Genomic DNA, 453,985 nt, shown 5'->3' with positions numbered 1-453,985 from the left:
TTGGCCGGGGTCAGGCGGCTCCTTCGATGGGGTCGAAGCGGATGGTGAATCCCAGGGCGTTGGCTTGGCGGGTGAGCCGGCGCATCGCGGCTTGGGGGTCGCGTTTGGTGAAGTAGTCACCGCCGAGGTCGTGGTAGTCGACGTCGTTGGTGAGCATGTGCCAGACCGCGGTGAGGATCGAGTGTTCCAGGGCGACGAGGGCTTTCTTCTTCCCGAGCCGGGGGGCTAGTCGGTGGTAGCGGGCGCCGAGGTAGGTGTTTTCCTTGGTGCGGGATGCGGCCATGGCCGCGGTGCCCAGGGCACCGCCGAGCCATCGGTTGCCGTGGCGGGTCTTGCCGGATTTGTGTTTGCCGGCGGATTCGTAGTGCCCGGGGCAAACCCCGGCCCACGAGGCCAGGTGCCCGGCGGTACGGAACCTGCTCATGTCGGCGCCAGTCTCGGCGATGATCACCTCAGCGGTGCTCTGCCCGACCCCAGGGATCGTTGCCAACCGTTCAAGCTGACGGGCAAAAGGGCGCATCTCTTCCTCGATCCGCGTCGACAGCTCCAGGATCACGGCCGAGAGCTGGTCGATGCGTTCCAGGTGCAGCCGGCACAAAAAGGCGTGATGCTCCCCGAAGTTCCCGGTCAGCGCCTGCACCAGCTGCGGAATCTTCGGGCGCATCCGGGCCTTGGCCATCTCTGCCAGTACGCGCACATCGCGCTCCCCGTCGATGAGCGCCGCGAGCATCGCCCGCCCGGAAACACCGAGGATGTCGGTGGCCACACTGGACAGTTTGATGCCAGCGTCTTCGAGTTCCTTCTCCAACCGTGAGGCCTCGCGGGAACGTTCAGCCGCCAATGTCGTCCGGTAGCGGGTCAGATCCCGCAGGTGCCGGATCGGCTCCGGGGGCACGAACGAGGCCTTGAGTAGCCCGCACTCACCCATCTGACACAACCATGCCGCGTCGGACACGTCGGTCTTGCGCCCGGGCAGTCCTTTGGCGTGCGCGGCGTTGACCAGGATCACGTTCAGGCAGTCCTCCAGCAGATAGAACGCACCCCGCCAGTAATCCCCGGTGGCCTCCATCACCACAAGGGTGACCTTCTCGGCCACCAGCCAGTCCCGCAGTTCCAGCAGGGCGTTGGTGGTCGTGGCGAAGGTGCGGATCTCCTGGCGGCGTGAGCGCCCGCGCCCCGGCTTCGCGGTGCGCACACACGCTTTTAGGTCCTTCTTGCCGATGTCCAACGCGGCGCACCGCTCGTGCAACAGTTCCACGACACCCTCCCGAGACGACTGGCCGGCCTGGCACGCCCGTCCGGAGGAACCACAGGGCTAAAGAGTCTGACCCACGTGCTCGAAGCAACAATCGACAGTTCCTGTCGGTGGTCCCCAACACCATCCTGATCCACGAGCTCAAGGCATCACAGTACGATCGGCGTCCCGGACGAACGCGCCCCCATTTTCCCGCCTCCACGGCGGCCCAGCGCAGCGGCCCAGGTTCCTGATCCGAAAATACCCCCAGCTCAGGGTGGGGCCGGGCATGGCTGGGTCCCCGACTGCGATGCGTAGCGAGCCGTCGGGGTGGTCCGGGTGTGGGGGTTAGGCGGCTTGGACGGGGTCGAAGCGGACGGTGTAGCCGAGGGCATTGGCTTGGGCGACGATGCGGCGCATGGCGCGTTCGGGATCGAGGCGGGCGAAGTAGTCTGCGCCGAGGTCGCGATAGTCGAGGTCTTCGGTGAGCATGTGCCAGGTCGAGACGAGAATCTTGTGTTTGAGCGCGACCAGCGCTTTCTGTTTGCCTATTCGTGGTGCCAGACGCCGGTATCGGCCGGCGAGGTAGGTGTCCTTGGTGCGGGCCGCGGCCAGAGCGGCGGTGCCCAGAGCGGCATTGAGCCATCTGTTGCCGTGGCGGGTCTTGCCGGATTTGCGTTTGCCGGCCGATTCGTGGTGCCCGGGGCAGTCCCCGGCCCAGGACACCAGGTTCGCCGCGGCAGGGAACCGGGACATGTCCCCGCCGGTCTCGGCGATGATGACCTCCGCGACGCGGCGCCCGACACCGGGGATGGTCTTGAGCCGGTCAAGGCTGCCGGAGAAAGGGCGCATCTTCTCCTCGACTCGTGCCGAGAGCTCCTCGATCGCCGCCGAGAGCTGGTCAATGCGTTCGAGGTGCAGTCGGCACAGGAACGCGTGGTGCTCGCCGAAGTTCCCGGTCAACGCCTCCACCAGCGCCGGGATCTTCGACCGCATGCGGCCCTTGGCCATCTCCGCCAGGGCGGCCGCGTCGTCCTCGCCGTCGATCAGCGCCTTGAGCATCGCGCGCCCGGACACCCCGAGGATGTCGGTGGCCACCGACGACAGCTTGATCCCGGCGTCCTCGAGTTCCTTCTCGAGCCGCTGTGCTTCGCGGGTGCGCTCGGCGACCAGGGTGGCGCGGTAGCGGGTCAAATCCCGCAACTGGCGGATCGGCTCCGGCGGCACGAACGAGGCCCGCAGCAGCCCGCACTCGCCCAACTGGCACAGCCACGCCGCGTCGGAGACGTCGGTCTTGCGGCCGGGCAGCCCCTTGGCATGCGCGGCGTTGACCAGCATCACGTTCAGCTCGTCCTCCAACAGGTAGAACGCCCCACGCCAATAGTCGCCGGTGGCCTCCATCACCACCAGCGTCACCCGCTCGGCGATCAACCAATCCCGCAGCTCCAAAAGCGCGTTCGTGGTCGTGGCGAACGTGCGGACCCGCTGATCGCGGGATCGTTTCCGGTTGCTCGCGCTCGGCGTGCGCACACACGCCTTCAGGTCTTTCTTACCGATGTCCAACGCGGCGCACCGCTCGTGCAACAGCTCCACACCCATCCTCCGGGTCGACCGACAACAGGCGCGCCCGCCCGGAGGGGCCACAGGATCTGAAGAGTCTGATCCTCGTGCTCACGGCAACAATCGACACACCTGTCGGTGGCCCCCACCCGCCAAACTGACCGACGAACTTCTATAGCATCAAGGAAATCTCGGCGTCCCGGGCGAGCGCGCCCCCATTTTCCCGCATCGACGGACACCAGCGAAGCGGCGACGGCAACTGACCGGAAAATAACCAAGGTGACCGGGCACGCGACAGCACCCGGCGGAGCCGGGTTGTCTTGTGGCGGTGGGCGTTAGGCGGCGGGTTCGAGGGTGACGTGGTAGCCCATGGCGGTGAGTTGGGCGATGTGGTTACGGATCCTGCGTTCGGTGTTGACACGGGTGGCGTGGTAGTCGGCACCGAGATCGCGGAACCGGGCGGTCGGGTTGCTAAGCAGGTTCCAGATGATGACCAGAATCGAGCGGGCAACGGCCACGAGGGCTTTGAGTTTCCCACGGCGTTTGATGATGCGCCGGTAGCGTTCGCCGAGGAACGTGCTGGTCTTGGCGGCGGCCGCGGCGGCCTCGCCGAGAGCACCCTTGAGATAGGGGTTGCCCTTGCCGGTCTTGCCCGCGCGTTGCACGGGTCCGGATTGGATGGTGCGCGGGCACAGTTTCGCCCACGACACCAGGTGTGCGGCGGTCGGGAACCGGCTCATGTCGAGCCCGATCTCTGCGAGGATGATCTGGGCGGCCCCCGGGCCGATACCGGGAATCTCATCGAGCCGCTCGATCACGGTCAACTCGGCGGCGTCGTCCCCGCTCGGGCTCGCGCCGCCGGGACTGTCGCCACCACCGCCCGCTACGGGCGCCACCGCGGCCAGCAACTCGTCGATGCGGGTAGTGAGTGCGGCGATCTGGGTGCTCAACGCGTCGATCTGGTCGAGCAGCATCCGGGTCAGCTCCGCGTGGTGGTCATCGAACCTGCCGGTCAACGCCTCGACCAACGCGGCCCGTTTGGTTTTCATCCGGCCACGGGCCAGATTGGCGAGCCGGCGTGGGTCGCGCTCGCCCGCGATCAACGCTTCGAGCATGTCGCGCACCGACAGTGTGTCCATCGTGGATGCCACCGACGACACCTTGATCAGCGCGTCCTCGAGCAGTTTCTCCAGCCGCTGCCAGTAGCGGGCGCGTTCCCTGGTCAGGTCGATACGCAGCCGGGTGTAGTCACGCAACTGCCGGATCGGGGCCGGCGGCACGAAACTGGGTCGCAGCATGCCTTTCTCGGTGAGCTTGGCCAGCCACACCGCGTCCAGCTTGTCGGTCTTCGCCCGGCCCGGCACGTTCTTCACATCGCGGGCGTTGACCAGCTGCACCCGCAGCCCGGCCGCTTCCAGCAGATAGAAGTCGGGTAGGTCCGCCGCATTGCGGCGGCGGACCCCCCTCAGTCAACCTGGCCCCAGGGGACGCCGCGAGGCGTGAAAATGGGTGCGGTCGCCTGTCGACGCCGATTGGTTCTTGGGCTTGGAGCCCGTCCCTCAGTCTGGTGTCGGGGCCCGACCTGCAAGGGTCACGCACTGTTGCTTCGAGCACGCCGGTCAGACTTCGGTTTCCCTGACCGTGGCCCCCGGGCGACCTCTTGCGTGGTGCCGGCCTGATGGAGGTAGTGAGGGTGAGGAAGAAACCGGTGATGTCAAAACCGGAGGTGATCCCCGACGACGAGCACGAGTTGATCCTGCTGCGGGTGTGCGGGATCGATGTGGCCAAGGCGTCAGGGTCGGTGTGCGTGCGGGTTCCACCGGCCACTGGCACACGCCGGGCGAGCCAGGTGCGGGAGGTGCCGGCCACGATGAAAGCCATCCTGGAGCTGGCCGCGGAGTTGACGGCGAAGGGGATCGAGAAGGTCACTGTCGAGTCGACCGGCGACTATTGGCGGATTTGGGTGCGACGTGAAGTTGCACTGGTTGAGTGAGATAGCCGAATGGAGGGTCGAATGCACGACGGTTAGCTTCGGGCGAGTGCTCAGTGCCTGTCTCCGCTCCTGGCATGCGTCGCTGGTAACGGCGGGGTGTGAAGCCCAGGAGGAAGCCCAAGGGCTGGTGTTCCATCCACCGGTTACAGGCAAGGAGAAGTCCGGAAGGGTGAATATGGTGAACCTCTGTAAGCCTCGTTAGCCAGAGCTGCGGATGATGGGAAGTCCTACCGCAGAGCAGGACCCGTCGCTGTGAGGCGGCAGTGGTGATCGGAGTTCAGATGCCGGTCATGTGAGCACCACGGTCCCGGGGTAAAGGGGGCACCCGACACCGGACGCATCTCACCAGTGTGGAACACGGGAACCCCGTCACGGTCCGGCGGCTGATCAAGTCGTCGGTAGGCCGACCGCGAGGGAGGCGGATAGCCGTGGCGGGAACAGGACGGCCCGAGAAGCCAACGGCGGCTGCCGAAAGGCGACAGGAAATCGACGGCGCGACACCGGCTCCTCCAGCCGGTCGCCGCCGTATAACTGGCCGTATACCAGGCTTAGTGCCTGGCCCCGAAGGGGGTGCTGACGCGGGCCGGGTGGCTCTTTGACGATACGAAACCGAGGACGCGGGAACCGATGGACAAGTTAGGCACCACGACGCGGGAAGCGACGGCCGTGATGGTCGACATCGCGGCGCTCGATGCGCACGGCGACGCGGTGAACGGACCTGAGGATCTGCTCGACTGGGATGGGATCCGATGGTTTCCGCTGGTGGAGCGGGTACGGCGTCTGCGGCAGCGGATCTTCAAGGCGGAGCAGGCCGGCGACCGGAAACAGGTTCGCAATCTGCAGAAACTGATGTTGCGCAGCCGAGCCAACACGCTGGTCAGCGTGCGGCAGGTGACCGAACGTAACACCGGCCGCCTCACTGCGGGTGTGGACGGGCAGGTCGTCTCGACCGGTCCGCAACGGGCAGAACTGGCGATGCTGTTGCACCGTCGGGGTGGGCCCGCGCACGCTCTGCCGGTGCGGCGGGTGTACATACCGAAGAAAGGTGGGAAACGCCCGCTCGGGATCCCTGCCATCGCCGACCGCGCCCAGCAACAGCGGGTGCGCAACGCGTTGGAGCCCGAGTGGGAGGCGCGGCTGGATCCCAAGCAGTACGGGTTCCGACCGGGACGCGGCTGCCACGACGCGATTGTGATGATCCACCGAGCGTTGGCGGTGAAAAACGCCAAGCGGGAGTGGATACTCGACGCCGACTTGAAATCCGCGTTCGATAAAATCGACCACAATTTTCTGCTGGAACGGATCGGGACGTTCCCCGCCAGGGAGCAGATCCGGGGATGGCTGAAAGCCGGTGTGGTCGACAAGGGCCGGTACGCTCCGACCGATGAGGGGACCCCTCAGGGCGGAGTGATTTCACCGTTGTTACTGAACATCGCGCTGCAAGGCATGGAAGAAGCCGCCGGAACTCGATACGACACACGAGGTTTCGTCGAACGCGGGTGCCCGACCACCATAACCTACGCTGACGATTTCGTCGTGCTGTGTCACAGTCGTGAACAGGCGCAGGAGGTTCGGGGGCGGATCGGTGCCTGGTTGGAGCCGCGAGGTTTGGCCATCAACGAGGATAAGACGCGAATCCGCTGTCTTCTCTGAACTAAATTTGTGACCGGTTGTTACCGGGTGCCCGAAGTGGCGCGGCCAGCGACCTCGGAGAAGGTGGGGATGCCGAGTTCGACATTGGTCGCTTTGTGTTCGGAGGAGGTGTCGAGTTGCGCCAGTTTGTTTTTGGCGCCGGTGAGGCTGACTTGCAGTCCTTCGATCTCGCCGAGCCATCCCTCGCGTTTGGCTTCGATAATGCGGGCTTCGAGGTTGTCTCGGATCTCTTCGATGCGTGATCGCTGGGCCGGATCCGGCCTGAGCATGGGACATTTGACGCAGGCGTGCTCATGGATGCACGGAGTATTGAATGCGCGTGCGCAGGTGCCGACAGACAGTTTGCGGCGCTCGAAATGCGCAAGGAATGCGTCCCATTCGGCGTCGGTCGGTGTTCGGTATTCTTCGCCGGGGCGGGTCGCTCGGCGACGGGCGATGAACGACCGGTGTGCTTCGAGCGCTTCGGTCGGGTAGATGGCCTTGTAGCCCATGGTTGTTGTTATCGAGGCGTGTCCGGCGATAATCTGGGCGATGTGTGGTGGTAGGCCGTTCATAATGGCGTCGGTGATAAAGATTCTTCGGAAATCGTGGGGTCGGAAATGAAGTGGATTTCCGTCGGTGTCGGTGATCCCGCTGACGGCCAGGATGCGGGCGAACATCTGGTAGATCGCTCTGGGGTTGAAGGCGTGTTTTTCTCCACCGACTGTGCGCTGGAACAGCAGGCCCATCGGTGGCATCCAGGTCTTCTCGGAGTAGTCGTAGGCGGGGACGAGGGGGACGGCGCCACTGGGTATGCGGATGCGGCAGATGATCGCCGACAAGACGTCGGCAAGCTCCGGGTCGACCAGCAGTAGCCGCTCGGCGTCGGTTTTGGAGGGAGCGATCTGCAGCAGCGGCACCAGTTCGCCGGTGGAGGGCAGCCGGTAGGAGGTGATGGCCTGGTGGGTCAACTCCAGCATTTCCTCGATCCGGCAGCCGGTCCGGGACAGCACTTCGAACGCGGCCCAAGCCCAGAACGCGTCGCTTTCCTCCATCGTCAGGTCCCGGCGAACACCCGTGACCGCCTCCTCGGCCCAGACCTTGGCGTTGACCGGTCGGAACATGACCGGGATGCGCAGCATCTGTCCGCCGATGGTGATCGTGTCGCCCGGGGTGGCTTGCCGGGCGGCGGTGAGCCGCTCTGCGGCGGCGTTGCGGAGTTCGTTCGCGATGCGCAGCAGGCTCGGCAGGATCGGCAGGCGTTCGCGGGTGCGTTGGTCCATGCGGGCTTTGACCGCCTGCTTCTCCTTTTTGATGCTCAACTCGGTGGATTTGATCGGACACGGAGCCGCCCACGGACCCCATCGGGTGGGTTCCTCCAGCGCCCATTGGGCGATATCGAGATAGAACGCACGAACTGTCGACAACACCCCCGCGGCCGAGTCCCGCGGTGTGCTGACCGTGCGTGTGATACCGGTGCCCGGGTCGGTGACGGTCCGGGTCTTGGTCTTCAGCCGTTGTTTCCACCCGGTGGCGAACTCCGGTGGCAGGCGCAGGGAGGCGATGCCGGGGTGGTGGTGTTCCAGGTCTGCCCAGAACAGCCCGGCCAGCTCGAGGGCCAGGCGGTTGAGGGTGCTGTAGTCGAGGCTGGGCCGGCGTTCGGTGAGGTAATCGATGATCAGGTTCCGGATCGGTCCGGGCCGCAGCTGGTAGCGATCGACGAGTTCAGTGGCTGACAGCTGTCCTCGCGCGTGTCCGCGCAGCGTTCGCAGGGTCGCGGGAGCGTCCGTCCCGAACACTCCCGAGCGGTGCAGCAGCACGTAGAACAGCGTTTTGCCCGGCGCGCCCCGCGGTCGGACACGGGTGTGCGCGTCGTAGAACTGGACGCAATCGCCGACGGCGATGTCGGCGATGCGGCCACCTTTGCTGGCCAGGATGACCGCGATACGCGCCTTCGCCGGTTGAGCGTTTGCGGTGATGATCGCCGGGTCGGAATTTGTCAAGCCGAATGAGACCGCTGGGTGTGTTATGCGGCTGCGGTATCGGTCTCCTGGGTGTTGTCGTCGGCGGGTCGGTTGATCCAGACGGTGTGGGGCAGGTCGAGGATCTTCGGCGGTGTTGTGGTGGCGAAGCGGTGCGGGTGTCGGGCGCGGGCCACGTCGAGCACCCCGCGCCGGTCGGCTGCTTTGCCGGTGGCCAGCCCGTAGTGGACATCGGCGGGTGTGTGTAAGCCGATGCCGGTGTGGCGGTGTTCGTGGTTGTACCACTGGGCGAATGAATCCATGAATTGTCTTGCCTCGGTGAGTGTTCCGAAGCGTTCAGGGAATTCCGGCCCGTATTTCAAGGTTTTGAACAGCGCCTCGGAAAAGGGGTTGTCGTTGGACACCCGCGGCCGGGAATGCGACCGGGTGACCTCGAGGTCTGCGAGCAGCGCTGCGACGGTCTTGGATGTCATCGAGGTGCCGCGGTCGGCGTGCACGACCTGCGGGACGGGCGTGGACACCGAAGATCTCCTTCATCAATTCCGTTGCCAGAACACCGGATTCGTGAGTATGGACATGGACACCGACGATGTAGCGGGAGTAGATGTCGATCATCACGTAGGCATCGAAATATTGGCCTTTGATCGGGCCGGCGAGCTTGGTGATGTCCCACGAATACACCTGCCTGGACGCGGTCGCACCAGCTCCGGACACACCTTCGCCGGGTGTCGCGCCAGTCGTCGGCGTTCGCCGACTTGCCGGTTTTCCCGCAGCACCCGATACATCGTGGACACCGAACACAGGTAGACACCCTCATCGAGCAGCTGGGCGTAAATCTGCAGCGGCGCCAGGTCGACGAACCGGTCGCTGGTGAGCACCGCCAGAATGCCCGCTCGTTCCAGGACGGTCAGCTTGTTGACCGGGTCCGGAGGCGGTGTCGTGGACACCACCACAGTGAGCGCGGCGGCGGCCTTGCCCCGGCGGATCGCGGTCGAACGCACCAGCCCGGTCAACGACGCCGCTTGCCGGGTGGGCACCCCCACGGCGGTCAACGCCGTATACGCGGCGGTCAACGCTTCTTGCGCTGCTCGTCGGAATCCGCTCTCTCGGAAAGGTTTTCCAAGAGAGCGTGCGCTTTTCCCATAATATCCAGGGCGGCCTCGGTGGTCGACAGGCGCTTGTTCAGCCGGGCGTTCTCCCGCGTCAACCGGGCGATCTCGGATTGCTCGGCGGTCAGCTTGCCGATCTTGTCGCTGGGCTTGCGGCCCGCGAGCACCCCGGCGTCACGCTGCTTGCGCCACTCGCTGATCAACGACGAGTACAGGCCCTCACGCCGCAGATACCCACCGCCGTCGCCGTGCTCGACAGCGGCCTCGTAGGCCTGAAGATGAGCGAGCTTCTCGGCCGCGCTGAACGCGCGGCGCCGCTTGGGCTCGTCGGCTCGTGGCCCCGGTGAATCCATCCGTCCATTGTGGCCCCCGATCGTTGAGGTCCTCGTGCTGGTGGTCATGAAGAAGTTGATCCGTATCTCGCCCTGCGTCAGGCCGATTTGCTGTGAACCAGTGGACTCAACTCAGCCTGACACGCAGGGGGTCGGCGGCGATCTCGCGATCCAGGGCGGCGAAGCCGCCGGCATCGCGGTATTGGCTCATACCGGTGGTCAGCGTGCACGAGCCCCGGCCGATCAACCAGGCCATGCTGGGGCGGATTACGTCTGCGCAGATCAGGATCATCAGCCCGGAGCCCAGGATGCCCCTGTTGGCCGATTCGCCCCGGACGGTCAGCCACTCGGTCGGCTCTCGCGCCCAGTCCGAACCCGAGCACTGTTGCTGACCGCTGGCCAGCCACCGCTGCTGCCACGTGTCGCCCGGGAACGTGGCCAGCCAGTCCAGGAACTTCCCGGCGCCGCGCAAACGTGGCAAGTGCGTCTTGCGCAGCTGCGCGCGGAACGGGGCAACATCCAACCGGCGCATCACTTCCAGCTGGGACTGGCGGGTGTGTGGCCACGACGTCTGCGGGGAGCGTGCCGGGAACCGACGTATCGCCGGATCTCCGATCCAATCCTGCTCTGCGGCAATGTCTTCGGTGAACAGCCGGTCACCGTCGCGGTGCCGAACCACATCCATCGCGGTCGTCTCGGCCCGGTCCTCGCCCGAGGTCGCAGTCACTACTGGCCACCCGGCCGTCCCCACAAGATCGCCAGCGACTGCGGGTCGTAGGCAGGACCAGTCGGCGGCGATGGTGGTTTCTCCCGGTTCTCGGCCCGTCGGGCATGGTGCGCGAGGACATGCTCGATCACCTCGTCACGGCCGGGGATCAGATACCGCTGTGTCGTGGTCAGCGCGGCATGCCCCATCACGGCCTGCACGTGCGTGAGCGGCAACTCCGGATCGCCAGCCATTCTGCGGGCCGCGCAGTGGCGTAGGTCGTGCAACGTCCAGTCCGCTCCGAGCGAGGCATTGACCCGCTCGAACATGCGATGCGCAGCGTGATAAGTCAACGTCCGAAACGGCCGCCGCAACGTCCACCACAATGGCTGCGTGCGCCCGGTCGGCACCAGGCCCCGCATCGACTGCTGATAGATGCGCAAGTGCACGAACGCATCCGGTGATGCCGGGACCTGCTGCACTGCCCGAGTTCCCTTGCGCACCACCGTGATCACCTGCTGGCCAGGATCGACGTCGGCGACTCGCATCCCCAGCAACTCTGACGCGCGGACACCGGCCGACACCCAGAATGCGACCAACGCTCGGTCCCGATCCGAGCGCAGACCCGCGAAGACCTCATCGAACTTCTCATCCGGAATCCCCCGCGGAATACGCTGCGGAACCCGCGGCCGGTAACGACCGACCCGGTCTCGACGGAACTCGTTCATCGGGTTGTGATGAGCATTGGCCCTGCTCGAACGCCGCGACCGGTCCAGCGGGAACGGGTTGATGATCGGGCCGGCGCCGGCCTCGAGATGGAAGTCATAGAACCCTCGTAGCACCGTTTCGGAGTGAGCGACGGTCGCCACCGCATACCGCGAATCACGCGAGGGCTTCCCGGTGATCGGGTTCACCGCACCAGCGGTCTTCCCATTTGCCGCCGAGACAGTCTGGAAGCGGCGAGGTTTCGCGGTCGACTGAATCCAGCAACTGAAATCCCGTGCCTCGACCCGGCTCGCTCGATCCCACGCCACATCAACCGCGGCAAGGAATCGCCACCAGCGCAACAAATCCATCCCATAAGACCGAACCGTCGCCACCGAGCATCCCGACGCCAGCAACTCGCGAAAGAACACACCGACCGGCTCAACCACCACCCCGGCCGCATCCACCAAGCGATAACGTTCACTCGCCGCGGTCGTTTCGATCAACCTGCCGATCCTCGGCACGACCAGACCCGAAAGATCCCGCCCAGCACCCTCATCCATGATCACGCGAGCAAGCTAGCGGGCCTCCACCGCGCACCATCCGCCACCTGCCCGAACCGCCCAGTTAGTTCAGTCAACAGGGCTATATGCGTGATTCGCGTCTTATCCTCGTTGATGGCCAAACCTCGCGGCTCCAACCAGGCACCGATCCGCCCCCGAACCTCCTGCGCCTGTTCACGACTGTGACACAGCACGACGAAATCGTCAGCGTAGGTTATGGTGGTCGGGCACCCGCGTTCGACGAAACCTCGTGTGTCGTATCGAGTTCCGGCGGCTTCTTCCATGCCTTGCAGCGCGATGTTCAGTAACAACGGTGAAATCACTCCGCCCTGAGGGGTCCCCTCATCGGTCGGAGCGTACCGGCCCTTGTCGACCACACCGGCTTTCAGCCATCCCCGGATCTGCTCCCTGGCGGGGAACGTCCCGATCCGTTCCAGCAGAAAATTGTGGTCGATTTTATCGAACGCGGATTTCAAGTCGGCGTCGAGTATCCACTCCCGCTTGGCGTTTTTCACCGCCAACGCTCGGTGGATCATCACAATCGCGTCGTGGCAGCCGCGTCCCGGTCGGAACCCGTACTGCTTGGGATCCAGCCGCGCCTCCCACTCGGGCTCCAACGCGTTGCGCACCCGCTGTTGCTGGGCGCGGTCGGCGATGGCAGGGATCCCGAGCGGGCGTTTCCCACCTTTCTTCGGTATGTACACCCGCCGCACCGGCAGAGCGTGCGCGGGCCCACCCCGACGGTGCAACAGCATCGCCAGTTCTGCCCGTTGCGGACCGGTCGAGACGACCTGCCCGTCCACACCCGCAGTGAGGCGGCCGGTGTTACGTTCGGTCACCTGCCGCACGCTGACCAGCGTGTTGGCTCGGCTGCGCAACATCAGTTTCTGCAGATTGCGAACCTGTTTCCGGTCGCCGGCCTGCTCCGCCTTGAAGATCCGCTGCCGCAGACGCCGTACCCGCTCCACCAGCGGAAACCATCGGATCCCATCCCAGTCGAGCAGATCCTCAGGTCCGTTCACCGCGTCGCCGTGCGCATCGAGCGCCGCGATGTCGACCATCACGGCCGTCGCTTCCCGCGTCGTGGTGCCTAACTTGTCCATCGGTTCCCGCGTCCTCGGTTTCGTATCGTCAAAGAGCCACCCGGCCCGCGTCAGCACCCCCTTCGGGGCCAGGCACTAAGCCTGGTATACGGCCAGTTATACGGCGGCGACCGGCTGGAGGAGCCGGTGTCGCGCCGTCGATTTCCTGTCGCCTTTCGGCAGCCGCCGTTGGCTTCTCGGGCCGTCCTGTTCCCGCCACGGCTATCCGCCTCCCTCGCGGTCGGCCTACCGACGACTTGATCAGCCGCCGGACCGTGACGGGGTTCCCGTGTTCCACACTGGTGAGATGCGTCCGGTGTCGGGTGCCCCCTTTACCCCGGGACCGTGGTGCTCACATGACCGGCATCTGAACTCCGATCACCACTGCCGCCTCACAGCGACGGGTCCTGCTCTGCGGTAGGACTTCCCATCATCCGCAGCTCTGGCTAACGAGGCTTACAGAGGTTCACCATATTCACCCTTCCGGACTTCTCCTTGCCTGTAACCGGTGGATGGAACACCAGCCCTTGGGCTTCCTCCTGGGCTTCACACCCCGCCGTTACCAGCGACGCATGCCAGGAGCGGAGACAGGCACTGAGCACTCGCCCGAAGCTAACCGTCGTGCATTCGACCCTCCATTCGGCTATCTCACTCAACCAGTGCAACTTCACGTCGCACCCAGATCCGCCAATAGTCCGAGGTCGACTCCACGGTGACCTTCTCGACCCCCTCGTCCATCAGCTGATCGGCCAACTCGCTGATCGCGTTGGTCGTGGCCGCCACATCCCACACCCGAGAGCCGCGGTGTCCCGGCCGCCCTTCTCGTGGCGCCCGGACACATACCTTGCCCGACGCTTTGGCCACGTCGATCGCGCACACCCGCTCGATGACCAGTTCGTGGTCGTCGTCGGGAATCTCCTCCGGACCAGTCCTCAACTCGCTTGTCTCCCATCGACATCCGCGTTGTCCATAAGGCGGGTTGCCCGGGGGCCTCGGTACAGGGAACCGAAATTCTGACCGGCGTGCTCGAAGCAACAATGCGTGACCCTTCCAGGTCGAAGCCCCGCCACCAGGCTAATCCACAGGCTCACGCACCCAAGGAAACGTCGGCGTCGGCAGGCAACCCGGCCCTATTTTCACGCCTGCGAGGCGTCACCCGAAGGGAAACAGGGGGCTAATACTTTGTCGTCCACACCGATGACCGCGTTGGTGGCCAGGGTCACCATGCCTGCTCGGTCTGGGTTCAGGTGTCTCCCGCACCGCGCCTTCGTGGGCGTAGAGCAGGTGGCGTTTGAGGGCGTGGATGGATTCGCTCTTGTTGAGCTGGCGGGTGATCTTGCGCCGGTAGTAATCCGGGTCGAACAGATACCGGTCGGATACGTAGATCGTGCGGCGCAACGCCCCGTACTCTTTGAGCGATCGACGCATCGACCCCCAGCCACCGGCAGCGGCTGCCTTCAACCTGTCAATCAGGCTGCTGCCCGTGTATTGATCCGGCGCGGCGTGAAGACTCATCGGTCCGGCCGAGGCTGATGCTGGCTTCATGAGCTGGTCAACATCGTTGATCTCGCAGGCGAGCTGCTAGTGGCATGCCGCTGAGCCTCTGACCGTACCTACGGCGGGAGTCGGCCGTCCCTCGCGCACGCACAAGGTGGAGCCTGGGTGAACACCGCCGACTGGCCGCGGCGGCGACCCTGATCCTCCGCATCCGCCAACACTCGCCACGATCACAGCGTTGACCGATGAGTTTCGGCCGCTTACCGGATCTATATGACTAGGCGGTGTGCGAGACGGCGCCCACGCCTCGTGGGAGAGCGACCGCCAAGTAGGAGGACCCAATGAGCAGGACGGTTGTCGTGCGTTATGAGACGCGCGCGGACGCCGCTGAGGACAACCAGCGGCTGGTGGAGGAGGTGTTCGCCGGGCTGAACCGAGACGATCCGGGTGGCCTGCGCTACATGACTTTGCGGCTGGCCGACGGTGTGAGCTTCGTCCACGTCGCGGTCATCGAAGGTGAGAACGACCCGCTCTCGGAGTCGCCCGCTTTCGCCGAGTTCCAGAAAGGGATCCGTGACCGCGTGGTAGGGCCACCGCAGCCGGCGAGCGCCACCTTGATCGGGTCCTACCGCTTCCTGGCGGGGTAAAGCCTGGGCGGTGCTCCAGCGTGCCCGTCGAAATCCAAACAATAAGGAATGAAAAATGAATCTCCCGAAAGTCGTATCACCAGACGAATGGCTGACGGCCCGCAAGGAGCTCTTGAAGTACGAGAAGGAGCTCACTCTCCGGCAGGACGCCCTCAGTGAACGACGCCGTGAACTGCCCATGGTGAAGCTGGACAAGGGCTACGTCTTCGAAGGTCCCAACGGGAAGACACCCATGCTCGACATCTTCGAGGGCCGCCGGCAGCTCATCATCTACCACTTCATGTTTGCACCCGAGGACACCCACGGGCATAACAGTTGCTCGCTGCTGGTGGACAACATCAGCCATGAGGAGCACCTGCACGCCCTCGACACCACGATCGCACTCATCTCCCGCGCACCGTTGAGCACGCTCACGCCGTTCAAGGACCGCATGGGATGGACTATTCCGTGGTACTCCTCGTTCGGCAGCGACTTCAACTACGACTTCCACGTCACCAACGACGAGTCGGTCGCTCCGGTGGAATACAACTACAAGGACAAGGCCACTCTCATCGAGAAGGGCACGCCCTGGTACATCAGCGGAGAATGGCAGGGCCTGAGCGTCTTCCTGCGCGACGGCGACGACGTCTACCACACCTACTCCGCATACGAACGCGGCATCGATGGACTGGTCAACACCTACAGCTACCTCGACCTGACCCCCCTCGGCAGGCAGGCCCACGTCACTGAGTTCAGCCTCCACGACGCCTACACGTCATAACAACAGCACAGTGGGGAGCGTCGGCCGATGGCGGCGCTCCCCATACCGCGTTGGCGGTCGACCGGAATTGATCACCGTTTGATGCCGCCGACAGTCGGCTACACGAACGATAAAAGGAGCGACGTGTCACCGGTACAGAAGCAACAGGCCATAGATGTGTTCCCGGCCAGCGAGGATTTCGCTCGTCTCACCGATCCGTTCCGGCGCCAGTTGCTGGCTCTTTGCTATCGGATGCTCGGCTCGGTCGATGAAGCCGAAGACGCGGTCCAAGAGACCTATCTGCGCGCATGGCTCTCCTATGACAAGTTCGAGGGCCGATCATCGTTGCGGACCTGGATGTACCGGATCGCGACGCGGGTTTGCCTGAAGGCGCTGGAACGCGGGGTGCGCCGACCGCTACCTTCGGGCCTGGGCGGTCCCAGCAATGCTCCGAATGGACCAGTGGACGCCGAACTTCCACATGCGGCGTGGCTGCAGCCCATTCCCGACGCGTTGTTCGGTACCGATCCAGCCCGAATCGTCGAATCTCGGCAGAGCATAAGACTGGCCTTCATCGCCGCGCTGCAGCATCTGCCTCCCCGGCAACGCGCCGTACTGATCTTCCGTGACGTACTTGCCTGGCAGGCGAACGAGATCGCCGAACTACTCGAGACGACAACCGCTGCGGTCAACAGCGCGCTGCAACGGGCTCGAGCGCAGATCGCCCAGATCGCACCCGCAGAAGACCGTCTCACCGAACCCGCCGACCCAAGACGGCGCGCATTGCTCGATGGGTACGCGGCCGCGTTCGAGAACGCCGACATCACCGCTCTCACGAAACTGCTCAGGGACGATGCCGTTTGGGAGATGCCGCCGTTCCCGACCTGGTTCCGCGGCCGTGAGACCGTCGGCCGTTTTCTGGCCACCCGCCTCCAGATCGCCAGCGACAACCGGCTGATAGCCACCGCGGCAAACGGGCAACCCGCGTTCGGGGTGTACACCCGCGGCCACGATGGCGCATATCACCCGCATGCCGTGCAGGTACTCACGGTCACCGCCTCAGGCATCGCCAACATCGTCGCGTTTCAGGACCCGCGGCTTTTCCCAAAATTCGGACTGCCACCGGCCCCACCCAACTCGGCCCCCACCGTCTCCACCTTCGTAATCCCCGCCGGTGAAGACGGTCGGGTCGCCAGTTCCAGCTGTACGCGGTGAGGTGACATGATTGCCCTTCCGGCCGTGTCTGACGACCACCTGACGTACATCCGAGCCGAGTTCGCGACAGTGTTTGCCCGACATCGGGAGCCGCGCGACTACCGATGTCCAGCCCATACCTATCGGGTCAACCTCATGTCTACGCACCTCGTTGTATCAGCGGTGTGCTCAAGCCGACCGGCAGGAAGGTGAGATGGTATGAGGCTTCGGCTGGCGACAGCTTCGGTGCCGGGACCGATCAGTGTGGCTGATATCGCGTCCCAAGCAGGAGGAACTCATGCACTACACAAGCGTATTCGCGAATTGCGTGCTATGGGGATGGATTTCGCCGCCAACGCTATCGAGAGGGAGATGACGGAACTGGATCTATCGTGACCTTAATCGTGCCGGACAACTCGAAAAGCGTTGGGTGTGGCTCCGTTTGAGTGACGTTGCGGGAGTGTCGGTTTGGTGTGGCAAGGGCTCCTTCTCGTAGGTTGCTGATTGCTGAAGTCAGACCTGATGAGAGAAGGAGCCCGATGTCAGGGTACAGGGCCGGGGGCGCGTTCGCCGCGTCGGAGGCGGTGTTCGCGGGGTTGGTTGCGGAGTTGGGTGGGGTGGATGCATGTGGAGACTGACCCACAAATGGGCCACGTTTTTTCCTTCGCCAGGAGCTCGTCCCGGGCCGCGTGCCACTCCTTGGGTGAAACCACGGCGGGAAGAGCCGGCGGGGGGTTGGTCTGAGCGTTCATTGGTTCACCATCGCTTTCCAGTGTCTCGGTTCTGCTACCGGTCGGCGCCGAACGCGGGCAGGACGGGTTCGGGTGTAAGTCCCGGGAACCGCTCTTGGAAATCGAGGACTCCGACCCAGGTCGGGTGCAGGCCGATCCGGACCATCCGCAGGCCGGGCTTGTCGATCGCCTTGAGGTAGGCGTTGCCCGCCTCGTCGCCCATCACCTGGCGCTGCATGGTCGCGTATTCCGGGAGTACGCCCTGGGCCTCGCTGTGGGGGGCTGTCGGTGGTGTCGATGCAGATCGCGACGTCGGGACGGGTCCGCAGGTCCCGGACCTTGTAGGTGCCGGCGAAGGCGCCGATGACCAGTTCGTCACCGGTCCAAAGGAAGTTGACCGGGATCACGCGGGGTGTCCGGTCGTTGCCGTTGTAGGCTGGGCACTAGAACCGTGGAATCGCCTTTGACGGGGTCAACTTGACATTGCCTGTCCAGTATTCGGAATGCGCCATTGTCTGCAATATTTCCGAAGCTTTGCGGAGGTCGCCGTCTTCGGCGGCCTCCAGGTATTTCTGGCTGAGATGGGGCATGATGAACCTGTTCATCAGCAGGCCGCGTTCCTGAGTCCAGCCCTCGAACTCGAGCGGCAGTGGGTAATTGTTGTTCGACTGTATAACAGCCCCAGTGGCGGGATCTCGAGTAATCTGGCTGCCACTTGCGAGGGCCTCGATGCCTCTGATCTTGTCCCTTGTGGGAGTTTCGAAGTAGTCCTTGAGGTAGTCCTGTTCGGCCTGAGTGAGGTCGGACCACGGCACACGGTCGATATAGCGCCGGTTCGCCATCCGGTGCGCGGTGTGCTGGAAGAGAGCCATGTTCGCCGGTGATTGGCCCAATTTGAGGATCGACATCGAGGCTGCGGCCTCGCCGATGTACGGGTCGCCGTCCCACACGCTCGGACCGAACGTCTCCCGGTAGTTGTAGGCCCTCACGGCATCGACCATCATCTCTTTGTCCGTGAAGCCGGCGTCCATCATGGAGGTGGCGACGTCGCCCAGCATTCCGCCGCGATTGATTATGCGGTCCACAGCGGCGGCGGCGCTGCGATGGGTGTAGCCGCCGTGTTCCTCGGCGGCTGATCTGGCTGCGTCTATATACCCCTGCCGGGTCCGCGCGGCGTTGACCGACCAGCCTTTCCGATATATCTCTTCATTTGCTGTGAAATTTGCCCGTTCGTAGCGATTCCTCAGTTTCGCGTTGGGTTCCCACGGGAGCCGCCTGCCGAAGAGCAGCGCGGTGATCGGGTTGGTGGCGACGGTGTTGATGCCGGCGAGTCCGGCGATGAGCGCGGCCCCCGGCAGGGTGTGGCCGGTCCCCATGTTGCCCATTCCCAGAGCGGTGGCACCGCTGCCCCCACCAGAGCGGCCCGCGCCCTGTATCGCGAGGGCGAATCGGTTGGCGATCCAGTTGTTGCCACGGCTGAGGCCCGCGCTGAGGCGCTTCAGTTGGAGGATGGCGACAATCTCCACTATCGCGCCGAGGACGAGCACCACCGCGACCTCGCCTCCGGCCTGTCGGAACAGGTTGCCCAGGAACAATACGTAGACACCGACGAAGACGGTGTAAGCCGTCATCCTTCCCGCCGCGACGAAGGCATCGACGATGTTGCGGACGAGGAATACTTGTGTCGGCCCGTAGACGAAACCGCCTGCCGCGAAACCGAAGATGGCCATGAACGCGTGGTAGATCGAGCAGATGATCTTGATTCCGAGATAGACCCCGAACACCAGCAGGATCGTCCCACAGATCAACAGCACCAGGCCGGAGCCGATCTGCCCCAAACTCGGATTGGTGGCCATTCCATACGCCGCCGAGTCGCCACAGGCCCGCATGCCGTTCACGATCTGGGAATCGTCACCCGATTGGACGCCCGCCGACCAAGCGCCAGCGCAACGCGGCGACTGGTCGACGACGTGACCGAAGTTCCACACCTGCACCGGGCGGCGTGCGAAGTTGTCGGCTAGATCGCCCTGCATGGTGGAGACCAGTTGGCTCGGATTCGGGCTGGCGTTGCCGTTGAGCCCTGCCGCCACCGAGATGCCCAGGTTGCGCCCTTGCGCGAGCAGGCCTTGTGAGGACAGGACGTCGGCCAGTGGCGCAGCCAGGACGATCGGGCCGAGCACGGCTACCCCCAGCATCGTCACAACCTGCATCGTGGCTTTGGCGAAAAGTCCGCGCACCACGAACCAGGCGACGAAGAACGCGCCGATCGCCGCGGCGACGAACAGCACGCTGGGTGTGGCGATCTGGCCGGTCAGGTTGTCGGCGACCCCGGTCAACGCTCGACCGAACGGATCCAGCCACCGGAAGCTGATCGCGAAACCGATCAACCAGATCGCGGCGGTCACGATGACCATGTAGCCGACGAACTCCAGGCCCAGCACCATCGAAACTATCGTCTCCCACGGCCTGAACAGGCTGCCGTGGCTGGTCGCGAACGTGTAGTCGGTCAACCGGACACCGGACGAGTCCCGGACATCCATCCACTGGAGCATGCCGATGCTGGACCGACCCGCCGCCGTACCGCTCTGTGTCTGCGCCACAGCCACCGCGCCGACAACCCCCGGGAAGACGACCAGCACAAGAGTGACCGCCAGCAACCACACTATTCTGCGCCGCCGGCGAGTGGCGTCGACCCAGCACCGAAACCGCTGCGCCAATACCCGCGGTTGCCATCGTGCCGGGTCCCAGAACTCGAATTCCCGCGCCTGCCAGCACCGCCGACCCTCTCGAGGTCGCACTTCCCCCATAACATCGGCACTCATCTATCACTGCCCTTCGAGGATCATGGTCGTTCATCAACCACGGCGGTAGGCATGCTGGAGGTCCATCGGATATAGGCCGATTCTTTTCGGGGGCAACGGATTTAACCGCGATTTAACCTATTGCTGTGAGCATTCGCGAAACACCGCCCGGCCACACGGTGCGATCAGCGGGCTATCTTGAAGTTGGAGACCGGGGTGCCCAGGACGCTCATCAAGCGAAGCCGGACCTGCACCAGCATCTCCGTCGCGCGTGCACTGCTTAGTTCGCCGAGATCGATGATGTCGGTCCAACCGAAGGAGGTCAGCAGATCGGTGACGACCTGCTTGGCGTCCGCGTCGTCGCCGGAGACGAACGCGGTGTGGTCGCCGCCGGCGACGATCTTCGGGTTGACGAACAGGTCGCCGATCATGGTGTTGAGTGCCTTGACTACTTTGGTGTCGGGAAATTCGCGCTGGATCTGCTCGGCTAGGGAGTCGGTGTCCTTTACGAACAAGGCGGGCGGGAAACCGTTGGCGAAATCGAGCGGGTTGGCGACATCCCACAGAACCTTGCCGGCTAGGTTGGCTGCGCCGACCCGGGTCAGCGCGGCGATCGATCCGTGGCCAGCAGTGGCGTTGACGACGAGTTCGGCTCCGACCGCTGCTTCGTCGAAGGTGGTAAGACGCACCGTCGGCTGTCCCAGGGCCCATGGGGCGAACCCGATGTTGCCCATTCGGTCCGATTCGGTGCGAGCCGACGTCTCGGCGACATCACGGGTGCCCATGACGACCTCGTGGTCCAGTTCGGCCAGTCCTGCCGCGAGGGTCCGTCCGGCGAAGCCGGTACCGATGATGGCGATTTTCATTGTGGAGTTCCTTTGCTTCTGTGTCACCGGATGAATTCGCTCGCGAATTGGCGAATAGTGGGAGCTGTCACGCGCGACAGCTCCCACATAAATAGACTCGGGGAAGCCGACAAAGGAATCGGGTATGCGGAAACTTCGTCCGGGAGTTGCCGGTTGCGGACGTCGGCCAGCGACTTGCGGGCCTGCTCCGGTGGTGTGGTGGCGAACCACGGTAGAGTCAAATGGCCCGGATGGTCCGGGCGTCGTAGATGACCACAGCGGAATCGTCAGCGCCGATGGATCGGTCTGACGGTGTTCGGACAGCGCGTCGTAGACGATGAGTTCGCTGCTGGGCTCGAGTGCCGGGGAGACGGCGGCGCTCACCGGTCCCGAGACGCAGTCGAGTGCCTTCGGCACGCCAGTCTCGCCGGTGATCTCGGTGACGCGCCGACCAGGTCCTCGTCCTCGGTGCAGATGACTTCGTCGCCGCCGAGCGCGTGGATCTCATCGACAGCGGCGCGATGGGGTACGACGGTGGTGTTCGGAAGCCGAACTGCTTGGCGAGCTGGATGAGGAGCTTGCCGACGGTCGAGCCGGCCACGGTCTGAAGCAGCCATTCGCCGGGCCGTACGTCGAGTTCGCGGGTGACCATTAGCAGTGCGCTCAGCGGGTTCGCAATGAGCTGGCAGGCGCTGGAAGTCGCTGAGGTGATCGAGTGCGGGCAGCAGCCCGGTTGACGTCCACGACGGCACCACACGTCCGACAGATTCCAGACCCGAGACGGTGGGAAACTCCGGCGCGAAGCCGTAGCGTCCGCGCAGAATTTGCAGGTCGCTGGCCCGGATTGGCGTTGCGTGGACATGGATCAGTGCCCGACTTTCGCCGGGCCTGGGGACGGGTTTGGACTCCGGAGGCAGGACGTCGACCGGTTCGTCGACACCGTGGGGCCACGAGAGCCCTCATGATAGATACGGCTGCGGTGACATCGCCCGAGGGAACTCGGGGCGCCGTCACGAAAATTAGGTGACCACGGCCGGTGACCGGGCTGTGTGGCGAGTTATGCGGTGCGGGTGAGTGGTTCGAGGGTGACCCGGTAGCCGAGTGATTCGAGCTGGTTGAGGGCCCGGGCTTTGGTCTTGGCGGGGACATGCCGAGTGAAGTAGTCGGGTCCGGGGTCGCGGTAGAACGCGCCGGTGGTGAGCATGGTCCATGCGGCTACGAGGATCGAGTGCTCGACGGCGACAAGGGCTTTCATCGGTCCGCGGCGGGCGGCGATGCGTCGATACTTGGCCGAGAGATAGGTTTGTTTGGACCGGGTCGCCGCGAGCGCCGCCGTCCCGAGGGCGCCCTTCAGATACCGGTTCCCGTGGCGGGTCTTGGTCGACTTCACCCGGCCGGCGGATTCGTTGCATCCGGGTGCGGTCCCCGCCCACGAGGCGAGATGACCAGCGGTGGGGAACACGCTCATGTCGCCGCCGGTCTCGGCGAGGAACACCTCAGCCACGATCCGGGAAAAGCCCGGGATGCTCTCCAGTAGCTCCCGGGCCGACCGAAAAGGTTCCATCGCCTCGCCGATCCGGTCGTCGAGATCGGCCAGTGTCTGCCCGTACTGGTCGATCAGGTTCAGATGCATTCCGACCATGTAGGCGTGATGGGCCGTGAATCGACCGGTCAGAGCCTCGGTCAACGCCGGGATCTTCGACCGCAGCCGCCGTTTGGCCAGGTCGGCGATCGCGGCGGGATCGTCACAGCCGGCGATGAGCGCCTCGAGCATCGCCCGTCCCGAGACACCGATGATGTCGGTGGCCACGCTGGACAGTTTGATGCCAGCGTCCTCGAGGATCTTCTCGATCCGCTGCACCTGCCGTGCGCGGTCACGGGTCAGCGCGGTGCGGGCGCGAGTGAGATCACGCAGTTCCCGGATCGGCGGCGGTGGGACCAGGGATCCGCGCAGCAGCCCGTGCGCGACGAGGTCGGCCAGCCAGGCGGCGTCGGACACATCGGTCTTGCGGCCCGGCATGTTGCGGGCGTCGTGGGCGTTGACCAGCATCACCTCCAGTACGTCTTCGAGGAGATAGAAATACGGTTTCCAATAGTCGCCAGTCGCTTCCATCACTACACAGGTGACCTTCTGATTTTGTCGATTCCTTTTCCGTGTGGGCGTGGTCTCAACACCAGACACCCCTGCACACCCTCGGGCTGCTATGCGGTACGTCGCGCGTGCCCACCACTGGAAAGGACCGACCTCCTCGTGAAACTCAGCTTGTACATCCCGACGGGCACCACCCAGGAGTTCTACGGCTACACCGACCCGGTCGCAGCGTTCGAGAGGATCCGTGAACTCGCGGTCGTCGCCGACGAATCCGGCTTCGACACGATTTGGGCGCCGGACCACTTCATGCCCTTCGGTCCGCCCGGCGCCTACGTCTTCGAAGTGTGGACCACTCTGGCGGCATTGGCCCGCGAAACCGAAACGATCAAGCTCGGGCAGCTGGTGACCGGTAACGGCTACCGCAACCCGACCCTGCTGGCGAAGATGGCCTCGACCCTCGACGTCATCTCCGATGGGCGACTGAAGTTCGGTATCGGGGCGGGCTGGTATGAAGACGAATACCGCGCCTTCGGCTACGACTACCCGTCCGCAGCCGAGCGGCTGCGCCGGCTCGAAGAGGCGCTGCAGATCATCACCTCGATGTGGACCGAGACCTCGACCACCTTCGACGGCACCTATTTCACGGCGACACAGGTGGTCAACCAGCCATCCGGCGTGCAGAAGCCGCGCATTCCGGTGATGGTCGCCGGTGGCGGTGAGAAAGTCACACTCAAACTCGTCGCCAAGTACGCCGACCTGTGCAACGTCCAAGAACCGCCGGACGAAGTCGCCCGCAAGTACGCCATCCTCGCCAAACACTGCACAGACGTCGGACGCGACTACTCCACGATCACCAAGACCTCCACGTCGTACTGCATCATCGGCGATAGCGATGAACAAGCACGAGCAGCTGTACCGGAGTGGGCGCCGTTGGTCTTTCCCGGCAACCTCGCGGACTACGGGCTCATCGGCACCCTCGACACCATCGGCAAACGACTCGACACCTACGAAGAAGCAGGAGTCGACGAGCTGATCGTGGGATTCGCCGACGCCCTCAACCCCGAAACACTCCGCACCTTTGCCGCAGCATTCATCCAAAAATAGTCACACCCCGCTCAGCCCGGTCTCCTCGAGGTATCCAACCAACACCCCGACAAACCAGACAACACCAACCTGAGCTTGAAGGGCCTGCGACCGGCAAGAGAAACGCTCATCGATCCGGTTCTCGCCTGACCGGAACGCCACGATGGCGTGCATGACCATTTTCGAATTGGGACGCCACCGCTCACTTCGAATCTGCCTCGGCCCGTCCGTCGTAGTCCCAGCTTGGACCGATCAACCGGAATTTATTCCACCGGTCGGTCTGGCGTGAAAAGTCCACTAGACGTGAAGGAGAAAATAATGGGTCTGCACTATTCCGATGGAATTGCGGGCGCGCGGACCATGATCGCGCTGAAGGCCGATGCCACCGCCATCCAGGAGCGGCTCCCCGACGGCTGGAGGCTGGAACCTTACTGCGGCGACGACCTCCGAGGGAACTCGCTGCGAGGAGCCAACGTCGTGGTCCCGTTCCATCAGGTGTACGCCACTGACGGTCAGCCCGACGGCATGCGGCAGGTGAGCTACGTCGCGTTCGTCTCACAAGCTCGAAACCAGTCCACGAACGAACTCGCGCATATCCACTGGTTCGCCTATACCGAAGACCCTGCCGGGGTGCCAGGCAAATACGGCGACGCGAAGCTCGCCGACATCAGGCGATTCCAGACATCCACCCAGACGCAGCGCGGCCAAACCGACGTCTACGAGCTCTTCATCGCCGCCGCGGACGACGGCATCGTGCACCTATCGCTCAGCTACCAGCAAGGCGACGCCACCATGTGGGTGAGCGCCGATAAGCCGAACCTCCCACTCGTCGCCGCGAACAACCCACAACTGGTCCGCTGGTATCAGGAAGACCAAGTACTCGACGTAGTGCGAAGTGACCCGCTCGGCATCAACATGGCCTCCGAAGTGAACCTCATCGTCCAGGGTGAACTCACGGACGTGTTCACGCCGGAATCACGCGTGATCGCCGTAGTGATTCAGAAACCCTACCTGCGTCGGGTCTGGGAACCGAGAGATGTCGATAGACAACGGATATTAAATTGATTTGGTCGTCGAAAGGCGGCGTGCCATCCAAGCGATCTATCGCCAGCATGAAACCACCCGTCCTCGGAACCGTCGCCACTCCGCTTGGCGGGCGCAATATACAACGTCCTACCGCGGCCTTGGCCCAGATGGGGTCGATGACAAACGCGACGGAGTGCTGAGAGGGCATGCAGGCGAAGAAGTTGAGGCGTTTGTAATCGAAGAAGTGAACGTATAGAAAGGTCTCGCCGAGTTGAGTAATAAGATCACTGAGACTTTTCCGAACATGTCGCAAAGTATCAGCGACACATTCGGCGCTGGAGTCCATTCTGCCTCTCTCCATTATCGGTCGACAGCGAGTCCAGAACTTGCATATGCGTAAAACATCCGAAGCATTCGACGCGGCCAAGAACCGGATCGCCGATGCCTTCGGCGGCCTTGCGGGGCGGCTTAACCGGGAGTGCCGACGCAGTGTGGACCACGTGGGCGATGCGGTGCGAAATCTCTCTCGGAAGGACCGGGACCTGCGGAGGGGGTTGACCTTCTCGGATGACCTCCACGGCCCGGTCACCTCCAACGCCTCAACTCGTGTACCGCGGGCAGGCGCGAACGGGCCCACCATGCTCCGCGGTAGACAAGCACTGGATGACCTCGTCGATCTATACGGCGACAGGATGGTATTCCATGGCGCAGCCGATCCTATTCGCAAACGTGAGCCGCGTCAGATGAGTTGGGCCGACGCCACCGGGCGACGATACCTCGACGGCGACCCCGCCATCTGCGCCGATACTCGCGCCGACCTCCCCATATTCGGGCGCTGTTCAGGGGAGGAACCCTACGGGTACGTCGCCACTGAGGACGGCGTTATCTATCGAGCGAAGGCGCTGCTACCCAGGACATGAGCGACTACACCGGGCACGTTCACGTCATGGACAGACAGCACTTCCAAAAATCTGCCCAGAAGTGCCTGACGGATGGCTGTTTCCTCGATCCGGAATTGAGATCGACCATCGAAGTCGAGCCATTCGCCATAGTTAAAGTGACGATGTCCGACTTCCCCATCCGATCAACGACTACGACACCTGACCCTCCATTACCGGCTTGGGTTGTCCAAATTCCGGGCTCTGCTACGTCGTAGTTGTGACGATCACATATTGCGGATGTACATAAGGAGTAGTGATGGCGGAGTACATGTTGTTGCTGTACACCCCTGAGGTCGATGGTGACGAGCAGCAAGTGGATAGATGGGCGGACATGCCGCTGTGGCGGGAGCTAACCGACAATCTGCGGAAGGCGGGGTTACTCGTTGCGAACGGTCCGCTGCATCCTGTGGACATCGCGACGACCGTGCGTGTGCGCGGGGGCGAGATCGAGTTGACCGACGGGCCTTTCGCGATGACCAAGGAGGTCCTTGCCGGCTACTACGTGCTGAACTGCGCCGATTTGGACGAAGCGCTGCACTGGGCGGCGCGGATGCCGATAGCGCACCGTGGCTCGGTCGAGGTGCGACCGATCGTCGGCGTCACGGAAATCCCTGTTCCGGGCCAGGCGTCCTCGCCGCAATGAGTGGTCGCGAGCCCGCGGTGGATGAGCCGGCAACCGCAGCGGCCGTACGGGTGTTTCGCGACGAACGTGCGACCGTGCTCGCGACTTTGATCAGGCACGTCGGCGATTTTCAGGTAGCCGAGGATGCTTTGCAAGACGCGTTCGAGGCCGCGGTCGCGACGTGGCGGCGTGACGGGGTGCCGAGAAATCCGGCAGCGTGGATCACCGTCGCGGCGCGGCGGCGGGCTATCGATCGTCTTCGGCGTGACCAGTCGGTCTCTGATCGCGGCGAGCGCCTGGCCGCGTTGCTGCGCCTTGACCCTAAGGAGCATCCGTCGGTGGGAGAAGAGGGCGTGATCGGTGATGACCGGTTGCGTCTGATCTTCACCTGCTGCCACCCTGCGCTCGATATGTCGGCGCGAGTCGCGTTGACCCTGCGCGTTGTCGGTGGTTTGACAACCGGCGAGATCGCGCGCGGGTTCTTGGTCGCCGAACCCACGATGGGCAAGCGAATTGTGCGCGCCAAACGCAAGATCGCTGACGCGCACATCCCGTACCGGGTACCCGGCGACGACGAGCTTGCGGGTCGAGTCCGCGGCGTTCTCAGCGTGGTGTATTTGATCTTCAATGAAGGCTATTCCGCCAGCGAAGGCACTCGTTTGGTGCGCGGCGAACTGTGCGACGAGGCGATCCGCCTGGGCCGCCTGCTGGGCGAGTTGATGCCCGATGACGCTGAGGTGTGGGGTCTGCTGAGCCTGATGCTGCTGCACGACGCGCGCCACGGCGCCCGTGTCGATGGGCACGGCAACTATGTATCGATACCCGAACAGGACACGTCCCTGTGGAATCGTGACCGGATCCGCGAAGGGCTCGGTACTCTTCAACGCGCGGTACGGCTCGACTGTCCTGGCCAATATCAGCTCCAGGCAGCGATCACCGTGCTGCATATCCAAGCCTCCGACGGTGACGCGACGGACTGGGCGCAGATCGCGGAACTGTATGGCGCGCTCGGCAAGCTGAATCCCTCGCCGGTGGTCGAACTCAATCATGCGGCCGCAGCCGGGTTCGCCTACGGCGCCCGAACCGGTTTGGAGTTGCTCGAGCCGCTGCTCGGCGATCCCGCACTCGAGCGCTACCAGCCGCTGTACGCCGCACACGCTGAACTGCTCAAGCGTGCGGGTGATCTGACCGGCGCGAAGCGCGCCTATGCACAGGCGATCGCGCTGTCGACGAATGCCGTGGAGCGTGCCGAACTCGAGCGACGACTCCAGAGCCTGACGGGCTGACCGAACTCCCGCCGGCGCGCTGTGGACTTTTCGTGGAGCTGTCCAAATCGGTACCCGAGGTGCGTCGGTTTATTGGGGCCGTCGGATTGCGGCGGCTCGGAAGCCTTTGGAAGGTAGGGATGGCATGACATGACATGACATGAGTTCGAATCTTTACCGGCAGGTGGTCACTGTCATTAGTGGTAGCGCCTCAAAAATTCAGCTTGAGGAACCTTCCGTTCGCGGGTGTCTAGGCAACATCTACCGCCGTGCCGAGCGCGATGTGAACGTATTCGTCAGCTGGTACTGCGATGCGACGGTGATTCTGCCTGGTTCCACTGGTATGGCCATGAAGGCATCCCAGCATCGGCATAGGCGATGCACGCGCCGGACTTGAAGTGCCCGAGTCGCATCTGACGCAAACAAACGGACCTTGAATTAGAAAGTGAACTACATCATGGCAAGCGAGCAATCAGAAGCCGTAAGGAACTACTGGCGCAGCATGACGGCTGCAGCCCAAGCAAATCCGAATCAGACGTGGGCGGAGAGCCGCGAAAGAGTGGAAAAAACCTGGGGTGGTTTGACGTCTGAGCCGGGCGGCGTCGACTACCTCGAAGTCGAGGTGGGCGGACGGCCGGCACTGTGGGTCGTCCCGAAGGGAAGTGCCCAGAACCGAGTCATCTTTAGCGTGCACGGCGGTGGAGGTGTGAGCGGCTCTATCTACACACACCGCAAGATGTATGGCCACCTCGCCAAAGCGGTGGGCGCCCGGGCGCTGCTGATTGAGTACAGTGAAGCTGAGTATCCGAAGCCACTCGACGATGCCGTTGCTGCCTATCAGTGGCTGCTTCACGGTGTCAATGCAAACCACATTGCGCTTGTTGGCGATTCGTTCGGTGGCAATCTGTCTATCGCGACCATGCTGCGCGCCCGTGAGCTCGGATTGCCGACCGCGGCTGGGTTGATGCTGATATCGCCGTGGGTAGACCTGACAGTGGGCAATGAGACCTTCGAGACGAGACAGGAGACCGAAGCTTTCTTCTACAAGGGAGTCGTGGCAGCATTGGCCTCCTTCGTGTTGGGGGATGCCGATCCGAAAGATCCGCTGGCCAGCCCCCTCTATGCGGACCTGAGCGGGCTGCCTCCTACGTACATCCAGGTGGGTGGCGACGAGACACTGCTCGGTGAGAGCCTTCAACTCGACGAGAATCTCCGCAAAGCCGGGGTGGACGCCCAGATCGAAGTCTTCCCCGAGCAGTTGCACATCTTTCAGATGGCTGCTGGATATTCGCCCGAGTCCGACGATGCAATCCAAAAGCTGGCTGCCTGGGTTCGACCTAAACTCGGTCTCGCATAGCGCTCACCCGACAGTGTCGCCGTGATGGGCTATCGGGCGGTTGTTGTTGCTGTTCCCGAGGCGGTTTCGTCGTTACTCGGTGCCGCACCAAATGGCGCTGGTTTCATCCGAAGCTGATTCGGGAGCGGTGACGCATCGGACCAGTTGAGGCCACTCGGATCACCAAGGGTGTCCTGTGGATTAGATGCTCCCGCTGGCCACAACACACGATACGAAGTGTGGTGACAGGGGTTCGGTTGGTTCACGATCCAGGGGTTGCAGGTTCCAATCCTGTCCCGTTGATAGAAAACGGCCCGGAGTTCGTGGTTTCCGGGCCGTTTTCGAAACCTTTCGAAGCATGGTTAACGATTCCTCTCTCATCGCTAAATACGTTAGTCTTACTCTCAGGTCCGGACTTCCGCATCCGAGTGGCCAGATCTGCGATCTTGCACTGGTAGCGGTTGTGCACCGCGGACGAGTGACACCCCGTGGCCGGTCGGGCAGTAGTGATCCGGCTGATGGTGCGCCGGTTCAGGTGCCCGGATTCCCGATGCCAGCGGAGTATCTTCTCCGCGCACCGCGTGCAGTCGGCCGAGGAACTACAGGTCGACGCGTCGAACTGGATCGGACTGTTGTGACCAGGTTACCGAGCTGGTCGAGCGATACCAGCGCCACAGCCCAACCCGGACAGAATGTGCCTAGCCTGCGCCATTCACGGTAATTGAGTCGTTGATCCCCGGATGTGCGAAAAGGTGTTCCGACCTGCGATAATTCGGCTTGCCTAGAGTCGAATGAGCAGATGAGGGAAGCACCTTTTCGGTGAGTGAGTTTACGTGGTACCCGCGGCTGGCCGCGGACGGGGATGGGTCGGGTTTGGTGTCGCAGGCGGGCACGCTGCTGCTGGTGCGCACCGCGGAGAAGATCGGCCTGGTCAAAGGCTTGTCGGAAGCGTTGACGCCGTGGCGGAAACCCCTCGCGACACACGATCCGGGCAAGATCGTGCTGGATTTGGCGATCGCGGTCGCCGCCGGGGCCGACTGTGCTGCGGATGTGTCGGTGCTGCGCACCCAGCCGGGAATGTTTGGGCCTGTTGCTTGGGATCCGACGGTGTCGCGGCTGGTGTCCACCCTGGCCGCGGATGCACCGAAAGCGTTGTCGGCCATAGCGAAAGCCCGCGCTACCGCGCGGGCCGCGGCGTGGAAACGCGCTGGCGAGCACGCCCCCGACCACGGGATCGACGCCGAGAATCCGCTGATCGTCGATCTCGACGCCACACTGCTCGATGCCCACTCCGAGAAACAGAACGCCGCCCCGACCTACAAAAAAGGGTTCGGGTTCCACCCGTTGTGCGCGTTCATCGACCACGGCCCCGACGGCACCGGCGAACCCGCCGCGATCCTGCTTCGCGCCGGCAACTCCGGCGCCAACACCGCCGCCGACCACAAAAAGGTCCTCGCCGAGGCACTCGAACAGCTGCCGCGGCGGCCCTCGTGGCGGATCGGCCGAAAGATGTTGGTACGCGCCGACGCCGGTGGCGGCACGCATGAGTTCGTGAAGTACTGCCACAAACGGCGGGTGCAGTACTCGCTCGGGTTCACCCTCACCGATGCTCTGGTCGAGGCAGTGAACCTGGTCCCGGAAAAGGTGTGGACCCCGGCCTACGACGCCGACGGCCAGGTGCGCAAGGGCGCGTGGGTCGCCGAAATCACCGGCATGGTCGAGGTGTCGGGCTGGCCGGCCGGGATGCGGCTTATCGTGCGCAAAGAACGCCCCCACCCCGGCGCACAGCTGCGGTTCACCGACGTCGACGGGCTGCGGTTGACCGCGTTCGTCACCAATACCGGCCGCGGGCAACTGCCCGATCTCGAGCTACGGCACCGCCGCAGGGCTCGATGCGAGGATCGCATCAAAGCCGGCAAGGACACCGGGATGCGTAACCTGCCCTTCAAATCCTTTGCAGCGAACCAGATTTGGCTGGGTCTGGTCGCGCTCGCGCTCGACCTCACCGCGTGGATGCAAATGCTGGCACTGACCGGCCACGACGCTCGCCGCTGGGAACCGAAAACGCTACGGCTGCACCTGTTCTCACTACCGGGCCGCATCGCCCGCCACGCCCGAAGAACCCGGCTGCACCTCCCCCGCAACGCGCCAACCACCGGACTGGCCCTCGGCGCCCTAGCTCGCCTCGAAGCCACCTGACCAGCACAAATCGTCTCTACAACCCCGAAAGGACCACCACCGGGCCCGTGGAACCCGGCAGCCACCCCGATGACACGGGACGGTCCGCGGCACCCACCAACCCGGCTACCATCGAAAAACGCAATCCGAACCCGATCAGGCCAGCACATCAGCCACGAGAAAGATCGAGGCTAGACGCCATCGAGGCGACTTCCCGCCGGACGCGGAAACAGTAGGCTCACAAGGGTTCTCGCGACATCATGCAACACCACGAGCTGCGTCTATATGCGATTGCCTTGCAGCCCAGCGTGATCGACACGCACCGATCATCAAATTTGTGCCTGAGCCAATATCACTTGTCCGCTAGCAACTGGGCAAGACTGATCTATGGCAATCGGGCCAGTGCGCGCAGGGGCTTCTGGCGCGGGTCTTTCTGGCGAACGATTTGCTTTGGACAGAACGAGCGGGTTGCGCGACAAACGTCTCGGGATTGCTGCCAAAGGCTGACCGTACCGCTCGCGGCCGACCGGCTGCGCGGCCAGGCAAGCGTGACCTTACGACGCTGCTGCTTTGCGCATACGGGCGGGGACGCGGGCTTGCAGACGCCTGGGTTGCGGCTTCTGCACCCTACTTGTCCGGCGGGGCCGGTCCTGCGTAGGCGGCTCCGGGGTTACCTGCGGGATCGTGTAGAGCTCGATGGTGAGGTCGACTTGTTCGCGGGTAAAGCGCAGGCGTCGGCCGATCCGGGTGTGCGGGATTCGTTTCTGCCGCGCCGCTTCTTCGAGCCAGTTGGCCGATGATAGGCCAAAAGCCTGCGCAACGGCGTCGGGGGAATACAGAACCGGCAGGCCGGTGACAGTTTCGGGGTCGGCTTCTCCGTTCGTGATATCTGGTCTCGCGGTCGTCATCCGATTGTCCAATCGCGTAGGTGGGCGAGGATATCCGCGGGCGTGACGGTGATCGGGCGACGGCGCCGGCCCAGGCGATCGGTCAGGACGACCCTGATCGTGCCGTCGTCGGCGATCTTCGGATTCCCTTGTAACCGGCGTGTTATCGCGCCCTGTTTCGCCAGGTCTGCGCGAATCATCAGCGCGGCCATGGCGAGGGCATCGCGGAGGCTGCGGTGCATGGGTGCCACGCTGACGCGAGTCAGATGCGGGGTAAAGGTCAGCCTGGTGTAGCCGCACTGCAATTCGAATCTGATGTCGGTTGGTACGGCGGCGTGTTTGGAGTCAGCGATCGGACGTGGCTGGCTGGTTTCGTCCGTCTGGTTGCTCACGGTACCTCCCCTTGCGCCCTTGTGAGCCGCTGGCATCGTCGTCGGCGGCGCCGAACGGCGTATAGGCAACCCCAAGAGTGTGTCAATGGCGTGCGTCAGTGGATCGTAACTGGGCATTTAGAGTCTGTCTATGACTCAAAGTGTTCAATTAAATGAACACAACTCGGCCTTGCGCCGATCATGACCAAAGGCTGGTCCGCCCGGCCCGCAGAATGGGTAGCGCGCGCATACCTTCGGCGGCGCATCACCGACCGCGCGCTGCGAGCCCAGCTGACGCCGAACTACCGCCTCAGCGAAAAGCCATTCTCGTCGACTCCGGCTTCTGCGCCGCCTCGACCCGCACCACCGTCGAACTCGTCACCGAGGGCATCGACCACGTCACCCCGGCCAGCGATGGGCAGCTGGCGCCGAGGCGTACCTCGGCTTGGCCGTCCCTGGCTTCCCGGCCTGTACATGGTGCATGGACCCGGCACATTCCTGTCGTCGGGGTCCAACGTTCGCATGAAGCAAGCCTCGGCCCCGCTACATCGCCGCCGGCGCGAGCGGCGGGGCATATCAATCGACGTCCGCCCCGAGGCGATGGCCTGCTACCTGCACTGGCGGCAACAGGCCATCGCCCGCACCGTCGGCCCAACGGCACGGCACCGACCTGGTACAAGGACTCAGCCGGGCGGTCTGTCACGCTCTGGCCCCGCCTCCGCGCGCCTGTACGAGCGACTGACCGGCCGAGACCCCGCCGATGCCTTCCTTCCCGTCACCGTCACACCGCCCCTGGGCGCTGCGTCTGGTACCAAACGTCCGCGGTGCCAGCACGACTGCGCCCGGACTACGTCGCCACCAAAGGTGTGAATTGACGAGACGACGTCACGCCGTGCAGGCGTGGATCAGGTGTGGTCCTGAACCGGTTGGGCGAGCAATTGTCCGAACACCATAGGTAGCCAACAGCTCTGACGCGGAACGGTCGTCGACTTGGTGGTAGCCGAAGGACAGCAGGAGGGTGCGAATTTCGTCGGCGGTGAAGAAGGTGTGCCATGGTTCACCTGCTGCGGCAACTAGTTCAGCGCGATTTTGTAGTTGTGTGCCCGTGGGATCGCCTGGTGCTGAGGCGATTGGGTAGAAGTAGTCGAATACCAGTTCCGAGGGGCCGCTGGCGATGTAGGGTCGGCCACCTGGTGGTAGGCCCTCGCGTGCGCTACGAACATCGCGGTTCTACTCGGTTGCCCGGTATGCATAGCCGTCACCCCTCTCGTCGGTTGATAACCTCGCGGCTCAGTTCGCTGTGACACGCCTGATCGGTTTGGCGCCGGGGAACAGGACCGGTAGCGCCGTGAGCGCCCGGTGAAACGGGCCTGGCCGCCACGTCAACCGGTCGGCGGGCACGGCCAGTCTGATGTCTGGGACCAGGTCGAGCAGGTAATCGATCGCGTCCACCGCGACCTGGTACGCCATCCGTCGGGCAGGGCAAGCGTGCGGGCCGGTGCTGAACGCGAGATGTGACCGGTTGCCGGTGCGGTCGCCATCGGTGACCGGATCGTTGTTGCAGGCAGCGATGCTGATGACGACCGGCTGGTGCGCGGGCAGCCAGGTGTTGTCGATCAGGATCGGCTGCCTCGGGTAGGTGGTGCAGAAGTTGGCCATTGGCGGGTTGTCGAACAGCACCTCGTCGAGGGCGTCGCGAGTGGACAGGCTTCCGCCGAGCAGGCCGCCGCCGAATCGGTCGTCGGTGAGCATCAGGAGCAGGGTGTTCAGGATCAGGTTGCGCTGCGGCTCGATGCCGGCCCCGTAGAAGCTCATCAGCTGGGCGACAATTTCGTCGTCGTCGAGGTTGCTCGGATGGTCGATCACCCGCGTGGTCACGTCGCCGCCGGGCTGGGCGCGCTTGAGCTGAACCAACTCGGTCAACGCTTCGGTGAGCATGTCCATGCCCTGCTCCGATGAAGCGGTGCTGTCGAAGCGCGCGGCCATTCCGGCGGCGACCCGTTGCCCGATTTCCGCCGGGCAGCCGATTGCCTGGTTGAGCACGGCGAACACGAGCGGGAACGCATACTGGCTCGCCAGGTCGGCTCTACCTGCCGCGATCCAGCTCTCGACCAGTGGAGTGGCGAGGTTTTCGACGGTGGCATGCATCGCGTGCAGGTCGACTTCGTCGATGGCGGCGGCGGACGCCTGCCGGTATCGAGCGTGCTCGGGCCCATCGGTGTACCGCGCGGCGGGATACCACTCCATCATGGGCCGCAGAGGACAGTCATCGGGGACTGTCCGCTGCCACGGGCGCGGATCGACCGGAAAGTGCTCCGGGTCGTGGAGGATCCGCACAGCGGTGCCGTAGCCGAGCACGAGGGTGCCCGGCACGCCCGGCGCCAACTCGACCGGTGCCAGCGTCCCGTACCGCCGCCGCATCTCCTGAAACGCCGCACGCGGATCGCGGGTGAACTTCTCGCCGTAGATCGGAACGCGGTCGTCGTCCGTGTCGACAGGAGACCCATGGACAGGACAACTCAACATAACTCCCCTTTAGACAGCGCCCTAAGTGTGTACGGGCCTGGTATTAGTCTCGTTGCCTGCGCGAAATCAAATGCAATTGTTTCGGCAGCCGAACAGCACTGTGCCACACCCATCGGCACTGCCGAAATGGGTGACTACCCAAAACGCACCCACCCACGACAATTCGTTTCCGAATCGATTCACGGCAGCCGTCGACAGCAGCTCACCAGGGAAGAGGCACGTCTCAATCGGCAACGAGAAAGTCCAGAGTGCCGCGCTTTTCGGGCCGTTCGTCCATCGCCGGGACGAAAGCGAATGAATCGTTTCGGACGTCGGCCGGGGAGTGTGTATACCCATAAGGCGCCCTGGAAATGGGTAACTACCCATAGACACTCATGCGCTACCCATGAACTACCCACTCACGGCGCGGGCGGTCCGATGGGAATTGTTTGAATAGCGCCCGACCTCTTTCGCGTTATAGTCACAGTGTGAGGGCGGGGAGCGCAGTGCAGGCGCAGTGTGAGAGCAGCTTTGTCGGCCGTGAAGAGGACTTGAAGCTCATCAGTAGTCTGCTGAGGGCAGGGTCGGATCGGATGATCACCCTGGTAGGGCCGGGGGGCATCGGGAAGACCCGTCTGGCGGCTGAGGCCGTCCGCGAAGCCAGGGCCCGCGGTGTCCAGGTGTATCGGGTGTGGCTGGCGCGACTGCCCGTGGATGCGGACTACGCGGCGGTGGAGCGGGAAACCGCGTCCGCTGTGATCGAGGCCGACTACTCGCATAGAAATACGTGGGACGCGCTGGTCGACACCCTCGACCAAACAGACGAGTCGGGCCGCAGCCGGCGTGTTGTCCTGGTGTTGGACAACTGTGAACACGTGCTCAGCGGTCTGGGGCTTTTGATCCCCGCCCTCCTCGACGCCGTCCCGGGGCTGATCATCCTGGCTACCAGCCGCAGCCCGACCGCATGGATCGACGAACGCCTGATCCCTGTGAAGCAGCTGCCGGAAGCGGACGCGCTGACCCTGTTTCTGCAGCGTGCCGAACTCACCGGCTGTGACCCGATTGCTCCGAGCCAAGAAGCCATCGCCGTCGAGATCTGCGCCCATGTAGGCTGCGCGCCCCTCTACATCCGGCTGGCGGCGGCGAGGTTGCGGTACACGTCGCTGAAGGGTCTCCGTGCTGAGCTCACCGGGCGGGCAGACGACAGGCGGATGCGATGGACGTCCGGGCCGCGCTCGGGAGCCGACGAGCGGCATCTCGGGGTTACCAATGTCATCGCCTGGTCGTATGACCTGTGCAGCGACAAGGAAAGGCTCCTGTTCGAACGGTTGTCGGTGTTCGCTGCGGGGGGCGACACCGAGGGCGACACCGGCAGTACCGCGGGCGTGGGTGCGGACATCGAGGCCATCGAAGCCGTCTGCGGTGACGAGACCGGTGACGACGGGCAGGTGACGCTGTCGAGCCACGAGATCGAAGGGCTCCTGGAACGACTCGTCGACCAGTCCCTTGTCACGATCCACATCTCCGGCAGCGCCGTGCGGTATTCGTTGTTGGAGAGTCTGCGGCTGTTCGCGGGGGACCGGCTCAGAGAACGCGGTCCTGACGAACGGGCGTGCCTGGCCCGCCGGCACCTGTACTACTACCGGGACAGGGTTGTCGACGCCTCGTACCGTTGGTTCGGCCCGGCCGAGCGGGAGTTGCTGGACTGGGCCCGGGCGGCGTGGGGCAACGTCGTCACCGCGATCGAGACCAGCATCACCACACCCGGCGAGGCCCGCGCGGGTTTGGAGATCAGTGTGGGCCTGATTCAGCTCCGGCTCCCCTTCCTGCGGGGTTCGGTCCGCGAGTTCAGGCGTTGGACCGAGCGGTGTCTGGAAGCGAGTGAGATGCTGACGCCGCAGCCCGCCGACTTGCAGATCGCGGCGAGGTCGGCGGTCGCGTGGATGCTCGTACGGCAGGGCCAATCCGACGACGCCACACGCCTGCTCGAGGAGTGCATCGCCGCCTGCCTGCCGGATGGCACGGACTGGCAGGACAACCCCGCAGCCGTCGAGGGACTGCCCGCCATCCTCGACTTGGCGTTGGGGACACAGATGTTCATGTCCGCCCAAATGTCTGCCCAAAATCCCGGGGCTGTCGACGTGCTGGAACGGGCACGTCGAAAATTCCACGACAGTAACGACCACGGCGCCGCCGTCTTCGCCGGTATGTTCGCCGGTTTGGCTGCCGCGTTGCTCGACACGACCGCGGACCGCGCCAGCGAGATCTCCGGTGACATGGTGAAGCGCGCCCGCGAGTCGGGAGCGTCGTGGGCGACATCCTGGGCCTTGCTGGCCTTGGCCGTTACTCTGACCAAACATGGCGATCCTGCCGAGGCGCTGGAGGTCCTACGCGGCACGCTCACCGACCAACTGGACGTCGGCGACCAGTGGGGCGCGGCGTGGTCGATCGAACTGCGGTGCTGGGCACTGGCAGAGATCATCAAAGCCGGCACCGCCGATCCCGTGCGAGTCGCGACTGAAATCGCCCACCTCGCTGGCGGCGTCAAAACCCTCCGATCCAGCCTGGGCGTCGACATCGGCGCTATGGGTACTTTCGCGGTCGCATGCCACGAGGCGATCAAGACCGCCCGTGGAGTACTCGGCGACGTCGTCTTCATCGGCCAGATGAACCGTGGTGCCCAACAACTGCGCCCCTACACCTCCGATGTGCATCGGCTTGCACTGGGCGAACTGACCCTCGACCCCGCACCCGCACCCTCTGAGGTCGCCACCGATCCGGCAGCGGGGCCCTGGGACAGTTTGAGCCAGGCGGAGAGGGATGTCGCACTTCTGGTCGCGGCGGGTCGAACCAATCCCGAAATTGCCCGCCGCCGTGGCACATCCTCGAAGACCGTCGACAAACAGGTTGCGGCGATACTCACCAAAATGGGCATTGCCTCGCGGGGGCACGTCCACCACTACATTCCCGAAAACCACAAGCCCCGTCCGGCGCCAGCACCGGTTCGCTCGCCGCACCCGGTCGGGCGCCACAGTGCCCGGCGTCGTGGATAGCGGCACGGCGCTCGCCGTCGGATCGGCTCATCCCGGCAGCCCGACCGGGGGACACGGTGCCCACTTAGTACCAAGGCCGCGCAGTTTAGGTTTCTGCTCGGTTGTCAACCGGGCAGGATATGGACGCTGATCTGGGTTTTGTAGATGTTGCGGTCGATGTCGCCCTTGGCGCGGTGTTTGGAGATGGCGCGTTTGACGATGCGGGGGCTGGAGCGTTGACGGCGCAGCGGCAGCGGGTTGGACAGGACCGCGCGGCCGATGGTGCCGATCAGGTTGATCGTGGTGGTGGCGAGGATTCCGGCGGCCTGGATGAGCTGGTCGCGGGCGGTGTGCACGGCGATGGTGAAACTGCCGCGGTCGGGGCTGAAACCCGGTGTGGCCAGCGCGGTATCGGCGATGGCGGTGCGCAGCGCCTGGTAGGTGATCAACAAGGCGTAGACCTCCTGCGCGACCCCGGCCGGGGTGCGGGCGCGTAGCACCCGCCCACCGAGGATGGTCGATTTCAGTTCGAAATAGCTGGTTTCGATCTCCCACCGCTGATGGTAGAGATCCACCAATTCCTTTGCCGGGTAACGCTTGTCGTCGGTCAGGGTGGTGATCAGCCGGTACCGCTCGACCCGGCGTGGCCCGCCGGCGCAGCTGACGGCGATCTCGGCGTCGATCACGCGCACGGTGACCGTGCCGGTGCGCGTCAGCCACGATCCGTCACCCAACCGCGCGATCGCGGGGACGCGCCGGTTGAGTTTGGCGCGGATCAGCAGATCTGCTCCAGTGTCGGTGATCTGCTCGATCAACGCCGTGACCGCGAAGTTCCGGTCGGCCAGCAACAACATGCCCGGGCGCAGGCATCCCAAAAGTTTTGGCGCATAGGCTGTTTCCGCGATCCGCAACGGGCCGAACACGACATCGACGACAGTGCGGGTGCCACACGCCACCACCGCCAGCAACCGCAGCATCGGATACCCGGCCTGGGCGTGACCGCCGCCATGACGCCCGAACTCGCCCACGTTGCCTGGGCTGTCGGGCACGAACACGCTGGTGCCGTCGATCGCGCACACCAGCAGTCCCCGCCACCGCACCGCTCCGGCCGCGGGACCGGCGACCAGGTCGAACAACGCGGCCAACGGTTTGACCCCGACGCGGCGTAACGCCTGTGACAATGCCGAGGAACCCGGGCACACGAACGAGCCACCGGGCAGCCCGGCACACAACCGCGCCCATACCTGCCGATACCCGATATCGGAGAACAACGCTCCGGCCAGCAGCAGATACACCACCACCCGCGACGGCAACAGCCGCACCCGCGACCGCACGGCACCGGCCGTCTCCAGCGCCGCGTCGACCAGGTCGAACGACACGATCCGGGTCAGTTCCCCGAGATGCCCCGGCGCGAACACACCCTCCGCGACCGGCGAAGAACGATCAATGACACACTGAACCGACAGCGGAACTCCTCGGGCGAGCGGATTGTCTTGGAGGACAACACCTCTCTACCAGCAGTTCCGCTGTCCTCGTTCACCACCCCACCCCGCTTGACACACCAGCTCACGCGTTAACTGCGCGGCCTTGCCCCTAATACTCCAGCCGGACTTCGTGACCTGTGGTGATGGTGGCCGCCCTGCTGACAGTAGGGCGGCCATCGCGTGATCAAGTCGTATTTGTGCGTGACACAACTGAATTGGCGGTGGCCGCGCCTGACATCGTGGACCCCGATCGTTGCGCGACGAGTTCGAGGACCTGACCGGTCGTGTCGGTGCACGGTTCACCCGGGTCGAAACGCGCCACACGGCAGCGAAGATGCTGGCAGAGATGATCTCGGAGCTGCCGAACAAGAACTGCTGGAGCTTGGCCGAACATGCCGGGGACCGCTCTCCGGACGCGATGCAGCACCTGCCGTCGGCTGCGATCGTCGACGACACCGGACTGCGAGATGACTTGCGCGACTGTGTCATTGAGCATCTCGCCGACTGCGAGGCGACCTTGGTGGTTGACGAACAGGAGATCTGAAGAAGGGCACCAAGACCGTCGGAACGCAGCGTCAGTACTCCGGAACGGCGGGCCGTATCGAAAATTGCCAGGTCGCGGTATGCCGGTCAAGTCAACGGCGTCACCCCCTTGCCGGTCAGCGCCTCGGCCAGCCGGTGGGAATCGCCCTTGGTGAGTACCAGGTGCGCGTGATGCGGCGGGTTATCCACAGTCGCCAAGGTCTTGGGCATGATGGTGTCGAAACCGGACGGATGAACAACCTCACCAGCGACCAGCCAGCTCACGGACTACGTTGTGTCACATGCCATCTGAAATCACAACTGGCCTGTTCACCATCGCGGGAACACTGATCGGCAGCACCGGTGTGTTCGCCGCCAACTGGCTCAACACCCGGAGCCAGCGGCTCCAAACACAGGCAACGCGCCGACACGGCATCCTCGATCGGCAGTACACAGAGCACAAGGAATACCTGACGAAGGTAGATCGGCTCATCAACACCTGCGCCGCGCTGCAGGAGGCAGTCGCGGAAGGTGCGGAGAGCGACCGGCTCGACCAGCGTCACGCCGAGTACGTGGAGGCGTGGACGACTTTCGGCGATGGACGCGGTGGGCCCGAACTCGCAGGACCGACCCAGTTGCTCGCACCGCTAGGAGAGCTGCGAGCCGCCGTGATCGACTACGCGATAGCGATTGACAAATGGTGGTCCGCCGGTCCTCGCGTCCGAAACAGGGACGAGCTGGTCAACGAGCTAGTGCAGGCACAGAACGACATGCTGGAGAAGCGAAAGGCGTACCGGCTCCTAGCCGTCGAACTGCTCAGCCCGACAACGTGATACAAGAACGGAACCGACCGTAGGGGTTAGCGAGCCCCTAATACTCCAGCCGGACTTCGTGATCATACCGCTGGTAGTGGCTGGTTCGGGCCTGGCGTTAGTGGCGTCGGCGGGTCATCTTGCGTCGGGCTTGTATCGTCCGCGGTCAGGATGGGTCGTTGCTGCGGGTCGATCTCGACAGGCGGAATGAACAGCGGTGTTTCATTGCCGCCCATGACAATCCGCCACCGTATGCGGTGGATCAGCCGGTGGTGGCGGCAACTACTGGACTCAGTAGCATCACAGGAACCAGGATCTACTTGGGAAAATAGCGTCCGACGCTCCAGGCGGGGCATGTCATCGTGGGGTGCACTCGGAAGAATTGTGACGTCGTAGCCAATAGCGATCGCCGGCAAATCTCCGAGTCTGCGCACGCTCCGACGTGCCACAAGTCAACGCCATTGCTCCTCCTTTTCACTTCACCGCACGGCAGTGTCAACGCGGTCACCCACATCTCCAGCTACACGCCTGCCCGCCCAGCCGCGCTGGCCAGCTCGCTATCGCGCATGTCCGCGAAGCACTGGCCGCCGACCTGGGCTCTGCTCGGGTACAGCCGCTGGCGCTTGACACAGGAAGGTTTGCACGCTCAGGGTTGTTGCGGTTGTTCGAGCAGGTCAGTTGCCGAGCGGTGGATCTTATCGAGCGCCGTGAGTAGACATCGACGTTCAGCCTCGGTGAGATCAGCAGTGACGAGGCTCTCCAGCGAAGTTCGGTTGGCCTCGATCGAGTCCCGTAGGTCCCACCCTTTGTCGGTGAGCCATAGTCGTACGAGCCGGTTGTCGTTCGTGTCACGGCGTCGCGTCAGCAGGCCTGTCGCTGTCATGCGATTGGCCATCTTGACGATCGTCGGAGTTGTGACATGGAGCATGGCGGCGACTTCACCCGGCGTCCGGCCGTCGTGGTCCCACAACACGGCAAGCACCAGGTCCTGACCCGGATACAGCCCGTATCGGCGCACACTCCGCTCGACGAGCGCCCGCAAGAGCTTCGAGGTCCGGCTGTGCAGATCGAGGAACTCGGGCATCAAACCTCCTGAACTGCGGCGAAACCGTCGCGAGAAGTACCGCTTGCAGACTGATCGTTAGCCGTCTATCGTTCAAAACAGTAGACGGCTAACGATTGGAGTGATGATGATACTTGTTACCGGACCGACCGGAAACATCGGTCGCGAACTGGTACGCGAACTCGCCGCCAAGGATGTCGAGTTCCGCATTTTCGTCCGCGATCCACGACGCGCCGCCGGCCTGCCGGAGCAAGCCCACCGAGCGGTCGGCGACTTCGATGACGCGAGCACGTACGCACCCACGCTCGACGGTGTCGACCGACTGTTCCTGCTCGTCCCGGGAATCGGCATCGACCACACCCGCGACATGGTCGCGGCGGGGCGAGCGGCCGGGGTCGGCCGGATCGTGCTGCTGTCGTCGTACAACGTCATGGGCGATCCGATACCCGCAATGGGTTACTGGCACCACGAACGCGAGACGATCGTCCGAGACTCGGGCATCCCGTACACGATTCTGCGACCCGGTGGCTTGATGACCAACGCTCTGGAATGGGCCCCGGTCATCCGCGCCGGCGATGTCGTCGATGACCCCACCGGCCCCGGCCGCTACGCACCGGTCGATCCGGCGGACATCGCCGCGGTCGCCGCCGTCGTTCTCACCGAAGACGGCCATGAGGGCAAGGAGTACTACCTCACCGGGGATGAGATGTTCACGATCGCCGAACAGATTGCGGTGATCGAGGCTGCGATCGGCCGTGACATCGAGGTCCGCGAAGCCGCGACACCCGAGCAAGCTGTCGCATCCCGTTATCCGAACGGCGCTCCCCCCGCTCTGGCTGACGCAATCCTCGAAGGATTCACGCTGATGCGCCAAGACACGACCGGATTCCGCACCGACACCGTGGAACACATTCTCCGACGCCGCCCCCACACCTTCGAGGACTGGTGCACACGCAACATCGACGCGTTCCGGCCCGACCACGCCGTCCGGAACAATTGATATCCAACCCTACGTGAACTTTCGGCGATCTCCGATTGGTGACCGGATGGCTCCCGGCCAGTGTCAGTGGTGCTGCGGCACTGCCGACAACGGCCGCGGAGGAAGCCCCCTTGCCCCGAAGCCATGGTCTACATCGCCATGATCGCCGTCATGTCACGCCGCCAAGCCGGACTTCGTAATGTTCGGTGGAACCACGGTGCGGGTGCGGTAGTTGGCTCGGCGTGTCGTGGCATGGGTGCGGCCACCCCGTGACTTTGCTGAATGTGTGTGCAATACAACTGAATTCGGAGTGGCCGCAGCTGTCAGCATAGCCCGGCAGGGGTGGGATGCGGAGTTGGATGAGGTGTTCGGGCGGATCGGGGGCGGGTTCGCGCGCGTGGAAACACGGCGTACCGCGGTGCGGATGGTGACCGGACTGGTGTCGCAGCTGCCGAGGAAGAACTGCTGGTCACTGGCCGAATACGCTGGTGACCGGTCACCGGATTCGATGCAGCACCTGTTGGCGCGGGCGTGCTGGGATCACGACGGCGCGCTGATCGGGGTGCGCGATTATGCGGTCGAGCGGCTCGGTGACAGTGACGCGATCGGGGTCCTGGACGAGACCGGTGACCTCAAAAAGGGCACCCACACCGTGGGGGTGCAGCGCCAGTACACCGGCACCGCCGGGCGGATCGAGAACTCGCAGGTCGCGGTGTTCCTGTCCTACGGCAGCGCCCGTGGCCACACCCTGATCGACACCGAGTTGTATCTGCCGAAGTCGTGGACCGAGGATCCGGATCGGTGCGCGGCGGCCGGAGTGCCCGCCGATGTCGGGTTCGCCACCAAACCTGCCCTGGCCACGCGGATGATCACTCGTGCGCTGGACGCGGGACTGCGGTTGCCGTGGGTGGCCGGTGACGAGGTGTACGGCGCCGACCCGGGACTGCGTAGGGAACTCGAGTCCCGTGGCATCGGCTACGTGCTCGCCATCGCCTGCAACCGGTCGGTCACCACCACCGGGCTGCGCCGCGCCCGCGTCGATGAGCTGATCGCGGGACTATCCGGCCGGGCCTGGCGGACGCTGTCGGCCGGCGACGGGGCCAAAGGCCGCCGCTACTACGACTGGGCTCGCATCCCGATCACCACCGACACCAGCGATGTCCCGGCCGCCCCCGGCTTCAGGTGGCTGCTCGCCCGCCGCAACCGCCGTACCGGGGAACTGGCCTACTACCTATGCTTTTCGACGAAATCCGTGCCATGGACAACCCTGGTGGGCATCGCGGGCCGCCGTTGGTCGATCGAGGAGAACTTCCAGGCCGCCAAAACCCTGGTCGGGCTCGACCAGCACCAGGTCCGCACACGGACATCCTGGCGACGGTGGACAATCCTGTGCCTGCTCGCACTGGCCCTGCTCACCGCCCTGGCCGTCGCCGACGCCCACCCCGACCACGCCATCGACGGACTGATCACCCTGACCCGCAACGAGATACGCCGACTACGCCCCATCACGCCAGTGCGCGGCACCACCCACCGCACCCACTGGTCACAGTGGCGACGACGCCATCAACACCGCTCCCGAACCAGCCACTACCAGCACCAAACCAACCAACAAGCGGCATGATCACGAAGTCCGGCTGGAGTACTAAGTGCAAGGCCGCGCAGTTTAGGTTTCTGCTCGGTTGTCAACCGGGCAGGATATGGACGCTGATCTGGGTTTTGTAGATGTTGCGGTCGATGTCGCCCTTGGCGCGGTGTTTGGAGATGGCGCGTTTGACGATGCGGGGGCTGGAGCGTTGACGGCGCAGCGGCAGCGGGTTGGACAGGACCGCGCGGCCGATGGTGCCGATCAGGTTGATCGTGGTGGTGGCGAGGATTCCGGCGGCCTGGATGAGCTGGTCGCGGGCGGTGTGCACGGCGATGGTGAAACTGCCGCGGTCGGGGCTGAAACCCGGTGTGGCCAGCGCGGTATCGGCGATGGCGGTGCGCAGCGCCTGGTAGGTGATCAACAAGGCGTAGACCTCCTGCGCGACCCCGGCCGGGGTGCGGGCGCGTAGCACCCGCCCACCGAGGATGGTCGATTTCAGTTCGAAATAGCTGGTTTCGATCTCCCACCGCTGATGGTAGAGATCCACCAATTCCTTTGCCGGGTAACGCTTGTCGTCGGTCAGGGTGGTGATCAGCCGGTACCGCTCGACCCGGCGTGGCCCGCCGGCGCAGCTGACGGCGATCTCGGCGTCGATCACGCGCACGGTGACCGTGCCGGTGCGCGTCAGCCACGATCCGTCACCCAACCGCGCGATCGCGGGGACGCGCCGGTTGAGTTTGGCGCGGATCAGCAGATCTGCTCCAGTGTCGGTGATCTGCTCGATCAACGCCGTGACCGCGAAGTTCCGGTCGGCCAGCAACAACATGCCCGGGCGCAGGCATCCCAAAAGTTTTGGCGCATAGGCTGTTTCCGCGATCCGCAACGGGCCGAACACGACATCGACGACAGTGCGGGTGCCACACGCCACCACCGCCAGCAACCGCAGCATCGGATACCCGGCCTGGGCGTGACCGCCGCCATGACGCCCGAACTCGCCCACGTTGCCTGGGCTGTCGGGCACGAACACGCTGGTGCCGTCGATCGCGCACACCAGCAGTCCCCGCCACCGCACCGCTCCGGCCGCGGGACCGGCGACCAGGTCGAACAACGCGGCCAACGGTTTGACCCCGACGCGGCGTAACGCCTGTGACAATGCCGAGGAACCCGGGCACACGAACGAGCCACCGGGCAGCCCGGCACACAACCGCGCCCATACCTGCCGATACCCGATATCGGAGAACAACGCTCCGGCCAGCAGCAGATACACCACCACCCGCGACGGCAACAGCCGCACCCGCGACCGCACGGCACCGGCCGTCTCCAGCGCCGCGTCGACCAGGTCGAACGACACGATCCGGGTCAGTTCCCCGAGATGCCCCGGCGCGAACACACCCTCCGCGACCGGCGAAGAACGATCAATGACACACTGAACCGACAGCGGAACTCCTCGGGCGAGCGGATTGTCTTGGAGGACAACACCTCTCTACCAGCAGTTCCGCTGTCCTCGTTCACCACCCCACCCCGCTTGACACACCAGCTCACGCGTTAACTGCGCGGCCTTGGTATTAGGGGGATCGGGGGCAGCGCTATTGGGGCGAGAGACTCTTAAGCGCGAGTCTTGTGATCGGCAGGGTGGACATCCTGTAGCGCATGCGAGCGCGTGATGTCGCGGTCGGCAGAACCTACGTGGTTCCAGCTCTGCGTGCCCTGCGCGTAATCACGTTGCATCGCACGGCAATTCGGGCAGCGGCATCCCCTGTCGAGGTAGCAGGTGCGGGTACCATGCTGCGCGCCGGGAGTCACCACGAACTCGCCGACCTGCACGCGGTCGGCCATGTGCGCTGCCCGTTTCAGGGTCTCGTGCGGGCGGCCCGGTTGGTGGCGGCCATCCCCGCCTTTCATCACTATACAACGGACACCACAGGCAGCGCCGGAATTCGCCCACCGGTCCTCAATTCTCACTACCCACTCCCACCCATGTCCGCCCGCATGCACTGGCAGCGACCAGCCGCCTGGATCCACTAATTTCCGGCGCATTCGCCGAACCGATAGCGGAATAAACCGCCAGGTACTGGGCAGAATTCACGGCTGACGGGTGGGTAATGGGTAGGTGGTTTTCTGGGTGGTGCGTGGGTATTCGCCCATTCCAAATGAATCGCGAGTATGTGACAGTCGTGTCGTCAAGACAAGGCCGCCTCTACCAGGAGAAACGCGCGAGCATCGACGTACTACTGACGTTCAGGTTCGACGACCAGACGACGTCTGAACCCGGTTTGCTCACTATATGTTCCTGGGGAGTCCGGCATGGCACGAAGGAATTCCCATGTCTCAATCCGTCATTTCGTGTGATCCGATTCTCATCGCGGGCGCTGGCCCCACCGGATTGACCCTCGCCATCGAATTACTGTCTCGCGGGGTGGAGTCGTGCCGTGTCATCGACATGAGGCCTGGCCCCGCCTTTACCTCCCGCTCTTTCACGATCCAGCCCCGAACGGCGGAGGGCTTCGCGCGCGGAGGGTACGTCGATTCTTTCCTCGCGATCGGCAAGCAGCACAACGGCCTGGCGTTCCACTTCCGCGGCGTGGACACCGTCGAGTACCTGGACTTCACCGTGTTGAAGGAGACCCAGGAGACCCCGTTCGGTCACATCCTCATCGTCGAGCAGAACGACACCGAGGCTGCGCTGCGGGAGCAGTTCGAATCGCTCGGCGGCACGATCGAGTGGAATACCGAGCTGAAGTCCATCACGACCGACGGCGACGGCCGGATCACTGCCGTCCTGCACCACACGAACAGCACAGGTAGCGGCCGGGAGGAGCTTGCCCCCAACTGGCTGGTGGGATGCGACGGACTGAACAGCACCGTCCGCAACCACATCGGGTTCGAATTCGAGGGCACCGACTACACCGGGATGCGGATGCGGATGATGGACGTCGAGGTGGAGGATCCCTACCCCGGCAGCGAAGATTGGATCGACTACTGGGTCGACCCCACCCACATGCTGCTCACGACGGCGCTGCCATCCGCCTACCGCGTACTGATCAGCGACATGCGCGACGCCCCCCGAGCCCAAGCCAAACCCGATCCCGTCGCCGCGCGTAAGGCGTTCCAGACCGTCGTCAAATCCTGGCTGCCCGGTACGGTCCTCGGCGTTCCCAAGTGGACCACCGAGTTCGACATCTGGCGGCGGAATGCCAGCGGTTACCGCTGCGGACGGATCTTCCTCGCCGGCGATGCCGCGCACATCCATTCACCGGCCGCCGGGATGGGAATGAATGCCTCCATTCAAGACGCACTCAACTTGGGCCCCAAGCTGGCCGCGGTCGCTACCGGCCGCGCCCCCGAATCGGTGCTCGACACCTACGAGGCCGAAAGGAGGCCGATCGCCCGCCAGGTGATCGAGGCCAGCCATATGCTCCACCAGATCATGATGGCGCACGGTGACTCCATCGAGGCCCGTCTCGAGATCATCCGGCAGCCTGGATTCCATCGCCGGGCCGCCGAACTGATTGCAGGCTTGACGTACCACTACCACGACGTCATCGCCCAGCCGCCGGGCCTGACACCCCTCGGCGGTCTCACCGCCGGGGACCGCGCGCCCGGCACGCCCATCAGCTCGGCGATGAGCGTGCACAACCTGCTGTCCCACCCCGACCACACCCTACTGGTGCTCCAGCGACGCCCGCACTCCACAGTGGCCGCCGAAATCGCCGAGGCCACCGCGCCCTACCGCGATCTGCTGCGCACGACTGTGATCACCTCGCCCGATATCCGGGCCACAGCTCCGGCCGGTGCTCTCATCGCCCACGACAACTACGTCCACGACCGCTACGGCCAGCCCGACGACGACACGTTGTGTCTGATACGGCCCGATGGACATGTCGTTCTACGGTGCCGAGCAACCGACCGGGACGCGCTCGCCCCCACGCTCAAGGCGGCGATGCTGACATGATGTCCGATACCCGCCGTCATGCGTCTTCCTCCGGCTCACTACTGGTCGCCGGCAGGGCCGGCGGAGGTCGTATGCCCGTCGAGGGCGGTCCCCGTGACGCGCAGGTGGTCGAGCCGATCGGGTCCGCGTGTGCGGCACGGGGACCGTTGCCGTTGGGTGCGTTGATGACGCAACGGGTGCACCCGGTCGTCATCGGCCTGCTACGCACGGACCTGCGCGTTTCCTGGAATCGTGAGCTTGCGCGCGCAGTCGCCGAGGCGGAGGAGAAGGCGATGCGGGCGTTGGCCGACCGGCATCAGTGGCGGATGGTCACAATGCTGCGCCTACAGCCGGGGACCGGCGAGATCACCGATCCGATCAAGCATCTTCTGGCGCAGGTGCGCAACCGGCGCGCCGACGCGGTGGTAGTGCCCGACCGCCTGTACCTGACCGACCTGCGGGGGCGTGACTGCCTGGAGGTGGTGTGCCGGGAGTGTTTCGTCGCCACGACCTCGCCAGAGCAACTGTGGCCCCACACCACAGCAGCCACCCCATTCACACAGCTCGAGGCAGTGCTGACATGAGCTCAAGAACTAGCCATTCGAAGTACTGGTCGGGCTGCGGTCGACACGGGGCCTCGAAATTCAGCTCAAGTCTGTTCGACCCGTGATCTGCTCGGCCTGGTGCGCGCGGTGAGCTGTGCAGGCCACTGCGTCATCCTCGGACCAGGTGTCCGCAATCGAATCAGTTATATCCACTCTGTGGTGCTCGGGGGAAAGTAATCATTTGCTTAGCATTGGACGAGGACAGGGACCGTACGTCACCGACGTCGCCGTCGGTGAGCAGGAAAATAAGTGTCCGGAATACTGTCGTTGGGTGGGGGCCCGGCGAAACCGCCCAACAGATTCGGAGCGCAAACTCAAGGCCGAAGACGGCCTTTCGACGCCCAGACGAGCCCATGACGCGGCAGTGGAACCTGAGTGCGCCGGGCACGCGCGCCGGCCCCCTGAGCGCCCGCGAGAAGTCTTGTCACACAGTATTTCTGGCCGTGGCCTGGTAACGTCGGTTGGCAACGCTCGCCGACCAGGCAATCTGCCGCATCCGACGGTGACGCTGCCGGGATCGGGGCTGTGGAAACTCGACGAAATCTGCGATTGGTTCGGCCAGCAGACCCGCTTGCAGATAGACGTCGCTGCATGGCGAACGACGATGGCTTCGCCACCCAAAAGCGCAGCATTGCTCGTACTCGAGGATCGCCTGGTGGTCCGATACGACGGGCGGCGGTCGCCCCGGCATCAGATACAGCAGGCGATGCACGAATTCGGTCATGTTCTCTGCGATCACTTGGGAGGCAGGAAGTTCCGGATCAGCCCGGGCTTGTTTGCGACGAGTCTGGATGCGGCAGCGCTCGCTGCTGCGATGCAGCGAGAATCCCTCGACTCTGAGTCCGAGATTCAGGCCGAGACGATCGGCACCCAGCTTGCGCTCATGACCCGCGAGGTCGCGCAGTCGTCGCCAGGAGGTTCGGGCGGTGCTGAGAGACGTGCGCGAATCCTAGAACCGCTGTGGACGGCACTGACGGCGGTCGTGCCGGAGGTTCGGCTGGGTAACCTGGGGCACCTACCATCGCCGATCGTTGCAGAACACAGGATGCGTGTCGAAATCGAGGACGCGATCGTGGCGCTGGCACCGATCCTCGACTTACCCTGTCATGCCAACGACGATGCATGGGCCCGCGCAGTTGCAGAGGCGGTTGATCACAGAGAATCCGGGGCCGCGGCAGATTCTGTCAATCCAGTATGGCCGACAGATGAGCGCGCTGTGCTCGCCGTCGCGAAGGCCTGGACACGCCTGCATACGGGCAGTTCTCGCTAACACCTTCAAAATCAGTCGGTGTGCTTCGGTGGGCTACGCCGGGTAACGCACCGAAGCCGTTTCCTCGGAAGTGGGTTCCTTGAGCAACTCGAGGATCTGTTCGAGGGTGTCCAGGTCAAATGGGCTGAATCCCCTGCCTGCGAAATGCAGCCCACGATCACGCAGCAAAATGAATATTTGGATGAAGAGGTCGATCTGCTTGACCTCGGGACCTTCATCGTTTGTCAGATAGATGGGGTCGACGCCGAACTCAGCACAGAGTCCCTCGGCGATCTCGACCGGCAAGTTCGTGAGCTGCCCACAGCGAGCCTCGCTGAGCATCGCACCCCGGACGGCCCTGCCGACACGCCGAGACACCGCCCGGGCGACGTCATCGGTGGTGCGTTCGGGTTGGCCGTAGTCGTGCCTGAGCTGGAACAGCCGGTTCAGCCTGATCTCTAGTGTCAGCATCATCTTCCCTGCGTGCGGTTTGCGAATTGCTCGGCGTACCGTGCCTGATCTTGGGTTCGTATGTCCTCGGACTGTCCGAGAAGCCATCGGAGATAGGCCAATTCATCGCGGTCTTGTTCGTCGTCGGCGATCGGCGGCCGTGCTTGTACGGCCAGGAGGGTCGCGATGAATCCGCCGTCATCGTGACCGGCTGCGCGACGGCCTTCGACCTGCGAGACGATGAACGCTCGCAGCAGGCGATCGGTACTACGACCGATCGCCTGCCGAATCTCCCTCAACTCACGGTCGTTACTGGATTGCGCCTTCTTCTCGAGCCGCTGGTCGGCCTGTACCAGCTCGATGAGGGCATTGAGGGGGAGCGCAGCGGGAAAATCGGTCGTAGGCACGCGCGGCGGCGCTGCGGGGACCGGGTCATCGGCGTTAACCGGCAGCTGTCCGAAGCTGTAGAGGTTGAAAACCGAGCCCGGCAGATAACGGTAGACGCGGTCGAGCCTGCCATAGGTGTCTCCGCGCCCGGGTGCCTTCTTCCCGGACTCGATGTCGGACAACGTAGTGCGTGACATTTTTCCGAGTTCGGCAGCTTTCACCAGTGAGAGGCCTAGCTGTTTTCGTCGCCGCGTCAGGATCCGACCGTATTCCCGGAGCTCTTCGTGCGACTGCGACACCTCACGCGAAGCATCCGCGCCAACCAGCGGTGAGACAGCTTCCGGTGCCTCCTCGGCCGCGTTCATGTCCCCACGCGTATCCATTTGTCCACATTAGCACCCATATCGAATCGCGATGGCGATCATAACCTGTCCCGTTCAAGCCACTAACTGACTTAAACTGTCCAGTAAGACTTGCGTTTGAGTTCGGTGCCGCGTAGCGTCCTTCGTGTCAACCACAGACTGAGGGACCCCGGAAGGGAGGGGAAGTGGACATCTTGAATGGTCTGAGCGCGGGATCCAGCATGCTGGCGAGCGGCGCCTATGTGCTCAACACGCTGGCGAATCTGGCCGGATTCGTCCTGTCGCTGATCCCGTAGCTTCGCGCACGGATGGCGACAGGCCTGTGACCGGCCCTTGCGGCGTCGCGCTACCCCCACGCACAGGCGTCGCAAGGGCCGTGTCCGGCCTGCGCGGGTGCTTACGCTCCGCGCAAGGCTTCCGCCGCAGCCGTATTCGGCCCGACCCTCGCGGTGTCATCCCACGCACCGACATTGCGAGGGTCGTGTCCCACCTGTACGGCAACCACGCGCCACGCACGAATCGTCGGCCTCGGCCATCAGGCGGCCGGCCGTCGATTGCCACGACGCTGCAGCTCGAATCTTCGTCGCCATGTCTGGCGCGACGTCTCGCTACTTTCCGCGGGTCGGTAGCTCAGAAGCCCCCATCAAAAACTTTAGTGTCCAACAGGTTTCGCTCAGGCGGTCGATGCCGTCGCTGGCCGCAACTGATGCGGCAGCAACAGTCCGCAGCCGCCGTTGCACTTGCCCACCCAGTGAGGACCACCATTGCTCCGCTTCACCGATACACCAGAACCTGCCCGGTGCCCAGGCGGAGCTGCCGCCATGCGCAGGACAGTCGTCCAATTGATCCCATCATCGCGCGTAGGTGCCCGCCATGACTACGACCGCGAAAGACCCAGCGCGGCAAAAGCTTCCGACGGATGCGAGGCGCATCGAGACGCTGACCACCCAGTCCTGGCGCGAATCGAACTGGGCACCTCCACATTCGAGGGATCGGTCGCATGAGCCGATATCGCAGACGCTGCACCCGGGTGGGCGCGGGGCAGCCATCGACCGCCAGAATCCGACGCGGAAGAGCCGCGGTCACTGTCTTGACGCTGACCGCGGCGGCGACCTTGTCCACGACCGCCGCTACCGGCAGCGCCCAGGCGGTGCCGATCGCGGGCTGCCCGGCCCTGTATGTCATTGGCATTCAGGGCACAGGGCAATCCTCACCGACCGCGGATCCGCTGGCCGACACCGGCGTGCTCGGCACATTGCTGGCCCCGGTCCTGGCCGCCGCGCCGGGACTGGTGCAGCGGTCCTACGTCAGTTACGGAGCGGGGTTTGGCGGGATCGTGCCCGGCGGCGGACCAGATCCTTATGCGGGCTCGGTGCGCGACGCACGTAACCAACTCGATGCCGCGGCCACGCAGGTGGTCGCGGAATGCCCGGGCAGTTTGATCGCTGGAGTTGCCTATTCCCAAGGCGCACAGGCGATGGCGTCGTTCGCCCAGGACGCCGGTGCCGGAATCGGGCCGGTGCCGGCGGAGAAGATCGCCGCGATCGCGTTGTATTCCAACCCCGATCGTGTCGCCGACGCCCCGACCTTTCCTGGTCGGCCGGGGCAGATCGTGCCTGATGCGGCGCCGGGGACGAGCGGCGCGGCGGTGTCGGGTGTGCAGATCATCACCGGTCCGGTGGGTGGTAGCGGAATCGCCAGCACCGGCGTCGGTTACGGCGCTCTCGAGGGGCGTGTCGCCGATATCTGCGTTGACGGAGATCTGGCGTGTTCCGCGCCGGATCAGGCGATGCTGCTGCGGATCGGCGCGGAAATCGCTGCCCAAGCTAACTTCAACGATCCGATCGGTGCGGTCGCCTCGATCAGCGCGCTGTTGTCTGCCGCTCTCGGTGACGCCTGGACCACCATCATCAACAATGACGTCCAGGTGGGCGGCGGCAACGTCGATTACGCGCCACAACAACCTCTTTCGGCTCGTTTGATCGACGCGGCCGACCCACGTACTCCGGCCCCGACACCGCAAGACGTCGGTGCCGCGGCGGCCCGGTGGAACGAGATCGCGGCCACCGTTGCGGGCAACCCATTGGTACTGCTGCCCAAACTTGTCGGCCAGCTCGGGGCCGCGTGGTCGCAGCTGCTGGCTGACAACGCAGCCTTGTCGAACCCATGGGTGTGGTTTCGCTACGGCGACACCGTCGCCCGCCACAACGGCTACGCCGCCACCGGCCAGCTGACCTCCGGCATCGCGTGGCTGACCGCTGTCGCCTACGACCTCGGGAGCCGATCGTGACCGTGGTGGTGCTGATCGAGGTTTACGCCGCGGTGAGCGGCGATCTGAATTCCGTTTCAACGCCGTCTGGGCCCGGAGTCTAGGGCGCCGAAATGAGCAAGGACAGCGAGGACCACGTAGTCATCACCGCTCTGACCGAGGCGCGGAAGATTTACTCCGACACCGGCCCCGGTGTCGTGATCGTGGGATTTCGCGACGACGGAGCGGTTGCCGACACGATGCATCGCCTCATCAGTCAGCTGGACGCCACTGCCTGTCTCCCGGCATCGGTTGCCGCCAAGACGGCGGTCGTGATCGTCGTCGGGACGATCACCGATCTGGCGAAGGCCAGCACCGCTGTCGACTTGCTGGCGAAACAGAATGCGGCGGTAGGGATCTCGGTCGTCGCCGTCATCTACACGCGGAACCTGTCCCACGGGAGGTGGATCGATCTGTCTCCGACTCACCCCCGCGATGGGATCGTCCCCACCTCGAACCGCCGACAGCAACGACACCGGCGCTGGATCCCTCGACTCGCTGCCTCGGTCAGCTCACGCACACGAGCGTTCCGCCATCTGGATGGAAGGTGACCCGGCCCGTGCACGAAGACACGCTCGCAGACAGCCCACCCCCAGACCAGTTCGACAACGGTGGCTCCGCATCCACATTGATCGGACTCGTCGCGAGCCTGGCGGCGCTGCTGCTGGTGGGCACGCTGGCCTGGGCGGCGCTCCAGCCGCCATCCGCACCAGATCCGCAGCCATGCCGCATTCACACGGTGCCCGTGCTGTCTGCGGCCGAATCCGATGCCCGGCACCGGTATGCGGCACCGAGATCTGTTGGGCATGGCTGCTCGCGCAATCGGGTTCCCGAACGACGGCCGCGGAAAGGCGATGAGATGGTTGCCGAATTCATGATCAGGGCCGCTCTCCCGTTCGAAGCAGACCGGTGCGCGCGCTCTTCATGCCTCTATCCAGCTGCGGCTGATTCGACGTGCCGCGTGCTCTCGTCGGCATCGAGGCGCGTGGCATGAGCGCGGATTCGATCGTATTCACTTATGTCACAGCAGTTTCCGTGCTGACTATCCTGGCCAATGTCGCCCTGGTGGTCTGGGGTCATCAGCCGCGGCGGCCGGGCTCAACGTCTCGCCCGAAACGACAATCGCGGGTACGTCTCGCGCTTGGTTTCGCGAAAGGCGGGAGCGGCGAAACGCGCCGTAACCATCCGGGCAGCGAGGTCAGCCGATGAACACCTCGGATGTTGCCCGCCCGCCCGCCGATGCCGCCGCAGCCTCCGGTCGGCACGATCGCCGTGACCGTGAGGATGGCCGAGGAACAGCGAGTCCCTGGGTTCTGGTCGCGACGTTGGTCGACGCGAAGTCGTGGTGGGTGGTCGCCGAGGGGCCACAGCCCCGGCGATGGACCCGGTTGAGTCGCACACGGGTCGCGGGCAGCAGCACCGTGAATCACCACCTTCCCGCGACGATCGGCGAGACCATCGGCAGCCGGCAACCGCAGGTGCGGTCTTTGTACCTGCCGTCAGGTGTTCGGATGCAAATCACTACGGTCCCCGTCCTAGGACCGGCAGACGAGGTGTTCGCGGTCCACGTGTGGGCCGGACCTCGACACCAACCTCCGCCGCCGCGACCCGCCATCGGGACGCTGGCCTGGGCGAATGCCCGCACCGGGGTCGCATCTACCGATCCGACACTCGAGCGATTCCTTGATAGCGCCGTCGAGGGCCCCACCGTCCGGTCGTTGCCGGATTGGATGCGCCACATCGAGCAGATCGACGACAGAACCGGTCTGTTGAGGCTCTTCGACGAGACCTCCGCACCGACAGAACTATGGTGCGGCACCGCGGTAACCGCGGGGATCACCTCCGGCGCGCGCAGAAACCTGTTCATCGCCGCCGCGAGCGTCCGCGGCGATCACGGCCGCACAATCCGTGCTCTCGTTCACGACATCAGCGCTGTCCAGACGGCGCCGTCGCCAACACTGCTCACGCAGTTGATACGGACAATTCCCACCCCGCCTCATCACGCGGTCGGCGTCACCGATCTCCGCACCGGTCTAGTCCATCTGTGGGTCGAAACAGGACCCGCTCCACTGGACCGGTGGATGTATGAGATCCCAGAAACACATCCGGATGACATTGCCGTAGTAGCCGAGATCCGCTCCCGTCTACTCGCGGGCGCAGACCAAGCGCACGGGACATGGCGTCTGCGGTTCGACAAAACGCCGTGGGTAACCGTGCACGCACGGCTGACGGTCCTTACCCGCGACCGACCTCAAGCGATGCTCGACATGCGCATGGAAACCGAGCACGGACTCGGTGCTGCGTCGCTGGGACTTTCGGATCCACCGGATCCGGTAATCACTACTGCACCAGGAATTGATGACTTATGACCAATCAATCTGGGCTACAGCGCATTTCGGAGATTCCTTATTCCAGCTGCGATCGGCATCTGCAATGCGTAGCGAATGCAGCAGACGCCATAACCATCCATCTCGACGTTGCGATCGTCGGCGCAGGTTTCGCCGGTATTGGTATGGGGGTCGGCCTGAAAAGAGCTGGCATCGACAACTTCAGGAGCCTCAGCCGCCCAGATGGTCCCCGAGCTGGCTCGCACCGCGGCGTCGGTGACTGTGTATCAGCGCACCCCAGCTTGGGTCCTGCTCAAACCCGCCGAACGGTTCGGTCCCCTCACCCGGTGGGCGCTCGAGCATGTCGGGTTGGAACCCCGAACGCTCCGCCCCCTTCTAGCGCGCGGTGCACATGAAGACAGGCGACCCCCGACACCCGTCGTGAAATCCCTATCCCCACTACCGATTAGGAACTATCGAATGTCTATCTCTCGCAAGACCGCTGTGGGACTGCTGTCCTCTGCCGTGGCCGCAATCGCGATCGCTGCCCCGGGCACCGCCTACGCCGAGAACACCATCTACGGGTCCGTGATGATCGAACGCCTCTCCTCCGGCTTCGGCGCGAATTTTTATGCGTCATGGTCGTCGGCCAGCCAAGAGCAGGCCGACGATATGGCCGCACAGCAGTGCGGCTCCAAGCCCGGAGGCGGGCCGGTCTGTGATCGGTTTGTGCAATGGGCCAACGCGTGTGCGGCCGTCGCTACCCGTGGCGGCGACTACTACTCAGCGGTGGCCCCGAGTCGTGGCGAGGCGAAGCAGGCGGCACTAGCCGCCGCCAACGCGGGTGCGGGCCCGGCATCTGGTAGCACAATCCCGCTGCCCGCCGGACTGGTGGCTGAACCGTTCTGCACTCCGAACGCCGGGTAGGTGAGTCGTGGCACCTCTGAACGGGGTCTGGTCGCCGACTTCGCGGCGCGATGTGGAACAGGTTGAGTCTGTCGGTCGGACGCGGCGCGACGCGCCGTTGGGGGGCGCCACCGAGAACTCGGGACGGGGAACAGCAGTGGTGATCGGTGGCGGTCTGGCTGGCACGCTGGCCGCCCGGGCACTGTGCGGATTCTGCCGGGTGGTGATCATCGAACCCGATCGCTACCCCGAGCAGCCGCTCCCCCGACCGGGCCAACCACAGGCAAGTCATGCGCATCTGCTGCTCGAGGCGGGGCACCGAAGCCTTGAGCAACTTCTGCCCGGGATCAGGGCTCAGCTGCGAGCCGCAGGCGCGGTCAGCGTCGTGATGGGCGAGGACCTGCGTTGGCTCACATCGGCTGGGCAGATGGCGCCTCACGACAGCCCGATTTCCTTCCTCTCGGTTACCCGGGCGCTGCTCGACCATACGGTGCGCGGCCGCGTGTTCAGTGAGCCATCGGTGGAGGTGATTGAGGGTGCCAAGGTCGTCGGGCTGCTCGGCAGTGCCCGCGCCGTGACCGGCGTGCGGATCCGCGAGCGCGGCCAGACCAGCGAGGTCGAGATACACGCCGAGCTGGTAGTGGATGCGTCGGGCCGACACTCCCAACTGACGAAATGGCTCACGGCGTGGGGATGCCAAGTTCGTGAAGAAAAGGTGGACGCCGGTTGCGTTTACAGCAGCAGGCTGGTCCACCACCCAGCCGGTCTGGATGATCTGGGGTACACCGCGCTGTATGTGCAGACCCGGCGAGACCAGCCGCTGACTGGATCACTCCTGCCAGTCGAAGGTGACCGCTGGATCGTGAGCCTGGGAGGAATGCACGAGTATCAGCCGGACCCCGGGGAAGCGGGTTTTTACGCGCTGCTGGCGCAGTTGCGGGATCCGATTCTGCGTGAGGTCGTGCGCGAAGCCGAACCGGCCAGTGAGGTCACATGGTTCCCGGCCGGGCCCTCCTACCGGCGGCATCTCGAGCGGAACGGGCCAGATGGCCTGGTCTGGCTCGGTGACTGCGCGATCCTGCCCAATCCGTCCTACGGACAGGGCATGAGCCTATTGATCCAAGGTGCCCAGGCACTCGGCGCGGCCGTCGCACGCCACGGCGGCATCGGCCACCCGGCGGCGCGAGCGGCAAATAGGGGCATCATGGCGGTGTCCCGGGTTCCCTGGCTGTTGTCCACTGCCGAAGATGCTCGATTCCCAGCGACAAAGGGTGCGCCGACCGGGCTGGTGGTCCGCGCCCAGCATTGGTCCGTCGATCGGGTCCTGAAGCGAGGCACCCAGGATCCTCGGGTCGCTGCGGCTTTCACCTCGGTGATGAGCATGGTCGACTCACCGATCCCGGCGTTCGGCCGCCCGGATGTCCTCGGTTCCGTGCTGCTCGGGATCGGCTGAGGGGAGATGGCAATGGCACGAGCAGAGCGATCCCCCGATTCACTACCGACCGCGTTCCCGTACACGCTCATCCCGCGAACTGCGCGAACTGCCTGCGTCATCACAGGTGAGCAGCGCGCCGCATACGCGCAGCACTTTCCGCGGCGGGGAGATCCGGCCGCCGATGCTGTGGTCGCGATGTTCAAGCAGACAGGTGGTGAGGGACGCCGGATGTTCGATCTGGCGCTGGAGCGGGGTATCGACGCCGTTAGTGACCCTCCCGTCGAGTTGACGGCCTTTTTTTCGGCGGTTGATGCTGTGCCGTTTTGGGTGGACCACGATCAGCTCGACCTGGCGGCGCGGGTGATCGGACGTACCGGCGCGGTCGGTCTCGCGGCCCTGTCCGCAGGGGCGTTGATGGGCGGATATCTCGCGTCCAGAGTCATTAAGCCGTTGGTCAGGACGGGTGATCTGGATCGGATGGTCGATCGGCGGATCGCGGAGACGACTCACTGGTTCGTGGAGGTGGCCGCGACGGGAGGATTGGACCGGTTCGCGCCGGGGTTTCAAGCCACATTGCGGGTGCGGCTGATGCATGCCCTGGTGCGCGCGGGTATGGCCCGCCGACCGGACTGGGACTGGGACGCATGGGATCTCCCCATCAACCAGAGCCAGAAACAGGCGGAATTGCATCCAATACAACAATTCGTCACCGGCTAGAACGGTATAGTACCTGGTCAGGAAGATATAGGCTGAGTATGCCGCGAATGTCTGGACGCTCCCAACTGCACCTTGACACGCGGCACATCAATGTTGCGTTGGTTACAACGTCAATGTGACCCTGCAACCGCCTGGTTCGGCGCATCTGGTTCTGGCCGACAACGTCGTCCACATGGACCCCGCGCCTGCTGTTCTTGCCGCGATGCTCGAAGGGTGGCGGCGGCAGCAGTCCGCACGGTTTCTCCGGGAGAAAACGGTGGGGCCGCGACTGCGGTTGATCCAACGGCTCGTGGATTTCACGGGGTTGTTTCCGTGGCAATGGACCCCGGCGGAGGGGGAAGCCTTCATCGATCATCTGCGTGGTGGCGGCCGGCCGTGCGCCTTGTCCACCGCCCGGGGTTACGAGGTCACGATCTCGCTGTTTCTGGAATTTCTCCTCGATCCGCGCTACAGCTGGTTGCGGGTGTGCGAGGAACGATTCGGCGAAGTGCCGCAACAGATCTTCCACGAAGGCAACTCGATCCTGCACAAGACGGACTACGAGGGAGACCCTCGGCGCCGGCCGTTGACCTACGATGAGATCCAGGCACTGTTCGCGGCCGCTGAAGCGCGGCCGGGCAAGATTACAGAAAGAGGCGTCAAGGGGGCCTTGGGTGCAGCCCGCGACGCCGCGGTGGTGAAAACGATCTACGCTTATGCGTTACGCCGTACTGAGACCTCGAAATTGGACCTGGTCGACTTGCGTCGGAATTCGAAGATGCCACAGTTCGGTAGATTCGGAAGCGTTATGGTGCGCTTCGGCAAGGCATCGAAGGGGTCGGCACCGAAACGGCGATCGGTCCTGCTCGTTCCAGAAATGGACTGGGCTGCGGATGTTTTGGATGAGTGGGTGACGGAGTTGCGGCCACGGTTCTCGCCGGGGAAGCATCCGGAGCTGTGGGTGACCGAGCGGGTGGGCAGGTTGTCCCCTCGGTCGATCAATGAGGCGTTCGTGGCAATCCGGCGTGATGCGGACCTCGATGAGAATCTGGATGTCCATTGTTTACGGCACAGTGCGCTCACTCACTGGACCGAATTCGGTTATTGTGCCAGATTTTCCCAGGAGCAGGCTGGCCATTCCCATGCGGCGACGACGGCGATTTACACCAGCGTCTCCAACGAGTTCCGTAACCAGCTGTTGGTGGCTTCATTGAAGGGCCGCCTCGGCGGCGATTGGGGTGTGACCGCATGAACAAGAAGATGGGCTACCGCTGGCGTCTGCGGGATCTGATGGCCGATCAGCAGATGTTCCAGACCTCGAATCTGGTGCCGCTGTTGGCAGAACGTGGCATCAGCTTGTCCCGGGAGCAGGTCTATCGACTGGTGACCCAGCCGCCACAGCGCATGAGCATGGACGTCCTCGTCGCGCTCTGCGACATCCTGGGCTGCACCCCGAACGACCTGATCGAACCGCAGGTCGTGAACGAGCAGCTTCGCAAGACCGCCGACGGGCAGTCCGGCGGGGAAGCAATTTCTCTGCGCCGCACCATGATTCGTCGACCGGGGCAGCAGTGAGTAGCCCGCGGAAGAGGAACTGGTATCGAAAAGGTGAACTGGAGGCCGCTCAACAGCGTCTGATCGCCCTCGTTCACAATGCGGTCGGGCCCGCGATCACCACCGAGACTGCGCGAGAACTTCTCCAGAAGGCCAAGGTATGGCACGCGGGGAACACCCATCAGCTCGATAAATATCTCATCGAGCACCCGGATGCCTTTCTTGCGCCCCCGCCGCAGAGTCCGCAGTGTTTGATACGCCTGCTGCAACTGCTCGACGACGCTGGGTTCGGTGAGGCCGTGGTCCTGCTCGGCTGCGCCCGCTGCGGACGCTCCGATCGGCCGCTGCGACGGCTGACACCCGAGGGCCGCTGCTGCGGATGGTGCGTCACAAAGACCGAGTTGCGGCGCTGCGCTCGCTGCCGAACCGAGGGCCATATCGTCACCCACCGTGCGGAAGGCCCGATCTGCCGACGCTGTTACCGCTTCGATGCCGAAGTCCTCGCCGAATGCGCCAAATGCGGCCGAATGCGGCAACCGAAACGGCGGCTCGCTGACGGCACTGCATTCTGCGGCCCTTGCGCACCCAAGCCCGAACGCCACTGCGCGCACTGCGGCCGGCTCGCTGCCGTTATAGCCACCACAGCCAAGGGACCGGTCTGCGGCCGATGCTACAAAGCCACTCACACGCGACTGTGCGGAATCTGCGGAAAAGTTGGGCAGATCGAAGTTCGCGCTGACGCTGACGGCAACCCGGATACCTGCCGCAGCTGCTACCGCAACATCGGAGACTGCGTCGTGTGCGGTCGCCGCCGCCACGGCAGCAGAGTCCGCGGGATCGAGTTCCATTGCTCCAACTGCCGCCCCCACCCTTCCAGAGAATGCGCTCTCTGCGGCGGGCTTCAACCGGTGGTCACGACGTGGCCGTGCGGGCCGGTCTGTCGAACCTGCTACGACCACCAGCGCCTGCACCCCGCCCCCTGCACCGATTGCGGCACCGTGCGAGTGCTTGTCGGGAAAGGCCCCACCGGGAACACTTGCGCTCTCTGCGCAGGCTCCGATCTCGACTTCACGTGCCGAAGCTGCGGCCAGGACGGCAAACAATATATCGACGGTGAATGCCTCCGATGCGTCGCAACCCACAAGCTCAACAACTTACTTAGCGGCGCCGACGGTGTCATCGCACCGCACCTGAATCCCCTTGCCGCCGTCTTCACATCCGTGCACCCGGCCACGATTCTCAAATGGCTCGATATCGATCCTCTCCACTCCCTCCTCGGAGAACTCGCGACACGCTCGAGCGAGATCACCCACGCAGATCTGGACCGGTTACCCCAGAGCATCAGCATTCACTACCTCCGTGAACTCCTCGTCGGAGCCGGAATACTCCTGCGCCGCAACGAGAATCTGGCACAGCTCGAAATCTGGGCGGACGGCACCGTTTCGGCCCTGCCATCGCATCAACAGCAACTCCTGCGCCCTTACCTCGAATGGCACATCCTTCGACGCATCCGTCGTCGCGCAACCCACCGCTCCTACACAAGAGGCGCAGCGAATAACGACCGGAATCGAACCACCGTCACCATCGACTTTCTCACCTGGCTCGACACCATCGAGGTGCGGGCTTCCGATCTCACTCAAGCTCACCTCGACACTTGGTTCGACAGCAATCCTTCGAAGCGAGCACCCCTCGTCGGATTCCTGGTCTGGCTCAAGCAACGCAAACTCGTCTGCGACATCGCGATCCCGCGGAATAAAACCGGTCTCCCGCAACAGTTTCAGGATGCCGACGACCACGAGCAACAGCTCCGCCGTTGCCTCACCGATGACACCTTGCCGCTCGATATCCGCATAGTCGGAGCACTCGTGAGGCTCTACGCCCTACCTCTGGTTCGCATCGTCGAACTGACCATCGACCGACTCCGTCGCGAGGACACCGGCACCTACCTCGTCGTCGACCGCCACCCCGTCATCCTGCCGCCGTCCCTGGCCAACCTCATCGAACATTGGATCAGCCAAACATATTCAGGCGCAACCGTTTCAGACGGCGGCACGCATCCCTCGTTTCTCCTGCCCGGACGTCCACCCAGCCGCCCACGGCACACCCGTCCCTTGTCCGTTTCGCTCGCCGAACACGGACTACCGACCATCGCGGCACGAAACACCGCCATGATCGCCAACGTCGCAGACCTCCATCCAGCCGTCGTCAGCGAACTGTTCGGGATCCACCCCCGAACAGCACACAAATGGTCCCAATACGCCCAGACCGGCTGGGCCGACTACCTGGCAGCCCGAGAGAAGGGGTCGCCGACCTGATCGGCGTGCTGGAGGTTGGGTTCGCGGCGACGCAGGTGCTCGCGGGCGAGGAGCTGGAGCCTCTGCGGGGGTTGCCGGCGATCAGCCGCCAGGCCGCTGGAGTTCGGGCACGCCACCGCCTCGCTGCCGGTCGGCAAGCTGTCCGAGTCTGGGTGGAGAATATACCCCGGCCACTGCGCTCAAGGGGTCCGGGGCCCTGCGCCGCACTGTCTACGTGCTGCTACCTGCGGTCGCGGACATTGCAGCGGGAGATCAATGAAGGATTGAACGTCGTCGAGTCCTGGAACCGCGCCAACTCGGTCATCTTCTACGGTAAGAGCGGCGAGCTGGCGACCAACCGCCGCGACGAGCATGAGACGTCGGTGTTGTGTCTTCGGATACTCCAGGCGGCGATGGTCTACATGTCAACACGCTGATGCTGCAAGACGTACTGGCCGACCCGGAATGAGAGGACGGGCTCACGCCCGAGGGTCGGCGCTGTCTGACGCCGCTGTTCTGGTCGCCTGTCCTGCCCTGCGGCGAGGTGGAACTGAACATGACCAGCCGCCTCACCCCGGATGGCCCATAAGGCCCAAACGATAGTATCGCTGTATGGCGATGATAGTTGCTAGTGGCGAAATCGGGCGGGTGGAGCTTGCCCCGGCGGCGGCGTTGTTCCGGTCGCTGGGAGATCCGGCCCGGTTGGCGATCCTGCGACGGCTCGCCGGTGGCCCGGCTCGGGTGGTCGATTTCGTCGACGAGTTGGGATTGGCACAGTCCACAGTGTCCAAACATCTGCTGTGCCTGCGTGGTTGCGGACTCGTCGAGTCTGAACCGGTGGGGCGGGCCTCGATGTTCCGGCTGGTTCAGCCCAGCCTGATCGCCGTGCTCGAGGCGGCGGAGACGGTGTTGGCGGCTACCGGCAACGCGGTGGCGTTGTGCCCGAATTACGGCACCGACTCTTGCGGGAACAGGTCGTGAGCACCGACCCGATCGCCTTCGGGATCGAACTGACGCCGGCGACTCCGGATGACGGCTGTGGTGACGATTGCTGCGTCGCTCGGCCCGATCCCGCCGAGCGCGACCCCCTGTGGCTTCACGCGGCGCGGCAGGCTCGGCTGCTGTCGTGGCTGTCGTTGGTCTACATGAGCGCCGAAGGTGCCCTCGCGCTCACCGCGGCGATCCTCGCGGGTTCGGTGGCCCTGCTCGGATTCGGGCTGGACTCGGTCATCGAGGGCCTGGCCAGCGTCATCGTCGTGTGGCGGTTCACCGGCGACCGCACCCTGTCGCAGACCGCCGAAGCCCGCGCTCACAAGGCCGTCGCGGTCACGTTCTTCCTGTTGGCCCCCTACATCGCCTACGACGCGATCACCACCCTCCTCGCCACGGACCACGCCCGGACCAGCTGGCTGGGCATCGGACTGTCGATCGCCCTCGCATCGTGAGCGGGCGGCTTCCCGCCACGACGTGGTCGTGCGGTGTGTGAGACTAGCCGGGTGACCGCGCTGGATGACACTGCTCGCCGGGTGCTGTTGCGCCGCGGGTTCACCTTGGAGTACCTCACGTTGGCGTGGAATGTGATCGGCATCATGGTGCTGGCGATCACCGCGATCAGTGCCCGGTCGGTGGCATTGGCCGGGTTCGGGCTGGACTCGCTGATCGAGATCGGTGCCTCCACGGTAGTGATCTGGGAGCTGTCCGGGACCGGCCCCGCACGACAGCGGCACGCGCTGCGACTGATCGGTGTCGGATTCGCGGCGTTGGCCGTGTACCTGCTGGCGCAGTCGACGACCGTGCTGATCACCGGGTTTCGTCCCGAGCATTCCCCGCTGGGGATCGCCTGGACCGCCGTCACCGCGATCGCGATGTTCGCGCTGGCCGCCGGAAAGGCCCGCACCGGGGCCGCACTGGACAACCCGGTCCTGAGTACCGAGGGACGCGTCACCTCGATCGACGGGGCTACTGGCAGCGGCGGTGCTGGCCGGGTTGCTGCTCAACAGCCTCGCGGGCTGGTGGTGGGCCGACCCGGTCGCCGGATATGTCCTGGTGTTCTACGCGCTGCGCGAGGCCAAAGAGATCTTCTCCGGCGAGACGTGACTCGGGGCGGGCCGCCGAGCCCACGATTGCGACCACTGCGCGCTCGGCGGGATCGGTGATCAATCGTTGGTGGGACCGGGTGCGGGCCAGTTGTCGGGGGATTGGCCGGTGGCCATGAAGATGGTGCGTCGCCCGACCTGTACTGCGTGGTCGGCGAATCGTTCGTAGTAGCGGCCGAGCAGGGTGAGGTCGACCGCGGCGGTGGTGCCGTGGGCCCAGTCCTCGGCGAGGACCGCGGTCAGAAGGTCGTGGTGTAGGTGGTCCATGATGTCGTCTTGGCCGTCGAGCTGGGCCGCATCGTCGGGGTCGCCGGATTCCAGGACCGCGGCGGCGCTGGTGGCCATCGCGATCGCCGCCGCGCCCATGCGGGCCACGATCGGCTCCACCGATTCCGGGACCGCGTGGCGGGGGTGGCGGCGCCGTGCGATGCCCGCGATGTGCTCGGCCAGTGCGCCCATTCTGGTCAGGTCGCCGACGAGTTGGATGGCGGTGACCACCTTACGCAGTTCGCCCGCGACGGGTGCCTGCAAGGCCAGCAGCGTGAGCGCCGCGTGCTCGCGTTCCTCGCGCATGGTGTCGATATCGTGGCAGATGTCGATGGCTTGTTCTGCCAGGTCCAGATCAGCACGTAGCAGGGCGTTGGTGGCGGTGGCGATGGCGGTGCGATCACGCTGGCACATCGCCCGCAGCTCGCTGGCGAGCTGTTCGAGATTCTCGTGGTAACGAGTCCGCATGATTCATCTAACCCCGACCGGGCCACTTCGGTGCGCTGGAACTGCCGCATGCGGTGCTCGACTCTGGAGTGTTGCGGTCACGACAGCGTCGGCAGGTGTGGTCACGGTGTGCTCCGAACTGGCTGGTCACCGGTGGTGAGCTCGACACGCAGGGCGTCGACGCGTGTAGCGAGGTCGTCGCGGATCAAGCGCATGCGCTCGATGCCTTCGATGCCGCGTTCGGAGGGTTCGTCGGTGTCCCACACCAGCATTCGTGGCCCGGGTGGCGGGTCGAGGCGGGCTTGGCGGCCGATGACCACGATCACGTCCACCGTGGCGGCGAGGGCGGGGTCGATGGGTTTGGGGTGCTCGTCACCGACCTCGATCCCGGCCTCGGTCAAGGTCTGCACCGACAAGGTATTGAGGGCCTGGCCGGGATGGGTGCCGGCCGAATACACCTGTACCTCCTCTCCGGCGTGGTGGCGCATGAGTGCGGCGGCCATCTGGGATTTGCCGCTGTTTTTCACGCACACGAACATCACCGATGGCGTCGCGGTCACCGAGCCACCCCCGCCGGGGCGTCGATGGCGGTGTGGGGGAAGCGTGTGCGCAGGGCGAGGGAGACATAGACCAGCCCGACGAGCACGGGGACTTCGATGAGCGGGCCGACGACTCCGGCGAGTGCTTGGCCGGAGGTGGCGCTGTAGGTGGCGATCGCGACGGCGATGGCGAGTTCGAAGTTGTTGCCCGCGGCGGTGAACGCCAGGGTGGTGGTGCGTTCGTAGCCGAGGCCGACCAGGCGGCCGTAGAGGTAGCCGCCGCCCCACATGAGCGCGAAATAGGCGAGCAGCGGCACCGCGATCCGCACGACATCCCATGGCCGGGAGGTGATTTGGTGGCCTTGCAGGGCGAACAGGATCACGATCGTGAACAGCAGCCCGTACAGTGCCCACGGCCCGATCCGCGGAATCAGCGTCGATTCGTACCAGTCCCGGCCGCGGGCGCGCTCACCGAGGCGGCGGGTGAGGAATCCGGCGACCAGGGGGATGCCGAGGAAAATCAGTACCGATTTCGCGATCTGCCACGGTGAGGTGTCGATGGTGGTTTGTTGCAGGCCGAGCCAGCCGGGCAGGACCGAGAGATAGAACCAGCCGAGCACGGCGAACATCACGACCTGGAAGATCGAGTTCAACGCCACCAGCACCGCGGCGGCTTCGCGGTCACCGCACGCGAGGTCGTTCCAGATGATCACCATCGCAATACATCTGGCCAATCCGACGATGATCAGCCCGGTCCGGTACTCGGGCAGATCCGACAGCAGCAGCCAGGCCAGGGCGAACATCAGGGCGGGCCCGAGCAGCCAGTTCATGACGAGGGAGCCGATCAGCAGGCGGCGATCGCCGGTGACCGAGTCGAGACGGTCGTAGCGGACTTTGGCCAGCACCGGATACATCATGACCAGCAGACCGATCGCGATCGGCAGCGAGATCCCGTCCACTTCCACCGCGGACAGCCCGTCCTCGAGGCCGGGGATCAGGCGGCCCAGCAGCAGGCCCGCGGCCATGGCGACACCGATCCAGACCGGCAGGAACCGGTCCAGCCTCGAGAGCTTCCCGGCCACCGCGGGGTGATCGGCATGGTGGGTGGTGCTCACGCGAACATCTCCGCTCCGGCCTGGCGGCCCAGCACCAGCGACAACCGTTGCAGGGCCTGCGGGACGACGCGGTAGTACACCCAGGACGCGCGGCGTTCGCTGGTGACCAGCCCGGCCTCGCGCAGCACCTTCAAATGGTGCGAGATCGTCGGCTGGGTGACATCCAGCCCGTCGGACACATCGCACACGCACGCTTCCCCGCCGACACGGGCGGCGATGGCCGACAGCACCCGCAACCGCACCGGGTCGGCGAGGGCTTTGAACATCACCGCCAACTCGGCGGCCTCCGCGCCGGTCAGCGCACGCTCCACGATACGGGTGGGCTCGCATCCGACTGGCGCGGCCGGCGACACCGGCACCTCTGATTTAGACATACATCGATATTGACTAATATCGATGCCGGTAGGCAAGCAAACATCCGGTGAACACGCTCACCTCCCGATGGTGGTCAGTTGCAGCAGGTGGCACCGGAAGCGAGCGCCTTCTCCTTGGCCTCGCTGGTGCAGCAGGCGGCCGGCTCCCCGGCGGCGGCTTCGGTGGCCGCAGCGGCCCCGGTGCCGCAGCAGGCTTGCACGGCTTCGGCGTCGCCGGTGGCGAATTCCGGTGTGGTGCCGAAGTTCTCGGTGTCGGCGAGTACGGTGTAGACCTCCCAGCGCTCCCCGTGCGGGCCGGTGACCCACACCTTGTCCTGGGTGGCGAAACAGCACGTGGTCGCGATCTGCTCCTCGGTGAACAGCCCCGCCTGCGACAGGCGCGCGATCTCGCCGTGGACCTGCTCGGAGGACTCCACCTCCACCCCGAGGTGGTTGATCGTGCCGCCGGAGCCGGTGTTCTCGAGCAGGACCAGCTTCAACGGCGGCTCGGCGATGGCGAAGTTGGCGTAGCCGGGCTTGCGCTTGGCCGGTTCGGTGTTGAACAGCGTCGAGTAGAAGGTGATCGCCTGCTCGAGGTCGTCGACGTTGAGGGCGAGCTGCACGCGGGACATGAGAACCTCCGGTTGTGTGACATATATCGAAGAGGTGGACGGTTCCGAGTCTGCCACCTTTTCGACGTATGTCAATATCGCGGGTAGGGTGGGGGCATGCCCAAGGCTTTGCCCGTGATCGACATGTCCGCGCCCGTGTGCTGCGCGCCGGTAGCCGCGGGCCCGGTCGACGACGCCGCCGCCCTCGAGGTCGCGCTGCGGCTCAAGGCTCTCGCGGATCCGGTGCGGGTGAAGCTGATGTCGCTGCTGCTGACCAGCCCGGCCGCGCAGGAGAACGGCGGCGACCTGGCCGCAGCGGTCGGACTGTCGGAATCCACGGTCAGCCACCATCTTTCGCAGCTGCGCAAGGCCGGTTTGGTCGCCTCGGAGCGGAACGGCATGAATGTCGTCCACCGCGCCCGCCGCGACGCCCTGACCGCGCTGTGCCTGGTGCTCGATCCCAACTGCTGCACCTGACCCGGATCCCCGCCTGCTACCGGCCGGTTGTCCTGCGCCGCTACGTCACACCCACGCCCGCTGCAATGCGCGGCGTCACCGGCCCGCTCGGGCCCGACCAGATGCGACGGTAGTGGCTTCGACCGAAACAATGGAGCCGTTGTTCCCGCCGGCTCCGCGCCCCTCTACTTCTTGACCATGGGTTTCCCGCAGCGGCACGTCGGAGCGTCGTGCGGACCAGTACAACTGGGCGGGGCCGCGTTGGTCACGGTCACCTCGCATTCACAGTCGGCCTCCGGGCAGCGGAAACCTCACCCTCACGGAACGGCATGACATTCACCTCGATCGTCTCGCCTGATTCCTGACATCCGCGACAGTAGAACCCGGCCCACCCCTGAATCGCTTAGGACTGCATGTATTTGGGCATCGCCGCGGTTCGCCTCCCGTCGGATATAGACCCTACAGCGTGTAGGATATGGTGCGGGTTCCGCTCATCCCGGGTGGTGCGGGCGAGCGTTAAGGTGTGGTGCACACACCGTTTTGTCGAGGAGGCCGGGCTTATGGAACGCGAGCGTGCACCGCGCCGGCCGGGTGCGCGCCGCCGGGCAGCGGGACAGTTGGAGAGCGAGATTCTGGCGGTGCTGTGGGCCGCGGAGGCGCCGTTGACCCCGCAGCAGGTGCAGTCGGCGTTGGCCGATGAACTGGCCTACAACACCGTGCATACGATCTTGACCCGGATGTTCGACAAGGGTGTGGTGGCGCGGGGCGTCGGTGAGCTGGCGGGCACGTATCGGCCGGTGGTCAACGCCGACGAGCTGGCCGGGGATCGGATGCAAGCACTGCTGGAGGGCGGGCGAGACCGCCGCGCGGTGCTGCAACGCTTCGTGACCCGCCTGAACCCCGACGACGAGCAGGCGCTGCGGCAGTTCCTCGACGGCCACCGCTGACCGGGCACACTCAGCGGCCCCGGGCCCCGCAGACCGCGATCATGATGCGGGACACGGACTCGATGATGGGCGGGTAGATCCCCCCACATGCGGATTTCCCGGGCCCGCACACATCGTCGGTCGTAGGCGCCGTGGCGTCTGATCGGCGTACCGGACACCACGTGGATGCATCTGTTCCCGGTTGCGGCCGTAGCACATTCCGGAATAGTATCGCTGTATGACGATGAAAGCGTCGTATATCGAAGTGGAGCGGGTGGAGCTGTCGCCGGCCGCGGCATTGTTTCGTTCACTGGGTGATCCCGCACGGTTGGCGATCGTGCGCCGATTGGCCGCGGGTCCGGCCCGGGTGACGGATCTGGTCGAGGCACTGGGGCTGGCGCAGTCGACGGTATCCAAACATCTTGCCTGCCTGCGTGATTGCGGCCTGGTGGATTCCGAGCCGATCGGGCGGGCCTCGCTGTTCCGGCTGACGCGGCCGGAGCTGGTGGACATGCTCACCGCGGCGGAGACGGTATTGCGGGCAACCGGCAACGCCGTGGTGCTCTGTCCGTCATCCGGTGCGGATTGCTGTGCGCCGCAGGTCGCGTCGTGACCGGCGCCGATTCCGCCAGCCGCCCGAATCTGCTCGCGCCGTCCTCCGCCCTGCTCGCGGGGGGCGACTGCTGCGCTGCTGAGACATGTTGCAGCACAGCAGTATCCGAGCCATTGGTGCGCGACGCTGCCTGGTATCGCGCGGCACGGTGGGCGCGCTGGCTGGCGTGGTTCAGCCTGGCGTGGATGGTGACCGAGGGGGCGGTCGGGTTGTGGCAGGGGTATGCCTGCGGCTCCATCGCGCTGATCGGGTGGGCACTGGGCAGCGCGGTGGAGGGTCTGGCCAGTGTGATCGTGGTGTGGCGGTTCACCGGCTCGCGCACCCTGTCGCAGAGCTCCGAACGCACCGCCCAGCGTGCGGTGGCGCTGTCGTTCTGGCTGCTGGCGCCGTATGTGGCCGCGGAATCGGTGCGGGAGCTGCTCGGCGAGCACCGGGTGGACACGACGGCGATCGGGATGGTGCTGACCGGGGTCGCGCTGCTGGAGATGCCGCTGCTGGGCCGGGCCAAGCACAAGCTCGCCGCGCGGCTGGGGTCGGCCGCCACTGCCGGTGAGGGCACCCAGAACTATCTGTGCGCGGTCCAGGCCGCGGCGGTGCTGGTCGGCCTGGCGGTCACCAGCACCTGGTCCGGCGGCTGGTGGCTGGACCCGGTGATCGGCCTGGCCGTTGCCGTGGTCGCGGTGTGGCAGGGCCGGCGGTCCTGGCAAGGTGAGGACTGCTGCTGAGGACGTGGAGTCGGTTGCCGCGCTTCATCATCCACATCAGGTGGGGGCAGGGGCGGTGAGGCGACGGCCGGTGGCGGCGAAGGCGGCGGCCAGGATCAGGCCGGTGACACCGGAGATGAGCAGGGGCAGGTGCCCGTCGGTGTGCCAGGCCAGTCCGGCCCACAGCCCGGCGGCGAGGATCGCGGCACCGGACAAACCTTGGTAGATGCCTTGGGCGGAGGATTGCCGCTCGGGTGGGGCGAGGTCGGCGATCCAGGCTTTGCCGACCCCGTCGGTGGCGGCGGCGAATCCGCCGTAGATCGGCAGCAGCACGAACACCCATCCGGGACTGTGCACCAGGCCCAAACCGAGGTAGCCGATGCCGAAGCAGCCGAGCCCGGCGGCGAATACCAACTGCCGCGGGATCGTGTCCGACAGTGCCCCGGCGGGGTAGGCCAGCGCGGCGTAGGCGAGGTTGTAGACGATGTAGGCGCCGATCACCCCGGCGGTCGACAGGCCCAGGTCGTGGGCGCGCAGTAGTAGTAGCGTGTCGGGGAAGTTGACCAGCCCGAACACCGTCAGGACCGCGATCAGCGTGCGCAGCCGCGGCGGCAACGACGACTGTGATATCTGCTCGGCCGCTGGCGGGTTTTGTCGCGCGGATGTGGTTGCGGGGGTGTGGTTTTCGCGCAGTGCCGCGACGAGGAGAACCGAGAGCACGGCGGGGATGACCGCGATCCACAGCAGGGGCCGGATGGCGTGGTGCAGCAGTTCGAACAGCCCCAGCCCCAAGGCGGGGCCCGCGACGGCACCGGCGGTGTCCATGGCGCGGTGCACCCCGAAGATCCGGCCGCGGGCGGCGGGGTCGGCACCGACCATCAGCAGCGCGTCCCGCGGCGCGCTGCGGACCCCTTTGCCGAGCCGGTCCACCGCGCGGGCGATCAGCACGACCGGCCAGGCCCCAGCGGCGGCGAGGATCACCTTCCCGACCGCCGCGAGCCCGTACCCGGCCCCGACGAGGCGGCGGCGCGGGTAGCGGTCGCCGAGCCGCCCGCCGAGAATCTTGGTCACCGCGGCGGCGGCCTCGGCGACGCCTTCGGTCACCCCGACCACCGCGGCGGGGGCGCCGAGGGTGACGGTCAGGAAGATCGGCAGGATCGGATACAGCAGCTCGCTGGCCGTGTCCTGCAGGAAACTGACCCCGCACAACACCCGCAGGTTCGGCGTCAACCATGCAGGCCACGACCACCGCCCGCCCGGGGCGTCGTCCTGGTCGGTCATGCCGGTTGGGCTACAGGTTCGCGCAGGCTGACATCCTGGCCGATCAACGGCAGATAGTCCGGGATCCGCTGGCAGGCGTTCACCGCGACCACACCCATCAACCGCGCCACCCCGGGGTCCGCGGCGGGGCGGGTGTAGGCGGCGACGAAACCGCCCCGCCCGGGGCGGCCCTCGATGATCCGGACATGCTCGCCGAGACCGGGCATACCCGCAGACTGGATCTTGGTCCCGTGCTGTTCGGACCAGAACCGCGGGACCGGCGTGAACGCGGTCGCGGCGGCCGGGCCGGTGAGCAGGTTGTCGGCGGCGGCGCGGCCCATCTCGATGGCGTTGATCCAGTGCTCCACCCGGCGCGGCACCGCGTCGAAGCGGTGGTTGGGCCAGCGCGCCACATCCCCGGCCACCACCACGTCGGCTAGGACGCCGCCGTCGGCGCGCACGGCGTGGCAGGTGGCGGTGGCTGCGACGCCTTCAGTGATGTCGAGGCCGGAGCCGGTCAGCCACCCGGTAGCGGGGGTGGTGCCGATGCCGACGACGACGGTGTCGGAGTCGGCGATCTCGCCGTCGTCGAGGAACAACCGCACCCCGCGGTCGTGGGGTTCCCACCGGGTGATCGCCGACCCCAGATGCAACCGGACACCGTGGTCGCGGTGCACGTCGGCCATGACCGCGCCCACGGTGGTGCCGACCGCGCGGTGCAGCAGGGTCGCCGAGACGTCGATGATGGTGGCCGCCAGCCCGCGGGCGCGGGCGGCCGAGGCCAGCTCACAGCCGATGAACCCGCCCCCGACCACGATCACCCCGTCACGGGCGTGCCCGAACGCCCGATCGATCCCGTGCGCGTCCTCCAGGGTCCGCAGCGTATGGATGCGCTCGGGGTGTTCCGGGACGCCCGGGAGCTGGCGCGGGGTGACGCCGGTGGCGATGACCAGGCCGTCGTAGCCGATGCGGCGGCCGTCGGCCAGCACCACGGCACGCGCGTGGGTGTCCAGCGCGGCGGCGGGGGTGCCCAGCAGCCACGTGCAGTCCAGGTCGGTCCAGGCCGGCAACGCCAGGTCACGCACCGTGGCGCTGCCGGTGAGCCACTGCTTGGACAGCGGGGTCCGGTTGTAGGGGTGATGCGGCTCGTCGCCGATGACGGTGATCGCCCCGCGGAACCCGTTCTCCCGCAACCGTTCACACGCGGCGTGCGCGGCCAGCCCGGCCCCGACGACCACGATGTCGCGGTAGGTGTGCCGGGTCATTTCTGCTGCTCCACGGTGATCGCCTGCATCGGGCACACCCGCGCGGCCGACCGTACCTGCTCGGCCAGGGCCGGATCCGGTGTCGCGTCGTAGGTCAGGCGGTGCTCGCCGCGCAGCGCGAACACTCCCGGGGCCTCCTGCACGCAGAGGCCGTAGTGGTGGCAGTGCCCGTTGTGCACCGCCACCCGCACCTTCCGCACCGGCTGAGCGTCGGCGGTACCAGCAGCGGTGGCGGTGTCGCTGGGGGTGCCGGTGTCGATGTGAGCGGTCATCGCGGGCTCACCACCTCGAGCGCGACACGGGAACGGTCCGCGCGCGAGGCGGGCAGCACCCGCAGGACCGTGAAGATCACGCACACCGCCAGGATCGCGGCGATCGTGACTCCGAGCATGCTGAACGTTTTCGCTTCGGCGCTGGTGGCCAGCACATGCGCCCACGACAACCCGAACCCGGCATACACCCCGACGATGTGCACGATCCGGAACCGCCGGTAATTCAACCGCCGCGTCCAGATCACAGCCAGCGAGGCAGCGATCGCCAACTCCAGCCCGACGATCCCGAGCGCGACCTCCGGCTCCCCACCTTGGGCGAGGGGGATCAGCATCATCTCGACGGTGAAATGCTCCTGGGTTTGCAACAGATACGCCGCCGCATGCGCCACCCCGAAGGTCAGCGCGGACACCGCCAGCACCATGTGCCCGGAATACACCGCCGGGCGGCGCACCCACTTACGCGCCCACCCGGTGGCCAGGAACAACCCCCACACCACCGTCGCGGCCATCAACCCGTAGCAGATATAGCCGGCCAGGGTCGCCTCCTGCCGCAACTCCACATCCGGGCCGGGCCCGGTACCGTCCTGCGCATTGGCCAGCGCCGGGGACACCAGCAGCATCCCCGCCGACACCGCCCCGACGATCGCTATCGGTCGCGCCGCGGCAGCGGCCCGCGATAGCAAAGATCCTGGTCCTGCCATACCTGCATCACTCCTGGGCGCCTTGGGCGGGACCGGCCCGCACACAACCCCAACAACCCTACATGCTGTAGGGTGCGGTGTCCCGGCGGGCGCTGCCGAGGTTCGCTCGAGGGTAGCGGAGAGTAGAAGGCGTCCGAGAACCTGAATGTCCTGCTGCCGCAGGCGAATCGCGTAAGTCATCCACAAGCCACACTACATGCTGTAGGGTGCTGGGCCGGGGTCGCCGGGACCGGGCTGCGCCGCGATCGGATCCGGCAGCCCCGGCCGCCGGGGACCATCACCGACGCGACGGGCGCACCGAGTATCGGGGGCCATCCCCTCATCTGCCCCCGATATTCCCGCGAGCACGGGTGCCCGAGTCACGCGACTCGCAGCGCAGCGTTCCGGTCACGGGTGAGATGTCGAGGCTGCCCAAGGTGTGGTGCAGTGGCTGTCACAGGCCGAGCTGGCCGGTGACGAAGCGGAAGAAAGCGCCGGTGGCGTCGGCGGCGGCGAGCACGGCGATCACCCCCACCAGCGACACCCCCACCAGCAGGGACCAGCGGGTCGGCAGCGCGGCGGCATCCAGGGCCCGCACCCGCCGCAGCACGGCGTGGTCACCGAAACCCAGCCCGGCGGCCGGGCGTGCACCGGCCAGGGCAGCCTTGGCCAGCGACCGGGCTGCAAGCGGTCTGCTGTCCACTGCGTGGGCGGCGTGTTCGTCGGCCCAGCGCTCGACCAGGAACGCGACGGCATCCCGCGCCGGGCACAGCAGCGGGTTCAGCGCCGCGGCGGCATCGGCGAGGGCACACAGGATGTCGTGGCGGTGGGCCAGGTGCGCGCGTTCGTGGGCCAGCAGCACCCGCCGCTCGTCCCGATCCAGGGCTGTGAGCATGCCGACGGAGACCAGGATCCGGCCCACACGGCCCGGAACCGCGACCGCGTGCGGATCGGCACCGGGCACCACCACCAGCTCCCCGGTACGCGCGCCCGCGCACAGGGCCCGCAACCGGCGCCGGGTGCGGCGATGATCCGCCAGCGTCCGCGCCAGCCGCGCACCGGCCACCAGCAGCGCGAGCCCGGCCGCGGCGGCGATCAGGCCGGGCACCGGTTCGGGGATCGGGAATCCGGTCAGCCGAGCGCGTTCGGTCACCGGCGGGGCCTGCCGGATCAGAGTGCCCGCCAGCAGAACCAGCCCCCACGTGGACGCGAGCGCCGAGGCCACCGCCACCACGGTCAGCGTGCGGGCCGCCGCGGCCGGAGCCAGCCGACCGGCCAGCGGCGCACTGCCGACCGCCAGCACCACCGACATCACCAGCGGCAGATACACGCTGATCACCACCGCTCGTGACCTCCCACGCCGATACCGCCCGTCGCCCACACTCTAACGCCGCACCAAGGAACAGGGACCGCTCGCCCGAACCCCGACCGGCCCGCCCGAGGCCGCGCCAGCACGAACCCCGACAGCACATCGGTTTCGTACGCGGCAACCCCGAGAATTCCGCAGGCTCCGAATAGCTACTCTCCACCGGTTCTCGCAGGGACGGCCCTGCTGTTCGCGACCGCAATTCTGTCGGGCTCAGAGGCCTTGGGCGTGCGTTTCACCCGCCGGGAGAAACGCGCAGTCTTTCATCTGTTTCGCTATGTCGGCTGGCTGATGGGCGTGGATGTTGCCATTTTGCCGACTGACGAGAGCGCCAGTTGGAGGCTGCTCGTTCTCCAGGGTAGCTACGAGTTCGGGCACCCGGATGCGGACAGCCGCCAGCTGTCGCGGGCGTTGGTGCGGGCGATCGGGCCGATGACCGTCGGCGCGGGCAATGACCTCGGCCGCCGTGCCGCACGAGTCGCGGCCACTGGTGTCCTGTGTGCCTACGCTCGCCGGATCCTTGGCACGGAGGACGCCGACTTCCTCGGTCTGCCAGACCGCCGAGTGCTCCAGCACGCCGTGGGTGGCGCGGCGACGGCGATCAGCTGCCTGGAAATGCTGCGGCGGGTGTTGCCGGGCGCGACGCGTCTCGCTGAGAGCTGTGGGCGACGTCGCTGGGTCAGCTCCGCGCAGCGGATGATGACCGAGCACCACGGCGATACCCGATACGGCCGCCACGATCTCCTCGCCACCACAACGTCCCCGCCCCATCCACACGTGGACTGGCAAACCCGGCATGACAGGAATTTCTCTGCCATGCAACCACTTTCGCCATCTGCCACGAGGGACATCTCATGACCACCACCGAAAACCGGCGCCACGCCACACCAACAGCCCAGCCACGCGGCACGACCGGACAGGACCCCGCGCAAGTGGCCGGAGATCCGAAGGCCCGCACGGCGAATGCGGTTGCGCCGTCCGCAGCGCGCAGGGAATCGGAGGTCGACGACCTCCTGTGCCGGACACGGGCGGTAGTCACGCCCGAGTTGCGCGCAGCCGTCGACGCACTGCCGCCTGGCATCGGGCGGGTCGTGAAGTATCACTTCGGGTGGATGGATCTAGACGGCCAGCCCCTCGACGGAGACGGTTCGTGGGGCAAGGGGCTGCGCCCGGCACTGGCGCTGGCCTGCGCTGAAGCGGTCGGCGGCCACGCGTCGGCGGCGCTGCCCGCGGCGGTCGCGGTCCAGGAGATGCACGAGGCATCACTACTCCACGACGACTTCTTCGACGCCGATCCCATGCGACGGCACCGGGAAACAGTCTGGGCGGCCTACTCCACTCCTACCGCGGTCCTCGCGGGTAACGCACTGTTCTTCGCGTCCTTCCAGGCGCTACTGCGCGGGTCGCCGCAGCACACTGTGGACGCGATAGCCGCGCTGACCGCGGCCGGTCATCGCCTGATCGAGGGCGAGCGGGCCGACATTTCGTTCGAGACGCGTCAGGACGTGTCTGTGAAGGAATGTCTGGACATGATGGCGGGCAAAACCGCCGCCCTGATCGAATGCGCTTGTGCATTGGGCGCCCGCTACGGCTCGGCGACCCCTGAGCGCATCGCCGCGCTCCGACGCTACGGCCACCACCTCGGCATGGGGTTCCAAGCGATGGACGACGACCTCGGCGTCTTTGGCGATCCGAAAGCCACAGGCAAGCCCGTCGGCGAAGATTTGCGCCGTCGCAAACGCACCTTGCTGGTGGTGTGGGCGCTACACACCCACACTCCAGCGGCCGCCGCGCTGGCCGCTATCTATGACGGCGAGGGACCGCTCACCGACACCGAGGTCGGCCAGGCTACCGAATTGATCGAGGCGACAGGTGCCCGGCAGTGGGTGCGCGACTACGCCCGCCAGCAGATCGACGCTGCGCTCGAGCAGCTGGCCCGAGCCCACCCCACCACGCACGGGGCCGAGCTGCTCACCGCGCTGGCCGCCCTCGTTGTCGACCGCAACAGCTGACACCACCCAGTCGCCCTGGAGGAACCCCATGACCACAGCACATCTCGCTGGGGTGGATCCGGCTGAGGCCGTGCTCCCGCCGATACCGGCCGAGATCTCGGTGTATTGCCCGTTCCCGTTGCCTGCGCATGCGTGTGATGTAGCGGCCATCGACAAGGAGGCGGTCAGGTGGTGTGAAGAAAAGGGTCTGTGCGAGCCGGACAGTACCGCGACGAGGATGGGCTGTGCCGCAGCGATCGCGTCGGCGCTGCCGCATGCCCCCGACTCCACGATCCTGGCAGCGACGCGATGGTTCTATCTGGGGTCGTTGCTGGACGACCATTGGGACACCTATCCCGACCTGCGGATGGTCGCTCACGCCGGGGCGTTGAACCATGTCATGTACGCCGCAGCTGACGCGCCTCTACCGCCGGGAGATCGGTGGACGACCAGCCTGCGGGAGCTACGCGCCCAGATCGAGACCACGATGTGCGACGACGAGATCTCGGTCTTCCGGTACGAGACCGCGGTCTGGTTGAACGGCCAGTCGTGGTACACCGCGCTGCAAGGACAGCCGACGCCACCGGATCCCGGGACATACCTGCGGATGCGGCGAGCGAAAACCGGTGTCGGCACACTGATTCCGTTCACCGCTGCGACGATGGGCCACCCGCTGGCGCCCCACGTGCTCGACGACCCGCCGGTAAGGGCGTTCGTCGAGGCGGTGATGATGGCGTGCGTGGTGTTGAACGACGTGTTCAGCGCCGCCAAAGAGCGGAGCAGCGGAACAGCCAAGCTGAATCTGCTCTCCGTCTTGGCCCACGCACACGGCCTCGACACTGCGGCCGCTGTGCTCGAGGCGTGGCAACTCTATGAACGGATCGTTGCTCTGGCGTGGCGGCTGCACCAGCAGTTGCGCACCGATTCCCGCCCCAGCGTCGCGCGGCTCGCTGTCGACCTGCCCGGTTGGATATCCGCAGGCGTCCACTGGGCGGCCACCACAGCCCGCTATCTGGAGCACGGCGCCGACCCCGCAACATCACGTGTGGCCCCGAAGCTGGTGATCTCCCCGACCCCGATCGTGTGGGATGCCACCGACGAATCCCCACCGCCACAGCCCGATATCGCCTGGCTGTGGCGGCGGCACTGCGAAGGGGGTTGAACCGTTGCAGGATTCGGACATAACCGTTGCGGCCGAGGCTCTACTGCTGGCGCGGATCGGGGACCCTGGTGACCTGAAGGGACTGCACCGCGCTCAGCTCGAAGCACTGGCCAGCCAGCTCCGCGAGTTCCTGGTGCGGAAGGTGGCGGTCAACGGTGGGCACCTCGGACCGAATCTCGGTGTCGTCGAGCTGACCATCGCACTGCACCGGATCTTCGACTCGCCGGCCGATCCGTTGATCTTCGACACCGGGCACCAGGCCTACGTGCACAAGATCCTGACCGGCCGGAGCGAGCTTTTCGACCGGTTGCGCACCCGCGGTGGTCTGTCCGGCTACCCCTGCCGAAGCGAGAGCATCCACGACTGGACCGAGTCCTCACACGCCTCGGCGGCTCTGTCCTATGCCGATGGTCTGGCCAAGGCGTTCGCGCTGACCGGGCAGTCGCAGCGGTGCGTGGTCGCTGTGGTCGGAGACGGCGCTCTGACCGGGGGAATGTGCTGGGAGGCACTGAACAACATCGCCGCCACCAGGGACCGCTCCATGGTGGTGGTCGTGAACGACAACGGTCGCTCGTATGCACCGACCGTCGGCGGACTGGCTGACCGGTTGACGAGATTGCGTGTCCAGCCCGCCTACCAGCGATTCGCCGACGCGGTAAAGCAGATCGAGCAAATCCCCGCCGTCGGCGGACCGGCCTATTCGCTGTTGCACGCCATCAAAACCGGTGTCCGCGATGCAGTGAACCCACAGATCCTGTTCAGCGACCTCGGCATCGAATACCTGGGCCCGATCGACGGTCACGATATTGGGGCGCTCGAATCAGCATTCCGGCGCGCCAAGCAATTCGGCGGGCCGGTGATCGTCCACACCGTCACCAGCAAAGGCAGGGGATATGCCCCCGCCGAGAACCACGCCGATGATCTGATGCACGCCCCGGCACCGTTCGATCCCCTGACCGGTCAAGCGGTGGTCTCGCCATCGTCTGGGCAGACCTGGACATCCTTGTTCGCCGCCGAGATGGTCCGCCATGGTGAGCAACGCGAGGACATCGTCGCCATCACCGCCGCGATGCCGGGCCCGACCGGTCTGGCCGCATTCGGGCAACGCTTCCCGGACCGGATGTTCGATGTCGGCATCGCCGAGCAACATGCCGTCACCTCGGCCGCCGGATTGGCGCTGGGCAGCGTGCACCCGGTGGTCGCGATCTACGCCACATTTCTGAATCGAGCCTTCGATCAGGTGCTGATGGATGTGGCCCTGTTGCGCCTGCCCGTCACCCTGATACTCGACCGCGCCGGGGTGACCGGCCCCGACGGTCCGAGTCATCACGGCGTGTGGGACCTGGCCCTGCTCGCGATAGTGCCCGGCATACGAGTGGCCGCGCCCCGCGACGCCGCATCACTGCGCGAACAACTCGCCGAAGCGCTGGCCACCAACGACGGACCGACCGCGCTGCGCTTCCCGAAGGGCCCAGCCGTCGCCGAGCTACCGGCGGTCGATCGGTTCGACGGAGTTGATGTGCTGTTCGTTCCCGACTCCGGTTGCGCCGCTGAGGTTCTCGTCGTTGCGGTGGGAGCCCTCGCGGCCGCCGCCGTCGAGGCTGCCGCGATCCTGGCGCGCCAAGGCATCGCTGTCATTGTGGTCGATCCGCGATGGGTACTGCCGGTCCCTGACGCCCTGATCAAGCTCGCCGGTGAGAGCCGAATGGTGGTCGTCGTCGAGGATGGCATCGAAAACGGCGGCATCGGCGCGTCCGTTGCTCGCCGCGTCGCCGAGGCGAATGTCGGCGTCACGGTGCACGGAATCGGCGTGCCGATGCGGTTCCTGGAGCACGGATCTCGCGAAGAGCTGCTTCACGACCTGGGTTTGGACCCCACCGGCATCGCACAGCGCATCGGTCACTGGTCGACCGGGTCGGATGGTCGCGGAGTCGACACCGTAGAAGCGGAAGGAAAAGCCATCGTGACACATCCGTCGAGCAGCGTGCAGCCGCAGGCCCAGGACAGTGCACCCGAGGGCAAGCGGGTGTTGCTCGCCGACCCACGCGGATACTGTGCAGGCGTCGATCGGGCCGTGGAAACGGTGGAACGGGCACTGGCCCAAAATGGCGCGCCCGTGTACGTCCGCAGGGAGATCGTCCACAACCGCCACGTCGTGGAGACGCTGCGCGAGCGCGGTGTGATCTTCGTCGACGACACCGACGCTGTGCCCGAGGGTGGGCTCGTCGTGTTCTCCGCGCACGGCGTTTCACCGGCAGTGCGTGCGGCCGCCGGCGAGCGAGGGCTGCGATCAATCGACGCGACGTGCCCGTTGGTCACCAAAGTGCACCGGGAGGTGCGGCGCTTCGCCGCGGACGATTACGACATTCTGCTGATCGGCCACGCCGGCCACGAAGAGGTCGAAGGAACCGCAGGTGAGGCACCGGATCGGGTGCAGCTCGTGGACGGCCCCGACGCGGTCGACGCGATCAGGGTGCGCGACGAGTCGAAGGTCGTGTGGTTGTCGCAGACGACGCTGAGCGTCGACGAGACCATGCAGACGGTGCAGCGGCTGCGTCAGCGGTTCCCGGCGCTGCAGGATCCGCCGAGTGACGACATTTGTTATGCGACTCAGAACCGGCAGCAAGCGGTCAAGGCCATGGCAGCCGGATGTGATCTCGTGATCGTCGTCGGTTCCCGGAACTCGTCGAACTCGGTGCGCCTGGTCGAGGTCGCTCTGGACGCCGGAGCCCCAACCGCCCACCTCGTCGATTACGCGCGGGAAGTGGATCCAGGATGGTTGGACAATGTTCAGACCGTCGGGGTGACCTCCGGCGCGTCCGTGCCCGAGATACTGGTTCGCGGTGTGCTGGAGCTGTTGGCGCAACACGGTTTCCATGATGTGCAGACAGTGACCACCACCTCCGAAACCGTCGTATTCTCTCTTCCGCGAGGTGTGCGGGCAGGCCGCCGATCAGGCCCGGCCGTCTCTGAAAGTACCGGCGGCCGCCATGAATGAGAGCACCCTGCTCGGTATCCCGACGATCGGGGACAGGTCCGCGCCGGCCGCCGTTCTGGCCCCCCGCCGCAAGACCCGCCAGCTGATGATCGGCGATGTCGGCGTCGGCAGCGACCACCCGATCGCGGTTCAGTCGATGACCACAACCAAGACCCGCGACGTCAACGCCACTCTGCAGCAGATCGCCGAGCTGACGGCGTCGGGCTGCGATATCGTGCGCGTCGCCTGCCCGCGCCAGGAGGACGCCGACGCACTGGCGAGCATCGCGCGCAAGAGCCAGATCCCGGTTATCGCGGATATCCATTTTCAGCCGCGCTATATCTTCGCCGCCATCGACGCGGGCTGCGCCGCGGTGCGCGTGAACCCCGGCAATATCAAGGAATTCGACGGCCGGGTCGCCGAAGTCGCCAAGGCCGCTGGCGCGGCTGGCATCCCGATTCGCATCGGCGTGAACGCCGGTTCGCTGGATAAGCGGATGTTGGAGAAGTACGGCAAGGCGACCCCGGAGGCGCTGGTCGAGTCGGCGCTGTGGGAGGCGAGCCTGTTCGAGGAGCACGGCTTCGGCGATATCAAGATCTCGGTCAAGCACAACGACCCGGTGGTCATGGTCGAGGCATACCGGCAGCTGGCGGGCCAGTCCGACTACCCGCTGCACCTCGGGGTGACCGAGGCCGGTCCGGCGTTCCAGGGCACGATCAAATCCGCCGTCGCGTTCGGTGCGCTGCTGTCCGAGGGTATCGGCGACACGATCCGGGTGTCGCTGTCCGCGCCGCCCGCCGAGGAGGTCAAGGTCGGCGGGCAGATCCTGCAGTCGCTGAACCTGCGGCCGCGCAAGCTCGAGATCGTTTCCTGTCCGTCCTGCGGCCGCGCCCAGGTCGATGTGTACACCCTGGCCAACGAGGTGTCCGCGGGGCTGGAGGGCATGGAGATCCCGCTGCGGGTGGCCGTGATGGGCTGCGTGGTGAACGGGCCGGGCGAGGCGCGGGAGGCGGACCTCGGCGTCGCATCGGGCAATGGCAAGGGCCAGATCTTCGTCAAGGGTCAGGTCATCAAGACCGTGCCGGAGGCGCAGATCGTGGAGACGCTGATCGAAGAGGCGATGCGCATCGCCGAGGAGATAGGCGAAGCCGGCGAGGGCGAGCCGGTCGTCGTCGTTGGCTGAGAGGGTGTCGACTCCGCCTACCACTGTATCTCTGCGAGTGGGAGGAGATCTCGCGGCGGCGGGAACACACGCCCGCCGCCGGACTGGGGGTTCCGTTAAGGATCGTGTCACCAGGTACATGAAGGTCGTTTTGGCCTCTCACCAGCGGCAAACGAGCGCTCCTGATCTGGGCGGATTGACGGTGACGGATCTTCAGTCCTGCTGAACCCACCGGGGTGTGGCATTAGCCGGTAAGAAACGTGTCACCAGCGGCAAACGGTCAGGGCAAACCCGAGCTTCGCCGCACCACGTTTCGTGGCGACAAGCCCCGATTCCTCACCGACCAGCGTCCACCGGTCGATCAACTCATCCTGGTCGAGCTCCCTCATCACGCACGAGAGCTACACCGCGCCAACGTCTGGCAACTACTTTTTCGGAACCTTCATGTACCTGGTGACACGATCCTTAACGGCACCCCCAATCCGTGGAGTCGGGCTGTGCACACCAGTGTGATGGGCCGTTCGGCAGAGCCTCGGACGGATCGAGGTCCCAACCTGCGTGCGGGGCGAGATCGGTAACCAGAGGACGGTGCGGCAGTCGGTTGCCGCCGTGTGTGACCGGATGCTGGTGTCGACGCAACGCGAGCCCGGCCGAGATGGCCGGGCTCGCGGAGGAAGAGTGACGTGAGTTTTTCGAAAGTCGACGTGACGACGCAGTCGCAAGCACCGACCCGAGAGGCCGTGTGCTGTGTAACCAAGCGCGCCTGGTTACTGGGTCAGTGCCGATGCCCGTCAGCCGGGACGATATTCACTGTCGCGATAGCATCACCTACCTGTTCGTGTGCTCGTTCGTGTCAGGCGTTGATGACCTGGCGTCGGTTGCTACGTTCGATGTCGATCTTGCGAGGCTTGGCCTTCTCGGCGATTGGGATACGCAGTCGCAGCACACCATCGGTGTAGTCGGCGCTGATGGCCTCGGTGTCGAGGGACTCGCCGAGGAACAACTGCCGACTGAACACACCCCGTGCTCGTTCCGCGGCGATCATTTCCCGGCCCGAGTCCAACTCCGGACGCTGTGCCCGCACGGTGAGTACGTTGCGTTCGACATCCAGATCCAGCGAATCAGGGTCGACACCGGGTAGATCCAGCTCGACCACGAATTCCTCGCCCTCGCCCTCGCGCCACGCGTCCATCGGCATCGCCGCCGGACGTGCCGCTGTGCCGAACACCTGCTGTGTGAACCGGTCCAGATCCCGGAACGGATCGGCACGCATCAACATGGTCGCCACCTCCAACTGTCCTTTCATCTCGAATCAAATGGCCAGATAACCTGTGCCAGCGGGTACATATTTCTTATATCACTGGTGTGTGGCGGCGGGCAAGCAGGGGCGTCAACAGGGCTCAGTCCAGGCGTAGACCTTCTCTTGCGATGGCGCGAGCCGCACCGGGTTCACGCGCCACATCGGCCAACGGAATCGAGCCTGGCGCCGACTCTTCCGAGTAGTCGGACCGTTGCTGGGATGCCGGTAGGCGTGATCTCAAGTCGTGTTGGTTGGCGCTTGTGGCAGCCGAGCGTTGTGGTCGTGCTCGGCGGAGTGAACAATGGATCTGGAGCTAAAAAATCTGTAGTCGAGGATGTAGACAACCGATGCGGACTGTTGTACGGTCGCTCTTGTTCAGAGAGCAAGAAGTCCGGTGGCCGTGGCAGAGATGAACTGCCCGGAAGATGTTAGGTTCGGCCGTCCCCCTCCGGCGGGGGTTGAAGTGAAGTAGTTGATGTTTGGTTGTACCGCCGGAGGGGACGAAGAACACCGCAAGAAAGCGCCGGAGGCGTCACGACGAGCTTCCGAGCGGGACCGCGTCGCTAGTTGGCGCGGGGTGCGCATCCTACGAACCGGGAGGTGGTCCACGAGCAAACACATACGCACTACGCGTCCCTGTGAATACCAACGGACGCGGTGTGCGACACCGGCCTTACCGGCCGACAGTCGGAATTGAAACAACTCATTTGAAACGACCCCAGGCCCCGGCGCTACACGCGCCGGGGCCTGCAGGCATGAAATCCTCGAGAGGTGTAGTGGAAGATCCGCACGCGAACCCCGCCGACAGCTCCCCCGCCGATCGGCTCGATGACGATGACTACCCCGCCTACAGCATGGGCCGGGCAGCGGAAATCGTTGGAGTCACTCAAGCTTTCTTGCGCGGTCTCGACGCCGCGGAACTGCTGACCCCGCAACGCTCCGAGGGTGGGCATCGCCGCTATTCCCGCTATCAGCTGCGTATCGCCGCGCGGGTCCGGCAACTTGTCGACGAAGGCAACCAACTAGAAGCCGCGTGCCGCATCGTCATCCTCGAAGACCAACTCGCCGAGGCTCAGCGCATCAACAGCGAGCTACAGCAAACCCTCCGAGAGGCTCAGAGCGACTAGGGCGTGTCTCCCGATTATTCGGGTCTTGACCGGCGAAGATTGGCCGGTGACGCGGTTGGGTTTGATTTCTGATGAGTTCTGGGCGGCGGTCGAACCGGTGATGCCGTCGGATAAGGGCAAGCGGGGCAACAGGTTCGGTGATCACCGGTTGATGCTGGAGGGGATCGCGTGGAGGTTCCGCACGGGTACTCCGTGGCGGGACCTGCCTGCTGTCTTCGGGCCGTGGCAGACGGTGTGGAAGCGGCATCACCGGTGGTCTTTGGATGGCACCTACGACGAGATGTTCGCCCGGGTAGCGGTCGTGTTCGGGTTCGACGCGGAGATGGCCGGTGACGTCGAGAAACTGCTGTCGGTGGACTCGACGAGCGCGCGGGCGCATCAGCATGCCGCGGGTGCGCGGTCGGACACGCTCGCCACAGGGGGCTCTATCGAATTACAAGAAAGCCGCCGATGAGCCCGCGAACCATGCGCTGGGCCGCTCGCGTGGCGGGTTGACCACGAAGATCCATGCTCTGGCCGATCAGCGTCAGGCCCCGGTCGCTGTCCGGTTGACCGCGGGCCAAGCCGGTGACAATCCGCAGTTGGTGCCGTTGCTCGACGACTACGCGCAGACCCGTCGCGGGGCGGGCGAGCCCGGCCGCGACTTCCGGCTGCTCGGCGACAAGGCGTACTCGCATCCCAGCACACGAACCGAATTACGTTCCAGGAGAATCAAACACACCATCCCCGAGCGTAAAGACCAGATCGCCCGGCGCAAAGCGAAAGGGTCAGCAGGAGGTCGGCCACCTGCGTTCGACGCCGAGCTCTACGGTCTGCGCAATACCGTGGAACGGGGCTTCAACCGGCTCAAGCAGTGGCGAGGCATCGCGACCCGCTACGACAAGTACGCGCTGACCTACCTCGGTGGCTCCTGCTGGCCTGCGCCGTCATCCACGCCCGCGTCGGGACCAGCAAATTGGGAGACACACCCTAGCCGGAAGTTGATCTCGGGTGAGGTTGCTCACGGTCTTCCGGTCGGGTTGATCTTGCCGGTGTTTTCCGGCATCAGCGGTTGAGAGGAACTGGCTGACGATGACCACCGGCCCGAGCGGGCTCGGTGTTCGTGCAATGCCGGAAACGAACAAAGCCGCAGGCCCCGACCTGCGGCTTTGTCATCGGCCCACCACGTTTCGTGGGCGGGGGTGAATTTCCCGGCCGCGCGGGCCTGCCCGAACGCGCGCCCGGCAGAGCACCAGGCTTGCGGAGCAGTCGTTGCAGATAATGATCGAGGTCGAGTCGCGATTGCGCCTCGCCGAACAGCCGCTCGTGTCGCGCGACCTCGGTGCGGCCGTCGAAAACACCGAATGGTCGGCGTGCGACAGAACCCACACTTGCCGCCCGATCAGCTGGCGCGCCCGCGTCCCGCCGCCGCGTCACCGGGATCGGGGCGAGTATTCGATTCGGCGGTAGTAATAGCGCAAATCGCTTCGATCGCTCGGTTCGGGGCTCCGGTCGGTGTGTGCTGCGGTTCACTTCGCTGCGTGAGTTCGATGACCGACAGCGTCCGTGCAGGTACCTATATCGACGGGGTGTGGCGGCACCGCCGAAGAGACGACACCTTCACCGTCGAGGATCCGGCGACTACCGCCACACTCGCGGTGATCGAGCAATCGGGGCTCGGCGAGGCCGATGCCGCCCTCGCCGCCGCCGACTCCGCCTCGGGCGCTTGGGCCTCCGCGCCACCGCGAGTCCGATCCGATGTCCTGCGGCGTTGCTACGAACTCGTGTCTGAGGCCACAGACGAGTTGGCCGCGCTGATCGTCGCCGAAGCCGGTAAGCGGATGTCGGACGCCCGCGCCGAAGTCACCTATGCGGCGGAATTCTTGCGGTGGTATTCCGAGGAGGCAGTCCGGGTGCCGGGACGATTCGGGTCGTTGCCCGAGGGTGGGGGCACGATGTATGTCAGCCGTCGACCGGTCGGCCCGTGCCTGCTGCTCACACCGTGGAACTTTCCGCTGGCCATGGTGACCCGCAAGGTGGCCCCCGCCGTGGCGGCCGGGTGCACCGCCGTGCTGAAACCGTCCGAACTCACGCCGCTGACCTGCTATCGGTTCGTCGATCTGCTCGAGGCAGCGGGTCTGCCTGCCGGTGTGGTGAATGTCGTGACGACCACGAATCCCGGCCCCCTCGTCGAACGACTGTTGTCCGACCCGCGCCTGCGCAAGGTGAGTTTCACCGGATCCACTCCGGTGGGACGCACACTGATGCGGCAGGCCGCCGAGCGCATGCTGCGCACGTCGATGGAACTCGGCGGAGACGCGCCGCTGCTGGTTCTCGCCGACGCGGACCCGGCCGCAGCGGTGGCGGGCACGCTGGTCGCCAAGTTCCGGGGCAGCGGCCAGGCATGTACCGCGGCGAACAGAATCCTGGTGCACTCCTCGGTGGCCGGGGAATACCTCGGCCGTCTGGCCGAACGTGTCACCGCGATGCGAGCCGGCACCGGGACCGACCCATCGTCCGGCATAGGTCCGCTGATCAATGCCGCGGCGGTGGCCCGCACGCGTCGCAGGGTCGAGGAGGTACTGGCGGACGGAGCCGAACTCCTGGCTCAGGGACCGACGGCCACGGGCCCCGGATGTTTCTTCTCGGCCACGTTGATCGGCGGAGTACGACCCGACTCGGTCGTCGCGGGGGTGGAGTGGTTCGCGCCGGTCGCGGCGGTGAGCGTATTCGACGACGAGGAAGAATTGGTTGCGGCCGCGGCATCCTCGGATTCGGGACTGGCGTCCTACATCTTCACCAGCGATATCGCGAAGGGTCGGCGTATCGCATCTCGGTTGGAAGTCGGCATGACAGCGCTCAACACCGGACTGCTGTCCAATGCTGCGGCGCCGTTCGGGGGAGTGAAGTTGTCCGGGCACGGTCGCGAGGGCGGCTCGGAAGGGTTGGACGAATACCTGGAAACCCATTACCGGCTGGAGTACAACTGATCCAGGCGACGGAAGGAGTTCGCAGTGGCCGTCGTGGACATGATCGAACATCGGATGAGTTCGGGTGATCTCATCTCCGCGCTGGCGGCGCGGGCCCCGGAACTCGGCGGCAACGTCGGTATCTGGCCGGGGTTGACGATCTACCGTTTCACCGAGCCGATGGCGCCGACCTGGGAGGAGATTCAGTCGCTGTCCCTGGGCATCGTCGCGCAGGGTTCGAAGGCGGTGATCGTGGACGGCAAGCGGTATGTCTACGATCCGTTCCACTATCTGGTGCTCGGCAGCAATCTCCAATTCCAGGCCGAAATCCTCACGGCCAGTTTGCGTATGCCGTTTTTGTCCTTCGTCTTGCAGATCGACCCGGCGCTGGTGAAACGGGTGTCGACGGATATGATCGAGCGCCGGGTGACGTCGTTCCGGACGGCGGACGGCGACGAGACGCCCGAACCGGCCGTGGTATCCGCCCTCGACGGTGAGATGATGGGCGCGGTGTTGCGGTTCCTCCGTGCGCTGGACAACGGTGCCGACCGGCGGGTTCTCGCACCGATGTGCATTCAGGAGATCGTATATCGGGTGTTACAGCGGGAACAATATTCGCGGCTGCTGAAGATCGCCGGGAAACAGAGTGCTATGAACCCTATTTCCGCGGCACTGATCTTCGCGCGTGATCATTTCGCCGAGCCGCTCACGGTCAACGACCTCGCGGAGCAGGTGGCGTTGAGCCCGTCTGCCTTCTCCACTCTGTTCCGCGAGGTCACTGGACGGTCACCGTATCAATTCCTGAAAGAGCTGCGGCTGGACCGCGCCCGTGCGCTGCTGATCGACGGCCATACCACCGTCGCCGAGGTGTCCCGGCGGGTCGGATATACGAGCGTCTCACATTTCATCAAGGAATTCCGCAATCGGTTCGGCGCGACACCGAGGACATACGCCGACGCCCATGCCCTCGATGCCGGATTGCGTCGGCTTCGTTAATCGCCCGACAGCGCCGCGACCAATTGCGTGGCGAGCGGCCCCGAAGAAGCGGGGTTCTGACCGGTGTACAGGGTGCCGTCCACGACCACGCGTGAGGTCCACGGCTCGCCACTCTGCTCGAATTTGCCACCGGCCGCCGCGAGGCGGTCCTCGAGCAACCAGGCGGCCTTGTCCGCGAAGCCGACCTGAGTTTCTTCGACATTCGTGAATCCGGTGATCCGGCGGCCGGCAAATACCCATTGGCCGTCGGTGTCGGTCGCGGGCAGGAGTGCGGCGGGTCCGTGGCATACGGCCGCGACCGTCTTGCCCGCCGAGTCGAACGCGGTGACGAGCCGGCCGAAAACCTGTGAGGTCGCCAGATCTTCCATCGGGCCGTGTCCGCCCGGGATGAAGATCAGGTCGTAGTCGTCGACGTCGGCGGTGTCCAGATCGACGGGTGCGTCCAGTTCCTGGTCGATGGCGGCCAGATACGTCCGGAAGCGCTCTCCGGGTTCGGCGCTGCCGCCGTTCATCTCCGGCGTGAAACCCGCCTCGTCGGGCACCGGGCGGACCCCGCCCGGAGTTGCGATGGCGACGTCGAAACCCGCCGCACGGAAGATCTGATGCGGGATCGCGAGTTCCTCGGGCCAGAATCCACAACGGTGGCGGGTCCCGTCCGCCAGCGTCCAGTGGTCCGAGCCCGAGACGGCCATGAGTACGCGTGTCATGTTTTCTCCTTGGTCGTGCGTGAGTGTCGCCGGTGATTGTCCCCGAACGCTAGGCCCAGCTCGCGCCGATCTCCCAGGTCTGTGGACGAATCCGACACATTCGAGCCGGTCTGCGACACCGGCCGGTCGCCGCGTCGACGCGGCGCCGGAATGGGCACTGATCGGATCGGAACGCAGTACCACTCGGTGGGTGTCGTCGGCTTTAGTGGAACCCGTGATGCCTGTCACAAACGAAGGTGAGTGTGGCGGGCCCGACAAGTTCGACATGAGCAAGTTCGAGACGAGGAGGCATCCGTTGTCGGAAAACAGGCGGATCGCATACGTGGTCACCAGCGCCACTACTATGACGCTGGCCGATGGGTCACCACATCCGACCGGCTATTTCGTCGAAGAGGTCGTCAAGCCCTATCGGGCATTCGTCGCCGCCGGATTCGACGTCGATGTCATCACCCCCGACGGCAACCCCCCCTCGGCGGACCCGTACGGGCTGAGCTGGTTCTTCCACTACCCCGACGAGGACAAGGATTACCTCGACTCGGTCGTGCGGACCTTCCACCACGACGTCGATGACATCCGGTTCACCCTCCATCAGAGCAGCGAACTCGGTCTCGCCGCCGCGCGGCGCGTCGCGGAGCTGCTGCGGATGGCGGGACTCTCGGAACGCGCGGCCCATGCGGCCGTGTCGGCGGCGGCGAAGACCGCGTGGCGCCAGGATCGCCAGTTCATCGATGTTCTGGCCGCGGGCGAGCTGCCGACGGGCGTGACTCGGGCGGACCTCGAGCGGGCCGCCGATGCGCAGCGGCAGGCCAGCGCCGACCTGTCGGCCGCGCGCAAAGCGGAGGTCGATGCGAACCCGAGCTTCCGGGAACCGGTGAAACTCGGCGATCTCACCGACGAGGAACTGGCCGGCTACGACGCGGTGTTCGTCCCCGGCGGCCACGGACCCATGGTCGACATGCACGACAACCCGGACATCGGCCGGATGTTGTCGGTGCTGCAGGCCCGGCGGGCGGCGATCGCGTCCCTGTGCCACGGTCCGGCGATGCTGCTGTCGGCGCCCGAACGGCACGACGGCCAGTGGCTCTTCGACGGTTACCGCATGACCTGCTTCACCGATGAGGAGGAGGACCAGACCGAGGCCGGACGACTCGGCATGGAGTGGTACTGCGACACCGCACTCAAGAACGCGGGTGCGGTCTTCGACGATGGTCCGAGCGCTTGGACCAGTCACGTCGTCGTCGACCGCAACCTCATCACCGGTCAGAACCCCGCCTCGTCGGGGGCGATCGCCGACGCGGTCATCAAGTACCTGAGCGTCGCGAACGCGGAGGTCGCCGCATGAGCGCGCGCGATGCCGTCACCGGACTGCTCGCCGCCGTGGATGCCCACGACCTGGATGCCGTCGTCTCCCGGTTCGCCGAGCAGGTCGTTGTGCGCATACCGGCAATCGGTGTGTACGAGGGCGTTCGGGCCGACCTCGAGGGGTTCTTCGCTGACCTGCTGCGCGCCTTCCCGGATCTGCGGGTGAGCGTAAAGCGCGTCGTCGTCACCGGCGACGCGGTCACGGCGGAGGTAAAGGTCGAAGGCACCCAGGACGATGCGTACCTGGGAGCGATCAACCAGGAGAAGCATCTGGACGTCGACGAGGCGTGGCGTTTCGAGATCACCGACGGACTGGTGTCCGGATTCGAGGGCTACTGGTGTCAGCAGGCGCTCTACCGCCGACTCGGAGTGAAACGGCTCGACCGGATCGCACTGGTCTGAGAAGAAAGCGAACGATTTATGACCGCAATTCGAGAACATATCCGCGCCGAGCAGGCCGCCGCCGTGGCCGCCGATTTCTTCGATCGTTATCGCGCCCACGATGTGGACGGCATGACCGAACTCTGCACGGTGAACGCCGAATTCTCCTATCCCGCGTTCGAAGTGTGGGGCAAACAGCGCGTGCTGCGCGGCGAGGGGAAGGTCGCGACGGTCGGAAAGCCGATCTGGCGCGGCCTGATCACCGCGTTCCCCAATCTGACCAACACCGTGCGGCGCATCGAGTCCAACGACGACGGTGATGTGGTGGTCGAGGTCGACATCAGTGGCACACAACAGGCGGCGTGGGGATTCATCCAGCCCAGTGGCGCGACATACACCGAGCCGCATCTGTTCATCCTGCACGTCGACGAGGACGGGCTGATCGACTCGATTTCCGGATATTTCGACAACGCGGGAATCTGCCGGCAGCTCGGTCACATCGAGATCGACTGACGCCCGGAACGAACCGTCTCGAAGGAGAGATGACAATCATGACCCTGCTCAAGCGCGAAGAATGGCAACAGTTCGTCCGGGATGTGGACTGGGCGCCGTCCTATGTCGACGAGGAAGCGATCTACCCCGAATGGCACTGCGGCACCGGGAAAGTCCCCCGGGAGGCGTGGTCGAAATGGGAGGAGTCCTACAAGGTCACCTACCCGGAATACGTTGTCGGACAACGAGAGAAGGAAGCCTCGGCATATGCGGTGAAAGCCGCGTTGCAGCGCTCGGACAATTTCGATAACCTCGACGAGGGGTGGAAGTCGGCCACCAAGATGCATTTCGGCGGCGTGGCGCTCGTCGAATCCGCCGCGATCCTCGGTGAGTTGAAGATGGCCCGCTTCGGACTCAACGGCGCCTGGCGCAACATGGCCACCTTCGGTGCTCTCGACGAATTGCGGCATTCTCAGGTCACCACCTTCTTCGGTCACGAATTCATCGCCAAGGATCCGCAGTACGACTGGACCCAGAAGACCTTTCACACCAACAACTGGGTTCCGATCGCCGCGCGGATGCTGTTCGATTCGATAATGATCAGCCCGAACGTGGTCGATATGGCCATCGAGCTGCCTTTCACGTTCGAAACCGGGTTCACCAACCTGCAATTCATCGCGCTGTCGGCCGACGCGCTGGAATCTGGCGATGTCAACTTCGCCAATATGATCTCCTCGATCCAGACCGACGAGGCGCGGCACAGTCAGCAGGGCGGCCCCACATTGGAGATCCTCGTCGAGCACGATCCGGTGCGCGCCCAATGGGTGATCGACAAGAGTTTCTGGGGCTCGGCCCGGCTGTTCTCCGCGCTCACGGGTCCGGCGATGGACTACTACACGCCGCTCGAGCACCGACGCCAGTCCTACCGGGAATTCATGGAGGAGTGGATCGTAGATCAGTTCATCCGGACCATCGAGGATTACGGGCTCAAGAAGCCGTGGTACTGGGATGAATTCATGAATGGTCTCGACACCTGGCACCACGGCCTGCATATGGGACTGTGGTATTGGCGGCCCACCCTGTGGTGGCGGCCGAAGGCCGGGGTGAGCAAGGATGAGCGCGCGTGGCTGACCGAGAAATACCCGACGTGGGAAAAACTCTACGGCGACAAATGGGACGTCATGATCGACAACGTCAATGCCGACAATGTCGAGGCCACGCTCCCCGAGACGCTGCCGTGGTTGTGCAGCAACTGCAACCTGCCGTGCAGCAGCGTCACCCAGTCCCGCTCCGGTATCTGGCGAGCCCGTGACTGGGAACTCGACTACGACGGTCGCAAATACCATTTCTGCACTAACGCCTGCCGCCAGATCTTCTGGAAGGACCGCGACACGGTCAACCACGAGACGCTGATCGATCGGTTCCTCGCCGGCCAGATCCAGCCGATGGACGTCGCCGGAATCCTCGGCTACATGGGATTGACCCCCGAGGTGATGGGCGACGATCCGGATTACGAGGCATGGACCCGCGACTACGTCGGCCGCCCGGCCAGCGGACTGGTCACCCCCACGGGGGTGACGGCCCGATGACCACCAGCACCGGAACCGAACTTCCCGCCGCGGACCGCGCGCCCGAACTCGTACCCCTGCACGCCATCTTCGCCACCGACTTCTGCCCGATCCTCGTCGCGGTCACCACCGCGCACACGATCGCGGAAGTCGCCGCCGAGGTGGCCCGGCACGTCGAGGGCCATCGCGTCCGGGCGCTGCCCTATCCCAAGCTCGTCATCCACGACGGCCGCACGCTCCCCGACGACATGACGGTCGCCGAGGCGGGTATCGGGCCACTCGACCACATCGCCGTCGAATACGACATCCCCGACGCCGATACACAGCAAGGAGTCCAGTCGTGAACGATCCTGTCGGCCCGGTTCTGCGGATGGGCGGTGAGATCGACGATGTCGTGGCGGCGATCCACGACGACAACCCTGACCGGGAGATCGAGACGATCGATCGCGGCTCCTACATCCGGGTGCAGACCTCGACCAGAATGCGGCTGAGCCTCGAGACACTCCGCGTCTATCTCGGGCCCTCCTACGAATTGGCGCTGTTCAGTTCGATGATGCCGTCCTTCGCCGGACGCATGGTCACCAGCAGTGACGAACTGATCTGGGAGTCCATCAAGACACCGAGGACCGACACGGCACGGGCCGAGGAGAAGAACGAAGAGGAACTGGTATGAGCGAGAACGCAACGGGCAGGTCGCGCCGCCGCCGCACCTTCAGCGCCTTCGGCGACGTGCGGAGAATGCCCACCGAATACGAAATCGTCACCCACGGCCAGAACTGGACGGTGCGCAGTGCGCGCAATGCCGCGTTCGAACAGAACCCGTCCTCGGCGCCCAACCTGTGGTTCGACACCTACCGTGACAATTCCGCCTTCCGGGCGAGGGACTGGGACGCCTTCCGGGCTCCGGACAAATTCACCTATCGCATGTACGTCAATGCCCAAGCCGAATCCGAGCACAAGGTACAGGGCGTACTCGAGCAATTCGGTGATATCGACGCCGATGCGCGCCTCGCACCGGGGTGGGTGAGGACTCTCGCTGGGCTGTACACGCCGTCGCGATATCCGACCCACGGATTCCAGCAGGTCGAAGCCTATATCGGGTATATGGCACCCACCTCGTATGTCAACAATGCCGCGGCTCTGGCCACCGCCGATCTGCTGCGCCGGGTGACCACACTCGCCTATCGGACCCGGCAGCTGCAGATCGCCCACCCCGATTCGGGAATCGGCACCGCCGCGGACGGTGAGCTGTGGCGGACTCACGAATTCTGGCAGCCGCTGCGCAGAACTCTGGAAACGGCGCTGGCGACATACGACTGGGGTGAGGCCTTCGTCGCGCACAACCTCGTTCTGCTGCCGACGATTCAGGATGTGTTGTGCCGCCAATTCGGCGAGATCGCCCGAGTCAATGGCGACGACCAGACCTGGCTCATCGAAGGTCTGCTCGCCGCCGACCGGCAACGTCGCGACACCTGGAGTCTCGCCCTGCTCGACATGGTTCTCACCCAGCAACCCGGCACAGGCGCGGTCGTCGACAAATGGGTGGCCAAGTGGGCGCCCCGAGCCGACGACGCGGCCGCGGCGATCGCCGGATTCCTCGCCGCAGCGCCCGAGCAACCCCGGACAGTCGAGGAGATCGGCGCCGAGGCCCGCGCCGCACGTGAGCACTTGCTGAACGGACTGCTGGGCCGAGCGTCGGACGCTCCCGGCGCGGATGCCGGAATCGAGGTGACGACGTGACGATAGGGGACATCGATCGAAGATCCGAATCCGTGCCGCACATCGACGACCTGTGGGAGGGCGATCTCATGGGCGTGATCGTCGACGGCAAACCCGTCGTGCTGGTCAATATCGACGGGACCGTCTACGCCTACGCCAACCGCTGCCCGCACCAGGAATTTGAGCTGTCCGACGGTGACCTCGAGGAGACCACGTTGACCTGCAGCCGACACCTGTGGGAGTTCGACGTCACCACCGGCTGCGGGGTCAACCCGGCGGACGCGCGTCTGGCGCCGTACCCCTGTCACGTCCACGCCGACGGCACTATCGTCGTCGACGTCACCGGCGGGTCGAAACCCACCCCGGGCGCCGCATCGTGAAGAGGTTCGTCCTGGTCGGCGGCGGACCGGCCGCCGTTGCCGCCGCCGGAACCCTCCGGGAGGAGGGGTTCGACGGCGAGATCGCTCTGCTGACCGCCGACCAGGAACTGCCGTATGAGCGCCCGCCCCTGTCCAAGGCGTTCCTCGACGACCCGCGACATTCCGACGGTCTGTCGGCGCTGTATCTGCGATCGCCGCAGTGGTACGCCGAGCACGGGGTCACGGTGCGGACCGGCACCGCCGTGACCCGGCTCGACCCGGCCGCACGACGACTCGCGCTCGCGGACGGGGCGTCGCTCGCCTACGACGCCGTGCTGCTCGCGACCGGGGTCCGTGCCAAGCTCGGCGTTCGCCTGATCGACGACAAGGTGATACGACTGCGTTCCGCCCACGACGCGACGCGATTACGCGATCGGCTCGCGACCGCTACCCGGGTCGTCGTTCTGGGCGGCGGCTTCATCGGCTGTGAGGTCGCGGCGACCGCCAGCCGTATGGGCAAGACGGTCGTGCTCGTCGAACGGGCCTCCGCATTGCTCGAGCGCGCACTCGGCGCCGATCTGGGCAGGGTCCTGACCGATGTCCATCGCAGCGAAGGGGTTCAGCTCAAACTCGGTGCCATCGTCCTGGACTGTGTTTCGGGTGCGGCCGGAATTACCGTCCGCACCGACAGGGGGGATGTCGAAGGCGATCTCGTCGTCGTCGGCGCCGGGTGCGAGCCCGAGGACCGACTGGCCGACACCGCCGGAATCACGACCGGCAATGGCATCGTCACCGATGAGCTGTGCCGCACCAGCGCCGAGGCCGTGTATGCGGCCGGGGACGTCGCCAATTCCTACCATCCCTTCTATCGCAAGCACATCCGCGTCGAACACCATGACTCCGCTCACCGTCAAGGTGCGGCGGCCGCGCGGGCCATGCTAGGCGGAGCCGAACCCTACATTGAGCCGCACTGGTTCTGGTCGGATCAGTACGAACACACCATTCAGCAGGTCGGCCGCTCCGAGCCCACCGATCGACTCGTCATCCGCGGCTCACTGGACGATCTGTCCTTTTCCGCGGTGTGGCTGCGGGAGGATCGCATTACCCGCATCGCGGCCCTCAACCGGCCCAGAGACGTCATGGCCGTACGCAAGATCCTGTTCACCAATCATTCCGTGCGCGCCGAGGACGTTGCCGACATCGGCAACGACCTGCGTCGACTGACGCGCCCGGCCAGCATCATTTAGTGGAAGGAGCCCCGATGACACTCACCGCACATCGGGTCCGAGGCGAAAGCCTGCGCGTGCCACCCGACCGAGCTCGCCGAGCGCTTCAACCCATTCTCGGGCGCCCGGTAACCGCCGCCGTCGCGCGTCTGAGGCACGGCCCCAACGCGTGCGAGCCGCTGGCACGACTCATCGATGGCGCACACTCCCCGGATGACGGCGACGTCGTGATCGCCGCGGCTTCCGTCGGAGCCGGGATCGATGTCGTGCGCGTTCGACGCAAAGCGCACGGCAAGGCCGACTGGATCAGCTCGCCGACCAGCGACGTCGTCATCGTCCTAGGACCGTCGCTGGTGGAACCGGAGATCTCCGAACTTCCCGTCCGGGCACCCGAAGCCCCGGTCACCGGAATCTGGGAACGTGAGCTTCCCGCGCCGGAGGCCGCGGTCCTGGCGCGTCTCTACGACGTCCTCGATCCGGATCTGGGCATCAATATCGTCGATTTCGGCTTCGTCCGCGACATCGCGGTATCCGACGACCACGTCGCCGCCATCACCATGACACTGACATCACCCACCTGTCCCGTGACAGGCGTGATGACCGATCAGATCCGTGCCGCGCTACTGGGTGAGGACCCGATCGTGTCGGACTTCCGTATCGAGTGGAGTTGGACGCCGGCGTGGCGGCCGCATGACCTCAGTAGTGACGGTGTCGAACAGTTGCGTGCGGTCGGCTTCAATCCGGTGGAGGCGCGGTGAGTTACGTCGTCATCGCGACATGGGTCGCGAAGCCCGGTGAGGAGGAGTATGTCGCCGCCGCACTCGCGGAACTCACTCCTGGAAATCGCGCCGAGCCTAAAATGCTTTCCTTTCAAGCACATCGGGCGCTCGACGCCCCGGCTCGGTTCGTCCTCGTCGAAACCTATACCGACGCCCAGGGTTACGAGGAACACCGCGCCACCCCGGCCTTCCGGAGCCGTGTCGTCGGCGACATCATTCCGCGGCTGGCCGACCGAGATGTCCACGCGTACAACGTCATCGAGACCTGACCCGATTCGCTCCATTACCACACCGCGCCTCGCAACGAAATGGCGAACGCGACGGCGACCAGCAAGGAGAGCAGCCACCACCCGTTGAAGCCGAGATAGAATCGACATGGCGGTGGTGATCAGTCTGGTCACCACCCCGGCAGCGGCGACCCGAGCGTGAGACACGCACGAAGACCCGACCGGCGCAAACTGATGGACGCGCATCTGACCGGTGCGTTCCTCATCGATTTCGGCGCGTCCGCCGCGCGGTGGCTCGTCGGTGGGGTCTCGAACGGCCGATAGACTTTGCTGCCGACCGCATTCCGGCGCAGGTCAGCGATTTCGATTCGTTCGTCCTGCAACAAGAACCGGGCGTTGATCTCACGCACTCCCAACCAGTCCAAGGCGGGCACGGACCCGGTAACCGTTCCGTTGCGGTAGGTCTTGTAGCCGCGTGACCAGTTGCTGCCTGCGGTTCGCGACGCTCCGGCCTTCCTGGCTGTGCGCGCATAATGTTCCAGCCGCGGGCCCGCAGCTCCATGAACCGTTGGCGTTTGGCCGACTGCGGACGTCGCTCCGGCCCCTTCTGCACACGACGAGTCCAAGACAACAGAACCTAACGGATCTGCCGGTATTGCGAGCGCCGATGTCCGCCGCCCATGCGCAGTGGCAGTGTCCGCAGCGATAGCTGCCCGACGGCCTCGAGTGGACGTTGTACATCGACACCTACGGGAACCACGAGGCATTCGAGACCAAGGACATCGACAAGACTGGCGTCCTTGCCCGCGAACACAATCTGGGCTCGGAGGGCGAGGAGCTCCGGATGTGCGGCCCGCTGATCAACGCGATCAGGGCCCTCCCGCCGCTGCCCATCGGCAGCCTGGTCGGCAGCGCAAGCGGATAGGAACCGCTCCGGCGGAGATTCGCACCGCGGCCGTTTGCGCGCTGCGCGGGCTGGGTATCTCTGAGCGCGACGACGTTGTCGCTGGTCAGAGCGCTGACGCGCCCCGGCAGGGCACTGTGAACATGGGAACGGGTCTGAACTGCGGTTTTCTTTGGGCAGTTGTGATTGAAGCCGATTACCAGCTTTGATCGGTCGTACCCCAGTTGGTCTGCTGCACTGATTTGTCGCGATCTCGGACGCCTATGTGGCGGTTGAGCGCTTGGTTGGGGTCAAAGGTGCCGGTGGGGTCTCGTTGGTTGCCGCCCTTGACACGTTCGGGAACGGCGGCTTTCCGAACGTCGTGTGCCGCTCGTTGTGTCGGTTATGCCAGGTAGGTGCCTATATTCGTAGTCAGGTGCAAGTTGCGCTGCAACGGTTCGACCTGACCGGTAGCTTGGCTCGGATTGGCCTCCGGGCGGGACAGTGGAGGCATGACGATACCGATCAACACTGCTACCCGGTGGGGCGGGCTCGCGGTTCGTGCCGTTCGTCGTGATCGCCCCGATGCCGGCAAGATCGCGGAGGTGCTCGTCGAGCTGGCGCGAGAACAGATGGCCGGCAAGCGAAGTCGTGACGACCGTGCCGCGATCGGCGGCGAGGGTTCACCGGTGTCTCCGCGGCGGTCCACGCCGAGGCGGGCACGACAACTTGATCAGGACCAGATTCGGATGCTGATACGCGACTATGTGGCCGACGCTACGACCTCCGAGCTGGGTAACCGATTCGGTGTCGATCGCCGCACCGTCAGTGCCATCCTGCATCGGCATGACGTGCCGATGCGTCGCCGTGGCCTGTCAGCCGATCAGACCGACTAGGGTGTGTCTCCCAATTTGCTGGTCCCGACGCGGGCGTGGATGACGGCGCAGGCCAGCAGGAGCCACCGAGGTAGGTCAGCGCGTACTTGTCGTAGCGGGTCGCGATGCCTCGCCACTGCTTGAGCCGGTTGAAGCCCCGTTCCACGGTATTGCGCAGACCGTAGAGCTCGGCGTCGAACGCAGGTGGCCGACCTCCTGCTGACCCTTTCGCTTTGCGCCGGGCGATCTGGTCTTTACGCTCGGGGATGGTGTGTTTGATTCTCCTGGAACGTAATTCGGTTCGTGTGCTGGGATGCGAGTACGCCTTGTCGCCGAGCAGCCGGAAGTCGCGGCCGGGCTCGCCCGCCCCGCGACGGGTCTGCGCGTAGTCGTCGAGCAACGGCACCAACTGCGGATTGTCACCGGCTTGGCCCGCGGTCAACCGGACAGCGACCGGGGCCTGACGCTGATCGGCCAGAGCATGGATCTTCGTGGTCAACCCGCCACGCGAGCGGCCCAGCGCATGGTTCGCGGGCTCATCGGCGGCTTTCTTGTAATTCGATAGAGCCCCCTGTGGCGAGCGTGTCCGACCGCGCACCCGCGGCATGCTGATGCGCCCGCGCGCTCGTCGAGTCCACCGACAGCAGTTTCTCGACGTCACCGGCCATCTCCGCGTCGAACCCGAACACGACCGCTACCCGGGCGAACATCTCGTCGTAGGTGCCATCCAAAGACCACCGGTGATGCCGCTTCCACACCGTCTGCCACGGCCCGAAGACAGCAGGCAGGTCCCGCCACGGAGTACCCGTGCGGAACCTCCACGCGATCCCCTCCAGCATCAACCGGTGATCACCGAACCTGTTGCCCCGCTTGCCCTTATCCGACGGCATCACCGGTTCGACCGCCGCCCAGAACTCATCAGAAATCAAACCCAACCGCGTCACCGGCCAATCTTCGCCGGTCAAGACCCGAATAATCGGGAGACACGCCCTAGCTAGTAGCTGCCTGGCCCAGGTCTGTCACCGCAGGTGAAGTCAGGCTGACACCGATCTAAGTGGTCGGCGCTGGAAGTGTCTCGAGGGTTGATACAAACGCGGGTTTTGTGTTGGGTGCCGGTCAGAGGTCTGTGGTGGTGAGGTAGAGCTCGCAGGCGCAGTCGAGGGCGTTTTCGGGGCTGCCGGCGAAGGTGCCGGTGTGCAGGATCGAGTCCTGGTAGCTGTCGGTGCTGGCGAGGTAGAGCGCGAAACCCCACATCGAGGCGGATCCGCCGTAGCGCAGGCGCATCAGGCGCATGATCTCGCCGTCGGGGAGTTCGCCGTCGATGTAGGCGAACGCGCCGCGGTGGCGGATGTGCAGGTCGGTGAGCTGGGGCCAGCGGGAGCGGGCGTGGATGGTCAGCCTTTGGGCGAGGGAATCCTTGGTCGACTGCGGCGGTGAGGCCATTGGAGGTGTTCTCCACTCGGGGCGATGTCAGGGGTGTCGGCGTGTCGGGCCATGATACGGGCAGGCTGCACGGAAAGGTATTCGCCTGTCCTGCATGATGTCTCGTAGATCGGTCGTCCCTGCCCGTGTTCGTCGCCACCGCCGTGCCTGTTGCCCCGACCGCGTCCGAGCGTCGCCGGTTGAAGAAGATGGCCTACGGCCACAAGACGCCCTATCAGGCCAGGCAGCGGGCGACGATCGTGCTGCTGGCGTCGCGGGGTTGCTCCAACGCCGCGATAGCCGCCCGAACACAGCTGCACGTGGACACGGTGCGGACCTGGCGGGGCCGGTTCGCCGTCGGCGGGTTGCCCGCACTGGCCGACCGGAAACGGTCGGGGCGTCCGCCGGTGTTCACGCCGCTGCAGGTCGCCGAGGCCAAGGCGCTGGCCTGCCAGTTGCCCGCCGAGACCGGGACCCCACTGTCACGCTGGTCATGCCCGGAACTGGCCGCCGAACTGACCGCGCGCGGGATCACCGACGCCGTCTCCGAGTCCACGGTGCGCCGCTGGCTCAAGGCCGACGCGATCAAGCCGTGGCAGTACCGGTCCCCGATATTCATCCGCGACCCCGACTTCCGCGTCAAGGCCCAACGGGTCCTCGATCTCTACGCCCGCACCTTCGACGGGCAACCGTTGGGCTCCGACGAGTACGTCATCTCCAGCGACGAAAAGACCTCCATCCAGGCGCGCTGCCGCTGTCACCCGACCCTGGCACCGGGCCAGGCGCGGGCGATGCGCGTCAACCACGAATACGGACGCGGCGGCGCGCTCGCCTACCTGGCCGCCTACGACGTCCACCAAGCGAAGGTCTTCGGCCGCTGCGAGCCGAAAACCGGTATCGAGCCGTTCATGAACCTGGTTACCGAGGTCATGACCACCGAACCCTATGCCAGCGCGAAACGCGTCTACTGGGTCGTGGACAACGGCTCGTCGCACCGCGGCCGGACAGCCATCGACCGTCTGACCAAGGCGTTCCCGAACGCCGTCATGGTCCACACCCCGGTCCACGCGTCCTGGACCAACCAGATCGAAATCTTCTTCTCGATCGTCCAACGAAAAGTCGTCTCGCCCAACGACTTCACAGACCTGACCCAAGTCAGGGACCGGCTCCGAGCATTCGAAGACCGCTACAACGCCACGGCACAGCCATTCCAGTGGAAGTTCACCACCTCCGACCTGGACGATCTACTGGCCAGACTCGACCGGCACACCATCGACCGGCACCAACAATCCTGCGTCACCCCGGCAGCGTGAACAACCCCCGAAGGACTTCCAGCGCCGACCACTAAGCGACATCATGGCGATGGTCATCGGCATGTCCCGGGGACTGTTCGAGAACGAGGCGCAGCATCGACGGGTGCTGGCGATGGCCCTGGACGCCATCCGGTGTTCGTGAGGCCGTTGTTACCGACACCCCCGGGTACAAGGAATCTGCCATCGCTAGTCCCACAGATCGCCGCACGGCAGCAACGGCAGATCCGGACTCACGTCGTCATCGACGGTGACCACCAACCCCAGCTCCGAAAAGCCGCCGATCACCACGCGTTCAGCAACGAAAGTGCAACAGTTAGACCTGATCGGCCGCCAGCGCTCAGGGGCGCGTGAGAATAGAGGGCTGTCGGTGCGACGCGATCGGGCCGGCAGCTTTGCCGGTGGTGGACGACTGCCCTGCTCCGCCACCCGCCGGTCGGCGGCGCCGAAACCCTCGCTCGCGTCGCCGGCCTCACCAGGTGTGCAGATCATCGGTCGCCGGCCTCGATTCGGTGGCGTCGGCGAAGTACCGCACGCACCCCGTCGTCAACCACGGCCAGGCTGGCCGGGCTTCCGGTGCGGCGGGCACCGACTCTTACCACGAACGTTGGTTTCGACACGCGGAAGTGTTCGAGAACCGATCATTATCTTTAGCTGTCCGGGGGTAATAGTCCGCTGACCTGGGTTTGTTCGTCGGCGACAACGTCGCCGACGAACAAACGACTGCGTTGCCATCGCTGGTCAGCACGGTCCGATCGTTACGGACCCGCGACGCCTCTGGAGGCTGGCAGGCTCAATTTCGAGCGCCGGGCGAATGCCGGCGTGCCGGAGATGGCCGAGTGCTTCTGCAAGCTGCCGTCGCAGCCGCCGGTTTTCGTCGGACAGCTCCCGGTTTCGGGCGTTCGCGAGTTCGAGTCGCCGCACCAGCGACGTGTCGCTGGTGCGGTGGCGTGCAGGTAGTGGCGTGTCTGGTGCGCGCCGGTTGAGGTCACGTAGCCGTTGGACCTCAGCTCGGATGTCAGCCTGAGAATAGAGCCAGGATCGCGAAACCCCTGCGGCGGCAGCGACAGTCTGGAACGTCACGGGCGCTCCAGCGGCGTCGAGTTCGCGGATGGCTTGGATGGCCTTGCTGCGGGTCAGTTCGTGCCGGTGACGTGCCGCCGCGACGAGGTGCATGCTGTTGTCAGCTCGCATCCGATGTTCCCTGGTCGGCAGCGTCGGGCCCGGTTTCGAGCGCTGTGATGATGTTGTTCAGGTTGCCGAGCACCTGTTGGTTCATCTCCACCAGGCGTCGCTGGCCGCGGGCCTCTGCGGCAGAGATCAGTTCGATGACCTGCTGGCGATGCTGCTGGTGCTGCGGGAGGAACTCGGCGGTGGTCACGAACATCGGGCATGACAAGCACGCGTTCGCATGCGGGCAGGTTCGCACCATCGGCAGTCCACAGTATCCGTTGGGTAGTGCCTGGGTCGCGCGGCTGACGCGTTGCTTCGCCCAGGAGGCTTCGGCGAGTGGGCCATCCGGATCGAGTACGACGGTTTCGCCGGTGACTCCGACTTTGCGGGCGGCTTCCCAATGGCGGCGGATTGTCGTGTCGGACAGCCGGGCATATCGGGCGGTCATGAGGTGCGAGTCGTGATCGAGAATCCGGCGGACCACTTCTTGCGGAACGTCACGGTTGATCAGCCGGGTTCCGAGAATGTGGCGCCACTGGTGGGGTGTCACGCGGACTCGGCGGCCGTTCTCGTCCCGGATATCGCATCGCGCCAACCACCTGCGCAGAGCGCGGCGGTAGGTGTCGCCCCAGATCGGCCGATGACCGTCGGGGTTTCTCCGCTCTTGCGGGAACAGTCGTGGAATCCCTTGCGGCCATTGCTCTTCCAGATCGCGCAGGTGCTGCTTGATGGATTGTTCCAGCTCGTCGTCGATGGGCACCAACGCTTCACGTCGCATCTTGTGGTTGAAGTACCGCAGGTAGGGTGCTCCTTCGCCGTCGCGAACGACGCAATCGACGCCGAGACCGAGCCCATCGGTGAGGCGCAGCCCGGATCGCATGAGGATGAGCGTCACCAGCCGATAGGCAGGGTTGCCCCACCGGTCGAGGTTCTGGGGGCTCTCCAGCTGCGTCATGACGTGGTCGCTGAGCGCGCGTGGCAGCCACTCGCCTTCCTTGGGAATGTCCTCTGGGAAGAACATGGCGTTGACCGGCAGCGAGGTGTCCCAGCCGTGCTGGCGGATCGCGATCAGAAATTGATTGAGCTGTCCGATCATGTGCCGGTGCACCACCCGCCCGCCGCATTCGGCATGCAAGTGAGCCAGATATCGCTCGAGCAGCGGCCGGTCGACCTCACCAAGGCTGCTCACCGGAATCCGCTGTGCAGCAAGGAACTCGGCGAACCGGGTGACCGCGCGGACACCCAGACCGGCGGTCTCGGCGGTTTTTCCCGTTGCGATTCGCCACCGCGACCACCGTTTGGCCAGCTCCTTCAGCCAGGGCTGGGGTATGTCCCCGAAACGCAGGTAGGCCAGGTTCCCCCGTTCGCGGTGTGCGCCGACACGACGCAGATCCCAGGTATCACGACCATATTCCTCGGCCCAGGGGTCGTCGTCGCGGCCCGAACGGCCGTCGATCCGAGGCCTGTTTCCAGTGGCCTGGCTGATGTCGGTGATCGAGGCGATGGAGTTCACAGCGCCACCTCACTCCCGCTGAACCAACCGGCCTTCTCGAGAATCTTCCTAGCGTCTTCGACCGTGAGGTGCCCGTAGACGGTTGACGTGACGGTCAGGCTGGCATGGCCGAGCAACTTCGATACGACCTCGATCGGCACCCCGTCCCGCAGCATTCGGGTGGCCGCGGTGTGCCGGCACCAGTGCGGATCGAAGTCGATCCCGGTCCGCTGGCGCAGGCGGCAGACCAGGTCGTAGACCGCCGGATACGACCAGGGACGTCCATACCGACCGGCCCAAAGATTGACGAAGACATAGTCCGAATCTAGGTCTCCGTACTCGGCATGCAGATAGTCGGCGTAGAGGCGAATCAGATCAGCGCTGACCGGAATCGACCGCGGCCGTTGGGATTTCGTGCGAGCACCGTTGTCGTTGTCACGAGGCACGATGCTGACCTCACGTTCGGCGGCCGCGATGTCCGCATGCCGCAGTCCCAGCGCCTCGCCAACCCTCATGCCCTCTCCGGGGTTTCCTGACCTGTTGCACGACGTTGCTCAACCCGGGTGGCCGGGCCGGTGCTTCGGCGGTTCTCCGTGGGTGTGGTGCTCGTGGCTGGTAGTCGTATCGGGTTGTCGACCAGAAAGCGAGCATGTATGCGGGCGTTTCCGGTGAGTTTGCCGTCCGGGCAGCGGTATTGGACCGTTCTGGATGAGGAGTTGCGGATCGTCGGCGTCGCCGACGAGTTTCTGCGGCATCTGCGGTTCGGCCGTGACGCGGCTGAGTCCACGACGAAGGCGTATGCGCATTCGATCGTGTTGTTCCTGCGTTGGTGTGCCCGGTCGGGCCGGTCCTGGCAGGCCGGGGTCGAGCAGTTCGCCCTGTTCATGACGTGGCTGGCTCACGCCCGTCCCTCCGCTGACGGTGTCGCGTCCGTGGTGGTCGCGGGTCCTGGTGCGGCGGCAGCGCGGTGTCCGTCGCGGATCAATGGTGTGCTGACCGCGGTGCGGGGCATGGTGGTGCATGCGGTGGCGACCGGTCACGGTGAGCCGGGTCTGGTGGCGTTGCTGTATGAGGTCGCCGACGATCGGGATCTGCCGGTCGAGGCCCGCGGTGAGGACGGTCGGATGGCGTGGCGGCTGCGGGCCCGGCATCGGCTGCGGGAGCCGGAGACGATGGTTGAACGGGCCAGCGACGCCCAGATCGTCGCGCTGCTGCGCGTGTGCCGGTCCGCGAGGGATCGGCTGATCGTTTTGCTGCTGGCCCGTGCCGGGCTGCGGCGCGGGGAATTGTGCGGGTTGCCCCGCAGCGATGTCCACTTGCTGGTGGATTCGCGGCGCCTGGGCTGCGAGGTCGAGCGCGCGCACCTGCATGTGGTGCGCCGCGAGGACAACCCGAACGGCGCGTGGGCCAAGCTCCTTCCGGGCGAGGAACACGAACCAGTCCTTCAGATCATGGGCATACGCCTTGATCGTGTTCGGCGACCGCTCGATGTCGGTCAGATACGCCAGATACCGCTCCACCGGCGCCACCGGCCCGTCGTCGCCGAGAACCGTCCACGACTCACGCCGCGAGATCGGGGACAAAACCCGCACCACATGCATCGCTCCTCCAGACAATCCGCGAAATGGACGGGCTGAAGGTAACCACGTCCAGCACGCCGATCCGGAGAGCCGGAACCCTGGTGCTCGACGTCGAAGACACCACTTCACCGGCTAGAGATAACCGATCGTTCACGAGACACATTGAGCCGCTGACGATTACCGCAGGTCGGATGCCGCCGAATCTGTAACGGTTGCCGTGTACGCACCAATGTCACCCTGTCGGGGGTTCGCAATACACTCCGCGGCATGCGAATCGGCTACCCGTAACGAGCGCCGTACAGGCGCCGATTCGCAACACAGATCTAACGCCTACCAAGGGGGAGCAGTGACTTACCCGCCGCAACCGCCAAACCAGCCGGCCGGACCACAACAGCCGAACTACGGGCCTCCCCCCGGATACAGGCCTTCCCCCGGATACAGGCCTCCCCCCGGATACGCCGCAGAGATCTCGGGCCGCCGCCCGTCACGAATACTGATGGCGGGTAGCTGGATCGCGGTATTCGTACCACTGTTCAGCTTGGGCCTACTGACCGCCGTATTGTTCGCTTTCGCAGCCGCCGGGGCACGGTCACGGTCGCTGGCGTTGAGCGCGGTCGGATACGCGGTAGCAACCGCGATCGCGTTCGCGGCACTGAATCACAGCGACCCAATCTTCGCGACAGCCATAGTGATTCTGATGCTCGGAGGCACAGGGCAGGCTGTATGGGTCCGCAATCGCGCTATCGGGGCGATAACCCAGATAACGTCACACCGACAGCAGGGTGCCGCGCCCGAGCGACCAGCGCTGGAGACGGCGATAGCGACCGATCCCGCAGTACAGGCGGCACTGCAGCGTCGTGCCCGGCGTGAACAGGCTCGCCAACTGCTATCCACCGACCCGAATCTGGCGACCGAGCTGGCGATCGGACGCCCAGATCTGCAACAGGAGTTCGACGACGGCGGGCTCGTCGATGTCAACAACGTTCCCGAATCCATACTTGCCCAATTGCCGGGTGTCACACCCGAACTGGCCACCCAGATTGCCGCGGCAGCGAGAGTTCACCAGCTTACCAGCGTCGAGGACCTGATCGTTTTCGGCGACCTCCCCTACGGTCTCGCCGAAAACCTGCGTGAGCATTTGATCTTCCGCGAACGTTGCTGACGCAAGCGTCACGCCGGCTGCGAGTCTATGCGCGGTACCGGCCACGTCGAGGGCCTTCGGACGGCGGAACGCCCCAGTTCGGATCGCCGCACTCGCTCCAGTGCAGGTGAGTTGCCGCGTGAAAGCACCGTTCTGCTGCGGCTCACCCTCTACCGGGCCCCCAGGTGGTACCGACTCGCGAAACTATCGGCGGTGGCGTCTTACCGCCAGATCCGGCGGACTTGGACCTCACGGGGCCGGGATCCGAAAAAGACAGAGGCGCACGCACTCCACCGCCCGTTGCTGCTCAACGCGTTGGCGGCACCGGTGGCCGCCCGCGTGGCGGCCGCCGATCGAACACGAGCGGCGCCCAGATTCGCACCGTCACCATCGCGAGCAGACCGAGGATCCAGATGGCCTCAAAGAACCAACCGACGACGCTGCGCAGTGTCGACGGATCATGCGCGCCCAAGTACTCGACCGCCAGATACGTGCCGAGCAGGTACGGCCAGAAGATGACCAGCAGAATCGCGGCCAGACCGAGCAGCAACCCGACAAGGCCGCCGCTGCCCGACGAACGCCGCCAAGACGTTCCGGCCGACAGCGGGCCGATGCCACCACCGATACCACGGTTAGAAATGCCGGCTCTGACGCCAAATGCGCCCCCGCCGAACCCAATTCGCATCGCTCGATCGTATGCGCACCATGCAGGGCAGGTAGCAGGATCGACGGTTTGACCATCGAAAAGCTCATCGACCCGATGTTCCCGGAACCCCGACCCCGGCGGAACATCGGCACCGAGCCCCTCCGCTGCTGGTCACGGGTGTTGGGTAATCAACAGTCGACGAGTTCCTGAGCCTTCCAGCCGTCCCCGACTTCCCTGAATCCTGCCTGGACCGGGTGATCCAGGCGCGTCCCCGCACCGAATACCGGTATTGAGACGACATCACCGGTGCTGACTGTATTGCGGCGCGGCTGATGTGGCTTCAGCCGGGATGAAGACGAGGAGGCGTGGGTTGGCTCTGGCGGCGGTGCGTGACCTTCGGGAGCTTCGGGCTCCAGCGACCGAGGACGAGATCGCTGCGTTCGAGACCGACGTGTTGTCGGGGTTCGTGCTGGCGCGGGCCTCGGCGGGCTTGGTGGATTCCACGATCCGCAACGACGTGAATCACCTGGAGCTGATCCGAGATTGGTTCGGGCGGCCACTGTGGGAGATGCAGCCTGCCGACGCGGACACCTACTTCGGCAAGGTGCTGCGTGAGGCGAAGCCGTCGACGCGGATCGGTCGCGCGGCAGCGCTGACGGTGTATTTCCACTTCCTGGAGTTACGGCACAAGGTCGAGTTGCACAACCTCATCGGTCGCGTCGTGGAGTGCCCGCTGGATGAGATCAACCGGCCGAAGGCGTCGGTGGATCCGCGGCTGCGGATCCCGCCGACCGCTGAGGAGGTCGAGCAGTTGTTCGCTGGGTGGCGGGCGGAGCTGGCGGCCTGCCGGAAGTTCGCCCCGATCGCCCGCAACTACGCCGTGGCTCGCTTGGTCGCCGACGTCGGCCTGCGGATCAACGAGGCCCGCATGCTCGACCTGGACGATGTGCGCTGGGAGCTGGGAGCTGGGCCGGTTCGGGAAGCTGAATGTCCGCCACGGCAAGGGATCTCGTCGCAAGGGCCCGAAACCGCGGCTGGTGCCGTTGATCAACGGCGCCGACCGCAGCGTGCGCTGGTTCGTCGAGGACGTGCTCGGCCAGTTCGATATCGACCCAGCGGGTCACGGTGTCCCGCTGTTTCCGTCCGAGCGCAAGAACATCGACGGGACCGGCCGGTGAGCGACCGCGGACGTGTTCCGCCGGGCCTTGGCCGAGGCCGTCGACCAGCACCTGCCGACCTGGTCGGGCAAGCTGACACCCCATGTTCTTCGGCATTTTTGCGCCAGCCAGCTCTATCTAGGCGGGATGAATCTGTTCGCCATTCAGGAGCTTTGTGGTCACGCCTGGACTGCCACCACTGCCCGGTATATCCACGTCCACGCCACTCATGTCGAAGACGCCTGGGTGAGCGGGCAGCGCCGGGTCGCCGATCGATGGAAAGGACTCGCCCAGTGAAGTGGAATCTGCGCCTGGCCGCGGCCAATCGCGGTATCTGGAAGGCCAGCGAGTTGCACCACAAGCTCGCCGATCGCGGCATGGTCATCAGCACCGGCAAGATGTCCGGGCTGTGGTCGGGCACCCCGAACGCGGTCAAGCTCGAAGAGCTCGACGTCATCTGCGCGGTCCTCGGCTGCGGTATCGAGGAACTGCTGATCCCCGAGCCCGACACCGTTGCAGCGCCCGCGCAGGCCGGTGAGGACGCTCCCGCCGTGGTCGGTGGTGAGGCCCGGCCGGTCCTGCCACGCACCCGCGACGGCCGATCCGTGCCGCCCAGATGAACTGCCAGCGGTGCGGCAAGGCATTGCCGGACAAGCGGCGGCGAAACCAAATCTATTGCAGCAAAGGATGTTCGGCTCTCGCGTCCTACTGGCGGCGCAAGAGGGGCGAACCGATCCCGCCGCGCTGGCAACACCCAGCACTGACCGCTGCCGACCCTGTGCTGCGGGCCGCCGCGCAGCACGCCCACCAGCTCGGCCAGGCCCGGGGCTGGAGCCCGTCCACGACGCTGCCTGCTCGACGGCCTGGTCACAGTCCTGGGCGGGCGGCCCGCAGGGCAGCGGGTGCCGCTCACCGAGGTCCGCTCCCGCCCGCACCGCTGGGTGTCACGCCCCCGCCTCGTCGAAGTCCTCACTGATCTCGAGCTTCTGGACGACGACTCGACAGCCACGATCCGATCCTGGATCGACTGCGTGACAACCGATCTCGCGTCTGGCTTTGCCGAGCCAGCCCGGCACTGGCTGACGGTTCTGCTGGACGGGACGCTCGTGCCCGGCCGCGCTCGACCTCCACCCTCTACGTCTATTTCGGTTGCGCCCGGCCGTTTCTCGATCAATGGGCCACCCGCTACGACCACCTGCGGGAAGTCACCCGCGCCGACATCACCGCCGCGCTGGCGCCGTTGACCGGCTCGCAACGCTCCAACGCCATCGCATCTCTGCGATCACTGTTCCGGTTCGCCAAGAAACGGGGCCTGATCTTCGCCAACCCGACCACCGGGCTCAAGGCCCGCCGCGCCGACTTCCCCCTGTTGCCGATGACCGACGAAGAGATCCACGCCGTCGAGCAACTGGCCACCGACCCCGCCTGGCGGGTCATCGTCGCCCTGGCCGCGGAAAACGCTGCCCGCACCGGCGCTATCCGGCGCCTGAAACTCACCGACGTCGATCTGGCCAACCGGCGCATCACCCTCGCCGGACGCCGTCAGCGCCTCGGCGACCTCGGTCACCGCGCCATCCGCCGCTGGCTCGATCACCGCCGCACGATCTGGCCGACCACCGTGAACCCGCACGTGCTGGTCAGCCCGAAGACCGTGCATGACACCGCGCCGATCAGCCAGATATTCGTCAACCTCCGCATACAGGCCACCGGTTGCACCGTCGACCAGATCCGCCGCGATCGCATCCTCCACGAGGCCTTCACCGCCGGCCCCGACCCGCTGCACCTGACGCTGGTCTTCGGCATCTCCCACAACACCGCCGCCGCGACCGTCGCCGAGCACCTGCTCAGCGACGAACTCGAACATCCGCCAGCCGACTGAGTGTCGCCTGCCAGCCTGGCAGCCGACAACTGAGCCGAGTCGGCAACCGCTAGACTTCCCCGAAACTCGCCGCGAATCTCGATGTCACACACGAAAATCCCGTGAGTTCCCGCTGAAAGTCCTTCAGTCCGCGTGAACCCACGGGAGACATGCCGTTAACGATCGTGTCACCCGGTACATGAAGCCCGGTTTGGCCAGGTCGCTGCCGGGGTCACTCCTGTTCGGGCGTCGGTGTGAGGTAGCGGTGCAGTGATGTCTTCGGGATGCCGGTCTTGCTCGTGATCTCGCCGAGGCTGTTTCCCTGCTTGCGGAGCAGTCGGGCGTAGTCGATCTTGTCGTCGGGCCAGGCGGCGGGTCGGCCGATGTGGCGGCCTTTGGATTCGGCGACGGCGCGGGCGTGGGCGGCGCGTTCGGCGGTGAAGCCGCGGGCCGCCAGATCGGCCGACCGGTAGCCCACCCCGCCGACAGCATCGACTACGCGCGACTGCTGCGAGCTCAGGGCGCCACCCTCGGCCAAATCGCCGACAAGACGAAGATCCCCAAGACATCGCTGCACCGCTACCTCAGCCCAGCACCAGCCGCCCACACCACACCACCGCCGGACAAGGCCGAACCGGACGGCGAGATCACTCCCGCCGTATCCGACTCAGGACCGACCCCGGAACCTGTGCCTGTGCCTGTGCCTGTGACCCCGGCGACGGTCGATCCGGCGACCGTGACCACCGAACGCGACCGCTCCACCGGCGCCTACCGGATCTTCGCCGCAGGTATACAGATCGGGCGAATCGCCCGCGAGAACCGCATCCGCGCGGCGAAGTGGCAGGCCTACGACGAGACGAACCACCCCATCCCACGCGGGCCGTGGAACACCGTGCGTGAGGCGGTGGTCGGGTATCTCGCCTCCGAGAAGAACGAACAAACCTCCCAGGGTCCCAGTAGTTTTCGCGCAGAATCCAACGAAGCTCGCAGTATTACCTGGTCAGGGCGTCCGATTGAAGCCTAGGAACCCAACAGGCACACGTCAGGAAACCCTCTACGGGACTCCAATCTGACGCAGCTTCCCACTGCGGAGCACGTGGCGTGTAGGTGTACCCCAACCGGACGGCATTGGCTGGGTCGCCCGACGCCGAACCCAAACGCGATGGTGCTGTCGGCCGTGATCGCGGTCGTTGCCGCGCGGCTGAGGCCGCTGCGCACCACCCGGGCTCCGGTCGCCCGGCCAGGGGCGTTTGAAGCTGGCGGGTACGCCGCGCGGGGGGTTCGGAAGCGTAGATGCGTGTCAGCGGTGATGACATTGGGTGGACGGTGGTCGATTGTGGAGATCAATACTATTGCCCTGTCGTTGTATTCACGCGGCATGACGACTCGTGATATCGAGGCGCATTTCGAGGAGGTGTATGGGGCGCAGGTGTCGCGGGAGCTGATCAGCAATATCACCGAGGTCGTTGTCGACGAGATCAAGATGTGGCAGTCGCGGTCGCTCCACGAGATGTATCCGATCCTGTATATCGACGGTTTACGGCTGCGTGTCAAGGACAACGGGATCGTGACCACCAAGGTGGCCTATCTGGCGATAGGCGTCGATCTCGACGGCCGTAAACACGCCCTGGACTGCTGGATCCAGGACACCGAGGGCGCGAAGTTCCCGCGCCTGCTCGGTGACATAGACCTCCCACCTTTGCGCCGCAAGGTGCTGTCGGTCGTGATCGCGGCTGTCGCCGCGCCGCTGACGCCGCTGCGCACCGCGGGTCCGGTCGCCCGGCAGAGGCGTTGCAGCCAGCGGGTACGCGTGGGGTGGGGCTGACCGGAAGCACAGATGGGTGTCAGCCGTGACGACATGGGTGGCCGTGGGCCCGATTCTGGAATTGTTCAAGAAAGCAATTGCAGGAGGGTGGACATGATCGAATCGCCAGAAGTCACCGAAGTGGTCACCGGTGAAGACGTTACCGAGGGGTTCACCGCCGTGCGGCCGGCCGAGTAGGAAGTACGGCTGATGGGGGGCCACAAGCCCATTGCAGGAGGCGGGACCGGATCAAATCCCCGTATGTCACCGATGACCAGGACATACCTGCCGGCCGAGACTTGCACAGGAAATGGTGGCGGGAACAACTCGCCGACCGGGCGGCGCGATATGCCATCGACGAAGGGGAAGGTGCGCTGATGGGGTTGTGGTCGGCGACGGACACCGATATCGGCTTCGCTGCGCGCCGCCTTGGAATTGCTGATGTCGTCCGCGAGTACGGCGAGGACGCAGTCCGCGCACGGATCACCGAGTTGCGGGAGGCCGGGCTACATTTCGCTGCTACCACCATCGAGGCCGAGCTGAACCGCTGTTGACCAGGACCCGACGCCAGGAGGTGCCCGACGATCACCACCCCGACCACCATGCAGGCGTGGGAGCAGCGCCTGCACGTGGATTTCGCCCGCGTCCAGCAGATCGCCACCCAGCTCGCCGCAGCCGCCTCCGAGCACGACCTCACCCCCGGTGAACTGCACGCGACGCTGGATCGCAGCGACACCATCCGCGCCGAGTGGGAACACGCCCCCGCCGCCGCACGGCAGGCGTGGGCGCGACTGGAGACACCACCGGCCGCAGGAGATGCGCGATGAACCTCGCCATCAACACCAGCCGCGAACCCCGCGGTGAGCAGCTGCAGCACTGGGGTGATCCTCGACGAGCTCCTTCATCCCAGCGACGCCTACGACCAGCCGGCGCCCGACGTCGGAGCGACCCGGCGAATCCCAGCGGGGGCTGGGGGCTGTGATTCCGCGATGGCACCTGTCCACCCGCCGAAGCGCATCCTGCATGTGCATATCGAGTCCGGCGCGTTGAAGCTGGATTACCAGGCATCCGCCGAACAAGCCCACAACGTGGCCGACGAGTTGGCAAGCGGCCTTTCGGAGCTGGGGTTGGTGGTCACCGTCGACGACGACGTGAGTCCGGATCTGCCGTTGCTGCCGTGCGGCGATCTGTGGGACTAGCGATAGCAGATTCCTTGTACCCCAACCGGACGCGATTCCGATTCCAACGAGGGCAGTGGCTCACTCACAGACGCTGCGGGATCGGCTCACGCCGCGATGTGGCGCGTGACGAGAAAAGTCACGCTTAGCAACCGTTTCGACGGACCGATCGTTTTGTTCTGTTGATTCGGTGGAATGCCGAGCACCGTTGCGCCGCTGGTGGTTTCATGTGCGGCTGTGCGTGGTGAGGGCGCTGTCGAGTACGGCCGGTTCCCGGCGTTGTCGAGGGTGAGCCGGAGAGGTTCTTCCACCTGGACGACGAGGACCGCAAGCCGATCGCCGACCGGCGTCGCGATCGGGCTTGTCGTTGTCGTCGGGTTCGGCGTTGCTGTCCTCATGCAGGGCCGTTCTTGCCTTTGCCCTTCCCGCCGCCCTTCTTGCCGTCCCACTTCTTCTTGCCGTTGCCGCCCTTCTCGCCCTTGCCGCCCTTCCCGCCGTCCGTGCTGGCGCCGTCCTTCTCGTCCTGGACCAGCACTATGCCGCCGCCCGGAACGTGGCTGGCCCCTGGTGGTGTCGCCGCGGCGACACCGGCAGCGGTGCCGAGCGCGGCAAGGGTGAACAGTCCGGCCAGCGCAGCGGCCGCGGTTCGGTGAATCATGGGTACCCCTTCTCGAGTGGAATGTGGCGTGTACTGATCAACAGAGAAACCCTATGCGAAGAAGGCACCCTGACCAGGGACGTTGCTGACACATGTTCCTCGCGCCCCGTGGTCGCCGCCGCCCGTCAGTGGCCCAACCGTGGAAGACACCACCACCGCCGCAAACCCGAGAATCTGCGCCGCTACTTCAAACCGTCACCGGCGGCCATGCGCGGCATCACCAGCCTCCTCGGGCCGGAAGCCGACCGCCACTGACACGGCGCGGTCGTTCATGTACCTGGTGACACGATCCTCAACGGGGCGTCTGACCTGGGCGATCAGCTTCGTTTGCCGCTCCTGACACGATCCTTAACGGCCCGACACCGCCGACCTGACACTGGCCGACGTCATGTTCGACCACCTGACCCAGGGCGGGAACGTCGACGAGGTCACCGCCACGATCGCCGAACGGACGGTGGGCGATCTGGCCGTCGGGTCCGACAGCCACCCACCTCACCGGCCCCGATGCCCTACCGGTTTAGCCCTCTACCGCAGATAAATCGCGGAGTCGGCACCGCCCGGACGAGGCATCTGCCCAGGTCAACCCGGACAAAACAGAGATCTGGCGGCCCGCTTGCCGTATTCTTCACGCTCCGTGAGCGCATGTACGCGCTCGTAGACGTACCTGCTCAGGATGGTCTGCGCGTGATTGCCGTAGCTGTCATTCCACGCCCCCCGTCGCGAAGCGCTCGACGAGTTCGGCGTCCCGGAGCAGTTGGGTCCGGGTATCTCGCCGGTCTTTGAAGTACGCGAGCGTGCCGACGATCAGAGTTGCGACAGCTCCCACTACGCCGACGACGAGGGTGACAAGTTCCGCGGGCACAGACGACAGTTTTACGCCGACGTGTCCATGGGAGGTGTTCGCCCCCCGCTCGGTCAGGCGGCCATGCCCGCAACGTCGAACAGCGTCAGCTCCCGCGCGGCCTGGGCGCGCAGCTCGGCGCGCTCGCGGGCCTCGCAGGTCGGGCCGATGCGGCGCGCGACCGAGTCCGGCGACACGAGCCAGCCGTGGCAGCGGCGTTCCCTGTCAAGTCTGGGCGTGTTGCAAGACCGGGGGTGACGAGAGATCACCATCGGCCGCTCAGCTGCTAGATAGTCCGTCTTTTCTGTCGGTGCCGGATCGTATGTTGGTCGCGTGACCGATATTGCTCCGCTTGCTGCTTCGACTCGGGCAGTGTTCGGTGCCCCGGGTGTGCATGCCGTGGTGCGGGCCGGGCGGACGGTGCATGCGGTCAGCCTCGGGCAATGGGTCGAGGACGAGGAAGTGCCCGAGCTTCTTTGTCACACGGGTGTCGCGGGGTGGTCGCCGACGGCCCTGGCGCCGACGCGAGCGGAAATCACCTGCGCTCGATGCCTGCGCCGGATCGGCGCGGGCACCACTGCGCTGCGGCAACTGCTGTTGTTCGGCGATGACGAGGTTCAGGCCGCCGGATAGCGCAGACATCAATTCATCTCAGGGTTGATCGGGATGACGGTCCGGCTGCCGATGCGGCCGGATTTCTGTGTGAGGCGGTCGTTTTCGACGGTGAGGACGTTGACGATCCGTGCGAACGCTTCGACGGATTGTTCGAGCTCGTGGATCTTCTTGCGGGCTTCGGTGAGTTTGCGCTGGGTGGATTCCAGCTCGTCGCGCAGCTGCTGTTCGCTGGCGGGGGTGTGTCCTTGCGCGCGGACGCGGGCGTAGAACTCGTCCTTGAGGTCGGTGTGACGGTGGGTGAGGACGTGCCGTTTGACGTCGGCCTCGGCGGCGAGGGACACGACGGTCAGAGCGCCGTCGGATCGTAGCGGGGTGCCGGCCAGCAGCCGGTCGATCGCGGCGCGGATCTGGCCGCGTTGGTCGGTGGTCATCGTGGCTCCGGATCGGTGGTTGTGATGCGGGTGCGGTCGTGGGTGTCGGCAAGCTCGATCAGTGAGGCGGCGCGGTGTTTCAGCCGCTCGGCGACGGGCTGCGGAACGAGCGGCGAATCAGCCTGGGCGCGGATCTGGTCTGCCGCTGTGCGCAGTTGTCGGGCGTGGGTGTCGGTGCGGGCGATGTTCGAGCAGTTGGTGTGGCAGCGGTCCAGGCTCGGTGTTGGGGTGGGCCCGCTGGCGTTGGCGGGGTTGCAGAGGGCCTTGCCGGGGTCGTAGTTGCAGGCGAGGTAGGCGTCGGCGTTGTCGAACACGGTCAGCGCCGGATCCGACAGCAGGGCTTTGGCCTGCCGGGGTGTGGTGACCAGACCGTCGAAGCGGTCGTGCTGCTCGTGCGCGGCGCGGATCAGCCGCCGGGCGGCGGGCCCGGAGACGCCCTCTCCGTGGTCGAGGGCGTCGTGGACCTCGCTGAGTTGTTCGGCGACCGCGCGAGCGGTTTCCAGGTCCAGCAGTTCGTGGATGCCGTCGCGTTGGCGGGTGGCGTAGCCCTCGCTGATCACCGTGCGCATGTGTCCGTATTGGACCGCGAGGGCGACCAGGCCGCCGGGTCGGCGAGCGATGTGCCAGGCCAGGCTCCGCCGGAACCGAGCGGTGCCGATGTTGCCGTGTGGGTCGGCGGGGATAGCGACCCCGCGGCCGGGCCTGGTGGTGTGGTCGTTGACCCAAACGACGAATCCCTCGACCCACTGGACGACGGTGCCGCGAACCAGCGACCGGCCCTGCCTTTCACCGCGCTGGGTGGGAAACAGTAGTCCGGCAGGGCCGTTGAGGCGTTCCAGGACCCTGATGGCGGTGACCACGGGTGGAACTGCAACCCAGGGGACTTCGCGCAGCTCACCAGCGGAGCGATGATTGCCGTCGGCGTCGCGGGCGGTCTTGAAATGCCGTGCATGGATGAGATGACGACGGCCGCCGGAGCTGTCGTCGCGGCCTGGCCGGGGTTCGGGGCAGCAGCCGACTTCGAGGGCGAGTACTACTGGTGGAGGGGTGTTATTCCGGCCGTGCGCTATTCCCCGCATTGGCGGCCTCCTCGTCCTGTTCCACAGCGCGGGCGGCAAGGTAGTCGGCCCAGTCTCGTCCGGCAGTTGGACGCCGAGCAAGGCGGCATTGCGGCCTGGCGCCGGTGCCGAGAAAGGCATGCCCTCTCGGGCCACTCGGTCACCTGGATGTTTGGTTTGCGGCGGGGGTGGGTTTGCTGCGGCGCGACGACATTGCGGTCAGCCCGCCTATGACGCGGGCTGCGGCATTGCGGGTGGCGATTCCGGTTCGGCTGGCAGGCAGCAACATCGCGGCCCCGAGGCGATATCCGTTGAGCTTCGGTGCGACCACGGCGCGGTGGGTGGCCTCGTACCGGTTCAGGGCTGCGTATGGACTCCGGTCGCTTCCGGTGGTCCATGTGGCGAGTTCGGAGGCCAGGGTGTAGGCGCCCGCCATGGCCAGGGTGGAACCGTCGCCGAACAGCGACAGGCAGGATGCGGCGTCGCCGACCAGCGCGACACGTTTGTTGGACCAGCGGGGCAACCTTACCTGGCTGACTGAGTCGAAGTAGAGGTCGTCTGTGCTGCGCACGCGCTCGAGTAGTTCGGGCACTCGCCAACCCGCGTCGGCGAACGTGCCGGCGACCAGGTGTTTGTGCTGGTCGATATCGCGGAAGCGGAGATCGGCGATCGCCGTATGCCGGAACATGAATGCGGTGACGGCGTGACCTCGCGTCGGGTGTACCGCGACCGCTAGACCGGGTGTGTTGTAGATGAGCACCTCATTGTCGGCACCGAACGGCTCGTCGATCTTCAGGGTTGCGACATACATGCCCATGTGCCGAATGAACTCCACGTCCGCGCCGAACATCAGACGCCGTACGACCGAATGCAACCCGTCCGCACCGATGACCAGGTCGAACGGGCGTGGCGGTGCCTGCTCGAAGGTGACGTCTACGCCGTCGTCGTCCTGTTCGAGTGTGGTGATGGTGTCACCCCAAAGGAATTCGACGCCGTCGTGTCCGGCGTCGAGCAGGATGGATGCCAGTTCGGCGCGCGGCACCTCGACCTCGCGCTCGCCTGCCCCACCTGAGAACGCCTTCAAGCCTATTCGCGCGACCCGGCGACCGGAGGCATCGACGAAACTCATCTGCGCCACGTCGGAGGCGACCGCTCGCAAACGCGGCATGATCCCCATCTTCTCGGCGACCGCCACGGCGGGTCCCTTGACGTCCACCGGGTTCCCGCTGGAGCGCTGGCCGGCGGTTCGTTCCACCACGGTCACCTCGACGCCTTGTTGCCCAAGCCAGTACGCCACCGTCGCTCCGGCGACGCCCGCCCCGCAGATCAGAACTGTCCTACCCATGAGAACCTCCTCGGTAATCGGACGATTTTCGTCCACTTGTCGTAGAGTACGCTAAGCGGAAGAAATTCGTCCAATTGTGGTAGGGAGGTTGCAGTGACGCCCGACATGTTGCGGTCCGATGCCCGAAACAACCGCGAGCAGATCGTGGCAGCGGCTCTGAACCTGTTTCGGGGGCAAGGAATCGACGTGCCGATGAAGGACATCGCCGATCGGGCCGGGGTGGGTATCGGCACCCTCTATCGGCGGTTTCCGGATCGAGACACGCTGATCACAGCCGTGGCACACGCGCATTTGACCGGGCTGGCCCGGTCCGTCGAGGCTGCCGAGTTCGAGGAGGGCGCGGCGTGGCCCGCCCTGTGTCGCTTCGTCAGGGAATGTCTCGGCAACAGGCTCGGTGCCCTGGCCGCAGCCCTGGAACCAAGCCTGCATGCACGTGTCCAGGCCGACCCGGCCTTGCTTGAAGCGCGCGAGGCGGTCGGCGAGGCGATCACCCGGTTGACTCGCCAGGCACAATCGGACGGGCACCTTCGCGGCGACATCGACCCCCGGGACGTGGCGTTGATGGTGACTGTGCAGATCTACACCCGCCCGGAGGAATCGCACGCCGACGCTGTCGCCAGGATCGCGACGATCATGCTCGACGGCCTCCGCCCCGGGTAGCACTCCGGAGACGGCAAATCGGGGTCGACTCAACCGCACCCAGCAAATCCGCTGTGCAAGTACACGAAGGGTAACCAGCGGAGGGGGCCGAGGGACGCGCGGTGGCGATTGATCGGCTCAGGCCAATGCGTGCCCATGCCGCATGGTGCGCGCCCCACTACCGCCTCGGCCGATATTCTGACACCGGTGCGCCGCATCATGGGTCCACCACAGCGGCGGGTTCACTGGGGCCGCCGTCTAAGTGCCTGCCGCGCAACAGGATAAGCTTCGTGGTTCGATCATGTTCGATGCAGCCACGATCGAGGTTCAGCGTGACTTCTTGTCCTGTTCGGCCCCTCGGGCGGCGAGGTAGTCGGCCCAATCACGTCCGGCGTATCTGACCCATCGGATTGCGGTGTTGATGTGCATGCCCAGTAGGTCGGCGATGATCGCTGCGGGGAGATCGCCCGCGAGGGCCATGAGGGCGCCGTTGCGGGCGGGGCGCGCGCTGATGCCGTGCCGGTTGAGGCGATTGGTCAGGCTGTGGTTGTCGATGGGCTGGCCGGGAACTCGGCCGGGGAACAACCACCATGGAGCGTCTGGCCCGTGGTGGATCATGAGCCGCATGGATGGTCGATCGGCCAGTTCTTCCATGATCGCGCCGAGGCGGGGCGGCAGCAGGATCGGATGGTTCCCGGTCGTCAGATAGGTGTTGCCATCCTGTGCCACAACATGTTCCGCGCAGAGGTGGCGGATCCGCTGAGCCTGGAGCCCGAACAGGAGAATGAGCGCGCCTGCCGCGCGGACGTCGATGGGCATGGCCCCGTTGTTGAGGCAGCGTTGCAGTAGTTGCCAGCGTTCGTCGTCGCCGAGCAGATCCGCTGGTTGCTGTCGCGGGATCGCGGCGACAGCAAGGCTTCGGGTGAGGCCACGATCGGCAGTCCATTTCAGGAAGTAGCGGATTCGGTTGCGGCGCTGCGTTGTCTCCTCGTCCAGCCAGCGATCGAGGTCGTCTTGGCACAGTTGTTCGAGCGTCACTCCCTGCCCGTCGATCCAGGCGAGCAGCTCAAGGGCGACAAGGACCCGGCGGCGCAGGTCACGCCCCGCAGATGTCGGGTGACGGCGCGCGGCTGCGCGGTTGCGTGCCCGCCGCAGCAGAAACCAATGCAGGAATGGACGGACCAGGTTCGCGTGCTCGGGCGGTTTGTCAGCGAGGTGGTGATCGAGCCATGCCGGAACACGTTCGAGGTCCTCGTTACGGCGCGCCAGTACGCCAGTCTCCACCATGACTTGCCGGATGTAGTGGGCACCGGCAGTGGGCGGCAGTTCATCGAGTAGGCCGTGACTCAGCGGCCGACCGTCGGCGACGATCTGCGCCAACAATTTCGCGTTCGGGCTTGCGTGGACCCATCGGATTGCTGTGAACGGCAGGCGGACTCGAGCGAATGCCTCGACGAGTGGCCGCAGCTGCGCGGAGACGACGCCGTCCGGGCCGGCCAGTAGCTTGTTGACGCGATCAGCGAGCACGCAGTAGGCGCATCGCCCGTTGCCGTAGGGGTTTCCCCCGCGTCCGCACTGGTGGCAGGTGTAGTCGACATCAATACCGGCGCAGGACCCGCAGACACCCACGCCGTCGTCGTCGCGGGCGATCAATGGCTGAGACGTTCGGCAGCGGGAGCATTCCGCCGGGGAACGCACGATTGCCGTGTAGCAGCTCTGACAGACCGGTCCGATCGGCCAATGCGCCATGACCGGGAGATCGCGCTCGCATCGGCAGCAGGTGACGCGGGGCCGTTCCTCGCGAGCGTAACAGGTGTGGCATATGGGTGCCCCGCTGCCGACCCGCTGGCAGGGGCGTGTGCGGCCGCAACGCGAGCAGATTGCGTCTGGTCCTCGATAGCAGCTGTCGCAGAGGTCGGGTTGGTCACCGGTTGCGTTGCAGGCGATCCGCGCCAGTCGGCCGCAACGTCCGCAGAGTCGGCGTGGCCGCCGATGCCGGTTGTAACAGAGATGACAGAAGGCGCCGTTCTCGTCGACGAGGGCGGCGGGCTTCACCTCGCCGCACGAAACACATTGACGGACGGGAGGTGTGCGACAGCCGATGCATAGTGCGCCGCCGTCCGAGAGCCGAACCACGGGGTTGCGCATGCGCCCGCATTGCGTGCATTCCTCGACGACTTGCGGGTCGACGCGGTAGCAGGGGTGGCAGATTCCGCCTTCGGAGCGGCGAGCCGCGATGCGGGTGTCGGTGCGTCCGCAACGCGCGCAGGTTGACCGGCGTGACTTCGCGTCGCAGGTGCCGCAGATCCTGCCCTCGGACCGAAGTTGCCGAAGGGTGGTGACTATCTTGCCGCAGTGTGCGCAGCCGGGACGGACCACTAGGTGTCCGGCGTCGTGCAGGACGTGGGTCAGCCGCAGCAAGACCGGCGGGCAGCGGGAATCACCGGAAGTGAGCGCATCCGGGTGGGCGTCGATGTGCCCGGTCAACTCCTCGAGGAACCGCGCCGCGCCACGCACCAGGATCGGCACCGCCGCCTCGAGGGCCGCCTTCGCGGTGTCGGCGTCAAGAGTTGGGACAGCGGCGGTCAAGTGCGTGACCGCCGAACTCATCGCGGCGTCCATCCGCGCGGCCTGTTGAGCCAGCCGGGCCGCTGTCGAGGGAGGTGTCACAGCCCCTGCGGCTTGCGGATCGACGTGCGCCGCACCGCAGGGCCTGGTCCGCGGCCCTCGCCCGCGGTCTTGCGGACCTCGGCGTTGACGGTCTCGATCTCGATCAAGTCGTTGGGCGTGCAGTCCAGGATGTCGCACAACGCGGCCAGGGTGTCCATCGACAGTCGCTGGGGTGGTTGGGTGACCAGCCGGAACACCTGCTCCCGCGACAGCGTGATGCCCCGTTCGGCCAACAGCGGCCCGAGGTCGGAGGTTTGGAACATGTCCTTGGCGGCCATGAGTCGGCGTAGGTTCCAGCGGTAGCCCATTTTCTTGATCACGGCTGGTCGTCCTCCCATAGGCTGTTGTGACGTTCGGTAAGCTTGCGTCGCAGCAGCTGGTTGCGATACTCATCGGAGACGCCGGTGTAAATCGCGGTCGAGCTGGCCGTGGCATGCCCGGCCTGGTCTTGTACGAATCTCTCGGGGTAGTCAAACTCCACGAGATGGGTAATCATGCTGTGCCGCAATGAATGTAGGTCCAACTCGACCGGCAGATCGGCAGCGTTTCGTGCGGCCTCGAAGGCCTCGTTCACGCCGCGCTTCGATAACCGGCCGCACCGTTCGGTCACCCATAACGCCGGATGCCCGCCGACCTCGAACCGGGGCCGGACCTCGGTGAGGTAGTGGTCGAAGACACCGACGATCCAGTCCATCTCCGGGACTGTGAACACGGTGCGCCGCTTGGGTGGACTGCCGTTGGACGATTTGCCGAAGCGAACGAACAACGCCCCGTAACGGCCGTAGTCCGGTGCCTTCGGGTTGCGTCGGAAGTCGGCCAAGTCGAGCCCCGCCGCCTCCTGGCGACGAAGACCGAAGGCGTACACCGTTTTTAGAAGCGCCGAGTCCCGCATCGCGGTCAGTGCGCCCTTGCGCCGCCGCTTTCGGATCTCGTCGACCCTGCCGTCGGCCGCATCGAACAGTGCCTGCACCTCCTCGTAGGTCAACGGGCGTCGCCCCGGACCGCCCTCGAACTCGGTGACGTGGGTGATGCTGTTGTGCTCGTGCAGAATCTGCCTCGGCGCCTGCCCGAACCGGTCCTGGCAGATCGCGAGCCATCCGTAGCGGCCGTCGCAGATAAAGTCGCAGAACATCCGCAGCGAGTTCTGATACTGACGAGCGGTCGAAACGGTAAAGTTCGGGTTGTTCGCCCGCACATGATCGAAAAATGCCTCCACCTCCGCCGACTGCCACTCCCACGGGTACTGATTGGAGAAGTCGGCCAGACGGCGCACCAGCGACAGCCGGGGTTTGATCGTGGAGTCCCACTTCAGGAAACGGGTGCGCTGCTGGCGCGCCCAGCCCTCCAACATCGCCTCGAACACCGCCGACTCCGGGTCCAAATGCACGACACCCTCAGCCAACACCAAGTGCGCTGCACCCGGTAGATCCGCCGCTCGAGCCACTCCAACCTCCGTTACATCAGATGCAACATTGTTGAACTCAAACCGCTCGAACGCAAGCCCCCCAGGTGGATTCACATATCAAGCCTTACGTCATGCGAGAGACCGCGCTCCGACCTGCGCTTTCAGCTTATAGTCCCGGTCGCCGAATGTTGCATCAAACGCAATTCCGCCCGTTTTTCACCGGGTCGCATGCCGGACAGGAAGCAGATGACGGTGAACGCGGCAACGTGGAGCATCCGTAGCAGCGGAGTCAGCTCGTGGCGGGTGAGCGGCTCGGGTCGCCATGGGCGGCCGTCGAGGTGGCCGGTGATGGCGCCGAAGTAGGTGCGCGGGGTGACCGGCAGTCCGGCATGGTCAAGCTTGCGGCGTTGGCTGGAACCCATTCCCGCTCGCAGGTTTTCGGGAATTCCGACCATGCGGATGACGGCACCGTAATTGATGGTGACGCGGCCCGTGGCGTCGGTGTGGCCGGGCAGAGCACCGCCCGCTCCGCGAGTGCGTTCGATCAGGACCGGCAGGCGTGCGCCCAGAGTGCCCGAGTAGCCGTGCTGGGAGGGGTGGACGCCGGCATCGATCTGCCGGTATTCGATCCAGGCATTCACGATGTCGGGCCCGAAGTCCTCGACGACACGCAGCGACCAAGCCAGCAGCGCGGTCATGGTGTCGTGGTCGATGCGTGGGGTCTTGTTGTCGATGCTCTTGCCGGGCAGGCCGACCACGAGCCGGTTGACCATCCCCTTCCAGGGATAGTCGAGGTGAAGGCGGGCGTGTTCGGGCAGGTGACGGCGATAGAGCCAGAGGGTCCGGATGACCGCGAGCATGTCGGATTTGCGGCCTGCGGGGCGATCCAGCGCGAGCACGTGGGTTCGATAGAGATCCAGATCGTGGTCGGTGACATCGCTGAGTTGCGTTGTCCCGCGCTCGATGAGCCAGTGAGCGAACACGCGCAGGTCGGCGAACCAGTAGTTGAAGGTGCCGACGCTGGTGCGTTCACCCGGGCGTGGGCCGTCGGGGGTTCCGGGGTTCGGGTGATCGAGGACTGCGAGGAAGAACACCTTGAACGTGGCGCGCAGCTGGGCGGGATAGTGGTTCCAGCGCAACGAGCAGATGTTGATGTGGGCATCGGGATGCGCAGGTTTGACGTGCCAGATGTCGTCACCGAACCGCGACAGCGTCGTGAGGTCCGTGCCGGGACGCAGTGGGCGCGACCGCAGCACGATCGTGTCGTTCTCGGGCCAGCCGCCGCCATCGGTGAGATCGGTCAATGCCCGAGTCATCGCAGGTCCAGCCTTCCTGTAAGCAGATCGTCGACCAACTGCCGTTGCGCCTGACTGAGGTCAGTGCGAGCAGCGGCGGTTTGCGCGGTTGAGTAGTGGCTCACGATGTCGTCGAGCCGGTCCATTGGTTGCTGGTAGCGCGCCGCCCAGATCGTCGGGTCGAGGTTGGGTCGAAGAGCTGCGATCCGGTCGCGAACGGCGACCTGGACCGGCAGGTGATGAGGCAGGGCCCGAGCGTTGGCGCATTCGAGGCAGGTCAAAAACGATGCGGTGCAAGGGATCCCGGGTTCGGTATGCGGACCGGTCAAGTGGTCGACGCATCCTGCCATCACGGTGTCGTGACGGCCATCGAGCAGTTCGGTCAGCACGTCGGCGCGCAACCCCGCCTGCGTCGCCGCGGCAGCAAGGTCCGCGCGTGCTCCCTCGATGAAATCGACGGTGAACACAGGGATGTGCTGATGGGTGCGAGCCTTCTCGACTTGATCACGCAGGGCGGCCCCGACCACGATGCGGCTCTCGGTCATCACCGTGGCACTTCCGTGCAGGTAGATGTCGTTCATGGTGTGTCGGGTGTGCGCGATCGGTCGTCGCCGTCGCTCGATCACGGTCTGGCGGATCCGGACGACGTTGATCGCCGGTTTGCCGGTCGGGTCCGACTGAGTCCTGGTGGGAAATCCGTGGGTTTGGGCCCACCACTTGACGTGACGCGATGCGACACCTGCTGCCCAGCGTCGCCCGCCCTGACCCGACGAGCGGTGATAGCAGGTGAAAGCACTCGCGTGACCGCCGAGACGGCGCGTCATCTCGGTGAGGTCCAGCAGCAGCAGATAGACCCGCAGCGGTGAGCGAAACAGACGCCGGTCGGCGTCGGCATCGCCGAGAACATCAGCCAGCCCCGGCGGCAGATCCTCGAGGGCAGTGATCATGTGTTCGCGATCGGGACCGCGGCGAGGTTTGCTCGCCTCGAGCAACCCTATGGCCACCCCGCCCTCAGCTCCGTCGGGCCGGTGATGCGCCGCCGGCCATGCCGCGATCGTTCCGAAGTTCTCACCGGTCATGCCCGCCAGTAACAGGCAGAATGCGGTCAGCTCCTGCTGGCGCAGGCTCAACGCCTCGATCAGCTGTGTGGTTCCTCCCACCGAGTAGATGCGCTTGACGTAGCGGCCACTGGGTTCGCAGGGCAGCTCTCCCGTGCGATCGAGCTGGTCCAACAGCTGACCGATCCGAGCTGCGCCCCCGATTTCCGTGCCCGCCCGATAGGCGGCCAACATCTGACGGCCGCGATGAATCCTGGTGCGGGCCAAACGGATATCACGACGAGCCGCGGTCATGATCATGTGCCATTCCGCATCGGAATAGGCGAGCAGCTGGCTGTGTCGGCGGGTGCCGCAGCGGAAGTCCAGTAGCGCGGTGCGGGCCAGCTCGGGCAGTTCCGGATCGTCGACCAGCAGCGCCTTCAGATACTTGAGGTGATCGTGTTGCGCTGTGCTGCCATCGAATTGGTCCAAGTATTGCCGCAGGTGGCCTGCGGCGAGCTCCGCTGGTGATATCGGCGCTGGGTGTGCCTGGCCGAGGCTGACAGCGAACGCCCTGGCGTAGGAATGGACAGCCGCAGCCGATTGGGTCCTCTTCACCGCCGAGCGCGCCCCGAACCGCCGCAGCAATGCTCGGCCGAGCCATTCCCGGATGCCCGCAGTGACCGGCCAACTCGACAGGTCGAATGTCGTTGTGCGGCCCGATATTTCCTCGACGAAGCGCAGCCGAGTGCCGTCGACATCGGCGGCGAGACGCTGCGGAGGCCGCCAGGCGGTGTCCGGTTGTGATGCTCGTCGTCCCATCGCTATCGCACCCGCAAATCCGGTGCGGTCGCGACACCACGCAGGACCAGACCGCCCTCGGTGCCCATGGCTCGCAATGTCGAACCGATCGCGGCGTGCTCGTCCTCGTCCAGCAGCGCCATCAGATAGTCCAGCTGCAACCCGGTGAACGGTTCGAGGTAGTAGTCGCGGGTCGTGGACGGGTCCGCGTGCCCGAGCAAGATCGACAATCGATACCAGATGTCGCCGATCTGATCGCGCAGGTCCTTCAACTCCTCGGTGGTGAACCCGTCGAGTTGCTGTTCCCAGACCGCCGACAGGATCGAAAACCATTTCAGCGCAAAGGAATGCCGCAACATGTGCGGACGAGCCCATAACGGGCAGCCGGCCCCGCTTGCCTGGCGGGAGCCCGTGATGTCCGTGGCCGCTGTCCGTGCCCACGCGGCGGCGATTCGCGCGTTGGCGTCGCCGAAGGTGTCTTCCCAGCCTGCCGGCTTCTTCGGCAGCCCGTTCACTCCGAGCCAGACCGCCAACGGTTCCAACCCGTTCGGTGTCCGCCGAAACAGGTGCCGTCGCTCGTCGGGACCGCAGACGTCCAGCGTCAGCGGCACTGCCCCGGACGGTCCCTCGAGCAGCAGTATCCGACTGCGAGCGTTGTAGCCGGTGACGATCCGTGCGTGCGGTAACCGCTCGTAGCGGCCCGCACGTTGTGCTCGGCGCACGACTTCGGCGCGCGACCCCTCGACCGGATCCAGGTATCCCGTCACCTCCGCCAACGCCCGTCGCGGAATGCGGTAGTCGCGGCCCCGGCCGCCCTTGCCGCACGCGGCAGCCAGCCGAGCTCGCGGATAGCGGCCCGGATCATTCACGGGCAGTTCGACATCCACCACGCTCGCCCATTCGCGCAGCCGCAACCCGGTGCCGTAGAGGCCATTGACGAAGGCCACGTCGCGGTCCTCGTTGAAGCCCCGCCAGCCCGCCACCCGCTCACCGTCGAAGCCGTAGCCGCGCAAGCCGACATCACGCCACTGCTCGAACGCCGACCGCAACAGCCACTTCACCTGCCGACGATTCGATCCCGCCGGACGCAGCGGATTACGACCCACCCGCGCGGACCCCGCACCCGCAGCGATCGCCGCGTGCGAGCGGCGTCGCGAGCCCGCCATACTCACCGTCGGCACCGGATTCACCACGGCGTAGCGCAGCGACGCCCACCGATAGAAGGTATTGAGCGCCACCAGATCCCGGTCCAAACTCGTCGGCGCTACTCGGCCGTCGTTACGGACATCGGTCAGGCGCCAATCCTTGAACGCCTCCACATCCGCGACCGTCGCCGAGTCCCAGCATCGGCCGAAAACGCCCAGGAACCCGAACCACACCGCCAGCGAGTAGGCATAGCGGCGCATCGTCGACGTCGAGGCTGCCGCCATGGATCCGGTACGGAAGAACAAGTTGACCCGCGCGTCCGCCTGGCCGTCCGGCGGGAGCAACACCGGTGTGCCGTGGCGGGCCCCGTTCCTCGCCGCGCGCTCCCGGAGGTCACCGAACCACTCCACCCCTTCCTGGACCGAAGACTCCTTGAAGAAGTCATAGAAATCCACCGACCACCTACCGGAGTCGTGCACCATATCTCCCTGTACCCCAAGTCATTCCCGACAGATCTAGGGAGCCTAGAGAACTGGCGGGCATGTCGATGATCAGGAATCGCCGCGCGTCGCGGTGTTGCGCGAGGCCGCCGAAGAACTGGGGATCGAGCCGGTGTTTCATTCCTGGTTCGGCGATGGTGATCCGTTCTTCCTCACCATCACCCAGACCCGTGGCGCGCACTCCCACACCGATGTGACGTTCTGGTTCGTACTGGCGGGTCAGGAGTCGATGGCGCTGGTGCGGGATCCCGCCGAAGCGCACGAGTTGCGCTGGTTCGCTATCGACGATCCTGCCGAATGGGCCGATCCGGACCGTTTCGATCCGGGGATGCTGCGGTTCTTGGGTAAGCTCGCCACTCACCTCGAGGCTCCCGCCCCGGTCGCGTGACTGTTCACCGGTAGCGGGTCGGTGACCGCGATTTTGATGGTGGTCAGCATGGCGGCGTGATCGCTGCTGCCGGTCTCGCGGGTGCTGTGGTCATAGATGCACGAGACAATCTCACCGGTGTCTGTGCCTGTGGTCCAGGCGCTGGTTGTCGAAACGGCAACTGAGAGCGGCCGATATCTGCGGCCCGGTGCGCGCTGCCGTGGTAGCAGCTGATGCGGACGACCCGGATCGGCCGATGTCGGCACCGCGGCGGCCCCACCTCGATGTTGTTCGTAAGACGTCTGCTCCCGATGAGCTGCACTCCCACCTACATAGCGAAAACCCGTTATCCGCTGCCGATATCGACACGCTCACGGTGGCAGCCCGCCATCAGGTCACTTGCCTTCATCCACCAACAGCTGGCCGTCCCGGAGGAGACGAAGGAGCGCCTTAACGCACGATCCGGCGTCGGGACTGATGCGCGGTGGGCGCGGCCGTCGAGGTCAGCCGGCTGGACGGTTGCTCATGCCGGACGGGTTGTGCGTTCGTGCAAGAGCAGCAGCGTGTAGGCGGCGATGCTGTCGGCGTCGGAGATCTCACCGGCGATGATCATCGACTCCACGGTCGCGCGGGGCAGCCACGCCGACCGCATATCCTGCTCCGACTGCTCCCGCCGTGGAGGACCCGGGGTGAGGTCGGTGGCCAGATACACGTGCCCGCGTTGCGCGGTCATGCCCGGCGCCGAATCGAGTGCACCGAGGTAGGTCATGCTGCCCGCGCTCAGGCCGGTCTCCTCCCGCAGCTCGTTGTGGGCAAGGGCGATCGGGTCAGCGTGGGTGCCTGGAGACGGTGTGCCTGCCGGGAATTCCCAGCAGCGCCGCCCGAGGGGGTGCCGGAACTGTTCGACCAGATGCAGGCGATCACCCTCGATCGGGATGATCAACGCGAAATCGGCTCGCTCGACCACACCGTAGATCCCGACCGAGCCGTCGGGGTGGCGCACCGTATCCTCACGCACCCGTATCCACGGATTGGTGTAGATGGTGCGAGTGCCGATCGCTTCCATGTCGGTCGATCATGCCGCATGGACTTTGCGCCGACTCGGGAAACACCGTGCTGTCTGCGGGCAAGCGAGGCTCGCGCGACGCCACAGACACTCAGGCCGCGGCCGATCAGTTGGCGATGTAGCGCTGGGCTCGAGTGCGGCTGGTGAGGGTGATCAGCCGCGCGCATGCACCGTGCTCGGCGATCAGCGCACGTACTCGCGGCCGCGTCGTGCGGCGGTAGCGGCAGACGTAGCCGATGAACTTCCAGGTGATGGGGTCGTAGACGCCGTCGCGGTGCTGGCCGCCGCGGTAGCGCCAGCGGCGTTGCAGGATCCCGAGCAGGCAGGTGATCGCGGGCAGGTCCAGGAAGATGACGGTGTCGGCGCGAGCCATCCGGATGTGCAGGCTGTTGACGTAGTTGCCTTCGATCAGCCACCGCTCGCCGGCGACCAGACGCCGCTGCGCCGCTTCGAATTCCGTGGTCGGCCGAGGATTCCAGTCGGCGTCGTAGAAGACCGCGTCCAGATGCGTCGGCGGCAGCTCGTAGCGGGCGGCCAGCTGATTCGCGAGGTACGTTTTCCCGGATCCGCCGCACCCAACGATCACCACGCGATTCACGTCCCGGGAGGCTACAGGGTTCAGCCGGCGACCCCGGTCATATCGGCTCATGCCCTCCACCCGCCGCATCCCGAACAAGGGGAGAATACGCGCTAATTCGATAGGGGCTCAAGTGTTCTCGCCCGATTCGCACCAGTAGCCCGGGTCGCGCCCGTAGTTCGGTGTGGTGTACGCGCGATCCCATGGTGCGTCCTCGGCGATCAGCTCCCGCCAGGGCGCGACCTCGATGTAGAGGACGTTCCGTCGGGGTAGCAGGCGTGTAGCGGACAGTCGCGTAGCGACCGACCAGCTGCTGTGTACAACACGATCTTTCGGGGTGTCAGTCACAGTTGCTTCCTGTTCGCTGGCGTACCGTGTCCGCCGATGCGGACCTTCAGGTCGTTCCCGATCAAGCTGCCGTCGGGTGAGCGGTATTGGACCGTCGTCGACAGCGCCTATCACCCGGTGCCGACCGCCGACGACTGGCTGCTGCACCTGCGCTGGGCCTTCCCGCCCAGCTCGACCTGACCGGTACCCACCCGGTGCTGCGCTACCTCGAGAACCTGGTGATCAAGATCCACAGCATGCAGTCGCAGACCGACCGCGACGAGCAAACCGGATTCGCGAACATCATCAAGGGCGTGTCCGGCGATCCGCGATCAGATCAAGGCCAAGGTCGAAGCGCTGATCGCCGAACTGCTGCCCGCTCACGCCTGACCTGCCGCGAGAGTGGCCGGATACTGACATCGTCCGCGGGCGAGCCGAGGCGGTACATCGGATCGGCGGTTTGCAGGCAACTCGACCACGTATCCGGGCTGGCGAACAGCGGCCACAGGCCCGTTTGGTCATACCGGTCTCGAAACGCCTCCCACCGCCGGACAGTCGGGTAACCCGGCTCGACGACCGGGACCCACAACGAGGTGCCATCCAGTTCAGACTCAGGAACCGGAACGAACTCCAGCCCTGTACCTTCCGCGCCTTTCAGCAGTTCAGCAGGGTCTGAACCGCGCCACAGCCGAGCCAGCGGCACGGAACATCGAATCCAATGCCATGTCATGTCCTTGGGGTGATGTACTCGGCGCGCACCACAAGCGCGGATCATGGTGCGCGGAATCGGCTTTCGTCGCACCAGCAAGGCCAGGTGACAAGACCCAACCCATGATCCAAGGGATGCTGGCGCAGCAGCCCGCCACGGTGCACCCAGTTTCGGCCGCACCGTGGCCGACCCGCTACTTCGGCAGCAGGTCGAGTTGGCGCTGGATTCGCTCGGCGTCGTGTTGAGCTTTCCGCATGCGAGCGCGAATGCCATCGACAATGTCGGAAGGTGCTTTCGCCAAGAAGCTTTCGTTGCCCAGCTTCTTTGTGGTGCCGTCGAGTTCCTTCTGTGCGGTGACGAGGTCTTTGGTCAGTCGACGGCGTTCGGCATCGACGTCGATCGCTTGGGACAGGTCGAGGCTGATTCGCGCCTGACCAATTGGCAACGTCGCTGTCGGGTTGAATCCATCGGTGATCGGCTCCAGCCGCAGCAACTGCCGGATCCCTGCCTCGTGCGATTGCAGCGCTGTTGTTAGTTCGAGGTCGGCGGGTACGGGTTGGCTGGTGCGCACGCCTTGCTCTGAGCGGAAGCGACGGACTTCGGTGACGAAGTGCTGGAGTTCGGTGATCTCGGTTTCGGCGGCGGTGTCGCGGTAGCCGGTATCGGTGGGCCAGGACGCGATGACGACGGATTCCTCACCGGTGAGTGTGGTCCACAGCTTCTCGGTGACGAACGGCACGATCGGGTGCAGCAGCCGCAGCAGGGTGTCCAGAACGTGCCCGAGCACGCGGCGGGCGGCATCCGCTGGGTCGCCGCCTGCGGCGTAGGTTGCCTTGGACAGTTCGAGGTACCAGTCGAAGACTTCGTCCCACGCGAAGTGATACAGAAGGTCGGTCAGCTTGGCGAACTGGAAGTCCTCGAACAGGGTATCTGCCTCAGCGACAACGGTATTGAGTCGCGACAGAACCCACCGGTCGACCGCCGTAAACGTCTCTGCCGCCGGTAGCGGGCCGGTGGTGGTGGCGCCGTTGATGAGGGCGAAGCGGGTGGCGTTCCAAATTTTGGTGGTGAAGTTGCGGCTGCCTTCGACGGATTCTTCGCTGACCGGGGCGTCGGTGCCCGGGTTCGCGGCGCGGGCGAGGGCGAAGCGCAGCGCGTCGGTGCCGTATGCGTCCATCCAGGTGATCGGGTCGACCACGTTGCCGAACGATTTGCTCATCTTCTTGCCGTGCTTGTCGCGGACCATGCCATGCAAGGCGATCACCGCGAAGGGTGGTTGGCCGGTGGCGTAGAGCCCGAACATCATCATCCGGGCGATCCAGAAGAACAACAGGTCATAGCCGGTGAACAGCACGCTGTTGGGGTAGAACTTGGCGAGGCTGTCGGTCTGCTCGGGCCAGCCCATCGTGGAGAACGGCCACAGCGCCGAGGAGAACCAGGTATCGAGCACGTCGGGGTCTTGGGTCCACCCTTCGGGTGCGGTCGCGTCGGGGCCGACGCACATCACTTCGCCCGCGGGTCCGTACCAGATCGGGATGCGATGTCCCCACCACAGCTGCCGGGAGATGTTCCAGTCGCGCAGGTTGTCGACCCAGTCGAAGTAGCGGCTGGCCAGCTCCGGTGGATGGATACCGACACGGCCGTCACGGACCGCGTCACCGGCGGCCTTCGCCAAGGGCGCGACTTTGACCCACCACTGCATCGACAGGCGCGGCTCGATGACGGTTCCGCATCGTGAGCAGTGCCCCACCGCGTGCTCGTAGGGGCGTTTCTCGGCGACGATGCGGCCCTCGGCGCGCAGCGCGGCGACGACGGCGGAGCGTGCTTCGAGTCGATCCAATCCTTGGAATGGGCCGTGCGCGGTGATGATTGCGCGTTCGTCCATCACCGTGAGCGCGGGCAGGTTGTGGCGTTGCCCGATTTCGAAGTCGTTCGGGTCGTGGGCAGGAGTGACTTTCACTGCGCCGGTACCGAACTCGGGGTCGACGTGGTCGTCGGCGACGACCGGGATCCGCCGGCCGGTCAATGGGAGTTCGATCTCGCGCCCGACCAGATGCTGGTAGCGGTCGTCGTCGGGATGGACCGCGACGGCGGTGTCGCCGAGCATGGTTTCCGCGCGGGTGGTCGCGACGACGATAGAGTCCTCGCCGGCGCCGTAGCGGATCGACACCAGCTCGCCGTCGAGCTCTTTGTGGTCGACTTCGATATCGGAGATCGCGGTCGCGCAGCGGGGGCACCAGTTGATGATGCGTTCGGCCCGGTAGATCAGGTCGTCGTTGTAGAGGCGTTGAAAGATCGTCTGGACCGCACGCGAGAGGCCCTCGTCCATGGTGAAGCGTTCGCGGTCCCAGTCGACGCCATCGCCGAGGCGGCGCATCTGATCAGAGATCGCACCACCGGATTCGGCCTTCCACTGCCACACACGCTGCTCGAACGCTTCGCGCCCGAGGTCGTGGCGTGAGAGGCCCTGCTTGGCGAGTTCGCGTTCGACGACGTTCTGGGTGGCGATTCCGGCGTGGTCCATGCCCGGCTGCCACAGCGTCTCGAAGCCTTGCATGCGTTTGCGGCGGGTGATGGCGTCGATCTGGGTGTGCTCGTAGGCGTGGCCCATGTGCAGGCGGCCGGTGACGTTCGGGGGCGGGATGACGACGGTGTAGGCGGGCTTGTCGCTGGTCTCGTCCGCTTTGAAGTAACCCCTGTCTACCCACCGTACGTACAGCTCACCCTCGAGTTCTGCCGGTACGAAAGTCGTCGGCAGGCTGGTGGGTTCGATGCTGTTTCGGGGGTGGGTTTCGGTCACAGTCGCCCAGCATATTGCCTGCGCATCGCGGGTCCGACCGGTACCGGAAGATGGCCGCGATCGGGCCGGGCCGGTCACGGGATGCCCAGCGAACCAGCCGGGCTGACCAGGGCGGCACGGCGTTGGTGTGCCACCGCCAGGGCCTGGTCGAGGTCGACGGCGGCCATATGGAGGAGGTCGACCAACCGGCCGGGTTTGCTCGCGCACACGACGGCCGCGAGTTCGGCCGCGAACCGGTCCTCGCCGAGGAGCGCCCGGAAGTAGTCGAGGTTCTTGTTCACCACGATTCGGGTCATCTCCAGCTCGCTGACCTCGGCAGTGGACAGACGAGCGAACCGCGAATGGATGCGGTACTCGTGGAACGGGCCCGGCACACATCGGATCTCATTGGCGGCGCCGCGCCGGTGGCGTGCCGCGAGGAGGTCGATCGCGAAGGCCCAGTCCTGCCATTTCCGGATACGGCGGTCATAGCCACCCGCAGCCAGGCCGTCGGCACGCCGGTAGACGATCGACATCGGTGCGTGATGCTTACGGACCAGCAGCTGCTCCAGGCAGGGGTAGGCCGAGATCGTCAGACCGTCGAAGTCTCCGAACATCCGCGAGAACGTGTGCACGAACGCAACTTCCGGCGCCGAGGCCAGAATCCGCACCGCCTGCTCGGGGTAGCTGCCGTCCGCGAGTAGTACCGGATCGATCGCGAGCTGGTCATCGGAATCCAACGGCAGGACATAGTCGTAGCGGGCTGCGTCCAGTCCGGCATTGCGGGCGGCTTGGGCGCCGCGGTTGTCCGGCAGCCGCACAATCCGCACACCCGAGAAATCGCGGCAGGCATCAATTGCGGCCACGGTGGCAGGGCCATCGCTGCCGTCGTCGACCACGATGATCTCCCAGGGAATCGACATCGGTTGGGAAGCAACGGATTCGACAGCCTCTGTGATGAAGTCGCCGCTGTTGCGACAAGGCAGGATGACACTGATCCCGGCCGCTGGGTCCTCGTTCATTGGTGTCCTTCATTGTGGGCTCTGCGGTGGGCGTGGACGGTGATCCTGTTGGCCTCGAAGTAGTTGTGTGGTGAGTCGGTGTTGCGCTCGGCGTGCTGGGTCAGGGTCATGTGGATGCTCCATCCGGCGTAGAGGCGTTCGATGGTGGTGCGGAGCGTGTCGGCGGTGTAGGCGGCTTCGTCCTGGATCAACACGCGGCGGCCTCGTCGGTCGGTGCGAATGATGTCGGTGAACACCTCGAGGAAATGCCCGGCACCAGCCGGGGCGCGTTGGATACAGCGGGTCAGGACATCGCGGACTTGGTCTTGGCGCAGGTAGTGCAGAACGTCTTTGGCGACAACCACCGAATTGCCTTGCTACGGCGAAGTCCTCGATCCGCTGCTCGACCACCTCGATTCGACTCGACCAGTCCGGGCAGCCCGTCAAGCGTGTACGCAGGATCTGTGTCGGGATCTGGTCGACGGCAACGACATCGAAGCCGGTCCGGGCCAAGGTCACTGTGTAGGTGCCCATCCGGTAGCCGAGGTCCAGCGCGGTCCGCGGGGCGCGATCATCCAAGGAGTTCAGGAATCCGGCGAACCTGTCGGAAACGGGTGCCGACAGCCGCTCCGCTGTCGACACACCGTCTCCCAGTGCTTCGAGATAGAACGCGCTGACCTCCTTCTGGGAGCGCACTATGCACATGGATTGACTCCTAGAATCCGTCGACTTCCACGGTTTGGCCGGGGATGCGCAAGGACAGCGCGAGTGCTTCGGTGACACGCATCGGCAGGTAGTGCTCCTGCAGTCGGCTGCGGGTCTCGGTGCCGCGCAACCAGTTCTGCATGAGGGATGTTGGAGAACGACCAGCGGGACGTGAAGCCGGAGCACATCGTCGCCTACTCGCGGGCGCTGAACATCCCGGTGTCAGCGTTGATGGCTCCCCCGGACGACCCGATCCGGCTGGCTCACGAATGGCTGGTGTCCGACTCCGCGCCAGTCACTCACTCCTCCGCAGGCCGGCGGGTGGGGCACTCGCTCGCCGCGGAGGTTGAACAGCGCGTCATCGAGCTACGTCACCTCGACGACACGGTCGGCGGCAAGGACTTGTTTCCCCTCGTCTCGAAGGAACTCGACGACCTGCGGACGGTCATCAACGAATGCAGCTACACCGAGGACATCGGCCGCCGACTCCTCACCGCGGCCGGAGAGATGTCGCAGCTCGTCGGATGGGTCGCCAGCGACGCCGGGCAGTACGGGCACGCCCAGTACGCCTACCTCGATGGCGCGAAGGCGACCTGTCAGGCCGGGGATCGGGTACTCACCGGGCAACTGCTGTCGAGCTTGAGCTACCAGATTGCGAACGTCGGCAAGCCGGATGACGCGGTCCTTCTCGCCCGGACGGCCGCAAAGGGTGCGCAGGGGGCGACGCCGGTGGTCGCGGCGCTGCTGACCGAGCGTGTGGCGTGGGCGGCGGCCCGCGCCCGCGATCGTGATGGAGCGATGCGAGCCCTCGACACTGTGGACAACACCTACGAGCGCCGTTCGACGGGGATCGAAGAACCCGAATGGGTGTACTGGGTCGACCGGTCCGAGATCAACGTGATGGCGGGACGCTGCTTTGTTGAACTCAGCGATCCATCACGGGCGCGACCACTGCTCCAACAGGCAATCGACAGCTATCCCAAGGATCGAGCACGGGAAGTGGCGCTGTATCAAACGTGGTTGGCGGAATCGTATGCGCGGAACCGTGATTTCGATGCGGCTCAGGAGACGATCCGGGCGGCGAGGAAGGCTGCGGACAGCGTTCATTCGGCGCGACTCGAGCGACGCGTTGTCGAGATTGAGCTGATGCTCAGCGGACGCGGCGGGTGGTAGCGGGGCCACGGTCGAGCGTGCAGCGACGACCGGCGGCGGTGTTCCGTCATGGAGGAGCCGTCGCTCGGCGGTGGCGCGTAGGGTGCCGGGAGCGAGGACCAGACCGGCGTCCTCACCGACAGTGCGGACGATGTCGTCGACGGTGCGCACCGCCCGACGCCGGTGCGGGCACGTATGGTGACGAACAAGGCCCGCACCACGGTGCTGCCACGGGGGAGTTGACGGCGGTGGGCAAGCCACGCGACCAGCGCGGCCGGCGGTGAAGCCTGGTGCCTCGGCTCGCTGAGGATCTCGGCCGACTTGCCGACCCCGTCGGGTTCGACAAGTTTTCGTTCCAGCCGTCGTCCATGTACCTGCGCGGATACGGTGATTGATGCGCTCTGGCAGGCCTTCAACGCTGTCCTTCGTCATCAGAGCGAGGCCGCCGAGGTGCTGACAGTCATCGGAGCTGATCACCGAGACACCCGATGCGTCGTGACTGGAGTGCGTAAGGGACCCGCTGGAACGGATCCCCTTATGTGAACTCTCGTCCGGTCCAGGGTGACCGCGCCGTGGCCGGGTTTCCAAAGACGATCGGCTAGCCCGGCAGGGTGATCTCGGCGAGTTCCTTGTCGCTGCGCAGGCCCCGCCAGCTCGGGTGTCGCAGCCCTTCGCCGGTGTATTCGCGGTATTCGATGCCGCCGATGAGCTCCGGCCGTACCCAGTGCACCGCTGCGGGGCGGGCGCGTCCGCCGAGAGGCGTGTCGAACGGACTTTCCGATGTGGCGAGTTCGTCGAGTCGTGCCCTCAGGCTGCGGCGGGCCGCCATCGTGAACCCGGTTCCGACGTTGCCGATGTAGACGAGGCGACCGTCGGAGTCGTAGGCGCCCAACGCCAGCGATCCGAAGGTGCGCGACATCATCCCGGTGCCGGGTGTCCACCCGGTCACGATCGCCTCGGTGGTCTCGCGGATCGGGGTCTTGATCCACACCGGTGACCGGCGACCCGGGTGGTAGGCCGATTCGATCTCCTTGGACACGATGCCCTCGAGGTGGTGCTCGCGGGCCACTTCGAGCATCCGATCGGCGTCGACCTCCAACCAGTGCGGCGGGACGCTCACCAACGGTGCCGACAGCTCGAGGCCGGCCAGGCGGGCGCGCCGAGTCAGATAGGGGAGCCCCGTGACATCCTCGCCGTCCGCGGTCAATACGTCGAACGCATACAGTTGCACCGGCACCGACCTGATCAGCTGCTGGGTGGGCCGCGCGACGTGCATGCGACGTTGCAGCAAACCGAACGATGGTGTGCCAGACGGCTTCTGCGCGATCACTTCGCCGTCGAGAATCAACTCCCGACCCCGCGCGGATTCCGCGATCGCTGCGGCGAGTTCCGGATAGGAACTGGTGACGTCTCGACGGTTTCTGCTGTACAGGCGGCAGCTGTCGCTGTCGCTGACGATCATTGCGCGCACGCCGTCCCACTTCATTTCGATCGCCCAGGCAGCAGTATCCGGCGGCCGCCCTGCGACGGCCAGCATCGGTTCTGGCACTGCAACCACACCATAAGCGTACTTTCAGCTATCGATCCTGATTCATTATCGACGCAGCACTACCAGGCGTGTCATTATACGAACATATGTTCGACAGAAACGGCCTTCAGGGAGATGGCGAGCGACCCGACAGGCCACTGGCCGGGCTGCCGCGCGCCGCACAACTGGACGCCCTGCGCGCCCAAATGGCGGCGATCCCAGGCGAAGTCGACGCCGTAACCACCCCACCAGCGCCCGCGGCGGATGTCCTCGAGATCCCAGGAGGACTCGGCGAGGCGCTACCCGATGGCGGACTGCCGCGCGGCAGTGTCCTCGGCTGCACCGGCGGCGGCTCGGTGCTGCTCGGATTACTGGCCGCCGCCACCGCCGCTGGCGAAACGGCAGCGGTCCTGGGCAACCCGCGAATCGGCCTACTCGCATTCCACGAAATGGGCGGCAACCTCGCACGACTCGCACACGTGCCGACCCAGGAGACGACCCGATGTCGATCGCCGCGGCCCTGCTCGAAGGCGTCCCCGTCGTGGTGCTCGATGTCGTCGGATCCGCACCGCCGTCACCGTCCCGCGCGGTCGTCGCGCGAGCACGCAGCCACGGCACCGTACTCATCGTCACCACCCGCGGATGGGCACGGCCGGATCTGCAACTGGAGTCCCGCCCCGCCGCCTACACCGGCCTCGGCCAAGGCCGCGGTCGCCTGCAAGAAATACATCTCGATGTCCGCGTATCCGGGCGTGGCACTCGCCCGAGCATCTCGCGACTGACCCTCGCCGGAGCCGGGCCGGGCCGTACATGCTGGACCCGGCAGACAGCGGTCGCGGCGATCGCCAGCCCGCTCACGCAAACCGGATGAGCGCCACCATGGACGGCGACAGGTACGCGGCGTTGCGCCGACTTCAACCGCCTCGCCCCGTTCTGGTGAATCCACGCAAGGTGTGGATGCTCCCCGACCGAACGCCGAAGCGCGACGGACCCGCAGCCCTCGGTGTCGCCGCCTTCAGCCTCGACCCGCAGATCACCGACGACTGGATACCCGCCGTGCAGTTCTCTTGGGCGAGAATGCGTTTCGGCACCATGATCATCTGGTTCGGCGAGTGCGCCATCGACATCCGCACCCAACAACGGGCAGATCGGCGTCACGCTGCGGCAATGGGTGCCGCAAGACGGAATCCGGCCTGCCACGAAATAGCCTCGACGATGTCTCCGAGGATGCCTCGGTCAGCGTGTGCTGCAACGATTTCGGCTATGTCTGCGGCTGATGGAGGCGAGGTCAGCGGCACCGATGCACCCCGCCGCGGTCGAGGCCGCCTTCCTGGCCGGGGATCTGCCCTATCGGATCGGCGATCCCTGCCCCACCCAGGTCGGCGGCGCGTACCGGCCCGAACGATTTTGATTTGAATGGAAATGCATTGTCCGACAACAATTCCTACGGTCAGCTCGCGCGGTGGCGGGTCTGGCATCTGTGCCCGGCCTGCAACGAGCACGTTGATCTGGCGCCGGGGTGGCTGGCGGGTCACAGGACAAGCTGTGGCGGCCGAACCTGTTGCCGCTGACCGAGATCGCCGACATCCGAATCGTCCACTGCATCGTACCGACCGCGATTGTGCGCGACGTCCAGGTGCACGATGCCGTCGCAGACGAACTCGATCGGCGGTTTCGGTTGCGGGCCGGGCAGCAGCTCACGGAACTGCTCGGCGGCGTCCGGACGCGCTTTGAGCGCTTCGTTAATCAGCCATACCGCAGCCTTGCGGACCGGTTTCCCGTCATCGAGAAGCAAACCGGTCAGGCCCGGCACCTCCGCTGGTGCGAGACCCAACTTGATCGGCCGGATCAGCGACACGACATACAGGCGCCGTTGCCACTGCGACGGCGACACCGCGAGCCCGCGAAGCTGCCCCAGCAATGCCGGGTCGGCCACCAGCGACAGTCCCACGACCCCGCCCAGTTCGTCGACCGACAGCCAGTTGTCCAGCAAGACCGCCCACCGCTCGATCATCACAGCGGGCATCGTCAACTCCGTCAGGCGCAGCATCATCGCCGCCGCCAACTCCTCCTCATGGTCGCTGCCATGCCACAGCACCTCCACTGCCCCGAACACCACCGCCGAACACGAGCTGGACTTCAACGCCGACTTCACCGCACCGCGCAGCAACGGAATCCGCACCCCCAGAACGGGTTTGCCCGGTCGACGGGCCGTGACCGTGCCGGCCACATAGTCGGGGTCAGAGTGTTCACACAGCCCACGCCGGACATCGGCCACCAGCGACGAGATCCGGTCCGCGCTCACAGTGTCCACCCGATCCAGCCTACGACCAACCACCGACACCACCCGGCAGGAGACACCCCATGGCAGCCACCTCACACGATATGACCGCACCGCGTCCCCACGGCGGGAGTCCGGTCTATGCGTCTACGGCGAACCCGACCCCGCCGCCCTCACCCTGAGTGCTCTACGCGAAGCGGGAACCATTCTCACGCAGGTTCCCCTGGACATATTGGTCGCCCTCGAAACCGGCAAACCCGCATTGCGCGATGAAGCACTCACACGATTGGCTCGCCACGACGGCCGCGATCTCGTCGGCGCCGTCGGGTTCGATGACTGGTGGACCACAGCTCTGAGCGCACTGAATCCGGAATGGCCGCTGGCCGATGCCAGAACCCTGGTCACCGACAAAGCGCGCCTCTACACCGCACTGCGCCACCACAACGTGGCCACGTCGGACTTTCACCTCGGCACGCTGTCGAGGAGTTTCCTTCTCGACGCGGTGACCGCGATGGGGCCGCGTCCCGTGCTCAAACCTACGACCGGCGCGGGCTCGCGCGGCGTCTACCGATACCGCGACAATCTCACCGTCGACGACAATCTCAGGCTCTACCAACAACTTCTACGCCTGGGCCACATCGACACACAAACCCCGATCATCGCCGCCCAATACCTCGGAGAAGACGACGCCGCGCTCGAAATCAGCGTGGACGCCCTCGTCTGCGATGGGCAGATCTCCCACGTCACCGTCCACGAAAAACTCACCGCCACCGCGGTCCACCCGTTCGTCGACAACGTCATGATCTCGCCACCGACCAATCAGCTCATCATCAACGAGCTGCCACAACTACCCGACACCCTGGCCGCCGTCGTCACCACCGTGAACCTCACCGACGCAGCACTGCACATCGAGCTCCGCCTCCACAAACGGCACTGGCACGTTCTCGACGTCGGCGTCCGGCCCGGTGCAGGACTCGTCGCGCACGCCGCCTGGGCACGCACCGGCGTGGACCCACGCCTGGCACACCTCGCCGCCAGCCTCAACCGTCCCCTCAGTGCTGGCATTGTCGCGAGCGCAACAGGCCGGTACCCCGCGACCTGCATCGCGTGCTGCTACGTTGCGCCACAACATCGGCCCGGCATCCGCATGCAACGACACAGCGGACTCGCCGACACCCTCCGAACGACCACCGACGTGATCGGATGGCATCTCAACGTCGCCGAAGTCGACGACGAGGTCTACCAACCCGACGCCGGACTCTCGATCGGCATCGGCGCGCCCGACAACCCCACCGCGCTCCAACGACTACGGTCGCTCGTTGAGCCCTACGCCTACACCACCGCCTCCACGACACCCGAACCTGTTGCCGCCCAATGAAAAGGAACAAACCCGTGCCGACCCTGCACCACCTCGCCGTCACCACCGCCGACCAAGCCAAGACCGCCCCGTTCTACGACGCGGTCTTCGGCGCCCTGGGCTACACACGCGGATACACCTCCGAACAGCTCTGCACCTGGGTCGGCCCCACCCCGGAGATCCTGCTCTACAACATGGAAGGCGACGACGACAGCCAGCACACCCATGGCCGGCCCGGCTGGCACCACGCGGCCATCGAAGTAGACGACCGCGACACCGTCGAGGCCGTGCACCGCGCCGTCAACGACGGCGGCTGGACCGTTGTCCACCCGCCACGCGAATACGACTACAGCGACGGCTACTTCGCCGTCTTCGTGAACGACCCCGACGGCGTCCGCTGGGAATTCGCACACATCCCAGTGCCAACCCACTGAGCTCGCAGACCTCGTCGGCACAGACGGCTACCCGGTCGATGAGCCGTGTTGCGACCGTGAACGAGTCAAAGTCCTCCCCAGCGGCGCCGCGACAGGCGCGCCGCGCCAGGCGGCGGGCCGCTGACGGACATCGAACCGGCTGGCAGTGTGCGGCGGCTCTACTTCGGGTGAGGCTGGAGTGTCTGTCTATTCTGTTGCGGCAGAATGTGTTTCGGTGATTGAAAGGCGCAGTTCACGGTGGTGAGTGCAGGCCGAGGCAGCCCGATGTGGACGCTGAGGCGGGCACATCCTGGTGATGGGCCGCGGTTGCGTGCGCTGCGGATCCAGGCTCTGCGCACCGACGGGTCGGCGTTCCTCGAAACACTGTGCGATGCAGCGGCATTGGACCCTGCTGCCTGGGAAACCCGCATAGCCCGCTACAGCCGTCGCGGGCACCAGGTCCTGGTGGTCGCGGAGGACCCAGGCAACTCTTCGTGGGTGGGAATGGCGGGCGCTTTCCTGGATTCCGAGCGCGACAGCGATGAGTTCGATCTCCCGAATCCGCCTGTGAGTGCTGGTGATCGGTGGGCGATGGTGTGGGGGACCTACGTTGATCCGACCCGCCGCAGCCAGGGCGTGGCTGACGCCCTGTGCGCCGAGCTGTACAAGTGGGCCGCTAAGGAAGCCGGTGTCCACTGGCTCGGTTTGCATGTCCGCGACTCCAACGTCCAAGCGATCAAGCTGTACCGGCGTCAGGGGTTCCGTGTCGTTGCGCGCAGCCGTCATCCAGAGCTGGGAGTGACATCGCTGGTCATGGTCCGGCCGATCATCTAGGTCCGGCACTGAACCACGAGCACGACTGTCCCGAAAATTTTTGTGAAAACAATCGATCCGCTGCAAATGGGCGAGCGGCTTCGAGAGGCAGCCGCTCTCGTCACCGACAGCCGCCACGCTCGATGCCACGGAGCACCGTGGTCAGGTCCTCAGGCCGAGTGCTGCCGGACAACGTCTGGTTGCGTGGCCGCCGTGCCGAAACCGAAGCGCTCGAAGTCATCCTCGGGCGTCACGGCCGCAGACTGGGCCGATGCCGGTGAGCACGCTTGGCCTCGATGAGGCCGCCGGCCGATCCGAGTAGGGTGCCATCGGCCTCGGCGACGAACAGCACCTGCCGGTCCATCCAGCTCCGCCATTGCCCCTCGTCCCACGAGGAGGCGACCTCGAAGGCGGAACCGAATACACCACAACGCGATTCGGCCAACGCATCCAAGCGCACCGCTCGCGCGAGCTGCCATTCGTCCACACCCACCCTGCGTACGGTCATCCGCCGATCCTGCGCAGGCCAGACGATCGCCGCAACGCAATATCGCGGCGATGCACCGGGCCAGAGTCGGCCATCTCCGGAGCAGCTCCCGGTCGGGTAGATGCTACGGAAATTCGGTGGTGGTGTAGGTGAGAAGTCCGCAGGATGTGCGGATGGTCGATTACGACAACACCGCGACTCGGATCGAATGGCATCAGGTGCCCGCACCGGTTCGGGCGATGATCGAGAACCGGCTGGGAGCCGGGGTTGTCGCGGCGGTCACCCAGTCGAGCGGTTTCAGTCACGGCCTGGCGGCCCGGATGGTGTTGAGTGACGGGCGGTCCGCGTTCGTGAAAGCTATTCCGGCTGATGATGTTTTGGCGCCGGCGTATCGGGCGGAGGCGGCGTGTTCGGCGCTGCTTCCGCCGTCGGTGCCGGCGCCGCGACTGTGGTTCGAGGTCGAGGATTGTGGCTGGTTCGCTGTGGGGTTCGATGATGTCGAGGGAGTTGTGCCGCGGTTCGACAACCCGGGCGACATGGCCGATGTGCTGACAATGATCGAGCAGCTGCCGGGTTTGCTGACCCCCAGTCCGATGCCATCGGCGCCGACATTCGCCGAGTTGTACGGCCCGATGATGCATTGCTGGCACGGTTTCGCCGAATCCGGTCCGCCACCCGATCTCGATGAGTGGTCGCGCCGCAACCTGGATCGACTCGCGACGCTCGAAGAGGGTTGGCATCAAGCAACAGTGGGAGAGACGTTGCTGCACAGCGATATTCGTCCGGATAATCTGATCCTGCGTCCGGAAAGAACCGTGGTCGTCGTCGATTGGGCGTGGCCGTGCCGCGGTGCGGCGTGGGTTGATCTTGTCGCCATGGCGCCGTCGATAGCCGCTGCCGGAGTCGATCCCGACAAGATTCTCGCCACCCATCCGGTCACCGAGGCTGTCGACCCCGCAGCGATCGATGCCTTTCTCTGTGCGCTGGTGGGCTACTGGGAGACCCATTCCCGACGACCACGGCTGGAGCGGTCCCCTCGGCTCCGTGAGCACCAGGCCAGATCGGCGGCATCGACGCGGGCCTGGCTGCGTCGCCGCCTGCCGTGGGGCTGACAACCGTGTGTCATGGTAACTCCATGTACTCACGTCGAGTTAGCTTGCGATTGGTGTCGTTGTCAAGAACTAGCGATGTCGAGTGTCGTTGGTTCCGTTGAGTCTCTGAGCTGGGTATACGTTGAAATCCCGCCTGATTCGACATGTGATGTCGAACACTAGCGTTGGCGTCCGTGAGCGTCGTTGGCTGACGTCAGTCATTAAATGGCGGGATTGATGACAACCAGCGACGGTCAGCCAGCAACCGCAGGGACATGAGTAACCGGATCGGACGGGGGCCCGCTGCGACAAGGGTAGGATCTCGGGCCCGCCGGATCCTGGTGGTGTCGCTGCCGTTCGAGTACTCTCCGCTTGAACGCAGTCGGCCGGGGACTCCTCCGATCATGCCAGACTGTCCCATGCCCACGGAGTTGCTGAGGTCCCGTCTGGTTCTGGCCCGAAGCGGAAGCGTTCCCACCGCCGTCGCCGTGCTCGACAGCGGCCTCGTAGGCCCGAAGATGAGCCAGGCGCACCGAGAGCAGCCCGCCGCCCAGCATGGTCGGAGAGACCGCGGTCGTCAGGACCATGGCGATGGTGCCCGAAGGGGGCGCGACCAGTCTGCCGCCTGCAAGACTTGCGCCCCACCGAATACGGAACAGTCACGCCCCACGCCGCCCGAGCCGGTTGAGTTCCAGCCCACGAACTGGGCCCAGGAACTTCGAAAGCTATAGCAAGCCGCAGGATCTCGCGCCTATCCTTGAACAGCCTTCTGATAATCAAATACACGATAGACACAGAAGCCCGACAGGGACGCCGTCGAGCTCGCCGAAATGTAGCACCTGCTACACGACTGTCTCGCCTCCGACCAGACCGCCCGCGCCGGTCTGGACCGATTCCTCGGCCACCTCGGCTACACCAACCAATACCTGCGCGCCGACCTGCTGCGCTTCACACTGCTGCTCAGCGGATTCCAGCACGACCGTCCCACAACGACGAACCCTGACCACGCGGGAATTCACGCCGAAAACAACACCGACCCAGCCTCAACCGCGTGGACATTCACGCCTGAAGCCGCGCCCCACCCTCAACGCCGCAGTTCAGCTGCATCCTTCGGGAGCCGGACGTAGCGCCCGAACTCGACCATCCTCCGCATGTCGGCGAAGGCTTGTCGGTCCGTGATGAGGCCGTCGACGACGGCCGCGTTCATCAGGTGGATCGTCTCGCGGCTGGTGATTCCCTGCAACTTCGCGTACCGCACGGCTTCCCGGTCGTCGGAGATCCACCATGCGCCGTCAAAGCGGCCGGATTCGGCGATGAGAAAGCAGGTTTGCGACTCTCCAAGGTGCTGCAGTGGCTTGTCCTCGAGACCACCGAAAACGACCCGCCGAATCTGCTCGACCCTCCGTGTCTCGGCGTCGTCGTCGATCTCGATCGGTTCGCCCAACCAGCCGTCTTCCAGCACAGCCGCCAGCTTGGGCAAGTACTGGGCCGATCGGCTCGCCTCGTAGGCGACTGCTTCGGCCCATCGGCCGTCGCCGCTGAGCACAGCCGACAGCAGGCTCACCCGATCGACGGCAGCGAAGTTGCACAACACGGTGTTGTCTGGAAAAACGTACTCACTCACCAGGTTTGGCAACTCCCCCCATCGGGCTCCAACGACAGCCGCAGCTCGTCGACATCGATCTCCAGGAGATTAGCGTATGGCCGCAGGGTCGACTTGCCGCTTTGGTAAGCCGCAAAGGCGTCACGGACCAGCAGCCCCGGTGGCCTCGTCCGGGCTGCGGCAGCAACCCGACGGGCGAAGTCGTCGCCACGACCGGCGAGAGCGGCGGCGTTGGCCGCAGTGATCGATTTCCAGGGTTCAGCGACGCCAGCGTCGATGAACCGCAACGACTGCAAGCGCAGCGCCAACGCCGACGGCGTCACCATCAGTTCACAGGCCAACGCAGTGAAGGACTCTGTCGTGAGTCCGCCATCGATGCGTGCCCGCAACAGGCCCTCAGGCATCAGGAATTCAGCAGCGAAGGCGTTGGCACACTGCTCACTGGGTTCCTTGCGTTGGGTTTTGTCGAATACGTTGTTGTCCAAGTGCAGACCTTGGTCGTCGCCCGCCAGCAGGTGACAGAGTTCGTGCGCGAGGGTGAACCGCTGCCGGGCCGGAACGTGGGCGGTTGCCAGCAAGACGAGCCGAACCTCTGTCGAGGCCACGGCCAATCCGTCGAAGCCGGAGCCCAACGCCACGACAGCGACATCCACACCGAACATGTCCTCGATCAACGCGGGCAAGTCCGGCTCGGCCACGGACCTGGAACATTCGGCGACCCGCGCGAGAGCCGCAACCGCGAGCCGCTTGCCCTGGTCCAGATACCCGCTGGACTCGGAGATCTCCACCGGCCGCCACGGCTGCAAATACCCGAGTGCGGCGAGGTCGCCGCGCAACCGGCTGTACCGCTTGGCAATGCGCACCGCCTCCCCGGCGCTGCCGCCGGTGGTGCGGGCCGCCACCGCCAGGGCCGGGTCTACACCGGTCACCAGCCAGTCCACCGTCACTCCACAGGCGTCGGCGATGCGCGCAAGGTCCAGCGAGGAGAAGCGGCGCGCCCCGCTGAGCGACTTGGACAACTTGGAGTCGTCCAAACCTATCCGCCCAGCAAAATCACGCTGATATAGGCCGGACGTGCGAATAAGCTCACGCACACGCTCGGGAATCTCAGGCACAACACAAAACCTAACATTAATTGCGAAAATCGCAAACCCTCGCTACGGTAAACCGATCTGCTGGAACGAAGGGTGTGGGAAACAATGCCGAAGGTGCCTGAGCCGGGCCAAGTCGTCACCGTGCGTGGCTCGACGTGGGCTGTCACCGAGGTCCGGCCGCAAGGCCTGCCCCGCAGCCCGGCCGACGAAGGCGCAGCCCAGCTGACGCACGTCGTGGAGATGCAGTCGCTCGAGGAGGACCGCCTCGGCGAGGAACTCGCAGTGGTGTGGGAGCTCGAGGTTGGCCACTCGGTGGCACCGCCGCAGAACCTGCCCGAGACGATCACCCCGGCCGGGTTCGACGACCCGAACACCCTCGCTGCCTTCGTCGACGCGGTGCGCTGGGGCGCGGTGACCTCCGCCGACGCGAACTCCTACCAGGCCCCGTTCCGCAGCGGCGCGAATATCGAGGCCTACCAGCTGGAGCCGTTGAGCCGCGCATTGCAATCGTCACGGACGAACCTGCTGTTGGCCGACGACGTCGGCCTGGGTAAGACCATCGAGGCGGGCCTGGTGATCCAGGAGTTGCTGCTGCGCCACCGCGCCCGGTCGGTGATGGTGGTCTGCCCACCGAGCCTGTCGGTGAAGTGGCGCGACGAGATGCGCGACAAGTTCGGCTTGGACTTCGTCATCGTCAACAGCGAGCTGATCGCGGACGTGCGCCGCAGCCACGGCCTCAACGCAAACCCGTTCCGACTGTTCCCCCGCGTTATCGTCAGCATGGCATGGCTGCCGTCGCTGCGCGCCCAACGGCTGCTGCGCGAACTCTACGCCGACGTGCGCGATTCCGGCACCGCCCGCCGTTACGCCTTCGACGCCCTTGTCGTCGACGAAGCGCACCACGTCGCCCCGGCGAGCCCGACCCCCGTCGGCGGACGGCGCGGCTACGCGATCGACAGCAAACGCACCCTCGCGACCCGCGCGTTGGCGCAGCGCTGCGAGCATCGCCTATTCCTGTCCGCGACCCCACACAACGGCTACTCCGAATCGTTCACCGCGCTCCTGGAGATGATCGACGGCCGCCGGTTCACCCGCGGCGCCACCCTCGACGAACGGGCCTTGCGCGACATCATCGTGCGCCGGCTCAAGACCGACATCACCAGCCTCGACTTTAAAACCCGGGTGCTCAAGACCATCCCGTTCACCCCGAGCGACCCCGAACAGGAAAAGTTCGGTCTACTGGAACGCATCCTGAAAGACAGTGCCCGCAAGAACGGCCGCGAGGGCCAGTCCGGCGACATTGTCGCGATGCTATTGAAGAAGCGGTTCCTTTCCAGCCCATGGTCGTTCGCCAAGACCTTGGAGCTCTACGACAAGTCTGCGGCCACCGGCCGGTTGCCGGAGATCCCCGAGGACGACGACGAGTACTTCCAGGAAGTCATGTCCTTCGGCCAGTCCGACGAAGAGGAAGGCGAGCAGGACCAACCGGAGTTCGTCACCCTGCGCAAGAGCAAAGGCTCCGACCCGCTCATCGCGGCCCCCCCGGCCGAGATCGCTGGCCTGGTCGGGTGGGGCAGCGGCTACGAACACCGCCCCGACTCGAAGCTGACCGCGCTGATCACTTTCCTCGACGCCGTGTGCCGCCCCGATGGCAAGACCTGGACCAACGAGCGCGTCGTCGTGTTCACCGAATACGCCGCGACGCTCGGCTGGATCGCGGGGGTGCTGGACCAGAAGGGTTATCGCGGCCGGGTCGCGGTCATCCAGGGTTCGACACCCACCGAAGACCGCGAGACCGTGCGGCAACAGTTCACCGACGAGCCGAACAAATTTCCGGTGCGGGTGTTGCTGGCCACCGACTCCGCCGGCGAAGGCATCGACCTGCAAGACCACTGCCACCGCCTGGTGAACTACGACGTCCCGTTCAACCCGTCCCGCCTCGAACAGCGCATCGGCCGGATCGACCGGTATGGCCAGCACGAACAACCCGAGATCTTCCATTTCGCTCCGGACGCCGCGTCGGCCACCTACGCCGCCGACCTCGACTTCATGCGCCGGATCGCCGAGAAGGTCGGCAACGCACGCAAAGACCTAGGGAAGATGAACCAGGTGATGGCCGCGGAGGTGCAGGACCGGTTCAGTCCCAGCGTGAAACGCCGCGCCAAAACCGCACCGGACAGCGGCGAGGAAGCCATCTCCCGCGCCCTTGCCGGGGAACGTCGTCTGGGGGCCCGGCTCACAGAACTGGCGCAGCGGTACCCGGAGATCAAAGCCAAGATGCACCTCACCCCGGCCACCGCGCGGCGGGTGGTGGACGCCGCGCTCGACCACACCAAACAGCCGTTGCTGATCGAGGTCGGCGACGACCGCACCGACGCACCCGTCTTCGCCGTCCCGGCGTTGGGTGCCGCCTGGCAACCCGCGTTGCGCGGGCTGACCACCACTCTCGAACCGGACCACATCCGACCGATCACCTTCGACGACGAAGCCGCCAAGGATCGCAAAGACCTCGTGCACATTCATCTGGGGCACGCAGTCCTGCAACGGTCGGCGCGAATTCTGCGTGGCGCGCTGTTCGGTGTCGACTCACCGGTCAACCGGGTCACCGCCGTCGTCATCGACGACCTGCCGCAGTCCTGCGTCGCGGCGGTGTCGCGCCTGGTCCTGGTAGGCCGAGGCGGATTGCGGCTGCACGAAGAGGTATTCCTCACCGGCGTCCGACTGCGCGGCCGCGCCATGGCCGAAACAAAGGTCGAGGACGTACTCGACGAGGCACTCGATGCCGAAAACCTCACTTTGGCAAGCGAAGATGTACGGACCACGCTGGCCGAACTGTGGAACACCGAGGGGTCACGGATGCGCGGACAACTCTTGGAAGCGATAAGCACCCGTGCCCAAGCCCGACAGAAACGGGTCGACGAGGCACTGCGCACCCGCGAGGACGACGACGTCACCCGAGCCCGCCAGATTTTCGCGAACTTCCGCACCACATTGACCGAGTCCGTAGACCGGCTGACTGGCGAAATCCAAGCCGAGGAAGCCTTGATGACCCTCGACATGCCCGAGATCGCCCGCGACCAGCAACGGCAACGCCGCCAAGACCTCCGCAGCATGGAGGATCGCCGCGCCAGCCTCGCCGACGAGGAACGCCGCGAAGTCGAGGCGATCCGAGACCGCTACCGCGACATCGAGCCACACGTGTCGGCCGCGGCCGTCGTGTTCGCCCTCACCCCCGCCGACGCCCAGCCGGGAGCCCTACGATGAGCACCAAACCGAAGCGGAAGCCCCCAACCGTCGCGGAACTCCACCGCGCCTGGCTCGAACTCGTCGATACCGAAGGCCCCTTTCTGTCCGTGCCTGCCGTCAAACGGGTGTGGCCGCAAGGCATGCCCCCATTGACCGCCGACCGCAAAGCCGTTCTCGCCGAAGCCAAGCCCGCCTTTGAAAAGGCCTGGGAAAACTGGGACACCCACCGCGACGACGAGCCCGCCCTCGACCTCTATCGCAGCGAACGCGATATCTGGGTCGACACCGTGTTGCGCGAGGTCGTCGGCTGGGTCGGCAGCTACACCGCCGAACACACCGAGACCGTTCGCTCCCCCGATCACAAAGTCATGGTCACCACCGCCGGGGCGCTCACCCACGGCGGGCTGGTCGGCGCGCTGGTACTCGTCGTCGACCCGGTCGATTCGCTGCGCGACCCCGGCCTCGACGGCTGGTCCGACAGTGCGATCGATCGGATGACGCAACTACTGCGCGAGGCCGAGGTTTCGATCGGCGTGGTCACCGACGGCCGCTGGTGGGGCGTCGTCTGCGCCCGCCCGCAGGCATCGGTCGCCTCCGGGATCGTCGACGCGCACACCTGGATCGAGGAACCACAGACCCGCAACGCGTTCTTCGCCATTCTCGCCCGTCGGCAACTCGTCGCCGGGGTTCCCGAGGACCGGTTGCCGAACCTGTTCGCGGAGTCGGTGAAGTCGGCCGAGGAGATCACCGAGGCCCTCGGCACCCAGGTCCGCCAAGCCGTCGAGTTGCTCGTCCAGGCCCTGTCCGAGTCCGCGCTGTCCGTCGTCGAGCGCGGCGAGCCCGACCCGCTGCCCGCCGACCGTGGGGCGGTGTACGAAGCCGCCGTCACGATGATGATGCGGGTGGTCTTCCTGTTGTTCGCCGAGCAGCGGCAGCTGTTGCCGGAGAGCGAGTTGTTCACCCGCGGTTACGGTCTCAGCGACGAGCTGGACCTGCTCGACGCCCGGGCCCGCGACGAAGGCACCGAAGCGCTCGACGCCACCCACATGACGTGGCATCGGCTGCTCGCGACGTCGCGGGCGCTGTATCAGGGGGCCAGCTTCGAGGACATGCGGATCCCGTCTTACGGCGGTTCACTGTTCGACCCGGAGCGGTTCGGATTCCTCACTGACAGGGACGACCGGGGCTTGCTCATCGCGGTGAGCGACCGGGTCATGCTTGCCGTGTTGGCCTCCGTCCAGGTCGCCGTCGTCAAAGGCGTCGCGAGCCGAATCTCGTTCCGCGACATCGATGTCGAACAGATCGGGTACATCTACGAAGGCTTGCTCGGCTATTCATGCGCCGATGTCGACGAGGTGACAGTCGGTCTGATCGGCAAGGCGGGGTTGGAGCCGGAGATCCCGCTGCACATCCTCGAGTCCCTCGCTGCCGCCAACCCGGACCCAGCGAAGCTTGCCGCCGCCCTGATCTCCTGGGCCAAAGCTGACCAGCCTGCCGCCACCAGTCCCACGGCGTCTGCGTTCACCAACGCGATCAAAGCTGCCGACACCGTCGAGGACACCGACCGCGCATTGCGGGCCGTCACCACCGACGCCGAGCTGCGGGATCGGTTACGCCCCTTCATCGGCGTCATCCGCCGCGACTTGCGTGACCGTCCTTTCGTCGTCCACCCCGGCGGGGTTCTCGTCGTCGAAACCGCCTCCCGTGCCTCGGCCGGAGCCCACTACACCCCGAAAGACCTCGCCGAAGAGGTGGTGCGGTACGCCCTCGAACCCCTGGTCTACTCCCCGGGCCCACATCAGACCGCGGACCAGCAACAGTGGCGGCCACTGTCGTCGGACCAGATCCTCCGATTGAAGGTCGCCGACATCGCCTGCGGCTCCGGCGCATTCCTCGTCGCCGCCGCGCGCTACCTCGCCGACCGTCTGCTCGAGGCCTGGGAACGCGAAGGCACCGCAACCGGACCCGACCTTCGGACGAAGGCTATCCGCCATGTGGTGGCCTCGTGCCTGTATGGCGCGGACATCAACACCATGGCGGTGGAGATGTGCAAGCTGTCGCTGTGGCTGGTGTCGCTGGACCCGAAACTGCCGTTCTCATTCGTGGACGACAAGATCTTCCACGGGAACACGCTGCTGGGGTTGACCAGTGTCGAGCAGCTGAAGCACCAGCACATCTATCCCGATGCCACGCAGTTGATGTTCTCCGATATCGATGTGGACGGCCGGCTCAGGGAGGTTGCCGAAGTCCGACGGGAACTTGCGCATGAGGTGAGCGTCACGGACCCACAACGGTCCGCGACGGCGAAACGTCGTCAACTCCTGCGGACGCAGGAGTTGACGAGGGAGCTTGCGTATATCGCCGATGGGGTGGTGGCTGCGGGACTGCGATTCGGAGGGAAGCCGGGGAAGGTGTTAACGGAGGCGTACGAGCGCCTTCGGCTGGCGATTGGGCAGGCATACCCGGCCGACGGGAGCGACGCGAACCGGACTGCACTAGATGAAATTCAGGCTGCCGGGCTGACACCGACCGTGGCGACGGACTATGCGCGGTGGAAGCCGTTGCACTGGATTCTGGCCGTGCCGGACGTCTTCGACCATGGCGGGTTTGATGCGATCGTGGGGAACCCGCCGTTCTTGGGTGGGACAGACCTCACCGGCGCGATGGGTACCGATATGCGGGACTGGTTCGTCAACGTTCTGGCCGGGGGGCAACGCGGCCGGGCCGACCTCGTCGCCTACTTCCTGCTGCGCGCCGCGCCGCTGCTCACTCCACGCGGCAACCTCGGCCTAATCGCGACCAACACCGTCGCCCAGGGCGACACCCGCGAAGTCGGTCTCGACGCCCTCGTCGCCGATGGTTTCACCCTCACCCGCGCCATCCAAAGCCGCTCATGGCCCTCAGCCAGCGCGAGCCTTGAGTTCGCCGCCGTGTGGGGCACCCGGGAAACCATCGGTGACGAAATTCCCCGGATCGCCGACGGCATCGCCGTCCGGCGGATCTCGACCCTATTGGAACCCGCCGGTCGGTTCGACGGAAATCCGGTGCGCCTGGCCGAGAACAACGGAATGGCCTTCAACGGCTGCAAAGTACTCGGCATGGGTTTCGTGCTGGAATCCGACGAGGCGGCGGACTGGCTCGCCGCAGACCCGGCGAACAGCCACGTCCTGTTTCCCTTTCTCAACGGCGCAGACCTCAACTCGCGGCCAGACGCATCGGCATCGCGATGGGTGATCGACTTCAACACGCGGCCCGAGGCCGAAGCGGCAAGATTCACCCTGCCGTACACGCGGGTGGTCGAACGAGTGAAACCTGAGCGGCTGGGCAAATCGAAGGCCGTCCGCGACGCGCCCTGGTGGCTGTTCCTCCGCTCGCGCCCAGCCATGCGAAAAGCCATCGCCGGGTTGGACGAGATGCTCGTTATCGCAAATACCAGCAAGACCCTGATGCCATACCGGATAGCTACCGGTCAGATCGCCAGCCACAGTGTGATCATCTTTGCAACAGACTCATACGCTCAGCAAGCTCAATTGTCGTCGAGCCTGCACCAAATATGGGCAATTACATATGGCTCCACCATGCGCACCGATATTCGCTACATGCCCTCCGATGTCTTCGACACCTTCCCCCGCCCCGCCCCCACCGATCTCCTCCACACCGTCGGCCGCACCCTCGACGCTGAGCGCCGTGAGATGATGCTCCGCCGCGACCTCGGTCTCACCAAGCTCTACAACCTCGCCAACGACCCCGACGTCACCACTGACCCCGACATCACCCGACTCCGTGAGATCCACGTCGAGCTGGACAACGCGATGCTGGCCGCCTACGGCTGGGGCGATGTCCCCCTCGACCACGGTTTCCACATCTACCGGAACATGCTGCGCTGGACGGTCTCCCCGGCGGCGCGGGTCGAGATCCTGGACCGCCTCCTGGAGGAAAACCACCGCCGCGCCGCCGCCCAAGGTGACGCCCCCGCCTCTGACGAGAAGGACGACGAATGACCGCCCCCTACCGTCTCGCCGAAGAGCCCGACGGCCGCTCGGTCACGGCTCGGGAGAATCTCGCCGACATCCTCGAACGCGAACTCCTCGGCCCCGCAGGCGGCCAGAACGAGATCCTCGCCGGCCCGCCCGACTCCGCGTACCTGATCGGCCGGATCGCCCCGGTCCGCCTGACGGACAAGGACTGGGACGAGGACCCCGCCACTGACGTGGGTGACGAGCTGGACGCGCTCGAAAGCCGCGGCGTGCCGGTTACCGCAGTGGACGACGCCGCAACGACCGCCGACGAGGACACGGCCGAGGACGGCCCGCAACGCCGTGGCCTGATAATCCCCGCATCGATGGGGTTGCGCTTGCAGATCCCGACGGACCTCACGTCGTTCACCGTGACGGCGACGTGGGGCACCTACGAGCCGCTGCCGACGGAGGTCGACGACGACGGAAACCGATCAGGTCCCCGATTCCAGCGGACCCCGATCTCCATCGACACCGTTATCAGCGTCAAGGATCTAGTCCCGAAGGAGACGACGGCATACCACCTGCGGGACACCGTGGTCCTGCGTGTCGACCGGTACGACGACGAGGCGCGCGGACGCCGGTTGATCGAGATCGCCTTATGCAACGACGCGGAGACGCCGGCGAAGATCCCCACCAACGCGTGGCTGTTTCAGACGAAGCTAGAGGTGAACGCCGACGGCGCTGAGGTGTTCCTTCCGGTCCGCGACCTGCAGCTCGACGACGACGACGAGTTCGATGACGAGCTGCGGTTGCTGAACCTGCAATACCGGGATCGGCTGGAGTTCGCGGTGGGCCGGACCTGTTCGGTGGATTGGGATGTCGCCGAGAAGAAGGAGGGGGATGTCGTCCGCAAGGCCCGGCGCGCCCGATCCGTATGGACGACGTGGCTGCCGACCTGCCAAACCCCGCAGACCAAGGCCGAGGAGATCAAGGCCGCCCTGCTGGACATGGAGCTACTGGCAACCGTCGGGGTCGAGGAGTTGCGGGCCGGGTTGGAGCCGATCGTCACCGGCTACGCGACGTGGTTGGACGGCGAGCAGGCGACGGGCGAACAGATGCCGGCGCACCTTCGGACAGACGCGCTCGAAGCGGTCGCCGAGGCCCGGAATGTGCACGGCCAGTTGAAAACCGGCCTCCAGCACCTCATAGATGACCCGGAGGTGCTGCGGTGCTTCCGCTTCATGAACACGGTGATGGCCGAGCAGCGCATCCAATCCCAGGTGGCCGAACGCCGCACTCAGCACCCGGACGAGTCCATCGCCGAGGCCCGTACGACCGTGAAAGCCAAAGGTCTGCTGGCACATTCGTGGCGCACGTTCCAGTTGGCGTTCATCCTGATGCAGTTGCCGATGTTGACCGACCCGGCCGCCGACGGCCGCTCCGGCGAGTTGGCGAAGGCGCAGCTGCTGTTCTTCCCGACCGGTGGCGGTAAGACCGAGGCCTATCTCGGGTTGGCGGCGTACACGTTCGCGATGCGCCGCCGCCAAGGGGTGCTCGACACACCTGACGGCCCGCTCGACGGCGGCGGCGGCGGGGTGGCGGTCTTGATGCGCTACACGCTGCGGCTGCTCACCGCGCAACAGTTCCAGCGAGCCACGGCCCTGGTGTGCGCGGCGGAGGTGACGCGCCGCGCCGATGTCGAGACGTGGGGTCCGGAGCCGTTCCGGATCGGACTGTGGGTGGGTACCGACGTCAGCCCGAAACGGTTCGACGAGGCTGCCGAACAGTTGAAGAAGGTCAACGAGGGGCGCGGTCACCGGTTGACGGTGCTGCAGATCCAGCGCTGCCCGTGGTGTGGCGACAAGATCACCGCCCGCGACGTCGACCCCGACCCGAAGCTGCGGCGGGTGTTCGTCTACTGCGGCGACGAGCTGAGCGATTGTCCGTTCTCGAAAGGTGGTGCCGCCGAACACGGGCTGCCGGTGTTGACGGTGGACGAGGAGATCTACCGACTCGCCCCGTCGTTCGTGATCGCGACGGTCGACAAGTTCGCCCGCCTGGCCCGCGAAGGTGAGGCGGCATCGCTGTTCGGGTATGTCGCGCAGCGCTGCGACCTGCACGGCTATGTGCACAAAGACTATGCGGGCTGCGTTATCAAGGACGGTAGCAAGCATCCAGGCACCGGCGCGGCGGTCCGGCCGACGATCCGGTTGCGTCCCCCGGACCTGATCATCCAAGACGAGTTGCACTTGATCACCGGCGCGCTGGGCACCACCGTCGGGTTGTTCGAGGCCGCGATCGACGTCGTCTCGTCGTGGCGCACTGCGGACGGCCAACCGGTGCAGCCCTTGGTGGTGGCGTCCACCGCGACCGCCCGCAACGCCGCCGACCAGGTCAAGGCGCTCTACGGCCGCGACGTGACGATCTTCCCGCCGCAGGTGCTCGACGCGGGCCGGACGTTCTTCTCCAAGGAGGTACCGGTCGACGACGAGAACCCCGGCCGCCGCTATGTGGGCATCTCCACCACGGGTGTCCGGCTGACGACCGCCGAGATCCGGGTCGCGGAGATCCTGATGTCGGCGGGGCAGTTGCTGCTCGACCGGTCCGGAGTTGCCGCCGACCCGTACATGACCCTGGTCGGCTATTTCAGCGCCACCCGCGAATTGGCTGGCATGAAGCGCTATCTCGACGACGACGTGCAGGACTTGCTGGCCAAGGGCCGACCGTGGTCACGCGGCCTGCCCAAGCGATACGGGACCATCGGCCAACTCAACATCACCGAGCTCACCGCCCGCGTCGCAGGCGCGGACATCACCAAAACCCTGGACGAGATGGGCATCCCGTTCGATCCGGAGATCGACGCCTCCGGGGTGTCGCACACCAAGAAGCGGCCCCGGCAACCGTTCGACGCAGTGTTGGCCACGTCGATGCTGCAAGTCGGTGTCGACGTGACTCGGCTCGGGTTGATGATGGTTATCGGCCAACCGAAGAACACCGCGGAGTACATCCAGGCGTCCTCCCGCGTCGGACGTGACGACGAGCGACCGGGTTTGGTCGTGACACTCGGCAATTGGGCCAGGCCGCGGGATCTCGCGCATTTCGAGCAGTTCCGGCACTACCACGAAACCTTCTACGCGAAGGTCGAGGCGCTGTCGGTGACGCCCTATTCGACGACCTCGATCCTTCGTGGCATGGACGGTGTCCTGGTCAGCGCCGCCCGCGTCCTTCAAGCGGCGAAGACGGGCGGCCTGTCTGAGGAGACCGGTGCCAGCCGCATCGAGGCGGAGCAGAAGTTCGTCGACGACCTGATCGAGGCCCTGGTGGCACGGATGAGCCGGGCCGCCCGCAGCGAGGACGCCACCCAAGCCGCCCACCAACGCCTCACCATGCGCCGCGACCTGTGGCTCAAGCGTCGCACGCAAGTGATGAACCAAATGCAGACGTTGGTCTACGAACGAGTCGGGAAATCCACGTCGGCCCCGCTGATAATCAGCCCGGAACACGGCAAGGCACTGGCCGACAACCGGGACGTGCCGCCCTTCGTGATCGCGAACTCGATGCGCGAGGTACAGCCGGAGATCAACCTGCTCGTCAGCCCGATCGAAGAGAACCTGTACTACCAAGCGCCGCTGTCCGCGCCGAAGTGGGTAATGCCCGAGGCAAACGCGAAGGACGCCAAGTGACAGCCGAACCCGAGTACCTCTACGACCCGAGTCAGGCGGTCGCGCCGCTGGACGACGCGGACAAGCTGAAGGAGAAGGGCACCAAGCACAATCGTGCCAAGGTCGGTTCGGCACGGCCGTCGTCGCTGCTTTACACCTACGGTCCCGGCGCGGTGATGGACCTGCCGAACTTCACCATCATGCCGACGGGCCTCGATGACTGGGACAAGATCTACGACCGCCGCGACGGCATCCGGACCATCCACGCGCCTCGGCTGCGCGAGGCCGTGGCCAAGTTGATGAAGTCCCGTGACGTCGCGCTGCGACCACACCCCTGGCAGGCGCAAAAGCTAGCCCTGTCCACCGAAGGCAACGACCTCGGTGTGCCCGCCCGGGTGTTCCCGCAGTGGCTGCGGTGCACCGGCTGCGGCATGCTCGGCCCGCTGACCTTGTTCAAGTACCACAACACCCACCCATACCGGTCCGACCAGGCCGCGTTCGAACACACCGGCTGCACCGGCCGCAAGGGAACCCGCAAGGCGAGAGGCCGCGACGCCGTCGCGGCCCGCTACCTGCTGGCCTGCGAAAATGGCCACCTCGACGAGTTCCCCTACAACGAATGGGTGCATCGAGGAAGGCCGTGCACCGCCGCCGAAGCCCCGCGGCTGAAAATGACCACCCGCACCGCAGGCAAGGGTGCGGCGGCCAGCATCGACTGCACCGCGTGCGGACAGACCCGAGCCATGAACGAAGCTCAAGGTGCGGCAGGTCGGGAGAAACTGCCGAAGTGTCGGGGCCGGCACCCGCATTTGGACGCGTTTGAACAATGCGGCGCGGACACCAGACTGATGCTGATCGGCGCATCCAATCTGTGGTTCCCGGTGACTCAGTCCGTCGTCGTGATGCCGGTGACCACGCCGGAGGAACATCATCGCGATCTCGCCACACTTGTTCGCATCGCGTTGGGGTCAAACTTGGCCAAGTTCCATGGCAACTTCGATGTGCTGAAAGCACTGGTCGAACAGTCGGTGCCTGCCGCGTTCGCGTTGCCCGACAACGAATTCGCTGCCGTCATCGAACTGGCCGAAAAAACATCGGACGACGCGGAAGATGAGAAGCGCGAATGGGATCCGATCGAACTGCTGGTCCCGGAATGGAAGTATCTGCTGCACGATGCCGTCGCCAACGGCCAACGTGACGAGGTCAGCGGCCTCACCCTGGCCCGGCGCGAGCTCGGCCCGGCGCTGCCGCCGCAGATCACCCGGGTGTTGGCCGTCGAGTCGCTGCGCAAAGTCAACGCCCTGATCGGATTCACTCGCATCGATGAAATGGACCGGGTCGACGACATCGACAAGCGGTTCGTGCCGTTGGCCCGCGCGGCGAAGCCGAAGTGGACTGTTGCTACCGAGGATCTCGGCGAGGGCATCTTCCTGCAACTCGACGAGGACAAGGTCAAAGACTGGGAACGCCGGACATACACCAGCAAAGTCTGGAAATCCCACGTCGCCGCCCACAAACTCAACTTCGAACGCCGCCACTCCGAGACGGCCGCCGACGTCGACCACGAGACCCGGCTCAAGCCGCCCCGTTACTGGCTCGTCCACGGTCTGGCCCACATATTGATCCGCGAGTTGGCGATGACCTGCGGCTACAACGCCGCCAGCCTCAGCGAACGCCTCTACGCCTGGCATGCCAGCGCCGACCGGCCCGCCGCGGCCGGGCTCCTGATCTGCACCACCGCCTCCGACAGCGACGGCACCCTCGGCGGCCTCGTAGAGCAGAGTCGGCCGGCCTTGCTCGACCGGGTCGTCACCAACGCGTTGCGCCGTGCGACACGATGCCCGTCGGACCCGATCTGCTCCATGCGGACTCCGCGTGCCCCGGAGGACTTCCTGCACGGCGCCGCCTGCCATTGCTGTGTGATGGCGTCGGAGACGTCCTGCGAACGCGCCAACCGGTTCCTCGACCGCCGGTTCCTCATCGATCTGCCGGGGAGCAGCCTTGGATTCTTCCAACTCCACCGGTGAGACGGCCCGTCTGCTTGGTCGGTATCTGACCGGCACCGAGGCCAAAGACATCGCCGACCGTCTCGCCGCCGGCGCGACGATCCGGGCGGCGCTCACGGCGCTGTCGATTGACCGTCGCCCGGAAGCCACGGCACTGCTGCGGCAATTGGACCCGTCGGTATTCGTCGCGGTGCTGCGCGGCATCCAAGGCGCGCGGTCGACCGTGACGAAGCTCGGTCAGCTGTGGACCCTACCCGGGCCCTTGGCCGACGCCGGGCGGCTCACTCCGTCGATCGTCGAGCATGTCGACGGCGCACGCAGTTCGGTGATCTGCTCGACGTTCAACTTCCAACGGTCCTCGGGACTATGGGACGCGTTGCGCCGGGCCGCCGGTCGCCCGTCGATGCACGTGAAGGTGTACATGGATGCCCGAGCCGCCGACGCCGGGGCAAAGTCCCGGTCGCCGACCAGCAACGATGTCGCAAGACACCTCGCTCCAGGAATAGTGTTCCGCACCAAGGAATACGACGGGAAGTACGTGACCAACCACGCCAAGTTCGTCGCCGTCGACCATCGGTTCCTACTGGTCACTAGCGCCAACTTTTCGCACAGCGCCGAACACCACAACATCGAGTTCGGGTTGATTGTCGACAACCCCTCTCTGACCGAAGCCGTCGAGCAGCAACTGCGAGCATCCGAGACGACGGTGTACGAGCGCGTATTACAACACTGATGGATGAAAGCGGATGTGTGATCCAAGTTGGCCGCAGCAGAAGATGGTTGTCATCGCCATGCCGAGCGCTTAAGAAATGCCGACGAGCTCGGAACGGTCCAACTCGTGGGCCAGCGTCGATCGCACCAACGGCCCATAGGGCGTTCGGCGGATGTAGGCCGGAATCAGCGAGCTTCGATGGGGTAGCTCTTTCGCAGGGAGTACGTGAGCTGCGCTGATTCGGGTTGGGGGGTGTTGGTGTGGTCGCGGGGCTCCTATTGTCGTGGTGGGGGGTTTGGTGGGCGGAGGCGGCGCGATGGGCTCGTGGAGGAACTCGAGCGACGTGAGGCGGCGGCCCGCGCGCGAGCGCAGGAGTTGACCGTACCCCGACCTCCCCAAACACAACCTCGACCAGCTCACACGCCACCTGACTATTCCCACCCCACCCGACCGCCACCGCGCCCTCGCCGATGTCCGGCTCACCGCCGCGGTCTTCGCGCGGATGGTCACCGACTCCACCACCTGGATAAACCTGGACCACCTGCGCGCGGTCGCGGGCTACACCCCACAGGCGCCGCCGGTCGAACAGATCACGCTGTTCGGCTGACCCCCTGTCCCGCGCCCGCAGAATCGAGGAATCATGCCTGCCGCACTCGCTACCACCGAAATCGGGTCGAGGAACAAGTCGTAAGCCTGTTCGGATAGGGCGCTGTTGGTGGCGAGGGCGGTTCGCAGGGCGCGGATGCTGCTGCGGCGGGGGAGATCGAGTTGGCGTTTGGCGTCGCCGATGATTTCGTTGAAGGTGTGCTGGGCGGTGTCGGGGTCGTGGCGGACGAGCCAGTCGAGCATTTTCCCAGTTGCCAGTTCATGGCGACAATGGGCCGCTATGGGCGTTGGCCGCCGTTGAGCTCGGTTTCGCGTTGTAAGTCGGCGGCGAAGTCAGAGAGCACTGCGATGCGCAGTGTGGTGGCCAGTGGCTGGATCGGGAATCAGGTACGGCCGCCCGATCGGCACCCGATGCCGCTCGTCGACCACGATCATATCGACCGGGGTGCGGTCGATATGCACCTGCCCCAGCAGCTGGGCCCGGTGAACTTCCATCTGAAACGTCTCCGCGACACAACTATTTGTGCCGCCAGGAGTTGTCGGCCCCAACATCTATGATTCTCTAGTGCGGCAGCGAATGTGGGTCGCACATCGGAATAAAACGCCGAGGCCCAGCCGGAGCGTGTACTCCAGGGCATGAGCCTCGGGTTTGTCTGTGATGGGACACCCCGATGCTACGACACCCGGTACGGCGCGTCGCGCCGAACCGGGTTTTTGGTGATGCCTTGCGGTCCACGTTCCGGCAACCGGGACGGCGGTCGCCCGCCAGGGGCGGGCCGCCGGGCGTGGAGCACAAGGGAACCGAATTGAACAACAACGACGCCTGGGAGCGGATGGCCAGCGGACTCGACGCGCTCGCCGACATGTTCACCGTCAGCGAGCTGGGCTTGAAGAAGCCGTACAAGCCCACCAGCCTGGCCCGCAAGGACGACCACGCCCAGCACCACTACGTCGGAGCCTGGAGCCAGCAGCCGGTCGACACCCTGCAGATGCACGCCCAAGGCTTCATGGAACGCGCGACTGACCACCTCCGCACCCTTGCGCTGGCCGTCCCCGCGCCCGGCATCCTCTACAGCATGTTCAGCCTGGTGCGGATCACGCTGGCGGCGAGCAGCCACACCTACTACCTGCTCGGTCCCGACGTCGACACCCGGGAGCGGATCTGCCGGGTGATGAACGTCGTGCTGGCCTCCCACAACTCGCAGCTTCGACTGATCCAGGCCCCCAGCGTCATCCCGAACGCGGCGGAGATCGCCAAGGTGCGGACCTGGATCCAGGACTTGCACACCACCGCGCAGAGCCTGGTCTTCTCAATCACCATGCAAGACAAGGGCAGATCCCATCTGCCGCACCACTTCGGCACCGCGATCCCGAGCGAGACCGACCTCGTCAACACTCTCCTCGGCGGCAGCAACAACTCCGACTACGGCATTTTCGCCTACCGGCTGTGCTCGGCCGCGGTCCACAATCAGCCGCATATCGAGTCGATCCTGCCCCTGCATACCAACGGCCCCAGCCGCGAAGGCATGACCGACGCGCGCCGCAGCATCACGATGCCGACCCTGGCCGCCATCGTCTCCGCAGCCGCCTCCGGCTACGTCGAATCCAACAACCGAGCAATGACCTACTTCGGCGTGAACGGTCGCGAGGAGAAGATGGCCAAGGCCATGACCATCCTGAACGACCTCGCCGGGCCCGCACTGCAGGCCAGCGCGTGACATAACGTAGCGGGCCGGGTCGACCACGTCCCGGCCCGCTACGTCGTCCGGATGCGCAACAACTTCGACTCTGGCCCCAGCTGGGCCACAAACGACAGCGCTGTCGACAACTCGACCAGATCCCATTGCATCACCGCCGGTCAGTGACCACCCATACACAAGCCATGGTCAGATGTGCCGACACCGGGTCTCCGAACACGGTTTCGCGGACCTTGACCGGCATGATCGTGGAATCCAGCACCACCACCTGCCCAGGCCGATGGATGACCACGTGCTGCCCGGAGGTCGGTTTCGCCGCCGACCGAACATAGCGCTGACGGCCGCCACCGGGCCCGAACCAGTCCCGCCAAACCACCCGCAGTGTCTCGTAGCTGGGGATCGCCGCGATCGCGTCCAGGCTGAAACGTTCACGAACGTATTGGTGGATCATCCCTTCCCGGGTGCGCATGCTGACCCGGGAACGGTGCAGGCATTCGTCGTGGACGGCGTGGACACATCCCCCAACGGAGGGTTCCGGCGACTGCACGACCGTCTCGTCGAGTTCGACCAGGTCAATCACGAGGTGGGCGAACTCCTTCTGGCGGCAAAGTATGTCGGCAACGAGGGAACCCATCCCGCTGGCCTCGAGACCAACGATCTCCTTGACGTAGCAGAGATTGTCGAGCTCGCTCTGACCATGCTCTACCAAAGGGGGACACGACCGCGCTGCGACAGCGCGCCCAACGAATAGTCGCGGCAAAGGGGCTGGTTCCGTGATTGGTCTTATCTCGGCGGCCACCCCGCCGACCTCCCGCCACACTGGCCCGACCGGACGAAGGCATCTGATCACGTACCAGCCAGGACAGCGGAATTTTCCGAGGACCTGCGCTGCCAACATCGAAGTCGGAACCACCGAAAGACGTCACACCTCAGCGGAACTTCCGATCCGTGAGGGACCATTGACTTCATCGGGACATAGGCAAAAGCCTCCGCGGTCCTATGTGTTCCTCACGGTGGCACGGTGCGCTCTCGATGCCCATGATCACAACTGCCAGGAGCCCTGATGCCAGATTTAACAGACGCTGTCGTCGACTCAGCTCGGTTTACCCACACCGAGCAGCCAGTCCTCAATATCGATGAACGGCTAACCCTCAGGCCGTGGACCAGCGACGATGCGAGCACCGTTTTTGAGGCTTACCAGGATCCAGATATTCAACGTTGGCATGTTCGCAGCGCGGCTTCCCTTACCGAGGCCAAGCGATGGATAGATGAATGGAACAGCGCGTGGCGCAACGCAATCCGTGCGCATTGGGCTGTCGTTGACACTACCGCAGGGCGCATCGTGGGTAGAGCTTCGCTGAAGAATCTGGACCTGCCCGCCGGACAAGCCGAGGTCGGCTACTGGACGATGCCAGCAGCGCGCGGGAATGCCGTCGTGCCCCGCGCGGTCCAAACCCTCACCGCGTGGGCATTTGACGACCTCGGAATCCATCGCCTGGAACTGACCCATTCGGTACATAACGCGGCTTCCTGCCGCGACGCGCAAAAGACCGGCTTCCTTTGGGAGGGAACAAAGCTCAGCTCGGACTGCATTCGGACGGGTGGCATGACATGCACCTGCACGCCCGCACTCAGTAGTCGAGCTGGAGCGTGCAGGTGCTGACACCCGGATAGCGCCGCCGTGACGTTGCGGGCGAGTTCGGGATCCCCGCGGATTTATCTCGGCTAGGGATTCAGCTAGTCCATTCGACCTAACTCATCCTGAGCCGCGCGATCCAGCGTGGGCTACGGCCGTGATGAATAGTTGGGGGCATCGGCGGTGATGGAGACATCGTGCGGGTGACTTTCGCGCATGCCCGCGGTAGTGATTCGCATGAGCTGGGCCTGCTGCAGTTCCGGGATCGTGCGTGTGCCGGCGAATCCCATTCCGGCGCGCAGGCCGCCGACAAGCTGGTGCAAAACATTCGGCAGGGGCCCGCGGAATGGTGTGCGTCCCTCGATGCCCTGGGGGACGAGTCGTTCCTCGGCGAGTACGTCGTCCTGGAAGTAGCGGTCCTTCGAGTAGGACTTGCCGCCCTCGCCACGTCCCTTCATCGCCGCCAGCGAGCCCATTCCGCGATAGACCTTGTACTGCTTGCTGCCGACCAGTTCTATGTCGCCGGTCGATTCGGCCGTGCCCGCGAGCAGGCTTCCCAGCATGACCGTACTTGCCCCTGCGGCAATCGCTTTCGCGATGTCGCCGGAGTATTGGATGCCGCCGTCGGCGATGACGGGGACTCCTGCTGGGCCGCATGCGGCGTATGCCTCGGCGATGGCAGTGATCTGTGGAACTCCGACACCGGCCACCACGCGTGTGGTGCAGATCGAGCCGGGACCGACGCCGACTTTGACGCCGTCGGCGCCCGCGTCGACCAGTGCTTGGGCTCCCGCGCGTGTGGCGACGTTGCCGCCGACGACGTCAACCTTGTCGCCGAATTCTTTTTTGAGCCGGGTGACCATATCGAGGACGTCGCGGTGATGCCCGTGTGCAGTGTCGACCATGATTACGTCGATGGCAGCGTCTGCCAATGCCATGGCCCGGTTGTAGCCATCCTCGCCCACACCGATCGCGGCACCGACCAGCAGACGGCCCTGGTCATCACGCACCGCGAGCGGGTAGTTATCACTTTTCACGAAGTCCTTGACCGTGCGCAGCCCGGCCAGCTTTCCCGCTTCGTCGACGATCGGCAGTTTCTCGACCTTGTTGGCGCGCATCATGGCCAACGCGTCGTCCGGAGTTACTCCAACGGGAGCGGTGATCAGGGGCGTCTTGGTCATAACTTCAGCGACGGGCCTGGACATGTCGCGTTCGAACCGCATATCGCGGTTGGTGATGATTCCGACGAGGAGTCCGGTCGCATCGACCACAGGCACACCGGAAATCCGAAACTTCGCGCACAAATCATCGACATGTTGCAGAGTCGCATCCGGCGCGCACGTGACAGGGTCGATGACCATTCCCGCCTCAGAGCGTTTCACGATCTCGACCTGTCCGGCCTGCTCCTCGACGGGCAGGTTGCGGTGCAGGACCCCGAGACCCCCGTGGCGGGCCATGGCGATAGCCATGCGGGCTTCGGTGACGGTGTCCATCGCCGCGGACACGATCGGCACACTCAGCACCACATTGCGCGAAACGCGCGTCGAGGTGTTGACCCCACTCGGAATGACATCTGAATCGGCGGGCACGAGCAGCACATCATCGAATGTCAGGCCGATCGGCAGATCGGACAGTGCTACCTCGACGCGGGTATTCATGCGGGTGACCAGCTCCTCAGCACGGAATTAGGGCGGAACGGTGGTGGGAGTCTAACAACGGCCCCTGACGTAGCTGGCCGAGGGTGATTCCGAAAGTCGCTGGAGCGGAGGGAAATAACTGCTCGCCAGTGAAAACTCACGACTGGTTCAGCGGTCATGCCGACCGGACCTGTCGATAGGCCGGGAAATTGAGTCGCTCATTCCATCGCCACATCGCCAAGACGAGCCACAGCAAATCCACCGGCCACGCCGCTAGATCGTCCGACGGCATGGTGAAGAGGGCATCGACAAGCGGGTCGGCACGAAGAGATTGCTCGTGCCGCCGAGCCAACGTGACCAGACTGCGGTGCAACGCGCCGAGCGCCGGGTAAGGGAAGACGGCTTTCGGCCGCGAGAGCACGGTGTCAGGAACAATCCCGTTCATGCTCGCGCGCAGGAGCATCTTGCCTTGCCGGGACCGGGGATGGACGTGGCGCTCGAATGCTGCGGCGAAGCACCATTCGACGACCGAGTGATCCAGGAACGGGAACCTCGCCTCGACGGTCATGCGCATGGCCAGGAAGTCCTCGAACTGGACAATCCTGGCCACTTGGGTTCCCACCAGGAAGCGGTGCGCGCGCTCGAGGGCTGTTCCCGGCTGGTTGTGCAAGACCTCCAGCACCGCGGCATCGGCGGTGCTGCGGTGGCGCAGTACGTCGCTGGACAGGCCGGGGGCTTGGCGGGAGGCGGGTAGTCGGCGGATCGGGGACTTGTCGGGGGATCTGACGTCGAGGATGTTGGCGATGAAGTTCGCCCGGCCGACATATCCGGCCATGGTCTCGTCCGCACCCTGACCATTGAGCACGACGCGCAGCCCCAGGTCGCGCACGGTGCGGTAGTTCGCCAGGATACTGACGTGGCGGACATCGTCATTGACGGCCGCGAGGTCACAGACGGTATCGATGTCGTCGAGGATGATCGTGTTCGGCCGCACGTGGATCCGGTGGTCGATATCAGCGTTGAGGTGCTCGATCAGGGTCCTGCTGTATCGCGCGTCCTCGTTCACTGTCGACGGCAGACCGGAGGCCGGATCTTGGTCGGCGTAGGCGATGGTCACCGCTGTGAGGGGGCCGTGGCGGGCGGCGAGCGCGGTGATCGCCGAGGAATCCAAGCCGCCGCTGAGGAAGGTAGCGACAGGCACGTCGGCAGCGAGCATTGCCTGCACGCTGTCTGCCAGCAGCTCCGATAGTTCCGCGGCGGATCCCTGCGCCTGCGGGTTCGTCTCGGGCAGCGACCAGTACGTGGTGGTGCTGGTCTTTCCGTCGGCGGTGACGGTTAGGTATGTCGCCGGCGGGACCGAGCGCACTCCGTCGAGTGCGGTGCGCCAGGGATCGACCTCGAGCGTTGATGAGCACAGCAGCCGATGGCGGATGGTGTCGAGGTCGGGCCGCCGGGGAACGCCCGCACAGTGCAGCAGCGCCTCGGCCTCAGAGGCGAACACGAACCAGGAGGGGCCGTGGTGGAAGTACAGCGGTTTGATGCCGAGCCGGTCACGCACGAGCGTCAGGCAGCGAGCCCGCTGGTCCCAGATGGCGAACGCGAACATGCCACGGAATCGCTGTAGTGCTGCGGGCCCCCACTTCTGCCAGGCGCGTACCACCACCTCGGTGTCGGTTTCGGACTCGAACACAAACTCCGCGCCCAGCTCACGGCGCAGGGCCCGGAAGTTGTACAGCTCGCCGTTGTAGGTGATGGTCAGGTGCGCTCGGGTCATCGGCTGGGTGCCGGCGTCGCCGAGTCCCACGATGCTGAGCCGCCGGTGCCCGAACATGACCGCATCGTCACACCAGAAGCCACCGGCGTCGGGGCCGCGGTGCGCCAACGCAGCGGTCATCCTCTCCACATCGGCCCGACCCGGGACCGGTCCGGCCGCGACGGTGTGGACGAGGGTTCCCGCGATGCCGCATCCGCTGTACATCCTCACTCGCTCCGTCCGTCGAGGAGATCGCTCAGTGCGTCGAGGCCGTCACCGGACATCATCGAGAAGTGGTCGCCGGGAACGACTTCCAGACGCACCTGGGTGCGGGTGTGCTCTCGCCACAACCCGACATCGACCAACCCTGCCGCGTCCGTGTCCTGGGACACGACCACGGTCACTGCCTCGACCTGGCCGACTGGGCGCCAGGTGGCCAGTGCCCTGTGGTTGGCCAGCAGAACACCGATCTGCCGTTCGAGCAGCGACCGATCCTCGATACCGAGGTCGGTTCCCGCAAGCCGCTGCACCAGTGCGGAAACCCGTTCGGGCTCAGCCAGTTCCGCCGTGCCCGCGACAGCGGACGCCACTTCGGTCGAGGTGATCCAGGGCATCAACCGGTCGAGCTGACCGGTGAGCGAGGCCGCATCGTCGGCCCGGTCCTGGGTGCTCGGAGGGTCGATCAGTGCCAGCGTGACCCGGTCGCCGCTGTCCTCGAACTGCCGGACCATGTCGAATGCCACGGCGGCGCCGAAGGACCATCCGGTGATCGTGTAGGGCCCGTAGGGTTGGATGCGGCGGATCCGCGCGCGGTACTCCTCGGCGAGTTCGGCCACGGTTGTGTTCGGGCGTGGTTCGGATTGGGGAAGCCCGATCCACCGCCACGGTGTGCCCGGCCGGGATGCCAACGGGTGCGCCCAACTGAGGGTGCCGTCTACCGGGTGCACGAGGAAATGGTTCGGCCGATCCGCACTGCCGCCGAGAGGCAAGGTCGCCGCGGTCTGCTCGATCGCATCGACCATCACATCCAGCACGGCCTCGGCGAACGGAGCCTCGACCCGAGCCGAGTCGAAAGCACATCGCACCACCATCGTCTGACCGGTGTCGACCACAGTGATATCCAACGGCGTCGGCAGCACGTTCGCCGACCCGATCCCGAACCCGGTCTCCACATCCACCGGCGTGAGAACGTCGGTGGGCAACGACGATGAGCGCTGACCGAGGTAGTTGAAGGTGATCGCGGGCTCGGCGATCCCACCCACCAGTCTGCCGAGCGCCGAGGCCGGCTCGAGGTAGCGGGCGACGCCATAGTGGGCGCCGTGGGCAGGAACATCGGCCAGGTGGCGCTCGACGTCGCGGGCTTCGTCGAGGAGTCCGCCGTGCTCGGCGACCGGCAGGAACACCGGATACAGCGCGGTCAGCCAGCCGACGATCTCCTCGGCACCGGGCAGATGGTCGCGGCCGTGCCCTTCCAGCAGCACATAGAGCGATTCCCCGGACGTGCGCTTCAGTCCGCGGGCCAGCGCGGCCAGCAGCACTGCTCGCGCGCCGGGCCCGCGCATCAGCGGCAGCTCACGCACCATCAACCGCCGAGCCAACGGGGACAACGTGCGCTCGGTGCGGCGCAGAGCGCCGAACGGAGACCGAGCGGCACTGTCGGCAGCGATGATCGGCGCAGACCTGTTCGCCAGCTCCTTCCAATAGGCGAGTTCGGTATCACTGGGCCGCAACGCGATTCGCTCCGGCACACCAGCGGCGACCGCGAGGAGGTCTGCGACCGCGGCACCGCCGCGGCGGCGGTGGTGGCTGGATTCGATATCGCGGACCAGGACGTCCCAGGAGACTGCGTCGACGATGAGATGGTGCAGCATCAGACACAGCCACCGTCGGCCCGACCACGCCTCGTTGCACAGCGCGATCCGCCACAGTCGGCCACCACGGATCGACACCTGTGCGCTCATCGAAGCCACATGAGCCCGCACCGATACCTCCACGCCACCGAAGTCGGAAAGGGCCACGAACTCAACGGCAGGCGCGGGCGCGACGTCGAGCAGCTCGGCCCGCCACTGATCACCGATCTCGGTGAACACCATGCGGAACGCGTCGTGGCGGGCAACGGTCGACTCGATCGCCGCCACCAGGTCGAGGTCACTGGTGCCGGGGTCGATCTCGAACAGCCGAACCTGCTGGAACTGGTCCGGATCGGCGAAGGCCTGGGCGAAGAACCAGCCTTGGATCCCCGACAGCGCCAGCGCGGTGCCACCGGATCGTCGCGGTCGGTCCGTCGCGGTCGGCTCGAACACAAGGTTCTCGCTGATAGCACGTATGGTGCGCGCGCGGACGACGGTTGGGACCGACAAGTTCAGTCCGTGCGAGCGGGCCATCGTTACGGCTCGGATCGCCAGCAGCGAGTCACCTCCGATGGCGAAGAAGTCGTCGTCGATGGTGATGTCCCGGCGTCCCAGCAGGGTCCGCCACAGGTCGAGCAATAAATCCTGTGTCGGGGCGCTGCTCTCGGCGTCCTCGGCCGCAGAGAGTGGTCCGGTCGGGATCGGCATGCGATTGCGATCGATCTTGCCGACACGGGTGCGGGGCAGCTCGTCGACGACCGCGTACACCGAGGGCACCATGTAGGCGGGCAGCCGGTCGCTCAGCCACCTCTGCAGTGCGGTGACAAGAGCGTGGTCGTGGCCTGGGGCGGCCACGAACGCCGCCAATTGCGCGGTTCCTGCCACTTCTTCGAGTGCGACGAACGCGGAGGTGACCGCGGGATGCTGGGTCAGGCAGCGGGTTACCTCGCCGGTCTCTATCCGGAAGCCGCGGACTTTGACCTGGTCGTCGAGGCGGCCGAGGATCTCGAATTCTCCGTCGGGGCGCACGCGGGCGGCGTCACCGGTCCGGTAGGCCCGCCCGCCAGCCATCGGCCCGATCGCGATCGGCGCGAATCGTTGGCAGGTCAGCTCCGGATGGCCGAAATAGCCGGCTGAGACTCCGGCGCCGCCGATGATCAACTCGCCGCGCGCGCCGATCGGTGCCAGCTGTCCGCGCGGATCCAGGACGAGCATCGAACTGTTCGCGACAGGACGGCCGATCGAGATCCGGTGTGCTCCGCTCGCCCGCTCAGCCGGATGCACTCGCGAAACCGAGGTCCAGACAGTTGCTTCGGTGGGCCCGTACTCGTTGTACAGGCCCACCTCGCCCAGGAGTTGCGCGTGGCGGGCCACCAGCTCGCTGGTGCATGGCTCACCGCCGACCGCGACGACTCTCAATGAAGTCGCCCAAGGGTTTTCGAAGCTGTCGAGGAACGCTGAGTAGAAGGAGGCGACGAAGTTCAGGTGCGTGACCCCATGGGTGTCGATCAGCGCTCGCAGCGCATCGGGATCCTGGTCGTCGGTGTCGTCATCGGGCAGGATGACCGTGCCGCCGAGCCACAACGTCCACAGCACCATCGAGGCCGCGACGTCGAAGATCGGCGGCAGCGTGACCAACGTCCGCGGTGGTGTCCAACCGAATTCGACGGTGCGCGCGTGGATGGCAGCGACCGCGTTGGCGTGCGTGGCCACCACCGCTTTCGGTGTCCCGGTCGACCCCGAGGTGAAGGTCAAATATGCGGGAGCGTTGGGTTGAATCGCCGGAAGCGCTGGCGCGATGGATGAGGCGGCGGCCCGGTCCGGGCAGATGACCGGCACACCGCAGCCCCGCAACGTCGCGACTGTCCCGGATGCGCACAGCACGGCGGCGGCCGCGCTGTTGTGCACCAGGGTCAACAGTCGCATCCGCGGTTGAGTGGGATCGACGGTGACATACGCCGTGCCGCGGCGAAGGACCGCGAGCCACGCGGCGACCAGTTCTACCGACTTGCCGTAGGCGACTGCGATGGTCGCGTCCGTGCCGAGCCCGAGCTGCGCGAGGACGGTTTCGAACCGGGCGACTCGTTCGTCGAGCTCTCGGTAAGTGATCTGCTGCGTTCCCTGGATCAGTGCGATCGCGTCCGGGGCGCGGGTTATGGCGTGGTCGACCCCGTCGGTGATCGAGGCGAATGCCGGTGTCGAATCCGGTCCGGACCCGGCGGTCAGAAGGCGGCGGGTCATCACCGGCCCGAGCAGATCGAGGGTATTGATCGGGGTATCCCAATGGTCGGTGATCGAGGCGACGATATGGGCGAACTGGCCAGCGTGCTCCTGGGCTGTCGCGGGGTCGAACAGGGCGCTGTTGTACTCCCACAGGATGTCGATCCCGACGCGCTGCGCCCCGTCCGGGCAGGAGACCAGCTCCGGTACGCATACGACGTTGACATCGTTTTTCGCCGAGCCGTTGTGGTCGATACGCAGCTCACCGCGCAGGTCATCGAGTTCGAAGCGCGGACGTGGGCTGTCGTGGAAGGCGAACATCAACCCGAACAACGCATTACGCGCGGGATCACGGACCAGATCCAGTGCCTCGACCAGGTCGACCAGCGGGAACTCCTGATTGTCCTGCGCACCGAGCAGCACCTGCATGACGCCGTGCACCACCGTGCCCACCGTGGCGGACTCCTCGACCCGCAACCGCAGCGGCAGCGCGTTGACGAACATACCGAGCATGCTCGCGGTCTCCACCTGCCGGCGGTTGGACAATGCCGAGCCGATCACCATGTCCGATTCGTTCGTGTGCCGCCACACCAGCAGCGCGAACGCGGACAAAAAGACCGCGAACCGCGTCATGCCGTGGCGCGCGCACGCCGCATCGATCGCCGACACCACGTCGTGGGTGAGGCCCACCCGGACACAACCTCCTTCGAAGGTCTGCACCGGCGGGCGAGGCCGGTCGGGTTCGAAGCTGACACCGACCGGCGGACACCCCTCGAGTGCGCTCACCCAGTACTGCTGCTGGCGGCGATAGTGATCGCTCTCGCGCCACCGGCCATACCAATGCGCGTAATCGCGGTACTGCACCAGCAACCCCGGCCGAGGGTTGGGCCGGGCGTGCTGTTCGACGTCGTAAGCGTCGCGGATCTCCGCGAGAAGCAACGTCGCCGACCAACCGTCGTGAACGAAGTGGTGCTCGACCTGGAACAACTGCCACCGCGTCCGCGACAGCCGGTACAGAGACCACCGCACCAGCGGCAGGGCCGCGATATCGAATCCGCTGCCCATCGCAACTTGCTTGTGCTCGGCCAGGGCGGAGCGCTGCGCCTGCTGCCCCATTGCGGAGAGGTCCACCTGCTCGATCCGGACCCGCCACGGGGCACGGACGCGTTGCACCGGTCCCTGTGGGCCGTCATGGAAGGTGCTGCGCAGGATCTCGTGGCGCTCAACGACGTCGGTCAGGGCCTGTTCGAGCAACTCGACGTCCAATACGCCGGTCAACTCCAGAGTGCACTGGGTAGTGTAGGCCAGCGCCGACGGCGCCAGGTGATGCAAGATCCAGATCTGGCGCTGCTGAGCACTGAGCGGGGCGGTGTCGCTATCACGGTCGGTCACCACCAGCGGCGGCCTGCCGATCGGTGCCGCGGAGCGCACATGGGTCGCGATCTCGCGCACGTCGGACGCGGCGAACAGCGCGCTCATCGGGATCTCGATATCGAAGCGGGCGCTGATCGCCGCCGAGAGCCGCACATGCGACAACGAGGTGAGACCGAACCCGCGCAGATCCGCATCGACAGGGATCACCTCAGCGCCAGCGACATCGGCCACCATCTCGACCAGGATCCGCTCGATCTCGTCGACGGGGGCCGCGGCCGCCCGAACAACCGGAGCGGTGGGCCGGGGAAGAATGGATTCGTCGATCTTGCCGTTCGCGGTGCGAGGCAGTGACGCCACGATCATCCACGCGGTGGGAATCATATAGTGCGGCAGCCGAGTCGCCAGGTGAGCCTGTGCGTGCTCTGCGGTCATGCCGCTGTCGCCGGCCGGGACCAGGTATCCCACCAGTGTCGCTTCGGCGCCCAGGTCGGCGCGCACGCTCACGTGTGCCTGTTCCACGCCGGGGTGGTTCATCAGCGCGGTCTCGATGTGGCCGGGCTCGACCCGGTTGCCGTGAATCTTGATCTGGCGATCGCCACGCCCGAGGAACATGAATTGGCCGTCGGCGGTGATCTCGACCAGATCACCGGTGCGGAAGGCCGATGTGCCGTCGGGCAGGACGATGAATCGTTCGGCGGTGAGCTCTGGTCGAGCCAGATAGCCGATCGCGACGTTCGAGCCGGTGATGGCCAGCTCGCCGGTAGCCCCCGACACGTTTGCGATTGCGGCGCCGGTGTCATCGAGCAGGGTGTAGCCGGTGTTGATCAGCGGTGTGCCGATGGTCAGCGCGAACCGCTGCCTGGATGTACCGGAATACACCAGTGCGTAGCTGGAGAACACGCACGCCTCGGTCGGCCCGTACTCGTTATAGAGCGAGGCATCCGGTAACAGCTGGGCGTGCCGGTCGATCAGCACCTCGCTCCAGCGTTCGCTGCCGATCATCACCGCCGTCAAAGCCGTCGGCGGATCAGCTGAAATCCGGTCCAGGAAAACCGGATACAGCGACGCCGCGTACACCAGATGGGTGATCCGCTCGCGGCGCACCAGCTCCACGGTGCTCGCGACATCGCTCAACGGCCTCGGGTTGACGATCAGGGTGCCGCCGCCGAGCAGCGCGTAGAACACGACTCCGGAAGCCACGTCGAAGGCGGTCGAGTGCAGCAGCGGAATCCGCTCGGGCCTGCCGTAGGCGAGCACGCGCGCCTGGGTGGAATTGAGCATCGACCGATGTGCGACGACGACGCCTTTCGGTGTCCCGGTCGATCCGGAGGTGAAGATGACGTAGACCGGGTCCTCGGAGTCCGGCTCGACCGGTGCCGGTGCCGGTGCCGGTGCCGGTGCCGGTGCCGCGTCGCCTGCTGCGGTGAGCTGGGCAACGGTCACCCAACGCGGCGACCCCGCATTGTCCTGGCCGATTCGATCAGCGCCGGATACGACCACCACCGGGCGTAGTTGATCAAGCAGTTCCTCGACATACTCATCCGGTGATGCCGGATCGATCGGCACATAGGTCATGCCCGCCGCGACCGCGCCGATCAACGTCGCAACGAACTCGGCCGACCGATCCAACAGCACCGCAACGACTCCCGAGTCCTGATCAGGCGCGGCAAGCACGGTCAAGCCACGCGCCACCGCGCCGGTCAGCTCGGCGAGCTCGCGGTAGGTCAGCGCGTCTTGGCCGCACTGGACCGCGATCCGGTCGCTGTTGCGCACCGCCGAAGTAGCGAAGGCAGTCCCCAGGTTCGAAGCGTGTTCAATCCCTGTCTCGTTCATGTCATCGCCTCATCGCTGTGAGGGTCTGCTGGACACGACCGACGAGACCTGCGGGGGCGTGTGCGCCGACGTGCTCGTGGTAGTAGCCGAGCAGCTCCTCGCGGTGCTCGCCGGGCTGGTCGAGGAACAGGATGTCGTGTGTCGTCAGCGCGCGGACCGCGAACATCGGCGCCGGGCATTGCATCACCGGAAACGATGGATTACGCACGCTGCCAACTGAACTGGCCTTGTGGAACTCACCCAGCATCAACCCGCGCCGCACGAAATCGGCTCGCACTCGCGCGTGGCCGGCGTCGATGAACTCCGCCGCAGCACCTGGGTCGATATCCGGGAAAACCGCCAGCAGCGCACCGCGCCTGAACGCGCCGGGCTCATCGAACAGTTCGCAGTACGCATCAGCCAGCTGCGGGACGGTCTCGACCGCCTCCTTCAGCGTCGCCCCGGCCGTCCGGACAGCGACCAGCCGAACCGAATTCTGGTCGATCGCCGGCGCCAGCCGCGGGCACACGGCCCCGGCGCGATGCAGCCGCGGATCCGGCTGGAGCACGAACTCACCAATCCAGCCGAGCACGGCCTGGTACTGCGGGAATTGCTCGAAAAGCGTGTACGCGTTCGCGATGTCAGTGAGCGAACCTTGTGCGAACGGGTCGTAGTCGAGGATGCTCACCGGTCCACGCTCCCGAACGGCCGACCGGTCACCGCGTAGGAGGAAACCCCATCGGGCCCGATAGGTATGTCGCCGACGATGGTGACGCGATGCAGGATCCGTGATCCGTCGGCGGCGTCCACATCGGCTGCGGCGATATGCGCGGTCGAACGGTTGTCCCAGAACGCGACAGTGCCTGGCGCCCACCGCAATCGGACGGTGTACTCGGGGCGGGTGATCTGCTCGTACAGGAGATCGAGCAACCGTCGGCTCTCGACGCGGCTCATACCGAGGATGTGGCTGGTCCGTGACGGCGACACGAACAGCACCTTTTCGTCGGTCTCGGGGTGCACGCGAACAACTGGGTGAACCGAAACCATCGCCTTCGCGTTCACCATCTCCACGATCGAGTGGTCCACCTGGTCGTGTTCCGACATCTGATAGCCCGCCCAGAAGGTGTGCTCGGCGCGCAGGTCATCGACTAGTCGCCGCATCGGCACCGACAACCCCTCATACGCGGCGGCCAGGTTCGTCCACTGGGTGTCACCACCGAAGTCGGGCGCGGTCTCCGCGCGCAGGATGGAGGCCATCGGAGGGTTGATCGCATGGGTCATATCGGTGTGCCACCCACCGAGCGCCGAGACCCACCGGCTGCGGTAGTGCGCCTCGATATCGCGCCCATACCGTTCGATATCGATCGTCGGAGAAATCGTGCAGATCTCCGGGAACTCGTCCAGGTCCCCGCCGCTCTGCGGTCGCGGACGAGATGTCAACTCCCCGAAGTGCTTCCCGAAGGCCACATGCTCGGCGTGGCCGATCTTCTGGTCGTGGAAGAACACCACCTTGTGTGCCAGTAGCGCATCACGTATCTCGGCGACCGTTTCAGCATCAAGGGGCGCCGACAGGTCGACACCGTTGATGTCGGCACCGATGTGACCGGCCACCCGGGCCACGCTGATGCGCTGATAGGCCTTCTGATTCATGGGGACACCCTCCGTGTTCGATCGACACGACCCGCGCCGCGATATGACCAGCACGTCGAAAGACCACGAAGCGCTCCGGCGCTGGTGCTGTTCATGCCGACATGTCCGGCGATGCGAGGAACAGCGTTGCGCGCGTAGATGTTTCGACTCAGGGGTGTGCCCTCGGGTGCTCGGTCGACGCACGACCGCGCCGCGAATATGATGTTTGACGGCGCAGCGAAACCCTATGGGCCCCAAGCGCCTTCAGCTGAATAGAACTGCCACCTTTGAGTGAACCCGCCAGCAGTAGGGAACCGGAACCGGCTGTACGCATGAACGTCGTGAAGGTTGACGACAACCCGTGAAGTTCGTGAACTTGCTGTCGAACCGGGCTTCGCCAGGCCGCGCGGCGATACTGTCAACGCGTGGACGAATCTCGATCGGCCTCACAGGCGATGGCGATGCGCGCTGCCCTCGATCAAGCAGGTTGGGGTCCACGTGACCTGACGCGGGCGGTCAATGCCTGGCTCGGAGAACGCGGGCGCGGGAATGAACGCATCGACGTGACCAGTGCCTACCCCTGGGTCAAATCCAATTACTGCCCGACCAACGGCATTCCCGAGGTCGTGGCCACCGTGCTGACCGAGCGGCTTGGTCGCTATGTCTCCGCTGCTGAACTGTGGCCAGGCCACGCCCGCGCCACACGGGTCGCCACGCGCGAGCGATTGTCCACTGATGGAAGCATCGACGATGCGCTTCGTTCGCTCGATCAACTTGCCGCAGGCTATCGCCCTGCGCCGATCAGCAGCACAGAACTCGCGACGGCCGTGATTTCAGGGCTGCATGGGCCGGTCGAACCGTACGTGGTCGCCCGCAGCCGCGATCGCGTGCAGCAATCGCAGGCGACACTTATCGCTCATCACGTCACCGCCCTGCGCCAGCTCGACGACTGCCAAGGCGGTGGCGCCGTCAGCCTGCGTTATGTTTCGCGGGAACTCGCAACCGTCCTCGACCTTGCCCGTTGCGGCAGCTTCGACCCCGATGTCGGGGATATCTTGCTGACCTCCATCGCCGATCTCGCACAGCTGCTGGGGTGGATGCAGTTCGATGGCGGGGACATCGAGATCGCACAGCGATACCTGGAAATAGGTATCCGGATCGCCAGAGCAGCGCACGACGACGGCCGCGCCGCCAACAACGCCGGAATGCTCGCCTACATCGCCGCGGAGGCCGGTGCCGCGCCGGCAGCACTGGCCATCGCCGAGGCCGCATCCAGCATGTCGATGACGAGCCTTTTACTCAAAGCCCGCCTCATCGGCCGACAAGCCACCGCACATGCCGCAGTCGGCGACATCTTTGCGTTCCAGACAGCAACCGACCGTGCCCAAGGTCTGCTGGAGTCGGCCCGGCGCGACCATACCGAGCCATACCTGTACTACCTCACCCAGGACCAACTCGCTGCCGAGGCCGGGTACAGCTTGGTCAATCTGGCACAGCACACCGAGATCCACCGCCGCAAGCTCCTGAATCGAGCAGCACAATTGCTTACACCCCGCGCGGTTCTGGATCACGATCCCGGCTATCAGCGTTCCGCCGTCCTGCACGGTTGCCAGCTCGCGCAGGTTCATCTGATGCTGGGTGACCTCGACGGCGTCGTCGCCGCGGCCCGGCGCGCAGCACTGCTGCTGCCGGAGGTCCAGTCAGGTCGATGCGTCGCAAAACTCCGCAGACTGGAAAAAGCGCTCACGCGCCGCCGCCGTGCGACGGTTGTCGCCGACTTCCTTCCCGAGCTCGAACACGCACTCACCGGATGCGCCTAGAGTTACTGAATCGGATAATCGTGGAATGGGTCGCATGTCGCACGGCGCAGGGCTTCGCAGCACGACCGACATCACGCTCGCCGCGCGTGGTTTCGACGAACCGGACTCCGCGCGCCTTCTACACGCGTACGCGCGCGAGCGCCGCACGGTTGTCGGCTTCGATGACCCACCAGGCCTGGACAAGGCATCGGAGTATCGCCCACCCCACGGACTATTCGTCGTCGCCTACACACCTGCAGGAGTTGCCGTCGCATGCGGCGGGATACGAACCTACCTCCAGCGGGACCACGTGATGGAAATCCGCAAGATGTACGTCGAACCGGAATACCGCGCGCTTGGTCTCGGCCGCCGTGTCCTGGCCGAGCTTGAGCAGTACGCTGCCTCCCGAGGCGCATGCGAGGTCATCCTCGAAACCGGCTCATACAATCAGGCCGCTACCCACTTGTACCCAGCGGCCGGCTACGAACTGATCCCCGCCTATGTTCCAGGCCGGCCGGACTTCAACCGCGCATTCGCGAAGACACTCAAAGCCTAATGCTCAGCCGATCAACCGCGAAACTAGCTGCACCGCAACCGATCCCAATCGCGCAGCAAAGACGATTCACGATCGGCGGCGATGCCGTGTTCGGTGATTCGCTCGTGCACGACTGGTCGGCTACCCGACTGCATCCACGCCCAGGTGTCGGCGACGGTGTCGGACAAAGGACGACACGCCAGCCCTACCCCTTCTGCGCGGTCGGTGGCCATCGACCATGCGGTGGGCAGAGCACGCCACAGAGGCAATTCCGTCCACTGTGTAACCCCCTGTGCCACCAGCCAATCTTCGTCGACCCACACCGGTACCGCATCCGAGCCAGTCGCTGACCGGCACGCGTCGAAAAACCCGCCGAACGTCTCGCGACCTGGTGGCGCCGCGATGTTGAACACTCCGCGGCGGAATGTCTCCGCACGATCCACCACGAACACAGCAACATCGCGCACATCGATCGGCTGAATGCTGCGTTCAGGTGCCGGGACGAGCACCCGGCCACCGCGAGCGATACGCGATAGCCACCAAGGCAAGCGCCCCACATACTCGCCGGGACCAAGGATCACGTGTGGCCGCACGGTCGAGACGCGATCCGTGCCGAACTGCTCCTGCACCGCAGCCTCGCAACCCACCTTGAGAGGACCGTACGCATCGGGATCCCACACGCGAGTCCCAGGATCATAAGCAGGATTGGGACCATCCCACAGCGGCGACTCCTCGGCCACTGGCGCGTACGGCCAATCTCGATACACCGAAATAGTCGACACAAAAAGATACCGACTCACGAGCGGTGCAAGCACTTTCGCGCAATGTCGCACCAACCGCGGAATCGCACCAGCGACATCAATCGCAACATCCCACGGGCCAGCCCCGACAAGCCTGTCAATATCGGACCCGCGCTCCCAATCACCGCGGATATGCGTGACCGCATTGGGCGAAGGGCATGACACACCTCTGTTGAACACACTCACATCGTGGCCTCGGCCCACGGCCTCCGCGACTACCGCACTACCGACGAACCACGACCCGCCGAGAACGAGCATTCGCACGCGAACACCCGCCTCTCACCTAACACATGCCGCTCCCGAATCCGGCCGCAGCCCAACAAGATCGTAACGGCTTGCGCGGACGGTCGACTACTGACTGCGGCAGTGGGTTCGACTGCAACGAGTCCAAATAGACTCGCCGCCAGCGCGGACGCGCAGGCATCCTCGGGCGGACACTTCCAGCCCACAAGACGGCGAAGCAGAAGATATTCGTCGACGGTAGGACGCCGTTCTACGAGAATCGCCGGGCCAGTCACGTGCGCCCCGACATGGTCGCGGCTGGTGTGCTGTACGTCTGGCTGTGCGCCCACCGGCGCATCCGCGCATCGATCTCGTCGAGTGGACCTCGACCGGGGAATGCGTGCTGTTCGGCCGCGACGGCCGCACCGACCTGCAACACACCTACGACCTGATGGGCGGGATGGCCCTGCTTCATGCCCAAGCCGGTGCCGACATCGTCGGGCCCGCCGCGTTGCTCGACGGATCCGTGCACGAGCTGCGCCTGCAGCTCGACGACGCCGGATACCCCGATGTCGGCCTCACTCCGAGCGTAATTTTCGATTCTGCCCTTTTCAGCCCCTACAAGGATTTGATGAACACCGACCCAGGGCGCGGCAACCGGCGAGGCTTTCAGATCGATGCATGCCACCCCCGCCAAGCGATGATGCAGGCCGCGAAGTGGCTCAGCGAGGGTGCGGATGCGTTGCTGGTACAGCCTGCGTTGTTCTCGGTCGATGTCCTCACCAGACTGCGGGCCACCACCGATGTCCCGCTGACCGCGTTTTCTGTATCCGGTGAGCATGTCATGTTCTCCGGCGCGCCGAACGCCGTCATCCTCGAGTACGCCCGATCCTTGCGACGAGCAGGTGCCGACCTGATCATGAGCTACGACGCGCTGCGGATTGCCCGTGCTCTGGCCGAGGAGCCGCAGCGATGATCGACGAACCAGGTGCTGTTCCGGAGATGGTCGCGCAGGCGCACATTGCCGCCTCATTCGCGCAGTTCAACATGTCGTGCACTCCCCGCACCGGGGCGGTGCTGCGGGCCCTGGCCGCCAGCAAACCTGGCGGGTTCATCCTCGAGCTCGGCACCGGAACCGGTGTCGGCTCGGCATGGCTGCTGTCGGGCATGAACCCCGATGCCCGCCTGGACACCGTGGAATCGGATCCGAAAACATCTGCGATCGCCCATGGTGTGCTGATGCATGATCGGCGCGCCAGCCTGCACTGCACCGATGCCCAGGACTTTCTCGACTCCTACGAGGGGGCGCCGTTCGACATGGTGTTCGTGGACTGCCGACCAGGGAGGTTCCTCAATCGCAAGGTTCTGCTCGAACACCTCGCGCCGGGCGGTCTCTATGTGGTCGATGATCTACTGCCGCAGGTGACATGGCCCGACGGCCATCAGTCGCGCGTGGACGACCTCCTCGGCACCATCGAAGCTGAACCGGAGCTGGTCGTGTCCCGACTGCACTGGGATAGCGGCCTGGTGATCGCGGCGAAGGTTGCGGAGTAAAGTGCCCGCCATGCCGCCGGGCTCGCGCATCATCCGCATCGCCACCCGGTCCAGCCCGATGGCGCTGCACCAAGCCGAACAGGTCGCCGACGCCCTCGAAAACCTCGATGCCACCACGGAATTGGTCAAGGTCACCACCGCCGGAGACCGGTGGATGGGTGACCTGTCGAAGCTCGGCGGAAAGGGCGCGTTCGTCAAGGAAATCGACCGCGCCCTCCTCGACGACAGCGCTGATCTGGCGGTGCACTGCCTCAAGGACATCCCCGGCGACATCCCCGTGCCCGAGGGCTTGGTGTTCGCCGGATACCTGCCGCGCGAGGACGTCCATGACGCGGTGATCACCCGCACCGGCGCACCGTTGGCCGATCTCCCTGCGGGCACGGTGGTCGGGACCAGCTCCGTTCGCCGCACCGCGCAGCTACGCCTGCACTACCCGCACCTGGCAGTGACACCGTTGCGCGGCAACGTGAACACGCGGTTGGCCCGCCTCGAGGAAGGGCACATCGACGTGCTGATCGCGGCTGTGTCCGGCCTGCATCGGGTCGGCCAAGCCCACCGGATCACCGAGACATTGGATCTGCAGACCATGTGTCCACCCATTGGTGCGGGCATCATCGCGTTGCAGTGCCGCGCCGCCGACACCGAGCTGCTCAAGCTGTCCGCACAGCTCGACCACCCCAGCACCCGGCGTGTGGCCGACGCGGAGCGCGCGATGCTGCACGCACTCCAGGGGCACTGCAACTCACCCATCGCCGGATATGCCACCACCGATCCGACAGGGCGATTGGTGTTGCACGGCAAGGTATTCAGCCTTGATGGCTCCCAGTGGCTGGACTCCCAGCAGTGGGGCGTACCCGAAGACCCGCAGGCTCTCGGCTTCTTCGTCGGCGCCGACCTGCTGCGCCAGGGTGCCCGCGCCATCATCGACGCTATCGCGCACTGACCCCCGCGACATCCTGTCGGCCCGGCGCGCCGACAAAACACCCTCGTCTACACCGAGGGATCCCGATACGGTGCTGTGGTGATCGTGACACCGCTGCGGCAAGACCTCATTACCGAGGTGATCGACCTGATGCGCCTCGGCGGCCCCTTCATCACCCCAATACCTACTCCGACTACTGGCTGTACGCGACCCTGTTCTCCACCACCTGCCCAGTCGCTCTCATCGACGACGCTGTGGCCGGTGCGGTGATCGCCTTCCGCAGCCAAGACAATCCTGCCGACCTCTACATCCAAGACGTCATCACCCACCCCAACCACCGCCGCCAAGGCGTCACGCGAGCGCTGCTGGACGCGCTTCGCCAACGAGCCGATCAGTTGGGTTGCCGACGGATGTATCTGACCTGCGAACCCAACAACAGCACCGCCCACACGACGTGGGGCGCACTCGGATTCAGCAACATCGGTGGCGACCGGGTCATCAACGGGGTCCCCGTCGTCACCGACTTCAAAGGCCCCGGAAAAACCCGCGCGGTCTACGAAATGCGGATATAGCTGTTAAACCTGAAAACCTAAGAAAGGGAGGGGATTTCAATGATCACACTGCTGTCGGTCAACGCCTGGGAACTGTACGCGAGCAGCGTAGAGGACAAGGAAAGACGGTACCGCGGCCTCGAAACACTCATTCGTGATCGCAATCCAGACATCGTTGCGGTGCAGGAAATCATCGCCGACGGAACCGACCGTGCCTCGAAAGCACCTGTTGCCGTCAAAGGACTGCGTCGGCTGGCCGACGCCACCGGGCTGAAGTGCGAAATCGACGGCGAACCATTGCTGGCCGTGGGCGGAATCGTCCACTTCCCTAGTCAAGTCTTCGTGTTCAAGTGCGCTCCTATGTCCCGCTGAGGTGGCCAGTGTCGTTGTGTTGCAGCAAGGTCCATCGGTGGCCGGCGTCAGGCCGGGTCCAAGCCAGCGGTTGTTTCTCCCAGATCGTGATGCCGCCGTTGTGGGCGGCGAACGCCGTTGTTGCGCGGGTCTCGGTGGGCAGGTTGAGGAACAGATACGCCGCGGCAGTGATTGTTTCGCCGTGGGCTATCACCAGGACGGTGCCGTCGGGATGCCGCTTGAGGAGCGCGGCGAGAGTATTGCGGGCACGGTGCAGGAAATCTGCCCAGGTTTCCGCGCCGGGCGCGATCGGATGGTGTGGCCGCAGCGCGGGAATATCGCCGAAGTCCGTGACGACGCTGGTCCAGGGTCTCCCGTCGGCCTGCGCGTAGTCGGGCTCTCGCAGGTCGGCTTCGACGCCGATCGGCAACCCGAGCCGCTCGGCGATGATGTCGGCGGTTTCTTGGGTTCTGGGCAGTGGACTGGTGTAGGCGGCGGTAATCGCCTCGGTGTGCAGCCTTGCGGCGAGCTGGGCGGCTTGGTCGCGTCCGAGGTCGGTGAGACCGGTGCAGCCGCGTGGGCCACCGACGATGGCCGCGACGTTGCAGTGTGCTTGACCGTGGCGGACTAGGATCAGTCGGGCGGGACTCATGAGGGCCTGCGCATTCCGAGGTCGATGATCTGCTCGTAGAGCCGAGCACAGCGTGTGGCGTGCGCGGCGGCGGTGAACAGGTGCGCTCGTCGGCGGGCCTGTTCGGCGAATTCCGCGGCGGCCGATCCCCCCGCGACGATCATATCGAGCGCGGCGGCGAGCGCGGCCGGGTCGTTAGCGGGAACGACATGGCCAGCGTCACCGATGAGTTCGGCCATGTTGGCGACGTCGGTGGCGATGGCGGGCACGTTGTGTGCGAGATAGTCGGCGATGGCTCCGCTGCCTTGGAAGCTCGGGTGGTCCCGGTAGGGGAACACTCCGGCGGCACTGGCACGGATGAGGGCGGCGCGACCGGCGGCGTCGACATACTCGGCGACGACGATGAACTCCGTGACGCCGATTCGCACGGGCTTGCCAGGTGAACGCGCGGGGGCGGCTGCGGTGAGGTCATCCCAGAATTGGCCCGCCAGAACGACTCTGGCGGGTTTGCGCATCAACTGTAGAGCTGCTGTGAGCAGCCCGGCGTCCTTCCAAGGTGCCGCGAACCCGTAGAGGCTGATGACGGGCAGGCCTTGCGGCACGTGCAAGGCGGCGGCGAGGGCTGGAGATGGGCGCGGCGTTGTGCCGTCGGGGATCGTGGTGGGCAGCCAGGCGACTTGTCCCATGGACAGGGTGGGACTGGCGTCGGCCAGTCGGGCCTTGCCGTGACGGCCGAAGTAGACGTACCCGTTCGCGTCCTCGATCTGTTCTCGCACAACGCCGTTCCACCGCGCGTGGGGCACATGGTCGCGAAACAGTGTTGGGTCGAGGGTGTGGACGTGGTAGGCCATCGGGGGCCGTGATCGTCGGGGCCAGAAGGCGGCGACGAGATGGTCGATTTCGAGGTTGCCCGCGTGCAGGGCGACGACGTCGTAGGCTTCGGGGTCGATCTGGTCGGCCAATGCGCGTGCCGACGCCACGATGCGGTCGATCGGCCAGAATCGTTGGTTGTCCTGGTCGTAGGGGATGGCGGTTGATCCGTGTCGGTCGGCGAGCACGCCGATGTCGCGCAGGCCGGTGGTGAGGGCGTCGAGGTAGGGCGGCAGGCTGCCGCCTGAATGGTTCGGGCCGAGAATCAGGACTCGCATTGGTCATGCTTTCGATGGCTGTGCTCGGCGTGAGTGCAGGTCCTGGTAGATCGCGAGTGTTTGCGTTGCGGCCCTGCCCCATTCGAGTGTGGCCGGTAGTACGCCGGTGGGCTGTGCGGGCTGGTTGAGGAGGGCGCGGATGTCGTGGTCGGTGTGGTAGGTGTATCCGCCGCCGGCGGCGAGGAGTTCCGGGGCGGTGCCCAGGTCGGCGGGCAGCAGGACGGGTGTGCCGCAGGCCAGTGCCTCGGCGATGGCCAGGCCGAAGCCTTCCCATCTCGAGGTCGACAGCAGGTAGTCCGCGGCCAGGTAGAAGCTGGGGAGGTCGGTGTCGGACAGATCGCGCAGGATCGTCACGTTGGTTTCGGTGCCTGTCAGGGTGATCGGCGTCAGCGCCGGGGCGTGGCCGAGCAGGACTGTGATGTGGGCGCAGTCCGCGAGGTCGTGGGCGAGTCGTTCGAGGTGGTCCCAGCCTTTCATCGGCGTGGTCTTGCCGACCCACACCAATCGGTGTCGCCGATCTGAGGGATCGGTCCAGGGCGGCGGTGCGGTGGTGTCCTCGGTCAGCCGACGACTGGTGCTGGCGTGACCCTCGGGCGCCAGAGTGATCCGCTGTCCGCTGGTAGGCGGGCGGATCGGTCCGGGGACGAACCGTTGCCGGTCGACGCCGTTGGCGATCACGTGAGGCCGGGCGATGCTGTAGGCGGCGGCGAGGTCTGCGGCGGCGAATTCGCTGACCGCCACCACGGTGTCGGCGAGGCGCAGCAGTTCGTGCTCGGCGGTGATCAGGTGCGGCCAGGCGCCCATCGTGGCGGCCGACAGGTCGCCCCGGATCAGGACCGGTGCACGGTCGTCGGCGCGGCGCAGGTATTCGAGGGTTTCGGCTTCCCAGGACGAGGACTCCACCACATCCGGTCGCAGTGCCGCCAATGCCTCCGACACCGCTCTACGATGGGTGGTCAGGTCCTCGGTGCGCGGCAGTGTCAGAACTCGAATACTGGGCTCGGACAATGGGTGTGGCGTGTGTTGGGTGATGAAGGTGAGCTCGTGGCCGGCGTCGCGTAGGAGCGGCGCCAGGGCGCGGTAGAGGGTGCAGATGCCGCCGCGCCCGATCGAGTGCAGGTCGCGGTGGACGATCGCGATGTGCATGTCGCTCTACCGCCGATCGTGCAGGCGGGATCGGAAGGTGTCCCATTGCGGTTCGATCAGCGCCAGTCTGGTGGTGCGGAACTCGCTGTCGTCGAGTTCGGTGTGCAGGCGTAGTTCGCGCGAGAGCACCATGGCCTGGTTCAGCAGGAACGGCGTCTCGATGCCGATCTCGGCGTGGATCGCCTCGATGCTCGACTGCGCGCCCGGTGTGTCTGCCAGCAAGGTGTGCAGCATCGCGAGGTCGAACCCTGCTGCGAAGAGCCCGGTGAACTCGAAATCGACCGGGACACAGTCGCCGTCGTCGGAGATCAGCAGGTTCGACGGTAGCGGGTCGCCGTGGGAGACTGCGTCGATGGGGCCGACGGCAGCGATGAGTCGGTGTAGTGCCGTGCGGTCGTCGTCGTCAAAGACCCCGATGCGGTGGTAGCGCTCCACCCGGTCCGGGTAGTCGAACACCGGCGACAGCGCTCCCGGCGGCGGGTTCCATGCGCCGAACCCGAGCAGGGTATTCAGGACGGCGTCGAGCACTGCTGGGGTGATGGGGCCGGTCGGGTAGCGCTCGGTGTCCACGACGCGGCCGGGGATGTGTTCGATGACGATGACCCGGCCGTTCGCGGAATGGATCAGTTCGGGCACCCGCACCGGGGGCGGACAGGCCGCGAATGTGCGATAGATGCCGATCTCGTGTTCGAATTTGTTGTGCCAGAACGTCTCGTCGGTCAGGCACGCCTTGATCACGGCCGCTCGGCCCTGGTAGTCGCCGACAACCAGCAGAGACTTGTCGGTAGCGCGCAGGACGCGCTCGACCGTGACCGCCGCGCCGAGTTCGGCGGCGAGTTTCGCGGTGGCGGTATCGAGGTCAGGCGGTGCGCCGCTCATCGGCATTCTCCCCGGTTGCTGTAATGATGTCGGTCAATCGCTCGATCAGGTCGGTCTCGGCGGCAGGTTCGCGCCAGGCATGGGCGAGCGCGTGGATCGACTGCTGGTAGTAGTGCGGGTTCGCCAGCCCTCCGGCCGTGAGCTGGCCGAGCACCTGCCAGTACATGATGGAGGTGTAGAGCCGGAATCGGTGAGATCTGTCCGTACTGGCCGGCCATCGAGCCCAGATCCGGCGGACCAGCGCGCCGAAGCGCGCCATCGCCACAGCGTTGTCGGCCACCGCGCCGATCATGCTGCCCGTCGCAGGGAGACGGTGGTAGACCACCGTCGGCACGGTGCGGCGCGCGATGCGGTAGCGGTGCTCGCGAGTCAACCGCAACCAGAAGTCCCAGTCTTCGATCGCGGGCAGCCCGGGATCGAAGCGGGCTGTCCCGGCGCGGGGTGACCGCAGGACCGCGGCGTGGACGGGGAACAGGTTGCACGCCTCCAACAGCACCGGGTCGAACGCGACGTCCCAGGGGGTCGTGTCCGCGAGGATGGAGCCGATCGTGGTGCTCGGGTCGATTCGACGTTCGGCGATCAGGCACGTAGTGGCGACCGCGTCGGTCCCCGATTCCAGGGCGTCCAGGGCGGTGGCGAGGTGGTCGGGCAGGAAGATGTCGTCGTCGTCGAGAAACGCGATATAGCTGCCGTGCGCGTGCTCGATACCGGTGTTGCGGGCGCACGGCAGGCCACGTCGGTGCGGATGGTTGATCAACTGGATCGCCAATCCCCGTTCGCGGGCGTCCTGCACCACGTTCTCGACCGCAGAGCCGCCGTCGTTGACCACGACAACCTCGATCTCGCGCAGGTCGACACCGCGTTGGCCGACGATGCTTGCCAAAGCCTGACCCGCCTCGGCGGGCCGGTCGAGCGTCGGCACTATCACGCTCACGATCACGTTCATGCCGTCTCGCCCCAGTCGGAGTCGGAGTCGAGCCAGTCCAACAGCGGGCTCAGCTCGCCGCGATGGCGCCACTCGACGATCCGCGAGCAGGCGGCGAGATCGGTCAACAGGCCACGGGAGTCGTGGGTGTAGCCGTCGCGGTCACGTTCACGGCGAGGTAGATAGCGGGTGTTGAGATCCCGATCGGAAACCCAGTCGAACCGGACGTGCGGCCACAGCGCCACCGCCGGATTTCCCACGGGCACTGGAACACTGACGTCGCCGTCGGACGCATAACCGGCGAGCACAACGGTAACCTCGCGTTGGGCCAACAGCATGTGCAGCAGGTTGGGCTGCCCGAGGCGCGCGAAGGTGAACAGCAGCCTGCGGTCATGCCCGTAACGCGCGAGTCGGGGCATCTGGCGGAAAGCGTCGATGTCGACGTCTTCGTTCTCCCAGGGTTCACCGAGCCGATCCTCGTAGTCGAGATAGGTGCCGATTTTGATCGGGATCGGTGTGGGCAGCGACGTGACGACAAGTCCGCGGCCGCTGCGGTAGAGGATCAGATGATCGTTGGACAGATACTGGTAACCCCGCGTCAGCGCGGCGTTGAGCGCCAGGGTAGTTTTGCCGCTTCCCTTGTCGCCGACCACGAGGATCACCCGCTGATCGTTGGCGACCGCCGAAGCGTGCAGCATCGTGTATCGGTGGGTCTCGCAATAGTCGAGCAGCACTTCCCGGATTGCCTTACGGGTCGTGATCGCCAGGTCGGGTTCGTTTGTTGAGCGGATCGTCAACACCCGGCTCGCCGGGTCGGCCCGGTAGCCGACCTTCCACGGTGTCAATGCCATGTCCGGCTCCGGTCCCCCTGCCTCGGCGCGAACCGTCCAGGCCGCCGGATGCTCGGCTTGGTCACAGTCGGCGACCTGATAGAACTCGCGCAAATATCGGACCAAGTCGGCGTGGTCGGTCTCGAGGGCGACCGTGACCGGTCCCAGGTCGATCACGAACCCGCCCCGGGTGCTGCTGCTCATGCGTCTGCTCCTATTGCTGATCGGGCCACCCCCGCGATGCCCTCGGCCAAGCCAATCCGAGGTGTCCAGCCCAATGCTGTTGCGGCCTTGTCGATTCGCAGGCACATCCGCTCGATGCCGCCTGGAACCGAGGCCACCGGATAGGGGGCCGTGTTGTGTTCGGTGACGTCGCGGATCATCGAGTGAATTTCGGTCACGCTGGTCTCGACGCCGCTGCCGATGTTCACCCGGCCCGCCGGGGCCGACACGCAGGCGTGGACGACCGCCGCGGCGACATCCTGCACGTGAACGTAATCTCTGGTCGGGAACCCGTTGCCGTGCAACACAGATACCTGACCGGCGGCGGTGTCGGTGAGGAAGCGGCTTATTACTCCGGCGCGGTCTGGGGCCTGGCCGGGCCCGTAGACGTTGCCCAGGATCAGCGACGTCGCTGGCAATCGGCCCTGGTCGGCGAACCATTCGACGTAGCCGAGCGCGGCAGCCTTGCTCATGCCGTACGGATTGGTCGGCATCGGTCGGTGTTCCTCGGAGACCGGAAGATCGGTTGTCACACCGTAGATCGCCGACGATCCCGCGAAAACCAGCAGCTCGACACCGGCGTCTGCCGCTGCCTCGGCGACAGCGATCGTGCCGCACACGTTGACTTCGGCGTCGCGCCCTGGATGTCGCATGGCTGTCGAGACGAGCACCTGGGCTGCGAGATGAATAACGATGTGCGGCGCGAAATCGCCGACCAGATCAACGAATCGGTCTGTACGGATGTCGCACAACTCGGCGCGTGACGGCAACGGACCGCCACGTGACGGCCCCACCAGATCGACCGACATCACCTCCGCACCAGTCTCGCTTAGCCGGTCGACCACAACTGAGCCGATGAAGCCGGACCCGCCGGTCACCAACACGCGGCGGTCGAGGGTCAACGTCTGACCAGCACCCCTCGGCCCGTTTTCGGCTTCCTCTGCCGTGAATCTCAACATCACGCCTCCCCTTCTTTTTCAGCCAGCCTGACCCAAGCGGTCGGTGCCGCGGCGGCGTCTGCGATGGGCAGCGCCCATGCCCACGCGCCGATCGCGTTCAGGCGAGCCAGCAACGTGTGGCGGGGCACCGGCAGGCCGCAGAGGTGTTCCATCGACGGGACCAGGACGTGCCGAGCCTCCGAGCGCACGAGTTCGCAGTGCAGTTCCTCGAACGCGCCGCCGTCACCGCGCTCGTGGAACACTGAGGCCAGCTCGAATCCCTCGGTACGCGCGTACTCCGACAGCCGCTGTTCGCATCGCTCGAGCCCGTCGGCGATCATCGCGGTGCGCACGAGCGCGTACATCAGCGGGGCGAGATCTCCGTCCATGACGGCTCCTCTCCGTCCAACCGTCGAAGCGCGATCTCGCTTGTGTTGTTGCGCGGCACCAGTTCTCGCGTCACGTCCCACCTGCGGTTGTCGGGATGTCTCCCGCTCGGCATCGCGATCCCTGCGCGTGCAGTGCAACCGGACAGGTCACGTGCCCACGAGCAGATCGGGTCCGGATCATCGTTGCCGCGGCACAGCGCGATCAGCAGGCGGTCCCGGGTGGGCAAGCGGCAGCGGCGTTCCTGCGTGATCGGCGGTGTGCGCATTCAGCTCTCCTCCCACCCTGCGATAGCCCGGGACAATCGCGCCGTGTGAAGCGCCCTACGCGTGCGAACGCGCATGTCATTGCCTCGATGTGTCCCGCTCGGAAGCGGTGCACGGGCCAACCTGGTTCTCACACGGTACCCATCCGGCTGGTGGTTGTCCACCAGGTGGATAGGTACTAGGTGGTGGGGGGCTTGCGGATATCCGCTAGCAATCCGGTAGCTTCATTGCTATGCCCAAACAGCCCGAATACCTCTCGATCGCAGATACGTTGCGAGCCGAAGTGCTCGCCGGGGATTACGACGCCGAGCCACTTCCCGGCAACGCCGCCCTCGCCGAACGCTTCGACGTCAACATGAAGACCGCTGGACGGGCTGTGCAACAACTGGTCGCCGAAGGGTTGGTGATCGCCCGGCCCGGGATGCGGGCGGTTCCCACGCCGCCCGAACTGCGCGGCACCCGGTGGCCGATGAACGGCCGCTACGCCCGTGCCCGCGCCGCACGGGGACTGGTCTTCGCAGGCGACGTTGGCGGCAACGTCCGCAAGGACACCGTCGGCCGTGAATGGGTCAGCGCCCCACTACCGATCGCCCATCTCCTCGGCGTCAAAGCAGAGGCGCGCGTATTCCGCCGCCGCAGTCGCACCTTCGTCGACAACGTCGCAACCGAGGACACGACGATGTTCTTCCCGGAAGGGATTATCCAAACCGCTCCCGAACTCGAAACCGCCGAACGCATCCAGGTCGTCGCCCTGATCGAAGACGCCGGACACACCGTGACGCGAACCGCCAACGAGATCCGAGCCCGACACGCCAACACCTCGGAGCAGGACCTGTTCGGAATCGACGCGAACAGCATCGTCATCGAACACATCCACGGAACCTACGGCGCCACAGGCGAACCGCTCGAGGCTGTCATCAACGTGCGACCTGCGCAAGGTGGCGCCGTCACCTTCGAAACCTACGAAGCACCGCTCGACAACGATTAGAAGGAGACCCCGATGTCCACCCCCACCCCGACCGTCAGAAACCGACTGGCTATCGCACTCGACACCAGCGACCTGGACACCGCGGTGTCCATCGCCAAGGCCGTGCAACCCGACATCGGCGTGGCCAAAGTCGGACTACAGCTGTTCAGCGCGGCCGGGCGTGATGCCGTGCGCGCCATCCAGGACATCGGCATGGACGTCTTCCTCGACGTCAAACTGCACGACATTCCCAACACCGTGTACGGAGCCAGCACCGTTCTCGGGGGCCTCGGCGTCCAATACCTGACCGTCCACGCCGCCGGCGGAACGGCCATGCTCGAAGCGGCAGTGAAGGGACTCAGCGAAGGCGCGAGCACCGCAGGTCTTGCGGCGCCTACTGTGCTCGCGGTCACCGTGTTGACCAGCGCACCTGACGCATCACCCGCACTGCTCAACGAGCGGTTGGCCGATGCTGTCGCCGCTGGTTGTGGTGGCGTCGTCTGCGCGGCCGGCGACCTGTCTGTCATCCGCACCGCTGCACCCTACATCTTGACTGTGGTTCCCGGCATCCGTCCGGCAGGTGGCGCGGTGCACGACCAACAGCGAGTCGCGACACCGGCCGAAGCCATTCGCAGCGGCGCAAGCATTCTCGTCCTCGGCCGGGCCATCACCGCCGCAGCAGACCCTGCCGAAGCCGCACAGGCCATCGCCGCAGAAGTCGCACGGGTCCTTTGATCGAAACCGGCCGATCGTTGAGCGCTGTCGACGATCGGCCGGTTTCGATAGCCTGCGAGTACGTTCAGTCTTGGGCGCCGACGATCGGAAGCCACGGGACGGCATTGGGGCGGAAACTCTGCCGCTCGGGCGTCAAACCGGAGTGATCATCGAGGCTCATCATGGTGACACCAACCAACTCCGCGTCACTGTCATCCTGGGCGGCGACAGAACTCCCGCAGATACCGCAGAGGCCACGCTGAGAATCAGGGAACGTGTTGTACCAGACCGGTTCACCGCCTGGTCCGGTCCACTCGAACCCGTCGCGAGGGAAGTCGACCCACGACATCACCGGGCTACCGGACAACCTCTGACAATGTCCACAACTGCAAAGTTTCCTGTCAAGTGCTTCTGTTCAGCGCCAGCGCACATACCCATCTCACTGTTCAGGCGTTGGTGACAGCACGATGTCGCCCGTCGCTAGCGGGTCTATGATCCCGTCCAGGACGAACCTCTCACATCGAAACATCCTCTCGCCCAGCTCAAGTGACCTCATGGGCGGTGACGAGTTCAGGACCCATTCGCTGACGTCGAGGCGACTTGTGATGGCGTCGGTGACTTCCAGGTGCTCTCGGACCTCCTGCGTGTCCCAACCTTGCGGGGCCTCGAACTTCAAGAGCGGCGTCGGCGCCGACTCGTCGATCCGAATTAGCTTGTGCGGCTCTGCCATGACATCGCCGACGGGCCGTAGCGACTCCATGAGACCGACCCGGACCTTCTCAATGTGGGGGGCGAGGGCGTGTCCCTGCCGGTGGCGATCGATCCGGGCGAGTTATTCGATCCACCACAGCATGTTCGACCGATCGTCTGGTTCAGCATTGAATGGTTGGACATGCCGAAGCAGGGCAAACGTCTCGTCGGACAGCGCTTTCAGCTTCCCTCTGTGGTTCAGATCGTCGTACTTTGCGGCGTCGACAAATACCGGAAAGTAGATGCTGCGTTCGGCGGGTGGGGGCTCTGGCCGCTGTCTCGCACTGCGAGGTAGTACACGATTCCGTCGAGCGCAGCACGCAGCTCATACAGCCACTCCCCGAACAGGACACTGAGTCGGACAGGCATGGGGATCACAGTCCTGACTACGAAGACCCAGGTGGTGCTCGTTTCTCCCCGGATGACGTCGATTTCGCGCGGTCGATCACCCATGTGTCGTATCCACTCGGCTCCGATCGCGGCCCTGATCTCCCCGGCTCGACGGACTCGTTCACGACAGATTTCTACAGGCCGCTCCCGCTCGTCAGTCGAAGACTCGTCCTGATCCCGCGGCCGAGCACTCATCGGGCGTTGGGTTTGCGGCCGAGGATGTAGTAGTGCGCGATCGACTCCTGTAGCTGTCCGGACGGCTCGCACTCGAGAAGCTGCGCTCGAAGATCCTTCTCGAATTCTTCAGCGAGAGCAGGATCCTGGCGAATCCGGGCCGTGTACGAGGTCGACCACAAGAATCCGAGGAACTCGTCCACCGTCCAAGCGTGTGGTGTCGGGAACCGGTATTCGGTGACCTCGAGGAACCCTGCCTCCCGCAGGATCTCTTCGTGGGTGCGCCGCGTAGGGGCGCCGCTGTCGGCCGTCGCTGGCGACGCAGTCGCGGGGCGCCCCGGTTCGCCGGACCATCGGGCCACGACATCGACGGCAATCGCCTGCCACGACTCGGTTCCACTCCACGGCGTACTGCTGCCCAAAATCGCCAGACAACAGCCCGGATCCAGCCACTGACCGGCGCGTTCGGCGATCATCCCTCGGTCGAGTCGATGGAAGGCATTGCCGATCGTGACCAACTGCGCCGGGGCGGTGACCACCAAATCCTCGGCTCTGCCGACGCTCCAGGCGATATTGTTCGCGCCGGATTCGACGGCTTTGCTGCGACCGACCTCGACCATCTGGGGTTCGAGGTCAACAGCCTGGACGTCGGCGAACCGGTCGTGCAGCGGAATCGCGATTTCGCCTGTGCCGCAGGCAAGGTCGATGAGAAGGCCGGCCTTGACCCGTCCGACGGAGTAGGTCCTCGAACAGGGGCTCAGGGTAAGTCGGTCGATACCGACTGTAGTGATCCGCCGTCCCGCGAGACAGATCCTCGCGGTAGTCGGGCTGCACAGGCCAGCTCGGCGGTGTCGACGCAGACGACGAGGTCTCGGTCATATCGTCATCATTCCTTTATTGGAGTTCCCTGGTGGTAGTACATCCTCCAGCTGGTGGCGGCAAAATCCTTGCGCCACAACGAAGATCGAAGTACTTGCCGCCCATCGCGGTTGGTCTGATAGGTCAGGTGCACCAGGCCTGGTGCCAGTAGTACTCCGCGAACGTCGGAGACCTCGATCCGCTGATTGCCCGCCGAACCCGACATCGTTGGTAACTCCGCGAGCATTTGGTGCCGATCCCATCGTCGACCAGATGCGCCAACCTCCACGAACTCTGGATCCAGCAGCGCTTCGGCAAGGTCGCGTGATCGTCGAACGGCCGGGTCAAGTAGTTGCATCTCGGCAGCGATAGCTTCCCGTAGAGAGTTCGTCACTTGGTCGGTTATGTGGTTCTGTCCAAGTCGACCGGGGTCTGGGTGTCGTGAGGGCTGTTCGTGATGAATCGCGCGATGGCGTCCCGGCCTGGTTGGTATCCGTTGGCGGTGTCGACGGTCATTTCCGCGACGTCCATCTTCACCGGCACGAAGGAGTCTGCAGTGCGGGTTCCGGCGGCGATCTCGGCGATGAGGTCGGCGTCGTTGTGCGCGCGCCGGTGAGGGTCGCGCTCGGCACGGTGGGTGATGCGGTCGTGGAGCACCTGTTGCGGCGCGATGCAGTGGATGATGCGGATTTCGGCGAACTCGCTCAGCTCGAGTAGGTTCGGGCGCCAGAGTTTGTCCTGGAACGCGGCTTCGGCGACCGCGCTGACACCGCTGCGGGCGAGCAGGGTCAGCACGTCGAAGAAGGTGTGCAGGACGGGGATGTTGAGGTCTTCGTACCCGGTGTTGCTGGTTGGTGCGGTGCCTGCGACCATGCCCTGCTTGATCTCGTCGCGAATGATCGCGGGGACGCCGATGTCGGTGGCAAGCGCGTGAGCCAGGGTCGACTTCCCTGAGCCTGGAGGGCCGGAAACGATGCCGATCACGGGACGCCGACGAGTGTTGACCATGTCGAATTCTGGCACGTCAGGCATCATCGTCGTTCGCGCTCGACGGCGGCCACCGCACTGGACCCCGACCCACAGGTCTACGGCGCGCAGTAGCGTTGAATCTGCGGCCGATGCGCGGTCGGCCCGAGATCAGGGCTGAGCCTGATCCACAGGGCCGTCATCGCCGCCGAAACCGCCGGATGGAACGCCACCTCGGCGGGGTCGCGGTAGGCGAGTTCGGTTGCCTTGTCAGGTTCTTGCAGCGCAGGCTGACCGGCGACGCACTGCGCCCGGTAGAAGTAACCGGTCCAGGAAACGCCGTCGAACTCGTATTCATCGTGATGGACTTCCTCGATCTCCACGATCGTCAGGCCCGTCTCCTCCCGTATCTCTCGGACAGCGGCTGCTGCGGGCATCTCACCTGGCTCGACTTTGCCGCCGGGTAGATTCCAGTTCCCGAAGTGGTCACGGACCAGCAAGACCTGACCCACGGGGTTCACGACAAATACTCGGGCGAACGCGATCTGATGCGCACTCACGGCAGAACTCCTTCGTTGATCAGTCGCACGCGCTGCGCGGGTTCAGACGCCGTGGCCAGGGCGGCGGCCAACAGGTCCAGTACTGGTTCAGGGTGGCTTTCACTCGGCGGTGATCCAGTGGACCTCATGGATTACGCCGTTCTCGATCAGGTAGCGGTCCATCTCGAGGTCGAAGATCGTCTGCGGATCGTTGCGATCTACTCGGTACTCGCGTGCCTGCACGCGCCCGTCCTCGAGGGTCCGCACGTTGGTGTAGCGGCGGATCCCCAGCGGTGTTTCGAACTCCTGGTACATCTTCCACCCGGCCTCGGCGGTTTCGCCTCGCATCTCGGCTGCTCCGAGCTCGAACAGACGCTGTTTCTCACCCGGCTCGAGGTCGTCGAACGGGTCTGTCTCGTCCATGGTCGGATCCCTTCGATCTAATTTCTACTCAGCAGTTCCGGGGGAGCGCTGGGACACTGGGGTGGTTTCGGGTTTCAGTGCGATCAGATGGGCGAAGCGGGCCGTTTCGAGGTAGGGGTGTCGGTCGGCGAGCAGGTTCTCCAACCGCAGCAGTTCGCCGAAAAACTGAGGGTCGTGTTTGGCCTCGTCGTCGCTGATCAGATCGCATACCGCGCGCACCCCGTAGCGGACCGGTCGGCCCAGGCCTGCGGTGATCATGTCGGCGGCCAGCTCGGTCGCGGTGATCGCGTCGACCTCGACGTTGTAGGTGAGTGCGGGCCGGGTTGGGGCGTCCAGCAGCCGTATCGCCTCGGCGAGCTCCCCGCGCCGCACGGCGGCGATCAACGGGTCGCTGGCGGGGTTGGGCACGAGCACCGACAGCAAGCCCCCGGGCGCCAGGACCGACACCGTCGCCGCGAGCACTTCGGCCCGGCCGGGCACGTATTGGAGCACGTTGTGGGCCAGGACCACATCGAACAATCCTTCTGCCGCGACGCCGGCCAGGGCTTCGATGTCGGCGAGGCGTGTCTCGAGCAGTTCCGTGCAACCGTTGCTTCCGGCCAGCGTTATGGCCTCGTCGAGCGATGCCTGGGAGGTGTCGACGATCGTGACGTGGTGGCCCAGGGCTGCCAGGTGCAGCGCGTCCAGGCCGTTGCCGCCGCCGACGTCGAGGACCCTCAGCGGCCGGTGCGGTAGGTGGCGAGCGAGGTTGGTCGCGACCTGCTCGTAGCGCAATCGGCCCCACGGGGTCTCCTGGTAGCGACGGAATGCATCCAAGTGCCGATCGAATTCCGAGACCATAAGGCCCTTTCTACGCGAAAGTCGCTGGTGGTGAACACGAATCGGCGGGCCCGTCAACGGAGATCGGCAGCGCCGAGCACATCGATCGTTTCCGACCAGGGCCGGGTGGGGGTGCGGGGATCGTCTCGGTGCAGGGTGGCGATCCAGCCTCGGAGAAGCCGCCGTCAGGGCGCAGGCATAGCCCGCGCACGCGGCCCTCGAATCGGAATCCGTTGCGCCACGCTGTTTTTGCCGAGGCCCAGTTGCCGACAGCGGCCTGCCAAGCCATCAGGTGCTGCCCGTCGTGCTCTAAGGCATGGTCGAGGACCAGGCCCAGCGCGATCGACATGAGGCCGGCACCGCGAAAGGCGGGGTGTAGCCCATATCCGACTTCGGCGGTGCCGTGGCCGGTGGGCCGGTAGTCGATTGTCCCGGCGAACGCGTACTCGCCTTCCTCGCAGCGGGTGGTGATCGCCCAGAATCGCGGCGAAACGGCGCAGGGCTGGGCCCAGCTGCTGCGGGCGAGGTCGAGTAGCTGATGGGCGTGCTCGAGGTTGTAGGGGCGGGGGATGCGGGTGTATTCGAGCATTGCCCGGTCGTGGCACTGCTCGACGATCGCCGGAATGTCCTCGGCTCGGTGACCGCGCAGCACGACCATGCGGTGTGCGTCGGTGAGGATCGGGGCCGCCGCGGGTGTGCTGGCAGTCCAGGATGCGAGCGCGTCGGCGAGTTGGCCGGCGGCCTGCGGTGCGCTGATCGAGGTGGTGTCGATCACGAGATCGGCTGCGGAGGCGAGCCATTCGCGGCGGGCGTCGGCGAAGGCGGGGATGTGCTGTCGACGCCACTCGGCCGCGGCGGGCAGGTCGCGGTCTGCGGTGATGCGCTCGTCCAACGCGTCGGGGTGGACGTCGAGCAGCACGTGGTGCAGCGAATACCCTTGTCCGCGAATGCTGTCGGCGATCTCGCGCCAGTACCGCTGGTTCAGTACGGTCTGGACGATCAGCAGAGGCTGGCCGGTCTCCTCGGCGAGCTCGTGGGCGACGATCGGCACAAGGAGCCGCCATGAGCGAAGATCCTGGAAGTCGGCGATCTCGCACTCGGGGAACTGCGGGGCGAGCATGAATCCGACGTACTCGGGATCGAAGATCCGCCATCGCTGATCTGCGGCGACCAGCGCTTTGGCCAGAGTCGACTTTCCGGAGCCGAAACTGCCGTTCAACCAGACAGCTACGCGCGAGCGTTCGGACAATGCGATACCCCAATGATGTTGGTGAACGGGAGAAACGGGTGTCTACGAGGCACCGTCAGGGCCGAAGGTTGAGGTAGAGACGGTGTCCGGTGGCGATCTGCTGCACGACCAGAGGCAGCAGCGTGTGCTCGGCGGCCAGCACCACGGGCAGCGAGTGTGTCGACGGTGTCGTCGGCGAGGACCAGGACCTCGAGTTGGGCGATGACCTCGCCGGTATCGTATTCGTCTTCGACCAGATGGACAGACGGGCCGCTGACCTTGGCCCCGGCATCGAGAACAGCCTGGTGAACGCAGGCGCCGAACATCTGAGTGCCGCCGAAAAGCGGTAAAAGTGCGGGGTGCACGTTGACGATTCGGGGTGCGAACTCCTTGAGGGTCCGCGGGCCGAGCTTCTTCATATAGCCGGCGCCGAACGGCCCAATGTTGTCGGTGCCAGCCGGAACAATGGATGGTCATGCACAGCTTCCCGCGTTTGACCGCCCTGTTCGGCGCGCCGGTCCATGCCCTGACCCAGGAGCACATCGCCGCCGCCGTCGACCGAAAGACGCCCGAGGCCGAGGACCTGGACTTCAAGGAGACCCTCTACGACAACAAAGACAAGGACAAAGCCAGCCTGGAGCTGGCAAAGGACGTCACGGCCCTGGCTAACGCCAACGGCGGGATCCTGATCCTCGGCGTCAAGGAACAGGATTCAGCGGCCCACACCCTCACGCCGATCCCACTCACTCCCGGGGAGATCGAGCGAATGCAGCAGATCTGCCACTACCGGGTCCGACCCTTCCTGCCCGGAGTTCGCATCAGGCAGATCCCCGACGCCACGGACCCGAGCGTCGGCTATTACGTGATCTCGGTGCCACGCAGCGCCGACGCCCCACATGCTGTCATCCAACGAAACGACGGCACTCTGCTCAGCTACGCCCTGCGAGACGGGCAGGTCACCCGCTATCTGGCCGAAGCGGAAATCGCACGCCGCTACCGGGATCGGTTCACCAGCCGCGCCGAACTCACCGAAGCTCTCAACCAGGTCCATGACGAAGGTGCTGGCCGAATCAACCCCGGAACCTTCCAGTCATGGCTGACCATGGCGGCCTATCCCAGCGCACCAGGGATCCAGCGGATCGGCGGATCAGCCACCGTCGAGCAGATCACCGAAGAAGTGCGAAACTGGGTCAGCGTCACCCCGCCGATGCCAGGCCAGATGCTCAGCAAGTACGTCGAGGGCTTTCCCGGGGTCCGCCGGACGCTCGTGACCCGATCGACGTCCTATGGCGGGACCTTGAGCGAGTCCTTCGCTGAATTGCATTTCAACGGAGCAGGATTCGTGACCTGCCTGACCCCACTGGTCGCCGGAAAGGACTGGCCGGAACAGATCGCGTTGGACGTCCTCGAACTCAATCTGCATTCGATGGTGTCGCTGTTGTCCGCCCATGCCGCCAGCTCCGGCGCCGGCGGGGACTGCGAGTTCCTCGCCCAGCTGCGTTTCCCACCTCACCTGGCTGGGACCGGAACCGGCTCGGTCCGCACCTTCAAGCCCATGGAAATCCATGCCCCCACGCGAGGATTTGTCGGCGGTCCGATCGACGAATATGAATGCGTTCCGCGATCGATCTCCGTCAGCACCGCGTTTGCCCATACTCGAACCACCTCAAGCCTGGACGAACTCACGGACAGCTGGCAAGCCCAGGTTCGGACCGCACACGCTCTAGCTGTCGACATCCTGGGCCAGTTCGCCGTTGCCGACGCTGTCGTCCTGAACCCCGACGGCACCCTCAACTCCGCGACCGTCGACGCACAGCGCGCCAACGCGATCAATGCCTGGACCCAAGCTGCCAAGCCCTGACGGCGCGCCGATTTGCATAGTGCAGAGAAATTTCGACAAAGCAAGGTCGAGCTCGGCGGTTGCGCTCGCCCATACGGCACTGGATGCCAGCACGCCTGCATCCGCTGTCCCATGCTCAACATCAACCCGAAGATGCTCTCGCGACTGACCGAGATCGAAGACGACCTGGTCGCCCGACGCGAACGAGCCGAGCGAGAGGCGTGGCTCGGCGAGATCGAGGGAATCGACCTCACGCTGTCCTTTCTGCGTCAAAAGCGTTCGGAGACGGAGCGATTGGCACGGCTGGCTCCCGCCGGACCCACGATGATCGTCTTGGCGCCACCACCGCCCACGGGGAGCTGAGCGGCAGCGCTGCTCGAGACAGTGCGGTTGATGACCTGTCCCGAGCGGCGCACCGTTCGGCATTTCCGCGGATTAGCTCAGCGGAGCCAGCCACGAAACCGCGTTGTCCTTGAAGCTCTGCCGCTCGGGTATGAGGCCGCTATGGTCATCGAGCGACATCATGGTCACGCCCATCATCGTTCCGCCATCGTCGATCGCAGCGACCGTTGCGCCGCACTCACCGCAGAACCCGCGCTTGGTCGTCGGGAATGTATGGAACCACTTGGGTTCTCCGCCCGGCCCGGTCCATTCGAATCCCTCGACGGGGAAGTCCACCCACGCCATCACCGGGCAACCACCCAGCCGCTGGCAATGAGGGCACGAACACAGGTGCGGGAACGAGAGTTCGCCGGACGCCTGATACCTGATATTGCCGCAGAGGCAGCCGCCAGAGCGCATCGGTGCACATGTCCTTTCACGCGATCATCGCTGGAAGAGAAGATCATCTGTGCGCGACACCCATCACCGCGACAACGTCCCGCTGTCGGCCCCTGAGCTCGTCGCCTCAGACCTTTGCCGATCCTAGATGTTGCGGCCCGGCATCGGAGGAGAAGCCATCGACGACGTCAGGGCTTACCGAGGGCGAGCGTCTGATGCCACGATCAGGTCCCACGCGGGCCGAGGACCGGTGGAAGGCCGCAGCGGCAGCACCGTGGCGGGTTTCTGCCCGCTTGGGCCGTCGCTGTTCTGTAGCAGCAGGACTGCGGTGGCGAGCACGACCTGCTCGGCGCGGCGCCGGGATTCTCCTTCGGCTTTCCGTGCTTGTCGGAGGGCGTTTTTCAGCTGCTTGACTTCACCGCGCAGACGTTTCTCGGTCTCAGGGGTCTGGTGGGTTTCGGCTCGGACACGTGCATAGAATCCTCCTTCAGGTCGGCGTGGCGTCTCTGCAGAGCCATGCGGTGGACCCCGGCCTCGATCGCCAGGGAGACCACGGTGAGGGTGCCGTCGGAGCGTTCGGGAGTGCCGGTCAGGAGCCGATCGATGGCTGCGCGGATCCGGGTTCGCTCGTCGGGGTTCTGCTGATTCATGCGACGGACTCTTGGCTGGTCAGTGCATCGGCGTCATGGGTGGGGCCAGTCAGCCTCCGCGTCGGCCCGGAAGCGAATCGTCCCACAGACAACCACCCTCATACATCAGACTGTCCCCTTTCACTCAAATGCCTTTGACACCATAGAAATTCAACGTTTGTGTAGCGAGGCGCGACCTGGCCGTTCAGTCACGCTACATCCCGCAGTCGTTCAACAGGATCGAGCATGGGACCGACAACTTTGGCGGATCGGTGAGCGTCGCAACGTTTCTGACGTCCAAATTTCCGATTCGGCAGGACGGCGACAGGGCTGACGCTGCTGGAAAGCGGTGACTTCGCTGCTGGGACAGCCGGGCAGCTCCGCGAGGAACACCTGATAGCGCTGGACTGCCCCAGCAGCCAGCTCCCGTCCAGGCTTCTACAACAGCCGACTCATGATGATCGCGTCCCAGAGTTCACCGTTGCGCCGCCTGTAATGGGCGCGCAACGTGCCTTCGGTCTCGAAACCGGCGCTGTGGTAGAGCCTGATCGCGGGTAGGTTGTGCGGCCAGACCTTCAGGGTCGCTTTGTGGGCGTGATGGTGCTTGCACCAGTCGAGGAGATGGTCGAGCAAGGTGCTGCCGACGCCCACGCCTCGGTGGTCGGCCGCGATCATCATGGTGATCTCGGCGACGCCTGGTGTCGCGAAGTCGGCCGTTGCGATCGCTATGACACCGGCGGTGAGGTGGTCGCCGACGATGACGCCGGAGGTGTCCGCGGCGATATGCTCGGACAGTCGGGCGGCGGCCTTGTCTTCGTCTATTGGAGGTTCCGCGCCGATCCACTTCTGTTCGGCCGCCACTGCGACGCGCATCCGGACCAATGACGGCACGTCCTCGACGCGGGCGGGCCGGATCAACACCTCCGCACTGGCTTTGTTGGCCTTCGTGCGCGTCGGCAACAGGCCGGTGATGACGTTCTTCCCGATGAGGGTGGCTTCGAGACTGCGCAGGATCAGTTCATCGCCGATGTCGGAGAGATGGATTCCGTCCGCAAGCCACGGGCTGAGGTCACCGTCGCGCTCGCGCAGTAGCGCGGCGGTAGTAACGAACGCGCCCCAGTAGTCCACGAACATCGCGCCGCTGTCGCGGGCCGCTTTCTGTGCGGCAAGGTTGTAGGCGAACAGGTCCTCGTTGATCGACACCGCGTCCAGGCCGAATTCAACGCTGACTGGAGGTGCGGCAAGGCAGATCACCCGCCGTGCCCGTGCCTGCAGGTGCTCGAGGATCGCTCGATAGTTCTGCGTGAACTCCTCGATATCGACAGCTTCATGATCGCGGCCTTGCGCGCGGCGGAGCACGTCGTTGGTTCCGCACTCGAGCAGGGCCAAGTCCTGGTCGATGTCTACCCCGACGACCTCGGCCAGCAGGTCCCGGCTGGTGGCACCGCCGCGCCCGTGATTGTGGATCGTGAACGCCACGTCGGGAAGCTTCATTGCCAGGACGGTTTCGAGGCGATGCACGAATCCGGCGTTGTATCGACCATCGACGGTCACCGTGGCGCCGGTTTCCGGCAGATCTGCGAGGTCGGTCAACCGGGACGAGGTCGCGACCAGGTGCTCGGTATGGCTTGTGCCCCAGCAGCGGAGCACCACAGGTTGGCCCGGTGGTGCGGCCTGTGGTGGCCGCCGGTCGGCGTCGGAATCGAAGGCCGTTGCGATCGGTTGTGAGCTGTTCGCCACGGTCTGGTGTGGGGAGTCCGGGGTGATGTCGGCGTAGATCGTGTCGACGATGTCTTCGAGACGGTGGGCCGCGTCGATGCGTACCTCGTCCACGAACCCGAGGGGGTCCCACCCGTTGTACCAATTGCGCATATCGTCGCGGTCGAACTCGGCCGTCTTGGCGCGGCGCCCGGAGTGACGCTGCACGGTGTCGGCGAAGGTGAGGTCGAAGGCGTAGAAGCATGCCCGCTCCGCCACAGTGGCGAGCTGTGCCAGCATGGTGCCGTAGCGGCGTGCGGTGAGGATGCCCTCCACGACGACGGTGAGTCCGTGTTCGAGGCCGAGTGCGGCGATGTCGCGGAGGAGGTCGATGTTATAGCCGCCGGTGACATCGGATTCGCGGAGGAACTCGCGTCGCACGACATCTTGAGGGATTACCAGGCACCGCCCGCGGTCGAACCGGCTCTGCAACTGGCGGGCCACGGTTGTCTTTCCGGAGCCGGAGTTCCCGCGAATGACCACGAGGCGGCCGCTTTTCGTGGAATTGCACTTGATGCACGACTGCGATGGGGTGCCCGCTGAACCGGCTGGCGTCTGCACCGCGAGGGCGGTCCGGATACTTTTGGCCAGTGCTGCGAGCTCCGGTGGTGAGTACGCCAGAATGCCGTTCTCTGCCGTCACAGCGTGGAACTGCTGTTCACGGTACGGCACGCCGGGCGGTAACGGCGCGATGTGCCAGTGAATGTGCGCGTTGCCGTCAGTCGACCCCATCGAGAACAGGTACAGGCGTTCAGGATTCATCGCTTCGGCGACACCCGTGGCCACTGTGTGGACTGCTGATTGCAGTCGAAGATATTCCTGCGGCGTCAGATCGGCGACGACGTCCTCGACGTGTCGGCGGGGCACCACCAACACATAGCCGGGCAGCGTCGGGTACTTGTTCAGGAAACCCACGTGTTCGCCGTCGTCATAGACGGTCTCATGCTCGAAACCAGTTGTCCCGGCCAGGAACTCGCAGATGAAGCACGCTCCGGTGCGCACCCGTGTCTCGTAGTCCGCGATGTCCATCGGGACGCGTCGCCGCCGCATTTGGGCGGCGGTGTCTGTTGACGCCTCGGGTTTGGTGGCGATCAGTTGGAAGAACCGGGCGCAGTCCAGGTACGGGCGGCGGTCGGCCATAGTGTTCTCCAACCGCAGCAGCTTGTCGAAGAACGCGGGGTCGTGCTTGGCTTCGTCGTCGGCGATCAGGTCGCACACGGCACGGACCCCGTAACGCACCGGCGGGTTCATCCCCGCGCCAAGGACGTATCCGACGACTTCATCTGCTGTGTAGGAAGCGTATTCCAGACCGTAGGTGGCCGACTCGCGCTGGGTGGTATTCAACAGGCGCAGCGCCCCGTCGAGATCGCTTCGGCGCACAGCGGCGGCCAGTGGGTCGCATGAGGGATTCGGCGCCAGAATCGATATCAGCCCACCGGTACTGAGCAGTCCCACCAGCTCCTCGATCACCAACGCGGGTTGGGCAAGATACTGAAGCACGTTGTGCAGCAGGATGATGTCGTACAGCCGGTCGCGCAGATCTGCCGCCGCCTGGCGTATGTCAGCGGCATGGCATTCGATTCGGTCTTCGACACCGGCTTCCACTGCGCGGCCGCGCGTGGCCTGCAACGACCGGCTCGAGCTGTCCAGGACCGTGACGTGGTGGCCCGCTCGCGCCAGCCGCACCGCGTCGATGCCGTTGCCGCCGCCGGCGTCCAGCACTCGCGCCCGACGATCCGGCAAGTGCCGGGCCAGGTTAGCGAACACCTGCTCATACCGCAGTCGACCCCACGGCGTCTCCTGATATGACGTGAAGTCGTCCAAGTGACGGTCGAACTCCGACAATGCCCCTGCCTCCCACCTATCAGTTGTTGCCCGTGGAAGTGCCCCAACCTGACACATCCCTGCATCGACTCCCTATTGCCCCGAATCAGATCCAGTAGCGTCGGATCAGCGTCCCGTCACTCCACGACTCAACCGATTCCAGTGCGCCGCCGCAGGATTCGATGATCCGGCGGCTTCCTTCGTTGCCGTCGTCGCACGTGATGAACACCCGCTCGATGCCCATCCGGTGTGCGAGGTCGAGACTCTGCCGCAGGATAGCGCGGCCGTGGCCTTGGCATCGGTGTTCGGCGAGGACGGCATAACCGATGTGTCCGCCTTTGCGAGCCAGGTAGTCGTTGAGCGTGTGCCGGATGTCGGCGCGGCCGACGATTTCGTCGTTCACGGTGGCGATCAGAAAGGTTGCGGGAACGATGCCGTACGGCAAGTTTCGGCCCCGACGGTAGTCCTCGAGCATGTCGAGGTACTGCTTCCAGTCCATCGCCGGTTCCAGACCGAGAGCGAAGTCGAAGCCGTCCTCGGCAGCCATCACCTGGTGGGCTGCGCGTACGACCTGCTCGTCGCCCATGCGAGGGGAGCGCAGAATCACGTTACCGATGCTGAGACCGTTGACGGACATGGCAGAACGGTAAGTCCACGCGATGGCGGAGTCGATCGCTTTTCCCTCCGACACATCGAGGTTCACTCCCAAGGCGGGCGGCCGGTCCGCGACGCCCACGCGGCGAGCCCCGCGCCGTCCACGGGACCGATGTTCTACCCAACCCCCGCAGAGGCCGCGAGAACACTTGAAAGAATTGACCGGACAGCTACTTCAGTTCGACGAACTCGCCGAAGCCGTGGAATACCACCAAAGCATCACCGTTGCCCGAAACGCGAGCTCTACGTAAACGGGCTGCCCAATCCCTAGAACCCGGCCCGGGCGGCTGCGGAAGGGGTTGGCGGGGTTGGGAATTCTGGGTTGGATGCGGTCGACGACGTTGAACATGTTTCCAGCGGTTCGCATTTCACACTTCCGGCGATACTCGAGCGGGGCTTTCCGAGGGTTCGCCCTCCGGGGCGAATGCATGGCCGCGCACCTCATCCTGGGGCCAGGAATTCCGAAACTCGACTATCTGGAACCATGTGACCAGGCGGGCATGATCTGCGGCCAACCGCTGCACCGGCCTATTCCTCCTCCTCCTCCTCCTCCTCGTCGACGTGGTTGGGAACGTTTTCCTTGGAGGCGTTCTGGTCGGTGATCGTCGGTATGCTGCGAGGACTGACCTGGTGGGTGGCCGATGGATCGCGAACGGGGGTTGTTGAACGATGTCCGACATCGAGGGTAGTGACGCGTTGCGGTCGGAGATCGCGGCGTTCTATGCGGGTTTCGGGCAGCCCGAGGTGCTGCAAGAGGCGTTTGGGCAGGCGCTGCTGGTGGTGCCGTTGATCGATGAGGACCGGGTGTATACCTCCCGGGTCGGGGGTGTGGATTGGATTTGTACGTTCACCAGCATCGAGGAGTACGCCCGCTACATGAGTGCCCGCGGTGTCGAACCAGACCAGCAGTACCGCTATCACACACTGCTCGGCGGCCACCTCGCCGAGTATGCGGCGAGCCGGGCCGAGCCGACCGGAGTTGCTGTCGATATGGCGGGCACAGCGCCAATGGCGTTCCCGCCGGAGGTTTCCGAGACATCCACGGCTGGTGATGGGAACCGCTGATGGGTGAGCAGCTGAATGTCGATCCGGCGGTGTTGCAGCAGGCCGCGGATGGGATCACCGGCGTCATCGGTGAGTTGTCGGACCTGGGTGTGGGCGAGACGGGGGCGATGGGGCGAGGGTTTTCGCTGCTGACTTTGTCGCCAATGGAGGCGGGAAAGCAGTCGGTGCAGAACGCATTCGAGACGTTCACCGAGCGGTGGTCGTGGGGTGTACGGGCGTTGGTGCAGGCGGGCAACGCGATCGCGAAAACGTTGGGGTTGGCGGCGGGCCGCTATCACATCATCGATGAGAAGTTCTCGAACACGTTCAAGGAGATCACCACCCATCTGATCGGCAACCCGCATCTGTCGAACGAAGAGATCGACAAAAGGTCCTGGGGAGAGACCCTGGCCGATAACCAGTACAACCAGATCCGCAACCACGACTACAGCGCCGAGTCGTTCCAGAACGCGTTCAACCAGATCGGCACCAACATCGAGGTCATCCAGGCGGTCGGCCCGGACGCGCTCGGTGGCGCGGTACCCGGGGTGCATTGGAATACCGGCGCAGCGGAGCGGGCCGCGGAGATCCGTGAAGAGCAAGGGGGACAGTAGAAGTGGGGATCGGGGATTTCGTCAACTCGGTCGGCAACGCCATCGAGCATGGCGTCGAATCGGTCACCCAGAAAGCGGGCGAGCTCGCCGACTCCGGGTTGGACGCCGCTGCCACGCTGGCCCGCAAGGTTGGCGCCGACGGGGTCGCCGAAGGGCTGGACGATCTCGGCGACAAGATCGCCGACCTGGCTGGCGGTGAAATCCACGAGCGTGAACTCGGACAAACCAAGGATCCCAAAGAACTGATCCGGGGTGAGCCCTCAGCGATCCACGATGCCGCCGAAGCGTTGCAGAAGATGGGTGATTCGATCGGCAAGACCGGCGACGCGCTGCGCACCGTGAACACCGCGGACTGGACCGGGACCGCGGCGGAGGAGTTCCACACCGAGTTCGCCGAACAGCCCAAGCTGTGGTGGGAAGGCTCGGACGCGATGCACAAGGCGTCGGGCGTGCTGGGCAGTTGGTATTACGAGGTCACCGCCGCCCAAACCAAAGCCGCAGACGCGATCGCACGATGGGATGCCGCCGAGGTCGAGGAAACCAGCAAGAAAACCCAGTGGAACGCGCTCTCCGATGAGCAGAAACGCAAAACCCCACTGGTCGACACGTGGACGTCGATACGCAACGAAGCCCGCGAGATCCTGCGCGGCGCCCGCGCCCAACGCGACAACGCCGCAGCCTCAGCCGCGGCAGCACTCGGGGCGGCAACCGAGTCCGCGCCGACCGAGCGGCCGTTCACCGAACGCTGGTCCGATAACGTCTCGGATCTATCGGGGGCGTTGGATCAGGCGAAACTGAACTTCACCTCCGGGTTTCTGACCAGTTTCTCCGGGATCGTGCAGTTCGTTCGCCAGGTCAGCCCGATGGACGCCTACAACCTCACCCACCCGGCCGAATACCTATCGGGCATGTCGGATCTGGGCACCGGGCTCGTGGTGGCCGCCGCCGATCCCGGGGCGACGACCTCGTCGATCCTGTCCGGTGCCCGCAAGAACCCCTCGGAATTCCTGGGCTCGCTCACCGGAGACCTGATCACCACCGTCGGCACCGGCGGTGCAGGCGCGGCCAAACCCGCACTGTCCGCGTTGGACAAGGTCGGCGACGTCTCCAAAGTCACCAAAGCCACCCACACCGTGGCCAGCGCCGCAGAACACGCCCCACACCCCACGCCCAGCACCCCACACACCCCCAGCACCACCCACACCCCAACCTCGACCCCGCACGAAACCGGGACACCCGCGAGCACGCACCCGACGACCGAGTCGCCATCGTCAGCCCCGACCGGGCACGAGCCAACAACGCCGACCGGAACCCAGCCGAGCGCGACGGAGCCCGGCGTGCACCCGAACGCGGCCACTGAGTCTGCACCACAACCGGGAACGACCACCTCCCCTGAAACCCCAACCCACACAAACGAACCCGCCGCTGCTCGACCGGATGACGCAACGCCGGGCCAAACACATCCGGACGCGCCTGGATCCACCCATCCCGAACAGCCTGGGTCGCAATCCCCTCCCACTGGCGAGCACCCCGGCGACGCGCCACAGGCACCCTCACAGCACAATCCCGAGAATCCGTCGGGGCGACCGGATTCGGGCACACCCGCCGCGCCACACACCAGCACCGAAACTCCTGGGCATTCGGGTCCCGAGGCGGGTCAGCCCACCCAGCACCCGGATACTCCAGACACCCCTACCGAGCATGGCGGCGAGAGCCCGCACCAAACGCACGATCCCGAATCTCCACATGCGGATGACGGCACGAACCCCGGCAGCCACGACGGTGCGGCCCCGGAACATCAGTCGCCGAACCACCAGGATCCAGCGGCCGAGCATCCCATGCTGCAGGAACGCGCCGACGCCGACCACGGTGCAGGCGATACCGCACGTGAGAACGGCGCGGACAACGACCGCACCCCCGGCGATAAAACCTGCTCCGAGGACCCGGTCGATATCGCGACCGGTGAATTCCTGCTCCCCGAAACCGATGTCGACCTGCCCGGCGTCCTCGCACTCGCATTGCGGCGCACGCATCGCTCGAACTACCGATACGGTCGCTGGTTCGGTCCCTCCTGGTCGGCAACACTGGACATGCGACTGGTCGTCGAACACGAAGGCGTCACCTTCCTCGGCGAGGACGGCATCATGCTGGCCTACCCACACGCCGAAGTCGGTATCGCCACCGAACCGGTAACCGGCGGACAGCAGTGGACACTGACCCGCACAGAGGTCGGCGGCTACCGGATCTGGGACCAACAACGGGAAATACTCTGGCATTTCGCGCCCGAACCGACCCTCGATGGCATCGAATCCCGCCTGGGCAACTACGCCATCTCCGCGATCACCGACCGCCACCGCAACCGGATCCGCTTCCACTACGACACCAACGGCGCACCGGTCGAGGTGTCACACTCCGGCGGATGCCGCGTCCGCATCGACACCGCCGCGGGACGCGTCACCGGCATATCGGTGCTCGGCACCAATCCCGGCGGTGCCGAAACCCGAACCCAACTAAGGGAATTCGGATACGACGCAGGGCAACTGGCCGCGGTCGTGAACGCTGTCGGCGCCACCACGACCTACACCTACGATGACGACCATCGGCTGACGTCCTGGACCGACTCCAACGGCAACCAGATGGTCAACACCTACGACGAATCCGGCCGTGTCATCTTCCAGCGCGGCACCGCCGGGATCCTGGACACCGACTTCGACTACCTCGAATTCCCTGACGGCACTGGCCGTCTCACCACGGTCACCGACTCTCTTGGCGCCATCACTTCTCACGGCTTCGATCGAGACTTCCGCCTCCGCGACCTCATCGACCCCGCGGGTGGCCGCACCCACACCGACTACAACGCCGACCGCAAACCACTGAAGGTCACGGCACCGGACGGGACGGTGACCCGATACCGCTACACCGGCGAGGGCGACATCGCCGAAATCATCCGCCCGGACGGCAGCACCGTCGAGATCGATTACCTGTGGCGCAACCGGCCAACCCGAGTGACCGACGCCGACGGCACTGTGCGACAACAGGAATGGGACAAGACCGGCAACCTCGCCGCCATTATCGACCCGGCCGGAGCCAGGACCGATTACTCCTACCACCCCAACGGCGCAATCGCAGAGATCACTGGAGCCAATCGGGCCCGCACCGTGGTCGATGTCAATCCGGCCGGACTGCCGATACAGATGACCGACTCTGCCGGTGCCGTGACGCGGATCGAACGCGACGCTGTTGGGCAACCTATCCGGATCGTCGATCCCCTCGGCGCGGCAACGCAATACGAATGGTCACCTGCAGGGAAACTGCTGCGGCGAACCGACCCCGACGGTCACACCGAATCATGGACCTACGACGGCGAAGGCAACATCCTCACCCACACCAACCGTGCAGGCGGCGTCACCCGATACACCTACGGTGCTTTCGACCTACCGGCATCGCGCACCGACCCCGACGGTTCGACCACGCACTTCATCTGGGACAGCGAGCGCCACCTGACGACGGTCATCAACCCGCTGAAACAGAAGTGGATCTACACCCGTGACCGATCGCACCGGGTGATCGCCGAGACCGACTACACCGGAGCGACGACCCACTACTCCCGCGACACCATTGGACGCGTCGTGACGGTCACCGCGGCAACCGGGACCATCCGCCATCACACCTACGACCTTCTCGGCCGACTCACCGAGGTCGCCAGCGACACCGGTGAATGGATCCGCTACACCCACGACAGCGCCGGTCGCGTCGTGTCCGCGGCCACCGGCACCGGCGAGACACTCACCCACACTCTGCAATTCACGTACGACGTCACCGGGCAGCTCGCCTCCGAGCAGCTCGACAGTCACCCGGCCATGCGCTACGAACATGACGCCCTTGGTCGCCGGATCCGCCGAACGACCCCCACCGGGGCAATCACCACCTGGCAGCACGACAGCCTCGGCAGAGTCCGCGCCCTGTCCGCCGACGATCACCTCATCACCTTCGACTATGACCGTAGCGGTCGCCCCACTGGCTGGCGTACTGCCGAAATCGCGGTCACCCGCAGCTTCACCAGCACCGGCAGCCTCACCCGACAACAGGTCACTGCCTATCCAGCGACATCGCTGACGATCGACTTCGAACACACCACCCGTCCGGCTTCGCGGTCGATTCGGGATGACGAATTCGTCTACCGCCCTGACGGATACCTCACCAGCCACACCATCACGCGACCCGAGACCGATGCTGTGCGCCGTGACTACCGCCTGGACTCGGTCGGGCGGGTCACGACCGTCGCCCGCAGCGCTGCGCTTGCCGAGCAGTACGCCTACGACCCGCTCGGCAACATCACCAGCACCCTGCCCACCGCGATATCCGCCTATTCCACCATCGAAACCGATGGCGCCCCAGCGGGCGAGGACGCCGCGTCACAAGCCGACAAGCATTCGGGCCAGCGGGAGTACCGCAATAGCCTGCTCACCCGCGACGGCCGCACCCGCTACCACTACGACGCATCCGGTCGCCTCATCCGCAAAACCACCACCCGGTTATCCCGCAAACCCGACATCTGGCACTACCGATACAACAGTTTCGACCAGCTCACCGACGTCTGGACTCCCGAGCATCAGTGGTGGCATTACACCTACGACGCTCTCGGACGCCGCACCACCAAACAACACCAGTCGACCGACGGCACGGTCCTCGAACGTATCGACTACACCTGGGACGGCACACACCTCGTCGAACAATCAACTGCTGCCACGGTCACCCGCTGGCACTACCAGCCAGATTCCTACACCCCGATCACTCAAACCACCGACCAGGACAAGATCGATCGCGAGTTCTTCGCCATCATCACCGATCTGGTCGGTGCGCCCGTGGAGATGATCGACCCCGACACCCCGCATACTGCCGCGACCGCCGCCACGGGTCTTTGGGGAACCACCACCTGGCACGGTGATACCAGCACGCCACTGCGCTTCCCTGGCCAAATCCACGACCCAGAGACAGGACTGCACTACAACCTGCACCGCACCTACGACCCTGCTGTCGGACGATTCCTCACTCCGGACCCACTGGGGCTCGCACCTGCCCCCAATCCCCACACCTACCCGCACAACCCGACCCGCTGGTCAGATCCCCTCGGGCTGATACCGGCCGAATGCGGCCCGCGCCAACAGGAAGGCGACCCAACCTCTCCTCATGCCAGCGCACCTCGCGAGACCCTGTTCCACTACACAGACGAGCCCGGTCAAAAAGGCATCCTCGACAGCGAACAGTTGCACCCATCCTTGAAAGCCAACAACCCCGCGGACGCACGCTATGGAGACGGCCAATACCTTTCCGACATCATCCCCGGCTCGCATTCCAACGCGCAACTCTCCCGCGCGTTTATCGGCCAACCTTTCCAAGGCACCCGCTTCAGCCATTACATTGAAATCGACGTTTCAGGACTCAACGTCGTCCCGGGCCGCAAGAACGTGTTCGTCATCCCGAACTCGGGACTCCTGGACCTAGCTGGACGGATTGTCGGATGGGGAGTGAACTAACCATGAAGTACCTGAAAGTCCTTTGGTCACACAACTTCCCGGACGAGCCGGTGAAGCTTTTCAGTGAGATAGACGACGACGGATGGGAAATCCGCAAAGTCGAAATCTTCAGCGACGGACACAGCGACTGGGCCGACACGACACAATCGAAAGGCACCAGCATGATCTCCGAGAAGCGGATGCCCAGCATCGCGGAGATCGCCGAACAGACCGAATTCTCCCCAGAGCAGATCACCGCAAGCGAGTTCGAAGAAATCTGGCAACAGTCGACCAAAGACGGTGCATGAACGACGTTGCGCTGCTGAGGAACCCGGTATGAGGTATGAGAAGGTCACCTGGCACCACGACTGTCCGATGTCAGCGAATCGTCCTCGAGGTGGCCGCGACCTGGGGTGAGGAATCTTGAGTGGCAAGACCAACTGCTGCTGGTCGGAGCAGAAAACTAGGCTGACCTGCATGGATAAGATTCATTGGCAATGGCCCAGTTTCGCTGGCACCGGACATCGGTGCCAACGCCTTGTTGAGAGTAGGACCGCTGTCCATGCGTCCGTTGCCAGTCGATCTGACGTAGGAGATGGGTCATGCGCTGCAGTGCGTCAGATAGGCGGCGGAAGGTGGTCCGTGGTTCTTGCCAGATTGTTCAAGCAACTTGGCGTGCGGCATCGACGGCACGCTGCTGCTCTGCGACGGCTGCGGAACCGACAGCTCCTAGCCGCCGGTGCGGGACCCACGGTCCCCGCCCCGCTACTACTATCCACGGGAATAGCGGTGCCCAGTGAAGAGCTTCACCAGAAGATGATAATGCACAGAGAATGAAGGTTGTCTGAACAGATACCTGAGAGACTTCCCGGGATCTCAGTCATCGGTTACGTCGGCCATGAAGACATGACCGATGAAGTAATCCAAGCGTTCCAGGATTTCACTCGCACCACCACCAAGCCGGACTACAGAATCCGCGACGACGTACCCCAGCCAGAACTTCACAATTGGTACGCGACCCTCCTTCGTCAGGCTCGGATCGGTGATCAATTCTACTGCCGAACAGGAATGGTGAACTTTCCATGGATCGACTGCCGTGCAGAGGGCGACGAATGGCTCGATCCAACGGCCAGTTCAGCGAGCCCATGTAACTCTTCTGAGTGGCGTGATGTCAGGTGGCACAGGGCATTTCAGCCTTGGGCCACCCAACGGTCTTTGTCGACTGGCAACCGTTGGGGCGCTGCTGGGGCGAGGCAGCCGAGGACACCTCCTGCGTGATGGGTGGCAGGCGTCCGGGGTTGCCGTATCGAAGGACTCTGCTCACTGCTGGTGGAATGTCCATTGCGGACCATCAGGGGTGTCGGTTACGTCGATGCTGGCAGCGGCCAGTCGATCGCGCACTCTATCGGCGGCGGGCCAGTCTTCGGATGCGCGTGCTGAGGCGCGTTGTTCGAGTTGTGCGGCCACCAGCACGTTGAGTGCATGATGGGCGGCTGGAGTGTTTGCGTGGTGGTCCCAGTGCGGGTTCAGTGGGTCCAGTCCGAGGATGTCGAGCATTCCACGCACCTGTCTAGCGATGTCGACGGCTGCGGCTGTGTCCTTTTCGGCGAGCGCCTTGTTGCCTTCGGTCACCAAGTTGTGGATCTCGGCGAGCGCTTTGGGCACGGCGAGATCGTTGTTCAACGCGGAGGCGAACACATCGGTCCACTTGCCCAGCGACACGGCGTCTGCGGCATCGTCGACCTTGCGGACGAAGGCTTCCAGCCGCCGGTAGGCGGCGGCGGCATCGTCGAGTGCCTGCTCGGAGTATTCCAGCATCGACCGATAATGTGCACTGCCCAGGTAGTAGCGAAGTTCCACGGCCCGAACTTGTTTGAGCACGTTCGGCACCGACAGCACGTTGCCCAGCGACTTGGACATCTTCTCCCCGCCCAGACTGACCCACCCGTTGTGCAACCAGTAGCGGGCGAAGCCATCACCGGCGGCGCGGAATTTGTCAAGCCGAATGAGACCGCTGGGTGTGTTATGCGGCTGCGGTATCGGTCTCCTGGGTGTTGTCGTCGGCGGGTCGGTTGATCCAGACGGTGTGGGGCAGGTCGAGGATCTTCGGCGGTGTTGTGGTGGCGAAGCGGTGCGGGTGTCGGGCGCGGGCCACGTCGAGCACCCCGCGCCGGTCGGCTGCTTTGCCGGTGGCCAGCCCGTAGTGGACATCGGCGGGTGTGTGTAAGCCGATGCCGGTGTGGCGGTGTTCGTGGTTGTACCACTGGGCGAATGAATCCATGAATTGTCTTGCCTCGGTGAGTGTTCCGAAGCGTTCAGGGAATTCCGGCCCGTATTTCAAGGTTTTGAACAGCGCCTCGGAAAAGGGGTTGTCGTTTGACACCCGCGGCCGGGAATGCGACCGGGTGACCTCGAGGTCTGCGAGCAGCGTTGCGACGGTCTTGCTGGTCATCGATGTGCCCCGATCGGCGTGCACGACCTGCGGGATGCCGTGGACACTGAAGATCTCCTTCATCAATTCCGTTGCCAGAACACCGGATTCGTGAGTATGGACATGGACACCGACGATGTAGCGGGAGTAGATGTCGATCATCACGTAGGCATCGAAATATTGGCCTTTGATCGGGCCTGCGAGCTTGGTGATGTCCCACGAATACACCTGCCGGGACGCGGTCGCGACTAGCTCCGGACACACCTTCGCCGGGTGTCGCGCCAGTCGTCGGCGTTCGCCGACTTGCCGGTTTTCCCGCAGCACCCGATACATCGTGGACACCGAACACAGGTAGACACCCTCATCGAGCAACTGGGCGTAAATCTGCAGCGGCGCCAGGTCGACGAACCGGTCGCTGGTGAGCACCGCCAGAATGCCCGCTCGTTCCAGGATGGTCAGCTTGTTGACCGGGTCCGGAGGCGGTGTCGTGGACACCACCACAGTGAGCGCGGCGGCGGCCTTGCCCCGGCGGATCGCGGTCGAACGCACCAGCCCGGTCAACGACGCCGCTTGCCGGGTGGGCACCCCCACGGCGGTCAACGCCGTATACGCGGCGGTCAACGCTTCTTGCGCTGCTCGTCGGAATCCGCTCTCTCGGAAAGGTTTTCCAAGAGAGCGTGCGCTTTTCCCATAATATCCAGGGCGGCCTCGGTGGTCGACAGGCGCTTGTTCAGCCGGGCGTTCTCCCGCGTCAACCGGGCGATCTCGGATTGCTCGGCGGTCAGCTTGCCGATCTTGTCGCTGGGCTTGCGGCCCGCGAGCACCCCGGCGTCACGCTGCTTGCGCCACTCGCTGATCAACGACGAGTACAGGCCCTCACGCCGCAGATACCCACCGCCGTCGCCGTGCTCGACAGCGGCCTCGTAGGCCTGAAGATGAGCGAGCTTCTCGGCCGCGCTGAACGCGCGGCGCCGCTTGGGCTCGTCGGCTCGTGGCCCCGGTGAATCCATCCGTCCATTGTGGCCCCCGATCGTTGAGGTCCTCGTGCTGGTGGTCATGAAGAAGTTGATCCGTATCTCGCCCTGCGTCAGGCCGATTTGCTGTGAACCAGTGGACTCAACTCAGCCTGACACGCAGGGGCGCGAGACTGAGCGACTTCGTTCTCGTGGTGCGGGAACAGCAGATCCATTCCGCCGCAGTGGATGTCGAACTCGGCACCGAGATAGCAGGTGGCCATCGCCGAGCATTCCACATGCCATCCGGGACGGCCGGGTCCCCACGGTGAGGGCCATGCGGGCTCGCCGGGCTTGTGCGCCTTCCAGAGGGTGAAATCCAGCGGGTCGTGTTTGCCTACGCCGAGGCTTTCGCCCTGCTGCAGGTCCTCGGGATTGTGGCGGGCCAGTGCGCCGTAGGTGGGGAAGCTGCGCACGCCGAAGTACACGTTGCCCTCGGCGGCATAGGCGTGGCCGGCATCGATGAGCCGCTGCATCAGCTGGATGATCTGGGTGATGTGCCCGGTCGCTCGGGGCTGCGCCGAGGGTGGTAATACGCCGAGGGTGTCGTAGGCCCGGTCGAAGGCGCGTTCATAGGTGGCTGCCCATTCCCACCAGGGCCGGCCGGCCTCGGCGGCCTTGTCCAGGATCTTGTCGTTGATGTCGGTGACGTTGCGTACGAAACTCACGTCGTGGTCGTTGGCCTGTAGCCAGCGTCGCAGCACGTCGAATGCGACGCCGCTGCGCACGTGTCCGATGTGCGGCTGTCCCTGCACGGTGGCGCCACACAGGTAGATCGTCGCCTGACCGGGGATCAGGGGAGTGAATTCCCGCAGGCTCCGCGTGGCGGTGTCGAAGAGGTGCAACGTCACGGGCGACGATGCTACCGGTCGCGGTCCCGGTTCGGGGCTTGCCATCCTGGGGTCCGACATCACGACGCGAGTTGTCGTCTCGGCGCGGCAGCCGGGCGGTCGTGATCGCGGCCGGCCCACCATTGTCGGCCCTCGGGCGGAAGGGTATGCATGGGGTCGTAGTAGGCGTACAACCGGCTCAAAGCCTCGGGGTCGGTGGCTTCGGACGCGGTGCGATAGTTCTTGGACCAGTACGATATTCCGCGTATCCGGTCGTAGTGGGCCGCTTGGTGTACCCAGCGTTTGCCGACCATGGGCACGTCGCCTGACTGGAGGTCTTCAAAGCCCAGTTCCTCGTCGCACGCGGCAAAGCAGCACTGCCGAGTACGCGGCCGCTCCCGCTGCCGTGCTGGCCATCGCGCCCGCGGCCATTCCGCTGGCCGACGCCGTCGCGGTCTCGGTCGCCGCGCTCACCGCCTATCAGGCGGTGCACGAGCACGCTCACCTCACCTCGGCCAGCGAGTCCTGATCAACGGCGCCGGCGGAGGCGTCGGCATGTTCGCCGTCCAACTTGCCAAGCGCACCGGGGCAACAGTGATCGCCACCGCGAGCGGGTGCAGCGCCGCGGCGGTCCGCGCTCACGGCGCCGACCAGATCATCGACTACACCGGCAGCCCCCTCGCCGACGCGCTCTGCGAAGAGAACCTGACCTTCTCCGGTCGTGCGGCGGATCGCTGCTAGCCCGTGTTTCAAAAGTGGTTTGGGTCTGAGGGTGTCGCTGTGTGTCGCCGTCAGCTGGTGATTCGGAAGATGTTGTCTGTGTTGGCGTGTCGGTGATCTGATGCAGACGAGGTCTCCGGTAGATGGTTCAGCGACGAAGAAGAACCAGCACTACCGGAGACCTCGTGACCAGCGTAACGGTGGCGAGGCGAGCGGATCTGACCGACGCCCAGTGGGCGCGGCTCGAGCCGCTGCTGCCTCGCGGTAAGAAGGCGGGCCGCCCGCCGATATGGACGAAACGGCAGCTCATCGATGGAATCCGATGGCGCACACGATGCGGGACACCGTGGAGGGACGTGCCCGAGCGCTACGGGCACTGGCAGACGGTGTACGGGCTGTTCCGCCGCTGGCAACGCGCGGGAGTGTGGATGCTGATCGTGAAAATACTGCAAGCGTTCGCCGATGCCGGCGGTCGGATCGGGTGGCAGGTGAGCGTGGACTCCACCATCGCCCGGGCGCACCGGCATGCCGCCGGTGCCCGCCACGGCGGCCACGCCCAGGTCGAGCCGCCCGGCGGGGTCGATACCGAGCCCGCCGATCATGCGCTCGGGCGTTCGCGTGGCGGCTGGACCACCAAGACGCACCTGGCCTGCGAGCAGGGCCGCAAGGTGCTGTCGTTCGTGCTCACCGCGGGTCAGCGCGGTGACAGTCCGCAGTTCACGACCGTGCTCGCCGGTATCGCGGTGTTCCGCCTCGGGAAGGGGCGCCCGCGGACCCGACCGGAGCGGGTACGCGCCGACAAGGCCTACAGCTCCCGCGCCAACCGCGCGCACCTGCGCAAACGCGGTATCAAGGCCACCATCCCGATCAAGCTCGACCAAGCCGCCCACCGCAAGAAGAAAGGCTCCGCAGGTGGACGGCCACCCGCCTTCGACGCCGAGGACTACAAGCAACGCCACGCCGTGGAGTGCGGTATCGGGCAGCTGAAGGAAAACCGAGCTGTGGCAACACGATTCGACAAACTCGCCGTCCGCTACCTGGCCACCGTCTGCATCGCAGCCATCAACCAATGGCTACGACACGGGTGAGAGCAGGCGCATTCCGCCCCACACACTTTTGAAACACGGGCTAGCACCGCGCCGGTGACCCGCCCCGAGAGCGCACCACCCCTACCCGCAGTAGGTGAGTCCGCCGTCGAGCCCGGCATGTCGCGCTCCTTGTGCCCCGGAAGCCTTACTCGCAGTTAGTTCTTCAGCCCGCTCCTGCTGCCTACCGTTGGAACCGGACGCCCCTCGTGGTGCTCGTCGGCATTACCGTCGGCTCGTCATAAGGCGTGAAATCGGCCGGGGTGCAACGCCAGTATTCGGGTACCGCCGGACGTACGGAGAACTGCCGCGCTGATTCATACGCTCGAAGTAGGGCGGCGGCCTGGATCCACATTAAAGGTTGGAGCCGCGAATGCTGTTGCTGGGGGCGATAGTTGACTAGTGTCCGGCGGATGACGTTGTGGGCGCATAGCGCCAGTGATGTGTCTGGGTTGCGACACAGCCTTCGAGTGCATTGCCGGTCTACGGGGGAGTGGGCGTGCCGGTTTGCGTCGGTGTTCGGTGCGGGTGATCTGGCGTGTGCGCTTGGCTTGTTTCACGATGCGGGTAAGGCGTCGTGTTCGTGGCAGAGCCGCCTACTGGAGGTGGAGGGTAGCGGTGCGCGGGTCGGTGTCCCGCACAAGGAGTTGGGTGCGCGGCTGTTGCATTCGGCGGTTGGTGTTGCGGCGATGGCGGTGTGGGGGCATCACGGGGGTTTGCTGAGCCGTCGGTCGTTCATGGACCTTCTCGATGTCGGTCTGTCGTCGGAGGACACCGATGCTGCGGCACGGTTTTTCGACGCTATCCCGGAGGCTCGGGCGGTGATCGATCGCCGCGAGTTGATTCCGTCGGGCTGGCTCGGGAAAGGCAACGAGTTGGTGATGGAGATGGGTCTGCGGATGGTGTTCTCGGCGTTGGTCGATGCCGACCATCTCGATACCGGAGCGCACCGTCGTGGATTGAAGGGGCCGCAGGTCGCGCAGGCGGCCGATATGGCCGTGTTGGTCGACCGGTTCGAACGCCGTCGGGCAGCAATGATCGGGGACAAGCCGAACACGACAGCCGAGATGGCAGCAACGGATCTGTTGCGTGCGGAGGTGTATGCGGCTGCGGTCGCTGCAGCGGAGTGGGAGCCGGGTGTGTTTCGGCTGGCCGCACCTACTGGTCTGGGAAAGACGTTCGCGCAGGGCGCATTCGGGCTGCATCACGCCCTAGCACGGCAAAAATCTCGAGTCATTGTGGCGGTTCCGTTCGTGACGATCACTGAACAGAACGCCGAGGTGTATCGGCGACTTCTCGACGACGTGTCCGAGCCGGTGGTGTTAGAGCATCACTCGAGTGTTCGTCTTGAGCCGGACGGCGATCCGACAAGTCCGGCGAGCGTGGCGCAGAGATGGGCGCGTCTGGCGGCGGAGAATTGGGATGCACCTTTCGTGGTGACGACGACGGTGCAGTTGTTCCAGTCGATGTTCGGGCGGAAGCCGTCTGAGGTCCGCAAGCTGCACCGGCTGGCTAATAGCGTGCTGATCCTCGACGAAGTGCAGGCGTTGCCGCCCAGGTTGTTGTTGCCGATTCTGAGTGGACTGCGCACTCTGACTGAGCATTTCGGGACGACTGTGTTGCTCACTTCGGCGACCCAGCCGCAGTTCCAGTCGCTGTCGGCGTGGCGAGCGTCCGCGGCGGGGGGTGACGAGATCAGGATTCATGAAGTCATTAGCGATCCACAGTCGTTGTTCGACCGAGCTCGTCGGGTGGGTTATGAGCGGCGGCTGGACTCGCGAATGACCTGGGACCAAGTCGCGAACGAGGTGGGTGCTCAACATCAGGCACTGGTGATCGTCAACTCGGTGCCCGACGCTCGCCAGCTCTATCGTCTGATGTCACAGCAACATCCGCATGTGTGGCATCTGTCGACCCGTATGTGCCCGGACCATCGACGCGCTGTCTTGCGTGTGGTCACTGAGCGCCTTGGGGATGGTTTGCCTGTGTTGCTGGTTTCCACGCAGTTGATCGAGGCTGGTGTGGATGTAAGCTTCCCGGTGGTGTGGCGTGCGCTGGCTCCGGCTGATTCGGTGCAGCAGGCTGGTGGCCGTGCGAACCGTAATGGCGAGTACCCGCAGGGTGGTTTGGTCGTGGTGTTCGATCCGGCCGAGGGCAAGCGTCCGCCCGAGTATGAGACCGGATGTTCCCTCACGACAACTCATTTCGGGTCAGCTCAGGCGGAGTTCGATGACCAGGATGTTCTCGCCCGCTACTACGAGGAGCTCTACGAGCAGTTGAGACTGGACTACCGGCCGATGAACCGATCGAAATGGAACGTCGGCCAAGTCGTTGAGGACAACCGTCGCAAGCTCGACTACATCGCGGTCACCGACGGTCCCGAGATCGATCTCGGCAACAGCGCGGCCAGGGACCCCAAGAAAGCATTCCGAATGATCGACCAGGATACGGTGCCGGTCGTCATCGACGACCACTATCGCCGTACCGTGATCGAAGCCACGGTAGCCGATCTCGCCGCAGGCGCAGTCGGGTCCTCAGCAGCGCTGCGGACGCTGCAGCCGTGGATAGTTCAGCTGCCCAGCCATCGTGCTCGACGTTCCGACACCGCCGCCTTGATCGACAACGTCGTGGGAGACCTCGGACGATGGAAGGGCACCTACGATTGGGACTCCACGACGTGCCGCGGAGTTGGCATCGACGAGGATGACATCCCCACGGTGTTCTGACCTGAGTGTGGCGTCCGTCTCGGATGGGTAGTCGCTTATGGCAGCGCCCAGTCCCGTTGGCTGGGCGAGGATCTCAACACGTAACCTGCGGCCTGCCAAGGTTATCTGCGAGGGGCTCCTGAGTGCGGCAGTCACCGTGCTTAGGGGTCTCGTTCAATCATGTGCTCGTCACCGGCTGACCTGACTGCGTGATTTTCAAAGCCCATCGAAGGCGTTTCTTGTCGGTGCCTTGGAGCAGGATGCTGCGCTATGCCCGTCATACCCCTGGCGCAACAAGTTTCGGAGAAATTCCGATACCCATGTGCCGTCCCCGCTGCTAGCCTTCCTTGTGCCGCTGGGGGATTCAGGCGGCAGGATACGTGAACTTCTACATATGGTGGTCTGGTGTGCCATCCCGTCGGGTCAGCGTTCTATTTCTTATGTCCAGTGCTGGAAAGGGTGCGGTTTCAGTGTCTTTGGTTGTGCAGGTTAGGGGTCCGGGTGCGTTGTTCACCCGACCGGAGTTGACCGTCGAGCGGGTGTCCTACCCGGTGATGACGCCGACCGCGGCTATCGGGGTGTTGGAGGCGATCTACTGGAAGCCGGAGTTCTCGTACCGGATCAAACGCATCGAGGTGCTCGAGCAGATTCGTCACTTCACGTTACGACGTAACGAGACAACGGATTTAGCGTCATTATCCGATGCGGCTTCGGGTCGACGACGGTTGGACACGGTCGCGAATCGGGTCCAGCGAAACGCGGTCTGTTTGAAGGACGTCGCGTACCGGATTCACGCCCAAGTGGACCTGCGTCCGCACGCGACCAAGCCGGAAGCCGCCTACCGAGACCAGTTCCGGCGGCGCGTAGCGCGCGGACAGTGCTTCTCCCAACCATATTTAGGCACACGGGAATTCGCCGCGAGCTTCGGTGAACCAGACGATCAGCCACCGATCGAGATGGACGCCGAGCTGGGGGTGATGCTGCACAGCATTCGCCACGAAGACCGGCGAAAGTCGTTCACCTGGTTCCATGCCACGTTGAAAAAGGGTGTGCTCGATATCCCGGTAGACGGTATTGCACAGCAAGATTCGGTGGAGTGCTGATGCTTCTGAATCGTCTGGCGGCCTACGGGCGGGACAACCGTGGCGACGGCCCGGCCTTCCATCGAGAATTCGAGTTTCGGTGGAAGCTCGACATCCGCACGAGGCGTGGCGAGATCGAGCGTGTTGAGTTGACGGGGTTGCGTGACCCCGAGGCGTCGAATCGGGGTGTGACATATACCGTCCCGACTTCCGATCGGACAGTGAACGTCTTGGCGCACCTGGCTGCTGATGACGTGCAGTACGTTCTGGGTTGGGGTGACGACTCGACCAAGGATGAGCGCGTTGCGAGATGCCACCAGGACTATATCGATCTGGTGCGCAGGTGGGCTGAGGCAGTCAAACCAGAGGTCGACCGAGTACCGCACCTTTTGCTGACGTTCCTCACCTCGGGCCGTCTGGCGCTCCTCGACCACCCTGAAGGTATTCGGGCCAAAGATCGCGTGATCACCGTGATCGACGGCGTTCCGGCCCACCGAAGCCCGACCGCAGCCAGGCAGTGGGCGGTAGAGGTTGCGGCAAATAAGTCGAGCGGTCGATTCCCTGCGTGTCAGGCTGAGTTGAGTCCACTGGTTCACAGCAAATCGGCCTGACGCAGGGCGAGATACGGATCAACTTCTTCATGACCACCAGCACGAGGACCTCAACGATCGGGGGCCACAATGGACGGATGGATTCACCGGGGCCACGAGCCGACGAGCCCAAGCGGCGCCGCGCGTTCAGCGCGGCCGAGAAGCTCGCTCATCTTCGGGCCTACGAGGCCGCTGTCGAGCACGGCGACGGCGGTGGGTATCTGCGGCGTGAGGGCCTGTACTCGTCGTTGATCAGCGAGTGGCGCAAGCAGCGTGACGCCGGGGTGCTCGCGGGCCGCAAGCCCAGCGACAAGATCGGCAAGCTGACCGCCGAGCAATCCGAGATCGCCCGGTTGACGCGGGAGAACGCCCGGCTGAACAAGCGCCTGTCGACCACCGAGGCCGCCCTGGATATTATGGGAAAAGCGCACGCTCTCTTGGAAAACCTTTCCGAGAGAGCGGATTCCGACGAGCAGCGCAAGAAGCGTTGACCGCCGCGTATACGGCGTTGACCGCCGCTGGGGTGCCCACCCGGCAAGCGGCGTCGTTGACCGGGCTGGTGCGTTCGACCGCGATCCGCCGGGGCAAGGCCGCCGCCGCGCTCACTGTGGTGGTGTCCACGACACCGCCTCCGGACCCGGTTAACAAGCTGACCGTCCTGGAACGAGCGGGCATTCTGGCGGTGCTCACCAGCGACCGGTTCGTCGACCTGGCGCCGCTGCAGATTTACGCCCAGTTGCTCGATGAGGGTGTCTACCTGTGTTCGGTGTCCACGATGTATCGGGTGCTGCGGGAAAACCGGCAAGTCGGCGAACGCCGACGACTGGCGCGACACCCGGCGAAGGTGTGTCCGGAGCTGGTCGCGACCGCGTCCCGGCAGGTGTATTCGTGGGACATCACCAAGCTCGCCGGCCCGATCAAAGGCCAATATTTCGATGCCTACGTGATGATCGACATCTACTCCCGCTACATCGTCGGTGTCCATGTCCATACTCACGAATCCGGTGTTCTGGCAACGGAATTGATGAAGGAGATCTTCGGTGTCCACGGCATCCCGCAGGTCGTGCACGCCGATCGGGGCACCTCGATGACATCCAAGACCGTCGCAGCGCTGCTCGCAGACCTCGAGGTCACCCGGTCGCATTCCCGGCCGCGGGTGTCCAACGACAACCCCTTTTCCGAGGCGCTGTTCAAAACCTTGAAATACGGGCCGGAATTCCCTGAACGCTTCGGAACACTCACCGAGGCAAGACAATTCATGGATTCATTCGCCCAGTGGTACAACCACGAACACCGCCACACCGGCATCGGCTTACACACACCCGCCGATGTCCACTACGGGCTGGCCACCGGCAAAGCAGCCGACCGGCGCACCGTGCTCGACGCGGCCCGCGCCCGACACCCGCACCGCTTCGCCACCACAACACCGCCGAAGATCCTCGACCTGCCCCACACCGTCTGGATCAACCGACCCGCCGACGACAACACCCAGGAGACCGATACCGCAGCCGCATAACACACCCAGCGGTCTCATTCGGCTTGACAAATTCCGATTCGACACATGCCTGGTCTGCGGGCTACAGCGTGACTTGCTGAAAAATATTCCGGTCAAGGTATCGGGGACTCTGGTTCCCGGCGCGAGCAACGACGCCACTCTGGTGAGCGTCAACGAGCCGGTATTCGGCTACGACCTGACCAACGATCAACTCGCCTACACGCCTATCTGTCTGACCTGTGGCGATGAGATGATGGTCGGCCTGACCGGAGTGTTGTCCTCCGAGCATGCAATAACCTATCCCGACCAGAACGCCCGGCTCGCGTGGTGGTGCAGCGATCCTGGCGAGGAGCTGTGGGTCGATCAGGTGATCGAACCGGATCCCGACCAGGTCATCGCACTGCTGCGGTCTGTGCATGCCGGGAAACCGACGACGGCTCGCAGGCAGGCGGCTCGCTTCTGTTGGCTTGCGGTGGGAGGGAACGTCTCTCGTGTGATGGTGCGCGACTGGATCGATCTACCGCTGGTCGATGCCGACAAGAACGCGCCGAGCTTGGACCGCAATATCGCGGCCTGGTTCGACGATCACGAGAACACGCCGCGGTGGCCGCACCCGAGGGCATTGCCGGACGGCGTCACGCTCGGACCGGGTCTGCGCTGGCATCCGATCAGAGAGATGGTGGAGTGCCTGGGACGCTGGGACAAGGGAACTGGGCGATACGCGCGCTTCGGCGCCAAAAATGCCGACCGCTTCGCGCAGGCTAACCACGACTTATTGCGGGCGGCATTTCTCGGCACGCCGGTGTCGATGTCGCTACGCAGCCACCTGATGCACCGCATCAGCAACGACCGACGCATCGACGACGCTCGCGTCGCCTTGATTCGCCTCGCCCTCAACCGCTGCCCCAACCGAAACGAGGACACGCCCATGCCGACAGGGCTCGACATCGACCGCCGCGACCCCGCCTACCTCGCTGGCCGCCTGTTCGCCTTGCTGGAGAACACTCAGCGCGCCGCACACCGCCGCAACGAAGAAGCAGCGAACGGTGGTCCGACTGCCAAGGGGAAATCGGACGCGGACAAGAAACCCGACGAGGTGAACAGTACTTTCGGCAACCGCTATTTCCGTAGCGCGGTAGCGACACCGAGAGTTGCACTCACTCAAGGACGGATCGAGGCCAATGCCTGGCTCAACAAGATCAGGCGCCGTCACTCACCGGCCTACGCTGCCTACTTCACGAACCAGCTGACTGAACTCTATGCACTTGTCGACGGCAACGGGTTGCCCGCGCGTTGCAGTCTGCGGCAGCAAGAACAGTTCGTCCTCGGCTACCACCACCAACTCGCCTTCCGCACCAATACAACCTCCGCCGACGCCTGACCTCCGCCCCTGAAGGGACACCACTCCTGATGACTGCCACACTCGCTGCTTCGCATCTGAATCCCGCTGTCCGCCACGATATGGTCCTGTTGTTCGACGTCACCGACGGCAACCCCAACGGCAACCCCGACGCGGGCAACCAACCTCGCGTCGATATCGAATCCGGCCACGGCCTGATCACCGACGTCTGCATCAAACGCAAAATCCGCGACACCCTGGCATTGGCCGCAGCGGACAACCCCCGCTACGGCATCTTCGTCGAAGCAGGCCACGCCCTCAACACCCGACTGGCTGAGTCATACACCGCGAATGGGCTGGACCTCGTCGCAAAGGGGAAAAAGAAGGCCACCCTGACCAAGGATGAAGCCGGCATCGCCAAAGCGTGGTTATGCAACCGGTACGCCGACATCCGTCTCTTCGGCGCTGTCCTGTCCACCGGCGACACCAACGCCCTCGGCCAAATCCGAGGCCCTCTGCAAGTCGGTATGGCCCGAAGCATCGACCCGGTCACCCCAACAGAGCATCCGATCACCCGTGTCACACAGACCCGCCAAACCGATATCGACAACGGCGAGTCTACCGAAATGGGTGGAAAATGGACCATCCCTTATGGCCTCTACAAAGCTGAAATCACTTACTCCGCAAGCCGCGGCGCCCAAACCGGTGTCGACGCAAAGGATTTCGAGCTGCTCTACCGTGTCCTGGAAATGATGTTCGACCATGACCGCTCGGCCACCCGCGGCAGCATGGCCACTCGCGGCCTATACGTTTTCAGCCACGACAACGCCTTCGGCAACGCTCCAGCCCACAAACTGCTCAATCGCGTGAGCATCGCACAGCGCAACAAGCACAGCGAGCACGGTCCACGCAGCTTCGCCGACTACGACGTGGCCGTCGACACCACCGACCTACCGACCGGCATCACCTTCACCCAAGCGATCAGCTAACCGAGCGATGCCCGAACCCTCGGTTAGTGGGCACAGCTGGGACGTACCGATCTCGGCGATCGAGCACCACGCCTACTGCCCGCGTCAAGCCATCCTGATCCGGCAGGAAGCGTATTTCGAGTCCAACGTTGACACTGTCCGAGGAGACATCGCACACGCGGCAGTCGACCGGGGCGGAACACTCACCGGACGGGCAGGGACCACCATTTGGCGGTCAACACCCGTCCACAACCGCGAACTCGGCATCCACGGAGTCTGCGACACCGTCCACTGGACAGCCACCGGCCCCGTCCCGGTGGAGCACAAATCAGGAACATACCGAGTCGGCGGACCAGCCGATCTCCAGGTCGCTGCGCAGGTGCTGTGTCTGCGTGAAATGTTCAGAGCAGACGTACCCTACGGCGAACTCTTCGCCGGTAAAACCCGCCGCCGCTACAGGATTGACGTCGACGCGCAATTGACTGCCACCGGGCGGTGCCGATGGGTGCAGCGAACATGCCCGGGCGCTGCGCCGGTCCGAACGGACCGGCGAGGATCTCAACATTCTGGTGGCGAGAATCGTCCACAGCGAACTATCGCTGCGCCGGTCCGAACGGACCGGCGAGGATCTCAACCTTGCCGCGGAAGGCTCAGTGGACGCGCGCAAGAACGCTGCGCCGGTCCGAACGGACCGGCGAGGATCTCAACGTCATCGAGTTCGGCGACGATGCCGTCACAGCGTGGCTGCGCCGGTCCGAACGGACCGGCGAGGATCTCAACCAGGCCGAGCAGTACGTAGGTGTCGCGTCTATGGTGCTGCGCCGGTCCGAACGGACCGGCGAGGATCTCAACAACGACACCTGCCCTGCGGTGATCACCACGAACGCTGCGCCGGTCCGAACGGACCGGCGAGGATCTCAACGTCGTATAGACGGTCATCCGGCTGTAGGGCATCAGGCTGCGCCGGTCCGAACGGACCGGCGAGGATCTCAACTCTTGTCGATCCTCATATTGGACCGGCCCGAGAAGGCTGCGCCGGTCCGAACGGACCGGCGAGGATCTCAACACCGATACCCGCGCCGGGGTGTCGGGTGTCAACATGCTGCGCCGGTCCGAACGGACCGGCGAGGATCTCAACCCGATCGGCACCGCAACCGCGCACGCAGGCAACTGGCTGCGCCGGTCCGAACGGACCGGCGAGGATCTCAACCGTGACTGAGCGCGTTCTGCTGCGCCACGTGCCCGGCGCTGCGCCGGTCCGAACGGACCGGCGAGGATCTCAACACCGTGCAGTCCTACGGCTACGGCGTCCGCTACTGGCTGCGCCGGTCCGAACGGACCGGCGAGGATCTCAACTTGAGCTGTGCGATTGGTACGGGCGCCTTGATGGGCTGCGCCGGTCCGAACGGACCGGCGAGGATCTCAACCTGCCAGACGATGTGGGCTTCGTCGGCGGCGTAGGGGCGCTGCGCCGGTCCGAACGGACCGGCGAGGATCTCAACGAGCAGGACACGAAAAAAGGACGGGCTGCGCAAAGCTGCGCCGGTCCGAACGGACCGGCGAGGATCTCAACGGTTGGCGGGAGACTTACTCCGACGCCGGGAAGACGCTGCGCCGGTCCGAACGGACCGGCGAGGATCTCAACTGTCGATTGGATTTCCGACCAGTGGGGCAAGGTCGAGCTGCGCCGGTCCGAACGGACCGGCGAAGATCTCAACATCGGCGTGCAAGGTACTGCCGGCGCATTGACCAGCTGCGCCGGTCCGAACCGGCGAGGATCTCAACAGATACTCCCGCTGGGCGTCATTCAGAAGGACGCTGCTGCGCCGGTCCGAACGGACCGGCGAGGATCTCAACCCGAAGGCACCGACCGGCTGGCGACACTCGACGAGCTGCGCCGGTCCGAACGGACCGGCGAGGATCTCAACTCCGAATGTCGAACGTGCTGCCTCTCCAGCAAGCTGGCTGCGCCGGTCCGAACGGACCGGCGAGGATCTCAACAGATCCGGAACGCCGAACACCAGGCCACCTGCCAGCTGCGGCGGTCCGAACGGACCGGCGAGGATCTCAACGGCACCAAGGTCCTGGACGCGAACCGCGCGGTCCGCGCTGCGCCGGTCCGAACGGACCGGCGAGGATCTCAACACGGTGGCGAGTCCACCATCACCGTTGGTGGCCGAGCTGCGCCGGTCCGAACGGACCGGCGAGGATCTCAACAATGCGGCTATGGCGGTGCTGACGGCACCGATAACGGCTGCGCCGGTCCGAACGGACCGGCGAGGATCTCAACGCAGCCGAGGCTGGAATCGTGCCTGGCGAAGTGGTGTGTGGGCCGCCGCACCGACAGGTTCGAGAAGCTCGGACCAACTAAGGAGCTGTGGTGTCTGCGGGGATGAGTTGATACGGATCAGACGACCGCCCAACTGTCGAACCCAATCGAGCGGCTCGTCACGTAGTTGTGATAAACGCGAATCATGACGGCAATGTAATCTGATTACATTTTCAATGTGGCTGAGGCGATCGAGGACACCGCGCCGGTACGTCGCACGACGCTCGGCCGGACCGGGGTCTGTCCTACCTGCAATGGGAGGGCGATTCGGTCCTTACGCCCAACAGAGGCGGTCCTGATCGAGGATAAAGGCCACTTGCCGATGCTCGAAGCGCCGGAATACACGGCGCGCCTGATTCAGGCCCTGCTGGCAGGCGTCGATGCCTGAGCACCGACTGAATCACCCGGTGCGGCCGTTACGTCCGTAACATCCGCCCAAGACGTAAACCGAATACATCCCTGGTGCCGGTTATTGCCGGCCCACTTCGAGACCGTAGATGGAGACACGCAGTGGGAACGAACGAGCGCGATAGGCAAGAGATTCTCAGCATCCATCGAAACTGGTGGGTGGCCAACTATCAGTGGGACATTCCCTTGATGCGCGAGTGCTTTCCGCCGGGGTACTCGTTCCTCAACTTCAATCTCAGTGGGGATCCGTACTTCGGCCGCGAGGAACTGACCGCGTTCTGGGAGTCCTTCAAGGATATTCCCCGCCCGAAGCCTGCTGTCATGCACATTTGGCGGCTGACGGTCAGCGGCGACATGGCGTGGCTGCTGTGCGAGGGAAACTTCGAGACCGTCGCCCTGCCAGATCAGTATCTGCGCAGCACCGAGATCTACCAACGTGACGACGGCGACGGCAATCCGGTCTGGAAGATGTGGCACTTCCACTGCTCGCAGATGGCCGCGCCCGACAAGGTTCGCGTGCCGTTCGGCGACACCTACGAATCCCGCGGCGTCGGCTACCTGCCGTACGGGCAGAGCTTTTCTGTCACGGACGACCAGTAGCACACGAACGGTAACAGCACTGAAATAAGCTGTCACCGGCGAGAAATGTAATCCAATTACACTGTTGTTGAAACAAGATTTATGAAGGATTCTCTTCGGGTCTTCTCGAGACGCAATGCGATTTTGTCTCGGCGCTTTGTTTGGCATGCCTAAATGCCGGTATTTCCAGCCAGAAAGGAATCTTCATGTCCACTCTCGAGAGTGATCGCAGCGCCATTCTCGCGCTGCACAAGGACTGGTGGGAAGCCAACTGCGGGCTCGACATCCCGCGGATGCAGACGGTCTTCCCGGCCGGCGACGCGTACCTGATGTTCAATCTCAACGGGCATCCGTACTTCGGGATCGCCGAGAAGACAACCCTCTGGGAGTACTACAGCACGCGCATCAACATCGGAATGTCCGAGGTGTACATCATGCGCCTCGACATCGGGGCGGACATGGCCTACCTGTGCGCGGAGGCGCTGTTCCCGCGGACGCGGAACACTGTGGCCGAGGACGGCACCCCACTGAGTATCGGGGCGACCGAGTCCGCCTACGGTCCGGTCACGCGGGTGCGCGCCACGGAGGTATACAAGCGCGACGACGGTGACGGCGAGCCGCAGTGGAAGCTGTGGCACTTCCACTGCTCCCCGCTCCCGCCGGGTGATGAGGTGCGCCCGAGCACGACGGACACCAGCGACCAGCGCGGCCTGGGTTTCGTGCCCGGGCACGAAACGATCAGCGTGGTCGGGAAATGAGCCGGCGGACGATCGATCGCGACGCAGGCCCGATTGCCGTCAGCTACCTCGGAGACCCAGCGTCCGAGAAGTTGCCCCTGCTGTTCATCCATCCGATAAACCTGCGCGGCGCGGCGTGGGACGCGGTCGTATCCGCCTTCGACGACCGGTTCCTGATCGTCCCCGACATGCGCGGGTTCGGTGACTCGCCACCTGTGGCCGAATACAGCGTTGACCTGTGGGCAAAAGACTGTATCGACGCGGTCGATGCAGCCGGCATCAAGCAGTTCCACGCTATCGGTGGATCGCTCGGTGGCCCGATAGCGACCTATATTGCCAGCGTCCTGCCCGACCGGGTCGTCTCGGTGATGGCAGTCGGCAGCCAGATGTTCTCCGTGAACCGTGACAACGCCTCGGTTCTGGCCACCCTCGAGAGCCACTCCGTTCCCGAGATGTTCTCGATCGTGATCCCGAAGTATTCCCTTGGCCCACACGCGTCCGCCGAGGTGGTCGCGAAGACGTTGGCGATCTGCAACCCCAACGGGCCCGATGACGTGCGCAAGGTGTGGCGCGCGGCAGGTGCGACCGACGTCCGCTCGAACGCCGCTACTGTCACCTGCCCGGCGACAGTCGTCACGGGCGAATTCGACCTGACCTGCTTGCCCGAGGCAGGGGCCGAGATGGCCAAGGCGCTCAACGCGCCGCACATCATCATGACGGGCATCGGCCACCTGCCGATGTTGGAGGAGCCCGAGGCGCTCATCCCGCTCATAGAGCAGCATCTCGCACGTGCAGAGACGCAGCGATGACCTTCTCGATCGTCGCGCGCGACCCGGAGACCGGTGAGCTGGGCGTAGCGAGCCAGTCGCACTACTTCGCACTCGGACGGGTGGTCACCTTCGCCCAGTCCGGTGTCGGGGTGGTGGCTACCCAGTCGTTCGTGGACCCGGCCTACGGCCCCGACGGACTCACCCTGATGGCCGCCGGCAGGACCGCAACCGAATCGCTACAGGAGCTTCTGGCAGCCGACGACGAACGCGAGCTGCGCCAAGTCGCGATGCTGGACGCCACCGGCGACGCGGCTTCCTACACGGGAGCTCGCTGCGTGCCCTCGAGAGGCGAGCTGCGCGGCAAGGACGTCGTCGTGCTAGGGAACATGCTGACCAATGGGGACGTCGTACCGGCGATGCTGACCGCGTACGAGTCGTCGGCCGGATCTCTGTCGAGCCGGATCCTGACGGCGATGGATGCGGCGGAGGCCGCCGGTGGCGACGCTCGTGGCCGGATGTCGGCGTCGATCGTGATCGTCAGTGGCGAGCGCGGGCCCCGGCCATGGAGTAATCGACTTCTCGACCTGCGGGTGGACGAGAGCGCCGACCCGCTGGTGGAGCTGCGCCGCCTCGTCGAGCTCAGCGAGGCGCACACGATCTTCGGTAACTCGGTCTTCACCCCTGGGTTGCTCTCCAGCACGTCGCCAACCTCCGGCGCGAAACTGAACGCAGCGCTCGAGGCGCTCGACGGCGCCCAGCGCGTCATCGGTGACGACCTGGAACCCCAGCTATGGAAGGGCGTGCTGCTCGTCCGCGCGGGTTCCGTCGAGCAGGGAGGGAAGCTCATCAGCCGGGTGGTCAGCGAGCGTGAGCAATACCGCGCGTTCGTCGAAGGGCTGCACGAAGTGGGCATCCTTCCGGTCGCAGCATCGGAGCTGGTCGGCGATGTCTGACCAGCTGGAGCTTCGGCGACGCCTGATCGACCTGGCCGCGACGCCGTCGGGCGAGGCGCTGACCGCCCTGGCGGCGCCGAGCGCACAGCTGTGCCTGGACATGCACCTGTCATCGCTCTCGGAAGGATCGGCTGCCCTGCTGTCGATCCTGGGATCACTGGACGCCGGGCAGCGCGCCGGGTTGACCGCCCTCGGGCACGCCGACCGGACAGTGCTGCTCGCACCGGCTCGCCCGGCGAACCCCGGTACCCGCGCGGTGTTCGTCTTCTCCCACCCGGGCGCGGGAAAGGTCACCGAGATCGTGTCCTACACCGACGGGACGGACCCTGACGATGCAACGACGGAAGCCGCGCCGGCTGGCGCGACCCGGCCCGTGGCGGCAGCGGGTCGCATCGAGCCCTGCACCGACCGGGTGCTCGTCACTGCGTCATCGGACACGCTCGGATTCGAGATCGCCCAGGCGTTCTTGCGGGCCGGTGCGTCGGTGGCCTTCCACGGCACCCGGTCAGAGCTCACCGTCCCGGCGCCCGCCGTGGGGAGCCGCGCAGCCTACCTGCCGGCGGACCTGGCCGACGCCGAGCAGAGCGAACAGCTCGTGCTCGACGCGGCCGTGGCGCTCGGTGGACCGATCACCATCCTGATCAACAACCTCGGGCCTTGGGACAGCACCCCGCTCTCGCAACTGTCAGGGCCGGCCTGGGACACCGGCTTGCAGGTGCACATGGGCGCAGCGTTGCGGCTGGCTCAGCTGGTTGCCCCGGGTATGCGTGAGGCGGGCAGGGGACGGATCGTCAATATCTCCGCGGGCTCGGCGTACGTCAGAGACCACGGCCTCTATGGGTTTGCCAAGGGAGCACTCGGCCTGATGACCGAGTCGCTGGCTTACGAACTCGCCCCCGAGGTGACCGTGAACGCGGTCGCGCCGGGACAGATCGAGGAGAGCGTCGAGGCCATGAATGCGATCGACCCCACAGCTGTCCCTGCCATGCTCCGCGGCACGCCGGCCGGCCGCTTCGTCACGCGTGCGGAGGTTGCGCGAGCCGTCGTAGCGCTGTGCGAGCCGGCTTTCGACATGGTGACTGGTGTTGTCCTTCCGCTCGACGGCGGCTACCGGATCGCCTCGACGACGAGGACCCGGTCATGAGCACGCGCGAGCTGTCGGCGCTGGCCCGAGGCATCGCGGGCGACGACGCGGTCGTCACCGCCGGCAATGCCGACGTGGTAGCCCGGCTGCCCCTTCCAGTCGGCGCGTTCTACGCGGCTTATCTCGGCGCTGACCTGGCGGGAATGCTGGCCCTGCTCCACCCAGCCGTCACGCTGCGGTTTCCCTCCTACCCGCCCCTCGTCGGCATCGACCGAGCACGGGAGTTCTTCGAGTTCCAGAGCACGCTGTTTCGTGAGATGGACTTCCAGCTCGTCGACGCGTTCTCGCAGGCACTGATGACCGTCGTGATCTGGCGTGAGAGCGGCACCACCGCCTCGGGCGCCGCCTGGCGCTGCCACGGCGTCGACACCTTGCTCGCCGATGCCAAGCAGATCCTGGCCATCCAGGTCGGTGGCTCGGGCTGGCCCCTGCGTGAGCTGCTACCCCGCTTCGCACCTGAGCGCACATATGCGACACCCGTTCGATCTGGAGGACACGAATGACCGCTATCGGCTACGTACTGGGCAGCACGCTGCCGCCGGTGCTGCTTCCGGAGGCGTCCCGGGCGATCGAGGCCGCCGGGTTCGACAGCGTCTGGATGAGCGAGGACTACTTCATGACCGGCGGAGTGGCCGGCGCCGGCGTCGTACTCGGTGCTACCGAGCATCTCACTGTCGGCATCGGCCTGCTGCCGATCTATGTCCGCCATCCGGCGCTCACGGCGATGGAAGCGGCCACACTCGCGGGAGCCTTTCCCGACCGCTTCCGGCTGGGACTCGGTACGGGTGTCGCGGCGTGGCTCGATCAGATGGGTGTGGCCCACGCGGCGCCGCTCACGTCGATGCGCGACACGGTCGACTCGGTGCGCTCGCTGCTCGCGGGCGAGTCGCTGTCTGTCACGAACCGCTTCACGTTCGAATCGGTCCGTCTGAGCTACCCGCCGGCGAAGGTCCCGCAGATCTACATCGGTGCGACCGGCCCAAAAATGACCAGCCTGGCGGGCGAGATCGCCGACGGGGTGCTGATGTCGGTGCTGTCCAGCCCGGCGTTCGTGCGCCGCGCGCGCGCAAGGATCGACGAAGCTGCCGGTGCCGGCACCCCACGACGGTCCATTTCGGCCTTCGCGATCTTCTCCTTGGCCGAGACGACCGAACAGGCGAGGCACGCTGCGCGCCCGGTCATCGCGGAGTATTTGTCGCACGGCAACAGTGGGCTGACCGATGCGGCCGGTATCACCGACGACGTCAAAGCGCTGCTCGCTGGCGGCGGCCGTGAGCGGCTCGAGCGTGAGATGCCCGACGATTGGATCGATCTCATCAGCATCAGCGGAGATGCCCCGACCTGCCTGCGCGCCCTCGCCGCACTCGAGGAAGCGGGCGCGGACGAGATCGCCTTGATGCCGGTGGACAGCACGAATCTCGTCGAGCAGATCAAGTCTGCCGGGGCAGCACTGGGGCTGTCCAAGTCCTGAGACCTGTCCCGCGCCGTCACTTGCCGTCGGGACCGTATGCGTTCCAACCCCTATAGGAGAAGAATACGATGGAATTCGAAGTCTTGAGGCGATCCGCCCTGGCGGTCGCCGGCGTGGGGTTGCTCCTTCTGGCCGGCTGTACGTCATCCAGCTCCGGTACGTCCACGAACGGCGCTGGCGGGTCCGACGTTGTCATCGGTTTCGGCGACGTGGACAACCTCGACCCCGTCCAGTTCAAGGCCGCCACCGGCTATACCGTGGTGGGCAACGTATACGGAACGCTGTTCACGGAGAACTACACCGACAAGGGCGGCACACTCGTCGGCAACAACACGTACTCGCTGTCGCTGGCGAAATCCGTGACGTACAACGCCGACGGAACATTGCTGACAATCGAGTTGAAGCCCGACCTGAAGTTCGAGGACGGTTCCCCGCTCACTGCGGACGACGTTGCGTACACCCTGCAGCGTGCTCTTTCCGATGCCGGCTACACACGCGTCTTCTCGACGTATCTCAACATCGCGGACCCGGCCAAGGACATCACGGTGGTGAACCCGACAACTGTCCAGATCGTCACCACGCAGAAGGCCGCCCTGATGGAGAAGTTCCTGTCGTTCCAGACCTTCGGGATCCTGGACAAGGCGGCGGCGATGAAGAGCAGCACACAGAAATGGGCGTCGGACTACTTCGCCAAGAATGTGGTCGCCTCGGGCCCCTACAAGATCTCGAAGTGGACTCCGGGTACCAGCATCGTGCTGACCAAGAACCCGAACTACACGGCGGCCGACATGAGCATGGCCCCGGCGACCGTCACCTTGCAGAACATACCCACCAGCGACCAGGCATACCTGGCCCTGCAGAACGGTTCCATCGACATCGCGATGGGCCTACCGCCGAAGCTGGCGAAGCAGGCGCAGGGCAACAATAAGGTCGCCGTCTATAGGACGCCTTCGTCGGACATCGTGTACATGGGCATGAACGTAAAGGATCCGGCGCTGTCGAACCCTCAGGTTCGTCAGGCGATCTCCTACTTGATCCCGTACGACACGCTGCGCAAGGAGGTGATGCAGGGTTTCGCGAACTCCGCATACGGACCGGCGCCCTATCCGATGGTGAGCGCACTCGACTCCACGGGCACCAAGGACGCCTACCCGACAGATCCGGCCAAGGCGGCAACGCTGCTGAAGGCTGCTGGAGTCAGCAACCTGTCGCTGACGCTCTCGGTCGACGCGGCGGACGCGAGCGCGGTGGAGTCGGCGACGTTCATCCAGAGCGCGCTCGCGGCCGGTGACATCAACGTCACCGTCAACCAGATGACTGCCGCCGATTACAACACCGCTCTCGGCGCTCGCAAGCTGCAGATGTTCCTGGGCGAGTGGTACTCGTGGGGCGAGGACCCGATCTACCAGATGAACTTCCTGTTGAAGTCGACCGCATTCACCGACTACTCGGGCTACTCCAACCCGCAGTTCGACGCGCTGGTGACGAATGGCATCAACGTGACCGACAGCGCCCAACGCGACACGCTGTCGCAGCAGGCGCAGCAGATGGCGATCGCGGACGCTCCTTGGGCATTCCTCTACACGCGGGACTCCATCATCGTCGGGAACTCGAACGTGGGCGGGGTCACCCGACCCGATGACCAGTACCTGCGGTTCCAGAACCTCACCCTCAAATAGCCCTCACCCGACATGCCCGGGGTGAGGCCGGCGTACCTGCCGGACCCTCACCCCGGCCCATCGCGCGGTCAGCCGCGCCAAGAACAGGAGAGTCGTCGTGGGCCGCTACATCCTGCACCGTGCGTTTCTGGCGGTGATCACCATCTTCGGAATCGCCCTCGTGATCTTCGTCGTCACCCAGTTACTACCCGGTGACGCCGCGCGAGCTCGAGCCGGCCAGTACGCCACCACGGAGCAGATCGCGGCGCTGCGAGTGAAGTTCGGTCTCGACAAGTCAATTCCGGTACAGCTCGGCGACTACATCCTCGGCCTGTTCCGCGGCGATCTGGGAACTTCCGCCCGGACGAGCCAACCGGTGCGCACGGAACTGCTGCAACGCCTGCCGGCCACTATCGAATTGAGCGTGGCTGCACTGCTCGTGGCGCTCGTGATCGGCGTCGTGGTCGGTACCGTATCGGCCCAGAAGCGAGGCACGGCATTCGACGGATTCCTTCGCGGGTTCACCGTCCTGACCTCCTCGACCGCGTCCTTCTGGATCGCCCTGCTCGCAATCGTCGCCCTCTGCAACAATCTCGGCTGGTTTCCGAGCCCGATCGGGCGGTTGCCGCGGGGATCCGGCACGCCGCCTGACATCACCGGCTCCTACGTACTGGACTCGCTGTTCAGCGGGAATATCTCGCTGGCACTGATCTCGCTGCGATCCCTCGCGTTGCCGGCATTGGTTCTCGGCCTCATCACGGCGCCGTCGATCATCAAGGTGGTTCGCGCGTCGACGATCCGGTCGCTGAACTCGGACTTCGCGCGGACCTCGCGGTCCTTCGGCTATTCCAGCACGTCCATCCTCTTCCGGGACGGTCTGCGCAACTCGCTGCTCCCGGTGCTCACCACGGTCGGCATCGTCGCCGGATACCTGCTCGGTGGCAACGTGATCATCGAGCAGTTGTTCTCATGGCCCGGCATCGGCCAGTACGCATACCAGGCACTGCAGCAACACGACCTGAATGCCCTGCGTGGATTCGCCTTGCTGGTCGGCGTGATCTACGTGCTGCTGAACACGGTGCTCGACATCCTCTACGCGCTCGCTGATCCGCGCGTACAACTCCAGGCGGCCTCATGACGATCCTCGGCCTCAGGGCCACTACAAGCCCGCGATCGGGACAGGTACGACGACTCTGGTCATTCAACGCCGGCAACGTCGGCTTCATCGTCGGCCTGGCGATCCTGCTGGCGATGTTCGTGCTCTCCCTAGTCGTGCCGATCACTCTCGGCTCGGGCACCGTGACCCATTCCGCCGACACCCTCCAGGCCCCGTCCGGTGCGCACGTCTTCGGCACCGACGAGTTCGGCCGGGACATCTTCGTCCGCTGCATGAACGCCGTGCGTATCGACCTGTCCCTCGCCCTCGTCGTCGCTCTGGTCGGGCTGGTGATCGGCAGCGTCGTCGGCTCGATCAGCGCGACCATCGGCGGCTGGTTCGACGTGGTGGTCATGCGACTGACCGACATGCTGATGGCGTTCCCGGCGTTCGTCCTCGCGCTCGTCATCACCGCATCGCTGGGCAACAGCGCACGGAACGCGGCGATCGGCGTCACCATCGCCTACATTCCCCAGTTCATCAGGCTGACCCGCGCGCAGGCCCTCGAGGTGCGCACCACGGACTTCGTCGCCGCGAGCCGGGTTAGTGGCACGAAGACCTTCCTCATCGCCGCCCAGCATGTGCTGCCCAACTCGTTCCGCGCGCCGATCGTCCAAGCTTCGCTGATCGCCGCATGGGCCGTTCTCGATATTGCCGGCCTGTCCTTCCTCGGAGTCGGGGTCCAACCACCCACTGCGGAGTGGGGCCAGATGATCGCCCTCGGCTCCGGCGATGTTCTGCTCGGTGCCTGGTGGACGGCGCTGTTCCCCGGCCTCATGATCGTCACGGCTGCGTCGGCATTCCAGCTGATCGGCGACCGATTCGAACGGATCATCCGATGACGGCGCTGGATCTATCCGGGCTGACCGTGCGGGGCCCGGCAGGCAACCTCATCCTCGACGACGTGGGCTTTCACGTCGCGCGCGGCGAGATCGTCGGTCTGGTCGGCGAATCAGGGTCAGGCAAGTCGATGACGTCGCTGTCACTGACCGGCCTACTGCCGCCCGCGATGACGCCGCTGGCGGGGCAGGCCAGCTTGAGCGGGACGAGTTTCATGGTCGGCGGCCGGGTGCCGCGGCGGCCCGAGATCTCGATTGTTTTCCAGAACGCCAAGGCCGCACTCAACCCGACGATGCGGATCGGCAAGCAGCTGGAACGCCTGCTCGAGTCGTTGGGGGCGCGGCGCGGTTCGGGCATGACTCCCGAGGTCGAGCGGTTGCTGCGCGAGGTCGGGATCAACGACGCCGAACGAGTGCGCAAGGCATATCCGCACCAGCTCTCCGGCGGCATGAACCAGCGCGTCATGATTGCGATGGCACTGGCCGCGAAACCCGCCGTGCTCATCGCCGACGAGCCGACAACCGGCCTCGACGTGACGGTTCAGGCGCAGATCCTGCAACTGCTCCGGACGACCACGGCCGATTCTGACCGTGGCGTACTGCTGATAACCCACGACCTCGGGGTCGTCGCGCAGATGTGCTCGCGCGTGATCGTCATGTACCAAGGCAGGATCGTCGAATCCGGGCTGGTGGACGACATCTTCCACAATGCGCGCGAGGCCTATACCCGCGAGCTCGTGGCGTCGGCAACGTCGGGCGCGGTTGCGCCGGTGCTATCGGAGGTGGAGGGATGAGGACACTCACCCTGACGGACGTGACGGTGACCTATTCAGGGCGGACCAAGGTCCATGCCGTGCGAGGCGTCTCCCTGTCGGTCAGTGAAGGCGAGACCGTGGCCATTGTCGGCGAGTCGGGGAGCGGCAAGTCGTCCACCGCCCGCGTCGTCGCCGGGCTGCAGCAGGTGACCAGCGGTTCGGTCGCGTGGAGCGGCAGCGCCGACACTGCCGCGCATCCGGTGGGGATCGCCCCGGCCGAACCCGGTGCGACCGTGCCGCGCGTGCAGATGGTCTTCCAGCATCCCGAGCAGTCGCTCGACCCTATGTGGAAGGTGAAGAAGTCCTTGGCAGAGCCGCTCGTCCGGCTCGGCGGACATTCCAGGAATGCCATACGCGAGCTCAGCGTCACGCTGCTCGAAAACGTTGGCCTATCGGCAGAGTTCCTCGAGCGGCATCCGCGTGATCTTTCCGGCGGCCAGGCACAGCGCGTCGCGATCGCGCGTGCGCTGATCGCGTCCCCGCACATCGTGGTGCTGGACGAGCCGACGGCGAGCCTCGACCAGACGGTGCGTTCGCGGCTGCTGGGCACGCTCGGTGAACTGCAGGCCGAGACCGGCGTCGGCTACCTGATGATCAGCCACGACATGTCGAGCGTCCGGCGACTTGCGTCGCGGGTGCTGGTTATGTACCGCGGCCGGGTCGTCGAGGAGGGCAGTACTGACGAGGTCATGTCGTCTCCGGTTCATCCCTATACCCAGGCGCTGATCGACGCGGTGCCACCGACCGACCCACGCGTGGCGTGGCATCCGAAGGCATGGAGCAATTCCTCTGGCGCGACCGAGCCGGCGGATCCTCCGTGTCCCGCGGGTTCCTCCTGCGATGAGCACAGGCCCGGTCTGAACGAGGTGTCGGCCGGTCATTGGGTCGCCTGCACTGCGCGCGGCGCGACATTGGAGGACGCATGACATCGACTCACGTGCCATCCGACATCGAAGCCCTCACCAGCGACCTACCGGCACTGCGCCGGCGACTGCATCAGGTGCCCGAAGTTGGGCTACACCTTCCACTGACCCAGCGGATAGTGCTCGATGAACTCGCCGGGCTGCCGGTCGAGATCGTCCTGGGCACATCGCTCACCTCGGTGGCAGTCGTGATCAGGGGAAGCAAGCCCGGGCCGACGGTGCTACTCAGGTCCGACATGGACGCGTTGCAGGTCGACGAGCGCTCGGAGGTGGACTTCTCCTCGACCAACGGGGCGATGCACGCGTGCGGGCACGACCTGCACATGGCGGCACTGGTGGGCGCCATCCGCCTGCTGTGCGCGCGCACCGACGAGTTCAGTGGGACGGTCCTCGCTGTATTCCAGCCCGGGGAGGAGGGGTACGGCGGCGCGGCGGCGATGATCGCCGAAGGCGTCCTCGACCTCACAGGTGAGCGGCCCGTCGCGTCCTACGGGATCCACGTCTTCTCGTACTTGCCATCAGGTGAGTTCGCCTGCCGGCCGGGCACCGTGATGGCAGCGACGATGAACTTCGATGTCGAGTTGATCGGCGTGGGCGGTCATGCTGCCAGGCCCCACGCCGCACGCAACCCGATCATCACGGGGGCACTGATCGTGCAGGCAATCCAGAGCTACGTCACGCAGGAGACCACGTCCGACGCGCCGATCGTGGCCACTGTCGGCGCATTCGAGGGCGGGACGGCAGCCAACGTCATCCCCGAGCGTGCGGTGCTTCGGATCAGCCTGCGCGCGCTCAGCGTCGCGGGCATCGAGCAGATCTACGCCGACCTGGTCGCGCTCATTCAGTCGATGGCCGGTGCGTACGGGCTCAGCACCTCATTCGAGCCGGGTCCGCTCATGATCCCCACGGTATCGAGAGCGGAGGACAACGAACTGGTGCGAGACGTCATCCACACACAGTTCGGATCGACGCGCTACCGGGAACTCGTGCTGCCCGAGATGGTCGCGGAGGACTTCTCGCACTTCCTTGAGGCGACCGGAGGCGCCTTCGCGTTCCTCGGCGCCGCGGCACCAGGAGCCGACGTCGCTGACATTGCGGGCAACCATTCGCCGCAGGCGCGGTTCGACGACGGGATCCTCTATGACGCGGCAGTGTTTCTCACTGAACTCGCCCTCCGGCGGTTACGGTACGAATCCGAGAGCCAGAGTCGCTGTCGTCCAATAACCGCCACATGCGTCGAGTGACGCACAGCTGAAAGGCAACTCACTGAACACGAATTCTCTCGAACCGGACTCGAAAGCGTCGGAGATGCTTCCAGCAATCGTGTCGATTCTGCGCGAGAGAGGGCCGGAGGGGTTCCTGCTCGGCACCATCGCAGAGCAGCTGGGCACATCCAGCAGAATGCTGATCTACCACTTCGGCAGCAGAGACGAGTTGCTCGGTCACGCAATGAAAGTCGTGCGCGAACAGACCATCGAGCACCTCGACAACCCCGCACCGACCACGCTGCTGCAGGCGGTGGACAAGTGGTGGGACTACTACATGATCAACCTGTCGGACATGCAGTTGTTCTTCCATCTGGCTTCCCGGCGGTTCGACGAGCCGAGCCGGTTCACCGAGTTCGCGAGCAGCGCAGTCAACAGCTGGGTCGACTATTTCGCGAAGAGCATCGAGACCGAAGGACACAGCCCGAAATTCGCGCGAGTCCTAGGCCGTCTCACCATCGCCGCCCTGCGAGGCCTAATCGTCGATCTCCTGATCACCGGCGACAGGGACCATGTCGAGTCGTCGCTCGAGGAATTCCGTTCGCTGCTCGTCACGGAGTTGCGGAACTGACGCAGTTTCGGGAGGTAGAAGGGGCAGCGGGCGCATGCCAGTCGGTGGGGGCATTTGGCGAAGAAGTCATAGGTGCAGTAGCCCTCGCCTAGGTACGTCCAGCAGATGCCTGCCCCGGTCGTCGCCGACGCCCTCGGCTATCACCACATCACGACCACCAAGCTCGCCACCGAAGCGACGGTCACCTGGGGCCGCTACGTCGCGGCACCCCGATTCCGCTCCCCCGCGTGACGACGCCGGGGAGGGCCTGCAGGACCGTGCTGGTCTGCTGGTGCTGGATGCTGGCGAGCAGGCGCCGCCGGTCGTGGTCGTTGTCGGCGGCACCGCAGCCGGTGACGAGGTCGATGGCCATCTGCGTGATATCGATGGCGTACTCCAGAATTCGAGGGCGTCACGCACGTCGTCCGGGGGCAGGTGCTGGCGGGGCTGATCTTGCTCCTGGTCGGCGTAATCCAGGCAGCGTTGCAGGAGGTCGGGTTTCGCGTCGACATTGACTCTGCTGCCTAATTTGCTGGTTAGCCCAGTACTGGCAGATTCCGTCGGCGCCGATCGCCCGGAGCCCGTAGTTGCCGAATACTTCGATGAGTTCACTGAATGTTCGGCGGTGGTGAAATCGTTGGTTGCCGTGCTGTCGTGTATCGGTAAGGTCTTCGGTGATCATCAGCCGCACGTGTGGAAGCAGGGTGCCGAGGGATTCTTCGATGTCGGTGATGTGGTCGATGGTGTCGATGATCTGTACCAGACCGGCTCGCCGCTGGCCCGGTCCACTCGAACCCGTCGCGAGGGAAGTCGACCCACGACATCACCGGGCTACCGGGCTTTATCCGGACTAGCTAACCCGGTACTGCGCCGCACCACCAGGAAGCCGAGACGCGCCCGTCAAGCGGAGCCTAGCCGAAGCTGTCGCTTGAGGACATCGGCTGTCTGGACCGACGAACCGACACTGGAATTCACCGCAACCAGTAGGGCTTCACCTCCGACGGATCGGCTAGGGGGCCTGCCGGAATACGCCAGAAACCGCCCTGCCAGGACCGGCCTGTCTGGGCGCACCAGCGCAGGAACAACGCGATCGAGTGCGCGTACGCCTTCGTCGTGGACTCCGCCCCGTCACGCCCGAACCGCTGGTGACGCAGATACCCATCGGCGACACCCACTACCTGCAGATCATCATCCAGCACCGTCCAATACCGTTGCCCGGAAGGCAAATTCACCGGAATGCTCGCATGGCCTCTCGCTTTCACCTCGACAGTCGGAAACGACTACCAGCCACGAGCACCACGCCCCCGGAGAAACACCGCACCACCCGAACGATCACCCGGATCGGGCGACATCATGTGACATGTCACTGACCCTCGGAGAAAGGCTGGGGCGCAACGAGGCTCGGAACCCGGCGAGAATCCGAGAACGGACGAAAACGGACCGGCACAAGGTAGCCCGGCAACCGGTCCAAGGGGGTTAATGGAAAGAGCGGGCCCGCAAAAGAATCCGGGTGATCACCCGGTTCCGCTTCGACAAGGAGGCAGCATCATGCCTATTTCTCCCAACCAGGGGTCGACCGGAGGCGGGACCACCGTCACGATCACCGGCACGAACCTCGGCGGCGCCACCGCGGTGCACTTCGGTTCCAAGTCGGCGACTATCACCGCTGATACGCCTACATCGGTCACGGCTGTCTCGCCGTCCGGGGCGGGTGCGGTCGCGGTGACCGTGACCACTGCGGGAGGGATCAGCAACCCGCTGTCGTTCTTCTATGTCGGGGCACCGTTCAAGGCCACCCTGTCCCCGGTGTCCGGTGTCACCGCGGGCGGTAGCACGGTCACCATCACCGGGACCGGACTGTCCACCGCCACGGCGGTGAACTTCGGTGCCGCGTCCGCGACCCCGACTGTGGTCAACGACAGCCAGTTGACCGTGGTCGTGCCGGCGGGTACGGCGGCCGGGTCGGTGGGTGTCAGTGTTACCACCGCGGGCGGCACCAACAACGGCCTGTCCTACACCTACGTCGATGCGCCGACCATCGCCACCCCGTCCCCGGCCGCCGGTCCGGCGTCCGGTGGCACTGCGGTGACCATCCCCGGCACCAGTCTGACGACTACCCAGTCGGTCACGTTCGGCGGTGTCGCGGCGCCGTTCTCGGTCCTCTCCGACACGTCGATCTCCGCGGTCACCCCGCCGGGAACCGCTGGCGCGGTCGACATCGTGGTCACCACCAGCGGGGGCAGCGTCACCGAGGCCGGCGCCTTCACCTATGTCGCTGGACCTGGTATCTGACCGGTCGTCGGGGCCGGCGACGCCGGCCACCAGATGACGCCCCACCCGGCCCCGGGCAGGCAAGCTCCTTGCTCCCCTGCCCGGGCCCGCATCCCCGTCAGCACCGCACTCTGCCCCTGCCAAACACCTTGCCCACGGTCGGACCGGGGCTGTGGCCCGCTCTCGAAGGAGCATGTTCGTGGCCCCTACCATCACTTCCCTGTCCCCGACCTCGGGGCCTGCTGCGGGGAACAACAATGTCACAGTCACCGGCACCGGGTTCACCAATGTGACCACCGTGCGGTTCGGCACGGTGGCAACAACTTTCACGGTCGACTCCACCACGCAGATCACGGCCATCGCCCCTCCCGGGGCCGGTACGGTGCAGGTCACCGTCATCACCGCGGCTGGTACGAGCAACGGGGTCTCCTACACCTATGCCGGGGTGCCTTCGGTGAGCGGTGTGAGTCCCAACCAAGGACCCACCTCGGGCGCGAACACCGTCACCCTCACCGGCGCCAACCTCACCGGCGCCACCGCGGTGACCTTCGGCGCCACCGCGGCGGCCTCGTTCACCGTGAACTCCAGCACGCAGATCACGGCCGTCGCCCCTGCCGGGGCCGGCACGGTGCAGGTCACCGCCACCACCCCGGGCGGGACCAGCAACGGCGTCTCCTACACCTACATCCCCGCCCCCGCCCTCACCTCGGTCGGCCCCAGTTCAGAACCGGCAGCCGGGGGCACCACGGTCACCCTCACCGGCACCAACCTCACCGGCGCAAACGCGGTCACCTTCGGTGCCAACGCCGCGACCTCGTTCACCGTCAACTCCAGCACGCAGGTCACGGCCGTCGCCTCTGCCGGGGCCGGCACGGTGCAGGTCACCGCCACCACCCCGGGCGGGACCAGCAACGGCGTCTCCTACACCTACGTCGCGGTCCCTGCCCTGACCTCGGTCAGTCCGAGCTCGGGTCCCGCGGCCGGGGGCACCACGGTCACCCTCACCGGTACGGGCCTGTCCACCGCTACCGCGGTCCGGTTCGGCACTACGGCCGTCTCGTTCACTGTCGTGTCGGCCACGCAGATCACCGCCACCGCCCCACCAGGGGCCGGTACGGTGCAGGTCACCGCCACCACCCCTGGCGGCACCAGCAACGGAGTCCCCTACACCTACGCCGCGGTGCCTTCGCTGAGCGGTGTGAGTCCCAACCAAGGACCCACCTCGGGCTCGAACACCGTCACCCTCACCGGCGCCAACCTCACCGGCGCCACCGCGGTCACCTTCGGCGCCACCGCAGCCACCTCATTCACCATCGTCTCGGCCACACAGATCACCGCCGTGGTCCCCCCGGGTATCGCCGGGGCTGTGAATGTCACCGTCGCCACCGCGGGCGGCACCAGCACCCTGGCCAGCTCCTACTTCTACCTCAGCGTTCCCGCCCTCACCGGCGTCGCCCCCGGCTCGGGTCCGCTCGCGGGCGGGAACACCGTCACCGTCACCGGCGCGCACCTGCTCGCGGCCACCACGGTACGGTTCGGTGCCACCGCCGCCGGCGTATTCACGGTGGTCTCCGACGCCCAGATCACCGTCACAGCCCCTCCAGGAGCCGCCGGGACGGTCGCTGTCACCGTCACCACCCCGGGCGGGACCAGCAACGGAGTCTCCTACACCTACCTGATGGCACCGACCATCACAGGTCTGAGCCCGAACCAGGGACCCTCCTCCGGTGGCAACACCGTCACCGTGACCGGCAACAACCTCGCCCAAACCTCCACCGTGCTGTTCGGCACCACGCCCGCAGCGTTCACCGTCGTCTCCGACAGCCAGATCGTCGCCGACACCCCTCCCGGAGCCGCCGGACCGACCAATGTCACCGTCGCCACCCCCGGTGGCACCAGCACAGCGGCGATCTACACCCGCGTCCCCCCACCCACCATCTGATCCGACCATGTGACCAGCCAACTTCTGCTGTCGATCTCGGAACTCGAATGAGGAGAGAGCGATATGGAGGCGGAGCCGAAGTCAGCACCCCGACGCCCCGCATCAGATGTCCCCTCGAATCGGCGCGTGCCGCCTTCACTATCGCCGATAAACTCAACGAGATCGCCTTGCCCTGGGCTACGCGGTCCTCACGACACGACACATCCACGGAACAACGCACTCCACGCTATACACGGTTCGCCAACTCGGCGGCAACAACGTCGACGTCACCAGTGATCCCGAGAACGTTCAGCAGTACTTGACCGGCGGATCTGTCGGTTGGTGTGCGGATGATTGCCGAGCATGGAGCGCTCATATCGACAGGGCGGGCTACTGATCCCCGCACCCAGTAACACTCGGCGACGACGTGAACGTCGAATGCGGCCATTCTCACGTGACCGGGGATGGCTCGGCTGTATCGGTGCCGTATGGGAATCACTCGTCGGATTTGCTCGGCTGTGCGCCGGGTCCCGGCTGGAGACCGGGCGGTTGTGTCGGAGATGTCGTCGGCGTCACCTGCGTAAGCCGGGTGATCGCGATCGCGGCATTGTGGATCGCGTCGATCACAGGTGCGGTATCGCGGGTCGCGGTAATTCCCTCGAGGAGCAGTTCGTCCCTCATGTGCCGGATGAGGGCGGTTTTGGCGATGCCGAGGACCGCGAGCAGGACCGACAGGCCGACAGCGACACCGTGGTACTGCGCGGGCGCGAGACTGATCAGCGCGATGATCGCGGTTGTGGTGGTGATCATTTCGCCTACCCCGGTGACGGCGGCCTTGTAGTAGGGGGTGATCCGGATCATTACGCACCCACTTTCGCGACGAGCCGGTTGACAAGGGTGATGAGGGTCGCGTTCTGGCTCTGCAGGGCGGATAAGGCTCCTTCGGCGCGGGCGACGCGGCCGTCCAGCCATGACAGCAGTTGCCATACCGGCATCGGCACGTTCGGGCCGTTGCTGCCGTCGGGCGCCACCAACTGGCCCTGGGCGTTGTATTGGGTTGGGACCGTGGCGTTGAGCCAGTCGGGCGGCAGCGTGTTGGGCATGGTGTCCTCTTTGGGTTCGGTCACCGACCATTGGCCGTAGTCGCTGACGGTGGCTTCGTTGATGTCGCATTGGACGCCGTCGACGGTTTCGTAGCCCAGGCTGTTGCGCTGGATGATCCGCGCTCGCGGGTCGAGGTTGCCGCCCGACCATGCCTCGGTCTGCCAGCCCCATTTCGCGACACCGGCATCGAGGGCGCGCGACAACGGCCAATAGCCTGCGTAGATGCCGGTGTGCGCGACGCCGATCACGGACCCGGCACCGGTGAGGTAGGCGTTGATGGTGTCCTGTTGTTCCGGGGTCGCGTCGAAATCGACCGAGAAGTAGATGGGTCGGCTCGGTGATCCGCCGCAGGCGATCACTCGAGCGAGGGCGGCTTCCGCGTCGGTGATGCCCCGGGGGTAGCCGCCGAGTGCGGCGTCGGCGGTGGTTTCCCAGTTGGAGACGATGTCGATGCCGTTGGCACGCAATGCGGCGGCCTCGGCGGGCAGCAGCAGCTTGCCTGGGAGATTCGGGCCCCCGTCGGTCAGATAGCGGCAGACAAAGCTGTATCCGGCCGCGGCGATGGCGGCGGGGTTGGGGCGGCCCCCCGCGTAATCAAGACCTCTGGGCATGAGCGTCCTCCAATGACGTCGGTGTAGCCGCCCGCCGGCAACAGCAGGCCCCCGTCGATGGGTTCCCACATTGGTGGGCCGTACGGCCTTGACTGTGGGATATCGTTCCTGTGCACTTTGGGGTGCCAACTCTTGTGGTGGGGGTGGCCCGGGCAGGGGAGCAAGGAGCTTGCCTGCCCGGGGCCGGGTGGGGCGTCATCTGGTGGCCGGCGTCGCCGGCCCCGACGACCGGTCAGATACCAGGTCCAGCGACATAGGTGAAGGCGCCGGCCTCGGTGACGCTGCCCCCGCTGGTGGTGACCACGATGTCGACCGCGCCAGCGGTTCCCGGCGGGGTGACCGCGGAGATCGACGTGTCGGAGAGGACCGAGAACGGCGCCGCGACACCGCCGAACGTGACCGACTGGGTAGTCGTCAGACTGGTGCCGGGGATGGTCACCGCAGTGCCACCGGACGCCGGACCGGCGGCCGGGGACGGGGTGGCGATGGTCGGCGCATCGACGTAGGTGTAGGACAGGCCGTTGTTGGTGCCGCCCGCGGTGGTAACACTGACACCCACCGACCCGGCCGCCGTACCCGCCGGCACGACCACGGTCAACTGGCTGTCGTTGACCACAGTCGGGGTCGCGGACGCGGCACCGAAGTTCACCGCCGTGGCGGTGGACAGTCCGGTCCCGGTGATGGTGACCGTGCTACCGCCCGCGGTGACACCGGACACCGGGGACAGGGTGGCCTTGAACGGTGCCCCGACATAGAAGAACGACAGCGGGTTGCTGATCCCTCCCGCAGTGGTCACGGTCACCGCGACCGCACCCGCCCCGGACGGCGAGACAGCCGTGACCGATGTAGGCGTATCAGCGGTGATAGTCGCCGACTTGGAACCGAAGTGCACCGCGGTGGCGCCGCCGAGGTTCGTGCCGGTGATCGTGACGGTGGTCCCGCCTCCGGTCGACCCCTGGTTGGGAGAAATAGGCATGATGCTGCCTCCTTGTCGAAGCGGAACCGGGTGATCACCCGGATTCTTTTGCGGGCCCGCTCTTTCCATTAACCCCCTTGGACCGGTTGCCGGGCTACCTTGTGCCGGTCCGTTTTCGTCCGTTCTCGGATTCTCGCCGGGTTCCGAGCCTCGTTGCGCCCCAGCCTTTCTCCGAGGGTCAGTGACATGTCACATGATGTCGCCCGGTCCGGGTGATCGTTCGGGTGGTGCGGTGTTTCTCCGGGGGCGTGGTGCTCGTGGCTGGTAGTCGTTTCCGACTGTCGAGGTGAAAGCGAGAGGCCATGCGAGCATTCCGGTGAATTTGCCTTCCGGGCAACGGTATTGGACGGTGCTGGATGATGATCTGCAGGTAGTGGGTGTCGCCGATGGGTATCTGCGTCACCAGCGGTTCGGGCGTGACGGGGCGGAGTCCACGACGAAGGCGTACGCGCACTCGATCGGGCGTTGTCAACTTGTTCGGGGTGTGGCGGGGTGGTGCAGTGTCAGGGAGTGGTGGTGCCGGGGTTGGTCGGTCAGGCCGCGGTGGGCAGGCCGGCGATCTCGTTCCAGGCGGTGAAACGGTTGGCCATCTCGGCTCGGTACTCGGCGGCGGGCATCAAGTGGCGTCGGGGTCGGAAGTGCGGGGAGATCACGCTGAAGTCGGCGAGGAATTGCTGCGCTGCGCCGGGTGAGCGGAAGCCCTTCATAGCGCGTTCGCGCTGGCGGGTCGGTTGATGGGAGTTCTCGGCCCGGTTGTTGAGGTACTTCGCGCTCCGGTGCTCGACCGAGGGCATCAGCTCACGGTGGGCGACGCCGTAGGAGCGGAGCTTGTCGGTGACCAGTACCCGCGGGGTGCGGCAGTGCTTCTTGATCAGCTTGGCCATGAACCGCTTGTCGGCCTTCGCATCACGCTGGGACTGCACCAAGATGTCCAGCACGTTCCCGTGCTGGTCGACCGCCCGCCACAGGTACTGCCACTCGCCGTTGATCTTGATGTAGATCTCGTCCAGGTGCCACTTGTCACCGGCCTGCGGCCGGCGGCGACGCAGGCCAGCCGCGTACTGGGGGCCGAACCTGGCGCACCACTGCCGGATGGTCTCGTGGGAGACGATCACACCGCGGGCCAGCACCAGCTCCTCGACCTCACGGAAGCTGAGCGGGAAGCGGTGGTACAGCCACACACAGTGCGCGATGATCTCCGCCGGGTACCGGAACCCTTTGTACGACAGCGACACCGCGTCCACGAACAGCCCTCTCCCACAACGACCCACAACCACCCCGACGATCATCTCACAGCGATCCATCAGCCAAGTTGACAGTGCCAGTGAGACAATAGGATTCGAGACCAACAAACGCGCTCTGGACGGGCGCCAACCTATGCCATCCTGTCCTAGCGCAAATTGACTGTCCGGCGGGCGGATTCAGGTCGAGGCATGGGGGCTCGGATCGATTGATGCGTCCCGATGGATGGGGAGCGTCTTGTGGTAGGCGTGGTTGCCGGGCTTGTCTTTGTAGATGCCGAATCCGGCGGTGCGTTGGTAGTGGCATGCCTCGTAGAGGGCGTGGGCGTCGGCTTGCTTGCTGCCGGTGTCGAGGATGACCGCGTGGTATCCGGCGGTCTGGGCGTCGGTTTCCAGTCGAGTGAGGACCTGGCGTGCGATCCCTCGGCGGCGTGCGTGGGGTTCGACGTACATGCGTTTGACCTCGGCGGTGGTGCCGGTCGGGTCCTCGCGGTGGCGTCGGAAGCCGCCGCATCCGATCGGGATGCCGTCGAGGTAGGCGACGACGAAGTGTCCTCGGTGTTGTGGTGAGAATTCGTCGGGGGAGAGTGGGGACTGATCCGCGTGGCCGTACAGCGCTTCGTTGGTGCGGTTGGCCGCCTCGATCATCGTGGTGGCGGCGGGGGAGTCGTACGGCTCGGCGTGCAGTTCCGCCATCGCGGTGGCCGGTGAAGAATCGTGCATGTAAGCCAGTTTGACTGGCTCGGCAGATCCCAGGCTCAGCGGATCTGGAGCTGTGGCAGTGATTCGGATTTGTCGAAGAACTCACGCACGGCCGCGGTGGTTCGATGTGGTCGTAGTTCGGTGAGGATCGTGTCGATGAGGTGGCGGCAGCGGGCCGAGCCGACGTGGGGCAGCAGTGGCAGTACATGTTCTGCTTCGTAGCATGCCAGCGCGAGGTCGTGTTGCCCGTTGGTGCCGCGGGTGTGGGTCAGTGCGAGGGACAGCCCGTAGAGGAGGCGGTCGCGAGTGGTGTTATCACCGAGGCGGGCGAGCCCGTCGGCGAGGTGTCTTTCCGCGCGTGGTGTATCGCCGAGATGGAGATAACATCGGCCGGCTTCGCTGGTGAGCACGGTCGGGTCCATCCAGTACACCCAATTGGGGTCGTTGTCGTGTGGTCCCAGGGAGATTGCTTCGTGGGCGCGGTCGAGTGCTCCGGATGTCTCGTTGAGCATGCCGCTGGTGGCGAAGGCTCGGGCCTCTCGCATCGCGATAAGTGCCTGCACGCGGGGCGTGGCGGCACTACGGAGCCCCTGCCGAGCGGTTTCCATGATCGATACCGCGTCGTAGGGGCGTTCGCGCCAGGTCTGTTGAAAGGCGATGCAGCTGAGGATGAGCGCGCCGAGTTGTCGATCACCGGCGGCAGTAGCGGCACGTAGGCCGAGCAGATACATCCGTTGAGCAGTGCCGTGGTGGGCGAGGTCGAAGTTGAGCCATCCTGCGAGTTGAGCCATCTGGCCTGCCAGTGACAGAAGTCGCCGACCCATTCCGGCGGAGTAGGAGGAGTCCCGCAGCAGCTCGATGATCTGCGACAGCCGCAGGGTGACCGCGCGCATGACGAACTCACCCCCGCGGCCGTCATCTAGTCTCCTCAATTGCTCCAGATCGCGCTCCAGATAGTCGATGAACTGACCAGTCAGGCTGACGCGCTGGCTGGTCGCCGCATCGGACATCAGGGGGTGATCGGTGAACGCCCACGAACGCGCGAACGATGTCAGCGCGGTGCCCGACACCGCGAAATATGTCACGGCGGCGGCCTCGGACTTGTCCAGTAACGCCACCGTGTGGGTCGGCATCCACCGGTCGTCTCCGATCTGAGCGACAGCGGGCAACCACATCTGCGTCGACAACGCCCGCTGCGGCCACAAATGCTCGACGGTGACGATTTCGCCCCGAGCTTCGGTGAGCACGCCCGCAACGACCGCGGGCAGCGGATCACGCGGCACTACCCCCTCGAGCCATGTGAACGGCGTAGTTCGGTGAACCCGCCGATCAGGAGTCACCACACGGTTCACCTGGCGCGCGAGCTCGCGCGGTGACCAGCCGATCTCCTCCAGCAGACGGCGGAGTTCGACATTCGGTTGTGTCCCACCCATTCTCGGCAGCCTAGTGGCCCCAGTTCACGTCCGGATGGATACATGACCGTGGGCCCTGTCGAATTCGACCGAATTCGACAGGGCCCACGTGTATTTCGACACCGTTCAGCAGCGTTGGCGCTGGTCGCGACGAGTGCGCATCGACTGTGCTGGATGGGACACAAAACACCCCTCTTGGAGCGACTCGTTGACCACCACGGACCCCAGCATCACCTGTTCCCATCATCGTTTGGAGTGGCACTTGACCGCCCCAGCCCCTCGGCCACAACCGAGCGCATGTCCAATCAGTCAAGGACCACCAGCCGACACCTCCAGTCAGCTGGTGCCGATCGACGGGAGCGAATTTTCCGCGCGCCACGACCGACACCAGCGCGACGGCGAGAACGCAAGAAGGAGCGCGGATCGGCTACCGGCTCCGCGGCGGTGAACAGCTCGTGCGGGCGTTGGAAGACGTCCTTCGCGGAGTGGAACTCGGGGTGTGCGGCATCGTCGTGTACGACGAAGGCCTGCTGTCCACACTCAACATGCTGCGTCAACGCGGCGAACTGCCGCCGGAGCTGCATATCAAGGTGTCCGCGCACTGCGGGCACGGCAACCCAGCCTCGATGCGGCTGTTGGAGTCGTTGGGCGCCAACAGCATCAACCCGGTGCGGGACTTGAGTTTGTCGATGCTTGCTGCATTGCGGCAGACGGTGTCGGTTCCGCTGGATGTTCACATCGACAACCCGTCGTCCTCGGGGAACTTCATCCGCACCTATGAGGCGCCGGATTTCGCGCGGATTCTGTCGCCGGTGTTGCGTGCTGATGAGCATGCTGGCCGGCCTCGTCACACGACATCCGGATCCGGCCGACATCACCACCGCGCTGGTGCGCCAGCGCGTCGAGCTGGTTCTGTTCAACACCTTCATTCCGCAACGGTTCGACCGCGACTCGGCGGCCGCGGGCGGGAGGTCGCCGTGTTGACGGCGTGCTGGTCGAGGTCACGACAGGTCGAGCGCATTCGCCGCTGTGCGGCGCAGCCCGGCAACGAACCCGGACATGGATGGCAGATGGAGACGAAATGAGTAGCGCAACGAATCTCACGAATCCGCAGAAGCCGTTCGGTGATCCCGGCCGATCCACCGGCGCTGACATGCCGACGGTGGTCGCTGTGGCAGTCACCCCGTCGGGTGTCGGGCTGGTGTATGTGCCGTTCAACGCGCAGGAACCTCGCGATCTCGGGGCGGATCATCGAGGGTTCACCTTCGGCTATGAAGTCCTCACCGACGACATAAGTTCGCGGACGGGCCTCACTGTCGCGCTCGACGGCCGGATGGCCGAGTGCGACGTCTATGCCGAGGTGATCACAGGCCACGATCTGGCGGGTGCCATCAAGCCGCTGTGCTCGGCGGTTGAAGGCCAGGTCGAGTTGGTGAGTTTGGACAACTATGCGTTGTTGTGGGCGCATCGTCGTGAGCTGCGCACGAGGGACGACGTCTCCGCGCGGATGGTGGACACGGCGTTCGATCTCGATATCTCGGTGCCGGACCTGCGCCGGACCTGCGCGGCGGCGAAGCTGTCGACCTGGTATCTGGATCCGGCCCGCGACACCTGGCGCGGGCCGATCACCGCAGCCTTGGCGTCGGCGATGCTGACGGCCCGGTCGCTGGGGTGGTGCTCCTGGCAAAGGCTGGACCTGGATCCGCTGGTCACCGAATCGGTCCGCGAGCAACGGTAGCCGGTCATGGCAGCGCAACAGCGACACCTCACCGTGCTCCTGGGCCGCCGCTGCCTGACTTGTCTTCTTGGTTTGTCGTCGACGGCTGGAGGGTTTGCATTGCGGCAGACAACGATTCGGTACAGCACGGCCCGCACCAGCGGTGCGCTGAAAGTAGGTCCCCCGCATGGTGTTTCGCGGATCGACCCCCCGGTCACATCCCACGCCTCGCGCAGGCAGTCGGGCCGTCCATGGGCGCAGGATTCACGCCCGTCCAGCTCGGGACTCCCAGCACTGCACTGGCCTCTCATAACCAGCAAAAGGTATCCGTCACAGATGAGCGCCCCCTTCACAAGCAGCGTCGCACGCGCACGCAGTACCGAGCTGACCCGTCAGCGCCTGCTGGACGCGGCGACCTATCTATTCCTCAATGATTCCTACGCCGCGGTTTCGCTCCAGCGGATCGCTGAGCGCGCTGGAGTCACGCACGGCGCGATCCCGGTGCACTTCGCGACCAAAGCTGCGCTCGCCGCCACCGCCGTGCGGGAGCGGCTGTTTCGCCGCGCTCATGCCCGTGTGCATCGCTACCAGGTCCGCGATCATGATCAACTCGTCGCCACCATCTGCACGTGGGTGCATATCGCGGTCACTCACCCCGGATGGGTGCGCCTCGAACTCGAGCTTGCCGCCGCCGACACGGACGCCGGATCCCGTGAATGGTGGCGCAAAATCCATTGTGTAGCAACAGCTTTCATAGATAAGACCATGCGCGAAGTGGGAGTCGATCCGGCCGTAGCGCCTGAGATTGTCAGTCTGATGTTGCTGTCCAGCGTCATTGGACACGCCAGCACGGAACGGGGCGCCCCTTCTGTCGTAACCGCGGCCGCCATACGCGCATTGGTCGAACACGTCCTCGCCCAACGCACCGCATGAGTCCCCTGCGTGTCAAGGCACAGGGAGCACCCGTTCAAAGCTGCCTGGAAGAGATGGGGGAACCCAGTTGTCCGCGTGGACACTTCTGCCTCATGGCACCGGGAGATCCATGAAAAAACATCGATCGCTCTGCCGCGCCATGACCTGCTTGCCGGAGCAGACTTCCCTTGCCCTGAAACAGAAAGGCGCCCCATGGCCTACCGTCCGCGGCCGGAGTTCATATTTGTCAGCGATGCAGGGATGCCGCTGCCTCGAGCCGCCGAGTTGATCGCGGAGCTGACCTGCCAGTACGGCAGTGAGTACGTCCTGGTGTTCTCCCACGCGGTCGACTCCGCCAGCCGCAACGATCAAGTGAGTTACAAGACCGGCCTGAACACGGCAATCAGCGTGCTGGCCCACGGGGGCTGTGACAGGGAGACGGCCACGGACCTGGTCATCGATCACCTGGGGCTGTTCCTCGCCGCGTCCCGCGCTGACCCCCAAAGCATCGAGCAGGACGACGCCGCGCCAGATTTTCCATCACGGGAGGGCTCGTGATCGTCCCGCGCATCCGATCTGCGGTGCCTCGGGTGGGTGGTCGTGTGTGCTCACTCGGCCGGGCGGCAGTCTGGGACAGTTTGGGTCATGATCGTTCAAGGGAATCTCGGTGGGTCTGCAGCAAGGACGGAAGCAAGGTAGTCCTCGGTGTCGTGGGTGTCCCATGGCTCGGTCGATACGGGATTATCGGGTGGTTCGGTGAGTGAGGGGGTGCCGAATCGGGTGGTGAGCCAGGAGGTCCAGATCTTTCGCTCGTGGTGATGACGTGCGATGCGCTCGGTGCGCGCGTGGTGGAGGGCGTGGGCGCGTGCGATGTCGTCCAGGCTGGTCGGGCCGGGGGCGGTGGTGCCGCGGGAGTGGGTGATGAGTCCCGCGGTGGCGAGTGCAGCCATGGTGTTGTAGCCGGTGCTGCGGCTCATGCGGGCAGCGGCGAGCGCGTCGGCGGGCTTGGTGAGGCCTTGATGCACGATCACCTCATATAGGCGTCTGTGGTGGATCCCAAGGACGCTCCAGGCCGGGTGAATGGGTTCTACCCGCGCAAGTTTGGTTTGGGTGAGGCTCGGGTGCGGGCGGCGGCCTTCAACTCGTGCGGTGACCAGGGCGTAGCGGTCGGCGAGCAGGCCGGCACCGCGGCGGACGCGCAGCAGGGGAGCACCGGGCACGTCACGGATATCCCGGAGGACCTGCCATACCGTGGTTTCGGGCATGGAGCCGGCCATCAGCGACAGCGATCGACCGCCGAACTCGACCACCGGTACGCCAGCGATAATGTCGCCACCGACAACCGAGGCGTACGCCAGAGCTTGCAGGACGGCCAGGGCTGTCGCTCGTCGAGGGGATCCAGGCCACTGGGCATCGACCCATGCGATTGCGGTAGCGAGCCAACGGGTTTGGGTTTTAGCGCGAACGCGATTGTCCCCCCTCCACCCCCCTGTGTGCTCTGAACTCTTGTGCGCGAATGAACGGAATTCGGGGGCGCTTGCCGAGGCCCATCGGCAGGCAGAGCCCCAGTCACGGCGTAACGCTGCATCGGCACCGCGCCCGTAGCGGGTGTAGGCCTCGGCCAGGCCCCTCCACGAACCGCCCGCAGCCGGAAACTGTGCCTGGACATCGGTCAGCGACAGCCCTTGCAGGACTGCCGCGGCGAGGACGGATTGGCGTGCGGCAGAGCGGTCGAGACGACCGTTTCGAGCGCGCCACCGCCGATCCGCGGGCGCGACGCCGCGCACGGCGAACGCGGCCACCGTCGCTGACATCGCGGCGCGACGTCGGTACTCGATGCGTAGTCGCGCATCATCGCCGCTGCCTTCCCACAGTCGCGCGCGCTCGGTCGCGCGCGACTGAGACACGCTCGGCGCGTTCGCCTGCATCGCGCGCGTCGTGCGCGCACCTGCAAAAGGCCGTGCACTACTTCTGATGCATGCTCCGCCGAGGAGCTCGACCAGACGGCCGACAAAGCCGTGCTCGGAGCGCACGACGAGGGCGTCGGTGGCGTCGTCAAGAGTGTCGTCGAGCTGTCGGTACCCGCCCTCCTTGCATTGTGATCCGGGTGGGGTAAGCGATCCTGTGACGTCATTGAGCATCGGGGTGATATCGAGCGTTTCCAGACGCTCGGCCAACAGTCGCATGATCGGCTCCACCTCGGCTTTGGTCAGGACGGTGCCGATCGGCAGCGGAACAATGACATGCCGGCCGCCGCTGGTGGAGCGATCGCTGATCGCCCGCCCGCCGCATTCGCCGATCCAGGCCAAACATTGCCGCACATCCCGCTCGACTGCCTCGCGGCCGTGGTGTCGAGCGTCGAAATCCAGACCGAGCAGCCGAGTTCGCCGATGCTGGTACAGCGGCAGGGCAACGGGTTGTGCGGGAAGACGTTTGGTAAGCGCGCGGGCCCGGTCGCTGTAGCGGCCCCGCTCGGGCTCCCACGGTCGCATCGACCGCTTTGCAGCCAGAAGCGGCGCCAACTGCGCGAACGTGGCCTGCGCTGCTCGCGACGGCGGGAAAAGATCAGTGGGAATGGATGATTCGATTGACGGGGGTAGCCGGTCCGCGAGCACGCCACAACCGCTGCGGTCGCTAACCGCAGTTGATGGCATGCGCACGCATGGGCTACCCTTAGACGTGCTTAGCACTAGCAGCCTTCGGGTTGTTCGGCCCTCAGTTACAGCTGGGGGCCACTTTGTTTTGTTATGTATGCCTCAGTGCCTCAACGTGGTCGACGCACCCACAAGGTCAGGGATCACCCCATGTTTGTGATTTTCGGTGGGTACCTCCTGTCCGTTGACGGTCCGGAATTGGATGATGTCGGCGGCCTTCACGATTCGGTCTGCCGTCGCCGGTGACCGTGCAGTGCAAATCTGGGATGGACTGGCTGTTGGTTCAGGCGGTTCGTATGGTGGGAGTGACCTCCAGCCGTGAGACGGGGATTTCCAGACCTATCGATTTCGCGCAGAGGATGTGGGGGTCGATCGTGGATCGGTAGATCGACGTGGCGGTGATGCGTCTCATCTCGATCGCGATCGCATTGGCGTTCCAGCCTGCCTGTGCTAGGCGCAGTACGGCGAGAAGATGATCTTTGGGCACCTTCGCGCTTCTTTGCTCGATCATCTTGCGCGCGATGCGCTCACACGCGTCCAGTGGTTGCTCCCGCGGCTCGAACACCCCGGCGACAGCCTGGTGGAGTGACGTCGCACTGGCATGGATCGATTGCTCATCCACCAAGACTGTGGATACAAGATCGCGTGCGCTAGAAGCGATAGGACTGGAGGTCTGGTCAGCAGTGTGGCTGGGCATCCGCTTCGGGGCTGCGGCCGCTGGGATGGGTGAGATTCCCTCGATCATCTTGGCGTACCGGGCGGCCATCCAGGTGTGCAGCCACATACCGACCACGACCATGACCGGGGCAGCGCTGTACAGCACCACCCCGAGGGTGTCCCCAGCCTGCAGATGGGGACCGGCGTTGAGCCCGACCGTGACCATGAGCAGGGGTATCTCGAACGCGATGATTTTGGCGCGGTCGACTTGTTGGCCGATCCGCGCAGCGGTTGTCGCCTGGTCCATGATCTGCAAGATCGGGATCGAGACCATTGCTTCGATGCCGAAGCTGATGATCCAGAGCGCTACGCGGGGTCCACCTGGCCCGAAGGTGCGCCCGTAATTGGTGGCTACGTTGATCGCCGACCACACCAAGCCGACTGCCATTGCGCCGTACATCCACCTCGACATCCACACGGCCTTGCGGTGCAGCATCGCGATCAGTGCATCCGAACTCGTCGCGCGGCGTCGCGCGGCCAGGGCCCGCTCGTGCCACCGACGATCGGCAACGTCTTGTTGTCTGATCCGAGCGGCATCCACGTGCTCGCGATACTCGGAGGCCAAGGCGCGCTTCGCAAGACGCTTGCTCTGACGCCTGATCTGATCCCGCATCCACTCTTGAAATCGACGCTCTTTCTCGATCTCGCCGAACGACATCGCCTGTGCCAGAGCCGGATCGGCCTGCAACGGCAGAATGGCTCGCGCGTGCTCGACCCTGTTCCCAAGCTTGGCGACCATATCCTTGCCCGACCGACCTCTGGCGGAGTCATCGGTGGAGTGGTGGCGCCGACGGATGACTACCTTCACGCCGAACTCCCGCAGGCAACGGCAATGGCAACAAACCTTCGAGCGCAAAAAGGCGACGGATCATCGTCGGCACGGACCAGCACCATTAACGTTCCTCAGCACATCGGGACCAATCGCGGACCCGAGAGGCACGCCATGTCATCCATGTGAACTGGCATGGGTCGTCGAATCAACACATGCGACATACAGCAACCGCAGATGATTCGCAGAATCCCGTCCGCGTCCAACGCAAGGCCTCGAGCGGCCCGTTCGCGCTGAGCGCCCAGCCTGAACCGGCCGAGCTGCCCCTGATTATTAACCAACTACTTCGGCTTGGCAAAGCGGTTCCACCGTTGCGGCGCGAAAGCCGCACGAACACAGCCCGATTCGCGTCGAATGCTGCCATCACGACGCGCGGATGACGACCCCGCATGTGGGGATCCCCGCAAGAAGCGATAGCAAGACGCGCAACGCGTGATGCACCCACGCTCGGGTTGTCTTGACGCACAACGGGTCACGGCCCCAACGGCCACGCCGTCCCCCGGAAGTTGGTCCGGCACAGCACGCGAGCAAGCCTGCCCCAGGCGAAGTGCCGAAGTGCCAAGCTCCCGCGTCCCGATGATTCACACACGCCGCGCGCGGAAGTTCTGACTCCCCAGGCTGTGTAGGGATTGGAACCTCCCCGGCCGCAAGACGACACTGGTGGCGGGGGTTTGGCGGCGCCTATCGCTGCGCAGCCAGCGCCATCGGCTTGCACGTCAGAATTGCCGTGATCAGTTGTGCCGATGGGGGAACCGGCCGGGCGCAGTCAAGCAGCGTCAGCCATCAGGTCCAACGCTGATTCGGGAGCGTCGACCGCGACGGGATCAGCCATGGCGGGGCTGTTGCCGATCATCATGGCGAACTCACCAGCTGCAAACGAATGCATCCACACGACAGCCGCAATCATCAGCGGAGCGATGGCGAACTCGATCGTCGCCTGGATGTCACCAGCTGCGACATGCGGAATGACATTTAGCATGACACTCAGTAGCAACAACGCTGCCTCGATCGTGACAATCTTCGACTTGACGATCGCGTGCCCCTCTCGGGACGCCGTCGTCGCAAGGTACATGATCGCAATGAGTGGCAGCGTGATCAGCGGCTCGACGAGGAATGCAAGCCAATAGCGAGGGTCCGCGATGGCGGACCCCGCCATCAGGTTGTTCTGCACGTTGACCGATCCCCACAGCACGCCCGTCACCACGACGCCATTCATGACGCGTGACACCCACTGTGAGCTACGGAATAGCCGTCCGACCCGGGCAGCGGGGCTGGCGACACGTCGATGCGTGGCGATGGCGTCCGCGTGCGCCTCGGCATCAGCAATTTCGAGACGCCGCCGTCGTTCCCGGTGCCGATGAGCGTCTTTCGCGGTGTTCAGGCGAGCGATGCGGGCCAGAGCCCGGATATCCTCCTCGACGGCGCGTTCGGCGAGCAGTTCATCGTCGGATTTTGCGTCGACGAACGCTTCGTCAGTCTGCTCAGCCAAGCGTTTCCGTGCGCGGTTCTGCTGTTCAGTGAAATCGAAGTCGACGTCGAACAGACCCGCAGCCTGGACACGCCGTCGGCGCGTTGGCATGGTGATAATGGTCATGTCGGGAAGGTCCTTCTTCCTGGCATCAGCCCCTTGGCGGATGGTCTAGATCCGCTGAGGGGCATTTTTTGTAGCCACCGTCGAGAGGGTCTAGCTCCGTCGGGTGGGTGGTTGTCGTCGGGGATTCGATCACCCGTAGAAGCGGCACGTCAACACCGTCAGTTCCGGTGGCGCACGAGAAATCCCACGTCTGAGTAACGTCGCCATGGCCTTTTCCCGTTGATTCGAGGAGTAGCAAACAGTGGGCGTCAGGTCGATCCCGGGAGATTTGGGGGAAACCTTGGGGAAATTTGTCCCTCCGAGCGTCGCTCAACGCGATCGAACCCGACCGAATCGGCGACGGTCAACAGATCGATGCGATCGATTCTCGGGCCCTTGTGGTTCGACGATTCATGGTCGACGGCGGCGAGCGACGTGAAGTTCGGGGGATCCGGATTGGCCGAAGAGTGGTTGCATGAACCAGGCGCGGCCGACCGCGTGATCCGCATTTCAACCTCATGAACCCGCCTCGACCTGCTGTATGCCCGCTTTGTTGACATCATGCCAATAGTGCGCCAATCTCATGATGAGACGCGGGTGCGGAGGCTCGCGCGATAGGCAAAGGATTCTGCGATGGCACGCGCCGCATGGAGTGATGACGAGGTCGAGGCGGTACGGGACCTGGCCAAGACCTTCTTCGAAAAGGAAGTCGTCCCGCACGAGGAGAAGTTCGTCGCCCAGGGGCATCCTGACCGCGCGCTGTACAACCGGGCCGGCGAGCTCGGCCTGCTGTGCACCGCGTTGCCGAGCGAATACGGCGGTGGTGGCGGCACTTTCGCACACGACGCGGCGATCATCGAGGAGCAGGCGTTCGCGGGTGACGGCGCCCTCGGCATGCCCGTGCACAGCTCGATCATCGCGCCCTACCTCAACGAATTCGGATCCGAGGAGCTGAAGCGGCGGGTGCTGCCCAAGGCGGCTGGCGGTGAGATGATGCTGTCCATCGGCATGACCGAACCCGGCACCGGCTCGGACCTGCAGAACATCAAGACCCGCGCGGTCCGTGAGGGCGACGAATACGTCATTACCGGGTCGAAGATCTTCATCACCAACGGCTGGCTGTGCGATGGCATCATCATCGCCGCCAAGACCGACCCGACCATGGGCGCCGCAGGCGTCTCACTGATCTTCGCCGAGATCGGCGACGACACCCCGGGGTTCAAGCGCGGCCGCATTCTGAACAAGATCGGCGGCAAGGCCCAGGACACCGCGGAGCTGTTCTTCGACGGCCTACGGGTGCCCGCGGGCAACCTGCTCGGCGAGGCCGAGGGCCAGGGTTTCTATCAGATGATGCAGCTGCTGGCCCAGGAGCGCCTGGTGACCGCGATCATCGCGGTGGCCATGATGGAGAAGGCTGTCGCGCTGACCGTCGACTACACCAAGGGCCGCGAGGCGTTCGGCAAGCCGCTGTTCGCGATGCAGAACACGAAATTCGAGATGGCTGAGTGCGCGACCATCGCGAAGATTAGTCGCACCTTCCTCGACGACTGCATCGTCAAGCACCTGCGCGGCGAACTGGACATTCCCACAGCTGCGATGTCCAAGTATTGGTTGACCGACCAACTCGGTATTGTGGTGGACCGCTGCCTGCAATTGTTCGGCGGCTACGGCTACATGACGGAGTATCCGATTTCCCAGCTCTACACCGGTGCCCGCGTGCTGCGCATCCTCGCGGGCAGCAACGAGGTGATGAAGGATCTCATTGCCCGGTCTCTCTGAAATCCGGAGCGAGACGGCCTCGTCGGCGGACCCATCCGCCGACGAGGCGCAGCCGCGTCGGCGCAGGCTCGAGCCCGACGAGCGGCGCGCGCAGATCCTCGCCTGCGCGATCGACATGTTCGGCGAACGACCGTACGCGGCCGTCTCGACCGCGGAGCTGGCACAGCGCGCCGGGGTGGCGCGCGGCCTGATCAACCATTACTTCGGCAACAAGCGCGACCTCTACCTCGCGGTGGTGCGCCGGATGGTTACGCTGCCGCGGCTCGACGACATGGTGACGCCGAGCGGCACCGATCGGGAACGCGTCGAGGCCAGTGTGCACTGGCTGCTGGATGTGATCTCCGAGCACGGCAGCACCTGGGTGAAGGTGACCAGCCACGAGGGCGTCGGCAACGACCCCGAGGTGCAGCACATCCTCGATCAGGCCGACGACGCGGCCGCCGAGCGGACCTTGCTGATGGTCGGGCGCGCCGATTCGGCACACGACGCGCAGTTGCGCGCCATGGTCCGCGCCTTCGGCGGTCTGGTGAAAGTGGCGGGCCGGGAATGGATCACCCGTGGCACGCTCACCCGCGACCAGGTGCACGAACTGCTCGCCGACATGCTGATGACGCTGGTGACCGAAACCATGCCGAAAGTGGACCACCGACGCTGATCCGTCGGCGGCACGCCACCGTTAGTTCGTCAGTTCCGAGGCAGGCGCGCCCGGCGTCGCGATGCCCCGCTGTAGGGCACATGCCCGGCGGATGCCCAGGCCTGCCGTACTTCAGCTCGATCACTTCCTCACGGCGATGCTCTACGACCAGTGCGCCGATGCCCGCGATCCACAGCGCGGCGGTCGCGATCGCGCCGATCTGCGTCCAGCCGCTGAATCCGTAGCCCGCCGCGGTGAGCATGCACGCCATGACCACGATGCCGAGCGCACACAGTATGAGACCCGGCACATTACATTTGTCGCCGAGCAGATCACCTGCCTGCGCATGCCAGGGCCGACCGTCGGAACTCGTGTTGCCGAACATGGATCCTTCTTCGCCGAAGCCGGAGCCTGACCAGGGATCGCACCTGCTGATCAGCGTGAACCTTCGCCGTTCGATCCGCGAGGGGTGTTTGCTAATTCATTGCTACGAGCCGCCGCCGCCGCGCTGCTTGTGCCGCACGGGTGGTTGTGGCATCAACCGGAGTGTCAATATTACGTTTTGGTGACGACCGATTGGACGTTTCCGGATGATTTGGCCGCTGTTCGCCCTTATTGTGTGTCGGTATCGGGGCGGGTCCGGGCAGTTCGAGGTTCCTGCGCGGTTTGGTGGTGTGGAGAGGGACCTGGCATGGCACGGACGGAACGCAAGGAGGGCGAGCGATGGTCGGAGGCACAGCAGGAAGGCCGCTGGCCCGGGGCGCAGACCGACGAACGGTGGCCGGAGGCGGCGGAGAATGAGGAACGTCGTCCGGAACCGGAATACGAGGGCCGCAGGCGGACCGGTCGGCTACGCATAGAGATTCCGCCGATCGTCAATCCGTATTCCGTTGTCGCGTTGGTGGCGGCGTTGCTCGGATTGTTTCCGGTCGCGATCGTGTTCGGCTTCATCGCCTTCAGCCACCCCCGTGGCAAAACGATGGCGGTATTCGCGCTGATGATCGGAGTGGCGGAGGTGACCGCGCTCGCGGGCTTCTTCGTACTATCCGGCAGCGCTTGGTCCGGCGCGGTGACCCGGGCGAACAAGGCCACGGAGATAACGAGCGTCGCGCCGCAACCGACCATCGCCGCCACTACCGCCGCCCCCACCACGGCGGCGCCGACCGCGACGACGACGACGTCCGCGGCGACCAACTTGGTTACGCCGAAGAAGGGCATGTCCTGCTCGGAGCCCGCGCTGATCGGCACCGCGGCGGACGGTAGCACCCTGCTGTGCCTGTCCCCGACGGGCGCCAGCGGCAACTACCAATGGTCGGCCCCTTATACCATCGCGACCGCCGTCCAGGAGGCCGGGACCAAGTGCGACTCTTCCGGAACGAAAAGCGCCCGCAGCGCGGACGGTCGCGCGCTGGCGTGCGATGGCAAGGTGTGGGTGCTGTGGACCGAATAGCGCGTCCCTAGCAGCTAATCCGCCTTCTTCGCGCGGCTGGGCTGGACGCGGGGCGGCTCGTTGGGCATCTTCGGATACTGCGGCGGCCACGGAGCGTCCATGAGGCCGGAGGCCAGATCTCGCTCGGACATCTCCAGCAGCGGTTCGATCGACTGCGCGGCACGGTCCGCCCACGGATCGCCGAGTTCGGCAACTCGGGCGGGCACGGTGGCGATGGTGAGTTCGTCGGGAACTACGGTATCGAGTTCGGACCAGGGGATCGGCGTGGAGACCTGGGCGCCGACCTTCGGGCGCACACACCAGGCGCCGAAAACCGTTTTGTGCGGGGCGTTCTGGTTGAAGTCGATGAACACGCGGCTGCCGCGTTCCTCCTTCCACCACTGCGCGGTGATCTCGTCGGGATGGCGGCGCTCCAGTTCGCGAGCCAGGGCGACGGCGGCGGCGCGGACCTGGTAACCATCCCAATTCGGCTCCAGCGCCACGTAAATGTGCAAGCCGCGGGAGCCGGAGGTCTTGATCGACGACGCGATGCCGAGTTCGGTGAACAGCTCACGGGTGAGTACGGCGGCCTGCTTGAGATCGTCGAAGGTGATGCCGGGGGAAGGATCCAGGTCGATGCGCAACTCGTCGGCGATCTTCAGATCGTCCACATGATTGGGCCAGACATGGAAACCCAGGCAGCCCTGGTTCACCGCCCACAAAATGTGCGCGAGATCGTGCGCCACGAGAGCATCGCTCGTGGTGCCGTTGGGGGTGGAGACCTCGACAGTGTGCAGCCAGTCCGGCGCGGATTTCGGCACCCGCTTCTGGAACCACGACTTGCCCGACGCGCCGTCGGGATAGCGCTCCAGCAGCAGCGGACGATTGCCGACCACGTTCAGAAACGGTTCGGCCACCGCCTGGTAGTAGTGCACGAGGTCGAGCTTCGTTTCGCCGCGCTTGGTGAAATAGACCTTGTCGGGATTGCTGATGGTGACGGTTCTGCCGTCCACCTCGATATCGACGGACTCGCTCATCGCTTTTCCTGGGCTTCGGTGAAAAGGGTGCTCAATTCGGCGGGCGCGACCTCGTCGAGCTGGGCATAGGTGCACGATTCCGGCGTGCGGTCGGTGCGGAAACGGACCAGCCTGCCGCCGTGGCGCAACCGGCCGGATTGCACGTGTTCATAGCGGACCTCGGCCACCAGCTCCGGCCGTAGCGCCTCCCAGGACAGGTCCTTGCCGCCGGTCCACCGGCTCACGCCGCCCGGCATCTTGCCGTCGGCCTTCGCCTGCGCCGCAGCGTCCGCCCACTCGCGCCACGGATGATTCTCGAGTGCGTTCTCCCGCAACGGTTTCAGCTCCTCGACCAGCGACTTACGTTTGGCCGCCGTGAAACTGCTCGCCACCCCGACGTGATGCATATGCCCTTCGTCGTCGAAAAGTCCGAGCAGCAGCGAACCGATGCCTTCGCCATCCTTGTGCCAGCGGAAACCAGCCACCACGCAGTCCGCGGTGCGCTCGTGCTTTACCTTGAGCATCACCCGCTTGTCTTCCAGGTAGGTCAGCTCATTCGACTTCACCATGACGCCATCGAAACCGGCGCCCTCGAAGCGGGTGAACCAGTCCTCGGCTACGTCGGGATCTTGGGTGATCGGCGTGAGGTGCACCCGCGCGAGTTCGGTGTCCAGTATGGTTTCCAGCAGTCGCCTGCGTTCGGCGAACGGTTCTCCGGTCAGGTCCTTGTCGCCGAGCGCGAGCAGGTCGAAGGCGACGAAACTGGCCGGTGTCTCCTTAGCCAGCTTTTTCACCCGGGACGCCGCAGGATGCAGCCGATTTTGCAGCGTGTCGAAATCCAGGCCCTGGTCGGTGACCACCACAATTTCGCCGTCCACCACACACTTGTCCGGCAGCGCCTGCTTCAGCAGTTCGGCGACCTCTGGGAAATACCGGGTCAGCGGGCGGTCGTTGCGCGAACCGAGTTCGATCTCGTCGCCGTCACGGAAAACGACGCAGCGAAAGCCGTCCCATTTCGGTTCGTAACTCAGGCCCGGCTCGCGCGGCACGGACGGCGCCGTTTTCGCCAGCATCGGCCGGACGGGCGGCATCACCGGTAGGTCCACACGATCCTCCTCGGGTTGTTCCTCACCCATGTTGACGTCGTGGTCGACCAGGATTCATCGGTTTCGCACGGGCGCGGCTCCGGCTCGATCGTAGGTCCCCGGTCCGACAACATCGTGAACTTCCGGCGACTTGGCCGCGGTGGTGTCGGTGGGGAAGAACGTCGTGCCTACGCCGAACAGCAGGCGTCGGGTTATCCGGCGCTGGTTACGCCCGTACCGCAGGCAGCGGCGGAGGAGGACCTGGTGGTCAAGTTGCGAAAGTTGGGCGCGCTGTACGAATCAGGCGCGCTGTCCGATGAGGGATTCGCACCGGCGAAGTTGCAGCTACTGAGTTGACGTTCCGACTGCTCAGTCCAACCAGCCCTGCTGGTCGGCGAAGACAGTGAGCCGGTCGCGGATGGTGAGGATCTCGCCCGCGGTGAGGGCGGGACTCGCGTCCAGGAGTAGCTCGGTGATCAGGCGCTTGTGTTCGGCGGCGGTCAGCTGGCCGGAGGACGCTGCTCTATCCTTTTTGTGGCGAGGAGCGGGGGGTGTCGGCTGACCGCCGACCACGGTCAGGTTGACTGCTTTGGGTCCGCGGTCGCCCTCGGTCACATCGAATTCGAACACTCTGCCCTGACGCAACTCGTCCTCGTCCAGACCTATGTCGTTCACGTGCACGAACACATCCGGGCCACCATCATCGGGACGAATGAACCCGAACCCCCGAGAGCTGTCGAACGACACCAATTTCCCTATGGACACCAACACCCGCTCCTCGCCGCCGTCGCTATTCGGCCACTTTAGCCCGCATTTTCCCCGTCGTTGGATGAAAGCGCTTTTTGTAACGAGTTGAATACGGTGAGGCCCTGGCCGACCATTCCGTTGACCAATTCACCGACCCCGTCCGGCCCGTTGAGCACGGTGAGGTTCGCGTTGGCCAGCCCGTTCGATGCCTGCTTGACGATTTCCGGCAACTGCTCGATCAGCAACTGGTCCAACGCGATTCGGTTGTTCGAGGCGGCCGCGTCGGCCTGGATCCGGGTCCGGTCGGCTTCGGCCTCGGCCAGGATGCGGACCCGTTCCGCCTCTGCCAGTGCGGGTTTCACCACCTCGGCCTGTAATTGCTGTTCGCGCAGTTCGGCTTCCTTGCGGGCCTGCTCGGCCTGCGCGGTCAGCACCTCCTGCATGGCCTTGGCCTCGGCGAGCGGTCCGGACTGTGCGGCCTCGGCATTGGCCTTGTCGATATCGCGCTGGTACTCGGCCCGCAGAATCGCGGTTTCGCGCGCGTATTCGGCCTGGCGGCGCAACGATTCCTGCTCGGCCTCGGCCGCGTGCTGCGCGGCCTGCGATTGTGCGATCTGTGCGTCGCGCTGGACTGCCGCGTTGTGCGGCGCCGCCAGCGCGGTGATGTAACCGAGGTTGCCGTCATCGATGGACTGGATCTGGAAGGAATCCACCGAAAGCCCGATATTGCCCATCTCCACCTTCGAGGCGACCAGCACCTCGTCGGCCAGCCGCTGCCGTTCCCGAATGATCTCCTCGACCGTCATCGAACCGACGATCGAACGCAGATGACCGGAGAAGATACGTCCGGTGAGCACCGACATCTCCTGCTCCTGTTCGGACAGGAACCGTTGCGCCGCATTGACGATCGACTTCTCGTCGTTGGCGACCTTGAACGCGATCACCGCGCGCACCTCGAGCTGGATGGCCTGCTTGGTGACGCACCGCTCCTTGATCTCCGCCTCGAACATCGCCAGCGATAGATAGCTCACCTTGCGGAACAACGGCATGACCCATTTGCCGCGCCCGATCACCACCACGAACGGCACGTCGTCCCTGCTCTTGGCACCGCTGACGAGCATCGCCTCGTCCGGATCAGGTACGTGATACCCCAGCACGTCGACTCCCTTACTGTTTACATTTTCTCGGGCAGATCCGGATCCAATGGAATCCACGGCACCACATCGACGATGCGTCCCGGATTGACGGTGATGATCAACACGGCGGTTCCGGCCGAAATCGGCTCCTCCGCCCGCGCGATATACAGCTCCGTTCCCCCGCGAATCGCCACCAAAACTTCACCCAGCATTCCAGCACCCCGAATCGGCGCTGTCAGCGTACCCGTCAAACCCCGCACGGGGTCGGTCATCTCGGTGAACTCCTCGGACTAGACACCAGATCTGTCAGCGTACGCGCCGATCCCGAAACCTGCGCACCCGTCATGATCTCGCCCGCAGCCGAGCCATGGCGGGTGAAATCGACCTCGCTCTCACCGAATTCGAACAGCTACTGGACGACCAGAAACGCATGCTCGGGCGGGAACACGCCCAAACCGTGCGCACTCGAAATAGCATCGCCCGCTGGTTGCGCGAAGACGGTGACACCGCCCGAGCCATCAGTGCGTACGAATCCCTGCTCACTGATCAGATCCGTATCTTCGGCCCCGACCACCCCGATACTCTCTACACCCGCAACTGTCTCGCCGCCTGCCACGGCGAAGCAGGCGACATCGCCGGCGTCATCGCCGAATACGAGCAACTGCTCGCCGACCAGGAAAACATCCTCGGCCCCGTCAACGCCCACACGCAACTCACCCGAAGCAATCTGGAATTCTGGCGCGCCCAGTTCGAGGGCTAGCGTCAGCGGGTAGCCTCGCGCGACCCCGCCGCCTCGAAAATCCGCGCCGCCGGGTCCGCGGTAATGCGGTCGGAGTCGGTGTCGTAGTCGTAGAGCTCGGCGTAGCGGCCCCAGTCGATGGCGATATCCAGCTGGCGGCGCGCGTCTTCGGGGCCGAAGCCGCGGCGCAGGAGGTCCAGGAAGAAGCCGGCGCGCACCGCGGTATTCAGGCCGCGCACGTTCAACCCGTCACGGATGATGACGCCCGCGCCGAGAAAGCCGATGCCGGACACGATCTGGGCCGCCACCCGCGTCGGGTCGGCACTGACGCCTTCGAATCCGTTGGCCGAAAGCAGGACGAACAGGGTCGTGCCCGCAGAGACGAGCGCATTGGTGCGCAGGCAGGCCCTCATAGCCCGGTACTGCCGTTCGAACCCGATCACGGTGCCGAGGCCGACACCGGCGAGCAGCCGAACGATCATCTCTACCGTTGACATCACGCACTCCCTGACTGGTCAAGCGCACCCTCGAACAGCAGGCCACGGGGCTCGTCCCGCTCCGAAATCAGCTGTGGAGGTGTTGCCGGGTGAATAGTTGGCTAACAGGGGTACCGGACTATCTCCGCCGGGCATCCGGCTCACCTCCTTCGGCTACTGTGCGCACGGCAAGTCGGGCGCGCCTATACCTAATCGTCGCAGAGCGTGCGTGAGGAACCTGGCGCTGGTGTCTTTTCTTTACAGAAAGCGCCGGTGGTACCCCTCCTCGTAAGACCTTTGGCACTTCACGGCGTGAACCCGACAGCCGTCGGGAGCCAATCGGGATCACCCCTTAATCCGGGGAGATCTGTCCTGACCCGGGGCGTCTCTCGACGTTCGGGGTCGCTGGCCTGTATCCGTGAAGGAGCCTCAGCGAACGATCGGCACCTTGCGTTGGCAAGTAAACACCCCGACGAAAGTCTTGGCAACTCGTATGTGAGGGTCGTCGCACGAGAAACCGCCACCACCTCCCTCGCGGGTGACGGCGGCTCATCGGTGGAGCCGTTGGCGTCCTTACGGATTCACCTCGCAGACGCCCGCGTAACAGAGCGCCTCGCCGTAGATCCGAGTCGAGCGCGCCTCGTCGACTCTGGGCTTGCGCGGCACTCTCAGCGCCCAGTTCATGCGAATGTGGTTGTCGGACAGGATCTGTCGTACCTTGCCGAAGTCGGTGACGGGTGGCCGAACAGAATCTTCTGCCGGCCTGGTTGATGGTCTTCCAAGAGCCTGGAAGTGAAGGCAGCCGTCTTCAATCGTGATCGGTCTGGTTAGGACCGGTACAGGGAGCGATAGGCGGCGATCGTCTCGGCGCAGTGGTCGATGATTTGCTCCCGGGTCGCGCGCAGCGAACCGTTCAGCCAGGCCGAGAACATGCCGGCATTGCCGCTGGCCATAGTGACGGCGGCCAGGCGGCGGCGCACCGGGTCCTCGATGTAGGCGAACAGGTGGTCCTGCATCAGCCGGGTGAACACTGGCATTACCGCGACGGTGGTCTGGCCGAGGCCGGTGCTGGAATAGGGCTCGACCAGAAACAGGCGTGACTTGCGGGGATCGTCGAGCACCTTGTCGACCAGAACCGCGGACAGCTCGCGGTCGCGGGACGGGTCGTCGGTCACGGCGAACGCGGTCATCGGTTCCAGGAACTCGTCGGCCACCTTCCGGTAGAGCAGATCCAGGAGTTCGTCACGGCTGGCGAAGCTCTCGTAGAAGTACCGGTCGGTGAGGTTGGCCCGCCGGCACACCGCGCGCATGGTGACTCCGGCCGCGCCGGATTCCCCGATCAGGTCCAGCGCAGCCTCGAGCAGCGCGGCCCGGCGCGCCTCCCTGCGTTCGGTGAGCGTCGTGCCGCCCCAGATCCGGGGACCGTCGTCGTCTGATTCCTGCCCTGTCTGCACCGCCACACATTAACGCTTGGCGAACATCGCCTGTATGGACCCGCGCCGCGGTCGTGGGCCGCGGCGTGCCGTAATAGTGGGCCTCGATGTTCTTCTCGTTGGTGTATTGCGAGGCGTGGTAGTAGGCGTCCGGTTCCTTGGCCAGGGTGGCCTCGATGACCGAGTACAGGTCGTTCGGTGTGGTCGGGTCGGGGCATTCGGACAGGCCGGGCAGCTCCACGATGTCGGTGCCGAACATCTGCAACAGGTCACGCACCTCGGCGACCTTGATCCGATTGGTCACCGCGCGCAGTCCGACGCCGTATATCGCGCCCAGGATTCGCAGCGCCTTCGCGGTATTGCCGCTCGATGCCTCGATCAAGGTCTGGCTATCGGCCCGGATCCGGTCGAGATCGTCACGGATCATGCCCCACGCGACGCGGTCCTTGACTGAGCCGAAAGAATTGTGCGACTCCAGTTTTGCATACAGCTCGACGTTGTCCAGGCCGTGCACGGCCGGATCGAGGCGTAGCAGCGGGGTGTTGCCGATGAGTTCGGTGATGTGGTCATAGCGCATTACGGCGCTCCGGAGGGTCGGTGCAACACCGCCGGTCGGTACGGGCCGCGCGGGGGCGTCCCGCGCGGGGGCGCAAGCCCCGCCGACACATGGGGTTTGTAGTCGCCGTCGCGGTACACCTGGAAACTGTCCGCCTGGTGTGCGACGGCCAGTGCTTGGCGAACTCCACCTCGGCCACGGTCACCCCGGCGTGATCGACAAGGGCCTTACCGGGTTCCAGCCAAATATCCAGGAGATTGTCCCCGGCCACCTGCGCCACGGTGCGTCCGCCGTGGCGCTCCAACGGTGCGGCGAGAAGATCGGCGAGCATCTTCGTCGCCGGAGTGGTATTGGCGTACTTGTGGAAAACCGGAATCCCGTGCACTGCACCGCCATCGACGTGATAGCCGAAGGCATGGTTCGCCCAGCTCATCGGCTCGCCGCGGCCGAGCAGCGCCTCGGGCAGTGCCAGCACGTAGCCGAACCGGGCCGCGTCGGCGGTGAACACCTGCCGGAAACCGCCGCCGATGTTCAATACCGATGGCGTCAATCCGTGCCCATAGGCCTGCTCCACCAACGCAAGGCAGGCATCGATCGCTCGGATGCGCTCGGCGAGGTTGCCCGAATCGATGTGAAAGGCGAAGCCGAGGAATGTGATTCGGCCTCGATTCGCCGAGAGCAAGTCGAAGGCACGGTCGATATGCGCCAGCGGCACGCCGAAGCGGCTCACCGCGGTGTCCTCGAGTCCCGAAACGCGCAGCAGCACCGGTACTTCGGCGCATCACCGGCCAACTCGGTGATGCGCCGCAGTTCCCACAGATTGTCCACATTGATGGTGACGCCGCAATCGATCAGTTCGCGCAGAAAGGCTTCGCCTTTCGGACCGGTGACCTCGATCCGCGTCGGGTCGAACCCCGCGCCGATGGCGCTACTCAACTCCTGCGGGGAGGCGACATCGATACCGATGCCGGCGTGCTCGGCGGCGCTCACGAAGGCATGCGACTTGTTTACCTTGTGCGCCTAGCAGATTCGGTACTGCGGCAGCTCCCGGTCGAGAACCGCGCGAAGGTGGTTCAGGTTCTCGGTGTACACCTGCGGGAATACCAGGTGGATCGGCGAGCCAAAACGGATCAGCGTTTCTTCGACGGCGTCGCGGGTGTCGAGGAAGGCGCGCACCAGCGGATGGATTTTCGCGGGTAGCGCCGGTAGCGGCGCCGTCATACCGCGGTTTCCGAGCGCTGGGCTTCCGATGGCTTGGTGCTCGCGGGCACCGGCTGCTCGGCGACCGGGTTGTACCCACCGTCCCGAATGGCCTCGAACGCGCGAACCCCATTGCGCGGACTGCGGAATTCGGCGACTACTCGTTTGCTGATCAGATCGATGTCGACGACGTTGATGCCCATCGACTCGAGCACTTCGGTGATGGTGCGGACGCAGTGCTTGCAGTTCATGTCCGGCACGTAGAACACCTGGTCCTCGGCGGTGGCCTCGCCGTCGGCGGTCATCTCGTCGAGATCGGCGCGCACCTCGGCTATCTCGCAGCGCTCGGCGAATTCCGCGAAGATCGCGACGAACTGGTCCACCACCAGCGGCAGCAGTGTGTAGTGGCCGCCGCCGAGATGGTGCGGCATCGCGGCCAGGCAGGCCGGCCGGGTATTGGACGGCAGCAGCGCGGACTGGCGGGAGATGAGATCCAGATCGTCGTGGTACTTGGCGATCGTGTCCTCGACGCTCAGCCCTTCCGCCCTGGTGGCGCGGCGCATAACCGTATGCGCGTCCTTGATGGTGGCGTCTTTCATCGCGCGCAGCGTCGCGACGGTGTCCGCCGTGTAGCGCACTGTTCCGTCGGGCTGTGCGGCGAGCGTCACCGGGATCATCCCGCGCCGATAGCTGGAGGCATGCAGCTCCCAATACCAGCGGGTGGCGACGGCCGAGGAGAGCCCGGAATCGTGTATGCCATGGGCGAATTCGGCCGCGCTGCGGTACGGCGTCTGCCTGGCCAGCAGCGCGTGCTGGGCCAGCGCCCGTCCGGTGGCCTCGATGCCGACGCGGAAGATGTTCATCGGTTCGTGATCGGTGGTGGTGCCCTCCAGCACCGCTTGTTCACGCGTGCCCAGCGCGCTGATGTGTTCGGCGAGAGCAGAATTTGCGTTGAGCGCATGCCACAGCGTCAGCACGGTCTCGCGCATTGCGATCGGCACCAACGGACCGAGTCCGTCGGCCCGGAAGTGCCCGGTGTTGGGGATCCCGTCGCTGTCGGTCCACGCGATCCAGTGCGTCGCGCTGGTGACCTGAGAGGGCCGACAGGGCGGCCAGCACCCGGGACGCGGCCCGGCCGGTCGTAGCGCGGGTTGCCATCGTTGCTCACGACGCCACCTCGCCGGAGCTCGGCTCCGTCGTTCTCACGGGCGCTGTGTACAAGTCGATCGCTGCGCTCGCTCACGTGACCTCCTCCGCAATGGTCATGACACAGTGGGTGAAGCGGTCGATCTCCTCGTCGGTGTTGTAGATGTGCGTGCTGACCCGAACCGAGTCGGCAGCATCGTCGTCGGCGGACTCGGGGGTGCAGTGGGTCCCGGTGCGGACGAGGAAACCGAGCTCGCTCAGCACGAAACCGAGGTCGGTCGCGGTAATTCCGGCGAGGGTGAACGACAGGATCCCGTAACCGATGGCGCACGGTGCGTGCGCGGGTCCCGGCAGGAATTCCAGGCCGGGGACGGGTCTCAGCCGCTCGATGAGCCGGAGCGTGAGTTCGCGATTGTGCGCGGCGATCGCCCCGACCTCGAAGGATTCGAGAACTTCCAGGGCACTGCCCAACGCGAGGATGCCGGGGATGTTCTGGGTGCCGCCCTCGAGCAGATCCGGCATGTCCGCCGGGACGAGTCCGTCGTCGGTCAGCCGCACCCCAGAGTTGCCGCCGGGCAGGAAAGGCAAGAGCTGATCGTGAATTCGCCAGTGGCAGTAGAGGATTCCGGTGCCGGGCGCGCCGAACATCTTGTGCGCGGCGAACACCGCGAAGTCGGCGCCGAGTTCGGTGACGTCCACCGGCATATGCCCGCCGCTCTGGCTGCAGTCGAAACACAGCAGCACCGCCGGATCGAGCTTGCCGCGCAGTTCCTCCAGCGTCGTCAGTCCGCCGAAGACGTGATGCAGGTGGCTCGAGGTGATCAGCCGGGTGCGCGGAGTGACCTTGGCCAAGATGTCGGCGGTGTCGGCCTCACCCAGCGCGGTCACCCGATATGGGACCAGCTCGATGCGCCGACCGAAGCGCGCGAACACTCGGCGCAGATGATGCCAGGGGTGGACGTTGGAGGCGTGATCGCGTGGGTTGTAGAGAATTTCGTCGCCGTCTTCCAGCGCGGCCAGCCCCCAGGACAGGGCGACGGCGTTGAGCGCGGCGGTCGCGCCGCCGGTGAAGACCACCTCGTCGGGGTGCGTGGCGCCGATGAAGGCGGCGGTGCGGTCCCGGACTCTGCTGATCTGTCCGGTCAGACTCGTCGCCCAAGGGTAGGCACCACGACCCGAGTTGGCGGTGCGCGCGCTGTGGTAGCTATGGATGGTGTCGATGACCGGCAATGGCTTCTGCGTCGTCGCCGCGCTGTCGAGGTAGACCTCGGTGGACTCGGCGAGCGCCGGAAACAGCTTGCGCACGGCGGCAGGTGCGGACATCAGCGGTCCCGGCGTCAGTGGCGCGGGCGGCCGCGAGGGCCGGGTGAGATGCGACCCCGGACGCAGATGAACGCAAAGTGCCGCCCCCTTCCGAGAACGCGCTGGACGTCACCAACGATACGCACTTTGCGAAATGTGTTCGAAGGTTTCTTGTAGACAACGTCTTTCACGAGTCACCCGGCGCGCGGTCGTTCAGTATTTGCCCTGCAGATACTCGACCAGATGCTCGCGCTCGGTGGCGAGTTCGGAGATCGCGCTCTTCACCACGTCGCCGATGCTGACGATGCCGATCAACAGGCCCTCGTGCACCACCGGCAGATGCCGGACGCGGTGCTCGGTCATGGTGCGGCGCAGCCCCTCGACCGCGTCGCCGGGCGCGCAGGTGCGCACATCGACGGTCATGATCGCGGAGACCGGGGTGTCGAGCAGGTCCGCGCCGCGCGCGTGCAGGCTGCGCACCACATCGCGCTCGGAGACGATGCCCGCGATCCGGTTGCCGTCCGGCGATACGACCACCGCTCCGATGTTGTGTTCGGCGAGCGTGTCGAGCAGGCTGCGCACCGTCGCCTCAGGCCGCACGGTGGCCACCTCGCTGCCTTTTCTGCGCAAGATCTCGGCTATTCGCATATTTCCCCATCCAGACGTCGCTGCACTTCAAGGATCCCTCGTCCGCGACCGCTTGACCAGCACGAATCCGCATCGGGTCGAGACGGGATCTCCTGAGCTACAGCCGCCGCGCGCCGCTGCGGCCGAGATCTCGCGCCAACAGCGCGATCGCTGCCTGCGAGATACCGGCCGAGGTGGCCAGGTGGATGGTGGTGAGTTGCGAGATGCGACGCAGCCGGTAGTCGACGGTATTCGGGTGGATATAGAGCTGCCGCGCGATGAGCTGCCGGTTAATATCGTTATCGAGGTAGGCGCGCATGGTGTCGAACAATTCGGGGTCATACGAGTCACTCCAGTGCCACGTCGGGCGTAATAGAACTGAGCCCGAATCGTGTGCATCACTATACGAAAGTGTAATCAGTGTGGGTGGCTATCGGTGAGATCCGTTGTGAGACGCCCGATTGTGCTTCGATCACATCGCATTACCCGGTCATTGGAGGACGCTCCAGATCGTGTCCGTGGCGCACGAGCGGCGGGTCACCGCGGATTACCTTGCGGGCCAACCGATTGGCGTCTACTCGTCGTCGAGCCCGGCGGATAGGTAAGCGGCTGCGGCGAGCCACTGCCTGCACTGCGGGCCGTGGACGTCGTGCACATGCAAGATTTCGCGAGCCTGCCGGTAGGTGAGGCCGCGCGGTTCGGCGCCGCAGTCTGCCCCCGGGAAGTCCGGTGCTGGGTGCGGAAGCAGTGTGTAGATCCCTGTGGCGCCGACGATCGCGACCCGGTGGGGAGTTCGAAATGGCTGGCTCATCGTCCGCCCCTCGCGTGTGGCGTTAGGAGGCTGTTTGTGTCGACGCCGGCGCGAACTCCCTGCGTACCTCCCGGATTCTGGGACTGAGTCTAGGCCGCCGTAGCTTACAGATGCAAGTACATTTGCACGAACAATCGATAGAAAAAGCACCGGCGGTTGTCGGCCGGGGAGTGCGTCGCTACCGGTTTCGGAACTACTCAGGGTTTGCGAGCGACCCCGCAGTACGCGGAGATGGGCCTGATTTCGCCCACCTGGGTATCGCCCTGCCGCCACTTCGTCATGGAGACGAAGCCGGGGTCAACTAGCTCCAAGCCGTCGAAGACGGCGCGGATTTGGGCTTGGGGGCGCGGCACATAGGGGGTGCCGCCGGTGCCGGTGTAGTTCTCGCACAGTGTGACGTATGCCTGGCTGTCGTCGGTGCCGTCCCACATCACCAGGTAACTGCCCGAGGGCACCGCGTCCAGCACCGTGTGCACGATGCGCAGCAAGTCGTCATAGGTCTTGGCATGGCCGAGCACGCCCATGAACATCACGGCGACCGGCTCGTTGAGGTTCAGCACGTTCTTGGCGTCGGCGATGATCTGCTCCGAGTTGTGGAAGTCGGAGTTGATGTAGGTGGTCACCCCCTCGTCCGAGGTGCTGGTCAGTAGCGCCCGGGCGTGGGTGAGCACCAGCGGATCGCTGTCGACGTAGACGACCTTCGGGCGCGACACTCTGGGCGACCTCGTGGGTGTTCTGCATGGTGGGCAGGCCGGTGCCGATATCGAGGAACTGGCGGATGCCGACCTCGCCCGCCAGGTAGCTCACCGCGCGGATCAGGAACTTGCCTGGACTGCACCGCCATGGTGGTGATGTCGGGGTCCACCTCGATACCGGCGTCGCCGGCGACTCGATCGATTTCGTAATAGTCCTTGCCACCCATCCAGTAGTTCCAGATTCGCGCCGAATGTGGAATGTCGGTCCGGATCAGCGGACTGTGGTCATCGGGCATGGGTTGTGCTCCTCAGAAGGCATGTGCGGCACGCCGAGGCGAGCTGGCGCGGCGGGTGTCGCGAATGGCTGGTACATCCGATGTGCACTGTGACAGTACAAGATTCGCGCCTGCGAGACAGTCGGGATCGGGGAGCTGAGCACGGTAATTCGGTGGCCGAATGCGGTGGACGTCGCGAGCGAACCGAGGGGTCTGAATTTGTAGGCGCGCTGGGACGAACTCCGTGCTATCGTCCAAATGTCGGTGCAGATGCAAGAACGTTTGAGAGTGCATCTGCAAGAACCTTACTCGAGTGATCCACTGGCGCAACCGAGGAGCGGGGAAATGTCGGATTTATCCATGAACAAGATCGACGGAAGTTGGCGCAAGAGCTCGTTCAGTAATCCGAGCGGGAACTGCGTCGAAGTAGCCGAGGCGACCAATGGTCTTGTGGCCGTGCGGAATTCGCGGGATCTCGAAGGCGGCGTGCTGTTCTACACCCGTCCGGAGATCGATGCGTTCGTCCGCGGCGCGAAGGCCGGGGAGTTCGACGATCTGACTAGCTGAGCGGTAACATCGGCGGTCGGTGCGGTGTGTTTCGAACAGGGGTGTTTGTGACACACTGTCGTCAAACCCGAGTATCGGAGATGACTTCATGATCGCAGAACCCGATGACGACGGTCGCGTGCAATCGGTTGTCGCGGAACGTGGTCCGACTGTGCTGCGGATCGCGCTCGGCGGCCAACTACGCAGGCTCCGGGAGAAGGCGAATATCACCCGGGAGGCTGCGGGCGACGCCATTCGCGGTTCGCACGCCAAGATCAGTCGGCTAGAACTGGGCCGTACCGGCTTCAAAGAACGCGATATCCGGGACCTACTCAGTCTCTACGGCGTCGACGACCTCGTTGAGCGGGAGCGGTTCCTAGACCTCGCCAGGCAGGCGAACGAGCCAGGCTGGTGGCATCGTTATAACGATCTGCTGCCGTCCTGGTTCGGCACGTACCTCGGCTTGGAGCAAGCGGCGAACAAGATCCGCACCTACGAGGCGAATCTGATTCCCGGACTGTTGCAGACGCCCGAATACGCAAGGGCGGTAGTGTCGCTCGGCTACGAGGACGCCGATATGGATCGGCGCGTCACGGTGCGGCAGCGCAGGCAGGAGATCCTGCATCGGTCCGATCCGCCGATTGTGTGGGCCGTGATCGACGAGGCCGCGCTGCATCGTCCGGTGGGCGGTGCACGCGTACAGCGTGAGCAGATGGAGCACCTCATCAAGCTCAGTGAACTGCCCAACGTCACCATCCAGGTACTGCCGTATTCGGCAGGGGAGCACGCGGCCGCGGGTAGCTCGTTCAGTATCCTGCGTTTCGCCGAGCCCGAACTGCCCGACATCGTCTACCTCGAGCAGCTCACCAGCGCGCTGTATCTGGACCGGCGGCAGGACCTGGCGACGTACCTGTCGGTCATGGACCGGCTCAGTGTGCAGTCCGAGCGTCCGGAACAGTCCGTCGAGATACTCGCGGGATACGCTGCGGCGCTGTAGATTCGCCCGCGAGCAGCACTTATCGAAAGAGCCCCGATAGCAGGCTGTCCGGGGCTCTTTCATTTGACTAAATAATTATGTGCGTCAACGTATTTCAAACGTACATGGATTAGCTATCGGGTGTGTATATACCCGGAAGGGCAGTTTGCCGCAGGCCCGCAACCGCGGATCTGGCGGCCCGCTGGTCCGCTGAAGACGCGGCGGGGGAGCGCTAGCTCACTGCTCGATGAAAGTCGAGGCGATGCGCCAGAAAGTGGCGGCCTGGAGGGCCTCGAGGTCCCAGTCGTCGGCCATCGCGTGGCGATGAAGTGATCAGTGAAGCGGTGGGCCTCCGCGGCCTCGTCGTCGACATGCATCTGGTACAGGAAGGACCGGTGCGGGTCCACGCGTTCGGCTTACAGCTTGGACATCAAAGCTCCTGGGATGTCTTTCTGGTCGCTGTGTGAACAGAGCGAGGACTAGCGTTCGGGGCCGCCGGGGTTGCAGCTGGCCTGGACGGTGGCCTGGTAGCCGACGGCCGGACGCCAGGGTTCCAGATTCCAGCTCGGTTTATTGGGAGCCACCATCCGTGCCCATTCCCAATGACAGATGAACTGATCGCGCATGCCGGGGGAGTCGGCGTCCGCGGACTGCGCGAGCACCTCCTGCCAGGCGCGTTCGTCGGAGCCGGGGAAGGTGGTGTGCCGCCCGGCCTGGGTCGGGAAGACGAGCAGCTGCGCCCCGTCGATGCCCTCGGTCCACTCGACGTGGTCGATGAGGGCCTGATCCGCGTAGGGATCCACGGTGGGCACCGCGGCGAGCGGAGTGGAGATCGGCATGGCGGCGGTGGTGGTCGCGGTGGTGGTCGGCGCTACGGCTGTCGTGGCGGCCGTCGACGACTGATCGGAACCGCAGCCGCCCGCTGGCAGCAGCGCCACGCACAGCAGGATCGCCGCGCCGGACCGCACCCGTGAAATCGGGTTCCACTGCACCACTGTCGCTCCTCCCGCTTGGTTGTCGCCATCCGAGCGTAGCCACTCGCAAGCCGACTGCGCGGTTCGGCGCGGTCGCGTCACCGATTGTGGTGTCGTGCCGGGCGGAGTGGGACCTGACAATAGTCGGTCGATGATGCGGACTCAGATGATGACGGGGGCTATGGCGGTTTCACTGGGGTTCGCGTCGGCCGGGCTCGCGACGGCGAGGACGAGCAACTCGCCGGTGTGGTCACCGAGGTGGTGCGCTGCAATTTTCGCGCAGTGCCGTCCATGCCGCCGTCTCCCTCCGGACCCTCCGGACCGACGCGGCAATGGCGCCGGTGTATGTGACGGTAAGTCCCACACTGGTGGAGAACATGTTCCTGCTGATGGGCTGGACATGTCACAGGCAGATCCGGGGCGGTCGGGGATTGTCACCAGGACCACCGGACGGCGGGACAGACCTGACACCCGAAACTTGTGAATTGTCAAAATGTTTCATTCACTATCTGCCCTTTCGAGCGGCTATTGTCCACGATGATCACAACGTTGGACCCATTCTGGAGGCACCGTCGATGAGGCATGCCCAACGCTCGATGAGCAAGAAGAGGCAGGGGCGGGCGCGGCTGCGCACACTGGGCGCGATGGCGGTCGGCTCGCTGATGGTGATGGCAGCCGCCGGGGTCGGCCACAGCGCACCGATCTACCCGGCGGCGGATCCGGATCCATTCTACGCGGCGCCGGCGGACCTGGCCGATATGAGGCCCGGCGACGTGATCGGCGTGCGCGCGATGCCGCCGCTGCCGATCTTTCCCGACACAACCGTGACGGTTGTGCGGTTCCGCTCCACCAACTCCCAGGGCAAGCCGATCGCGGCGATCACCACCGTGCTCACGCCACGCGGTCACCAGAAGGACGGCCCGCTGCTGTCCTACCAGCACATCATCAACGGCCTCGGCGCGGAATGCTCGGTATCGCGGGTGCTATACACCGACGATCCGAATCTGATGGTGCGGGAGGCGCCCGCCTGGAATGTGCTGCTGAAACAGGGTTGGTCGGTGGCGCTGCCCGATCATCTCGGACCCCAATTTGCCTATGGCGCAGCGAAATTGGGCGGTCAGATCACCCTCGACGGAGTGCGCGCGGTCAAGAAGGTGTCCGAGCTCCAGGTCGAGAAGAGCCCGGTCGGAATGGTCGGTTACTCCGGCGGCGGCATGGCCACCGCGTGGGCGGCCGCGCTGGCGCCCAGGTACGCACCGGAACTAGACATCGTCGGCGCGGCAATGGGCGGTGTGCCGATGAACCTGGTGAAGATGCTCGAATCCCTCGGCCTCGGTTCGCATCCGGTGTTCGGGCTGGCGCTGGCAGCCGGTCTCGGACTGGAACGCGAGTACCCCGACCGGTTCCCGCTCAGCGACCAGCTCAACGACCGCGGGCTGGCGGCGCGTGCGGCCATGGCCAACAGCTGCACCAATGACATCCTCGCCGCGGGTGCGGGACACGGCGTGATGGACTTCGCGAAGACGACGTCGATGATCAACGATGGCGACGCCCGCGCGGTAGTCGAGGAGAACAGCCTCGAGCTCTACGACGGCGTGCCGAAAATGCCGGTCTTCGAATGGCATTCGCCGATCGACGGACTCATCCCGGTCGACGCGATCAACAACACCGACCACCGGTGGTGTGCGGCCGGGACTCGGGTGGAGTCGGAGTTGACGCCGACGCCCGATCACCTCACCGCCGCGCTGCTCGGCCTCCCCGCGGCGCTGGGCTGGCTGAACGCCCGCTTCCGCGGCGAGCCGCCACCGACCAACTGCTGAGAAGGGAACTCGGGCGATAACCGGGCCGAATACGATTCGCTGTAATCGGGACTCGTCTCGGTTGTTTCGATATGGCGACATGACACACACAACTCGGGCACGACCGGGCCCGGCGGGTTAACCTGACTTCCTGGTCTCGGTACGACAGGGGCATTTCGGGGGTCGAAGGCCGCATCATCTCTCCGGGCGCCAGGCAACCCGACGTCGTACCCAGAGGCGTGTGTCATGAGATGCTTGCGTGCCATCTTCTTCACGTTGCTACTGGCATGTCCGCTGCTGGTGGGGCAGGCGGCCGCCGAGCCGCCACCGGATCCGCCCCCGCCGCCGGGATTGCCCGCGCTTCCCGATCTTTCGGGACTGCCCGGGTTGTTGGCACCGGATGCCAGCGGCTCGATCCTGCCCGGCTTACAGGAATGGATCGATCGTGTGGTGCCACCGCCACCGATCGTGTCCATGCCGCATCAGCCCGCGCCGATGGTGTCGGCCTCGGGTCTGTCGCCCGCGCTGGCCGCGCTGCGGCAGGCCGTGCTGCCCGCGCCGGTCGGCGATCCGATCTTCGATCTCTGGCCCGCGAACCTGGACACGTTCGCCGAGGGTCAGGTGATCGAGGTCCGCGACATCACGGCGTCCGCCGCACCGCTGGTGCTGGTCCCGATCCGGCAGGCGCTGCTGCTGAAGTTCCGCACCACCGACGCGCATGGGCTGCCGTCATATGCGACCGCGACACTGGTTGTTCCGGCGGCCGCGTGGCTCGGTTCCGGTAGCAGGCCGGTGGTGGTGAACAACCTGCCGATCGATGCGCTCGGACGCGACTGCACGCCCGGCTACAGCCTCGCGCACGGCCTGTCGTCGAACACCAGCCTCACCGACTTCATCCCGCCGACAACACAATTGGCGACGTTACGTGGGTACGCCGTGCTGATTCCCGACCACGAGGGACCTTTGATGGCCTACGCGGAACCGTACGTCGCCGGGCACGCCGTGCTGGATGCGATCCGCGCGGTGCGTGGACTGCGGCCGGATGAATTCGGGGACAGTCGGTTCGGGATGGCCGGGTACTCGGGTGGTGCGATCGCCACGCACGGTGCGGTCAAGCTGATCGACAGTTACGCACCGGAGTTGGCGGATGTGATTGTCGGTGCGGCATTGGGCGGCGTGCCCGCCGACTTCGAGATACTGGCGCGCAGCATGAACGGCAATCTCGCCTCCGCGGTGTTCATGGCCGCGACCTTCGCCATCGGCCGGGAACGTCCCGAAATCCTGGGCCGCATGAACAATCTGGCACAGTGGGTGGCGACCTCGCCCTTGAAGGACCTGTGCGGCAGTGGCTTCGGCATCGTCGGGGTGCTGATGTTGCCCATCGATGTCGCGGCGAACTTCGCCGACCCGCTGCACTCCGGGCTTGCCGAGGAGATCTATCAGGTGACGCGGATGGCAGGCATGGAATCGGCGACGCCGCTCTACATCTACAACGGCGAGCAGGAGTTCTGGATCCCCGCCGAGGGCGCCCGCAATCTGTACCGCGAGCAGTGCGGACTCGGTGTCCCCTCGGTCTACCGCAGTGTGCTCGGCGAGCACATTATCGCCGCGGGCCTGGGCTATCCGGAGGCGATGGACTGGCTGGATCAGCGGTTGCAGGGCGTGCCCGCGCCCGATGAATGCTGAGAATTATGCATTTGCCGCGGCGATACCGTTGCGATTGCGGCGGCGCCGACGATCTATGACATGTGACGGTGTTGCACGTTGTCTGTTGTTGCGGTGCCCAGACTTTCCGTCGAGCGCCGCTGGCGCTGCCCGCCGTCTCGGTACGGTGGGCCGGTCCGGGCGAGGTGACAGACCGGATTGACGAAAGAGGCAGATGAACAACAGCATGAGCGTCCTGTCGGGACAAGTGTCAGGACAGGCATCCGAACAGGCGAAGGCGATGGTTGGGCGCCACTATCGGATGGTCGACCACTATGAGGTGGGCCGGGAAAAGATTCGCGAATTCGCCCGTGCCGTACAGGATTACCACCCGGCGCACTGGCAGGAGTCGGCGGCGTGGGAGCTGGGTTACGACGCGCTGATCGCGCCGCTGACCTTCTCCTCGATTGTCTGGCTGCTGATGCAGCGCGGGATGTTCGAGTCGGTGCTTACCGGCTACGACATCAGCCAGGTGTTGCAGACCGAGCAGACCATTCAGGTGCATCGACCCCTGGTCGCCGGTGATCAGGTGCGCTGCGACGCCTTCGTCGATTCGTTCCGGCAGTTCGGCGACAAAGACTTCATGGTCACCAAGAACGTGCTCACCAACCAGCACAGGCAACTGCTGCAGACCGCGTACACGACCGTGGTCGCGCGGACCGGCGCCGAGGTGACCACCGATATCGCCACCGCGGTGGACGGTGTCATCATGAGCGGCCAGGGACTGGCCGATCGGCTCGGCGAGGCGCGGCGACGCGAATCCGGCGCGGCGGATCCGGGAGTCGTCGAATGCTTCGACGAGCCGGCGCCCGCCAGTGCGATCGACGAGACGCGCGTGCGGGTACCGCACACCGCGCCCGGTTTCGACGAGCTGGCCGTCGGCGCGGAACTGCCCACCCGGGTGCTGTCGCTGTCGCGCGGCGATCTGGTGAATTACGCCGGAGTGTCGGGTGATTCGAATCCGATCCACTTCAGTGACCGTGTCGCGGCCGCTGCGGGCCTGCCCGATGTGGTGTCGCACGGACTGCTGACCATGGGCCTCGGTGCGGGCTACCTCACCGAGTGGTTGGGCGATCCAGCCGCGGTTACCGAGTACGGCGTCCGCTTCGCCGGCTTCGCGCCGGTGGCGCCCGAGCGCAATAGCGAGATCGAGTTCCGCGGCCGGATCAAGTCCGTCGATGCGCGCCGCAGGGCGGCGACGGTCGCGATCACCGCGACCTGTGACGGTCGCAAGCTATTCGGCCGGGCGACCGCGGAGGTGCTGTTGCGCTGAAACCCGAGATTTGGCGAACCCGAGATTCGCGCAGAGCTATCACGAATGAATCAAGGGGGGACCGGGCAGTCGCGGCTGGACGAATTTGTGCACATCGGTACGAATGTTCGTGCTGCTAAGGTACTTTGGCTGTAGAAAGTCGTGGTGGTCGCGTGGCAGACTCGATTCATGCGCACTTCGGAGGTCCGACCAGGGGACGACGCCCCGTTTGCCGGAGGTGTGGTCGCCGGCGGCGGACCCACGGTACTGCGCATGACTCTCGGTGGCCGGATGCGGCGGCTGCGCGAGGACCGCAGCATCACCCGTGAGGACGCAGGCGAAGCCATTCGCGGATCGCATTCGAAGATCAGCCGACTGGAGCTGGGACGGGTCGGCTTCCGGCAACGCGATCTGGTCGACCTGCTCACCTTCTACGGTGTCACCGATGCCGAGGAGGTCGAGGAGTTCGTCGAGCTGGCCAGGCAGGCGAGCGCGTCGGGCTGGTGGCATCGCGACAACGATTGGCTGCCGAAATGGTTCGACACCTACCTGGGCCTGGAGCAAGCGGCGCGGCTGATTCGCTGTTACGAGCCGAGGGCGGTGCCCGAGCTATTGCAGACCGCGGATTATGCCCGCGCGCTGCTGTCGCTCGCGCATCCGGACGAACCCGCCGATGCGATCGATCGGCGGGTGGCGTTGCGGATGCGTCGCCAGCACATCCTGTCGCGGCCCGAGCCGCTACACCTGTGGGTAATCGTGGAGGAGACGGCGTTGCGCCGCCCGATCGGTGGCTCGACGGTGTGGCGCGACCAGCTCGACCACCTGGTTCGGGTGGCGGCGCAACCGCACGTCACCATCCAGGTGCTTGCCGACCATGTAGGCGGGCCCGCACTCGCGGACGGAGCCTTCACGGTCTTGCGCTTCGCGGAGAACGATCTGCCCGACATCGTCTACATCCAGCAGCTGACCAGCGCCCTGTACCTGGACAAGCTGGCCGACCTCGATGTCTACCTGCGGGTGGCGAACATGTTGTCGGTGCACGCCGCCCCGCCGGAATATACGGTCAGTCTGCTGGAGGCGCTGCGGAATCGGTTGCCCCGCACGGTCGATCGACCGTCGGGATGGCACCCGTCGTGACCGATATCAGGGCGGCGGCGGCATAACCACCGGGCAGGCCGAATCCCATTCGGCCAGGTGGCGCAACTGTCTGAACGCCGAGTCGGGGCGGTAGGTGCGCCCGACCCCGGATGCCATGATCTGTTTCGCGACGCCTCCCACCGCGATGCGCGCGGTGGGGCGCGCACTTGCCGAGCATGATCGACACCTGCGGGACGAACCCCGACAGCCGTTCCTGGCGTCAGCTCATCACGGCATACCAGGCCAGTGAGGTCACCGCGTCCTGGATGCGGGCGCCGCCGGAATCGTTGATCGCCACCACCGGACAGGCCTTTTCGAACGCGAACTTCAGCGAGGCCGCGACCTTGCGTCCGAACATCTCGCCGACCGAGCCGCCGAAGACGGTCTGGTCGTGTGCGACCACCACCACCGGCCTGCCATCGCGTCGGCCTTCCCCGGCTGGCGCACCAGGCGCCGATCTCGACGAAGGTGCCGGGGTCGAGCAGCGCGCGCACCCGGTCCCGGGCACTGGGTATGCCCTTGCTCGCCCGTTTCGCGATGCCGGACTCGCTCGCCGGTTCCGCCGCAACCTCGAGGATGCGGTACAGGTGCTCCAGCGTTTCAGTGCTCGTCATGCTGGATGCCGCTTTTCGACTTCGTCGTCCTCTGGCCAACGGTATCCCTCCGGGGAGCGCCTGGCGACGGATTTCGTGGCGTCTGGGCAGCTCACAGTCGCGGTGGGGGCGAGTTGGACGATGTCACGACAATTTAATTACGCAGCCGCCCAACTATTGTCCCAATGAGACAATAAGCCTGTTACGATGATGGTATGGGTGGCGGCGAAGTCGACCTGGACGGCCGCAGGCTGCGTACTCGCCGTAGTCGGGCGGCGCTGTCGGCTGCCGCATACGACTTGTTCACCGAGCGCGGACTGGGTTCGGTGGCGGTCGAGGACATCGCCGAGCGCGCCGGGGTCACCCGGCGGACCTTCAGCCGCCACTTCGCCTCCATCGAGGAGGCCGTCCTCGCCGATCTCGACCAGGATGTGCACCTGTTGAACGAGGCGCTGTGCCGCCGCCCCGCGGGCGAGCCGCCGCTGGCCGCGTACCGACATGCCGTGCAGGACTGGCTGGCAGCGGAATACGGTGGCCCGCGCGCGGAACTGCTGGTGCGCCGCTGGGTGCTGTTCCAACGATTCGACGACGAGCCCGCGTTGTTCGCGGGCTATCAGCGCATCCGGCTGGCGGGACAACAGGAGTCGGTGCGCATTATCGCGGCCAGGCTGGGTATTGACTCTGCAGTGGATCTGCGTCCGGCCGCGGCCGTTGCGGCGGGTTCCGGGATGTTCATCGCGGCGTTGCAGGCCTGGTCCGTTGGCACGGATCCCCACAGCCTGCCCGAGCTCGTCGAGGGCTTCTTCGGCACCCTCGCCTGGCTGACTACCGATGTCCATCACGAGGAGTCACCGTCATGACCACAGGGTCGGTGAATGCGAATGCTGTCCGCCGGACGTGCCGACGCGTCGGGTTGGATCGTAATCCGATGCGCAGGCGCGAGGATCGCCTCCAATCGGTGGTCGGCGCGGTATTGGTGCTGCTGTTCCTGATCATCGTTCCGGTGGCGGCGATGACCATAGGCAGTCGGGTGTACCAGACGGAAACCCGCGCCACACAGGCGGAGGCGGCGCAGCTGCACCAAGTCGACGCGACGGTCCTCGAGGTCGGCGAGACGCTGATCTATGCGCCGGTGACGCCGGCGAAGGTGTCGTGGCTCGATCCGGACGGCACCACCCACACCAGCGACTACCAGGCCACCGGAATCGTCGAACCCGGTGGCACCGTGTCCATCTGGCTCAATGGCGCCGGAAACGTGGTCGACCCCCCCTCGGCCACCCGGGCCATCAGCAAGGCCGTCGTGATCACCACCAGCGCGGTATTCGCGGCCCTGGTCTTCTTCGGCAGCAGCTATGTGCTGCTACGCCACAGCCTCGATCGTCGACGCTCCCGGCAGTGGGAAACCGAGTGGGCGACATTCGGACTCACCTGGGGCAACCACGGCACCCGGCCCGATCAGAGTTGATCACAATTGATTTTGATCACAGTGCGGTGTGCCGCCGAGTAAGGGGTAGGGAACAGACTCGGCAGGCACACCGCGTACCCGGCCACAACGCGGCGTGCGAGGGCCGGGCACGCCGCCAACGTTAGGCACTCGTGCGATCCACGGCTCAGCGGGCGAATAGACCTCGGACATCCCACGAATGCCGCCGGGTTATGTTGTGAGACAGCACAATCGGCGGCATTCGCGACGGGTTAAACCGGGAACAGACTGTGCTTGCGGTTCTCGGGTTCGATCGAGGCTTCCTTGTCGCGGAGCAGTCGCAGTGCCTGGCGGATTTCCAGCCGAGTGCGAGACGGCTCGATGACAGCGTCGATGTAGCCGCGCTCGGCAGCGATCCACGGCGTGGCGACGGTCTCGTTGTACTGGTTGATCATGAAGTCCCGCACGGCGGCTCGCTGATCAACGGGCACCTCGGCCAGCTGGCGCTTGCCGACGATGGTGACCATGCTCTCGGCGCCCATCACCGCGATGCGCGCGGTGGGCCAGGCCAGACTGATATCAGCGCCGAGCTGCTTGCAGCCCATCACCGCGTAGCCGCCGCCGTAGGCCTTGCGCACCACGACCGTCACGATCGGCACGGTCGACTCGAGCACGGCGCGGAAGAAGCGCCCGCCGCGCTTGATGACGCCGCTGCGCTCCTCCTCGACACCCGGGAGCACGCCCGGGGTGTCCACGACGAACACCAGTGGTATCCGGAAGGCATTGCACAGGCGGATGAAATGGGTCGCCTTGTCGGAGCACTTCGCATCGATGGCGCCGCCGAGCGCCATCGGCTGGTTGGCGACGACGCCGACGCTGCGCCCGTCGACGCGAGTGAAGCCGGTGATGAGGTTCTGCGCGGTGGTCGCACCGATCTCGAGGAAGTCGCCGTCGTCGAAGAGGCGCAACAGGATGTCGTGCATGTCGTAGCCGGCGCGGTCCGAGTCGGGGATGATCGAGTCCAGCTCGAGGTCGGAGGCGGTGATCTCCGGCTCCAGGCCCGGGTTCACGATCGGTCCCTGTTCCATGACGCTCGACGGGAGGTAGCTGAGGTAATTCCTGGCCCAGTCGAAGGCGGCCTGCTCGGTGGCGGCGACATGGTGGACGGTGCCGTTGGCCGCCTGCACGCGCGCACCGCCGAGTTCATCCATGGTCACGGCCTCGCCGGTCACCTCTTTGATGACCTCGGGTCCGGTGACGAACATGTAGGAGTTCTCGGTCGCGATGAGGATGTCGGTGTTCACCGGCGCGTACACCGATCCGGCCGCGCACTTGCCGAGCATGATCGAGACCTGCGGGACGAAGCCGGACAACGGTCCCTGACGTCGGCTCATCAAGGCATACCAGGCCAGCGAGGCCACCGCGTCCTGGATGCGCGCGCCGCCGGAATCGTTGACCGCCACGACCGGGCAGGCATTGTTCAGCGCGAAGTCCAGCGCGTTGGCGACCTTGCGGCCGAACATCTCGCCCACCGAGCCACCGAACACGGTCTGGTCGTGCGCGATCACCACCACCGGCCTGCCGTCGATGAGGCCGTGGCCAGTCACCACGCCGTCGCCATACATGGCGCCGGGCGTCGCGGGCTGTCGCACCAGCGCGCCCAACTCGATGAAGGTGCCGGCATCGAGCAGCATCCGCACCCGCTCCCGGGCGCTCGGTATCTCTTTGGCCTTGCGTTTCGCGATCCCGGCTTCGCCGGCCGGTTCCTGGGCAAGCTCCAGGATGCCATGTAACTGTTCCAGCTTTTCTCGCGTGCCGCTCATGTGTGGTGATGCCCTTCGAACTCGCCGTCGCCGTTGGTCCGCCCGGGGTTCACCGAATGGGGGCGCGGCGCTCGATGGTATCGGGGATATGATCCAAAGCACGGATCTTCTGCTGTCCTGACGGCGCAGCTTACAGGTTCGAGGGGTTCGCTCTGGTCGACGGCCCCATCCGGGCCCACGGCGGGCCGCCTCCGCAGGTGTTGTGGTTTGTCCCTGGCGGCCGTCGACCTGCTGATGAACAGTCCAGAAGACAGCTTCGCAAGGGTCTGCGGCGTGGCCGCGATCGTAGGGTGACCGTGACGCAGCGCCGGTTATGCGCGGTCGGCGCTGCGTCTCGAAACTGCCGCGTCCGCAGAACGGCGGCTTGAAATAATCGTCGGGTATTTTCGAAGCCTGGACCACGTGACCCCTATTGTCTCGAAAACCCGACGGCCGCTTGTGAGTTCGCCCAACCTCTGGAGTATCGGCTGATGAGATCCCTGATTCTGCCTTCGCAACACCTTTTCGGCGCCGACGGTCGCCAGCCTTCCTGAGTCACGGTGGGCATACACGCCGGCTCGGGTGCCACCCGCTTGGAATCAAAACTGGTCGAACATTTGATAATTCACTCACCGGGCGCGCCCGGCGATATCGCGACCACCACGAGAAATCTGGTGGCCGCGGCAGCGGGTGGGACGCCACCGGCCGACATCAGCAGATCCGCCGCCCGCTGGGATCAGTCACCGCACACCGGCAACCGCGTGCGGCGAACCGATCGCCGAGCGTATGCTGCAACGCATCGCCGCCGACGAGAACTTGCACATGATCTTCTACCGCAACCTGAGTGCCGCAGCGTTGGAGCTGACGCCGAACGAGATGCTGGGTGCTATCACGAATATCGTGACCCAGTTCCAGATGCCCGGCCTCACCCAGCCCAGCTTCCGTCGCAGCGCGGTGGTGTTGGCCAAGAACGGAATCTACGACCTGCGTCAGCATCTCGATGTGTGGTTCGTCCGGTGCTGAGGCGTGGGATGTGTTCGAACGCACCGACCTGGTCCGGCGACGTGGATCGCACGCGCAAGGAACTCGGCGCATACCTCGACGAATGGGAAGTCAAGGCACGGCGTTTCGAGGAGCAGCGCGACCGGGCAGCCGCCCGACGGGCAGAGCGAGTCGCCGCAGCGGGATGAGCCTACGAGTTCCGATCACGGCCGCGGCAATGGCAGTCATCGCTGCGGTCACAGCCGCGCCCGCGCTCGGCGACGTGCTGGACCCGCCACCGCCACCGGTGGATCCGGCGATAACCCGAACCGGGCTCATCAGTGGGGAGGACCTCGGCGCGCACCGGGAACGCCTGAACATCGCCTCGGCCGCGATGGGGCGGATCATCACCGTCGACGTGCTGCGCGGCACCGGCTCCGCACCGCGACCGACCCTATACCTGCTCGACGGCGTCGACGGCGACCCCACCTCCGGCTGGCTCACCAAGGGCCGCGCGGCGGAGTTCTTCGCCGACAAGCCCGTCGACGTCGTATTGACCAGCGGCGGCACCGGCAGCATGTACAGCGACTGGGAACGCCACGACGCGGCCCTCGGGCTGAACCGGTGGGAAAGCTTCCTCACCGAGGAGCTCCCGCCCGTTGTCGAATCCCTGCTGAAATCCGATGGCCGCCGTGCGATCGCGGGAGTATCGATGGGCGCACAGGCGGCCATGATGCTCGCCCAGCGCCACCCTAGCCTGTTTCACGCCGTCGCGGGCATGAGCGGATGCTATTCCACCGCAGACCCATTGGGCCACGCCGTCACCACCATCACCGTCGCCTCCCGCGGTGGCAACGTCGAAAACCTCTGGGGCCCACCAACATCTCCCGAATGGGCCGCCCACGACAGCGTTCTCGGCGCTGAAATCCTGCGCGGCACTGCGATCTACCTCTCCGCCGCCTCCGGACTCCCCACCGCGCCCGACCTCCAGGCCATCGCCAACGCACCGTCTGTCGTCGATGCCCTCCGACTCGCGGGCGGCGGAGCCGTACTGGAGGCAGGCGCCCGCTCCTGCACCGACCGCTTCGCAGCCCGCCTCGGCGAACTCCACATTCCCGTCACCGTCGACTACCAACCCGCAGGCATGCATGCCTGGCCCAATTTCGAAGTCGAGTTGCCACGCGCCTGGCGCGTCCTCGGCCCAGCGCTTGGCCTACCTGAACCGGAGTGACACGGGTCAGCCGGCCGCTCGGGTGCTGCTCCTGAAACCTGAGCACGCTACCGGGCGGGAGGCCCGCTGGCCTCAGAAGAGGCGCGCAGACGGCCCGGGTGCAGGCGCCATGGAATGAGTGGGGGCGTTGATATCGGATATGACTGCGGCACTCGAATCGGTTCGGTTCTCGATCTTGGATCGCTCGCGAGTGCGGCGCGGACAAAACCATCCGGAGGCGTTGCGTTAGAAAGTCGGTTTGCGCGGCTGGCCGAGGGGGGTATTACCGGTTTTGGGTGTCCGAGCACCACAGCGTGCCGGGTGTTGCCGGGTCGGCGCCGACGGTGCTCGCGGCGTCGGCAGCAGCGGCGACCTCGCGGATTCAGATCGGGACCGGTGGGGTGATGTTGCCGAACCACCAGCGACCGGATCGGGTGAGATCCCGCGCCTGGCCGCAAGCCACCGTAGCGCCGAAGCGATCGGCGCCGCCCATGACAGCGCGAACGCCGCGCGGAACACCTTGGGCGGATCGTTGTGCACCGGTGAGCACACCAACTGCAGCACCTGGGATTCGTCGGCTGCGCGTAGGCGGCGCACGCAACATAGCTGTGGTGCACGTCGCCGGACAGCACGCAGTTCGTGCTGGGTGCCTCCGGTGCGGTGCCCAGCCGGTGGATCAGCTGCGCTAACTGTTCGAATGACGCGCGGAACGCGGGCCAGTGCTCCAAATCCGCGACCTGCCTGAGCTTCTCGCCGAGCCGACCGCGCCACCCCGGCAGACCCGTCGCGCGCTCATTGAGTGACCGGAGGTGGCTCACCGCGTGCGGCATCAGCCACGGCGAGACGATCCGATCAGCAGATGGTCGAAGTCGCCCACGGCGTTTTGCTCGATCCAGTCGTCGAGCGGAATCGACGCGTCCGGTTCCAGTCCGTCGACGACGACCAGCGCGAAGTGCTGCTCGCCCACCTGGAACGTGCGGGTGCGCCGTCCCAGAACATCCACCTCGCACGCACCGTCCGTTTCCACCCAGACGGTCGCCGAGGTCGCGTCGACGTGCCGCAACGCCGGGCCCAGAACCAACTCCGCCATAGGAACAGACGCTACTTCGTTGGGCGGCAACAAGGTTGGGAACTCCGACGTCCCATAATGCCGATGAGGGTGCGTCTGGACAGGTCCCGCTAGTCAGTGTTGGGGCTGTGGGTGGGCCGAACAGCGAATTCTTCCAAGGCTAAGCTCGGGCCCCTATGGCCATCAGCGCAACACTCCACAACTTCGCCGTCCAACTGGCCGACATCGACCGCGATGTCTATCAGGATCTGGAACTGCGCTTGGCGCGTCACCCTTCCGAAACCGCCGAGTTCATGCTGACGCGGCTGCTGGCCTACTGCCTCGAGTACCAGGAAGGCATCGCTTTCAGCGAAGGCATTTCCGCCACCGACGAGCCTGCGGTGCTGGTGCGCGATCTCACCGGCCGCATCACCGCGTGGATCGAAGTTGGCGCCCCCGACGCGGAGCGCCTGCACCGGGGCAGCAAGCTGGCTGGCCGCGCCGCCATCTACACCCATCGCGACCCAGCCAAAGTGCTGGTACAACTCGCTGGCAAGCGGATCCATCGCGCCGAGGCGATCGGGTTTTACAGCTTCGATCGCGACTTCATCGATTCCGCCGTCGCCGCCATCGAACGGCGTAACACCGTCACTCTGTCGATCACCGAGCGCCTGTTGTACCTGGACCTCAACGGCATGAGCTTCAGCACCGCAGTCGAAGAGCACCGGCTCGGATAAGCCGTGCGGTTTTCGCCGAAGTCGGTGCCCGCGGCATCTCACGACGAGACACTCACGGACGATCACGATGACCAGAAGAAGTCAACATCCTGCAGTGCCGATTTCAGGGTGTTCGTTCGGGCCTTTCCGCGCCGGGAGGGATCGCCGCAGGGCTTGCGCCTCGGTCTGGGCGTCGGAGCCACGCATGCTCCCGCCGGGGCGGATAAGGCCTTGGTGGTTGTGAAGCGGCGGATCTCGGTGTTCGGGACCTCGGGCTCGGGCAAGAGCGCATTGGCGAGAAGGATCTCCCAACGGCTCAGGGTTCATGTGGGGCTCGACGCGATCCATCACCAAGCGGGCTGGATGGCGATGCCGGAGCAACAATTCCGGACTGCAGTCGCCGAACAGATCGCGAGGGACGCGTGGGTGGTCGGCGGCAACTACCGAGGCAAGGTCGGAGACCTGGTGTGGTGCCCGCGCCGATGTCGTGGCAAGTTCGACTTGCCCCGACAGCTGGTAATGCGCCAGATCATCGAACGGACACTTGGCCGTGCGCTGACCGGACGCGAGCAGTGGAACGGCAACCGAGAACGCTGGCGAGACATGTTCTCCCTTGACCCGCAGCGGTCGGTGATCATGTGGGCGTGGGCGACCCATGTTCAGAATCGGACGCGTTACCTCGCCGCACAGGCTGACCCGACCTACCAGGGCATGGAGTTTGTCCGGCTGCGCTCGCATCGCGAAGCCGCCGCCTTTCTTGCGAGGCTCGATGGCGTGCCGGGTGCATCCTCACGATAGTCGCGGGAACTTGCCTCTTTCCGCTCATCGGTTGTCCGACAGGCTTTCTCGCCCCTAGCATCGGCACCGGTGGCCGACATCCGCACCTGCCGCATACCGCGCGGTCTGTGTCCGCCACCCTGCGGAGAACAATGGGCTCGTCGGGTGGCTGGACGTGGTCGGCATCCTGACCGACGCCCGCATCGTGTGCTGATACAACGGAAGACGGCTGTGGGTTGGTACGCACGCCCACCCCACAGTCAACTCATGATCGCGCATCGACGTCTGGGGCGTCCGTTGATAATGGTCGGCCAGGGCCCGTCGGCTGCGGGTGGAGACGTGAGGCGACGAAGTTCGTTGCCGATCAACGTCATTCCGACGAAGGACGTTGACGCCGCGGCATGGCTGCGAGGGCCGCGTCGGCGCAGCAGTCGCCCGATTAGAGCAGTCAATAGAGCTATCGCGTTCGTCCGAACAAGACTTCCGGCGACGCGCAAAGCTCGACTCCGACAGGCTCGGCAAGCCCGTGCTTCCGGATGCGTTCGCGCCGAACGCCTCCGAAGGACACATCGCCTACCTCTCCTGCGTGTCAGGTGAGTTGAGTCCACCGGCTCCGTGCCGGTCTGCGACGGCCCTAACAATGGCTGCACCGTGTGGGTGCCAGTTACAGCGGCAGTCGAACGGAGAGGTTGTCCATGATCCGGCCGAAGTCCGTCGGCGATGCCGAATCGCGCGTCGCGAATCCCGGGCAACGACCTTGGGTGGCCGTGATCGCATCACTGCCGTGCGGCTCGGCTCTCGGCAGGCGTCGACCCCTCGCGGTAGGCCGACTGTGCGGCGTAGACCTCGGCCGCGTGTTCCCCGATCCAGCTCATCAACCCATCCAAGAGTTGCGTGATGCCGTCGCCGAGGTCTGTCGGCCCGTAGCTGACCGTCGGCGGTGTCGAGGGATGAACAGTACGCCTGATCAAGCCGTCTTCGACCAGGGTCCGCAACGTCTGGGCCAGCATTTTCTCGCTGATGCCCTCGATCTTGGCGTGCAGTTCGGAGAATCGCAGCGGGCCATCGTGTATCGCCATCAGTATCAGCACGGCCCAGCGGCTAGTGACGTGATCGAGCACCATGCGCGCTGGACAGTCGACGTGAAATACATCACTCATGTCCCGCGTCAACCTTCCACTTGCTGGACACCACCCCCTGACTCCGGAGCTTACCATAAGGTATGTCCTTACCAAAGGATAGCCCGCTCCGTAGGGTCGATCGGGAAAGTCGGATACGGAGGTAGCGAGACCGCGTCGCTGGTGTTCCCTGGTCGGGCCCGACGAGTGAGCTACCGGGCGGTCCTGGCGGCTCGACATCGCCAAGTACTTGGCGATCCTGCCCGCGTTGTACATCGCGCTGTTCCGCGGCCTCGACAAGCTCAACATCATGCGGCTGGCAAGCCCGCAGTCTGCGATCCTCTCGATGGCCTGTTCAGCACCTGGAGTACCGCGTTCCCTGGATTCTCAGTACCTTGTGGACGGGATCGTTCAGCATATAGTCGTCCGCCGAAATCGTCGGACCGGTTGGCTGCTGGCGCGACGAGATCAACGCCGCCGCAATCGAAGCGCAATCGAAGTCAGCGCCGAGGCGACCGCGAACTATCTGGCAACGCGGTGATAAACACTGACCGGACTTGAGCGCCGCGCTGCGTGGCGTTCTTCCGCGATCGGGCGTCGACGATCGGCCGCGGCAGCGCGGCGTAGCGCTCGATGATGGGTCAGATAGCCTTGGCACCGACCGATTCGGCAGCCGGGTCGACGGCGCTGATCGCGGCGTCATAGTCGCTGCAGAGTTGCAGTCCGGTCGCGAGTCGGTAGTAGACATGCTCACCCGGGTAGTCGCCTACCGCGGCAGTGGGGTAATTCCGCAGGAGCTTCCCGTGAGGACTGGGTGACTGTGGCGGTCAGTTGCGCGGCGAGGTCCATCATGGTGGCGTTGCGTCCGGAGGTGTACGACTGCGGTAGTATCGAGCGGGGTGTCGAGCTCGCTGAGCTCGGCACCCCGCTGTTCACCGCGCGTTCAGTGGAAGCGCAGACCGTTGATGGGGAGCAAGCCCTGGCGTGTCGTGCCCGCGATGCACGGTCCTATCTGGCGGACGCCGTCGACCGCGCCTTGGTCCACGACGAGTTGCCCGCCGGCACCGGGGCCGTTGACGATGGCCACGGTGTTGACAGGTGGCGCGGCGGTGATGCCGCCGGGCACGAAGAACGGTCCGGCGAATTCGCTGACCTCGCCATTCGCCCAGGTGATCGTCCCGTTCACGAAGGCCGGGATAGCGAAGCAGTTCGCGTTGTCGCCGGTGAAGTTACCGTGCAGTGCGGCCGACGGGCTCGGGGTTCCCGCGCAGCCGGCGAAATTGCCGTCAAGGGTCCCGTTGACGTGCGTCGGCATCAAACCGAGGGGCGTGGTGTTGAACGTTACCGTTCCCCCGCTACACCCACCGTTCAGCGGCTCAGCAGGAGCTATCTGTGCGAAAACGAACGGAGTGCTGAAAATCGCCAATGCGCAGGCCGTTCCGGCTGCTTTCTTGGCAATAGACATGTCATGACCTCTCTCGATGAGTGACAGGACTGGTCCAGCAGCAGAGCTTCGACAGCGGTAAAGACAGAACCTAGACTCAGAATTCTATTACCCGTCCAGAATTATAGGCAAATTTGCAGCAATTTTGGATACTGTCAGTTACCGAAACGAAGTATCAGTCGCGAATCGATCTGAAGTCGCGCAAAAGTCGAGTTTTGGTGCGGAATCGCGGACATCCGAGGTGGACCGTTCTGCTATAACCACGACCCGTCTATCAGGAACTACGCTCTGACCCGGCTCGCGTTTTGGTTGTCGAAACGGAGGAAACGACGCCGAGCCCGGGGATGGGGGATGACCCGGGTGTTGCTGTCGGAGAATCACCTGGGCCCGATCAGCCTCGATGGGATCGGCGTCCCGCCCAGGCCTTTTCGGGCCTGGAAGGTCGAACGCCGTCGGTGAAGAACATCGGTAAGCCGTGTGCGGGAGAACCGCATGCACGGTTTGACGGGCGAGGGCTGGAAACGGAAGCGATGTCGGCCAAGGTCGAAACGAAAGCTGCCTGCGGGAAACCGCAGCCAGGAGCGCACAGACCTAAAGCCGATCACTCGCCACCGCGCCAGCCCTCGACTCTCCCACTTTGGTTGGTAGCGTGCCGGGTGGTCGTGGATATTGTTGCGGCGGAGCTTGATTCGCTGCATGGGCACCTGGATCGCAGCGTCTCATGGGTGACCGTGCCCGTGCTTCGCCCCGCCGGGAGGTGGCGGTTTCCCGGGTGAACGCCGGGGGTCGGGCAGTGCTGCTCGGCGATGGGCTCGAGCAGGGCAGCCAGTTGGGCGCGCTCCGCCGTGTCCAGCGCGACACATAAGTCGTCGTGCGCGGTGACCAGCTGCCGTCGGTTGCTCAGGAACTCGCCGGCCGCGGCCCGGTGGGACAGAGCGCATGGTTGCGACAATTGGTGGGACTGCGGCGGCCGGCTGCCGCCCTCGGCACCTGTCGGCGATCAGGCGGCAGGAATGAGGCTCGGCTCAGGTCCGCACCGCGCGTGCGGCGCGGACCTTGTCGGCGAACGCGGCCCCGAAAAAGATGCGGGAGAAGCGCGGCGCCGATCGAGCAGTACGTTTCGTCGCAGCCAGCCAAGTGGCCGACCGCATACCACTCACAGAGGAGCACGCTCAGGTTTTTGGGACCGCCGTGGATAACCTAGCTAGGACAGCTACGCGGGCGGTTGTTTCCCAGTCGGCCTCGGCGACATCGGCCCTGGAGGGCGCTGATTGGTGGTGATTAGCTATAGCTAGTCGACGTTCGAAGAAGGGAAGAGAAGGAAACGAGCGGCAGGTACGCAGAGAGTACGCAGCAGCCTCGCTCGGCCCCGTCTTCCACTGAACGTCAACCAACATCGAAACCGCAGGTTAAGGCGGTTCAGCAACGCCATCAACGACGCCAAACGACCAGGTAGTAGTCCGAGCTCTACTTCGATTGCCCAGGAGATGGCGTTGGGAGTGGCCCGTCCCCAATGAATGAGACCGCTCGGTATTAGAGTCCTGTTGGCCCTGGTAGGGGCCAGAAGGGACGATTGGGATCATGGCTGGAGGACGGAAGCGGCATTCCGCGGAGGAGATCGTGCGGAAGCTGCGCCGTGCCGATGAGCTGGCCGCGGCCGGTAAGTCGGGCGAGGAGATCGCCGCAGAGCTGGAAGTGTCGGCGGCGACGTTGTACAACTGGCGCCGCTCTTACGGCGGTATGGATACCGATGCGGCGAAGGAGCTCAAGGAGCTGCGGGAGCAGAATTCCCGGCTCAAGCGGCTGCTGGCCGAGGCGGAGCTGGAAAAGGACGCCCTGCGGGAGATCAGCCGGGGAAAATTCTGAGCCCAGCGTCCAAGCGCCGTGCCGTCGACATGCTCACAGCAGTGAAGGGCGTGTCGGAACGGTTCGCGTGCAAGGTCGTTGGGCTTGCTCGTTCGACGTATCGGCGGCTGCCCCTCGCGCAGACCCCGGATGATCCGGACGCCGGTTTGCGGGCCTGGCTGCGCTCGTATGCTACGAAGAACCCGTGTCACGGGTTCCGGCGGGCGTGGGCGCGGTTGCGGTTCGACGAGGGCAGCTCGGTGAACAAGAAGAAGGTGCATCGGCTCTGGCGGGAGGAAGGGCTGCAGGTGCGTGAGCACCAGCCGCGTAAACGGGCCGGCGTTTCGTCGATGCCGCCGGTCGATGCGGATGCACCGAAGGTGGTGTGGGCGTTGGATTTTCAGTTCGATTCCACCATCGACGGCAGAGCGGTGAAGATCGCGTCGATGGTCGATGAACACACCCGTGAATCACTATTGCATCTGGTTGAACGCTCGATCACCGCCGAGCGGCTCGTCACCGAGCTCGAGAAGGTCTTCACCACTCATGGTGGGTCGCCGACGGTGTTGCGGATGGACAACGGGCCGGAAATGATTTCCCATGCGCTGCAACAGTTTTGCGCAAACCGGGTCGGGATCATCTACATCCCACCGGGCACGCCGTGGAATAACGGATTCGTCGAATCGTTCAACCGTCGGCTGCGCAAAGAATGCCTCGACCGGAACCACTGGACAAGCCTGCTCGAAGCCCGCGTCGTCATCGGCGACTACAAGGTAGACCACAACCGACGACATCGACATTCGGCGCTGGGCTATCTGACCCCGGCCGAGTACGCTGCCCGCTGCAGCCACAGCCACCACCCGGTGGCCTGCGGCATCAACTGAATACGGATCGAAAACAACCTGGCTCTAAAACCGGGTGGTTCCGTCATCGGGGACCGGTCAACCACCCGGTGGCCTGCGGCATCAACTGAATACGGATCGAAAACAACCTGGCTCTAAAACCGGGTGGTTCCGTCATCGGGGACCGGTCAGGAGGTAGCCCGGACTATCTGCGGTTTGCCTCGACCAGAGCGCCTAGTTCGTCGGGGGTTCCGAACACGACAACTACCGTGGTGTGGACGTGCTCGTCAGACTCGAGGTGCCCACCTCGACAACACCAGCGCCCCATATAAGATGCTCGGCTGCCGAGGTCGGGTCAGAATGATTTCTGCCGCCAGTGTCGTTCGAACCATCTGACCTTCGACCACCTTTCCGCTCCGAGAGGACCCGTATGTCCCAACAGCTCGTCAACAAGGGCGCGGTCGGTGTCGGCGTGCGTCAGTATCACATCGGCATCGCCCCGGGTGAGGTCAGTAGTGTCGCGCTGCTGCCGGGCGATCCTTTCCGGGTCCCGCTTATCGCGGAGTTCCTCACCGATGTCACGGATGTTGCTCACAACCGTGAGCACCGCACCATGACGGGCCTCTATAAGGGGAAGGTCATCACTGCGACCTCCACTGGCATGGGGTGTCCGTCGACCGCGATCGCTGTCGAAGAGCTTGCGCGCGTGGGAGTTACGTCGTTCATCCGCGTCGGCAGTTCGGCGGCCCTGCAGAACGGCATCGAACCCGGTGACCTGTTGGTCAGTGAAGGCACGCTGCGCAACGACGGCACCACCGCTGCCTATGTTCATCCGGGCTTCCCGGCAGTACCCGACATTGCCATCGCCGCGGAGTTGCGTGCAATGGCGGAGCAATTGGCCAGTGCTGGAGGCGGTTTCCGAGTCTTCGCCGGTATCAACGCTTCTGACGACGCCTTCTACGCTGAGCCGCCGGAGTGGATCGATCAGCTCAGGAGGATGGGTATCCTCAACGTCGAGATGGAGAGCTCGGCGCTGTATGTGGTGGCGAAACTGCGTGGTCTGCGCGCGGGCATGATTTGCGCCTGTTCGAGCAATCTGGTGGACGGGACGAGTGTGTACGACGAGAAGAACACCAAGCTCAAGGACGGCTGGATGCGCAGCATCCAGGTCGCTCTCGACACCGCGGTCGCGCTGGATCTGTGACGACTGGGTTGCCATGCACCGTCGGAGGCGACGCCTCAGGTTCGTTGCGCCTCGAGTACCAGAACGGGCAGCAGCATGGCTCCCTTGTCATTGAATGTTGGATGGAAATCGTTCTGGGCGAACAGGTTCAACATGTGCTCGGCCGGGTTTGTCATCTCCAGCCGATCGGCCCGCAGTGTGGTGATCGACCAGTTCGGCGGCACGAACGTGGTGCGCAACGTCTCCTCGGAGATCGGGTACGGCGCATACAGTTCGGCGTGATCGGCTGGCGTGAAACAGAATTGGATCAACCGGCCGCCGGGTTTGATCACCCGACTGAGCGCCGCTGCATGTGTCCGGCGCTGCTCCGGATCGAGGCAGTGCAAGAGCGCACTGCTCACCACGGTATCGAAACGGCCGTCATGTCCACCGAGGACGGCCGCGTCGACAACGTCGAACGACACCGACACGCCATCTCGGCGGCGCGGGCGCGGGCCTGTTCGATCGCGGTGGGTGCGACATCGAGGCCGGTCACCCGGTATCCGAGGCCGGCGAGATAGATTGTGGTATCGCCCGGTCCGCAGCCGACGTCGAGCACATCGCCGCTGATGCGACCGGCCTGCTCGAACTCCAGCAGTAGCGGCTGCGGCCTCCCGATGTCCCACGGCGGCCGCTGGACGACGACGCCCGGGAAGACCTCGTCACCACGGTACAACTTCTCGTAATCGACTGTTGCCGATGAATATCGCCCGGATCTGTTGTCGGGCAGACTCGTTGGTGTGGTGGGCGACGATCATGAAGTCGGCCGGTGCGTTTGGCGTTGTGGCCCATGGTTCGAGGTCGAGCAGGCTCGGTGCTGTGCCGGTGGTCGCCACAGTTCTCGGTGTTTGATGTGGCCGCCCGCGGGTGATCGACGCTGGCTGCGGCGACGAAGGCATGGCGTGCCGCGAGCTCGGCCCGCTGCCGTCCGATGTGCGTTCCGATCATCCCGAACCACAGTTCTCCGAACGTCGGAATCTCGAAGGGGCTGCAGCGGCGCTCAGAGATCGGCGAGGGCGAGAAGCCGCTCCATTTGATGCACTGGGAGGAAAGGCGATTCGGCCGCGGCGTGCGCGACCGATTCGGTCTGATCGGCCAGTAGGCCGATCAGGGCGCCCGGGTTGGCAAGTTGCGGTGAGGTGCGACTATGAGCCGCACTGACTCGTCAGGATCGGCGGCCAGGGTCTCCGGCGGGAAGATGAAGTCATCGGCTGGACGCCAGCCGGTGAACTTGTCCGGGCGGAAGGCTCGATCGATGCGTTCAGCGGTCGCGAGGTCGACCAGATCGGCGGCGTGCCTAGCCATCGTCGTGGCGCGACGCATCAGTGGGCCTCCCAAACGGCAACCGCCTCAAGGGTTGCGGAAGCTCCGGCCGTTGTCCTGCTCCATCGCAGTCAACTCGTCGGCAGCCTCGCGTTGCCCCTTCGCGATATCACCGAAGGTGCTGCTCATCTGGGTCAGACCGGTGGTGAGGTTCTCGCTGGCGACCAGGTAGCCCTTGTCGCCCTCGGCGAATTTGTTTCCGAAACTGTCCTTACCCCACGGGGGTTCCGTCGCCGGTGAGCGTCGACTGGAGGCTGGTGAGCGACTGCTGAATGCGTTGTTGAATGCTCTCCGAGATCTGCGCAGCCGTCTTCAGCTGCGCCGGATCGACCTCGATGTGATCGGCCACCGTCAGTCCTGGACTTCGAGATGGGCGTCCATGCGCGCGAGGATGCGGTCGACCTCGGTGGCGACCCAGGCGATGAGCCCAGCCGAACCCATTCCGGCCGCGACCGGGGCCGGATGGTCCAGCGGCATCACATAGCGGCCGTCATAGGGCAGATCCCGCCACAGCACACCCGATTCGACGATCCCGCGCGGGCCGAACTTCGAACGGCCCTGCAGGACTTTGACAATGCCGGTCGCGACGGCCGGAGTGTTGAAAAACGCCGCAGTGCAGGCCGATTCGTCGTCGGAGTCGTCATCGTCGGAGAAGACCGCACCGGCCGAATCGAAACTGTCGTCGGCCCGGTCGGCGGCACTGACCGGTATTTCCCGCTGCGTGCCCGCCTCTGCCGTCGGCAACTGCCCGACCACGACGTCGGCCAGCGCCCGCGGATCGCACTCGGTGACGGTGACTCCACCGCTGTGCCACAGGGTTTCGCCGGGCTGCTGAGTGAGGAGGTAGCCGCTCGGCCACGGCGGGCGGCGTGCACCCGGATGCGCTTGTCGGGATTCTCGAAATCCTGATCATCCCAGGCGTGTGCAACGATGAACACCTCCGGCTTGCCGATCACGGTGGCCATCGCCTCGAAGTCACCGTCGATCATGTCGCGCAACCGCTCTCGGGTCTGCCGCTGCGCGCGCTCGTCGAGCAGCCGGGTGCGACTGGTGAACACGAACGGCGACGGCAGGTCACCGTGCCGATACTGGTCGCACACCAGCTGGAACTCCAGGTCGGTGAAGGACCACGAGCGCGTCACGGCTCGATCACCGGTTTCACCTTGCGTGGTATGTCGCCGAGCGCGTCATCGAGATGCACGCGCGAGTCCAGGAATTTGGCGTGCTTGTGTTCCTTGCCGCTCTGCGCGGTGCCGCCGGCGGCACCCGGGGCACCGATAGGCATGCCCCCGCCGACGCCGGGCAGCGGCTGCATGAGTTCGCTGCTGCGGCGCATCACCTCGGCGGTCGCGGCCTGTACCGCGGCCGTGATGGCCGTGGCGATCTCCTCGTAACTCAGATCGCCAATATCCTCGGCGAACAGTGTGTCGACGAGGAGGCCGTCTGCGTTGACCGTCACTTGAATCCGCTTGTCGCACACTACGACCGTGGCCGTCAACAACGACCTCTGCCGTTGCAGTTCGGCGATCCCGTGCAGCTGTTCTTGCAGGCCCTCCAGCATCGTTGCCATATCCGCCTGCAGACGCCCGTTGACCATCGGTACCTTCACTGTCAGCTCCCGCATGGAACAACAGCGCACGCCGTTGAATACACCGTTGAATACCCGGTGGCGCACAAGGAAATTCAATGAGACGATCGGCCAATTTTCGATCATTCCGCCGTCACGGCGGCAGCTCACACCCGACCGACCTGCGTCGGCCGCGTTGCTGCGATGATGGGCGATTGTGCGAGTACTGGTGCAACGAGCGAGTTCGGCGCAACCCACAACCGATTAGGTGCTGCCGTGGTGAAGCGGCGCTGCACCAGATCCGCCGGCCGCGGCGCGGCCGGGTCTGCGACCGTGGTGCGTTCGACCCTGCCGCGCACCGCGCCGCGCAGCCCAAGACCGCGCATCAGCCGTTCGACAGTGCAGCGGGCCACGCGGATGCCTTCACGTTGAGTTGCAGCCACACTTTCCGGGCCCCGTAAACGCCATAGTTCGCCGAATACACCCGCCTGATTACCACTTTCAGTTCCTCATCACGCTGCTCCCGTTCGGTCGGGATCCGGTTGCGGTGTTCGTAATACGTTGATGGGGCAATCTTGACGCCGAGCTCTTTGAGCGCGGCGCAGATCGACTCGACACCCCATCGCAGCCACCACGGTCGCGGCGGCGTTGGTGTTTGCTGATGAACCTGACGGTCAGCGCTGCGGCCGGTCCAGTTCGACGCGAACCTACGTGCCGACTGCCGCAAGCCAGTGGCGCAATCTCGCTGATCGGGATGACGCGGTCGTGACCCCCAGTCGAATGAGATGGTTCACGTGACCAGGCGATATCACGCGATACGTCGACTCGTCCAGCTGAACCCGAAGGCCTAGATCAGAGCAACGGAAGCAGGACAAGGTCTGCGATGTCCTTGCCGAGTTGTTCAGGTTCGAGGGGACCGTTCGGGGCGTACCACTTGTAGACCCAGTTGGCTGCTCCGAGGCAGGTGTTGACGAAGACTGTCTCGGAAGTCTGGAGTGTTCGGCCGCTCGCCGCTAGGTGCCGTGCGACGAGGTCCTTCATGACGTCCTCGAACTGTCGCCGCCGGTCGACGACTGTGTCCAGTAGGTGGGCCGGCAGTTCTTCCTCTTCCTCGAAGAAGACTTTGTGGATTGCCTGGTTCTCGCAGGTATACCGCACGCGGTAGGCGATCAGCTGACGAAGTGCTTCGAGCGGGGCGGGCACCGTCTTCGCGATAAGCAGGGCGGTTGCCAGCGACTCATTCATGACGTCTTCGTAGAGCCTGATCAGCAGCTCTTCCTTGTTGTGAAAATAGTGATAGAGGGTCGGCTTGGACAGTCCCACCTCGGCTGCGATCTCGTTCATGGTGGTGGCGCGGTAGCCCCGTCGGCTGAAGATTTCGGCGGCCCCGGTCAGCACTCGCTGTCGCTGCTCGGTTGCCTTGCTCGGCCGGCCCCGGGTCGCCATGGATCGTTGTTCTCCTCGCTCGCCGCTGATTGCACCGTGCAGGCCCGGCGCCCGGCGTCAGCGTAGTCGCACATCTTCGCGCCGAGTGCTGGTGGACGGGGCTGTAGACAGCACCCGGCCAACCAAAATTTACCAAACGGTCGGTAAAATCATACCTGGTAATTGCGGCGGGCGAGTTCTGCGGCTGTATGCGGCGGCGAGGGTGCTCCGGTTGTGGCATCCAGGTGGCGGGGCAAGTGGGAGCGAGGCATGCTGAACGAGCCCGTCTTAGGCTGCTGACCTCGTGGTAGGTGAACCAAGCCGACGGTTGGGGCTCTCGGGTCCGGAGACCGAGGGCGGGTCCGTGGGGGCGCATGCGTCGCCTTGACGCGAGGAGAACGAGGGCTTAGCGTGGTTTACCAACCAGTCGGGAAAGTGGGAGAAATGTACGGGACGCTTGACCTCGAGTACCGGGACTTCCAGGCGTCGTGTCGCGCCTTTACCGATAAGCACGTCCGTCCAGTCGTGGATGAGGCTGAGCGCGACGGCAAACCGCCGGCCGCCTTATGGCGAGCGCTTGGTGAGGCTCGACTACTGGGACTGATGACGCCCGAGGAATTCGGGGGCAGTGGCCGTGACGAGCTGGCAGTGGCACTGCTGGCCGAGCAACTCGCCCAAGCTGCCGGAGGTATCGCCATCGGGGCCCTCGTCAGCGCGTATATGGCAGCCACGCACATCGTGGAGTACGGGACCGACGAGCAGCGGATGGCCTACACGGCCGACCTGGCGGCGGGCGAGAAGATTGCCGCCATCGCGGTGACGGAGCCGGGCGCCGGATCGGACGTTGCCGGTATCTCGGCACGCGCTACCAGGACAGAGGAGGGTTGGCGCATCAACGGCCGCAAAATGTTCATTACCAACGCCGGAATCGCCGACGTCCTCATCGTCGCCGCGAAGACGGACGCTGATGCGGGCCACCGTGGCATCACGACCTTCCTGGTCGACGCAGGGACGCCGGGTCTGTCCACCGGGAGCCCGCTGCCGAAAATGGGGTGGCACTCTTCGGATACCCGCGAGGTGATCCTGGACGACGTCGAGGTGTCCAATAGCGCGCTGCTGGGCACGAAGGGGCGCGGCTTCTATCAGATCATGGGTGCCTTCCAGCTCGAGCGGATTGTACTGGCCGCCATGGGACTTGGTCACGCCGCGGAGAGCATCCGCTTGGCGACGGAGTACATCCGCAATCGTGTGGCCTTCGGAGCGCCTCTCGGTGATCGCCAGTCGGTCCGTCACCGCCTTGCGAAGATGCAGATCGACCTCGAAGTCGCGCGACTGCTGACATACAGCGCCGCAACCCAGCTGCGGGACCGGGACCCTGAGTCGCCGACGACGGTTGCCATGGCCAAGTTCCACGTGGCCAACACGTGCGCTGCCATCGTCGATGACGCCGTCCAGTTGTTGGGTGGATCCGGTTTCGTCGAGGAGTCCGGGGTCGCTCGCCATTACCGCGACGTCCGCATCCTGCGGATCGGCGGCGGCGTCGACGAGGTCCAGCTCGACATCATCGCCAAGCGACTCCTGCCTGCTGGCTGAGTGCGCTGCTCTGGAATCTGCCCCCTCATCACCCACCACTGGTAACGAATCGGCAAGGAGCCAGCCAAATGTCGGACAGCCTCGATGGGCTCATCTCGTCACCTGTCATCCCGCTCGAGCCCGCCTGGACGTCGCCGGTGCAGCAGCGGGAGGCCGGCCACGCCCGCGCTCTCCATGACATAAGCCCAGAGAGCTACTGGGATTGGGTCGGCGAAAGGCTGCGCTGGATCAGACCGTACGACCATTTGCTGCAAGGGACGTTGGGCGACTTCCGCTACTACGTCGGGGGTCAGCTGAACGTCGCCGACAATTGCCTGGACCGGTGGGCCGAGGATCGCCGGACCCGTGACAAGGTCGCCGTCATCTGGGAGGGCGAGCCGGGCGACGTCCGCAAGGTTACCTTCGCGGAGCTCGCGGATGAGGCTGCCAAGTTGGCCGCAGGTCTAGTCGAGCTCGGCGTGGGGAGAGGCGACGTGGTGGCCCTCTACCTGCCCAACCTCGTCGAGGCCTTCGCCGCGGTCCACGCCTGCAACCGCATCGGGGCGATCTACACGATCCTCTTCGCCGGGTTCGGTGAGGAGGCGGCGCGAGCGCGACTGGAGCAAGCGGAGCCAAAGGTCGTGGTGGTCGCCGACGCCAGCTACCGCCGGGGTAAGCGGGTCGAACTTCTGCAGACTCTGCGGAAGGCGCGTACCTCGCTCCCGGACCTTCACACCGTGGTCGTCGATCGCACCGGTGTCGGTGCCGAGCTCGTCGACGGTGAGGTCGACTATAGGGAACTGGTCCGGCGCCAGGCGGACGGCGCGCCCCTCGCGGCGATGGAGGCGAACGATCCAGCGTTCCTCATCTTCACCAGCGGCACGGAGTCGCGCCCGAAGGGCATCGTGCACAGCGTGGCCGGTTTCCTGGCCGGTGCGTGGGCCAACGCGCACTGGCAGGTAGGTCCAGAGGACGGCGACGTTTACTGGGTCGCCGCCGACATCGGCTGGCTCACCTTTCCCATCCAGGCAGTCGTCGGTGGTCTGGCGAACGGCATGACGATCCTCTGCTTCGAGGGAGCGCTCGACACCCCGACACCTGAGCGGTTCTACGAGATCTGCGAGCGCCACGAGGTGACCAAGGTGCTGGCGGCTCCGACGGTGCTGCGAATGCTGCGCGGGTTCGGTGACGAACTGTGCGCCAAGCACCCCCTCACTCAGCTCGAGCTGGTTACAGCACAGGGGGAGCCACTCGACAGCGAGACGTTCAGCTGGGCCAGCTCCCACCTCGGTGGCGGGGTGCCGGTGGTGAACGCCTACGGACAGACCGAGACCGGCTCGACGTGGACATATCCGATCTGTGGTGTCGACGACCTCAAGGCGGGCTCGGCAGGCACGCCGGCGCCGGGGCACTTGTGTGCCGTGCTCGACGACGACGGCAATCCGGTCCCGCCCGGGGTCAAGGGCAACCTCGTGATCACCCATCCGTTCCCCACGTTGGCCCGCACCGTGTGGCGCGACCACGCCCGCTACCAGGACACCTACTTCTCTCGGTTCCCGGGGTGCTACACCACCAACGACCAGGCGGTCGTCGACCACGACGGCCATCTGTGGGTGCTCGGCCGATCGGACGACGTGATCAACATCGCCGCGCATCGGATTTCCACCATGGAGATCGAGGAGGTCGTGGGTGGTCACCCGAGCGTGATCGAGGCCGCGGTCGTCGGGGTGCCCGACCCGACGAAGGGGACTGTGCCTGCCGCGTTCGTCGTCGTGCGGGACGACGCCCCAGACAATGTCGTCGAGGAGTTGCGAGCCGAAGTCGCCGACACGCTCGGCAAATATGCCTCGCTCGGTCCGGTCTACGTCACCTCGACGATGCCCAAGACTCGCACGGGCAAGCTGATGCGCCGACTGTTGCGCGAGATCGCGACCCACGGGGAGGCCAAGGGAGATACCTCCGCCGTCGAGGACCCGAGCACGATCGAGATCGTGGCTCGCGCCGTGACCGGTGACACGCGGTGACCCAGGACGGGCGTCGCCCACCGCATTCACCAAGGAGGAGCACTTGATCACCCCAGAACGCCCCGTCTCCGGACGGTGGTTCGAGGAGCTGCCTGTCGGCACCGTGGTGCACCACGTTACTCGCCGCACAGTGACCGAGACGGACAACGTGCTCTTCACAACTATGACAATGAATCCGGCCCCGCTGCACCTGGATGCGACGTATGCCGCGACCACCGAGTTTCGTCGCCCCCTGGTGAACAGCATGCTGACGGTCGCGCTCGCAGTGGGCCTTTCGGTGCCCGAACTGACGCTCGGCACCATCGTGGCCCAGCTGGGGCTCTCGGACGCGGCTTTCCCATCCCCGGTTTTCGCCGGCGACACCATCCGGGTCGAGACCGAGATCGTCAGCGCGCGGGCCTCGAAGTCCCGCCCCGAAGCAGGACTTGTGGTGTTCGAGCACCGTGCCTACAACCAGAACGACATCCTGGTGTGCCGGGTCCAGCGCACGGGCCTGATGCATCGCGCCCCAGCGGGTGTCGAGCAGAGGGCGGCCACATGAACGCCATAGATGTCGGCGGGGCGATCGCTCCCGAGCTCGACGAGGCCATCTCGACGGCGCTCCGCGGCGGGGACACCTCCCGTTGGCCCAGCAAGCTCCCGGTTCGCCAGCGCATCGCGCTGCTGCTCGATCCGGGCAGCTGGGTCGAGGATGGCCTTCTGGCCGCTGCGGCAGGCGATCGCCTACCGGCAGACGGCGTCCTGACCGGTGTCGGCCGAATCGAGGGGCGTCCGGTTGCGGTGATCGCTCACGACTTCACCGTCAAGGCAGGTTCATGGGGGGAACTCACCTGTGAGAAGCAGGTCCGCATCCTAGAGCGTGCAGACCGCGACCTACTGCCGGTGATCTACCTGGTTGACTCTGCCGGCGGGCGCCTCACCGATCAACTGGGGTTCTATTCCGGCCGACGGGGCGCCTCGAAAATCTTCCAGCTCCAAGTCCGGTTGTCAGGTCGGGTTCCGCAGATCTGCTGTCTGCACGGACCGTCGGCTGCCGGTGGCGCCTATATGCCGGCGTTCACCGACTGGGTTGGCATGGTCGACGGCAACGCCTCGATGTACCTGGCCTCGCCACGGGTCGCGGAGAAGGTCACCGGCGAGGTCACGACCCTGGAGGAGATGGGTGGGGCGCGGATGCACGCCACCGTGTCCGGCTGCGGCGACGAGGTTTTCGAGTACGACTGGCAGGTGATCGCGGCGGCGCGTCACCTCCTGTCGTATCTGCCCGACGACTGGCGATCCGCCCCCGCAACTGCGCCGCCCACACAGCCGGAGATGCGTGTCTGGGAGCCGGGGCTGATTCCGGAGGATCCCAACGCCGGATACGACGTGCGCGACGTCATCGCCCATCTCGTCGACGCGGGCAGCTTCTTCGAGATCAAGTCCGCATGGGCCACGGAGCTGGTCATTGGGCTCGCGCGGCTCGAGGGCCGCGTCGTCGGCCTGGTCGCAAACCAGCCGTCGGTGCGAAGCGGTGCCATCTTCGTCGACTCGGCAGACAAGGCCGCACGCTTCATCTCGATGTGCGACGCCTTCAATATTCCGCTGATCTTCCTGCACGACGTCCCAGGCTTCATGGTCGGAGTCGCGATCGAGCGACAGGGCATCATCCGACACGGAGCCAAGATGGTGGTGGCCATGGCGAGTGCCGAGGTGCCCAAGTTCAGCGTCATTCTCCGCAAGGCCTACGCGGCCGGCTTCTACGCGATGTGCGCGCCGGGTTTCGAGCCCCGGGCCACCATCGCATTGCCCACCGCGAGCATCGGGCCGATGTCCCCGGAGGCTTCGGTGAACGCGGTATACGCCAACAAGATCGCCGCGATCGAGGACCCGGACGAGCGAGAGGCATTCATCGCCGCTCGAACGGCTGAGCAAGCAGCGGACCTCGGTCTGGTGCGGTTGGGCAGCCAGTTGGTCGTGGACGCGGTCGTCGAGCCCGAACGACTGAGGGCAGAGCTCATCGAGCGACTCGCCCACGCCGACGGGTGGACGCGCGAGCCACACTCGCGCCACCACGTGATCAGTCCGGTGTGACGTGGACCGCCTCATGAGCGTGACCGGCGCTTTCGGCGTATGAGAATGGTGCGCGGCACGCTCGCGCCCGCCAGAAAGGTGCAGTTTTGAGAGTCGGGCTGATGTTCCCACCGGACGCGGATCCCGCGGAGGTGACGACCGAGGCACAGGTAGCCGAGGAGTTGGGGTTCGACTTCTTCGCATGCGGGGAGCACCTGTTCTTCCACGTGCCGACGACGAACGCCTTCATCGCGCTCGCCGCCGCCGCAGGGGCCACCACACGGATTCGGCTGTTGAGCGCGCTCACGATCCTGCCGGTCTACCCGGCGGTAGTGGCGGCGAAGTTGGCAATCACCCTCGACCGGGTATCAGGCGGGCGCTTCGAGTTAGGGGTCGGTGTCGGCGGTGAATACCCGCCAGAGTTCGATGCCGCCGGCGTGCCGGTCCGGGAACGTGGCCGACGCACCGACGAGTCGTTGGCGTTGCTGCAGCACTTGGAGACGGGCGAGCCGGTGTCCTTCGCGGGACAGTTCACCACGATTGACCGGCTCGCGATGCTCCCGTCGCCCGTTCAGGACAACGGCCTACCAGTCTGGATCGGTGGGCGTAGCAAGGCGGCGATGCGCCGAGCTGCCAGGTTCGGTGATGTCTGGCTCCCGTACATGATGACACCCGATAATTTCGCCGCGGCGGTGCCTCAGGCACGCGCCATGGCCGAGAAGTATGGGAGAGCCCCGGAACAGCTCCGTGCCGGGATCTTCTGCTGGTCGGCCGTGGCAGAGGATGCGGCCTGGGCCCGCCGCGCCGCGATCGAGTCGGTGAGCACCACCTACCGACAGGACTTCACCGATCTCGCCGACCGCTATCTTGTCTCCGGCAGTCGCGAGCAGGTGGTCGACCGGATCAGCCAGTACGCCGAGGCGGGGGCCACCGAGATGATCTTCGCACCTGCATGTCCCCCCGCGGACCGACCCGGTGTGGTGCGGTTCTTCGCCGAGTGGGTGATGCCGCTGCTCCAGAGTCTCGCGCCCGCCTCCTCAGGCGCCGCCGAGACCACGGTGGTTCGGGGAGGCGCCCGATGAGCGCGACTCGCCCCTTCGACAGCGTGCTCGTGGCCAACCGAGGTGAGATCGCCGTCCGCGTTATCCGCGCCGCTCATGACGCCGGCCTCCGGGCGATCGCGGTCTACGCCGACCCTGATCGTGACCTCCCGTATGTGCGTCTCGCCGATGACTCGTACGCACTGCATGGTTCGACCGCAGCGGACACTTACCTCAACGCGGACAAAATCCTCGACGTCGCCCTGGCCGCTGAGGCGCAGGCGATACACCCCGGATACGGGTTCCTCTCGGAGAATCCTGAGTTCGCGGAGGCGGTCCTTGCGGCGGGTCTGACCTGGATCGGCCCACGTCCCGAGACCATCCGCGCACTGGGCGACAAAGTAACCGCCCGATCGATCGCCGAGAAGGTCGGCGCACCATTGGTGCCGGGTACGTTCGATCCCGTCGTGAGCGTCGCCGAGATCGAGGAGTTCGTCGCCGAGCACGGACTGCCGATCGCGATCAAGGCGGCGCACGGCGGCGGCGGCCGCGGCCTACGGGTGGTACGCGAGGCTGCGCGGATCGCCGACGAGTTCGAGTCGGCGACCCGCGAGGCCGTGGTCGCCTTCGGTCGTGGCGAGTGCTTCGTCGAACGTTACCTCGATCGGCCGCGGCACGTTGAGGCCCAGGTGCTCGCAGACACCCACGGCACGGTTGTCGTCGTGGGGACCCGGGACTGCTCTCTCCAGCGACGGCACCAAAAATTGGTCGAGGAGGCCCCGGCCCCCTTCCTGACCATTGAGCAGGAGCATGCCATTCGAGACGCCGCGCGGGCGATCTGCGTGGAGAGCGGGTACGTCGGCGCCGGGACCGTCGAGTTCCTGGTCGGGTCCGATGGGTCCGTGTCGTTCCTGGAGGTCAACACGCGGCTTCAGGTCGAGCACACCGTGACGGAGCAGACGACCGGCATTGACCTTGTGCTCGAGCAGTTCCGGGTCGCGGCAGGCGAGCACCTGAGCGTCACCGCCGACCCCGAGCCGATCGGTCACGCCTTCGAGTTCCGTATCAACTGCGAGGACCCCGGCCGTGGCTTTCTGCCTGCGCCGGGGACGATCACCCGGTGGGTGCTCCCCGAGGGGCCAGGCATCCGCGTCGACTCGGGGGTCGAGGAGGGGTCCGTCATCGGTGGACAGTTCGACTCGCTGCTGGCCAAGCTGGTCGTGTCGGGGCCGGACCGTGCCACCGCTCTGGCCCGCAGCCGGCGGGCACTCGCCGAGATCACGGTGGAGGGCCTGCCTACCGTGCTGCCTTTTCACCGGGCAGTCACGCGTGCCCGTCAGTTCACTGCGGATGACGGCTTATTCGAAGTGCACACCACGTGGATCGAGTCCGAGGCCGGCCCGCTCGTAGACCCCGACCACGGATCGACCGAGCCGGGCGAAGCAGCCGAGATGGTCGCGATCCTCGTCGGTGGCCGTCCCCAGCGGGTGCATCTTCCGGGGCTGGCGACCTTGGGGGATCTGGCCGAGACCATCCGCGGACAGTCCGCCGAGGTGGCATCTGGTCTGCGTGCCAGCAGGGTCGACGGTGACGAGGTGGTGGCGCCGATGCAGGGCACGGTCGTCAAGGTGCTGGTGGAAGTCGGGCAGATCGTTGCCGAAGGAGATCTCGTGGCCGTGGTTGAGGCCATGAAGATGGAGAACCCGGTGCGAGCGCACAAGGCCGGCCTTGTGCTGGACGTCGCCGTGGCGGTGGGTGAGACCCGTGCCGAGGGCCAAGCGATCTGCCGTATCGGTCACGACGAGACGGGAACGTGAACGTAGCTCGGTCGTGACAGCGACGAACGGTCGTGGGCAGGGTGATGCGACTCCGGCGAGGTTGGGTCCGACGCGCCCATCGATCAGTCACCTGCAGTGCGTTCGGTGTGCCTGCATGGAGCGCGATCGGTGCCTATTCACGCTGTCATACGTGTGGGAGGAAGTGTTTGTTTGTGGGTGGTGTTCGACGGCGGTGAGGGCTGCTTCGGTGCGGTTGTCGGCGGTGAGTTTGTCGAGGATGTGTGCGACGTGGGTGGCGACGGTTTTGGTGGAGATGCAGAGGGTGCTGCAGTCGGTGGTGTCCCTGTTACGATCGCCCTGGTGATCGGCCTGTTCAAATAGGCGCTCGCTGAGCGTATTCGGTGGTCACCGATTGCCGAAGGCGCGGCAAGAGTGTGTTGAGCGTGAGCAACGTCGGAACCGTCTGTCTGTCGGCTCGCCAGGGCGGAATCGTCACGCAGATGTGTCACCGATCCGCACACCCGTTCACCGGGTGGTGGTCTCGTCGCGACATTCTGTAATCGAGAGCGGCGAGCCGCCATTTGCAGACTTCCGATGGGACCCCCTGTAGTCGGCTGCGGCTTGGAGGACGACAGTTAGAGCTCAGAGAACAACAGTGACAGCAGGATGTGTGGGCGGCCCGTGGTATTGGAAAGATCTACAGATCGGGTGGCGCGGAGATCCGCTGCCGCGACGAGTGCGGTCGCAGATGCGTTGGAGTGCATCGATCCCCGCGGACAGAAAGCGGCGCAACTGCCTCCCGCGGTGACGGCAGAGACCCGGCTACAGAAGGCGTCTGATGCCGTACCGGCACGTGGCAGCGAGTATGCGGTGTTGTTGCGTCGGGTGCGGCAGGCAGCGCTGCTGGACCGGCAGTTGCGGTATTACGGCTGGAAGAGTGCGGTCACTGCGGGGGCGTTCGCGGCCGGGTGGACGGCGTTCTTCTTTATCGGCAACTCGTGGTGGCAGCTGGGCACGGCCACGTTCCTGGCGGTGGTGTTCGCCCAGATCGCCTTCCTGGGCCATGATGCCGGGCACAGACAGATCTTCGGCACCCGGCGGGCGAACTACCTGTTCGGTGTGATCGCGGGCAATCTCGGTGTTGGGTTGAGCATCGGCTGGTGGACCAGCAATCACAACCGGCACCACGCCCACCCCAACACCGAGGGTTCAGACCCCGACATCATGGGAGTGCTGGCCCATTCCGGCGATCGAGCACGGACCAGCAGCGGTATCCGGCGGCTGATTTTCCGCAACCAAGCCTGGCTGTTCTTTCCGATGCTGCTGCTCGAGGCCGGCAGCCTGCACTACTCGAGTGTTCGGGCGGTGATGCGATGGACGATCCCGAACCGCACTTGGGAGGCCGTGCTGCTCGCCGCTCACGCCGCCGGGTACCTCGCCGCGGTGTTCCTGGTCCTCTCCCCGGCCAAAGCGATGGTGTTCATCGTTGTGCAGCAGGGCCTGTTCGGGTTCTACATGGGCTGCACCTTCGCACCTAACCACAAGGGGATGGAAGTGCTGGCGGAAGGCGACTCCACCGACTTCCTGCGCCGTCAGGTCCTCACGTCCCGCAACGTCCGCGGCAGCCGATTCGTCGACACCGCCCTCGGTGGCCTGAACTACCAGATCGAGCATCATCTCTTCCCGTCCATGCCGCGTCCCAACCTGCGCCGAGCCCAGCCGATGGTCGCAGAGTTCTGCGCCGAGCTCGGGGTGCCCTATTGCCAGACCAGCCTCCTCGGCTCCTACGTCCATGCGCTGCGCCATCTCCACACCGTCGGACAACTCACCCCACCGCTACGGCTGGTCGAGCAGCACACTGAGCTGGCGACGCGGCCGGTCGAACCGGGTGAATCCGGCTTGGGCGTAACCACAGACAGAACAGAGGAACGATGAGGATGATCGAACGGGGTCAGCAGCGCGGGCCTTGACCCGCTGTCGCCGCCAAACCGGATGGAGTACTACGACATAGCGTCTGCCTCGAGACGCTGCGGACCATCGACACCCCCGAAAGCCGCCCACGAGCCGCCGCGAGCGGTGCCACCTCCGCCGTAGCCTGATCTGTACCCCCGATCGAACCTTCTTCTGAGCGCGGCCGATGAACGCCGCGCGATACACCGAGTAGGCGGTGATATCGCCACGATGAAATAGCCTGCGGCACAACATCATCCAGCACACACGCCATCTACGGCAACGAAATACAACTGTCGTGCTAGGCAAGTATGGGCAGATCGGTGCTGCGCAGCATGCGACATGTGTGGGTGGCGCGCCTACCAGCAGAGTTCCGTGGCAGCTCCCTTGCGTAGCGCGCTTGGCCGCTCACCGCCGCGCCTCCCACGCGCTCTCCTAGAGCGCTGATAGGTTCTGGGTATGTGCATCGGGTTGACGGGCTTGGTGGCGAGCATCGACAAGATGGGTGGGCAGCCCCAACAGGCCGACGGTCGGCCGGCGCCGCGGATCGTCGCCGGGCGGTCGGACGCCTTGACCGACGACATCGCCGTAGCACGCGCCGTAGCCGCCGAGCTCGTCTGATGCAGATCGGCGTCGTTTTCCCCCCAGACCGAGCTCGGCGGCGACGTCCGTGCCGTGCGCGCCTACGCCGAGGGGGTCGAGCAGCTCGGCTACGCCCACCTGCTCACCTACGATCATGTGGTCGGCGCCGACCCTGCGATCCATCAGGGCTGGGCCGGCCCCTACGACGTGCACACGACGTTCCACGAGCCGTTTGTGCTGTTCGGCTACATCGCCGCCATCACCGCGCTGGAGCTGGTGACCGGCATCATCATCCTCCCGCAGCGCCAGACCGTGCTGGTGGCGAAGCAGGCGGCCGAGGTCGACCTGCTGACAGACGGCCGGTTCCGCCTCGGCGTCGGGCTGGGCTGGAACGCGGTCGAGTACGAAGCGCTCGGCAAGGACTTCTCGAACCGCGGCGCCCGCGTCGAGGAGCAGGTCGCCCTGCTGCGCCGATTGTGGACCGAGCAGACCGTCACCCACGACGGGCCAAGCGAGCGCGTGACCGGCGCCGGCCTCGCACCCACGCCGATGCAGCGCCCCATCCCGATCTGGTTCGGCGCCATGTCGCGGCGGGCCTACCGGCGCGTCGGTCGCCTCGGCGACGGCTGGTTCCCGATGATGCCGCCGGGCCCCGACCTCGACGAGGCCAAGGCTGTCGTCGACGTCGCGGCGATCGAGGCTGGACGTGACCCGGCTGCGATCGGCATGGAGGGCCGAGCAAACTGGGGTCCCGGCGACCTCGACACGATGCTCGACGATGTCGAGCGGTGGCGCAGCGCAGGCGCCACTCACCTGTCGATCAACACGATGGGCGCAGGGCTTGTGTCAGTCGACGAACACCTCACGGCGCTGGCCGCCACCGCCGAAGGGCTCGGCCTCACCCCAGCCTGACTGCCGCGCCGACAGCGCGACGTCGGGTACTGCCGCTCCTGCACATCAACACCCTGCTGCTCCAGCGAGTTCTTGCCGATGACGCGGTGCAGGTGGTCAAGGTCCGTTACGCCGGGGTCGTCCGGCGCGTTCGGCTCGTCGACGAGCAGGGGCGTGCGATCGAAGCTACCTCCGAAACCTGCCCAGCGGGCGAGCGGCGCAGTCGACGAAGATCTACACCTGGGTGTCCGACGACGCGGTTCTCTCTGACTACGTAGCTCGACGCTGGCTGCGGAACTGGCGAATCATGAAGTTTGTGATCGCGCGAGAGAAGGCGGGCCGCAACGTGATTGCGGGCTGAGCCTAAAGTCGACCGTGGTGCCAGCAGTCAACTCCACAGGGTCACATGGACTTTAGGGCGGAAGCGGGTGACGGCGACACCGGAGCCGCGGATCATTGCCTGGGTGCATCGGGGGGTGGTGATGAAGCGTAGGAGTTCCGAGACGGCGGGTTGCCGGGAGTCGGGCGGGAGGGCCGAGGCGCACCACTCGCCGGATACTTGCAGGTCGGGGGCCTTGACGTGGATCAGGCGGCCCGCGGCGAGGTCGGAGGAGACGGCGAAGCCGATGGTCAGGGTGATACCGCCGACGCGGCGGACCTCTTCCAGTGCGGCAGCATCGCTTTGGAAGATCTTTTGTTGTGATTCGGGAATGGCCAGGTTGCGCAGCATCGTGGAGATGGCGCCGTCGACGCTTCCGGCGCCGGGGCCCAGCAGCCAGGACTGCTGACGTAGCAGTGCCGGGTTCGGTGCGGCCTCCGCCAGCGGGCTGTCGGGTCGCGCGACCGCGATGATCTGATACTTGAGGAACGGGCGGACGGTGATCGACGCGCTGGTCTCGACGTCCTGCGGGCCCAGTGCGATATCCACCGCGCGGGACTCGATGAGGCTGCGGAATTGGCTGGTGGGATGCACGCTCAGCTCGACCGCGAGATCCTTTGCCCGCGAGGCGAACAGCTCGATGAGGCCGGGTGCGGCGTGTTCGGCGAAGGCGCTGGACGCGGCGATGTGGAGCAACCGTCGGCCGTGCGCCGCCTCGCCCACTTCGATGGCGGTCTGGCGCTGCAGTCCGAGGATTTCGATCGCCCGGCTGGCGAGCCGCAGTCCGCCTGGCGTGAACGCGAGGCCCGCCGCTGTGCGGGTGAACAATTGGTCGTCGAGTTCCTTGCGCAGCTGGGCGACGTGCGTCGAGATACCGGCGTCGGACATCCCGAGCTGGATGGCTGCCGCATGGACGGACCCGAGGCGGACTACTGCCGAATAGGCCCGAAGTTGAGCGGGTGTCACGATCCGAGCCTACTTTGGAGGTGGGTTCCGGTGCCCGGAATCGCTGCGGTCGTAAAAGCCCTGGAGGGCGCATATGCATGACGTGCTCACGGATCTGATGAAGATCTGGAACGCCGGTGGCACGGTCGGGGTCGCGACGGTCGTGCGGACCTTCCGTTCGGCGCCGCGTCCGCCCGGCGCGTGGATGGTGGTCGCCCCGGACGGGACGGTCGGTGGTTCGGTTTCCGGCGGCTGTGTGGAGGGCGCGGTCTACGATCTGGCTACCGAGGTCGTCCGGACTGGTCGTCCGGTGCTGCAGCGGTATGGCATTTCGGACGACGACGCGTTCGCCGTCGGTCTCACCTGCGGCGGCATCATCGATATCTTCGTCGAACCGATCTCGCGGGAGACGTTTCCGGAGCTCGGCGAGGTCGCCGCGGACATCGCGAACCATCAGCCTGTCGCGATCGCGACGGTGGTCGAGCACCCCGATGCCGCCTGGCTCGGGCGGCGGCTGGTGATCCGGCCGAGCGCGGTGCACGGCACGCTGGGGTCGGCGCGCGCCGACGATGCGGTGGTCGATGACGCCCGCGGCCTGCTGGCGTCGGGCCGCAGCGAGGTGTTGTCCTACGGTCCGGACGGGCAGCGCCGGGGCGAAGGGATGGCGGTGTTCGTCTCCAGTCATGCCCCGCGGCCGCGGATGCTGGTGTTCGGGGCGATCGATTTCGCCGCCGCCGTCGCCCAGCAGGGATCGTTGCTGGGGTATCGGGTGACGGTGTGCGACGCGCGACCGGTCTTCGCCACCTCCTCCCGGTTCCCGACCGCCGACGAGGTTGTCGTCGACTGGCCGCACCGTTATCTCGCGGCGCAGATCGCGGCTGGCGCGGTCGATGCGCGCACCGTCGTCTGTGTGCTGACCCACGATCCCAAGTTCGACGTTCCGCTGCTCGAGGTGGCGCTGCGGGCGCCGGAGTTCGGCTATGTCGGTGCGATGGGGTCGCGCCGCACACACGAGGATCGGCTGGCCCGGTTGCGGCAGGCCGGCCTGACCGATGCGCAACTCGCCCGGCTCGCCAGTCCGATCGGGCTGGATCTGGGTGGCCGGACACCCGAGGAGACGGCGGTGTCCATCGCGGCCGAGATCATCGCGCGCCGGTGGGGCGGGCTCGGCCGCCCACTCGCCGAAACCGGTGGCCGGATTCACCACGGGCAGGGCGCGGACAGCGAATTAAGTGATTCCTTAACTCGGTCTTGACGCCTGCACGTGCAGCGGTGGAAGCTGGGCTTCTTCCTGCTTAGGTGAGGTTGATCATATGCAAGTTCCTGGGCCATTCGAATACGAGCGTGCAACGGGCGTGGATCACGCCGTCGGGCTGCTGGACCGGCTCGGGGAGGAGGCGCGCATCGTCGCGGGCGGGCACAGCCTGCTGCCGATGATGAAGTTGCGCTTGGCCAATCCGGAATATCTCATCGACATCAACGACCTGGCTGCCGAGCTGGGATACATCGTTACCGATCCGACCCTGGTGCGGATCGGTGCGATGGTGCGGCACCGGCAGGCACTCGACTCGGACGCGCTCGCCGCGGTGTGCCCGATCTTCCGCGACGCCGAGCGGGTGATCGCCGATCCGGTGGTGCGCAACCGCGGCACGGTCGGCGGCTCGCTGTGTCAGGCTGATCCGGCCGAGGATCTCACCACGGTCTGCTCGGTCCTCGGGGCCATCTGCCTGGTGCGCGGACCGTCCGGCGAGCGGAAGATCGCGATGGACGATTTCCTGGTCGGTCCGTACGAGACCGCGATGGTGCACAACGAACTTCTGATCGAGGTCCGAATTCCCGTGCGGCACCGGACATCCAGTGCCTACGCCAAGGTGGAGCGCCGGGTCGGCGATTGGGCGATCGCGGCGGCCGGTGCGACGGTGACGCTGGACGGCGCGACGATAGCGGCCGCCCGGATCGGTCTGACGGCGGTCAACCCCGATCCGGCGGCGCTGGCCGCCGCCTCGGAGGTACTCCTCGGTGAGCCGCCCACCGAGGATGCCTTTGCGGAGGCGGGTCGCCGGGCGAGCGCAGCCTGCTCCCCCTCCAGCGATATGCGCGGAAGTGCCGACTACAAGCGGCATCTCGCCGCCGAACTGACCATTCGGGCGCTGCGCACCTCGGTGGGTCGCGTACTGAATGCTCCGGATTCCGAAGGGAGTTAGCCATGCAGGTAACCATGACTGTCAACGGCGAGCTGGTGACCGCCGAGGTGGAGCCGCGCACGCTGCTCGTGCACTTCCTGCGGGATCAGTTGCGGCTGACCGGCACGCACTGGGGTTGCGATACCAGCAATTGCGGCACATGTGTGGTGGAGGTCGACGGTGAACCGGTGAAGTCGTGCACCATGCTGGCCGTGATGGCCGGTGGTCACGAGGTGCGGACCGTCGAGGGGCTCGAGGTGGACGGGCAGCTCGATCCCGTGCAGGAGGGCTTCATGCAGTGCCACGGGTTGCAGTGCGGATTCTGCACGCCCGGAATGATGATCACCGCACGCGCCTTGCTCGACCGCAACCCGGACCCCGACGAGCAGACGATCCGGGAGGCGATTTCGGGCCAGATCTGTCGCTGCACCGGATACACCACCATCGTGCGGTCGATCCAGTGGGCCGCGGCCAAGCGGCGAGGCGAATCGGCCGAGCCCGAACCCACCGTCCCGGCCACGCCGGTAGGGAGTGCGTCATGACCACCGTCGAGTTCCGGCCCGAAGACCACGTCGACAACGACCACAAGCCGTGCGGTCACGGCCGGATGCTGCGTAAGGAGGATCCGCGGTTCATCCGCGGACGCGGCAACTACGTCGACGATGTGTCGTTGCCCGGTATGCTGCACCTGGCGATCCTGCGTTCCCCGTTCGCGCACGCGCGGATCGTGAGCGTCGATACTTCTGCGGCACAAGCACATCCGAAGGTGAAGGCGGTCGTCACGGGTGCGGATCTGGCGGCGAAGGGACTAGCCTGGATGCCGACGCTGTCCAACGACGTGCAGGCGGTGCTGGCGACGGACAAGGTCCGGTTCCAGGGCCAGGAGGTGGCGTTCGTCGTCGCCGAGGATCGCTACTCCGCGCGAGACGCGTTGGAGCTCATCGACGTCGAGTACGAGATGCTCGATCCGGTGATCGACGCCCGCACCGCGCTGGGGGCGGACGCACCGGTCATCCGCACCGATCTCGAGGGCAAGCGGGACAACCACTGCTTCGACTGGGAAACCGGCGACGCCGACGCGACGGCGGCGGTGTTCGCGCGCGCCGATGTGGTCGTCAAGCAGGAGATCGTGTATCCGCGAGTGCATCCCGCCCCGATGGAGACCTGCGGCGCCGTCGCGGATCTCGACCCCGTGACGGGCAAACTCACGTTGTGGTCGACGAGCCAGGCGCCGCATGCCCACCGCACGCTCTACGCGCTGGTAGCCGGTCTGCCCGAGCACAAGATCCGGGTGATCGCCCCCGATATCGGCGGCGGGTTCGGCAACAAGGTGCCCATCTATCCGGGGTATGTCTGCGCCATCGTCGGGTCGCTGCTGCTGGGCAAGCCGGTGAAGTGGATGGAGGATCGCAGCGAAAACCTCACCAGCACCGGGTTCGCCCGCGACTACATCATGGTCGGCGAGATCGCCGCCACCGCCGACGGGAAGATCCTGGCGATCCGGTCGACCGTGCTCGCCGATCACGGCGCGTTCAACGGGACGGCCGCGCCGTTGAAGTATCCGGCGGGCTTTTTCGGCGTCTTCACCGGCAGCTACGACATCGAGGCCGCCTACTGCAAGATGACTGCGGTCTACACCAACAAGGCGCCCGGCGGCGTCGCCTACGCGTGCTCGTTCCGAATCACCGAGGCCGTCTACTTCGTCGAACGACTCGTGGATTGCCTCGCCTACGAACTGAAGACGGATCCGGCCCAGCTGCGGTTGCGTAATCTCCTTCGGCCCGAACAGTTCCCGTACACCAGCAAGACCGGCTGGGTGTACGACTCCGGCGACTACGAGAAGACCATGCGCCTGGCGATGGACATGATCGGCTACGACGCCTTGCGAAAAGAGCAGCAGGAGAAGCGGGCACGCGGCGAGTTGATGGGCATCGGAATGTCCTTCTTCACCGAGGCCGTCGGGGCGGGCCCCCGCAAGGATATGGACATCCTCGGACTCGGTATGGCCGACGGGTGCGAGCTGCGCGTCCACCCGACCGGCAAAGCCGTTGTGCGCCTGTCGGTGCAGACCCAGGGCCAAGGGCACGAGACGACCTTCGCTCAGATCGTCGCCGAAGAACTCGGCATCCCGCCGGACGACATCGACGTGGTACACGGTGATACCGACCAGACCCCGTTCGGCCTGGGCACCTACGGCAGCCGGTCCACACCGGTCTCGGGCGCCGCGGCCGCGTTGGTGGCGCGGAAGGTGCGCGACAAGGCGCGGATCATCGCATCGGGGATGCTGGAGGCCTCGATCGCCGACCTCGAATGGGAAAAAGGGTCGTTCCACGTCAAAGGCGATCCGTCGGCGGCGGTCACGATCCAGCAGATCGCGATGCGGGCACACGGCGCCGGTGACCTACCCGACGGCATCGAGGGCGGGCTGGATGCTCAAATCTGTTACAACCCGGAGAATCTCACCTACCCCTACGGTGCGTACTTCTGCGTCGTCGACATCGACCCCGCGACGGCGGTGGTGCAGGTGCGGCGCTTCCTCGCCGTCGACGACTGCGGCACCCGGATCAATCCGATGATCATCGAGGGTCAGGTGCACGGCGGCATCACCGACGGTATCGGGATGGCGTTGATGGAGATCATCGCCTTCGACGCCGACGGTAACTGCCTCGGCGGATCCCTGATGGACTACCTGATCCCGACCGCGCTCGAGGTTCCGCACTTGGAGACCGGCCACACGGTCACACCGTCGCCGCACCACCCGATCGGCGCGAAAGGTGTCGGCGAATCGGCCACGGTCGGATCACCCCCCGCGGTGGTCAATGCGGTGGTGGATGCGTTGGCGCCGTTCGGAGTTCGGCACGCCGACATGCCCCTGACGCCGTCGCGGGTGTGGGAAGCGATGCAGGGGCGGGCCACACCGCCCATCTGAAACCGTGTGCAGACGATGGGATCACCGATGAAGATGAGCGAGCGGGCACAGCAGCTGGTCCGCACCCGGACGCCGTTCGTGCACGCGACGGTCGTCCGAGCACAGCAGCCGACCTCCGCGCACGCCGGTGATCAAGCAATCCTGTTGCCGGACGGGACCATCGAAGGCTTCCTCGGCGGCCAGTGCGCCCAGAACTCGGTCCGTAAGGCGGCACTGGGTGCGCTGCAGTCGAACGAGAGTGTGCTGTTGCGCGTGCTGCCCGACGGCGATCTGCATTTTCCGGAGGCGCCCGGCGCGTCGGTCGTGGTGAATCCCTGTCTCTCGGGCGGCGCGCTGGAGATCTTCCTCGAGCCGCAGCTTCCCGCGCCGCTGGTACGGATCTGCGGCGCGACACCCATCGCCGACGCCCTGGCCGAACTGGTCGCGCTGCTGGGATTCGGAGTACAGCGCAGCCCCGCTGACGACGGGTCGACGCTCGATGCGCCGGATTCGCTGACCGATACGACAGCGATCGTGATCGCCAGCCACGGCGGCGCCGAAGCCGAGATGATCCGCGCCGCGCTCGATGCCGGCGTGGGCTATATCGGGTTGGTGGCCAGCAAGGTTCGTGGTGCGTCGATTCTCGACGAACTCGAATTGACCGACGCCGAACGCTCGCGCGTGCACTCCCCGGTGGGTTTGCCAATCGGAGCCAAGACCTCCACGGAGATCGCCGTATCGATCGTCGCGCAAGTGATCCAGGCGATCCGCAAGGGTGGTTTGGCCGTCCCGGCGCGCCCGGCGAATGGTGCAGTCGACGCGCTCGATCCGGTGTGCGGGATGACCGTGACGATCGGGCCGGACACACCGCAGCTCGAGCTCGACGGCGTCGACCACTGGTTCTGCAGCTCCGGCTGCCGCACCTCCTTCGCCGCGGCGAGGACGGGCTCATGACAGCCGGGTTCGTCACCGCAATCGTGCTCGCCGCGGGGAGCTCGCGACGCCTCGGCAGCCCGAAACAGCTACTGCCGTACCGGAATTCCACGATCCTCGGCGTCACCCTCGAGGTGGTGCGGTCCTGCGCGTTCGACCAGGTCATCGTCACCCTCGGCGGTGCGGCAGCGGCGGTCCGGCAGCAGGTGGATCTCGCCGGACTGGATGTGGTGGTGGCCGAGGACTTCGGCTCGGGCTGTTCGTCGTCGCTGCGCTCGGCCCTGGGTGCGGTGAACCCACGGGCCGCCGGAATCGTGCTGATGCTCGGTGATCAACCGGGTCTGTCGGCGTCGACAGTGGACAGACTGATCGCCGAGGGAACGCACGCGGCGATCACGGTATGCCGCTACCGTGACGGCGTCGGGCATCCGTTCTGGTTGAGCCGCAGCGTATTCGGTGAGCTGGCCCGTTTGCGCGGCGACAAGGCCGTGTGGAAGATCATCGACTCAGGCCGGGTCGCGATGGCCGAGCTCGACATCGACGCACCGGTGCCCCCGGATGTGGACACCTGGGACGACTACGAACGCCTACGCGCCGCGGTGTCGCCATGATGTCGCCGTTCGGCGACGTCGCGGAGGTGGTGCGACGATTCGACGCCGAGGACTACCTGCTCGACACCGGCACCGCCGCCGCGTTCTACCTGGCGACCGCGCTGGGCCGACCGCTGCTGCTGGAAGGCGAACCGGGAGTGGGCAAGACGACGGCCGCCAAGACGCTCGCCACCGTGCTCGGCGCGCCGCTGATCCGCCTGCAATGCTACGAGGGCCTCACCGCGAACGAGGCACTGTACGACTGGAACTACCAACGTCAGCTGCTCAGTATCCGGCTCGCCGAGGCCCACGGCACCGACATCACCGAGGCCGACCTGTTCACCGAGGCGTTCTTGGTGGATCGCCCGATCCTGCGCTGTGTGCGCCACCGCGGACCGACGCCACCGGTGCTGCTGATCGACGAAATCGACCGTGCCGACGACGAATTCGAGGCCCTGCTGCTCGAATTCCTCGGCGAGTCCACGGTGACTGTCCCCGAACTCGGCACCTTCGTCGCCGAACACCCGCCGATCGCGGTGCTCACCTCGAACCGCAGTCGCGACCTGCACGACGCCCTGCGGCGACGCTGCCTCTATCACTGGATCGACTACCCAGAACCAGCGCAGGCGGTGGCAATCGTGCGGCGCACCGTGCCCGGCGCAACCGACGCGCTGATCGAGCACGCCACCCAATTCGTCGGCCGCGCCCGCGATCTCGATCTCGACAAGCCTCCCGGCGTCGCCGAGGCCATCGACTGGATCGCCGCGCTGGTGACCCTCGGCGTCGCCGACCTCGCCGCGCCGGCGGCGGTTGCCGCGCTCAGCGCGCTGGCGAAGACACCCGACGACCGCGCCACCGTGCACACGGAATTCGTCGAATACACCGAGCGCCTGGCTACCGGATGAGAAAGAGAGGCCGATGAAGATCACCAACGAGTTCACCGTCAACGCACCCATCGAGCAGGCATGGGAGGTGCTGACCGACCTCGAGCAGGTGGTCCCGCTCTTGCCCGGCGCACAAATGGTCGGCTGGGAAGGAGACGACTTCCTGGGCAAGATGAAGGTCAAAGTCGGCCCGGTAACCAGCGAATTCACCGGGAAGGCGAACTTCGTCGAACGCGACGAACACGACCATCGCGCCGTCATCAACGGCAGCGGGCGGGACTCGCGCGGCTCCGGAAACGCCGCGGCGACCATCACCACCCAGCTACACGAAGACGGCGACAAGACCCGCGTCACCGTGCACACCGACCTGAAGATCGTCGGCAAGCTCGCCCAATTCGGCAGCGGGATGCTGCAGCAGGTATCGGAGAAGCTGCTCGGCCAGTTCGTCGTATCCCTGGAAGCGAAACTCGCGACGGGCAATTCAGCCGACGCCGAGCCGGTGGTCGAGCCCGACAGCCAGGCGGCGCGGCCGCAGCCGGTCGCGCAATCCGAGCCGGAACCGCTGGATCTCGTCGACCTGGTCGGGCCGGCGATGATCAAGAAGTACGCGTCGGCGATCGCGTTCGGGCTGGCGGCCCTGCTCGCAATTATCTTGGTGCGCAGGCGGGTGCGCGGGAAGCGATGACACGGCCGGTACTGCTGCGCGGAGTCGATCTGGCCGCATTGGCCGTCTCGGTGGTCGCGCGGCTGCGACGTGGCGGCGTCGCCGTCGCGCCGAGCGGGCCCGCGCTGTTCGTACAGGCACTACGCCGCATGGCGCCGCGGTCACGCACCGAGCTCTACTGGGCGGCGCGGCTCACGCTCGTCGATCGCATCGAGGATCTCGCTGCCTTCGACGGGGTCTTCGCGGCGGTATTCGCCGATACCGTGCTCGGCCTGGACCCACCGAACCGCACGCAGGGACTGCCGTCGGCGCGAACGTCGACTGCGGGGAGCATGGGACGGTCTCAGGCCGACGACAACGGCGTTCCGTGGGTGACACTGTCGCCGGCGACAGCCGCCGACCGATCGACGGACGAGGGTGCCGCGCTGCCGGACGTCCTGCCGAGCCGGTTCGTCGCTCGGGCGGAGGAACCGTTCGACCGATTCGATCCGGACGATCTACGCACCATCGGAAGATGGTTGGCGCAGGCGTCGGCGCAGTGGCCACAGCGCAACAGCCGACGCCACGAAAACCATCCGCGGGGAAAGCGGATCGACTTTCGCGCGACGATGAACCACGCTCGCCGCACCGGCTGGGAATCGGCGATCCTGATCCGCACCCGCCCACGACGCCGCCCGCGACGAATCGTCCTGATCTGCGACGTCAGCCGATCGATGCAGCCGTATGCGACGATCTACCTGCATCTGATGCGTGCCGCGGTGCAGCGCCGTTCGGCCTATCGCCCCGAGGTGTTCGCCTTCGCTACATCGCTGACCAGGCTGACCTCGGTGCTCGCCCATCGGGCACCGGATGTCGCGTTGGCCAGAGCCAACGACAGGGTGGCCGACCGCTACGGCGGCACCCACATCGGGCGATGCCTGGGCGAGCTGCTCACCACACCGTCCGGCAATGCGTTGCGCGGCGCCGTCGTCGTCATCGCCTCCGACGGCTGGGACAGCGACGACCCCGAACTGCTCGCCCTGGCGATGACCCGGATCCGGCGCCGGGCCTGGCGCGTCATCTGGCTCAACCCCCGCGCGAGCGACCCCCGATTCCAGCCGACCACCGGTGCGATGGCCGCCGCACTACCCTTCTGCGACATCATGATGCCCGCGCACACGTTGGCGGGCGTGCACGCCCTACTGCGGGTTCTGGCACCCCTCGACAGCGCGCGGCGAATCTAGAGTGGAATGGCTTGGGTGATGCGCGACAGTCGGCGGGGCAGTTCGCCTTCCTCGAAGGGATGCACCTCGAGTAGATTCCATCCCTCGGCGACCGCATCGACCAGGGATCGTGGGAAGAGGTGCACAGCGAATCCGCTGCGTTCACAGATGTCGTCGCCGAGCGAGGTACCGGCACCGTAGTGGTCATCGCCGACGCGGAGCACGGTGTAGACGAATGTTCCCGAAGGCCGCACTACCCTGCGGATTTCGGCGGCCGAGGCGAGGATCTAGAGCCGGAGGGCTTTCTGCGCGGTGTGATCGGGGTGGTCGCAGTACGCGTGGGGCGCTCCGCGCTGGCGGGGATGGCTGCGGTGCAGCCCATCGAACCACCGGCGGAAACATCGAAAACCCAGAGTGCCACCGCACGCACGCCGTGGACCAGCCGTTGCAGTGGGCCCTACCGCGCGAGAAAGTGCCAGCCGAGCCATGCCCACACGAGCACAGCGGCAATCCTCGCCGCCCGAGTGCGGGTGAGGTACGCGATTGTTTCACCCACGGGCGCGACCAGATCCCGGCGCACATGCGTGACCGCAACCACGCCGAGCGTGGCCACCAGCACCAGCACGAACCCGACGATGACGATCTCCCGATCGCTCATCTCGACACCAGCCACCAGCCGACACCCAGCCACACCAGCCACCCGATGAACCGCAGCGGCCATTGTTCGAGTGCCGGATCGAGCAGCGTCGACAATGTCGGGTGTTCGTAGCTCGGCCGGGTCCAATCCGGTTGCCGCGCAAATGCATACACCTCCCACGTCGATGCCGCGACCAGCAGCGTCGACCAGACGATCGCGCCGCGCCGCAGCCGGGCGGTGCGTGGAGTCTGCTCGGGCCTCGCGCGCCAGGCCAGCGCCGAAACCACGACCACCGGCACCACTACCAGTGCAGTTGCCGGCCAGCTGAATGGCCGGGTGGCGGCCCCACCCACCGCCAGCACGGCAATGACGGCCAGCGGGGGCACGTGCCGCCGGAATGGTCGTTCCGAGCGCGCAGGTTCCCTTGCCACATTGGCAGAATAGGGCCCCGGGCGACCGGATTCGGACAGGTGCGGCCGCATGGCCGGAGTCGCGAATGCCGAGCGCAGTCATTTCCCGGCACGGTATTCTCACCACTGGCGACATCGCCGAATTGGTGCTCGCGATAGCCCGGCTGTCCCGCGGTGGTACCCAATGTCGTCGTTTCCCGCGCAGGCGACCAACTGTTGCGGGCATCGCCCTAGCGATCCCGTCCTTGCAACACCGAACCCCGACCCTTCTCCAACGCCAGGACGATCATGACAACCAACTCGAATTCCCTTGCGGCGCTGAGGGTGGAACGCCAGACAGCACTCGACTTCTGCCGAGACCTGGCCGGCGACGAGTGGTCGACACCCAGCCACGCGACAGGATGGAGCGTCCAGGACGTCATGGTGCACATGACCGCAGGCATCCGCGCGCTCATCACCCCGGCCGCGGTGGAGGCGATGACATCACCGCAGATCGAGCGGATGAACGACCGCGTCGTCGCCAAGGGCCGGTCGCGCGCCCCACAACAAGTCCTCCATGACTTCGAAACCTGGAGCCGCCGCGGCATCGCCGGTCTGACCGTCTTCAACGGTCCCGGAGCCCGGCAGATCCCGCTGCCCGTAGGTGAACTCGGCTGGTACCCGCTGCGCGTCTTCCCTGGGATGTTCCTGTTCGACTGGCACACCCACCTCCGGCATGACATCGCCCCGGCCCTGGACCTCCCGGCACCGGACACCGACGACCAGCGGATGACAGCCATCCTGTCCTGGCTGACGATCCTGCTCGAACGCTCCCACCGCACCGCCCTGCGCTGGCTGGACGCACCGATCGCGCTCACCCTGACCGGACCGGGCGGCGAAACCTGGCGAATCGAACCGGCAGGGCAGGACCGATTGCGAGTAGCGCCCGGCAACTCGACCGGTACGGCAGCTCACATCACAGCGCAATCGCTGCAGTTCCCGCAGTGGAGCACCACTCGCGTGTCCTGGCGTACCTGCGAGGTATCCATCACGGGGAGTGCCGAACTCGGCGCACGGTTCCTTGATTCGATCAACCTCGTCTGATCGCCCAGCGCACGCAGCCTTGAATCTGATTCCCGGATAAGACCTTTCAGGGAATCAGAACGGGCTTGACGACATTGCCGCGGTGCACAGCCTGTTCGGCGGCATTGATGTCGGCGCGCCGATCTCCGCGACCGGCGGACAGTGTTCTTCAAGAACGAACACACTGGCCAGTGGCACACGCTGCGCTGGAACCGCCTGCCACCAGAATGGGAAGTTCCGGCGTTCTCCTCGGTCACCGCCGCAGAACTTTTGCGCGAAGCCCGTCGTCGTGGTCTGTCCCCACACAGCGACTCGCAATTGCCGCCGGTGCTGTTGGAACTGCTCGGCAGCCACATTCCTGTTGATGCATGGCCGACTCAGCTGAACAAGACCCAGCGCACCGGCCACGCCCGCCAGACAGCCCAGGCCGCCGCCGCGCGCCAAGTCCGCCGGGTTTACCAACTAGGACGAGTTCAACTATATGAGAGAACTCGTCTCACCCGCCCACGGTGCCGTCTGTGCAGGTCGGGCCTGCGCTTGCCGGACGGCTCAGCGCAGCTCGTTGATGCGGATCATGTTGCCCGCGGGATCGCGGACGGCGCAGTCGCGAACCCCGTACGGCTGCTCGGTCGGCTCCTGGACGACCTCGGCGGCGTCGCTGGCCTGCAGCCGCTCGAAGGTGCCGTCGAGGTCTTTGGTGGCCAGGGTGATAATGGCGTAGGTGCCCTTGGCCATCATCTCGGCGATAGTGCGGCGCTCGTCGTCGGTGATGCCGGGGTCGGCGGCCGGCGGGTGCAGGACGATGGACGTGCCGGGCTGGTCGGCGGGGCCGACCGTGATCCAGCGCATCCCGTTGTATCCGACGTCGTTGCGGACCTCGAAGCCGAGGGTGTCGCGATAGAAGGCCAGGGATCGTCCGGGTCGTCGTGCGGGAGGAACGTCGAGTGAATGGTGATGTCCATGGCAGTCACGCTAGCTGCGGCTCGGGGGCCGGCGCTTCTCGATTCCTGATCGGTCTGGTCACCTGTTTCGCCATGCACGACGGCATCCCCGCCGTCGCGCGCGCCGCTTGGCGCCGATAGACGCTGGGTGGCACACCGACCAGCTCGGCGAAGCGACTGCTGAAGGTGCCCAGCGACGAGCAGCCGACCGCGAAACAGACCTCGGTGACGCTGAGGTCGCCACGACGCAGCAGCGCCATCGCGCGCTCGATGCGCCGCGTCATCAGGTAGCCGTACGGCGACTCGCCGTAGGCGCGCCGGAACTCCCGGCTGAAGTGCCCGGCCGACATGTGCACGCCGCGGGCGAGCGCCTCGACATCCAGCGGCTGCGCGTACTCCCAGTCGATCCGATCGCGGACGCGTCGCAGCCGCGCGAGATCGCGCAAGTGCTGCGCCGCGTCGGGTCTGCTGGTCACCTGCGAAATCGTGCCACATCGCGCCGGAGTTGCCTAGCGCCGCTAGCGTCCCACCCCATTCCGCGTCCGCTCTGACCCGGTCTGCTCCGCTCACGTCCTCGGCCTGCTCAGGCCCTGAGGTATCCGCCACTCGTCCCAGGTCAACACGTCTCGTTAGCAGTCGAGTAGGACGAGTCGAAACAGATGAGAAAACTCGTCTCACGGTGTCCGCGAGGGCCTCGGTCAGGTGCCGACGTAGGCCGCGAGGTGCTCGCCGGTGAGGGTGGAGCGGGCGGCGACGAGGTCGGCGGGGGTGCCTTCGAAGACGATCCGGCCGCCGTCGTGGCCGGCGCCGGGTCCGAGGTCGATGATCCAGTCGGCGTGCGCCATGACCGCCTGGTGGTGCTCGATGACGATGACCGACTTGCCGGAGTCGACGAGTCGGTCGAGCAGGCCGAGCAGTTGCTCGACGTCGGCGAGGTGCAGGCCGGTGGTCGGCTCGTCGAGGACATAGACGCCGCCCTTCTCGGCCATGTGGGTGGCCAGCTTGAGCCGCTGCCGCTCGCCGCCGGACAGCGTAGTGAGCGGCTGGCCGAGGCTGAGGTAGCCGAGCCCGACGTCGGCGAGCCGGTCGAGGATGGCGTGCGCGGCCGGTATGCGCGCCTCGCCAGCGCCGAAGAACTCCTCGGCCTCGGTCACCGACATTGCGAGCACCTCGCTGATGTCGCGGCCGCCGAGGTGGTAGTCCAGCACCGATGCCTGGAACCGCTTCCCCTCGCACTCCTCGCAGGTGCTGGCGACGCCGGCCATCATCGCCAGGTCGGTGTAGATGACGCCGGCGCCGCTGCAGTTGGGGCAGGCGCCCTCGGAGTTGGCGCTGAACAGCGCTGGCTTCACGCCGTTGGCCTTCGCGAACGCTTTGCGGATCGGGTCGAGCAGTCCGGTGTACGTCGCCGGGTTGCTGCGTCGCGAGCCGCGGATCGCGCCCTGGTCGACCGACACCACACCCGCGCTGGCGGGGATCGACCCGTGCACGAGCGAGCTCTTGCCGGAGCCGGCGACGCCGGTGATGACGCAGAGCACACCGAGCGGGATGTCGACGTCGACGTCCTGGAGGTTGTGCGTCGTTGCGCTACGGATCTCCAGCGTGCCGGTGGGCGTCCGCACCGTCTTCTCGAGAGAGGCCCGGTCGTCGAAATGGCGGCCGGTGATGGTGCCACTGGCCCGCAGCCCCTCGACGGTGCCTTCGAAGCAGACGGTGCCGCCCCCCGTACCGGCGCCGGGGCCGAGGTCGACGACGTGGTCGGCGATCGCGATTGTCTCCGGCTTGTGCTCCACGACGAGCACCGTGTTGCCCTTGTCGCGCAGCCGCAGCAGCAGGTCGTTCATCCGCTCGATGTCATGGGGGTGCAGGCCCGCGGTGGGCTCGTCGAAGACGTAGGTGACGTCCGTGAGCGACGAGCCGAGGTGGCGGATCATCTTGACGCGCTGCGCTTCTCCGCCCGACAACGTGCCCGACGACCGGTCGAGCGAGAGGTAGCCCAGCCCGATCTCCACGAACGAGTCGAGGGTCTGCAGCAGCGCGGCGAGCAACGGCGCGACCGACGGCTCGTCGAGGCCGCGGACCCATTCGGCGAGGTCGCTGATCTGCATCGCGCAGGCGTCGGCGATGTTGATCCCGTCGATCCGCGACGACCGGGCCGCCTCGCTGAGCCGGGTGCCACCGCAGTCGGGACAGGTGGTGAAGGTGACCGCCCGGTCCACGAACGCCCGGATGTGCGGCTGCAGCGCGTCGGGGTCCTTGGCAAGGAACGACTTCTGCACCTTGGGGATCAGCCCCTCGTAGGTGAGGTTGACGCCGTCGACCTTCACCTTGACCGGCTCCTTGTAGAGGAAGTCGTTGAGCTCCTTCTTGGTGTACTTGCGGATCGGCTTGTTCGGGTCGACGAAGCCCGACTCGGCGTAGACCCGCACCGTCCAGAAGCTGTCCGACTTCCAGCCGGGGATGGTGAACGCGCCCTCGGCGATCGACTTGGAGTCGTCGAAGAGCTGGGTGAGGTCGATATCGGAGACCGTGCCCCGGCCTTCGCAGCGCGTACACATGCCGCCGGTGCGGGTGAAGGTCTGTCTCACGGCCTTGGTCTTGCCGGCACCGCGTTCGACCGTGATCGCACCGCTCGCTCGGACCGAGGCGACGTTGAAGGAGAACGCGCCGGGCGAGCCGATGTGCGGCTGCCCGAGCCGGCTGAAGAGGATGCGTAGCATCGCGTTGGCGTCGGTGGCGGTGCCTACCGTGGAGCGGGCGTCGGCACCCATCCGCTGCTGGTCGACGATGATCGCGGTCGTCAGCCCTTCAAGTACGTCGACCTCGGGCCGCGCCAGCGTCGGCATGAAGCCCTGCACGAAGGCGCTGTAAGTCTCGTTGATCATCCGCTGCGACTCCGCGGCGATCGTGCCGAACACCAGCGAGCTCTTGCCCGAGCCGGAGACGCCGGTGAACACCGTCAACCTGCGCTTCGGAATCTCGACGCTGACGTCCTCGAGGTTGTTCACGCGCGCGCCATGCACACGGATCAAATCGTGGCTGTCGGCAACGTGCAGCGCAGGCGACTGCGTGTCCGTCCTCGTGGCCATGCTCATCGTGTCTCCCTCTGTTACGCGGGGCCGCCTTCGCGGTCTCCGTCGGCGTCGCCTGGCTCGATCTAACCAGCTTCGAGCAGTCTGGTTCTCCTTCGCTTCGGCCCGTGGAGCCTCGGCCCCGGCCACGCGACGCGTCCGAGCGCGTCAGACCAACCAGCGGCCGTCGCGCATCAGCTCGCGCTCGCTCACCTGGCGCCAGGCCTGGATGCGGCGCAGGGAGATGCGGAACCTGCGGTACGGGGTGGCCAGCGCACGCGGGTCGAAGCCGGCGCGCGCTGCGAACCGGCTGCGGCAGCGCGTCGATCTCGAGGACCTCGACTTCGCCCTCGATCATGGATGTGGCCCAGCCCCGGCCGAACGGTTCGGGTGGCAGCCAGGTTCCTGCCGGTTGGGCTGTCCGTCGGCGTGGCCACCAGCAGCGCCTCGCCGTCCCAGTCGAAGGACAGCGGCACCAGATACGGCGCACCGTCCAGCCGAGGCACTGGCCACCCAGACATCGATGTCGTGGGTGAGCCGATGCTCGGTGTCGCGACGACGCCGAGCGCGGGAGCGGGGGGCGGCAACTCATCGGTCCTGAAGCAGCCCGAGGATGTTGCCTTAAAGACGAACGGAAAGTCCGGAAATCGACAGCCCGATCGCCCCGGATGGCGATTTCGCCGTTGGCCGTTCGTCTCAACCGGGCCCAGCGCGCAAGAGAAGGAGGACCACCGGGACCACCTCCGGGCGGTCGCGATTAGAAGGCCAGGGATCGTCCGGGTCGTCGTGCGGGAGGAACGTCGAGTGAATGGTGATGTCCATGGCAGTCACGCTAGCTGCGGCTCGGGGGCCGGCGCTTCTCGATTCCTGATCGGTCTGGTCACCTGTTTCGCCATGCACGACGGCATCCCCGCCGTCGCGCGCGCCGCTTGGCGCCGATAGACGCTGGGTGGCACACCGACGAGCTTGGCGAAGCGACTGCTGAAGGTGCCCAGCGACGACGGCTTGATCTGGGCTGCGTTGTGGTGAAGATGGTTGGCTGTGGCTGATTCGTGCGGTGAATGCTCGTCTGCGTGAGGTGGTGGCAGGCAAGGACGAGCTGATCGCCGCGCAGGGGGCGTTGCTTGGCGGGCAGCGTGGGCAGTTGGCGAAGTAGGACACGATGATCACGATGCAAGCCCGGCAACTGTCGAATCAGGACACCATGATCAGGATGCAGGCTGAACGGCTCGAGGCTCAGGCGGAGTTGATCAACGCGTTGCAGGTCGAGATGGCCGAGCTGCGCCGGTGGTTGGGTAGTGATTCGTCGATTCGACTACGCCACAATCGGAGGCCGGTGGAGCGGACCGCGATGGTGATCCACGCACTGCTCGGGGTCGAGGTGTCGGCGGGGTTCGTCGCTCGCGCCGGGAGACGGTTGGCTCGGAAACTGGCTACGGCACCGCCACCAAATGGGGCATCGACAAACTCCACGCCCTACGAATGCTATTCACCAGCGAATCCTGGCTACCGCCAGCCCTCACCCCCAGCTGAACAGCTACCTCGAGCCGACACGCCCTACTATCAATCATCGCATAAGTCCCGTAGGGACTTTCGGATAACACTCGCCTGGATACCGGGCCAGACGATGAGGACTAACCGCGAACGGCAGTACGCGTACTGGTTTGAGCGGGTAAGCCACCAACCACAATCCTGGGACAACTGCCGCCGCGCATCACCGGAAACCGATGCTGCCTCGGCCGGTTCCCTACGGCACCGCCAGCCCGACGACACGCAGGCGACACTTGCCAGCCAAACATTAAAACGACCGATATGTTTCTTCTCATGTCGACGACGACTGAAGTGGCTGCGCATGAGTCGAAGAACGTGACCGAATCTACATTCGACGACGCCGGTGAACGGTGGTGCACCTGCGACGTGAATTACGTCTGCAGTGGGGATCTCGCGCTGCTCAGGCAGTTGGTGCGGATCTTGGCCGAAGCTTCCTCGTTGTTTCCCGCAGCGCCGGATGGCGTGCCGATTCTCGACGAACTCGACGAGGCGCTGAGGCACGCAAGATGGGCAGCGCGCGAGGCATACACAGCCGCGTCACTGCTGAATCAGGAGGCCGCATTGGCAGAGAGCTGGGCAGCCGGCCCGTCCCGAAACCGCGGTATGCAGGCTCGCCACGAGGAGGCCATCCGAAAAGGACACCCACGCGTGGAGCCGGCCCCCGTGCCCCAGACCAGCGAACGCTCGGCTGGCGGTTTCGACCTCTCCGTTTTTCCCGGTGAACGTTCTCACTGTGCCGGGCGGACGCGGGCTGGCGACCCCTGCAAGAGCCCGGTCATGTACATCGGCAGCAAGGACGCCAAGCACTGCTTCCAGCACGCGACCGTCGCCGAACACGCCGACCGTCGTGCCGCCGAAGCAGCTGTCGAACGAGAGCGCTAACGCCATGTGGACGCCTTGGCGAAGCAATGGTTCACGCGCGGCACGAATAATGCCCGCGCCTTCCCTGATCGGGCTCAATACGGCGGGCTCGACCTGAACGGGCGCGGGCGCGGTGTTGTCCGCAACCGGGAAAGGCGCCGGGGATACGTGCGGGCCGCGGTGGCAAAACATGATCCGAGCGCAATTACAGGTGTGAGCGCTACCGCCGCTGCCGCTACGCGTATCTTGTTCTTATTCATAATCGTGCAAATGTGCAACTGATTACGTGGGAATTCCCTCGTCTGTTGAAGTTTTCAGTATGTGAACACCACCGACCTTCCTCGGAGGGTGCTCAGGATGCCAACGACAGGGGAACCCAATAGGGGACGAAACCGACCGTGAATATGCGGGAATTTCGATCACAATGCGTGTTCTGCACCCGGACTGGGCCAGGTCCTTGTGTGATCAGTGCCAGGATGCTGGCGTGGCGTTCTTTTCAAGCTTCTGTGCACCAAGAGTCCGGCACCCCAGTCGCTATCCACCAGGCTCGAGCAGCTTGTCGAGCGTCGAGCGTTGCCGCGGGAAGTTTAGCGAGGAAGACGTTATAGCGGTATTTCGGCCTTGGGGAACATCAGTACAGCGTTATCGGTGAGATTGATCTGGGTCGCATAGCACAGTGATCGGGCGTCCCGCTGGGGTTCCCGGGAAGATCGTCGATCGCCGATGAGTGGCGGCTACCGTCCGCTTGGCGCCGGTGGAATTCTCAACCGATGAGCAGGCCGCTGAGGCAAGCGGATGTACACGCGCGGCGTCCGGACCGTGAGGTGTTGTGGCCGATTCACCTCGCCGTGCTGCCACGCCCGGGCGAAATGATGTGCGGCGACGGCGAGCACGGCGGCTGGCACCACTGCGGTGGAACGGGAGACGAGTAACAGTTGCCGCGAATTCGTGGGCGCGCCGGCATCGAGGTCCCGCGGGCGGGCAGGTGGCGAGCTGAGCGGGTACCCGTGTCGGTTCAGTTCTTGATCGACCGCTCGGTGCGCAGCATGGTCGATCGGTCGGCGCCGTTGGGGCCGTGGTCAGCGGCGGGGTGGGCAGGGCCGGTCGGTGTGGCGATGTTGCCGCCATCGAGCACGTGGAAACCGTTGTGCCAGGCCGACACCGCGGTCTTGGCGGGATTGCGGGCCGAGATCGAGCGGGTGGGATCGTCGCTCCGGGCGGCGTCCTCGGCTTCGAGGTCGGCGAGGATGCGGCCGATGGTGCGGGGGCTGGTGGCGAGTTCGGCGGCGATCTCGGTGGTGGGCTTGTTGGCCGCGCGCAGGTCGCGGACCCGTGCGCGAACGGTCGGGTCGCGCCGCAGTTGGCGGCCGGGCTGCGGTGGTTGCTGCAGATCCTCGGACAGCGGAGCGTAGTCCGGCTGCGGTGCCCGGGCCATGAGCGGTGCGGGGGGCGCCGCGGTGGGAGAAGCCGGCTCGGTAGGGATCGCTGCGGAGAATTCGGCAACGGGCAGGATCGCGGTGGGAAAGTCCGCCGCGGGCGGCGTTGCCGCGAGCGAAGCCGCCGCGGGCGGCGGTGCGGTCGCTGTGGGAGGCACCCTTGTGGGAGATGCCGCCGGGGAAGGGGTTGCCGCGGGAGATCCCGCCGCAGGCGGGGGAGGGGTCGCGGTGGGAGGCGTCGCTGGGGGCGAGATCGGCGCGGGTTCGACCGGCAGCGACGCGGCGGGTGGTGCGGGCTCGTTCAGTGTCCAGGGATGCGGCAGGTCGAGGTCCAGTAGCGCGGTGGTGTTGGACAGGATGCGAATGTTGTCCAGCAGCACGGCCCGCGGTTCGCGGCCGTTGTCGACCAGTCCGCCGTCTTCCACGGCGCGGCGCATGGCCTTCTGCAGTCGGCGTGTCGCCCGGCCGACCCGCCGCGCCCCGGCGCCGGTGTCGCGCAGCGTGCGGGCGTGGTCGGCGGCGAGCGCGACGACGATCAGCCGGCGCTGGGCCGCGACCTCGCCGGCGGTGCGTTCGGTCGGGTCAGCCAGCCCGAGCCGGATGAGGATCCGCTCGGGGGTCAGACGCCAATTGATACCACCGAAGCGGCCGGTGCGCTGGCGCTCCAAGGCCATGCTGCGTTCCCAGCCCCAGGCCGCGACCAGCGGGGCGGACAGCCGGATGAGGACGGTCCCGAGGTTGTCGGCGTCGGTGGCCGCGAGCACCGCGGACAGGCAGGTGAGCACCCACATGGCGGCGCCGTCTATACCGGCGCTGCCGCTGACCTGCTGGGCGCTGCGGGCACGCAGAGCCGAGGTGAGAACCATGATCTCCAGGAACGCGAAGAACATGATCCGCAACGACAGCGTCAGATGCAGGGACTTGTCGAAGAACACCCACATGCCCTGGGCGCTGACGCCGGTGGCGATCGCGGCCGCCACCAGCGTCCCGACCTGTTCCCCACTGACGCGGCGGCGGTGAGCGACCCGTACTGTCTGGACGACACCACCGACCGCGACGGCCGCGACCGCCAGCGCGGCGATCACAGCGGCGAGGGGATGCGTCTCGACAGTTGTCACGAGCCGATCGATGCCATTCATCCGTCGGGGTCCTTCTTTCCGCGGTCGCCGGGGCCCGGTGACGATTCCGCATTCTTCGCTGCGTCGCACCCCGGACGACGCCGTGGCCGTGCCGGATTCGGGAGCGGCGAGCCGAAACAGGTTGCTGGGGCCCGAGGGGAAGACTAGCGGCTCGCGCCGGGGACCGGGCGGTGCGCGAGAACCCGGAGGCCCACCGCTTACGCAGTAGCCACTGGAGAGCCGGATGATCGGGAAACCATCAAGTCCGGTTTGGCGGGAGGCCGCGGCCGATGCCCGGGATCGTCCGGAGGGCGGCCCCACCGATCGCCGACGCGGTCGCGGCGCCCCCCGCAAGTTCGTCGCCGACCATGACGATGCCACGGCGATCCACGAGCGCATCGGACAGCTGCTGCACCGCGCCGTATCCGAGTAGTAGGGGCGCGGTGCAGCTACCGTGTCGTTCCGATCCGCTAAGCGCGACCGCTGCTACTGTCGGCCCGATGCGACTCGTGTCGAGTATCGGTACGGTGCTATTGACCTGTGCGTTTGTGCCGCTGCCCGGAATGTCCGCGGTGTCGACCGCGCAGGGCGGGCAGGCGGTCGGAGACGACTGGTCGGCGGTCTCCGAGACGTTCGAACCCGAGAACTTCCGCGCTGCCCCGTATCTGGGCAACGGGCGCATCGGCGCGATGATCCCGCCGAGCGGCGGCGGATATCAGGACTACGACGTCTCGGTGCGCACCTCGTTCCCCTTACTGCAACCGCGCTACACCGGAACGTACCTCGCGGGCTTCTATGCCCGGCAGTCCGTGTCGTGGAACAACACAGAACTGATCGCCGCGCTCCCCGCGTGGTCGGGCCTGACCGTCGACGTCGCGGGCCGAACCTACCGGGCCGACGTCGACCCGGCCACGCTCACGCACTACCGCCAGCGCCTGAACTACCGCGATGCCACCGCCACCACCGAAGCAACCTGGACACCCGACGCGGAACACCGGCTGGATCTGACCTACCGGACCTTCGTGTCACGGGCACAGCCGAACCTCGCGGTCCAGCAGCTCACCGTCACCCCGCACTTCTCGGGGCCGCTCACCGTCACCGACCTGATCGACGGGGCCGCCGCGCGCCGGGTCACCCCGACGACGGCGGCCTCCGATCCGAACCGGGGACAGACCACGGTCGGCGTGCGCGCCGACGGCACCGACAGCACCGCCTTCCTCGTATCCACGGTCACCACCCCTGATGAGCTGGGTGGCACCGCGCTACCCACGAACGGGTCAACGGCTGGAACACGATTCGACGGCACCGTCGCGGCGGGCCGCAGCTACACGGTCACCAAGTACGTCGGAATCGCCTCCGGCGCGGACGGCGCGGACCCGCGCGCGATTGCCACCGAGGTCTCCGACTCCAGCGCGGCGCGTGGCTTCGCGGCCGCCCACGCCGAACACGCCGCAGCGTGGGATCGCCTGTGGCAGCCCGCCATCGAGATCCCGGGCCGCGACGACTATCGGGACTGGATCCGGCCTGCGCTGTATTCTGTGCTGTCCAGCGTCGGGGCCGGACAGCGGTGGTCCGTGCAGCCGGCGGGGTTGTCCTCGGACGACTACGGCGGCCTGACCTACTGGGACGCCGAGACCTGGATCTTCCCTACCCTGCTCGCGCTCTATCCCGAATTGGCCCGCACTGTGGTGGATTTCCGCGTCGCGGCACTACCGCAGGCCGAGGCGAACGCGCGCGCCTACGGGCTAACCGGCGCTCTGTACCCCTGGAACGATGGACCGACACAGCAGTGCGCGTCACCGGCGGTGTGCGGACTGGTCCAGGAACATCTGGGGAACGAGATCGCGCTCGCGCAATGGCAGTACTATTCGGCCACCGGCGACGAGCAATGGCTGCGTGACAGCGGCGCGCCGGTCATCACGGCCATCGCGAACTACCAGGTCGCACGAGTCGGCCCGAAGCTGCCCGACGGCCACTACCACTACGCGCCCGCGGCGGGCGCCGACGAATACGTCTCGGTTTCCGTGGACAACGCGCTCACCAACGCCGGAGTGATGGCCACGATGCGCACTGCGATGTCGGCCGCCATGCTGGCCGGACTGCCGGTGAACCCACGGTGGGCCGACATCGCCGCCCACATGGCGATGCCGCCGGACATCTTGCCAGGGGTGCCCGCCGAGTATCTCGGGTACCAGGGGGCGAAGATCAAGCAGGCCGACACGGTGCTGATCAGCTACCCGTTCTCCTATGCGGCACCGGGCTATTCGCCCGAGGCGACGCTGGCGTACTACTTCGACCGCACCGATCCCGACGGCCCCAACATGAGCGACAGCGTCGGCGCGATCCTCAGCGCGCAGTACGACCCCTGCCGCACCCAGCAGTTCCTGGATCGATCGGTGCAGCCGTATGTCCGACCACCATATCGGTTCCAGTCCGAGGCGCGTGGCGAACGGTCGGGTGCCAACACGGTCGGTCAACCGGCGTGGATCTTCGTCACGGGTGCGGGCGGATTCCTGCAGGGGTTGCTGTACGGGCCGAGCGGGCTGCGGTGGGCCGAGACGGGTCCCCGGCTGGACCCGATGCTGCCCAGTGGGTTTCCCGAGGGAATGACGGTGCGCGATCTCGCGGTGCGCGATAGCAGGTTGACTTTGCGCATCCGACCGGAAGGCACGAAGGTCGACGTCACTTCGGGTGGTCCGGTTACCGTCGAGACGCCCGGTGGCCCGGCGACCATCCGCCAGGGAACACCGCTGACGCTGCCGACCAGGAGCGCCTGCCCCTGACCCGAAGACACCGCACGGCGAACCTCCGATCGATTTTCGGAGAATTCAGAATGTGCGCTGGGCCTTTCGGCCAGGAGATCGAAGAAGTGCCCGTCGTCAACGAAGCCTGCCAGTCCTTCCTCGATGATTCGGAAGAAGGATCCAGCGCCGAGTAGTCGCCGAATTCGTCGATGGGCGTGGTCACTTGGCCGCCTGGAGGGTCCATGCGTGTGCATTCCGCAGGGCGAAGTCTTGGAAGGTGATCGGCGGCCTGCCCGTGACCTTCTCGATGTCGTCATTCGGCCGGGAACCGTTGCCGGAGATGATGGTCCCCGTCAGCCAGCGGAGCATCACGGCGTAGTCGGCGGGTACGAAGCCGGCTGCGATCGCACCGCCGATCCATGCGTCAGCGTCGATGTCGTTGTGGGTGACGGGTCCGCCGATCGCCTCGGCGATGATGTCGGCGACGTCGCTCACCGTGAGCGATTGGGACGATCCTCGGTCCGGTGAAGCCAGCCGGTGAAGGCATCGTCGGTCCACAGCTGGAGCACGGTGCCCGGCTACACCCGCAGAATCGGCGCGGTGCCGCCGAAAGTCCATCCGTACTGCTCGAACGTCGGAGTGAATTCAATGATGTCCGCTGTGCGCTGCGTCTCCTCGAGGACGGGGGTGTGGGGAATCGAGCTGTTCGTAGTGGTCCGCGAAGCCGAGTAGATCCTCGACACCGGCGGCGAGCCGCAACAGTGCCGCATCTGCCCGCCGGGATCCGACCAACTGGATGCCCAGGGGCAGGCCGTTCGGGCCGAGACCGGCCGGCAAACACACCGCAGGCATCCCGGCCAGACTCCACCGCGTACAGAACCGAGGGTCTCCGTTGTCACCGGCGAGCGGTGCTTCGTCGGCGGCGGGCACCGTGATCACCGCATCCAGTCCGGCTAACTGCGCATCCAACTGCGCCACCAGCTCACCCCGTCGGCGCAGCGCCGACTCGTATTCCTCGGCGCCGACCAAAGCTGCCTCCCGGACGAAATCGGCCATCCGGTCGCCGAGCAGATCCAGACGTTGCAGCCCCAGCCGTTGCAGGCTCCGCGAGCCCTCGAACTCGGAAATGGTCTTGTGCAGCGCCAACGCTTCCTCGCCGCACAGCGCAGTGCTCACCTCCTCGATCTGGGCTCCCTGTTCCGCCAAAAGGTCCGCGGTACTGGTCAGCAAGCCCCGCATGGGTTCGCTCACCCTCGACCAGTCGACGGTGCGTACCACGCCAAGCCGTAGTCCGCGCAGATCCGGTGGCGTCCGCGTGGCGAGTTCCTGGTAACCGAGCCGCCCGCCGGCCATCACGTCGGCCGCTACCCCGGCGAGCGCGACAGAGCGCGCGAAACTGCCGACGGTGTCGAAGGATGGCGCGAAGGCGAACACCCCATCGACGGGAATGGTGCCGTAACTCGGTTTCACCCCGACCACACCGCAGTAGGAGGCCGGCCGGATCACCGAGCCGTTGGTCTGCGTGCCGATGGCCAGTGGTACCTGACCGGCGGCGACCGCCGCGGCGGAGCCGGTCGAGGACCCGCCGGGGCTCCTGTTCGGGTTCCACGGATTCCTGGTCATATTGGCGCCGTAGTAGGCGAACTCGGATGTCACGGTCTTGCCGACAACCACCGCCCGCCACCCTTGTAACGCGGTGACCGCAGGCGCGGTCCGCGTGGCCTGCCGAGCCGGCAGGGCAACGGTACCCAGCGCGGTCGGCAGACCGGCCACGTCGAAGAGGTCTTTCACCCCAAGGGGAATGGGGTCCGGTGAGTCATCAGCCCACCCTGCCGATGTCCCCACGCATGCGAAGGCGCGCACGTGTCGGTCTCGTTCGGCGACGCGCCGCAGGCAATCGTTTATCGTGCTCATGGAAAGGTCCTTGTCACGCGGAAAGTGCCAGGAATCGCCAACGCAGCACTCACCGTTCCAGTCGGCTGACGGCGCCGAGCAGAAGCAGCGACATCAGCCCGACAATCGGCAGGTTGGCCCAGCACGGTGGACACGTCGTACAGGCTGCCGGCGATCCCACCTAGCCCGCGAACATGCCCCGCTGAATATCGTTGGGTGAGTCCTGACCGCCGTATGAGCCAAGCCAGCCGGAACAGCGTCGACGTCGACCCCGAGGCAAATCTGAATGTCCTTGGCCATCTATGTGGTTCGCCTTCTCGTTCGCTCTTCAGATACCGTCGAGTGCGTCATGCACCCGCTGGGTCGCCTCGGCGAGCGCGGCCAGGTCTTCGGTGCTCCACTCGCGTTCACGCAGGCTGTGTATCGAGATCCAGCCCGGCATCTCGTCGCCGCGCACGATGGGGCCGAGTGTCTGCGCCTGAACGCCGTAGACCTCTTTCAGCGCCTCTGGCGGCTGCGGTGCATCACCGAAATGGGGCTGTACCAATGGTTTCCGGTGTTGCTCCAGCCACACCACGGTGTTCAGGCGACGCTGATCGAGCGATCCGTCCCGGCGGATGGAGCGCACTCCAGGCGCGACCGCCTCGGCCACCGTGAGATCGACGTGCAGCTCGAGTGCCGGTAGGTCCAGCCGCAGGGTGGTGCGGTCGGCCCCGGTCGCGGTGAGCAGGTCTTCCAATGCTTGCTGCAAGCGGGCGCGCAGCGTTCCGGCGGTCAGAAGCTGACCCCAGCCGGGGATGGCGACCGGCGCACCGGCCACATCGAGCGCCTTCCACAGGGTCGCCGTCACGCTGTCGAAAATCGGTACGCCCAGAAGCTGTTCGAGCTCGGCCACGTGCGGGGCGCCGGACACATTCGTGCACACCACGGCAACCGCGTGCGGGTCGCCCTCGGCAGCCTGTTCGAGAAGACGCCGCACCCGCTGCGAGGGCACCCGGCCGAAGTCCAGATTGTCGGTGAGGCCGAGCTGTTCGGTGGTCACACAGTCCACTCCGTGTTCGCGGTAGCGGGCTACGATGCGTTCGGTCACGTCGGCGGTGTACGGCACGGCGAGGCCGAGCCGCGTGACGCCGAACGCACGGAAAGCATCCAGTAGCGCCAGGGTGGAGGTGGTTGCCGGGATGCCTGTCGCCTTCTCGATCGCGGCGCACAACTCGAGATCGTGATCGACGCCGAGCCAGGAGCCCGCGGTGCCGTTCCACGCGATCACGTCCACCGCGGCGTCCGCGAGCAGCCTGGCGGCGGCGAGCATCGGCTCGGTGCCGAACTGTGTGTTGGCGTGCTCGTCCAGCGCGATGCGGGTCACCGGTATGCGGCTGGCGTGCATCGATATACCGGTGCCGTGCAGGATCGCCGCGGTGACCGGTTCGAGGCAGGTGTTGGACGACGGGGTGAGCATGCCAATGCGAGTGGGTTCGGCCATTGCGTTGTCCTCCAAGGGATTAGTGCGTGTCCTAGACAGGAAGGCGGCGGGAGTAGTCGAGTACCACGTTGCTCACGGTGAACAGCACGCCGGAACCGACGAAGAACAGCAAGGCGCCGGTGTAGCTGCCGGTGGCCCCGACGATGAACCCGACCACGATGGGGGACAGGATGCCCGCCACGTTGCCGCCCAGGTTCATCGCGCCGCCCACGACGCCCGCGTTGGCGCGGCCGGCCAGGATGGACGGAACACTCCAGTACACTCCGGCCCAGCGCAGGAAGAACAGCACCACCGACAACAGCGCGACGGCCACCGGGGCGTTCGGCACGAAGGTGACGCCGAGCAGGGCGAGCACCACGAACACCCCAGCGCAGCCGAGCATGGTGCGCAGCACCAGGTTCGGTGCCGCGCCCTTGCTGCGCCACCAGTCGGCGAGATAGCCGCCGGTGAGTTCCCCGACGAATCCGGCGGCGTAGATGACCAGCGTGGAGTAACCGATGGCCTGGATGTTGAAATGCTTGGTCTCGGACAAATACAGCGGTCCCCAGGTGAGCAGGCCATAGAACACACCGTTGAAGCCGCACCAACCGAGGCACATCGCCCAGAACGACCGGTACCTGGCGTAACGCAGCAAGCTGACCCGCTGGCCCGGTTCCGGGGCACCGGCGTCTTCCTGCGCGTGCGCGGCTTCGATGTAGCCGACCTCGGCGGCGTTCGCGCCGGGATGCTCTCGCGGCGTATTGCGGATGTACCAGGCTGCCAGGAGTCCAATAACGACGGTTGCCACACCGGCGATCAGGAAGGCCATGCGCCATCCGCCGGTGAGTGCGATCAGCCAAGAGATGGCGATGCCGCCGATAGCGGCGCCCAGAGGTGCGCCGCCGTCCAGTAGTACCGCACCGCGTCCCCGCTCGCCGGGTGTCATCCAGTTCGCGTTCAGTTTGCCGCCAGCTGGGTAGATCGGCGCCTCGGCTGCGCCGAGCAGCAGCCGGAACGTCATCAGGCTGCCGAGACTGGACGCGCCGGCGGTGAGCGTCTGTGCGATACCCCAGCCGGTGACCGAAGCCGCGACCATGATGCGAGGCTTGAGCTTGTCGACCAGCCAGCCGCCGGGGATCTGCATCAAGGCGTAGCTCCAGAAGAAGGCTGACAGGGCGATGCCGGTCGCCTGCTTGGAGATGTGCAGTTCCTTGGTGATCAGGGGCAGGGCGACCGAGATCGATCCCCGGTCGACGTAGTTCAGCGCGACCAGCATCAGCAGCAGGGAGAAGATCTTCCAGCGGACCCGGCTTCGTCGGCCGGTGGCCGGGTGAGCTGATTCGTCCTCTGGTCGATCGGTGGTGGGCTGGGGCTGTGCTGCCTGGGTTGGCTCTGCCATGCTGAAGTCCCTTTCGGGCAGTTTGGTATCCCAAATATCTGCCAAGATATTCGCTGATGAGGTGGCCGCAGTCAAGACCGGGAGGCTAATTCCACGTAACGTCCGGTTACCGCCGAGTTTCCGGCCGCGGGCATGGAGAGCGCGGTTGGTGGTCCGGTTGTCCAAGGTCGACGTCGAGGAGTTGTTCGACGTGCGCGAGGCACTGGAAGTGCTCGCCACGCAGCCGGCATGCCAGCGCATGGACCCGCCGGCTCTGCGCCGCCTGAAGCGGGGCATCCCGATACTCGTGTCCACGTCGGCGACGGTCAGACCGTCGACGCCAGCCGTGTTCGCACCGGTATTGCCCGCGACCCGATCGAACGCCACACGCAGCGTCGCGGGGTCGTGCACGAAGTTGAACAGGTCATCGAACCTGCGGCCGGGATCGGCCGCCGCCCAACGGCGAAGCTTGGCCTGCATCCCCGATACCGTCCGGGATTCGGCACAGAACTCAAGTTTGCGGGATGCGGGTTTTGTGTGGTTGCGGGTGTTGTGGGGTCGGCTGCGTGGTTGGTGAGGTGGTTGATGTGGTCGAGGGTTGGTGCGGTGATGTTGATGGTGAAGTGTGCGTGGTGGGTTTGGTGGTTGTAGGTGGTGGTGAAGGCGTAGGCGTCGAGGAGTTGTCGTAGGAGTGGTGTGGGGAGTTCGGTGAGGTCGAGTTGTGTTTGGGGGAGTTGGTTGATGAGGTCGAGTGCTGGTTGTGGTTGTTGTGGGGTGCTGTTTGGTGAGTTCGGTGAGGTCGGCGGTTTTGGTGTGGTGTTGGATTTCGAGGTCGCGGAGTTGTTGTCGGATGTCTTCGATGACGTGTCGGTCGGTGTCGTAGTCGAAGATGCCGAGGTTGCGGATGAGTCGTGTCCGGGTGTTGTCGATGCGGGTGAGGGTTCGTTGGGTGGTGTCGATTTGGGTTTGGTGTTCTTCGGCTTGTGCGGTGTCGGTGGTCTGGAGTGAGGTCAGGAGTAGTTCGCGTCGGTGGGGTCCGAGGACGTGGGTGTTGAAGAATTCGGTGATGGCGGCGAGGATTTCGGGTTCGGGGAGGTAGATCCCGGTGGGGTGTCCGGGGGGTCGTGAGGCTTTGGTGCGGGGTTGGCAGAAGTAGTAGGTGCGGGCGCCGCCGTCGGCTTTGCCGCACATGCGGTGTTTGCAGTGGACACAGGTGATGTAGGAGCGCAGCCGGGGGTAGACGTGTTTGGTTTGGCGGTGGGGGTTGGGGTCGCCGGGTGTTCGGTCGCTGCGGGAGCGTTCGCGGCCGGGTGCGATGTGTTGGGCGGCGTGGAATTGGTCGATGGTGATGATGGGGGGGTGTGCGGGTTGGGGTGACCAGATCCATTGGTTGGCGGGTTTGGTTTTGCTTTTGTGGAGTGTGGTTTTGTTGCGGGTGCGGTTGTAGACCTGGTAGCCGGTGTATTTGGGGTTGTGCAGGATGTGGGAGATGGTGCTGGTGGACCAGGGTCCGCCGTTAGGCGATGGGTAGCGGTCCATGTCTTGGTTGAGTCGGTCGCAGATGCGGGTGTAGCCGAGTCGTTCGGTGATGCGCCAGGTGTAGATCTGGCGGATGGTGGGTGCGGTGTCCTCATCGATCATGAGGATGGTTTTGTGGAGTCCTCGGGATCGTTTGGCGGGTACTGGGTGTGGGATGTGGTGGGGTTGGTAGCCGTGGGGGATTTTGCCGATGTTGTAGCCGGCTTTGATGTGTTGTTCGGTGCCGCCGCGGGATTGTTCGAGGAGGTTGCGGACGTACCAGTCGGCGATGGCGCGGTTCATGCCGCGTACGAGGGTGGTGGTGGCGGCGGGGTCGCCGGTAGTGATGTCGATGGGTTCGTTGGCGCACCAGAGTTGGATGTCGCACTGTTTGAGCCGGTGTTCGAATTCGATGGATGCTCGGGTGTCGCGGGCGGTGCGTGAGATTTGTTCGGCGATAACGACATCGAACACACGATCCGGGGACGCGGCTGCGGTGAGGAGGTCGGTGATGCCGCCGTCACGCGGGACGGGGACGTTGAACTTTTCGTGGCTGGTGCCGTGTCCGCGTTGGTCGAGGTCGAGGCGGCCGGTTTCGATGTCCCAGTAGTAGGCGACGATCACCACTTGGATCGGCAACCCTGCGAGTTTGGCTTGGCAGGTGGTGACTTGGCGGGGGATGGAGAGGGTGGGGTCTTGGTTGTCGTCGGTGGAGGTCCTGCCGACGAAGGCGGCGCGGATGATGGGTGCGATCTGGTTTGGGTTGGTGGGGGTGAGTCGGGCGATCAGGTCTTCGATGGTCACCGTGGACTGTGGGTCACCGATCAGTTCCCGCTCACCGGCGGCGGGGTTGTCGTCCTGCGTGGGCTGGGTGTCGGGTCGGGCGGTATCGCGGTGGGGTTGGATGGGGTTTGTTGGGTCGACCATTGCAGTGCCTCCCGGATGGCTTGTGCTTGCAGGATGTTCAGGCGTCGTCCTTGCTCACCTGCGATGTGGATGATGTCGAAGGTGACCGACAGGTGTCGATGTGTAGCAGGCTGTCGACGGCCGATCGACCATGGTGAGTTCGCTGAGGGTTCGTTGTCCATGCCGCGTGAAACGCGAGACGGCAGCGGTGTCGATCGTGTGGGCGGGTTGCGCATTATCGTCATCGGGGACGGTTCCCGCGATCAGCATTGTGTTGATGAGCTGTTCAAGGGCTGCTGACTTGGGAACAGATAATCAATCCCGGCCTTCGCGGGTGGGGGTGCTTCAAGTCCCCCTTCGCCCACAGGTGTAGTTCGATAAAGCCGCAGTTCAGCGTGTGTTTTCGCGGATCTGCGGCTTTTATCGTCAACAGGATTTGTTGACTGGGATGTTGACCGGGATCATCGATTGGTGTTGACAATCGTTTTCGGTCGAGGGGGGAATGTTCCCCTTTTGGTTCGAGCGTTGTGAAAACGCCTGGTATCCGATTGTTTTGGTGCTCGGCGTACATGGGTGGTCGAGGTCGTGGGTTAGCGGATCAGCGTGGGGGCGAAGGGGGTTCGGAAGCACTCCCGACCCCCGTCCACTTTTTCGGGGGAACCCCACTCTGGGGCCTCAGGGGAGCCCCAGAGAGAGGCAGAGGCCCAGGTTTGGGATGAGTTCGGTGACTTCCTCTATGACGCCGCTGGAGCGCACTATGTAGCGTGCCGGTGTGCGGCTTCTGCATGCTGAAGCCGAGCAACAGAATTCCGAGGCCATTGACCCTCATGCCGAGCGCGTGATCGGCGTTTCCAGCGACAACCTCGCTGGTGTGACCGCGTACCACGCCTGGCCTCTCGCTTCTTACTCAGCGCGGCTCGCCGCCGATGGATCTGTTCTCCGCTGCACTCCGGTCTCCTAAACATTGTGGATCGCGGTCGTCGACCGCGCTCCACCGCACCAGTTCGCCGCACAGCCGATGGTGCGGACGTGGTAGTTCGACGCGTGCGATGCCTGTCGGTGTTATCGCCGTGTCCGCCGTAGTGTGCGCATCGTTGTGCGCCGTAACCAGCTGCGCCGTAACCAGCTGCGCCGCAACAGTGTTGCTGGCTGTGCTTGCCGCGGTGCGGCGGCGTCGGAACGGGCGAATATCGATGCCAAGTCCACGACGGTGGCCGGTTCGGCGAGGACGAGGACTTCGTCGCCGGCACGCACGATGGTGTCGGCGGTGACGGTGAGCATACGGCCGTCGCGGATGATGATGCTGACCCACAGGTCATCGGAGGGGAGGTCGGCGACGGTGGCGCCGTCGGCGGGTGAGCCGGTGGCGACGATGAAGCGGTGCAGGCTGTCGGGTTCTTCCTCGAATCGGGCGTTCATGCCCCACGGTCGCGGGTTGACGGTGTGCAGGGGGATGCCGAGGCGGCGTGCCAGGGCCGGCACCGCGCCGCCTTGCACGATGACCGAGAACGCCACCACCACGAAGATGATGTCATACGCGCGTTTGGCGTCGTGAATGCCGGCCTGCAGGATGAACATGCCCAACAGGATCGGTACGGCGCCTTTGAGTCCGGTCCACGACACGAACAGGCGTTCACCGCGGGTGAGGTCGACCCGCCACAGCAGCGTCCCGACCAGCAGCGGACGGATCACGATCGCCAGCAGAACTGCTACCGCGAGACCGATCCACAGAGCATGGCCTTCGGTGATGCCGTGGGATCCGGTGAGTTGGATGGTCAGGCCCAGCATGACGAAGGCGACGATCTCGGCCAAATTCGCCAAAGCCGAATGGAACCGCTCAATTTCGACCTTGTACGGGGCGCGTTGGCCACCGACCACGATTCCGGCAACCAACACCGCGAGGAACCCGGATCCGTGCGCGAGCGTGGTGAGCGCATAGATCGCCACCGCGCACATCAGCACCCGCAGCGAGTAGAGCCCCGCCGCGGGCAGCTCCACGCTGCGCATGAACCACAACAAACCCAGGCCACCGGCCGCACCGATTACCGCACCGACAACGATCTGCACCGTGAACGCACCGGCCACCGAACCGACAGCGGCGATGTCGAAACGGGTCGCGCCCAGCAGCACAACCAGCAGAGCGATTCCGACCGGGTCGTTGGCTCCGGACTCGCCCTGCAGGAGCACCCCGCTGCGTCCCCCGATCTGGCGGCGCCCCAACACCGAGAACACCACGGCCGGGTCGGTCGGCGACAACGCCGTCCCCAGCAGCAGCGCGATACGCCAGTCCAGCCCGAACAACAGATGCGCGGCCACCGCCAGCGCCACCGCGGTGAGCAACGTGCCCACCACGCCGATCCACACGATCGCCCCGGCATTGGCACGAACATTGCGCCATCCGATCCGCATGCCGCCGTCGAACAGAATCACCACCAGCGCGACGGTGACCACCCGCTCCACCTGATCGATCGGCACGGCCCCCAATCGCGGCCACACATCCGAGGCCGCCGCCGCACCCAACAGGAACAACGCCGACACCGGGACCGGTAACCGACCACCCAACCGGTGCGACAACACCGCTGCAAGACCAACCGCGGCAATGATCAACAACGCGGTCGTGAACGAGGCGACATCACTCATCGCAGCCCGCCCGGACCACGCCGATCGCCACCAGCGCGGCGGGCGGGTGCCTCGCTGGGGTGTCGTCGGCAATCGCGCGGGCATGAAGCGGCGGCACGCGGTGTCCCTCCTCGTTCTCGCGACCGAAGTACGTTCGCCGACCAGACTTCCCGGCACACCTACACCAACCTTAACGGCATGTTGACGCCGATCCGGCAAATGAGCGGGACAAAGCCTGCCCGCCGTGGTCGTGGCTGATCAACCGGGGACCGGAGCCGACGCCTATGCCGGAAAGCCGCGAAGACTTCCGCAGGGCCACCGTGCGCCGTCGCGACCGACGCCGCGAGTCACTGTGCCAGATCGTGGTTGTCAGCGACGTAATGGATCAACACCTCGACCGGATCAAGGGTTACCAAACCGTTGGTGACGATCTCGTCTATCTGAGGCAGGAAACCGCGGATGCTGTCTTCGGCATCGACGATGACCACCGCTACCGGCAGATCCTTCGACAGCGAGAAGCGACTGCTGTGGATCCGGTAGTGCGTCCCATAGCCTTCCATCCCGCGGAACACCGACGCGCCGGCCAGCCCTGCCGCGTGGGCACGGCGCACGATCACCCGCCACACCGGTTCACGACGCCAGGTGTCACCGTCACCGACGAAGACCGTCAACCGTAATGCCTTACCCGCCACCCGCATCGCTGCTCACCCTTTCCATGGCCCACGGTGGCCGATGGCCATGTGGCGCCTATCGGTATCGGCGTCGGCCTCATCACCTGTTGCCTCGACGAGTCGTTCCGGATCGGGGAGTACCCACTGCGACCGACAACTATGATCCAACTCCGCACAATGGCGCGCGATCAAGGTAACGACACGTGCGCTGCGCACTTCCCATACGGCATCCTTACGGTCGCAGGGCAGGAAATCGTGGAAGCTCACGATGAAGTAAGTGCCGACCCTCCCGGTATCGAAGAAGCCACCGGCAAGCCCGTCGGCACTGGCCATGGTCAAGTTGCGGACCGGCCACAGCAAGTGAGCAAGAACCCCGAATCGGAGATTCCGAAAGCATCACCTTTCTCTGAACTACTTGATCGCGAATCCTGGCCTGGAGAGAGATTCAGCTCACCGCCTCGGTGGTGAGGGTGGGAGCTCGACGGCCAGTCCGGCGCAGTGCTTCTTCCGGCCAGTGTCCGGCAGAACCCATTCCCGGCCGTGTGTGCGGTCGGCGAGCCGGACACCTCCGCCCCGCCCGGATCTCGCGACGATCTCGCCCAGTCGATGGAGGCGGGCTTCAGCGAGGGCCTCGTCCCCGGAGTGTGGAAGCTCGCTCGGGCGTCATCGACTCCGGGTAGGAAATCACCGGCGTAACTGCTCTGGGCCAGATCAGCTCGTCGCAGCTTCGGCCGCTCCTCGTTCAGATTGTCAGTATTGCCGGTGATCCGGCGCTACGGGCGCGACGCTGGCGGCAATGACATCTGGGCGGACCATGGGGAGGTTCGCGTGCGACGCGTCGGGCACCGTGACGCGCTCCACGCACGCGTGCCTTCGAGCGATCCTGTCGTAAAGCCGCTCACTGCCTTCCAGCTGCCGCCGCAGGAGTTCCGCCGTTGCTGTGCGTCTGTGCCGGTCGCGCTGATGAGTTGTGTCGGAACTGCGGGCAGCCAACCTCCTTCCCGAAGCTCGTTGAGCAGTGCCGCCGCGTTCAGGCCCTCTCGGAACCCGACGGAGAACCGCTCGGCGCTCATATGGAGGTCGAGAACTGCCTTGCCGATCTCGGTTGGGAATTCGCGAAGAGCCGTTTCCATCGCGGTCCGTATCTGGTCGATCGCTTCTGCCGGAAGCTCGGGCATCTGCGAGGTGTCCGTGGCGGCTGCCTCGCCGAACTGGAGCTCGGGTGGCATGAAGTCGTCCCAGTCCTGGTGCAGTGGATCGATAAGCACGAGCCGGGCGACGCGTTCGGGAAAGCGCTGCGCGAAGCGTTGCGCGTACGCGCCCCCGAGGGAGTGACCGACCAGCGTCACGGTCGACTCGATCCCCAGGTCGGAGAGCAGGTCGGCGATCTCGTCGGTGACTTCGTCCAGGGTGCGTGGGAGTGCTACGTCGTCGCTCCATCCGGTGCCAGCACGGTCATAGAGGATCGGTGTGGAGTGCTCCTTGATCAGGTCATACACCCGGTAGTAGTCCAGTCCGAAGCTGCCGGCGCCCGGGAGGAAGAGGACTGGACTGGCTGCGGGCCTGGCGCGCAGTGTCCACAGAGTCCGTGTGCCGACTGCGACGCAATCACCCAACGGCCACGCAATTGATCTCGACATGTAAGAACGGTATCACTTTGTGAGACCATTGGGGTATGGAGCTGGTAGAAGTTCTTCGCAACCCCGTGCGAATGCGCATCATCAACACCGTCATGGACGGCCGCGAGTTCACCGCCGCCGCGTTGCTGGCCTCGCTACCCGACGTCTCGCGGCCAACGCTCTATCGCCAGCTCACCGTGCTACTCGACGCCGGCATATTGGTCGTGCATCGCGAAGAGCGGCGCCGCGGAGCAGTCGAACGGACCTACCGATTCAAGCCTGGTGGCGCAGCGATGCCGCGCACAGAGATGGCCGCATTGACCATCGACGATCATCAATCCCTGTTCGCAGCAGCAATGAGCGTGCTGACGTCGAGCTTTCAGCACTACCTGCGAACAGCCGGTGCCGAACCCTACTCCGACAACGTCTCCTACATTCAACTGCCTGTTTGGCTCACCGACGACGAACGCGCCCACCTCGTGGCTCAGCTCGAGACGGTCCTCAAGTCGGTCGCCTCGAACTCACCGGAGGCTGGCCGCCGTAAGTACCTCATCAGCCCCATCTTCTTTCCCATCCCGACCTAGGCGATGGAAGCGGACCGGCACTGCCATCACCGGCCCGCGACTGCAATCACCAGCACAACAACATGATTCAGCCCGTCCGCTCAGCGTGACTTTCCTCCCGGATGCTCCTAACCCCCCGAATTCGTCGAGCGGCTGAGCGAGCCGGGGGCTGATCCGGAGTTCGCGAGGTTCACGCATGGTCATTTTCTGGCGTTGCGTGTGAGTGCCGGAGCGGTGATGGTGCTGCTGGCGACTTCAGGGAAGCGGGGGATGCCGTTTGTCTGCGGCCTGTAGCTCACAGAAAACAGAAATACGCCGCGACCGGTTCGATCACCATGCCGTTCGCATCGAGCAGCCTGTACGGACGGCATCCAGGGGTCGCCAGTCTCCTGGAGCCGACCGACGTCCGGTACGACGAGCCTCGACAGCTCTCGCTTAACGACCTCGGCGCACATGGCGCGGAAAAACTATCAGAAACCTATTCTGACCGGCAAGGAGACTGAATTTAGTTCAGTTAATACGCCGCCCGCGGCAACATCGTCCGCTCCCACGACTAGGTCGAAACGACGGTGACCTCAAAGTCTCGGTGCCCGAGCCAATACGCCAGCGTCGACCCGCCGACGCCCGCCCCGCAGATCAAGACCGTCCCGCTCACCACCACAGCATGGGGGAGCGGACGGACTGCATTCGGTGGGGTGGCTCTGGCCCGCTACGAGCAACGCCACCGCAGGCTCGTCGACCCGAAACAGCGAGGCACGTGGGCCGCCGCCGCGTTCCTGATACCCGCGACCCGCACCGGAATCGCGGTGCGCAACACCGTGACCCGGCTGCTGCCGTAACAGCGGGGACTCAGCGCCAGGGCTCACGCAAGGCGTCGTCGCTGTGTCGGTGACGTACGAACGAGTTGTAATAACCCAGGCCCAGCCCCCCGAGCAGGACAACCGCGAGGTTGCCGATACCGGGTTGAAAGATGGCGAACCCGAGGAACACCAACCCCAAGATCACGAACAGAACGATATCGAGAACCTTGCCGTTCATCCGACGGTCTCCCTTCCGGCAGCAGCGCCACCGACCCACACAGGCTACGACCGTGCAAGGACTCCTGCGCTCGCTTTCGGGTGGGCCACCCGTAAAAACCCGTCAAGCCAACGGATTCCAGCAACGCACCCGCTGCACACGGCATCGCGGCACACCGAGGATCATCGGCACCGTCACCGGTTTGCTGCGCTGACGATGCCCAGCTAAACCAGGCCGTACTGCTGACGCCATCTGTCGATGAGCGGCAGCAGTTCGCGTTGCATGTAGTCATAGAAGTCCTGCATCTCGTGCAAGCGGTCCGCGGTGACGGTGCCTTCACCGGTGGCGTCGATGCCTTCTTGTGCGGCTTCGCCCATGATCCCGATCATCGCGTTCTGCTGCGACATCAGGCTCGCCCACGCCCCTTTCGGGAACCGGTAGTGGTCACGACGGCTACCGGGTGCGGGGACCCGCTCGATCATTCCCGTTTGGATGAGCTGCTTGATCGCGGCCGATGCCGCACCGGTGCTGATGGACAACTGCTCACACAGGTCAGCGGCGGTCATGGTGTCTTGCTCGGTGTAGAGCAGCGCCGTCATCACCCGAGCTGTCGCTTTCTGCATCCCGCCTTGGGCCAGGGTCAAGGCCAGCTTCTCGGCCGCGTCGCGGAGCCGCTGCGTTGAGTCCATACCCCAGACAATACAGAAGGCTCCAATTCCACTGAGTATTCACAAATCTCTGAAATGTCGATACATTCTGAGTCATGAACAACGCGATCGAAATCCGCGACCTCACCAAGACCTACAGCAGCACCGGCCGCGGACTGGCGGGGCTGACTCTCGACGTCCGAGTCGGCGAGGTCTTCGGCTACCTGGGCCCGAACGGGGCGGGCAAGTCGACCACGATCCGGTTGTTGCTGGATCTGATCCGTCCGACCCGTGGCGCGGCCACCGTGCTCGGCCTCCACCCACTGCGTGACGGAGTCGCGCTGCGCCGCCGGGTGGGGTACCTGGCCGGGGACTTCGTGGTCGACGGACGGCAGACAGTTCGCGAATGCCTGCGTTACCTCGCAGCCCTGCGCGGCGGCATCGCGCAACCGCACATCGACGACCTCACCGACCGGCTCGGGCTGGACCAAAGCGCGACGATCAAGAGCCTGTCGAAAGGCAACCGGCAAAAGGTCGGCCTGGTACAGGCGTTCATGCACACCCCGGAACTGCTGATCCTCGACGAACCCAGCTCCGGGCTCGACCCGTTACTGCAGCAAACCTTCCTCGACCTGGTGACCGAAGCGGCAGCCAACGGGCAAACGGTGTTCATGTCCAGCCACATCATGGATGAAGTCGAAGCGGTCGCCGACCGGATCGCCATCCTGCGCGACGGGCGCCTGGTCGCCCTCGACACCGTCGCCGACCTGCGCGCGACGGCGGTGCGGCGCATCGAGATCAGCTTCGCCGACCCGGTGACCATCGAGCAGTTCTACGGCCTGCCCGGAATCACCGACCCGATCCTCGACGAAACAGGAACGATGTTGCGCGCCCAGGTGATCGGCACCCCCGACGCGATCATCAAGACCGCCGCCCGCCATACCGTCACCTCCTTGCGCACCACCGAACCGCATCTGGACGAGATCTTCCACGCGCAGTACGCCGGTGCTGAGACCGACTCCGTGCCTGCGGCCTGAACCGCACTCTTTCGAAACCTCCACCGACACAAGGAATGTGATCGAATGACCGCCACCATCCTGGTGAAGACACTGCGCGACAACCGCCGCAGCCTGCTGGGCTGGGCCCTGGGCATCACCTTGGCCGCCACACTCTACGCAAGCTTCTACCCGCAGATGGCGAAGAACGGTGCCACCCGAGTGCAGAACATGCCCGACGGACTGCGTGAGGCACTGCGGATGGACGACATCGCCTCGGCACCAGGCTATCTGGGCTCTAGCGTATTCGGATTGATCGTGCCACTATTGGCGATGTTCTTCGGCGCTGCCACCGGCGCCCGCGCCACCGCCGCCGACGAGGAAGCCGGCACCCTGGATCTGCTGATGGCCCACCCGATCACCCGAACCACCTTGATCCTGCAGCGCTTCGCCGCGCTCGCCCTGGCCGCCGCCGGGATCACCGTGGCCGTCTGGCTGGCCATGCTCGCCATCCGCAACCCCGCGGAACTCACCACGATCAGCCCGGCCCAGTTCGCGGCCCAGTGCCTCAACGTGACCCTGCTCGCCGTCGTGTTCGGCGCGCTGGCCACCGGCCTCGGTGCGGCCACGGGTCGCCGCGCGGTTGTTTTCGCGGTGACCGCGGTCGTCGGGGTACTCGCCTACGCCGCGCACACCTTCGCCGGACAACTCGGCATCGACTGGGCCGCGTACCTATCCCCGTTCCACTACTACCTCGACGGCGAACCACTGCGGCACGGCTTCCAATGGGCGAATATCGGTGTCCTCATCGCGCTCTCGGCGATCCTCATCGGCGCGGGAACCTACCGCTTCAACCACCGCGACCTCAACGCCTGAACAGCGCCGACAATTCCTTCAACCCGGCACCACGCACAAGCGAGGCGGGAATCGACCCAGCCCCTCAGTCTTCACTGAGCTTGATTTTTAACCTCTAACTGGCAGCCGTGGTGGTCTTACCGACCGCCTGGTGTGGTGCGCGTCGGATGTTTTTTGCGCCGGGCGGGCGTCCGGGACCCGGCCGTGAGGGTTTCGGCGCGCGGGCCGGAAGAGCGGTTGTCGGGCGGAGGTGGCGAAATCCCCTGCGGACGCGGGCTGGGGTGAGGCGGCTGGGGCTGGTTGGTTTTCTCTCCCAGGGGTGGCGGAGGTCTTCGGTGAGTCCTCGGGCGAGGCGGAGTTGGGTGTGTGCGGCGATGATGAGCCAGGTCCAGCGGTCGGCGGCGGCGGAGTCGCGGATACGCGGCTTGGTCCACCCGAGGGTCTGTTTCAGGAACCGGAAGGTGTGCTCGATGTCGAAGCGCCGCAGGAAGGTTCGCCAGATTCGGTCGATAATGGCGGGGTCGGCGATGTCGGGTTGCGAACACCATAGCCACAGTGGTTTCGGGTTGCGGTCGCCGGGTAGCCGGTCCACCCGAAGCCCGATGACGACGCCCTCGATGATCGGCAGTTCCCCGTCGTGGTAGGCCCAGGATCCTCGGCGGGCGAGTTTGGGGTGCAGACGGTTCCATGCCGTCGCACGCACGGCGCCGTAGCGGTCGGTGTCGGTGGTGGTGACGACAGCGGGCTCGGGATGGGTCCCGGTGTCGGACAACGCGAAGTCGGGGCCGTGCTTGGCGGGACGGCCCCTCTTGCCCGCACGGGGTTCGGCGGGGAAGGCCAGGACGCGGTCGGAGCGTATTCGCCCGATCAGGACCACGGGCAGATCCGCGAGCTCGTATGCCAGGCATGTGATGTCGTAGCCCGCATCGAACACGATCTTGATGTGCGGGTCGCCGGGAACATGGAGGTCGGCGGCTTGCAGGCGTTGCACGACTTCCCGGATCTGGGCGGCGGTGACCTCGGTCGCGTCGTCGTCGGGGTGCAGCCGTATCGCGTCGAGGATCGTGGTCCAAGAGGTCCGGCCGGGCTCCAGCGCGGCGACGTAGGAGAACAGCCAGCCCGGGATCATCTGCGCTTGCCCCCTGCCACGGCCATAGACATGGCAGAACGATCGATCGGGGCTGGTCGCCGCGTCGGGACGCAGCCACGGACTGGCATCGACGGCCAGCATGATCGCACCTTCGTCGTCTCGCCCGACCGTGGTCGTGGCGGTGATCGCGCGCCGGAGCCGGGCGATGTCGATACTTCCGGCGTTCAGACCGTCGTAGAGGGCGCCGTGGCCGCGTCGATATTCCCCGGTCAGACACAGTCCGACCAGCGTGGTGACCGGTCCGTCGTCGCACAGCACCGCGTCGGTGAGTTCGAACAGCGCGTCGGCGCGCGCGGTCAGGCTTTCATAGAACGAATTGCGGAACGCGGCAAGCGATTCCGGTCCCGACGGGCGCGCCGACTCGACCGGACGAAATACTTCGGGCACACTGACAGGCACGGCCACCACAACTTCTCATCAGGCTCTTTAGCGGGAACCCGACGATGATGATGCGGTGGCCGCTCCATGTCACGGCGACACGCCGAAATTCGTCCCTAAATCAACACGGCAGCAACACGTTTCGATGATCGAACCGCTCCAACACCGACCCGGACGGTCGGCGGGCAGTGACCCGGAGGTTAAAAATCAAGCTGAGGGCCTGTAATTAATTAATCCGTAACATCCCAAGATTTTGGAAGATGTTGTGGTATGGGTGATTTCGTGGTGACCGTCGATGACCTCGCGTTCAAGTATGAGGTGTTGTTTCCGCATCTGGATGAGCGGCAGCGCCGGTTGCTTCTGGGTGCGGATGCTCGCATGTTCGGGCGGGGTGGGGGTCGGTTGGTCGCCCGGGCGGCGGGGGTGCGGGAGGCGACGGTGTCGCTGGGGGCGAAGGAGTTGGAGTCCGGGGAGGCTCCGTTGGAGCGGGCCCGTCGGGTCGGGGGCGGCCGCAAGCCCGCGACCGAGGTTGATGAGGGGCTGGTCGCGGCGTTGTTGGAGTTGGTGGAGCCCGATATGCGGGGTGATCCGATGTCGCCGTTGCGGTGGACGATCCGTTCGACCCGCAACCTTGCCGACGAGTTGACCGCTCGGGGGCACCCGGCCGCGGCCGATTTGGTGGGGAATCTGTTGCGGGCGTTGGGTTTCAGTTTGCAGGCCAACGCGAAAACGTTGGAAGGCAAGCAGAACCCGGATCGCGATGCCCAGTTCCGGTATATCAACGACCAAGTCAAGGCTCATCAGGCCGACGGGCAACCGGTCGTCAGTGTCGACACCAAAAAGAAGGAGTGTGCGCCACGAAGCGCCTTGTCATATTCCTAGTTCAGCTGGGAGGAATTCGGAGGAATATTCCTGGGTCTGATGGCTCACCTGGATCCGAAAGGAAAAGGGAACCGTAGCATGCCAGAGAAGCAGCGGCCGTGTCCAGGTACGAGGAACGGGGCGCTGCGGGACCCGAGCGACACGGTGAAAGCTGAACTGCCTGAACCCCAATCCCCGGAAGACGCAACTTCTCGTCCGTCGGAAAAGTACCTGAAACCGGCGCCGCACCGTGTATCGGAGTCAGCTCCTATCCGGTACAGCCTCCGTGGTGCGGAGCGATTCCCAATGAGGGAATTCAAGGGGATGAACGGGGCACCTAAATCGCTCTATGACGTATGGCAAGGACGAACGTGGGATCGCCTAACGGGCACGTGCCATGTGCCCTATGGCGACAGAGGCCCAGTAGTAGTCGTGGGAGTAACGCCCCACCGTGGAGGACGGGAAAGCCGTCCGCAGGGCGAAGTTGCGCCGTCTAACTCGGCGTTGGATCACTCTCGCAGAGAGTAGAGGTTCGGAAGGAGCAGACCCTTTGGGTCACCCGTCTTACCTGGACGCGAAAGCGCGAGGGGACAACAGCATGGCGGGAAAGCGTGGAGCATTGTGAAGGCGTTGATGGTGCTGCCGCGCAAGACCCGTGTGATATGGCGAAGACCAGACTGTTTGAAGCCCAGTTCCCGGTGATGGAAATGTGCATCCTCCGACATACAACGCCCGGAGCGGAGCCACCAGCATCAGGCGAATCCCCTTTGCTTCGCCCCAACCCTTCCGGCTGGTGGGCGGTGGGCAACGAGCTCACTCAAGGGAACGGACGGGCCGCCTACGTCGCACTCGATACGTCGTAGCTATTCAGCTGTCCCCCTTGGGGTTTGATGGCGTGTCGGTTGGATTGTGATGGCCTGTCGGGCATAGTGGCGGGGTGTCTGGAGCGTCGTCGGTTGAGCAGCTCGTTGAGCGGGTGGCCGAGTTGACGGCGCAGGTGAGGGTGGTGCTGGCCGAGAACGCGGAGTTGCGGGCCGCGAATGCGGAGTTGCGGGCCGCGAATGTGGAGTTGGGTTCGGAGAACACAGAGTTGAAGGCGCTGGTGGGGTCGCAGTCCGAACAGGCTGCGGCGCAGGCGGATCGGATCGCAGTGCTGGAGCGGCGGTTGGCTGCGGATTCGTCGAACTCGGGGTGGTCGTCGGGGTCGGACTCGCCCTATGACAAGAAACCGGCCAAGAAGCGGTCGTCGCGGACCCGGTCGGGGCGGTCGGCGGGTAAGCAGAAAGGCTCGGCAGGCACGTCGCGGCCACTGCACGATGACCCGAACCACACGATCCGGTTGGAACCGCCCCGCTGCCAGGGGTGTTCGTGTTCGCTCGACGGTGCCGCCGAGGTCGCCTGCGAACGCCGCCAGGTCGTGGACACGGCACCGGCGGCGGCGCCGGTGATCACCGAGTATCGGCGTATCGCCCGCGAATGCGGGTGCGGGACAGTGACTGCCGGTGACTGGGCCGATGCGGCACCCGAGCATGTCGCGGTGATCGCGGCGGCGGGGTCGCCGGTGCGGATCGGGCCGGTGGCTCTGGCCCGGGCGGCGTTGCTGACCTGCGGGCATTACCTACCGATCGGGCGGAGCCGGGATCTGTTCGTCGCACTGTGCGGCCTCGATATTTCGACCGGCTGGCTGGCAGGGGTGCGTGGCCGCGCCGCGCGGCTGCTGGAACGACAGTTCTCCGTCCACATGCGAACTCTGCTGGCCACCGCGCCGGTGTTGCATGCCGACGAAACCACCGGCCGCGCCGCCGCGGAGTTGAAGTACGTGCACGTCGCCTGCACCGACTATCTGACGTTGATGCACGTCGGTGGCCGCTCCGCCGACGATATTGATGCCGGTGGTGTGCTCGGCGAGTTCACCGGGGTACTGGTCCGCGACGGCTACGCCGGGTACGCGCACCTAATGAGATGTAGCGGGTCGGTCGATCGGGCAGACTCGCTACTGGTAGCGGCTGGTAGGTGAGCACTGATTGGCCCCGGACTTCGAGTCCTGCTTTGAGATCGTGCCCCTGCCGGTCGGCCGGGAGAAATGGATCGCTGATGGGATGTCGTGCCTGCCGCATGACGGCGTGAGCACCGATTCATTAGGTCGCCGACGTTCTCCCGCACGCTGCCGGATTTGGTGTCCGACAACGATGAAGAGGGAACAGCTGTGCTGCTGGTCGGTGATGACTGGGCCGAGGACCACCACGATGTCGAGCTGATGGATGAGGCCGGGAAACGGCTGGCCAAGGCTCGATTACCGGAAGGGATCGCCGGGATCACCCGGCTGCACGCCATGATCGGTGAACACCTCGGCGACGACGCCGATGCCGCGCGGGTACGGATCGGGATCGAAACCGATCGTGGCCCGTGGGTCGCGGCGTTGATCGCGGCCGGCTACACGGTGTACGCGGTGAACCCGTTGCAGGCGGCCCGGTTCCGGGAACGCCGCAGCGTTTCGGGTGCGAAGAGCGATGCCGCCGACGCGCATACCCTTGCCGACATGGTCCGTACCGACGCGCACCAGTTGCGTCCGGTCGCCGGGGACAGTCCCGCCGCAGAAGCGGTGAAAGTTGTTGCGCGAGCACATAAAACGTTGATCTGGGAACGCACCCGCCACACGCAGCGGTTACGGTACGCGTTGCGGGAGTACTTCCCCGCCGCTTTGGAAGCGTTCGACGACCTCGACGCTCCCGACGCCCTGGAGCTGCTCGGCAAGGCACCCGACCCGGCCGCCGCGGCGCGGTTGTCGCTCAACCAGATCCGGGCCGCGCTGAAGCGGGCCGGCCGCCGCGGCGACCTCGACGCTAGAGCCGCCCGTATCCAGGCAATCCTGCGCAGCGAGCAGCTGGGCCGCAACCAGGTCATCGCGGCGGCCTACGCGGCAGGGACCCGCGCCGCGGTCGCGGTCCTGGCCACCCTCGACGAGCAGGTGAAAGTCCTGCAAGGGGAGGTCGAGGCCCATTTTGGCCGGCACCCGGCCGCTGAGATCATCTTGTCCCAGCCAGGACTGGGCAAGATCCTCGGCGCCCGGGTGCTCGCCGAGTTCGGGGACGACCCCACCCGCTACGCCAGCGCCAAGGCCCGCAAGAACTATGCCGCGACCAGCCCCATCACCCGCGCCTCGGGGAAAATGAAGGTCGTCGCGGCCCGGTTCGTGCACCAGGACCGGCTCGTCGACGCGCTGATGGCCCAAGCATTCAGTGCGCTCAACGTATCGCCGGGAGCCCGCGCCTACTACGACAAGCAACGCGCCCGCGGCCTAGCCCACCGTGCCGCCCTGCGTCAGGTCGCCAACCGGCTCGTGGGCATCCTCCACGGCTGCCTCAAATCCGGAACCCTCTACAACGAGACCACCGCCTGGACACACCACACCCAAGATCAACAAGCCGCAGCTTGACAAGCTAAGCCCTGGGATGTCTCAAAGCGGCCCACGCGTGGTGCGGTGCGCACCTGCTGCGCGACTTGCGGTCGATCCACGATGCCGATCCAGCCGGGCAGGTATGGGCGAAAGCGATGATCGACTGCCTGCTCGACGCCCACACCGCCGCTGGCCGGGCCCGCGCCGCTGAGGCATCGGCTCTCGACGCCGACACCCTCACCGGGATCCGCCGCGCCTACGCCGGTGCGATCGGGCTGGGCCGCGACGACAACCGTGACCGGAAAACTACCTTGGCCGCCGACGCCCGCAAGCTGGTGGCCCGGTTCACCCGCTACGAAGACATGATCTTGCGGTTCGCGACCGACCTGACCGTCCCGTTTTCGAACAACGAAGCCGAAAGAACGCTCCGACCAGTCAAAATACAGCAACGAACCAGTGGTGGAGCATGGCGAACCCTGCAGGGAATCACCGACTTCGCGATCGTCACTTCCTACCTCGACACCGCCCATAAATGGGGCCTCGACAAACTCGACGCCCTCACCCAACTGTTCACCACCGGTCCGTGGCTACCGCCTGCCCTCACACCCGCAGCCGCCCCATAACCACGCACGCATACCACACCGACCACCGAAAACCTCACCACCCCAGGTGAATAGCTACGATACGTCCAGCGCAAGAGGAATTCGGGATCACCTACCGGGCGCGAGCCCCACGGTGACGGAGTGCCAATAGTAGTCGTGGGAGTGACGCCCCACCAGGGAGAGCGGGAAAGCCGTTCACAGGGCCAAGTGGCACAGGTGTCGAGGTTATCCGGATAGATGAGGTATGCGTAATGCAGAGAGCCGAAGTCCTGAGGGAGATCATCCATGAACGCGGTAAGAGAGGATTGCCACTGGAGAGATTGTATCGGCACTTGTTCAACCCGGAGTTGTATCTGCGTGCCTACGGCAAGATCTACCGAAACGACGGTTCCATGACGCCCGGCTCTAATCAGGAGACCGTGGATGGCATGAGCCTGAAGAAGATTCAGGCGATCATCGAAGCGCTGCGGTATGAGCGCTATCGGTGGTCCCCGGTAAGGCGTGTATATATCGACAAGAAAGGATCGCCGAAGAAACGCCGACCCCTGGGTCAATGCCACTTAGCTTGACGTGTTTTCGCAGGTCATCGGCATGATTGCGATGTAGTGCCAGCTGGTTGGTCTGTGAGACTGGTTGGTGTGGAGCGTTTTTGGGCGTGTCGGTGCCGGATCGTGTCGGTGCTGGGGTTAGCGTCGCCGACGTGGTGGATGTGGGTGCGGTGTCGTTGATCGATCAGGTGTCGTTGGGTGTGTTGACCGCTGTGGTGGACCGTGATGCGGTGGAGATGGCGATTTCCGAGCACGGCAAGGCGCCCAAGCGTCGTGGTGGGACGTTGCCGCCGCATTTGGTGATGTATTTCGTGGTCGCGTTGGCGTTGTTCGCAGGTGTGGACTACGAGGGGGTGATGCGGAAACTGGTTGGGCCGCTGCGGCTTTGGCGTTGTTGGGATCCGAAGTGGAGTTTGCCGACCTCGGGTGGGATCACCCAGGCCCGGCAGCGGCTGGGGTTCGAGCCGATGAAAACACTGTTCGAGCGGATCGCGGTGCCGGTGGCGTCGCGGCTGACCCTGGACGCGTTCTACGCGCGACGCAGGCTGGTCTCGATTGATGGCATGGTGTTCGACGTGGCCGACACCGAGGCCAACGCAACGGAATTCGGTAAACCGAGCAAGGGAGTGTTGCCACAGGCACGGGTGGTGACGTTGACCGAATGCGGCTCGCATGTGAGCCTGGGCGCGGTGATCGGGCCGGTCGTGGGCAAGGGCACCGGTGAACGCACCGCCGCGGCCGAACTGATCTGGTTACTCGAACCCGGCATGATGTTGGTGTGTGACCAGGGGTTCTACAGTTTCAAACTGTGGTGCCAGGGCGCCGACACCGACGCCGACCTGTTGTGGCGTCTCGGTGACATTATGGACCTGCCGATCGTGGACCGCCTCGGTGACGGCTCCTATGTGACACTGCTTTTCGCGCCCAAAACCCCGGCGAAAATGCGGGCCGAGCTGCTGGAGGCGGCCATAGCCGGGGAGGAGTTGGACTGGGACCGGACTCGTTTCGCCCGCGTCATCGAGTACGAGATCACCGACCGTGGCGAAGGCGGTGAGCTGATCTGCCTGCTCACCACCATCCTCGACCCGCACGAGGCACCCTCGCTGATCCTGGCCGAGGCCTATCACCAACGCTGGGAACACGAAGCCGCGAACAGGCAAATCAAGACGCAGCTCCGCGGCCCCGCCAAAACCCTGCGCTCGCAAACCCCGGACATGGTCCGCCAGGAAATATACGGATTCCTCATCGCCCACTACGCGATCTGCTCGCTGATCTGCCGGGCCGCGGTCGAGACCGGCATCGATCCCGACCGCGTGAAGTTCACCCAGACCGTCCGACTCGCCCGCGACACCATCGCAGGCCCGGACGGTTTTTCCCCCTGACCGCCAACTCGAGCTCCACACCGAACTCGCCGAACAGATCACCGCAAAACGCCACCTCAACCCCCGCCGCCACCGCTCCTACCCCCGCGTCGTCAAACGCGCCAGACACAACAGCTTCCGAGTAAAACGCAAGGCAGACAAGGGAACCCGTCACACCGGACCCGCTACCATCCGGCTGGCCAACCAAAGCTGCATCACGCCGACACAACGACGACCATCCGCAAAACCGCCGGTCACAGCTCTACAGGGGGCGAGCTAAGCGGCATTGACCCCTGGGTCTGCCGTCGTGGTCGGATAAGCTGTTGCAGGAAGTGATCCGTTCCCTGTTGGAAGCGTATTACGAGCCGCAGTTTTCCGAACGTTCTCACGGCTTCCGGCCGGGGAAGGGCTGTCACACCGCTCTGACGGAAATATCGCAGTCGTGGCGCAGTATGACGTGGTTCGTCGAGGGAGATATCTCCCAGTGTTTCGACCGGCTCGACCATGGGGTGCTGCACTCCATTCTGGTCGAAGACATTCACGACAACCGTTTCTTGCGGTTGATCGACGGACTGCTCCAGGCTGGATATCTAGAGGAATGGCGTTACCACGATACATTGAGTGGCGCACCGCAAGGAGCGTTATGCGCAGCTGCGCATAACGCTCCTTATGAACAGCGCTGGGTTATGCGCAGTGTCGGTCGGTATGGCCTGATGACAGCGATTTCAGGGGTCGATCACTGCGCATAACCGCAGTGCTGGTTCATAGGCTGGTGAGCCAGTTGAGTAGTCCGGTGTCGTGGTTCCATTCGGGTAGTTCGTCGGTGACGATTTCGCTGTAGGCGGCTTCGAGGGCTTTGCGTTTGGCCTCGGTGGAGGCGCGGGCGTAGATCTCGGTGGTGGTCAGGTCTACGTGTCCGAGGATGTCGCGGATGTAGGGCAGCGGGACGCCGGCCTCGTAGAGGTGCATGGCCTTGGAGTGGCGCAGGGTGTGCGGGCCGAGGTGTGCGCCGGTCAGTTCCGGATCGTCGGCGCGGGCGCGGTATTTGCTGATGATCCAAGCGATTCCGCTGCGGCTGAGCTTGTTGTGATGCTGGTTGGTGAACAGTGGATGCTCGTCGTGGCCGCGGGTGTCGAGGCCGTGTTCGGTCAGGTAGGCGTTTAGCAGGGCCGTGGTGTTGTCGCCGAGCGGGACGTGGCGGATTTTGCGGCCCTTGCCGGTCAGCACCGCCAGGGCCGGGGGTTGCAGGCGGATGTCGCCGACGGTCAGGTCGGTGAATTCGGAGACTCTGGCGGCGGTGTCGTAGAGGGTGGCCAGCAGGGTCGCGTCGCGGCGGCCTGGCCGGGTGGACCGGTCGGGGCCGGTGAGCAGGCGACGGGTCTGGGCGACGGTGAGGTGATGGACGCCCGGTTGGGCCTTGCGTTTGGCCGGGACTGCGAGGATGTCCTGGCAAGCGGCCATTCGGGCCGGGTCTTGGGATTGCAGCCATCGGAAGAACGAACTGACCGCGGCCAGGCGCTGGTTGCGGGTCGAGATGCTGTTGTGCCGTTGTGTTTCCAGCCAGTCGAGGAACGCGGTGATCGCGCCGGCGTCGATGCGGTCGAGGGTGAGTTTGTCGGGCGGGATGGATTTGTGGTCGCGGAACCAGGCGATCAAAAGTTTGAAGGTGTCGCGGTAGGAGGCGATCGTGTTGGGTGAGCAGCCGCGCAGCCCGGCCAGGTGTGAGGTGAGGAACCGGTGCAGCAACACCGCGAAATCAGTGGCCATCACGAGGGCCTTCCGTGACAGGCGGGACGATGTCGCCGTAGGCGTGTTGGATGTGGGCGGCGATGTGCGGGTAGGACTCGGCGGTCAGCCTCAGGTAGTAGTCGGTGTCGGCGACCGACGAATGCCCCATGTAGGTCTGCAGGATCGGTAGCAGCGCCGCGACATCCTCGCCGTGGGCGAACCAGGCCCGAAGATTGTTGACTGCCATGGTGTGCCGCAGATCGTGGACGCGCGGGCCACGGCCCCGGCCGCCGTGGGGGATGCGGGCCTGCCAGAGGAACCGGCGGAAGTTCTTGTCGATGTTGCCGATCGTCAGCGGGCGTCCGGTGGTGCCGGGGAACAGCCAGTCCGCGCCGGTGCGCCCGGCCACTTGGTCGTAGTAGTCGGCCAGCCGCTCACGCAGCGGTGCGCTGACCGGGACCTGCCGGTCTTTGCCGCCCTTGCCGTCGCGGATGGTCAGGACCCCGGCCTCGAGATCGACGTCGCCGAAGGCCAGCAGTCGGGCTTCGGAAGCACGCAGCCCGCAGGCGTAGATCGTGCGGAACAACACCGGCATGACCAGGTGCCGGAACGGGACCTGGGAGTCGTAGTGGCAGCGGTCGGTCTGGGCGAACACCGCGGCCAGCTCTTGGTCGGTATAGATGTGCGGGACGTAACGGGCGGGACGGGGCAGTGCCCCAGCGGGCAGGACGTAGGCCGCCACGCCCCGGCGGCCCAGCCAGCGGGCCAACTCCCGCACCGGCGCGGCCAAGCCATGCAGGGTCGACGGAGTGACGTCGCGTCGACGGGCGGCTGCGATCCATGCCTCGACCGAGGCCTGGGTGGGTGCCTGCTGGCCGGGGAACCGGGCTGCGGTGAACGCGGCGAACCGGATCAGCACCCGTTCCTCGGCGCCGTATTTGTAACCGGTGGCGCGTTTTTCGGTGACCAGAGCACCGATCGCCTCGGTCATCGTGATGTCGGCGTTCATCGCGTCACCCCATGCGTGGGCTCGTCCGGGTCCAGCGCGCACTTGGCCAAAAGGCCCAGAGAGGATTTCAGATAGACACCAGTCGACCGGACGTCCTGGTGACCGAGGATGTCAGCGATCTGCTCGACCGGTGTGCCGCTTTCCATCAGCCGGGTCGCCAGCGAATGCCGCAGAGAGTGCATGCCGTGTCGGCGTTTCTCGCTCACCGGAACATGCGCTGCCCGAGCATGTTTGACCAGAATCTGATGTAAATGGTCCTGATCGGAGAACGGGCCGATCGGGGCCATATGCCGCACGAACACCTGCGGATGCTCACAGTCGGGCCGGCCGTGGCGGATGTAATCGATCACCGCCCAGCCGACATCTTTCAGCAGCGGCAGCCGCACTCGGTGACCAGTCTTGACCTGCGTCACGAACAGGCGGTTGCCCGGCCAGTCGAAGTCGGCGAACTCCAGCCGTTTGATGTCGACGCCGCGCAGCCCGAGCCTGGTGATCAGCAGGATGATCGCGTAATCCCTTTTCCCGCACGGGTTGTCCCGGTCGATCGCTTCCACGATCCTGGCCACCTCGCCTGGACCCCACACCGACGGGATCCTGGCGTGGCGGGACGAGCGTGCCGCTGGCACCGCCTCCAGACACGCCTCGTCGACCAAGCCGACGGCGGAGGCGAACCGCAGGAACGACCGCACCGCACAGAGTTTCTGCTCGACGGTCTTGAACTGGTATCCGGTCAGTGTGGCGACGAACGCCCCGATCATGGCGGCGTCGCAGCAGCCTAACCCTCCACGGGTGCCGGTGAACGCGACGAATTCCCCGGCCAGCGTCCCATAAGTCCGCACCGTCGACACCGAACGCCCAGCCGAGCGCAGCTGCGCCTGGAACCGGGCCACCGTCTCAATGCCGGCCTCGTCCAGCTTGCTCACCGACCGGCTGTAGCGGCGCAGCACCGCCCCGTGGACCGCGTAATCGTCCAGCATCGCAGCGACCCTGAACAGATACACATCGGTTGGCTTCAGTGTTCCGGCCTGCTCCTTGCCGAAGAACCCGCACGCGTCGTCGACCCACGCCATCGCCCCATCCAAGAAAAACTCCTCGACACCCCGTGCAGCGAAGTACTTTTGCATCCGCCGCCAGCACCCCCGGTACCAGACCAGCGTCGATTCCTTGTAGCCCAGACGCTGCAACTCCGCTTCCAGGCCCGACACCAACGCAGACAACCTCGCCATGACAACCGACCTCCGATCATGCCCGGCCCGGCACCATGCCGGACCTCCTGATCAGAGGATCCACGCGTTATGCGCAGTGATCGACCCCTGAAATCGCTGTCATCAGGCCATACCGACCGACACTGCGCATAACCCAGCGCTGTTCATAAGGGGGTATTTTGAGTCCTTTGCTCTCCAACATCTATCTGGACCGGTTGGACAAGTACGTCGAGACAACACTTCTGCCCGCCTTCAACCGGGAGGCTTATTCATAAGCCTGTCCCGCAATCGGCTGTGGCATAGCAACTCTCGTGGCCTGTGTGGCCGGTGAGACGGTGATCGCACTGCTTGATACGTCGGCGCGTCGCAGCCGAATTGGCAACGGCCCTCATGTATCTCAGTTCGTGGAGTTACGAAGTCTACGAGCGAGAACGAGGGCCGTTGCGGTACAAGGCTATTACGGGGCTGACCGATGGGCAACTGACGGAACTGACTGCCCGGGTACACGAGACCGTCGGCGGGTTCGAGTCGGCCGGTCGCCCTTACGCGTTGAGCTTGTTCAGGTCTGTCGCTTTGGTGGTGTCGTTGATGCGCAGAAACCTCGTCCAGGATGTCGCGGGCGCGTTCTTCGGGATCAGTCAGTCCACGGTGAGCCGCCGCTGGGATCTGCTGCGACCGGTGATCGCTGACGTACTCGAAGAGTTCGTTCCCAACCCCCGCGACGTCATCGGAGTCGGGTCCGTGCTGGTGGACGGCACAATCTGCCCGACCTGGGACTGGTCGGCGATCCCGGACCTGTTCTCCGGAAAAACCCAGTATCCGGGGTTCAACATCCAGATCGCCGCCTACCTCGACGGCAGGCTCGTCGCGGTCGGCATGACGATCGTGCACGGCGCCCGACACGACGCGCACGCATACGCCGCCTCCGGACTCGCCGACCTTCTCGCCGAGATCGACACTGTCGCCGATTCCGGTTACGTCGGTGTCGACGGAATCGATCTGGTGCCCTACAAGAAACCTCCGGGCCGCGAACTGCACGAGAGCCAGGCCGCGTTCAATACCGCACTCTCCGGAATCCGGGCCGCGGTGGAGCGAGCCGTCGCTCACCTGAAGACCTGGCGCATGCTCAGCGAGGAAGGCGGCCGCTACCGCGCGCCAGTCCACAAATTCCCCTCTGCCCTGAAAACGATAGTCGCACTGCACTTTTTCGCGGAGGCTTATGAATAACGCTCCGGGGAGCCCGGCGCAGGCCGTATCTGCCGTATATGCGGGTGCACAAGGCAGCATGGAAGCTGGAGAAACGTGGTCAACGGGAGGAAGCGCGGCAGTTGCGTCGTCAGCTGCAACAACTTCCCTCTCATGACCCGAATGATCCGGGTTTCCGCCGGCTGCACTATATCCGCTATGCCGACGATTGGTTGCTGGGATTCTCCGGAACACGGCGGGAAGCCGAATTGATCAAGGAACAGGTCGGTAGGTTCCTGCGGGATCGTTTGAAGCTGGAACTGTCCGAGCCGAAGACCCTGATCACCCACGGGCGGACACAGGCCGCTCGATTTCTCGGCTACGAAATCGTGGTCCACCACAACGACGCCAAGCGCGATCGGAACGGTCACCGCTCGATCAACGGGCAGATCGGCCTGAAAGTGCCGATGGATGTCGTGCGGGGAAAACGCAAACCCTATCTGCGCCGCGGTAAACCTGCTGCTCTGCTCGCGCGTGCGCACGATTCGGACTTCCGGATCGTCGCGCGCTATCAGGCGGAGTTCCGGGGCATCGCGGAGTATTACCAGCTGGCCTACAACCGGCACCGTCTCGGCCTGCTGAGATGGATTATGGAACGGTCTTTGACCAAGACGCTGGGACATAAGAACAAGATCAGCGTCACCAAGGTCTGGAACCGTTACCGGTCCACCTGGCAGACGCCTGCCGGTCCCCGAAGGGGACTTCAGGTCGAAGTCGAACGCGGGAACGGAAAGAAAGCCCTGGTCGCTCGGTGGGGCGGAATATCGTTGGCCCGCAGGACCATGAGGGTAACCCTCAAAGACGAACTCCCGGCGGTATGGAGGAAGCGCTCCGCAGAACTCATCGACCGGCTCATGACCGGCCGCTGCGAACTCTGCAAGAAATACACGGACGTCGAAGCGCACCACATTCGGCGACTGAGCGACCTCCCCTCGGAGAATGAGGCTGAGCAGCCCGACTGGGCAAAGCAGATGGCATCACGCCGCCGCAAAGCCCTTATCGTCTGTCGCGACTGCCACAAAGACATCCACAACGGATGTTCCACCCGGCAGGATTCGAGGAAAACGGCACTGGAGAGCCGGCTGCGGTCATAAGTCGCACGCCCGGTTCGGAGGGGGGCCGTCGGAAAAGGAGCCGCGCACGCGGACACCTCGCCGACGGCCTACCCAGCTGGGCCAGGTGATCGGACACCCGAGGGCCGGGAGGTACGCGTGATGCGGGAAGCCGAAACGGTACTGGGTGTCCTGCGTGAACGCGGAAGGCGCGGCCTGCCGCTGGAACGACTCTATCGTCAACTGTTCAACCCGCAGTGGTATCTGCTGGCCTACGGGCGTCTGTATTCCAACAAGGGGGCCATGACGCCCGGACCCGACGGCGAGACCGTCGATGGCATGTCCCTGGGCAAGATCGGACGCATCATCGATGCGTTGCGTCACGAGCGCTACCGGTTCAAGCCCGTCCGTCGCACCTATATTCCCAAGAAGAATGGGAAGAAGAGGCCGCTGGGGCTGCCGTCCTGGTCGGATAAACTTGTCGGCGAAGTGATCCGCCTGCTTTTGGAGGCGTATTATGAGCCGCAGTTCTCCGATCTGTCGCATGGGTTTCGGCCGAATCGTGGCTGTCACATCGCATTGTCGGAAATAACGCGTCGCTGGACCGGCACGACATGGTTCATTGAAGGCGACATCGCCGACTGCTTCGGATCGCTCGATCACGAAATCGTGTTATCCGTGCTCTCGGAAAGAATTCACGATGGCCGTTTCCTTCGGTTGCTGCGTAACATGCTGCAAGCCGGATACTTGGAAGATTGGATAAGGCGGGATTCTCTCGCCGTTGCTCGCCAATATCGCGCTGTCGGCGCTGGACGATCACTTCGACCGGCAATGGCATGACGAAATGGGAAACGCGAATCAGCGGGCCAAGCGCAGGAGGAAAGGCCAAGGCATCTGGCGACTCGTTCGCTACAGTGACGATTTCGTCCTGGTGGTGTTCGGTAACCGCCATCATGCCGAGGAACTGCGGGAGGAAGTGTCGGCCGTGCTCGCCCCGTTGGGGCTGCGGCTGGCGCCGGAGAAGACCGCTGTGGTCCACATCGATGAGGGATTTGACTTCCTCGGCCACCACATCCGCCGCCAGCGGAAGCGGGGGACGTCGAAGTACTGCGTCTACACCCAATGCCACTTAGCTTGACGTGTTTTCGCAGGTCATCGGCATGATTGCGATGTAGTGCCAGCTGGTTGGTCTGTGAGACTGGTTGGTGTGGAGCGTTTTTGGGCGTGTCGGTGCCGGATCGTGTCGGTGCTGGGGTTAGCGTCGCCGACGTGGTGGATGTGGGTGCGGTGTCGTTGATCGATCAGGTGTCGTTGGGTGTGTTGACCGCTGTGGTGGACCGTGATGCGGTGGAGATGGCGATTTCCGAGCACGGCAAGGCGCCCAAGCGTCGTGGTGGGACGTTGCCGCCGCATTTGGTGATGTATTTCGTGGTCGCGTTGGCGTTGTTCGCAGGTGTGGACTACGAGGGGGTGATGCGGAAACTGGTTGGGCCGCTGCGGCTTTGGCGTTGTTGGGATCCGAAGTGGAGTTTGCCGACCTCGGGTGGGATCACCCAGGCCCGGCAGCGGCTGGGGTTCGAGCCGATGAAAACACTGTTCGAGCGGATCGCGGTGCCGGTGGCGTCGCGGCTGACCCTGGACGCGTTCTACGCGCGACGCAGGCTGGTCTCGATTGATGGCATGGTGTTCGACGTGGCCGACACCGAGGCCAACGCAACGGAATTCGGTAAACCGAGCAAGGGAGTGTTGCCACAGGCACGGGTGGTGACGTTGACCGAATGCGGCTCGCATGTGAGCCTGGGCGCGGTGATCGGGCCGGTCGTGGGCAAGGGCACCGGTGAACGCACCGCCGCGGCCGAACTGATCTGGTTACTCGAACCCGGCATGATGTTGGTGTGTGACCAGGGGTTCTACAGTTTCAAACTGTGGTGCCAGGGCGCCGACACCGACGCCGACCTGTTGTGGCGTCTCGGTGACATTATGGACCTGCCGATCGTGGACCGCCTCGGTGACGGCTCCTATGTGACACTGCTTTTCGCGCCCAAAACCCCGGCGAAAATGCGGGCCGAGCTGCTGGAGGCGGCCATAGCCGGGGAGGAGTTGGACTGGGACCGGACTCGTTTCGCCCGCGTCATCGAGTACGAGATCACCGACCGTGGCGAAGGCGGTGAGCTGATCTGCCTGCTCACCACCATCCTCGACCCGCACGAGGCACCCTCGCTGATCCTGGCCGAGGCCTATCACCAACGCTGGGAACACGAAGCCGCGAACAGGCAAATCAAGACGCAGCTCCGCGGCCCCGCCAAAACCCTGCGCTCGCAAACCCCGGACATGGTCCGCCAGGAAATATACGGATTCCTCATCGCCCACTACGCGATCTGCTCGCTGATCTGCCGGGCCGCGGTCGAGACCGGCATCGATCCCGACCGCGTGAAGTTCACCCAGACCGTCCGACTCGCCCGCGACACCATCGCAGGCCCGGACGGTTTTTCCCCCTGACCGCCAACTCGAGCTCCACACCGAACTCGCCGAACAGATCACCGCAAAACGCCACCTCAACCCCCGCCGCCACCGCTCCTACCCCCGCGTCGTCAAACGCGCCAGACACAACAGCTTCCGAGTAAAACGCAAGGCAGACAAGGGAACCCGTCACACCGGACCCGCTACCATCCGGCTGGCCAACCAAAGCTGCATCACGCCGACACAACGACGACCATCCGCAAAACCGCCGGTCACAGCTCTACAGGGGGCGAGCTAAGCGGCATTGCGTCTACACCAAGCCGTCCAAGAAGGCGATCCAGTCGGTCAAGGACAAGGTGAACGTGAAAACATACAGGTCGACCCGCCACATGGACCTCGACGAACTGATCCTCGGTGTGAACAGGTCTCTGGCGGGGTGGGCGAACTACTTCAGGCACGGAGCGTCCAAGGCCACCTTCACCGCGATCGACTCCCACACGTGGAATCGACTGATGCGCTGGACGAGGGCCAAGTACGCGGGCAAGACCGGCCTGTCCATGAAAGAACTCCGACGCCGCTTCTGCGACACCGGGTGGAGGTTCGCCCACAACGGGGTCGTATTCACCGGCGCCTCCAGCGTCGCAGTGACCCGCTACCGCTACCGCGGCAGCGTCATCGCGACCCCGTGGACACTGAAACCGGCAGCCGCCACGAGCAGCTGACCAGCGGCCAAGACACGTGGAGAGCCCGGTATGTGGAATATCCCGAGCCCCGGATTATGCCGAGTGGACCGTAGCTGCTCGGCATAGTCGCAGGTCACTGTGATGGTGGTGGTCGCGGGCTCGGCATATTCAGAGTGCTTCGAGGAAGGCGAGCAGGGTGTCGTTGGGCCGATAGCGTCCGGGTGGTGTTGAGGGCGGGGCGATCCGGGCGAGAGCTTTCTCCTTCAGGGCAAGGTCGGCGTGCAGGTAGATCTGGGTGGTCTCGACGCTTTCGTGACCGAGCCAGAGCGCGATGACGGAGGTGTCGACGCCGCTGTGGAGCAGCTGCATGGCAGCGGTGTGGCGCAGGGTGTGGGGTGTGACATGTTTGACGTGCAGTGATGGGCATTGCTGGGCCGCGGTGGCGGTGTGTTTGGTCAGCAGCGAGGCGACCGCGTCGGTGCTCAGGGGGTGCCCGCGGCGGGTGGGGAAGACGGGATCGGTGGGACCACAGTCGTTTTCGTGAAGCCAGTTGGTGAGTGCGGTGATGGTGTGGCTGGTCAGGGGTGTGGCGCGTTCTTTGCGTCCTTGCCGTGGCAGCGGACGTGAGCGCCGCCGCCGAGGTGAAGATCGGTGCGGACGAGTCGGGTTATTTCCGAGACCCGTATGCCGGTCTGGACCGCCAGCGTGAGCAGGGCCTGGTCTCGCCGGCCGAACCAGGTGTCGGTGCCGGGAGCTGCCAGCAGCGCGTCGATCTCGTCTCGGGCCAGGTAGCAGACGATTTTCTGGTCGTGGCGTTTGGCGGGGATGGCCAGCACTCGCTGGATCTGTTCGGCATGTTCGGGATGCTGCAGTGCGGCGTAGCGGAACAGGGAGTGGATGGCGGTGAGCCGGGCGTTGCGGGTGGAGATGCTGTTGCCGCGTTCGGTTTCCAGGTGCGTGAGGAACGCGGCGACCAGGGGCGCGTCGATGTCAGCGACGTCGAGCACCGATGGCTGTTTGCCGGTGTGGTCGCGGGCGAAGACAAGCAGCAGCCGCAGGGTATCGCGGTAGGCGGTGATGGTGTGCGGGCTGGCGTCACGTTGAACCGTCAGCCGGTGAGTGAAGAACGCTTCGAGGGTGGGTGCCAGGGCGGTCATGGCCGTTGTCCTCGATGCTGTTGGAGCCATTGCCCGGCCACCGCCAGCAGCTCCGGGGTGGCCTGCAGATACCAGTAGGTCGACGACGGTCCGACGTGACCGAGGTAGGCCGACAGCGACGGCATCCGGGCGGCGACGTCCGCGTCGTCGCGATACCAGTCGATCAACGTTGCGACGGTGAAGCTGTGCCGCAGGTCGTGGACGCGGGGCAGTGCCCCGTTGTGGGGCGCCAGCCCGGCCGCGGCGACGATGCGGGCGAACATCGCATTAGCCCGGCGGGTGGTGATCCGCCCGGCACGGCTGGACACGAAGAAGCACCGCGCTGCCGGACGCGGACACAAGCGTCGACGCACCTGCGTGTAATCGCGCAGTGCCGCAACGGTTGTGGCGTGCACCGGGATGCGCCGCTGCTTGCGATACTTGGTCTGGCGGATCGTGATCACCGCAGCGTCGAGATCGACATCATCGATGTCCAACCCCACGGCTTCGCCCACCCGCATGCCGGTCACGGCCAGCAGCCCGAACAACGTGTAGTAGGTCGCCGCGCTCAACAGCCGGGGCCGCCTAGCCGCCGCGTCCAGAAGGGCAGTGATGTCGTCGGCCGACATCACATACGGTGTCGGGCGCCGGCGCCGATAGGCCAGCAGATCACGCGGCGGCACCGGCACCGCCGGGTCGATACCGTGCAGCCAGCGCAGGAAACCACGCACGACGGTCAGCCGCTGTTTCCAGCGAAACGGTTGAACCCCTTGGGGTCCGGTGGCCCAATCCAATGCAGCCTCAACGGTCGGCATGGACGCGCCGGTGCGTTCGAGATGAGTGATGAACGCCGGCAGCAGACGGGCGTGGTCGTCGAGTTTGAACCCCAGCCCCCGCCGGATCCGCAGGTATTCATCGACGCGGGCATGCAGTTCGGGACTCATTTCCGGCTCCCAGGCCATGAGCGGGCGACCACTCGCAACGCGGTCATGTCCTCACGGGCGTAGAGCATGGTGGTGGCCGTGTTCCGGTGCCGAAGCACCTGCCCGATTTCCAGCAGCGGTGCGCCGGCGGCACGCATCTCGGTGGCCGCCGTGTGACGCAACCGATGCGCGCCGACAACCGGTAACCCGGCGCGGGTGCAGGCGCGGGCCACGATCTGGCTGACACCGCTGGGCGACAACGGCTCCCACGGCGCCAGCGAGCCCAGGAACAGGCTGCGGGAGCCACCGCCTCGTCTGCCGTCACGGCAGTAATCGGCGATCGCTTCGCCGACATCGACCGGCACCGGCAGCGCTTCACGCCGGTTACCCTTGCCCGTTACCATCAATTCCCCGGCGCGCCAGCGAATATCGTCCACGGTCAGGCCGGCCACTTCCGACCGCCGCAAACCCAGCCTTGCAAGTACCTCGAGGACGGCGTAGTCCCGCAGCCCGACGCGGGTTCGCCGATCACAACAGGAGAGCATCCCGGCGACATGGTCGGCGGGCACGGCACGCACCACACCCTGATCACGCCAGCTCGGCGCGACCGGGACCGCGTCCACCAGCAGGGCGGACGTATGCGCGTGGAGATACAGGAATCTCAGCAACGCCCGCAATCCGGTGGTCACCGTGTTCAACGATCCCCTGTTGCGCCGGGAAGCCTCACCCAGCACGAAAGCGTTCACCGACCCACCCGACAGGAACGCCGGATCACCCGGCTCCCAATGACATTCGCCCAGGAACCGCTCGGCGACCTTGCGGTAGTTACCGACAGTCGACGCCGCCAACCCGCGCTCGGCGACCAGATAGGCAACGAACTGCTCGATCACCAGGTCCCGCCCACCACAAAGGCGCTGCACCGGCTCCGCCGCAGGCACGACACCGACGCCGCGCAAATGATCGAGCAGCGGCTGCATCCCCTTCACCGTCAACGTCCGGTCGACCCAACTACGGTCCCTACGAACCTCCAGGAATCGCTCGACCTGCGGCATCACCAATTCCTCAGGCGGCAAACCGATCTCGGCCAGCCAACTGCTCAGGTGAGCCATCCGCAGCAGGTGCTCAGCACACGACCGCTCCGAATACCCCAGCTCGAGCAGGTCCGTACGGAACCCCGCGACATACACCTGCAGCGGCCCCGACACACCCACCCGCCACGGTGACGGCCTGTTCATGATCCACGCCTCCTTCACCGGGACACCCTGTTCCGGTGAAACCAGCATCAACCCGATCAGCCGACCGGAATATGCCGAACCGCGACCCAGCATTCAGGCCATCACCAGCAGGAATGATCATCCACTCGGCATAATCCGGGGCTCGGGATATTCCCCGCTATGCCGAGTTCGGCATAGCGGGGAGACGCATACGCCGGGTTCGGGAGGGGTTCCGGGAAACGGGCCGATGGCAACATCGGCACCGCGTCCGGGGCCTACCTCACCAGTGTTGTGTGCGGATGGCCCGGTCACCTCGCTGGTCGAGTTATCTCTGGCCGCTGAGCATCGACGCGGCCATGGTGCGCTCTACGACGGCGTGAACCATGGTCGGATCGATATCGCCAGGTTTCGCAATATTGTAGCGGCCCAACAGATTCCGCGTTGTGACGACGGTCGGATCGTGTTGGCCATCGATGTCAGCAACTGGTTGCGGCCAGATGCCGCGACCAGCCCGGACCGGTTGTTCTCCCCACACCTACGGACGCGGCAAGGGACAGGCGCAAATGATTCCGGGGTGGCCGTACTCGTTTGTGGCGGCGCTGGAGCAGTGGCTGGGTGCGGATGCGGCCGACAGGGAAACGGGGACGAGGCGATGATCTGTGTGCGACTATCCGCCGTAAACGAGCGATCACCACGTCTCACTCAAGCTCATACAGGGTGCCAGTGAGTAGGGCGGGGGCGGCGTATAGTACCGAGCGCCCTCCCAGTTACTCCGCTCGATATGCGTTGAGGTGAACGTGCGCAACGATCCGTACCACTTCCCACCTGACAGAGAGTATGTAGGGGAGCCCCGCGGTAGCCGTCCTGACTCTTCGTAAGACTGACCTCGGTGTCTTGGGCGAGATCTGTCGGTCGGTCTGCCGCGGGGCTCCCGTGCACGCACCGGACGCGGCGTTGGTGACTTCATAGGAGCCTGTTGCAGCAGACCCGTCTCTGTCTTGTCCGTTCGTGCGGCTGGTGCGTGCCGCCCTGCCCACTTCGCTACGAGCACAGGACGGCGATGCTCTCCATTACACACGAACACGACCCGGTGATCGGCGAACACGACCCGGTGATCGAGGTCGCAGGTGGGGTCGACACCCACCAAGACACCCACACCGCGGCGGTGATCGACCTGATCGGCCGCGTACTCGGCACAGCGGTGTTCCCCGCCGACGCGACCGGTTATGCCGCACTGCTGGTGTGGATGCAACGGTTCGGGCGCTTGGTCCGCGTCGGTGTCGAAGGCACCGGCGCCTACGGTGCCGGACTGGCTCGCCTGCTGCGCGATCACGACGTGGACGTGATGGAGGTGGATCGCCCTGATCGCAAAACGCGCCGATTCCAGGGCAAGTCCGACCCGATCGATGCCATCCAAGCCGCGAGAACGGCTTTAGCCGAAAACCGCACCGCCACACCGAAACACCGTGACGGGCGCATCGAAGCCCTGCGCAACCTGCGCGTGGCCCGCCGCTCCGCGGTCGACCAACGCGCCGACACGCAACGCCGCATCAAGGCCTTGATCGTCACCGCTGCCGACGAACTGCGTCAGCGGCTGCGTGGACTATCCGACACCGAACTCATCAGCACCTGCGCGCGACTACGGCCCGACCGGGCCGACACCGCGTCACCGGTCACCGCCACGAAGATCGCGCTGCGCTCGCTGGCTCGCCGCCACCAGCAACTCACCGTCGAGATCAGCGACCTCGACGAGTTACTGCACCCGCTCGTGACCGCTATCAACCCACACCTGATCGCCGCCAACGGTGTCGGCACCGACACCGCCGGCCAGCTACTGGTCACCGCCGGGGAAAACCACAACCGGCTGCGTTCGGAGGCCGCGTTCGCCATGCTCTGCGGCGTCGCTCCGATCCCGGCCTCGTCCGGCAAAACCAACCGGCACCGACTCAACCGCGGCGGTGACCGCAACGCCAACGCCGCCCTCTACCGCGTCGTGCTCTGCCGCCTGCGCTGGGATCCCCGCACCCGCGCCTACGCCGAACGACGCACCAAACAAGGCATGTCCAAGAAAGAAATCATCCGATGCCTCAAACGCTACCTCGCCCGCGAGCTCTACCAGCTCATCACCACCGAACCCGCCACTTGACATCCATAGGAGCATCCTCGTCAGCAAGCTGATCGACACGATTCCGACTCTGGTGCGATCGAAGCCGGACACTCGGCGGCGGGGTCGCCGGTGGTGATGTCGATGGGTTCGTTGGCGCACCAGAGTTGGATGTCGTGTTGTTTGAGCCTGTATTCGAACTCCACGCTGGCTCGGGTGTCGCGGGCGGTGCGTGAGATTTGTTCGGCGATAACGACATCGAAGGCGGGCTGCGGGGATGTAGCGGCGGTGAGGAGGTCGGTGATTCCGCCGTCGCGGGGGACGGGGATGTTGAACTTTTCGTGTGAGGTGCCGTGTCCGCGTTGGTCGAGGTCGAGGCGCCCGGTTTCGATGTCCCAGTAGTAGGCCACGGTCACGACTTGGACGGGGAGGCCTGCGAGTTTGGTTTGGCAGGTGGTGACTTGGCGGGGGATGGACAGGGTGGGGTCTTGGTTGTCGTCGGTGGAGGTCCTGCCGACGAAGGCGGCGCGGATGATGGGTGCGATCTGGTTTGGGTTGGTGGGGGTGAGTCGGGCGATCAGGTCTTCGATGGTCACCGTCGATGGTGCAGGGGTGAGGTCGCCGTTTGTCCCGTTTGAGCGTGTGGGGTCGTCCATTGCAGTACCTCCCGGATCGCGTGTGCTTGCAGGATGTTCAGGCGTCGTCCTGGTTCACCGGCGATGTGGATGATGTCGAAGGTGGCCGATAGGTGTGGATTTGTGGCTGGTTGCCGGGAGTGATTCGGCCCCAGCGTATTCGCGGCAGGTGCGTTGTCCATGTTTGATCATGAGAAGCGGCGGTGGTGATCAGCAAGGATCGTCGTCCGGCCGGTACACGGGGGTTTGTGGACGCGGACGGGGGGGTGCTCCGCGAGAATTATGCGGGAGTGATGGCGGCCGCTCTCTTGTGGCGCACTGCTCCCGGCGGCCTACTGCACCAGCGGATATCACTGGCCGTCGGCCGGTGACTATGGTCGCGTCTCCATGGATCCGACATGCTGGCGAGTGTGGGGTAGATGTCGGGTTGTTGTGTGCGAGGGGGGATTCGGGCGCAGATTCACGACACTGATGACACTTGCGGGTGTTCGAGTGGCGTCGAATCTAATTCGCCGGGGCGTTGCGGTCAAGCCGAACCGTCAGCGTGTTGTGGTGTGTTCAGTTGCTGGAGAGACGGATTTGATGCCAACTCAGGAGGTAGCTGGAAGTAGCTTCGGACATGGTTGTCTGTAGGCCCGAAGGCGAGCCATGCTGCTGGACAGCATCAGCGAGGGTGTCGGCGAGGCATTCCGGCGCAACAATTCTGGCATAGATGCCGGCTGCTATCGTCTGAACCTGTATCCGCACATTCTCTTTCGTTTCGAAAGGATCTCCATGGCACGCAAGGTCGTTGTCACGATGGTCGATGACTATGATGGCGAATCGCCTGCTGAAGAAACGGTGGTGTTCGCGATCGACGGCGTGACTTACGAGATCGACCTTTCTGTGCTGAATGGAAGTCGGCTGCGGGGTGTCTTCGAGCAGTGGACGCCGGACGCCCGCAGGGTGGGTCGTGTGCCGAGGGGCAAGCGCGGCTTCGCCGGGACGGCAAGCGATCGGGAGCAGACGGCGGCGATCCGCGACTGGGCGCGTAAGAAGGGGCTCACGGTGTCGGGTCGTGGTCGGATCTCGGCCGAGGTTGTCGAGCGGTACAACAAGGAGAACCTTCAACCTGCGGGGTAGGTCTCGCGTCAACGATGTCTGCACGTACCCGCCGTGTATTGGGGGTACGTCACGCCGCTGGCTGAACCGCAGATCCGGCCCGGAGGGGAAGCGGGGTCGGGCATGGATGGGCCATCTGAGGATGGGCTCAGACGAGCAACAGGTGATCGAACCTCGCGATGGTGTGATCACATGCCCGAACCTGTTGGGCAGGCGGCCATTTCGGGCGCACGACCCGTTACGCCGACCTCGACCCCGAGGTCTTCGTCGAGCAGTGGGTCGCCAACGGCGTCCCCGCGGTGTTGCGCGACTGCTCACAGACCTCCTCGTGGCCATCCGCTACGACCGCGGCGCGGCGCTCTCCAACGGCGTAGAACAAGCCCTCGGCCGGCTGGTCGGCCGGGCCGTTCGAGGACTACGTGGCCGCGACTGCCGACGCGGGCTACTGGAACTGGGCCGACGGACCACATCCGCCGCCTACTCCAGCCCCGAGGGCCGTCGCCAATGCACTCTCATGCCGCTGATGGGATGTCCGCCAGCGCATTTCAGGTGCCGTGGCAAGCCGGTGATCTCAACGGTTGGGTAGGCCGTGCAGCGAGGTGCCCGTAGTTTGCAGGCCCTTTTCCTATTAAATATCCCTAGTACTCCAGTTGTAGATCGTTACCGTGCCGAGTGGTCTGTTTCGGGGTGATGATTTGCAGGGCAGGGGGATTCGCGTGGCCGAGTTGGACGAGGGCGGCCACCGCGTGTTCGTGTTGACTGTGTGTGCAATACAACCGAATCGGCGGTGGCCGCTGCCTGCAGCGTAGACCCTGCGCGGTGGGACGAGGGTTTGGACGGGTTGATGGCGCGGATCGCGGGCTGTTTCCGCCGCGTGGAACCTCGCAAGACCGCGCGAGCGATGGTGGCGGGGCTGGCAGCGAAGCTTCCGAACAAGAACTGCTGGACTTTGTCCGAACACACAGGTCACGAAACCCCTTATGCCATGCAGCATTTGCTGTCGCGGGCGAAGTGGGATGAAGATGCGGTCCGCGACGACCTGCGTGATCATGTTGTGGACCATCTCGGTACCGATCAGGTGATCGCGGTGATCGACGAGACCGGTGACCTGAAGAAGGGCGCCATGACCGCCGGTGTGCAGCGGCAGTACACCGGCACTGCCGGACGCATCGAAAACGCCCAAGTCGCAGTGTATTTGACCTACTCCACCACACGAGGGCACACGCTCATCGACCGCGAGTTGTATCTGCCGAAATCCTGGACCGACGCCCCGGACCGGTGCACCGAGGCCGGTATCCCCGCCGGCGAGGCGGTGCTGGTCACCAAACCCGCCCTGGCGCAGCGGATGATCACCCGAACCCTCGACGCCGGCGTAGCGCTGGGCTGGGTCGCCGGTGACGAGGTCTACGGCGCCGACCCGAAATTGCGGGCAGAACTCGAAATCCGCGGTGTCGGTTACGTTCTCGCGATCGGTGCCAACCGCCGCGTGCACACCGCTGCCGGGGACCTGCGCGCCGACACCGCCGCTGCGGCACTACCATGCAGCGCCTGGCAGTGCCTCTCGGCCGGTGACGGCGCGAAAGGCGCCCGCCTGTACCACTGGGCATGGATGGACATCGACGCCGACCCCGACGCCTCAGGTCACCGATGGCTGCTGGTCCGACACAACCGGGCGACCGGGGAAATGGCGTACTACCGGTGCTGGGCCCCGCAACCGGTGACTCTGCCCCAACTCGTCACCGTCGCCGGTCGCAGGTGGACCGTGGAGGAAGATTTCCAATCCGGAAAAGGGCTGGCCGGCCTGGACGAGCACCAGGTCACCTCGTGGACTTCCTGGCGGCGCTGGACCATCCTGGCCATGCTCGCACTGGCATTCCTGACTATCACCGCGATCACCGAAAACACCACCCACCCTGCCGCGCCAGACCTGATCGCGTTGATCCGCAACGAAATCCAAGCTCTCTTGCCGAGGAACCCGCTCACCGCCGTCGCCGACCTCGCCTTCCGGATACGCCGATCAATCTGGCGTCGACGACACCAACACCGAGCCAAACAATGCCACTACCAGCGACGATCACAACAGACCTGACGGTACGTCACGAACTACGACTGGAGTACTAGAGTTAGCCGGGGTCTCTGCTGGCTGTGTAGTCCCAGGACCTGGGGCTACTCCTTGGGTTTGGGATGGGTTTGTCGATTGAGGGTGTCTCAGGATTCCTGAAGCTCTATCGTTGCCATCACTGGTCTTGCTGGATCAGTGAAGGCGAGGGGGCCCAGTTTGAGCCTGGCGGTCGTACGAGATCTGCGTGAGGCGCGTGCTGCGGCCGGACCGGACGAGCTGGCCGCGCTGGAGACCGACGTCTTCGCCGGGTTCGTCTTGGCTCGGGCAGCGGCCGGGTTGGCCGACGCCACCATCGTCTCCGACGTGGTCAATCTCGAGCAGATCCGAGTCTGGTTCGGTCGGCCGTTGTGGGAGATGGAACCGCCCGACGCCAACGCGTATTTCGGCACGGTGCTGCGGAGTGCGGCCAAGGGCACCAGACAGGCACGTTCGCGAGCACTGCGTGTCTACTTCCTGTTCCTGGAGATCCGACACAAGGTGGAGATCCACCAAGTGACCGGGCGGGTCGTGGAATGCCCGATCGATGAGATCCGGCAAACATAAAGCGCGACACGCCGATTCAAACACCAGCCAGCTGACCAGCAGCTACGCAACCAGCTGAGTAGCTACCAAACGACGCCTGGCCGACCTGTGCTGGCGAACCGTGATCCGAGACGAACGACGCACAACCCGGAACGAACTGACCTACCACGTTGAAGCCGCTTGACAAATACAACCGGGCGAATACCCCCACACAACACAGTCCCCGGTAGTCTCCATCAACACCATGAATCTCAGTCGTCACTAACGACTCCGGTGTTCGACTGGCTTGCCGGGGGCCTGGCCAGAGCCTGGATAAAAGTCACTGGAGTCGACAGACGCCTTCGCCGACACGTTCAACTCTCTCCGGTATTCCGGTGTAATAAATAATTTACTCCAGATTTGTCCCCAGTTCAATACCTGTGCATCCCTGAATATTGCCGTATTTCGGCTGATCAAGTGGGTCGTTTGAGACAGCGTTTGGCTGCTTTCGGTGACTTTCCTCGGGTGATCTTCTTGTCGTAGTAGCTGCGTCCTGCACTGCCGCGCATCCGGATCTGGATCATCGCGATGGTATGCAACGCGGAGTTGAGTTCTCGATCGCCGTAGCGGGACAGACGATGACGAGAGGGTTCGGCGCTGGCGATCTCGACGGGTGCGGTGCCGGTGTAGTTGGCATAGGCGGTCGCGGTCGCGAATCTGCTTGCACGGCATGTGCGGCCGATGATCCGGGCGGCCATCACAGGACCGGCACTGGGAATGTCTCGCAGCGTGGTGCCGTGCAGGTCGAGCAGTTCGCTCATCGCCGCAGCGTTTGATCGACCGTCATGCAAATCGGCAGCTGGCGATCCACGCGCGCAGCGGCGCCGACGAGCGGTCGAGCTCGCGCCCGCCAACAGGCGCTCCAGGCCCAGCAAGCCCAGGGCGAGGCCGACCTGCTACTGCGCGGCGCCGCCGAAAACGACCTGCCCACCTATCTCCTCGACCTCGCCAGCTGACCAGGGTCGGGGCCGCGGGAGCCATCGGCTGTGGGCCGGCGGGTGCGGTTGTTTTCAGTCGATGAGTTCTTCGTCGCCGCATTCGCCACATCGCCACAACTCGCCACCGTTGGCCAGTTCGGCGATCTTGACCAGGACGCCTTCGCCGTGGCAGGCCGCGCAGTCGAGGTAGGTATCGCGATGTGGATGCTGCTCGGTGAGGTCGCCGAGCAGCTCCCATTCCTCTTCCTCGTCCATCGAGCCGCTGTCGTCCATCGCGGTAGTTCTCCCCGCTACCTTGGTCCGTCGCTCCGAATCGGGCTGCTGCGCCACGAAGCTCCCCCTGCGGCGAGCGTGCCTGCGGGTTCACGACCGGCGGGTGTGTCGGGTGCGTGTCGACGGCTACGCAGCTGGTGCGGCGGCGAGCAGGTCTGTGCGGGTGGGGGCCCGGACCCGCCACCGCCCAGGCGTCGTGCGGGCCGTCCTGGGCGGCGCGGAGGAGTCGCACAAGATCCTCGAACCAGTCGCCGGATGAGAGGAAACCCGGCGACCCGCCCACGATACACCGTCCGGTCTGTTTTACCTGGTGGTTGCTCGTTCGGGGCTGGCCGTGTAGTTGATGGTGTTGCCCGGCCGGGTTTCGGCGTGTTTCAGCAGAATTCCTGACGGTTGCGTCAAAGTTGCTGTAGGCGGGTGGTGTCGGTGAAAGTATGGGACCGGTCCCGCGAGTTCGTCCCAGTAGAAATTCCAACACCTCTTTTCTGGAAGGGAGCTCGGTTATGGCGGCACAGGACACGACCACCAACAACCGGTCGAGGACGTCGCAGGCCCGGGGTGAGGATGTGGCGGCGGCGGCGCGGCGCGATCCGGACAGCCCGACCGCGCGCAGCGGGTTCGCCGCTCGGGCGCTCGCTGCGCAACCACTGATCCCGGCGTGGATCGCCTGGCTACTCGAGCACGCCAGCGAACAACTGGCGCGGCTGGAGTACCAGATGCACTATCCCCTCGACCACACCGGCCATCCGGACCGGCGCACCAGCGAGGAGTGGCTGATCACCCAACGCGCCTACAACGCCGAATGTGCTGCCCGCGCGGTCGAGCGCGCCCGCCGCTTCCATGGCGGCCAGCCCGGTGTCGTCTACGCCCACGCCCCGCAGCTGCCCGACGACGACGAGTTCTACACCGCCCTCGAATCCGGCCAGGAATGGACCGGCCATTGGTACTCCCGCGACCAGATCGAAGCGTGGGAACTGTCCGAATCACCAGCAAGACGGGAAGCTGCCGCGCACTGGGTACGGTTCGACGACGGCACCGACGATTGGGTATGGGCACCCGCGCCCGGTGGGCACCACCGAGCCCGGGGGGTGAATGGCCTGTAGCGGGTTGGTTTCGCGCCCGGCGGGGGCAGATCATGTCGCGGGAGGAAACGATCCCGACGGAAGGTACCGGTATGGACGAGCGAGCCGTCGCTATCAGTTCCGTGGCTGTGCGTGACTCGCGTCTGTCGTTGGGTGTGCTCGCGTTCCTGGCGGCCCGCAGGGGCGAGGACTTCGCGATCGAGTCGATCGTGGCCGGCGGGCACCGAGGATTCCGACGCGGTCACCACGGCGCTGCGGGAACTCGTCGAGCACGGCTGCCCGCGCCCGCGGCCCGAACCCGCCCCACAGGTATCGCCGCGGCAGCCCAGAACCCGTGTCCGGGTGCTCCTGGGGTCGGAGGCGTCTTCGACGGGCCACTGCGTTTCGCGTCGCTACAGGTTCTCTAGAGGCGGTACCGGCAGCACTTTCGGCCCCGGTGCAGGGCCGGGGCCGAAGCGGCTATGACGCGCTCCTCGACTCAAGTATCGAGGCACCGTGCATGACGTCGAGGGAGCCGACAAGCACACCCGCACCGTCGATGAGATTGCCGGCACGGGTCGGGCCCGGCCGCTGCCCCCTCGGGGGCGCGGGCCGCCACGCCGCTGATCGGCCGGAACTACACCGGCGGGCCGCCGTTCGGGGTCGACGGTTGCGGGCCTGCGTGGTGGCCGGGGTCTGGGTGTGTGGGTGCCCGACGCGCTCGAGGCCGGGTCACTGACCGCGTGGCTCGTCGACGGGCACGAGTCGTGCCACGGGCATGTGGAAGGCATACCGGCTGCGAACGTCGTGGACGGGTTGAAGCCAGGCACTGTCGCCGTCGATGGCGGTGACCACGAAGATCGACACGCCCTCGGCGGTGGTCTTGACCTGATCACCCACCTTGACCACCTCGTCAGACTAGCCGCACCGCCGCACCGGTCTGCGGAACCCGCGCCGCGCTCGCGGGAAATTCCAGGCAGGCACAGCCGGTAGTTCGACGGTGTCGGCCAGCGGGTCGACTGACAAGGCGATGACGAACTCCTCGATCGTCCCGTAGCGCGCCAGGACGTTCTCCAGCAGCCGGTAGGCGGCCTCCTGCGGTCCCATGAGCGCACGCTATCCCGCCTCCACCTGCCCAAGCCGCAACCAGGCAGCGATTCGAAGGCGCAGGCCGAAAACTCCGCACCTACCATGTCACCGTGCCCGGGCAGGCGCCTCTGGCACATGCGGCCCACGTTCGGCAGCAACCGGGCAGATCACCACCCGCGACTGGGTTCGCCGGCGCTTGACATACCGGAGCCGAGTGGCAGTCTCGTCGTTGAGGCCGGGGTCCAGAGCGAGTTCGGGCACTGGTCGAAACGCCGAAGGCCCAGTCCTGTGACGGGACTGGGCCTGCGGTGGCCGAAGAAAGGAGGTGAACACATGAGCGACATCGAGCAAGAGCCTCCTGCGGCTGAGGAGACTGGCCCGACGGAGGGCGAACAGCCTGCGGCCGAGGAGGAAGCGGCGCCGGCCGAGGCCCCTGCGGCTGAGGAGACTGGCCCGACGGAGGGCGAACAGCCTGCGGCCGAGGAGGAAGCGGCGCCGGCCGAGGCCCCTGCGGCTGAGGAGACTGGCCCGACGGAGGGCGAACAGCCTGCGGCCGAGGAGGAAGCGGCGCCGGCCGAGGCCCCCGCGGCTGAGGAGACTGGCCCGACGGAGGGCGAACAGCCTGCAGCTACAACTACATAGGAGGCAGAGGCGCCGGCTGAGGCCCCTGCCGAAGAAGCTGGAACCTAGGAGCGGGAGCTGAAGCGTCCGACAGGAATCAATCATCGGATGAGGGTTTCGCCCCCGGCATGAGTCGTCACGCATGACTATGCGCGACGAAGGTGGAGCTGCCGCCGGTATTGCTTGAAGCGGCGGCTCCGCGGGACGTGCCCTGGGAGCCTGCGAACGCGGGGCCGTCGCCGGTCCACTCCGCCCCGGCCAGCCGATCCAGGCCCAGCACTGCGAGAAATGCCAGCCCCGTCAACAGATCGCCGCTGTGGAATGCGCGCTGTGCGACGACTCCGGCCTGCTGCTCGTCGGCGACCTCGCCGTAGATTATCGAATTCGACAGCCCACCCGCCCCGGTACTGGCCTGGCTCACCGCCCGCGGCTGGCGCAGCGAGCTCGGCCACGGCCTGATCTGCCCGGACCACCCGCCAACGTCCTGACTCGCCAAGACCCCTGCGTCGAGGCTGGACAGCGCTGAGCGCCAGGACCAGCCTGGAACCGTGCAGCGCGACGACAACGACGAGCTGACCACGAAACTGGCCGCCACCACTGCGGAACTGGCCGAAGTAGCACGCCTGGAACACAACGTACACGACCCCGGCAGCGACAACGCAGCCCTGTACGCGCGGATGCTGCCCGCCCTCGAACGGCTCGCGTGCGAGACCCGCGAAGCCCTGGTTCTACACCAGATTTCGCAGATCGAGCAGGAGCGCGGAGCGGTCCCCGAATCGGCCGAGGAACTCGCTGTCCTCATCGGCACCGACATCGACACGGTGCGGCGCGTACTCGCGCAGCTGGACCGTGGCGACCTCGCCTGATCGGGGCGAAGAAAACGCGTGTCTGCGGCTGGTGACATGGTTCTTACCGGCCGAACGAGCGGTAGGTTCAGTCCGCCCGAAATCACCTCAACCACCGCGAACCCGATCAGCACCGGTCGTTTCTACTTCCCGACACGATCCTTACCCAACGCCGGAGTGCGCTGCCGCTTACTTTGCGGCTCGGGCCACCTTCAGGATCCCGACGACGCCTACGAGGAGGTGATGCGCAAACTCGTTGACGGGCTTCAGTTTCTGCACTCGAGGGACAACGACTGGCAGGTGCCGACCTCACCGGCGTTGTGCAAGGCCCGTGCTCGCTGGGGCCAAGAACCGCTGCGGCGGCTGCATCAGCGGATCGCCACGCCGCCGGACGGCGTCAGCTTGAATGCGCTCTGCCGACGCGATAATCGCCGCGGCCCGACGGAGCATTCGGGGTACCTGAGGATGAGTTCGGTGTGTTTCGCGCACGTTTCCAACTATTTGCGTCAAAGTTGCTACGTTCCGGAGGAAATGAGATCGGTCAAGCGAGTACGTCCCAATCAACCACTTTTTGGAGGGAAACTCACATGGCACAGGACACAGCCACCGATGTGAAGCGCGACGGCGCCCAGGACATCCGTGACCTCGAGACGCTGCGGCTTGGTGTCGATGAGGCGCGGCAGGAAGCGCAGAGCGCTCGTCAGTACGCTCAGCAGGCGCAGAGTCTGGCCCGGCAGGTGCAACAGCAGGCGCGTCAGGTTCACCACCAGTCGCAGGTGGCGCAGAACGACGCCAGCCAGGCCAACCAGCAGGCCCAGCAGGCCCGCCAACAGGCCGTCCAAGCCCAGAACCAGGCCCAGCAAGCCCAGGGCGAGGCCGACCGGGCACAAAACCAGGCCCAGCAGGCACAAAGCGAGGCCAACCAGTCCAACCAACGGGCTCAATCGGCGGCCGACCAGGCCGACCAGGCCAGCCAGTTGGCCCAGCAGTCCGAGGATCAGGCCACTCGCGCCCAGGACCGGGCCGGGCAGTGGGAAATGCAGCTGCATCAGATTCGTCAACAGGTACGCCAGAGGTAGGAACGCCAGCTGCCGATTTGCATGACGGTCGATCACGTGTCGGTGAGAGGGGCCACTCCGGGTGGTGTGTCCTTCTCGTCGACCGGTGAAAGGCGTAGCGGATGAGCGAACCGCCTGAGCCGCCGGCCGATGTCGAGGTGATCGTGCCGGAGGCGATGAGCGTCGGCGTTGCTGGTGGCCCTGGGCGCCCTCGTAGACCGGCCCACCCAGGTTGTGCCTGCCCTGCTCCCGCACCCTCAGGGCGGCGGCTACGGACCCGGATACTGCGACATTCCTAACCTGGGATCGGATCTGTACGTCCTGGCCTCGGTCTGGAATCGCCACCCCGACTACCTCCCGCAATGGGCACCGACTGCGGAGGAGGATTGAAGGCGTGACGACCAACGAAGAGATCGACGACCGCGCGGCGGCAGCCGTGTCCACCGCATCGGGCATCTCGGGGGACGAGGCTCAGCGGATGGTCGCCATCCTGCGCAAAGCTGGAGTCCTCCGGTCGGGCATCGACCTGAAGCACGTGAAGGTGGAGGAAGCACTCGGCAAACCCACCCACGTGTCGATCGAGTTCGAGGATGGGCATCGGGTCGCTGGGGAACTGCGCGGTCCTGGTCGGATGCCGCAGACCTGGAACCAACCCACTCCTCGACGGCGCGACACCATGAGCGAAGAACTCACGCCCGGCCAGCGCCTGGGCAATGCGCTGCGGAGCTTCAGCGACGCGGGCCGCGCCGCCGGCGCGACGCTCACAGCACAGGGTGCGTTCGGATGGATGATGCGCGGCGACATAGCAAAAGCACGCGCAACCCTGGCGAAACTGCCCGCCGACAAGCTGCGCGAGGCGTCCGACGCTGCCGCTGCACTGTCCCCGCTGGCTGACGATGTCGCCAGCGAGCCGGGAGGGCCGACACCATGAGCGAATCCCGGAAGATGACCATCTCGCGGGCGCTGGATGCCTTGGGCGACTATTACGCTGACCGGGCGGGCGGAGGCGATGTAGAGGCTGGGTGGAAGCTGCTGCAGCGTGCCATGGACGAAGACGACGAACCGGCTGAATCGGCTGTAAGTGAGCGTCCGGGAACTCGGGCTATGGGCGGGTGAGCCGTCGTGACATGGTCATGATCATCGCAATGTAGATCATGGCTTCGTGGTTGGCTGGGGTGGTTTCGTAGTCGCGGACGCAGCGTCGGTGCTTGCTGATCCAGGCGAAAGTCCGCTCGACCCCTATCTGTCAGCTGCGTGACAGCGCCACGAAGGCGACTGGTGATGAGAGATCACTCCCCCGATCGGGCCTCTGTGTCTGTCTGTGTGGGCTTTCCAACGACACCCCTGATAGGAAGCTTTTGGTTCGTGCTCTCGCGGCGTGTGATGGAGTGGCTGGCAAGGGCGACCGACGATCCCTCAACACCCTGAGGACCGCCGCGTCAGGGGCGGGCCGGGCCGCCCGAATCGTTGCCTCGATAGCCGACCAGCCGGGCACGCAGCTGGCGTGACAACAGTTCATATCGAACGGAAACCGCCTGTCAGGTACCTTCGGGAGGCGCAGCGCAGGGTCTCGAGCGGCGCACGCCCAGCAGTCGATGTGGTTGATCGTTTCCTCTAGCCAACGTTTCACCATTGTCGTGAAGGACGGCCTTGCCATGACGTTCGTTTCGCCGGTCGATGCTTTGTTCCTGTTCGCGGAGTCGCGTGAGCATCCGATGCATGTGGGGTCGGTTCTGTTGTTCGAGCCTCCCGAGGATGGGGGGCCGGATTTCCCTCGCACGACCTATGAGAAGTTGTTGGCGGACAAGGGCTTGCATCAGATGTTCCGGAAGCGTCCGGCGCGGCTGCTGGGTGTGGCGGCGCCGGCGTGGGAGCTGGATACCGATGTCGAGCTCGACTATCACGTGCGCCGGTGGGCGTTGCCGGCTCCCGGCCGCTGGGATCAGTTGTTCGAGCTGGCGTCGGGTTTGCATGGTGGGTTGCTCGATCGACACCGCCCGTTGTGGGAGGCGCATCTGGTGGAAGGGTTGGCAGACGGGCGTTTTGCGCTGTATACGAAGATGCATCACGCGCTGATCGACGGTGTGTCGGCGTGGCGGTTGCTGCAGCGCACCTTGACTGCTGACCCGACCTCGACCGAGGTGCGTGCGCCATGGAACCTGCCGCGCACACCTACCCAGGCGGCCTCGCCGAGGCGATCGGTGCCGGGCGATGCTGGGGGAAACCTGTTGTCGGTGGCGGGTTCCGGGCTCGCGGCGTTGCGGGTCGCGGGCGCTGCGTTGCGCGAGCAGCGGTTGATGCTGCCGTTGCAGGCGCCGCGCACCTTGTTCAACGTGCCCATCGGGGGAGCGCGGCGTTGTGTTGGCCGGTCCTGGCCGCTCGAGCGTGTGCGGTATGTGCAGAAAGCGACCGGCTCGACGGTCAACGACGTTGTGCTGGCCATGTCTGCCGGTGCGCTGCGAGGCTATTTGTCCGAACGAAATGCGCTGCCCGACAAGCCGTTGATCGCGATGGTTCCGGTCTCGCTGCGCCAGGCCGGCGACGACTGCGATGCGGGCGGTAACCACCTCGGTGCGGTGTTGTGCAGTCTTGCCACTGATGTTGCTGATCCGATCCAACGGCTGCAGGTGATCGGGGAGTCGATGCGCCACGGCAAAGACCTCTACCGTGCCCTGTCGGACCGACAGGCGATTGCGCTTTCGGCGTTGCTGCTGAGCCCGCTGGCTCTGACGCTTGTGCCGGGGCTGCTGTCGTGGGCCAGTCCGCCGTTCAACATTGTCATCTCCAATGTGCCCGGTGCGCGAGAACCCCTGTACTGGAACGATGCGCGTCTGGATGGCATCTATCCGATGTCGATTCCGATGGACGGGCTGGCGGTGAATATCACCGTCACCAGCAACGCCGACAACCTCGATGTCGGGTTGACCGGCTGCCGCCGGACCCTGCCCGACATGCACCGGGTACTCGACCACCTCGAAGACACCCTCACCGCACTCGAGGAAAACTGTTGAGCACTACCTCGAACTTCGGCGCGACATCGTCGTTCGCGGTGATCGTATCGAGCCTGTATTGCAGAAAAATTCAGTGAACTGCCCCGTGGGACGCCCGCACGGTAGCACGTAAAGCCAACGGCCAGTGGTTGCTTCGGATTCGGTGCCGGGTATGCCGGGAACTTGCCGGAATTCAGCGGCCGGGGGAACGCAGCACCAGAACTGTGATCTCGCTGGGGGGCGAAAAGCCGCAGTGGTGGTCCCGGGTTCGACGATGAGCAGCGACAGCGGATCTCAGCGGCGCATCGCCGGCGCGATCCTGCGCAACAACCAGAACGAGCCGATCGTGCCTGCTCCTCGAACATCCCATAATGCCGAATACCGGATGTCGATTACCAGCGCACACTGGGTGGTGTCTGCTGGCTGGACGTCGAGCTTGCTTCGGGCCGGACGGCACCCCCAACATTGCACGGACGCCCGGTGGGGATGCGTCCGCCGACGGGGTGCATCCCCACCGGTCCCGAGTTATTCGGCCGAGTCCTTGGTGTACATTGGTAGGTGAGGTAGGTGAGGCTGTCACCGACGGTGCGGGTGTCGACAAGGCGCAGGGGTTTGGGGCGCAGGGGTTTGGGGTTGCCGGTCTGGTCGGAGAGGCGGTTGCCTGCGCCCATCAGGAGCGGGAAAATCGCCAACCGCAGCTCGTCGACGAGGTCGTGCTCGATCAGCGTGTGCACCAGCTGGGAGCTGGCGTAGACGCGGATTTCGCCGTGGACCGTGTGCTTCAGCGTCGAAACCTCGTCCACGATGTCACCGTCGAGTACCGTCGAGTTGTTCCAGCCGGGATCTGCGAGGGTGGCGGAGACGACGTATTTGGGCAGGCTGTTCATCCTGTCCGCCATCTCGCCAGTGCGGTGTGGGTAGCGTGCGGCGAAGAACTCGTAGCTGCGTCGGCCCAGCAGCAGGGCCTGGGCGCTCAGCGCGTCGTCGAGTATGAGCTTGTCCCATTTTTCTCGGTCGGTCGGGGCGAGCCCGGCGCGCCAGTCGTCGCGGTTGAAGCCCTCCTCGCCGGTCGGGTCCTGAGTGACTCCGTCGAGCGAGACGTTCTCGAAGATGACGATCGTTCCCATGGTGGTGCTCCTATGTTCGTGTGGTCGGACTGCCGCTGATGTAGACACCGCGGCATCAGGCGAACTGGGCGCGTGTCGGCCGCCCAGTTCGCCGGTCGGCCGGTGTCCATACTCGAGGGAAGTGCCATGAGGTGCGGAAGAAGGTGACACGAGGATGGTGGCCAGGGACCTGATGTCGAAGGCGCGGGCCGGGGACGGCGACGCTTTTCGAGCATTGACCCAGCCGTACCGTGCGGAGCTGCAGGTGCACTGCTACCGGATGCTCGGATCGTTCCAGGACGCCGAGGACGCCCTGCAGGACACGCACGAAGGTGGCGAATAGCTGATTGTTCAAGCCTCGAAGCGTGCGATCCGACTGGGCCGCTGGTGTGGAACCTGATCCGGCACGGCACGGAAACCAGGCGGGGCGCCGTACCAAGTGGTCTGACTACAGGTCCTATGCGGCTTCTACCAGTGGTTTTACCGAGCAATGTCGCCGTAGGTCGCGACGGCGCCCGGCGGCATATGCACAATCGTCGCGCGAACCTCGCAAGCCAGCGCGCTGATGGTCACGCGCCCATCGTTGCATGCAAACCCCGTTCGACGTCGCGAGTGGTGGAGATCATCTCGGTGATAGGCTACCGCTATCGCCGGGGGGTATGAAGTCACATCGGCCGCAGGATCGGGAGGTGTGGAATATGGCTGACGGCGCTGACACACCCACGCCGGACGAAGTGCCCAGTTCGGCGGTCTCGCCGGAAGTGGTGAGACACTTCCGGTCACAGCTGACCACGGGGGAGGATGTGGTCGATCCGACTACCTGGGCGGGGTCGGTGCCGGAGGCGCGTGGCATAGCGCCGCGGTTGCGGGTCGGGCGCACCAGGTGGTTCAATCTGCTGTGGCTGCTGCCCATCGGGTTCGCCGTCCTGGTCGTCGCGGTGGCCATCGCGAAAGGGCTGCGCGGGACCGGGCCGGTGCAGCGGTTCATCGGGCAGCATCCCGGCACCGTGATATCGGCGGGCGCCGTGCACGACGCGGGCCTTCCTGCCTGGGTGGGGGTGCAGCATTTCTTCAATCTGTTCCTGATGATCTTCATCATCCGGTCCGGGATCCAGATCCTCGCCGATCATCCCAGGCTGTATTGGACTCGGCACAGCACTCCGGGCCGGGATTGGTTCCGCATCCAGAAGGCGGTTCCGGCCGATCCGTTGTGGACGGCGAAGCAAGACTCGATCAGTCTGCCCGCCCAGGCCGGGCTGCCGGGAATTCGGCACTCCATCGGGTTGGCCCGCTGGTGGCATCTGGGCATCGACGTTGTGTGGTTGCTCAACGGCGCGGTCTTCTACGTCCTGCTCTTCGCGACCGGCCAGTGGCGGCATCTGGTGCCGACCAGTTGGGAGGTGTTGCCCAACGCGGTGTCGGTGCTGATCCAGTACCTGTCGCTGGACTGGCCCACCGAACACGGATGGGTGGCCTACAACGGCCTGCAGCTGATCGCCTATTTCGTCACCGTGTTCCTCGCCGCCCCGGCTGCGCTGATCTCCGGGCTGGGTATGTCACCAGCGTTGTCGACGTGGTTCAAACCGATCAGCAGGGTGTTCAGTATCCAGCTCGCGCGGTCGCTGCATTTTCTGGTGCTGGTGTGGTTCCTGGTGTTCATCCTCATCCACGTCACCCTGGTTTTCACCACCGGGGTATTGCGCAACCTCAACCACATCTTCGCCGCTCGCGACGCCGATGACTGGGTAGGATTCGCGATCTTCACGGCGGCGATGGTCGTGGCGATCGTCTGTTGGGTCGCGGCCACCCCGTTCACGCTGGCTCATCCGCGGGTGGTGCAGCGTGTCGGGTTCGCGCTGATCGGTCCGGCCCAGCGGCTGTTCGAAAATCTCGACGCGACCCCTGGTCACTACACCGACCGCGACATCTCCCCGTACTTCTGGCACAACGGGCAATACCCGGACTCGCCGGAGTACACCGCGTTGTTCGAGACCAACTTCGCCGACTATCGGCTCTCGATCCACGGGCTGGTCGAACACCCCGTCGAGCTCGATCTGGCCGCGCTGCGGGCACTGCCCTACCACGAGCAGATCACCCAGCACTTCTGCATCCAGGGCTGGTCCGGCGTCGCCAAGTGGGGCGGAGTGTCGATGCAAACCATCCTCGACCTGGTCACACCGCAACCCGCCGCGAAATGGGTGGTCTTCTACTCCCTCGGCGACGGCCCGGACAAAGGCCTCTACTACGACGCGCACCCCATCGAGCAGATGAGCCATCACCTGTGCATGCTGGCCTACGACATGAACGGGAAACCACTGTCGTTCGGCCACGGCGCACCGTTGCGACTGCGCAACGAAACCCAACTCGGCTTCAAACAGGTCAAATGGATCCAAGGCATCGAGTTCGCCGCCGATTTCTCCGACATCGGCGGCGGTTACGGCGGATACAACCCAGACCACGAATTCTTCGGCTACCGCCAAACCATCTGAGCAACGATGTGAATGGTGAGCCGAGCTTGGCAACGGTCAGCTCAACACCCACATCTATCTGCGTAGCAACACAACCCAAGGAGCCGAGATGACCGGCGAATCGCGTCCCCCGTTCCCTCCGTTCACCCGGGAGTCGGCCCTCGAGAAGGTGCGTCTGGCCGAAGACGGCTGGAACTCCCGGGACCCTGAGAAGGTCGCCTTGGCCTACTCTATGGACTCCCGCTGGCGGAACCGCGCCGAGTTCGCCAATGGCCGCGAGGAGATCGTTGCCTTCCTCACCCGCAAATGGATGCGGGAACTGGACTACCGGCTCATCAAGGAGCTGTGGGCCTTCGACGGCAACCGCATCGCCGTGCGCTTCGCCTACGAGTCGCATGACGACTCCGGCAACTGGTTCCGCTCCTACGGCAATGAGAACTGGGAGTTCGACGACAACGGACTGATGCGTCGGCGCTACGCCTGCATCAACGACCTCCCGATCAAGGAGTCCGAGCGCAAGTTCCACTGGCCGTTGGGACGCCGTCCCGATGACCACCCGGGACTGAGCGACCTCGACCTCTGACCTCTCGCAGACGAGCGCCTGGGCCCTGCTGGTTACCTCCGGCAGGGTCCGGGGGAGTGCACGGCCATCGACACAGCACGTACCGGACCCCGGTGTCGATGTTCGGAGTCGCGTTCAGCGATGTTCGAAGTGCTCTTCAGCAGGACTTATAGCCGCCCGGGCTGGCAGGTGCCGTTGGAATGCGAGGTCGAGCAACGCACTGAAATGCCGATGAGCGCGCTTGCGGTCCCGCGCATCTGGTCCGATACGGCAACGTGGCGGATCGCGATGCGCTGCGCCACTATATGACCGAAGGCCTCAACGATGCCCTCGACCTAACTCGAACGCCCCGTCCAGTCGCCGAGGAGGACCTGATGCTGCCCGTGATCTACTCGATGAGCGTATCGCTGGACGGTTTCATCGCAGGACCGGATGGCGACATCAGCTGGACCGCCCCTGACGCAGGGCAGATGCGCTTCCACATCGAGCAGACCCGCCACATCGCCGCGTACCTGTGCGGGCGCAGCCTGTATCAGGACATGCTGGTGTAGGAGACCGCCGAGCAGACCATGTTCGGGGAGGCAGAGCTGGAGTTCGCCCGGATCTGGCGGCCTATCCCGAAGGTGGTGTTCTCCCGCACGCTGAATTCGGTGGCAGGCAACGCGCGCCTGGCCACCGACGACCTCGCCACCGAGGTCGGCCGGCTGCGCCGCCAGCCGGGTGAGGGCGTGGTGTCCCTCGGCGGGGCGGGCCTGGCCGCGGCCGCCATCGCCGAGGACCTGATCGACGAATACCGCCAGTTCGTCAACCCGATCATCCTCGGCAACGGCACCCCGTACTTTCCGCCACTCGCCCAACCCCTCGACCTGCGGCTGACCGAATCGCGAGTCTTGAGCTCCCGCGTCGTCTACCTTCGCTACCAGCGCATGCGCTGAGTTGGTTATGCCAGGGCACCTCGGAGAGACCGCAGCCGCAGCCCTTAGGTCATCCGCCAATGCCGCGACCCGCGCGTTCGGTCGCCCGCTTGCCTGCCTTGCTAACCGCTTGTCCGACAACGATTTCAGGATCGTGTGGGAGGTGCCTTCGGGGTAGGAGCTAGTGCCCAGGTCTGGCGCGGGTGAAGAGCGCGAGCGCTCAGGTGGACGAGTTGGTCAGGGCTTGAGCACGTAGTGGCCACGCACCCCGCCCTTGGCCACGGCCCGGTGGGCGTCGGCGACCTGGTCCAGCGGCACGACCGCGTGCACTCGGGCTGGCAGTTGGCCGGATGCAGTGCGGGCGAGCAGGTCGCCCAACCGAGGGCCGTCGGGTTGCGTTACCACGGCGTTTACGGTGATCCCGCGCTCCGTGGCCGGCACGGCGTTCGGCCGGACGCCGACGAAGGCGCCGCCGTCGCGGACCGAGGCGAGGCCCCGCTCTTGCAGTGCCGCACCGTCGGCGACCGCGTCCCAGCCCGGCTCGGCGTGCGTGGTGAAGCCGGCGCCGAGGCTGCGGACGAACTCCTCGTCTGCAGGTCTGGCCAGGCCCGTCACCTGCCAGCCGCGGTCGGGCGCGAGCGAGGCGACATAGGCCCCGACCGCGCCGGCCGCCCCGGTCACCAGCAGCCGGTTGCCGTCGGTGGGCGCGTCGCCTAGCAGGTCGACGATCTGGGCCGCAGCCAGCCCGTTGAGCGGCACTGTCGACGCCGCGACCAGATCTAGCCCGTCGGGCACGACGGCGAGGTCGTCGGCCGCCACGACGAGCTGCTCGGCGTAGGTGCCGAAGTCGCGGTCGAAGCCATCCACCAGGCCGGCGACCCGGGTGCCGACGGCCAGGTCCACACCGGGTCCGGTGGCGAGAACGGTGCCCGCGAAGTCCCAGCCCAGGCCAGTGTGTTCGGGCTGGTTGATCAGCCCCAAATCATGAAAGAAGCCGCCCGCCACCCCGATGTCGACGGGGTTGACCGGCGCGGCGGCGATCTCAACCCGGACCTCGCCGGGCCCGGGCTCGACGACTGGAACCTCGACGATCTCGATCGAGCCGGGTCCGCCTGGGATGCGGACGACGGCGGTACGGAAGGTGGACATGCTCATAGCTGCGCTCCTCGCGGCTTGTGTTCGACGGTTGACCACATCACTATGGATGGGTAACTCTCCAACGGGAAGTACGCACTTCGAAGTGCGTTAGTCACCCATCAGTAGGAAGGAGCGGTCGATGCCAACGCTGACGGCAGCCCAAAAGCGGGCACAGGAGCGGGTGGACTACGACGCGTTCCTGGCGAGCTGCCCCAGCCGCCAGCTACTCGACCGGATCTCCGACAAGTGGGTCGCACTGATCCTGGCCGCACTCGGCAGCGACGGCCCGCACCACCCCGGGGACGACTGTATCGATGAGCCGCAGGCGATGCGCTACTCCGAGTTGTCGCGCCGGTTGGCCGGGGTCAGCCAGAAGATGCTCACCCAGACGCTGCGCTCCCTCGAGCGTGACGGCCTACTCACCCGCACCGTGACGGCGACCGTGCCAGTCACGGTCACTTACGAGCTGACCGACCTCGGTGTCTCACTCCACCACGTGATGCGCGGCATCAAGGAGTGGGCTGAGGCGCATATGGACGAGGTGCACGCCAATCGCGAGGAGTACGCCAGCCGCGTCGGCTGAACGTTGCACCATCAGCTCTGTGACGGAACGAAGCTCACGGCTGAGGGCTTTCCGATGGCCTGGCCGCTGGGAATGTCCTGTCATGCCGCGTGGCGCGCGTTCGACCGGGCGATCAGGGGCACGCAACGCTGTAACGGCTGCGGCCTCTGATCGCTGGCCGAGCAAGGCTTCCTGCGTTTTGGCAATGCGCGGTTGTCCGCTGCCAGTGAATCGTCCTTGGAGTGGGTGCCTGACCTGCGGTGAGGAATCTTGAGTGGCGAAGGGGACCTGGTCAAAGCTGCGGTGGGACCGTGGACCTGGTTGATTTCGCCATTGGATCTTGCTCGATCTCGCGTGAGTGGCTGCCCTGCAGGAATCTCCGCCCACTCGACAGCAGCATCTGCCACCGGCCACCATCCCGCCCGAAACCATCAAGACGAGCAAACCATAGTGACAGAATCGGCAACACGAGCAAGATTCACTGTCACAGAGCAAGATTCACTGTCACAGGACAGCGGTATTGCCGATTACACCGTGTGCTGACGGCGAGGCCCGGCTTTAGCGGTGCTGTACGGTCTCGAAAGTCGCGGCGGAATCTCAGCAGCAGTTGTCCGGGGTACTTGCTGCGCTCTGTGGAGCAGCTCACCGCGAGGACTGGGTGTTGCGACGCTTCCGAGGTGCGGTTGAGCTTGTCTGCCGTCAGCACAAGGCGCTGGCAGCCTGCACTTCGGTGAGTGCTCGCCGCGCGAGTTCACCGAAGTTGTCGCCGTTGGTCGTGTCGCTCCAGCGCTCATAGGCGAGCTTCCAGGCGAGCGCGCCCAGTTCGGCGGCTACCCGCGCGGTCAGGTCGGGAACGCCGCGGCGCTCGAGCGCGTCGATCATCGCCGCGGTGAGTCCAAGTCCCTTCAACGCCTCGCGTTCTCGCAGTTCCGGATTGGCGGCGATCACCGCCGACCTCCGGGCGCCGAAGTCGCGGCGATCGGGCGTGAAGGCTTCCCTCCCGATCACCTCCAGGGCATGCGCCACCGCTTCGAGCGGACCGGCCCCGGCCGGCGCCGCGTTGATTCCGTCGACCAGTAGTCCGGTCATTGTGCCCCCACCGAAGAGCACCTCCCGCTTGTCCGGGAAATGACGGAAGAAGGTGCTCTTTGTGAGCCCGGCGCGCTCCGCGATCTCGATCACCGTTGTGTTGTCGTAGCCCTGTTCTTCGAACAGCTCGAGGGCAGCGGCTACGAGTCGTTCGGATGCGTGGGGTTGCCAGCGGACCATGGGAACAGAATACGGGACTTGGTCCCGTCGCTCGTGTACGGTGATGGGACCAAGTCCCGTCATATCGTTGGAGGTACTCATGAGCCGCGCTGTCATCTACGAAACGTTCGGAGGTCCTGAGGTACTGGAGTTGCGGGAGGTTCCGGAACCGCATGCCGGGCCGGGCGAGGTCCGCGTCCGCGTAACGGCCGCCGGTCTGAATCCCATGGACTGGGGTATCGCCGCGCGGCCCGAGGCGGCGGCGCAGTTCGGGATGACCGTGCCATCCGGCTTCGGTTACGACTTCGCCGGGGTCGTCGACGAGGTCGGCACCAGCGCCACGGGTTTTGTTGTGGGCGACCGTGTCTACGGCGGCGCGCTGGGTCGGGCCGCTGCCGATTTCGTGGTGGTCAAGACGCTCACCGAGGCGACAGAGGCGCTCTGGCATACGCCGGAGGGCATCAGCGACGAGGTGGCGGCCACGCTTCCGGTGGCCGGCATGACCGCCGCCGCCGCGTTGGCGGCGATCGACCTGCGGTCTGGCGATACCGTCCTGGTCGGCGGCGCTGCGGGCGGCGTCGGTGTGTTCGCCGTACAGTTCGCGAAGCTCGTCGGCGCCAGAGTGATCGGGACCGCTGCGGAGAGCACGTCCGAGTTCCTGCGCCAGTTCGGCGCCGAGCCCGTGGCTTACGGCCCCGGACTGGCAGACCGGGTACGGACCCTGGCTCCCGACGGCGTAACCGCGGCAACCGACCTGTTCGGCATCGAAACGGCCGAGACTGCGCTCGCGCTCGGTGTGCCGCCCGAGCGGATCTCCACGGTAGCCGCGGGTCCCAATCCTCCGGGGGGCGTGCGCGCCACTGGCGGTATCGACGCGGGCGCGGACGCCATGGCGCGGATCAGCGGCGCGGTCCTCGCCGGCACGATCACCGTGCTGATCGCCGCGACCTTCCCGATCGAGCAGATCCGCGATGCCGTGACACTGCAAGCCGGACGCCACGTCCACGGCAAGATCGTGATCACGCTGTGACACCGTCTCCGCTGAACGCTGGGCCAGCCCCTGTCGGTCGGGGTCGAGTGCGCGCAATATGTCTTCAACCTCGTCGACAGGACCACCGGGCCCGTGCTCGCGCTCTGCACTCGATGGTGCCCAGCCCGGGTAGTCGCGGGGCTAGTCGCGGGTCGGAAACCGGACAGGAGCAGGGGTTTTCCGTCCTGCCCCCAACCGTTTCGTCCGCAGGCTCCCGATTTCTAGACCACCCTCAATCCGCGTCCCTTTGGATCGAGGGTGGTCTTGAAACCAGGGTTGGGGGCAGGACGGAAAACCAAATACGGTCAAGAAGAGGGTGGGGTAGGGCAGGGCGTCGCGGTCGGGTACAGGAAGCGGCGGCACGACGTGTACGTGTGCGCTGCGGTTGGCGCTCCGGTCACCTTGACGGTGCTGCCGCGCGAGCTTTGCTCTGCCACCACTGACGCGTCTTTCGTTAGTCAGGCGATGGTGTCGGTCCCTCATGTCAGGCTTCTGCCATATGTGCCGCCCCCGGCCGGAGGAGAAAGACATGGCCGACGACGACGACCAGCCCGCGCTGAGACTTGTCGCGCATTGCCGCCGCTGCCACGGCTGGCTTGTCTCGGCGGAGTCCGTCGCCCAAGGCATCGGCCCAACCTGCGCGATTCGCGAACGCGCCGAACAGCGCGCGGCGGCAGCGCGTGAGCTGACCCTCTTCGAGATCGCCGCCTGACCGTTGTCAGGTCGCCACACCCCCCATCGGTCGGCGCAAACAGGTGCAGCAAAGGACATCGCAGCTACGCTTTCCACACACCGAGACCGGCGCGCGCAACACGCGGACGCCAGTACCCCGACGGAAAGGGGGGAGGCAGCGGTGACTGAGTACCGGTATATCTGCTCGCGCTGCTCGATGGGGTGGCACTACGTTCCGTACTGCCCGTGCCCGCGTCCGGAACCCCAGCCGATCACGCCCGGCCAGGTGCGCACGATTCGGCACCTGCGCGAACTGGAGCGCACGGGTCAGTTCAAGATGGCCCAACCACTGGATGTGCGATGGCTATGGCTGGTACCGCCAGCGATGGTGATCCTCTTCCTCCTCATGCTGCTATGACCCGCATAGCGCTCCGGATCCAGCCATCCCCTGAGTACCTCCCCCTCATGTAGCGAGGGTGAGCCGGTGGCCGTGGTCCCGCGTTCGGGAATTCCTACAGGGCTATGTACTCACGGATCTTGCCGCGAACCATCGGCATAGGGCTGCCGATGGTGAACGGCAACGTGGGGAACTTCTGCGCGACTTCGGCCGGTGTTAACGGCGGCCCCACTGGGATGGCGACTTTGGGTCCGCCGTCCCTGTCCTTCACCCACTCGCCGTCCACGATTTCACGTACGCGGGCTAACTGTCCGTCGCCCACGTAGAGGACGCCGCGCAGGGTCTCCCGCCGGCTGCGGGCGATGTTGAACCACATGCGGTCGGCGTCGAACTGAGCCTTGCTGTCCTCTCCCTGGCCGGTTTCACCGAACACCCGGCCGTCCGCGTCCACGTTGTCGGTGTTGCTGCCCCGGTAGATGACCATGACGTAGCCCTCGGCACGCTCGCGCAGGCGGACGGTCTTGGGGTCCAGGCCGAGCAGGTCGGCCTCGGATACTCCGCCAGCTGCTTTGACGATGGCCCGCATGGCGGCGGCGTGCTCGTGCCGCAGTTCCTGCTGCTGTATTTCGATCTCGTGGTTGTTCATCGCGTCGGTGTGGCCGTTGTCGGCGCCGCGGCGGTACCAGGTTTCGGCTTCGTCGAGCTCACCTCGTTCGTGCAGCAGCCTCCCGAGGTTGTTCATCGCGCCGGTGTGGCCGTTGTCGGCGGCGCGCCGGTATCGCGGTTCGTCGTCGGCGCGGCCGAACAAGCGGAGGTCGCCGGCGATGTCGATGCTTCGGCGCTGTGGTTTGGGGTGTCCGTTGCGCATAAGGAGTTGATCGGTCCGGCGGTAGAGCTCCTCGAGGGTCAGCCCGGCCGTCTCGGCCGCGGTCAGCAGCGCGGCGGTGAAGGCGGTGTTGCGGTGGCCTGCGGGTGCGAAGGAGGTTTCGTTCGCAGTGGAGGAGGCGACGGTGTACGTGCCGTGGATGTCGACCTGTCCGGCGACGAGGCCAGGTCCGTCGCTCATCGCTTCGAACGCGCGTCCGGAGAAGCAGCAGTCCAGGATCAGGATTCGAGCGCGGGCCGGGCTTTCCAGGATCTCCTCGCGCAGCATCGTGAACGGCACCGAAGTCCACCCGACGTGGTCGGGGTCGCTGCCGGTCAGGGCCAGGTGAAGCCGTCCGCGTCGATCGAGCATGCCGTGTCCGGTGTAGTACACCAGCAGGACATCGGTCGCTTCACGTGCCGCACGACCGATCGCCTCGCCGATCTGAGTGCTGTGATGAGGGTCTATAAGGGCGGCGCAGTCCTCGGAGGCGAATGCACCGCCCCCGGGGGCGGTGAGCACCTGCGCGAGGTCTGAGACGTTGGCTGTCGCCGCGGGGATTTCCGGAATCTCGGGATGGGCATAGTTGGCGACGCCAATCAGCACCGCTCGAGAACCGCTGTATTCGGGTGGCTGTGTCATCGCTGAGGAGTGTCCGGCTCGTCGAGCAAGTTGCGGAGCTCGTGCAACACCTCGGGCGACTTGACCCGGTTGCCATTGAGCGTGACCGCGGTACCGTCGCTGCGCGTGAGCGTGATGGTGACGTCGGAGCGGCGATGGGTCAGCCATGCGGTCAGTGAACGGGTCAGTGCGGGTGCGAGTCCTCCTGCGCCGACAGCCACTATCAGCACGTCGTAGAGGTCACCCATCTGTCCGTCGCGAATCCGCGACGGCGGCAAGCTCACCCGTCCCCGCAGCGCGTCGTCGCGACGAAACCACTCCAACAGCTGTAGCAGCTCATCCGGGCTACCGGTGGTATGGATCGTCAACTGGCCGTTGGGTTCCGACATGCCGCCATTTTGCCGGGGCCCGCAGCCAAGAGAGGTGGTTAGCGGAACTGAGCATCGAAAACGATCAATTCCCAGCACCCTGCCGCTCGTACCGGCGGCGGTGTCACAGTGTCGAGAATCGATCAATTCTCAACACCCCTCTGGTGCGGTCAGCATCGCAGCAGGTACCGACATACTTCAGCTCCTTTTCGGGCGGCTGGGTACGGCTACCACCCGGAGCCACGCCCATCGGGACGGTCACTCCGGGAGAAGGACGAAAGTGGCGTACACGGCGATCATCAGGGTGCACGCTGCGCCGAATCCGGCCGCGCCCTGCTTGAAAGCCCGTGGCCAGGGAGCGCCTTCGTACCGGGCCAGGCCGACGGCGCCGGCCGCCACCAAGAGCCCGGCCAAGACGATGATCAGGAGGACCAGAGCCCGCAGCAGCGCGGATTGGGGGGTGTTCATGATGTTCCGTTCGGTTGTGAGGGACCGAACAGGTAGCCGGTGGGTCCTGTCCGGGGTGATCGATCAGGACGCTACGGGTGGAAAAATTCGATGTTGCAATCGAAAAGTCGCAGGTAGCAGAGCTTTTGGGCAGCAGGGTACGGTCCGGCCGTCAGTCGCGACGGGTTACTCACTGGGCTTCGATCTCCCGGACCCAGTCACCGAGGGAGGTGTTCTCGGGGACGACGATCCTGCGCGCGAAGTGCAGCCGAGCAAGTTTTTTCCTCTGGCGCATCAGCTTCGAGCGGATCGTGGCCGGCTTCGATCCCACCCGCACGGCGGCCTCGGTGAGGGTGATGCCCTCAGCGATGTGGAGCAGCAGGGCGTCACGCAGGTCATGCGGAGCTTTGAGTAGGACGCGCTGCGCCAGATCGACATCCTCGAGCCGGTCGTAGTCGAGATTGGAGTGGAAGCGGTTGTCGGTGCGCAGGTAGTCCAGAAGGGCGTTGGTGTCCTCCAAGCGTTCCTTGGCCAGATGCGGGCCGTGCGCATTGATCACGTCACCCAGCCGGTTGCGGCATGCGCCGAGGAAGTAGGTCGTGACCGACGCGCCGCGCGCTGCGTCGTAGCCGCCTCGGTCGAGCTGGCGCAGAAACGGTTCGAGGGCAGCGCAGAAGGTTCCAACCGCGATGTCCTCGCGGAGGTCGCGATCGATCTGGGCGCGGTCAAGCACCCAGGGCGGGATATATCCGTACCGGGCTTGGGCGCCGGCATCACCGTTTTTCAGCAAGTTGGTGATCATCCCGACCGCAGGGTCGTAGAGCTCGGCGGCGAGATTCTGGCCAGCGGAAGTCAGTTTCCCGGCGGCAGTAAGATATTTTGGCATCAACATCCTCGATCGTGCGCCGGGACGACGAGCGACGCCCCGTTTAGCGGTTGTACGGCGGTGTCAGCGCAGGGCGTTGCACCTTCTTTCGCTGCGCGGTTTCGCGGCCACCTACCGCCGTCGGCGGTACGCTCGGCGGTATGGCTGGACGGAAAACGAGCGTCTCATTCGACGAGGAGACCTTGGAGATTCTTGCGCGCCGCGCCGAAGAGGAAGGCCTGGACCGCTCGGCCTACCTCGCGCAGCTGGTGCGCCGCGACGACCATCGTCGCCGTCTGGCCGCCGACAGCGCCACATTGAACGCCGCCGGGCACACTCCGGACCGCGCGAGCGCGGTCACCGCCGCCCTCATCGCGCAGCGCCGCGCGGCCAGCTGATGGCGATCCCCCGATTCGGCGAGGTCTGGAACGCCCCGTCGGGCGCGTCAAGGGACTCGAATGCCTTGCGGTACAGCCCGGCCCAGTCCTGACGGACCGATCCGAACTGCACCAGATCGTCGAACTCAGCCGCTCGAGCACCTGCTGGCCGTCGTGAATCTTGGCCCCACCCTGGGCGCGCCGTGATATTAGTGGGGTGAATGTGGTTCTGCCAGGGGTGTGCGCGTGACCGAGCGGCAACGTATCCGGGTGATTTCCGAGTTGCTCGGGTGGATCGGCGGAACGATCTGGGACTACGTGGTGTGGTATCGCGTGTGGCCGTTCTGGCTGTTCGGGGTGGGCGTGGTGTTCGTCGTGGTCGGGTATTTCATCGAACCGGTGTGGGAGCGTTGGAGGTTCCGGCGGTGGCTGCGGCCGGGGCGGAAGGCGCGCGAGGCATTGGAGCGTGAGCGCGCCGAGCTGCGGGCGCGTCAGGCGGCGAACAAGCGGCGGCGCAACACCGGGCGCGGTCGGCGCAAGCGGCAGAAGCGTAAACGGCGAGCGGGGTGAACCCGGTTACGACTCAGCGGTTCGACAGGCGCCTGACGAGACGCCGCGCGCCATGCGGTATGAGAGACGTTCAGGGGTCCCGGTAGTAATCGCCGAAAAAACAACGGATATAGGCGTTGTCGCCGGTCAGCGACGGTGTATCGCTAACCCCCGAAGGGTCGACTTTGCCGCGTACACGGCATGCGTTACAGGCTCGAACTGCGGAAACACGTTGGGGCTGACAGTGTCTCGCGAACGATCGTTATCTAGAGCCTTCTGCGGTCGTGGACTGCTGACCTGGCTCTGTTCGTCGGAGACGGTGTCTCCGACGAACAGATGCCAGGCGTGAAGAGGGTTGGTCAGCAGGGCCTGATCGTTATGGAAGTGCGATGTCGGCTGCGGGTCGGTGGGGGCGCGGTGGCTTCCGGGACGGGGCGAATGCCCGCATGCCGTAGTTGCCCAAGAGCCTGGGCGAGTTGTCGGCGTAGCCGCTGGTTGTCCTCGGCCAGTTCCCGGTTGCGGGCGTTGGCGACTTCCAGGCGGCGGATTAGCGAGGAATCGCTGCTGCGGTGATGCGCTGGCACCGATGTGGCCGGTGCGCGGCGATTCAGCTCACGAAGGCGTTGGACTTCGGTTCGGATATCGGGCTGGGAGTAGAGCCAGGACCGTGACACCTCGGCTGCGGCGGCAACGGTCTGAAACGTCACGGCCGCTCCAGCGGCGTCGAGTTCACGGATGGCTCGGATCGCCTTGCTGCGGGCCAGTTCGTGCCGGTGGCGGGCGGCGGCGAGAAGGTGACGGGTGTTGTCAGCTCGCATTCGGCGTTCCCTGCGCTGCTGGGTCGGGTTCAGTTTCAAGCGTGGTGATGATGTTGGTCAGGTTGCCCAGCACCTGCCGGTTCATCTCGGCGAGGCGCTGTTGACCGCGCGCCTCGGCCGATGAGATCAGCTCGATGACCTGCTGCTGTTGGTGCCGGTGCTGGGGAAGGAACTCGGCGGTCGTGACGAACATCGGACACGTCAAACAAGCGTTGGCGTGCGGACAGGTCTTCACCAGCGGCAATGAGCAATATCCGTTGGGAAGAGCCTGGGTTGCTCGTCCGACGCGTTGTTTGGCCCAGGCCGCTTCGGCGAGTGGGCCGTCGGGGTCGAGAGTGACTGTCTCGCCGGTGATTCCGACCTTGCGGGCGGCTTCCCAGTGCCGGCGGATGGTGGTGTCGGACAGCCGCGCATAGCGGGCGGTCATCATGTGGGAGTCGTGATCGAGGATCCGCCGGACAACCTCTTGCGGAACGTCACGGTTGATCAGCTGCGTCCCCAGGGTGTGCCGCCATTGGTGGGGCGTGATCCGAATTCGCTGACCGTGCTCGTCTTGAATGGCGCAGCTGGCCAGCCAGCGCTGCAGGGCGCGGCGGTATGCCGACCCGTCCATCGGCAGTCGGCCGTCGGGGTTGTTCCGAGGTTTCGGGAACAACCTCGAAACGCCCTGCGGCCATTGGGTTTTCAACTGTTGCAGGTGTCCGGTGATGGACTGCTCCAGTTCGTCGTCGATCGGCACCAGCGCTTCACGGCGCATCTTGTGGTTGAAATACCGCAGGTAGGGTGCGCCGTCGCTGCCGCGGACCACGCAGTCGACGGTCAGTCCGAGTGCGTCGATGACCCGGAGTCCGCAGCGCATGAGGATCAGGGTCACCAGCCGATAGGCGGGGATGTTCCAGCGGTCGAGGTTGTCGGGGCGCTCCAGCTGCGCCATGACATGGTCGCTGAGCGCGCGGGGCAGCCATTCACCTTCTTTGGGATAGTCCTCGGGGAAGAACATGGCGTTGACCGGGAGTGTTGTGTCCCAGCCGTGTTGACGGATCGCGGTCAGGAACTGATTGAGCTGACCGATCAGGTGCCGGTGCATGACGCGCCCGCCGCAGGTCGCGTGCAGAAAGGCCAGATAGCGCTCGAGAAGGGGCCGGTCGACATCGGCCAAGCAGTCGACCGGAGTCGGTTGCGAGGCGAGGAACACGGCGAATTGCGTGACAGCGTTGGTTCCCAATGCTGCTGTCGCTGCGGTCTTCCCAGTCGATATTCGCCACCGAGCCCAGCGCTTGGCCAGCTCTTTCAGCCAGGGCTGGGGAATCACGTCGAAATGGAGGTAAGACTGGTGGCTGGGTTGGCGGCGGGCTCCGAGGCGACGCAGATCCCAGATATCGCGGCTGTATTCATCCACCCAGGGGTCATCGTGCTGGCGGCCGGTACCGGCCAGCGGGGTTCGCCGTGCCCCGCTGGCCACGGTGATGCTGGTGACCTCGGCGACGGGATTCACAGCTTCACCTCGTTTCCGGTGAACCAGCCAGCCTGTTCCAGAACTCGCCGAGCGTCTTCGATGGTGAGGTGCCCGTAAACGGTCGAGGTGACGGTCAGATCAGCGTGACCGAGGATCTTGGAGACGACCTCGATCGGCACTCCGTCGCGCAGCATCCGGGTGGCAGCGGTGTGTCGACACCAATGCGGATCGAAGTCGATGCCGGTCCGCCGGCGCAGTCGACGAACCAGGTCGTAGACCGCTGGATACGACCAAGGGTGTCCGTGCGGTGCGGCCCAGAGGTTGACGAACACATAGTCCGAGTCCAGGTCTCCATATTCGGTGTGCAGGTAGTCGGCGTAGAGGCGGATCAGCTCGGCGCTGACCGGAATGGACCGTCGCCGTTGCGATTTGGTTCGTGCGCCGTTGTCGTTGTCTCGCGGCACCACCACGACCTCCCGTTCGGCGGCGGCCAGGTCCTCATGGCGCAGGCCGAGAGCTTCACCGACCCGCATGCCGGTCTCGTGCAGCAGGGCAAACAGGAACCGGTCCCGCAACCGGTCACACGCGTCGAGAATCGCCTGAATCTCGTTGACGGTCAGCACCCGTGGAAGCTTCCGCGGAGCCTTCAGTGCGATCGCCCGCCGTGCGTGCGGCTCGCCTTTGGTGATGTGGTGCAGAAACGGCTTCCAGCCGGTTCCGCGCCGCCCGCCCGGTTGCCACGTCACCATCAATTCGCCCAGGTCCACACCGTTTCGGGCGGCGTGCTGGTAGAAAGCGCTCACCGCCGACAGCTTCCTGTTCACTGTCGATTCCGCGCAGTGATGCTCCACCGACGGCAGCACGGCCACCGCCCCGTCCCGGGCCAGTGGCGGGCGACGCAGCCAGGACACGAATTCCGCGACGTCCTCCAGATGGACCGCCTGCCAGTCCAGCTCACGTCGACCGAGGAAGACGAACCAGTCCTTCAGATCATGCGCATACGCCTTGACGGTGTTCGGCGATCGCTCGATATCGGCCAAATACGCCAGATACCGCTCGACCGGAGCCACCGGCCCGTCGTCGCCGAGGACCGTCCACGACTCACGCCGCGAGATCGGGGACAGCACACGCACCACATGCATCGCTCCTCCAAAGCAATCCGCGAGATGGACGAGCTGTAGGTAACCACGTCCACCACACGAATCCAGGGAGCCGAGACCCTCGTGCTCAACACCAACGACACAGCCCTGAAGGCTCTAGATAACGATCGTTTACGGGACACATGGTGTAGTCGAGCCGAGACGCGGTGAGGTGCCGGACAACTCGGACCGGTACAGCGCGGTCCGAGTTGCCAAGTCGGCGCTGCTGGTCCTCGGCTACTGGACGGACACCTGATCCGCGGCTGGCGCGGCTGTTGCTCGGGCAGTGGTTTGCGTGGCCCGCCGGGGCAGGACGAGTCCGATGACCGCTCCGGTGAAGGCCAATGCTCCCGCTGTGGTGATGGCGGCGGTGAAGCCGTGGCTGAAGGTATTTGCGGCGTCGAGTCCGCCGCGGGCTGTGAAAACCGCTGTGGTGATAGCGATCCCGAACACCCCGCCGAGCTGGCGGACCGTGTTGAACGTACCGGATGCGGTGCCGATCGCCGCGATGGGCACCGCCCCGATGACCGCGCTCTGCGCCGACGGGATCGTCAGCGAGATGCCGACGCCGGAGATCACGAACGGCGCAATCATGGGCGGATAGGTCAGCTCGGGTCCGGCGATGAGCGCGATCCATCCGAGTCCCACTGCCTGCAGCCCCAGCCCGGCCACGACCAGCGGCCGCGCCCCGATCCTGTTCACCAGCTTGCCCGCGATCGGCGCGACCAGAAACAGTGCCGCGGTCCACGGCAACAGCAACAAGCCGGTGGTCATCGGACTGTGACGCATAACGATCTGCAGAAATTGGGCGAAGAAGAACGCTCCGCTGAAGGTCGACGCGAATAGGAGGAACCCGGCGGCATTGCCGGCGGAGAAGGCGCGGGACGCGAAGAAACGCATCGGTATCAGCGGGACGCCCGCACGCAACTCCCATCCGACGAACACGACGAGCGCGATCATGCCGCCGACTAGTGCGGCGACGACCTCGCGGCTGCCCCAACCGGATTCGTTTCCCCGGATCAAACCCCATACAAGTCCGAACGCCGCCGCGCTGACCAACCCGATTCCGGCATAGTCCAGACCGCGCGGCGAGCCGGTGTTCTCCTCGAGTCGTACTCGAACGGCGGGGATCAGCACTGCGGCGATCGGGACGTTGACCCAGAAGATCCACTGCCAGGTGAGGTTCTGCACGATCGCCCCGCCGACCAGCGGCCCTCCCAGCGTGGCCAGTCCGGTGATCGAGGCGAACACTCCCAGCGCCCGCGGCCGCAGTGCGGGTCCGAATGCCGTCGACACCATCGACAACGCCGCAGGCGCCACCGCCGCGGCGCCGACGCCCTGGATCGTACGGGCCGTGATCAGCCAGCCCAGGCTCGGCGCCAGCGCGCAACCTGCGGAGGCAATCCCGAACACGGCCAGTCCGCCCATTAGCACTCGCCTGCGGCCGTATCGCTCGCCCATGGCCGCGCCGGCCATCAACAGCACGGCGAACGGCAGCGTGTAGGCATTGACGGTCCATTCCAGATCGGCAATGGAAGCGTGCAGATTCAGCGCGATCGCGTGCAGGGCAGTGGTGACGACCAACGCGTCGAGCAAAATCATCAGCGATGCGATCGATGTCAGCGCGAGCACCCAGCGCTGAGGTGTGGTCATGGTCATTTCGGTGATGTCCTCTCCAAACAAGTGGTTGCGGGCGCATGCCGTGTCGGTCCTTGACGACGCGGCATGCGCCCGATCCGATGTCCCCCCAGGTCGCGGAGGGAATCCGGCAGTCGGCCGGGTTGCGGGTGGACACCGCCTTCTCACCCGGCCGCAAGGGGCGGCGGCGGGCTAGGTGTTTCGGACGGGCTGGTAGGTGAGTAGCACGAGACTGTCGCCGACGGTGCGGGTGGTGATCAGGCACAGTGGCGTCGTGCCGCCGGCGTCGTCGAAGAGGCGCCGTCCTGCGCCGATCACCAGCGGGAAGGTCATAAGGCGCACCTCGTCGACGAGGTCGTGCTTCATCAGGGTCGGCACGAGCTGCCCGCTGGCGTAGACGACGATGTCGCCGTTCACGGTCTGCTTCAGCTTCGAGACCTCGTTCACCACGTCGTCTTTCACGACCGTGGAGTTGTTCCAGTGTGCGTGTTCGAGGGTGGCGGACACGACGTGCTTGGGCATGCCGTTGAGCCGGTCGGCATACGCGCCGCTGCGCGAGGGCCACCGCGCGGCGAAATACTCGTAGCTTCCTCGCCCCAACAGCAGCGCCTCGGCATCCACCGCCTCGTCGAACAGGACCTTGGTCCACTCCTCGCGGTCGGCGTCCCCGACCCAGCCGCCGGGCACCAACCCCTCCTCACCCGTCGGGTCCTGAATGACCCCATCGACGGTGACGTTCTCACTGACGACGATTCTTCCCATGGTGGTTTCTCCTTCGATGCTGTGGTCGGCTATCACTGATGTAGAAACCGCGGCATCGGGAAACTGGGCGCGCGCAGGCCGCCCAGTTCACCCTCCGGTCGGTGTCCATATCGGGTGGAAGAGCCACTGAGTGCGGAAAGAGGTGACGCGAGGATGGTGACCGGCGATCTGCTGACGCGAGCCCGCGCTGGGGACGGTGACGCATTCCGGGAGTTGACTGCGCCCTACCGGCGGGAGCTGCAGGTCCACTGCTACCGGATGCTGGGCTCGTTCCAGGACGGCGAGGATGCCCTGCAGGACACGCTGCTGGCCGCCTGGCAAGGCCTCGACGGGTTCGAACAGCGTGCCTCGCTGCGCACCTGGCTCTACCGGATCGCCACCAACTGCTGTCTCAACGCGCGACGCTCGGCGAACCGGCGCCCGGTAAAGGAGTGGAATGTGCCCAATGTCGAACCACCCGAGCCGACCCGGCTGGGCGAGGTCGTCTGGCTCGAACCGTTTCCCGACGCCCTGTTGGAAGGCGTGCTCGACGCGCCGCTGGGTCCGGAAGCCCGATTCGAACAGACCGAATCCATCTCCCTGGCGTTCGTGACCGCCTTGCAGGTCCTGCCGCCCCGCCAGGTCGCTGTCCTCGTCCTGCGCGACGTCCTCGGATTCCGCGCGAACGAGGTCGCCGACATGCTGGACTCGACCGTCGAATCGGTCAATAGCGTCCTCAAACGAGCACGCGCCGGGCTGCAACGCCGGCTCCCGCAGACCCCCGGCGGCGAACCCTCTCCGATGTCCGACTCACCCGCCGAGGAGGCGACCGTCGCGAAGTTCGTGCGTGCGTACGAGTCCGCCGACATCGACGCGTTGGTGGCCCTGCTCACAGACGACGTCTTCCTCTCGATGCCGCCACTGCCCTTCGAATATGAAGGCCGCGACGCCGTAACCCGCTTCTGCGCCGGCCTGTTCGACGCGGGCCTCAGGGCCGAGCTCGTCGCGACGCGGGCCAACGGGCAACCGGCGTTCGGCGTCTACCTGCACAGCCCCGACGACGTGCGCCACGCCACGGGCCTGCTCGTGCTCACCCTCAGCGGCGACCGGATCAGCGCCATGACCCGCTTCGAAAGCAGCGTGCTTCCGTGGTTCGGGCTCCCACGCTCACTCCCGAGCCGATAACCGGCCTTCCGCCGTGGGGCGATCATGGCGTGTCGTCCCGACGTGCCCATCGCACAATCCGTCCGATCGGCCCAACTCCAAGATCCGCGATCCACGGGCCCCCTTCCCCGCCGCGCTACGGCAGCCCACCGGCGACTCCAGGCACCGTGGCGCCCGGCACGAGCAGCCCGCCGCTGCGGAGCCGAGACCGACGTCGGCGAAGCCACGCGAGAGCGCGTAGGCGGGGGTTGATCATCTCCACGCAGCGGTTGGCGGCGGTGACGGCGTGCTCGCCGATGCCGAGTTTGGTGAGGTACTCGGCGGCGAACCCGGCATTGAGCGCCGCGTCGTAGACGTATCCGGGCAGCACTGAAAGCCGAGGGCATCGGGGTCGGTGTGCACTTCATCTCCCTGCATCTTCAGCCGTATCATCGGCACACCGGAGGCATCGAACCCGACGCCTTCCCGGTGGCCCGCGACGCCTCCGCGCGGATCGTGTCGCTGCCGCTGTACCCGAAGATGACCGACGCCGATATCCACGACGTCGCCGCCGCGCGGTCGCCAAGATCGCCACGGCCTACGACGTCGTCCTCACCGAAGGCCAGCGGTTGGGCTGGTTCAGCGAAACGGATGCCGCCCGAACACAACTCGCCTAACGCGATCCTCGCCGAGTTCTTCGGCAACCTGCCCGACCTCGAGCCCGCCGCAGCGCAGTAAGCACCCTGTCCGATCAGCTCGTCTAGGCGATCGCCCTGCCGCTGGTGCCGCGCAGCGGCCGGGCCCGCTCGGCCGGATCGTCGACGCTGGCGGCGGCCACCACATCTGCGAACAGCGGATCCCCGGCACCAACAAGTACTACGCCTGACCCTCTACCCGCACACGAGAAGGGGCCCCGCCATCGGCGGGGCCCCTTCTCACGTTCAGCGCAAGTAGTGGATGCGCGGCCGCGGCCAGTGTGCCGGGCAGTAGTGCCGGTTCCCCAGGAACCAGCCCCGGCCCTTCGCGATCGTGTGCAAGGCGTGCTCGGTGGCGAGATCCCCGACTTCCTCGATCATCTCGCGGCACTCCGACTGGTCACACACCAGCCACAGCGAATTACCGATCATGCCCCGAGTATCAGTGTCCCGACCGACACAGACCAGAGCCGCCCTGCGCTTACGGACATCCTGCCCCAGGGCGTCGCGGCAAGGGATCGGCACTTGACACGTCATGGCGGAGTGGCAGCCACCGCCACGGGCTGGCCTCACGTTTTCGTGTTCAAAACCGGACAATCCGCAGGTCAGGACGTGGCGGCTTCGGCCCGCAAGTAGCTGTAGACGGTTTCGCGGCTGACGCCGAACTCTTTCGCCAGGGCCGCTTTGGGGGTTGAGGGACAGTCGCCCGAGATCCGGCGCTAAGGAGTTCCGGCACCCCGTCGAACCGACAGAACCCGGGCGAGAACATTCGCGCGGAATCCGGCGCTAAGGAGTTATCGCAGACAAGGAGGCTTATTCAGGCTGCCTGCCTGTAAAACTCTAGGGCGAGTACTGCAGAAATCGTGGTTTCGAATGTTTCGAATGGTCTGCGGTAGTCGATGTGCAGAATTCTCCATGTTTTCAGATTCGAGATCGTTTGCTCGATCATCCATCGGATCTTGTTCACTCCGGTGTTGAACTCTTTTTCCCACTCTTCGAGTTTCCGAAAGGCGGGCTTGCGGATGGGTGTGATCATCTGTTTTCCGATGTATCCTTTGTCGCCGATCCAGTCGGCGGGATCGTCGTCGGTCAAAGCGCCGGATATGTCGAGGGCGGCGCTGTCGTGACGGCAGCCGTCGACCGGATCCGATACCCACCGCAACTGCCCATATAGGTCGCAAACCACCTGCACATTCACGCCCGTCGTCTTGTGCTTGCCCGAGTACAACTCGGGCCGATCACGCCACGACCAGCACGGGAGCAATGTCCCGTCCGCGAGGTACTGCTCACCGGGGGCCAGATCCTCGACCGCCGGTACCCACGCACGCAACGCCCGATCGATCCACGGCGTCACCGCGGTGATCGCCCGCGAGATGGTCGACTGCGAACACTCGTACTGCTCGGCCAACTCCACCTGACGCCGATTCCTCCGCAAATAGATCAACACCACACACGCCGAATCGAACAAACCCAGCGACGGCGGATGCCCAATCGACTCCTGCTCCGACTTCGAGAAACGATAAATCAGCTCCACCAGATCGAGAATCTCATCCCGGGCGAAACCAGTACTATGATACATATGCGGCAGTCCTGCTTGAAGAATTCGGTGTGGTAATCAAATTCTATTCAAGAATTGGACTGCCGCCCTATTCGACACGCCGATTGCTTAAACTATTTCCCCAGCGGCTGAATAGGCCTCAAGGACTCTTTATCTGCGATAGTGGGTGAGTCGGCTTGGCGCTATGACCCTTGCGCCTCGGGTCGACTCCGGAATTAATCTGCGATAGCGCGGGAGACGGTGCGATGGGGACGGTTCAGAGCCAGCCGCCGATCCTCGTCGTCGAGATAGAAGAACCGCTCCAATTCAACACGGGACAACGCCCCGAACCGGCCGTAGCCGCCCTCATCGGTCACCACGACATGAGATCACCTACAGCACAACGGCGCTCGCTGTTCGACCCTTAGCGCCGGATCGGGCGGATCTGTTCCTACCCCCGTTTCAGGGTCGCCAGATGCGACCGGAGCTGCTGGTAGCGGGTCGCGGTCTCGTCTGCGCCGACGGCCCGGGTGGCTCATGCGTCTGCCTTTCCCCGGCGACCATGTCTGAAACGCCATCTACGGCTGCAATCGGCGGTGTACAACAAGAACCATGACATCTGTCGGACCTGTCAGGCAGGGAGGCACCAAATGGGCATGAGGTTTCGCAAGACTGTCAACCTCGGGGGCGGTTTCAAACTAAATCTCAACGCAAAGTCCGCCAGTATCTCCGGTGGAGTTCCTGGACTCCGCGCGACGGTAAACACGAAGGGGCAGCGAAATCTCTCCGCAGGAGTCCCCGGCACGGGTCTTTCATATCGGAGCACCAAGAAGATCGGCTCTGGAGGATCATCCGCGACAGGGCGGCGGTCGGCGGCGCCGACGCCGCTGCCGACTGCCAGTATGTCGTCCGGCGAGGTTCGGAAATTCGAAAAGGCAGTGAAGAAGGCGCGGAAGAACCCTGATTCGCTGTACCCATGGCTGGATGATTCCGAATTTGGTGAGGTTTCGAACATCCTGGTTGGCATGCACTTTTTATCCCAGGAGAAAATTGCTTCGGCTGCAAAGCACTTCTGGCAGGCGCTGGCAAATGACCCATCGGCAAGTGCCGATTCCTACTACCGCACTCATCCTGCAGGTGTGCAGTTCTCGGTGCTTAGCGTCGACGTTGACGTTCCTTTGAATCGTGATGCTGCCGTATACTTCCTCGTTTAAATTTACAATAAGCAGCAAGACTTCGAGGATGCTCTCGTGGCGCTCGAACGGATGGTTGATACTACCGATCTTTCGGTAGCGTTTGGGGCTCTATCGTCATTCAATTTAGAGCGGTATGACGATGTCCTGAAACTGACCGCTACGACTTCGACTCACAGTAGCGACCCGATCCAGGCTATCGCTCTCATTCTTCGTGCGGCCGCATTCCGAGAAAAGGGGGAGCCAAGGAAGGCGCGAGACCTGCTTGTCGGAGCAGTTTATGGCGTTAGAACGACTGCTATGTTGGAGTTGCTGAACATGGAAAACGGCCGCGCATACGCCGCCATGGGGCAGGCATCGGTGGCGCGAAATATGTTCGATTTGGTGCAGAAGTCCAATCCAAATTATCCGGGACTCACGGAAGCGCTGGCCGGGCTGCAATAGAATCACAGGTCGCTGATGCCACACCGAGACAGGCAGAGTCCCTATCTCCGCAGGTCGATCCGTGTGGCTAGCGCGTGTGTCCCCCTCCGGACACCAGAAGATACGAAAGCCGTTGCTATGCAACGGCTTTCGGCATGTTCGAGCCACGTATGTCTATGTCTACGCCGGGTGGGCAGGGCTCCGGCATTCTCGACTGGCAGGTCTGTGACCTGCGGGGAGTCGGCGTGAATTAGGGCGTGGCTCTTGGTGTTTCGTGTGGGCGGGCACGGATGACTGTGTGAGGATCGAGTTACCACACAAGAACGTCACTGGAGTCGTCCGTGCCCGCTGTAGCAGTATCGCCTGTCGCGCCCATTTCCGAAACCCTGGATCGCTGGCAGGTTGCCGACAGGGTGGATGTAGTGGATTCGGAGTTCCTCGAGGTGCTGGCATCGGTGCCCGATCCCCGAGATCCGCGTGGCAGGCGGTACCCGTTGGTGGCGTTGTTGGCGATGGCGATCCTGGCCGTCGCGGCCGGGATGCGCGGCTATGCGGGGTTTGCCTGCTGGGCCCGCACCGCACCACCGGAGGTGTTGGCCGGGTTGGGGCATCAACGCCGAAGTCGTCCTTCGGAGAGGACCTTTCGGCGAGTCTTGTCGAGCCTGGATGCTGCCGATCTGGACCGCCGATTGGGTGCGTATTTCGCCGAATTGGCCGTGACCGCCGGCGGGAACGGAGAGTTGCTGGTGGTGTCGATGGACGGCAAGACCCTAATGAGATGTAGCGGGTCGGTCGATCGGGCAGACTCGCTACTGGTAGCGGCTGGTAGGTGAGCACTGATTGGCCCCGGACTTCGAGTCCTGCTTTGAGATCGTGCCCCTGCCGGTCGGCCGGGAGAAATGGATCGCTGATGGGATGTCGTGCCTGCCGCATGACGGCGTGAGCACCGATTCATTAGGTCGCCGACGTTCTCCCGCACGCTGCCGGATTTGGTGTCCGACAACGATGAAGAGGGAACAGCTGTGCTGCTGGTCGGTGATGACTGGGCCGAGGACCACCACGATGTCGAGCTGATGGATGAGGCCGGGAAACGGCTGGCCAAGGCTCGATTACCGGAAGGGATCGCCGGGATCACCCGGCTGCACGCCATGATCGGTGAACACCTCGGCGACGACGCCGATGCCGCGCGGGTACGGATCGGGATCGAAACCGATCGTGGCCCGTGGGTCGCGGCGTTGATCGCGGCCGGCTACACGGTGTACGCGGTGAACCCGTTGCAGGCGGCCCGGTTCCGGGAACGCCGCAGCGTTTCGGGTGCGAAGAGCGATGCCGCCGACGCGCATACCCTTGCCGACATGGTCCGTACCGACGCGCACCAGTTGCGTCCGGTCGCCGGGGACAGTCCCGCCGCAGAAGCGGTGAAAGTTGTTGCGCGAGCACATAAAACGTTGATCTGGGAACGCACCCGCCACACGCAGCGGTTACGGTACGCGTTGCGGGAGTACTTCCCCGCCGCTTTGGAAGCGTTCGACGACCTCGACGCTCCCGACGCCCTGGAGCTGCTCGGCAAGGCACCCGACCCGGCCGCCGCGGCGCGGTTGTCGCTCAACCAGATCCGGGCCGCGCTGAAGCGGGCCGGCCGCCGCGGCGACCTCGACGCTAGAGCCGCCCGTATCCAGGCAATCCTGCGCAGCGAGCAGCTGGGCCGCAACCAGGTCATCGCGGCGGCCTACGCGGCAGGGACCCGCGCCGCGGTCGCGGTCCTGGCCACCCTCGACGAGCAGGTGAAAGTCCTGCAAGGGGAGGTCGAGGCCCATTTTGGCCGGCACCCGGCCGCTGAGATCATCTTGTCCCAGCCAGGACTGGGCAAGATCCTCGGCGCCCGGGTGCTCGCCGAGTTCGGGGACGACCCCACCCGCTACGCCAGCGCCAAGGCCCGCAAGAACTATGCCGCGACCAGCCCCATCACCCGCGCCTCGGGGAAAATGAAGGTCGTCGCGGCCCGGTTCGTGCACCAGGACCGGCTCGTCGACGCGCTGATGGCCCAAGCATTCAGTGCGCTCAACGTATCGCCGGGAGCCCGCGCCTACTACGACAAGCAACGCGCCCGCGGCCTAGCCCACCGTGCCGCCCTGCGTCAGGTCGCCAACCGGCTCGTGGGCATCCTCCACGGCTGCCTCAAATCCGGAACCCTCTACAACGAGACCACCGCCTGGACACACCACACCCAAGATCAACAAGCCGCAGCTTGACAAGCTAAGCCCTGGGATGTCTCAAAGGTGCCCGCAAGGCCAAAGCAGCGGCTTCGCATCTGGTGTCGATGTACGCACACCGCACCCGTCTGGTGCTGGGCCAGCTCGCCATCGACGCCAAGAGCAACGAAATACCTTGTTTGAGAAAACTTCTCAAGAAATTCCCGCGTATTCCGCTGCTGGTTGTCGTCGACGCCCTCCACACGCAGACAGCTGCCGCGAAACTGATCTGCCGGACCCTGAAATCGCATTACATAATGGTCGTCAAGGCCAACCAGTGCGGTTTGCTGGCCCGGATCACCGCCCTGCCCTGGGCTCGCGTCCCGGTCTGCGCGACCGATGACAGCCACGGCCACGGACGCGACGAACACCGCAGCTTCCAGATCATCGCCGCACCCCGAGGCATCAAGTGGCCGTACGCGAAACAGATCATCCGCATCACCCGCGAACGCCTCGTAATCGCCACCGGAAAAACCAGTTACGAGGTCGTCTACGCGATCTGCAGCCTGCCCTTCGACAAGGCCCGGCCCGCACAGATCGCCTTCTGGATCAGATCGCACTGGGGCATCGAGAATTCTATCCACTACGTCCGCGATGTGACGTTCGATGAGGATCGCTCGACAGTAGCCGCACGCAGCGGACCGCAGGTCATGGCGACCCTGAGAAACACGGTGCTCAACCTTCACCGTTTCCACGGCGCCACCAACATCGCCGAAGCCAACCGGGAAACCGCCTTCGACCCCCACCGCGGAATCCATCTCCTCAACCCACAAACGCCCAGGTCACAGGCCGCTTAACGAGAACGCCGGAGCCCTGGCCAAAGACCCATCCCATAGGACCATACCAATGGCATGTGCACATCATCGACGCGAATATCGGGGCGGGTCACTGCCGCGATATCGAAAAGTCCGGCGAGGTCGGTCATATTCCATCCCGGATAGTGTGGACGAAAGAGTGGCGTGTCGCCGGATAAGACGACGACGCGGTAGTGCGCGATAAACGTTTCGGGCGCGCGGCGGACCGGCTGTGGTCAGGATTCGAGGACGATGTTCAGGTCGTCGCGGCCGGTGGCGATCTCAGCGCCGCCCCCGGCGTGTTTGATGTCGACGTCGTCGTAGCAGGCACGGCACACGATGCCCGTCGCCGAATTGGTCGAGCCTTTTCCGTAGGCGTGGCAGCACGGTGTCAGTGCAACGAGGCCAGCGGTGTCGTCGTTGATGACAACGCAGCCTTCGTCATCGAGGCCGACGATCTCATCGAGCCGGTCGGCGAATCTAGCGGGAAGTCGCAGTGTCGTTTTCACCGGTGGGTTCCTATTTGCGGTTGAGGTGGGAGATCCGCGCGATCCGTCGGAGCAGAAGCCGCGATCGGCGGAGTCGCGGTCGAGTGATCGTTTCGACCGCATCGCTGTAGGCGGTGGCTAAGCGCGGGTCCACGGCGTTGGTGACGGGGTGGCCGGTGTCGTGTTCGTAGATGCCGACCGACCAGGGCCCAGATGCTTCCTCGGTTTCGCTGCCGACCAGGCAGGCATCGCCGTTGGTGGCGTAGAGCTGGAGGGTGTCGTCGAGGTCGGCCGCCAGCCCGGTAGACCCGGCTCCGTGGCCGGTCCAGGCGATGTACGGTGCGTGGCCGCGGGCGCGCAGGAACTCGATCTCGGTGGCGTAGATCTGGGAGAGCTCACGCTCGTAGCCCGCACGGGTGGGCCGTACACGGGCGCGTTCGCGGAAGTAGGCGACCAACGCGCACAGGGCGTTGCGTGCGTCGTCGGGGTAGCGGTGCGGGTCGGTGTCATCGCGCACGACGCTCGCCGCATCGAGCAGCCACTGCGCGTCGGCGAGCAAGCGGGTGGTGTGCGCGACATCGATGCCTGCGCCCCAGTGCTCCAGAGGTGTGTGATGCTGGGCGAATGCCGTTGCGAGGGTGCGGGATTCGGTGTCGGTGAGGACTTGGTCTTCGTCTTGGCAGGTGGCGAGGATGCGGGCGAGCTCGATGTCGAAAGAATCGAGCGTGTCGGGAGGATCGGTGGTCATTGTGGGTGGCCTCGAGGGGTGCAGTGATCGGAGTTTCGCGCGGCGTCGAGCAGTGCCGCGCCGCCTCGGGGTCAGCGAGCCGGGCGGATCCGGTATGGGCTGGTCAGGCATGGAGGGCAGTACGCGCAGGCGGAAGCCAACGGCTGTCAACCGCTGGAGCAGAGGTTCGGCTTGTGCGGTGGTGGCGGGGCGTTGTTGCTGGATCCAGCGTGCGTGTACGCGGCGGGTACGACCGTCGCCGCTATGGGCCCGATACAGTCGCCCAGAAGCGTTGCTGGGTTCGAGCAGGATCGCGGTGACCTGCTCTTGGTCGTCGTCCCACACGAAATACACGGGCTGGTGTGGCGGTGGCGGCTGATTCGGTGCGGTGTAGGAGTACGGAAGCGCCGCCCGTGCGCTGTCGTCAGAGGCCTGGTCCCAGCCTTGCCGGTATCGCGCGGTGATCTCGGCAACGAGTTCCGGATCGGCGCTGGGGCTGGGGATGAACGCAGCCACAGCGGGATTGGACAGTGGTGAGGGGTGTTCGAGCCCGGCGTTGAACGCCTCACGGCCGAGCGCAACCCAGTCATGGCTGTCGGCGGGGGGCTCCGGCGCGGTCAGTTCGGCCAACAGCGCGGCGACCTTGACGGCCTCGGCGGCCGCGACGTCGATGACGAACCGGAACTTCCCGCGGCGGACGTCGACATGGATGGTGTCGATTCCGGCCGACTGCGGGCGCACCGAGATGGCTTGGTCGCCCGGGATGTAGGACGCCGAGAAAAGCGCTGCCACGGCTGCGGCATGGCAGGCGGAGCCCGCAGCGGGCCGGTGGCGGAGAAAAAGGGGATCGGTGGGATTCATGGGATGTTCCTGACCGCGGTCGGTTCGGGGATCGCCGAGGACTCGCGTTCGGGGCGGCGGGTGACGGCGGGATGGGTGCGACGGGGGACCTGGTTGGTGGCTGGATGGTGTCCGTACGCGGACGAAGGTGTCTACTCCGCTCAGCACGGTGCTGGACCCGCGGTCGAGGCCGAAGATCTCGCGTACATGGTGTGCGAGGTCGCTGATCTCGGCGTTCAGGCTCACCGGGCGCTCGATGGTGATGTCGGTGGCCAGCGGTGAACTGCGTTCGGTGCCGAAGAGGCGGCCGTGGATGCAGTAGACCTTCAGGTCCACACCCTCGTTCGTTGGGGATATAAGGCTGGCCCAGCAGTAGTGACTGGCCGCTGTGGTGGGTGCGGAGGCTGTCGAGGTCCTCAGGCCCGGTGACCAGGTGCACCGCGTGTCCGGCGCTGCCGTCGGCCGGTTTGACGACCAGCGGGTAGTGGCGCGCGGGGTACCGCGGTGAACGCGGCCGGGTCGGTGGCGGCCGAGGTGGACGGGACGGGCAGGCCGTGGCGCTGGGCGAGCAGGTGGGCGCGGGCCTTGTCGCGGACGCCTCGGATGGCGCGTGCGTCGTTGATGGTGGTCAGGCCGGCGTGAGCGGCGGCTTCGAGTCGGCCGAGGCCGGGGCCGCCGGACACGGTTTTCAGGATCCAGGCATCATGGTTGCCGCTGTCGATGAGGCCGGTGAGGTCCAGTAGTTCGCCGCCGGGGCGAACGATGTCGACGTGGTGGCCTTTGTGCCGCAGTCGGTGGGCGAGATCGAGGGGGAGGCTGTCGGTTCGGTAGCGTTCCTCGAGCGGCAGGCACAGTCTCACGGTCATGGTGGTCTCCTCAGAATGTGGATCGGGGCGAGCCGACCACTGACACCGGATGTGGCGGCCGACGGCGGCGGGTGGGTGTGCTGGTGGGTGAGTTGGGCGTGGTCCAGGCGCTGGGGGTTGTGCCAGTCGGTGAGGATCAGCTCGTAGAGCCGATGCAATGCCGCGGTGGCCGCGCCGGTGAGCGAGGTCGCGGCCGGTGCCCACAGGTCGGTGACGAGATCGCGAGGTGTCGCGTCGGGCAGGTCGGCACCGGTGCGGGGCGGGCGGCGCCCGGGCGTGAACCACAGGTAGGCGAACCCGCCGTACACGGTGGTGTCGGCGATGGCCAGCACGGCGGTGTGCGCGGTATCCCGAGCGCGGGCGGAGGGGATGATCGGCGCGAACTGCACGCGCAGGAACCACACAGCGGTGGGCGCGGTGCGCGGGTGTAGGCAGCCGTAGCCGAGGCTGATCGAACCGGTGACAGGACCACCGGCGTGAAGGACGGGATCGCCACGGATATCGAACAGAGTTGTGGTGGTGAGTGTTTGAGGATCGGAGGGGGTCATGGGTCTGGGGCGGGCATGGCGTGGTTGGGTCGGTAGCCGCGCGGTTCTCGGTCGCGGCAGGGCGCGCACGACGTCATCGGGGCAGTGACTGGGGCTTGCCCGGTGCCGGGGCAGGTGTGCTGGGTTCGAAGTGGGGTGGATGGTGTAGTCGGCGTTGATGTGGAAGAGGCCGCTCCAGTGACGGATCCAGTCGGGGGCGGCGCAGTCTTCGGTGAGGAAGTCCAGATCCGTGTGGGCTGGGCCGGTGAGGATCACACGCAGGGTCTGCGGTGCCAGCGACGGCGACACCGTCCACCGGTCGGGTGAGTCGAGGTCGGTGTCGACTGCGTGATCGTTGACCCATGCCTGGGGCTGGAACCGGTTGTTCACGGTGAGCGCGGGCAGCGGCGGGGCGGGGTCGCCGTGGTCCCAGCTCTGGCCGGTGACGGCAGCGACGAACATGAGCCGGCGCGCGCAGCGGCACCAGATCACGTCCGAGAGGTCCCGAGCCCACAGGAGTACAACGGCGGCCGACCAGGCCTCGGTGGAGGTGAGCGTCTCGGACTGAGCCTTGGTCAGCGTCGCCTCCAGGTGGCCGTCACAACGGGTTGTTGGGCTCACTGCTGCAGGCGCATGTGCCGCGGACACTGGGGACTTGGGCGGTCATCTCGTCGAGTCGGGTGCGCAGAACCCGCAGCGCGGAAGTGGGGTTCATTGCTCGGTGGCTTCCAAGGATTCCAGGACCGCCAACCCGAGGCCGGCAGCGAGCCGAGTAGCGGGATCGGATTCGGCCGGGGGGTCGATGGTCAGCAGGAAGTCGGTGGCGATCGCGTTCCAGGCGTGACCGGCTGCTCGGCGAAGCAGCGAGTGGGGGATGACGGCCTGCAGGGCGGCCGCGACGAGGCCGTCGCTGTCATCGAGCTCGTGGGCGCGCTCGCCGAGGTAGTGTTCGGCGGCTTCGCGGGCCAGGTCGCGGCGTAGGTGTTTGATGCAGGCGGGACAGGTGAGGTCGGTGAGAGAGGAGGCATAGATCGGGGGTGCCTCGCTGACGGTCAGTTCGCAGAGGGTGCGGTGACCGGAGTAGGTGGCGTGGCTGTGGGTGCGGTCGGTGTCGGACCAGCACACCTGCGTGGTGTCCATTCTGAGTTGGTTCTCCTGGGTCGGTCCCGTCGTGTGCACAGTGGTCCCGGTGCGCGGGCGTTGATGGGCGACGAGTTCGTCTGGGGTGGTGTCGGCGGTGGTTTCAGGCGCCCGGTGGTGGGCGTGTCGGTGGGGTGGAACGCGGCGGTGAGTGCGTGCGCGAGGGTCAGGACTTGGCCGGAGTCGACGTCGAGTTCGACGAAGGCGCCACCGCCGTCGTTGATGGTGAACTTTCCGGACACCGGCCGATTGCCGCCGAGGTAGATCACGTTTTCGTGGATCCGGTCGGCGGGCGCGAGGATTTGGGGCAGGGCCGCGAGGATCTCTTCGCGGCGTATGGTGCGCGCGGCGTCGGCGATCGCGAGCGGGCGTGCGATGTCGAGCGCGGCTCGGTAGGGCGGTAGCAGGCGAGATTCGATGTCGGCGGCGATCAATGCCGGATGCCGCGCGGCGGCGACGGTTATGGGGTCGGCCTTTTCGCGCTCTCGCAGCTGGGTATCGAGGTCGCCGTAGCGTCCGGTGATGACGACGCGTCCGTGACCGTGACGAGGGTGGGAATGGTCGCCGTCGGTCAGCGCCAGCATTTGCCCAGCGGGGCCGTGTAATTCGGCTTCGTAGGTATAGAAGCGATGGCGGCGAGCGGTCCAGTCGGGGCCGAGTTCGGCCGCGACACGGTCGGCGAAAGCGAAGATGTCCATGGAGGGGCTCCGGTGCGTTTCGGATCAGCGGGGGCTGAGGGCTCAGCTGGGGTGGGCGCCGGTGTCGGCGAGCGTGGCGCGCAGCAGCCAGGCGGCTTCGGCGCCGATGGCGACCTCGACGAGGTGGTACAGGATTCTGCAGAACTGCGGGCCGTGGGCGGGGCTGTCGAGAGGTTGCAGGTGGTGGGCCAGTTCGTGCAGCAGCACGAATTCCCGCAGCAGCTGGCGATTGCGCAGGGATATCGCGATGGTGGCGGTCGCGGGTTCGTAGTGTGCCCGCGACATCCCGCGGCGTCGGACGGTGACCGGGATCCGGGCGCGCTCGTATCGGCTACGGATCGCGTCCAGGGCAAGGACGGCTTCGACGTAGGTTTGTATCGATTCCAGCGACACCACTCGCCGCTCGATCGGCAATCTCACTCGGGAGCCGAAGATCTCGACTTGGCGGTCGGGCAGCTGGTCGGCTTGGTCTAACATGCTCCACACCAGCGCTTCAGCGGCATAGACGCGGCCTCGATAAATGTCCCTGACTGAGCGGGTCATGACGGCAACCGCCCCGGAGCAGCGGGCAGGGATGGTTGTTCGGTGAGGCGGGCGCGGCGCCCGGCCTGGTCCCCGGCGCTCGAGGCTGCGGCGTCGCCGCGTCTGGGGCGGCGCAGGGCGCGCCAGGTCCTGCGGGCTCTGGTGTGGCTGGTGTAGAAGTCGGCGACTTCGAGTTCCTTGTCCCGCAACACCAGCGCCGTGCGCGGCCTGGTCCCGGGTTCCTCGGGCGTGGAAAGCGCCTGGGTGCGGGTGGTATCGCGGGCCTGGGTGAGGCGATGGCCGATGCGGGTGGCGAAAGCGCGTTGAAATGCCAGGCGGGCGGTGATCCCCGCTCTCGCGGTCCCATCGGTACGTCGTGCGCGGTGTTCGGGCGAGTGCAGGTAGGCGCGGGAGTCGCGGACCATCTGTGCCAGCACGCCGGCATAGAGGACTTCGACCGCGGCGATGTCGGAGTCCATGCCGAAGGCGATCACCCACGTCGAATTCTGGGCGATGTCGACGCGCACGTCGTTGGGGCGCGCGATCGCGAGGAACAACTGCACGTAGGTGGACAGTCCCCGGGTTCCGGGTTCACCGATGCTGATTTGACGCATTGTCGGTCTCGTGCGGGTGCCGGTGCGTTCGACAGCGCAGGCAAGCGCGAGGTCGATCGAGTGCCGTGTCGCGAGTTCCTGCGCGTGGGTCAGGAACGCTTCGGCTTCGTGCGGATTGTCGGTGCCCTCGGCCTTGCGCAGCAGCCCGGCGATGCGGGACAGGGCCCGATCGGATCGGGTCACTGGCCTGCACCCCCGAACAGGGCGCCACCGACGACGATCATCGCCAACGGGTCGACCCTGTGCTGGTTGGGGTCCGCGGCATCACGGACCTTCCGGAGCCGGTGAAGTAGGCGCGGGGTATGCAGGTCGATTCCGGTCAGGGTGGGGCGTTTGTCGGTGGCCGGGACAGTGATGATGCGGTACTCCTCCAGGGGGAGGCGCAGCTCGTACCAGGCTTCGGCTGGTGGAGCTTCCTGGGTTGGGTCGGGTCGCGGTGGCGCCCAGGCCCTGCAGTGGCAGCGGGGATCTGAGCATCGGGTGATCCGGTGTTCGGGATGCGGGTTGTAGTGGTGCATCCGGCCGGCCAGCATGGGGCATACCCTGCCGGAATAGTCGGCACAGGACGGGTGGAGCCCGGGTTCGATCGCGACCTTGTGCTGGTAGTCGGAGGGGCGGATGAAGATGATCACCTGCTCGCCCAGCGAGGTGCCGCAGACCTGACACAGCCTGCGATCCAGGATTTCTCGCAGGCGAAGCGGGTCGACTGCTCCCCACACAGGGCGGGAGCGGTCGCGGTGGGCCAAGGTGATGTGGGGCACGACCATCCCTTGGCTGGTGGGGGCGTCGGACAGGGCCGCGGGCAGCGGATCCGGGTGTCCGTCTCGGGGCGACGGTGGCGGGACGGGGTCTGTCATGTGAGTGAACTCCGTTGTCAGTGAGAGTGTTCAGGCAGATCGGCGGAGACGAGTGATCCAGGGAGCCGGGTAGGGGCGGGGTCGTGGTCAGGTGGGCTGGTCGGTGGCGGGCAGTCCGATGACCATGGCGGTGGCGTTATCGGCGTGTGGGCCCGCGGCACGGACGGCCCACTGGGTGAGCCAGTGCGCGGCTCGGTGCGCTGTGGGTGCGGTGGTGATCGCGTGCTCGATGACCTGCGGGGTCAGTGGTTCGTGGACGCCGTCGCTGGTGAGCACGACGTGGGTAGGTCGGTGACCGTGATGCCCGCTGGGATGCCAACGCCGGGTCTCGGGGTCCCGACCGCTGGCCAAAGACCGGGTCAGCTTGTGCGGTGCCCCGTATTCGCCCAGGTTGTGGTCCTCGGTGAGCTGGATGAGGCGGCCATCTCCGAGGTAAAGCCACGCTCGGCAATCACCGATCCATCCGACGTGCATTCCCCGTCGGGCGCCACGGTCGCGACAACTAGGACCGTGTCGGGGTGAGACCCCCAGGCGTCGCCGAATTCGAAGTCCTGCAACGTGGTTGCCTGCGTGCCGGTGGCGAACTCGGCGTGCAGGGGCAGCGTGACGCGCGCCAGTTCGATCAGATGTGCCGGGTCGAGTTGATAGTCGAGGGCGGCGCCGAACGCGGTGACCGCGCGCACGCTCGCGTCGGCGATGACCTCGGATCCGGTCACCGAACCCATGCCGTCGGCCACGACCGCGACAACGTAGTCGTCCTGGTGATGGAAGGCGTGACCGTAGGCGTCCTGCTGATCGGTGCGGCCGCCGATGAGGCGGGCGGCGCCGATATCGAAGCGCGTGAGCAGGTTGTGACGGGCAATGTCGATCGAGGACATGAAAGTGCTCCTCCCACAGCGGGATAGACGAAAAGTTCGACGCGGACTGGAGGCGGGCGGTGGGGCTTCTCGAAGCGGTTGGGGCCACGTACAAGCGATTGGGCGTGAGCGGTCGATGGCCGCGGCACGGTTCGCCGCAGCGGTCGCCATCGCCGAAGAGGAAGCCGAGACACCGTTTCCGGCACCGTCGGCGGCGGTGTTCGACGCGCCGCTGTGAGACTCGCGACCGGGAAACAGGGTCCGCCACCCCGGTAGGGTAGGCAACCGCGCTCGAATAGTTCCGGGAACCTCGGGCGGGCCCTCGTGTTCCACGGTATCGCGATGCGAGGAAGACCTCCATCGCAACACGCGCTCACCACAGTCTCGGCTGAAATCGGTTGTCCGGCTAGTGGTGTCGGGGTTCTGGCGCGGTGGGGGTGGGCCCGGCCCCGGCGGGTCGCGCCGGCCGGTGAACGGGTGCGTCCGCGCCGGGCGCGCTGCCGGGGTTCGACGGCGCCGAATACCCCGCCGGAACAAAGCTAGCCCCAATCGCGGGGCCGCATCCCGTCGAACTCGGCGGTGGCTGTGGTCAACTCCGCTGTGGCCGGTGGTCGACCCTGGGTGGCGAATGCCCGCAGGATCGCGCGGTGAATATCGCGGGCGACAACACCGGTGCGATCAATATGACGGCCGTGCAAGAGGCCCCGCCGCCGCGCCCGGCTGTGACCAATGCGCTACGGCCAGCATGAGGGAGCCTCGATGCCCAGCTGATGTGCCAGCTGTGTAACTGTTGCGACGCGCCACTGCGCGCTCGCACCTTCAGCCGCGGCCCCGTATCCCCAGGTGACATGGATGGTCGGAATGCCCCAGTGGGCGGCGCCGTCGATGTCGTGGACACGGTCACCAACCATCACCACATCATTGGTGGCGCCGGGCACCGGTTCGATGTCCATGCAGCGCAGTGTGTGCCGGATGACATCGGCCTTACTCCGGCGGGTTTGATCGGGGTTGGCACCTCCGACAAAGTCGAAGTATCTGGCAAGGTCGAAGTGTTCGAGGATTCGATTCGCGACCGACTGCTGTTTGGACGTGGCGATTCCGAGCCGAATACCAGAACCGGCAACCCTACTCAGTAGCTGCTCGATTCCCTCGAACACGCGGTTGTTCATCCAAGCACCGCCCCGGTCATACCGTTCGGCATACGCTTCGAGGGCGCGGTCGACCTTCTCTTCGGACATGCCGAGGGCACGTAAGGTCTCGATCATCGGAGGTCCGAGCGCGACACTGAGATCATGCGGCGGCGGGTGCTCAACGGTGGCCAATGCGTGTCGAAAGCCGGCCAGGATACCCGGGGCAGAATCGGTGAGGGTTCCGTCGAGATCGAAAAGCGCAGTCGAGAATCGGCAGGGCGCCGAGGCGCCTAGTGGGGCCGCGCCATGTCGGCCGCCGGGGCGCACTGATCTTGTGTCGTGGACCGCTTCAGGCTCGTAGCGCTGTGAGACGGTCTCGGCGATGTGGTCGCTGACGTGGCCCCGTGGCGCGAACTCGAGAATGTCGTGGGAGCCGCCGCGTATCACCATGCTGCACGCCCGCGGTCGGGTCGACGAGAACTCTGCACCAGTGGCCTCTATCCTTGCGGAAATCACACAGATCGACCCGAGGACTCCAATCGTCACGGCAGGGGCGGCACGAGGCAGTCATTTAGTCGACAATCGACTGTAGGCATCGAACTGCTCGCCAGTCAAGTCCCCGGCGCGAGAGTCCGTTGACGAAGCCGGGCCGGATGCCTCTGGATTTTCGGGCGTCGTCACCCTGGCTTGACTGGATTGGGCGGAAGACTCAAACTGAGGCAGTCGATTGTCGACAACATATCAATCTTTCGAGGTTGATCCGCTGAACTGTCATATGCGAGGAGAACGAACCATGGGCCTGCTCGACGGGAAGACCGTTATCGTGACCGGCGCCGGCGGGGGCATCGGACTGGCGTGCGCGCTGCACCTGCACGAGGAAGGCGCACAGGTCGTCGCGACGGTGCATTCGGAGTCGAGCCTGTCCAAGCTCAACGTCGACAACGACAGGCTGGTCGGCCGCGTCGTCGACGTCACCGACGAGCAGCAGGTCAAGGAACTGGTCGAAGTCACGGTAGCCACCTTCGGCAAGCTCGACGGTATCGTCAACAACGCTGGCATCCTCATTCCGGGCACCATCCTCGACGCAACGACCGAGGACTATCAGCGCACCTTCGATGTGAACGTCAAGGGTGTGTTCCTGGGCTCGAAGTACGCCATCCCGGAGTTGATCAAGGCTGGCGGTGGTTCGATCGTCAACGTCGGCTCGATCAACTCGGTCGGCGCGGAGAAGAAGCTGACAACCTACACCGCCAGCAAAGGCGCAGTCCTCACGCTGACCAAGGCGATCGCGCTGGACTTCAGCCTGCAGGGGATTCGCGCCAACACCCTGTGCCCCGGCTTCGTCGACACCCCGTTGAACGTTCCTCACTACAACGCGCTCGGTGGGCGTGAGGTGCTCGAGGCAGCGCTGGCGGACTTCCAGCCGATCGGGCGGGCGATCGAACCGATCGAGATCGCTCATTCGGTGGCTTTCCTGCTCTCGGATCATTCCACCGCGATCACCGGCACCGCGTTCGTGGTCGACGGCGGAGTCCTGGCAGGAGCCTGACCTGAGCAAATCAAACAACCGGCGACATCCGACAGCGACTGCTGTCGGCTCCGCGACCAGCCCGCACTGAAGGCATTCCCGCGGGAACCTCTCCGTGGCCGAGGCGATGACATGATCATCGCCGTCTCGGGTTCGGCGAACCTCACTCGCGCGAATCCGCGCCTGTGCGCTCGGGAACGGTCACGCACCGAGCAAGGCCGCACCTACTGAACCGGTCGATCACGGGTAGCGACGATTTATCGATGCCACTAGAATCGTGCACCCGCTGCTGCGTCTGGATGCCACTGAATGGGGGAGCGCACCCAATCTTGCTCTATTGTCGACAACAGAACCTCTGTCGAGGTTCCGGTGTTCATCGGTGCTGCGATGGCGTCATCGTAGTTCGTGGTTGCAGAAAGGGCGGCTCATGAGTGTCACTCCCGGTCGTTTGAAGCGATCCGAATCTGACCGGCGCGAGGACGGCGAGATTACTCTCGGCAAGATCGAGCAACGCACCACGCCCGACACCGTCGTGACGGTGCTGCGCCGGGCGATTCTCGATGGCACCCTGGCGCCGGGCAGCCAACTGCGCGAAGCCCATCTTGCTGCCGACCTCGGCGTCAGCCGCGCGCCACTGCGCGAAGCCTTCGGCATTCTCGCCGACGAAGGATTGGTGGACAAGGTCGCCTATCGGGGTGCATTCGTTGCCCAGATCAGCCCCCAGGAGATCGAGCAGATGGCCAATTTACGCAAACGGCTCGAGCCTTATGCCATCGAGCTGGCGTTACCCAAGTTGAAGGGCAGGGGCAGGACCAAGGCGCTGCGCGCGTTGAGAGAGATGGCGCGTGCGGCAGACGAGGGCGATTCCAGTCAGGCTGTCGACGCTCACATGAGCTTCCATCGCGTGTTCTACGAACTGTCGGGCAACCGATTACTGCTCGATATCTGGAGCGGTTGGGAAGCCCAGTTGCAGTTGTTCTTGTCCGCCGATCACCGATCCTTCGCCGACTTGCATGATGTCGTGGCAGAACACGAGCGCCTGATGTCGATCATCGACACCGGCGACAACGAGGCCATCACACGAGAGATCGACCGCCATGTCCACGGCGCGTTAGTCGACGACCAGTAACCGTCGCCCCTCGATTAGGCATCAACGATGATTAGGCATCAACGATGCCGGAATCGGTCGACTCCCCGAGGGTAGATGTCCTCGGCTGATCGGCTACGGCGAGTCCTGGTCATCGATCTGGGGACGCTACCGGCCTGGATGTCGAACGCAACGGCGTGGCGTGCGGTGGGGCCGTCGTCCGGCGGTGCTCCCGGTTCTCGCCTCAGGCTGCGAGTACGTCACCGTGCGCTCCGGCGGTGAGTTATCTCCGCGATCGGCTGCTGTACTCGAGCTGAGGCCTTGCGATCTCGCGGACGCTGCGTGCGAACAGGAGGCTGTGACGAACGTTGTGTGGGTCCTCGACCCCGACTTTGCGATTCCAGCACCGTGATTCGCCTACGCTACGGCCATAGCCGAACTGGGGGCTTGGGCTGGGTGGGGTCGAGCCCATCCCGACATGGCTGCGCGATTCGCTGGACTGCGGGTCCTCGACCCGCTCAGATGTCCTTGGCGCTTGCTGCATAGTGCACCGAATGTGGCGGCAACAGTGAGGTTGTCGATCTACCTCGCCGCTGGCGAGGGCGGGCCAGGCCGCCACTGGTCAGAAACCGACCTTCAGAAACGCTAGGTGACGACCTTCGCATAATTATACTATTGTCGACAAGCGACAGTCTGTGATCGCCTTGCCTGACAGTACCGGGCTGCGGTTCAGATCAGATCAGCCACGGTTCGCGGCCTATTTGTCCGAGAACCCCTGATGCGTGCCTGGCTACGGAAAGAGAATGGCGTGACAGTCTTGGCGATCGACCAAGGAACGTCGGGGACCAAGGCACTCGTCGTGTCCGATGACGGACAGGTACTCGCCGTCGCCGAGATCCCGCTGCGACCGGACTACCTCGATGGCGGCGCTGTCGAGCAAGACCCCGCCGCCCTGCTGGACTCCGTCTTGGACAGCGGTCGGCGAGCCGTCGCCGAGGCGGGCGCCACGATATCGATGGTGTCGCTGGCCAACCAGGGCGAGACCGTCCTGATCTGGGATCCGGTCACCGGCCGCCCGCTCAGTCCGGCCCTAGTCTGGCAAGATCGTCGGGCCGAGCCGTTGTGCCGTTCGCTGCGCGGGGACAAGGAGCTGATCGAGCGACGGACAGGGCTGGTCCTGGACCCGTACTTCTCGGCACCGAAGATGCGTTGGCTTCGCGACAACGTCTCGCGCGATGGGGTCGCCACCACCATCGACACCTGGATCATCCACTGCCTGACCGGCGAGTTCGTCACTGACCACACGACGGCGAGCAGGTCGATGCTGGCCAGCCTCGACCGTTCAGGCTGGGACAACGACCTGGTGGAGATCTTCGGTCTGGAAAGCGAACAGCTACCCCGGATCGTCGACAACGACACGATCGTCGGCATAACCAGCGCTTTCGGCTCCGACACCGCGGTCGGTGGGCTCATCGTCGACCAGCAGGCAGCGTTGCTGGCCCAGCGCTGCCTCGACTCGGGCACAGCGAAATGCACCTTCGGAACGGGAGTGTTCCTGCTGGCCCACACCGGCACCACACCGGTCCGGTCCACCGCCGGGCTGACGACCTCGGTCGCGGCGACAGTTCGCGGCGTCACGACCTACTGCCTCGACGGACAGGCATACACTGCGGCCTCGGCGATCCGCTGGATCCAGGACCTCGGGCTGATTTCCTCACCCGGTGAACTCGATGCCGCAGCCGGTGCCGATTCCGGGGGCATGTGGTTCGTTCCGGCCTTTGCCGGGCTTGCCGCGCCGTGGTGGCGTCCCGACGCCACCGCCTCGTTCTCCGGAATCACCCTGTCCGCCAACCGATCCCACCTGGTCACCGCTGTTGTGGAGGGCCTGGCCGCCCAAACCGCGGAACTGGTCGCCGCCGCGGAAACCGACCTAGGTGGTCCGCTGACCAGTTTGCGTGTCGATGGCGGTCTGACCCGGTCGCATCGGCTCATGCAGGCCACCGCAGACCTGACGCAACGGCCGGTCGAGGTCTACCCGAGCACCCATGCCACCGCACTGGGCGCCGCCGCGTGCGCACGCCTGGCAGATGATCGCGACTTGCCGCTGGGGGACGCGATCACCGCGTGGACGCCGACGCGCTCCTATGCGCCGCGCTGGTCGCCCGACCGGGCGTCGGAATTCCGTCACCACTGGAGGGCAGCCGCGGACGCGACCCTGCCGAGAGGAGAACAATGATGACCGCACAATCCCCAGGTCCGGACTACGATTTCGTCGTCGTTGGCGCCGGGATCGTCGGCTGCGCCATCGCACGCGCACTAGCAGCCTATGACCAGCGCGTCGCTCTGGTGGAGGCACGCGCGGACGTCGGCGACGGGACCAGCAAAGCAAACACCGCGCTGCTGCACACCGGTTTCGATGCGACCCCGGGAACGCACGAATCCCGGCTGGTCCGCCGCGGCTACGTGCTGTTGTCGGAATACGCGGCCACCACAGGTATCCCGGTGGAACGGACCGGAGCCCTACTGGTCGCATGGAACGACGAGGAACTTGCCGCCTTGCCCGGGATTGCCGAGAAAGCAACGCGCAACGGTTACCGGGCCTGCGAGCTCATCGACGCTCCCGCGGTGTATCGGGCGGTACCGGCACTGGGACCCGGCGCACTAGGGGCATTGACCGTTCCCGACGAGTCGATCATCTGCACCTGGACAACCAACCTGGCCCTGGCCACCGACGCCGTAGCGCGCGGTGTCGCCTTGAAGACCTCGACCCGCATCGAATCGGCCGCCGTCGGGCAGACGCTGACGATCCTGCACACTGGCGCTCACCCCATCACCACCCGCTGGGTCATCAACGCCGCAGGTCTGGGTGCCGATCACCTCGACAACGCCTTCGGCTACGACCGCTTCCACGTCACCCCGCGCCGCGGCGAGCTGTTCGTGTTCGACAAGCTGTCGCGGCAACTCATCGACCGGATCGTGCTACCGGTTCCGACCTCGCGCGGCAAGGGGGTGCTGGTCAGCCCCACCATCTACGGAAACGTCATGCTCGGCCCGACCGCCGAAGATCTCACCGACCGCACCGCGACCGGCACCTCCGAGTCCGGCATCGACTTTCTGCTCACCAAAGGCGCCACGCTGGTGCCTGCTCTGCTGGGAGAGGAAGTCACCGCCATGTATGCCGGGCTGCGCGCCGCAACCGAGCATTCCGACTACCTCATCGACCTCGACACCGATCAGCGTTATCTGCTGGTCGCTGGCATACGGTCCACAGGATTGACCGCGGGGATGGCGATCGCCGAGTATGTCGAGAACCTACTGACCAGCGCAAACATAATGGGGCCGGAGCGCAGGGATCTGCCTGCGCCGCCGCGCATGCCCAATATCGGCGAGGCGTTCGTTCGCCCCTACCAAGACATCGATCGCATCAACCGCGACAGCCAGTACGGCAAGGTCGTCTGTTTCTGTGAGCGGGTCACTGCCGGAGAAATTCGTGACGCCTACAACTCGCTGATTCCACCCGCCGACTTGGACGGGCTGCGCCGCCGTACCCGCGCCATGAACGGGCGCTGCCAAGGATTCTTCTGCGGCGCAGCAATCGCAGCGATCGCCGATCAGCACCGCCTGGACCAGCCGGCGGGCAAACCCGAGACACCGACCAAGGAACCCGTCCGATGACCGCTGCCAGCCTGTCGCGCATTGTGATCACCACCGACGTCGCCATTGTCGGCGCCGGACCCGCGGGGTTGACCGCGGCCACGTACTTGAGGAGAGACCCGTCACGGCGCGTCCTGGTCCTGGATCGGGAAGCCCGGTCCGGCGGTGTACCACGACATTGCGCCCACCTCGGGTACGGCATCCGCGACCGGTATACCTTCATCAGCGGGCCCAGCTACGCCGAACGACTGACCACCGAGGCCGAATCCGCGGGAGCCGACATACTCACCGACGCCATGGTCACTTCCCTCAACCCGGACAGCTCTCTGGAGGTCACCTCACCGTCTGGACTGTTCCGCGTCGAGGCGCGCGCGGTGATCCTGGCGACCGGTGCCCGCGAACGCCCGCGGTCGGCACGTGTGATTCCCGGTGATCGCCCGCGCGGTGTGTTCACCACCGGACAACTGCAGCAGAGCGTCCACCTTCATCACCAGCCGGTCGGTCGGCGCGCGGTGATCGTCGGCGCCGAATTGGTCAGCTGGTCGGCCGCACTGACGCTGCGCGATGCGGGGTGTCGACCGGTGCTGATGACGACCCGCTACCCCTCGCCCGAGGCGTACGCGGCGTTCAACATCGCCGGTCGCGCCCTATTCCGTATACCCATCGCGACCCGCACCCGCGTATCACGCATCATCGGACACGATGCGCTGGAAGCAGTCGAAATCGAAGACCTCGACACCGGGGTGCGGCGAACCATCGCTTGCGACACGGTGGTCTTCACCGGCGATTGGATCCCCGATCATGAACTGGTTCGCTCGGCGGGCATCGCATTGGACCCGGCATCGGGCGGCCCGCTCGTCGATACCGCTCTGCGCACCAGCCAGTCCGGAGTCTTCGCTGCCGGGAACCTCCTGCACCCCGTAGACACTGCGGATATCGCAGCCTTGGATGGTGCGTTCGTCGCCGACCAGGTCGAGGCACACCTCAACGGGGCACCTTTCCCCTCCAGCGTCGAGGCCACCGTGCGCCTGAATGTGGACCCACCCTTGCGGTGGGTGAGTCCGGGGGTTGTGCGACCTTCCGATCCTGCGCCGCCACGCAAACGGCTGCTGCTGTGGACCGATGAGCCCGTCAGATTCCCCCTAGTGACACTCACCCAGAGCGGTACGGTGATCGCTACCCGACGGCTGCTCTGGACGGCGTCACCCGGACGGGTCTTCCGCGTCCCGTGGTCGATCACACACGGCATCGATCCAGCCGCAGGCCCGGTGAGGATCGGACTAAGCAATACTCCGAAATCGGCGGCCACCGAGTCCTGGCCCCGCGACCGATCCGGCGCACTGGTTCCCAGGGGCAGCCACTAAAGACCGTCCCACACCGGAACTCTCAATTCCAGCCCGCTGCCAGGCGCAGCGCACCAGCTCGCAGCGGGCTGCGCGAGCTTCGGCATGCGAATGGGCAGGTCATCAGCAGGTAAGTCGACTATCATCTTGTCGACAATATTCAATATTGATAGAGTTTGAGATGCGATTACTCGAAGGCGCACACCGGCCCGGCCGGCACCGCGCGCCCGAACCCCACCGAGAAGAAGGAACCTCAATGAAGAAGCTGGGCGGCATCCTCGCCGCAGTCTCGACCCCTTTCGCCACCGACGGATCTGTAGACGAAGCAGCGCTGCGCGATCACGTCGACTTCTTGATCGACAACGGCGTACACGGGCTGGTTCCTGGCGGCAGCACAGGCGAGTTCGCGTCGTTGACACTCGACGAGCGCAAACACGTCAACAAGACCGTGATCGTGCAGGCTGCGGGTCGTGTGCCGGTCGCGCCGCAAACCGGGTCCACCTCCACCGCCGCAGCGATCGACCTGTCCAAACATGCAGCCGACTCCGGTGCCGACGCAATCCTGGTTGTCCAGCCCTACTACGAGGCGCCCACTCGCCGCGAAGTCATCGAGTACTTCGCCACCGTCGGTGCGGCCGTGGGTGTGCCCGTGATCGCGTACAACCTTCCGGGCGTGACCGGGATGAACCTCGATCGAGTGTTCTACCGCGACCTGCTCGAGCGCACCGAGGCGGTGAAGTACGTCAAGGACACCTCGGGATCGATCGAGCAGGCATTCGACTTGATCTTCAATCTCGCAGACACCATCGAGATCTTCGTTGGATGGGACACGATCGTGCTGCCCGCGTTTGCCGCCGGTGCCGCGGGGTCGATCTGGGGTGCGCCGAATTTCGCGCCGAAGGAATGCGTTGCGATCTACGAATTGGCCAAGGCCGGCAAGCACGCCGAGGCCCTCGAGATCTTCAAGCGACTGTGGAACGTACTCGACTTCCTGGGCAAAGAGGGCTATGCAGTGGCGACGAAGGCGGCCGCCCAGACCGTCGGCATCGGCCTCGGTGCGCCTCGAGCCCCCTACACAGAGCTTCCTGCCGAAAAGATGGCCGAACTCACCAAACTGATCGCCGAGTCCGGCCTGAACTACGGTGGGAACTGAACCAGCCGAATCCTGTCAGGATCGCCGCCCTCGCCGGTGGCTGCGGCAACCCGAGGCAGCAGGCGCCAACCTGGCGCCTTACAGCGAACCGGCCTATGCCGAGGCCGACGGCGTCCTGGTGCCAGCGGTCAACCTCCGTGCACCTTATCGATCAGTAGGCATACCGATGCCATCCGTCGGTGCGAACCGTATGCGATCGATCGGTTTGATCGCAGGATCGTGATCGTGGTCCTGGTGGAAGAAGTCCGATAGACCAGAAGGGGCATCCAATGCGCTGGAATCGTGTGATTAACGTCGTCAAATGTCATGTCGGCGGGGAAGTCAACAACGTCGTCACCGGCGGCATCGCAGACGTGCCCGGCGCGACGGTGTTCGAGAAGATGAAGTACTTCCGCGACCACCGCGACGGCTTGCGCCAGTTGCTGCTGCACGAGCCCCGAGGGTCGGTCACACACTGCGTCAACTTCCTCGTTCCGGCCACCCACCCCGAAGCGCAGATGGGCTACGTCATCGCCGAATCGACCGAGTACCCGGTGATGTCGGGTAGCAACACCATGTGCGTGGCGACTGCTTTGCTCGAAACGGGCATGATCGAGATGGTCGAACCCACGACTGAATTAATCCTCGAAGCACCGGCTGGGCTCATCCGGATACGGTGCACCTGCGAGAACGGCAAAGTTACCGGCGTCGACTTCGAGAACCAACCAGCCTTCGCCTACAAGATCGGCATGCCCCTGGAAGTCGATGGCTTCGGGACTGTCACAGTCGACGTCGCGTGGGGCGGAATGGCCTACGTCCTCGCCGACGCCGAACAATTCGGGCTCACACTGACACCCGAGGAGGCCCGTGACATCTGCGAGCTCGGACAGCGGCTGAAGAAGGCGGCGGCCGAGCAGATTCCAGTCGTCCACCCCACCAACCCCGAATTCGCGGGGATCACCCAAACCGAATTCGTCGGACCGCTGACCTATGTCGAGGGAACGGTGACCTCGAGAAACGCCGTCGTGGTGTCACCCGGCCGGCTCGACCGTTCACCGTGCGGAACAGGCACATCGGCACGCCTTGCCGTACTTGCTGCGAAGAACCAGATAGATATCGGCGAACGATTCGTCCACGAATCGCTCATCGGGAGCCAATTCAGCAGCACGATCGCGCGCAAGACCACCGTGGGCGCCTACGACGCAGTCGTCGCCAGGATCACCGGGCAGGCATTTATCACCGAACTCAGCCAGGTCGGACTCGACCCGGCCGACCCGTTCCCGACCGGCTACACACTGTCTGACACCTGGGCCAGCTGACCACTCGCCGACGCGAACTGGCAGCTCACACTGACGACGGCGGAGTCCCGCGAGTGGACTCCGTTGTCTCAGGGCGCTGAATTCACACAGGTAGTTATCCGGAAACGTGGGACGCAGAGCTGGATGCGGCTCCGGCGTGCGTGCGTGAGGCATTCGTCGCGGCGACTCGGATCGCCTTCCGAGTGGTGCGCCAGCCAGCTCGGTCACGGTCGAATAGGCGTCCAGGAATGGGTGACGCCAACTATTGACGCGCACTGTCGGCGATGGACAAGCCGCGAAAATCGGTGGCCGACGTCGAGTAACAGGAAATTTTTACGCCGAAACCTTGCCCTTCCGCCGCCCTCTATGGAATATTGTCGACAGTTGCCAATCCTGAGGAGGGTCGGAAGTGAAGCTACATAACCCGCCTGGCGGGCCCGGAATCAATCTCACTCCGGAGGGCATCGCGGAACTATCCGTGAAATCGGGGCATGGTCGGCACGCGATGGACATGTCGTCAGATTTCAATAAGGCCGACCGGCAGATCCGCGACCACGCCGGGGTCATCACGACCTTCGTTGCGGGATACGCCCTTCAGCTCGCTGGCCCAGAACGCCGCGGGCTCGACCATAGGTGTCGCGAACTGCCTAACTTCTCCGACTCGTTGACGTTTGTGAGGCGGTTCAGAACTGCGACCCGAGTCGCGCCGAGCGTATGAGTGCGGAACTCGAGCGCATTCTGAAAGATGTGAGTTTCCAACTCTGAGATCAAGTTCGTTTCGCATTGATCGCGAGATCTTGACTCGATATCGACCGAACAATTTACCAACCACAAAACACTCCTCGCAAATAGGAAGAGATGGGATGAATTCTTCTCGGAAGATGTCACTGGCGATCATTGCAATGGTGGTCGTCAGTGTGCTGGCCGGCTATTTTGGGTCGACGTTTCGAAGTAATGGCGCCGCTTCGGCGGGTGTCGATAGCGGCAACGGAGGATGGATCGAAAAGGTAAAGAGGCAAGGTGAGATCAGGGTTGGCGTGGCAGCGTTTCCTCCGATGGTCGCGCAGGCCGCGGATGGCTCATGGGTCGGGCCTATGCTCACCCCGGTGAGGGAACTGGCAGCCGCGCTCAAGGTCAAAATGACTCCTGTGCCGACGACATGGCAGGGCATCATCGCTGGGCTCCAAGCCGACAAGTTCGACATCGCCGCGGGTACAGACCTGACCCTCGAACGCTCCATCTCGGTTCAATTCACACAACCATATTACATTGACCATGGAGTGTTTGTTGTCAAGCGAGACTCACCCTACTCGACGTCGACGGATATCATGAATTCGCATCAAACTCTTGTCGAATCACAGGGGTCGGCTCACGAGGCTGCCATAAAGGCGGCGGGCGCGACCGTGCTGAGCGTGGACAGCTGGTCGAATGCTGTTCAGGCAATCAACGCGAATCGCGCAGTTGGTGAATTCACCGACGCGGGAACTGCTGAACAACAAGTCCAGAACGACCGATCGCTGGCAATCATTCGGGCTACTCCGGAGTTATGGATGGCAAACGTCGGTTTCGCGATGCCGAGCGGAACCGATCAGCAATCACTTCAGACGGTCAATGTCGCGATCCTCATGGCGCAATCGAGTGGTGAGCAGACACGCGAATTCGCCTCGGTCGGATACATCGGTATCGACAACCTTGGCAGCATGGCTAAGTAGGCGACCATGCATTCATCCTACCGGCCCGACTGGTCCGTGATCTCACATGCGTTGCCGTTCATGCTCGACGGACTCAAGAACAGTCTACTGCTTGCGGCGATCGCGATCGCGATCAGCATGGTCGCCGCGATTCCCGTCGCGCTCGCGCGAATGTCCAGCTTCGATCTGAGCCGATGGGTCGCGACAGGGTATATCGAACTTTTCCGGTGCACCCCGCTGCTCGTCCAGTTGTTTTGGATGTTCTATGGCCTACCGATGCTGACAGGGATCACCTTGTCGGGATTCACTGCGGCGATTATCGCGCTCAGTTGCAATCTGACCGCGCAAATGGCCGAGGCGTACCGAAGCGGTTTCCAATCCATTCCCGTCGAGCAAATCGAAGCGGCAAAGATGTTGCAGATATCTCGTGCGGACCAGATCCGCTCAATCATCGTCCCACAGACTCTGCGCCAGCAGCTCCCAGTCCTGTTGTCGCTCATCATTAATTCATTCAAGGACACAGCGCTCGTCTCGAGCATAGGCGTTGCGGACTTGATGTTCGCCTCGAACACGCAGGCAACGCAGACATACAGGTCTTTGGAGATACTGACGGTCGCGGCGGGTATCTATTTCGTCATAGCCTTTCCCGTGTCGCTGATAGTGAACCACCTGGAAGAACGAGGGAGACTCGGGGACATGGCGTCGACCGGACCGGGCCTGCTGCGCAAGGTCCTGGTCGGAAGGTGAACGTGATGAACAAGATATCAACCAGCGCCGACGCAACGGCGAGTACCTCTGGGGCGCCTGCCGATCTGGTTCAAATACGTGACGTCACCAAGTCGTTCGGTGACCGGATGATCCTGAACTCGGTGTCGTGCGAGTTCAGGCAGCGCGAGATTTCGGTCATCATCGGCCGCAGCGGGTCGGGTAAGAGCACGTTGCTGCGGGCCATCGCCGGGTTGACGCTTCCTGAGTCGGGCAGCATCGACTTCAGCGGGCGGCGAGTCTTCGAGGACGGAGTACATACGACCAACTGGCCGGAGGCAAGGTCACTGGTAGGCATGATCTTCCAGAGCTACACGCTATGGCCGCACATGAGTATCTTCGAGAATCTCGCGCTTGCCCCGAGGCGTGTGCTCAAGGAGACGAAATCTGTTGTCCGGGACCGTGCTGCGCGCGCCCTCGACGAAGTCGGAATGCTGCCGCATCTCGATAGCAGGCCGGCGCAACTCTCCGGTGGGGAACGACAACGTGTCGCCATCGCGCGTGCACTGATGATGCGGCCGAAGTTGCTCCTGTGTGACGAGATCACCTCGGCATTGGATCCACCCGTCGCAGCCGAGGTACTGGGTGTTCTCAGTCGTCTCAAGGACGAGGAAGGCATTAGTGTAGCGCTGGTCACCCACGACATGGCCTTCGCAGCCAAAGCTGCCGATCGCATCATGTTCTTCTCGCAGGGATGCATTGCAGTCGACTCGACGCCGGAGGATGCATTCGAGAACTCATCCAATGCAGAGCTGCGTTCCTTCGTTGACGCCGTGCGATTCTGACCCCGGTGCTCACACTGCGGACGCAGAACGTCCCGATAGGAAGGGCACGATCCCCAGCAGATCCCAGTGGCCATCGGAGAACGTGGTTGTCAATGGCCATCTCGGGGTGGCTCTGGCACACTGATCCGCCAGTCCTGCACCAGTGCTGTCCATGGCCAACTTAAAGCACTCTGCGGCGGAACTCCTCGGGATATCGCTTCGGCACGAACACATCTCCTTCGACGATGTCGTGACCCAGAAGTCAACTATCTCGACTCCGGCAAATCCGGGGTACATCAAAGTCTCCAGACTCGCCGGGGGGATTCATGCCGACGACGCGCATAGCGCGCCGATCGAGTGGCATTCCTACGAAACACTGCCATCTCTGATGATGTCGAGGGCGCCATGTGATCAAGTGTTTGGGAATTGCGGCGTGCGGACGCCCGCGGTGAGCGCGGCCTACACCCCGTCATCGGGTTCGAGTAGCAGGCGGCGGGCGATGGCACCCGGCTGCTACTTCGACGGCTTCGTTGACGTCGACAAGACTTTGCCCCGTCGAGGACGACGACGCTGTCGCACTCGGCGCTGTCTTCGATTCCAGCGATATCGCTCGGTGCGCTGACCCGGACCCATCGGGCCAGCACTGCGTACTCGGGGTGATCGGCCGCGAACACCGCACCACCGGCACGATGCCAGAAAGCACTCAAAGGTGGAGCGGTCGACGGTGATTGCTTCTCCGTCCGGGGACGGCGTCGATGACTGGTGGACGCGCCGGTTTCATTACGGTCTGGGGCCGCGGAACGTACTCCTCATGGGGTTCGTTGATGCCAGTGAGGCGGTTACGGATGAACAGCGCCCCAGTGCCGGTCTGATCTGCGACGTTGCCGGAGGTCATGGCCTGCAGAGGGACGGCGGGCTGGGGGAGGCCCCAGCGGTGGGTTGCCCCTCGACTCAAATGAAAACCAGCGCGTCACAGCCCTTACCTTCTGCGATCGCGTCGAGCGCGAACGGTGCCGACCGCCAGCAGGCCCGTACCCATCACCAGCAGGGCGGCGGGCATCCACACGCTTGCGATAGTGAGCAGCCGAGCCTGTGATGATGCGGTGTCGGCGGCGGTGGTGACGGATTCGTGGGTGAGCTTGGTGTCGGTGCTCAACACCGGAAGCAGGGCCACGTTCTTTCCGCCGACCGTGACGTTTGCGATCACCTGCTGCTTCAATCCCACATCGAGTGGCGCGCCGGGGGTTTGGTCGGCTGCCATGTCGATGTCGGTGGCGGCGGTGTAATTGAGCGGGACAGGGTCGGGCAGGGTGTCGACGGCCCCGGCGAGTTCGTGTTGGAGGGCTGTTGGCAGCAGGGGCGCGATGGAGGTCATCATGGATTTCGGCAGAGCCGCAGGCAGAGCCGCGAGCAGCGTTTCGTTTTTCAGAGGTCCGGTAGCCGAAATCGCGTATTTGTAGACGTCGCGGCCGGCTACGCTGCCCGAGCCATGGAGGCTTATTCATAACCCTCGGAGGCTGATGTCGGTGCGGGTATCAGCAAACTTGTGGCGTGATGGTGCGGTACGGAGCGGCGCGGTCTTGTTCCCGGAATTGCCTGCATGGCAGCAGCTTCGAGTCGGCCACCGTGTCGAGGAGCCCGGCGTGTCAGCCTTGTAAAGGCAACGGCTCCAAAGTATCTCATTCGCGAAGACCAATTCTGCGGAAGAGATACGAGGAGCCGTGCGGTACGAGGCTATTACGGGGCTGACCCATGGGCAACTGATCGAGCTCACGGCACGTCTGCACCCCGAGGTCGGCGTGTTGACCTCGGCGGGACGCCCCTACGTGCTGGGCCTGTTCCGGTCGGTTGCGTTGGTGGTCACATTGATGCGCAAGAACATGACCCAGGACGTAGCGGCGGCGTTCTTCGGTGTCAGCCAGCCGACCGCGAGCCGCCGCCCGGATCTGCTGCGCCCGTTGATCGGGGAGGTCCTCGCCGAATTCGTCCCCGACCCCGGGGAGATGATCGGCAAGGGAACCGCCCGCCTCGACGGCACGATCTGCCCGACCTGGGACTGGTCGGCGATCCCAGACCTGTTCTCCGGAAAGGCCGGATACCCCGGCATGAACGTCCAAATCGCCACCGACCTCGACGGACAGATCGTCGCGATCTCGACCACGCCGGTGCACGGCGCACGCCACGACGCCCACGCCTACGCCGCGTCCGGCCTCGCCGATGCGCTCACCGATCTGCACACCGTCGCCGACCTCGGCTACGTCGGCGTCGACGGCATCGACCTCGTGCCGATCAGGAAACCCAAAGGCCGCGACCGCCACCCCGACGACGCCACCTTCAACACCGAACTGTCGGCCGTCCGCGCCACCGTCGAACGCGCAGTCGCCCACCTCAAAACATGGCGCATGCTCAGCGAGGAAGGAGGCCGCTACCGCGCCCCCATCGACAAATACGCAAGCATGCTCCAAGCAATCATCGGGCTACTCTTCTTCAGCAGGGCTTATGAATAAGGCTCATGGTATGTCATTGGTACAGCGGTGCGGGTTGCCGAGTCGTAATACCGGTAGGAATCATCGGCTTTCGGGTGCAGCGGCAGGGAGATGGTGAGACCAGAATGCGGTTCCACCGTCTCGCCGGAAGATGCCTCGGCAGCGTCGAGGGTGCTGCGGTCGAGGGCGTAAGCATGATTGTTCGGCATCGATACGCCACCTGGTGCGTTGAGTGTGATGTCGTCGTGCACCACGGCCGTGTCGCCGGAGACGCCGGACACATAGACGTGGCGGTCGATGGTGACCGGGATATCCTTTGCCATCGCATTCGCCACATCACCGGCCTGTAATGCCTGCTGGTTGAGCATGTTTGCGGTACCCGCGTAGTGGGCGGTCACGTCCAGGCTGTCGGGAAGCTTGGACATGATCGGTACCACGACGAATCGAAGCACCGCCGCCGCGGCGATGAGAATCACTCCGATCGCGGTGAGCAGGATTGAGGAACGACGCCATGCCATGGGGATCTCCTGAGGTTTCAGTAGGACAAGAACACGCGCGGAACCAACGCGCGGCGCTCAGACGATCCGCGGGGAATCGACCCAGAATTGCTTGCGTAGTTCGCGTTTGAGCACCTTGCCGACGGGCGAGCGGGGAAGGTCGCCGATCACGATGGTCTTGGGCGCCTTGACCGATCCGAGGTGCCGCTTGCACTCGGCGATGATTGTCTCGGTGTCGATCTGCTCGCCCGGTTTGGGCTCGATGACCGCGGTGACCGCCTCGCCCCATGTCTGGTCGGGCACGCCGATGACCGCGCAGTCGTTGACCTGCGGGAAGGTATGCAGGAATGCCTCGACCTCGGCGGGGTAGACGTTGAATCCGCCGGTGATGATCATGTCCTTCTTTCGGTCGACGACGTAGATGAACCCGTCCTCGTCGCGCATGCCGACATCGCCGGTGCCGTGCCAGCCGCCCGGGCGTCGGGTCTCGGCGGTGGCGTCCGGGTTTTCCCAGTAGCCGGTGAAGACGAGATCGGATCGGATGACGATCTCGCCGCGCTCGTCGGGTCCGAGCAAAGTGCCGTCGTCAGCCATGATTTCCACCCGGGCGATCACCGATGCGCGTCCGCATGAGGCCAGACGCCGCCGCTTAATTGCGTCGCGGCACGCATCCTCGATTTCAGTGCGTTCGAGAACGGTGCAGATGAACGGGGCCTCGGCCTGTCCGAAGACCTGAACCAGGACGGGACCGAAAACCTGCACGGCCTCGGCCAGCCGGTCCGGGGCGATGGGGGAGGCGCTGACCAGGAAGTGTCGCAACGACGAGTAGTCATGTTCGCGGACGTCGGGCTGCGCGAGCAGACCGTAGAGCGCGGTCGGGGGCAGGAAGATACGGGTCGCCCGGTTGCGCTCGATCGACGCGACGATCTCCGAGGGGACCACACCGTCGTGGACGATGATGCTGCCGCCCTCCGCGATCACCGGGAAGGCCGCACATCCGGCGGCATGGGTCATCGGGGTGGCGCAGATATAGCGCGGCGGTTCGGGCTCGGCGAGATGGACGTTGAACGCCGTGCACATCAGGTGGAACTGCTTGTTGGTGACCGGAACTCCCTTGGACTTGCCGGTGGTTCCGCCCGTGGCCGCCAGCATCACCACCCGACTGGTGTCGAAGGGGACGTCCGGAACAGTCTTGCTTTCCGGTGCCATCCAGGTATGCAACTCCGGGTCGCCGGGCCGGCCGGCACCGATCGAGATCGCCGTTTTGATCGTGGGGACACCTTCGATGAGAGTGGTCGCAAGCTCGGCGAGCGTGCCGCGGTAGATCAGCCGTGAACATCCGGCGGTCGTCAGGAAGTCGATCAGGTCGGCCTTGCGGTTCGCGACGTTGACAGCGGTCCAGATGCCGCCGGCCCGGATCACTCCGACGACGCAGGCGAAGGCGAAGGGATCGTTCGGGCTGTAGACGGCGACGCGGTCACCGAGTTGCAGCCCGTCGGCGAGCAGCGCGGCAGCGATGCGGTGGGTGAGCGCATGGAATTCCTGGTGCGTGAGCATTACGGTGCCGTCGGGCGAGAGCATGCACGGCGCCGCTGGTGCGATGCGGGCACCCCGGTCGATGTAGTCGATCAACATCATGGTTTCCGGTCTCCTGCTGCGGGTGAGATCGCGAAGTTGGTGTGGCTACGCGGTGAGGGTGGGGGACTGTCGGCGTTGCCGCCGGATACTTTCCGCTGGCTGTGATTGAGGTACCGCAGGGCCGAACGGGCCGCGTTGTGCCCGCACATGCCGTGGACACCGGCGCCGGGAGGGGTGGATGCCGAGCAGATGTACACGCCCGGGATGCCTGTGCGATAGGGGTCGAGCGCGGTCCTGGGCCGCATCGCGACCTGTCTGGGCGTGTTGGCACCGCCGATGATGTCGCCGTGGATGTTGTTCGCGTTGTACACGCTGAGCTCGGCGGGGTTTCGGACGAAGCTGCCGACGATGCGGTCGCGGGTGCCGGGGGCGAACCGTTCGAGCTGGCCCAGTATCGCGTCGGTGGCGTCGGCGGTGTAGCCGCTGGGCACATGCGCGTACGCGTACACGGGCACAATGTCGCCGACCGACCGGGCCGGATCCGCGAGATATTGTTGGGCCACCAGAACGAAGGGCCGTTCGGGCATTCGCCCGGCGTTGACCGCATACTCGGCCGCGACTACCTCCTCGAAGGAGCCGCAGACGTGCACCGTGCCCGCGGCGTGGCAGTACTCGTTGGTCCACGGCACACCGCCGTCGACAGCGAGGTCGACCTTGAAGGCGGCAGGGGCGTGTCGGAACCGGCGATAGGCTCGTCGAACACGAGGTGGCAGAGCGTCTCCGGCGATATCGGCAACCGCACTGGGGTCAAGGTCGAACATCACGATGTCAGCGGCGGGCAGTTCCGAGAGGGATTGCACGCGGCGGCTGGTTTCGATC

The 453,985-nt window shown here is 65.2% G+C and carries 424 protein-coding genes, 33 pseudogenes, 2 CRISPR repeat arrays and 1 riboswitch (1 of these 460 only partly in view); of the genes and pseudogenes, 237 read left to right on the top strand and 220 right to left on the bottom strand.

The genetic code is table 11. From position 1 onward, the window contains the following. Nucleotides 1-10: 10 nt before the first annotated feature. From ACV7NQ_RS44705 to ACV7NQ_RS44695, 3 genes and pseudogenes are all read right to left on the bottom strand, one after another. Nucleotides 11-1,258, bottom strand: coding sequence for an IS110 family RNA-guided transposase (locus ACV7NQ_RS44705; RefSeq protein WP_463359126.1), 1,248 nt, complete (start codon nt 1,256-1,258; stop codon nt 11-13). A gap of 324 nt (nt 1,259-1,582) precedes the next feature. After that, nucleotides 1,583-2,827 carry an IS110 family RNA-guided transposase gene (locus ACV7NQ_RS44700; protein ID WP_463365014.1) on the bottom strand — a complete coding sequence of 415 codons (1,245 nt, stop codon included), beginning with the start codon at nt 2,825-2,827 and terminating at the stop codon, nt 1,583-1,585. 302 nt (nt 2,828-3,129) lie between these two features. Beyond that, a pseudogene (locus ACV7NQ_RS44695) lies at nt 3,130-4,221 on the bottom strand (IS110 family RNA-guided transposase); the annotation flags it as partial. 281 nt (nt 4,222-4,502) lie between these two features. On the opposite strand from ACV7NQ_RS44695, the gene ACV7NQ_RS44690 reads away from it, so the two are divergent. Then, nucleotides 4,503-4,787, top strand: coding sequence for a hypothetical protein (locus ACV7NQ_RS44690; protein WP_463365013.1), 285 nt, complete (start codon nt 4,503-4,505; stop codon nt 4,785-4,787). Nucleotides 4,788-5,414: 627 nt separating this feature from the next. Then, nucleotides 5,415-6,440, top strand: coding sequence for a reverse transcriptase domain-containing protein (locus ACV7NQ_RS44685; protein ID WP_463365012.1), 1,026 nt, complete (start codon nt 5,415-5,417; stop codon nt 6,438-6,440). A gap of 20 nt (nt 6,441-6,460) precedes the next feature. On the opposite strand, the gene ACV7NQ_RS44680 is transcribed toward ACV7NQ_RS44685, so the two are convergent. From ACV7NQ_RS44680 to ACV7NQ_RS44650, 7 genes and pseudogenes are all read right to left on the bottom strand, one after another. Continuing rightward, nucleotides 6,461-8,422 (bottom strand): tyrosine-type recombinase/integrase, encoded by a 1,962-nt coding sequence (locus tag ACV7NQ_RS44680; protein ID WP_463365011.1) that lies wholly within the window; start codon nt 8,420-8,422, stop codon nt 6,461-6,463. A 23-nt stretch (nt 8,423-8,445) separates the two neighbouring features. Beyond that, nucleotides 8,446-9,863, bottom strand: a pseudogene (locus ACV7NQ_RS44675) (IS3 family transposase). Nucleotides 9,864-9,969: 106 nt separating this feature from the next. Next, nucleotides 9,970-10,569: a hypothetical protein gene (locus ACV7NQ_RS44670; RefSeq protein WP_463365010.1), complete on the bottom strand. Its 600-nt coding sequence runs from the start codon at nt 10,567-10,569 to the stop codon at nt 9,970-9,972. Further along, nucleotides 10,569-11,759, bottom strand: coding sequence for a tyrosine-type recombinase/integrase (locus ACV7NQ_RS44665; RefSeq protein WP_463365009.1), 1,191 nt, complete (start codon nt 11,757-11,759; stop codon nt 10,569-10,571). Before ACV7NQ_RS44665 ends, ACV7NQ_RS44670 begins: the two co-directional genes overlap by 1 nt. A gap of 59 nt (nt 11,760-11,818) precedes the next feature. Beyond that, nucleotides 11,819-12,919: a reverse transcriptase domain-containing protein gene (locus ACV7NQ_RS44660; protein ID WP_463365008.1), complete on the bottom strand. Its 1,101-nt coding sequence runs from the start codon at nt 12,917-12,919 to the stop codon at nt 11,819-11,821. A 627-nt stretch (nt 12,920-13,546) separates the two neighbouring features. Then, nucleotides 13,547-13,834 carry a hypothetical protein gene (locus tag ACV7NQ_RS44655; RefSeq protein WP_463365007.1) on the bottom strand — a complete coding sequence of 96 codons (288 nt, stop codon included), beginning with the start codon at nt 13,832-13,834 and terminating at the stop codon, nt 13,547-13,549. Between the two features lie 241 nt (nt 13,835-14,075). Continuing rightward, nucleotides 14,076-14,383, bottom strand: a pseudogene (locus ACV7NQ_RS44650) (Tn3 family transposase); the annotation flags it as partial. Between the two features lie 353 nt (nt 14,384-14,736). On the opposite strand from ACV7NQ_RS44650, the gene ACV7NQ_RS44645 reads away from it, so the two are divergent. The 3 genes from ACV7NQ_RS44645 to ACV7NQ_RS44635 all read left to right on the top strand — a co-directional run bounded on the left by ACV7NQ_RS44645 (nt 14,737) and on the right by ACV7NQ_RS44635 (nt 16,996). Continuing rightward, nucleotides 14,737-15,042, top strand: coding sequence for a hypothetical protein (locus tag ACV7NQ_RS44645; protein WP_463365006.1), 306 nt, complete (start codon nt 14,737-14,739; stop codon nt 15,040-15,042). 55 nt (nt 15,043-15,097) lie between these two features. Then, nucleotides 15,098-15,802 (top strand): DUF899 domain-containing protein, encoded by a 705-nt coding sequence (locus ACV7NQ_RS44640; RefSeq protein ID WP_463365005.1) that lies wholly within the window; start codon nt 15,098-15,100, stop codon nt 15,800-15,802. A gap of 150 nt (nt 15,803-15,952) precedes the next feature. Beyond that, on the top strand, nt 15,953-16,996 hold the full coding sequence (locus ACV7NQ_RS44635; protein ID WP_463366051.1) for a sigma-70 family RNA polymerase sigma factor: 1,044 nt from the start codon (nt 15,953-15,955) through the stop codon (nt 16,994-16,996). A 765-nt stretch (nt 16,997-17,761) separates the two neighbouring features. On the opposite strand, the gene ACV7NQ_RS44630 is transcribed toward ACV7NQ_RS44635, so the two are convergent. From ACV7NQ_RS44630 to ACV7NQ_RS44610, 5 genes and pseudogenes are all read right to left on the bottom strand, one after another. Continuing rightward, nucleotides 17,762-17,944, bottom strand: coding sequence for a hypothetical protein (locus ACV7NQ_RS44630; RefSeq protein ID WP_463365004.1), 183 nt, complete (start codon nt 17,942-17,944; stop codon nt 17,762-17,764). A 205-nt stretch (nt 17,945-18,149) separates the two neighbouring features. Then, a complete protein-coding gene (locus tag ACV7NQ_RS44625; RefSeq protein ID WP_463365003.1) occupies nt 18,150-20,363 on the bottom strand; it encodes a hypothetical protein in 2,214 nt (737 codons plus the stop codon). Between the two features lie 329 nt (nt 20,364-20,692). Then, complete coding sequence (locus tag ACV7NQ_RS44620) at nt 20,693-21,373, bottom strand: NADPH-dependent F420 reductase (protein WP_463365002.1); 681 nt, start codon at nt 21,371-21,373, stop codon at nt 20,693-20,695. Nucleotides 21,374-22,110: 737 nt separating this feature from the next. After that, nucleotides 22,111-22,221: pseudogene (locus tag ACV7NQ_RS44615) on the bottom strand (NADPH:quinone reductase); the annotation flags it as partial. A 188-nt stretch (nt 22,222-22,409) separates the two neighbouring features. After that, nucleotides 22,410-23,576: pseudogene (locus ACV7NQ_RS44610) on the bottom strand (IS110 family RNA-guided transposase); the annotation flags it as partial. A gap of 27 nt (nt 23,577-23,603) precedes the next feature. On the opposite strand from ACV7NQ_RS44610, the gene ACV7NQ_RS44605 reads away from it, so the two are divergent. The 6 genes from ACV7NQ_RS44605 to ACV7NQ_RS44580 all read left to right on the top strand — a co-directional run bounded on the left by ACV7NQ_RS44605 (nt 23,604) and on the right by ACV7NQ_RS44580 (nt 31,916). After that, nucleotides 23,604-24,548 carry an LLM class F420-dependent oxidoreductase gene (locus ACV7NQ_RS44605; protein ID WP_463365001.1) on the top strand — a complete coding sequence of 315 codons (945 nt, stop codon included), beginning with the start codon at nt 23,604-23,606 and terminating at the stop codon, nt 24,546-24,548. A gap of 297 nt (nt 24,549-24,845) precedes the next feature. Then, the gene (locus tag ACV7NQ_RS44600; RefSeq protein WP_463365000.1) at nt 24,846-25,592 is read left to right on the top strand and encodes a hypothetical protein; all 747 of its coding nucleotides are present in this window, start codon (nt 24,846-24,848) and stop codon (nt 25,590-25,592) included. A gap of 1,158 nt (nt 25,593-26,750) precedes the next feature. After that, the gene (locus ACV7NQ_RS44595) at nt 26,751-27,137 is read left to right on the top strand and encodes a YciI family protein (protein WP_463364999.1); all 387 of its coding nucleotides are present in this window, start codon (nt 26,751-26,753) and stop codon (nt 27,135-27,137) included. Next, nucleotides 27,134-28,402 carry an RNA polymerase sigma factor gene (locus ACV7NQ_RS44590; protein ID WP_463364998.1) on the top strand — a complete coding sequence of 423 codons (1,269 nt, stop codon included), beginning with the start codon at nt 27,134-27,136 and terminating at the stop codon, nt 28,400-28,402. The genes ACV7NQ_RS44595 and ACV7NQ_RS44590 overlap by 4 nt, the downstream gene beginning before the upstream one ends. Before the next feature lie 424 nt (nt 28,403-28,826). Continuing rightward, a complete protein-coding gene (locus ACV7NQ_RS44585) occupies nt 28,827-29,738 on the top strand; it encodes an alpha/beta hydrolase (RefSeq protein WP_463364997.1) in 912 nt (303 codons plus the stop codon). 798 nt (nt 29,739-30,536) lie between these two features. After that, nucleotides 30,537-31,916 carry an IS1380 family transposase gene (locus tag ACV7NQ_RS44580; protein WP_463364996.1) on the top strand — a complete coding sequence of 460 codons (1,380 nt, stop codon included), beginning with the start codon at nt 30,537-30,539 and terminating at the stop codon, nt 31,914-31,916. A 533-nt stretch (nt 31,917-32,449) separates the two neighbouring features. Here ACV7NQ_RS44580 and ACV7NQ_RS44575 read toward each other — a convergent pair. The 3 genes from ACV7NQ_RS44575 to ACV7NQ_RS44565 all read right to left on the bottom strand — a co-directional run bounded on the left by ACV7NQ_RS44575 (nt 32,450) and on the right by ACV7NQ_RS44565 (nt 35,676). Further along, on the bottom strand, nt 32,450-32,803 hold the full coding sequence (locus tag ACV7NQ_RS44575; protein ID WP_463364995.1) for a helix-turn-helix domain-containing protein: 354 nt from the start codon (nt 32,801-32,803) through the stop codon (nt 32,450-32,452). After that, entirely contained in the window at nt 32,800-33,174 is a 375-nt protein-coding gene (locus ACV7NQ_RS44570; protein ID WP_463364994.1) for a hypothetical protein, read from the bottom strand. Before ACV7NQ_RS44570 ends, ACV7NQ_RS44575 begins: the two co-directional genes overlap by 4 nt. A gap of 1,269 nt (nt 33,175-34,443) precedes the next feature. Continuing rightward, a complete protein-coding gene (locus ACV7NQ_RS44565) occupies nt 34,444-35,676 on the bottom strand; it encodes a cytochrome P450 family protein (RefSeq protein ID WP_463364993.1) in 1,233 nt (410 codons plus the stop codon). A gap of 470 nt (nt 35,677-36,146) precedes the next feature. Between ACV7NQ_RS44565 and ACV7NQ_RS44560 the strand changes: the two genes are divergently transcribed. Then, nucleotides 36,147-38,711 (top strand): ATP-binding protein, encoded by a 2,565-nt coding sequence (locus ACV7NQ_RS44560; RefSeq protein WP_463364992.1) that lies wholly within the window; start codon nt 36,147-36,149, stop codon nt 38,709-38,711. A 104-nt stretch (nt 38,712-38,815) separates the two neighbouring features. Here the strand turns inward: ACV7NQ_RS44560 and ACV7NQ_RS44555 are convergent, their stop codons facing one another. After that, complete coding sequence (locus ACV7NQ_RS44555) at nt 38,816-40,108, bottom strand: IS4 family transposase (RefSeq protein ID WP_463364987.1); 1,293 nt, start codon at nt 40,106-40,108, stop codon at nt 38,816-38,818. Nucleotides 40,109-40,427: 319 nt separating this feature from the next. On the opposite strand from ACV7NQ_RS44555, the gene ACV7NQ_RS44550 reads away from it, so the two are divergent. Further along, nucleotides 40,428-40,718, top strand: coding sequence for a hypothetical protein (locus ACV7NQ_RS44550; RefSeq protein WP_463364991.1), 291 nt, complete (start codon nt 40,428-40,430; stop codon nt 40,716-40,718). Nucleotides 40,719-40,804: 86 nt separating this feature from the next. Here ACV7NQ_RS44550 and ACV7NQ_RS44545 read toward each other — a convergent pair. Then, a pseudogene (locus ACV7NQ_RS44545) lies at nt 40,805-40,954 on the bottom strand (ATP-binding protein); the annotation flags it as partial. Between the two features lie 44 nt (nt 40,955-40,998). Here ACV7NQ_RS44545 and ACV7NQ_RS44540 point away from each other — a divergent pair. Beyond that, nucleotides 40,999-41,529 (top strand): hypothetical protein, encoded by a 531-nt coding sequence (locus tag ACV7NQ_RS44540; protein WP_463364990.1) that lies wholly within the window; start codon nt 40,999-41,001, stop codon nt 41,527-41,529. 625 nt (nt 41,530-42,154) lie between these two features. On the opposite strand, the gene ACV7NQ_RS44535 is transcribed toward ACV7NQ_RS44540, so the two are convergent. Beyond that, a complete protein-coding gene (locus ACV7NQ_RS44535) occupies nt 42,155-42,592 on the bottom strand; it encodes a MarR family winged helix-turn-helix transcriptional regulator (protein WP_463364989.1) in 438 nt (145 codons plus the stop codon). A gap of 103 nt (nt 42,593-42,695) precedes the next feature. On the opposite strand from ACV7NQ_RS44535, the gene ACV7NQ_RS44530 reads away from it, so the two are divergent. Both ACV7NQ_RS44530 and ACV7NQ_RS44525 read left to right on the top strand, forming a co-directional pair. Next, nucleotides 42,696-43,571 carry an NAD(P)H-binding protein gene (locus ACV7NQ_RS44530; protein WP_463364988.1) on the top strand — a complete coding sequence of 292 codons (876 nt, stop codon included), beginning with the start codon at nt 42,696-42,698 and terminating at the stop codon, nt 43,569-43,571. Nucleotides 43,572-43,878: 307 nt separating this feature from the next. Continuing rightward, nucleotides 43,879-45,171, top strand: coding sequence for an IS701 family transposase (locus ACV7NQ_RS44525; protein ID WP_463366050.1), 1,293 nt, complete (start codon nt 43,879-43,881; stop codon nt 45,169-45,171). 61 nt (nt 45,172-45,232) lie between these two features. On the opposite strand, the gene ACV7NQ_RS44520 is transcribed toward ACV7NQ_RS44525, so the two are convergent. After that, entirely contained in the window at nt 45,233-46,525 is a 1,293-nt protein-coding gene (locus ACV7NQ_RS44520; protein ID WP_463364987.1) for an IS4 family transposase, read from the bottom strand. A gap of 933 nt (nt 46,526-47,458) precedes the next feature. On the opposite strand from ACV7NQ_RS44520, the gene ACV7NQ_RS44515 reads away from it, so the two are divergent. The 3 genes from ACV7NQ_RS44515 (at nt 47,459) to ACV7NQ_RS44505 (ending at nt 50,941) form a co-directional block, all read left to right on the top strand. Continuing rightward, nucleotides 47,459-49,087: an FAD-dependent monooxygenase gene (locus ACV7NQ_RS44515; protein ID WP_463364986.1), complete on the top strand. Its 1,629-nt coding sequence runs from the start codon at nt 47,459-47,461 to the stop codon at nt 49,085-49,087. Nucleotides 49,088-49,158: 71 nt separating this feature from the next. Beyond that, complete coding sequence (locus ACV7NQ_RS44510) at nt 49,159-49,650, top strand: hypothetical protein (RefSeq protein ID WP_463364985.1); 492 nt, start codon at nt 49,159-49,161, stop codon at nt 49,648-49,650. 523 nt (nt 49,651-50,173) lie between these two features. Then, nucleotides 50,174-50,941, top strand: coding sequence for a DUF6545 domain-containing protein (locus tag ACV7NQ_RS44505; protein ID WP_463364984.1), 768 nt, complete (start codon nt 50,174-50,176; stop codon nt 50,939-50,941). 33 nt (nt 50,942-50,974) lie between these two features. Here the strand turns inward: ACV7NQ_RS44505 and ACV7NQ_RS44500 are convergent, their stop codons facing one another. Both ACV7NQ_RS44500 and ACV7NQ_RS44495 read right to left on the bottom strand, forming a co-directional pair. Continuing rightward, nucleotides 50,975-51,394, bottom strand: a complete 420-nt coding sequence (locus tag ACV7NQ_RS44500; RefSeq protein ID WP_463364983.1) for a hypothetical protein — start codon at nt 51,392-51,394, stop codon at nt 50,975-50,977. Beyond that, nucleotides 51,391-52,140 carry a helix-turn-helix domain-containing protein gene (locus ACV7NQ_RS44495; protein WP_463364982.1) on the bottom strand — a complete coding sequence of 250 codons (750 nt, stop codon included), beginning with the start codon at nt 52,138-52,140 and terminating at the stop codon, nt 51,391-51,393. The genes ACV7NQ_RS44500 and ACV7NQ_RS44495 overlap by 4 nt, the downstream gene beginning before the upstream one ends. A 1,069-nt stretch (nt 52,141-53,209) precedes the next feature. On the opposite strand from ACV7NQ_RS44495, the gene ACV7NQ_RS44490 reads away from it, so the two are divergent. The 8 genes from ACV7NQ_RS44490 to ACV7NQ_RS44455 all read left to right on the top strand — a co-directional run bounded on the left by ACV7NQ_RS44490 (nt 53,210) and on the right by ACV7NQ_RS44455 (nt 61,366). After that, a complete protein-coding gene (locus tag ACV7NQ_RS44490; protein WP_463364981.1) occupies nt 53,210-54,409 on the top strand; it encodes a cutinase family protein in 1,200 nt (399 codons plus the stop codon). Between the two features lie 92 nt (nt 54,410-54,501). Further along, nucleotides 54,502-54,978, top strand: coding sequence for a hypothetical protein (locus ACV7NQ_RS44485; protein WP_463364980.1), 477 nt, complete (start codon nt 54,502-54,504; stop codon nt 54,976-54,978). Between the two features lie 654 nt (nt 54,979-55,632). After that, nucleotides 55,633-56,796 (top strand): GAF domain-containing protein, encoded by a 1,164-nt coding sequence (locus tag ACV7NQ_RS44480; RefSeq protein WP_463364979.1) that lies wholly within the window; start codon nt 55,633-55,635, stop codon nt 56,794-56,796. A gap of 438 nt (nt 56,797-57,234) precedes the next feature. Continuing rightward, nucleotides 57,235-57,681, top strand: a complete 447-nt coding sequence (locus ACV7NQ_RS44475) for a DUF4189 domain-containing protein (RefSeq protein WP_463364978.1) — start codon at nt 57,235-57,237, stop codon at nt 57,679-57,681. Nucleotides 57,682-57,817: 136 nt separating this feature from the next. Continuing rightward, nucleotides 57,818-59,113 carry an FAD-dependent oxidoreductase gene (locus tag ACV7NQ_RS44470; RefSeq protein WP_463364977.1) on the top strand — a complete coding sequence of 432 codons (1,296 nt, stop codon included), beginning with the start codon at nt 57,818-57,820 and terminating at the stop codon, nt 59,111-59,113. A 210-nt stretch (nt 59,114-59,323) separates the two neighbouring features. Then, on the top strand, nt 59,324-59,812 hold the full coding sequence (locus ACV7NQ_RS44465; protein WP_463364976.1) for an oxygenase MpaB family protein: 489 nt from the start codon (nt 59,324-59,326) through the stop codon (nt 59,810-59,812). Nucleotides 59,813-59,984: 172 nt separating this feature from the next. Beyond that, nucleotides 59,985-61,043: a tyrosine-type recombinase/integrase gene (locus ACV7NQ_RS44460; RefSeq protein WP_463366049.1), complete on the top strand. Its 1,059-nt coding sequence runs from the start codon at nt 59,985-59,987 to the stop codon at nt 61,041-61,043. Then, entirely contained in the window at nt 61,040-61,366 is a 327-nt protein-coding gene (locus tag ACV7NQ_RS44455) for a helix-turn-helix domain-containing protein (protein ID WP_463364975.1), read from the top strand. The genes ACV7NQ_RS44460 and ACV7NQ_RS44455 overlap by 4 nt, the downstream gene beginning before the upstream one ends. Nucleotides 61,367-62,673: 1,307 nt before the next feature. Here ACV7NQ_RS44455 and ACV7NQ_RS44450 read toward each other — a convergent pair. Further along, entirely contained in the window at nt 62,674-63,141 is a 468-nt protein-coding gene (locus ACV7NQ_RS44450) for a hypothetical protein (RefSeq protein WP_463364974.1), read from the bottom strand. 69 nt (nt 63,142-63,210) lie between these two features. Between ACV7NQ_RS44450 and ACV7NQ_RS44445 the strand changes: the two genes are divergently transcribed. The 5 genes from ACV7NQ_RS44445 (at nt 63,211) to ACV7NQ_RS44425 (ending at nt 65,795) form a co-directional block, all read left to right on the top strand. Continuing rightward, complete coding sequence (locus ACV7NQ_RS44445; RefSeq protein ID WP_463364973.1) at nt 63,211-63,660, top strand: hypothetical protein; 450 nt, start codon at nt 63,211-63,213, stop codon at nt 63,658-63,660. After that, nucleotides 63,591-64,076 (top strand): Tn3 family transposase, encoded by a 486-nt coding sequence (locus ACV7NQ_RS44440; protein WP_463364972.1) that lies wholly within the window; start codon nt 63,591-63,593, stop codon nt 64,074-64,076. Before ACV7NQ_RS44445 ends, ACV7NQ_RS44440 begins: the two co-directional genes overlap by 70 nt. Before the next feature lie 175 nt (nt 64,077-64,251). After that, nucleotides 64,252-64,620 (top strand): ArsR/SmtB family transcription factor, encoded by a 369-nt coding sequence (locus tag ACV7NQ_RS44435; protein ID WP_463364971.1) that lies wholly within the window; start codon nt 64,252-64,254, stop codon nt 64,618-64,620. Beyond that, nucleotides 64,617-65,084, top strand: coding sequence for a hypothetical protein (locus ACV7NQ_RS44430; protein ID WP_463364970.1), 468 nt, complete (start codon nt 64,617-64,619; stop codon nt 65,082-65,084). Before ACV7NQ_RS44435 ends, ACV7NQ_RS44430 begins: the two co-directional genes overlap by 4 nt. A 33-nt stretch (nt 65,085-65,117) precedes the next feature. After that, on the top strand, nt 65,118-65,795 hold the full coding sequence (locus tag ACV7NQ_RS44425) for a hypothetical protein (protein WP_463364969.1): 678 nt from the start codon (nt 65,118-65,120) through the stop codon (nt 65,793-65,795). On the opposite strand, the gene phoU is transcribed toward ACV7NQ_RS44425, so the two are convergent. The 5 genes from phoU to ACV7NQ_RS44400 all read right to left on the bottom strand — a co-directional run bounded on the left by phoU (nt 65,796) and on the right by ACV7NQ_RS44400 (nt 69,088). Further along, entirely contained in the window at nt 65,796-66,470 is a 675-nt protein-coding gene (gene phoU, locus ACV7NQ_RS44420; RefSeq protein ID WP_463364968.1) for a phosphate signaling complex protein PhoU, read from the bottom strand. Between the two features lie 101 nt (nt 66,471-66,571). Continuing rightward, nucleotides 66,572-66,988 (bottom strand): arsenate-mycothiol transferase ArsC, encoded by a 417-nt coding sequence (locus ACV7NQ_RS44415; protein WP_463366048.1) that lies wholly within the window; start codon nt 66,986-66,988, stop codon nt 66,572-66,574. Nucleotides 66,989-67,005: 17 nt separating this feature from the next. Then, complete coding sequence (arsB, locus tag ACV7NQ_RS44410) at nt 67,006-68,103, bottom strand: ACR3 family arsenite efflux transporter (RefSeq protein ID WP_463364967.1); 1,098 nt, start codon at nt 68,101-68,103, stop codon at nt 67,006-67,008. Further along, nucleotides 68,100-68,477 (bottom strand): ArsR/SmtB family transcription factor, encoded by a 378-nt coding sequence (locus ACV7NQ_RS44405; RefSeq protein ID WP_463364966.1) that lies wholly within the window; start codon nt 68,475-68,477, stop codon nt 68,100-68,102. The genes arsB and ACV7NQ_RS44405 overlap by 4 nt, the downstream gene beginning before the upstream one ends. A 74-nt stretch (nt 68,478-68,551) precedes the next feature. Next, nucleotides 68,552-69,088, bottom strand: coding sequence for an ArsI/CadI family heavy metal resistance metalloenzyme (locus ACV7NQ_RS44400; protein WP_463364965.1), 537 nt, complete (start codon nt 69,086-69,088; stop codon nt 68,552-68,554). A gap of 96 nt (nt 69,089-69,184) precedes the next feature. Between ACV7NQ_RS44400 and ACV7NQ_RS44395 the strand changes: the two genes are divergently transcribed. From ACV7NQ_RS44395 to ACV7NQ_RS44380, 4 genes are all read left to right on the top strand, one after another. Further along, on the top strand, nt 69,185-69,544 hold the full coding sequence (locus tag ACV7NQ_RS44395; protein ID WP_463364964.1) for an Rv2640c family ArsR-like transcriptional regulator: 360 nt from the start codon (nt 69,185-69,187) through the stop codon (nt 69,542-69,544). A 539-nt stretch (nt 69,545-70,083) separates the two neighbouring features. Beyond that, entirely contained in the window at nt 70,084-70,470 is a 387-nt protein-coding gene (locus ACV7NQ_RS44390; protein WP_463364963.1) for a BlaI/MecI/CopY family transcriptional regulator, read from the top strand. Nucleotides 70,471-70,693: 223 nt separating this feature from the next. Beyond that, entirely contained in the window at nt 70,694-71,062 is a 369-nt protein-coding gene (locus ACV7NQ_RS44385) for an ArsR/SmtB family transcription factor (RefSeq protein ID WP_463366047.1), read from the top strand. 113 nt (nt 71,063-71,175) lie between these two features. Then, nucleotides 71,176-71,787: a cation efflux transmembrane domain-containing protein gene (locus ACV7NQ_RS44380; protein ID WP_463366046.1), complete on the top strand. Its 612-nt coding sequence runs from the start codon at nt 71,176-71,178 to the stop codon at nt 71,785-71,787. Nucleotides 71,788-71,823: 36 nt separating this feature from the next. Here ACV7NQ_RS44380 and ACV7NQ_RS44375 read toward each other — a convergent pair whose 3' ends face one another. The 5 genes from ACV7NQ_RS44375 to ACV7NQ_RS44355 all read right to left on the bottom strand — a co-directional run bounded on the left by ACV7NQ_RS44375 (nt 71,824) and on the right by ACV7NQ_RS44355 (nt 76,585). Then, nucleotides 71,824-73,047: an MFS transporter gene (locus ACV7NQ_RS44375; RefSeq protein ID WP_463364962.1), complete on the bottom strand. Its 1,224-nt coding sequence runs from the start codon at nt 73,045-73,047 to the stop codon at nt 71,824-71,826. Further along, nucleotides 73,044-74,291 (bottom strand): NAD(P)/FAD-dependent oxidoreductase, encoded by a 1,248-nt coding sequence (locus ACV7NQ_RS44370; protein ID WP_463364961.1) that lies wholly within the window; start codon nt 74,289-74,291, stop codon nt 73,044-73,046. Before ACV7NQ_RS44370 ends, ACV7NQ_RS44375 begins: the two co-directional genes overlap by 4 nt. Then, entirely contained in the window at nt 74,288-74,563 is a 276-nt protein-coding gene (locus ACV7NQ_RS44365) for a ferredoxin (protein WP_463364960.1), read from the bottom strand. Before ACV7NQ_RS44365 ends, ACV7NQ_RS44370 begins: the two co-directional genes overlap by 4 nt. Next, a complete protein-coding gene (locus ACV7NQ_RS44360) occupies nt 74,560-75,264 on the bottom strand; it encodes a ferric reductase-like transmembrane domain-containing protein (RefSeq protein ID WP_463364959.1) in 705 nt (234 codons plus the stop codon). The genes ACV7NQ_RS44365 and ACV7NQ_RS44360 overlap by 4 nt, the downstream gene beginning before the upstream one ends. A gap of 433 nt (nt 75,265-75,697) precedes the next feature. After that, complete coding sequence (locus ACV7NQ_RS44355; protein ID WP_463364958.1) at nt 75,698-76,585, bottom strand: M56 family metallopeptidase; 888 nt, start codon at nt 76,583-76,585, stop codon at nt 75,698-75,700. A 21-nt stretch (nt 76,586-76,606) separates the two neighbouring features. Here ACV7NQ_RS44355 and ACV7NQ_RS44350 point away from each other — a divergent pair, with 21 nt between their 5' ends. From ACV7NQ_RS44350 to ispG, 5 genes are read left to right on the top strand one after another with little or no spacing between them, the layout of a single operon-like run. After that, a complete protein-coding gene (locus ACV7NQ_RS44350) occupies nt 76,607-77,467 on the top strand; it encodes an oxygenase MpaB family protein (RefSeq protein WP_463366045.1) in 861 nt (286 codons plus the stop codon). Continuing rightward, nucleotides 77,464-78,621 (top strand): polyprenyl synthetase family protein, encoded by a 1,158-nt coding sequence (locus ACV7NQ_RS44345; protein WP_463364957.1) that lies wholly within the window; start codon nt 77,464-77,466, stop codon nt 78,619-78,621. The genes ACV7NQ_RS44350 and ACV7NQ_RS44345 overlap by 4 nt, the downstream gene beginning before the upstream one ends. A 28-nt stretch (nt 78,622-78,649) precedes the next feature. After that, nucleotides 78,650-79,762, top strand: a complete 1,113-nt coding sequence (locus ACV7NQ_RS44340) for a terpene synthase family protein (RefSeq protein WP_463364956.1) — start codon at nt 78,650-78,652, stop codon at nt 79,760-79,762. 43 nt (nt 79,763-79,805) lie between these two features. Next, nucleotides 79,806-82,760 (top strand): 1-deoxy-D-xylulose-5-phosphate synthase, encoded by a 2,955-nt coding sequence (gene dxs / locus ACV7NQ_RS44335; protein ID WP_463366044.1) that lies wholly within the window; start codon nt 79,806-79,808, stop codon nt 82,758-82,760. Continuing rightward, nucleotides 82,753-83,922, top strand: a complete 1,170-nt coding sequence (gene ispG, locus ACV7NQ_RS44330; RefSeq protein ID WP_463364955.1) for a flavodoxin-dependent (E)-4-hydroxy-3-methylbut-2-enyl-diphosphate synthase — start codon at nt 82,753-82,755, stop codon at nt 83,920-83,922. Before dxs ends, ispG begins: the two co-directional genes overlap by 8 nt. Nucleotides 83,923-84,754: 832 nt before the next feature. On the opposite strand, the gene ACV7NQ_RS44325 is transcribed toward ispG, so the two are convergent. After that, the gene (locus ACV7NQ_RS44325) at nt 84,755-85,195 is read right to left on the bottom strand and encodes an Hsp20/alpha crystallin family protein (protein WP_463366043.1); all 441 of its coding nucleotides are present in this window, start codon (nt 85,193-85,195) and stop codon (nt 84,755-84,757) included. A gap of 761 nt (nt 85,196-85,956) precedes the next feature. On the opposite strand from ACV7NQ_RS44325, the gene ACV7NQ_RS44320 reads away from it, so the two are divergent. Both ACV7NQ_RS44320 and ACV7NQ_RS44315 read left to right on the top strand, forming a co-directional pair. After that, nucleotides 85,957-86,328 (top strand): MerR family transcriptional regulator, encoded by a 372-nt coding sequence (locus tag ACV7NQ_RS44320; RefSeq protein WP_463364954.1) that lies wholly within the window; start codon nt 85,957-85,959, stop codon nt 86,326-86,328. 46 nt (nt 86,329-86,374) lie between these two features. Continuing rightward, nucleotides 86,375-87,301: pseudogene (locus tag ACV7NQ_RS44315) on the top strand (IS5 family transposase). A gap of 183 nt (nt 87,302-87,484) precedes the next feature. On the opposite strand, the pseudogene ACV7NQ_RS44310 reads toward ACV7NQ_RS44315, so the two are convergent. Further along, nucleotides 87,485-87,666 (bottom strand): annotated as a pseudogene (locus tag ACV7NQ_RS44310) (IS21 family transposase); the annotation flags it as partial. A gap of 191 nt (nt 87,667-87,857) precedes the next feature. Between ACV7NQ_RS44310 and ACV7NQ_RS44305 the strand changes: the two are divergent. Together ACV7NQ_RS44305 and ACV7NQ_RS44300 are read left to right on the top strand one after the other, a co-directional pair. After that, nucleotides 87,858-89,297, top strand: a complete 1,440-nt coding sequence (locus tag ACV7NQ_RS44305; protein WP_463364953.1) for an aldehyde dehydrogenase family protein — start codon at nt 87,858-87,860, stop codon at nt 89,295-89,297. A gap of 24 nt (nt 89,298-89,321) precedes the next feature. Further along, entirely contained in the window at nt 89,322-90,272 is a 951-nt protein-coding gene (locus tag ACV7NQ_RS44300) for an AraC family transcriptional regulator (RefSeq protein WP_463364952.1), read from the top strand. Here ACV7NQ_RS44300 and ACV7NQ_RS44295 read toward each other — a convergent pair. Beyond that, on the bottom strand, nt 90,269-90,979 hold the full coding sequence (locus ACV7NQ_RS44295) for a type 1 glutamine amidotransferase domain-containing protein (RefSeq protein ID WP_463364951.1): 711 nt from the start codon (nt 90,977-90,979) through the stop codon (nt 90,269-90,271). The genes ACV7NQ_RS44300 and ACV7NQ_RS44295 overlap by 4 nt on opposite strands. A 265-nt stretch (nt 90,980-91,244) precedes the next feature. On the opposite strand from ACV7NQ_RS44295, the gene ACV7NQ_RS44290 reads away from it, so the two are divergent. The 13 genes from ACV7NQ_RS44290 (at nt 91,245) to ACV7NQ_RS44230 (ending at nt 100,871) form a co-directional block, all read left to right on the top strand. Continuing rightward, nucleotides 91,245-92,321, top strand: a complete 1,077-nt coding sequence (locus ACV7NQ_RS44290) for a type 1 glutamine amidotransferase domain-containing protein (RefSeq protein WP_463364950.1) — start codon at nt 91,245-91,247, stop codon at nt 92,319-92,321. Further along, nucleotides 92,318-92,743 (top strand): nuclear transport factor 2 family protein, encoded by a 426-nt coding sequence (locus tag ACV7NQ_RS44285; RefSeq protein WP_463364949.1) that lies wholly within the window; start codon nt 92,318-92,320, stop codon nt 92,741-92,743. Before ACV7NQ_RS44290 ends, ACV7NQ_RS44285 begins: the two co-directional genes overlap by 4 nt. An 18-nt stretch (nt 92,744-92,761) precedes the next feature. Then, nucleotides 92,762-93,235 carry a nuclear transport factor 2 family protein gene (locus ACV7NQ_RS44280; RefSeq protein ID WP_463364948.1) on the top strand — a complete coding sequence of 158 codons (474 nt, stop codon included), beginning with the start codon at nt 92,762-92,764 and terminating at the stop codon, nt 93,233-93,235. A 38-nt stretch (nt 93,236-93,273) separates the two neighbouring features. Then, nucleotides 93,274-94,803 (top strand): ferritin family protein, encoded by a 1,530-nt coding sequence (locus ACV7NQ_RS44275; protein ID WP_463364947.1) that lies wholly within the window; start codon nt 93,274-93,276, stop codon nt 94,801-94,803. Next, nucleotides 94,800-95,126 (top strand): toluene-4-monooxygenase system B family protein, encoded by a 327-nt coding sequence (locus ACV7NQ_RS44270; RefSeq protein WP_463364946.1) that lies wholly within the window; start codon nt 94,800-94,802, stop codon nt 95,124-95,126. The genes ACV7NQ_RS44275 and ACV7NQ_RS44270 overlap by 4 nt, the downstream gene beginning before the upstream one ends. Then, nucleotides 95,123-95,455 carry an MmoB/DmpM family protein gene (locus ACV7NQ_RS44265; RefSeq protein WP_463364945.1) on the top strand — a complete coding sequence of 111 codons (333 nt, stop codon included), beginning with the start codon at nt 95,123-95,125 and terminating at the stop codon, nt 95,453-95,455. Before ACV7NQ_RS44270 ends, ACV7NQ_RS44265 begins: the two co-directional genes overlap by 4 nt. Then, nucleotides 95,452-96,522: a ferritin family protein gene (locus ACV7NQ_RS44260; RefSeq protein WP_463364944.1), complete on the top strand. Its 1,071-nt coding sequence runs from the start codon at nt 95,452-95,454 to the stop codon at nt 96,520-96,522. The genes ACV7NQ_RS44265 and ACV7NQ_RS44260 overlap by 4 nt, the downstream gene beginning before the upstream one ends. Next, nucleotides 96,519-96,881: a Rieske (2Fe-2S) protein gene (locus tag ACV7NQ_RS44255; RefSeq protein ID WP_463364943.1), complete on the top strand. Its 363-nt coding sequence runs from the start codon at nt 96,519-96,521 to the stop codon at nt 96,879-96,881. Before ACV7NQ_RS44260 ends, ACV7NQ_RS44255 begins: the two co-directional genes overlap by 4 nt. Further along, entirely contained in the window at nt 96,878-98,107 is a 1,230-nt protein-coding gene (locus tag ACV7NQ_RS44250) for an NAD(P)/FAD-dependent oxidoreductase (protein ID WP_463364942.1), read from the top strand. Before ACV7NQ_RS44255 ends, ACV7NQ_RS44250 begins: the two co-directional genes overlap by 4 nt. Before the next feature lie 14 nt (nt 98,108-98,121). Beyond that, the gene (locus ACV7NQ_RS44245) at nt 98,122-98,844 is read left to right on the top strand and encodes an iron-sulfur cluster assembly protein (protein WP_463364941.1); all 723 of its coding nucleotides are present in this window, start codon (nt 98,122-98,124) and stop codon (nt 98,842-98,844) included. Continuing rightward, nucleotides 98,841-99,134: a putative quinol monooxygenase gene (locus ACV7NQ_RS44240; protein ID WP_463364940.1), complete on the top strand. Its 294-nt coding sequence runs from the start codon at nt 98,841-98,843 to the stop codon at nt 99,132-99,134. Before ACV7NQ_RS44245 ends, ACV7NQ_RS44240 begins: the two co-directional genes overlap by 4 nt. 691 nt (nt 99,135-99,825) lie before the next feature. Next, nucleotides 99,826-100,017: a hypothetical protein gene (locus ACV7NQ_RS44235; protein WP_463364939.1), complete on the top strand. Its 192-nt coding sequence runs from the start codon at nt 99,826-99,828 to the stop codon at nt 100,015-100,017. Between the two features lie 470 nt (nt 100,018-100,487). Then, nucleotides 100,488-100,871 carry a hypothetical protein gene (locus ACV7NQ_RS44230; RefSeq protein ID WP_463364938.1) on the top strand — a complete coding sequence of 128 codons (384 nt, stop codon included), beginning with the start codon at nt 100,488-100,490 and terminating at the stop codon, nt 100,869-100,871. On the opposite strand, the pseudogene ACV7NQ_RS44225 reads toward ACV7NQ_RS44230, so the two are convergent. Next, a pseudogene (locus ACV7NQ_RS44225) lies at nt 100,868-101,794 on the bottom strand (IS5 family transposase). The gene ACV7NQ_RS44230 and the pseudogene ACV7NQ_RS44225 overlap by 4 nt on opposite strands. 172 nt (nt 101,795-101,966) lie before the next feature. Then, nucleotides 101,967-102,293 (bottom strand): hypothetical protein, encoded by a 327-nt coding sequence (locus ACV7NQ_RS44220; RefSeq protein WP_463364937.1) that lies wholly within the window; start codon nt 102,291-102,293, stop codon nt 101,967-101,969. Nucleotides 102,294-102,418: 125 nt separating this feature from the next. Here ACV7NQ_RS44220 and ACV7NQ_RS44215 point away from each other — a divergent pair, with 125 nt between their 5' ends. Beyond that, a complete protein-coding gene (locus ACV7NQ_RS44215; protein WP_463364936.1) occupies nt 102,419-103,585 on the top strand; it encodes an IS630 family transposase in 1,167 nt (388 codons plus the stop codon). Nucleotides 103,586-104,323: 738 nt separating this feature from the next. Here the strand turns inward: ACV7NQ_RS44215 and ACV7NQ_RS44210 are convergent. The 4 genes and pseudogenes from ACV7NQ_RS44210 to ACV7NQ_RS44195 form a co-directional block, all read right to left on the bottom strand. Beyond that, nucleotides 104,324-104,776, bottom strand: coding sequence for a DUF6262 family protein (locus ACV7NQ_RS44210; protein WP_463364935.1), 453 nt, complete (start codon nt 104,774-104,776; stop codon nt 104,324-104,326). Then, a complete protein-coding gene (locus ACV7NQ_RS44205) occupies nt 104,766-106,268 on the bottom strand; it encodes a tyrosine-type recombinase/integrase (RefSeq protein ID WP_463364934.1) in 1,503 nt (500 codons plus the stop codon). Before ACV7NQ_RS44205 ends, ACV7NQ_RS44210 begins: the two co-directional genes overlap by 11 nt. Then, nucleotides 106,265-106,765 (bottom strand): annotated as a pseudogene (locus ACV7NQ_RS44200) (tyrosine-type recombinase/integrase); the annotation flags it as partial. The pseudogene ACV7NQ_RS44200 and the gene ACV7NQ_RS44205, both read right to left, overlap by 4 nt. An 876-nt stretch (nt 106,766-107,641) precedes the next feature. Next, a pseudogene (locus ACV7NQ_RS44195) lies at nt 107,642-107,848 on the bottom strand (site-specific integrase); the annotation flags it as partial. A 676-nt stretch (nt 107,849-108,524) separates the two neighbouring features. Here ACV7NQ_RS44195 and ACV7NQ_RS44190 point away from each other — a divergent pair. Then, a complete protein-coding gene (locus ACV7NQ_RS44190; protein WP_463364933.1) occupies nt 108,525-108,989 on the top strand; it encodes a hypothetical protein in 465 nt (154 codons plus the stop codon). A 286-nt stretch (nt 108,990-109,275) separates the two neighbouring features. On the opposite strand, the gene ACV7NQ_RS44185 is transcribed toward ACV7NQ_RS44190, so the two are convergent. After that, nucleotides 109,276-109,653 carry a hypothetical protein gene (locus tag ACV7NQ_RS44185; RefSeq protein ID WP_463364932.1) on the bottom strand — a complete coding sequence of 126 codons (378 nt, stop codon included), beginning with the start codon at nt 109,651-109,653 and terminating at the stop codon, nt 109,276-109,278. A gap of 331 nt (nt 109,654-109,984) precedes the next feature. Between ACV7NQ_RS44185 and ACV7NQ_RS44180 the strand changes: the two are divergent. The 3 genes and pseudogenes from ACV7NQ_RS44180 (at nt 109,985) to ACV7NQ_RS44170 (ending at nt 112,650) form a co-directional block, all read left to right on the top strand. Next, nucleotides 109,985-111,068 (top strand): annotated as a pseudogene (locus tag ACV7NQ_RS44180) (tyrosine-type recombinase/integrase). Further along, complete coding sequence (locus ACV7NQ_RS44175; protein WP_463362269.1) at nt 111,065-111,391, top strand: helix-turn-helix domain-containing protein; 327 nt, start codon at nt 111,065-111,067, stop codon at nt 111,389-111,391. Before ACV7NQ_RS44180 ends, ACV7NQ_RS44175 begins: the two are co-directional and overlap by 4 nt. A gap of 620 nt (nt 111,392-112,011) precedes the next feature. Further along, nucleotides 112,012-112,650 (top strand): integrase, encoded by a 639-nt coding sequence (locus ACV7NQ_RS44170; RefSeq protein ID WP_463362268.1) that lies wholly within the window; start codon nt 112,012-112,014, stop codon nt 112,648-112,650. A 211-nt stretch (nt 112,651-112,861) separates the two neighbouring features. Here ACV7NQ_RS44170 and ACV7NQ_RS44165 read toward each other — a convergent pair whose 3' ends face one another. Continuing rightward, a complete protein-coding gene (locus ACV7NQ_RS44165) occupies nt 112,862-113,107 on the bottom strand; it encodes a hypothetical protein (RefSeq protein WP_463364931.1) in 246 nt (81 codons plus the stop codon). A gap of 216 nt (nt 113,108-113,323) precedes the next feature. On the opposite strand from ACV7NQ_RS44165, the gene ACV7NQ_RS44160 reads away from it, so the two are divergent. The 5 genes and pseudogenes from ACV7NQ_RS44160 (at nt 113,324) to ACV7NQ_RS44140 (ending at nt 115,632) form a co-directional block, all read left to right on the top strand. Next, a complete protein-coding gene (locus ACV7NQ_RS44160; protein WP_463364930.1) occupies nt 113,324-113,653 on the top strand; it encodes a hypothetical protein in 330 nt (109 codons plus the stop codon). A gap of 318 nt (nt 113,654-113,971) precedes the next feature. Then, nucleotides 113,972-114,295 (top strand): annotated as a pseudogene (locus tag ACV7NQ_RS44155) (transposase); the annotation flags it as partial. 515 nt (nt 114,296-114,810) lie between these two features. Next, nucleotides 114,811-114,987, top strand: a complete 177-nt coding sequence (locus ACV7NQ_RS44150; protein ID WP_463364929.1) for a hypothetical protein — start codon at nt 114,811-114,813, stop codon at nt 114,985-114,987. 48 nt (nt 114,988-115,035) lie between these two features. Further along, the gene (locus ACV7NQ_RS44145) at nt 115,036-115,260 is read left to right on the top strand and encodes a hypothetical protein (RefSeq protein ID WP_463364928.1); all 225 of its coding nucleotides are present in this window, start codon (nt 115,036-115,038) and stop codon (nt 115,258-115,260) included. 162 nt (nt 115,261-115,422) lie between these two features. Further along, nucleotides 115,423-115,632: a hypothetical protein gene (locus ACV7NQ_RS44140; protein ID WP_463364927.1), complete on the top strand. Its 210-nt coding sequence runs from the start codon at nt 115,423-115,425 to the stop codon at nt 115,630-115,632. A gap of 86 nt (nt 115,633-115,718) precedes the next feature. On the opposite strand, the gene ACV7NQ_RS44135 is transcribed toward ACV7NQ_RS44140, so the two are convergent. The 4 genes from ACV7NQ_RS44135 to ACV7NQ_RS44120 form a co-directional block, all read right to left on the bottom strand. Next, nucleotides 115,719-116,009: a hypothetical protein gene (locus ACV7NQ_RS44135; protein WP_463364926.1), complete on the bottom strand. Its 291-nt coding sequence runs from the start codon at nt 116,007-116,009 to the stop codon at nt 115,719-115,721. Next, nucleotides 116,006-116,269 carry a hypothetical protein gene (locus tag ACV7NQ_RS44130; RefSeq protein ID WP_463364925.1) on the bottom strand — a complete coding sequence of 88 codons (264 nt, stop codon included), beginning with the start codon at nt 116,267-116,269 and terminating at the stop codon, nt 116,006-116,008. Before ACV7NQ_RS44130 ends, ACV7NQ_RS44135 begins: the two co-directional genes overlap by 4 nt. A 700-nt stretch (nt 116,270-116,969) precedes the next feature. After that, nucleotides 116,970-117,131 carry a hypothetical protein gene (locus tag ACV7NQ_RS44125; protein WP_463364924.1) on the bottom strand — a complete coding sequence of 54 codons (162 nt, stop codon included), beginning with the start codon at nt 117,129-117,131 and terminating at the stop codon, nt 116,970-116,972. 53 nt (nt 117,132-117,184) lie between these two features. After that, nucleotides 117,185-117,382 carry a DUF6011 domain-containing protein gene (locus tag ACV7NQ_RS44120; protein ID WP_463364923.1) on the bottom strand — a complete coding sequence of 66 codons (198 nt, stop codon included), beginning with the start codon at nt 117,380-117,382 and terminating at the stop codon, nt 117,185-117,187. Between the two features lie 61 nt (nt 117,383-117,443). Between ACV7NQ_RS44120 and ACV7NQ_RS44115 the strand changes: the two genes are divergently transcribed. Next, nucleotides 117,444-117,743 carry a hypothetical protein gene (locus ACV7NQ_RS44115; protein ID WP_463364922.1) on the top strand — a complete coding sequence of 100 codons (300 nt, stop codon included), beginning with the start codon at nt 117,444-117,446 and terminating at the stop codon, nt 117,741-117,743. 8 nt (nt 117,744-117,751) lie between these two features. Here the strand turns inward: ACV7NQ_RS44115 and ACV7NQ_RS44110 are convergent, their stop codons facing one another. From ACV7NQ_RS44110 to ACV7NQ_RS44100, 3 genes are all read right to left on the bottom strand, one after another. Then, entirely contained in the window at nt 117,752-118,156 is a 405-nt protein-coding gene (locus ACV7NQ_RS44110; protein WP_463364921.1) for a hypothetical protein, read from the bottom strand. Next, on the bottom strand, nt 118,153-119,235 hold the full coding sequence (locus ACV7NQ_RS44105) for a hypothetical protein (RefSeq protein WP_463364920.1): 1,083 nt from the start codon (nt 119,233-119,235) through the stop codon (nt 118,153-118,155). The genes ACV7NQ_RS44110 and ACV7NQ_RS44105 overlap by 4 nt, the downstream gene beginning before the upstream one ends. Nucleotides 119,236-119,374: 139 nt before the next feature. After that, complete coding sequence (locus ACV7NQ_RS44100; RefSeq protein WP_463364919.1) at nt 119,375-120,559, bottom strand: FAD-dependent oxidoreductase; 1,185 nt, start codon at nt 120,557-120,559, stop codon at nt 119,375-119,377. 93 nt (nt 120,560-120,652) lie between these two features. Between ACV7NQ_RS44100 and ACV7NQ_RS44095 the strand changes: the two genes are divergently transcribed. Continuing rightward, the gene (locus ACV7NQ_RS44095; RefSeq protein WP_463364918.1) at nt 120,653-121,219 is read left to right on the top strand and encodes a TetR/AcrR family transcriptional regulator; all 567 of its coding nucleotides are present in this window, start codon (nt 120,653-120,655) and stop codon (nt 121,217-121,219) included. 306 nt (nt 121,220-121,525) lie between these two features. On the opposite strand, the gene ACV7NQ_RS44090 is transcribed toward ACV7NQ_RS44095, so the two are convergent. The 6 genes from ACV7NQ_RS44090 to ACV7NQ_RS44065 form a co-directional block, all read right to left on the bottom strand. Beyond that, a complete protein-coding gene (locus ACV7NQ_RS44090) occupies nt 121,526-123,808 on the bottom strand; it encodes a hypothetical protein (protein WP_463364917.1) in 2,283 nt (760 codons plus the stop codon). Nucleotides 123,809-123,864: 56 nt separating this feature from the next. After that, nucleotides 123,865-124,188: a helix-turn-helix domain-containing protein gene (locus ACV7NQ_RS44085; protein WP_463364916.1), complete on the bottom strand. Its 324-nt coding sequence runs from the start codon at nt 124,186-124,188 to the stop codon at nt 123,865-123,867. Beyond that, nucleotides 124,185-125,312: a tyrosine-type recombinase/integrase gene (locus ACV7NQ_RS44080; RefSeq protein ID WP_463364915.1), complete on the bottom strand. Its 1,128-nt coding sequence runs from the start codon at nt 125,310-125,312 to the stop codon at nt 124,185-124,187. The genes ACV7NQ_RS44085 and ACV7NQ_RS44080 overlap by 4 nt, the downstream gene beginning before the upstream one ends. A gap of 122 nt (nt 125,313-125,434) precedes the next feature. Further along, nucleotides 125,435-126,589, bottom strand: coding sequence for a hypothetical protein (locus ACV7NQ_RS44075; protein ID WP_463364914.1), 1,155 nt, complete (start codon nt 126,587-126,589; stop codon nt 125,435-125,437). Beyond that, on the bottom strand, nt 126,586-128,427 hold the full coding sequence (locus ACV7NQ_RS44070) for a hypothetical protein (protein ID WP_463364913.1): 1,842 nt from the start codon (nt 128,425-128,427) through the stop codon (nt 126,586-126,588). Before ACV7NQ_RS44070 ends, ACV7NQ_RS44075 begins: the two co-directional genes overlap by 4 nt. A gap of 2 nt (nt 128,428-128,429) precedes the next feature. After that, entirely contained in the window at nt 128,430-130,031 is a 1,602-nt protein-coding gene (locus tag ACV7NQ_RS44065) for a site-specific integrase (protein ID WP_463364912.1), read from the bottom strand. 67 nt (nt 130,032-130,098) lie between these two features. Between ACV7NQ_RS44065 and ACV7NQ_RS44060 the strand changes: the two are divergent. Next, nucleotides 130,099-130,440: pseudogene (locus ACV7NQ_RS44060) on the top strand (NUDIX domain-containing protein); the annotation flags it as partial. Nucleotides 130,441-130,942: 502 nt separating this feature from the next. On the opposite strand, the gene ACV7NQ_RS44055 reads toward ACV7NQ_RS44060, so the two are convergent. From ACV7NQ_RS44055 to ACV7NQ_RS44045, 3 genes are all read right to left on the bottom strand, one after another. Beyond that, on the bottom strand, nt 130,943-131,485 hold the full coding sequence (locus tag ACV7NQ_RS44055; protein WP_463364911.1) for an NUDIX domain-containing protein: 543 nt from the start codon (nt 131,483-131,485) through the stop codon (nt 130,943-130,945). 106 nt (nt 131,486-131,591) lie between these two features. Then, nucleotides 131,592-132,074 (bottom strand): P-loop NTPase family protein, encoded by a 483-nt coding sequence (locus ACV7NQ_RS44050; RefSeq protein WP_463364910.1) that lies wholly within the window; start codon nt 132,072-132,074, stop codon nt 131,592-131,594. A gap of 117 nt (nt 132,075-132,191) precedes the next feature. Continuing rightward, complete coding sequence (locus ACV7NQ_RS44045) at nt 132,192-132,410, bottom strand: hypothetical protein (RefSeq protein ID WP_463364909.1); 219 nt, start codon at nt 132,408-132,410, stop codon at nt 132,192-132,194. A gap of 36 nt (nt 132,411-132,446) precedes the next feature. Here ACV7NQ_RS44045 and ACV7NQ_RS44040 point away from each other — a divergent pair, with 36 nt between their 5' ends. Next, entirely contained in the window at nt 132,447-132,590 is a 144-nt protein-coding gene (locus ACV7NQ_RS44040; RefSeq protein ID WP_463364908.1) for a hypothetical protein, read from the top strand. Between the two features lie 701 nt (nt 132,591-133,291). On the opposite strand, the gene ACV7NQ_RS44035 is transcribed toward ACV7NQ_RS44040, so the two are convergent. From ACV7NQ_RS44035 to ACV7NQ_RS44020, 4 genes are all read right to left on the bottom strand, one after another. Beyond that, nucleotides 133,292-135,898 (bottom strand): valine--tRNA ligase, encoded by a 2,607-nt coding sequence (locus ACV7NQ_RS44035; RefSeq protein ID WP_463364907.1) that lies wholly within the window; start codon nt 135,896-135,898, stop codon nt 133,292-133,294. A gap of 74 nt (nt 135,899-135,972) precedes the next feature. Then, on the bottom strand, nt 135,973-136,899 hold the full coding sequence (locus ACV7NQ_RS44030) for a glycosyltransferase family 2 protein (protein ID WP_463364906.1): 927 nt from the start codon (nt 136,897-136,899) through the stop codon (nt 135,973-135,975). Further along, a complete protein-coding gene (locus ACV7NQ_RS44025) occupies nt 136,896-137,243 on the bottom strand; it encodes a hypothetical protein (RefSeq protein ID WP_463364905.1) in 348 nt (115 codons plus the stop codon). Before ACV7NQ_RS44025 ends, ACV7NQ_RS44030 begins: the two co-directional genes overlap by 4 nt. A gap of 350 nt (nt 137,244-137,593) precedes the next feature. Continuing rightward, nucleotides 137,594-137,725 carry a hypothetical protein gene (locus tag ACV7NQ_RS44020; protein WP_463364904.1) on the bottom strand — a complete coding sequence of 44 codons (132 nt, stop codon included), beginning with the start codon at nt 137,723-137,725 and terminating at the stop codon, nt 137,594-137,596. A gap of 5 nt (nt 137,726-137,730) precedes the next feature. Here ACV7NQ_RS44020 and ACV7NQ_RS44015 point away from each other — a divergent pair, with 5 nt between their 5' ends. Continuing rightward, nucleotides 137,731-138,756, top strand: a complete 1,026-nt coding sequence (locus tag ACV7NQ_RS44015; protein WP_463364903.1) for a tetratricopeptide repeat protein — start codon at nt 137,731-137,733, stop codon at nt 138,754-138,756. A 577-nt stretch (nt 138,757-139,333) separates the two neighbouring features. Here ACV7NQ_RS44015 and ligD (ACV7NQ_RS44010) read toward each other — a convergent pair. Further along, a complete protein-coding gene (gene ligD / locus ACV7NQ_RS44010) occupies nt 139,334-140,284 on the bottom strand; it encodes a non-homologous end-joining DNA ligase (RefSeq protein ID WP_463364902.1) in 951 nt (316 codons plus the stop codon). A gap of 481 nt (nt 140,285-140,765) precedes the next feature. On the opposite strand from ligD (ACV7NQ_RS44010), the gene ACV7NQ_RS44005 reads away from it, so the two are divergent. Continuing rightward, complete coding sequence (locus ACV7NQ_RS44005) at nt 140,766-141,134, top strand: hypothetical protein (protein ID WP_463364901.1); 369 nt, start codon at nt 140,766-140,768, stop codon at nt 141,132-141,134. Nucleotides 141,135-141,794: 660 nt separating this feature from the next. Here ACV7NQ_RS44005 and ACV7NQ_RS44000 read toward each other — a convergent pair. Beyond that, nucleotides 141,795-142,577 carry a DNA alkylation repair protein gene (locus tag ACV7NQ_RS44000; RefSeq protein ID WP_463364900.1) on the bottom strand — a complete coding sequence of 261 codons (783 nt, stop codon included), beginning with the start codon at nt 142,575-142,577 and terminating at the stop codon, nt 141,795-141,797. Between ACV7NQ_RS44000 and ACV7NQ_RS43995 the strand changes: the two genes are divergently transcribed. The 3 genes from ACV7NQ_RS43995 (at nt 142,570) to ACV7NQ_RS43985 (ending at nt 145,148) form a co-directional block, all read left to right on the top strand. Further along, nucleotides 142,570-143,922, top strand: coding sequence for an ATP-grasp domain-containing protein (locus tag ACV7NQ_RS43995; RefSeq protein WP_463364899.1), 1,353 nt, complete (start codon nt 142,570-142,572; stop codon nt 143,920-143,922). The genes ACV7NQ_RS44000 and ACV7NQ_RS43995 overlap by 8 nt on opposite strands. Nucleotides 143,923-143,936: 14 nt before the next feature. Further along, on the top strand, nt 143,937-144,335 hold the full coding sequence (locus tag ACV7NQ_RS43990) for a VOC family protein (protein ID WP_463364898.1): 399 nt from the start codon (nt 143,937-143,939) through the stop codon (nt 144,333-144,335). A 264-nt stretch (nt 144,336-144,599) separates the two neighbouring features. Next, nucleotides 144,600-145,148, top strand: coding sequence for an N-acetyltransferase family protein (locus ACV7NQ_RS43985; protein ID WP_463364897.1), 549 nt, complete (start codon nt 144,600-144,602; stop codon nt 145,146-145,148). Nucleotides 145,149-145,377: 229 nt separating this feature from the next. Here the strand turns inward: ACV7NQ_RS43985 and ACV7NQ_RS43980 are convergent, their stop codons facing one another. Beyond that, nucleotides 145,378-145,635: a hypothetical protein gene (locus ACV7NQ_RS43980; RefSeq protein WP_463364896.1), complete on the bottom strand. Its 258-nt coding sequence runs from the start codon at nt 145,633-145,635 to the stop codon at nt 145,378-145,380. Between the two features lie 152 nt (nt 145,636-145,787). Between ACV7NQ_RS43980 and ACV7NQ_RS43975 the strand changes: the two genes are divergently transcribed. Next, nucleotides 145,788-146,726, top strand: coding sequence for a phosphotransferase family protein (locus ACV7NQ_RS43975; RefSeq protein ID WP_463364895.1), 939 nt, complete (start codon nt 145,788-145,790; stop codon nt 146,724-146,726). 821 nt (nt 146,727-147,547) lie between these two features. On the opposite strand, the gene ACV7NQ_RS43970 is transcribed toward ACV7NQ_RS43975, so the two are convergent. The 3 genes from ACV7NQ_RS43970 to ACV7NQ_RS43960 form a co-directional block, all read right to left on the bottom strand. Beyond that, the gene (locus ACV7NQ_RS43970) at nt 147,548-147,712 is read right to left on the bottom strand and encodes a hypothetical protein (RefSeq protein WP_463364894.1); all 165 of its coding nucleotides are present in this window, start codon (nt 147,710-147,712) and stop codon (nt 147,548-147,550) included. A gap of 77 nt (nt 147,713-147,789) precedes the next feature. After that, entirely contained in the window at nt 147,790-148,329 is a 540-nt protein-coding gene (locus ACV7NQ_RS43965) for a hypothetical protein (RefSeq protein ID WP_463364893.1), read from the bottom strand. Next, complete coding sequence (locus ACV7NQ_RS43960) at nt 148,326-149,402, bottom strand: helix-turn-helix domain-containing protein (protein WP_463366042.1); 1,077 nt, start codon at nt 149,400-149,402, stop codon at nt 148,326-148,328. Before ACV7NQ_RS43960 ends, ACV7NQ_RS43965 begins: the two co-directional genes overlap by 4 nt. 105 nt (nt 149,403-149,507) lie before the next feature. On the opposite strand from ACV7NQ_RS43960, the gene drmD reads away from it, so the two are divergent. Genes drmD through drmC form a run of 5 tightly spaced genes read left to right on the top strand, consistent with a single transcriptional unit; the run spans nt 149,508 to nt 163,008 of the window. Then, on the top strand, nt 149,508-152,666 hold the full coding sequence (gene drmD, locus ACV7NQ_RS43955) for a DISARM system SNF2-like helicase DrmD (protein ID WP_463364892.1): 3,159 nt from the start codon (nt 149,508-149,510) through the stop codon (nt 152,664-152,666). Then, entirely contained in the window at nt 152,663-156,649 is a 3,987-nt protein-coding gene (locus ACV7NQ_RS43950; protein WP_463364891.1) for an Eco57I restriction-modification methylase domain-containing protein, read from the top strand. Before drmD ends, ACV7NQ_RS43950 begins: the two co-directional genes overlap by 4 nt. Continuing rightward, a complete protein-coding gene (gene drmA, locus ACV7NQ_RS43945) occupies nt 156,646-160,290 on the top strand; it encodes a DISARM system helicase DrmA (protein WP_463364890.1) in 3,645 nt (1,214 codons plus the stop codon). The genes ACV7NQ_RS43950 and drmA overlap by 4 nt, the downstream gene beginning before the upstream one ends. Beyond that, nucleotides 160,287-162,296 carry a DrmB family protein gene (gene drmB / locus ACV7NQ_RS43940; RefSeq protein WP_463364889.1) on the top strand — a complete coding sequence of 670 codons (2,010 nt, stop codon included), beginning with the start codon at nt 160,287-160,289 and terminating at the stop codon, nt 162,294-162,296. The genes drmA and drmB overlap by 4 nt, the downstream gene beginning before the upstream one ends. Continuing rightward, nucleotides 162,271-163,008 carry a DISARM system phospholipase D-like protein DrmC gene (gene drmC / locus ACV7NQ_RS43935; RefSeq protein ID WP_463364888.1) on the top strand — a complete coding sequence of 246 codons (738 nt, stop codon included), beginning with the start codon at nt 162,271-162,273 and terminating at the stop codon, nt 163,006-163,008. The genes drmB and drmC overlap by 26 nt, the downstream gene beginning before the upstream one ends. Nucleotides 163,009-163,545: 537 nt before the next feature. On the opposite strand, the gene ACV7NQ_RS43930 is transcribed toward drmC, so the two are convergent. Beyond that, complete coding sequence (locus tag ACV7NQ_RS43930) at nt 163,546-163,836, bottom strand: hypothetical protein (protein ID WP_463364887.1); 291 nt, start codon at nt 163,834-163,836, stop codon at nt 163,546-163,548. 90 nt (nt 163,837-163,926) lie between these two features. Next, nucleotides 163,927-164,088: a hypothetical protein gene (locus ACV7NQ_RS43925; RefSeq protein WP_463364886.1), complete on the bottom strand. Its 162-nt coding sequence runs from the start codon at nt 164,086-164,088 to the stop codon at nt 163,927-163,929. A gap of 311 nt (nt 164,089-164,399) precedes the next feature. Between ACV7NQ_RS43925 and ACV7NQ_RS43920 the strand changes: the two genes are divergently transcribed. After that, nucleotides 164,400-165,311 (top strand): hypothetical protein, encoded by a 912-nt coding sequence (locus tag ACV7NQ_RS43920; RefSeq protein ID WP_463364885.1) that lies wholly within the window; start codon nt 164,400-164,402, stop codon nt 165,309-165,311. A gap of 130 nt (nt 165,312-165,441) precedes the next feature. Here the strand turns inward: ACV7NQ_RS43920 and ACV7NQ_RS43915 are convergent, their stop codons facing one another. Beyond that, nucleotides 165,442-165,870, bottom strand: a complete 429-nt coding sequence (locus ACV7NQ_RS43915; RefSeq protein WP_463364884.1) for a hypothetical protein — start codon at nt 165,868-165,870, stop codon at nt 165,442-165,444. Between the two features lie 483 nt (nt 165,871-166,353). Between ACV7NQ_RS43915 and ACV7NQ_RS43910 the strand changes: the two genes are divergently transcribed. Continuing rightward, nucleotides 166,354-166,953, top strand: coding sequence for a GNAT family N-acetyltransferase (locus tag ACV7NQ_RS43910; protein ID WP_463364883.1), 600 nt, complete (start codon nt 166,354-166,356; stop codon nt 166,951-166,953). Between the two features lie 122 nt (nt 166,954-167,075). Here ACV7NQ_RS43910 and guaB read toward each other — a convergent pair whose 3' ends face one another. The 5 genes from guaB to ACV7NQ_RS43885 form a co-directional block, all read right to left on the bottom strand. Continuing rightward, complete coding sequence (gene guaB / locus ACV7NQ_RS43905) at nt 167,076-168,584, bottom strand: IMP dehydrogenase (protein ID WP_463364882.1); 1,509 nt, start codon at nt 168,582-168,584, stop codon at nt 167,076-167,078. A 154-nt stretch (nt 168,585-168,738) separates the two neighbouring features. After that, on the bottom strand, nt 168,739-170,541 hold the full coding sequence (gene asnB / locus ACV7NQ_RS43900; protein ID WP_463366041.1) for an asparagine synthase (glutamine-hydrolyzing): 1,803 nt from the start codon (nt 170,539-170,541) through the stop codon (nt 168,739-168,741). Between the two features lie 2 nt (nt 170,542-170,543). Next, nucleotides 170,544-177,593, bottom strand: coding sequence for an amino acid adenylation domain-containing protein (locus tag ACV7NQ_RS43895; protein ID WP_463364881.1), 7,050 nt, complete (start codon nt 177,591-177,593; stop codon nt 170,544-170,546). A 1-nt stretch (nt 177,594) separates the two neighbouring features. Next, on the bottom strand, nt 177,595-178,260 hold the full coding sequence (locus ACV7NQ_RS43890) for a DUF6875 domain-containing protein (protein ID WP_463364880.1): 666 nt from the start codon (nt 178,258-178,260) through the stop codon (nt 177,595-177,597). Continuing rightward, entirely contained in the window at nt 178,257-179,222 is a 966-nt protein-coding gene (locus ACV7NQ_RS43885) for a TauD/TfdA dioxygenase family protein (RefSeq protein ID WP_463364879.1), read from the bottom strand. The genes ACV7NQ_RS43890 and ACV7NQ_RS43885 overlap by 4 nt, the downstream gene beginning before the upstream one ends. Before the next feature lie 404 nt (nt 179,223-179,626). Between ACV7NQ_RS43885 and ACV7NQ_RS43880 the strand changes: the two genes are divergently transcribed. Both ACV7NQ_RS43880 and ACV7NQ_RS43875 read left to right on the top strand, forming a co-directional pair. Further along, nucleotides 179,627-181,021: a hypothetical protein gene (locus tag ACV7NQ_RS43880; RefSeq protein ID WP_463364878.1), complete on the top strand. Its 1,395-nt coding sequence runs from the start codon at nt 179,627-179,629 to the stop codon at nt 181,019-181,021. 34 nt (nt 181,022-181,055) lie between these two features. Beyond that, nucleotides 181,056-181,556 (top strand): GNAT family N-acetyltransferase, encoded by a 501-nt coding sequence (locus ACV7NQ_RS43875; protein WP_463364877.1) that lies wholly within the window; start codon nt 181,056-181,058, stop codon nt 181,554-181,556. Nucleotides 181,557-181,579: 23 nt separating this feature from the next. On the opposite strand, the gene ACV7NQ_RS43870 is transcribed toward ACV7NQ_RS43875, so the two are convergent. Together ACV7NQ_RS43870 and ACV7NQ_RS43865 are read right to left on the bottom strand one after the other, a co-directional pair. Next, the gene (locus ACV7NQ_RS43870) at nt 181,580-182,044 is read right to left on the bottom strand and encodes a hypothetical protein (protein ID WP_463366153.1); all 465 of its coding nucleotides are present in this window, start codon (nt 182,042-182,044) and stop codon (nt 181,580-181,582) included. Between the two features lie 351 nt (nt 182,045-182,395). After that, nucleotides 182,396-182,593 (bottom strand): annotated as a pseudogene (locus ACV7NQ_RS43865) (NAD-dependent epimerase/dehydratase family protein); the annotation flags it as partial. Nucleotides 182,594-182,897: 304 nt separating this feature from the next. Between ACV7NQ_RS43865 and ACV7NQ_RS43860 the strand changes: the two are divergent. The 5 genes from ACV7NQ_RS43860 to ACV7NQ_RS43840 are packed head-to-tail and all read left to right on the top strand — an operon-like array spanning nt 182,898 to nt 185,956. After that, entirely contained in the window at nt 182,898-183,533 is a 636-nt protein-coding gene (locus tag ACV7NQ_RS43860) for a hypothetical protein (protein WP_463364876.1), read from the top strand. Next, a complete protein-coding gene (locus ACV7NQ_RS43855) occupies nt 183,530-184,111 on the top strand; it encodes an O-methyltransferase (RefSeq protein ID WP_463364875.1) in 582 nt (193 codons plus the stop codon). The genes ACV7NQ_RS43860 and ACV7NQ_RS43855 overlap by 4 nt, the downstream gene beginning before the upstream one ends. Nucleotides 184,112-184,121: 10 nt before the next feature. Next, on the top strand, nt 184,122-185,054 hold the full coding sequence (hemC, locus tag ACV7NQ_RS43850; protein WP_463364874.1) for a hydroxymethylbilane synthase: 933 nt from the start codon (nt 184,122-184,124) through the stop codon (nt 185,052-185,054). Then, entirely contained in the window at nt 184,937-185,605 is a 669-nt protein-coding gene (locus ACV7NQ_RS43845; protein WP_463364873.1) for a GNAT family N-acetyltransferase, read from the top strand. Before hemC ends, ACV7NQ_RS43845 begins: the two co-directional genes overlap by 118 nt. Nucleotides 185,606-185,644: 39 nt before the next feature. After that, nucleotides 185,645-185,956 (top strand): hypothetical protein, encoded by a 312-nt coding sequence (locus ACV7NQ_RS43840; RefSeq protein ID WP_463364872.1) that lies wholly within the window; start codon nt 185,645-185,647, stop codon nt 185,954-185,956. Here the strand turns inward: ACV7NQ_RS43840 and ACV7NQ_RS43835 are convergent. Genes ACV7NQ_RS43835 through ACV7NQ_RS43795 form a run of 9 tightly spaced genes read right to left on the bottom strand, consistent with a single transcriptional unit; the run spans nt 185,943 to nt 193,309 of the window. Continuing rightward, nucleotides 185,943-186,587 (bottom strand): histidine phosphatase family protein, encoded by a 645-nt coding sequence (locus ACV7NQ_RS43835; protein ID WP_463364871.1) that lies wholly within the window; start codon nt 186,585-186,587, stop codon nt 185,943-185,945. The genes ACV7NQ_RS43840 and ACV7NQ_RS43835 overlap by 14 nt on opposite strands. After that, a complete protein-coding gene (locus tag ACV7NQ_RS43830) occupies nt 186,584-187,714 on the bottom strand; it encodes a glycosyltransferase (protein WP_463364870.1) in 1,131 nt (376 codons plus the stop codon). The genes ACV7NQ_RS43835 and ACV7NQ_RS43830 overlap by 4 nt, the downstream gene beginning before the upstream one ends. 3 nt (nt 187,715-187,717) lie before the next feature. Then, on the bottom strand, nt 187,718-188,860 hold the full coding sequence (locus tag ACV7NQ_RS43825) for a glycosyltransferase family 4 protein (protein ID WP_463364869.1): 1,143 nt from the start codon (nt 188,858-188,860) through the stop codon (nt 187,718-187,720). 6 nt (nt 188,861-188,866) lie between these two features. After that, the gene (locus ACV7NQ_RS43820; protein ID WP_463364868.1) at nt 188,867-189,739 is read right to left on the bottom strand and encodes a phosphotransferase; all 873 of its coding nucleotides are present in this window, start codon (nt 189,737-189,739) and stop codon (nt 188,867-188,869) included. After that, nucleotides 189,720-190,673, bottom strand: coding sequence for a glycosyltransferase family 2 protein (locus ACV7NQ_RS43815; protein ID WP_463364867.1), 954 nt, complete (start codon nt 190,671-190,673; stop codon nt 189,720-189,722). The genes ACV7NQ_RS43820 and ACV7NQ_RS43815 overlap by 20 nt, the downstream gene beginning before the upstream one ends. An 8-nt stretch (nt 190,674-190,681) precedes the next feature. Continuing rightward, on the bottom strand, nt 190,682-191,698 hold the full coding sequence (locus ACV7NQ_RS43810) for a phosphoenolpyruvate carboxykinase (ATP) (RefSeq protein WP_463364866.1): 1,017 nt from the start codon (nt 191,696-191,698) through the stop codon (nt 190,682-190,684). Beyond that, nucleotides 191,695-192,675, bottom strand: coding sequence for an NAD-dependent epimerase/dehydratase family protein (locus tag ACV7NQ_RS43805; protein WP_463366040.1), 981 nt, complete (start codon nt 192,673-192,675; stop codon nt 191,695-191,697). The genes ACV7NQ_RS43810 and ACV7NQ_RS43805 overlap by 4 nt, the downstream gene beginning before the upstream one ends. Continuing rightward, nucleotides 192,675-193,043, bottom strand: a complete 369-nt coding sequence (locus ACV7NQ_RS43800) for a hypothetical protein (RefSeq protein ID WP_463364865.1) — start codon at nt 193,041-193,043, stop codon at nt 192,675-192,677. Before ACV7NQ_RS43800 ends, ACV7NQ_RS43805 begins: the two co-directional genes overlap by 1 nt. Continuing rightward, entirely contained in the window at nt 193,019-193,309 is a 291-nt protein-coding gene (locus tag ACV7NQ_RS43795) for a hypothetical protein (RefSeq protein WP_463364864.1), read from the bottom strand. Before ACV7NQ_RS43795 ends, ACV7NQ_RS43800 begins: the two co-directional genes overlap by 25 nt. Nucleotides 193,310-193,539: 230 nt before the next feature. Between ACV7NQ_RS43795 and ACV7NQ_RS43790 the strand changes: the two genes are divergently transcribed. Together ACV7NQ_RS43790 and pyrF are read left to right on the top strand one after the other, a co-directional pair. Continuing rightward, entirely contained in the window at nt 193,540-194,295 is a 756-nt protein-coding gene (locus tag ACV7NQ_RS43790) for a GntR family transcriptional regulator (protein WP_463364863.1), read from the top strand. A 12-nt stretch (nt 194,296-194,307) separates the two neighbouring features. Next, on the top strand, nt 194,308-195,009 hold the full coding sequence (gene pyrF / locus ACV7NQ_RS43785) for an orotidine-5'-phosphate decarboxylase (RefSeq protein WP_463364862.1): 702 nt from the start codon (nt 194,308-194,310) through the stop codon (nt 195,007-195,009). A 64-nt stretch (nt 195,010-195,073) separates the two neighbouring features. On the opposite strand, the pseudogene ACV7NQ_RS43780 reads toward pyrF, so the two are convergent. From ACV7NQ_RS43780 to ACV7NQ_RS43735, 10 genes and pseudogenes are all read right to left on the bottom strand, one after another. Continuing rightward, a pseudogene (locus ACV7NQ_RS43780) lies at nt 195,074-195,382 on the bottom strand (GFA family protein); the annotation flags it as partial. 45 nt (nt 195,383-195,427) lie between these two features. Continuing rightward, entirely contained in the window at nt 195,428-195,748 is a 321-nt protein-coding gene (locus ACV7NQ_RS43775; protein ID WP_463364861.1) for a hypothetical protein, read from the bottom strand. 571 nt (nt 195,749-196,319) lie between these two features. Further along, the gene (locus tag ACV7NQ_RS43770; protein ID WP_463366039.1) at nt 196,320-196,970 is read right to left on the bottom strand and encodes a class I SAM-dependent methyltransferase; all 651 of its coding nucleotides are present in this window, start codon (nt 196,968-196,970) and stop codon (nt 196,320-196,322) included. 218 nt (nt 196,971-197,188) lie between these two features. Then, nucleotides 197,189-197,518, bottom strand: a complete 330-nt coding sequence (locus tag ACV7NQ_RS43765) for a nuclear transport factor 2 family protein (protein ID WP_463364860.1) — start codon at nt 197,516-197,518, stop codon at nt 197,189-197,191. 44 nt (nt 197,519-197,562) lie between these two features. Continuing rightward, nucleotides 197,563-198,183 (bottom strand): P-loop nucleotide/nucleoside kinase family protein, encoded by a 621-nt coding sequence (locus ACV7NQ_RS43760; RefSeq protein ID WP_463364859.1) that lies wholly within the window; start codon nt 198,181-198,183, stop codon nt 197,563-197,565. A gap of 62 nt (nt 198,184-198,245) precedes the next feature. Next, the gene (locus ACV7NQ_RS43755; protein WP_463364858.1) at nt 198,246-198,686 is read right to left on the bottom strand and encodes an NUDIX hydrolase; all 441 of its coding nucleotides are present in this window, start codon (nt 198,684-198,686) and stop codon (nt 198,246-198,248) included. Nucleotides 198,687-198,785: 99 nt separating this feature from the next. Beyond that, the gene (locus tag ACV7NQ_RS43750; protein ID WP_364779013.1) at nt 198,786-199,088 is read right to left on the bottom strand and encodes a hypothetical protein; all 303 of its coding nucleotides are present in this window, start codon (nt 199,086-199,088) and stop codon (nt 198,786-198,788) included. 24 nt (nt 199,089-199,112) lie between these two features. Next, the gene (locus tag ACV7NQ_RS43745) at nt 199,113-199,928 is read right to left on the bottom strand and encodes a class I SAM-dependent methyltransferase (RefSeq protein WP_463364857.1); all 816 of its coding nucleotides are present in this window, start codon (nt 199,926-199,928) and stop codon (nt 199,113-199,115) included. A 10-nt stretch (nt 199,929-199,938) separates the two neighbouring features. Further along, a complete protein-coding gene (locus tag ACV7NQ_RS43740) occupies nt 199,939-201,126 on the bottom strand; it encodes a GNAT family N-acetyltransferase (RefSeq protein ID WP_463364856.1) in 1,188 nt (395 codons plus the stop codon). An 8-nt stretch (nt 201,127-201,134) separates the two neighbouring features. Beyond that, nucleotides 201,135-201,554, bottom strand: coding sequence for a formyltransferase family protein (locus ACV7NQ_RS43735; protein ID WP_463364855.1), 420 nt, complete (start codon nt 201,552-201,554; stop codon nt 201,135-201,137). A 56-nt stretch (nt 201,555-201,610) separates the two neighbouring features. On the opposite strand from ACV7NQ_RS43735, the gene ACV7NQ_RS43730 reads away from it, so the two are divergent. Then, the gene (locus tag ACV7NQ_RS43730) at nt 201,611-202,996 is read left to right on the top strand and encodes an AlbA family DNA-binding domain-containing protein (RefSeq protein WP_463364854.1); all 1,386 of its coding nucleotides are present in this window, start codon (nt 201,611-201,613) and stop codon (nt 202,994-202,996) included. A 111-nt stretch (nt 202,997-203,107) separates the two neighbouring features. Further along, a complete protein-coding gene (locus tag ACV7NQ_RS43725) occupies nt 203,108-203,338 on the top strand; it encodes a hypothetical protein (RefSeq protein WP_463364853.1) in 231 nt (76 codons plus the stop codon). A gap of 72 nt (nt 203,339-203,410) precedes the next feature. Here ACV7NQ_RS43725 and ACV7NQ_RS43720 read toward each other — a convergent pair whose 3' ends face one another. From ACV7NQ_RS43720 to ACV7NQ_RS43705, 4 genes are all read right to left on the bottom strand, one after another. Continuing rightward, nucleotides 203,411-203,776 carry a GFA family protein gene (locus tag ACV7NQ_RS43720; RefSeq protein ID WP_463364852.1) on the bottom strand — a complete coding sequence of 122 codons (366 nt, stop codon included), beginning with the start codon at nt 203,774-203,776 and terminating at the stop codon, nt 203,411-203,413. Nucleotides 203,777-204,156: 380 nt separating this feature from the next. Then, the gene (locus ACV7NQ_RS43715) at nt 204,157-204,405 is read right to left on the bottom strand and encodes a hypothetical protein (RefSeq protein WP_463364851.1); all 249 of its coding nucleotides are present in this window, start codon (nt 204,403-204,405) and stop codon (nt 204,157-204,159) included. Nucleotides 204,406-204,822: 417 nt separating this feature from the next. Beyond that, entirely contained in the window at nt 204,823-207,987 is a 3,165-nt protein-coding gene (locus tag ACV7NQ_RS43710; RefSeq protein ID WP_463364850.1) for a GNAT family N-acetyltransferase, read from the bottom strand. Nucleotides 207,988-208,072: 85 nt separating this feature from the next. Next, a complete protein-coding gene (locus ACV7NQ_RS43705; RefSeq protein ID WP_463364849.1) occupies nt 208,073-208,603 on the bottom strand; it encodes a GNAT family N-acetyltransferase in 531 nt (176 codons plus the stop codon). Between the two features lie 686 nt (nt 208,604-209,289). Between ACV7NQ_RS43705 and ACV7NQ_RS43700 the strand changes: the two genes are divergently transcribed. Genes ACV7NQ_RS43700 through ACV7NQ_RS43685 form a run of 4 tightly spaced genes read left to right on the top strand, consistent with a single transcriptional unit; the run spans nt 209,290 to nt 216,102 of the window. After that, nucleotides 209,290-209,685, top strand: coding sequence for a hypothetical protein (locus ACV7NQ_RS43700; protein WP_463364848.1), 396 nt, complete (start codon nt 209,290-209,292; stop codon nt 209,683-209,685). Continuing rightward, nucleotides 209,685-210,278 carry a hypothetical protein gene (locus ACV7NQ_RS43695; protein ID WP_463364847.1) on the top strand — a complete coding sequence of 198 codons (594 nt, stop codon included), beginning with the start codon at nt 209,685-209,687 and terminating at the stop codon, nt 210,276-210,278. Before ACV7NQ_RS43700 ends, ACV7NQ_RS43695 begins: the two co-directional genes overlap by 1 nt. A 2-nt stretch (nt 210,279-210,280) precedes the next feature. Beyond that, complete coding sequence (locus ACV7NQ_RS43690) at nt 210,281-215,815, top strand: putative T7SS-secreted protein (RefSeq protein WP_463364846.1); 5,535 nt, start codon at nt 210,281-210,283, stop codon at nt 215,813-215,815. After that, the gene (locus ACV7NQ_RS43685; RefSeq protein WP_463364845.1) at nt 215,800-216,102 is read left to right on the top strand and encodes a DUF6881 domain-containing protein; all 303 of its coding nucleotides are present in this window, start codon (nt 215,800-215,802) and stop codon (nt 216,100-216,102) included. Before ACV7NQ_RS43690 ends, ACV7NQ_RS43685 begins: the two co-directional genes overlap by 16 nt. Nucleotides 216,103-216,670: 568 nt before the next feature. Here ACV7NQ_RS43685 and ACV7NQ_RS43680 read toward each other — a convergent pair. The 5 genes and pseudogenes from ACV7NQ_RS43680 to ACV7NQ_RS43660 all read right to left on the bottom strand — a co-directional run bounded on the left by ACV7NQ_RS43680 (nt 216,671) and on the right by ACV7NQ_RS43660 (nt 220,388). Then, the gene (locus tag ACV7NQ_RS43680; RefSeq protein ID WP_463364844.1) at nt 216,671-216,844 is read right to left on the bottom strand and encodes a hypothetical protein; all 174 of its coding nucleotides are present in this window, start codon (nt 216,842-216,844) and stop codon (nt 216,671-216,673) included. A gap of 270 nt (nt 216,845-217,114) precedes the next feature. Beyond that, a pseudogene (locus tag ACV7NQ_RS43675) lies at nt 217,115-217,783 on the bottom strand (CysS/YqeB C-terminal domain-containing protein); the annotation flags it as partial. 34 nt (nt 217,784-217,817) lie between these two features. After that, nucleotides 217,818-219,235 (bottom strand): IS3 family transposase gene (locus ACV7NQ_RS43670; protein WP_463364843.1). Its coding sequence is split into 2 segments (ribosomal slippage): nt 217,818-218,869 and nt 218,869-219,235, totalling 1,419 coding nucleotides; the frame shifts between segments, so codons are not numbered across the junction. A gap of 128 nt (nt 219,236-219,363) precedes the next feature. Continuing rightward, nucleotides 219,364-220,089, bottom strand: a pseudogene (locus ACV7NQ_RS43665) (class I tRNA ligase family protein); the annotation flags it as partial. A 59-nt stretch (nt 220,090-220,148) separates the two neighbouring features. After that, nucleotides 220,149-220,388 carry a hypothetical protein gene (locus ACV7NQ_RS43660; RefSeq protein ID WP_463364842.1) on the bottom strand — a complete coding sequence of 80 codons (240 nt, stop codon included), beginning with the start codon at nt 220,386-220,388 and terminating at the stop codon, nt 220,149-220,151. An 86-nt stretch (nt 220,389-220,474) separates the two neighbouring features. On the opposite strand from ACV7NQ_RS43660, the gene ACV7NQ_RS43655 reads away from it, so the two are divergent. The 26 genes and pseudogenes from ACV7NQ_RS43655 to ACV7NQ_RS43530 all read left to right on the top strand — a co-directional run bounded on the left by ACV7NQ_RS43655 (nt 220,475) and on the right by ACV7NQ_RS43530 (nt 245,901). After that, entirely contained in the window at nt 220,475-220,597 is a 123-nt protein-coding gene (locus tag ACV7NQ_RS43655; RefSeq protein WP_463364841.1) for a hypothetical protein, read from the top strand. Between the two features lie 26 nt (nt 220,598-220,623). Further along, nucleotides 220,624-220,809, top strand: a complete 186-nt coding sequence (locus ACV7NQ_RS43650; protein WP_463364840.1) for a hypothetical protein — start codon at nt 220,624-220,626, stop codon at nt 220,807-220,809. A 122-nt stretch (nt 220,810-220,931) separates the two neighbouring features. Then, nucleotides 220,932-221,876, top strand: coding sequence for an IS5 family transposase (locus ACV7NQ_RS43645; protein ID WP_463364839.1), 945 nt, complete (start codon nt 220,932-220,934; stop codon nt 221,874-221,876). A 410-nt stretch (nt 221,877-222,286) separates the two neighbouring features. After that, the gene (cas3, locus tag ACV7NQ_RS43640) at nt 222,287-224,599 is read left to right on the top strand and encodes a CRISPR-associated helicase Cas3' (protein WP_463364838.1); all 2,313 of its coding nucleotides are present in this window, start codon (nt 222,287-222,289) and stop codon (nt 224,597-224,599) included. A 449-nt stretch (nt 224,600-225,048) separates the two neighbouring features. Further along, nucleotides 225,049-225,681 carry a type I-C CRISPR-associated protein Cas5c gene (gene cas5c / locus ACV7NQ_RS43635; protein ID WP_463364837.1) on the top strand — a complete coding sequence of 211 codons (633 nt, stop codon included), beginning with the start codon at nt 225,049-225,051 and terminating at the stop codon, nt 225,679-225,681. Beyond that, nucleotides 225,681-226,271: a type I-C CRISPR-associated protein Cas8c/Csd1 gene (locus tag ACV7NQ_RS43630; RefSeq protein ID WP_463364836.1), complete on the top strand. Its 591-nt coding sequence runs from the start codon at nt 225,681-225,683 to the stop codon at nt 226,269-226,271. Before cas5c ends, ACV7NQ_RS43630 begins: the two co-directional genes overlap by 1 nt. Before the next feature lie 77 nt (nt 226,272-226,348). After that, nucleotides 226,349-227,766 (top strand): IS3 family transposase gene (locus ACV7NQ_RS43625; RefSeq protein ID WP_463361988.1). Its coding sequence is split into 2 segments (ribosomal slippage): nt 226,349-226,715 and nt 226,715-227,766, totalling 1,419 coding nucleotides; the frame shifts between segments, so codons are not numbered across the junction. Then, nucleotides 227,750-229,126, top strand: coding sequence for a type I-C CRISPR-associated protein Cas8c/Csd1 (locus tag ACV7NQ_RS43620; protein WP_463366038.1), 1,377 nt, complete (start codon nt 227,750-227,752; stop codon nt 229,124-229,126). Before ACV7NQ_RS43625 ends, ACV7NQ_RS43620 begins: the two co-directional genes overlap by 17 nt. Before the next feature lie 29 nt (nt 229,127-229,155). Beyond that, nucleotides 229,156-230,073 carry a type I-C CRISPR-associated protein Cas7/Csd2 gene (gene cas7c, locus ACV7NQ_RS43615; RefSeq protein WP_463364835.1) on the top strand — a complete coding sequence of 306 codons (918 nt, stop codon included), beginning with the start codon at nt 229,156-229,158 and terminating at the stop codon, nt 230,071-230,073. Between the two features lie 7 nt (nt 230,074-230,080). Next, nucleotides 230,081-230,521: pseudogene (locus ACV7NQ_RS43610) on the top strand (CRISPR-associated protein Cas4); the annotation flags it as partial. A gap of 57 nt (nt 230,522-230,578) precedes the next feature. Beyond that, nucleotides 230,579-231,770: a CRISPR direct-repeat array (repeat unit 37 nt; unit sequence GCTGCGCCGGTCCGAACGGACCGGCGAGGATCTCAAC). 101 nt (nt 231,771-231,871) lie between these two features. Continuing rightward, a CRISPR array of direct repeats spans nt 231,872-232,342; the repeat unit is 37 nt; unit sequence GCTGCGCCGGTCCGAACGGACCGGCGAGGATCTCAAC. A gap of 217 nt (nt 232,343-232,559) precedes the next feature. After that, entirely contained in the window at nt 232,560-232,769 is a 210-nt protein-coding gene (locus tag ACV7NQ_RS43605) for a hypothetical protein (RefSeq protein WP_463364834.1), read from the top strand. Nucleotides 232,770-232,891: 122 nt separating this feature from the next. Next, nucleotides 232,892-233,389 carry a YybH family protein gene (locus tag ACV7NQ_RS43600; protein WP_463364833.1) on the top strand — a complete coding sequence of 166 codons (498 nt, stop codon included), beginning with the start codon at nt 232,892-232,894 and terminating at the stop codon, nt 233,387-233,389. A 185-nt stretch (nt 233,390-233,574) separates the two neighbouring features. After that, nucleotides 233,575-234,126: a YybH family protein gene (locus ACV7NQ_RS43595; RefSeq protein WP_463364832.1), complete on the top strand. Its 552-nt coding sequence runs from the start codon at nt 233,575-233,577 to the stop codon at nt 234,124-234,126. Beyond that, nucleotides 234,123-234,914 (top strand): alpha/beta fold hydrolase, encoded by a 792-nt coding sequence (locus ACV7NQ_RS43590; protein ID WP_463364831.1) that lies wholly within the window; start codon nt 234,123-234,125, stop codon nt 234,912-234,914. The genes ACV7NQ_RS43595 and ACV7NQ_RS43590 overlap by 4 nt, the downstream gene beginning before the upstream one ends. Continuing rightward, nucleotides 234,911-235,828 carry a DUF1028 domain-containing protein gene (locus ACV7NQ_RS43585; RefSeq protein WP_463364830.1) on the top strand — a complete coding sequence of 306 codons (918 nt, stop codon included), beginning with the start codon at nt 234,911-234,913 and terminating at the stop codon, nt 235,826-235,828. Before ACV7NQ_RS43590 ends, ACV7NQ_RS43585 begins: the two co-directional genes overlap by 4 nt. Further along, nucleotides 235,821-236,972 carry an SDR family NAD(P)-dependent oxidoreductase gene (locus tag ACV7NQ_RS43580; protein WP_463364829.1) on the top strand — a complete coding sequence of 384 codons (1,152 nt, stop codon included), beginning with the start codon at nt 235,821-235,823 and terminating at the stop codon, nt 236,970-236,972. Before ACV7NQ_RS43585 ends, ACV7NQ_RS43580 begins: the two co-directional genes overlap by 8 nt. Further along, entirely contained in the window at nt 236,969-237,475 is a 507-nt protein-coding gene (locus ACV7NQ_RS43575) for a nuclear transport factor 2 family protein (RefSeq protein ID WP_463364828.1), read from the top strand. Before ACV7NQ_RS43580 ends, ACV7NQ_RS43575 begins: the two co-directional genes overlap by 4 nt. Further along, complete coding sequence (locus ACV7NQ_RS43570) at nt 237,472-238,443, top strand: LLM class flavin-dependent oxidoreductase (protein ID WP_463364827.1); 972 nt, start codon at nt 237,472-237,474, stop codon at nt 238,441-238,443. Before ACV7NQ_RS43575 ends, ACV7NQ_RS43570 begins: the two co-directional genes overlap by 4 nt. Nucleotides 238,444-238,511: 68 nt before the next feature. Further along, nucleotides 238,512-240,122, top strand: a complete 1,611-nt coding sequence (locus tag ACV7NQ_RS43565) for an ABC transporter substrate-binding protein (protein ID WP_463364826.1) — start codon at nt 238,512-238,514, stop codon at nt 240,120-240,122. Between the two features lie 97 nt (nt 240,123-240,219). After that, nucleotides 240,220-241,239: an ABC transporter permease gene (locus tag ACV7NQ_RS43560; RefSeq protein WP_463364825.1), complete on the top strand. Its 1,020-nt coding sequence runs from the start codon at nt 240,220-240,222 to the stop codon at nt 241,237-241,239. After that, nucleotides 241,236-242,099: an ABC transporter permease gene (locus ACV7NQ_RS43555; RefSeq protein WP_463364824.1), complete on the top strand. Its 864-nt coding sequence runs from the start codon at nt 241,236-241,238 to the stop codon at nt 242,097-242,099. The genes ACV7NQ_RS43560 and ACV7NQ_RS43555 overlap by 4 nt, the downstream gene beginning before the upstream one ends. Beyond that, nucleotides 242,096-242,890 carry an ABC transporter ATP-binding protein gene (locus tag ACV7NQ_RS43550; protein WP_463364823.1) on the top strand — a complete coding sequence of 265 codons (795 nt, stop codon included), beginning with the start codon at nt 242,096-242,098 and terminating at the stop codon, nt 242,888-242,890. The genes ACV7NQ_RS43555 and ACV7NQ_RS43550 overlap by 4 nt, the downstream gene beginning before the upstream one ends. Continuing rightward, nucleotides 242,887-243,837: an ABC transporter ATP-binding protein gene (locus tag ACV7NQ_RS43545; RefSeq protein ID WP_463364822.1), complete on the top strand. Its 951-nt coding sequence runs from the start codon at nt 242,887-242,889 to the stop codon at nt 243,835-243,837. Before ACV7NQ_RS43550 ends, ACV7NQ_RS43545 begins: the two co-directional genes overlap by 4 nt. After that, a complete protein-coding gene (locus ACV7NQ_RS43540) occupies nt 243,834-245,078 on the top strand; it encodes a M20 metallopeptidase family protein (RefSeq protein ID WP_463364821.1) in 1,245 nt (414 codons plus the stop codon). Before ACV7NQ_RS43545 ends, ACV7NQ_RS43540 begins: the two co-directional genes overlap by 4 nt. A 64-nt stretch (nt 245,079-245,142) precedes the next feature. Then, on the top strand, nt 245,143-245,670 hold the full coding sequence (locus tag ACV7NQ_RS43535; protein WP_463364820.1) for a TetR/AcrR family transcriptional regulator: 528 nt from the start codon (nt 245,143-245,145) through the stop codon (nt 245,668-245,670). A 105-nt stretch (nt 245,671-245,775) separates the two neighbouring features. Further along, on the top strand, nt 245,776-245,901 hold the full coding sequence (locus ACV7NQ_RS43530; protein ID WP_463364819.1) for a hypothetical protein: 126 nt from the start codon (nt 245,776-245,778) through the stop codon (nt 245,899-245,901). Between the two features lie 719 nt (nt 245,902-246,620). On the opposite strand, the gene ACV7NQ_RS43525 is transcribed toward ACV7NQ_RS43530, so the two are convergent. After that, a complete protein-coding gene (locus ACV7NQ_RS43525) occupies nt 246,621-246,881 on the bottom strand; it encodes a hypothetical protein (RefSeq protein WP_463364818.1) in 261 nt (86 codons plus the stop codon). 316 nt (nt 246,882-247,197) lie between these two features. Between ACV7NQ_RS43525 and ACV7NQ_RS43520 the strand changes: the two genes are divergently transcribed. Both ACV7NQ_RS43520 and ACV7NQ_RS43515 read left to right on the top strand, forming a co-directional pair. Further along, nucleotides 247,198-247,941 carry an IPT/TIG domain-containing protein gene (locus ACV7NQ_RS43520; protein ID WP_463364815.1) on the top strand — a complete coding sequence of 248 codons (744 nt, stop codon included), beginning with the start codon at nt 247,198-247,200 and terminating at the stop codon, nt 247,939-247,941. Nucleotides 247,942-248,119: 178 nt separating this feature from the next. Next, the gene (locus ACV7NQ_RS43515; RefSeq protein WP_463364817.1) at nt 248,120-249,862 is read left to right on the top strand and encodes a beta strand repeat-containing protein; all 1,743 of its coding nucleotides are present in this window, start codon (nt 248,120-248,122) and stop codon (nt 249,860-249,862) included. A gap of 474 nt (nt 249,863-250,336) precedes the next feature. Here the strand turns inward: ACV7NQ_RS43515 and ACV7NQ_RS43510 are convergent, their stop codons facing one another. The 6 genes from ACV7NQ_RS43510 to ACV7NQ_RS43485 form a co-directional block, all read right to left on the bottom strand. Beyond that, on the bottom strand, nt 250,337-250,702 hold the full coding sequence (locus ACV7NQ_RS43510; RefSeq protein ID WP_463364816.1) for a hypothetical protein: 366 nt from the start codon (nt 250,700-250,702) through the stop codon (nt 250,337-250,339). Next, nucleotides 250,702-251,556, bottom strand: coding sequence for a glycoside hydrolase domain-containing protein (locus ACV7NQ_RS43505; protein ID WP_463364200.1), 855 nt, complete (start codon nt 251,554-251,556; stop codon nt 250,702-250,704). Before ACV7NQ_RS43505 ends, ACV7NQ_RS43510 begins: the two co-directional genes overlap by 1 nt. Nucleotides 251,557-251,788: 232 nt before the next feature. After that, nucleotides 251,789-252,532 (bottom strand): IPT/TIG domain-containing protein, encoded by a 744-nt coding sequence (locus ACV7NQ_RS43500; RefSeq protein ID WP_463364815.1) that lies wholly within the window; start codon nt 252,530-252,532, stop codon nt 251,789-251,791. Between the two features lie 533 nt (nt 252,533-253,065). Beyond that, nucleotides 253,066-253,776, bottom strand: a complete 711-nt coding sequence (locus ACV7NQ_RS43495; RefSeq protein ID WP_463366037.1) for an IS6 family transposase — start codon at nt 253,774-253,776, stop codon at nt 253,066-253,068. A gap of 177 nt (nt 253,777-253,953) precedes the next feature. Then, nucleotides 253,954-254,496 (bottom strand): GNAT family N-acetyltransferase, encoded by a 543-nt coding sequence (locus ACV7NQ_RS43490; RefSeq protein WP_463364814.1) that lies wholly within the window; start codon nt 254,494-254,496, stop codon nt 253,954-253,956. 35 nt (nt 254,497-254,531) lie between these two features. Then, complete coding sequence (locus ACV7NQ_RS43485) at nt 254,532-255,908, bottom strand: hypothetical protein (RefSeq protein ID WP_463364813.1); 1,377 nt, start codon at nt 255,906-255,908, stop codon at nt 254,532-254,534. A gap of 434 nt (nt 255,909-256,342) precedes the next feature. Between ACV7NQ_RS43485 and ACV7NQ_RS43480 the strand changes: the two genes are divergently transcribed. The 4 genes from ACV7NQ_RS43480 to ACV7NQ_RS43465 all read left to right on the top strand — a co-directional run bounded on the left by ACV7NQ_RS43480 (nt 256,343) and on the right by ACV7NQ_RS43465 (nt 259,074). Next, nucleotides 256,343-256,972, top strand: coding sequence for a U32 family peptidase (locus ACV7NQ_RS43480; protein WP_463364812.1), 630 nt, complete (start codon nt 256,343-256,345; stop codon nt 256,970-256,972). Continuing rightward, nucleotides 256,969-257,625 carry a hypothetical protein gene (locus tag ACV7NQ_RS43475; protein WP_463364811.1) on the top strand — a complete coding sequence of 219 codons (657 nt, stop codon included), beginning with the start codon at nt 256,969-256,971 and terminating at the stop codon, nt 257,623-257,625. The genes ACV7NQ_RS43480 and ACV7NQ_RS43475 overlap by 4 nt, the downstream gene beginning before the upstream one ends. 315 nt (nt 257,626-257,940) lie before the next feature. After that, nucleotides 257,941-258,537, top strand: coding sequence for a TetR/AcrR family transcriptional regulator (locus ACV7NQ_RS43470; protein ID WP_463364810.1), 597 nt, complete (start codon nt 257,941-257,943; stop codon nt 258,535-258,537). Nucleotides 258,538-258,612: 75 nt separating this feature from the next. Beyond that, entirely contained in the window at nt 258,613-259,074 is a 462-nt protein-coding gene (locus tag ACV7NQ_RS43465; protein ID WP_463364809.1) for a hypothetical protein, read from the top strand. Nucleotides 259,075-259,169: 95 nt separating this feature from the next. Here the strand turns inward: ACV7NQ_RS43465 and ACV7NQ_RS43460 are convergent, their stop codons facing one another. Together ACV7NQ_RS43460 and ACV7NQ_RS43455 are read right to left on the bottom strand one after the other, a co-directional pair. Further along, nucleotides 259,170-261,008, bottom strand: a complete 1,839-nt coding sequence (locus ACV7NQ_RS43460; RefSeq protein WP_463364808.1) for a hypothetical protein — start codon at nt 261,006-261,008, stop codon at nt 259,170-259,172. Nucleotides 261,009-261,453: 445 nt separating this feature from the next. Next, nucleotides 261,454-262,299 (bottom strand): hypothetical protein, encoded by an 846-nt coding sequence (locus ACV7NQ_RS43455; protein WP_463364807.1) that lies wholly within the window; start codon nt 262,297-262,299, stop codon nt 261,454-261,456. 78 nt (nt 262,300-262,377) lie between these two features. Between ACV7NQ_RS43455 and ACV7NQ_RS43450 the strand changes: the two genes are divergently transcribed. Beyond that, the gene (locus ACV7NQ_RS43450) at nt 262,378-262,845 is read left to right on the top strand and encodes a hypothetical protein (protein ID WP_463364806.1); all 468 of its coding nucleotides are present in this window, start codon (nt 262,378-262,380) and stop codon (nt 262,843-262,845) included. Between the two features lie 637 nt (nt 262,846-263,482). Here ACV7NQ_RS43450 and ACV7NQ_RS43445 read toward each other — a convergent pair. Next, nucleotides 263,483-264,310, bottom strand: coding sequence for a hypothetical protein (locus ACV7NQ_RS43445; protein ID WP_463364805.1), 828 nt, complete (start codon nt 264,308-264,310; stop codon nt 263,483-263,485). 612 nt (nt 264,311-264,922) lie between these two features. Between ACV7NQ_RS43445 and ACV7NQ_RS43440 the strand changes: the two genes are divergently transcribed. The 4 genes from ACV7NQ_RS43440 (at nt 264,923) to ACV7NQ_RS43425 (ending at nt 268,152) form a co-directional block, all read left to right on the top strand. Further along, nucleotides 264,923-266,068: an acyl-CoA dehydrogenase family protein gene (locus ACV7NQ_RS43440; protein ID WP_463364804.1), complete on the top strand. Its 1,146-nt coding sequence runs from the start codon at nt 264,923-264,925 to the stop codon at nt 266,066-266,068. Further along, a complete protein-coding gene (locus tag ACV7NQ_RS43435; RefSeq protein WP_463364803.1) occupies nt 266,052-266,723 on the top strand; it encodes a TetR/AcrR family transcriptional regulator in 672 nt (223 codons plus the stop codon). Before ACV7NQ_RS43440 ends, ACV7NQ_RS43435 begins: the two co-directional genes overlap by 17 nt. Nucleotides 266,724-266,814: 91 nt before the next feature. After that, entirely contained in the window at nt 266,815-267,117 is a 303-nt protein-coding gene (locus ACV7NQ_RS43430) for a hypothetical protein (RefSeq protein ID WP_463364802.1), read from the top strand. A gap of 276 nt (nt 267,118-267,393) precedes the next feature. After that, nucleotides 267,394-268,152 (top strand): hypothetical protein, encoded by a 759-nt coding sequence (locus tag ACV7NQ_RS43425; RefSeq protein WP_463364801.1) that lies wholly within the window; start codon nt 267,394-267,396, stop codon nt 268,150-268,152. 14 nt (nt 268,153-268,166) lie between these two features. Here ACV7NQ_RS43425 and ligD (ACV7NQ_RS43420) read toward each other — a convergent pair whose 3' ends face one another. Further along, the gene (ligD, locus tag ACV7NQ_RS43420) at nt 268,167-269,168 is read right to left on the bottom strand and encodes a non-homologous end-joining DNA ligase (protein ID WP_463364800.1); all 1,002 of its coding nucleotides are present in this window, start codon (nt 269,166-269,168) and stop codon (nt 268,167-268,169) included. Then, nucleotides 269,165-270,253 (bottom strand): ATP-dependent DNA ligase, encoded by a 1,089-nt coding sequence (locus ACV7NQ_RS43415; protein ID WP_463366036.1) that lies wholly within the window; start codon nt 270,251-270,253, stop codon nt 269,165-269,167. The genes ligD (ACV7NQ_RS43420) and ACV7NQ_RS43415 overlap by 4 nt, the downstream gene beginning before the upstream one ends. 39 nt (nt 270,254-270,292) lie before the next feature. On the opposite strand from ACV7NQ_RS43415, the gene ACV7NQ_RS43410 reads away from it, so the two are divergent. Next, nucleotides 270,293-270,589 (top strand): SHOCT domain-containing protein, encoded by a 297-nt coding sequence (locus ACV7NQ_RS43410; RefSeq protein WP_463364799.1) that lies wholly within the window; start codon nt 270,293-270,295, stop codon nt 270,587-270,589. 12 nt (nt 270,590-270,601) lie between these two features. Here ACV7NQ_RS43410 and ACV7NQ_RS43405 read toward each other — a convergent pair whose 3' ends face one another. From ACV7NQ_RS43405 to ACV7NQ_RS43395, 3 genes are read right to left on the bottom strand one after another with little or no spacing between them, the layout of a single operon-like run. Further along, nucleotides 270,602-271,003 carry a cold-shock protein gene (locus ACV7NQ_RS43405; RefSeq protein WP_463364798.1) on the bottom strand — a complete coding sequence of 134 codons (402 nt, stop codon included), beginning with the start codon at nt 271,001-271,003 and terminating at the stop codon, nt 270,602-270,604. Between the two features lie 32 nt (nt 271,004-271,035). After that, nucleotides 271,036-272,136, bottom strand: coding sequence for an SPFH domain-containing protein (locus tag ACV7NQ_RS43400; protein WP_463364797.1), 1,101 nt, complete (start codon nt 272,134-272,136; stop codon nt 271,036-271,038). Between the two features lie 17 nt (nt 272,137-272,153). Then, a complete protein-coding gene (locus tag ACV7NQ_RS43395; protein WP_463364796.1) occupies nt 272,154-272,327 on the bottom strand; it encodes a hypothetical protein in 174 nt (57 codons plus the stop codon). Between the two features lie 89 nt (nt 272,328-272,416). Between ACV7NQ_RS43395 and ACV7NQ_RS43390 the strand changes: the two genes are divergently transcribed. Next, the gene (locus ACV7NQ_RS43390; RefSeq protein ID WP_463366035.1) at nt 272,417-272,875 is read left to right on the top strand and encodes a tetratricopeptide repeat protein; all 459 of its coding nucleotides are present in this window, start codon (nt 272,417-272,419) and stop codon (nt 272,873-272,875) included. Nucleotides 272,876-272,877: 2 nt separating this feature from the next. Here ACV7NQ_RS43390 and ACV7NQ_RS43385 read toward each other — a convergent pair whose 3' ends face one another. From ACV7NQ_RS43385 to ACV7NQ_RS43325, 13 genes and pseudogenes are all read right to left on the bottom strand, one after another. Beyond that, nucleotides 272,878-273,072: an AAA-associated domain-containing protein gene (locus ACV7NQ_RS43385; protein WP_463366034.1), complete on the bottom strand. Its 195-nt coding sequence runs from the start codon at nt 273,070-273,072 to the stop codon at nt 272,878-272,880. Beyond that, nucleotides 273,073-273,351: pseudogene (locus ACV7NQ_RS43380) on the bottom strand (MgtC/SapB family protein); the annotation flags it as partial. It lies immediately after the preceding gene. Nucleotides 273,352-273,605: 254 nt separating this feature from the next. Next, nucleotides 273,606-273,778: riboswitch (M-box (ykoK) riboswitch) on the bottom strand. A 379-nt stretch (nt 273,779-274,157) separates the two neighbouring features. After that, a complete protein-coding gene (locus ACV7NQ_RS43375) occupies nt 274,158-274,640 on the bottom strand; it encodes a TetR/AcrR family transcriptional regulator (RefSeq protein ID WP_463364795.1) in 483 nt (160 codons plus the stop codon). Next, on the bottom strand, nt 274,573-275,340 hold the full coding sequence (locus ACV7NQ_RS43370; RefSeq protein WP_463364794.1) for a pyridoxal-phosphate dependent enzyme: 768 nt from the start codon (nt 275,338-275,340) through the stop codon (nt 274,573-274,575). Before ACV7NQ_RS43370 ends, ACV7NQ_RS43375 begins: the two co-directional genes overlap by 68 nt. Further along, nucleotides 275,330-276,085: a type III PLP-dependent enzyme domain-containing protein gene (locus tag ACV7NQ_RS43365; protein WP_463364793.1), complete on the bottom strand. Its 756-nt coding sequence runs from the start codon at nt 276,083-276,085 to the stop codon at nt 275,330-275,332. Before ACV7NQ_RS43365 ends, ACV7NQ_RS43370 begins: the two co-directional genes overlap by 11 nt. Continuing rightward, nucleotides 276,046-276,309: a hypothetical protein gene (locus ACV7NQ_RS43360; RefSeq protein WP_463364792.1), complete on the bottom strand. Its 264-nt coding sequence runs from the start codon at nt 276,307-276,309 to the stop codon at nt 276,046-276,048. The genes ACV7NQ_RS43365 and ACV7NQ_RS43360 overlap by 40 nt, the downstream gene beginning before the upstream one ends. A 30-nt stretch (nt 276,310-276,339) precedes the next feature. After that, a complete protein-coding gene (locus tag ACV7NQ_RS43355; RefSeq protein ID WP_463364791.1) occupies nt 276,340-276,540 on the bottom strand; it encodes a hypothetical protein in 201 nt (66 codons plus the stop codon). Continuing rightward, nucleotides 276,537-277,520 (bottom strand): heavy-metal-associated domain-containing protein, encoded by a 984-nt coding sequence (locus ACV7NQ_RS43350; RefSeq protein WP_463364790.1) that lies wholly within the window; start codon nt 277,518-277,520, stop codon nt 276,537-276,539. Before ACV7NQ_RS43350 ends, ACV7NQ_RS43355 begins: the two co-directional genes overlap by 4 nt. Nucleotides 277,521-277,758: 238 nt before the next feature. Further along, nucleotides 277,759-278,988, bottom strand: coding sequence for an aminotransferase class V-fold PLP-dependent enzyme (locus ACV7NQ_RS43345; RefSeq protein ID WP_463364789.1), 1,230 nt, complete (start codon nt 278,986-278,988; stop codon nt 277,759-277,761). 192 nt (nt 278,989-279,180) lie between these two features. Then, nucleotides 279,181-279,615: a CBS domain-containing protein gene (locus tag ACV7NQ_RS43340; RefSeq protein WP_463364788.1), complete on the bottom strand. Its 435-nt coding sequence runs from the start codon at nt 279,613-279,615 to the stop codon at nt 279,181-279,183. Between the two features lie 97 nt (nt 279,616-279,712). Next, a complete protein-coding gene (locus tag ACV7NQ_RS43335) occupies nt 279,713-279,925 on the bottom strand; it encodes a helix-turn-helix domain-containing protein (RefSeq protein WP_463364787.1) in 213 nt (70 codons plus the stop codon). 243 nt (nt 279,926-280,168) lie between these two features. Further along, nucleotides 280,169-280,405, bottom strand: coding sequence for a hypothetical protein (locus tag ACV7NQ_RS43330; RefSeq protein ID WP_463364786.1), 237 nt, complete (start codon nt 280,403-280,405; stop codon nt 280,169-280,171). A gap of 197 nt (nt 280,406-280,602) precedes the next feature. Next, nucleotides 280,603-281,212 (bottom strand): annotated as a pseudogene (locus tag ACV7NQ_RS43325) (SAM-dependent methyltransferase). 508 nt (nt 281,213-281,720) lie between these two features. Between ACV7NQ_RS43325 and ACV7NQ_RS43320 the strand changes: the two are divergent. Together ACV7NQ_RS43320 and ACV7NQ_RS43315 are read left to right on the top strand one after the other, a co-directional pair. Further along, entirely contained in the window at nt 281,721-281,942 is a 222-nt protein-coding gene (locus ACV7NQ_RS43320) for a DUF397 domain-containing protein (RefSeq protein WP_463364785.1), read from the top strand. An 88-nt stretch (nt 281,943-282,030) separates the two neighbouring features. Then, on the top strand, nt 282,031-282,918 hold the full coding sequence (locus ACV7NQ_RS43315) for a helix-turn-helix domain-containing protein (protein WP_463364784.1): 888 nt from the start codon (nt 282,031-282,033) through the stop codon (nt 282,916-282,918). A 458-nt stretch (nt 282,919-283,376) separates the two neighbouring features. Here ACV7NQ_RS43315 and ACV7NQ_RS43310 read toward each other — a convergent pair whose 3' ends face one another. Beyond that, on the bottom strand, nt 283,377-283,892 hold the full coding sequence (locus ACV7NQ_RS43310) for a DUF2599 domain-containing protein (RefSeq protein ID WP_463364783.1): 516 nt from the start codon (nt 283,890-283,892) through the stop codon (nt 283,377-283,379). Between the two features lie 575 nt (nt 283,893-284,467). Between ACV7NQ_RS43310 and ACV7NQ_RS43305 the strand changes: the two genes are divergently transcribed. The 4 genes from ACV7NQ_RS43305 (at nt 284,468) to ACV7NQ_RS43290 (ending at nt 289,763) form a co-directional block, all read left to right on the top strand. Then, nucleotides 284,468-285,691 carry a lipase family protein gene (locus ACV7NQ_RS43305; RefSeq protein WP_463364782.1) on the top strand — a complete coding sequence of 408 codons (1,224 nt, stop codon included), beginning with the start codon at nt 284,468-284,470 and terminating at the stop codon, nt 285,689-285,691. A gap of 225 nt (nt 285,692-285,916) precedes the next feature. Further along, nucleotides 285,917-287,356 carry a lipase family protein gene (locus ACV7NQ_RS43300; RefSeq protein WP_463364781.1) on the top strand — a complete coding sequence of 480 codons (1,440 nt, stop codon included), beginning with the start codon at nt 285,917-285,919 and terminating at the stop codon, nt 287,354-287,356. A 205-nt stretch (nt 287,357-287,561) separates the two neighbouring features. Then, nucleotides 287,562-288,647 carry a fused (3R)-hydroxyacyl-ACP dehydratase subunits HadA/HadB gene (locus ACV7NQ_RS43295; RefSeq protein WP_463364780.1) on the top strand — a complete coding sequence of 362 codons (1,086 nt, stop codon included), beginning with the start codon at nt 287,562-287,564 and terminating at the stop codon, nt 288,645-288,647. Between the two features lie 168 nt (nt 288,648-288,815). Beyond that, nucleotides 288,816-289,763, top strand: coding sequence for a helix-turn-helix domain-containing protein (locus ACV7NQ_RS43290; protein ID WP_463364779.1), 948 nt, complete (start codon nt 288,816-288,818; stop codon nt 289,761-289,763). Nucleotides 289,764-289,923: 160 nt separating this feature from the next. Here the strand turns inward: ACV7NQ_RS43290 and ACV7NQ_RS43285 are convergent. Continuing rightward, nucleotides 289,924-290,377: pseudogene (locus ACV7NQ_RS43285) on the bottom strand (carboxyl transferase domain-containing protein); the annotation flags it as partial. Nucleotides 290,378-290,571: 194 nt separating this feature from the next. On the opposite strand from ACV7NQ_RS43285, the gene ACV7NQ_RS43280 reads away from it, so the two are divergent. Beyond that, a complete protein-coding gene (locus ACV7NQ_RS43280) occupies nt 290,572-291,216 on the top strand; it encodes a TetR/AcrR family transcriptional regulator (RefSeq protein ID WP_463364778.1) in 645 nt (214 codons plus the stop codon). Beyond that, complete coding sequence (locus tag ACV7NQ_RS43275) at nt 291,213-291,821, top strand: Rv1733c family protein (protein WP_463364777.1); 609 nt, start codon at nt 291,213-291,215, stop codon at nt 291,819-291,821. Before ACV7NQ_RS43280 ends, ACV7NQ_RS43275 begins: the two co-directional genes overlap by 4 nt. Nucleotides 291,822-292,051: 230 nt before the next feature. Here the strand turns inward: ACV7NQ_RS43275 and ACV7NQ_RS43270 are convergent, their stop codons facing one another. Continuing rightward, the gene (locus tag ACV7NQ_RS43270; RefSeq protein ID WP_463364776.1) at nt 292,052-293,602 is read right to left on the bottom strand and encodes an acyl-CoA carboxylase subunit beta; all 1,551 of its coding nucleotides are present in this window, start codon (nt 293,600-293,602) and stop codon (nt 292,052-292,054) included. 765 nt (nt 293,603-294,367) lie between these two features. Between ACV7NQ_RS43270 and ACV7NQ_RS43265 the strand changes: the two genes are divergently transcribed. The 4 genes from ACV7NQ_RS43265 (at nt 294,368) to ACV7NQ_RS43250 (ending at nt 296,461) form a co-directional block, all read left to right on the top strand. Continuing rightward, nucleotides 294,368-294,604: an acyl-ACP desaturase gene (locus ACV7NQ_RS43265; protein ID WP_463364775.1), complete on the top strand. Its 237-nt coding sequence runs from the start codon at nt 294,368-294,370 to the stop codon at nt 294,602-294,604. Nucleotides 294,605-294,612: 8 nt separating this feature from the next. Further along, complete coding sequence (locus ACV7NQ_RS43260; protein ID WP_463364774.1) at nt 294,613-294,771, top strand: hypothetical protein; 159 nt, start codon at nt 294,613-294,615, stop codon at nt 294,769-294,771. A gap of 29 nt (nt 294,772-294,800) precedes the next feature. Continuing rightward, complete coding sequence (locus tag ACV7NQ_RS43255; protein WP_463364773.1) at nt 294,801-295,793, top strand: alpha/beta hydrolase; 993 nt, start codon at nt 294,801-294,803, stop codon at nt 295,791-295,793. Between the two features lie 275 nt (nt 295,794-296,068). Beyond that, the gene (locus ACV7NQ_RS43250) at nt 296,069-296,461 is read left to right on the top strand and encodes an LLM class flavin-dependent oxidoreductase (protein ID WP_463364772.1); all 393 of its coding nucleotides are present in this window, start codon (nt 296,069-296,071) and stop codon (nt 296,459-296,461) included. Nucleotides 296,462-296,601: 140 nt separating this feature from the next. Here ACV7NQ_RS43250 and ACV7NQ_RS43245 read toward each other — a convergent pair whose 3' ends face one another. Continuing rightward, the gene (locus ACV7NQ_RS43245) at nt 296,602-296,862 is read right to left on the bottom strand and encodes a DUF7800 domain-containing protein (RefSeq protein WP_463364771.1); all 261 of its coding nucleotides are present in this window, start codon (nt 296,860-296,862) and stop codon (nt 296,602-296,604) included. A 155-nt stretch (nt 296,863-297,017) separates the two neighbouring features. On the opposite strand from ACV7NQ_RS43245, the gene ACV7NQ_RS43240 reads away from it, so the two are divergent. Together ACV7NQ_RS43240 and ACV7NQ_RS43235 are read left to right on the top strand one after the other, a co-directional pair. Continuing rightward, nucleotides 297,018-297,557 carry a YaeQ family protein gene (locus tag ACV7NQ_RS43240; protein WP_463364770.1) on the top strand — a complete coding sequence of 180 codons (540 nt, stop codon included), beginning with the start codon at nt 297,018-297,020 and terminating at the stop codon, nt 297,555-297,557. A gap of 213 nt (nt 297,558-297,770) precedes the next feature. Then, a complete protein-coding gene (locus ACV7NQ_RS43235; protein WP_463364769.1) occupies nt 297,771-298,334 on the top strand; it encodes a P-loop NTPase family protein in 564 nt (187 codons plus the stop codon). Between the two features lie 755 nt (nt 298,335-299,089). Here ACV7NQ_RS43235 and ACV7NQ_RS43230 read toward each other — a convergent pair. After that, the gene (locus tag ACV7NQ_RS43230; protein ID WP_463364768.1) at nt 299,090-299,473 is read right to left on the bottom strand and encodes a winged helix-turn-helix transcriptional regulator; all 384 of its coding nucleotides are present in this window, start codon (nt 299,471-299,473) and stop codon (nt 299,090-299,092) included. Nucleotides 299,474-299,681: 208 nt separating this feature from the next. Here ACV7NQ_RS43230 and ACV7NQ_RS43225 point away from each other — a divergent pair, with 208 nt between their 5' ends. After that, nucleotides 299,682-299,972, top strand: coding sequence for a hypothetical protein (locus ACV7NQ_RS43225; protein WP_463364767.1), 291 nt, complete (start codon nt 299,682-299,684; stop codon nt 299,970-299,972). Between the two features lie 402 nt (nt 299,973-300,374). On the opposite strand, the gene ACV7NQ_RS43220 is transcribed toward ACV7NQ_RS43225, so the two are convergent. Then, the gene (locus tag ACV7NQ_RS43220) at nt 300,375-300,896 is read right to left on the bottom strand and encodes a hypothetical protein (RefSeq protein ID WP_463364766.1); all 522 of its coding nucleotides are present in this window, start codon (nt 300,894-300,896) and stop codon (nt 300,375-300,377) included. A gap of 1,560 nt (nt 300,897-302,456) precedes the next feature. Between ACV7NQ_RS43220 and ACV7NQ_RS43215 the strand changes: the two genes are divergently transcribed. Beyond that, nucleotides 302,457-303,604, top strand: a protein-coding gene (locus tag ACV7NQ_RS43215; RefSeq protein ID WP_463358517.1) for an IS3 family transposase whose coding sequence is annotated in 2 segments (ribosomal slippage) — nt 302,457-302,727 and nt 302,727-303,604 — 1,149 coding nt in all. Because the reading frame shifts where the segments join, the coding sequence is not laid out codon by codon here. Nucleotides 303,605-303,992: 388 nt separating this feature from the next. After that, a complete protein-coding gene (locus tag ACV7NQ_RS43210) occupies nt 303,993-304,766 on the top strand; it encodes a nucleoside phosphorylase (protein WP_463364765.1) in 774 nt (257 codons plus the stop codon). Nucleotides 304,767-304,801: 35 nt separating this feature from the next. Here ACV7NQ_RS43210 and ACV7NQ_RS43205 read toward each other — a convergent pair. The 8 genes and pseudogenes from ACV7NQ_RS43205 to ACV7NQ_RS43170 form a co-directional block, all read right to left on the bottom strand. Continuing rightward, nucleotides 304,802-305,343, bottom strand: a pseudogene (locus tag ACV7NQ_RS43205) (class I SAM-dependent methyltransferase). A 548-nt stretch (nt 305,344-305,891) separates the two neighbouring features. Next, nucleotides 305,892-306,107 (bottom strand): hypothetical protein, encoded by a 216-nt coding sequence (locus ACV7NQ_RS43200; RefSeq protein ID WP_463364764.1) that lies wholly within the window; start codon nt 306,105-306,107, stop codon nt 305,892-305,894. A gap of 211 nt (nt 306,108-306,318) precedes the next feature. Continuing rightward, the gene (locus ACV7NQ_RS43195) at nt 306,319-306,456 is read right to left on the bottom strand and encodes a hypothetical protein (protein WP_463364763.1); all 138 of its coding nucleotides are present in this window, start codon (nt 306,454-306,456) and stop codon (nt 306,319-306,321) included. Nucleotides 306,457-306,458: 2 nt separating this feature from the next. Then, on the bottom strand, nt 306,459-306,923 hold the full coding sequence (locus ACV7NQ_RS43190; protein WP_463366033.1) for an ESX secretion-associated protein EspG: 465 nt from the start codon (nt 306,921-306,923) through the stop codon (nt 306,459-306,461). Nucleotides 306,924-306,961: 38 nt separating this feature from the next. Next, nucleotides 306,962-307,249: pseudogene (locus ACV7NQ_RS43185) on the bottom strand (ESX secretion-associated protein EspG); the annotation flags it as partial. Further along, the gene (locus ACV7NQ_RS43180) at nt 307,246-307,731 is read right to left on the bottom strand and encodes a YbaB/EbfC family nucleoid-associated protein (protein ID WP_463364762.1); all 486 of its coding nucleotides are present in this window, start codon (nt 307,729-307,731) and stop codon (nt 307,246-307,248) included. The gene ACV7NQ_RS43180 and the pseudogene ACV7NQ_RS43185, both read right to left, overlap by 4 nt. A 173-nt stretch (nt 307,732-307,904) precedes the next feature. Next, a pseudogene (locus ACV7NQ_RS43175) lies at nt 307,905-308,296 on the bottom strand (IS3 family transposase); the annotation flags it as partial. 230 nt (nt 308,297-308,526) lie between these two features. After that, nucleotides 308,527-309,120, bottom strand: a complete 594-nt coding sequence (locus ACV7NQ_RS43170) for a TetR/AcrR family transcriptional regulator (RefSeq protein WP_463364761.1) — start codon at nt 309,118-309,120, stop codon at nt 308,527-308,529. 423 nt (nt 309,121-309,543) lie between these two features. Between ACV7NQ_RS43170 and ACV7NQ_RS43165 the strand changes: the two genes are divergently transcribed. From ACV7NQ_RS43165 to ACV7NQ_RS43140, 6 genes are all read left to right on the top strand, one after another. Next, nucleotides 309,544-310,692 (top strand): acyl-CoA dehydrogenase family protein, encoded by a 1,149-nt coding sequence (locus tag ACV7NQ_RS43165; RefSeq protein WP_463364760.1) that lies wholly within the window; start codon nt 309,544-309,546, stop codon nt 310,690-310,692. A 68-nt stretch (nt 310,693-310,760) separates the two neighbouring features. Further along, a complete protein-coding gene (locus ACV7NQ_RS43160; RefSeq protein ID WP_463364759.1) occupies nt 310,761-312,695 on the top strand; it encodes an AMP-binding protein in 1,935 nt (644 codons plus the stop codon). A gap of 43 nt (nt 312,696-312,738) precedes the next feature. Further along, entirely contained in the window at nt 312,739-313,236 is a 498-nt protein-coding gene (locus ACV7NQ_RS43155; RefSeq protein ID WP_463364758.1) for a MaoC family dehydratase, read from the top strand. Further along, nucleotides 313,233-314,768, top strand: a complete 1,536-nt coding sequence (locus ACV7NQ_RS43150; protein ID WP_463364757.1) for an acyl-CoA carboxylase subunit beta — start codon at nt 313,233-313,235, stop codon at nt 314,766-314,768. The genes ACV7NQ_RS43155 and ACV7NQ_RS43150 overlap by 4 nt, the downstream gene beginning before the upstream one ends. A gap of 86 nt (nt 314,769-314,854) precedes the next feature. Beyond that, a complete protein-coding gene (locus ACV7NQ_RS43145; protein ID WP_463364756.1) occupies nt 314,855-315,829 on the top strand; it encodes an LLM class flavin-dependent oxidoreductase in 975 nt (324 codons plus the stop codon). Further along, nucleotides 315,826-317,604: an acetyl/propionyl/methylcrotonyl-CoA carboxylase subunit alpha gene (locus ACV7NQ_RS43140; RefSeq protein WP_463364755.1), complete on the top strand. Its 1,779-nt coding sequence runs from the start codon at nt 315,826-315,828 to the stop codon at nt 317,602-317,604. Before ACV7NQ_RS43145 ends, ACV7NQ_RS43140 begins: the two co-directional genes overlap by 4 nt. Before the next feature lie 87 nt (nt 317,605-317,691). On the opposite strand, the gene ACV7NQ_RS43135 is transcribed toward ACV7NQ_RS43140, so the two are convergent. Next, nucleotides 317,692-317,880 carry a LuxR C-terminal-related transcriptional regulator gene (locus tag ACV7NQ_RS43135; RefSeq protein ID WP_463366032.1) on the bottom strand — a complete coding sequence of 63 codons (189 nt, stop codon included), beginning with the start codon at nt 317,878-317,880 and terminating at the stop codon, nt 317,692-317,694. A 393-nt stretch (nt 317,881-318,273) separates the two neighbouring features. Between ACV7NQ_RS43135 and ACV7NQ_RS43130 the strand changes: the two genes are divergently transcribed. The 3 genes and pseudogenes from ACV7NQ_RS43130 to ACV7NQ_RS43120 all read left to right on the top strand — a co-directional run bounded on the left by ACV7NQ_RS43130 (nt 318,274) and on the right by ACV7NQ_RS43120 (nt 321,009). Next, complete coding sequence (locus tag ACV7NQ_RS43130; protein WP_463364754.1) at nt 318,274-319,500, top strand: fatty acid desaturase family protein; 1,227 nt, start codon at nt 318,274-318,276, stop codon at nt 319,498-319,500. 474 nt (nt 319,501-319,974) lie between these two features. Beyond that, nucleotides 319,975-320,136 carry a hypothetical protein gene (locus tag ACV7NQ_RS43125; RefSeq protein ID WP_463364753.1) on the top strand — a complete coding sequence of 54 codons (162 nt, stop codon included), beginning with the start codon at nt 319,975-319,977 and terminating at the stop codon, nt 320,134-320,136. Continuing rightward, nucleotides 320,136-321,009: pseudogene (locus ACV7NQ_RS43120) on the top strand (LLM class F420-dependent oxidoreductase). The gene ACV7NQ_RS43125 and the pseudogene ACV7NQ_RS43120 overlap by 1 nt, the downstream one beginning before the upstream one ends. Nucleotides 321,010-321,376: 367 nt before the next feature. On the opposite strand, the gene ACV7NQ_RS43115 reads toward ACV7NQ_RS43120, so the two are convergent. Beyond that, nucleotides 321,377-322,333, bottom strand: a complete 957-nt coding sequence (locus ACV7NQ_RS43115) for a LysR family transcriptional regulator (protein ID WP_463364752.1) — start codon at nt 322,331-322,333, stop codon at nt 321,377-321,379. A 73-nt stretch (nt 322,334-322,406) separates the two neighbouring features. On the opposite strand from ACV7NQ_RS43115, the gene ACV7NQ_RS43110 reads away from it, so the two are divergent. The 9 genes from ACV7NQ_RS43110 to ACV7NQ_RS43070 are packed head-to-tail and all read left to right on the top strand — an operon-like array spanning nt 322,407 to nt 331,697. Further along, the gene (locus tag ACV7NQ_RS43110) at nt 322,407-323,567 is read left to right on the top strand and encodes an XdhC family protein (protein ID WP_463364751.1); all 1,161 of its coding nucleotides are present in this window, start codon (nt 322,407-322,409) and stop codon (nt 323,565-323,567) included. A 58-nt stretch (nt 323,568-323,625) separates the two neighbouring features. Continuing rightward, on the top strand, nt 323,626-324,516 hold the full coding sequence (locus tag ACV7NQ_RS43105; RefSeq protein ID WP_463364750.1) for an FAD binding domain-containing protein: 891 nt from the start codon (nt 323,626-323,628) through the stop codon (nt 324,514-324,516). Between the two features lie 2 nt (nt 324,517-324,518). Further along, on the top strand, nt 324,519-325,037 hold the full coding sequence (locus ACV7NQ_RS43100; protein ID WP_463364749.1) for a (2Fe-2S)-binding protein: 519 nt from the start codon (nt 324,519-324,521) through the stop codon (nt 325,035-325,037). Then, nucleotides 325,034-327,424, top strand: coding sequence for an aerobic carbon-monoxide dehydrogenase large subunit (locus ACV7NQ_RS43095; protein ID WP_463364748.1), 2,391 nt, complete (start codon nt 325,034-325,036; stop codon nt 327,422-327,424). Before ACV7NQ_RS43100 ends, ACV7NQ_RS43095 begins: the two co-directional genes overlap by 4 nt. A 27-nt stretch (nt 327,425-327,451) precedes the next feature. Further along, nucleotides 327,452-328,357: an XdhC family protein gene (locus ACV7NQ_RS43090; protein ID WP_463366031.1), complete on the top strand. Its 906-nt coding sequence runs from the start codon at nt 327,452-327,454 to the stop codon at nt 328,355-328,357. After that, the gene (locus tag ACV7NQ_RS43085; protein ID WP_463364747.1) at nt 328,354-328,947 is read left to right on the top strand and encodes a nucleotidyltransferase family protein; all 594 of its coding nucleotides are present in this window, start codon (nt 328,354-328,356) and stop codon (nt 328,945-328,947) included. The genes ACV7NQ_RS43090 and ACV7NQ_RS43085 overlap by 4 nt, the downstream gene beginning before the upstream one ends. Then, on the top strand, nt 328,944-329,831 hold the full coding sequence (locus ACV7NQ_RS43080; protein WP_463364746.1) for an AAA family ATPase: 888 nt from the start codon (nt 328,944-328,946) through the stop codon (nt 329,829-329,831). Before ACV7NQ_RS43085 ends, ACV7NQ_RS43080 begins: the two co-directional genes overlap by 4 nt. Nucleotides 329,832-329,844: 13 nt before the next feature. After that, entirely contained in the window at nt 329,845-330,495 is a 651-nt protein-coding gene (locus ACV7NQ_RS43075; RefSeq protein WP_463364745.1) for an SRPBCC family protein, read from the top strand. After that, nucleotides 330,492-331,697 (top strand): vWA domain-containing protein, encoded by a 1,206-nt coding sequence (locus tag ACV7NQ_RS43070; protein ID WP_463364744.1) that lies wholly within the window; start codon nt 330,492-330,494, stop codon nt 331,695-331,697. The genes ACV7NQ_RS43075 and ACV7NQ_RS43070 overlap by 4 nt, the downstream gene beginning before the upstream one ends. Here ACV7NQ_RS43070 and ACV7NQ_RS43065 read toward each other — a convergent pair. From ACV7NQ_RS43065 to ACV7NQ_RS43055, 3 genes are all read right to left on the bottom strand, one after another. Then, the gene (locus ACV7NQ_RS43065) at nt 331,694-331,930 is read right to left on the bottom strand and encodes a hypothetical protein (protein WP_463364743.1); all 237 of its coding nucleotides are present in this window, start codon (nt 331,928-331,930) and stop codon (nt 331,694-331,696) included. The genes ACV7NQ_RS43070 and ACV7NQ_RS43065 overlap by 4 nt on opposite strands. Nucleotides 331,931-332,133: 203 nt before the next feature. Continuing rightward, nucleotides 332,134-332,334 (bottom strand): DUF6186 family protein, encoded by a 201-nt coding sequence (locus tag ACV7NQ_RS43060; protein ID WP_463364742.1) that lies wholly within the window; start codon nt 332,332-332,334, stop codon nt 332,134-332,136. Further along, a complete protein-coding gene (locus ACV7NQ_RS43055) occupies nt 332,331-332,744 on the bottom strand; it encodes a hypothetical protein (RefSeq protein ID WP_463364741.1) in 414 nt (137 codons plus the stop codon). Before ACV7NQ_RS43055 ends, ACV7NQ_RS43060 begins: the two co-directional genes overlap by 4 nt. A gap of 267 nt (nt 332,745-333,011) precedes the next feature. Between ACV7NQ_RS43055 and ACV7NQ_RS43050 the strand changes: the two genes are divergently transcribed. Beyond that, nucleotides 333,012-333,806, top strand: coding sequence for a maleylpyruvate isomerase N-terminal domain-containing protein (locus ACV7NQ_RS43050; protein ID WP_463364740.1), 795 nt, complete (start codon nt 333,012-333,014; stop codon nt 333,804-333,806). A 528-nt stretch (nt 333,807-334,334) separates the two neighbouring features. On the opposite strand, the pseudogene ACV7NQ_RS43045 reads toward ACV7NQ_RS43050, so the two are convergent. From ACV7NQ_RS43045 to ACV7NQ_RS43030, 4 genes and pseudogenes are all read right to left on the bottom strand, one after another. After that, a pseudogene (locus tag ACV7NQ_RS43045) lies at nt 334,335-334,747 on the bottom strand (VOC family protein). A 5-nt stretch (nt 334,748-334,752) separates the two neighbouring features. After that, complete coding sequence (locus ACV7NQ_RS43040; RefSeq protein WP_463364739.1) at nt 334,753-335,202, bottom strand: helix-turn-helix transcriptional regulator; 450 nt, start codon at nt 335,200-335,202, stop codon at nt 334,753-334,755. 222 nt (nt 335,203-335,424) lie between these two features. Further along, a complete protein-coding gene (locus ACV7NQ_RS43035) occupies nt 335,425-337,821 on the bottom strand; it encodes an ATP-binding cassette domain-containing protein (protein WP_463364738.1) in 2,397 nt (798 codons plus the stop codon). A gap of 803 nt (nt 337,822-338,624) precedes the next feature. After that, nucleotides 338,625-338,798 (bottom strand): annotated as a pseudogene (locus ACV7NQ_RS43030) (AraC family transcriptional regulator); the annotation flags it as partial. Nucleotides 338,799-339,663: 865 nt separating this feature from the next. Here ACV7NQ_RS43030 and ACV7NQ_RS43025 point away from each other — a divergent pair. Next, complete coding sequence (locus ACV7NQ_RS43025) at nt 339,664-340,230, top strand: hypothetical protein (protein ID WP_463364737.1); 567 nt, start codon at nt 339,664-339,666, stop codon at nt 340,228-340,230. A 994-nt stretch (nt 340,231-341,224) separates the two neighbouring features. On the opposite strand, the gene ACV7NQ_RS43020 is transcribed toward ACV7NQ_RS43025, so the two are convergent. Beyond that, on the bottom strand, nt 341,225-342,784 hold the full coding sequence (locus tag ACV7NQ_RS43020; RefSeq protein WP_463364736.1) for a hypothetical protein: 1,560 nt from the start codon (nt 342,782-342,784) through the stop codon (nt 341,225-341,227). Between the two features lie 223 nt (nt 342,785-343,007). Between ACV7NQ_RS43020 and ACV7NQ_RS43015 the strand changes: the two genes are divergently transcribed. Both ACV7NQ_RS43015 and ACV7NQ_RS43010 read left to right on the top strand, forming a co-directional pair. Next, nucleotides 343,008-343,196, top strand: coding sequence for a hypothetical protein (locus tag ACV7NQ_RS43015; RefSeq protein ID WP_463364735.1), 189 nt, complete (start codon nt 343,008-343,010; stop codon nt 343,194-343,196). A 76-nt stretch (nt 343,197-343,272) separates the two neighbouring features. Then, nucleotides 343,273-345,546 (top strand): glycosyl hydrolase family 65 domain-containing protein, encoded by a 2,274-nt coding sequence (locus ACV7NQ_RS43010; protein ID WP_463364734.1) that lies wholly within the window; start codon nt 343,273-343,275, stop codon nt 345,544-345,546. A 180-nt stretch (nt 345,547-345,726) separates the two neighbouring features. On the opposite strand, the gene ACV7NQ_RS43005 is transcribed toward ACV7NQ_RS43010, so the two are convergent. From ACV7NQ_RS43005 to ACV7NQ_RS42965, 9 genes and pseudogenes are all read right to left on the bottom strand, one after another. Further along, complete coding sequence (locus ACV7NQ_RS43005) at nt 345,727-346,002, bottom strand: hypothetical protein (RefSeq protein ID WP_463364733.1); 276 nt, start codon at nt 346,000-346,002, stop codon at nt 345,727-345,729. A gap of 150 nt (nt 346,003-346,152) precedes the next feature. Then, nucleotides 346,153-347,421 (bottom strand): amidase, encoded by a 1,269-nt coding sequence (locus ACV7NQ_RS43000; RefSeq protein WP_463364732.1) that lies wholly within the window; start codon nt 347,419-347,421, stop codon nt 346,153-346,155. 163 nt (nt 347,422-347,584) lie between these two features. Further along, nucleotides 347,585-347,700 (bottom strand): annotated as a pseudogene (locus tag ACV7NQ_RS42995) (polysaccharide deacetylase family protein); the annotation flags it as partial. A gap of 28 nt (nt 347,701-347,728) precedes the next feature. Beyond that, nucleotides 347,729-348,883: a maleate cis-trans isomerase family protein gene (locus ACV7NQ_RS42990; protein WP_463364731.1), complete on the bottom strand. Its 1,155-nt coding sequence runs from the start codon at nt 348,881-348,883 to the stop codon at nt 347,729-347,731. 31 nt (nt 348,884-348,914) lie between these two features. After that, nucleotides 348,915-352,685 (bottom strand): MFS transporter, encoded by a 3,771-nt coding sequence (locus ACV7NQ_RS42985; protein WP_463364730.1) that lies wholly within the window; start codon nt 352,683-352,685, stop codon nt 348,915-348,917. Nucleotides 352,686-353,726: 1,041 nt separating this feature from the next. Then, entirely contained in the window at nt 353,727-355,304 is a 1,578-nt protein-coding gene (locus tag ACV7NQ_RS42980; protein ID WP_463364729.1) for a cation:proton antiporter domain-containing protein, read from the bottom strand. Nucleotides 355,305-355,630: 326 nt separating this feature from the next. Beyond that, the gene (locus ACV7NQ_RS42975) at nt 355,631-355,981 is read right to left on the bottom strand and encodes a DUF190 domain-containing protein (RefSeq protein WP_463364728.1); all 351 of its coding nucleotides are present in this window, start codon (nt 355,979-355,981) and stop codon (nt 355,631-355,633) included. 6 nt (nt 355,982-355,987) lie between these two features. Next, entirely contained in the window at nt 355,988-356,293 is a 306-nt protein-coding gene (locus tag ACV7NQ_RS42970) for a hypothetical protein (protein ID WP_463364727.1), read from the bottom strand. Between the two features lie 434 nt (nt 356,294-356,727). Further along, complete coding sequence (locus tag ACV7NQ_RS42965) at nt 356,728-357,594, bottom strand: alpha/beta fold hydrolase (RefSeq protein ID WP_463364726.1); 867 nt, start codon at nt 357,592-357,594, stop codon at nt 356,728-356,730. Nucleotides 357,595-357,629: 35 nt separating this feature from the next. Between ACV7NQ_RS42965 and ACV7NQ_RS42960 the strand changes: the two genes are divergently transcribed. Beyond that, complete coding sequence (locus tag ACV7NQ_RS42960; protein WP_463364725.1) at nt 357,630-358,157, top strand: helix-turn-helix domain-containing protein; 528 nt, start codon at nt 357,630-357,632, stop codon at nt 358,155-358,157. Between the two features lie 548 nt (nt 358,158-358,705). Continuing rightward, the gene (locus ACV7NQ_RS42955; RefSeq protein ID WP_463364724.1) at nt 358,706-358,975 is read left to right on the top strand and encodes a hypothetical protein; all 270 of its coding nucleotides are present in this window, start codon (nt 358,706-358,708) and stop codon (nt 358,973-358,975) included. Nucleotides 358,976-358,985: 10 nt separating this feature from the next. Here the strand turns inward: ACV7NQ_RS42955 and ACV7NQ_RS42950 are convergent, their stop codons facing one another. Both ACV7NQ_RS42950 and ACV7NQ_RS42945 read right to left on the bottom strand, forming a co-directional pair. Beyond that, complete coding sequence (locus tag ACV7NQ_RS42950; protein ID WP_463364723.1) at nt 358,986-359,174, bottom strand: hypothetical protein; 189 nt, start codon at nt 359,172-359,174, stop codon at nt 358,986-358,988. A 203-nt stretch (nt 359,175-359,377) separates the two neighbouring features. Next, a complete protein-coding gene (locus ACV7NQ_RS42945; protein WP_463364722.1) occupies nt 359,378-359,842 on the bottom strand; it encodes a GbsR/MarR family transcriptional regulator in 465 nt (154 codons plus the stop codon). 74 nt (nt 359,843-359,916) lie between these two features. On the opposite strand from ACV7NQ_RS42945, the gene ACV7NQ_RS42940 reads away from it, so the two are divergent. Both ACV7NQ_RS42940 and ACV7NQ_RS42935 read left to right on the top strand, forming a co-directional pair. Then, nucleotides 359,917-360,837, top strand: a complete 921-nt coding sequence (locus tag ACV7NQ_RS42940; RefSeq protein WP_463364721.1) for an ABC transporter ATP-binding protein — start codon at nt 359,917-359,919, stop codon at nt 360,835-360,837. A gap of 45 nt (nt 360,838-360,882) precedes the next feature. After that, on the top strand, nt 360,883-361,671 hold the full coding sequence (locus ACV7NQ_RS42935) for an ABC transporter permease subunit (RefSeq protein WP_463364720.1): 789 nt from the start codon (nt 360,883-360,885) through the stop codon (nt 361,669-361,671). A 94-nt stretch (nt 361,672-361,765) separates the two neighbouring features. On the opposite strand, the gene ACV7NQ_RS42930 is transcribed toward ACV7NQ_RS42935, so the two are convergent. Further along, nucleotides 361,766-363,205 carry an NF041680 family putative transposase gene (locus ACV7NQ_RS42930; RefSeq protein ID WP_463358523.1) on the bottom strand — a complete coding sequence of 480 codons (1,440 nt, stop codon included), beginning with the start codon at nt 363,203-363,205 and terminating at the stop codon, nt 361,766-361,768. Nucleotides 363,206-363,448: 243 nt separating this feature from the next. On the opposite strand from ACV7NQ_RS42930, the pseudogene ACV7NQ_RS42925 reads away from it, so the two are divergent. From ACV7NQ_RS42925 to ACV7NQ_RS42895, 7 genes and pseudogenes are all read left to right on the top strand, one after another. Then, nucleotides 363,449-364,027: pseudogene (locus tag ACV7NQ_RS42925) on the top strand (ISAzo13 family transposase); the annotation flags it as partial. 949 nt (nt 364,028-364,976) lie between these two features. After that, nucleotides 364,977-366,056 (top strand): IS66 family transposase, encoded by a 1,080-nt coding sequence (locus tag ACV7NQ_RS42920; RefSeq protein WP_463364719.1) that lies wholly within the window; start codon nt 364,977-364,979, stop codon nt 366,054-366,056. A 189-nt stretch (nt 366,057-366,245) separates the two neighbouring features. Beyond that, on the top strand, nt 366,246-367,475 hold the full coding sequence (locus ACV7NQ_RS42915) for an IS110 family RNA-guided transposase (protein WP_463365766.1): 1,230 nt from the start codon (nt 366,246-366,248) through the stop codon (nt 367,473-367,475). Between the two features lie 23 nt (nt 367,476-367,498). Then, nucleotides 367,499-368,059: pseudogene (locus ACV7NQ_RS42910) on the top strand (IS66 family transposase); the annotation flags it as partial. A gap of 284 nt (nt 368,060-368,343) precedes the next feature. Then, nucleotides 368,344-368,607 (top strand): hypothetical protein, encoded by a 264-nt coding sequence (locus ACV7NQ_RS42905; protein ID WP_463364718.1) that lies wholly within the window; start codon nt 368,344-368,346, stop codon nt 368,605-368,607. A gap of 86 nt (nt 368,608-368,693) precedes the next feature. Next, complete coding sequence (locus tag ACV7NQ_RS42900) at nt 368,694-369,968, top strand: IS4 family transposase (RefSeq protein ID WP_463365544.1); 1,275 nt, start codon at nt 368,694-368,696, stop codon at nt 369,966-369,968. Nucleotides 369,969-370,240: 272 nt separating this feature from the next. Further along, the gene (locus tag ACV7NQ_RS42895) at nt 370,241-370,696 is read left to right on the top strand and encodes a reverse transcriptase/maturase family protein (RefSeq protein ID WP_463366030.1); all 456 of its coding nucleotides are present in this window, start codon (nt 370,241-370,243) and stop codon (nt 370,694-370,696) included. A 13-nt stretch (nt 370,697-370,709) separates the two neighbouring features. Here the strand turns inward: ACV7NQ_RS42895 and ACV7NQ_RS42890 are convergent, their stop codons facing one another. Genes ACV7NQ_RS42890 through ACV7NQ_RS42880 form a run of 3 tightly spaced genes read right to left on the bottom strand, consistent with a single transcriptional unit; the run spans nt 370,710 to nt 373,910 of the window. Further along, nucleotides 370,710-371,714, bottom strand: coding sequence for a tyrosine-type recombinase/integrase (locus tag ACV7NQ_RS42890; protein ID WP_463366016.1), 1,005 nt, complete (start codon nt 371,712-371,714; stop codon nt 370,710-370,712). Then, nucleotides 371,704-372,684, bottom strand: coding sequence for a tyrosine-type recombinase/integrase (locus ACV7NQ_RS42885; RefSeq protein ID WP_463364544.1), 981 nt, complete (start codon nt 372,682-372,684; stop codon nt 371,704-371,706). The genes ACV7NQ_RS42890 and ACV7NQ_RS42885 overlap by 11 nt, the downstream gene beginning before the upstream one ends. Beyond that, nucleotides 372,681-373,910, bottom strand: a complete 1,230-nt coding sequence (locus tag ACV7NQ_RS42880) for a site-specific integrase (protein WP_463364545.1) — start codon at nt 373,908-373,910, stop codon at nt 372,681-372,683. Before ACV7NQ_RS42880 ends, ACV7NQ_RS42885 begins: the two co-directional genes overlap by 4 nt. A gap of 369 nt (nt 373,911-374,279) precedes the next feature. On the opposite strand from ACV7NQ_RS42880, the gene ACV7NQ_RS42875 reads away from it, so the two are divergent. The 6 genes from ACV7NQ_RS42875 to ACV7NQ_RS42850 all read left to right on the top strand — a co-directional run bounded on the left by ACV7NQ_RS42875 (nt 374,280) and on the right by ACV7NQ_RS42850 (nt 379,368). Then, the gene (locus ACV7NQ_RS42875; protein WP_463364717.1) at nt 374,280-375,116 is read left to right on the top strand and encodes a transposase family protein; all 837 of its coding nucleotides are present in this window, start codon (nt 374,280-374,282) and stop codon (nt 375,114-375,116) included. 38 nt (nt 375,117-375,154) lie between these two features. Continuing rightward, entirely contained in the window at nt 375,155-376,228 is a 1,074-nt protein-coding gene (locus ACV7NQ_RS42870) for a group II intron reverse transcriptase/maturase (protein WP_463364716.1), read from the top strand. A gap of 120 nt (nt 376,229-376,348) precedes the next feature. After that, the gene (locus ACV7NQ_RS42865; RefSeq protein WP_463364715.1) at nt 376,349-377,026 is read left to right on the top strand and encodes a reverse transcriptase domain-containing protein; all 678 of its coding nucleotides are present in this window, start codon (nt 376,349-376,351) and stop codon (nt 377,024-377,026) included. Further along, nucleotides 376,968-377,324: a reverse transcriptase domain-containing protein gene (locus ACV7NQ_RS42860; protein WP_463364714.1), complete on the top strand. Its 357-nt coding sequence runs from the start codon at nt 376,968-376,970 to the stop codon at nt 377,322-377,324. Before ACV7NQ_RS42865 ends, ACV7NQ_RS42860 begins: the two co-directional genes overlap by 59 nt. A gap of 86 nt (nt 377,325-377,410) precedes the next feature. Further along, the gene (locus tag ACV7NQ_RS42855; RefSeq protein ID WP_463365544.1) at nt 377,411-378,685 is read left to right on the top strand and encodes an IS4 family transposase; all 1,275 of its coding nucleotides are present in this window, start codon (nt 377,411-377,413) and stop codon (nt 378,683-378,685) included. A 296-nt stretch (nt 378,686-378,981) separates the two neighbouring features. Then, nucleotides 378,982-379,368: a group II intron maturase-specific domain-containing protein gene (locus ACV7NQ_RS42850; protein ID WP_463366029.1), complete on the top strand. Its 387-nt coding sequence runs from the start codon at nt 378,982-378,984 to the stop codon at nt 379,366-379,368. A gap of 129 nt (nt 379,369-379,497) precedes the next feature. On the opposite strand, the gene ACV7NQ_RS42845 is transcribed toward ACV7NQ_RS42850, so the two are convergent. Genes ACV7NQ_RS42845 through ACV7NQ_RS42830 form a run of 4 tightly spaced genes read right to left on the bottom strand, consistent with a single transcriptional unit; the run spans nt 379,498 to nt 382,716 of the window. Then, nucleotides 379,498-379,896, bottom strand: a complete 399-nt coding sequence (locus tag ACV7NQ_RS42845) for a tyrosine-type recombinase/integrase (RefSeq protein ID WP_463365886.1) — start codon at nt 379,894-379,896, stop codon at nt 379,498-379,500. An 11-nt stretch (nt 379,897-379,907) separates the two neighbouring features. Beyond that, a complete protein-coding gene (locus ACV7NQ_RS42840; RefSeq protein WP_463362869.1) occupies nt 379,908-380,486 on the bottom strand; it encodes a tyrosine-type recombinase/integrase in 579 nt (192 codons plus the stop codon). After that, nucleotides 380,483-381,409 carry a tyrosine-type recombinase/integrase gene (locus ACV7NQ_RS42835; protein ID WP_463362868.1) on the bottom strand — a complete coding sequence of 309 codons (927 nt, stop codon included), beginning with the start codon at nt 381,407-381,409 and terminating at the stop codon, nt 380,483-380,485. Before ACV7NQ_RS42835 ends, ACV7NQ_RS42840 begins: the two co-directional genes overlap by 4 nt. Further along, nucleotides 381,406-382,716: a tyrosine-type recombinase/integrase gene (locus tag ACV7NQ_RS42830; protein ID WP_463364713.1), complete on the bottom strand. Its 1,311-nt coding sequence runs from the start codon at nt 382,714-382,716 to the stop codon at nt 381,406-381,408. Before ACV7NQ_RS42830 ends, ACV7NQ_RS42835 begins: the two co-directional genes overlap by 4 nt. On the opposite strand from ACV7NQ_RS42830, the gene ACV7NQ_RS42825 reads away from it, so the two are divergent. Together ACV7NQ_RS42825 and ACV7NQ_RS42820 are read left to right on the top strand one after the other, a co-directional pair. After that, complete coding sequence (locus ACV7NQ_RS42825) at nt 382,622-383,329, top strand: transposase (RefSeq protein WP_463364712.1); 708 nt, start codon at nt 382,622-382,624, stop codon at nt 383,327-383,329. The two genes, ACV7NQ_RS42830 and ACV7NQ_RS42825, sit on opposite strands and share 95 nt — an antisense overlap. A gap of 333 nt (nt 383,330-383,662) precedes the next feature. After that, nucleotides 383,663-384,748 carry an IS110 family RNA-guided transposase gene (locus ACV7NQ_RS42820; protein ID WP_463364711.1) on the top strand — a complete coding sequence of 362 codons (1,086 nt, stop codon included), beginning with the start codon at nt 383,663-383,665 and terminating at the stop codon, nt 384,746-384,748. A gap of 20 nt (nt 384,749-384,768) precedes the next feature. Here ACV7NQ_RS42820 and ACV7NQ_RS42815 read toward each other — a convergent pair whose 3' ends face one another. Beyond that, complete coding sequence (locus ACV7NQ_RS42815; protein WP_463364710.1) at nt 384,769-385,362, bottom strand: recombinase family protein; 594 nt, start codon at nt 385,360-385,362, stop codon at nt 384,769-384,771. Nucleotides 385,363-386,115: 753 nt separating this feature from the next. Here ACV7NQ_RS42815 and ACV7NQ_RS42810 point away from each other — a divergent pair. The 3 genes from ACV7NQ_RS42810 to ACV7NQ_RS42800 all read left to right on the top strand — a co-directional run bounded on the left by ACV7NQ_RS42810 (nt 386,116) and on the right by ACV7NQ_RS42800 (nt 389,107). Beyond that, the gene (locus ACV7NQ_RS42810; RefSeq protein ID WP_463366028.1) at nt 386,116-386,463 is read left to right on the top strand and encodes a histone-like nucleoid-structuring protein Lsr2; all 348 of its coding nucleotides are present in this window, start codon (nt 386,116-386,118) and stop codon (nt 386,461-386,463) included. Nucleotides 386,464-387,286: 823 nt separating this feature from the next. Beyond that, on the top strand, nt 387,287-388,531 hold the full coding sequence (locus ACV7NQ_RS42805) for an IS701 family transposase (protein WP_463366027.1): 1,245 nt from the start codon (nt 387,287-387,289) through the stop codon (nt 388,529-388,531). Between the two features lie 189 nt (nt 388,532-388,720). Continuing rightward, nucleotides 388,721-389,107, top strand: coding sequence for a hypothetical protein (locus ACV7NQ_RS42800; RefSeq protein ID WP_463364709.1), 387 nt, complete (start codon nt 388,721-388,723; stop codon nt 389,105-389,107). A gap of 440 nt (nt 389,108-389,547) precedes the next feature. On the opposite strand, the pseudogene ACV7NQ_RS42795 reads toward ACV7NQ_RS42800, so the two are convergent. After that, nucleotides 389,548-389,880 (bottom strand): annotated as a pseudogene (locus tag ACV7NQ_RS42795) (transposase); the annotation flags it as partial. Between the two features lie 30 nt (nt 389,881-389,910). Between ACV7NQ_RS42795 and ACV7NQ_RS42790 the strand changes: the two are divergent. Further along, nucleotides 389,911-390,081 (top strand): hypothetical protein, encoded by a 171-nt coding sequence (locus tag ACV7NQ_RS42790; protein ID WP_463364708.1) that lies wholly within the window; start codon nt 389,911-389,913, stop codon nt 390,079-390,081. Nucleotides 390,082-390,135: 54 nt separating this feature from the next. Here ACV7NQ_RS42790 and ACV7NQ_RS42785 read toward each other — a convergent pair whose 3' ends face one another. Next, nucleotides 390,136-390,393, bottom strand: coding sequence for a hypothetical protein (locus ACV7NQ_RS42785; protein WP_463364707.1), 258 nt, complete (start codon nt 390,391-390,393; stop codon nt 390,136-390,138). A 446-nt stretch (nt 390,394-390,839) separates the two neighbouring features. On the opposite strand from ACV7NQ_RS42785, the gene ACV7NQ_RS42780 reads away from it, so the two are divergent. Continuing rightward, nucleotides 390,840-391,439: a hypothetical protein gene (locus ACV7NQ_RS42780; RefSeq protein ID WP_463364706.1), complete on the top strand. Its 600-nt coding sequence runs from the start codon at nt 390,840-390,842 to the stop codon at nt 391,437-391,439. 71 nt (nt 391,440-391,510) lie between these two features. Further along, complete coding sequence (locus tag ACV7NQ_RS42775) at nt 391,511-391,825, top strand: hypothetical protein (RefSeq protein ID WP_463364705.1); 315 nt, start codon at nt 391,511-391,513, stop codon at nt 391,823-391,825. A 304-nt stretch (nt 391,826-392,129) separates the two neighbouring features. Here the strand turns inward: ACV7NQ_RS42775 and ACV7NQ_RS42770 are convergent, their stop codons facing one another. The 3 genes from ACV7NQ_RS42770 to ACV7NQ_RS42760 all read right to left on the bottom strand — a co-directional run bounded on the left by ACV7NQ_RS42770 (nt 392,130) and on the right by ACV7NQ_RS42760 (nt 393,603). After that, nucleotides 392,130-392,297 carry a hypothetical protein gene (locus tag ACV7NQ_RS42770; protein ID WP_463364704.1) on the bottom strand — a complete coding sequence of 56 codons (168 nt, stop codon included), beginning with the start codon at nt 392,295-392,297 and terminating at the stop codon, nt 392,130-392,132. 18 nt (nt 392,298-392,315) lie between these two features. Further along, nucleotides 392,316-392,504 (bottom strand): hypothetical protein, encoded by a 189-nt coding sequence (locus tag ACV7NQ_RS42765; protein WP_463364703.1) that lies wholly within the window; start codon nt 392,502-392,504, stop codon nt 392,316-392,318. A gap of 739 nt (nt 392,505-393,243) precedes the next feature. Then, entirely contained in the window at nt 393,244-393,603 is a 360-nt protein-coding gene (locus ACV7NQ_RS42760) for a hypothetical protein (RefSeq protein ID WP_463364702.1), read from the bottom strand. A gap of 52 nt (nt 393,604-393,655) precedes the next feature. Here ACV7NQ_RS42760 and ACV7NQ_RS42755 point away from each other — a divergent pair, with 52 nt between their 5' ends. The 5 genes from ACV7NQ_RS42755 to ACV7NQ_RS42735 all read left to right on the top strand — a co-directional run bounded on the left by ACV7NQ_RS42755 (nt 393,656) and on the right by ACV7NQ_RS42735 (nt 398,021). Further along, nucleotides 393,656-393,973, top strand: a complete 318-nt coding sequence (locus ACV7NQ_RS42755; protein WP_463364701.1) for a hypothetical protein — start codon at nt 393,656-393,658, stop codon at nt 393,971-393,973. 36 nt (nt 393,974-394,009) lie between these two features. Continuing rightward, the gene (locus ACV7NQ_RS42750) at nt 394,010-394,567 is read left to right on the top strand and encodes a transposase domain-containing protein (RefSeq protein ID WP_463364700.1); all 558 of its coding nucleotides are present in this window, start codon (nt 394,010-394,012) and stop codon (nt 394,565-394,567) included. Next, the gene (locus ACV7NQ_RS42745) at nt 394,540-395,031 is read left to right on the top strand and encodes a hypothetical protein (protein ID WP_463364699.1); all 492 of its coding nucleotides are present in this window, start codon (nt 394,540-394,542) and stop codon (nt 395,029-395,031) included. Before ACV7NQ_RS42750 ends, ACV7NQ_RS42745 begins: the two co-directional genes overlap by 28 nt. 373 nt (nt 395,032-395,404) lie before the next feature. Next, complete coding sequence (locus tag ACV7NQ_RS42740) at nt 395,405-395,941, top strand: hypothetical protein (protein WP_463364698.1); 537 nt, start codon at nt 395,405-395,407, stop codon at nt 395,939-395,941. A gap of 724 nt (nt 395,942-396,665) precedes the next feature. Beyond that, nucleotides 396,666-398,021: a WS/DGAT/MGAT family O-acyltransferase gene (locus tag ACV7NQ_RS42735; RefSeq protein ID WP_463364697.1), complete on the top strand. Its 1,356-nt coding sequence runs from the start codon at nt 396,666-396,668 to the stop codon at nt 398,019-398,021. Nucleotides 398,022-398,392: 371 nt separating this feature from the next. Here the strand turns inward: ACV7NQ_RS42735 and ACV7NQ_RS42730 are convergent, their stop codons facing one another. After that, on the bottom strand, nt 398,393-399,127 hold the full coding sequence (locus ACV7NQ_RS42730; RefSeq protein WP_463364696.1) for a dihydrofolate reductase family protein: 735 nt from the start codon (nt 399,125-399,127) through the stop codon (nt 398,393-398,395). A 154-nt stretch (nt 399,128-399,281) separates the two neighbouring features. Between ACV7NQ_RS42730 and ACV7NQ_RS42725 the strand changes: the two genes are divergently transcribed. The 5 genes from ACV7NQ_RS42725 (at nt 399,282) to ACV7NQ_RS42705 (ending at nt 403,071) form a co-directional block, all read left to right on the top strand. Then, nucleotides 399,282-399,449, top strand: coding sequence for a hypothetical protein (locus ACV7NQ_RS42725; RefSeq protein ID WP_463364695.1), 168 nt, complete (start codon nt 399,282-399,284; stop codon nt 399,447-399,449). Between the two features lie 355 nt (nt 399,450-399,804). Further along, nucleotides 399,805-401,595 (top strand): molybdopterin-dependent oxidoreductase, encoded by a 1,791-nt coding sequence (locus tag ACV7NQ_RS42720; protein WP_463364694.1) that lies wholly within the window; start codon nt 399,805-399,807, stop codon nt 401,593-401,595. Between the two features lie 88 nt (nt 401,596-401,683). Continuing rightward, nucleotides 401,684-402,157 (top strand): nuclear transport factor 2 family protein, encoded by a 474-nt coding sequence (locus tag ACV7NQ_RS42715; protein WP_463364693.1) that lies wholly within the window; start codon nt 401,684-401,686, stop codon nt 402,155-402,157. 254 nt (nt 402,158-402,411) lie between these two features. Beyond that, nucleotides 402,412-402,687, top strand: coding sequence for a dihydrofolate reductase family protein (locus ACV7NQ_RS42710; protein ID WP_463364692.1), 276 nt, complete (start codon nt 402,412-402,414; stop codon nt 402,685-402,687). Nucleotides 402,688-402,705: 18 nt separating this feature from the next. Next, nucleotides 402,706-403,071: a dihydrofolate reductase family protein gene (locus ACV7NQ_RS42705; RefSeq protein WP_463364691.1), complete on the top strand. Its 366-nt coding sequence runs from the start codon at nt 402,706-402,708 to the stop codon at nt 403,069-403,071. A 216-nt stretch (nt 403,072-403,287) separates the two neighbouring features. Here the strand turns inward: ACV7NQ_RS42705 and ACV7NQ_RS42700 are convergent, their stop codons facing one another. Continuing rightward, on the bottom strand, nt 403,288-404,205 hold the full coding sequence (locus ACV7NQ_RS42700; protein ID WP_463364690.1) for an NADP-dependent oxidoreductase: 918 nt from the start codon (nt 404,203-404,205) through the stop codon (nt 403,288-403,290). A 121-nt stretch (nt 404,206-404,326) separates the two neighbouring features. Between ACV7NQ_RS42700 and ACV7NQ_RS42695 the strand changes: the two genes are divergently transcribed. Continuing rightward, on the top strand, nt 404,327-404,770 hold the full coding sequence (locus tag ACV7NQ_RS42695) for a winged helix-turn-helix transcriptional regulator (protein ID WP_463364689.1): 444 nt from the start codon (nt 404,327-404,329) through the stop codon (nt 404,768-404,770). Nucleotides 404,771-405,448: 678 nt separating this feature from the next. Here ACV7NQ_RS42695 and ACV7NQ_RS42690 read toward each other — a convergent pair. After that, entirely contained in the window at nt 405,449-406,018 is a 570-nt protein-coding gene (locus tag ACV7NQ_RS42690; protein ID WP_463366026.1) for a TetR/AcrR family transcriptional regulator, read from the bottom strand. A gap of 79 nt (nt 406,019-406,097) precedes the next feature. Here ACV7NQ_RS42690 and ACV7NQ_RS42685 point away from each other — a divergent pair, with 79 nt between their 5' ends. From ACV7NQ_RS42685 to ACV7NQ_RS42675, 3 genes are all read left to right on the top strand, one after another. Beyond that, a complete protein-coding gene (locus ACV7NQ_RS42685) occupies nt 406,098-407,027 on the top strand; it encodes an NADP-dependent oxidoreductase (protein ID WP_463364688.1) in 930 nt (309 codons plus the stop codon). A gap of 529 nt (nt 407,028-407,556) precedes the next feature. Further along, nucleotides 407,557-407,739, top strand: a complete 183-nt coding sequence (locus ACV7NQ_RS42680; protein ID WP_463364687.1) for a DUF6011 domain-containing protein — start codon at nt 407,557-407,559, stop codon at nt 407,737-407,739. A 141-nt stretch (nt 407,740-407,880) separates the two neighbouring features. Beyond that, complete coding sequence (locus ACV7NQ_RS42675; RefSeq protein WP_463364686.1) at nt 407,881-408,117, top strand: hypothetical protein; 237 nt, start codon at nt 407,881-407,883, stop codon at nt 408,115-408,117. 94 nt (nt 408,118-408,211) lie between these two features. Here ACV7NQ_RS42675 and ACV7NQ_RS42670 read toward each other — a convergent pair whose 3' ends face one another. The 4 genes from ACV7NQ_RS42670 to ACV7NQ_RS42655 all read right to left on the bottom strand — a co-directional run bounded on the left by ACV7NQ_RS42670 (nt 408,212) and on the right by ACV7NQ_RS42655 (nt 411,283). Continuing rightward, nucleotides 408,212-409,603, bottom strand: a complete 1,392-nt coding sequence (locus ACV7NQ_RS42670; RefSeq protein WP_463364685.1) for a caspase, EACC1-associated type — start codon at nt 409,601-409,603, stop codon at nt 408,212-408,214. Next, nucleotides 409,600-409,971 (bottom strand): effector-associated constant component EACC1, encoded by a 372-nt coding sequence (locus ACV7NQ_RS42665; RefSeq protein ID WP_463364684.1) that lies wholly within the window; start codon nt 409,969-409,971, stop codon nt 409,600-409,602. Before ACV7NQ_RS42665 ends, ACV7NQ_RS42670 begins: the two co-directional genes overlap by 4 nt. A 237-nt stretch (nt 409,972-410,208) precedes the next feature. Further along, complete coding sequence (locus tag ACV7NQ_RS42660) at nt 410,209-410,418, bottom strand: hypothetical protein (RefSeq protein WP_463364683.1); 210 nt, start codon at nt 410,416-410,418, stop codon at nt 410,209-410,211. 169 nt (nt 410,419-410,587) lie between these two features. Next, nucleotides 410,588-411,283, bottom strand: a complete 696-nt coding sequence (locus ACV7NQ_RS42655; protein WP_463364682.1) for an RNA polymerase sigma factor — start codon at nt 411,281-411,283, stop codon at nt 410,588-410,590. A 140-nt stretch (nt 411,284-411,423) separates the two neighbouring features. Between ACV7NQ_RS42655 and ACV7NQ_RS42650 the strand changes: the two genes are divergently transcribed. Together ACV7NQ_RS42650 and ACV7NQ_RS42645 are read left to right on the top strand one after the other, a co-directional pair. Further along, the gene (locus ACV7NQ_RS42650) at nt 411,424-411,660 is read left to right on the top strand and encodes a hypothetical protein (RefSeq protein WP_463364681.1); all 237 of its coding nucleotides are present in this window, start codon (nt 411,424-411,426) and stop codon (nt 411,658-411,660) included. A gap of 225 nt (nt 411,661-411,885) precedes the next feature. Next, the gene (locus ACV7NQ_RS42645) at nt 411,886-412,209 is read left to right on the top strand and encodes a hypothetical protein (RefSeq protein WP_463364680.1); all 324 of its coding nucleotides are present in this window, start codon (nt 411,886-411,888) and stop codon (nt 412,207-412,209) included. Nucleotides 412,210-412,547: 338 nt separating this feature from the next. Here ACV7NQ_RS42645 and ACV7NQ_RS42640 read toward each other — a convergent pair whose 3' ends face one another. The 5 genes from ACV7NQ_RS42640 to ACV7NQ_RS42620 form a co-directional block, all read right to left on the bottom strand. Continuing rightward, nucleotides 412,548-413,006, bottom strand: a complete 459-nt coding sequence (locus ACV7NQ_RS42640) for a DUF6262 family protein (protein WP_463362866.1) — start codon at nt 413,004-413,006, stop codon at nt 412,548-412,550. After that, the gene (locus ACV7NQ_RS42635) at nt 412,996-414,501 is read right to left on the bottom strand and encodes a tyrosine-type recombinase/integrase (protein WP_463362865.1); all 1,506 of its coding nucleotides are present in this window, start codon (nt 414,499-414,501) and stop codon (nt 412,996-412,998) included. The genes ACV7NQ_RS42640 and ACV7NQ_RS42635 overlap by 11 nt, the downstream gene beginning before the upstream one ends. Then, nucleotides 414,498-415,604, bottom strand: coding sequence for a site-specific integrase (locus tag ACV7NQ_RS42630; protein WP_463364143.1), 1,107 nt, complete (start codon nt 415,602-415,604; stop codon nt 414,498-414,500). The genes ACV7NQ_RS42635 and ACV7NQ_RS42630 overlap by 4 nt, the downstream gene beginning before the upstream one ends. A gap of 234 nt (nt 415,605-415,838) precedes the next feature. Further along, nucleotides 415,839-417,254 carry a DHA2 family efflux MFS transporter permease subunit gene (locus ACV7NQ_RS42625; RefSeq protein ID WP_463364679.1) on the bottom strand — a complete coding sequence of 472 codons (1,416 nt, stop codon included), beginning with the start codon at nt 417,252-417,254 and terminating at the stop codon, nt 415,839-415,841. A 177-nt stretch (nt 417,255-417,431) separates the two neighbouring features. After that, nucleotides 417,432-418,001, bottom strand: coding sequence for a dihydrofolate reductase family protein (locus tag ACV7NQ_RS42620; RefSeq protein ID WP_463364678.1), 570 nt, complete (start codon nt 417,999-418,001; stop codon nt 417,432-417,434). Between the two features lie 153 nt (nt 418,002-418,154). On the opposite strand from ACV7NQ_RS42620, the gene ACV7NQ_RS42615 reads away from it, so the two are divergent. Then, on the top strand, nt 418,155-419,165 hold the full coding sequence (locus ACV7NQ_RS42615) for a sigma-70 family RNA polymerase sigma factor (protein WP_463364677.1): 1,011 nt from the start codon (nt 418,155-418,157) through the stop codon (nt 419,163-419,165). Nucleotides 419,166-419,280: 115 nt separating this feature from the next. Here ACV7NQ_RS42615 and ACV7NQ_RS42610 read toward each other — a convergent pair whose 3' ends face one another. After that, nucleotides 419,281-419,514: a hypothetical protein gene (locus ACV7NQ_RS42610; protein WP_463364676.1), complete on the bottom strand. Its 234-nt coding sequence runs from the start codon at nt 419,512-419,514 to the stop codon at nt 419,281-419,283. Nucleotides 419,515-419,540: 26 nt separating this feature from the next. Here ACV7NQ_RS42610 and ACV7NQ_RS42605 point away from each other — a divergent pair, with 26 nt between their 5' ends. Beyond that, nucleotides 419,541-419,861 (top strand): DegT/DnrJ/EryC1/StrS family aminotransferase, encoded by a 321-nt coding sequence (locus tag ACV7NQ_RS42605; RefSeq protein WP_463364675.1) that lies wholly within the window; start codon nt 419,541-419,543, stop codon nt 419,859-419,861. A 203-nt stretch (nt 419,862-420,064) separates the two neighbouring features. Here the strand turns inward: ACV7NQ_RS42605 and ACV7NQ_RS42600 are convergent, their stop codons facing one another. From ACV7NQ_RS42600 to ACV7NQ_RS42585, 4 genes are all read right to left on the bottom strand, one after another. Beyond that, the gene (locus ACV7NQ_RS42600; RefSeq protein WP_463360791.1) at nt 420,065-420,250 is read right to left on the bottom strand and encodes a hypothetical protein; all 186 of its coding nucleotides are present in this window, start codon (nt 420,248-420,250) and stop codon (nt 420,065-420,067) included. Between the two features lie 173 nt (nt 420,251-420,423). Then, nucleotides 420,424-420,531, bottom strand: a complete 108-nt coding sequence (locus ACV7NQ_RS42595) for a helix-turn-helix domain-containing protein (RefSeq protein WP_463366025.1) — start codon at nt 420,529-420,531, stop codon at nt 420,424-420,426. Between the two features lie 104 nt (nt 420,532-420,635). Continuing rightward, the gene (locus tag ACV7NQ_RS42590) at nt 420,636-421,397 is read right to left on the bottom strand and encodes a transposase family protein (protein ID WP_463364674.1); all 762 of its coding nucleotides are present in this window, start codon (nt 421,395-421,397) and stop codon (nt 420,636-420,638) included. Between the two features lie 194 nt (nt 421,398-421,591). Next, nucleotides 421,592-421,735 carry a hypothetical protein gene (locus ACV7NQ_RS42585; RefSeq protein ID WP_463364673.1) on the bottom strand — a complete coding sequence of 48 codons (144 nt, stop codon included), beginning with the start codon at nt 421,733-421,735 and terminating at the stop codon, nt 421,592-421,594. A 276-nt stretch (nt 421,736-422,011) separates the two neighbouring features. Here ACV7NQ_RS42585 and ACV7NQ_RS42580 point away from each other — a divergent pair, with 276 nt between their 5' ends. The 5 genes and pseudogenes from ACV7NQ_RS42580 to ACV7NQ_RS42560 form a co-directional block, all read left to right on the top strand. After that, nucleotides 422,012-422,569 (top strand): DUF4236 domain-containing protein, encoded by a 558-nt coding sequence (locus ACV7NQ_RS42580; protein ID WP_463364672.1) that lies wholly within the window; start codon nt 422,012-422,014, stop codon nt 422,567-422,569. A gap of 36 nt (nt 422,570-422,605) precedes the next feature. Beyond that, complete coding sequence (locus ACV7NQ_RS42575) at nt 422,606-422,992, top strand: hypothetical protein (RefSeq protein ID WP_463364671.1); 387 nt, start codon at nt 422,606-422,608, stop codon at nt 422,990-422,992. Between the two features lie 401 nt (nt 422,993-423,393). Then, the gene (locus ACV7NQ_RS42570) at nt 423,394-423,804 is read left to right on the top strand and encodes a transposase family protein (RefSeq protein WP_463361080.1); all 411 of its coding nucleotides are present in this window, start codon (nt 423,394-423,396) and stop codon (nt 423,802-423,804) included. A gap of 189 nt (nt 423,805-423,993) precedes the next feature. Then, on the top strand, nt 423,994-425,223 hold the full coding sequence (locus ACV7NQ_RS42565) for an IS110 family RNA-guided transposase (protein ID WP_463365766.1): 1,230 nt from the start codon (nt 423,994-423,996) through the stop codon (nt 425,221-425,223). Nucleotides 425,224-425,243: 20 nt separating this feature from the next. Further along, nucleotides 425,244-426,020, top strand: a pseudogene (locus tag ACV7NQ_RS42560) (ISAs1 family transposase); the annotation flags it as partial. Between the two features lie 233 nt (nt 426,021-426,253). Here the strand turns inward: ACV7NQ_RS42560 and ACV7NQ_RS42555 are convergent. From ACV7NQ_RS42555 to ACV7NQ_RS42500, 12 genes are all read right to left on the bottom strand, one after another. Beyond that, nucleotides 426,254-426,526, bottom strand: coding sequence for a hypothetical protein (locus ACV7NQ_RS42555; protein ID WP_463364670.1), 273 nt, complete (start codon nt 426,524-426,526; stop codon nt 426,254-426,256). A gap of 10 nt (nt 426,527-426,536) precedes the next feature. Beyond that, complete coding sequence (locus ACV7NQ_RS42550) at nt 426,537-428,408, bottom strand: hypothetical protein (RefSeq protein WP_463364669.1); 1,872 nt, start codon at nt 428,406-428,408, stop codon at nt 426,537-426,539. A gap of 80 nt (nt 428,409-428,488) precedes the next feature. Beyond that, complete coding sequence (locus ACV7NQ_RS42545) at nt 428,489-428,938, bottom strand: ATP-grasp domain-containing protein (protein WP_463364668.1); 450 nt, start codon at nt 428,936-428,938, stop codon at nt 428,489-428,491. Further along, nucleotides 428,935-430,086, bottom strand: coding sequence for a hypothetical protein (locus ACV7NQ_RS42540; RefSeq protein WP_463364667.1), 1,152 nt, complete (start codon nt 430,084-430,086; stop codon nt 428,935-428,937). Before ACV7NQ_RS42540 ends, ACV7NQ_RS42545 begins: the two co-directional genes overlap by 4 nt. A gap of 90 nt (nt 430,087-430,176) precedes the next feature. Further along, nucleotides 430,177-430,605, bottom strand: coding sequence for a hypothetical protein (locus ACV7NQ_RS42535; protein WP_463364666.1), 429 nt, complete (start codon nt 430,603-430,605; stop codon nt 430,177-430,179). Continuing rightward, complete coding sequence (locus tag ACV7NQ_RS42530; RefSeq protein ID WP_463364665.1) at nt 430,518-431,303, bottom strand: hypothetical protein; 786 nt, start codon at nt 431,301-431,303, stop codon at nt 430,518-430,520. Before ACV7NQ_RS42530 ends, ACV7NQ_RS42535 begins: the two co-directional genes overlap by 88 nt. Before the next feature lie 42 nt (nt 431,304-431,345). After that, nucleotides 431,346-431,846, bottom strand: coding sequence for a TIGR04338 family metallohydrolase (locus tag ACV7NQ_RS42525; protein ID WP_463364664.1), 501 nt, complete (start codon nt 431,844-431,846; stop codon nt 431,346-431,348). Next, a complete protein-coding gene (locus tag ACV7NQ_RS42520; RefSeq protein ID WP_463364663.1) occupies nt 431,843-432,622 on the bottom strand; it encodes a DUF2786 domain-containing protein in 780 nt (259 codons plus the stop codon). Before ACV7NQ_RS42520 ends, ACV7NQ_RS42525 begins: the two co-directional genes overlap by 4 nt. Next, nucleotides 432,619-433,296, bottom strand: a complete 678-nt coding sequence (locus ACV7NQ_RS42515) for a hypothetical protein (RefSeq protein WP_463364662.1) — start codon at nt 433,294-433,296, stop codon at nt 432,619-432,621. Before ACV7NQ_RS42515 ends, ACV7NQ_RS42520 begins: the two co-directional genes overlap by 4 nt. Before the next feature lie 87 nt (nt 433,297-433,383). Beyond that, nucleotides 433,384-433,647 (bottom strand): hypothetical protein, encoded by a 264-nt coding sequence (locus ACV7NQ_RS42510; protein WP_463364661.1) that lies wholly within the window; start codon nt 433,645-433,647, stop codon nt 433,384-433,386. An 8-nt stretch (nt 433,648-433,655) separates the two neighbouring features. Further along, nucleotides 433,656-434,174 carry a protein phosphatase 2C domain-containing protein gene (locus ACV7NQ_RS42505; protein WP_463364660.1) on the bottom strand — a complete coding sequence of 173 codons (519 nt, stop codon included), beginning with the start codon at nt 434,172-434,174 and terminating at the stop codon, nt 433,656-433,658. A gap of 713 nt (nt 434,175-434,887) precedes the next feature. Continuing rightward, nucleotides 434,888-435,610, bottom strand: coding sequence for an HAD hydrolase-like protein (locus tag ACV7NQ_RS42500; protein WP_463366024.1), 723 nt, complete (start codon nt 435,608-435,610; stop codon nt 434,888-434,890). Between the two features lie 448 nt (nt 435,611-436,058). On the opposite strand from ACV7NQ_RS42500, the gene ACV7NQ_RS42495 reads away from it, so the two are divergent. From ACV7NQ_RS42495 to ACV7NQ_RS42450, 10 genes are all read left to right on the top strand, one after another. Then, nucleotides 436,059-436,832 carry an SDR family NAD(P)-dependent oxidoreductase gene (locus ACV7NQ_RS42495; RefSeq protein WP_463364659.1) on the top strand — a complete coding sequence of 258 codons (774 nt, stop codon included), beginning with the start codon at nt 436,059-436,061 and terminating at the stop codon, nt 436,830-436,832. Nucleotides 436,833-437,238: 406 nt separating this feature from the next. Beyond that, nucleotides 437,239-437,940: a GntR family transcriptional regulator gene (locus tag ACV7NQ_RS42490; RefSeq protein WP_463364658.1), complete on the top strand. Its 702-nt coding sequence runs from the start codon at nt 437,239-437,241 to the stop codon at nt 437,938-437,940. A gap of 766 nt (nt 437,941-438,706) precedes the next feature. After that, nucleotides 438,707-440,134, top strand: a complete 1,428-nt coding sequence (locus tag ACV7NQ_RS42485; protein WP_463364657.1) for an FGGY family carbohydrate kinase — start codon at nt 438,707-438,709, stop codon at nt 440,132-440,134. After that, a complete protein-coding gene (locus ACV7NQ_RS42480) occupies nt 440,134-441,573 on the top strand; it encodes an FAD-dependent oxidoreductase (RefSeq protein WP_463364656.1) in 1,440 nt (479 codons plus the stop codon). The genes ACV7NQ_RS42485 and ACV7NQ_RS42480 overlap by 1 nt, the downstream gene beginning before the upstream one ends. Continuing rightward, nucleotides 441,570-442,916, top strand: a complete 1,347-nt coding sequence (locus tag ACV7NQ_RS42475) for an NAD(P)/FAD-dependent oxidoreductase (protein ID WP_463364655.1) — start codon at nt 441,570-441,572, stop codon at nt 442,914-442,916. Before ACV7NQ_RS42480 ends, ACV7NQ_RS42475 begins: the two co-directional genes overlap by 4 nt. Before the next feature lie 235 nt (nt 442,917-443,151). Beyond that, a complete protein-coding gene (locus ACV7NQ_RS42470) occupies nt 443,152-444,048 on the top strand; it encodes a dihydrodipicolinate synthase family protein (RefSeq protein ID WP_463364654.1) in 897 nt (298 codons plus the stop codon). Nucleotides 444,049-444,317: 269 nt separating this feature from the next. Further along, nucleotides 444,318-445,346 carry a proline racemase family protein gene (locus ACV7NQ_RS42465; RefSeq protein WP_463364653.1) on the top strand — a complete coding sequence of 343 codons (1,029 nt, stop codon included), beginning with the start codon at nt 444,318-444,320 and terminating at the stop codon, nt 445,344-445,346. 842 nt (nt 445,347-446,188) lie between these two features. Beyond that, nucleotides 446,189-447,037 carry a substrate-binding periplasmic protein gene (locus tag ACV7NQ_RS42460; RefSeq protein WP_463364652.1) on the top strand — a complete coding sequence of 283 codons (849 nt, stop codon included), beginning with the start codon at nt 446,189-446,191 and terminating at the stop codon, nt 447,035-447,037. Between the two features lie 6 nt (nt 447,038-447,043). Continuing rightward, nucleotides 447,044-447,763 (top strand): amino acid ABC transporter permease, encoded by a 720-nt coding sequence (locus tag ACV7NQ_RS42455; protein ID WP_463364651.1) that lies wholly within the window; start codon nt 447,044-447,046, stop codon nt 447,761-447,763. Between the two features lie 5 nt (nt 447,764-447,768). After that, complete coding sequence (locus ACV7NQ_RS42450) at nt 447,769-448,566, top strand: amino acid ABC transporter ATP-binding protein (RefSeq protein WP_463366023.1); 798 nt, start codon at nt 447,769-447,771, stop codon at nt 448,564-448,566. Nucleotides 448,567-449,524: 958 nt separating this feature from the next. On the opposite strand, the gene ACV7NQ_RS42445 is transcribed toward ACV7NQ_RS42450, so the two are convergent. After that, on the bottom strand, nt 449,525-450,046 hold the full coding sequence (locus ACV7NQ_RS42445) for a porin PorA family protein (RefSeq protein ID WP_463366022.1): 522 nt from the start codon (nt 450,044-450,046) through the stop codon (nt 449,525-449,527). Nucleotides 450,047-450,266: 220 nt separating this feature from the next. Here ACV7NQ_RS42445 and ACV7NQ_RS42440 point away from each other — a divergent pair, with 220 nt between their 5' ends. Next, a complete protein-coding gene (locus ACV7NQ_RS42440; protein WP_463364650.1) occupies nt 450,267-451,052 on the top strand; it encodes a transposase family protein in 786 nt (261 codons plus the stop codon). Here the strand turns inward: ACV7NQ_RS42440 and ACV7NQ_RS42435 are convergent. The 3 genes in view from ACV7NQ_RS42435 to ACV7NQ_RS42425 are tightly spaced (at most 57 nt apart) and all read right to left on the bottom strand, a layout consistent with a single transcriptional unit that may run on beyond the window. Next, nucleotides 451,043-451,549 carry a porin PorA family protein gene (locus tag ACV7NQ_RS42435; protein ID WP_463364649.1) on the bottom strand — a complete coding sequence of 169 codons (507 nt, stop codon included), beginning with the start codon at nt 451,547-451,549 and terminating at the stop codon, nt 451,043-451,045. The genes ACV7NQ_RS42440 and ACV7NQ_RS42435 overlap by 10 nt on opposite strands. A 57-nt stretch (nt 451,550-451,606) precedes the next feature. Next, entirely contained in the window at nt 451,607-453,166 is a 1,560-nt protein-coding gene (locus ACV7NQ_RS42430; RefSeq protein WP_463364648.1) for a class I adenylate-forming enzyme family protein, read from the bottom strand. Further along, on the bottom strand, nt 453,163-453,985 hold the 3' portion of the coding sequence (locus ACV7NQ_RS42425) for a phytoene desaturase family protein (RefSeq protein ID WP_463364647.1). 695 nt of this gene lie beyond the right edge of the window; the window shows 823 of its 1,518 coding nt (coding positions 696-1,518); the start codon falls outside the window, past its right edge; its stop codon occupies nt 453,163-453,165. The genes ACV7NQ_RS42430 and ACV7NQ_RS42425 overlap by 4 nt, the downstream gene beginning before the upstream one ends.

It is taken from the genome of Nocardia sp. Tas62D01, from assembly GCF_055232035.1.
This window is presented reverse-complemented; position numbering and strand designations above follow the sequence as displayed.

Excerpts from the sequence above, each read along its gene's own strand:
- ACV7NQ_RS43490 (WP_463364814.1), bottom strand. The coding sequence starts at position 254,496 with ATGCACGATTCTTCACCGGCCACCGCGATGGCGGAACTGCACGCCGAG.
- ACV7NQ_RS42990 (WP_463364731.1), bottom strand. The coding sequence starts at position 348,883 with ATGGCCGAACCCACTCGCATTGGCATGCTCACCCCGTCGTCCAACACC.
- ACV7NQ_RS42840 (WP_463362869.1), bottom strand. The coding sequence starts at position 380,486 with ATGACCGCCCTGGCACCCACCCTCGAAGCGTTCTTCACTCACCGGCTG.
- ACV7NQ_RS43375 (WP_463364795.1), bottom strand. The coding sequence starts at position 274,640 with ATGCGCGCGGTGTGCCGGCGGGCCAACCTCACCGACCGGTACTTCTAC.
- ACV7NQ_RS43355 (WP_463364791.1), bottom strand. The coding sequence starts at position 276,540 with ATGACGGCGCCGCTACCGGCGCTACCCGCGAAAATCCATCCGCTGGTG.
- ACV7NQ_RS43535 (WP_463364820.1), top strand. The coding sequence starts at position 245,143 with ATGCTTCCAGCAATCGTGTCGATTCTGCGCGAGAGAGGGCCGGAGGGG.
- ACV7NQ_RS42660 (WP_463364683.1), bottom strand. The coding sequence starts at position 410,418 with ATGAACACCCCCCAATCCGCGCTGCTGCGGGCTCTGGTCCTCCTGATC.
- ACV7NQ_RS42625 (WP_463364679.1), bottom strand. The coding sequence starts at position 417,254 with ATGACCACACCTCAGCGCTGGGTGCTCGCGCTGACATCGATCGCATCG.
- ACV7NQ_RS43595 (WP_463364832.1), top strand. The coding sequence starts at position 233,575 with ATGTCCACTCTCGAGAGTGATCGCAGCGCCATTCTCGCGCTGCACAAG.
- ACV7NQ_RS42705 (WP_463364691.1), top strand. The coding sequence starts at position 402,706 with ATGTTCGGGGAGGCAGAGCTGGAGTTCGCCCGGATCTGGCGGCCTATC.
- ACV7NQ_RS42690 (WP_463366026.1), bottom strand. The coding sequence starts at position 406,018 with ATGGTCCGCTGGCAACCCCACGCATCCGAACGACTCGTAGCCGCTGCC.
- ACV7NQ_RS42515 (WP_463364662.1), bottom strand. The coding sequence starts at position 433,296 with ATGACAGACCCCGTCCCGCCACCGTCGCCCCGAGACGGACACCCGGAT.
- ACV7NQ_RS43160 (WP_463364759.1), top strand. The coding sequence starts at position 310,761 with ATGTCGGACAGCCTCGATGGGCTCATCTCGTCACCTGTCATCCCGCTC.
- ACV7NQ_RS42630 (WP_463364143.1), bottom strand. The coding sequence starts at position 415,604 with ATGCATGTGGTGCGTGTGCTGTCCCCGATCTCGCGGCGTGAGTCGTGG.
- ACV7NQ_RS42735 (WP_463364697.1), top strand. The coding sequence starts at position 396,666 with ATGACGTTCGTTTCGCCGGTCGATGCTTTGTTCCTGTTCGCGGAGTCG.
- ACV7NQ_RS44400 (WP_463364965.1), bottom strand. The coding sequence starts at position 69,088 with ATGTCCCGCGTGCAGCTCGCCCTCAACGTCGACGACCTCGAGCAGGCG.
- ACV7NQ_RS43295 (WP_463364780.1), top strand. The coding sequence starts at position 287,562 with ATGAGCGTCCTGTCGGGACAAGTGTCAGGACAGGCATCCGAACAGGCG.
- ACV7NQ_RS44340 (WP_463364956.1), top strand. The coding sequence starts at position 78,650 with ATGACCACAGCACATCTCGCTGGGGTGGATCCGGCTGAGGCCGTGCTC.
- ACV7NQ_RS44540 (WP_463364990.1), top strand. The coding sequence starts at position 40,999 with ATGCCATCTGAAATCACAACTGGCCTGTTCACCATCGCGGGAACACTG.
- ACV7NQ_RS43790 (WP_463364863.1), top strand. The coding sequence starts at position 193,540 with ATGCCCAAACAGCCCGAATACCTCTCGATCGCAGATACGTTGCGAGCC.
- ACV7NQ_RS44415 (WP_463366048.1), bottom strand. The coding sequence starts at position 66,988 with ATGTTCGTGTGCGTGAAAAACAGCGGCAAATCCCAGATGGCCGCCGCA.
- ACV7NQ_RS44105 (WP_463364920.1), bottom strand. The coding sequence starts at position 119,235 with ATGCGGGGAATAGCGCACGGCCGGAATAACACCCCTCCACCAGTAGTA.
- ACV7NQ_RS43150 (WP_463364757.1), top strand. The coding sequence starts at position 313,233 with ATGAACGCCATAGATGTCGGCGGGGCGATCGCTCCCGAGCTCGACGAG.
- ACV7NQ_RS43460 (WP_463364808.1), bottom strand. The coding sequence starts at position 261,008 with ATGCGACCGTGGGAGCCCGAGCGGGGCCGCTACAGCGACCGGGCCCGC.
- ACV7NQ_RS43910 (WP_463364883.1), top strand. The coding sequence starts at position 166,354 with ATGCCAGATTTAACAGACGCTGTCGTCGACTCAGCTCGGTTTACCCAC.
- ACV7NQ_RS42460 (WP_463364652.1), top strand. The coding sequence starts at position 446,189 with ATGAATTCTTCTCGGAAGATGTCACTGGCGATCATTGCAATGGTGGTC.
- ACV7NQ_RS43105 (WP_463364750.1), top strand. The coding sequence starts at position 323,626 with ATGCAAGTTCCTGGGCCATTCGAATACGAGCGTGCAACGGGCGTGGAT.
- ACV7NQ_RS44150 (WP_463364929.1), top strand. The coding sequence starts at position 114,811 with ATGGGGTTGTGGTCGGCGACGGACACCGATATCGGCTTCGCTGCGCGC.
- ACV7NQ_RS43015 (WP_463364735.1), top strand. The coding sequence starts at position 343,008 with ATGATCGGGAAACCATCAAGTCCGGTTTGGCGGGAGGCCGCGGCCGAT.
- ACV7NQ_RS43470 (WP_463364810.1), top strand. The coding sequence starts at position 257,941 with ATGAGCGCCCCCTTCACAAGCAGCGTCGCACGCGCACGCAGTACCGAG.
- ACV7NQ_RS43275 (WP_463364777.1), top strand. The coding sequence starts at position 291,213 with ATGACCACAGGGTCGGTGAATGCGAATGCTGTCCGCCGGACGTGCCGA.
- ACV7NQ_RS42790 (WP_463364708.1), top strand. The coding sequence starts at position 389,911 with ATGCAAATCGGCAGCTGGCGATCCACGCGCGCAGCGGCGCCGACGAGC.
- ACV7NQ_RS44645 (WP_463365006.1), top strand. The coding sequence starts at position 14,737 with ATGAGCAGGACGGTTGTCGTGCGTTATGAGACGCGCGCGGACGCCGCT.
- cas7c (WP_463364835.1), top strand. The coding sequence starts at position 229,156 with ATGACTGCCACACTCGCTGCTTCGCATCTGAATCCCGCTGTCCGCCAC.
- ACV7NQ_RS42470 (WP_463364654.1), top strand. The coding sequence starts at position 443,152 with ATGAAGAAGCTGGGCGGCATCCTCGCCGCAGTCTCGACCCCTTTCGCC.
- ACV7NQ_RS42465 (WP_463364653.1), top strand. The coding sequence starts at position 444,318 with ATGCGCTGGAATCGTGTGATTAACGTCGTCAAATGTCATGTCGGCGGG.
- ACV7NQ_RS42965 (WP_463364726.1), bottom strand. The coding sequence starts at position 357,594 with ATGTCGAGATCAATTGCGTGGCCGTTGGGTGATTGCGTCGCAGTCGGC.
- ACV7NQ_RS43705 (WP_463364849.1), bottom strand. The coding sequence starts at position 208,603 with ATGTCCGTCAACGGTCTCAGCATCGGTAACGTGATTCTGCGCTCCCCT.
- ACV7NQ_RS44245 (WP_463364941.1), top strand. The coding sequence starts at position 98,122 with ATGACACTCACCGCACATCGGGTCCGAGGCGAAAGCCTGCGCGTGCCA.
- ACV7NQ_RS43440 (WP_463364804.1), top strand. The coding sequence starts at position 264,923 with ATGGCACGCGCCGCATGGAGTGATGACGAGGTCGAGGCGGTACGGGAC.
- ACV7NQ_RS42505 (WP_463364660.1), bottom strand. The coding sequence starts at position 434,174 with ATGTCCTCGATCGACATTGCCCGTCACAACCTGCTCACGCGCTTCGAT.
- ACV7NQ_RS42765 (WP_463364703.1), bottom strand. The coding sequence starts at position 392,504 with ATGGGACCGCAGGAGGCCGCCTACCGGCTGCTGGAGAACGTCCTGGCG.
- ACV7NQ_RS43810 (WP_463364866.1), bottom strand. The coding sequence starts at position 191,698 with ATGAGCAGCAGCACCCGGGGCGGGTTCGTGATCGACCTGGGACCGGTC.
- ACV7NQ_RS43170 (WP_463364761.1), bottom strand. The coding sequence starts at position 309,120 with ATGGCGACCCGGGGCCGGCCGAGCAAGGCAACCGAGCAGCGACAGCGA.
- ACV7NQ_RS44145 (WP_463364928.1), top strand. The coding sequence starts at position 115,036 with ATGCAGGCGTGGGAGCAGCGCCTGCACGTGGATTTCGCCCGCGTCCAG.
- ACV7NQ_RS42945 (WP_463364722.1), bottom strand. The coding sequence starts at position 359,842 with ATGGACTCAACGCAGCGGCTCCGCGACGCGGCCGAGAAGCTGGCCTTG.
- ACV7NQ_RS44485 (WP_463364980.1), top strand. The coding sequence starts at position 54,502 with ATGAGCAAGGACAGCGAGGACCACGTAGTCATCACCGCTCTGACCGAG.
- drmD (WP_463364892.1), top strand. The coding sequence starts at position 149,508 with ATGCCGAAGGTGCCTGAGCCGGGCCAAGTCGTCACCGTGCGTGGCTCG.
- pyrF (WP_463364862.1), top strand. The coding sequence starts at position 194,308 with ATGTCCACCCCCACCCCGACCGTCAGAAACCGACTGGCTATCGCACTC.
- ACV7NQ_RS42960 (WP_463364725.1), top strand. The coding sequence starts at position 357,630 with ATGGAGCTGGTAGAAGTTCTTCGCAACCCCGTGCGAATGCGCATCATC.
- ACV7NQ_RS42805 (WP_463366027.1), top strand. The coding sequence starts at position 387,287 with ATGGCGCGGATCGCGGGCTGTTTCCGCCGCGTGGAACCTCGCAAGACC.
- ACV7NQ_RS43230 (WP_463364768.1), bottom strand. The coding sequence starts at position 299,473 with ATGAGTGATGTATTTCACGTCGACTGTCCAGCGCGCATGGTGCTCGAT.
- ACV7NQ_RS43475 (WP_463364811.1), top strand. The coding sequence starts at position 256,969 with ATGAGTAGCGCAACGAATCTCACGAATCCGCAGAAGCCGTTCGGTGAT.
- ACV7NQ_RS43080 (WP_463364746.1), top strand. The coding sequence starts at position 328,944 with ATGATGTCGCCGTTCGGCGACGTCGCGGAGGTGGTGCGACGATTCGAC.
- ACV7NQ_RS44480 (WP_463364979.1), top strand. The coding sequence starts at position 55,633 with ATGAACACCTCGGATGTTGCCCGCCCGCCCGCCGATGCCGCCGCAGCC.
- ACV7NQ_RS43290 (WP_463364779.1), top strand. The coding sequence starts at position 288,816 with ATGCGCACTTCGGAGGTCCGACCAGGGGACGACGCCCCGTTTGCCGGA.
- hemC (WP_463364874.1), top strand. The coding sequence starts at position 184,122 with ATGCCGCCGGGCTCGCGCATCATCCGCATCGCCACCCGGTCCAGCCCG.
- ACV7NQ_RS43075 (WP_463364745.1), top strand. The coding sequence starts at position 329,845 with ATGAAGATCACCAACGAGTTCACCGTCAACGCACCCATCGAGCAGGCA.
- ACV7NQ_RS44390 (WP_463364963.1), top strand. The coding sequence starts at position 70,084 with ATGGAACGCGAGCGTGCACCGCGCCGGCCGGGTGCGCGCCGCCGGGCA.
- ACV7NQ_RS44465 (WP_463364976.1), top strand. The coding sequence starts at position 59,324 with ATGTTCGATCTGGCGCTGGAGCGGGGTATCGACGCCGTTAGTGACCCT.
- ACV7NQ_RS43645 (WP_463364839.1), top strand. The coding sequence starts at position 220,932 with ATGGTTCAGCGACGAAGAAGAACCAGCACTACCGGAGACCTCGTGACC.
- ACV7NQ_RS42875 (WP_463364717.1), top strand. The coding sequence starts at position 374,280 with ATGTATCTCAGTTCGTGGAGTTACGAAGTCTACGAGCGAGAACGAGGG.
- ACV7NQ_RS42750 (WP_463364700.1), top strand. The coding sequence starts at position 394,010 with ATGGTTCTTACCGGCCGAACGAGCGGTAGGTTCAGTCCGCCCGAAATC.
- ACV7NQ_RS44230 (WP_463364938.1), top strand. The coding sequence starts at position 100,488 with ATGACGATACCGATCAACACTGCTACCCGGTGGGGCGGGCTCGCGGTT.
- ACV7NQ_RS44320 (WP_463364954.1), top strand. The coding sequence starts at position 85,957 with ATGAAATCCTCGAGAGGTGTAGTGGAAGATCCGCACGCGAACCCCGCC.
- ACV7NQ_RS43485 (WP_463364813.1), bottom strand. The coding sequence starts at position 255,908 with ATGGGTGGGACACAACCGAATGTCGAACTCCGCCGTCTGCTGGAGGAG.
- ACV7NQ_RS44005 (WP_463364901.1), top strand. The coding sequence starts at position 140,766 with ATGTCGATCGCCGCGGCCCTGCTCGAAGGCGTCCCCGTCGTGGTGCTC.
- ACV7NQ_RS43530 (WP_463364819.1), top strand. The coding sequence starts at position 245,776 with ATGCCTGCCCCGGTCGTCGCCGACGCCCTCGGCTATCACCACATCACG.
- ACV7NQ_RS43975 (WP_463364895.1), top strand. The coding sequence starts at position 145,788 with ATGGTCGATTACGACAACACCGCGACTCGGATCGAATGGCATCAGGTG.
- ACV7NQ_RS43765 (WP_463364860.1), bottom strand. The coding sequence starts at position 197,518 with ATGCAACTACTTGACCCGGCCGTTCGACGATCACGCGACCTTGCCGAA.
- ACV7NQ_RS43265 (WP_463364775.1), top strand. The coding sequence starts at position 294,368 with ATGCTGCAACGCATCGCCGCCGACGAGAACTTGCACATGATCTTCTAC.
- ACV7NQ_RS44270 (WP_463364946.1), top strand. The coding sequence starts at position 94,800 with ATGACCACCAGCACCGGAACCGAACTTCCCGCCGCGGACCGCGCGCCC.
- ACV7NQ_RS44530 (WP_463364988.1), top strand. The coding sequence starts at position 42,696 with ATGATGATACTTGTTACCGGACCGACCGGAAACATCGGTCGCGAACTG.
- ACV7NQ_RS43340 (WP_463364788.1), bottom strand. The coding sequence starts at position 279,615 with ATGCGAATAGCCGAGATCTTGCGCAGAAAAGGCAGCGAGGTGGCCACC.
- ACV7NQ_RS43240 (WP_463364770.1), top strand. The coding sequence starts at position 297,018 with ATGGCCATCAGCGCAACACTCCACAACTTCGCCGTCCAACTGGCCGAC.
- ACV7NQ_RS43330 (WP_463364786.1), bottom strand. The coding sequence starts at position 280,405 with ATGAGCCAGCCATTTCGAACTCCCCACCGGGTCGCGATCGTCGGCGCC.
- ACV7NQ_RS44015 (WP_463364903.1), top strand. The coding sequence starts at position 137,731 with ATGTTGGAGAACGACCAGCGGGACGTGAAGCCGGAGCACATCGTCGCC.
- ACV7NQ_RS43345 (WP_463364789.1), bottom strand. The coding sequence starts at position 278,988 with ATGTCCGCACCTGCCGCCGTGCGCAAGCTGTTTCCGGCGCTCGCCGAG.
- ACV7NQ_RS43060 (WP_463364742.1), bottom strand. The coding sequence starts at position 332,334 with ATGAGCGATCGGGAGATCGTCATCGTCGGGTTCGTGCTGGTGCTGGTG.
- ACV7NQ_RS42450 (WP_463366023.1), top strand. The coding sequence starts at position 447,769 with ATGAACAAGATATCAACCAGCGCCGACGCAACGGCGAGTACCTCTGGG.
- ACV7NQ_RS43125 (WP_463364753.1), top strand. The coding sequence starts at position 319,975 with ATGTGCATCGGGTTGACGGGCTTGGTGGCGAGCATCGACAAGATGGGT.
- ACV7NQ_RS43555 (WP_463364824.1), top strand. The coding sequence starts at position 241,236 with ATGACGATCCTCGGCCTCAGGGCCACTACAAGCCCGCGATCGGGACAG.
- cas3 (WP_463364838.1), top strand. The coding sequence starts at position 222,287 with ATGACGTTGTGGGCGCATAGCGCCAGTGATGTGTCTGGGTTGCGACAC.
- ACV7NQ_RS43165 (WP_463364760.1), top strand. The coding sequence starts at position 309,544 with ATGTACGGGACGCTTGACCTCGAGTACCGGGACTTCCAGGCGTCGTGT.
- ACV7NQ_RS43140 (WP_463364755.1), top strand. The coding sequence starts at position 315,826 with ATGAGCGCGACTCGCCCCTTCGACAGCGTGCTCGTGGCCAACCGAGGT.
- ACV7NQ_RS43110 (WP_463364751.1), top strand. The coding sequence starts at position 322,407 with ATGCATGACGTGCTCACGGATCTGATGAAGATCTGGAACGCCGGTGGC.
- ACV7NQ_RS42985 (WP_463364730.1), bottom strand. The coding sequence starts at position 352,685 with ATGGTCGACCCAACAAACCCCATCCAACCCCACCGCGATACCGCCCGA.
- ACV7NQ_RS43445 (WP_463364805.1), bottom strand. The coding sequence starts at position 264,310 with ATGACCATTATCACCATGCCAACGCGCCGACGGCGTGTCCAGGCTGCG.
- ACV7NQ_RS42680 (WP_463364687.1), top strand. The coding sequence starts at position 407,557 with ATGGCCGACGACGACGACCAGCCCGCGCTGAGACTTGTCGCGCATTGC.
- ACV7NQ_RS44685 (WP_463365012.1), top strand. The coding sequence starts at position 5,415 with ATGGACAAGTTAGGCACCACGACGCGGGAAGCGACGGCCGTGATGGTC.
- ACV7NQ_RS43720 (WP_463364852.1), bottom strand. The coding sequence starts at position 203,776 with ATGCGCTCTGGCGGCTGCCTCTGCGGCAATATCAGGTATCAGGCGTCC.
- ACV7NQ_RS43725 (WP_463364853.1), top strand. The coding sequence starts at position 203,108 with ATGCTCAACATCAACCCGAAGATGCTCTCGCGACTGACCGAGATCGAA.
- ACV7NQ_RS43100 (WP_463364749.1), top strand. The coding sequence starts at position 324,519 with ATGCAGGTAACCATGACTGTCAACGGCGAGCTGGTGACCGCCGAGGTG.
- ACV7NQ_RS42435 (WP_463364649.1), bottom strand. The coding sequence starts at position 451,549 with ATGGCATGGCGTCGTTCCTCAATCCTGCTCACCGCGATCGGAGTGATT.
- ACV7NQ_RS42580 (WP_463364672.1), top strand. The coding sequence starts at position 422,012 with ATGAGGTTTCGCAAGACTGTCAACCTCGGGGGCGGTTTCAAACTAAAT.
- ACV7NQ_RS42535 (WP_463364666.1), bottom strand. The coding sequence starts at position 430,605 with ATGGACACCACGCAGGTGTGCTGGTCCGACACCGACCGCACCCACAGC.
- ACV7NQ_RS43590 (WP_463364831.1), top strand. The coding sequence starts at position 234,123 with ATGAGCCGGCGGACGATCGATCGCGACGCAGGCCCGATTGCCGTCAGC.
- ACV7NQ_RS42685 (WP_463364688.1), top strand. The coding sequence starts at position 406,098 with ATGAGCCGCGCTGTCATCTACGAAACGTTCGGAGGTCCTGAGGTACTG.
- ACV7NQ_RS42780 (WP_463364706.1), top strand. The coding sequence starts at position 390,840 with ATGGCGGCACAGGACACGACCACCAACAACCGGTCGAGGACGTCGCAG.
- ACV7NQ_RS43820 (WP_463364868.1), bottom strand. The coding sequence starts at position 189,739 with ATGAGCGGCGCACCGCCTGACCTCGATACCGCCACCGCGAAACTCGCC.
- ACV7NQ_RS42615 (WP_463364677.1), top strand. The coding sequence starts at position 418,155 with ATGGTGACCGGCGATCTGCTGACGCGAGCCCGCGCTGGGGACGGTGAC.
- ACV7NQ_RS44440 (WP_463364972.1), top strand. The coding sequence starts at position 63,591 with ATGGTCCCAATACGCCCAGACCGGCTGGGCCGACTACCTGGCAGCCCG.
- ACV7NQ_RS43800 (WP_463364865.1), bottom strand. The coding sequence starts at position 193,043 with ATGGACGGAGATCTCGCCCCGCTGATGTACGCGCTCGTGCGCACCGCG.
- ACV7NQ_RS44030 (WP_463364906.1), bottom strand. The coding sequence starts at position 136,899 with ATGAACGAGGACCCAGCGGCCGGGATCAGTGTCATCCTGCCTTGTCGC.
- ACV7NQ_RS43370 (WP_463364794.1), bottom strand. The coding sequence starts at position 275,340 with ATGCGCTATGACCACATCACCGAACTCATCGGCAACACCCCGCTGCTA.
- ACV7NQ_RS43805 (WP_463366040.1), bottom strand. The coding sequence starts at position 192,675 with ATGTTGAGATTCACGGCAGAGGAAGCCGAAAACGGGCCGAGGGGTGCT.
- ACV7NQ_RS43455 (WP_463364807.1), bottom strand. The coding sequence starts at position 262,299 with ATGTCGAGGTGGATGTACGGCGCAATGGCAGTCGGCTTGGTGTGGTCG.
- ACV7NQ_RS42490 (WP_463364658.1), top strand. The coding sequence starts at position 437,239 with ATGAGTGTCACTCCCGGTCGTTTGAAGCGATCCGAATCTGACCGGCGC.
- ACV7NQ_RS44295 (WP_463364951.1), bottom strand. The coding sequence starts at position 90,979 with ATGACACGCGTACTCATGGCCGTCTCGGGCTCGGACCACTGGACGCTG.
- ACV7NQ_RS42590 (WP_463364674.1), bottom strand. The coding sequence starts at position 421,397 with ATGTATCATAGTACTGGTTTCGCCCGGGATGAGATTCTCGATCTGGTG.
- ACV7NQ_RS42495 (WP_463364659.1), top strand. The coding sequence starts at position 436,059 with ATGCGAGGAGAACGAACCATGGGCCTGCTCGACGGGAAGACCGTTATC.
- ACV7NQ_RS42545 (WP_463364668.1), bottom strand. The coding sequence starts at position 428,938 with ATGACCGTGAGACTGTGCCTGCCGCTCGAGGAACGCTACCGAACCGAC.
- ACV7NQ_RS44460 (WP_463366049.1), top strand. The coding sequence starts at position 59,985 with ATGGACCCCGCGCCTGCTGTTCTTGCCGCGATGCTCGAAGGGTGGCGG.
- ACV7NQ_RS42455 (WP_463364651.1), top strand. The coding sequence starts at position 447,044 with ATGCATTCATCCTACCGGCCCGACTGGTCCGTGATCTCACATGCGTTG.
- ACV7NQ_RS42650 (WP_463364681.1), top strand. The coding sequence starts at position 411,424 with ATGGCTGGACGGAAAACGAGCGTCTCATTCGACGAGGAGACCTTGGAG.
- ACV7NQ_RS43305 (WP_463364782.1), top strand. The coding sequence starts at position 284,468 with ATGAGCAAGAAGAGGCAGGGGCGGGCGCGGCTGCGCACACTGGGCGCG.
- ACV7NQ_RS44660 (WP_463365008.1), bottom strand. The coding sequence starts at position 12,919 with ATGGACAAGTTAGGCACCACGACGCGGGAAGCGACGGCCGTGATGGTC.
- ACV7NQ_RS42480 (WP_463364656.1), top strand. The coding sequence starts at position 440,134 with ATGACCGCACAATCCCCAGGTCCGGACTACGATTTCGTCGTCGTTGGC.
- ACV7NQ_RS43200 (WP_463364764.1), bottom strand. The coding sequence starts at position 306,107 with ATGCGTCGCGCCACGACGATGGCTAGGCACGCCGCCGATCTGGTCGAC.
- ACV7NQ_RS43875 (WP_463364877.1), top strand. The coding sequence starts at position 181,056 with ATGTCGCACGGCGCAGGGCTTCGCAGCACGACCGACATCACGCTCGCC.
- ACV7NQ_RS42695 (WP_463364689.1), top strand. The coding sequence starts at position 404,327 with ATGCCAACGCTGACGGCAGCCCAAAAGCGGGCACAGGAGCGGGTGGAC.
- ACV7NQ_RS44140 (WP_463364927.1), top strand. The coding sequence starts at position 115,423 with ATGGCACCTGTCCACCCGCCGAAGCGCATCCTGCATGTGCATATCGAG.
- ACV7NQ_RS44370 (WP_463364961.1), bottom strand. The coding sequence starts at position 74,291 with ATGACCCGGCACACCTACCGCGACATCGTGGTCGTCGGGGCCGGGCTG.
- ACV7NQ_RS43320 (WP_463364785.1), top strand. The coding sequence starts at position 281,721 with ATGTCGGATTTATCCATGAACAAGATCGACGGAAGTTGGCGCAAGAGC.
- ACV7NQ_RS42890 (WP_463366016.1), bottom strand. The coding sequence starts at position 371,714 with ATGGCCACTGATTTCGCGGTGTTGCTGCACCGGTTCCTCACCTCACAC.
- ACV7NQ_RS42725 (WP_463364695.1), top strand. The coding sequence starts at position 399,282 with ATGGTGGCCAGGGACCTGATGTCGAAGGCGCGGGCCGGGGACGGCGAC.
- ACV7NQ_RS43255 (WP_463364773.1), top strand. The coding sequence starts at position 294,801 with ATGGCAGTCATCGCTGCGGTCACAGCCGCGCCCGCGCTCGGCGACGTG.
- ACV7NQ_RS44290 (WP_463364950.1), top strand. The coding sequence starts at position 91,245 with ATGAGCAAGTTCGAGACGAGGAGGCATCCGTTGTCGGAAAACAGGCGG.
- ACV7NQ_RS42975 (WP_463364728.1), bottom strand. The coding sequence starts at position 355,981 with ATGCGGGTGGCGGGTAAGGCATTACGGTTGACGGTCTTCGTCGGTGAC.
- ACV7NQ_RS43395 (WP_463364796.1), bottom strand. The coding sequence starts at position 272,327 with ATGCTGGGTGAAGTTTTGGTGGCGATTCGCGGGGGAACGGAGCTGTAT.
- ACV7NQ_RS42885 (WP_463364544.1), bottom strand. The coding sequence starts at position 372,684 with ATGAACGCCGACATCACGATGACCGAGGCGATCGGTGCTCTGGTCACC.
- ACV7NQ_RS43575 (WP_463364828.1), top strand. The coding sequence starts at position 236,969 with ATGAGCACGCGCGAGCTGTCGGCGCTGGCCCGAGGCATCGCGGGCGAC.
- asnB (WP_463366041.1), bottom strand. The coding sequence starts at position 170,541 with ATGTACAGCGGATGCGGCATCGCGGGAACCCTCGTCCACACCGTCGCG.
- ACV7NQ_RS43000 (WP_463364732.1), bottom strand. The coding sequence starts at position 347,421 with ATGAGCACGATAAACGATTGCCTGCGGCGCGTCGCCGAACGAGACCGA.
- ACV7NQ_RS44375 (WP_463364962.1), bottom strand. The coding sequence starts at position 73,047 with ATGACCGACCAGGACGACGCCCCGGGCGGGCGGTGGTCGTGGCCTGCA.
- ACV7NQ_RS43795 (WP_463364864.1), bottom strand. The coding sequence starts at position 193,309 with ATGCGCACACCGCCGATCACGCAGGAACGCCGCTGCCGCTTGCCCACC.
- ACV7NQ_RS44075 (WP_463364914.1), bottom strand. The coding sequence starts at position 126,589 with ATGACTCGGGCATTGACCGATCTCACCGATGGCGGCGGCTGGCCCGAG.
- ACV7NQ_RS43180 (WP_463364762.1), bottom strand. The coding sequence starts at position 307,731 with ATGCGGGAGCTGACAGTGAAGGTACCGATGGTCAACGGGCGTCTGCAG.
- ACV7NQ_RS42720 (WP_463364694.1), top strand. The coding sequence starts at position 399,805 with ATGGCTGACGGCGCTGACACACCCACGCCGGACGAAGTGCCCAGTTCG.
- ACV7NQ_RS42825 (WP_463364712.1), top strand. The coding sequence starts at position 382,622 with ATGATCCACGCCTCCTTCACCGGGACACCCTGTTCCGGTGAAACCAGC.
- ACV7NQ_RS44275 (WP_463364947.1), top strand. The coding sequence starts at position 93,274 with ATGACCCTGCTCAAGCGCGAAGAATGGCAACAGTTCGTCCGGGATGTG.
- ACV7NQ_RS44190 (WP_463364933.1), top strand. The coding sequence starts at position 108,525 with ATGCTCGGAGGCACAGGGCAGGCTGTATGGGTCCGCAATCGCGCTATC.
- ACV7NQ_RS42640 (WP_463362866.1), bottom strand. The coding sequence starts at position 413,006 with ATGCGAGCTGACAACACCCGTCACCTTCTCGCCGCCGCCCGCCACCGG.
- ACV7NQ_RS44535 (WP_463364989.1), bottom strand. The coding sequence starts at position 42,592 with ATGCCCGAGTTCCTCGATCTGCACAGCCGGACCTCGAAGCTCTTGCGG.
- ACV7NQ_RS43500 (WP_463364815.1), bottom strand. The coding sequence starts at position 252,532 with ATGCCTATTTCTCCCAACCAGGGGTCGACCGGAGGCGGGACCACCGTC.
- ACV7NQ_RS42775 (WP_463364705.1), top strand. The coding sequence starts at position 391,511 with ATGGACGAGCGAGCCGTCGCTATCAGTTCCGTGGCTGTGCGTGACTCG.
- ACV7NQ_RS43830 (WP_463364870.1), bottom strand. The coding sequence starts at position 187,714 with ATGCGAGTCCTGATTCTCGGCCCGAACCATTCAGGCGGCAGCCTGCCG.
- ACV7NQ_RS43580 (WP_463364829.1), top strand. The coding sequence starts at position 235,821 with ATGTCTGACCAGCTGGAGCTTCGGCGACGCCTGATCGACCTGGCCGCG.
- ACV7NQ_RS43835 (WP_463364871.1), bottom strand. The coding sequence starts at position 186,587 with ATGAGTCCCGCCCGACTGATCCTAGTCCGCCACGGTCAAGCACACTGC.
- ACV7NQ_RS42525 (WP_463364664.1), bottom strand. The coding sequence starts at position 431,846 with ATGACCCGCTCAGTCAGGGACATTTATCGAGGCCGCGTCTATGCCGCT.
- ACV7NQ_RS43090 (WP_463366031.1), top strand. The coding sequence starts at position 327,452 with ATGAAGATGAGCGAGCGGGCACAGCAGCTGGTCCGCACCCGGACGCCG.
- ACV7NQ_RS44405 (WP_463364966.1), bottom strand. The coding sequence starts at position 68,477 with ATGTCTAAATCAGAGGTGCCGGTGTCGCCGGCCGCGCCAGTCGGATGC.
- ACV7NQ_RS44475 (WP_463364978.1), top strand. The coding sequence starts at position 57,235 with ATGTCTATCTCTCGCAAGACCGCTGTGGGACTGCTGTCCTCTGCCGTG.
- ACV7NQ_RS43430 (WP_463364802.1), top strand. The coding sequence starts at position 266,815 with ATGCCCAGGCCTGCCGTACTTCAGCTCGATCACTTCCTCACGGCGATG.
- ACV7NQ_RS43540 (WP_463364821.1), top strand. The coding sequence starts at position 243,834 with ATGACATCGACTCACGTGCCATCCGACATCGAAGCCCTCACCAGCGAC.
- ACV7NQ_RS42820 (WP_463364711.1), top strand. The coding sequence starts at position 383,663 with ATGCTCTCCATTACACACGAACACGACCCGGTGATCGGCGAACACGAC.
- ACV7NQ_RS44100 (WP_463364919.1), bottom strand. The coding sequence starts at position 120,559 with ATGGGTAGGACAGTTCTGATCTGCGGGGCGGGCGTCGCCGGAGCGACG.
- ACV7NQ_RS44360 (WP_463364959.1), bottom strand. The coding sequence starts at position 75,264 with ATGGCAGGACCAGGATCTTTGCTATCGCGGGCCGCTGCCGCGGCGCGA.
- ACV7NQ_RS44365 (WP_463364960.1), bottom strand. The coding sequence starts at position 74,563 with ATGACCGCTCACATCGACACCGGCACCCCCAGCGACACCGCCACCGCT.
- ACV7NQ_RS43650 (WP_463364840.1), top strand. The coding sequence starts at position 220,624 with ATGTTCGCCGTCCAACTTGCCAAGCGCACCGGGGCAACAGTGATCGCC.
- ACV7NQ_RS44090 (WP_463364917.1), bottom strand. The coding sequence starts at position 123,808 with ATGAGTTCGGCGGTCACGCACTTGACCGCCGCTGTCCCAACTCTTGAC.
- ACV7NQ_RS43545 (WP_463364822.1), top strand. The coding sequence starts at position 242,887 with ATGAGGACACTCACCCTGACGGACGTGACGGTGACCTATTCAGGGCGG.
- ACV7NQ_RS44285 (WP_463364949.1), top strand. The coding sequence starts at position 92,318 with ATGAGCGCGCGCGATGCCGTCACCGGACTGCTCGCCGCCGTGGATGCC.
- ACV7NQ_RS44575 (WP_463364995.1), bottom strand. The coding sequence starts at position 32,803 with ATGACGACCGCGAGACCAGATATCACGAACGGAGAAGCCGACCCCGAA.
- ACV7NQ_RS44495 (WP_463364982.1), bottom strand. The coding sequence starts at position 52,140 with ATGGATACGCGTGGGGACATGAACGCGGCCGAGGAGGCACCGGAAGCT.
- ACV7NQ_RS44120 (WP_463364923.1), bottom strand. The coding sequence starts at position 117,382 with ATGGTGATCTCTCGTCACCCCCGGTCTTGCAACACGCCCAGACTTGAC.
- ACV7NQ_RS42830 (WP_463364713.1), bottom strand. The coding sequence starts at position 382,716 with ATGCTGGGTCGCGGTTCGGCATATTCCGGTCGGCTGATCGGGTTGATG.
- ACV7NQ_RS43270 (WP_463364776.1), bottom strand. The coding sequence starts at position 293,602 with ATGAGCGGCACGCGAGAAAAGCTGGAACAGTTACATGGCATCCTGGAG.
- ACV7NQ_RS43300 (WP_463364781.1), top strand. The coding sequence starts at position 285,917 with ATGAGATGCTTGCGTGCCATCTTCTTCACGTTGCTACTGGCATGTCCG.
- ACV7NQ_RS44055 (WP_463364911.1), bottom strand. The coding sequence starts at position 131,485 with ATGGAAGCGATCGGCACTCGCACCATCTACACCAATCCGTGGATACGG.
- ACV7NQ_RS43245 (WP_463364771.1), bottom strand. The coding sequence starts at position 296,862 with ATGGCGGAGTTGGTTCTGGGCCCGGCGTTGCGGCACGTCGACGCGACC.
- ACV7NQ_RS43280 (WP_463364778.1), top strand. The coding sequence starts at position 290,572 with ATGGGTGGCGGCGAAGTCGACCTGGACGGCCGCAGGCTGCGTACTCGC.
- ACV7NQ_RS43695 (WP_463364847.1), top strand. The coding sequence starts at position 209,685 with ATGGGTGAGCAGCTGAATGTCGATCCGGCGGTGTTGCAGCAGGCCGCG.
- ACV7NQ_RS43260 (WP_463364774.1), top strand. The coding sequence starts at position 294,613 with ATGTGTTCGAACGCACCGACCTGGTCCGGCGACGTGGATCGCACGCGC.
- ACV7NQ_RS43750 (WP_364779013.1), bottom strand. The coding sequence starts at position 199,088 with ATGGACGAGACAGACCCGTTCGACGACCTCGAGCCGGGTGAGAAACAG.
- ACV7NQ_RS44210 (WP_463364935.1), bottom strand. The coding sequence starts at position 104,776 with ATGCGAGCTGACAACAGCATGCACCTCGTCGCGGCGGCACGTCACCGG.
- drmA (WP_463364890.1), top strand. The coding sequence starts at position 156,646 with ATGACCGCCCCCTACCGTCTCGCCGAAGAGCCCGACGGCCGCTCGGTC.
- ACV7NQ_RS43565 (WP_463364826.1), top strand. The coding sequence starts at position 238,512 with ATGGAATTCGAAGTCTTGAGGCGATCCGCCCTGGCGGTCGCCGGCGTG.
- ACV7NQ_RS43735 (WP_463364855.1), bottom strand. The coding sequence starts at position 201,554 with ATGAAGAAGCTCGGCCCGCGGACCCTCAAGGAGTTCGCACCCCGAATC.
- ACV7NQ_RS42935 (WP_463364720.1), top strand. The coding sequence starts at position 360,883 with ATGACCGCCACCATCCTGGTGAAGACACTGCGCGACAACCGCCGCAGC.
- ACV7NQ_RS43085 (WP_463364747.1), top strand. The coding sequence starts at position 328,354 with ATGACAGCCGGGTTCGTCACCGCAATCGTGCTCGCCGCGGGGAGCTCG.
- ACV7NQ_RS42655 (WP_463364682.1), bottom strand. The coding sequence starts at position 411,283 with ATGCCAAAATATCTTACTGCCGCCGGGAAACTGACTTCCGCTGGCCAG.
- ACV7NQ_RS43715 (WP_463364851.1), bottom strand. The coding sequence starts at position 204,405 with ATGAATCAGCAGAACCCCGACGAGCGAACCCGGATCCGCGCAGCCATC.
- ACV7NQ_RS44130 (WP_463364925.1), bottom strand. The coding sequence starts at position 116,269 with ATGATTCACCGAACCGCGGCCGCTGCGCTGGCCGGACTGTTCACCCTT.
- ACV7NQ_RS43070 (WP_463364744.1), top strand. The coding sequence starts at position 330,492 with ATGACACGGCCGGTACTGCTGCGCGGAGTCGATCTGGCCGCATTGGCC.
- ACV7NQ_RS42475 (WP_463364655.1), top strand. The coding sequence starts at position 441,570 with ATGACCGCTGCCAGCCTGTCGCGCATTGTGATCACCACCGACGTCGCC.
- ACV7NQ_RS43985 (WP_463364897.1), top strand. The coding sequence starts at position 144,600 with ATGTGGACGCTGAGGCGGGCACATCCTGGTGATGGGCCGCGGTTGCGT.
- ACV7NQ_RS44040 (WP_463364908.1), top strand. The coding sequence starts at position 132,447 with ATGCGGACCTTCAGGTCGTTCCCGATCAAGCTGCCGTCGGGTGAGCGG.
- ACV7NQ_RS44515 (WP_463364986.1), top strand. The coding sequence starts at position 47,459 with ATGTCTCAATCCGTCATTTCGTGTGATCCGATTCTCATCGCGGGCGCT.
- ACV7NQ_RS42980 (WP_463364729.1), bottom strand. The coding sequence starts at position 355,304 with ATGAGTGATGTCGCCTCGTTCACGACCGCGTTGTTGATCATTGCCGCG.
- ACV7NQ_RS43950 (WP_463364891.1), top strand. The coding sequence starts at position 152,663 with ATGAGCACCAAACCGAAGCGGAAGCCCCCAACCGTCGCGGAACTCCAC.
- ACV7NQ_RS42715 (WP_463364693.1), top strand. The coding sequence starts at position 401,684 with ATGACCGGCGAATCGCGTCCCCCGTTCCCTCCGTTCACCCGGGAGTCG.
- ACV7NQ_RS43570 (WP_463364827.1), top strand. The coding sequence starts at position 237,472 with ATGACCGCTATCGGCTACGTACTGGGCAGCACGCTGCCGCCGGTGCTG.
- ACV7NQ_RS43550 (WP_463364823.1), top strand. The coding sequence starts at position 242,096 with ATGACGGCGCTGGATCTATCCGGGCTGACCGTGCGGGGCCCGGCAGGC.
- ACV7NQ_RS43425 (WP_463364801.1), top strand. The coding sequence starts at position 267,394 with ATGGCACGGACGGAACGCAAGGAGGGCGAGCGATGGTCGGAGGCACAG.
- ACV7NQ_RS43925 (WP_463364886.1), bottom strand. The coding sequence starts at position 164,088 with ATGGAAGTTCACCGGGCCCAGCTGCTGGGGCAGGTGCATATCGACCGC.
- ACV7NQ_RS42950 (WP_463364723.1), bottom strand. The coding sequence starts at position 359,174 with ATGAACGGCAAGGTTCTCGATATCGTTCTGTTCGTGATCTTGGGGTTG.
- ACV7NQ_RS43980 (WP_463364896.1), bottom strand. The coding sequence starts at position 145,635 with ATGACCGTACGCAGGGTGGGTGTGGACGAATGGCAGCTCGCGCGAGCG.
- ACV7NQ_RS42870 (WP_463364716.1), top strand. The coding sequence starts at position 375,155 with ATGCGGGTGCACAAGGCAGCATGGAAGCTGGAGAAACGTGGTCAACGG.
- ACV7NQ_RS44640 (WP_463365005.1), top strand. The coding sequence starts at position 15,098 with ATGAATCTCCCGAAAGTCGTATCACCAGACGAATGGCTGACGGCCCGC.
- ACV7NQ_RS44590 (WP_463364998.1), top strand. The coding sequence starts at position 27,134 with ATGAGTGGTCGCGAGCCCGCGGTGGATGAGCCGGCAACCGCAGCGGCC.
- ACV7NQ_RS44220 (WP_463364937.1), bottom strand. The coding sequence starts at position 102,293 with ATGGCCTCACCGCCGCAGTCGACCAAGGATTCCCTCGCCCAAAGGCTG.
- ACV7NQ_RS43505 (WP_463364200.1), bottom strand. The coding sequence starts at position 251,556 with ATGCCCAGAGGTCTTGATTACGCGGGGGGCCGCCCCAACCCCGCCGCC.
- ACV7NQ_RS43510 (WP_463364816.1), bottom strand. The coding sequence starts at position 250,702 with ATGATCCGGATCACCCCCTACTACAAGGCCGCCGTCACCGGGGTAGGC.
- ACV7NQ_RS43825 (WP_463364869.1), bottom strand. The coding sequence starts at position 188,860 with ATGCACATCGCGATCGTCCACCGCGACCTGCACTCGATCGGGCGCGGC.
- ACV7NQ_RS44630 (WP_463365004.1), bottom strand. The coding sequence starts at position 17,944 with ATGCAGCGCCAGGTGATGGGCGACGAGGCGGGCAACGCCTACCTCAAG.
- ACV7NQ_RS42700 (WP_463364690.1), bottom strand. The coding sequence starts at position 404,205 with ATGAGCATGTCCACCTTCCGTACCGCCGTCGTCCGCATCCCAGGCGGA.
- ACV7NQ_RS43315 (WP_463364784.1), top strand. The coding sequence starts at position 282,031 with ATGATCGCAGAACCCGATGACGACGGTCGCGTGCAATCGGTTGTCGCG.
- ACV7NQ_RS42530 (WP_463364665.1), bottom strand. The coding sequence starts at position 431,303 with ATGGACATCTTCGCTTTCGCCGACCGTGTCGCGGCCGAACTCGGCCCC.
- ACV7NQ_RS42880 (WP_463364545.1), bottom strand. The coding sequence starts at position 373,910 with ATGGCGAGGTTGTCTGCGTTGGTGTCGGGCCTGGAAGCGGAGTTGCAG.
- ACV7NQ_RS42670 (WP_463364685.1), bottom strand. The coding sequence starts at position 409,603 with ATGACACAGCCACCCGAATACAGCGGTTCTCGAGCGGTGCTGATTGGC.
- ACV7NQ_RS43220 (WP_463364766.1), bottom strand. The coding sequence starts at position 300,896 with ATGTCTATTGCCAAGAAAGCAGCCGGAACGGCCTGCGCATTGGCGATT.
- ACV7NQ_RS44620 (WP_463365002.1), bottom strand. The coding sequence starts at position 21,373 with ATGAAAATCGCCATCATCGGTACCGGCTTCGCCGGACGGACCCTCGCG.
- ACV7NQ_RS44500 (WP_463364983.1), bottom strand. The coding sequence starts at position 51,394 with ATGATGCTGACACTAGAGATCAGGCTGAACCGGCTGTTCCAGCTCAGG.
- ACV7NQ_RS44385 (WP_463366047.1), top strand. The coding sequence starts at position 70,694 with ATGAAAGCGTCGTATATCGAAGTGGAGCGGGTGGAGCTGTCGCCGGCC.
- ACV7NQ_RS43930 (WP_463364887.1), bottom strand. The coding sequence starts at position 163,836 with ATGCTCGACTGGCTCGTCCGCCACGACCCCGACACCGCCCAGCACACC.
- ACV7NQ_RS42600 (WP_463360791.1), bottom strand. The coding sequence starts at position 420,250 with ATGATCGGTAATTCGCTGTGGCTGGTGTGTGACCAGTCGGAGTGCCGC.
- ACV7NQ_RS44435 (WP_463364971.1), top strand. The coding sequence starts at position 64,252 with ATGGCGATGATAGTTGCTAGTGGCGAAATCGGGCGGGTGGAGCTTGCC.
- ACV7NQ_RS44510 (WP_463364985.1), top strand. The coding sequence starts at position 49,159 with ATGCCCGTCGAGGGCGGTCCCCGTGACGCGCAGGTGGTCGAGCCGATC.
- ACV7NQ_RS42810 (WP_463366028.1), top strand. The coding sequence starts at position 386,116 with ATGGCACGCAAGGTCGTTGTCACGATGGTCGATGACTATGATGGCGAA.
- ACV7NQ_RS43585 (WP_463364830.1), top strand. The coding sequence starts at position 234,911 with ATGACCTTCTCGATCGTCGCGCGCGACCCGGAGACCGGTGAGCTGGGC.
- ACV7NQ_RS42730 (WP_463364696.1), bottom strand. The coding sequence starts at position 399,127 with ATGGGAACGATCGTCATCTTCGAGAACGTCTCGCTCGACGGAGTCACT.
- ACV7NQ_RS43700 (WP_463364848.1), top strand. The coding sequence starts at position 209,290 with ATGTCCGACATCGAGGGTAGTGACGCGTTGCGGTCGGAGATCGCGGCG.
- ACV7NQ_RS43840 (WP_463364872.1), top strand. The coding sequence starts at position 185,645 with ATGATCACACTGCTGTCGGTCAACGCCTGGGAACTGTACGCGAGCAGC.
- ligD (WP_463364800.1), bottom strand. The coding sequence starts at position 269,168 with ATGAGCGAGTCCGTCGATATCGAGGTGGACGGCAGAACCGTCACCATC.
- ACV7NQ_RS44110 (WP_463364921.1), bottom strand. The coding sequence starts at position 118,156 with ATGACCACCGACCAACGCGGCCAGATCCGCGCCGCGATCGACCGGCTG.
- ACV7NQ_RS43775 (WP_463364861.1), bottom strand. The coding sequence starts at position 195,748 with ATGGAGTCGCTACGGCCCGTCGGCGATGTCATGGCAGAGCCGCACAAG.
- ACV7NQ_RS43210 (WP_463364765.1), top strand. The coding sequence starts at position 303,993 with ATGTCCCAACAGCTCGTCAACAAGGGCGCGGTCGGTGTCGGCGTGCGT.
- ACV7NQ_RS42940 (WP_463364721.1), top strand. The coding sequence starts at position 359,917 with ATGAACAACGCGATCGAAATCCGCGACCTCACCAAGACCTACAGCAGC.
- ACV7NQ_RS42665 (WP_463364684.1), bottom strand. The coding sequence starts at position 409,971 with ATGTCGGAACCCAACGGCCAGTTGACGATCCATACCACCGGTAGCCCG.
- ACV7NQ_RS43035 (WP_463364738.1), bottom strand. The coding sequence starts at position 337,821 with ATGAGCATGGCCACGAGGACGGACACGCAGTCGCCTGCGCTGCACGTT.
- guaB (WP_463364882.1), bottom strand. The coding sequence starts at position 168,584 with ATGAATACCCGCGTCGAGGTAGCACTGTCCGATCTGCCGATCGGCCTG.
- ACV7NQ_RS43685 (WP_463364845.1), top strand. The coding sequence starts at position 215,800 with ATGGGGAGTGAACTAACCATGAAGTACCTGAAAGTCCTTTGGTCACAC.
- ACV7NQ_RS43730 (WP_463364854.1), top strand. The coding sequence starts at position 201,611 with ATGCACAGCTTCCCGCGTTTGACCGCCCTGTTCGGCGCGCCGGTCCAT.
- ACV7NQ_RS43095 (WP_463364748.1), top strand. The coding sequence starts at position 325,034 with ATGACCACCGTCGAGTTCCGGCCCGAAGACCACGTCGACAACGACCAC.
- ACV7NQ_RS43895 (WP_463364881.1), bottom strand. The coding sequence starts at position 177,593 with ATGAACGAGACAGGGATTGAACACGCTTCGAACCTGGGGACTGCCTTC.
- ACV7NQ_RS43630 (WP_463364836.1), top strand. The coding sequence starts at position 225,681 with ATGCTTCTGAATCGTCTGGCGGCCTACGGGCGGGACAACCGTGGCGAC.
- ACV7NQ_RS44305 (WP_463364953.1), top strand. The coding sequence starts at position 87,858 with ATGACCGACAGCGTCCGTGCAGGTACCTATATCGACGGGGTGTGGCGG.
- ACV7NQ_RS44020 (WP_463364904.1), bottom strand. The coding sequence starts at position 137,725 with ATGCAGAACTGGTTGCGCGGCACCGAGACCCGCAGCCGACTGCAGGAG.
- ACV7NQ_RS44345 (WP_463364957.1), top strand. The coding sequence starts at position 77,464 with ATGACCACCACCGAAAACCGGCGCCACGCCACACCAACAGCCCAGCCA.
- phoU (WP_463364968.1), bottom strand. The coding sequence starts at position 66,470 with ATGCGGACTCGTTACCACGAGAATCTCGAACAGCTCGCCAGCGAGCTG.
- ACV7NQ_RS44455 (WP_463364975.1), top strand. The coding sequence starts at position 61,040 with ATGAACAAGAAGATGGGCTACCGCTGGCGTCTGCGGGATCTGATGGCC.
- ACV7NQ_RS43885 (WP_463364879.1), bottom strand. The coding sequence starts at position 179,222 with ATGAATCAGAAGGCCTATCAGCGCATCAGCGTGGCCCGGGTGGCCGGT.
- ACV7NQ_RS43855 (WP_463364875.1), top strand. The coding sequence starts at position 183,530 with ATGATCGACGAACCAGGTGCTGTTCCGGAGATGGTCGCGCAGGCGCAC.
- ACV7NQ_RS44135 (WP_463364926.1), bottom strand. The coding sequence starts at position 116,009 with ATGAGGACAGCAACGCCGAACCCGACGACAACGACAAGCCCGATCGCG.
- ACV7NQ_RS42430 (WP_463364648.1), bottom strand. The coding sequence starts at position 453,166 with ATGATGTTGATCGACTACATCGACCGGGGTGCCCGCATCGCACCAGCG.
- ACV7NQ_RS44395 (WP_463364964.1), top strand. The coding sequence starts at position 69,185 with ATGCCCAAGGCTTTGCCCGTGATCGACATGTCCGCGCCCGTGTGCTGC.
- ACV7NQ_RS44595 (WP_463364999.1), top strand. The coding sequence starts at position 26,751 with ATGGCGGAGTACATGTTGTTGCTGTACACCCCTGAGGTCGATGGTGAC.
- ACV7NQ_RS42620 (WP_463364678.1), bottom strand. The coding sequence starts at position 418,001 with ATGGGAAGAATCGTCGTCAGTGAGAACGTCACCGTCGATGGGGTCATT.
- ACV7NQ_RS44280 (WP_463364948.1), top strand. The coding sequence starts at position 92,762 with ATGACCGCAATTCGAGAACATATCCGCGCCGAGCAGGCCGCCGCCGTG.
- ACV7NQ_RS43020 (WP_463364736.1), bottom strand. The coding sequence starts at position 342,784 with ATGAATGGCATCGATCGGCTCGTGACAACTGTCGAGACGCATCCCCTC.
- ACV7NQ_RS43520 (WP_463364815.1), top strand. The coding sequence starts at position 247,198 with ATGCCTATTTCTCCCAACCAGGGGTCGACCGGAGGCGGGACCACCGTC.
- ispG (WP_463364955.1), top strand. The coding sequence starts at position 82,753 with ATGAATGAGAGCACCCTGCTCGGTATCCCGACGATCGGGGACAGGTCC.
- ACV7NQ_RS43745 (WP_463364857.1), bottom strand. The coding sequence starts at position 199,928 with ATGGTCTCGGAATTCGATCGGCACTTGGATGCATTCCGTCGCTACCAG.
- ACV7NQ_RS44260 (WP_463364944.1), top strand. The coding sequence starts at position 95,452 with ATGAGCGAGAACGCAACGGGCAGGTCGCGCCGCCGCCGCACCTTCAGC.
- ACV7NQ_RS44600 (WP_463365000.1), top strand. The coding sequence starts at position 24,846 with ATGGGTCTGCACTATTCCGATGGAATTGCGGGCGCGCGGACCATGATC.
- ACV7NQ_RS44185 (WP_463364932.1), bottom strand. The coding sequence starts at position 109,653 with ATGCGAATTGGGTTCGGCGGGGGCGCATTTGGCGTCAGAGCCGGCATT.
- ACV7NQ_RS44070 (WP_463364913.1), bottom strand. The coding sequence starts at position 128,427 with ATGGGACGACGAGCATCACAACCGGACACCGCCTGGCGGCCTCCGCAG.
- ACV7NQ_RS42865 (WP_463364715.1), top strand. The coding sequence starts at position 376,349 with ATGCGGGAAGCCGAAACGGTACTGGGTGTCCTGCGTGAACGCGGAAGG.
- ACV7NQ_RS42835 (WP_463362868.1), bottom strand. The coding sequence starts at position 381,409 with ATGAGTCCCGAACTGCATGCCCGCGTCGATGAATACCTGCGGATCCGG.
- ACV7NQ_RS43050 (WP_463364740.1), top strand. The coding sequence starts at position 333,012 with ATGACAACCAACTCGAATTCCCTTGCGGCGCTGAGGGTGGAACGCCAG.
- ACV7NQ_RS42745 (WP_463364699.1), top strand. The coding sequence starts at position 394,540 with ATGGCACAGGACACAGCCACCGATGTGAAGCGCGACGGCGCCCAGGAC.
- ACV7NQ_RS42815 (WP_463364710.1), bottom strand. The coding sequence starts at position 385,362 with ATGGACGACCCCACACGCTCAAACGGGACAAACGGCGACCTCACCCCT.